Raw genomic sequence first — 453,484 nt, 5'->3', positions numbered from 1 at the left:
TGGTCACTTCATCAGACATTGAAAATCAAAAATTGTTTTTGATGCTTCAATCCTGCGAGTGCCCACACAGATTGCTTGATTCAATTTGTTAAAGAACGTTGCCTTGTCGGCGTCCAGCGCAGCGTGCCGTGCTGGTGAGGGCGCATTATAGGGAGAACGAAACCGCTGACAACCCTTTTTTGTGACCCGGCGAATCGTTCGCTCACAAAATCAGCAAAACGCAGATTGAATGAGTAAATAAATTGAACATTTCAAATGCCAATTTATAATCGACATCTTGAATGTCATGTCGGAGTCACTCCATGCACCAGATCCTGGACCGCGCCCGTGAAGAGAACATCCCCCCTCTGTGGCGACTCGGGTTTCGTCCCTTCTTTTTGTTTGGCGCCCTGTTCTCGGTGCTGGCCATGTTGCTGTGGTGGGGCCAGCTAAGCGGCCATTTCACCCTACCCGGTCTGAGTAACCCCATATGGTGGCATGCTCATGAGATGCTGTTTGGTTTTGGCAGCGCCATCGTGGCTGGTTTTTTACTGACGGCGGTGCAGAACTGGACGGGCTTTCCCGGAGTGCGTGGTCGTCCGCTGCAACTGATGGTGGGATTGTGGCTGTTGCCTCGCCTGCTGCTTCCCTGGTTCGGTGAGCAAATCTGGTGGCTAATGGCAGCCGATCTGATGTGGCTACCGGTGGTCGCCTGGTTTTTAGCGCGGCCCATCGTGCGGGTGCGTCAATGGCGCAACCTGTTCTTTGTGCCACTGCTGCTGGTGCTTACCGGGCTTAACGCCGCCAGCTGGCTGCTGGCCGATAACTGGGTTATCAGCGAAAAGCTGCTGATCGCCACCCTGCTGCTGTTTACCACCCTGATTGCGGTGATGGGCGGGCGGGTCATCCCCTTCTTTACTTCGCGCGCCACCCAAACCAGCAAACTTGCTGCCTGGCCCTGGCTGGAGCGCATTGCACTGGGTGGATTGTGGTTGGTGCTGGCCAGCTGGATCGTGCTGCCCACGGCGTTGTTGCAGCATCCGCTGTGGAGCCTGCTATATACCCTCACCGCGCTGGCTCATGGGCTGCGCCAATCACGCTGGCGTTGGCAGGCTACGGCATCTCATCCGCTGCTCTGGTCGCTGCATCTCTCTTACCTGTTTATTCCTCTGGGACTGCTGGCGCTGGCATTGTGGGCGTATGGCCTGCCGGTCACGCTCTCTGCCAGCAGCCATTTTCTCAGTGCCGGCGCCATGGGCGGCATGATCCTGGCCATGCTGGCACGGGTCTCACTGGGTCATACCGGCCGGATGCTCAAGGTCGGTAGACGGATCACCCTGGCCTTTGCGCTGGTACTGCTGGCTGGTGCGCTGCGCGCTGGCCTTCCTCTGCTAGCGCCGACCCTGCTGCCAGATGCGTGGACATTAGGTGCGCTCGGCTGGGCACTGGCCTATGGGCTGTTTGTCTGGAGCTATCTGCCCATCCTCACCCGGCCACGCGCCGATGGCCAGCCGGGTTAATCGGCCACCATCAGGGATAACGAATAAGGTTGTGAAAACGGGCCGGCTGCTCGCCAAGGTTGCGATAACCGTGCGGGCAGTCGGCCGCAAAACGCGCCGCCTCTCCAGAGCGCAGGCGCTGCCAGCTGCCATCTACCAACACCTCCATCTCCCCTTCAATTACCAGTACATGCTCGCTCACCCCTTCTTCATGGGGCTCTGACTCACGCTGATAGCCGGGCAGCAGCGTCAGCTCAAACAGCTCAAAACCGAGCGTTGGGTCAAAAGGAAACAGCGGTGCCACCAGCATGCCCGCCTCACCCGGTTGGGAGCGCAGCGCGGCGGCAGAGCGAAACAAGGTCGCCGTGCCTTCGCGCAGCGGCGCCTCGAGAAAGCTGGAGAACGATACCTTAAACCCCGTGGCAATCTTCCACAGGGTTGCCACCGTCGGGCTCGACTCCCCACGCTCAATCTGACCGAGCATCGCCTTACTCACTCCGGTCTCCTGAGCGGTTTTGTCCAGACTCCAGCCCAAGGTCTGGCGCAGTTCGCGCAGGCGCAGTGCCACCTGGGCGCCCACCGGATTGCCGGATTGTTGGTTCATACTCCACCCTCTATGACGTCTGCGGTGTCTTGTTACACGGCTCGCTTGTGCGCTATAGCGCACAGTGCTATGGTGTGACGATACTCACAATTGTACGTTATAGCGCACGGAGGCGACATGCGTTTTTCCCTCTCCCACTTAAGTGCCGGTTTTATGGCCGTGCTGGTTGGCTATACCAGCTCGGTGGTGATCATCTTCCAAGCTGCTGCCGCCGCAGGCGCCAATGCCGAGCAGACCGCCTCCTGGCTATGGGCACTCGGACTGGGGATGGGGATAACCTGTATCGGTCTCTCCCTCTATTACCGCATCCCGGTGCTCACTGCCTGGTCAACCCCCGGCGCGGCATTGATGGTGACCAGCTTGGCCGGTGTGGGCCTTAATGAGGCGATCGGCGCTTTTTTGTTTAGCTCGGCCCTGATGGTGCTGTTGGCGTTAAGCGGTGGCGTCGATAAATTGTTGCGCATTCTGCCCAAGCCGCTGGCGGCCGCCATGCTAGCCGGCGTCTTGCTGCGCTTTGGCATGAACCTGTTTACCCCGCTGCCGACGGCGCCTTGGCTGATCATCGGCATGCTGCTGCTGTTTTTACTGGCCAAGCGGCTGATCCCACGCCTGACCATGGTGGTGGTGCTCATTGGCGGCACCCTGCTGGCCTGGGTGCTGACCCCGTTTGATCTCTCGGGGGTAGCGTTTTCGCTGACCACACCGGTCTGGATCACCCCTGCTTTTTCCTGGCACAGCCTGATTGGCGTCGGTATTCCGCTGTTTGTGGTGACCATGGCCTCGCAGAACCTGCCGGGAATGGCGGTGCTGCATGCCCATGGTTATACCCCGAACGCCTCGCCACTGATTGGCTGGACCGGGCTCACCGGCCTGCTGCTGGCCCCCTTTGGTGGCTATGCCTATAACCTCGCGGCCATCACAGCCGCCATCTGTATGGGTAAAGAGGTGGACGAGGATCCGGCCAAACGCTGGCCAGCCGCCGTATGCGCCGGTGGGTTTTATCTATTGAGCGGCCTGTGCGCCGCCAGCGTGGTGAGCCTGTTCGCCGCACTGCCCGGCGCCTTGGTGGCGGCGATTGCCGGGTTGGCGCTGCTTGGCACCATCGGCAGCAGCCTGCATGCCGCACTCTCGGATGATGCCAGCCGCGACAGCGCCATCGTCACGTTTCTGGTCACCGCATCGGGCCTGAGCTGGCTTGGGATTGGCTCGGCATTTTGGGGCATTGTGATCGGATCTATCGTCTGGTGGGCCAGGGCGACGCCGAGGAAATAGTGCAAAGCGCACCATATATAGAGCGACGCTCAGCGCAAAACGCAAACCCTGCGTGCTGCCCCAAACATTCACCCCGCCAACTGGCGGGGTGAATGCGTTAACGGGGGGCTACCGGCGTCCAGTCATAGATGGGCCAATGGCGAGCGCTCGCCACCTCGCGCAGTGACGTCGAAGGATTGGTGGCGTGGGGATGGTCCACCCATTCGAGCATGGGAAGATCGTTCATCGAATCGCTGTAACCAAAGCTGCCGGCACTGGCCTCGCCAAAGATTTCACGAATGCGTGCGACCTTGCCTTCGCGAAACGTCAATGTGCCCACGGTATTGCCGGTCAGGGCGCCATCATGATGGCGCTCAAGCTGGATCGCCAGGCAGTGATCCATCCCCAGCATGCGCGCCATCGGTGCCACCAGATGCTCGCCGGTGGCCGAGATCAGCACCAGGGTATCGCCGCGCTGACGGTGCCACTCGATTTTGGCTAAACCCTCGGCATAAAGACGCGGCCGCAGCCAGCTTTCGCAATAGTGCTGGCACTGCTGCGCCAGCCACTCGGCCGAGTGCCCCAACAGCGGCGCCAACGTGCAGCGCATGTACTCCCGCATATCCAGATCGCCCCGATGATAGCGCTCCATCAGGCGCGCTTCGGTCTCTTGCAGCGCTGGCGTGGCAATACCGCACTCCACCAGAAAGGCAAGCCAGAGGCTGGCCGAATCACCATCAATCAGGGTTTCATCCAAATCAAACAACGCCAACGCCATCAGGCAACCTCACACAGTTCATCAAGAGGGATCATCAATTGCCGCTCGCTCCCCACCGGGTGCAGCTCGTGCACGCTGCGATTAAGCGCATCCACCAGCAGGGGCGTCTCGCCGCACCGTACCCGATAACGCACCACATTACCAAGCAACTGCGCCTCTTCGACCACCACCGGGATCACGCGCTGGGCGATACCGGCCTGCCCGCCTTCTTGCAGCTGCAGCGTTTCCGGGCGCAGCGCCAACGGCCGGGTGATCGGCATACCGAGCAGGCGCGCCGCCACGTCGGGCTCGAGCAGGTTGTAGCTGCCCATAAAGCCGGCCACAAAACGGGTGGCAGGACGGGTATAGATCTCCTCTGGCGTGCCCGACTGCACTATGCTCCCCTTCTCCATCAGGAACACCCGATCCGAGAGGGTCATCGCCTCTTCCTGATCGTGGGTAACAAACAGGGTAGTGAGCTCAAGGTGCTGCACAATGCGGCGAATTTCACTGCGCAGGGTGCGGCGGATCCGGGCATCAAGCGCCGAAAGCGGCTCATCGAGCAGCAAAATCCGTGGCCGCACGACCAAAGCCCGCGCCAGCGCCACCCGCTGCCGTTGCCCACCGGAGAGCGCCGCCGGATAACGATCGGCCAGATGCGAGAGCTCTACCAGTTCCAGTGCTTCCTGCACGCTTTTTTGCAGCTCGCGCCCGGGCTGAGGCTTCATACGCAGGCCAAACGCCACGTTGTCCCACACTGTCATGGTCGGAAACAGGGCGTAGCTCTGAAACACCATGCCGATGCCGCGCTTTTGTGGTGGCAGATCAGTGATATCGTCACCGGCGACGTTAATTCGGCCGGCATCGACCGTGGTCAAGCCGGCAATGGCGCGCAGTAAAGTTGATTTGCCGCAGCCCGAGGGGCCCAGCAGTGTGATGAGCTCTCCTTTGCGAATCCCGAACTCGATGCCGGAGAAAACCGGCGTCTCGCCAAACGCTTTACCCAGCTGGGTCACTTCAAGATGGAACATGATAAGTCACCGACTAAACCGGTTGGCCGCCCAGGTCAGTACCAGGGTCAGCAGGAAATAGCTCATCACCAGAGCACTGGTAAAGTGCCCCGAGGTGGTGCGCATGTTGTAGAGATAGACCTGCAGCGTCTCGTAGCGGGTGCCCACCAGAATGTTGGCAAACACGAACTCGCCAAGCAGAAACGAGAACGAGAGAAACAGCGCCGAGAGCAGCCCTTTGCGCAGGTTGGGCAGCACCACCTTGATAAAGGCCTGGGTGCTGGAGGCGCCGAGCAGGTGCGCGGCATCCATCAGATCGCGCAGGGGAATCGCCTGCAGGTTATTGGCCAGTGCCCGGTACATAAATGGCAACATGATGGTGAACCAGGTGCCAATCAGTATCCACGGCGTACCGATCAGGGTATCGGCGTAGATCTGTAGCAAGCCTACCGACGACACCACGGGCGGCACCGCAAACGGGATTAAGATCAGCAGGTTCATCCAAGGATCGAGGCGCGGCGCGTAATAGAAAATCACCAGCACCAGCGGCACCAATACCAGCGTCCCCAGCGCCAGCGTCCCAAAACAGATCAGCAGGCTGCGGCCGAAGGCGGCCAAAAAGCGCGGATCGCTCCAGAGCTTGAGATACCAGGCTAGGGTCAGATCATCGGGCAGCATGGTGGCGCCCCAGCGGGTGGCCAGCGAATAGAGCAAGGTCGCCAGCAAGGGGAGCAGCAAGATCAGCGTGAGCAGCACTAACGAAACGCGGGCCCAGCGCGGCGAATTAACCATGGGATGCCTCCTTGAACCGCTGGGCGCGGGCAATCAGCCACTGGTTAAGCGCGGTGATCAGCGCCAACCCCGCCATCAGCCACACCGCCAGCGCCGCAGCCAGATTGGGCTCGAGGAAGATATCCCCCGAAACCAGGCTCGCAATGCGGATGGTGACCAGGTTGAAGTTACCGGTCGTCAGTGCATAGGCCGAGGCGTAGGCCCCCACCGCATTGGCCAGCAGGATGATAAACGTGGCCAGCAGCGCAGGCGTCAGCACCGGTAGCGCCACATGCCACACATAGCGGGCGCGCGAGGCACCGAGCAACGCAGCGGCATCGCGCCAGTCATCTTGCAGGGCATCAAACGCCGGATAGAGCAGCAGCAGGGCCAGCGGGATCTGAAAGTAGGTGTAGATAATGATAAGACCGGCGCCGGAGTAGAGGTTAAAGCCCTCAATCACCCCCCACTGGCGCAGCAGCAAGGTCAGGGCCCCGTTGACACCGAGCACGATGATAAAGGCAAAAGCGAGCGGAACGCCGCTGAAATTACCGGTCATGGTGACAAACGCCAGCATGACGCGGCGCACCCGCTCCGAGCTGTAGCGAAGGGCGGCGGCGCCGAGCGTTGCTATCCCAAGCCCCATCAAGCTGGACCAGAGCCCAATGCGCAGGGAGTTGCCAAAAGCTTGCCGATAAAAGGGCGACTCCCAAATCTCGCGGTAATAATCAAAACCAATCCCGTCGGGGGTTTGCACGCTACCGACAATCACCCAGATAAGCGGCGCAATCTGAAACAGGAAGAACAACAGGGCAAAAGGCAGCAACCAGAGAAAGGGCAGGCAACGGCGCAGGCGGCCAAGCCAGCCTGAGCGCGCTAAGGCAGAGCGGTTCATGATGCCCTCCGTGGCGGGATATGATTCATGGATGACCGACATCGTCTCTCCTTGTTAACAGCCAGGGCAGCGCTGGTTTGTCGTGAACAAGACCCAGCAGATCGGCCAGCAAACCGCAGATAGCGGTCTGGGCAATGGGCTGCACCGCCGCTGACAGATTAAACGCCGAGCCCACCAGCCAAAGTGGCACCGAGCGCTCCTCGTCCAGCGTTCCGCCATGGCTGCCATCACTGTTCATGCCGTGATCGGCCGTTATCACCACCTGATAGCCCTCTGCCAGCCAGCCGGGCAGCAGGTTGGCCAGCAGCCCATCCATGCGCCGGGCCTGATTGCGATACTGGGGCGAATCGAGCCCGAAGCGATGCCCGGCATCATCGACACCCATCGGGTGGATCAGCAGAAAATCGGGATCATAAGTCAGTCGCAGCGACTCGCCATCAGCGAGCAGATGGCTGTCCGGATAGCTGTCATCCCAATAGAAGATCCCGTGCGAAATCGGCAAGGTGCTGTCGTGGGTATGCCGATGGGCAAGTTGCCAGGGCGAGCGGTTATACAACTCACTAAACCAGTGATAAGCCGCAGCCGCCGTACTGCGCCCCTGCGCTGTGGCAAGATGAAACAGGGATGTTTGATTGGAAAGGCGGCTGACGCCGTTGTGGACCACGCCACTTTGCACTGGCGCCACGCCTGTCAGCAGACATTCGTAGAGCGGACGGGAGAGCGAAGGCAGCGCGCACTGCACCACGTCATAGCGCGCCATCCCCGCCTCCACCAAGGCAGCAAGGTAGCCCATACCATGGGCTACCTTGGCCGACAGGCCGTCCACCAACACCAGGATGACCTTGTGTTTCACGTCAGACCCCTTATTGCATGTGGATCATGACGTTTTCTTGCCACAGACGCGGCAGCGCCTTGGAGCTCTTCTCCCACGCAGCCTGATCGGCGACCGGCTTGGCCTTGGCATACTGCGCAGGCGGCAGCAGCTTGGCCTTCACGTCATCAGGCAGTGCCACGTTGCTGCGAATGGGACGGGCATAACCACGCGCCAGGTTGATCTGACCGGCATCCGAGAAGATGTATTCACGGGCCAGCTTGGCGGCGTTCGGGTTTTTCGCCCACTTGTTGATGATGGTGGTGTAGCCGGCGATGACCGAGCCATCACTTGGGATCACCACGTCAAATTTCTTGGGGTCAATCTGGTCGCGGTAGTTCAGGGCATTAAAGTCCCACAGCACGCCCACTTCCACCTCGCCCTTTTCGATATTGGCGATGGTCGGATCGTTGAGCGACAGGCGGCCCTGCTCGGCCAGCTTGCCAAAGAAGGCCAGCGCCGGTTTTAGGTTCTTCTCGCTGCCGCCCATGGCATAAGCGGCCGCCAGCACGCCGTTATTGGCCTGCGACGCCACACCGACATCACCGACCGTGATCTTGTATTTACCACTGAGCAGCTCATGCCAGGAGGTGGGGTTTTTCTTGACCAGATCTTTGTTTATCAAAAACGAGATGGTGCCGGTATAGGCCAGCATCCAGTGACCATCCGCATCCTTGGCCCAGTTGGGAATATCAGACCAGGTGCTCGGTTTAAAGGGCTGCGTCACCCCTTGAGCCACGGCCACCGGGCCAAACGCGCCGCCCACATCACCGATGTCGGCAGTGGCATTCTCTTTCTCGGCGGCAAACTTGGCGATCTCCTGGGCCGAGCTCATGTCGGTATCCTGGTGCGCGATAGCGTATTTGCTGCTGATCTGCTGCCAAGTGTCTTTCCAGTTTGCCCAACTATCGGGCATACCGATACTGAACAGCTTGCCCTCGGCGCGGGCGGCTTTCTCGATGTCGGCCAGGTTATCAGCAGCAAACACCGGTTGCATGGCGGCCAGCAGGGCCACGGCAGTGACGAGCGGTTTGTTCATTATCCCATCCTCTGGACTAGCTCAGTTGAAGTACCTGACCGATGCTAGGGAGCAAAAATGACACCTTCGAGGATATTTGATGTCATTTTGGTGACAATATGGGCAGTTGACGCTGCTTTTATAATCTGAAATACCCTTGTCACGCTGACGTGCCACTCTTTATCTGGCCTAGTCCACAGAGCGAGTTCATTTTCATGCCGTTACCCAGCCTGACCCCGTCGAAAAGCGAACAGATTGCCCATACCCTGCGCCAGCTGATCCTGGGACAGAGCTTTGCCGTGGGCGAGCAACTACCCGGCGAACGCGTATTGGGCGAGCGGTTTGCCACCACCCGCATTACCGTGAAAGATGCGCTGCAACGCCTTGAAGCAGAAGGACTTATCTATAGCGCCGGACGACGTGGCTGGTTTGTGACGCCGCCGCGCCTGACCTACGATCCGGCGCGTCACCACCATTTTCATCACTGGATCAAAAGCGAGGCGCGCGAAGCAAGCACCACCTTGCTCGGCTGCGAGCAGCAACTGGCTGACGGTGACCTCTGCCACTGGATGTCGGTTGCCCCGCTGACGCCGCTGCTGGCCATTCGGCGCCTGCGCGCCATCGACGGTCGCGCCGTGCTGCATGTGACCCATCACCTGCTGGCCAGACGTTTTATCGGGATTGAGCAGGAAGATTTGACCAGCTCGCTCACCACCCTCTATGCCGAGCGCTTTGGCATTATTCAGGGGGCATCACGGCTGGAGATTGAAGCGACTGCGGCGCGCGGCGAAGTGGCGCGGTCTCTGATGCTGGCCGAAGGCAGCCAGGTGCTACGCATTCGAAGGCTGAATTTCGATGGGCAGGGGCAACTTATTGACAGTGACACCGAGCACTGGCGCCCCGATGCCATTCGCATTCAACTGAGCGTACCGGCGCCCTGCACGGCCCAGCCATAGCGTGGCACGAGCAAGCTCAGGATTGTTCGGGTGAGTAATACAGGGTTTTGCCGCACTGGGCGCAGAAGTGTTCGCGATGATAGGTGCGATTAAGCAGTGCCCGTACCTGGACCCGGTGATGGCCGCAGGCAAAACAGCTGACCCCTTGGTCCATGGCATGCTCCGGGTGAGTTTGCCGATACCAGTGGTAAGTCATCTTCTGAAAACGCGAGAGCTGTCTAAACCGCGTGACCATGATGAACAAGGGGATAAAAAAGAACATGCCGCCCCACACCAAGCCAAACAGATTGAATCCCGATCTCAACGTGCCGAAAAGTGCCACTGCACCGACAGCCATAAACAGTGAGCAGAACAGTACGATAAACATTTTTGAGAGGGTATATTTCACAATCGCATCGCCGCTAACCAAGCACCGGCATGAATGTACCGCCTCAAACAAAGCCCGGCTACCAAGCTCCACAGGAAAATATTAATCGCCGCACAAAGAGCAATAATCACCCTATTGTTGAGTGCTCACCAAATAATGAAGCTGACGTACCCGTTCGTGTCGTGGCCACCGATTAATCCCAGGTTTTATCCAGATCATCGGCATAGAGCAAAATCGCCCGTTGATATTGCTTGATGGCATCAAGATCGGTGGTCGATACCAGCATGGTCAACAACCGGGAGACCGCCTCTTTAGGCCGACCCACGTTGTACAGGCACATAGCATAAAAAGGGATCACCTCAGCGGCATCAGGATATTCAGTCATGGTCAGTTCAAACGTGGTCAGCGCCTCATCATAGCGACCCAATGAACGCTGGGTACTGGCCAAGCCAAAGAGCGCATCAAAGCGTTCACTCTTTGTCAGTGGGCAAGATAAGGCCGCTTGGTAATAACTCACCGCATCGCTCTCGCGCCCCTCATTATCATACGACCAAGCAATATGCAGTGCGGCCACACCACCGGTATAGTTATCGCCAAGTAGCGGGGTCAATAAGGCTCTGGATTGTGCAAATTCCCCCGTTTTCCTTAACGCTATGGCCTGCTTAATCACGGCATCCATTGATATTCCACCTTACTGTTTCCAAGCACCCATACTCTGCGCACGGCTAACATATCAAGAATGTACAGACTGCAGATAGTCATCGCACACATCCAGGGTATAAACAGTTCGCGATTGCACCAGACAATCGCGCATCTTCTGGCGAGCAGTTAAATAAACCGGGTCGGTCAATTGATGATCCCTTTCCCACTGCGCCCGATCCGGCCACTGCGCATAGCCCACGAATATCAGCGGATTCTCCGAGCAATGCAGCCGAGAGCCGTAACTACCACAAAACTGGTAGATAGCCTTGGTCACATCCAGCCATGCCGCACGAAACGCCGCTTCAGTGCCGGCTTTGATTTCAAATTCATAGACCGCAATAAACATTTTTGCTCCCTGCAAACGGCCAAGCTGTATTTATTATACTTACCTTATTCATAACATAACGCCGAGAGCATAACCTATTTAAATACACCTCTCTTTAATCAACAATAAATAATTTCGCCCCTACCGTGGTCGATGACCGGTGTGGCTCAGCATTGTCTGCAACCTGATAGCTCATACCCGGCGTTAATATAAATTCTCGCCCATCGTCCAACTCGGTACGAAGTTCTCCTTCCAAGCAAAACAACACATGTCCCTTTTTGCACCAATGATCGGCGACATAACCAGCCGAGTACTCGACCAAACGCACTCGAATGTCCCCAAAGCGTTGGGTATGCCACAAAGCAAAACCAGACTCACCTGGATGGGTAGTCGGTGGAATATCGGCCCAATGAGTGACACAGAACGGAATATTATGCATCTCCATATACAACAGCTCCTTATGGTTGAATTTTACCTATCGCAGATACCACTCGAAAAAGCAACAACCAGTGAAACATCAGACCACTTTCAGTAATGCGTTGAAGGCGCCGGAGGCTGGCTAAATCCCAGCATGACGGGATATCCAGCATAGATGGCGGCATGGGTAATGGTTATGTGGTGCTTCTCCTGACAGTGTTTCAGAAAAGGCGCTGTCATAATGCACCCGTTTTTAGTGGACACTTGCCTTTGACAGCAAGTTGAGCACCGCGACTCCACTAATGATAAGCCCGATACCAATAAATCCCCATGAGTCCAGCTTTTGGTCATGAATAACCCATGCAATCGCTGTGACTAATACAATACCGAGGCCAGACCAAACAGCATATGCAATTCCAACCGGAATAGACTTGAGTGTGAGCGACAGAAAGTAAAACGCAGACACATACCCTGCCACAATGAGTAATGACGGTGCTAATCTTGTAAAACCCTCACTAGATTTGAGTGCCGACGTTGCAATAACTTCAGAAATGATGGCAGTAGCTAAAAATAACCAATTTTTCATGTTTCCTCTCCTATCATTACGGTGAGGGAATTGTAATTTTTCGGCCTAAAAATAAACAGTCTTGTTTTAAAATAAAATATGTGTGCACGGATAAGCGCCCACCGACGAGAAACGGTTGGACGCCCACAATTTAAAACAAGCCCCTGAGCAATTGGGATGGCTTACTGGTTAGTCGCAAGAAATATGTATGGCCCGTCGTAATGGGCTGGAAACCTTGTATTTTGGCAAATCAACCGTTTTACCCACAGACAGGTTCGCCACCAACAATGGCGGTAGTGCTCGGATAACAATCAATAAAAACGAGTCAGTGCTTAGGATGACGACATCACTGCCGGCCGATTTGCAGTTATGCACGAGAAGCACAGCACGTAGTTTTCGGCCTAAATTGACTCGCGCCATCCTTGGCGCTCGCCCTGTGGGCAGCCTGCGGCAGTCCCAAACGGCAGTCCTGCCGTTTGGTCGAACAGGGTTCGAACCCAATCCGCCCATCACCGGATAAAACAAAAAGGCCCCGTCTTGAGACATGTGCTGCTCTAACCGGTCGGTTTGATTATTCCCGGTCGGGATTGACTCGCGCCATCCCTGACGCTCGCCCTTGCGGGCAGCTTGCAGCTGTCCCAAACGGCAATCCTGCCGTTTGGTCGAACAGGGTTCGAACCCAATCCGCCCATCACCGGATAAAACAAAAAGGCCCCGTCTTGCGACGGGGCCTTTTTGTTTTATTTGGCGGTGAGGGAGGGATTCGAACCCTCGATACGTTGCCGTATACACACTTTCCAGGCGTGCTCCTTCAGCCACTCGGACACCTCACCAAATTCTGATTCCTTGTTTAGGCGTGGAATCTCACCTTTTTCCAGTTCAGTGTTCTTGTGGCTGCGTCGCACGCTTTGCGTGCTCTCCTTTATCGCCAGCTTCGCTGGCTTGGGGCAGCAACTCGGACACCTCACCAAATTTTGTTAGTTCAGTATGGTGGCTGTGCGAAGTACGCTATGCGTGCTTTTATGTCGACGTTGTCGACGGGCAGCCACTCGGACACCTCACCAAATTTTTCATTCACTCACATTTAAGTGATGTCGAATGATTGTTCCACGCAGTAGCGCTGGAACGAGGCGTAATGTAGGCAATTGGCAGGGCATGGTCAATGCAAACTTGTGATTTGTGAATCGTTCGCTCAAAAACCACGCCAATTGCCTAAAAACCCTACATAACGCCAGATTCAAACCACTGGGTGATGCGCGTGAGGGTGTTGATGCACGCCCGCCAGCGCCTCTTCGACGGTGCCGAAAAAGGCGAACTGTCCGGCCACTGGATGCACCTTGGCACGCGCCAAGGTCTTAAGTGGTTGGAACTGCAATTCGGCCAGTCGCAGCTCAATACCATCGCGAGCCAGCTGTTTTTGGAACTGCAGCAGGGCCGACAGACCACCGGCATCGAGCACCGTCACCGATTCGAGTTGCAACACCAGGATGCGCTGCGATTGCACCATACCGAGTAACTCGCCAAACACCCGCTCGGCGGCGGCAAAGAACAGCGGACCGTTAATTTTATAGAGCAAGATGCCCTCTGGGATGGTGTGTGCATGGCGGCGATCGTCGGCCAGATTGTGCAGCCGGGTCATTCGCGCCACTTCGCGCATAAACAGGAGCGCCGCCAGGATCACCCCAAAGGTAATGGCGATCACCATGTCGAAAATCACGGTCAGCGACAGACAAACCAGCAACACCAGCACATCGGCCTTGGGGGCGCGGCGGATAAGATCAACGGTCTTATGCGCCTCACTCATGTTCCAGGCCACCAGCAACAGCAGTGCGGCCATGGCAGAGAGCGGCAGCCAGGAGAGCAAAGGGGCCAGCACCAAAATCGCGGCCAGCACCACCAGCGAATGGATGATGGCCGATACGGGCGAGCTGGCACCGGCGCGCACGTTGGCCGCCGAGCGGGCAATGGCTGCGGTCGCCGTGATCCCGCCAAAAAACGGGGCCAGCAAGTTACCAATCCCCTGCCCCACCAGCTCGGCATTGGAGCTGTGCTTGCGGCCGGTCATGCCATCGAGCACCACTGCGCACAACAGCGATTCAATCGCCCCCAGCATGGCCATGGAAAAGGCGGCGGGCAACAGACGCTCGAGAGCCGCCAGATCCCACACCACAGCTTGGCCATCGGGGCCGGGCAGCGCCCAGGGTAAAATCAGCTCAGGTGCAATCGGCGGGATGCCGCTGCCTTGCGTGCCATCGGCCAGAGTGAAGTGAAAGCGTGAACCGATGGTGGCCACATCCACCCCTGCCATATGCAGCGCAAGCCCAAGGCCTACCCCAACCAACACGGCCGGCAGATGACCGGGCACGGGCAATTTAAGGCGCGGCCAGAGCAGCAGCACCGCCAGCGTAGCCACCCCCACCAGCGTGTCTCCCCACTGCCAGCTTGGCAATGCGTGCGCCAGTGCCGCGACTTTACCCAGATAGGTTTCCGGCATCTCGGTCACAGTCAGGCCAAGAAAGTCCTTGATTTGTAAGGTGGCGATCACAATGGCAATACCACCGGTAAAGCCCAGCGTCACTGACGGTGGAATGTACTCAATCAGCCGGCCCAAACGGGCCATCCCCATGGCGACCAAAAACACGCCCGAGAGCAGGGTGGCCATCAGCAGGCCCGACAAGCCAAATTGTTGGGCTACCGGATAGAGGATGACCACAAACGCAGCGGTCGGCCCCGAGATAGAGAAGCGTGAGCCACCGGTGACAGCAATCACAATACCGGCGATCACTGCCGTATACAGCCCGTGTTGAGGCGGGACACCACTGGCAATCGCCAGTGCCATGGCCAGGGGAATGGCGATGATGCCGACCGTGATACCGGCGACCAGATCGCGACCCAGCCGGGTCAGGTTATAAGGTTCATGGAAACAGGCTTGGCGTAGGGCAATGCCCAGCCGGACGCTTTGTAGCTGTGATTGGTGTTGCATCGACATGAATAACCGCAAGGAGAACAACATGACCGGTCGAAACCGGAGCCCGACAGTCATCGGGGCGTCGGCAAGCAAGGAGGTCGGCGCGACGATGGAATCATATTAACCATACGCCGCCGGGGCTGCATTTGCGAGGATCCCGATCAAATTCTGCTATTTTTGTTCTTTTTTATTTCCGAGCGCCATTTTGCCTACATTATCGATGGCGATGCCATACTATACGCGGCTCGTGTGTGTGAACCGATACCACACTGTATACGCTATCCCCTGCGCCGGCCTTCGGCGGTGCCCAGATAGACGCTGCATATTCTTGCAAAAACGCCAAGGCAATCACCAAGTCTCTCTATCTATAAGTCAACAGCTTGATAGTGGACATCATCAAATCATAACAAATTGATTTTTAATGATTTTAATAAGTGACCGGCGATGAGGACTCATTTTGTTTCCGCCACTTAACGCTTGCTCATTGCTGACACTGTTCCCACTTGCAGAACATGAATCACAAGATACGTATTGCTGGCTTTTTATCCTGCCAAGATGCCGCCGCAACAGAAGGTTAACCAGATGATTGTATTAGGATTAATCAGTTGGCATCGGTTTTCCCATCGATCACACCAGCATGCTTGACAGCCACCGGCTCGGTCATTAACATTCGCCCCGTTCCAGCGTTAGCCGGAACGTCAATTCCCTCGTAGTTCAGTCGGTAGAACGGCGGACTGTTAATCCGTATGTCACAGGTTCAAGTCCTGTCGAGGGAGCCACATTCGAAAGCCCAGCCTTTGGTTGGGCTTTTTCGTATCCATCTCTCCATTGTTTCAACCTGAGCCAGCTACCCCACACCGCTTGCTCTGCCACATTCCCCCTCGCAGTGAATGCTCCACTCTCCCTGTTTTCTCTCAACTCAAATTAGACTAACGATTACTCCGGTCCCTATCCGGTCAGCTCCGTAGGTGAATGGGTCACGATCTAGCCCAAACCAGAAATCATCCCCTCCCCTGACGTAAATCCCCCCAGCCTCCCTCCGGTCACAGCTTCCGGTCTTTCTGCTGGGAGACCATGGGGATTCTCAGACCGGAACTTGTTGCACTGGCGTCGAGATAATGCAGATAGAAAGATGCAGAGCCGCACGAGTGGCAATGGAAGAGGAATGGTGCTTGGCGCAGATCGGAGCAAGTCTGGGGCATATCCGGTCTTTGGGACTGTGGCTGAGCTTGCTCGGAGTTGTGCAAAGTCGCGTCGTCGCCGACGAGGTGGCTGGTCCCCCTATAGAAAGCCTAACGGCGTTGTTGCCCAAATTAGTCAGAAGTCATGACTTCCCCTGCCCAGGTGACCGCTACACTCGGGGCTTTCTGACAGGTAGACCAAGGGTATTCAGTTTATTTATGGCGCTTACATACGCCATGACTTCTCCCACTTGGCCGTTGTAGTTACGCAGACTGATTTTCCCCGCCAGCAACTGCTTGAACCGATACATCGCTGTTTCCGCCAGCGAGCGACGTTGATACCTCGATATCTTCTTCCAGTGTGCCAGTCCTTCCTTGTGCATTACCTGCACAGCCTCATTTCTTGGATGTCCCTTTTCCCATATTCACCCCGAGCAAGGCCGCAGAAGCCGCCATGCTCACCGTAATGAAGAACATGCGCGCCGACAAGCTCAAGCAGCTGGAGGCCAAACGCGCAGCCTGATGAATGTGGCATGAGGTTTGGGGAGCATATGCTCCCCTTTTTTGCACCTGCATTGAAAAAAATACCCAACAAGCGTATATGATTTTTTCAATATTCCTCATTTTTGAAAAATAATGGCCTACAAACGTCCCCCGAATTTCAATCACCTCGAGTTTAGAAGCCAGATGGGTGAGTACCTTGCTGACCCGGCTGTTAGCTCTACTTACCTCGACTATCTGAGCTCTGCCGTAGATGGACAGGGGCGCTATCTCCCGTTTGATGATTTTCGGATGCGCGTCAGAAAGCCTGCCAACGAGAACGTAGCTTGGCTGTTCAAGAGGCTGGCCAGACACAACCAATCCTTCAAGGTTATGGAGATTGGTGATGACCGTGCGCCGGCCACATTGCACGTTACTGCCGATATGCAGCGGATTTGTTCATTAGTGGACAAGAACGCTACCGTGGCCGCTCTGACGGTGATGAAGCAGGAGTTTGGAGAGGAGAGATATGCCGACTACTTGCTTCAAGACCTCGTGGATGAGGAGTCGATAAGCAGCAGCCAGCTGGAGGGCGCAGCAACAACGACTATCGTGGCCAAGGAGATGTTGTCCGAAAAGCGGAAGCCAAGAACACCGGACGAGAGAATGGTGTTGGGTAATTGGCACATGATGAAGAAGGCGATGGAGTTGAGCGACAGACCTCTGTCAATCGAGCTGATCCTGGAGCTCCATTCGGCCGGTGTGCTGGGCATTGATGACGAGAAGTACACTCCTGGCGAGTTCAGAACCAAGGATGATGTGGTCGTTGAGGATAGCGAAGGTGGCGTAGTTCATACCCCTCCCCTAGCTGCAGGCATAAGAGACCGCTTAATGAGACTGTGCGAGTGGGCTAACACGCCCCATGATGGGCCAGACTCGCCTAACTATATTCACCCGCTGATCAAGGCCATGATTCTCCATTTCAACATAGGGTTCGAGCACCCATTCAGAGATGGGAATGGCCGAGTTGCCAGAGCGCTCTTCTACTGGTTCATGTTCAAACATGGCTACCGGACGTTCGAGTTTGTGTCGATCAGCGCTCTGTTGAAAAAGGCCGCCACGGCTTACGGTAAGTCATACGTTCACACGGAGCATGACGCTCTCGATTTGACCTACTTCGTGCATTACCAATGCGGAATTGTGGAAAGAGCTCTTGATGGGTTCTTGGATCGGTTTGGGGATGGCCTGCGGAAAATGCTGGCAACTGAGATGGCTGTGAGGTCTCAGATGAAGATAACGCCGAAAGATCTGGATGTTGCAATGGCTCTCGCTGCAAAAAGCGCCTCTGGTTCGGAATCAACGGTGTCTGCTCTGAGCAAGACCACTGGGGCGGCTTACAACACGGTGAGCGGCGCTATAAAGAAATTGGAGAAAGGCCAAATGGTTGTTGAGAGAGAGGGAAAGCGGTATTCAATCTCCCCATCACTAGCTGACGAGATATTGGACAAAGCCCTCTCAATCGTAACGGGGCCGTCTACTTCTGATATGGCTAAAATTTTGGGGTCTGAGTTTTCGAGAATGGATAGGCTGGCGAGGAAGAACGCATTGCTAAAAAAATGAGCGCCTTGGGCTGGCGCTCATATGGCGCCGGTCATTACTTCGTAAAGATGCCCCGCACTTTGGCTAAAGCCTGATCCGCGACCGTGGCCTGGGAGCACTCCAGTGAATCGCCCCCGCCTCACTGCTCCTCTCTCCGTTGCCCCATCTGTGTGCCCGCTTTGTGCGCAGGCGCTCCCTGTTTTGGTGTTGGTTTTATCAACTGCCAGCTCATGAGGCAGACTCACCCGCGCTGGGTCACCATAATGGTGCGCAGGACATTGCCGACTGGCGATATAAAACATAAGAAACTGAATTTAAAGACTTATTTAACTTTCCGACCGAGCATCCGACTCAATAGTAACTGGCACAACCTTTGCCACTGCTAAATAAGCAAATAACAAGGATGTTCGAGGAGAGGCCCATGCTTGCAATCCAGCCGCCCGCAGCGGGCAGTTATGACGAGATGCTTCACGCAACAGATGCCTACCGCGACCACTACCGCTCTTATTGGCAGTGGCTGCACCAAACCGATGAAAAGAGCATCGAGCAAAAACGTGAAGAGGCCAACCTGCTGTTTCGGCGGGTCGGCATTACTTTCAATGTCTACGGGCAGGAGGATGGCGCCGAGCGGTTGATCCCGTTTGACAGCATTCCGCGCATTATTCCGGCCCACGAGTGGAAACATCTGGACCGCGGCATTCGCCAGCGGGTCACGGCGCTGAACGCCTTCTTGCACGATATCTATCACGAGCAGCGCATTCTTAAAGCCGGCGTGATCCCGGCTGCCCAGATCCTCGCCAACAGCCAATACCAACCCTGTATGCAAGGGGTCACTCTGCATCGCCAGACCTATGTGCATATCACCGGCGTTGACATCATCCGTAACAACGATGGCGACTACTACGTGCTGGAGGACAACCTGCGCACTCCGTCCGGTGTTTCCTACATGCTGGAAAACCGCAAGATGATGATGCGCCTCTACCCCGAGCTGTTTCGCAACCAGCCGATTGCCCCGGTCGAGCGCTATCCGGCGCTGCTGTTACAAACCCTGCGTGAAAGCAGCCCGGTTGACAATCCGTGCGTGGTGGTAATGACGCCGGGCCGTTTTAACAGCGCCTATTTCGAACATAGCTTCCTCGCCCAGCAGATGGGGGTGGAGCTGGTGGAGAGCGCCGACCTGCTGGTCAAGGATGGCAAGGTATGGATGCGCACCACCACCGGATTGCAGCGGGTGGATGTGATTTATCGCCGTATTGACGATGCCTTTCTCGACCCGCTCGCGTTTAATCCCGATTCATTGATCGGCGTGCCGGGGTTGCTGTCGGTCTATCGCGCCGGTGGCGTGGTGCTGGCCAACGCTATCGGCACCGGGGTGGCCGATGACAAGTCGGTCTACCCCTATGTACCGGAGATGATCCGTTTTTATCTCGGCGAAGAGCCGATCTTAAACAACGTGCCCACCTGGCAGTGCCGCATCGGCAGCGATCTGAACTACGTACTCGATCACCTCGAAGAGTTGGTGGTTAAAGAGGTACACGGCGCCGGGGGTTACGGCATGCTGATTGGCCCCTGCGCCACCCGCGCCGAGATTGCCCATTTTCGTGAACTACTCAAAGCTAGGCCGGATAACTACATCGCCCAGCCAACCCTGTCACTTTCAACCTGTCCAACGTTTGTCGAGGCAGGCATTGCGCCGCGCCACATTGATCTGCGCCCCTTTGTGCTGACCGGGCAAGAGCAGCGACTGGTGCCAGGTGGCCTGACCCGGGTTGCTCTGACCGCCGGGTCGCTGGTAGTCAACTCGTCACAAGGTGGCGGCACCAAGGACACCTGGGTGATGGAGGAGAGCGCATGTTAAGCCGTACTGCCAGCGAACTTTACTGGATGTCCCGCTATCTGGAGCGGGCCGAGAACACGGCGCGGATGCTGGATGTGACTCAAACCATGTCGCTGATGCCCTCCATTGACGCCGACCACAGCGAACTGGTGGCACCGCTCACCATCACCGGCACCCACGAGCCGTTTTTGGAACGCTACCAGCAGGTCAGCATGGAGAATCTGCTGCGGTTTTTCTGCTTTGATGAGCAGAACGGTAGCAGCATCTTTAGCTGCATCCGGCTGGCCCGCGACAATGCCCACTCGGTGCGCGGCAAGATCCCGGCCGAGGTGTGGGAGTGCATCAACAGCGCCTGGATTGAGATCCGCCGCTGGCGTAAAGAGGGGCTCAAAAGCGGTCAGGCGCAAGATTTCTTCGACTGGATCAAGGAGCGCTCGCACCAGTTTCATGGCGCCACCAACGGCACCATCATGCGCGGTGACGTGCTCTGGTTTATGCGGCTCGGCACCTTTATCGAGCGGGCCGATAACACGGCGCGCATCCTCAACGTCAAATATCAGGTGATCCGCGAAGATGAGGACAGCGTACGCGAGTTCTATCGCTGGAACGCGCTGCTGCGCTCGGTCGGCGCCTATGAGGCGCACCAGACGCTCTATAAGACCCTGTCGCGCCACTCGATTGCCGAGCTGCTGATTTTGCGCAATGAAGTGCCGCGCTCTTTACGCGCCTGTCTCGATGAGATGCAAACCACCCTGGCCCGTATCGAGGGCAACACGGGGCTGGCTCCGCAGCGGCTGACCCGCATCCTCAACGCCAACCTGACTTACGGTACCGTGCACGAGATTGTCGAGCGCGGCATGCACAGTTATCTGACCGATTTTCTGAGCGATATCGGTGCCATCGGCCAGAGCATCCACAACGCCTATCTGGAGGTTTTATGAAACTCGTCATCGATCACCAGACCCACTACCGCTATGCCGATGTGGTGCGCCGCAGCACCCAATATCTACGCCTGACGCCGCAAAGCTCGCCGCGCCAGCAGATCCTCTCCTGGCAGCTAGATTTGCCGGGCGATGCCACCCAGACCACCGATGCCTATGGCAACGTGCTGCATGTGCTGAGCCTCGAGTCACCCCATGAAACCATCCTGATCCGCGCGCGGGGCGAAGTGGAGATCCGCGACGAGGCCGGTGATGAGCAGAGCTCGCTGATATCGCCACTGAGTTACCTGCGCTCTACCGCACTCACCGCCCCCAGTCCGGCGCTGCAAGCACTGGCTGACCAGCACCTCTCTGCCACGCCGACGTTCACTGAGCTGACCACCCTGATGGCGGATATTCTGGCGCAGATGCCCTATCAACCTGGCAGCACCGACGCCACCTTCACCGCCGACGAGGCGCTGCTTGCCGGCAGCGGGGTTTGCCAGGATCACAGCCATGTATTTTTAGCTTGCTGCCGGCTGGCCGGGATACCCGCTCGCTACGTCAGCGGTTATCTTTACACCAACGATAATCTGCATGTGGCGATGCACGCCTGGACCGAGGTGTGGCTCGATGAGCAGTGGCACACCTTTGATATCACCAACCAGACGCGCTCACCCAGTCAACATTTGAAGTTGGCAGTGGGCATGGATTATCTCGATGCCTGCCCGGTGCGCGGGGTGCGCTATGGCGGTGGCAGCGAGCAGATGCTGGCGCAAGCGTCAGTCACGCTGCTCGACGAGCAACAGCAACAGCAACAGCAACAGCAACAGCAACAGCAACAGCAATGATGATGGACAAACACGGTGAGGACCATGCTAGATTGCACCCTCACCAATAACGCAGGGAGAACGAGGTCATGACCTATTGCGTCGCCATGTGCCTAGCCGATGGCGTCGTGTTTGCATCTGACTCACGCACCAACGCAGGCGTGGATCACATCGCAACCTTCAAAAAACTGCACGTGTTTGCCCACGAAGATCGGGTGTTGGTGCTGCAAAGCGCCGGCAACCTGGCCACCACTCAAAGCGTGATCAGCCTGCTGGGCGAGCAGCAGCATCAGGATGGGCCAAGCCTTCGCACCGTCAACACCCTGTATGAAGCCGCGACGCTGGTCGGGCAGACCATTCGCAGCGTGATGGCCCGCGACGGCGGCCAGCAGCAGAGCAACGTTAACTTCGGCTGCAACATTCTGCTCGGTGGTCAGATCCAGGGTGAGGGTCACCGCTTATTCCATATCTACCCGGAGGGGAACTTCATCGAATCCTCGGTCGATACCCCCTACTTTCAGATTGGCGAGAGCAAGTACGGCAAGCCCATTATCGATCGCATCATCGACCACAACACAGCGCTGGAAACCGCCATGCAGTGCGCGTTGATCTCGATTGATTCGACCTTGCGCAGCAACCTCTCGGTGGGCCTGCCGCTCGATATCCTGATCTATGAAGGCGACAGCCTCTCGGCCGAGCGCCAATACCGCATCGGCGAACACCACCCCCATTTCCTGGCGCTGCGCAAAGCGTGGGGGGAAGGATTGCAGCAACTGTTTCGCGAGTTGCCCCCTTTCAATCCCTAAGCTTCCGACTTTCCTATTTTCCCTTATGCTTGAAGAGATTAGCCCTGCAATGGAGCCTACATGCGCCGCTTTAACCTGATGCTGACCGGCAGTCGCCTCATTATGTTCCCCTTTTATGTCTCCATGCTGCTGTGCGTACTGCTGCTGATGCTCAAATTCGTCGCCAAGCTCTATGAGCTTTGCAGCAACATCCTCGAGATGCCCTATCTGGATCTGTTGATCGGGGTGCTCACGCTGGTCGATTTTGTGCTGGTGGCACAGATGCTGATCCTGGTTGCCCTGTGCGGCTATGTGCAGTTCATCAAAACCCCGGAGCAGCGGGCAAGCCTTGGCGATAACTGGCTGTATCGAATTGACTTTGTCTCTCTCAAGCTGATTGTCATCAACTCGCTGGTGACCATCTCGGGGATTGAGGTGCTCAAGGCATTTCTCTCTGACGGCGTAACCAACGAAACCGACATGAAATGGTCAGTGATCGTGTTTTTGGCGTTCTCGACCGCCGCCCTGATTTACGCCATCACCGAGCGACTGGCCGATCACAAAGATCATACTGTCGGCAAACGGCAGTGACTCTCGGCTGCAGATCAAAGATGTATTGATAATACTTTTCATTGTAGTTACCCCCATGTACACTTCAGCCCACCCGCAGCCGCAGCGGGTGGGAGTTGATGGATGATTGCGCACCGCCTCACTGTATATCCCGGCACGATTCGACGTTTCTGGCATTGGCTCGCTTGGCACCATCAGGTTGCCGAGGTGCTGCTCTATCTGATGTTTTTCTCCGGATTGATGTTGTGGGAGCCATTGACCCCGCACTGGTCCGTCGCGCGCTGGAACCTGCTGCTGCACGTGCTGCTCTCCCTCTCCCTGTTTCCGCTTTGGTTTGGCGCCTTCTGGCTGTCGCACCGCCGCTTATTGCTGCACAGTCAAAAGTCCTTTTTGCGCAGCACCGGACGCATCATCGAGCTGTTGCTCTTACTGTGCGTCAGTAGCGGTCTGTTTTTGGTGTTGCACGGCACCCCTGGCGATCAGTTGGGCAAAACGGCCAGCTGGTTGCACTGGGCCAGCGCCCTTTCTCTTGCTCCGCTCGTCTTGCGCCACGCCTGGCGCTGGAGCGTATTACGCCTGCGCCGGTGATCATCATGCGTTTCGTTGCCCTGTTATTGACCTTGCTGACCCTCTCCCTGCATGCCCAGGAGATGAGCAGCGGCCTGATTATCGATAAAAGTGGCGAGTCTCTGGTCAGCGCCAACCTCTCGGCAGGCTCGGTGAGTCGGGTCAGCAAAGCCGATGGTAAACCGCTGGCCGAGGTGCAACTGGGCGGCGATCTGCGCCAGATTGCCCAAGGCAGTGACGGCAATTGGCTGGTCTCTGATTACAGCGGCGATCGCCTGCTGCTATTAGGTGCCGATCTCACCTTGAAACGCGCCATCCCGACTGGCCATCGCCCTTACGGTGTCTTGTTTGATCCACAGCATCGCTGGTATTGGGTCACCTTGTTTGAAGCGGGGCGACTGCAGGCTTATGACGAGTCGGGTGAAAGGGTGCTCGATGCCGCCACTGGCGAAACGCCGCGCGGCTTGGCCCTAACCGATGAGGGACGCCTGCTGGTCACCCACTCCATGACTGGCAAGCTCAGTATCTACGCGCTCGGCCACGGCGCCATCTCTGCGCTACCAGCGCCCACCGTGATCACGCTGGCAGAAACCCGCAGCGCCACGGCGACCGATTCACAGGGCTTGCCGCGCCTGCTCGATACCATCGCCCTCTCACCGGATGGTAGCGAAGCCTGGCTGCCTCATGTGCTGTGGAGTTTCAGCCACCCATTTCAGTTCCAAAGCACCGTCTTCCCGGCCATATCAGTCATCGACCTTGATACCAATCAAGAGCGGGTTGATGAGCGCAAGCAGCTGTTTTTACAGATCAATATCCCAAGCGTTGGCAACCGTAGCCAGATTGTCTCCAACCCCTATGCTGCCCGCTTTGCGGGCGATGGCAGTAAAGTCTTTGTGACCCTGGCCGGCTCAGAGGATTTACTGGTGTTTGATCTGTCGCGCAGCGGCAAACAGAACAGCAATCGCCACCGACGCAAGAAGTTTCAAGGCGGAGCCAAGGCGACCCAGTTGCTGCGCCACCTGCCCGGCCAAAACCCGCGCGATCTGCTGGTTGATGGCGACCATATCTATGTGCACAACGCCATGGGCCATGACCTGACCCGCCTATCGACCGGCGGCGCTGCCGCCTTTGCCCGCGTGACGGTCGATACGCCCCACTTTGCCACGCTCGTGACCCACGATCCGCGCCCCGCAGCGCTGGTGCGTGGTGAGCGGCTGTTCCATCTCGGTAACACCGCGGCCAATACGCGCTTTCCCATGGCTGGCGATAACTGGATGAGCTGCAGCTCGTGCCACCTCGACGGTTTTAACTTTACCAACCGCTATCTGATGGCCGCCCACCGCCAGAGCAAGGCCGATAACGCCATCAATGGCCACGTCAACATGATGAACATGGTGGCGGGAGATTTTATCGGTGAGTACCTGCGCATGAGCCAGCAGACCCAAGGCGGCATGGGCCACGATACCCGCGATGGCGCCGAGCCGGTGGACCCAAGCCATCCGCAGCCCGAGGTCAAGGCGATGATGGAAGATCTGCACAGCTTCGTGACCGCCGATGGCAACCTGCCCTATCTGGCCACCTGGCTGCGCCTCGATGCCCCGCGCAGCGATCCGGCCAAGGCGCCGGTCAGTCATCCCAAGGAGTGGCTCAACTCAGCCTCCTGCCAGAGCTGCCACGCCGAGGCCTTTGCTGACTGGAGCGATACCAATCACCGCCTGATGGGCAACTCCCACCCTTACTACAAGGTGGTCCAGGCGCTGGCACGCCAGACCGAGGGTGAAGAGTTTGGTCAATGGTGTCAGGGCTGCCATATGCCGCAGCAGATAATGACAGGTCAAAAGAGTCTGCCAGCAGGCAGTCACATGTTCGAGCAAGGTGGCGCCTCGCTGATTGCGGCCCAGCGCAAGGGCGAGAGCGTGGTCGAAGAGGGCACCGGTTGCTTCTTCTGTCACCGCATCACCCGTATTGAAGATGCCGGCGGTAACGCGGCGCTCACGGTTAATCTCAAGGATCGCGAGCGTTACGTCTTTGAAGATGCCCAAGGTGGCAGTGTCGCCCATTGGTTGGCCGAGCGGCAGATCAATGCCCGTCCGGCCGCTCACAAAACCTCTTATCAGCAGGATTTTTACCGCGATGCGGCACTGTGCAAAAGCTGCCACAACGAGTTTTCACCGGGCACTGGCGCCAATATCGTCAACACCTGGGAGGAGTGGGCCGGCTCGCCCTATGCCACCAGCGAGCGTGTGGACGAGCGGCGCACCTGTATTGATTGTCACATGAACCCCAACCCCGGTAACGGCGGCGCGGCGGTGCCGGGTCGCTCGACAGAAAATGGACCGCTCAAAGCGCGTCTTTATCGCCACAACTTCACCGGAGCCCAGCATCAGCTGGTGGGGCTGCGCAATCCCGAGCTTGAGGCCGAGAGCATTGCCCTGCTTAAATCCAGCGCCAGCCTCACTGCCCGTCTTGAAGACGGTCAACTGGTGGTGCGGGTGACCAACGTTGGCGCCGGCCATGCCTTGCCCACCGGGGTAGCGGATTTTCGTGAGCTCTGGCTTGAAATCAGTGTGAAAAATGGCGCGGGCGACACCGTGCTGCAAAGCGGCCAACCGGTTGATGGCGCGGTGCCCGCCGATGCCCATATGTTTCGCAAAGTCTTTGGCGATAGCGACGGCAAGCCGGTTGGGCTGCGTTTCTGGCGCTATGCCAAGCTGCTTGAGGATACCCGCATTCCAGCCAAGGGTTGGCGCGATGAGCGTTACCCCCTACCGAACGGGGTGAGCGGGCCGCTGGATGTAGAGATCAAGCTCAATTTTCGTACCTATCCGAAGTGGGTGAACGATGCGGTGCGCGCGGCCGAGCCGACGCTGCCCGAGCCCCCTATCCTGACCCTTAACCAACTGCACCTGACACTGGAGTCCTGATGTTTGCAAGTTTCCTCATCACGCTGCGCGAAGGGCTGGAGGCCTTTCTGCTGGTGGGCATCTGCCTCTCCTATCTCGGCAAACTGGGCGCCTCGCGCTACAACAAGTTCATCTATCTGGGCGTCGTGGTGGGCCTGCTCGCATCACTCGCCGTCGCCTTCCTGTTTCAGGTGGTGGTCAGCCAGTTTGAAAGCGAGCGCTACAATCACCTGCTGATGGCTGGCATCTTGCTGTTTGCCACGTTAGTGCTCACCTACATGGCGGTCTGGATGCAAAAGCAGGCCAAAAACCAGGTGGGCGCCATGACGGCACGCATTGATGAAGCAGTCGGCAGCGGCGATGTGTTTGGTCTGGCGTTTCTTGCGTTTCTCGCGGTGATGCGCGAAGGCTTTGAAACCGTCCTCTTCTTCTCCGCCCTGCTCTACTCCGGCCAAGGGGTGGATTTGAGCTCGGGTCTGGCCGGAGCACTCGGCGGTCTGCTGCTGGCTATCGTGCTGGTGTGGCTGCTGCTGCGCTCGACCCGCAAGGTGGCGCTCGCCCCCTTCTTCCGTTGGACCGGGCTGCTGATTATCGTCATTGCCGCCGGGCTGCTCTCGTCGGCAGTCAATATGCTGCAAGCTGCCGGTATCATCACGTTTGGTACCGAGACGGTGTTTAACATCAGCCACATTCTTGATGATCAGGGGGTATTTGGTACCTTCCTGCGCGCCCTGTTTGGCTACAATGCCTCACCGGCAGCCCTGCAACTGAGCGTCTGGGCCTGTTATCTTCTTATTTTCATCACCCTGTGGCATCGGGGTTATCGTGTGCGCCAGCCGCGCACCTGAGTATCGTTTCATGCAGCCACACGTAAATCCTCTGCGGGTCGCCGTCCTCGGCGGCGGCCCTGCCGGTCTGATGGCCGCCTGGCGTCTGCGTCAGGCAGGTCTCGATGTCACCCTGTTTGAGCAAGAGTCCGAGCTCGGCGGCATGTGCGCCACCCAGCGCTTTACAGGCCAGGATGGCAACTATCGCTTTGACTATGGTGGCCATCGCTTTATCACCAAAAATCCCGAGCTGCTCGCCTTTGTTGATGAGCTGATGGGCGATGATCTGCTGCACGCCGAGCGTAAAAGCGTCATTCGCTTTGGCGGTCGCACCTACGACTACCCGCTTAATCTTGGCAATCTGCTGCGCACCGCGCCGCTTGCCCTGATGGCGGGCGCTCTTAAAGATCTGGTGTTGCTGCCATTTGCCAAAAAACCGGCCGACTTTGCCAAGGCCAGTTTTGCGCAGTGGATTCAGGCGCACTTTGGCCGCACCCTCTATCGCCAGTTTTTTGAAGGCTACACCGGCAAGCTGTGGGGCATTGATCCCGCCCGACTTTCAGCCGACTGGGCCGGCCAACGTATCAGCCTTATCGACCTGAAAGATGTGGCGCGCCGGCTGCTGCCAACGCGCAAAGGTGCCCACTCGGTGCGTACCTATGCCCGCAAATACCGCTATCCGCGCTTGGGGTTTGGCCAAATTTATACCCGCCTTGGCGAGCGTCTGCTGGAAGAGGGGGTAACCATTCACACCCTCGCTCGCATCACCGGACTGTCTCAGGAAAATCAGCGCATCACGGGCGTGCAGTGGGAGCAGGAGGGCGAAAGCAAGTGCAGCCAATTTGACTGGGTGATCTCAACCCTGCCGCTGCCGCTTACCTGCCGCCATCTTGGTATTGCCTGTGAGCTTGAGTACCGCAGCCTGCGCTTTGTCAACATGCCGCTTTTGCAAGAGAACCTGTCGGATAACACCTGGCAATACCTCTCCGATCCGCACATTCTTGCCACCCGTTTGCAAGAGCCACGGCGGCGCAGCCCATTTATGGCGCCGCACGGCAAAAGCTCGGTGATGCTCGAGATCCCCTGCAATGCTGGCGATGAGACCTGGAGTGCGCCACTCTCAGCGCTTCGCAGCAAGGTCACCGCCGATCTGGCCAGCCTTGGTGTGGACACTGCGCGTTTGGGTCAGGAGACGTTTGAGGCGCGCAGCGAATATGCCTATCCACTGATGGATCTGGGCTATCAGGCGCGGCGCGATCGCGCCATTCAAGCCTTGATGCCGATTGGTAATCTCATCATGACCGGTCGCCAGGGCACGTTTCGCTACATCTTTACCGATACCGCCATGGAGATGGGACTGATGGCCGCCGACATGGTGATCGACGGGGTGGACAGACGCCACGCCATCTTCAATCATCGCAACGAAAATACGGTGATCGAAACCCAGAGTGTGGCCTGATGGCCCACAGGTGATCGCCACTCAAGGAGAGACGAGATGCATCTCATTGCGCGCATGACTATTGCTGCAACCCTGACCAGCCTGCTGCTCGCCGCCCCCGCCGCCCAGGCTTACTCCTATGCCGCCGCCGGCAAAGAGCCACTGATCGATGCGCGCGAGGTGCTGCTCAAAGGCGGCAGTGACGCCGCGCAAAGCTTAAGCGGTATCGACGAAGAGCTGGCCTATCTGGAGACCCATCACAAGGTCACCCTGCGCGAGCCGCTCAAAGCGGCCGTGACGGCCGGCAAAACCGATGAGGTGGCCAGCTTGCTAAATCGCGCCTACCGCGCCGAAATTGAGCGCCGGCTGGAAGGGGCCGAGCAGAATCTGGGGGATTACCAAAGCGCCAAGGTGTTGGTGGTTAAATCCAAGCGTTTCCTCGATCTGGTGCTGCCGGCCCTGCCCGAGAGCCATCGCAAGGCGGCCGAGCAAGAAATTGCCAATGTGCTCAAAGCCATCGGCAACCCCGGCGTGTTTGGTGTGGGCGCCGCCCCAGCCGATAGCGCCGCCTTTAAGCAGGCAGAAACGGCTTTGATGCAGGCTCTCGCGCCGCTGTGATATATCGCCGGGATCTGGCTCGCGGGTTGCAACTGAGTTGGCCAGAGGCCAACTGGTCCATCGCGCCGATGCTGGCGCTGCTGCAACTGGTCTGGATGGGGTGGTTGTTTGCCCACCCAATCTCACTTGACTCTGACGATGCCCTTAACTTTGCCCACGGCGTGGTGCGCTTTAGCGTGCTGGAGTTCTCCCCCCACTTTCCCGGCTACCCCGGATTTATTGCGCTGGCGCGTCTGGTTGCGCTGGTTGCGCCCTCCCCCGACGCCGCCGTGCAGTGGGCGGCGCTGCTGGGAAGCGCCGCCATACCGCCACTTGGGGCCTGGTTTGGGGTGCGACTTTGGCAGCAATCCCGACTGCTCGCGCCCCTGTGGCTGGCTCTGCTGGCCCTGCCGCTAACCCCGGCGCTGGCGTTATCCGGGCTCTCGGACGGACCGGCGCTGGCCGCCTGGCTCGGCGCCCTCATTGCGCTGTCTTACGGCCGCGCAGCGGGGAGCGGTCTGTGGCTGGCACTGATGCTGGCGCTACGTCCCTCTTATGCGCCGCTACTGGTGCTGCCGATGTGGCTATTGTGCCTGCCGCCCGCCCACTGGCACTTACCCAGACGGGCGTTATTACGGGCACTCTGGCCCATCGCGCTGGTGGGCGGAGTCTGTCTGGCATTTATCTGGCAGGCCGATGGCGCCGCCTACTTTAGCGAGGGCATGCGCTTTACCAGCGGCCATTTTACCCTGTGGGGCAATACCGCCTCGCACCACGCCAGTCGCCTGCTAAGCTGGCTGTCTCAAGCCAACAGCCAGTTTTCATGGCTCTGGCCGCTTTTGCTCTGGCCCCTGTGGCGCGCCGCTTGTGCACTGCCGCCGCCGCTTCGCCGCGCCCTGCTGGCCGGTTGGCTGGTGCTGCTTGGTTGGACACTATGGGGGCAAAATCCCGATAACGCCCGCCATCTGGCGCCGCTGGCACTGCTTTCGCTGATCCTTGCAGCCGGCGCGGTGCGCCCACTGCTGCTGGCTGCCGGTGCACTGGCCGGATTATTGACCACCTTGTCGTCGCCAGCGCCGAGCCCCACGGCTCAGGCGCTCACGCTGGCTGAGCAATACTGCCCGGCGCTGGTGACCAATTGGGGGGTGCGTCTGGCACGCGAAACCACCCGACTGCCGGTGACCGACGCCTGGTACACCGCTGATGCTGTCTTGGCGCAAGCGCACGGCGCCTGCCGTCTGACCCGGACCCGCCCGGTCGGGGCCGCCTGGAAAGTAAGCCGCCTGCATAGCGAGCCGGAGCTCTGGCTGCAATCGCCCCAGGCCACGGCGGCCTCTGTTACACTGCAATAGACGTTTCTTCAAACCAAGGACGCTTGATGTCAACGCCCCCCATCTCCCCACTGGTGCTCTATCTGCTGCTCGGCGCACTCGGCGGCCTGACTCCGCTTGCCATCGACATGTACCTGCCCGCCATTCCGGCGCTGGCCCGTGAGCTCGGCACCACCATCGACGGCGCCCAACTGACGGTGAGCGCCTTCTTGGCCGGCTTTGCGGTTGGACAACTGTTCTATGGCCCGATGGCGGACAGCTTTGGCCGCAAACCGGTGATCATCGCCGGGCTCATTATGTTTGCCCTTGCCTCGGTGGGCTGCGCCCTGGCAGAGACCCTGCCCCAACTGCTGCTGTTTCGGGTGCTGCAAGCGGCCGGTGGTGCGGCGGGCGCCGTGGTGGTCAATGCCCTGCTGCGCGATATGTTTGAAAAAGAGGCGTTCTCCCGGGCCATGTCATTCGTGATCCTGGTGATGACGCTGGCCCCGCTGGCGGCGCCCATCCTTGGCGGATACATCACAGCGCACGGCAGCTGGCAGGCGATCTTCTGGCTGCTGGTGGTCGTGAGCCTGGCCGTCGCCGTGCTGATGATGGTCTCCATTCCCGAAACCCTCTCGCCGGAACGACGCCAGCCGCTGCAGCTCGGGCGCGTGGTGGGCAACTACGGCCGGGTGCTGAAAAGCCGTCCGGCCATGGGCTATGTGCTGTGCGGCGCCTTTGCCAGCGCCGGCATGTTCTCGTTTCTAAGCGGCTCGCCCTATGTCTATATCGAGTATTTCGGTGTGCCAACCCAGCACTATGGCTGGCTGTTTGGCCTTAACGTGCTGCTGATGATGGTGGTGACCTTTGCCAACAGCAAGCTGGTGCGCGGCATTGGCTCTGAGCATATGCTGCGCCACGGGCTGATGATCCTGCCGGTCGCGGGTATTGTGCTGGTCGTGTGCAGCCTGACCGGTTTTGGCGGCCTGTGGGGCGTGGTGATACCTGTGATGTTCTACGTCGGCCATATCAGTTTGGTCGGTGCCAACGCCATGACCGGGCTCCTTAGCCACTTCTCTCAGGCAGCCGGAACGGCGGCAGCCCTGGCCGGAACCCTGCGCTTTGGGATTGGTGCGCTGGCAGGCGCGCTGGTCAATCTGGTGCCGCCCACCTCGCCGCTGCCGATGGCGCTCAATATCGCCGGTTGCGGCATTCTGGCCTCGGCCAGTTACTGGTTACTGACTGCGCGCAAATAGCACAAATAACATGGGGAGCCGCGGCTCCCCATGCTGATGATGCTTACTCTTTCTTGCCAAATCCTGATTGCTTTAAGGTGTGGCCGCTGCTGTTATGCCAGGCATCGAGGCCGCTGCGGTTATTGCCGGCCACCAGACTGGCCGCCAGACTCGGGCTGTTAAAGAGCTGGTCCTGGCTAAAGCGAAAGCCCTCCTGATGGGGCTCGAGCACCCCCTTGGCAAGCAGCTCTTCGCGCAGCTCAATCACCGCTTCACGCAGCGACGCCGCATCCTCACCATTGGTCGTTGAGCCGGCCAGCACCATAAAGCCCGGGCTATGACGCTTGCCCACCGGATACCCCTGCGCCTCGGCGCCCTTGACCGAGAAGTGATAGATCTCCCGCTCACCGGGGCGGCTTTCGGCCAGCGCCCGCTGCAGGGCCATCAACTCTTCATAGATGTCGATGGGTACCACGGCAGCCTGACGGTTACCCTTGCTGTCAACGATGAAGCTCACCTGTTTTTGTAACATCCCTGCACACCCCGTATCAGCCAATAGCGACTATTGTAACCAGTAGATTCCAGCGCGATCCAGCACCATGCTGTGACCGTTTTGCAAGCCAGCTCACTCCTTGGCATAGTGATAAGCTATTGACACAGCAGGATATGCACCATGATAAGCCTTGAGGGCGTCAGCAAGCACTTTTTGGCAGGAAACGCTCCGGTCACCCTGTTTGAGGAACTCTCCTTAACCCTTGCTCCCGGCACCTTGCATCTGCTGCTCGGTCAAAGCGGCTCGGGCAAGTCAACCTTGCTTAACCTCATCGCTGGATTGCTGCCGCCCGATAGCGGCGCCATTAGCCTTGAAGGGCGCCGCATCGACAACCTAACAGGCGAAGCGCGAGCACGCCTTCGCGCCGAGATCTTTGGCATCGTCTATCAGGAGTACAACCTGCTGCCAACCCTCAAGGTATGGGAGAACGTCGCCCTGCCCCTTGAGATCAATCGGCGATCAGTCGATCACGGTCGCATTGATGCGCTGCTCGAGCGCCTCGGGGTTGCGCCCCAGCGTAACCAGTTTCCTGACACCCTCTCGGGCGGACAGCGCCAGCGGGTCGCGCTGGCCCGCGCCCTTATCCACCAGCCGCGCTGGCTACTGGCCGACGAGCCGACCGGTAGCCTTGATGAGCATAATGCCGCCCAGGTAATGGCGCTGTTGGTCGAAGCGGTGCGCGAGCAAGGCTGTGGTTTGCTGCTGGTCAGCCACAACCCGGCTTATGGCGCGCTGGCAGATCGGGTGTTACACCTCGAGGGAGGTCAGCTGTATGAGTCTCTCCCTTAAATCCTTACTGCGCCTTTATCGAAGCCACCCCTGGCTGTTGATCATGAGTCTGTGTGGTCTGCTGCTGGGCTCTGCGCTGGTGGTCGCCATCGATTTGATTAACCACAGCGCCCGCACCAACTTTGTCAGTGCCCGCACTCAGGTCGAGGGGCAGGCCAACTGGCGATTGGCGCCGCCAGGTGGCATCAACGAGCGGCGTTATACCGAGCTGGTCACGACCGTGCCGCACCTTGACGCAGCGCCGCAAATCCATGCCTGGCTGCGCGATAATCAGCGCCGCCCTTGGCAACTGATCGGCATTGATCCGCTCGCAGGCGGCCCGCTCGATGCCCTTTTTTCTGGCAAAGCGCCCGAGCTTACCACCCAAAACGAGCACGCAGTCTGGCTCTCGCGCTCTGAGGCGAAGCGTCAGGACTGGCAGATTGGGCAAAGCCGCACCTTTTATCTGGGGGAGCGACCACTGACCCTGACCCTCGGCGGGGTCATTGATGAAGGGAGCATTGCGCTTGACCGCCTGCTGGTGACCGATATCGGTCTGGCGCAGCAGTGGCTGGGGCGCGAAGGCAGGCTCGATCGCCTCTATTTTCACTTGGACGATGCAAGCCGCGCACGCCTTGAAAAACATCTGCTGCCCGGTGAAGTGCTGGAGCGCACCGGCCCGGAGCTCGACGCCAGCCGCCTTGGTGATGCGCTGGCACTCAATCTCACCGCCCTGTCGCTGCTGGCGCTTGCCGTCGGATTGTTTCTGGCCTTTAACGCCCAGCGCTTTGTTCTATCACTGCGTCGCCCCCATCTGGCGCGTCTGATGATCATCGGTGTTAGCCCCCATCAGCTGCTCAAGCTGTTGGTGGTTGAACTGCTGCTGATCACCGGCGTGGGCACTGCGCTGGGTATGTTGCTTGGCGTGGGTCTTGCCGATCTGCTGATGGGGGGCGTGAGCCAGTCTCTGAGCGATCTCTACGGCCCCAACCCCATCGATCTGCTGCGCCTGACGCCGCTCACCTTTATCAAAAGCGCCCTGCTCTGTCTGGCCGGTACCCTGGCCGCCAACTTACCGGCCTGGCGCAGCCTGCTCTCAGAGCCGCCGCTACACCTGCTCACGCCGGCGGCGCTGCCGGTGCGACCGCGTCTTCGCCGCGGCACCGCGCTGCTGATGCTGCTGACCGGCACCCTGTGCTTGTGGCGTGAAGAGAGCGGGCTGGTCGGCGCCTTGCTGGTGTCGGCCTGCTGGCTACTGGCGATGGCGCTGCTGCTGCCCGATCTGCTCTCACCACTCTTGCAGGCACTGCGCAATCGGCGGCGACAGGGCGATGGCGCATGGCGCCTGCGCCTTGCCATGGCTGAGACGCACTTCCAGTTTGACCGCACGGCAGTGGCCGTGATGGCGCTGCAACTGGCGATTGCGGCGGCGATCGGCATCGGCGTGATGGTGGCAAGCTTTCGTACCAGCGTTGAGCAGTGGCTGCATCAGCGGCTGGCAGCCGATCTCTATGTCACGGCGCTGCGCGATCCACAAGGCGGCCACCCGGACCTGCCAGCCAACATCGTCAGCGCACTGGAAGGTCAATCGATCTCGCTATCACGCCGCCGCACCGACGAGGCGCTCTATCAGGGCAAGCCCATTGAGTTGGTGCAGATGGATCTGCTGCCGGCCCTGATGCGAGGCTATCCGCTGCTCGCCGGCAACTTGCCAAATGGCAGCGGTGAAGCACTGGCCAGCGAGCCACTGATGCGGCGCTATCATCTACGCCTGGGTGAGCGGCTGACCATTGCTGCGCCAGGAGGTGAGCAGCAACTTCGCATCAGCGGCGTCTATCGCGATTACGGCAGTGACAAGGGACAACTACTACAAGCCATGTCCCCCGCCGCGCCGCCCCAGTCGCTGGCGCTGTTTGGGCTGACCGATGAGCAGATTCAGAACGTCAGTGAGCGCTACGGCGAGCAGGCACGCCTGCTACCGGCGCGCGCCATCCTCACCCAGGCGCTGGCCATTTTCGATCAGACCTTTGTGGTAACCGAGCTGCTCAAGCTGCTGATTTTACTCATCGCCGTGGTCGGCATCACGGTCGCCTTCATGGTGCTGGGGCTGTCCCGTGCCCCCTGGCAGCGCAGCCTGCATGCTCTTGGCGTCACCCGGCGCGATACGCTGGTGCTGCAACTGTGGCAAGGGGCGATATTGGGAGTATTGACCGCAGTGCTCGCATTGCCGGTCGGCTATGGACTGGCCTGGGTCTTGATTGAGGTCGTCAATCCACGCGCCTTTGGTTGGACGCTCGCCTTCTCACCCGCTTGGTCACAGGCCATGCTGGCCCTGCTGCTGGCGCCGGTTTCGGCGATAGCGGCCTCGGCGCTCGCCTGGCGCCTGACTCAAGGAGCAAACCGATGATCTGCAGGCCTCACACTTATCTCGGTACTCTGACCACGCTCAGCGTGATGGCCACGCTCTGCGTGGTGGCGCTGCTGTGCGCCCCGGCCACGGCCGCAGAGCAGGATCTGGGCAGCGTATTAAGTGGCACGGCGGATGACTTTCGCAAAGCAGAGCGCAATGTGCCGATAAACTTGCCAAACGATCACGCCGCCCACCCGGATTATCGCTCCGAATGGTGGTATCTTACCGGTCAGGTTCGCGATCAGCAGGGCCGCGAATATGGTCTGCAGTGGACCTTGTTTCGCCAAGGCATCGAGCCCGGTGAGCGCGCCGCCAACCCTTGGCGCATTCCACAGTTTTGGCTGGCGCAGGTGGCCGTGACCGATTTGGCCACCGGCCGCCACCTAAGCGATGAGCGGCTCAGTCGACAAGGGCCAGGCCTCGCGGGCGCCAGCCATGGCCGCTATTGGCTGCGCGATTGGGCATTGGCCTCCAGCGGCGCAGAGTTGTTTCCGGCCCGGCTTACACTCGCTGCCAAGCCCTTTGATCTGGCGCTCTCCGTCACCAGCCACAAGCCGGTTATCTTGCAAGGTGATCGCGGTTTTAGCGAAAAGAGCGAAGGCAATGCCTCGTTCTATTACTCCTACACCCGACTTGGACTCAGCGGCACCTTGCTGCTTGATGGACAGATGCGCCAGGTCAGCGGCGAAGGCTGGTTTGATCACGAGTGGAGCAGCAGCGTGCTGGCCGACTGGCAAGAAGGGTGGGACTGGTTCTCGCTGCAACTCGATGACGGGCGCGAATTGATGTTGTTTCGCCTGCGCAGCAAAGCGGGCAGTCAGCAACGCGATCGCCGCTACGGCATAGTGATCGACAAAACCGGGGACTCACACTTGATTGCCCCCGACGCCATCACCCTCACCCCTGGCAAACGCTGGAAAAGCCCGGATGGACACCACTATCCGGTGCAGTGGCAGATCCATAGCGGCGAGCTTCAACTCACCGTAACCGCCCGGCAAAACGATCAAGCCATGCATGGCCGCTTTGCCTATTGGGAGGGCGCCGTGCTGGTCAGTGGCGATGCCACAGGCCGTGGTTATCTCGAGATGACGGGGTATTAAAGCAGGCATGCCTTCGCGCATGCTGCAATAGATGCTAACCCTCGCCTGCCTTGGTCAAAAACGCCAAGGATTGGCGGTTAAAATGCTCCGGCTGCTCCACATTGCAGACATGGCCGCAGCCATCGATCACCGCCAGATGGCTATGGGGATCGCGCTCGACCTGCTCGCGCACCGGGGCCAAAAACAGGTAATCCTCTTCGCCCATGATATAGAGAGTGGGAATGGCGACCGGTCGCTCACGAAAGTAGCGCATCAGCGGGTTCACATCGGTGGCAAGCCTGAACCAGCGTTTAAACTCCTGCTGGCAGAGTTTTCGGGCCTCGCGCACAAATAACAGCCGCGACTCTTCGTGGCGTTTGCGCGGCATCATGATGAAAGCGAACAGCCGGTAGAGCCACATATAGGGCAGGATATGCTGGCCAAGACGCCCCAGTTGCACCAACACCCGCGAGCGGATATCGAAGCGTAAAATCGCACCGCCCAGCACCATGCTGCGCACCCGCTCCGGGCAGAGCTCGGCCAGATGGCGGATCAGGATAGAGCCCAGAGACATGCCGACAAAATGGGCCTCGCGGATCTGCAGGTGATCAAGCAGCCGAACGATATCCTCGGTGACGGCGCGAAAACTGTAACGCCCCTTGACCACCTGCTGCAGAGTATGGGACTGGCCATGGCCGCGCAGATCGAGCAGCAGCACGTTGAAACGTTCACGAAAAGCCTTGAGCTGGCGAAACCAGATGGTCGAACTGCCACCAGCGCCGTGGACAAACACCACCCACTCCCGTTCCGGGCCGAGCTCATAGGTCTTGTGATACAGCATGCTTTTCCTTCTCGTCTTCCTTCCCCGCAGGGCTATACTGGGCGCCTATTCTAGCAAAAGAGGCGGCCGCAACCTTGATGACGCTCAGTGCCCTGCGAGAACACCTGCTTTCACTGCCCGGTGCGACCGAAGACACCCCGTTTGGCCCGGAATATCTGGTCTATCGCATCGCCGGCAAGATGTTCGCACTGGTGCGCTGGCAAACCGAGCCGATGCAGGTCAACCTCAAATGCAACCCGGATCTGGCCCTGCTGCTGCGTGAAATCCATCCCGAGGTCACCCCTGGCTGGCACATGAACAAGCAGCACTGGAACACGGTCACCTTAACGGCGAGCCTCGCCACTGATCTCTGGCAAGGCTGGATTAAGCACTCCTATGAGCAGGTGTGCGCCGGATTGCCCAAACGTCAGCGTCCAGATGCCCATGCTGAACATCGCTCCCTTAACCCCAGCTGACTATGGGGCGCTGGCCAGTTTGTTTGCGCAAACTGTGCGCCAAAGCACAGGGGATCACTACAGCGTTGCCCAGCGCGAGGCGTGGGCGCAGGGTGCGCTTGACCCGCGTTTTATCAACGCGCTGCGAGAAAGTCTGGGCTGGGTAGCCTGGTGGCAGTCACGGCGTATCGGCTTTGTCACCCTGGATACCAGCGCTCATGTGGGGCTGCTTTACGTGGATGCGGCGCATCAGCGCCAGGGGGTGGGCGGCAGTTTGCTCGATACGCTGATGGCGTTTGCCCGACTGCAGCGCCTGCCCCGGTTGGAAACCGAAGCCAGCCTGCTCAGCCTTGGACTATTTTTAAGCAGGGGATTTAACGTCTGCGCCGTGGAGCAGGTTGACCGAAAAGGGGTCATCTTTACACGACATCGACTGCAATGCCTGTTGTCAATGCCCTTATCATCACTACAATAAGCCAGTTTTTCAATTGGATAGGTGTAAGCATCATGGTGGTCGACAGCGAAGGGTATCAGGCGCTCATCGAATATCTGGTCGAGAGTCTGGCTCTGTTTGAGCAAAAGGGAGAAGAGAGTGGCGGCGAGACCATTGAAGATATGGTCAGCAATCAGGTCGCCGGTAATCTGATGGCGATCTGTGAACAAAATCCGCATATCGACGCCAAGATGCGTTTTGTCATCATGCAAGAGGCCGATGCCGTGGTGGCCGACTTGGAAGAGGTGCTCTCCGCCGTCTGGCAACGCACCCCCACCGTCCCCCAGCGCGAATTTCTGAGCGAATTTATCAACCTTATCAAGAATCTGTTCGACAGCACGCTGCGCTAACGCGCGCCAGAGCACTGCCCCCACCCCATCCGTGCAAATAAAGAAACGGGCCGTCCTGTCTCACAGGTACGGCCCGGCTTGCTGTCACTAAAAGGGGAAGAAGCGTCTGGTCTCAAGGTCCCCTCCCTGGGCACCTTACTATTGAGACAGAGGGCTGAAAAATAAGTTCCCACCATTTCAACTTTTTTACGCAATCCCCTGCAGCCCTTTACTTTTGCAGGTTCGGCGGCAGACACACCCCGATCCCACCCAGTCCACAGTACCCTTCCGGATTCTTGGCCAGGTATTGCTGGTGGTACTCTTCGGCGTAGTAGAACGGGGTCAGCGGCAGGATCTCGGTGGTGATGGCTCGCGCATCGCCACTCTCTTGCATCGCTTGCTGATACGCGACGAGGCTCGCTTCGGCAGCGGCTTTTTGCGCCTCATCGGCATAAAACAGCACGGAGCGGTATTGAGTGCCGATATCACCACCCTGACGCATGCCTTGCGCCGGATCATGATGCTCCCAGAACAGACGCAGCAGATCGGCGTAACTGATGACGGCAGGATCAAACACGATCTGAACGGTTTCAGCGTGGCCGGTCTGTCCAGTGCACACTTCCTGATAGGTCGGATTGGGCGTAAAGCCCCCTTGATAACCGGCAGCCGTGGACCATACCCCTTCCTGCTGCCAGAACAGACGCTCGACGCCCCAGAAACAGCCCATGCCGAGCCAGGCAACCGAGAGACCGGCTGGCCAAGGGGCGAGCATGCCGTTGCCGTTAACGAAATGCACGGGGTTGACCGGCAGCGGGGATGCACGACCCGGCAGCGCGTCAGCGGCCGTGATCATGTGGGTTTTCTCCATGACAGACTCCTGTAATTCCATGAGAGCCCGACAATAGAGGAGAAGCGCCAGCCAATCAACCCGAACCGACAGGGGTTATACGATCCAGAAACCTTCTACCTGGCCGCTGGGGCTCACTTGCAGATGGATGAGCCACTCATCTTCGCTGGCACAGAATAATCCTTTCCAGACCAGCAGTTGGTCATGTCCCCGTCGCAAAGAGGTGACAAACTCCAGTTTGCGGCACTGCCCAAACGCATCACGAAAGGCACTGGCGCCCTTGTCGAAGCGATCACCGGCATGCTTGGCAAACCATTCGGGGCTGACCAGTTGGGAGAAGGTCTCTTTATCGGCGCTGGCATAGGCCGCCAGCAGTTGCTGCAGCAAGGGAGCAAAGCGGGCGGTCAGCTCATCGGCGGCAAGGGGAGTGTCGCTAAAGTCATTCATGAGATCACCTTGAATGGCCACACATGGATGACCTGATACTAGCATGTTGAATTATCCTTGCGCCGCAGAATAAATACTCTTGATTTATGCATTGATTTTCATATATTGACGCTATTAATGACTATCTATCTTCTCGAAAGGATCCTGCAGTGCGTGAACGTGATCCGGCGCTGGTGAATGCGTTTCGGCAATCGACCCCTTATGTCAATTTTCACCGGGGCGGTACCTTTGTTCTGATGATCGGTGGCGAAGCCTTCGCCCACCCCAACTTCAATAACATCATCAATGATATTGCCCTGCTGCAGACGCTCGGTATCCGCCTGGTGCTGGTGTTTGGTGCCCGTCCACAAAATGACGAGGCGCTGGCGCGGGTGGGGATCGCCCCCAACTTTCACAAGCAGACCCGGGTCACCGACGAAGAGAGTCTGGCCATCATCAAGCAGGTGTGTGGTGGCATGCAGTTCGAGATCACCTCGCGTCTGTCGATGGGGTTGAGTAACACCCCGATGCAGGGCGCCCGCATTAGCGTGGTGAGTGGTAACTTCGTCACCGCCCAGCCGCTGGGTGTGGATGAAGGGGTCGACTACTGCCTGAGTGGCAAGGTGCGCCGGGTCGATGTGGAAGGGGTCCAGCGTCAGCTCGATCAAAACCATCTGGTGCTGGTCTCCCCCATCGGCTGCTCGGTCACGGGCGAGAGTTTTAACTTAAGCTCCGAAGAGGTGGCCCAGCGTATCGCCATCGACATTCACGCCGACAAGCTTATCTGTTTTGGCTCCCATCAAGGGGTACTGGATCGTAACGGTCAGGCCATCTCCGAATTGTTCCCGGAAGAGGCCGAGGAGCTGCTCTGCCTGATGCAGCGCGACGGGGATCATCTCTCCGGTACGGCTCGCTATCTGCGCGCGGCGATTGCCTCGTGCCGCGGTGGCGTCCCTCGCTCCCATCTGGTGAGCTACAAAGAAGATGGCGCCCTGCTGCAAGAGCTGTTTACCCGGGAAGGGGTGGGCACCCAGATCGTGCGCGAAAGCGCCGAGCGGGCGCGCTCTGCCACCATCGACGATATTGGCGGCATCCTTGAGCTGATCCGTCCGCTCGAAGAAGAGGGCATTCTGGTGCGTCGCTCTCGCGAGCAACTGGAGATGGAGATCGAACACTTCACTGTGATCGCCCGTGATGGCCTGATCATCGGCTGCGCCGCGCTCTATTGCTTTCACGAAGAGGCGATGGCCGAGATGGCTTGCGTGGCGATCCATCCGGATTATCGCAGCGGTAGTCGCGGCGACATGCTGATCGCCAAAGTCACCGAGCACGCCCGCAAACGCGGTATTGCGCGGCTGTTTGTACTGACCACCCGCTCGATCCACTGGTTCCAGGAGCGTGGTTTTACGCCGGTGTCGGTAGAAGATCTGCCGGTTGCCAAACAGCGCCTTTATAACTGGCAGCGCCGCTCGAAAATTTTGCTCAAAGAAATTTGAAGAAATAACCACATGTCAGAGTCAGTCGCCTTCCTTGCCGCCAAACAAGATTGGAGATTGACAAGGATCGCGATCACAGGTTATTTGTTTTTTTACTCCACCGCCCAAGGGTGGAGCCAGAAGAGGAGCGTTGCCCAGGCAGCCTGAACGAGGAGACCGGTCTCCAGCGATGTCAGGTCAGGGGGAGCAGCGCCGAGATGTGAGAGCGAGCCGGCAGCGCACTCCATCGGCTACGGGGGCTGAATCCCCCGGGCTGTCATCGGTGAAGGGAAATCCTTCTAGGTGGAGCGCTTCTGGCCGGGATAAATTGCTGTTCCTGCCATTTTTTCGCTTCCCCTGTCTGACGCCCGATGTTAACCGGCTTTTTATTGATAGACAGGAGTTTTCATGACCGCTCTCAACGTCGCCAAGTTTGGCGGCACCAGCGTGGCCGATGCCACCGCCATGGGCCTTAGCGCCGACGTCGTTGTTGCCAATCCGGATACCCGTCTGGTGGTGCTCAGTGCCAGTGCCGGCGTCACCAATCTGCTGGTGGCAATTGCCAACGGACAACTCGATGACGCGGCCCTGGCTGAACATCTTGGCAAGTTGCATCAGATCCAGCACAACATCCTGACAGCGCTGGGTAATCCGGCCGAGGTGGTGGCCATTATCAACAGTCAACTTGATGAAGTCGCCACGCTGGCCGCCCAGGCACGCCAACACAGCGACGCCGAGTTGGCCGATCGCCTGATTGCTTATGGCGAGATGATGTCAAGCCGCCTGTTTACCGAGCTGTTGAACCAGCGCGGCCACCGCGCCGTGTGGGCTGACGTGCGCACGTTATTGCGCACCGACAGCCGCTTTGGCAAAGCCAACGTGGATTTGGACACCACCCGCGCCCAATGCCAGCGTGAGATCGGCGGCCTGATGAACGATGCCATCGTGGTCACTCAAGGTTTTATCGGCGCTGACAGCGAAGGGCGCACCACCACCCTCGGACGCGGCGGCTCGGATTACAGTGCGGCCCTGCTCGGTGAAGCCTTGGACGTGGCCACCATCGAAATTTGGACCGATGTCCCCGGCATCTACACCATGGACCCGCGTCTGGTGTCCCGTGCCAAGCCGATCCCCGAAATCACCTTTGCCGAAGCGGCCGAAATGGCCACCTTCGGAGCCAAGGTACTGCACCCCTCAACGTTGCAACCGGCCGTGCGCCAGAACATTCCGGTGTTTGTCGGCTCGAGCCGCGATCCGGCAGCCGGTGGTACCTGGATCCGCGCCGAGACCAGCTCCAGCCCGCTGTTTCGTGCCGTGGCCCTGCGCCGCAATCAGGTGCTGCTGACCCTGCACAGCCCGAACATGGTGCACGCCTACGGCTTTTTGGCCGAAGTGTTTGGCATTCTGGCCCGCCACCGCATCTCGGTCGATCTCATCACCACCTCGGAAGTGAGCGTGGCGCTGACCCTCGATCATACCGGTAGCCAGACCAACGGCGATTCGCTACTCAGCGAGGCGGTACTGGCTGAGCTGGGTGCCCTGTGCAAGGTGAAAGTTGAAACGGGCCTGTCGCTGGTTGCCCTGATCGGTAACCGCATGAGCGAAGTCAACGGCGTAGGCGGCCAGGTGTTTGCGGCCATCGACAGCCACAATATCCGCATGATTTGCTACGGCGCCAGCACCCATAACCTCTGCTTCCTGGTTAACGAGGCTGAGGCAGTCAATATTGTCAACTGCCTGCACCACGGCCTGATTGGCTAAGCCTCTCTAGACCCAAAATGCACAAGGCCCGCAACTGCGGGCCTTGGTTTTTATGGCATTGCATCCCTACCCCAGTGTTAACAACCACTGGGCCAGCGCCAACATCAGTGGCAGAGTCAATACACTGAGCAGCGTCGAGAGGGTCAGTGTTTGCCCGATAAACTGGGTATCGCGCCCGGTCAGCTGGGCAAAAATCACCGTAATGCCGGCCACCGGACACGCCATCAACACCAGCGCGCACAGCAGCAGTTCGGCCTCAATACCCAGCCACCACATCACCAGCAGGCAGATCAGTGGAAATAGCAGGTTACGCAGCAACAGGCAGAGCCAGCCAGCCGGGGTGGAGAGAATGCCAGCAAAGCGGATGCGACTCATGGCGGCGCCAATGATCATCATCGACAACGCGGTGTTGAGATTGGCCACATAGTGCAGGCTCTGCTGCAGGGCGCCCGGCAGGTGCCAACCGGTTAAAAACATCGGCAACCCCACCACAGCGGCCAGGATATTGGGATTAGTCAGCGACTTTTTCAGGGCAGTGCGATCAAACTGACCGCTAAAGAGCATCAGCCCGTGGCTCCAGGCAAAAATGCCGTTGACGGTGATAAACACCGAGCCATAGAAAACGCCCGTGCTTCCCTGCAGCGCGCTGATAAGCGGTATGCCCATAAAGCCGCAGTTGGGGTACACACTGGCTGCGCGCATCTCGGCCAGACGACCGGTATGGCGCAAGGTGCGGCCATTGAGAAATAACCGGGCCAGCACGATACAGAGCAGATGCAGGCCGGCGGTGATGATAAACATCTCAAGGAAGTTATGCAGCCGCGCCTGGCTAAAGGGTGCCTGGAACGAATAGAGAATAAGGCAGGGCATTACGATGTAGCACAACAGCCAGGTGAGCTTTTGGCTGACGTGCTCGTCGAGCACGCGAAAACGGGCCAGTGCAAAACCGAGCCCCATCAATACGAACAGGATGATGACCTGATTGACCATGGTCAGAATGGGCATCCTCTCCTCCTTCAGAGAGGTGGCCAGCCACCGCCGGCCGTTACGTTACATCAAGGCGGTATCAACCGCCCGCTCAGCCACCCCAGAAGTGACGCCACAGATAGGAAAAGGGCAACACCAGTAGCAGGGCTGGCAGAAAATTGACCACGGCAAATTTCATGATCTGGGCAATCCGCAGCCCCACCGCCAGCATGATGATGCCGCCAACCGCACTGAAATCGGCATAGGCCACCGCATCCATATAGGGCATAACGACACTGGCTCCGGCAAACAACACCACCTGCACCAAAAATTGCACCAGCGCGATGGCAGCCACGCTCGGGCCCAGGCTAATGGCAAAAATGATGGCGGTGATAAAATCCATCATCGACTTCACCAGCAGCAATTGGTAGTCCCCATTGAGGCCTTCTGTCATGGCGCCGACCACACCGAGGCCGCTGGCCCCAAACAACACGATGATCGCGGTAAACTGACCGGCAAATTCATCCGAGGTCAGCCCGTGCGGCAGCGGTAGCCAGCGTTTGCAGCGCTGCTGCAGCGCCTTGGCGGCCCGACTGACGCCGTGCTCAAGATAACAAAATTCACCGATAGCCGTACCGAGGATCAGCGCCATCACCATCACCGGCAGAAAGTGCACTTTGACGATCATACTGATACCGATCGCCGCTGAGGCTAAGGCAAACGTTGCTGGCAGCCCTTTTTGCAAACGTTCGGGGATAAAACGGGCCAGGCGAGCGCCGGCCAAGCCGCCAAAGATAATGGCGCCGCTGTTGATTAGTGGACCTAACATGCTTTTCCCTCATGGCAATTGCTTGCCGTGACCTGTAACACGCAAGTCCAGACTGCCGGGAGGGCCAAACGGCCGATAAGATGAGATAAGGCAGAGCGGAGAGGCAGCCGCGAAGGGGTATGTAAACGCACACCCGGCTACCTGACTAGGCAAGCGAGAGCTAGCATATCACGTGGTTTCAGGTGCGACCAGAAGATGCGTGAGCGAGATCACATCAGTGATAGAGGGCTCAGACGGCGGTAGATAAAGAAAGGGAAGGCATTCGCCTTCCCCTGTTCATGACCCACTAAATCGGGCTTATCAGGCGCGATCGAGCAGGATGTTCAGCATGCGGCGCAGCGGCTCAGCCGCCCCCCACAGCAGTTGGTCACCCACGGTAAAAGCCGAGAGATATTCCGGGCCCATGTTGAGCTTGCGCAGACGACCCACCGGAACGCTCAGGGTACCGGTCACCGCAGCCGGGGTAAGTTCACGGGCGCTGATATCGCGCTCGTTCGGCACCACCTTGACCCAGTCGTTATGCGCCGCCAGCAGTGCTTCGATCTCGGCCAGTGGCAGATCCTTCTTGAGTTTGATGGTAAAGGCCTGGCTGTGGCAGCGCAAAGCGCCGATACGCACACACAGACCATCGACCGGCACCGGCGCCCCTTCAATACCGAGGATCTTGTTGGTCTCGGCCTGACCCTTCCACTCTTCACGGCTCTGGCCGTTGGGCAGGGCGGTGTCAATCCAGGGGATCAGGCTGCCGGCGAGCGGCACACCAAAGTTATCGACCGGAAGCGTGCCCGAACGGGTCTTCTCGGTGACCTTGCGCTCAATCTCGAGGATGGCTGACGCCGGGTCGGCCAACTCAACCGCCACTTCATCACGCAGCATCCCCATTTGGGTGATGAGCTCGCGCATATGACGGGCACCGCCGCCAGATGCGGCCTGGTAAGTGGCCACACTCACCCACTCCACCAGATCGGCCTTGAACAGACCGCCCAGAGCCAACAACATCAGACTGACGGTGCAGTTGCCGCCGACAAAGGTCTTGATGCCGTTGTCCAGGGCACGCTCAATCACATCGCCATTAACCGGATCGAGGATGATAACGGCATCTTTTTCCATGCGCAGGGCCGAGGCGGCATCAATCCAGTAACCTTGCCAACCGGTGGCCAACAGGCGCGGATAGACATCCTTGGTGTAATCGCCACCCTGGCAGGTGATGATGATCGCCTGACTGGCCAGAGCATCGATGTCATAGGCATCCTTAAGGGTGCCGGCATCCACACCGAAATTAGGCGCGGCTTCACCGGCCTGGGAGGTGGTGAAGAAGGTGGGCGCAATGCGGGCGAAATCTTTTTCTTCCTGCATCCGGCTCATCAACACCGAACCGACCATGCCGCGCCAACCGACCAAACCGACTTTTTTCATGATATCTCCTACCCTGGATAGCTGAGAAACGTGGAACTGCCCGCCGTCGGCTCCCCGACAACAGGACATTAACAACTGTATGCTGCGAAAGAGGCATCGTTCCACATTACGGATTGCGCGCCGCCGTGCAAGTCGAATTCTGCAATATTGTCCCGCGAACGCTGCAACACCCCACCAAATGGACACACTCTGGCCAGTTACCCTGACGACCTGATAATGACTTTTGTTTCCGCTCAGCCTGCCAAAAATGCAGCGGAGCCTGCTATTATCAGCGCCCGAACATGAGACTATCCCAATCAGGAATAATGTGATGACAGACCATACCTTTATCCCCGGCAAAGACGCCGCCCTGGAAGACTCCATCGAGCGCTTCCAGCACAAGCTCAAGGCGCTGGGATTCGATATCGAAGAGGCCTCTTGGCTCAACCCGGTTCCGAATGTCTGGTCGGTACACATCCGCGACAAGGAGTGCCCGCTGTGCTTTACCAACGGTAAGGGCGCCAGCAAAAAAGCCGCGCTGGCCTCGGCCCTCGGTGAATACTTCGAGCGCCTCTCCACCAACTACTTCTTCGCGGACTTTTATCTGGGCGAACAGGTAGCCAACGGCGATTTCGTTCACTACCCGAACGAAAAGTGGTTCCCCATTGAGGGCGACAAGCTGCCGGTCGGTCTGCTCGATGACTTCACCCGCAAGTTTTACAACCCGGAAGGGGAAGTGACCGCTGATATGCTGGTGGATCTACAGTCCAACAACGAAGAGCGTGGCATCGTAGCCCTGCCCTTCGAGCGTCAGTCGGATCATCAGACCGTCTACATTCCGATGAACATCATCGGTAACCTGTATGTTTCCAACGGCATGAGTGCCGGCAACACCCGCACCGAAGCCCGCACCCAGGGGCTGTCGGAAGTGTTCGAACGTCACGTCAAAAACAAGATCATTGCCGAGGCCATCAGCCTGCCACAGATCCCGGCCGAGGTGATTGCCCGCTATCCCGGCATCAAGGCCGCCATTGACGCACTGGAGGCCGAAGGCTTCCCCATCTACAGCTTCGATGCCTCGCTCGGTGGCCGCTATCCGGTCATCTGCGTGGTGCTGCTCAACCCGAGCAATGGCACCTGCTTTGCCTCTTTTGGCGCCCACCCCCGCTTTGAAGTGGCCTTCGAGCGGACCGTCACCGAGCTGCTGCAAGGCCGCAGCCTCAAGGATCTCGACGTGTTTGTTCCGCCCTCGTTTGACAACGAAGAGGTGGCCGATCACCACAACCTCGAGACCCACTTTATCGACTCGTCAGGTCTCATCAGCTGGGATCTGTTCAAGCGTGATGCCGATTTTGAGTTTGCCGACTGGAACTTTGCGGGCACGACTCAGGAAGAATTTGATCATCTGATCGGAATCTTCCACGACCTCGAGCAGCCGGTTTATATCGCTGACTACGAGCACCTCGGCGTATACGCCTGCCGTATTCTGGTGCCGGGCATGTCTGATATCTATCCGGCAGAAGACCTGTTGCTGGCCAACAACAACATGGGTGCCCACCTGCGTGAAGTGATCCTGGCGCTGCCGAGCCTAGAGTGGGATGGCGAGCAGTTGATGGCGCTTTATGATCAACTCGATGAAGAGGGTCATGACGAACGGACTCGGGTGCGCGAGCTGCTCGGTATCGCCGCAAGCAAAGGCACCGCCATGCACACGCTACGCATCGGTGAGCTCAAGGCCATGCTGGCGCTGGCCGCAGGCGAGCTGGAGACAGCACTTGAATGGATTGACTGGACCATGGAGTTCAATCAGTCGGTCTTTACCGCTGAGCGCGCCAACTACTACCGTGCTCTGAAGACCTCGGTCGAGCTGCTGCTCGATGATGCCCGTGACCCCGAGCAATACACCGCCATCTTCGCCCGTATGTATGGCCGTGATGCCTTTGAACATGCCTGGGCTAATGCAACGGGGCAGGCCCGCTTCCACGGTCTGGAGAGCGGCGATCTCTCCCTCGAGCACTACCCGCTGCATCAGAGCTTGCTGGCCGCCTACGAGAAATTGCAAAAAGCCAAGCGTCAGTTCAGCTGGCAGTAAACAACTCCCACATGGATCCAAAGGAGGCATTAGCCTCCTTTTTTTATCCGTTTTTTACACACAACGCATACCCACTCTCTACACTAGCGGAGAGTGTAAAAACCTGCTCACCTGTGGTGATTGTAACGGTCGAAACAACCCAACCTATTGATGTATATGGTAAAAAAGTTTCTTCCTGATCACCCTATTCTATCAACCCCTTACTAATCAGCGACTTATAACCGCAAGATGCATTGTTTCATTTGCAACTCAATGGACTTTTTGTATCCGTATGAATCTTGTTTTTGTAGTAAAATTACATTACCGTTTGGTGAAAGTTGATCGCGGTCAACTTTGAACCCCTCTCCCTTTGTTATTATTTCCACAGGCTAAAACATCAGGTGAAACAGAATTGAAAGCAGAATCTCCGTTTGACTGTCTGAAGCCCGAAGCTATCGCGGCCTTGGCCGAAGACATCACTTATGGCAAGGCAACCAAGCCTGCCTATAAAGCTTTTCCGCTGGCTATCACAGCCGGTGCCTTTATCGCTATTGCCTTTGTGTTCTTTATCACCGTGACCACCGGTTCGAGCGGCATGTCCTGGGGCATGAGCAAGCTGGTGGGCGGCCTCTGTTTCTCCCTCGGCCTCATCCTCTGTGTCCTGCTGGGCGGTGAACTGTTCACCTCCACCACCCTGACACTGGTTGCCAAGGCTGCTGGTCGCATTACCTGGGGCCAGATGCTGCGCAACTGGGGTGTGGTCTATTTCGGTAATCTGGTCGGCGGTCTGCTGATGGTCACGCTGGTCGTGCTCTCGGCGCAGTACACCGCAGACAACGGTCAGTGGGGTCTGAATGCGATGAACGTCGCCCAACACAAGCTGCATCACAGCTTTGTTGAAGCCGTCGCACTCGGTGCCCTGTGCAACCTGATGGTTTGCCTGGCCGTATGGATGGCGTTTGGTGCCCGTAGTGCCACCGACAAGGTGGTGGTCATGATGCTGCCGGTCGCCATGTTTGTTGCCTCCGGCTTCGAGCACAGCATCGCCAACATGTTCATGATTCCGGTAGGCATCGCCATTCACAGCATCGCTGGTCCGGAGTTTTGGCAAGCCATTGCTCAAGACCCGAGCAAGTTTGCTGATCTGACTGTTTCCAACTTTGTTATGAATAACCTGATCCCTGTCACCATTGGCAACATCATTGGCGGCGGCATCATGGTTGGTCTGACTTACTGGTTTATCTTCCGTCGCCATCATTAAGGATGTAGACGGACTCATCAATACCGTGTGAGGTAATGAAAAATGGCAGAACTTAACGAACAGTTCCAAAAAGCATGGGAAGGCTTCAAGGCCGGTGAATGGCAGACCTCTGTCAACACCCGTGACTTCATCCAGAAGAACTACACCCCGTATGAAGGTGACGAGTCCTTCTTGGCAGGTCCGACCGAAGCCACTTCCAAGCTGTGGGACAAGGTCATGGAAGGTATCAAGATCGAAAACCGCACTCACGCGCCGGTTGATTTCGATACTGACCTGCCCTCCACCATTACCGCACACGATGCCGGTTACATCGAGCAAAGCCTCGAGAAGATCGTTGGTCTGCAAACCGACAAGCCACTCAAGCGCGGCATCATCGCCAACGGCGGTATCAAGATGGTCAAAACTTCTTGCGAAGTGTATGGCCGTCAACTGGACCCGATGGTCGAGAAGATCTTCACCGAATACCGCAAGACCCACAACCAGGGCGTGTTTGATGTCTACACCAAGGACATCCTGAACTGCCGTAAGTCTGGTGTTATCACCGGTCTGCCGGATGCCTACGGCCGTGGCCGTATCATCGGTGACTACCGCCGCGTAGCGCTGTACGGTATCGACTTCCTGATGGCCGACAAGCTGGCCCAGTTCAAGTCCCTGCAAGCTGACCTGGAAAACGGCGTCAACCTGGAAGCCACCATCCGTCTGCGCGAAGAGATCTCCGAGCAGCATCGTGCCCTGGCTCAAATGAAGGTGATGGCTGCCAAATACGGTTGCGACATCTCCGTTCCGGCTGCCAACGCACGTGAAGCCGTTCAGTGGACCTACTTCGCCTACCTGGCTGCTGTTAAGTCCCAAAACGGTGCTGCCATGTCCTTCGGTCGTACCTCCAGCTTCCTGGACGTATACATCGAGCGTGACCTGCAGAAGGGTCTGATCACCGAGCAAGAAGCCCAAGAGCTGATGGACCACATGGTCATGAAGCTGCGTATGGTTCGCTTCCTGCGTACCCCGGAATACGATTCACTGTTCTCTGGCGACCCGATGTGGGCGACCGAAACCCTGGCCGGTATGGGCGTTGATGGCCGTACTCTGGTCACCAAGAACAGCTTCCGTATGCTGAACACCCTGTACACCATGGGCCCGTCGCCTGAGCCGAACCTGACCATCCTGTGGTCTGAAAAGCTGCCGACCGCGTTCAAGAAGTACTGCGCCAAGGTTTCCATCGAAACCTCCTCTGTTCAGTACGAAAACGACGACCTGATGCGTCCGGATTTCAACAACGACGACTACGCGATCGCTTGCTGCGTATCCCCGATGGTTGTTGGTAAGCAAATGCAGTTCTTTGGTGCTCGTGCCAACCTGGCCAAGACCATGCTGTATGCAATCAACGGTGGCGTCGACGAGAAGCTGAAGATCCAGGTTGGTCCGAAGACCACCCCGATCACTTCCGAATACCTGAACTACGACGAAGTGATGGATAAGCTGGACCACTTCATGGATTGGCTGGCCAAGCAGTATGTTGCTGCTCTGAACATCATCCACTACATGCACGACAAGTACAGCTACGAAGCGTCCCTGATGGCACTGCACGATCGTGACGTCTATCGCACCATGGCTTGCGGTATCGCCGGTCTGTCGGTTGCTGCTGACTCCCTGTCCGCCATCAAGTATGCCAAGGTTAAGCCGGTTCGTGATGAAGACGGTGTTTCCGTTGACTTCCAAATCGAAGGCGAATACCCGCAATTTGGTAACAACGACGAGCGCGTTGATACCATCGCCTGCGACCTGGTAGAGCGCTTCATGAAGAAGATTCAGAAGCTGAACACCTACCGTGGTGCTGTTCCGACCCAGTCCGTTCTGACCATCACCTCCAACGTGGTTTATGGTAAGAAGACCGGTAACACTCCGGATGGCCGTCGCGCTGGTGCTCCGTTTGGCCCGGGTGCCAACCCGATGCACGGTCGTGACCAGAAGGGTGCCGTTGCCTCTCTGACCTCCGTTGCCAAGCTGCCGTTCGCTTACGCGAAGGATGGTATCTCCTACACCTTCTCCATCGTGCCGAACGCACTGGGTAAGGATATGGATTCCCAGAAGGCTAACCTGGCCGGTCTGATGGATGGTTACTTCCACCACGAAGAGAACCTGGAAGGTGGTCAACACCTGAACGTCAACGTCATGAACCGCGAAATGCTGCTCGACGCGATGGAAAACCCGGAAAAGTATCCGCAGCTGACCATCCGCGTATCCGGTTATGCCGTTCGCTTCAACTCCTTGACCAAGGAGCAACAGCAGGACGTTATCACCCGTACCTTCACTGCTACCATGTAAGCAGCGATGGGGATGAGAAACCGGCGCCTGGTGCGCCGGTTTTTTTATCTGCAAATGCCAAGTTGAAAGCGCTGCGCCTAATAACATCGATTGTTAGCGTGGTTTGCTTTCCGATTAAACAAACACGCCACCGTCATGGGTGGCGTGTTTGTTTCGTCAGTGCAGACATCAACCGCGTGGCTCCTCATCATGACCACGCAACAAGCCAAGTAGCAAACTGCCGTCGCGCAGAGCCTTGTGCACCTGCACCGACGTTGGCTTGGTCGGATCTTCGTAAAAGCGGGTCGATTCTATCTGCAAGCGGTTGAGGTAATCACTCGGCAACTGACTGGCCAGCGACTGATGCAGCATGGGAAACAGCAAGCGATCCGCACGGGTCAGTTCACCGCCAAGTAGCAATTTGCCGGGATTAAGCAGGCAGATAAGGTTTGCCAGCACCCTGGCTAATCGCCCAGCCGCCTGTTGCAATAGTTGCACGCACAAGGGATTGCCCTCAAGCGCCAGCTCGCACAGCTCGCGAATGGTCAACTGTTCGGGAAGATCACTTTGTGGCATCCGGCTTTGCAGCTCGCGATATTGCGCTTCGAGCGCCTGATTGGTCACCAGTGTGCAAGCGCAGCCAAAACCGCCGCAGTAGCAGCGCTGACCGTAAGGCTCGAGTTGCAGATGGCTTAAATCGCCCAGCATGGCGCTCTCGCTTTCAATCAGCTGGCCGTTGACCACCATGCCCACACCGATATCGTTGTGGACAAAAACCAGCACCGCATCTGCGCAATCCTTGGCCGCCCCCCACTCGCGTTCAGCCTGGATCCAGGTTCTTACGTCACCACTGACCAGCACAGGCACCGCAAAGTGCTCTTCCAGCGTGGGGCCGAGTGGCCAGTTACGCAGATCGTAATAGGGGAAATGACGAACCATACCGCTGTGGCGCTCAACCTGACCGGGCAGACAGAGCGCGATACAGGCAAGGCGCACCCCTTTGCTTGGCAGAAAACGACGGATGGCAGTCACCAGACTGTCAAGCAACTGAAGACGCTCATCGGGGCTGAACTGATGACGGTGGCGAGCCAGTGACTGGCCGGAGAGATCAAACAGCGCCATGTCCACGTAGCCGCGGCCAAGACGCATGGAGAGAAACTGGTAACGGCGCTCGTTGATGCGAAGCAACGTCTGCCTGCGCCCACGACCTACGCTACTCTCACCACAAGGAACCACCAGCTCGTTATCGAGCAGCTCGCGGGTGATCTTGGTGATACTGGCAGGGGAGAGACCGGTTAGCCTCGACAGATCGGTGCGCGACAGCTCACGATGCTCTTCGAGACTGGCATACACCAACCCGTAATTAAGCTGCCGAATGAGATCTATGCTGCCTTTAACCAGCTCGTTCATGAATAATATGCTGAGGATTACCGGAGAATTTAAGCAATTGTCCCATATTTCGGGCCATTACCCAACTGGCAGCCGGTGCAAGTGCACCGACTGCCTGCGACATGTCAGTAACGGAACTGGGCGACCAGCGATTTAAGCATCTCGCCGCTGTGCGCCAGACTGCGGGTGGTATCGTTGGTTTCACGGGTAGCATCACTGAGTTCAACCACGATCTGCTGAATAGCCACCAGATTGCGGTTGATCTCCTCGGACACGGCGTTTTGCTCCTCAGCAGCAGTGGCAATCTGCAGGTTCATATCATTAATGGTCGCCACGGCGCTCACCATGGTATCGAGCGAGCTGGCAATGCGACCTGCCTCACTGACCGCCTCTTGGCTGCGAGCCTCACTGGCCCCCATCACATCCACCGCCTGACGCACCCCGCTTTGCAGGCGCTGCAGCATCTCGTTGATCTCTTTGGTGCTCTGCTGGGTGCGACCAGCCAGCGAGCGCACTTCATCGGCAACGACCGCAAAGCCACGACCTTGTTCACCAGCACGCGCCGCCTCAATGGCTGCGTTAAGCGCCAGCAGATTGGTCTGCTCGGCAATGCCGCGTATGACCTCAACCACAGATTCAATCTTGCCCGTTTCGTGAGCCAGTTGCTCGATAACACCGGACGCTGCATGCACTTCACTGACTAGGCGATTGATACTACCGATAGCAGTATCCACCACCGCGCGCGCCGCATCCGATTCACGAGCCGCCTCAGAGGTGGCGGCAGCAGCATTAGACGCACTGGAAGCGACTTCTTGTGCGGTTGAGCTCATTTCGGTCACCGCAGTGACGACCTGATCGGTTTCACGACTATGGCCCTGCATACGGGAATCAGAGTGCTGACTGAGATGACGTAGTCGCTCCACGGCGCCAAACAACTCACCGCTGGTCTGCCCGACTTGGGAAACTACGCTCTGGATCCGCTCGGCAAAGCGGTTGAATGATCGTGCCAGTTGGCCCACTTCATCATCACTGTCAATGCTCAGCCGGCGGGTCAGATCCCCCTCCCCGGCCGCAATGTTATCAAGAGCCGAGACAGCAACGGCCAATGGTCTGGCAACCCTGTTTCCGACCATCAAGGTAATCAACAGGGCAATGGCCATCACCACAAACGTCAGCATCAGGTTGCTCTTGATGGAACTCATCAAAGCCGCTTCACGGTGAGTACGCAAACTGGCCAATTCATTGTCGATATCATCGATATAAAAACCGGTACCCACGACCCACTGGTATTTATCCAGTACGACGTTGAGCGCCAATTTAGGCGCATCGGCTTTAATGGAGGGTTTGTTTGACCAGTAGTCGGCATAACCATCACCACTGCGCGCAGCGGCAATAATACTCTGCACAACAAACTTGCCATTGGGGTCTTTAACATCCCAGCGACTGGTGCCTTCCAGCTCGGGCCGGGTAGGCAGCAACTCAGTGTTACCCTTGAAGTCGTAGACAAAGTAGTAGCCATCTTTGCCATAACGCAAGTCACGCAGAATCGCCTTAACCTTGGCTCGCGCCTCGGGAGTATCCGGCTCATCATACGCTTTTTGGATCGCCGTTTTGGCCAACGTGATGTAACTCGTGAGCAGGTCCTTTCGCTCCTTAATCGCTATCTCACGATTACTTGATAACTCACGTTCCAGATCCTGCTTGGCCAACCAGAAATTACTGATGTTGATGGCCAGTGCCATCAGAATGACCGGGACTGCCCCCAGTAACAGAATCTTTTGCTTCAATGTCATACATTTGTCCCTACTTCGTTATTTTGTTTTCAGCCTGCCATGGCAACGACAGCCCGTTTCAAGCATAGACCGCCTGGAGTCCATGCGGCGGCTTGTTTACAATCCGCCCACTCGTTGTATATCGACCTCTGGTGGAAAAAATGAACACCCCAACCCGTTGTCCCTGCGGTTCAACCCAGTCCTATCAGCACTGTTGTGAACCACTGCACAGTGGCGTGCACAAAGCTGCTAGTCCCGACGTGCTGATGCGTTCACGCTATTGCGCCTTTGTCCTCGGACTGGGTGAGTATCTGTTTAATACCTGGCATCCGGCTTTTGTGGGTACGCTCACAGCGAATGAGCTCAGCAAGCAGGAGACAGAGTGGGACCATTTGGATATTCTTGGTTGTGGCGAGCACGGTGACCAAGGGTGGGTAGAGTTCAAAGCCTGGTATCGAGATAACAACCAGTTAGGCTGTTTGCATGAGCGTTCACGCTTTGTGCGCACAGATGCCGGTTGGCAATATACCGACGGCGACATCCTGCCGCCGGCTCCCAAATCAGGACGCAACACACCCTGCCCCTGTGGCAGTGGCAAAAAATTCAAGAAATGTTGCGGCTGACGTCAGGTTGTCGTGCCCTTATCGGTACACATCATGTTGAATCGGGATAACAGTTAAAGGTGTCTATTTGAGCATCTCTGCACAGGCGTCATGGGTTCATCATCGAGCCCCGGGTTCCCTCTCCCAAGAGCAACTGGTCCAAGGGTTAGGAGTGATGGATCACCTACTGCAAGGTGGGGAAGCCATGGTAGAAGTGACTACCCCCATCGGTCAGAGTCACGCTATCACCACCATGCTGATAGGAACTGATCGGCAAAATTACCTCTATTTTTCCATGCCGGATCTCTCGGCATACCATCGAAACCAGTTCTTTGTTGAGGGCTATCGCCTCTCCATCAATCTCATCTCCGAACGTGGTGACGGTGCAATGGTCCACTTTGACAGCAAGATTGAGCACATGGTGCTCAAGCCCTTGCAGATTTTCACGGTCAAACTACCCAACCAGATCCTGCTGCATCCGCTGCGCCACGAGACCCGTTATCCGGTCGATATCACGGCACAAATCATGGCCGCCAAACGCCAGCTGGACGTACAGGTGCGCGATCTCTCCATCAAGGGATGCAGTTTTTCCATCTTGCCGCTCGCGCCCCAGTTTGCCAGCAACCAGGCGGTGATGCTGCGTGTTGCCCACCCTTACCGTGCCCAGCACTTCCTGTTAAGCGGCCTTATCTGCAATCAGCGCAAGATGAGCGCCAACACCGTCTATGGGGTCAAATTTGATCGGGAGGGCTCACGTCACAGTTTAGAGCTGCTCAAGTGCCTTGAATTCAATGGCAGTTTGATGGTCTTCTCTCAGCCGCCCGCAACGAATTGATACCTCTGCGTTAACCACCTATACCCGACGGGAGCTCAACAAGAGCTCCCGTTTTTGTTTTCACCCTAGTGCGATCATCATCACATAACGTTCACTTTCATGTTCGTTAATGCTCGTTTGCGCTCGCAAATTTGGCCCATATCAAACATTCGCTCTCGAATCCGCGCCACACTAGCGCCAAACAAGAAGCAGTGAGATGAGCAATATGAAACGGATCAGCACACAGGTCGTCATTATTGGCGGAGGTGCCACCGGAGCCGGGATCATGCGTGACTGCGCCCTGCGTGGCATCGACTGTATCCTGCTCGAACGAGATGACATTGCCTCCGGCACCACCGGCCGCAACCATGGTTTGCTCCACTCCGGAGCGCGCTATGCCGTCACCGATCAAGAGTCGGCCCGCGAATGTATCCAGGAAAACCGCATCCTCAAGCGCATCGCCAGCCACTGTGTCGAGGATACCGGCGGTCTGTTCCTGACCCTGCCCGAGGATGATCTCGGCTTTCAGAAGACCTTTATGGAAGCCTGTACCCGTGCCGGCATCGAGACCCGTCAGCTCGACCCGCGCGAAGCGTTGCAGCTCGAGCCCAATGCCAACCCAGCCCTGATTGGCGCAGTTCATGTGCCGGATGGAACGGTCGATCCCTTCCGCTTGACCGCCGCGAACGTGCTCGACGCCAAAGAGCACGGCGCGCGCATTTTCACTCACAGCAAGGTACTGGGGCTGCTGCGTAATCAAGACCGCGTCTACGGTGTGAAGGTGGCCAATACCCGCACTGGCGAGCAGTTCGAAATTGAATCGGTGGAAGTGATCAACGCCGCCGGGATCTGGGGTCAGCAAATCTGCGAATACGCTGACCTGAGCATTCGCATGTTCCCGGCCAAGGGATCGCTGCTGATCATGGATTACCGCATCAACCAGCTGGTGCTGAACCGCGCCCGCAAGCCGGCTGATGCCGATATTCTGGTGCCCGGCGATACCATTGCCCTGATCGGGACCACGTCCAGCAAGGTGGATTATCACACCATCGATAAGCTGCAAGTCACCCCGGATGAGGTTGAAGTGCTGCTGCGCGAGGGCACCAAGCTCGCCCCCATTATGGCCAGAACCCGCCTGCTACGTGCCTATGCCGGGGTTCGCCCACTGGTATCGGTCGATGGCGATGAATCGGGCCGTAACATCAGCCGCGGCATTGTGCTGCTCGATCACAACGAGCGTGATGGCCTCAAAGGCTTTAACACCATCACAGGTGGCAAGCTGATGACCTACCGCCTGATGGCCGAATGGGCGACCGATCTGGTGGCCAAGAAGCTCGGCAACACCACGCCGTGCCGCACCGCAGAACTCCCCCTGCCCGGCTCGCGCGATCCGGAAAAGGTCTCGGCACCGGGTTTGTCGGCGCCAGCTGAGGGCTCAGCCCAATACCGCCACGGTGAGCGGGTCATCGCCTTTTTCCGTGACAATCCACGCTCCAACGCCCTGATCTGTGAATGCGAAATGGTCACGGCCGGCGAAATTGAATATGCCCTGCGTGAGCTGGACGTAGACAACCTTATCGATCTGCGTCGCCGCACCCGGGTCGGCATGGGACCTTGCCAGGGCGAATTGTGCGCTTATCGCGCAGCCGGACTGATGCACGAATACGGCAAGGCAACCGGACCACAGGCCTGCGGCATGTTGCGCCAGTTTATCGAGGAGCGCTTCAAGGGCACGCGTCCGGTGCTCTGGGGCGATGCCTTGCGCGAAGCCGAATTCACCTACTGGATTTACGAAGGTCTGTTCGGGCTCGGTCAGTGGACTGCCGACGAACCCGAGACTCAAGGAGCCCGTCATGAGATTTGACAGCATCATCATCGGTGGTGGCGTGGCCGGGCTGTGCGCCGGTCTGCGTCTGGCCGAAGCCGGCCGTAAAACCCTCATCATGGCCTCCGGCCAGAGCGCCCTGCATTTTTCCTCCGGCTCGGTGGACTTGCTTGGCGGCGAGGGCGACCCACGCGAAGCGCTGCAGGATTTTATCGACAGCCACCCGGATCACCCCTACGCCAAAGTAGGCCATGACAATGTGCTCAAGAGCCTGCTCGACTTGCAAACGCACTGCGCCGCGCAAGGGCTGACGCTGGTCAGCGGCGAGCGTAATCACCACCGCCTCACCCCAATTGGCACACTCAAGAGCACTTGGCTCTCGCCCGATACCTGCGCCGTGGTGGGTGACACTGCGCTTCCTGATACCCTGCTACTGGCGACGCTGGAAGGCTTTCGTGATTTTCATCCGGCGCTGGCTGCAGCCAATCTGGCGCGCCAGAGCGCGTTTCGCAGCTGCAAGATCCTGACCGGTGAGCTGCGCCTGCCACAGCTGGCGGCGTTTAGCCGCAATCCTCATGAATTTCGCTCAGCCGATATTGCCCGCCTGTGTGATCGCCACGATCTCATCAAGGAGCTGGCCAGCGAAATCTCGCGTCTTATTATCGACAGCGGCACGCCTTGCAGCCATGTCATTCTGCCAGCCTGCCTCACCCTCGGTCTGGTTGGCCCGCGTCTGGCCGAGCTGGAAAAGCGCACCGGCTGCACCATTCGTGAAGTGGCAACCATGCCACCTTCACTAATTGGTATGCGTCTGCAAGAGTCGCTCAAGCAGCGTTTTCTCGCTCTTGGTGGCACCTTCCTGACCAGCGAACGGGTGCAAGGCGCCCACTGTGAAGGGGACCGGGTGGTGGGGTTGTTTAGCCAAAACGGCGAAGACATCCTGTTTGAAGCGGACCACTTTGTGCTGGCCACCGGCAGCTTCTTTAGCCGCGGTCTGGAATCGCGCCTGCGCGGGATCCGCGAACCTATCTTCGGTGCCGATGTACTGAGCGATCCCGAGCGCGATGCCTGGGCGGGTCGCCGCCTGTTTGACCATCACCCCTTTATGGGATTTGGCGTCAAGACCGACGAGCAGCTGCGCGTGCTGCGTGGCGGGACGGCGTTTAGCAACCTTTACGCCGCGGGCAGCGTGCTGGCCCATTACGATCCGATTCGTGAAGGCTCCGGCTCAGGGGTGGCGGTTGCCACCGGCTGGCAAGCCGCCGGACATATATTGGGAGCGCTCTGATGCGCGTCGCTACCTTCGCCTTTGTTTCATCCCCTGGCCTTCATCCTTACAGGGAGGAGCACTGATATGTTGCTCGATCATGCCAACCAGACGTTTGACCAGTGCATCAAGTGCACGGTCTGTACTGCTTACTGCCCGGTCGCCAAGGCCAATCCGGCCTATCCCGGCCCCAAACAGGCCGGCCCTGACGGTGAGCGCCTGCGCATCAAGAGTCCCGACTTGTACGACGAGGCGCTCAAATATTGCACCAACTGCAAGCGCTGCGAAGTGGCCTGCCCCAGCGGCGTGCGCATCGGCGATATCATCGCCAAAGCCAAGCACACCTACGACGGCATCAAACCGGGCATCCGCGAGTTTGTACTCTCTCACACCGACTTGATGGGCAGTGTCTCGACCCTGGCGGCACCGATCGTCAACTTCACCACCGGCCTCAAGCCGATGAAAGTGGTGCTCGACAAGGCGCTGGGCGTCTCGTCTCATCGCGACTTGCCCAAGTATTCTCAAGGCACGTTCCGTGGCTGGTACAAAAAGCATAAACGCGAGCAAGAGCAATTTGCCCGCCAGGTTGCCTATTTCCACGGCTGCTACGTCAATTACAACCACCCTCAGCTTGGTAAAGAGCTGATCCAAGTGCTCAATGCCATGAACATCGGCGTGCAACTGTTAGAGCGCGAGAAGTGCTGTGGCGTGCCGCTGATTGCCAACGGATTTATGGACAAGGCACGCCAGCAGGCGGCATTCAACATTGCCCAGATGGAGAAGTGCTTGCTTGGCAACGAGATGCCACTTATCACCACCTCGTCCACCTGTGGCTTTACCCTGCGCGATGAGTACCCGCATCTTTTAGAGCAGGACAACCACAGAGTGCGCAGCCGCATTTCGCTTATCACTCGCTTTTTGTGGCAGGAGTTCAAAAACGGCAATCTGCCGGCCATGAAGCCGCTGGATCTGCACATTGCCTACCACACCCCCTGCCACTTGGAGAAGATGGGCGGCGTCATCTACACCCTGGAGCTGCTACGAGCCATTCCGGGCGTGCGTCTGACCGTACTCGACTCCCAGTGCTGCGGGATCGCCGGAACGTACGGCTTCAAATCGGAGAACTATGCCACCAGCCAGGCTATCGGTCAGAACGTGTTCGATCAGCTGCTACGGGTCAAACCGGATCTGGTCATTACCGACTGTGAAACCTGCAAGTGGCAGATTGAGATGAGTACGCCTTACCGCTGTGAACACCCTGTTCATCTGCTCTCCCAAGCGCTGGCCTGACTGGCAAAACGCAAAAGGGGACGCGCAATGCGTCCCCTTTGCTATGAAGGCGAGTCAGTTACAAACCGAGGATCTCTTTAACAAAAGGGATCGTCAGCTTGCGCTTGGCACGAAACGATGCGTTGTCGAGCTGATTGAGGGTCGAGAGCAAGGTGCGCATGTCACGCGACAGGCGGTTTAACAAAAAGCGGCCCACATCGATAGGGAGCTTGAAGCCACGCAGTTCGGCGCGCAGTTGCAGGGCGCTGAGTTTGCCCTCATCGTCGAGCTCATCAAGGTGGAAGTTCACCCCCCAATCGAGTCGCGAGGCCAGATCCGGCAACTGCAAGCCGAGTTTGCGCGGAGCACTGCTGCCCGTCACCACCAGAGATCCCGGTTGACCGCGTTCACGCCAGCGATTGTAGAAATCAAACAGCGAGCGTTCCCATTCGGCATTGCCGGCAATGGCTTCAAGATTATCAAGACAAACCAGCGGCAGGGCTTCCAAACCATCAAGCATGCCGGGGTCAAGGCGCTCGAATTGATCCAGTGGGAGATAGGCAGCAGCAGCATCGCGAGCATTCACCTCGGCGCACGTCGCATGCAACAGGTGAGAGCGGCCAGCCCCCTTGGGTCCCCAGAAATAGAGGAAGGGAGATCCCTGACCGATAGCCGCGTTTTTCAACGCGGTAATAAGGTGGGCATTGTGACCGGGGTAGAAACTGACGAAGGTTTCGTCATCCGGAAGTTGTACGGCAAGAGATAACTGGGCCGGCTGTTTCACTCTGCATGCTTGATCAATGAGATTTGCGCATCAGTGTAACATTCCCCGGCCCACGAGAGAACCGCCCGACTTAATTGCTCTGGCCGGCGACCCAGCGATAATGCAAACCGCCATCCTGAGCGCTCTCTTGCGTAAGCCTCGGCTCCAGCGCCAATCCTTTGGACAAAGCATCCGCGCCGCCATGCACATCGAGGGCAAAGGTTACCTTATCGCCATCGAGTTCGCTTAACGAGACGGAAGAGACGCTGGCAATCCCGCCAAGCAGGGTCTGTACGGCCGCGACATCGCCCATACTGCCAAGACCGGTGATACTGAGGCTCACCGCCTGCCGCTCGCCCGATACCTTGGCACCGTATTTTTGTACCAGCCAGTGCGAGAGCGTTGTCATCAGTTGCTCGCTCACCTCGCTCTGGCTGCCCGTCAGTGTGCCCTTGGTCAGCTCACCCGGATCGCCGCCCTGACTGCCGGCGCCATACAGGCTCCACTCCAGGGTCCAGGTTTCATCTTGCGCCGTCAGACGGCCAAGCAATACCATCTCGGCGCCATAACGGGCGCTGGCCGACATCACCGGAGCACTGAAACGGCCCAGCACGTCGGTCACACTCACGGCGCTGCTGTCATCCAGATCCATGATCGGCAGTGCCACCGGCAAGGCCAGTGTTTGCGCCTGGGCGCGCAGTAGCGGCGCCCAGCCATCAGCAGATTGATCGCTCACCATCCGCCGCTGACTGTCATCGATCACCAGCCACATGGCCAGTTGCGGCCTGGAAGCACCCAGCATCGGCACCTGGCTGCGGGTCAACAGATCATTGACCTTGGCCGGCTCGAACTCGGTGCGAATCATCTTTTTGCCATCCACGGTCTGATAGTCGTAACGACGTACCAGCTGGCTCACTGTGGTCATGGCCTGCAACACGGCTGGCTGGGCTATCACGGTTTTATCACCGGTCAGTTTCAGCAGCACTTGACCAAGTGCCTCGCCCTGCGCGGCGGACACGTCGCCGCTGGCCTGCGCCTGACCGACATAAAGATCGGTCACCTGCACGGCCAACGCGGGCAGGGAGAGAGAACACCAAAGCAGGACTGCAAGGATTTTATGCATGGAATTCAGACTCTTGAGTGAACAGTTACCAGTTATGGTAGCGGTAGGATGGCACTGGCAGCAAGCCGAACAGCCTGGCGCTTAAATAAACAAAGCCGGCCCATGGCCGGCTTTACCCAAAACTGACAGAGAGCGGGGCTTATTTGGTGCCGAAAATCTTGTCACCGGCATCACCGAGACCGGGAACGATGTAACCCTTCTCGTTCAGACCGTGGTCGATGGCAGCGCAGTAGAGTTCAACATCCGGATGGACGGCTTCCAGCGCCTTGATCCCTTCGGGAGCAGCCACCAGCACCAGTACCTTGATGGATTGGCAGCCCTTCTTCTTAAGCAGATCAATGGTGGCAATCATGGATCCACCGGTCGCCAGCATCGGATCGACAACCAGCGCCAGACGCTCGTCGATGTTGCTGACAATCTTTTCGAAATAGGGAACCGGTTTGAGGGTCTCTTCGTCGCGGTAGATACCGACAACGCTGACACGGGCGCTCGGCATGTGCTCGAGGACGCCATCCATCATGCCAAGGCCGGCACGCAGGATCGGGACGACGGTAACCTTCTTGCCTTTGATCTGATCCACTTCTACCGGGCCGTTCCAGCCGGTGATGGTCACCTTCTCGGTTTCGAAGTCGGACGTCGCTTCATAGGTCAGCAGGCTGCCCACTTCCTTGGCGAGTTCGCGAAAACGCTTGGTGCTGATATCCCCTTCACGCATCAAACCCAGCTTGTGTTTGACCAGGGGATGTTTGACTTCGACCACTTTCATTATTATCTCCTCGCACGGCCTCGGAAAAAAATCGCGGAATGATACCTCAAAAGGCACAGCTTGTAGAGCCCTTTTCCGCCCGCCAGCGCAAACGATTTCCTTTCTGCTTTTGGGCTCACACTGCTAGAATACGCCCCGAATTTTACCCTCCACTTCACCATCATGACGGGGAATACTCGTGACTGACAAAACCTCACTGAGCTACAAGGATGCAGGCGTTGACATCGATGCCGGCAACGCACTGGTTGAACGCATCAAGGGCGTTGCCAAACGCACGCGTCGTCCGGAAGTCCTGGGTGGTCTCGGCGGCTTTGGAGCCTTGTGTCAAATTCCGGCCGGTTACAAAGAGCCGGTGCTGGTGTCGGGTACCGACGGCGTGGGCACCAAACTGCGTCTCGCCATCGATCTGAAAAAGCACGATACCGTGGGCATCGATCTGGTGGCCATGTGCGTCAACGATCTGATTGTGCAAGGGGCCGAGCCGCTGTTCTTCCTCGACTACTACGCCACCGGCAAGCTGGATGTGGATACCGCTGCGGCCGTGGTGACCGGTATCGGTGCTGGCTGCGAGCAGTCCGGTTGCGCCCTGGTGGGTGGTGAAACGGCTGAAATGCCGGGCATGTACGAAGGGGATGATTACGACATTGCCGGTTTCTGCGTCGGTGTCGTGGAAAAGAGCGAGATCATCGACGGCAGCAAGGTCAAAGCGGGCGATGCCCTGATTGCGCTGGCCTCCAGTGGCCCGCACTCCAACGGCTTCTCGCTCATCCGTAAAATTCTGGAAGTCTCTGCCGCCGATGTGCAGCAAGCCATGGGGGATACCACCCTGGCCAACGCACTGCTCGAGCCAACCCGCATTTACGTCAAGCCGGTGCTCAAGCTGCTCAAGCAGTGCGAGATCCACGCCCTCTCCCACATCACCGGTGGTGGTTTCTGGGAAAACATTCCGCGCGTACTGCCGGCCAACACCCAAGCCGTGGTCGATGAGCAGAGCTGGCAGTGGCCGCCGGTGTTCAACTGGTTGCAACAGGCTGGCAATGTCACCCGTCATGAAATGTACCGCACCTTCAACTGTGGCGTTGGCATGATCATCGCCCTGCCAGCCAGCGAGCTCGACAAGGCGCTGGCTCTGCTTAAGGCGGAAGGTGAGCAAGCCTGGCACATCGGCCACATTGCTGATGCCGCCGATGGCGAGGAGCAGGTCGTTATCCAATGAAACGCATTGTGGTGCTGATCTCCGGCAACGGAAGCAATCTGCAAGCGATTCTGGATGCCTGCTCCACCGGGCGCATTGCCGGCAAGGTGGTGGCCGTGGTGAGCAACAAGGGTGAGGCGTATGGCCTCACCCGGGCACGCGAAGCCGGATGCGATACCGCCGTGCTCAGCGCAGGCGATTACCCGGACCGTGCAACCTATGACGCGGCGCTCGCCGAAACCGTCGCAGGCTTTGCGCCGGACCTTATTGTCATGGCCGGCTTTATGCGGATTCTGTCGCCCGAGTTTATCGCTCGCTTTCGTGGTCGCATGCTCAATATCCACCCCTCTCTGCTGCCCAAGTATCAAGGGCTGCACACTCATCGCCGTGCCATTGAAGCCGGTGAAGAGGAGCATGGCGCCAGTGTGCACTTCGTCACCGAAGAGCTCGATGGTGGCCCTGTGGTGCTGCAGGCGCGCGTTCCCATCTTTGCGGATGACCGCGAAGAGGAGGTCGCCGCCCGGGTGCAAGTGCAGGAGCACGCCATCTACCCGCTGGTGGTCAGCTGGTTCTGTATGGGCCGTCTGGTCATGATGGCGGACAAGGCGCTGATGGATGGCGAGCCGCTCGGCCCGTCCGGCTACGCCGACGAATAACGCAGCATCGTTACAGAGCTAAAAACCAAAGGGAGGCCATGGCCTCCCTTTGTTATGCTCAAACACCGCAAGGTGACGGCACCCCTTACTTCATCACGCCGCCTGCAATGCGCTCGCCAAGGCGAAACAGATTAAACTCACCCGGAACCATCGCCTGCCACTGTTCGTTGCCGGTGAGCGGCCGCGTGGCAATCAGCGTCACCACATCATCAGGGGTGGTTTCGCTCTGAAAATCGATGGTGACCTGTTCATCAAGCAGGCTCGCTTCGCCAAAGGGCGCACGGCGGGTCAACCAGTGCAGGTTGTTCGTGCAAAAGGTCATCACATACTCGCCGTCTGACAGCAGCATGTTAAAGACCCCCAGAGCGCGCAACTGCTGGCACAATCCGGCCAGATAGCGAAACATGGCCGGGAAGTTGGCCGGCTGGCGCTTGTATTTGCTCTCAAGCTCATTGAGCAGCCAGCAAAACGCATGCTCACTGTCCGTCTCCCCGACTGGGCGATGACGGCCGGTCGGCAGTGCCTTCCAGCCAGTCAACTGCCCGTTGTGGGCAAAGGTCCAGTAACGGCCCCAGAGCTCACGGGTGAAGGGGTGCGTGTTTTCCAGCGAGACATTGCCCCGGTTAGCCTGGCGAATATGACTCACCACAGCACAACTCTTGATGGGGTAGTTCTGCACCAGTTTGGCTATCTGGGACTCGGCGCTCGGCTGGGGATCCTTGAAGGTGCGAAACCCCTTCCCCTCGTAAAAGGTGATCCCCCAACCATCGCGATGCGGTCCGGTCTTGCCGCCACGCAACATCAACCCGGTAAAGCTGAAGCAGATGTCGGTCGGGACATTTGCACTCATGCCGAGCAGTTCACACATCACGCCCTCCTGCCTGATGGCACGGTTACTTCGCCATTTCCTTCTCAACCAGCTGGATCAGGATGTGGATCACCTTGATGTGCACTTCCTGAATGCGATCGGCATAACCAAAGTGCGGCACGCGGATCTCCACGTCAGCCAGACCGGCCATCTTGCCGCCATCCTTGCCAGTCAGGGCAATCACCTTCATGCCCTTGGCGCGAGCAGCCTCGATAGCCTTGACGATGTTGCCAGAGTTGCCGCTGGTCGAGATGCCAAGCAGCACGTCGCCACGACGCCCCACCGCTTCCACATAACGTGAGAAGACATAGTCGTAGCCAAAATCGTTGGAAACGCAGGAGAGGTGGCTCGGATCGGAAATGGCAATCCCGGCGTAGCCTGGACGGTTTTCCCGATAACGCCCGGTCAACTCCTCGGCAAAGTGCATGGCATCGCAATGGGAACCACCGTTACCGCAGGAGAGCACCTTGCCCTCTTGCTTGAAAGAATCGGCCAGCAACTTGGCAGCGGCTTCAATGTTTTGCAGGTTTTGTCCATCAGACAGGAATGTTTCCAGCACGCTGGCAGCTTCGGTCAATTCTGCACGGATCAGATCTTGGTACATGGTTGCTCTCTTTCGTGTTATCGCGGCAGGTCGCAAAGGTCATCCATTCTCTCACAAGCCTGCGGCGGCTTCACGCCCACGGATCGCGCATTGATAGCAAAAATTCGCATTTACGCCAGCCGAATGTAAACAACTTGATAACTTGCTACGTATCGTTTACAAAGAGCCATGATAAACAGGTCAGACCTCTGGATGAGTTAGCAAACCAGCCGGATCTGCCTGCCACCGGAACACAACGCAAGGAGCACACCATGACCACGACCCTCACCCTACTCGGGGTCCTGATCGTCATCGGGATAGTCGCCTATCACCGGCTGTCTCTGATGATGTCCACGCTGATCACCTTTGGTGCCATGATAGTTGCCGCCCTCTACGACCATCTTCCTTGGCCGCTGTGGCTGGTGTTTGCTGTCATCGCCCTTGCCGTCAATCTGACGGATTTTCGTCGCAACACCCTCTCGCGCCCCCTGTTTCGGCTCTACAAAGGGATCATGCCCGAGATGTCCCGCACCGAAAAAGAGGCCATCGAAGCCGGCACCACCTGGTGGGAAGCTGAACTGTTCGCCGGCAGCCCTGACTGGCAAAAGCTGCACAGCGTGCCGGTCAACACGTTAAGTGCAGAAGAGCAGGCGTTCCTCGACGGTCCGGTGGAAGTGGTGTGCCGCATGGTCAATGACTGGGAAGTGACCCATCAGCGCGCCGATCTCTCTCCCGAGGTGTGGCAGTACCTCAAGGAGAACAAGTTCTTCGCCATGATCATCAAGAAAAAGTACGGTGGTCTTGAGTTCTCCGCCTACGCCCAATCCTGCGTGCTGCAAAAACTGTGCGGCGCCAGCGCCGTGCTCGCCTCAACCGTCGGGGTGCCCAACTCCCTCGGCCCGGGTGAATTGCTGCAGCACTATGGCACTGACGAGCAAAAAGATTACTACCTGCCACGCTTGGCGCTGGGCAAAGAGATCCCCTGCTTTGCCCTGACCAGCCCGGAGGCAGGGTCGGATGCCGGATCGATCCCTGACACCGGCGTGGTGTGCAAAGGCGAATGGCAAGGCAAGGAAGTGCTGGGCATGCGCCTGACCTGGAATAAGCGCTACATCACCCTCGCCCCCATCGCCACCGTGCTTGGATTGGCATTCAAACTCAAAGACCCGGAGCATCTGCTGGGCGATGTGGAAGAGCTCGGTATCACCTGCGCCCTGATCCCGACCGACACCAAGGGGGTTGACATCGGCCGGCGCCACTTCCCGCTCAACGTGCCATTCCAAAATGGCCCAACCCGCGGCAAGGATGTGTTCGTTCCCATCGATTTTATTATTGGCGGCGCCACCATGGCCGGTCAGGGCTGGCGCATGCTGGTCGAGTGCCTCTCGGTCGGCCGTGGCATCACTCTGCCCTCCAACAGCACCGGTGGGGTCAAGATGCTGGCGCTGGCCGCTGGTGCCTACAGCCGGATCCGCCGTCAATTCAAGCTCCCCATCGGCAAGATGGAAGGAATTGAAGAGCCGCTCGCCCGCATCGGCGGTAACGCCTACATCATGGGGGCAGCCGCCAACCTGACCGTGGCCGGTATCGATCTGGGGCAAAAACCCTCGGTCATCTCGGCGATTGTCAAATACCACCTGACCGATCGTGGCCAGAAATGCATCATCGATGCGATGGATATTCACGGCGGTAAGGCCATCTGCATGGGGCCCAACAACTACCTTGCCCGCTCCTATCAGGGTGCGCCCATCGCCATCACAGTGGAAGGGGCCAACATTCTGACCCGTAGCATGATCATTTACGGTCAGGGGGCGATTCGCTGCCATCCGTTCGTACTCAAGGAGATGCTGGCCGCTGGCATGGCCGATAACGAGCAGGGGTTGCGGGAGTTTGATAACGCCATGTTCAGCCACGTCGGCTTTGCGATAAGCAACATGGTGCGCAGTCTGTGGATGGGGTTGACCGGTGCCAGACTGGTGGCCTCCCCGTTCAAGGATGAGACCCGTCGTTACTATCAGCAGATAACCCGCCTCTCGGCCACCCTCGCCTTCCTCTCGGACGTGGCGATGGGCACTCTGGGCGGCAGCCTCAAGCGTCGTGAGCGCGTCTCGGCGCGCCTTGGGGATGTATTGAGCCAGCTCTATCTGGCCAGCGCGGCGCTCAAGCGCTTTGCCGATGAGGGGCGTCAAAAATCCGATCTGCCGCTGCTGCACTGGGCACTGCAAGATGCACTCTACAAAGCGCAGTTGGCCATTGATGAGCTGCTGCGCAACTTCCCCAATCGCTGGATTGGACTGGCTCTGCGGGTGGTGGCCATGCCGCTGGGCAGAGATCTGCAAAAACCGGGCGACCGACTCGATCAACAAGTGGCGCGTCTGCTGCAGACGCCTTGCGAGGCCCGCAGCCGCCTGGCTCGCGGCCAATACCTGACCCGCGAAGAGGGCAACCCGTTTGGCCTGCTTGAGCAAGCGCTTGATGACGTTCTCGCCGCCGAGCCTCTGTTTGACAAAGTGTGCCAGGCACAAGGCAGCAAGCGTCCCTTTATGGCTCTCGACAAGGTGGCCGATGAGGGGCTGGCAGCCGGCATTCTGAGCGACGCGCAGGCTGACCTGCTGCGCCGCGCCGAGCAAGGGCGTCTTCGCACCATCAACGTGGATGATTTTGATCCCGCCGAGCTGGCGGCCGACAAGAGCCTTTGCCAACCGGCCAGTTTCCATCACGCAGCCTGATGCGACACTCGTGATTTTTGCGCCTCCCTTGCGGAGGCGTTTTTTTTTCATATTGGGTTCGAATTGACTCAATCAGGCTCAAGAGCAATATGAATCCGGTCGTAAAAGATATTTAAACCTTGGAGCCTTGTCGCATTTTCATTTTGCTACAGATTTCCTAATCTTGGTTAACACGCTATCGTGCTGTAAGACTCACCTCTGGATTGTGCTATGGATGATGAAATCCTGATCATTGATGACGAGAACGCTGCCTCCCCAGGCCCCAAAAAGCAATGGAAGGTGCTGGTTATCGATGATGATGTCGAGGTGCATAGAGTAACCCGCATGACCCTCTCCCAGTTCGAGTTCGATGGCAAGGGGCTGGATCTGCTGAGTGCCTACAGTGCCAAAGAGGCCAAGGCGATGCTGGCCCAGCACAGCGATGTGGCCTTGATGCTGCTGGATGTGGTGATGGAGAGTGACCATGCCGGCCTTGATGTAGTGCGCTACGTGCGTGAAGAGCTTGGCAACAGCATGGTGCGCATTGTGCTGCGTACCGGCCAACCTGGACAGGCGCCGGAAGACGATGTGGTCGCCAACTTTGATATCAACGACTACAAGGACAAAACCGAACTTACTTCCCAGAAATTGCGCACCTTACTGCGCGCCAGTTTGCGCTCTTATCGCGATATCCGCACGCTTGAGCGTAACCGCCGCGGCCTGCAAAAAGTGATTGAGGCGTCGCGCGGCATCTTTGAAAAACGCGCATTGCGCCAGTTTATCGACGGTGCCCGCGAGCAACTCACGGCACTGCTCAATCTGGAAGACTCCGCCCTCTACGATATCCGCCAGCACGCTTACGCGGTGCAAAGTGAAGAGTGCTTAAGCCCCTTCTCACCGACGCTGGTCGACACCGATGTCAAACATGCGCCGGCTATTGTGCAGCAGGCAATCGCGCAGCAATCCAACGTGTATGGCAAGGAAGAGCTGGTGCTGTTTTGCAAGAACAGTCGCTATCAGCTCCTGTTTCATATTGAAGGTGGCCAGCACCTGAGTGAGATGGATGCCAACCTGCTCAGCCTGTTTACCGAAAACATTGTGGTGGCGCTGGAGAATATCCGCCTCAACGAGGTCATAGCCGACAACCAGCGCGAGATCATCTACCGCATCGGCGAGCTGGTCGAAAGCCGCTCCAAAGAGTCCGGGCTGCATGTCAAACGGGTCGCTCTGTATACCGAGCTATTTTGCAAGCTGCTTGGCCTTGGCGATGAACGCACCGAGCTCATCAAGCGGGCATCCCCCCTGCACGATATCGGTAAGGTCGGCATCCCGGATGCCATTTTGCACAAACCCGGCAAGCTGACCGCAGAAGAGTGGACCGTGATGAAAACCCACGCCCGGCTTGGGCAGGATATGCTCTCGGGCAGTCAGCTGCAGCTGTTCCAGACCGGCGCCCTGATTGCCGGCAACCATCATGAGAAGTGGGATGGTTCTGGTTATCCAAACGGCTTGGCGGGTGATGCTATTCCACTTGAAGGGCGCATTGTGGCGCTGGCTGATGTGTTCGATGCCCTCGGTTCGGATCGTTGCTACAAACAGGCCTGGCCGCTCGATAAAGTGCTGGCACTGATTGAAGAGGAGCGTGGCCGCCATTTCGACCCGACACTGGTCGACCTCATGCTGGCCAATCTCGAACAGTTCCTGGCCATTCGTGATGCCTACCGTGATAACTACCAAGGTGGCCACTGAGCGTTATCTCTCTCTAACAGTAAGGGGGAGCCTCTGCTCTCCCCCTTACTGTTGGTGCCACTTAGCTACTGCTCGGGCTGGTTGAGATCAACCTCGCTGGCCGGAGCCTTAGCTGAGGCTTGCTCCTCCGCCGCCTGACGTGCTGCCAGTGCCTTTTTCAGCGCCTTGCGCTTTTGCATCAGGATAAAACCGACTGCAGCGAGCAACAGGAGCAGTACGCCGACACCGGCGGCAATCCATACCCACAGTGACGTTCCCTCCTCGTTGGCATGCTCGGTGGCCTCAGCCGCTGAAGCCGCTTGGCTCACTACCGGCTCGATCACCGGTTTTGGCGAGATGGAGAACTCCCGCTGTGGCAGTTGCAACTGCACTTCACGCCCACCCTTAGTGGTGGCGAGCAGGGTGGCTTGCACCTGATAGAGCCCGACCATCTCCGGCTTGGTCAGCGTCAATGAGAGGTTCTGCTCAGTGCCACTGCCATTGAACGGTGTTGCTACGCCGGACGGGTCCAGCACCTGACCGGTCACAGCCAGACTGCCAGGGTCGAGCTCTTCCCGGTCAACCAACAAAGAGAGCTTGGGCCCCTCTTTCTCGGTCGGCGGATTTAGCGAATATTGAAATGGCTGGGGATAGATGAAGATCTCCTGGCTGCGCGCACGAACAAACACCTCGTTGCCAGTCGAAATGATAGCGCGATACTTGCCGGGATCTGCCTCAAGCACCACCCGCGCCGTCAACACGCCATCGTGCGGCCGCTCATCAAGATCCTGGCCATTATCCAGATAGTGGCCAACTTGAATATCCTCCTGCTCCGCCCCTTCCGTGTGGGGCAGCGATTGCAGACGCAGGGTCATGCCCAGATCCGAGACATAGTCTTTGTCGGTGGCCTGAGCGCCATCAATGATCACCCGGCTGGTGACTTTAAGGATTTCGCTTTGGAACACCCGCATCGGCAGGGGATCATATTGCAGTTCAATATCTGACAGCAGCCGCACCCGGTTGTCCGGATCGATGTTGCCAATAGCCTGCCAAGGGCCCGGCATGGGGTCACGCACCGTAATCAGCTCGGCATCTTTGGTCTGTAACCAGCCCACGTCACCGGCTGGATGGCGATGACTATAGAGCTTGCTGCCATCGGGACGAACCAGAATAACCGGCCCGCCTCCTTCAATACGCTTGATAATGAAGGTGACTTCCTTCACGCCATGGTCGATGCGAAAGCGGTTGGCCAGCAAGGGAATGTCCGCCGCCCCCACTGGCTCTTCGGCTGCAGCCAGCCACGGAGTCATCAGCAGTGATAACAGCAAACAAGCTTGCTTTATTGACGCCACAGACAGCTTCCCCCTTTCTTTTGCACCAAATCCAGACGACTTTCATGCACGGCCAGCGTGGCATCATCGGCACGGATCACCTTCAGGCGCGGACGCTCAAGGCTCAACCGGCGGATCCCGGTATCTTGCGCACTGCTATTGGTATCGGCCGATTCACTCGCCAGATTAAGCTTGGTCTGGCCACCGGTCATCAGCAGGTAGACGTCGGCGAGGATCTCCGAGTCAAGCAACGCCCCGTGCAAGGTACGGTGGGAATTATCAATGCCATAGCGCTCGCACAATACGTCCAGGTTGTTGCGCTTGCCCGGGAATATTTCGCGGGCCATGGCTAGGGTATCGGTCACCGTGCAGATATCGGTGGTCTTGAGGCTCAGACCCAGCTTGCCAAACTCATAATCCATGAAGCCCACGTCAAAGGGGGCGTTGTGCGCCACCAGCTCGGCACCACGGATAAACTCGATAAACTCGTCGGCAATTTTGTCAAACGAAGGCTTATCACGCAAAAACTCATCGGTAATGCCGTGCACCTGAATGGCTTCCGGATCCACTTCCCGATCGGGCTTGATATAGACATGAAAGTGATTACCGGTCAGCTTGCGGTTGATGATCTCCACGCAGCCGATTTCAATGATGCGGTGGCCCAGATAGTGCGGGCCGCCGGACATGTTCATACCTGTGGTTTCGGTATCGAGGACGATTTGGCGATTGGCTTGGGGTGTGCTCATGCTGGGTTCTGTGTCAAACTTTGATTTTCTCCAAGTTTACCCTATTGCAGATGCTAAAACAGATTGATTTATATACGGATGGTTCTTGCCTGGGCAATCCGGGGCCGGGTGGCTACGGCGCCGTGCTGATTTATGGTGAGCACAAAAAAGAGCTGTCGGCCGGTTTTCGTCTGACCACCAACAACCGGATGGAGCTGATGGCGGCCATCATGGGGCTGCGGACGCTAAACGAGCCTTGCCAGGTGCGCCTGACCACTGACAGCCAGTATGTGCGCCAGGGTATCACCCAGTGGATCACCGGCTGGAAGCGCAAAGGGTGGCTGACGGCCAACCGCGAACCGGTCAAAAATGTGGATCTGTGGAAACAACTCGATGCCGAGGTATCTCGCCATCAGGTGGAGTGGCTGTGGGTCAAGGGGCACTCGGGTCATCCGGAAAACGAGCGTTGCGATGAGCTGGCCCGTGAGGCAGCCAGCGGTAAAGACCTACCCGAAGACAGCGGCTATCAGCCCTGACGATTAGCCGTGCGCGCCATGCCGGGAGTGATAAGCGGTGGTGCGACGCGCCAGGATTTACGTACCGGCTGCAGTGGAATACGGCGTTTGCGCGCCGCCAGCATATAGACCGACGAGAAACTGCGGCAATAGTCATGCCCCAGACTCTCACGCCACCAACCGGCCATGCTGTGAACGCCCTTGAGGGAGTAGCCAAAGCGCTCGTCAAACATCACCTCAAACCCGAGCAGCAGCAACCAGTCGATCACCCGGCCGGGTGTAAACATCCGCGCCGACCAAGGCAGCCGACGGCGAAACCAGGGTAACAGCTTACCCAGCCCCACCAGACTGAGCGGGTTGTAACCGGTGATGATGATCCAGCCATCGGCAGTCAACACTCGCTCGGCTTCACGCAGCGCCTGATGGGGATCTTTACAAAAATCGAGGGTATGGGCCAGCAGGCAGGCATCTACCGAGCCGCAGCGCACTGGCAACTCGGTCACCTCGGCCAGCATGGCCAGATCCCGCCCTGCCGGCGCCACTGACAACTGATGGCGAATGGTCGACGTTTGGCAAGAGAGCTCGGCACTGAGCGCACCAATTTTAAGCAGGTGATAGCCAAACAGGTGAGGACACCAAAGATCGAGGCGGGACTGAATTTCGGTCGCCATCCAGTCGCCCATCGGCAAGTCACACCAACTGGTTGGGCTCAGGATTTGTTGTTCACTGCGTGCCGCCTGCATAATAGGTCCGGTCAGAGGAAAGCCACTCCTTTATATAAGATAGGAAGCAAGATGAGAAGCGAACTCATGCCCCCCGTGATCACGATTCCAGCCTTTAATGACAACTATATCTGGTTGATTCGCCATGAAAATCATTGTCTGGTGGTTGACCCGGGCAGCGCCGAGCCGGTGCTGGAGCGGCTGGCTGCGCTCAATCTCACCCTCGATGCCATTTTGATCACCCACCACCATAAAGATCACACCGGTGGGGTTGCCGATCTGCTGGCGGCGTTTCCGTTGGCTCGTCTCTATCTACCGCAGCACGATGAACTGCCCGGCCTCACGGGTACCCGGGTCGAGCATGGTGATACCATTCGCTGGCACGGTCTCACCCTGACTGTCATTCATGTGCCGGGACACACTCGCGGTCATGTTGCCTACTACAGTGACGGCATGCTGTTTTGTGGCGACACCCTCTTTAGCGCCGGATGCGGGCGTCTGTTTGAAGGCACAGCCGAGCAGATGTACGACTCATTAGAGCGCCTGAAAAGTCTGCCGGATGAGACCCTGATTTACCCGGCCCATGAATACACGATGGCCAATCTGCGCTTTGCCCTGGCGGTGGAGCCGGAAAATCCCGCGATCACTGCCTATACCAGAGAGATCAGCAAGCGGCGCCAGCAGGGCGTTCCCAGCCTGCCTACCCGTCTGGAGCTGGAGAAACAGGTAAATGTGTTTCTGCGGTGCAACCACGACTCAGTAAAATTTTCTGCTGAAAAACACCAGTTATCTCAACTGGATACACCGCAAGATGTGTTCCGTGTACTACGGGCATGGAAGGATGTTTTTTAAGCAAACCTTGATCATCATGGCCTAGCCGCATACTATGGCCTCTGTTTACCCATTGGATGACCTGTGAGTGATGAAGGTTCGAACGGCCATATTGGCGGCGCTTTTCTTAAGTGGCTGCCAACACCTGAGCAATCAGGACGACCGGGCGCAGACGGCAATCGAGCCAGTAACGTCTCCCCAAGTCAACAAGAAAGCACACAAGCGTTACTCCCCCCGCTTCCTGCTCAATGATGAGCAACTGGAGACGGTTGAGGGGAGCGATGACCTGTGGGAGCGTATCGGTGCAGACATGCAACTGGACGTCTCCGACAATGATCGCATTACCCGACAGCGGGCATCGATCTTAAGTAACGATCAACATGTAGCGACCATTGCCAGTCGTGCTGAACCGTACCTTTATCTGATGGTGGAGGAGATTGAACGGCGCGGGCTGCCAATGGAGCTGGTTGCGATTCCCATGATCGAAAGTACCTTCGATCCCACGGCCCGCTCCCGCAGCAACGCCGTAGGGCTGTGGCAATTTGTGCCGCAGACCGGTCGCAACTTCGGATTAAGCCATGATCGCTGGTATGACGGACGCAAGGACGTGGTGGCCTCCACCTCGGCGGCGCTCGATTACCTCGAATATCTTAACCGTTTCTTCGACGGTGACTGGCTCAACACCATGGCCGCTTACAACGCCGGTGAAGGCCGCGTGCGTAACGCCATTGTGCGCAACCAGCGCCGTGGTCTGCCGACCGACTACTGGTCACTGGACCTGCCAAGAGAGACCGAGCAATACGTGCCCAAGGTGCTGGCGATGGCCAGCATACTGAGTAGCCCGTCCGAGTTTGGCGTCTCTCTGCCTTCGCTGGCTAACGAGCCCAAACTGCGTTCGGTGGATGTGGGCGGTCAGCTCGACATCAGCACGGCCGCTAATCTGGCTGGCATGCGAAGCAGTGAGCTCAAGGCACTTAATCCGGCGCTGGTGCGCGGTGTGACCTCTCCGCGTGGCCCACACCGTCTGTTAGTACCGGTTGAATATGCTGACGCCTTTGAACTGGCGCTGGCCGACCTGCCGAGCTCCGAGCGTCTTAAGAGCGGGCAATACCAAGTCGGTAAGGGTGACACCCTGTCGATTATTGCCAGCCGCCACGGTGTCAGTGTCGATGAGCTGAAGATGGCCAACAACCTCAACAGCCATGCTCTGCGCGCCGGCCAGACGCTGCGCATCCCGAGTGACGGAGTGACCAGCGGACAGACCTTTAGCAGTGAAAAGGTGGTGACCCGCAGTAGCAAGTCGGCAGCGCCGGCACGCTACACGGTGAAAAACGGCGATACCCTGTGGGATATCAGCCGCAAACAGGGCGTCTCCCATAAAGATTTGATGAAGTGGAACGGGCTCTCTGCCAGCGCCACCATCAAGCCGGGTACCAAGCTGGTTGTGAGCAAGAAGGCCGCCGCCAAGGCGAATTCGGTGAGCTATCAGGTGCGTCGCGGAGATTCCCTCTCCTCCATCGCTGCCCGCTTCCAGGTTGCCGTGGTGGATGTGCTGCGCTGGAACCAGCTTGACAAGCGTAACCACCTGCAGCCGGGCCAGAAGTTAACCCTGTTTGTCGGTGATAACGGCTAACCCATAGCCTAAAGCCCAATAAAAAACCCGCCGCTGGCGGGTTTTTTATTGGCTTGACATTACTTGCCCGGTGTCAGGCTCTGGGCCCGAAAGCGCGCCACTATCGGATTGTGGTCCGAAGCCGAGGTCACCGGTACCGACACCTCGACCAGATCGAGATCGCGGTAATAGAGGTGATCGAGCGGCAGGCCAAACGCCGTTCTGCGCTTATCGTCCGTGGCCACCGCCTCTTTGAGGTTAAGCTCGTCCACCAGTTGATTAACCCAGTGCTGGCGCTTTTCACTCCAGGTATTGAAATCACCCGCCAGGATCACCGGTCCCTGATGACGGTGCACCAGCATGGTCAGCTCGTTGAGCTGTTCGCGATAACCCGCCATCCCCAGCTCGAAGTTGACCGCATGCAGGTTAACCACCATGACGCCATCCGGATCGCCCTCCAACGGGTAGAGACTGACCAGACCGGATTTGGGGATCCGCAAGAAAGGCTCGGGTGAGCGCACCCCACAGACAAACGCCTGGGGCGTGGTCGAGGCGGTCATCACACCAAACGAGCTGCTACCCTGGGTGAACGCTTGCAGCTGCTGCCACTCATAGCCACCGGCTTTTAGCCAGGCGAGTAGCTCTGGAGAGGTGCGGGTCTCTTGCAGCAGCACCAGATCGCGGCCACCGGCAAACTGACCCAAGCCACTGAGCCAATCAGCGCGCTGACCCTTGTAGAGATTCCAGACCGTGATACCGAACTCGCGGGGCAAGGCGCGGTTGGCCAAAGCCACCAGCGGAGGCTTGCCACAATCGAGCGCCGGTACCACGCCATTGGCGGTGACGAAATAGCCCTGCTGTGGCACATCGAAACAGCCCACCAGCCCCAGAGCCAGCAGCGAGGTTCCGATAATCCGATAACTTTTTCTCATTGGCAAACAACCACCTGTGTTCTTAATGCCACCTGTTCACCCGCATGTTTGGCAAAAACGACTAGGCTCATAGCTCGTCATTTCCCCTGTCAGGCCGGAGTCTTCGAATGTCTGAACACTACCGCTACCGTATCAGCTTTTGCGATCGCTACGGGACCAGCAACCAGATAGAGATGAACCTGCCCTATCTGATTATGCGCGATACCCAGTGCGACCTCTGCCTGTTTGAACTCGATCGCTATGTCGGCTCGGAAGAGATGCTCGAGCACATGATACGGCAAATGCTGGGCGTTGATGAACAGATCTCCATCATCAGCGCCACGCCAATTTAAGCGTTTAATGCCGGCACCGGACGTGGCCGCCCATTATCATCAATCGCCACGTAGTTGAAGACCCCTTCGGTCACGCAGTAACGCTGGGCTTCATTTTCACGCAGTACCGGTTTGACCCACACTTCCAGCTTGATCTGCATGGAGCTGCGACCAATGCGCTGGCAACGGCCATAGCAGCAGACCACATCCCCAACCTTGATGGGATTGTGAAAGGTCATCCCCTCCACCGACACGGTGCAGATTCGCCCTTTGGCCAGCTCTTTGGCCAAAATGCCACCGCCGATGTCCATCTGCGACATGATCCAGCCACCAAAAATATCCCCATTGGCGTTGGTGTCGGCAGGCATGGCCAGGGTACGCAGAAGCAGCTCACCATCGGGCTGACGTGTTGTATCGATCATTATTGTTGTTACCGTCTCACTGAGATGAATCGCGGCATCATAGAGCCCGATCGCGCCCTTGGCAAACCTCATCCCTCTCGTGCTCAAGCCAAGCCATGGGATCGGGCCAGCGATAGATAAACCCGAGCTCGCGGCAGATACGCTCGCCGGTCAAGGGATGAAAGCTGCCCTGCGGCGGAATAAAACAAGGCGCATCCAGCCCCAGCATCTCTGAGGCGCGACGATAAAATTCGCCCCGGTGCGGATGGCCGGGGGCACTGAGCATATAAGCAGGAGCCAGCGTCGGGGCATCGAGCAGGAGCAAACAGGCCGCCACCACATCATCAAGATGCACCAGATTCACAGCGCTCAGCTCACCACTGGTCTGCTTGCCAGCCAGAAAGCGCCCGGGATGACGACCTGGGCCATAAAGGCCGGCGGGGCGCAGGACCGATACCGACGCAATACCGCTTTGCCAAACCATCTGCTCAGCAGCCAACAGCCGCTCGGCGCGCTCTCCGGTTGCCCGGGGCGTGTCGGCTTCCGATTGACCGGGAGCATAGACCGAGGTAGCACTGACCAGCAGCAGACGCCCCACACCATGGTGCTTTGCCTGATGCGCTATCTCGCGGATCGCCGCCAGATAATCCCCAGCCTTGCTCGGTGCAATCGCCACCACCAGAGACGAGCATCCGGTTAACGGCCAATCTTGTCCCTCGCCGGCCCGATAGCACTGCACCTGCCAGTGCGCCGCGCGCAGCTGGTTGCATTTGTCCTGCGTGGTACACGTCAACACCACGTGGTCGCCACGCGCCCGCAGCGCCTGTGCCAGCGGCAGCCCTAACCAGCCTGCACCTATGATGCCTACCTGCTGCATGGCTACGTCTCCGACAAAAAAAAACGACCATCTATGATGGCCGTTGAAAGTAACGAAGGAAATAGCTGGATGATCCAGATACTTCCCACAGCGGGAAAATCGGGAGCACGGGCTCCAAATTCTTAAGCGCTATCCTAGTGATCCTCAAGTTAAAAAGCTTTGAAGAGGATCACGTTTGAAAAGGATTTCTGAAAGCGATTTCAAGCGAGTGCGAGTAACGGGCTCCCATGGGAGCCCACGTTTATTCAGGAAACGGATTCACGAATCACGAGTTCAGGGGCAAATTTGCGTACCCACTGCTCACAGTCACGGCCATCGAGCAGCGCCAGCGCCAGCTCTGCCGCACGCTCGCCCATCTGCTCGATGGGGTAGCGCACCGTGGTCAGTTTCGGATAGGTGTAACGGGCATAGGGAATGTCATCAAATCCCACCACCGACACCTGCCCCGGGATCTGGATCCCGTGCTCCAGCAGGCAGGAAATCGCGCCCGCCACCATGGCATCATTAAACCCAAGCACAGCGGAGAAGGTCACGCCGCGCGCGAGCAGCTCGCCCATCGCCACATAACCGCCCTGCTCATCGGCATAGGCTCTGCCCACCAACGTCTCGTCATAAGTAATACCACCGCGTTCGAGCGCATCGCGGTAGCCCTGCATACGCTGGCGGCCATCAACGAAGGCGTCGTCGTCAGAGGTCACAAACGCAATGTTGCGGTGCCCCTTGTCGATCAACAACTGGCAGGCCGTGCTGCCACCGCCACGGTTATCAAACCAGACGCACTGGGACTCCAGCCCGGGGACCAGACGGTTGATAAAAATAATCGGTGTATCACCGCGCGCCAGCTCGATAAGCTCGGCATCCGGCAACGCCATGCTGTGCAGGATCAGGGCATCGCACTGGCGCTGAAGCAGCGCCTGAATAGCATGGCGCTCACGCGCCTCGGCGTGGTTGCCCGACATGACGATGGTGAACTTGTTGGCACGGTCGATGACTCGCTCCATCCCGCGCATCATCTGCGCGAAGAAGGGGCCGCCGCACAGATCACCCACCAGCACGCCGATGCAGTTGGAGCGTTTGCTGACCAGTGCCTGGGCGAAACTGTTGGGCCTGAAATTAAGCTCTTTCATGGCTGCCAGCACCGCCTCGCGTTTCTCCGGAGCCACCTGCGCGGTGTTATTGATCACGCGGGAAACCGTAGAAATGGAGACATTAGCCAGCCGGGAAACGTCTTTGATCGTTGCCACTCGCACATCCTTTTTGAGGGAGAGTTATTGTTTGCGGGCATTATAACCTTTATGACCGCAAGAAACTCGGCACGAGATCAGAGATAGCGCCGTCAAATGACACATTAACGACTTGAGATAGAAAGAAAAAGACCTACCCGGTGGGTAGGTCTGGCCGTTTAGTAGGCGCCGTGCAGTTCGTTGTTACTTAGCAGCCGCAGTGGCGAGCGCGCCGCCTTGTGCTGATAGATAAGACTGAACGAGAGGATGTTTTGCACATAATTGCGTGTCTCGCGATAGGGGATGCCCTCGATCCACACATCCGCCGGCTTGTTACCACTTTGTGCCCGCCAGCGCGCCACCCGGCCAGGGCCGGCATTGTAGGCCGCGGCGGCAAAGATCCGGTTACCACCGTAGTTGTTGAGCAACCCCTGCAGATAAGCACTGCCGAGACTCACATTCACATCCGGGTCGAACAGCTGATCCGGATCGCGATAGGGATAACCAATCTTGCCAGCGGTATGGCGGGCGGTGGCCGGCATCAGTTGCATCAAGCCACGGGCACCGGCCGGTGATTCGGCCAGCGGATACATGGCACTCTCCTGACGCGAAATGGCGTAGAGCAGGGTCATGTCCATGTTGCGCTGGTTGGCCACTCGCTGATAGGTGTTTTTAAGCGGCATCGGGAAGCGCAGATCCATGGCATCCCAAGCCTGCGCCACGATGGTCGATTGAATGGCCAGATCGTGCCAGCCCTGACGCTCGGCCAACATGCCGAACTGCAGCTTCTCCTGATCGCTACTGCGCGCCAGATTGTGCAGCCATTCGGCGCGCGCACCGGAAAGGTCGTGCATGGATTTGAGCTCTTTGACCCGGGCAAGGAAGGGCCATTGACGCACCGACGGCTCCCACGCCAGGGCATCACGGGGCGTGTTGTTCACCAGCCGATAGGGAATATTGGCGCGTTGCGCCGCCAGAAAGCCATAGTAACCGCGCTGCTTGGCGGTTTGACTGTAGAGCGCCTGGGCCTGCCCTTGCTGGCCGGCACTGGCCATGGCACGCGCCTGCCAATATTGCCAGCGATCGCTTTGCTGCAACGCACTGGGCATCATGGCAATCCAGCGCGCGACACCGCGCCAGTCAAGCTCCCACACAGCCATACGGGCGCGCAGCTCCAGCAGTTCATCATCCTTGATGCGGCTGACTGTGGTATCGAGCCAACTACGCTGATCCGGCAAACGGTCGAGTAACATACGCCGGGCTATCGCCCGCTCTACCGGCTGTAACATGGTGATCGTCAGCGCCAACCGATTTTTATAGGCAGGCAGGACATTCAACACCCGCAGTGCTTCATCGTTGGCATAGCGGGCCAACCCGAGCAGCAGCGTGTCACGTCCGCGCGCAGTATCTGGATAGCGGGTGCGATCCAGCACCATGGCTGGACGGGTGAAGGTGTCTTGCAGCAGCTTGCTGTCACTCTCGGCACCGAGCGCCGGCGCCAAATGACGAATCAGATCGCCATTGCCCTCGCTAAAGGCCAGTCCCATGCGCTGCCAGACTTTGGCCGTGGTGCGCAGGCCAGCCTGCTGCCACAGGGTAAACAATCCGTCGCAATCATCAGGGCGCGACTGGCCGCTCATCCACAGCGCTTCCGCCCCCTTGAGCGCCTCACTGCGCTGGCCGGTATAATAGCGGGCTTGATAGTGCAGGCAGCGCAGTGACGTGGATTCCGGCAACTGGGGATAGAGCTGCAAAAACGAGGTCCATTGGCCGCTTTGGGCTAGGTATTGCAGATAACTGCGCTCGAGGCGGTTCGCTTGCGGTGTATCAGCGTGATCGCGCAAAAAACGGGTCACTTCGGCAAAACTGGCCTGGCCGGGGCGAAAAGCCAGCCGGTAGTAATCAAGATAAGGCAGCAGGGGGTAGTTTTTCAGCTGCGTACGGATCTGATAAAAACGGGCCATGTCGTTGGCCCTGACCGCAGAGTGCGCTTCACGGTAGAGAGACTGCTGCAGGCTCTCGGCAGGCACCATAGGACTGAGCAGTGCCAGAATGATCGCAATGACCCTTTTCAACTCAAAACTCCAAGGGACGCCATCCGGGGCGTCCTGTTAACACGGGCATAGCGCCATTGTAGCCAAGCATCAGGCGCTGTTTGAATACTTTTACACTTGACGCATCGCCAAATGGGCGTCGCGATCGCCCGCCACGCCCACCCGGCGCACATAGCGGTAAAGATACTCGACCGGCAGTGGCTTGGAGGCGAGATAGCCCTGATAGAAACTGCAGCCCTGAGCCTGCAGAAACTCCAGTTGCTGGCGGGTCTCAACCCCTTCGGCGGTCACGTTAAAGCCCATGTGCTTGGCCATCGCCAGCACCGCCTCCACGATCGCCATGTTGTCGGCATCATGGGGAATGTCCTGGATAAACGAGCGATCAATCTTGAGCTCGTCCGCCGGCAAGCGCTTGAGGTAACTCAGTGAGGAGTAACCCGCGCCAAAGTCGTCGATAGCAAAGCTGATACCCAACTCTTTAAGCTCGCTCATTTTGTGCAAGGTATCTTCGGCGTGACCGAGCACCACCGACTCGGTGATCTCAAGATTCAGAGAGGTTGGGTCCATGCCGGTCATGGCCAGCACTTCATGTACCCTGTCGACAAAATCAGGGGCGTGGAACTGCTTGGCACTGACGTTGACCGACAACTGGGGAATATGGATGCCATCTTCTTCCCACGCCACATACTGGTGACAAGCCTCGAGCAGCACCCAGTTGCCGATATCGACAATCAGATCGGTCTCTTCGGCAATCGGTACAAACTCGCCGGGCGACACCATGCTGCGACCGGGCGGTTGCCAGCGCAACAGCGCCTCGACGCCGATGATCTCGCCCCCTTCCACCATGTGCTGCGGCTGGTAATAGAGCAGTAACTCGTTGTTATCGAGCGCGCCACGCAGCTCGTTATGCACCTGCAGACGACGGTCAGCCTGCTGCTGCATGGTGATATCGAAAAAGCGCAAGGTGCGCCGACCGGCCGACTTAGCCTGATACATGGCGGTATCGGCCTGCTTGAGCAGATCGTCAGCCCCTTGGTCACGACCAGGGAAGAGGGTGATGCCGACGCTGGCCCCGATGTGCAGGGATTGGCCAGCAAACGGGTAAGGGGCCGACAGCTCGGCAATCAGGCGCTCACCCACCAGATCGGCCTGCATCTCCGCCTGAGGCGGACTGGCCGAAAGGTGCGGCAGCAATAACACAAACTCGTCGCCACCGAGGCGAGCCAGAAAATCGCCTTGGCGAATCAAACGCTTGAGACGATCGGCCACTTGCCGAAGCAGCCAGTCACCGGTCGCATGACCGAGCGAATCATTGATGGTCTTGAAGTGATCGAGATCGATAAACAGCAGCGCGCCAATCACATCGTTCTTGCGCGCGAGCTCAAAGGCGCGTGGCAGACTCTCTTGCAGTTGGCGGCGATTAGGCAGACCGGTCAGCTCATCGTAATAAGCCAGATCCTGAATTTTGCGCTGCGCCGCCTTGCGCTCGGAAATATCTTCAAAACAGATAACAAAGTGGGAGATCTGACCGCGATCGTCATGAACCGGCGTGACGATTTCCCAGTGATTGGTCAGGCGGCCATCACTGCGCTCACGCTCGGTTTCACCTTGCCAGCGATTAAGGGCATCGAGCCGATAACCCAGCCCCCCTTTCCAGACGCCCTCACCCAGTGTCAGACCAAGCACAGTCCGGCTGTCATAACCGGTTATCTGGCAAAAAGCCTTGTTGACTCGCAAGATGCAGAAATGGGGATCGGTTATCACAATCCCTTCATGGGTTTCAAAGGCAACGGCAGAGAGGCGCAGCTGCGCTTCTACCTGCAAGCGCTCCAGCTCGGCGGCAACCCGACTCGAGAACAGTTGTAACACGCTCTCGATGTCGTCAGCTTGCTCCTGGCTATAACAGATCAGCGCCAGATGCCCGATGATCTCGCCCTGCCCGCTCAGTAGCGGCGTCGCGCAGTAAAGACGCGAGTCCGGCTTGGAAGGCTCCATGGGCAGACGAATGGCCGCGCCACGATAAACGCTCTCGCAGAAGGTGCCATCGAGCGGATATTCCCCATCGGGACGCTCGCCCGAGGCCACCACCAGCCGCACCTTGTCTTCACCATTACGTTCGCAAAGCCAGGCACCATCGACCGCAAACAGTGACACCAGTTGAGTGACCAGCGTTTCCAGAAATGAGAGCCCGGTCTGCGCCGACACCGCCTGGGAGAATTGCTCGACCAGACGGGATCGCCGTGACCACCTCTGCGCATCGCGTATGGCCTGCGATTGCGAGATCACCTTCCCCATCAGGGTGCAGGCACTGCCGAGCAGCGCCTGCTCTGCCACACCAAGCGGCGCATGCGATGCCGACCAGCCGCAAGTCACCAGCCCCAATAACTCATCATCAACCCGGATTGGCATCAGCAGTTGGCTGGCCCCTTCAACCAAAGGCGACAGCTCAAGGGCCAGAGGATGGCTGGCGCTCTCTTCAAGCACCACCGGACCGCTCAGAGAGAGCATGGTTTGCAGCGCAGGAAATTCAGCCAACGGATGTGCGATACCCTCTTTCACTTCCCGTGAATCATAAAGGCAGCGGAGATGTTCGCCATCGCACATCCACAGGGCGCTACAGCAACAGCCCAGCGCCTCTTTGAACCATTGGGAAAAGCGGGGATAAAAGTGCCTTACCCCCTCTTCGAGCGAGGACAAGCCACAGGAGAGATCCAGCAACGAGTGGTACTGCGTGGTCGACGCCATGACGGGCAGCGGCAGCGTGCCACTCAGGGTCAACTGCCCTAAGCATGCGCTGGGGGTATCGAGCGGCAACAACTTCATTTCGGCGTGTACGCCGGCGACGAGCTCCGGATGCCACACGAACGGCTCGCGGGCGACACGACATTGACTGGCGAGCGACGCCAACGCAGTCGAGGTTGGCAACAAGTTGGCCGACGCCAACTGCTCGGCAACCAGACTGGGTGACCAGCGGCACGCCCCGCTTCTGATATCAAAAAACCACATCAGTTGTGTGGTGTGCACACTCATCAACCACTCCGACCACTTAAACGACTACGTCGGCCGCATCATACCTGTTGTTGAGTCGCTCGGCATCAGCGAAACCCAAAAAACTGTTATGGAAATACGGGTGATACCAAGGGGGAAACGGCAGGAAACTGGCTGGATTCAGGTCGTCAAAATGCGCTGCCAAAGGGGGGACAGAAACGACTCAACTCCTGACATACTGCCCACCCCCGCCGCCAAGCTCAAGCTCTTTTTTAGCAATAAATTGATACGATCACATTTACTTGCCAGCCCCGAACGAAGTCGCTAATTTTGTGATAAAAGTCACAAATTCAACTTACCCAATCGGTAATCTGAATTTGAAGAGACCAGCAAGACGACCCTAAGGGGGGTTATATGAACGTAGAAATTACCAGCAAAATCATGGACATCACCCCGGCTATTCGCGAGCGCATTGAGTCCCGCTTTGACAAGCTCGAACGTCTTCAGGTGCCTCTTATCAAACCCCACGTCACCATTGGCAAGGAAGGTCAGACGTTTGTGGTAGATGCAACGATCTCGATTCCCAGCGGCACCCTGTTTGCACAGGCCAGCCATGAGGATCTTTATGCAGCGGTGACAGAGGTGGGCCAGAAACTGGAGCGCCAACTCAACCGTCATACGGATAAGCCGCAAGCCCACCGTTCGGTGCGCTCCGGCAAAGAGCAGTGCCGCACCGACCCGGTCGATGCGTAACCCTTCACTCATCACTCAGCAAAAAGGCGGGATTTCCCGCCTTTTTCGTCTCTGCCCGTTACAAGTGCCGCTCAAGCAGCCCAGTGTAAGCGGGGCTCGCTACCCTGATTAAGCTCGGTCAGCACACTTAACATCAGCTGCGGGTCAACGTGCTCGCTCTTTTGCTCGTCATTAATCCATTCACCGTTGGTCAGTCGCGCCCGGGCTCTGGCAGATAAGTTGAGATAAACATCAGGCTCGAGCAGTGGATTGACGCCTTTTAGCGGTGGTGGAGTGAGCTCCAGGGCAAGGCGAATATCACTCATACTCCCCCCTTCACACAGACAGGCATTGAGCCAACTGCTATCGGCAGGAGCATCCTGTTGCAGCACCGCGGGGGCGGGCAATTGGAAATGGACACGCCAATCAATCGCAGGTGCTTGGTCGGCAGGCTTGCCCGTAAACCAGGGCTGCGTCTCCACCCGCTCATCGAGCAGCGCCAGATAGAGCTGAAAGTCGGCGCGATCATTGTTTTGCACATCGTGATTGAGCCGCTGACCCAGCGCTGTTTCATCGACTAGCCGAACTGTCACTTTGCTCATGCCGTTTCCAAACTTGCCAAAAGGTCCCTCTTTAACGACCCATCATCTGGAAAGTTAAGGGAAAAAACCAAAAGGCTTCCCATGACAGAGCAAAGCGGCTACTATTTTTGCCTGCGGAGGGGTTCCCGAGCGGCCAAAGGGATCAGACTGTAAATCTGACGGCACTGCCTTCGAAGGTTCGAATCCTTCTCCCTCCACCATCTTGCACAAAGCCCGACCATTGGTCGGGCTTTGTTATTTCTGTGCGCTGCATTTATTGCACGCGATGCGGGTTAAAACTCGAAGCGATAGAAGAGATCGACCGCTTGTGCCAACCCGGTCATCGCCTGAAGATAGAGCTTGGGCATCAGCTCGTAGCGCAATTTAAACTCGGCAATCGGACTGAACACCCCGACGCCATATTGCAGCTGCAATCCCGGTAACAGATAGGCCGACAAGGTCACCTGGGTATCATCGCCACTGCCGGTCGTATCCAGACTGACATCACTGAGCCCCAGACTCTCGCCCACCGACGACACCACCCCGCCACCGAGGCCCACGGCGCCAGAGAGCAGCAACCCATTCATGCCAGAGTCTTCGCCATTGGTGCTCAACCCCTTGCCGCGCAGCAGATATGAGAGCCGCTCGGATTCTGACAAGGTCGGGTTCGAGTAGACCGTCAAGGTCGGCTTGCTGGCTGGTCCGGTGACCTTAACCCCCACAGTCACGTCATCTTCCACCGTGTCGGGATTGCGAATGGCATCAACGTTCAGATAGGGCTCATCGAGCGGGCCGGAGAAGCGGATCCGCCCCTGCTGAATAATGAGGTTCTGCCCATATGCACGAAAACGACCATCGCTGAGCATGATGTCACCGCGTGCGGCCAAGGGTGTGCCCTCATCTTGACTCAGGCGCACCTGACCGGCCAGATGGGTACGCAGACCCAGCGCATCGAGCTGCACGTCCGGTCCAATCGCTACCTGCACCCTGAGCCATAAAGGCAGCGGGGTTGCGGGCTTTGCGGGCGCCTGCGCATCTTGCACAATCACCACATCATCGGAGACAGTGACTGCACTCTCCGGCAGGTTCTTCACATTGATGCGCGCCCAAGGGATGGCAATACTGCCACTGATCCGGGTCTGCTCGCCAAGCGCAATAGTGAGATCCGGCGTTACCTTCACCCGTCCCATGCCGGGGTATTGCGCCTCGAGATCCTTGCCGCGCAGTGTCAGATTGCCCTGCACCGGTAGCGTGGCCCAATTCAGGCTGCCACCTAAAGTCAGCGGCCCCTTGCCGACCAACACCTTACCATCAATATCGGCCCGCTCACCGGCAATGGTCAGGCGGGTGTCGAGCCCGTTGAGTGTCAGCATGTCCGAGGTGGTCAACACCTTGCCATCACGCAGGCGAATGTCACCAAACAGCAGCGGCCGCTTGAGCGTGCCATCAAAGCGCGCCTGACCGGACAGGGAGCCTTTGAGCTCACGCACGTCCGGGATCAGCGCCGCAAAGGCATCGGGCTTGAGCGCATCAAGCGCAAGCTCCCCACCCAACGCACCACGTCCCATCGGATCGGCCACCTGCACGCGGGTATTGAGCTTACCCAGCGCGTTTGACTCGAACGCCAACGCGACACTGGCCTGCTTGGGATCAAGATCCAGCTCGAGCAGCAGCGTCTCATAGGCCGTGGTGATCTGATCGCTACGAAACGTGCCGGGCGTGGTGCGCACTCTGGCATGCAGCTCGGGCTTGGCCCCACGCCAACCGATTCGCCCATCGGCCGAGAGCACCGACTGCCAGACGAAACCTTCTGGCAACCAGGGGCGCAGGCGGGTCAGATTAAAGTGGGTCAGGGCAAACTCGGCCTCGCCCGCAGTCTTGGCAACCGTTCCCGGTTTGATGCACAGTGAGGCATCCTGCGAGTCCAGACACAGCCCGGAGTGACGGGCTTGCCAGCGGCGGGTATCCACATCGAGCGACCAGGGTGCATGCAGTGACCATTGGCGCAGCGGCGAGCGCACCACCCACTGCTCCAGTTGGCCCTGCCAGCGATCGCCACGGCTGTGACCGGTCAGGCGCAGGTCGGTTCCTATCGGGTTTCCGCGCACTGACAGCGTCAGGTTGTGCTGACTGAGAGTACCGGACAACTGCGCCGTTAAGCCTTTCAGGTTGACGCCATCCTGTTTTATCTCGGCCACGCGAGCACTCACCTCGCCGGCCGGATCCGGCCCCAACGTGACATCCCCCTTGACGGCCGCATCCAGCAGATCCAGCCCAGAGTAGTAGAGCCGGCTGGCCGTCAGATCAAGCTTCACAGCAGGTTTGTTGGCATTGCCACGCAGCGTCGCACTGCCGCTTAACGCCCCTTTCAAGCCCGGATAAATACCGGTGAGCTCAGGCGCCTGAACTGATGCATCAAGCTGCCAACGCTCGGGGGCCAGCGAGCCTTTCACCGCCAGACGATTGGCACCCGAGACCAGTGTCAACCCCGGTATCTGCCAACGTAAGGCATCGTTACCGGTGAGCTCGCCATCGAGCGTGAGTGGCCACTGATTTACCCGCCCCTCAATGCGGGTTTTGGGCAGCGCCAATTGCCAGTGCCCCTGCTCGTCGAGGGTAAAGCGGCTATCGACAACACCCGACAGCGCGCCTTTAATATTTTCATCAAACCAGGCGGGATTGAGGTTGGCAAACTCCCCTTGCCCTTGCCAGGAGATCCCTTTGTGCCAGCCAAGCGCCCCCTTGATCTTGATCTCACCATCAAGCGCCTTGAGCCCCAGCGTTAGAGCAGAAAACCGCGTTCGATCGCCCTTTGCCTTAACATCCAGAGTAAAGGGCGGCACATCACTGCCTTCCCCGGACGTTGCCAACGTAAGCTGATAGTTATCGAGTGAACCCTGGGCGCTCAGGCTACCTTTTTTCAGGTGATAACGGGTGAGATCCTCTTTACGCGCCGCCAGCGGCCAATCGAGAGCAGGCCAGTTGATGCTGGCAGCAAACGGTAAGCTTGGCTCGAGCGGCTGCAGCGACCCCTTGGCCGTGGCGCTGACCGCGCCCTTGCCTGCGAGCTCAAAGGCCAGCTTGGCCACGCTGCCATTGGCGTGAAGCGAGAGTTGCTCACCCGCCAGCCGACCATCGAGCAGCATTTTGCCTAATGTGCCATCAAGTCTGGCACTGAGGGGATAATCAGAGGAGAGGGTGATACGGCCCTTGAGCGTGGCATCAGCCAGTGGATGGTCAAGATGCAGGCGGTCAATCTGCACCAGATCGTCCACCATACTGCCGTCCAGTTCGAGCAGTGGCACCGGCTCATCGAGTGAGCTATCGCGATAATGCCCTTGCTCCAGACGCAGTGACTGCACCAGCACCGGAAATGGCAGATGCACCGCAGGCAGTGCTATCGGTTCATTATCCTCTTTATCAGAGGCAGATGGCGCGCCCGGCTGCTGCGACTGTTCACCAATTCGCAGATCCAGACCGCGCAGGAAGGGCTTCCTGACGGTCAAACCATGGCGGGTAAACTGGGCGCCGAGTTTGCCACTGGCCAGTGTCAGTGACACGTCAGGCACATGGACACTTAAACCATTGACGCTCAGCTGCTGCAATTCGATCCGTAGCGGTAGTGGGCGCCAGGCCTCTGCCGATGAGGTATCCGGCTCGGCTGGCGGGCTGGGTTCAACCGTGTCTGGCTGTGGTTCGCTGCCCTCATCAACCTGCACCTCGGCGCCATCGAGCGCCAGGTTTCGGATCCACAGCTCCCCCTTGAGTAGCCGACCCAGATCCCAATCCAGCTCGACTCTGCGCGCAGCAATGCGCACCCCATCACCCTGCCAAGAGAGATGCTCCAGCGTCCAGCCATAACCCAGTTGGCCGGCCACCAGCTCACCTTTAAGAGCAGGCAACTGTTTTTGCGCCTGCAGCCAGAGCCATTGATTACCGACATGGGTAAAGCCAAGCAGGCTGACGCCGATCAGCAGCAAAAAGCACAGACCGAGTAGCCAGAAGAGGATTTGCGCTAACCACTTCATAGATCAGGCCCCAAGGCAAAGTGCAACCGCCAGGGCTTGTCCGGCTCGGAGACCCCGACCGCCACATCGACGCGCACCATCCCCACCGGCGTCACCCAGCGCACGCCAAGACCCGTGCCGATTTTCCACGCCTCGGTATAGTCGTTGGTTGCCGTACCGCCATCCACGAACAAGGCACCCAGCCAGCGCTCGCTGAAGCGATAGTTATACTCGGCGCTCGCCGCCGTCACATAACGGGCGCCGAGCAACTCGCCATTGCTGTCGGTGGGCGAGATGCTTTCATAATCAAAGCCGCGCACGGTCTGATCACCGCCGGTGAAAAAGCGCAGCGACGAGGGCACCTTGGAGAAACTGTCGCCGATAATGGCGCCTTGCTCGGCGCGCAGCAAAAAGCGGTGATCATCGCCCAGGGTACGCAGCCACTTGGTTCGCCCCCAGGTGCGAATAAAGCTGATATCAGAGCCCCAGGAAGGGTCAGAAACTTCTACCAGCCACTGCTGGCGATCGCCCCAACTGGGCACGGGCCCACCGCGCATCCGTAGCCGCGACCAGGAGACTCCCGGCAGCAACAGCAGACTGTTGCCGCTCTCGCTGGCTTGCACATAATCTTCGTAGAGCACCCGAAAATAGAGATCCCTATCCCAGCCATTGCTCTTTTTCTTCCAGCGGTGCAAACCCACCGTAGTGAGATCAGACTGGGTATCGTTGAGATCTTCGTGCTTGAAGCCACTGAGCACCGAATAGTAATCCTCCAGCGGATTGCCCACCGGGATCTGGTAATCCAGGCTGACTTCTGCCTTAGGTTGAGAGACCTTGAACTCGGTCTTGAGCTTGTGGCCATAGCTGTTGACCCAGGGTTTTTCCCAACTGCCCGACACCCGCGGCCCTTCATCGGTGGAAAACCCGATACCGGCCTCCACCTCATGCTTGTCACGGGGCGTCAGGGTGACCCGCACCGGCACAATGCCATCCTTCGCCTCAGCCATCACCGGACGAATATCGGTTTCCCGAAACAGACTGGTTGCCGACACATTTTGCGACATCTCGGCCAGATCTGTGGCCAGATAAGGCTCACCGGTGTGAATGCGGATAAGTGGGCGGATAAGCTTGACGGCCTCGGGGCTCGCCTCATAGCGAATATCGCCGTAGTGATAACGACGCCCGGCATCAAACAGGATCAAAATGTCGGCAGCCTGCTGATCGGGGTAAACCTTCACCTCGCTTTTGCGCAGCCGCGCGTCGAAATAGCCGCGCGACAGGCCCAGACTACCGAGGCTGGATTTGATTGATTCATAGCGGCCGTGATGAAAGATCTCCCCCTCTTTTAGCGGGAGTTTGTCGAGCAACTGGCTGAAGGCCTCATCCTGCCCGGCATCACCGCGCAGCAGAATATCCACATGACGCACCCGAACCGGTTTGCCCGCGTTGATCTTGATGAGCATCTTCTCACGCACCTTGGGGTCACGCGTGAGGGTTATCTCGGGCTGGTAATAGCCCACCGCCTGCAAGCCACGGGTCACTGCCTCGCGGATCTTGTCGCGCACCGCCCTTAGCTGATGCGGCTGATAGGCCGGTAATCCATCCAGATAGGTCCGGACATTATCCAGCGGTTCACCTTTTAGTCCCTGCACCTCATAGGTCAGCTTGCCGGCCGCCTGCGCAGGCAATGCCAGCCAGAACATGCAAAAGAGTGTCCCCAACATTAGCCAGCAAGGTGCTGACATCACGCCTCTTCTCACCTGTTCACCCGTTTATTGTCGTTTTATCAGCCTTGTCGCGCACTGGCCTGACCGTCATTGCTAGCCATCCTATCACAGCCGCCCATTCTGGCAGACAGCATGGCGGGCAAATGGTTCCGCTTTGACCAACTTGGCGCACTGTTTGCCTGATTTTGTCGCAGGGTGCTCAAGAAACCATCGCGTTGCAAACTGCTACGAATAGCTCGGTTGCACCAATCGATTAATTCCGCTGAGAATCCGAACAGAAAAGTACGATACTCATCACAGATTTAACCTAGGAGACGTGACAATGACCCTGAGCGAGCGTACCGAGCGCATGGCCGATTTTGTGGCTGAACGCATCGAATTTCTGACTTTCCTGGCCTGCGTCTGTGCTCTGGTGGCACTGCTGACCGGCATGCCGGGGGAAAAGGCTCTGGCCTTTACCGCCATCAATCTGCCCTTTGGTCTGTTTCTGCTGGTCGGTCTTGGCTTCTCTACAACCCTCTCCTTTGCCTGGCGTCTGCCCGTGACCACCTTGCTGCTGGCGTTGCCGCCCATGGCTATCATGGATATGGGCGGTGCCTGGATGAACCCGATTGCAGTCTGGTGCGTTTACGGATTACTGGCCTTTGAAGTGATCTGGCAAGCCCGCCCCCGTGCCCGACTGACCACTCAATAAGCCAGCGCCGCAACAATCTCCTGACGTCTCCTTGCTTTTACGCTACTCTTGCGGCCCCGGGGCACCCCGCCCCTGCCATCAGGAGTGATTGATGAAAACCGCCTGCGCCCTGCACATTCTGGTCAAGACCGAACGTGAATGTCTGGCTCTGAAGGAAAAACTGGCCAAGGGTGCCGATTTTGGACAGCTGGCCAAGCGCCATTCCACCTGTCCATCCGGTAAACGGGGCGGCGATCTGGGCGAGTTTTCCCGCGGCGATATGGTCAAAGCCTTTGATGATGCCGTGTTTAAAGGCGAGTTACTGACTGTGCTGGGACCGGTGCGAACCAAATTCGGTTTTCACCTGATAAAAGTGCTCTACCGCCGCTAAGATTGCATTTTGCAATGACTTCCACTGTCTGACTGCATTGTGCAACAGCGCAAGCGATGCATGTCGCTCGCTTAACAGGTATCCTAAGGGTCTTCCAGACGAGACCCTGTGCATGTCAGACAATCTGTTTCTTCCGATCCTCTCCTTACTGTTGCTGATAAGTGGCCCCTTGCTCGGTCGCCTGCAGATCTGGCCCTGGACCACGGGCGTAGCCTGTAGCCTGCTCTCGTTGTTGCCAGCGTTCTGGTTGTTGCTGCGCCGTCCCTTACGCCGTCCCAAGCTCACACTGCTGGCGGCGCTGATCCCGGTCGTGGGATTTCTCTATCTGGCGGGCAAAGCCCTCTATCTGCCGATCGAAAACGACGTCAGTACCGACCCGCTCAATCCACCGGCCCTGACGTGGGCCCATAGCCTGCGCAGTGCTGATGATCTGGCGATCAACCCGGGGCAACTTGCCACCGAGCGCGTAATGCCCGGCCCGCTCAGCGTCTCGGCGCTACCCGAAGAGGTGGTGGGTCTTGCCGAAAAGCTGATGCAGGCCCACGGCTGGCAGACCATTCGCACCCCCACCGGCCTGCAGGCCGTGGCCACCAGCTTCTGGTTCGGGTTTCAGGATGACATCGCCCTGCGCGTACAGATGGGCGCCAAAGTGCGCGTGGACATGCGCTCGGCCTCGCGAAGCGGTCGCCACGACCTTGGTGTCAACCGAACGCGGGTTGAAAAATTTATGCAGGAGCTGGCCAGCGAACTGGAAAAACACCAGCCCAAAGCCGCTGCCCGCCTACCTTAAGGAGTGATCATGCGTATCACGCTCAAACCCGATAATCAGTATGCCTGGTTTATCCGCCCTTTTTTCTGGCTGCAACAACGTAACTACGGACAGGTGCTGATCCCCGGCAAATGCTGGGGACGCTCGCCGCGCCTGTTTGCTGCCGTCGCCACTTTATATGGCGTGATCAACCGCCGCCGCTCTCCCATCGACCCGGTGCTGCGTTCGCTGGTCACCGTGCGGGTATCGCAGCTTAACTGGTGCCGCTTTTGCGTCGACATCAACGCCATGACCCTGATAAAACGCGCCGGCTCCAGCGACAAGGTTGAAGCACTCAGCAATTGGCGCGACGCCCCCCTGTTTGATGAGCGTGAGCGAGCGGTGCTGGAGTACGCCGAAGCGATGACCGGGCTGGATGGGGTGAGCGATGAGCAGGCAGCGCGCCTGAAAACCTGGTTCGATGACGATGCCATGGTCGAGCTGACCGGGCTTATCGCCTTTCAAAACATGTCGGCCAAATTTAACGCAGCGTTGGACGTTCCGCCGCAGGGGTTCTGCCAGCTGCCGGTGCAGCCTACTCGCAAGGAGTAACCGTGAAGCGCATGGGTCTGTTGGTGCTGCTGATCACGCTCGCTGCGCTTTCACTGCTGTTGCCAGATTCCTGGCTCTCGCTGGGCGCCTTGCAGCAACATCACGCGCAGTGGCAAGCCTGGGTCGATGCCCATTTCATCACCGCCGCCGGGACGTTTTTTCTGCTCTATGTGGTCAGCACCGCACTCTCCCTGCCCTGGGCCTCTCTGTTAACGCTCGCGGGCGGCGCTCTGTTTGGCTGGCTCCCCGGCATCATCATGGTCTCGCTGGCCAGCACGCTGGGAGCCAGCTTGAGCTTTCTGGCGGCGCGTTATGTGCTGCGCGATTGGGTCAGCCGGCGCTTTGCCAAGGCCGTGACCCGCATCAATCAAGGCTTGGCCAGCGATGGGGTAGCCTATCTGCTGACCTTGCGTCTGGTGCCCCTGTTTCCCTTTTTCCTGGTTAACCTGCTGCTGGGGTTAACCCGCTTGCCACTGCTGACCTACGCCTGGGCCAGCTGGCTTGGCATGCTTCCCGCAACCTTTGTCTATGTGCTGGCCGGGCGCGAGCTGGGGCAGCTGACCAGCACCGGCGATATTCTCTCACCGGGCTTGCTGCTGGGGCTGTCTCTATTGGCGCTTCTCCCCTGGGCAGGCAAACTGATGGCACGCACACTGCGCCGCCCGCCACCTTCGCACCAGACACCCACAGCGCCTTCCGATAACAAGGAGTGAATCATGACCCTGCGCCATCACTTGGTTGGCCTTCTGGCCTTACTCTGCGCTCTGCCCGCACTGGCGGCGGATGACGCCTCGCCCACCTGGCAAAAAACGCTGCACAGCGCACGCGGCGAGCAGGTCTACCTGCACGCCTGGGGGGGCAGTGAGGAGGTGAACCGCTATCTTGCGTGGGCTGCGCAAACCATCAAGCAGCGCTATGACGTCACCTTGGTGCCGGTCAAAGTGGCCGATATTGCCCCGAGCGTAGCCGCGCTGCAGGCACAGAAAATCGTGGGTAAAAACAGCGGCGGCAGCATCGATCTGTTGTGGGTAAACGGCGCCAACTTCAAATCACTCAAAGAGCATCATCTGCTGGGCGCCCCTTTCACCGCAGAACTGCCCAACATGGCGCTGGTTGATAACACGCTGCCTCTGGATAAGGACTTCACGGTACCGGTCGACGGTCTGGAGGCCCCGTGGGGCATGGCGCAGTTTAACTTGATGGTCGACAAGGCGCGCGTTGCGGCGCTGCCCACCAGCGCAAGTGCTCTGCTGGCTTGGGCCAAGGCCCACCCAGGCCGCTTTACCTATCCCAAACCGCCGCAATTTCACGGCTCGAGCTTTCTAAAACAGATGCTGCTCGATCTTAGCAACGACACGGCGCCACTCTACCGACCGGCCGATGCGGCCACGTTCAAGCGCGTCAGTGCGCCGCTGTGGCACTGGCTCGATGCCCTGCATCCGGCGCTGTGGCGCTCAGGCAAGCTGTTCCCGACCGGCGCGGCCGAAACCCGCCAACTGCTCGATGATGGCGAGCTCGATATGGCAGTCAGTTTTAACCCGCAAGAAGCGGCCTATGCGGTAAAAAGCGGCGAGCTGCCGGCCACGGTCGAGGCGATGGTGATGCAAAAAGGGGCGCTGACCAATGCCCATTTTCTGGCGATCCCTTTTAACGCGACATCCCGCGCCGGGGCTCTGGTGGTGATCAACTTCCTGTTAAGCCCCGAGGCGCAGGCCCGTAAGGCGGATCCCGCTATGTGGGGCGATCCGAGCGTGCTCAAACCCGAATACTTGCCCAAAGGCACTCTGCCGGCGCTGCGCTTTACCGCCCGCGCCGAGCTCCATCCCAGCTGGCAGACCCTGCTCGAGCGCGAGTGGGCACGCCGCTACGGCCAGTAACATCCCGTGTCAGGCACGCCAGTGACCCACCTTGTCCGTCTGCTCACCCTGCTGGGGCTGGGCGGGCCACTGCTGCTTGGCCTTGGCGCACTGCTACTTGGCGCCCTGCCTGTTAGTGCACCACTCGTCTTTGGCAATGGCAGTTACCCTGACTGGCAGGCACTGCTGCTGGCACCGGGGCTCCTCCGCGCTGTGCTGCTGACCGGCTGGATAGCGCTGGCCTCTACGCTGCTTGGCTTTGCTCTGCTGTGTGCTCTGCTGGCCCATGGTTGGGGGTCGGCTGCATTAACTCGCCTAAGTGGCCGACTCTCACCACTGTTAGCCCTGCCGCATGTGGCGTTTGCCGTTGGGTTGGCGTTTATGCTGGCACCGTCGGGCTGGCTATTACGTCTGCCCGCGCAGTTATTTAACTGGTCGCAACCACCTGACTGGCAGACCCTGCGTGACCCGCTGGGATGCGGGCTGATTGTGGTGCTGCTGCTCAAAGAGCTACCATTTTTGCTGCTGATGGCGCTGGCCCGATTGCCCGAACAGGCTATCAACCGGCAACTGATGGTGGGACGTTCACTGGGCTTTGCGCCTGCCCAGATCTGGTGGCGTTTACTTATCCCATCGCTGTGGCCGGTTATGCGTCTGCCGCTCGCTGCGGTGGCGGCGTATGGCTGCGGCGTGGTCGACTTGCCATTGCTGCTGGGGCCTGACGCGCCGCCGGTGCTGGCTCAGCAGTTGTGGCTCTGGAGCCAAAGCGCCGATCTCACCCTCCACCCGCTGGCTCATCGCGGCGCCCTGCTGTTACTGGCACTGACGCTGCTGGTCCTTGGCATATTGCGCGCGCTGGAGTGGGGCTATTGCCACGCCATGAAGCGCTACTGGCTCGATGGAATACGCCGCACCGCCCGCCATTATGAGTGGCCCGCAGGGTTCACCCGGGCCATCACCTGCATCTATCTGCTGGTGCTGACCGCGCTGCTGCTCTGGTCGCTGGCTCGGCGCTGGCCTTTTCCGGCATTACTGCCACAAGGCGTCACGGCCCGGCTGTGGCAAGAGAGCCTAGCCAGCGTGTGGCCACTGCTTGCTCAGACATTGCTGCTGGCGGTGCTGAGCGCCACGCTGGCGCTTATCTGGGCGTTGCTAGAGCTCGAGTCCCGCCGCCCGATGGCGTTGTGGTTTATCTGTTTGCCGCTGCTGCTGCCTCAGGCGAGCCTGCTGCTTGGCATCGAGTTGGCGCTGGCGCGGCTTAATATCGAGCCCGGATTTAGCACTGTGCTGGCCGGCCATCTTCTGTGGGTCTTTCCCTATGTCTATCTTTGCCTGCACGGCCCATGGCAGGGTTTTGATCAGCGTTTGCTGATAGCGGCGCAAAGCCTGGGGGCCAGCCCTTGGCGCAGCGTAGTGCGGATTAAGTTGCCACTTCTGATCCGCCCACTGATGGCGGCCTTTGCGGTTGGCTTGGCGGTCAGTCTCGCCCAATATTTGCCAACGCTCTTGCTCGGGGGCGGCCGCATCATCACCCTGACCACTGAAGCGGTAGCGATTGGCAGTGGCCTGAATCGCCGCCTAGCCGGTCTCTATGGCTTGTTGCAGACCCTGATCCCCTTGCTTGGCTTTGCGCTGGCGCTCTGGTTGCCAGGCAGAGTGAATCCGTTGGAGCGCCGAACATGCTGACGCTGACTGCTTTTACGATTTATCGCCACCACACGCCGCTACTGCATCTGCCTACGTTGCAGGTCAGTGCTGGCGCGCCGCTCACCCTGATGGGGCCAAGCGGCTGCGGTAAAAGCTCGCTGCTTGCAGCCATTATCGGCTCGCTGCCGCGCCATGATACGCACACCTTGGCACCGGTCAGCTGGCAGGGTGCACTGCATCTTGATGGCGAGCCGTTTGATCAGCTGCCCATCGAGCGGCGCGGCATCGGTTTGCTGTTTCAAGACGACCTGTTGTTTGCGCACCTGACCGTCGCCGAAAACCTGCTGTTTGCCACGGCAGCGGGCAGAAAGGGCGAGCGCATGGAACGCGTCAGCGCAGCACTGGAGCAAGCTGGGCTATCGGCGCTGGCCACGCGCCTGCCGCACCAGATCTCCGGCGGTGAGCGCGCCCGCATCAGTGTGCTGCGCGCCCTGCTGGCCCGGCCACGGGCGTTACTGCTCGATGAGCCGTTTTCTAAACTCGACCAGCCGCTTCGCGCAGCCTTTCGCCGCTGGGTGTTCGCGCAAACGCAGCAGATCCCGGTGCTCATGGTCACCCATGATCCCAACGATGCGCCTGCTGACATCGTGCAGCTCACAGGATCTTGGGAGACGCCGCATGCTTGATAGCTACCTGCAACCCTTGACCTATCGCCCACTGGCGCGGGTCGCCGCCTTTCTCGGCCGGCGCGGCGTCAAGGCCAATACCGTGACTATCACCGGCTTTGCCATCGGCATGCTCGCCGTGCCGCTACTGGCCTGGCACTGCTATCAAGCGGCGCTGCTGGCCATTGCGCTCAATCGCCTCTGCGACGGGCTCGATGGTGCGCTGGCGCGCCAGCAGGGGCTGCGCGATAGTGGGGGATTTCTTGATATCACCCTCGATTTTATCTTCTACGCCAGCGTGGTTCTGGGCTTCGCCCTGGCCAGCCCGGCTGACAATGCGCTGGCGGCAGCAACGCTGCTCACCAGCTTTATGGGCACCGCCGCCAGTTTCTTGGCCTTTGCGGTGATGGCCGGCAAACGGGGCCTCACCCAGCAGCATCGCTATAAATCCCTCTATTATTTGGGCGGCCTGACCGAGGGCAGTGAAACCATGGCCCTGTTTATGCTCATGTGCCTGTGGCCCGAGTGGTTTGCGCTGCTCGCCTATGGCTTTGCCCTGCTCTGCCTGCTAACCACCATCAGTCGGGTTGTGAGCGGTTATCACACGCTGCGCTGCGCAGAAGACGCACCGAATTCAATCCACGATTAATCTGTGACTTGGCGCATGGTAATGTGCCTCGCTCGAGACTATTGTAATGCCTCCTCGGAGACAGGGCGGTCTGCAGGAGAGTGGACGCCTAATCTAAAAAAGTGATTTAAGCGATAGGAAATTGCCATTTTGTTCGATTGAGAAAACGGGCTATATTGGCAACCAGTTAAGCAGCAATGCTTGAACAGAGCAGAAATCAACGAAAGACATCGACCAAGGAGCCCTGAGCATGTCTACCTATATCAACACCGAAATCAAGCCGTTCAACGCTACCGCCTATCACAATGGCAAGTTCGTCCAGGTTTCCGACGCTGACCTGAAGGGCAAGTGGTCCGTCGTGTTCTTCTACCCGGCTGACTTCACCTTCGTCTGCCCGACCGAGCTGGGCGACCTGGCGGACAACTACGCCGAATTCCAGAAGCTGGGTGTGGAAATCTACTCTGTCTCCACCGACACCCACTTCACCCACAAGGCGTGGCACGACACTTCCGACACCATCAAAAAGATCCAGTATCCGATGATCGGTGACCCGACCGGCACCATCACCCGCAACTTCGGCGTGATGATCGAAGAAGCCGGTCTGGCTGACCGCGGTACCTTCGTGATTGACCCGCAAGGCGTTATCCAAATCGTTGAAATCAACGCCGGTGGTATCGGCCGTGACGCACTGGAACTGCTGCGCAAGGTCAAGGCTGCCCAATACGTTGCCTCCCACCCGGGTGAAGTTTGCCCGGCCAAGTGGAAGGAAGGCGAAGCCACTCTGGCGCCGTCCCTGGACCTGGTAGGCAAGATCTAAGCCTCCCTTGCATCCATCGTGACCGGCCCACTCATGGGCCGGTCCCGTTTCCGGCGCACTGAATCTTGATAAAGGAACTTTGAAGATGTTGGATACCAATCTCAAGCAACAGCTCAACACTTATCTGCAGTACATTGTCAATCCGATCGAGATCAGCGTGACCGGCAATGAAAGCGACAAATCCGCCGAACTGCTGGCGCTGGCCGAAGAGATCAGCGGCATGTCGCCCAAGATTACCCTGACCACCGGTCATGCTGCTCGCAAGCCTTCCATGAGCATCGCCCCGCAAGGGCAAGCTCCGCGTGTGCACTTTGCCGGCATCCCGATGGGACACGAATTTACCTCGCTGGTTCTGGCCTTGCTGCAAAGCGGCGGTCACCCCTCCAAGGCCGACCCGGCCGTGCTGGAGCAGATCAAAAATCTGAAGGGCGAGTTCCACTTCGAGACCTATATCTCGCTCTCCTGCCACAACTGCCCGGACGTGGTGCAGGCGCTGAACCTGATGGCGACCCTCAACCCGAACATCACTCACGTGATGATCGATGGTGCCCTGTTCCAGGACGAAGTGAACGAGCGCCAAATCATGGCTGTGCCGAATGTTTACCTGAACGGTCAACCGTTTAGCCACGGCCGCACCACCCTCGAAGAGATCCTGGCCAAGGTCGACAGCGGTGCCAGTGAGCGTAAAGCGGCGGAGCTGAGCGAGCGCGCACCCTATGATGTGCTGGTGGTCGGCGGTGGCCCTGCTGGCGCCTCGGCAGCGATTTATGCCGCACGTAAAGGCATTCGTACCGCCATTGTTGCCGAGCGTTTTGGTGGTCAGGTGATGGACACCATGGGGATTGAGAACTTTATCTCTGTGCCCTACACCGAAGGCCCCAAGCTGGCCGCCAGTCTCGAGCAACACGTCAAACAATACGGTGTCGATATCATCACCGAGCAACGGGTGGCGACGGTCACCAAGGGTGATTATGTGGAAGTGGCCCTCAACTCTGGCGCCACCCTCAAGAGCCGCTCGGTGATCCTGGCGACCGGTGCCCGCTGGCGCGATCTGAATGTGCCGGGTGAAGTGGAGTATCGCACCAAGGGTGTGGCCTACTGCCCGCACTGCGATGGCCCCTTCTTTAAGGGCAAGCGCGTCGCCGTGGTCGGCGGTGGTAACTCCGGGATTGAAGCCGCCATCGATCTGGCCGGCATTGTCGAGCACGTCACCGTGCTGGAGTTTGCCGATACTCTGCGCGCCGACGAAGTGCTGCAGAAGAAGGCCCGCTCGTTGCCAAACGTCGAGATCATTATGAGCGCCCGTACCACCGAAGTGCTGGGTGATGGCGCCAAGGTGACCGGATTGACCTACGAAGATCGCACGACCGGTGAGATCAAACAGGTCGAACTGGCCGGTATCTTCGTACAGATTGGTCTGGTGCCAAACACCGAGTTCCTCAAGGGCAGCGACATTACCCTGACCCGTTTTGGCGAGATCGAGATCGACACCAAGGGTGCCACCTCGCTGCCGGGTGTCTACGCTGCGGGTGACGCCACGACCGCACCGTTCAAGCAGATCATCATCTCGATGGGTGCCGGTGCCACCGCTGCGCTCGGTGCGTTTGACTACCTCATTCGCACCCCGGCACCGACCAGTGCCAAAGCAGAAACCGTCAGCGCCTAAACCGCCCTGCTGACTAAGAGCCGACCTTGATGGTCGGCTTTTTCATCTCTGAATATAAAAAAACCGGCCTCGAGAGGCCGGTGAAACAGTTCAGGCTTGTCAGGTGACAACGCAACCCTTGCGCTCCACGGTTCGCCATCCGTGACGAAACAGAGGATAGGTGCGTCATCACCTTATCAATTGTTTACTTAACTCACGCTTAATCAGCCAAGTTGATAGCCGAGCGCCTGGCGCAGATAGGCACCCGCCCCCAGCAGACCAGGCCCTTCGTGAGTGATCAAAAACACCGGGATCGATTCGAGATAAGCCTTGAAGCGCCCCTTGTCCTCAAACGCCACCCGAAAACCCGAGGAGAGGAAGAACTGCTGGAAGCGCGGCACGATGCCACCGGCAATATAGACGCCGCCGAAAGTCCCCATGTTCAGCGCCAGGTTACCGGCAAAACGGCCCATCAGAACGCAAAACAGGCTCAAGGTACGACGGCAATCGATGCAGCTGTCCGCCAGCGCACGTTCGGTGATGTCTTTTGGCGCCAGCGGCAGCGGTTCACGGCCATCGGCCTTGACCAGACCACGATAGAGATTGACCAGACCCGGGCCCGAGAGGAAGCGCTCGGCCGACACATGACCCAGCTCACCACGCATCACCTGCAGCACCGCGTCTTCTTCTTCGCTGTTGGCAGCAAAATCGACGTGTCCCCCTTCGCCCGGCAGGCTCAGCCACTGGCCATTGGCTGGCAGCAGATGCGCCACACCGAGTCCCGTACCGGCACCGTAGATGGCGATCGGTTTGCCAGGCTGCGCCGCTTCGCCGCCAATTTGAATGCGATCGGCCGCAGAGAGAACCGGAATGGCCATGGAGACGGCGGTAAAATCATTGATGACATGCAGCTGCTCCAGCCCCAGGTTCTGGCGCATCTCACTGATGGAAAACTCCCAGCTGTGATTGGTCATGGCGACCCAGTCACCCTGCACCGGGCACGCAATGGCAATACAGGCCTGGCTGACGGTGATGTCAAGCTCGGCCAGATAGTGGCGGATCACCGCTTCAAGGCTGGGGTGCTCGGCGCCGGCAAATGTCTTGGCATGGCTGATCTGGCCACTGGACAACTCGCACAAGGCCAGACGGGCGTTGGTTCCGCCCACATCGCCCACCAGGGCATGGGTTTGCAGCATGAACTTCTCCTTCGTTACTTCATGACATGTGGCGAGGTGGGCCCCGCCCTCTTTTGTTGCCCATTCTATCCTGTCGGAGCCAGACGTGGCGCGACATGGCGCACAAACGTGCATTCAGTCACGATGTCGTTAGTTTGCTACATTTGTAACTAAACTAAGCTTCAAAAAGGTCTTATTCATGAGTGAAAGAAAATTTTAGACATCTGTCATACTTTACAGACTCCCCATTAGGGCGCATAACTGCTTGTCAGCTATAGTCCAGAGACAACGGAAACATGTGAATATGCAACAAATCAGTGCAATGACACTGAAGCTAAATTACAAAAAACCTGGTGGTGATGATGAACACGTTAGAGAAAATTACCAAAAATTTGGAAAGTTTCAGTAAGTCAGAACGTAAGGTCGCGGAAGTTATCCTGGCCGCTCCGCAAACCGCCATTCACTCCAGCATTGCCGCCCTGGCCAAGATGGCCGATGTGAGCGAACCGACCGTCAACCGCTTCTGCCGCCGTCTCGATACCAAGGGCTTTCCTGACTTCAAACTGCACCTCGCCCAGAGCCTGGCCAACGGCACGCCTTATGTAAATCGCCATGTTGAAGCCGAAGATGGCCCGGATGCTTACACCTCCAAGATTTTTGAATCGACAATGGCCTGCCTCGATGCCGCCAAAAACAGCCTGGACACCGCCGCGATCAATCGCAGCGTCGATATCCTGACCCAGGCCAACAAAATCAGTTTCTTTGGTCTTGGTGCTTCCAGCGCCGTGGCCCACGATGCCCAGAACAAATTCTTCCGCTTCAACATCCCGGTGGTTTGCTTTGACGATATTGTCATGATGCGCATGAGCTGCATCAACAGCGCCCAAGGGGATGTGGTGGTGCTGATCTCTCACACCGGCCGCACCAAGGCGCTGGTCGAGATCGCGGCGCTGGCCCGCGAAAATGATGCCACTGTCATTGGCATGACCGCCAAAGACTCCCCGCTGGCCCGCGAATGCAATCTGGTACTCTCGATGGACGTACCGGAAGATACCGATGTCTACATGCCGATGGCATCGCGCATCGCCCAGCTGGCACTCATTGACGTGCTGGCCACCGGTTTTACCCTGCGCCGCGGCATGAAATTCAGGGAGAACCTAAAGAAAGTCAAAGAGGGACTGCGCGATTCACGCTTCGAAACCAGCCTCTCTTCATAACATCACCAGACAGGGGCCTTGGCCCCTGTCATCATTTTTGTGCGCTCCATCATGGTGTATGGTAGTGCCCCACAGGTCGCCACATGGCGGCAACGGATGCGCACAGTTTGTCATCGTAATGGAGTTTTCTCATGCCAAGACGTACTAAAATCGTGACCACCCTGGGTCCGGCCACCGATCGCGAGGGTATCCTCGAGGGGATCATTCAGGCCGGCGCCGACATGGTGCGGATGAACTTTTCCCACGGAACCGCCGAGGATCATATCGCGCGGGCCAACCGGGTTCGGGAAATCGCCGCCAAGCAGGGTCGCCACGTAGCCATTCTCGGTGATCTGCAAGGCCCCAAGATCCGTGTTTCTACCTTCAAGGACGGCAAGATTTATCTCGCCATCGGCGACAAATTCGTGCTCGATTCAGCGCTCGGCAAGGGTGAAGGCACCCAAGAGCAAGTCGGCATCGACTACAAAGAGCTGCCCCGTGACGTGGTGCAGGGCGACATCCTGCTGCTCGACGATGGCCGTGTGCAATTGCGCGTTGAGCGCGTCGAAGGCACCCGCATCTATACCGAAGTGACCGTGGCCGGTCCGCTGTCGAACAACAAGGGCATCAACAAGAAAGGTGGCGGTCTCTCCGCCCCGGCCCTGACCGACAAGGACAAGGAAGACATCAAGACGGCCGCCCGTATCGGCGTGGATTATCTGGCTGTCTCGTTCCCGCGCAGTGGCGACGATCTGCGTTATGCCCGTGAACTGGCCCGTGAAGCAGGCTGTGATGCCAAGATCGTGGCCAAGGTTGAGCGCGCCGAAACCGTCGCCACCGACGAAGCGATGGAAGACATCATTCTTGGCGCCGATGCCGTCATGGTGGCCCGGGGCGATCTCGGCGTCGAGATCGGCGATCCGGAGCTGGTCGGCGTACAAAAGAAGCTGATCCGTTTCTCCCGCCGTCTCAACCGCGTGGTGATCACCGCGACCCAGATGATGGAGTCGATGATCAACGCCCCGCTGCCGACCCGCGCCGAAGTGATGGACGTGGCCAACGCCGTGCTCGACGGCACCGATGCGGTGATGCTCTCTGCCGAGACTGCCGCCGGTAACTTCCCCATCGAGACCGTGATGGCCATGGCGGGCGTTTGCGTCGGCGCCGAAAAGCACCCGAGCATCAACGTCTCCAACCACCGCATGAACTACACCTTCACCTCGGTGGAAGAGACCATCGCCATGTCGACCATGTATGCCGCCAACCACCTGCAAGGGGTCAAGGCTATCGTGGCGCTGACCGAGTCAGGCACTACGCCGCTGTTGATGTCGCGCATCAGCTCCGGCCTGCCTATCTTCGCGCTCTCTCCCCATGCCCGGACTCTGGCCTGGACCAACCTCTATCGCGGCGTGACCCCGGTCGAGTTCCACGGTGACGAGACCAAGCCGGTTCATGAAGTGTGCCGCGCAGCGCTCGACGTGCTCAAGCTAAAGGGTCTGCTGCAAACTGGCGACATGATCCTGCTGACCCACGGTGACAAGATGGAAACCGTCGGCAGCACCAACACCTGCAAGGTGATGATGGTCGACTAAGCCGTCCTCATGAAAAAGAGCGCCACCCGGCGCTCTTTTTGTTTCTGCTGATGGGATTAACCCGTGCGGGTCATGCCGCGTCGTGCAGTCGCGGCGATGGATGGCTCACCCCTTCGAGCACACCCGGCTCGAAGTGATCCACCTGGATAGCCTCGTAACGCAGGGCATCGGCCTCCTTGAGGCGAGTGATCTCTTCCTGGTTCAGCACGCCTTTCTCCAGCGCTGCCACCAGCAGGTCGGCAAACGGCAGTTTGCGCGGCAGGCGCCCCTCTTTCTGCGCCTGCGCCAGCTTCTTCTCGTAAGGCTGCACGGCCACCATGGCCAGGAAGGCCCGCTCAATCAAACCGACTGGATCCTTGTCATCCTTGCCCACATAGCACAGGGCAGTCAGACGATCGCGCAGATCACCGGGCTTCATCATCGCCTCGCAAATGGCATGGCAGCGATGATCAGCCGGCATCTTGTAGCCGATACCAAACGGGAACACGACACGCTTGAGCAGCAGACCCACCACCTTGTTCGGGAAGTTCTGGAAGAAGCCTTCCAGTGCCTTGCCAATCAGATAGAGGTTACGCTCTACCGCGTATTGAACGAACGGCAGATCCGACACCATGCGGCCCTGATCTTCGTAGTGCTTGAGGGTGGCCGAGGCCAGATAGAGGTGGCTCAGCACATCGCCAAGGCGCGCCGAGATCATCTCTTTACGCTTGAGATCCCCGCCCAGCATCAGCATTGAAATGTCGGCGCACAAGGCCAGCGCCTTACTCATGCGGCTAAGCTGCTTGTAGTAGCGGGCGGTTTCACCAGCGACAGGCGCTGTGTTGAATTGCCCGAGCGTGACCCCTTGGAACAGGGCACCAAAGAAGTTGCCGGCACCGAAAGCCAGGTGCTTCATCAGCAGTGCGTCGAATTTCTCCAGTCCGCGCTCCACATCCGGATCAGCAGCCGCTTCCAGCTCATCAAACACGTAAGGATGGCAACGGGTAGCGCCCTGACCAAAGATCATCAGGTTACGAGTCAGGATGTTGGCCCCTTCTACGGTGATCGCCACCGGGATCCCCATGTAGGCATAACCGGTATAGTTCTTCGGCCCAAGCTGAATGGCGCGACCGGCATGAATATCCATGGAGTCGTCCATCACCTGACGCGCCATCTCGGTCATGTGGTACTTGGAGATAGCAGTGACAATCGCCGGAGCCTGACCCAAGTCCAGCGCCCCGGCCGTCATGCGGCGAGCGCCTTCCAGTTGATAAGTCAAACCGCCGATACGGGCCAGCGCTTCCTCAATACCCTCGAAGCGACCGATAGAGAGACCAAACTGCTTGCGCACATAGGCATAAGCACTGGTGGTGCGACTGGTCATGTGACCACACGCGGTGCCCAGTGCCGGCAGCGAGATGCCGCGACCAGCCGACAGGCACTCCACCAGCATGCGCCAGCCGCGACCAGCGTAAGTCGGGCCACCGATGATCCAGTCCAGCGGAATAAACACATCCTTACCAAAGGTCGGGCCGTTTAAAAACGCCAACCCCATCGGGAAGTGGCGATCGCCAACGCGCACACCGGGATGGCTGGTCGGGATCAGGGCGCAGGTGATGCCAAGCTCCTCTTTATCCCCCATCAGGTGCTCGGGGTCATAGAGCTTGAAGGCCAGACCGAGCACAGTGGCACGCGGCGCCAGTGTGATGTAGCGCTTGTTCCAGTTCAGGCGAATACCGACCACCTCTTTACCCAGGAACTCGCCCTTGCAGACAATCCCCTTATCCGGGATGGAGCCAGCATCGGAGCCGGCTTCCGGACCGGTCAGGGCAAAGCAGGGCACTTCTTTGCCGGATGCCAGCCCCGGCAGCCAGAAGTTTTTCTGATCTTCGGTGCCGTAGTGCATCAACAGCTCACCCGGGCCGAGCGAGTTAGGCACCATGACGGTGACGGCTACGCTCAGGCTCTTGGTGGCGATGCGGGTGACGATGGTGGAGTTGGCGATGGCCGAAAATTCGCGGCCGCCGTAACTCTTTGGAATAATCAGGGAGAAGAAGCCCTCCTTCTTCAGATAATCCCAGACCTCTTCGGGCTGCTCTTTGGTTTCATTAACGATTTTGAAATCGTCAATCATACCGAGCAACGTCTCGACCTGGTTATCGACAAACGCCTGCTCTTCAGCAGAGAGCTCGGCCTTGCCGTAGCCATGCAGTTTTTTCCAGTCGGGCTTGCCGCGAAACAACTCGCCATCCCACCAGACGGAGCCGGCTTCCATGGCCTCGCGCTCGGTGGCCGAGAGCGGTGGCAGTATTCGCTTGAACACGCCAAATACCGGGCGGGTCACGTATCTCTTGCGCAGGGACGGCAGGCCCACCACGGCGGCGAGCGCCAGGACCAGCAGGATTAGCAGTGTGGTCATTATGCAATTCCTTCTATTTCACAGTTCCATTGACATCTTGTAGTTATTGTCCGGCCAGCCGCAGCTGGGCCGGGGTTGCTGGCGCGCCGACACCGGACGCCAGGTAGGGGATAACGCTACGGATCAGCTCTTCCACATCGAGCTGTTGACCAAAATCGGCGCGGGCGATATCGCGCAGGGCATCGGCCGAGGCCATGGTGAACACAGCAGTGCCGAGGGTGAAGTGAAGACGCCAGAAGAGATCGACTGCCGAGAGTTCGGGATAGGCCTTGGAGATAGCCTTGGTGATGCGCCCCATCACGCCGCCATAGTGGGTGGTAATAAAACGGCGCAGGTGGCCCTGACTGTCCATGTAGCCACGGCCAAGCAGTTGCATAAACAGGGTCGGACCGTTGTAGCGCACTTCAGTTAACGACAAGAGCGGCTCGACAAAGGCATCAAACACCTCGATGAGCGTGAGATTGCTGCGAAGCAGCAGCGCCTGCAGCCGCTCATCAAGGCGCGGCATAAACAGCACCAGATAGCGATCCAGCACCGCCTGGATCAGCTCTTTTTTGGAGCCAAAATGGTAATTGACCGAGGCCAGATTGACCTCGGCTTCGCCCGTGATCAGGCGCAACGATGTATCGGAAAAACCACGCTCGGCAAAGAGCACTTCGGCGGCATCCAGAATGCGATTTTTGGTGTCGTTCTTGCTCACGGCCACGCCCTCTTAAACGAATGTTTAAAAAGTACGTTTCACCACCAACCATGTCAAGAAGATGTTAATGAGATTGCCGAAATGTTTTTTTTGAACTTTCCCAAATAGTCGCGGTCTATATCTATGCCACTGCAATTAAGCACTAGTCTTTGCCCAACTTCCCTGTGTTCGTTGGGCATTTTTTTATCCGAAATTTACCCTCAGTGGGTCGTCCCCGCCCCCAATTCACAGTCGTCCGTGACCGTCAGCGCGGTATGCAGCATGACCTTGAGCCCTTGCGTGACCGACTCAAGCGACATGCTGGGCACATTACCAAGACGCGCTGCCTGCTCTGGCAGATAGGGAATATGCAAAAAGCCGCCGCGCACCTCGCTGCCAGCCAGTCGGTGCAGCAGGCCATACATCACGTGGTTGCAGACAAAGGTGCCGGCTGTGTTCGACAGCGATGCCGGCAGCCCTGCTGCCTTGATATCACGCAGCATCGCCTTGACCGGCAGGGTGGCAAAGTAGGCAGCCGGTCCCCCGGCTACCACTGGCTTATCGATAGGCTGCGCCCCCCGGTTATCGGCAATGCGCGCGTCATCGACGTTAATTGCCACGCGCTCGAGGCTCAGATCAGTGCGCCCTCCCGCCTGTCCCACCGACAACACCAGGATAGGAGCATGGCGCTCGATCGCCTCGCCCAGCACTTCCAGCGCCTGCCCGAACACGCAGGGCAGCTGGCAGGTTTCAATACGCGCGCCGGCAATCTCCATTCCCTGTAAGGTATTAACCGCCTCCCAGGAGGGGTTAATGGACTCGCCGCCAAAGGGTTCAAATCCGGTCACCAGTACAGTACGCATGCTTCCTCCTAGCGGTACATCAGGAAATAGAGCAGCAGCACGTTAACGGCCAACAGCGGTATGGCAGTCGGGAGCTGCGCCTTAATCACGGCATTTTTGTCGGGCAACTCGAGCAGTGCCGCCGGCACGATGTTGAAGTTGGCCGCCATCGGCGTCATCAGGGTGCCGCAATAGCCGGAAAACATGCCGATCGCCGCCATTACAGCCGGATCGCCGCCATGCTGCACAATCAGGATGGGCACACCAATCCCGGCCGTCACAATCGGGAAGGCCGCAAAGGCGTTCCCCATCAGCATGGTCAGCAGCGCCATGCCGATGGCGTAGACGGCCACCGCCACAAAGCGGTGATCAACCGCCAAATAGTGCTCGGTCAGATAGGAAATGGCCTGACCAACACCGGCACTGGTAAACATCAAACCGAGGGTTGCCAGGATCTGCGGCAGGATAAACGCCCAGCCGATGGAGTCCATCAGGCGGCGCGCCTCCTGAATCGGTTGCAGCGGCTTTTCATGGGTCATCTTCACCGCCATGGCCAGCGCCAGCAGGCAACCGATGGTCATGGAAAAGAGTGTGATAAGCGGCCCGTGCTTACCACCGGCACCAAATACGCTGCTCTCCAGCGCCGGCAGATTGTTAAACAGCAGCACGCCACACATGGTCACGACCGGGATCAGTAGCGCCGGCACAAACAGACGGTTACCCAGACGGCGGGCACTGGCGCTGCGCTCTTCAGGGCTGCGCTGATGATAAGAGCCCAAGCGCACACCACCGCAGCCAGCCAGTAGCGCCATCAGCACCACCAGCACGCCCACCGCGATATTGACCGTGCGCTGGGCCGTGGCCACATCCTCCGGCGTGCTGGCGAGCAGATTAGCGCACCAGGGGCCGACTAAGAACACCGCGCCATAGAGCCCCCAAAACAGCGCCGTGGTGACCCGACGGGGATTGGCGCGATCACGCAGGGAGAAAAACGCCACGCACAGGAGCACGGCGCCGGCCAGAAAATAGAGATAGCTTTGCTGAAACATTATGCCTGCCCTCCTTTGCCAGCCATCTTGGCGGTCGCCTCGACCGGCTGGGGCACCACACCGAGTGAGCGATCCAGCAGATAAAGACGGGTGGCATGGATGATGAACGCGCAGATAGCCGTCGGGATCCCCCACAGGGCAATGTGCAGCGGCTCCACATGCAGGCCAGCCGACGATTGCAGGAAGTTCTGCATAAAGAGGATGGCGCCAAAAGCGACGAAAATATCCTCACCAAAAAAGAGGCCGACGTTATCGGTCGCTGCAGCCATCGCGCGCAACCGGTAGCGCAGCGGCTCGGAGAGCGCCCCAAGCTTGCTTTGCGCCGCCCCTTCAGCCATCGGCGCCAGCAGCGGACGCACCATCTGCGGGTGGCCCCCCAGGCTCGTGAGCCCAAGCGCCGCCGAAAGCTCGCGTACCAGCAGATAGACAATCAACAAACGGCCAGCCGTGGCGCTCTGGATATTGGCAATCCAGCCTTGCGCCCGCTCTTTGAGCCCGTGGCGCTCCAGCAGGCCGATGACCGCCAGCGGCAACAGCAGTACCAGTGGCAGGTTACGGGTCGCCAGAAACCCCTCCCCCAGCTTTTCCAAAATGGTGGCAAGCGACATGCTGGCCGCCAGACCGGTAACGATGCCGGCCACGGTGACGACCAGCACGGGGTTAAAACGCAATATGAAGCCTGCCACAATCACGGCAATGCCGAGCAGTGGCCAGAGATTAACTGCCTGTTCCATCAGAGTTCCTTCCTTGAATTAAAAAACCATCAGCGAAAACTGACCTCGATGCCCTCTTGGGCAAACCGGTCGCGTAGTGCCTGCGCATAGGCCAGCGCGTGAGGCCCATCGCCATGCAGGCAGAGGGTGTCTGCGCGCAGGGCCACCCACTCACCCGTGATGGCTTGCACCCGTTGGCGTAGCACCATCTCAAGCGATTGCGCCAGCGCCGCCTCGTCCGAATCGAGCAGGGCGCCGGGTTGGCTGCGCGGCACCAGCGAGCCATCGGCTTGATAACCGCGATCGGCAAACACCTCTTCGCGGGTAGCAAGTCCTGCGGCCTTGCCGGCGCGGATAAGTTCGCTGCCAGCCAGACCGACCAGAACCAGATTTGAGTCCTGCGCCCGCACGGCGTGGGCAATCGCCTCGGCCAGTGCCGGCTCGCGGGCAGCCTGGTTATAGAGCATGCCGTGGGGTTTGACGTGATGCAGCGCCCCGCCTTCGGCCTTGGCAATCGCCGCCAGGGCCCCCACCTGATAGAGGGTCTGCGCATAGACGGTATCAGCCGGCAGGTTCATGGCGCTGCGGCCAAAGTTCTCCCGATCCGGGAAGCTGGGGTGCGCACCGATGGCAACGCCATATTGCAGTGCCCAACGCACCGACTGGCGCATCGTGCTCGCGTCACCGGCGTGAAAACCGCAGGCGATATTGGCCGAGCTCACCAGTTGCAGCAGCGCCTCATCATGGGGGCTGCCTTCGCCCAGATCGGCGTTTAAATCAATCTTCATCGAGTCTCTCCGTGATGCGGGCGAAATAGCGCGCCTGCAAAGCGGCAGCGCGCAGCGCCTCATCCTGAGTGCAGGGAATAAAGTGGATGGTTTGACCGGGGCGCAGCTGCGCCAAATGGTCGAGATCGGCATCAATCACGCAGGCGATGCGCGGATAACCGCCGGTGGTCTGGGCATCGGCCAGCAGCACAATCGGCTGACCGGCTGGCGGCACCTGCACCACACCGGGCAGCAACCCGTGCGAGAGCATCTCGCGCGGCGCGCTCATGGCAAGCGGCGTGCTCCCCTGCAGGCGATATCCCATGCGGTTACTCTGCGGGGAGACCTGCCAAGAGTGTTGCCAGAAGTGGTGGCGGGAGTGCTCATCAAATTCGTCAAACTCAGGGCCCGGCAGCGCACGCACCCTATGATTAAATGGCAACGGACGCACACCGCGGATCCAGCGCGGCAGCCTCCCGGCCTCGCCAAAGGGCAGCACATCACCGCTTTGCAGCGCGCGCCCCGCGCCGCCGCCAAAACCGGCCTTGAGATCGGTGCTGCGCGAGCCAAGAATTGGCGCCGCTGCAATGCCGCCGCTCACCGCCAGATAACTGCGCATCCCGGTGGCAACGCTGCCCAGTTTCAACTGCTGGCCAGCTCGCACCGGGTAACACCAACCGACCGAGAGCGACTGCCCATCAAGGGTTGCGGTGGCATCAGCACCGGTGAGCGCCAGCCAACAAGGCGCCTCGAAGCGCGCCTGAAACTGGCCGAGCACGATCTCAAGGCCCGCCGCCGATGGGTCATTGCCAACCAGCAGGTTGGCTAGGCGCAGCGCAGCGCGATCCAGCGCGCCGCCAAGGCCAATCCCGAGCGCCCGATAACCGGGGCGACCAAGATCTTGCACCGAGGTCTGCATACCGCTACGAAGCACCGTCAGCATAGGCCCTCCGGTTGCGGCACAAAGCGCACCCGATCGCCCGGGCGCAGCAACGTGGGCCCCGAGCCTGTTGCCGTCTCTGCCGGATTAAACAACGGCAGCGGGGTGCGACCAATCAGTTGCCAACCGCCAGGGGACGCAAGAGGATAGATGCCGGTCTGACTGCCCCCAATTCCGACCGCCCCTGCCGGCACCGCTACCCGAGGTTCGGCGCGTCGCGGCGTGGTCAGCTCGGGCGGTAATCCCCCCATGTAAGGAAAGCCCGGCAGAAAACCGAGAAAATAGACCACGTAACTGGCGCCGCTATGGCGCGCCACCACTTCACGTTCCGTCAGGCCGGTATGGCGGGCTACGTCAGCCAGATCGGGACCGGCATCTCCCCCATAAATAACCGGGATAAGCACTTCACGAGCGGTATGCGCCAGGCTGTCAACCTGCTGCCAGGCGTGCTCCAGCGCCTTGATCCAGCGCAGAGGATCGCCACAGCCAGCGTGCAAAATCAGGGTAAGATTATTCATGCCGGGAACAACATCTTCGACCTCGGGGGTGTGCAGAAAACGCTCGGCCAGCGCCCAGATTTTCTGCTGCACCGGCAGGGTTGCCGGTGGGCTAACCTCCAGCACAACCGCCCTTTCCCCCAATAAATAACAGCGTACCTGCTGCAACGTCGACCTCCGCTATCCCGCAACATCAAGGCCCGTTATAGACACAGCTGAAACGAAAAATCAATTTATAACTGAATGGAAATTCAATTATTTCATCTGCTATTCACCGCGCGAGACAGCTTTTGGCATCAGCGTGGCCGCCCGGTCGGTGATTTGTTATCCTGTTTGTCTGCCCAGGAGGAGCCCGCATGAAGTATTCGGTCGACACTCATACGCACACCGTTGCCAGCACCCACGCCTACAGCACGATCCACGACTATCTTCCTGTCGCCAAAGCCAAGGGCATCGTGCTGTTTGCCACCACCGACCATGGCCCGGCGATGGCCGATGCCCCCCACTACTGGCACTTCGTCAATCTCAAAGTGCTACCCCGTATCGTGGATGGCGTGGGGATCCTGCGCGGCATCGAAGCCAACATCAAAAGCGAGGCGGGTGATATCGACTTTCTCGATAACCATCTGGGTGGGCTCGATCTGGTGTTAGCCGGTTTCCACGAGCCGGTCTTTCCGCCCAAAGACAAAGAGACCCATACCCGCGCCATGATCAATACCATCAAGAGCGGCCGTGTCGATATCATCAGCCATCCGGGCAACCCCGCCTTCCCCATCGATATCGAAGCCGTGGTGCGCGCCGCTGCCGAGCATCAAGTAGCGCTTGAGGTCAATAACTCCTCCTTTATGCACTCACGCAAAGGCAGCGAGTCAAACTGCCGCGCGATTGTCGAAGCGGCCCGCGATCTTGGCGCCTGGCTGGCGTTTGGCTCTGACTCTCATGTGGCTTTTAGCCTCGGGGATTTTGAACACTGCCACCGACTGGTCACAGAGGCCGGCTTCCCCGAAGAGCGCCTGCTGGCGCGCAGCCCCGATGCCCTGCTCAGCTTCCTCGAGCGACGCGGCCACCCGGTCATCGAAGAGTTCGCCGTTTTGCGCCACGGCGCTTGATACCAACACAACAGGCCGCCCAAAAAAACGCCAAAACCAATCCGGCGCAAGTTTTTTTCAACAAGCCGTTGACTGGAAATGGTTTTTTCCTATCATCTGAGGTCGAGCCGGTATAGCTCAGTTGGTAGAGCAGCGCATTCGTAATGCGAAGGTCGTAGGTTCGACTCCTATTACCGGCACCAGATAAGGCAAAGGGCCAGCATTGTAATGATGCTGACCCTTTGCGCTTTTATAGCTTTAGGTACCCACTCTGACCTGCTATAGCGTTGTATGAAGATTCACTCTGGCTGTTTAACAACATGCATATGAATGAAACGCCCATCACGGTGATGGGGTACAGGTTGTGATCATGCTGAAGTAGAATCTGAATGTTACTGGCCTATGCCTAAGCGAGCGTTATCTTATCTCTCAGGTTTGAGGTCATTGCTAGTTGGCCATCCACGGTCACCACTATTGCTTCCATTCCATCGATTTTATTCACCTCTGCTAAAATCCCTCTTGGATCTAACCCAAACAATTTTGTCGTGTATATATCCCCATCCAAGGAACTATCAGAAATAATAGTTAAGGATGCCACATTATTATCTACCGGATAGCCGGTACGACTATCAAAGATATGGTGGTATTGATTGCCATCATGCGCGAAGGTTCTTTCATAAATACCAGAGGTAACGATGGACTGATTTCTTATTTTTACCTTGGCAACACTGTGACCTCTTGGCAAAAAAGGATTCTGAATACCGACATCCCAATCTTGTTTCCCTTTTGGTGACTCACCATATACCAGCAAGTTACCACCAATATCAATCATAGCGGAAACAGGATGCTTTGACTTGAAAAAGGCCATTACCTTATCGCTAAAGTAGCCTTTAGCGATGGAGCCTAAGTCGATTTCCATTCCCTCTCTAGTAAAAAACACCGATTTAGCCTCATCATTTAATATGATATTATCGGGCTTTAACAATCTCAGAACTTGGTTAATTTCTTGCTGATAAGGCACTCTCGCCTCGGCAAAGCCGACTTTCCACAATTTGATTAAAGGACCGATAGCGATATTTATAAAAGCATTAGGCTCTAAACTGTGACTTCTTCCAATTCTTATTAATTCATATAGCTCATGTGCCACAACAACCGGTTGTTTAAACGCTGTTTTTTTCAAATCAGCCAACTGTGATAACTCACTATTCGCACTAAATACGTGCTCGTAATGCCTCAGTCGTTCACATGCCTCTGCCAGCCATATTTCTGCTTGGTCGCCTTTAAAATAGAGCCGAATCTTGGTACCCATGAGGCTTATCACTTGCGTGGTTTCGTTCATAGATGTTCCTATTCATGGCATGCGAATTTTTCTGTGTCTTTATAGCGTAAAAATGCATCAAGCAGACCTGCATCAATCTCTGATAGCTTCCTATTGCTGTTGTACGCGATAAAATAATCCAGGTTCAACTGGTCAGTCGGCAATTCATAAATGTTATACATTGATGGACACGGCACAATCGAAAGACTTTCAGGAACAAATGTAAGACCCACACCAGCCATGGCAACATTTTTAACAGTAGCTATTTCACTACTTTCCAAAATGATATCTGGCTTTATCTTATAAATACCCAGTAAGTTATCAACCTGCATTCTGATAGCAGAACCCTTTGCCGTCAGCACCAACTTCTGCTGCAATAACTTCTCTATTGGAATAGTTCCTGAAGAGATATAACCGACATCCGTTTGGTAATACTCACATGATTTTGGTATCACCGCATAGTATCGATGTTTACCCCAAGAAACAGCACAAAGCGTTGGTTCAATACTACTTGAATTCTGCCCAATCCAAAAATCCACCTCATTCTTTAATAGCCTTTTTTCATTCCTCTCTGGAATATCCTCCATCAGTTCTATTCGACATGTGGGATAGCGCATCATAAACTTTGGCATAAAAAGAGGAATCAGATAAGTGCCGATACTGGGTAAGATGCCAATTTTTACTGTCGTTTTTTCCATATCCGTAATAGACGAAATCTGCCGGCGCATATTAGAGTAAACCGTCTCGAGGGAAACGAGATAATCATAATAAACCTTGCCTGCTTCAGTGAGGCGATAGGGTAGTTCATTGCGATTTACAACCTGACAATTCAACTCATTTTCAATACGTTTAATAACCTGAGTTAAATATGGTTGAGATATATAAAGAGCGTCAGCAGCCCTGCTGTAGTTACTGAATCGCAACAATGCATCAATGTAATAGCGTATATTTTGGTGTTGCTGACCTGCCATTATCTAGCCCTTACCAATCGTTCGATTTACACATCATAACAAATCACTTATAACAATGAAATATTTACCTATTGGATAATTTTTTTATTCTATGCTACAACACCAAAAATTTCATTACAGCAATTATGGCATAGGAACTACTCAGTATGAACTACTTAGCAATAGTTGGTACCAACTCTCGTGTATCAACAAACCGCATGCTACTACAATTTATGAAGAGGCGCTTTGAGAAAAGTGCCAACATAGAGTTATTTGAAGTAATGGAACTTCCAGCTTTTTATGAGGCCAATGAACATCAGATTCCCGAGGAAGTTGCGACTCTTTCTGAAAAAATACGCCTAGCCGATGGTGTTATTATCGCGACACCAGAATATGATCATGCCATTCCTGCCGTTTTAAAAAGTGCACTGGAATGGATTAGCTATACTAGCCAGGCACTTATTGACAAGCCCGTTTTGATTGTCGGAGCGTCCCATGGGGCATTGGGGTCCTCACGCGCCCAAGCGCACCTTCGCCAAATTCTTGATTCTCCAGAATTGTCGGCTCGTTTGATGCCGGCTAGTGAATTTTTGCTCGGAAAATCACAAGCTGCATTCAACGCTGATGGCATTCTGGTCTACCAAGACAAGCTTGCTGAACTGGATGAAATTTTTAGAGAGTTCGTTCTTTTCACTGAGCTTATATGCAAACTTTTATTAGAAAAAACGACTATCAAAAGAAATAAAAAATACGTTTGGCAAACTCAGGAGGCATGAAGGTATGAAATTTACAGCGCTCGTCGGAACCACGTCGCCAAGCTCTTACAACCGGACACTGCTCCAGTTTATGCAAACGCATTTTAACGACAAAGCCAGCATTGAACTGCTAGAAATTGTTGGTATTCCGATGTTTAACCAAGACCTGCCCTCAAATCATCCGCTGCTATTGGCTATTCACAATAAAATAGTGGAAAGTGACGGTGTCATTATTGCGACACCAGAATACAATCATTCAATTCCATCTAGCTTAAAAAGCTTACTCGAATGGCTTAGTTACGAGCTTCACCCTTTCGATGGCAAGCCGGTAATGATCCTAGGCGCATCCATCGATGCTCAAGGCTCTTCTCGCGCGCAGTTACACCTACGCCAAATACTGGATGCGCCTGGCGTGAACGCAAACGTCATGCCCGGCTATGAATTCTTACTTGGTAATGCCCATAAGGCGTTTGACGAAAATGGTCGTTTAAGTAGTGAAGGTACAATCGACTTTTTGGAAAGATGCTTCTTGCGCTTCATGCGATTCGCCAAAATTTCGAATCAGTTAAATGAAGAAGAGGATTTTTCTTTCACTCCTGGCACCTATGAAGTTCATGCATTAGGTCATGGCGGTGCGCTACCGATGAAGGTCGCCTTTAGCGAGAAGAAAATTGAAAGCATCAATATTGATACCGCAGGCGAGACAGAAGGTCTGGCTGATGTCGTCTTTGTCCGGATCCCTGACAAAATCATAGAGGGTCAGACGCTGAATGTGGACGCCCTATCCGGCGCATCTGAAACAAGTCATGCGGTGCTTGATGGTGTTGCCAAAGCGGTGAAACTAGCCGGTGTCAACCCTGACATTTTAAGGCGACGCCCGAAACCAGCGAGTAGTTTGAATCACGGCGATGAAGAATATACCTGTGACGTGGTTGTGATTGGCGGCGGCGGGGCTGGCTTGAGTGCAGCGGCGACAGTGTTACAACAAGGCAAACGTGCCATTATATTAGAAAAATATCCGGCTGTTGGTGGTAATACCATCCGCACTGGTGGCCCGATCAATGCCGCAGACCCCGACTGGCAGAGAACTTTTCAAGAAAACCCGGGTGAAAGGCATACCATCGAAGCGCTATTGGGCACCCCTGAAAGTGAGATTCATCCTGAATACCTAGGCGATTTCAGAGCATTGAAAGACGAATTTTCATCGTACCAAGCTCTCTTTGGCCATAACAAAGGATACCTATTTGACTCTCCGTTACTTCACCGGATGCAAACCTATTTCGGTGGTAAACGCACAGACCTGCAGGGTAACAGTATCTACGGTCAATATGACTTGGTGAAGATCTTAACTGACCAAGCCCTAGAGAGCGTTAAATGGCTTGAGGAAATCGGTGTTGAATACGATAAATCTATCGTATTTGCTCCCGTCGGTGCGCTATGGCGGCGTGGCCATAAACCGGTAAAAAAATATGGCACTGCCTTCATCGTTGCTTTAAAAGAATATATCGAAAGGATGTCCGGCACCATTCTAACGGATAGCCCAGCCAAAGAGTTTCTGCTTGAAAATGGCGAAATCAAAGGTGTGGTTGCCACTGGTGTAAATGGACAGAAGATCACTGTTCGCGCGAAAGCCGTGGTTCTGGCCAGTGGTGGGTTTGGTGCCAACACCAAGATGCTAAAACAGTACAACACCTACTGGAACTACATTGCTGACGACATAAAGACAACCAACTCCTATGCGATGACCGGCGATGGTATTTTGCTTGGTCAATCAGTGGGTGCTGGCTTAACCGGTATGGGCTTTACACAAATGATGCCCGTCGCCGACCCGATTACAGGCGAACTGTTCAGTGGTCTGCAAGTACCGCCCGAGAACTTCGTGATGGTGAATAAACAGGGTAAGCGTTTCGTCAACGAATTCGCCGGCCGTGATGTATTGACAAAAGCAGCACTGGCTGAAGGTGGTCTCTTCTATCTGATTGCAGATGATGAGATCAAGAAAACTGCAGCGAACACGAGTCAGGAAAAAATTGATCGTCAAGTTGAAGCTGGGACCGTCTTCAGAGCCGACACGCTTGAAGAATTGGCAGTCAAAGTAGGGATAGCCCCAGATGTATTGGTGAATACCATTAGCCGATACAATAGTTATGTCGAGGCAGGTGAAGATCCTGAATTCCACAAGGACACGTTTAGCTTGAAGGTTGAAAAAGCACCTTTCTATGCAACGCCAAGGCAACCAGCAGTTCACCATACAATGGGGGGGTTGAAGATTGATACGTTCGCCAGAGTTCTGGATGAAAATAATCAGCCCATCAAGAATTTGTATGCGGCAGGTGAAGTTGCCGGAGGGATCCATGCCGGTAACCGCCTAGGTGGGAACGCGTTGGCTGATATCTTTACATTCGGTCGAATCGCAGGGAAAACTGCCGTAGAAGCTATCAGTTGATGCCCTAAAGCAAATGAGAAAGGTCGACCAATAGTCGGCCTTTCTTATTAGAGTCTTCACCATCCTCTCAACACAAACGGGGGACCTAGCATTTTAGACAAGGCCCAGTGCTATCGAGATAGCTTGTTGGTTACACCCGAGAAGTATGTATCACCAGCAGTGACAGGCAGGAAAAGCGCTGTTATCTGCAAATCAACTGTGTTACGCACAGCCGGGTCGGCTACCGTGTAATGACCCCGCAGCAGGCTGGTGCTGGTGTCATCACTCCCCTCTAACCGCTTCGCCACCTTGACGCGCACCGGATTAAGCTCGACGCAGACCATGTTCGCCAGCAATGCTAATTCAGTCAGTAGCGCCTGACTTTTGAAGCGATCTCCCTAGAAGGGTTCTCTCAAACAGGTGGGCGGCTCAGCATAATCTAGGTAAATGCTTAAAATGCATTAATAGTCATTTTTTTGACTAAAAATACCGAGCTATAGGTGACGTTACATAGAAATCATCAATATGCGTTATTTTAAAAAATGTGTTGCTTTTTATTTACCAACAACGTACTTTAGTCAAACATTCACATTATCCTGAATGTTCAGTAACAAGTAGCAGCCCTCCCCTGTGTTCACATCCTTGTGAATCCTCTTGAGTTTCTCCAACCTGTTATATCCATAGCTACACAATAGCTATCAATCTTTTTTAAGGTTTCTACATGTCCAAGACAACTGGCTCCGTCAAATGGTTCAACGCTGATAAAGGCTACGGCTTCATTACACCTGATCATGGTGGCAAAGATCTTTTTGTACACTTTAGTGCTATTCAGGGCGATGGTCATAAGAGTCTTTTCGATGGTCAGCGCGTCAGCTTCATCACTGAAAAGTCGCCAAGAGGCGAAAATGCAGTAAACGTAAGCGTTGTTGCCTAATAACGCTAGGGCAGGGAGTGATCTTTGCCCGAGAATATTCATAAAAAAAGGAAATCTATGCTATTTAATATCGACAGCGACTTATGCGTTTCAAAGCACACTGCCCCTAACAGTAATAAGTGGATATGCTATTCAGCCTGTTTAAGCACTGACAACAAGAAACGCACCACATGGAAAAACGTAACGGGTTTGCTGAGCACCGATGGTATGTATCGGTGGTTATTGGAAAACCACAGCGCTAACCATGCAGCAGAACATTTTTCTGACCTTTCTCTTCGTTCAGATCATTGATAAGTAAATATTAGTTAGATTTACATCACGATTAAACCATCCGCAGCTATGTCCCTCTGTTACTGCAACAAGAAGCGAGTCACACTCGTTATTAGGTTGTTCCATAGCAGCTATATATACTTTCCCAAAGTAACTACTGACCATACTTATTCATATTATCCGACGCTGACAACTGATTTGTCGTAATATACATAACCCAGTATGCAGCAACCCTTCCTATCAGCGTCCCGCCAAGAATGGATCATCTGAGTGAACGTATTGTTCTACCCAGTAGCGACACCTTACCTACTACCATCACGCTTAGCGGCGCTCCCCTCACGCAGCCGTTCGATAACCAGCGCCATGGCCGGTGGAAGCTGGCGACGGCTGGTGTAGTAGAGATGATAACCGGGAAATACTGGCCACCAGTTTTCCAGTACGGGGAGCAGTTGCCCACTGGCAACGTGGGGCTGAACCATGTCGAGTGGTAAAAATGCGAGCCCGGCACTATCGAGCGCGGCTTGCAACATCAGATAGCTGTTATTGAAAATGGTTTGCCCGTGCACTCGCACATTGATCTGCTGCTGAGCGTTTTCACACTCCCAAGCATATAAAGCGCCGTGGGTGGGCAGACGCAAATTGATACAGCTGTGCGCCGTCAAATCCTGCGGTGTTGTCGGCACATTTCGGCTTGCCAAATAAGCGGGTGAACCGACGATCGCCATACGAATATCCGGGGAGATGCGCACCGCGATCATATCTTTATCCACCCGATCGCCCAATCGCACGCCGGCATCAAAGCGCTGCGCCGCAATATCAATCAGACCGTAATCGACACTCAGCTCAACCTGGATATCGGGATATTCTGCCAAGAGGGGCTGTAATCTGGGCCAGAGCACGGTGGAGATGGCATGATCTTGCGCCGTGATACGCACGACTCCCGCCGGTTTATCACGCATGTCACTGAGTGCGCCCAGCTCTTGCTCGATTTCATCGAGCCGCGATGCCACCACATCCAGCAGGCGGGCACCCGCTTCGGTGGTGGACACACTGCGGGTTGTTCGCGCCAGCAAGCGCACGCCAAGTCGCGCCTCCAGCGCCTGCATACTATGACTTAAGGCCGAGCGCGATACGCCGAGCTGCGCTGCCGCCCGGGTAAAGCTGCGCTCGCGCGCCACCACCACAAATGCCTGCAGATCATTGAGATTCTCTTTCGCCATAGCGCCTTGCCTTGCTGTTTGCGGCGCCTAGTTTGCGGCCACATTGGTGAATTAATTGCACAAGAGCATGCGGATTTTTCTATCTACCGCACAATTTAGCCAACTTTTATAGTGTTGCCCATCACGAAGGAGCGCTACGCGCTTTCACTATGTCGCCTCACTGTCTGAGAGATTCGCTATGAATTACCGCTATCTGGGGCGCAGCGCCCTGCAAGTGTCCCCCCTGTGTCTTGGCGCCATGATGTTTGGTGGCGAAACCGATGTAGCCACCTCACAGCGCATCATCGCCAAAGCCGGCGAGCAGGGAATCAACTTTATCGATACCGCCGATGTCTACCATGCCGGACGTTCTGAAGAGATTGTCGGGCAAGCCATCGCCGCTGACCGTGATCGCTGGGTGGTCGCCACCAAGTTTGGTTTCCCGGCCTCCCCCAATGCTGGCCCGAACCAGCAAGGTGTCTCGCGCAAATGGATTTACCAGTCGGTTGAAGCCAGCCTCAAGCGCCTTGGGACGGACTATCTCGATCTGCTCTACTTCCACCGCGCCATCCCGGGATTACAACTGGAAGAGGGCGTTCGTGCGATAGGGGATCTGATCCGCCAGGGCAAGGTCCGTTACTTTGGCCTCTCTAACTTCCATGGCTGGCGCATTGCCGAGGTGGTGCGTCTGGCCGACCAACTGGGTATCGAGCGCCCGGTGGCCAGCGAGCCGCTTTATAACATCGTTGATCGCAGCGCCGAGCGGGAACAACTCCCGGCAGCCGGCCACTATGGTCTTGGCGTTGTGTCTTACAGCCCGCTGGCGCGCGGCGTGTTGTCGGGGAAATACGCGGTGGATACGCCGCCACCTGCAGACAGTCGCGTTGGACGAGGCGATCGACGCATCATGCAGACCGAGTGGCGCCCCGAATCCCTGCATATCGCCCGACAGATCGCCAACTATGCGGCAGAGCGCGGTACCACCTCGGTGGCGTTCGCTCTGGCCTGGGTGCTTAAAAACCGCTTGGTGAGTGCAACCATTGCCGGGCCGCGTACCGAGGCACACTGGGATAGCTACATGAATGCGCTCGCGCTGCAACTCACTGCCGAAGACGAGGCATTTATCAACTCGCTGGTCCCGCCCGGACACACCTCCACACCCGGTTACACCGATCCCGGTTATCCGGTGGAAGGCCGCGTGATCTGAGACATTCGCGGCGTGCCTGCCCGGCAGATGGCAGGCACGCCAGCCATTTATCATCTATCAGGAGCCAGCTTGATGACCCACCACAGTGAACAGCGCGACCTGCCTTTGATACAGCAAGCCATCATTCCGATTGCAGCCTTCGCCGCCGCCGGCGATCAGCGCAAACTGGCTCACGCCCTGGAGCAGGGGCTTGATGCCGGTATGAGTGTCAGTACGGCCAAAGAAGTGCTGGTGCAACTTTATGCCTATGCTGGATTTCCCCGCAGCATCAACGCATTGGCAACGCTGATGGCGCTTTTACCCAAGCGAGCAGAGCGTGGAATCCAAGACCTTGAGGGGCCAGCCCCCAGCCATCCGGCGCCGCTCGGGGATGATCTATTGGCGCGCGGCAGCGCCAACCAGACCAGGCTGGTCGGCCAGCCGGTCAGCGGCCCGCTGTTTGAATTTGCGCCCGCCATCGACACCTTTTTAAAGACCCACCTGTTTGGTGATATTTTCGAGCGTGACAACCTCGATTGGCAGAGCCGTGAAGTGGCGACGGTGGCGATGCTAAGCGCCATCGCCGGCGCCGAGTCGCAGCTGCGCTCACACCTGTTGATCAGCATCAATACCGGTCTGAATCACCAGCAGCTACAGCAACTGGTGCAGATATTGACCGAGCAGGTGGGCGGCGATACAGCGCTGCGAGCCCGCACTGTATTGGCAGGGCTTTAACACCGCCCTTGCCTTGCTGATAGCGCAAGGCTAGGTGATGCGCAGCGCCTCAACCAGCAGACGAAATGCCGGCGATGACTGGCGGCGACTTGGGTAATAGAGGTGATAACCGGGAAAGGTAGGGCTCCAGCTCTCAAGCACCGCAATCAACTGGCCACCGGCAAGGTATGGGGCAACTGCGTCGAGCGGCAGATAAGCCAATCCCGCGCCAGTGAGCGCAGCGCGCAAAATGGCCGAGCCAGTATTAAACACCCACTGGCCGGCCACATGGGCTTTAAGCCAACTGCCCTGCTGCACAAATTCCCAGCTCAGCAGGCTGTCATGGGTGGGCAGACGCAGGTTAATGCAATTTTGATTGGCCAGATCGCGCGGCGTCTGCGGGACCGGGTAACGAGCAAAATAGGCCGGCGCCCCCACCACGACCATCTTCAAGTCAGGGCTGATGCGCACCGCTATCATGTCCTTTTCCACCTGATCCCCAAGCCGGACACCGGCATCAAATTTTTGCGCCACGATATCGGTCAGACCGTAGTTAACATTGATTTCGATGCGCACATCCGGGTAGTCGATGGCCAGTTGCGAGAGTTTTGGCCAGAGAAACATATCGGCGGCATGCTCGGCGGTTGTGATGCGAATGGTGCCAGCCGGCTTGTCTTTCAGTTCGCTCAGCGCCGCAAGCTCATCATCTATCTCCTGAAAGTGCGGACCCAGAGTGGTAAGCAGTCGCTCACCGGCCTCAGTCACCGAGACGCTGCGGGTAGTGCGAGTGAGTAAGCGAATCCCAAGACGCTCTTCCAAGCCACGAATGGTGTGACTGAGTGCCGACTGGGAGAGCCCCATCTGAGCCGCCGCGCGGGTAAAACTCCCCTCTCTGGCCACGGTCAGAAAGGCGATCAGATCGTTGTAATTCTCGCGGGCCATTGATGAGCTCTCCTCATGATATGCATCATGATTATGCAAGTAATCCCGGGCAATACCAGCACCCAACAGCAACCCCATAGGCAAAAGGCATCGCGGTGATCGATGCCTTTTACCATTGCGGTCATAGGTGAGCAGTTAGCGCGCCGCGGCCAACGTCGGCTTGTTCTGCGTTGGCAGCAGATTGCACAGCAGCGTGACCAATGCGGCCAACAGCAGCGCCACCAAGCAGCCGGCAAACCCGGCCGAGAGCTGATGCGCCAGCAATACCTTGCCATCCAGTTGGCTTTGGTGCGCCGCAGCAAACACCACCACCATGATGCTAAGTCCCAAGGTGCCGCCCAGTTGATGCGCCATATTGACCAGCCCCGATGCTGCGCCAGCATCCCGCGCCTCAACCCCTGCCACGCCCGAGATGGTCAGCGGCCCCAATGCCGCACCATTGCCCAGTCCAAGCAGCAGCATGGGCCAGGCCAGACCCGAGAGATATTTAGCATCGGCGGTTAAGTGGCTGAGTAGGTACATCCCGATCGCCAGCAGCAACAGAGCCAGCAACAACACGCCGCTGTTACCCAGACGGCGCGTTAATCTCGGCACCATGATGGAGGAGAAAAAGGTGGGCACAGTGAACGGAATAAACCCGATCCCGGCCTGCACCGGCGTCATGCCCAGTACGTTTTGCATAAATTGGGTGGTAAAGAAAAAGAAGCTGACCATGGCGCCAAGAAACAGCATCCGGCCAAGGTACGCCCCCACCCGCTCGCGGCTATTAAACAGCCGAAGCGGCAGCAATGGCTGGGCGCTGCGCCGCTCGACCAGCACAAACAATACCAGCAGAGCCACACCGCTCGCCGCAGCAATCAGCGTCTGACTGTCCTGCCAGCCTGCGGTCGCGGCGTGCTCGATGCCATAGACCAGCGCCGCCGTGCCGACGGTCGAAAGCACCGCACCGGGCAGATCGAAGGCGCCGCGGTGGCGTTCACTCTCTACCAGCAGCGAACGCGAGGTCAGCAGCAGGGCGATACCAATCGGCACATTGATAAAAAATCCCACCCGCCAGGAGAGCCAGCCAGCAAAGAGCCCACCCAGCACCAGACCCAACGTCGCGCCAATCCCTGCCGTGGCTGCGTAATAGGCCAGCGCCCGGGTACGCTCATGTCCCTCTGAGAAATTGATGGAAAGCAGCGCCAGGGTGGATGGCGCCAAAATAGCGGCCCCGATGCCTTGCAAGGCGCGGGCAGCCAGCAACCACTGTGGGCTTTGGGCCGCGCCAATGAGCAGCGAGGCCAGCACAAACAACGCCAGCCCGAGCAGGTACATGCGTTTGCGTCCCAGCAGATCGCCCAATCGCGCCCCCAGCATCAGCAGCCCGCCAAAGCAGAGGGTGTAAATATTTTGCACCCAGGAGAGGCCGGTCACGCTAAAACCCAGCGATTGGCGGATCTCGGGCAAACCGGTAATCACGATGGAGGTATCGAGCAAGATGACCAGATAGCTGACCAATATCACGGTCAATACCCGCCACTGCTGGGCACTAAAGCCCGAACGGTTGAGTGCATTCATAAGGAGTTCCGATAAAAAGCGCCCGGACGATTCATGCCAAAGCGATAGAGGGACTTGCCACCGGCAAGCGTGATGGCGGTTACTTTATCGCCCAAATCGAGCGCTGATTAGCCGGCTCGGATTGATAGAACTTATGAGTGGGATTAATCAATTAAGAGGCATGATTGCTTATTGATAATAAATGGGGCGCGGCAGTCGGCCATTTACGCCCCACAGCAAGACCATCATCCCGCTGGGCTGAGGGCAATTTTGTTTGTATCAGATCCGGATGTATTACCGATTAATCATGGCTATACCTAATGGGAGATGTGACTACCCGATGGAGTGCCATGTTACAGGCCAATCGCACCCGGATCCCCGATCTGCTGGGCTATGATGCTCAGGCCAAACTCGTTGCCCTCGATCGCGCCTACGGCATAGTTGAATTCGATCTTGAAGGCACGATTGTGCTGGCTAACGAGCTCTTTTGCTCATTTGTCGGCTATAGCAAAGAGGCGTTGATCGGCGCACCGCACACTATGCTGCTAACGCCCGCCGATCGGGCACAGCACAATGGCTTCTGGCAGGAGGTGCTGGCCGGACGCCTCGAGTCTGGTGAGTTCAAGCGAATTGGCAAGGGCGGTAAAGAGGTGTGGATCCACGCCTCTTATACGCCAATCACCGATCCGCAAGGGAGGTTGCTCGGCGTGATCAAGCTGGCGCTGGACATCACCCAAAGCCGTAACGAGCAGGCCGCGCAGCAATCGCGTCTTAGCGCGCTCTATCGCTCCCAGGCGGTGATCGAATTCAGCCTTGATGGCACCGTGCTGGATGCCAACAGCAACTACTGCCAGCTGACCGGCTATGAACGCCATGAACTGATCGGCAAACCACACCGACTACTGTGCGAACCCTCTTTTGCTGACTCGCCACACTATCAGCAATTTTGGGAAACCTTGCGCCGCGGCGAGCTGGTCAGCGGCCGCTTTCGCCGGCTGGGTAAGCAAGGTCACCCATTCTGGATCCAGGCCTCCTACAACCCGGTGCTGGACGGCGATGGGGTGGTGCGCAAGGTGATCAAATACGCCTACGACATCACCCACAATGTCAAACTGGAGATCATCGCCAGCGATCAGCGCGCCATTCTCGATATTATGCTGACCGCACACCATAGCTTTCTGCTCGATCGGGATCTGGCCTGTGCCTGCGACAAAATATTTAACCCTCTGCTGAGGGTCACCGGCAGCGAATTCGGCTTTATCGGCATTGTTCATCAGGAAGAGGCGTGCCCGGTGCTGCATGTGCCAAGCATCACCAACCTCAGCTGGGACGAGCAAACCCGTCAATGGTACGAGTTGCAGCGGCAACGGGGCGGATTGGTTTTTCGCGATCTCGATAACCTGTTTGGCCATGTCATCACCCACAACACTCAGGTGTGTACCAACGAACCGACCCAACATGTTGCCAGTCGCGGCATGCCGACTGGCCACCCGCCGCTGACCTCGTTTCTCGGCATTCCAATCCGTTATCAGGATTCGGTGATCGGCATGATTGGGCTGGCCAACCGCCCCGGCGGATTTGATGATGAGCTGATCGCTCTGCTCACGCCGCTGGTGACCACGCTGGGTACGCTGATCCACGCCCGCACCCTAGAAGATGAGCGCAGCCTTATCGAAAACACCCTGCGCTTTAATGCCGAGCACGACTTTTTGACCGGATTACCCAATCGCAGCAGCTTTTTCGAACACGCCAATGTGCTGTTCAGCCATCTGGAAGACGAATCGTCAGATCTACCCACTAGCTCTCTGGCGCTGCTCGATATCGATCACTTTAAGCAGATTAACGATGAGTATGGCCATCTGGTCGGTGACCTGGTGCTCAAAGAGTTAGCCCACCTGCTACAAGGCCAGTTTCGCGATATCGACATCATCGCCCGCATTGGCGGTGAGGAGTTTATTGTGCTGCTCAAGGGTGCAACACGGGAGTTGGCGGTCAAGATCATGGATCGCTGTCGCGAGCAGGTAGCGCAGCACCGCTTCGAGCATGACGGGCAGGCGATCTGTTTTACCATCAGCGTGGGGGTAGCGGCGTTTTCCCGACAGTTCCACTCGATAGACGAGTGGATCCATGATGCCGATACCCGCCTCTACCGCTCAAAACACGCAGGACGCAACCGGGTGAGTTGACCCCGTCACGCCTTAGTAATCGATCCCTTTTTGCACCTTGATGCCGGCATCGAAGGCATGTTTGACGCTGTCGATATCGCTTACCGTGTCAGCGAGTTCGCGCAACTGGCGATGGCATTGACGGCCGGTGATGATGACGTGTTGATGTGCAGGTCTCCCCTGCAAAGCCGCCATAACCCGCTCCAGATCGAGATAGCGATAGGTGATCATGTAGGTGAGCTCATCGAGCATCACCAAATCGATGCTCTCGTCACGAAGCCAGCCTTCTACTTTCTCCCATAACGCTTCTGCAGCCGCCTTGTCGGCATCGAAATTCTGGGTATCCCAGGTAAACCCGGTGCCCATTAAAGCAAACAGCACGCCGCACTGCTCCAGCACCCGGCGCGCCCCGTCATCCCACTTGTCGCTTTTGACAAACTGGGCCACCACCGATTTCTGCTGATGGCCCACCGCCCGCAGCACGCAGCCAAAGCCAGCGGTCGATTTACCTTTACCGTTGCCGGTGATCACCAGCAGCAGGCCCCGCTCTTCGGTGGCTTGACGCACACGCTCGGCCACCGCTTCTTGGCGACGCTGCTGACGCGCCTGATGCCGTTCCTGATTTCTCATTGCCTCTGTTCCCCCGGGAAAATGTGGCACCAGTGTAACGTGATGGCGTCAACAAGGTGAATCGGTTGCCCATGTAAAAAACTGGCCACCCATCGGGATGGCCAGTGCTCACGAGGAAGAAAGAGCGAATTGTGATTACACCTTGCAGGCATTGCAGGGCAGATTTTTACCAATCAACATCTTGTAGCAGGCCGCGCCGAGGCAAGCGCCGATAATCGGTGCCACAATCGGCACGATAAAATAGGGAATATCGCGGGCTCCGGTCATGGCCACCGAGCCCCAACCGGCCAGGAAGGTAAACAGCTTGGGTCCAAAGTCACGGGCCGGATTCATGGCAAAGCCGGTCAGCGGGCCCGTGGCGGCACCAATCACGGCCACCAGCACACCGATGAGCAGCGGGGCCAGCGGGCCTCTGGGGACACCGTTGCCATCGTCAGTCAGCGCCATGATAAGGCACATTAATATCGAGGTAATAATCACCTCAACCAATGCAGCCTGCCAAACAGAAATATCCGCATTGGGGAAGGTGCTGAATATACTGGCCAGATAGAGACTTTCCGGCGACCCACGCACCATTTGGTGGGCCGTTTCATAAGTACCGAACAGATTGTAATAAATCACAAAGCATACCAGCGCACCGCCAAAGGCACCGGCCGTTTGCGAAATGATATAGGGTATGACTTTCTTGCCATCAAAGCAGGCAAATAACCACAGGGCAATAGTGACTGCCGGGTTGAGGTGTGCACCGGAAACGGCCGCAGTCAAATAGACTGCCAAGGCAATCCCCAGCCCCCACACAATACAGATTTCCCACAGGCCAAAGCTGGCGCCGGCTAATTTAACGGCGCACAGACAACTGGCACCGAAAAAGATAAACAAGCCGGTCCCCATGAACTCGGCAATACATTGTGATCGAAGTGATTGGTCCATTTTTGAGTCCTTTTCTATGGCAGTTCCCGAGAACACAGGCGCCGGCAGGCTTTGACTACACATGAACTGCGTGCCCTGTCGTCCCTTCAAAGCGTTGCAGGCACACTATATCGATGCGGCGATGAATTTTTTTGTCTAGCTGACATTCAGCAGAGGCAAAAAATCGCACTGTCATGCTAAAAATTAGCCATAAGACGACAGGCGCCGCTGTTTTCATTACCAGTAACAAGCGGTTAGATAAATTGCTGAAATACTACTTTCTTGCGCTGGCCAATTACCAATTGTGTTAATTACTTCGCATTTTCTGAAAAGTGGGGACGCAAACAGAAAACGTCAGCGGGGAGAGTCAACTAAAACGCGAGGACAAACTTCACGCAAATACCACATAAAAAAATCCCTGTCACTCTCTATTTTTAATTTTTGCGCACGCCCCCTGTCCTGAATTTGCTATCGCCGTTATCGCGCCCATCCCTAGGCAAATCCCGCTTTCGCTCATCTTCACGCCAATTTTTTCATACGCCATTCCCAATTATTCCCGGTGCAACTGCGCAGGACAGCCATTCTTTTGCAAATCGTCTTCGTATAGTCAGCCTGCCAATTTCTACAAGCTCTAGTCGAGGTTCACATGCAACAAGAAGCGTTAGGAATGGTGGAGACCCGCGGACTGACCGCCGCCATCGAAGCGGCCGACACCATGGTGAAATCCGCCAACGTGGTACTGGTCGGTTACGAAAAGATCGGCTCTGGTCTGGTCACCGTCATCGTTCGCGGTGATGTGGCTGCCGTCAAGGCTGCTGCTGATGCCGGCGCACAGGCCGCTGCCAATGTGGGTGAAGTGGTTGCGACCCATGTGATCCCGCGTCCACACACCGATGTCGAAAAAATTCTGCCAAAGGGACTTAACCAATGAGTAGCGACAACCTGGTCGAACACATCATGGCCCAGGTGATGGCGAAAGTGAGCGAAAAAACTGCGGCCGGATCCCCACAAGTTACTGCTTTGCAAGAGACAGCACGAGGCACAAACATGGCTGAGAAAACCTGCAGCGTCACCGAGTTCGTTGGTACTGCGATAGGCGACACCATTGGTCTGGTGATTGCTAACGTCGATCAACAGTTGCTTGACGCGATGAAACTGGAAAAACGCTATCGCTCCATCGGCATTCTCGGTGCTCGCACCGGGGCCGGCCCGCACATCATGGCCGCCGACGAAGCCGTCAAGGGTACCAACACGGAAGTGGTCTCCATCGAGCTGCCGCGTGACACCAAGGGTGGCGCCGGTCACGGCTCCCTCATCGTGTTTGGTGGTGAAGATGTCTCCGACGTCAAACGCGCCGTCGAAGTGGCGCTCAAAGAGCTGGATCGCACCTTTGGTGATGTCTACGCCAACGACGCCGGCCACATCGAGCTGCAATACACAGCGCGGGCCAGCTATGCCCTGGAAAAAGCCTTCGGCTCTCCGCTCGGCAAATCCTGCGGCGTCATCGTCGGCGCTCCCGCCTCCATCGGTGTGCTGATGGCCGATACCGCCGTCAAATCTGCCAACGTGGACGTGGTGGCCTACAGCAGCCCGGCTCACGGCACCAGCTTCAGTAACGAAGTCATTCTGATCATCTCTGGCGACTCGGGTGCAGTGCGTCAGGCCGTGATCAGTGCTCGCGAGATCGGCAAAACCCTGCTCGGCGCTCTGGGGGATGAACCGACCAACACCCGCCCCTCCTACATCTGAGCACGCATGTGAGGTTTTTCCATGAGATCGAAGAGATTTGAAGCGTTGGCAAAACGTCCGGTTAACCAGGACGGTTTTGTCAAAGAGTGGATCGAAGAAGGCTTCATTGCCATGGACAGCCCCAACGATCCGAAACCCTCCATCAAGATCGTCAATGGGGAAGTTGTCGAGCTCGACGGCAAGCCTAAGGCCCAGTTTGACCTGATTGACCACTTCATTGCCAACTACGGGATCAGCCTGGCGCGGGCCGAAGAGGTCATCGCCATGGACTCGAAAAAGCTGGCCAACATGCTGTGCGACCCCAACGTGTCGCGCAAGGAGATCATCCCGCTCACCACCGCCATGACCCCGGCCAAGATCGTCGAAGTCATGTCGCACATGAACGTGGTCGAGATGATGATGGCCATGCAGAAGATGCGTGCCCGCCGCACCCCGTCACAGCAAGCTCACGTCACCAACGTGCGTGATAACCCGGTGCAAATCGCTGCCGATGCGGCCGAAGGCGCCTTCCGCGGCTTTGACGAGCAAGAGACCACCGTCGCGGTGGCCCGTTATGCCCCGTTCAACGCCATGGCCCTGTTGGTTGGCTCGCAAGTCGGTCGTCCGGGCGTGCTGACCCAGTGCTCCCTGGAAGAGGCCACCGAGCTCAAACTCGGTATGCTCGGCCACACCTGCTACGCCGAAACCATCTCGGTATACGGCACCGAGCCGGTGTTCACCGACGGTGATGACACCCCCTGGTCGAAGGCATTTTTGGCCTCGTCCTACGCCTCGCGCGGCCTGAAGATGCGCTTTACCTCGGGCTCCGGCTCGGAAGTGCAGATGGGCTATGCCGAAGGCAAGTCGATGCTCTATCTGGAAGCACGCTGCATCTACATCACCAAGGCAGCCGGTGTGCAGGGTCTGCAAAACGGTTCGGTGAGCTGTATCGGTGTGCCCTCGGCCGTGCCGTCAGGCATTCGCGCCGTGCTGGCCGAAAACCTCATCTGCGCTTCGATTGACCTCGAATGCGCCTCGAGTAACGACCAGACCTTCACCCACTCCGACATGCGCCGTACCGCCCGCATGCTGATGCAGTTCCTGCCGGGTACCGACTTTATCTCCTCCGGTTACTCCGCCACCCCGAACTACGACAACATGTTCGCCGGCTCCAACGAGGATGCCGAAGACTTCGACGACTACAACGTCATCCAGCGTGACCTGAAAGTCGACGGTGGTCTGCGTCCGGTGCGTGAAGAGGATGTGGTCGCCGTGCGCAACAAGGCCGCGCGCGCCCTGCAAGCCGTGTTTGCCGGCATGGGTCTGCCCCCCATCACCGATGAGGAAGTCACCGCCGCAACTTACGCCCACGGCTCGAAAGATATGCCCGAGCGCAACATCGTCGAAGACCTGAAGGCAGCGCAAGAGATCATCGAGCACAACCGCAACGGTCTGGAAGTGGTCAAGGCACTGGCACAAGGCGGTTTTGCCGATGTAGCCCAGGACATGCTCAACATCCAGAAGGCCAAGATCTCCGGCGACTACCTGCATACCTCCGCCATCATCGTCGGCAACAACCAAGTGCTCTCTGCCGTCAATGATGTCAACGACTATGCCGGCCCGGGTACGGGTTATCGCCTGGAAGGTGAGCGCTGGGAAGAGATCAAGAACATCCCGAACGCGCTTGACCCTAACGAGTTGGGATAAGGAAGACGTGTCATGGTTGATATCAATGAAAAACTGTTGCGTCAGATCATCGAAGAAGTGCTGCAAGGCATGCAGGGACAGGACAAACCGGTCTCTTTCCATGCTGCGCCGGCCAGTGCGGCCACAGCCGATGGTTTTCTGACCGAGATGGGCGAAGCCCGTCCGGGCTCCAGCCGCGATGAAGTGGTGATCGCCGTCGGTCCGGCCTTCGGTCTCTCCCAGACGGCCAACATCGTCGGGGTGTCGCACAAGCAGATCTTGCGCGAAGTGATTGCCGGCATCGAAGAAGAGGGCCTTAAAGCTCGGGTCGTGCGCTGCTTCAAATCCTCCGACGTGGCCTTCGTGGCCGTGGAAGGGGACCGTCTGAGTGGCTCCGGCATTGCCATCGGCATCCAGTCCAAGGGCACCACGGTCATTCACCAGCGTGGTCTGCCGCCGCTCTCCAACCTTGAGCTGTTCCCGCAGGCACCGCTCATCACGCTGGAGACCTATCGCCAGATCGGCAAGAACGCCGCCAAGTACGCCAAGGGTGAGTCGCCGCAACCGGTGCCGACTCTGAACGACCAGATGGCTCGTCCGAAATACCAGGCCAAGTCTGCCGTGCTCCACATCAAGGAAACCAAGCATGTGGTCACCGGCAAACCTGCTCAGGAACTCAAGGTGGCGCTTTAACGGAAGGATATGACGATGAATGCAGAAGCCATTGAATCCATGGTCCGCGATGTACTGAGCAAGATGAACAGCTTGCAAGGTGCCTCCAGCGTGATCTCGGCGCCCTCTGCCAGTAAACAGGCAGCCACGGTGGCCGACTATCCGCTGGCCAACAAGCATCCGGACTGGGTCAAAACCGCAACCAACAAGACCCTCGACGACATCACGCTGGAGAGCGTACTGAGCGGCAAGATCACCGCCCAGGATATGCGGATCACGCCCGAGATCCTGCGTATCCAGGCTGACATTGCCCGCAGTGCCGGCCGGGATCGCCTGGCCATGAACTTCGAGCGTGCCGCCGAGCTAACTGCGGTGCCGGACGAACGGGTGCTCGAAATCTACAACGCCCTGCGCCCCTATCGTTCCTCGAAAGAGGAGCTGACAGCGATCGCTGACGAGCTGGAGCAGAAGTACCAGGCCAAGATCTGCGCCGCGTTTGTGCGCCAGGCGGCCGGACTCTACCAGACCCGTAAGAAACTCAAGGGTGATGACTGATAGCCGACGTCAGGTCAGCAGTTCACAACAAGGTGGGAGCAGGTGATGGAATACATTGTGGGTGTGGATATCGGAAACTCGTCAACCGAAGTGGCGCTCGGCGCCAGGGATGCACAGGGCAATTTTCGCTTTGTCGCCAGCGCGTTGACCGAGACCACCGGCATCAAGGGGACCAAGCGTAACCTGTTTGGCATCTACAAAGCCCTCAACCTGCTGGTCGATAAAGCCGGTATTGCCTTGACCGATCTGAGCATGATTCGGATCAACGAGGCAACGCCGGTAATTGGTGACGTGGCGATGGAGACCATCACCGAAACCATCATCACCGAGTCGACCATGATTGGCCACAACCCCAAGACCCCGGGTGGACTCGGGCTCGGGGTTGGCCTCACCATCACCTTCGACGAGCTGCTGACCCGCTCGCCCGGCGAGCCTTACATTGTGGTGGCACCGGCCACCCTCGATTTTGCCGACATTGCCGGCATGATCAACGCCGCCAGCAAGGCGGGATACCGCATCGAAGCGGCCATTTTACAGCGGGACGACGGGGTGCTAGTCAATAACCGGCTCGAGCGTCCCATTCCGATTGTCGATGAAGTGAGCTACATCGACCGCATTCCGATGGGCATGCCGGCCGCGGTGGAGGTCGCCTCCCCCGGTCAGGTCATCAGCCAGCTCTCCAACCCCTACGGCATCGCCACCGTGTTCAATTTAAGCGCCGAAGAGACCCGCAATATCGTGCCGGTCGCCCGCGCCCTGATTGGTACCCGCTCGGCCGTGGTGGTCAAAACCCCGCAAGGGGATGTCAAAGCCCGCACCATTCCGGCCGGGCACCTGATGCTGTTTGCCAACGGCCGCACCACCAGTGTCGATGTGGCCGACGGCAGCGAACGGATCATGCAAGCGGTGCGCAGCTGCCGCCAGCTCGATAACGTGACCGGCGAGTCCGGCAGCAACATAGGTGGCATGCTGGAGAACGTGCGCCAGACCATGGCCGAGCTGACCAACAAACCCGCCTCTGACATTTTTATCCAGGACCTGCTGGCCGTGGACACCTTCGTTCCGGTCAATGTGCAGGGCGGACTGGCTGGTGAGTTTTCCTTAGAGCAGGCGGTCGGCATCGCCTCCATGGTCAAATCCGATCACCTGCAGATGGCGCGCATCGCCGAAGAGATCCACCACACCCTGCACATTCAGGTGCAGATTGGCGGCGCCGAAGCAGAAGCGGCCATCCTCGGTGCCTTGACCACCCCCGGCACCAGCAAGCCGATGGCGATTCTGGATCTGGGGGCTGGCTCAACCGATGCCTCCATCATCAACACCCAGGGCGAGATTGTCGCCACTCACCTCGCCGGAGCCGGCGACATGGTGACCATGATCATCGCCTCCGAGCTCGGCCTTGACGATCGTTATCTGGCCGAAGACATCAAGAAGTATCCGCTTGCCAAGGTCGAGAGCCTGTTCCACCTGCGTCACGAAGACGGCACGGTGCAGTTCTTCGACACCCCGCTACCGCCGGCCGTGTTTGCCCGGGTGGTGGTGGTCAAGGAGGGGCACTTCATTCCGCTGCCCGGCGAATTGCTGCTTGAGAAGGTGCGCAATATCCGCCGCTCGGCCAAGGAGCGGGTGTTTGTCACCAACGCCCTGCGCGCCCTGCAGTCAGTGAGCCCCACGGGCAACATCCGCGACATTCCGTTCGTGGTGCTGGTCGGCGGCTCGGCGCTCGATTTCGAGGTGCCGCAACTGGTGACCGATGCCCTCTCCCATTACAACCTGGTGGCCGGTCGCGGCAACATCCGCGGCGTCGAAGGCCCGCGTAATGCGGTGGCCACCGGTCTCATCCTCTCCTACCTGCAGGAGCATCAGTCATGAGCAGCTACGAAGAGCGCCCGGTGATCCTGGTGCACCTGCTCGCCGGCTGCCCCGCCAGCCACTGGCAGGAGGTGCTCTATGGCATTGAGGAAGAGGGGATTCCCTATCTCACCGCCGAGCACAGCAGTGCCGGGCTGGAAGAAGCGGCCTATGAGGCCGCCCAGCTCTCGCCCCTGCTGGTCGGCATTGCCTGCCAGCGTGATGCGCTGGTGGTGCACTACAAGAACCTGCGACCGGAGAGCCCGCTTTATCGCTTCTCTGACTCGCATGCAGCGCCCGACGTATTGCGGGCACTGGGCAGCAACGCGGCCAGACTGGTCAAGGGACTGCCATTTAAACCCATGTAATTCAACGTGTTAACACAAACAGCTGGAGAGTTCGCAAATGAACAATGCATTGGGACTGGTTGAGACCAAAGGGCTGGTCGGCGCCATTGAGGCGGCAGATGCCATGGTCAAGTCCGCCAACGTGCAGTTGGTAGGCTACGAGAAGATTGGCTCCGGCCTTGTCACCGTGATGGTGCGGGGTGATGTGGGCGCCGTGAAAGCTGCCGTTGAGGCGGGCGCCGTGGCTGCCAAAGCCGTCGGTCAGGTGCAGTCTTGCCACGTGATCCCGCGTCCGCACAGCGACGTGGAGAACATCCTGCCGAAAAGCCTGTAATCGAGTGTCCGCCAGGAGGAGGTGCTGAACGTGAAACAGTCACTGGGATTAATCGAAGTTCGCGGCCTGGCTCTGGCCGTCGAGGTGGCCGATGCCATGGCCAAGTCAGCCGCAATCCGGCTGGCGGGCGTGGAGAAGACCAACGGCGGCGGCTGGATGACCATCAAGGTGGTCGGCGACGTGGCTGCCGTCAAATCGGCACTCTCTACTGGCGCCGCTCTGGCACAGGTTCATGACGGACTGGTTTCGCAGACCGTGCTGGCACGTGCCGATGAGCATGTGATGGCGATGACGGTCCCGGCCAGTACCGAGGCAACGGCCAAAGAGGCTGCGCCTGACGACGCACCGAGTGCCGAATTACACGCTATTGACGCAACCAGCACCGAGGTGAGCGACTCCGAACCGCTCTCCCCGGCGCTTGAATCTCCCGCGCCCACCTTCTTTGAGCTGGTGGTGACACCGGCCGTGGACGATGAGCCCGAGCCGCTCCCGACGCCGAACGTATCACTCGCCTGTGCGCCAGAGCGTGAGCCTGAGCAGATCAGCAGCTGGGAGCTGCAGCGCGACGCGCACGCTGATATCGCGCCGAGCGAGATGACGCAGAGTGTTGCCGAACAACCGGCCGAACTCGACGCCGAACCGACGTTGCAAGACGCAGCGCAGCCGGCAGTGATGGCGCCCGCCAAGGCCAGCTGCAATCTGTGCAACGACCCGCTCTGCCCCCGGCAGAAGGGAGAACCTCGTCGTAAGTGCCTTCACGCAAGAGGTTGAAGATCATGTTAGAGCTGGAGCAGGTCAAGCAGGCTGTCACCCACGTCCTTGCCGAGATGCGCCAACGGCCTGTGCCGTTTGGTATCTCGAACCGGCACGTGCATTTAAGCGAGAAGGACTATCGGGTCCTGTTTCCCAATCAGCCGTTGACCATGCAAAAACCCCTGCGCCAACCGGGCCAGTTTGCCAGTGAGCAAACCGTTACCCTGGTCGGCCCGAAGGGGATGATCAAAAAAGTGCGCATTCTTGGCCCCCTGCGTGGGGAGAGCCAGATCGAACTCTCGCGCACCGATGCCCGCACCTTGGGCATCAATGCGCCCCTGCGCCTGTCTGGCAAATTGACCGGCACGCCCGGCATCAAACTGATCAGCTCTTACGGCGAGCTGATGCTGGATCACGGCGTGATCGTGGCCCTGCGCCATGTGCACATGTCACCGCTTGATGCGCTGATCTACGGCGTCAAGCACGGGGATAGCGTACAGGTGGCGATCCACAGCCAGTCACGCAAAACCGTGTTTGACGATGTGGCCGTGCGGGTCTCGCCGGACATGGTGCTTGAGCTGCACCTGGACACCGACGAAGCCAATGCTGCCGGCGCCGATGATGCGGCCGCTTACGCCGTGCTGCAGGGAGCCTGATCATGCCAACCCTCGCCCCCAGCCAGATTGAGCAGATCGTCGAGCAGATTGTCACGCTGCTGCGCCAGCGCGAACGCTCGGTGCTGGCGGTGCGCCAGGATGATCTTGAACGCGGTCTAAACGCTGCCGTGTGGGTGCGCCACGCCCATCTGCATATTCAGCAGCCGACCGCCGCCTTTATGCAGCAGCTGGCCTGTGCCGACAGCGATTGGCGCGCCGTGCAAAGCGTGCACGAAGCCTGGTCGCTCGGGGTACAGGTGCACGTCAGCCTGCATCAACAACTGCTGCCGCAGCTGCAAGTCAAGGCGCTGTGCGCCCTGCCGCTGAGTCTGAGCGATCATCGCGGCACTGCGGTCATGCTGCAGGCCGGTCAACTGGTCGGGCGCAGTGAACTGGCCGGGCTACACGATGCCTGGTTACTCACCGCCCCGCACACTCTTCTGACCCCGCTGGCTCGCGATCTGCTGCGCCAGCATCACATCCACTGGATCCGGCAGGAGTCACCATCATGCAACTAGCCAAAGTGATCGGCTCGCTCGTTTCGACCCAGAAGTCCCCTTCCCTCATCGGCAAAAAACTGCTGCTGGTGCAGCTGGTCAATGCCGACGGCAAGCATCCCGATGAGGATCGCCTGCGCGAAGAGGTGGCGGTTGACTCGGTGGGCGCCGGCGAAGGGGAAACGGTGCTGATCTGCCGCGGCGCTTCGGCGCGCTGGGTGTTCGGTGAACCGAACGAGGCGATCGATCTGGCGGTGGTCGCCATCGTCGATACGGTCACCGTCAACAGCACCCTGGTTCAACCCTAGGAGCGGTCATGAGCATCTATACCAAAACCGGTGACAAGGGGAGCACGGCGCTGGTCGGCGGCAGCCGGGTCAGCAAGGCGGACCTGCGGGTCGATACCTATGGCACCGTGGACGAGCTCAATGCCGCCTTAAGTCTGGCCGAGCGGGCAACGCTCGGCGCCGATAACCGCGCCCTGCTCGAAGCCGTGCAATATCAGCTGTTTTATCTCGGTGCCGAGCTCGCTACCGATCCGGCCGCCGAGCTCAAGGGCCCGGCACCGCTTCGCATCGGCGGCGAGCATATCGCCGCACTTGAGCAGGCGGTCGATCGCTGCATGGCCAGCCTGCCACCGGTGCGCGGCTTTGTACTGCCCGGCCGCTCGGAAGCTGGCAGCCGCCTGCATCTGGCGCGCACCATCGCGCGCCGTGCCGAGCGGCGCATGGTCGAGCTGGCCACGCACACATCGCTGCGCCCGGCGCTGCTGCAATACCTTAACCGCCTCTCCGATTGCCTCTATGCCCTGGCTCGTCAGGAAGATCAGCTCGCCAGCACCGAGCAGGTTATCAGCGAGGTGATCCGCCGCTACCGCGCTGCGTTAGATGCCGAAACGCCGGCGCCGCAGACGCAGCACGCAGCGGCCACCCCCCATACGACCACGGCACACCCTGATCACAGCAATCCCGGCTTTGCCGTGCTGCACCAGCTGCTCAAGCAGGCCATCAAGGCGGCCAGCGAGCTGGGCGTACCGGTGGTGATTGCCGTGGTGGATCGTCACGGTCAGCCCATTCTCACCTATCGCATGCCCGATTCGCTGCTGGTGAGCCTGGATCTGGCCCCCAAGAAGGCCTATACCGCCGCCGCGCTCAAAACTGCCACCCATCTGCTGGGCAGTGCCATTCAACCGGGCGCGCCACTGTTTCAACTCGAAGCGAGCAGCGGCGGCAAGGTGGTCACCTTTGGCGGCGGCTATCCCCTCTACTGGAAGGGACGCCTGGCCGGAGGACTCGGAATTAGCGGCGGCACGGTCGAGCAGGACATGCAGATCGCCGAAGCTGCCATGCAAGGATTACAACTGGGGAACGCACAATGAACACCACCGAACTGGAAACTCTGATCCGATCCATTCTTACCGAGCAGTTGCAGTCACACGATGATCAGCCGGCGTTGGCCTGTGGGTGCACCAGCGATGGCGTGGCGCTGTTCGATACCGTGGATGCTGCCGTCAAGGCCGCCCATGCCGCCTTCAAGCGCTTTCAGGAAGCGCCGCTCAAAACCCGCTCTTCGATTGTGGCTGCCATTCGCGCCGGCCTGGCTGACTGCCTGCCGGAGCTCTCCGAAGCGGCGGCCCTTGAGACCGGCATGGGCAATGCGGCCGACAAGATCCTGAAAAACCGCGCCGCCCTTGAAAATACCCCAGGCATCGAAGATCTGGTCACCACCGCCCTGACCGGTGACGAAGGGATGGTACTGTTTGAATACTCCCCTTATGGCGTCATCGGCTCGGTAGCCCCCAGCACCAATCCGACCGAAACCATCATCAACAACAGCATCAGCATGCTGGCCGCTGGCAATGCCATCTACTTCAGCCCGCACCCGGGCGCCAAGCAGGTATCGCTCAACCTGATCGCCCGCATGGAGGCCATCGTCTTCAAGGCTTGCGGCATTCACAACCTGATTGTCACCGTGCGCGAACCCTCGTTTGAGGCCACCCAGCAGATGATGGCCCACCCCAACATCGCCCTGCTCGCCATCACCGGCGGCCCGGGCATCGTCAGCATGGCGCTGAAAAGCGGCAAAAAGACCATCGGTGCCGGGGCCGGTAACCCGCCCTGCCTGGTCGATGAGACCGCCGAAATCGTCAAGGCGGCGCGCGACATCATTGCCGGTGCATCGCTGGATTACAACCTGCCCTGCATCGCGGAAAAGAGCGTCATCGTGGTCGAGTGCGTGGCCGATCAACTGATCCAGCAGATGCGCGAATATGGCGCGCTGCAGATCACCGACCCGCAGCAGATGGCTGCCCTGCGCGAGGTGTGCATCCAAAAAGGTGCCGCCAACAAGCAACTGGTGGGCAAGAGTCCGGCGGTGATTTTGGAAGCTGCCGGCCTGCCGGTCCCGGCCAAGGTGCCCAAGCTCATCATCCTCGAAACAGCCGCCGACGATCCGCTGGTGGTCACCGAGCAGTTGATGCCGGTGTTGCCGATTGTGCGGGTCGATAACTTCGAGCAGGGCTTGGCGTTGGCGCTCAAGGTGGAAGATGGGCTGCATCACACCGCCATCATGCACTCGCAAAACGTGTCGCGCCTGAACAAGGCGGCGCACCTGATGCAGACCTCGATCTTCGTCAAAAACGGCCCCTCGTTCGCCGGGATCGGGGTCGGTGCCGAAGGCTTTACCACCTTCACCATCGCCACCCCGACCGGTGAGGGCACCACCTCGGCCAGAACCTTCGGGCGTCTGCGCCGCTGCGTGCTGACTAACGGTTTCTCCATCCGGTAAGGCCAGCGGGACACAAGCACATGAACAAGTTCTACGTCAGCACCAAGATCTACAGCGGTCCCAACAGCCTGGATGTACTCGGCCGTTTTCACGGCAAGCGGGTGTGGGTGGTGTGTGACAGCTTCATTGCCAAGAGCCCGGCCATCGGTCGCCTGACCCGCCAGCTGGAGCCGCACAATCTGGTGCAGATCTACAGCGACATCACCCCGGATCCGAGCATCGGTCTGGTGGTGAGCGGGATTGGTCAGTTTCTCGATTTCCGGCCCCAGCTGGTGATCGGCTTTGGCGGCGGCTCGGCCATCGATGCGGCCAAGGCGATTGTCTATTTTGCCCGCCAGCAGGGGCACGATATCGAGACCTGCATCGCCATCCCCACCACCAGCGGCACCGGCTCGGAGGTGACCAGCGCCACCGTCATCAGCGATCCGTCGCGCGGGATCAAATACCCGATTTTTGACGAGAGCATCTATCCGGACATGGCGATCCTCGACCCTTCGCTGGTGGTCACCGTGCCGCCAGCCATCACCGCCAATACCGGACTGGATGTGCTGACCCACGCACTGGAAGCGTATGTTTCGCGTTCGGCCGGCGATTTTACCGATGCGCTGGCCGAAAAGGCGGCCGATCTGGTGTTCCAGTATCTGCCCACCGCCTGCGTGAAAGGTGAATGCCTGCAGACCCGCGGCAAGATGCACAACGCCTCGGCCATGGCCGGCATGGCATTCAGTCAGGCCGGGCTGGGCCTGAACCACGCCATCGCCCACCAGCTCGGCGGCCAGTTTCACATTGCCCACGGGCTCGCCAACAGCCTGCTGCTGACCGGCGTGATTGCCCTCAATGCCGGCAAGGATGTGCGGGCCCTCAAGCGCTATACCCGGCTGGCCAAAAGCTGCCGACTCTGCCCGGATGCGGCCGATGATGCCACGGCGCTGGCCGCGCTCATCGCCCACATTCGTGCCTTGCAGCAACAGGTGGGCGTTGCCACCACCCTCTCGGCGCTCAACATCGGCGCCGAGCAGGTACGCAGCGCCCTGCCCGATATTGTGCGCGCCGCCCAGGCTGACAGCACCCTCAAGACCAACCCCTGCCCGGTCACGGACAGCGAGATTGCCCAACTGGTCGAGGCCATCCTATGAGCGAACTGCAACGCGCCATCGAGCAGCAAGTCAGCCAGGTGCTGGCTCACCATAGCGCCGAGCACATCGCCACCTGCGTGCGCGATGCCGGCATCGTCGGTGCTGGCGGCGCCGGCTTTCCCACCTATGTGAAGCTGCAAGCCAAGGCCGAGATCTATCTGGTCAATGCCGCCGAGTGCGAGCCGATGCTGAAAGTCGATCAGCAGTTGATGGCGCGCCAGGCGGCCGAGTTAGTGCGCGGTCTTCGCTATGGCATGGCCGCCACTGGTGCCCGCGAGGGGATTATTGCGCTCAAAGCCAAATATCAACCCGCCATCGCCGCGCTCACCCCCTTGATGGGCGGTTCGCTGCGCCTGCATATCTTGCCGGATGTTTATCCCGCCGGGGATGAAGTGATCACCATCTGGCAAGCCACCGGCCGCCGGGTACCCGCCGGGGCGCTGCCCATCAGCATCGGGGTGATGGTCAATAATGTGCAGACCTTGATCAACCTCGCGGCGGCGCTTGAGCAGAACCAACCGGTTACCCATCGCACCCTCACGGTCAATGGCGCCGTGCACCATCCGCTCACCGTCACGGTGCCGCTTGGCGTGTCGCTGCGCGACGTGCTGGCACTGGCCGGTGGCCCAACGATTCCCAATCCGGCTTTTATCAACGGCGGCCCCATGATGGGCAAGCTGGTGACCGATCTGGATGCGCCGGTGACCAAGACCACCGGCGGCTTGCTGGTGCTGCCTGCCGATCACCTCATTATCGAGCGCCGTCAACGCAGCGATCAGGTGATCTTCAACATGGCCCGCACCGTCTGCGAGCAGTGCGGTCTGTGCACCGATCTCTGTCCGCGTCACATCATCGGCCATGAGTTACCGCCGCACTTGCTGGTGCGCGCCGTCAACTACAACCAGGTGGGCGATCCCTCCGTGCTACTCTCGGCACTGACCTGCTCGGAGTGCAGCGTCTGCGAAAGCTACGCCTGCCCGGTCGATATCTCGCCGATGCGCATCAACCAGTATCTGAAAAAGCAGCTGCGTGCCCAGGGCGCCCGCTATCAGGGTGAACTGCGCCCGGCCGATCAGATGGCCGAATACCGGATGGTGCCGATCAAGCGACTGGTGAGCCGGTTGCAGCTCGAGCCTTTCTATCATGAAGCGCCATTGGAAAGCCCCGACTGGCAACCGGTTGAGGTGACCTTGCCGCTGCAACAGCACATCGGCGCGCCGGCTGAAGCGGTGGTCAGCGCAGGGGATGAAGTCACGCTCGGTCAGTGCATCGCCAAGCCCAAAGCCGACGCCCTTGGCGTTGCCATTCATGCCAGCCTGAGCGGACGGGTCACCCGGGTTGACCCCCACAGCATCACCATCAGCCGTGCTGGCACAGCGCATTAACCGCGAGCGCAGCAGGAGAAACAACCATCATGTATCACGCAATAGGAATGGTAGAGCTCAACAGTATTGCCAAGGGCATCGAGGTCACCGACGTGATGCTCAAAAGCGCCAACGTCACGCTACTCAGTGCCAAGACCCTCTGCCCCGGCAAGTACCTCATCATGGTGGGCGGCGATGTCACGGCGGTGCAGCAGTCGGTCAAAAGCGGCGAGCAACAGGCCGGTCATATGAAGGTCGATAGCATGGTGCTGCCCAATATTCACCCCTCCATTTTGCCTGCCATCAGCGGCGTCACTCCGGTGGATAAACGCCAATCCATCGGCGTGGTGGAGACCTTCAGCGTGGCGGCGTGCGTGGCCGCTGCTGATAGCGCGGTCAAAGCCGCCAACATCACGCTAGTGCGGATCCACATGGCCTTTGGCATTGGCGGCAAGTGCTATCTGGTGCTCAATGGCGATGTGTCCGATGCCAACACTGCCGTGCGCGCCGCCAGTCAGAGCGCGGGGGAAAAGGGGTTGCTGGTGCACGGCACCGTGATCCCCCGGCCCCATGAAGCCCTGTGGCAACAACTGCTGTAACCCAAGGAGAGCCCCATGCTGGAGACCACCAAAGAGCGCGTGATTCAGGAGTATGTGCCGGGCAAACAGATCACCCTGGCGCACCTGATTGCCAACCCCAACAAGGAGCTCTACAAAAAGCTCGGCCTCAATGAGGCGGCCAATGCCATCGGCATTCTCACCATCACCCCAAGTGAGGCGGCGATCATCGCCAGCGACATCACCACCAAGTCGGGCGCGGTCAGTATCGGTTTTATCGACCGCTTCACCGGCGCCGTGGTCATTACCGGCGACGTCTCGGCGGTGGAGTATGCCCTGCGTCAGGTGATCCATGTACTCGGTCATCAGATGAAATTCAGCGCCTGCGAGCTGACCCGGACCTGATGCCATGAAGCGACTGATGCTGATAGGCCAGAGCCAGTGTGGCAAAACCAGTTTGATGCAGTGCCTGCGCGGCGAGCCGCTTTCCTATCACAAGACCCAGGCGATCGATTATGCCGATCTGGCCATCGATACTCCCGGCGAATATCTGGAGAACCGCTGCCTGTATAGCGCGCTGATCACCACCTCCTACGACGCCGACGTGGTGGCCCTGGTGCAAAGCGCCGATCACCCGCAATCCTTCTTTGCCCCGCAATTTGCCTCGGTCTTCAACAAACCGGTGATCGGCATCATTACCAAGGCCGATCAGGGTCAGGATGCCGCCGCGCTGGAGGCCGCCCGTGACAAGTTGCAGCTCGCCGGTGCCCACACCCTGTTTGTCACCTCGGCCCTGACGCGAGAGGGCATTGCCCCCTTGCTCGATTATTTGAACTGACAGCTGACCACGCGGAGTATTCATGTCTTCACCTTCTTCATCCCTCGACAAGATCCTGGCCATCAATGCCGGCAGCTCATCGCTTAAATTTCAGCTCTTTGCCATGCCGCAAGAGCAGGTGATCACGCGCGGACTGATTGAGCGCATCGGCAAGCAAGACGCCATCTTCACCATGGAGGTGGCGGGCAAGAAGATAGCTCGCACCCACGCCGTTCTCACCCATCAGGAGGCGGTGGAGCAGCTGCTTGCGGGCTTACTGGATCATCACATCATCCATCGGCTCGATGAGATTGGCGGCGTCGGGCACCGGGTGGCCCACGGCGGCGAGGCGTTTCGTGACTCGGTAAGCATCGACCCGGCCGTGCTGGCCAAGATTGACGATCTCGGCCGGCTGGCCCCGTTGCACAATCCGGTCAATGCAGTCGGTATTCGCGCCTTTTTGCACGCACTGCCAAACGCCAAGGCGGTGGCGGTGTTTGATACCTCGTTTCACCAGAGCATGGCGCCGGAGCACTATCTCTATCCACTGCCCTATCGCTACTACAGCGAGCTTGGGGTGCGCCGCTACGGCTTTCATGGCACCAGCCACAAATACGTGGCGGCCATCTGCGCCGAGCAGATGGGCCAGCCTCTGGCATCGCTGCGACTGGTGAGTTGTCACCTGGGTAACGGCTCGAGCCTCTGCGCCATCGAGGGGGGCCGCTCGGTCAACACCTCGATGGGATTTACCCCGGAAGCCGGGGTGATGATGGGCACCCGCGCCGGTGATATCGATCCTTCGATTTTGCCCTTTGTCGCCGAGTGCGAGCAGTTACGTCCGGCCGATCTTAATCGCCTGCTCAACAACGAGTCGGGATTGCTCGGGATCTCCGGCGTCTCCAACGACTGCCGCGACGTGGAGAAAGCCGCCAGCGAGGGGAACCAGCGGGCGGCGCTCGCGCTGAAGATGTTTGCGGCACGCATCCGCGCCGTGATCGGCAGCTACATAGCCCAGCTCGGTGGTATTGATGCTCTTATTTTTACCGGCGGGATTGGGGAAAATTCTCGCAGCATGCGTGCGGCCATTTGCGAAAACTTGTCCTATTTGGGTATTTCGCTCGACCAATCGCGCAATAATGCCAACCAGACCTTTATTGAGCAGCCGTCGGCCAAGGTGCGGATCGCCGTGATCAACACCAACGAAGAGCTGATGATTGCCCGCGACGTGATGAGAGTATGACGATGACAGGCAAAGTATGGTTAGTCGGTGCCGGCCCGGGCGATCCCGGCCTTATCACCGTGAAAGGACTGCACTGTATCCGCAACGCCGACGTGCTGGTGTATGACCGTCTGGTGTGCCGTGAATTGCTGGCCGAAGTGCCGGCCGGATGCGAGCGCATCAATGTGGGCAAAACCCCCAACAACCACCCGATCCCGCAAGAGGAGATCAACCAGATCCTGGTGACTCACGCCCAGCGTGGCCGCAACGTGGTGCGCCTTAAAGGGGGTGACCCCTATGTCTTTGGCCGTGGCGGTGAAGAGGTCGAGACCCTGGCCCGCGCCGGCGTCGAGTTTGAGGTGATTCCGGGCATCAGCTCCTCCATCGGTGGGCTGGCCTATGCCGGGATCCCGGTGACTCACCGCGATCACGCCTCCTCGTTTCATGTGGTCACCGGCCACTTGCAACAAGGCAAAGAGCCGCAGGATTGGGAGCATTTGGCCCGCCTGCAGGGCACCTTGGTGATCCTGATGGGCATGAGCCAGCTTGAGCACATCTGCGGCGAGCTGATGCGCCATGGCCGGCGCAGCGACACCCCGGCGGCCGCCGTCATGTATGCCAGCCATCGGGTTCAGCGTATTGCTGCCGCCACCCTCGCCACCTTAGCTGACGAGGTCGAGCGTCAACAGATCAAGGCCCCGGCCCTGATCGTGATTGGCGAAGTGGTGCAGCTGCACACCTTGCTGCAGTTCGTGCCAACCGCCTTCACGCTCGATGAGATGGCGCCGGTTGTGACCGAACCGCTGGCTGCGCTAGCATAACGCCCTTTGTGGACACAGGCGGAGTGTGAGGATGGCAAGGGCAGCGCAACACGGTGGCAATGTATTGGAGATCGCCGAGCGCCATGGCTTGGATGCCAGCGAGATCATCGATTTTAGCGCCAACATCAATCCGCTCGGTATGCCCGACTCCCTGCGCCAGGCGATCGTGGATAACCTGGCACTGGCCGAGCGTTACCCCGATATCGAGTATCGCCATCTGCACCGCGCCATCGCCCGCCACACACAAACGCCGGTCGAGTGGTGCATGGCCGGAAACGGCGCCACCGAGCTGATTTTTTCTCTGGTGGCCAAGCTGGCGCCGCGCCGCGCCGTGCTGCCGGTGCCGGGCTTTGCCGAGTATCGCCGGGCGCTGGAGCGCATCGGTTGCGACATCATCGATGTGCAGCTCAATGAAGCCGATGATTTTCAGCCCACCGACGCCCTGCTCTCTGTGCTCGATGAGCAGATTGACTGCCTGTTTCTGTGCACGCCCAACAACCCGACCGGCCAGCAGCCCGATGCAGCCCTGCTCGGGCGCATTGTGCAGCACTGCCATGAGCGCGGTATTGCCCTGATTGTCGATGAGTCGTTTATCGATTTTATTGCCGGGGCAACAGGGTTGGTGGCCATGCTGGCCGATCATCCACGCCTCTATCTGCTGCGCTCGCTCACCAAGTTTTACGCCATCCCCGGGCTGCGTCTGGGCTATCTGCTAAGCGCTGACATCGCCACGCTCGATGCCATGCGTTGCGACCGCGAGCCCTGGACTATCAATGCGTTTGCGGCGCTCGCCGGCGAAGTGGTGATGGCTGATGACCCCTACCGGGTCGCCACTTATCAATGGTTGGCGCGCGAGCAGGCTTATCTGTTTGATGCCCTGTCGCGTCTGCCGGGCATCAAGGTGTGGCAGCCGGCCGCCAACTACCTTTTTTTACGCAGCTGCTCTGCGGCGCTGGAGCTGCAACAGGCGCTGCTTTGTCACAACGTGCTTATCCGCCACTGCGCCAACTATCCGGGGCTGGATCAGCACTACTACCGGGTGGCTATTCGCAGCCATGAGGAGAACCGCACGCTGGTCGCCGCCATGACGGCGGTGCTGGAAACGGCAGCCCTGTGGGAGCCCCGTCATGGCTGAGGCCTGCTGCCCGGCGTCCTGCGGTGAGCTCATTCAGGGCTGGGTGCGCGGCGGCGAGCATCTGGTCTCCTGCCCCATCGACTGGTTTAGCACGGTCGAGGTGCGAGAGGGTACGCCGCTTGAGCGCGAACGCCCACGGATGCGTGCCATGCTCGGTGCGGTGCTGCGCCACCTGCACTTACCCGCAGCACTTGGGGATGGACTGCGTATCGAGGTGGACTCCACCATCCCGGTTGGCAAGGGGATGGCCAGCAGCACGGCCGATATCGCCGCGACGGCGCAGGCCACCGCCCGGCATCTCGGCCATGAACTCTCGGAATCCGACCTGGCTGCCCTGTGCGTCGGGCTCGAGCCCACCGACAGCACCCTGTTTCGCGAGCTGACCCTGTTTGATCACAAAGCCGGTGCTGTGCTGGCGCGCCATGACTGGCTACCCGAGGTGGAGCTGCTGATTCTGGAAAGCCCGGAGCGACTGCTCACCAGCGACTATCACCGCCGGGATCGCCGCGCTCCGCTGCTCGAAGGCGCGCCACTGCTGGCCAGAGCCTGGCACCATATGGAGTTGGCCGCCCGGAACGCCGATGCCCGTGAGCTCGGCCAGGCCACCACATTAAGCGCCATCGCCAGCCAGAGGTTGCTGGTTAAACCGCTGTTTAGCGAACTGCTCGCGCTGGTTGAGCAGGAGGCGCTGCTTGGCCTCAATGTGGCGCACAGCGGCACCGTGGTTGGGCTGCTGCTTGATCCCGCTCGCCACGACCGTGAACGAATCGCGGCCCTGCTCTCACGTCCCCCGTTTTGCCAGCACTACCCGCGCCTGCACCGGGCGCGCATGGTGGCAGGGGGCGTGCGTTAAGCTCCCACGCTTTAGACGCCCACCAGCATCGACTCGATCTCGGCGCCCGGCATCATCTGCCGCAGTCCACTCATCAACTCTTCACCGGCCGCATGCAGTGCATCAAGTGGCATCTCGGGCAGGCTTTCGAGGATAAACCACATCTCTTTGGCGTGAGCATCGAGGCGGGTACGCACGCCCTGACGCCAGTTCCAGCGCCGGCAGGTCACCCCAAGGTCATCGCGCCAAACCACCTCACCGGCATCCGGATGTTCATGGGCTGGCGCCCCCTCTTTGATGGTATCAAACAGTTCGCTGCCATCGGCCAGCGTCAGGGTCGGCGTGCCCACATAGGCCGCAGCATTCTCCCCGCCAACCGCAATGGCATAGCGAATACTGACCGCGTTATAGAGATCGACCACCGGATCGATATTTGCCATGGTGCCGTCACGCAGCACCCGCTTTCTCAGTGCGTCGGCCGAGCAAGGCGTGCGCTGCGGCTTGGCACCAAAGCGGCGAAACACCTCGGCCCAGGCTTGCAGATGCGCCTCTGCCCAGGGGGCCGAGGTGGTGAAGGTTTGGCAGGCATGCGCCAGTGCGGCCGCGCCCACCTCGGGATGGATCATCTCAGCGCCGCGCACACTGATGCTGAGGGCCCGAAAACCGGGCGCCAGGTTAGCCAAACGGGGATCTATTGACGGTATGACAGGGAACATTGGAGAATCCTTTGGTGACCATTTTGTATCAAGATAACGACCAATGACCAAAAAAGTCAATATAATGACCGGCGCAGATGTCGACACCATCTCGCAGGCACTGGCAGGAAAAATCAAAAACTACCGTAAAATCAGCAAGCTCTCGCTCGATGAACTGTCGCGCCGCGCCGGCATCAGCAAGGGCATGCTGGTAGAGATCGAAAAAGGCAGTGCCAACCCCAGCATCGGCATTCTGTGCAAGCTCTCGGCCGCCCTCGGGCTGTCGGTCGCCGATCTGGTCAATGTCAGCAGTGAGCCGGCGGTTCATCTTATCGATGCCCCCGAGATCCCCACCCTGTGGCACGGCCCGCTTGGCGGCACCGCCCGTTTACTGGCCGGGACCACGGGGCCGGATATGATTGAGTTATGGCAGTGGGAGATGGCGCCGGGTGAGCGCTTTGACTCCGACGGGCATACGACAGGGACCGTCGAGCTGTTTCATGTCGAGCAGGGCATCCTGACCATCGGCATTGATGGTGAGCAGTGGCAGGTCAAGGCGGGACAATCTCTGGTGGCCAGAACCGATGTGCCGCACCATTACGCCAATAGCGCAGAGACGCCGCTGCGCTTTACCATGACGGTGGCTGAACTCACGGCGCGCTAAAACGGCGGTGGCGGCACTTGTCCTGCTCACCTCAGCCGTTACAATCGGCGTGGCCCTCATCCCATTGCAGCTCAGGAATCACTGATGTTTGATCTCGCCCACTATCGGCAATACCGCGCCTGGATCTTCGATCTCGACGGCACCCTCTCCAACACCCTGCAGGCCCATGATCTGGCCTGGCAGCACGCCCTCGATCACTTTGCCATTCCCTACACCGCCGAGCGGATGCAGCAACTCGGTGGGGTGCCGATCCCCGATACGGTCGAGATCCTGGCCCGCGAAGCGGGTATGACGGTGGATGTGAAGGCGGTGGTGACACGGCGCGATGCGCGCTTTTATCAGCTGCTGCCGAGTACCTTAAGCGCCACCCCGCTGGTCGCCGGTGTGGTCGAGCCCCATCTTGGCCAACGGCCGATGGCGGTCGGTACCGGCTGCTACACCGACATGGCGCGCCGCATTCTGGCCGGGCTGGGTCTGGATAGCGCGCTTGAGGTGGTGATCGGCGCCGATCAGGTGGCCAATCCCAAACCGGCGCCCGACACCTTCCTGCTGGCTGCCGAGCGGCTCGGGGTTGCCCCCGCCGACTGTCTGGTGTTTGAAGATGCCGACGCCGGACTCACCGCCGCCCGCGCCGCCGGCATGGCCAGTGTCGATGTGCGTACCCTGTGGGCGGTGGCGCGGCCGCTGCAATAACGTCTTCATCGATTTGCAAAGCGGCGTCGCTCTGCCCATCAAGCCGGTCGGGGCAGCTCCACATGGTTGTCAGCCATGCGGCCCATCCGCTGGACCATGGCGCAGGCGGCGTCGATAAACGGCATGGCCATGGCGGCGCCGCTCCCTTCCCCCAAGCGCAGTTCAAGGTGGATAAAGGGCTTAAGGTCAAGGTGCGCCAACGCCAGCTGCGAGCCCTTCTCGGCCGAGTGGTGAGAGGGCACCAGATAGTGCCAGGCGCCGGGTGCAATGCGACACGCCGCCAGGGCGCAGGCATAAGAGAGAAACCCGTCGAGCACCACCGGCACCCCTGCTGCCGCACCGCCCAAGATCACACCAGTCATGCCGACCAGATCAAACCCGCCCACCTTGGCCAGCACATCAATACCATCGCTGGCATCGGGACGATTGACCGCAATGGCGCTTCGCACCACCTCCACCTTGTGATGCAGGCGGTGACTCGGGAAGTTGGCGCCCAGGCCCACGGCCTGCTCGGGCGCGGCGCCAGTCATCACGCTGACCATGGCGGCCGCCGGGGTGGTGTTGCCAATGCCGAGCTCCCCGACACCGAGCACCCGCACGCCAGAGGCCACTTTGTCCATGGCAAACCGGGCGCTCGCCAGCAGCAGATGCTCGGCATCATGGCGGCTCATGGCGGCGCCTTTGGCAATATTGGCGCAGCCTCGGGCAAGCTTGAGACTCAGCATCCCGGGCAGCGGCTCGCTGTCGATACCGATATCGACAATCTGCACCTTGACGCCGCTGGCCGCAGCCAAGGCGCAGACGCCGGTCAGGCCGCGCGTCATGTTCAGTGCCTGGCTCGCCGTCACCTCACGCGGGGTGACCGCGATCCCCTCGTCAAAGACGCCATGATCGGCCGCCATGACGATGATCTCCTTGGCGCCGGGGTGAATATCGGGGGTGCGGTAGATCCCGGCCAGTTGCACAGCCAGCTCTTCAAGGCGCCCTAAGCTTCCCACCGGTTTGAACAGGCCATCGATATGATGGCGGGCCAACTGCATGGCCGGCTCGTCCAATGGCCGGATCAGGTGCACCAGATGCTCTAACGTCAGCATTGCGTTGTTCTCCCTTGCTACCAACTCGCAAAAGGGGCAGCGCACTGCCCCTGTATGAAATTCCGAGCCGGTACCGTCAACACGCAAGGCGCCACTGGCTCACCGTAAGGCGTTTTCAATCAGCACAACATCAGTAAAAACCACACTTCAAACAGCTCATTGCCGGCCCCCAGCGTGTCACCGGTCTGGCCACCGAGCCGTGACACCACAAAACGCCGATAGGCCAGCGCAAACAACGCGGTCAAAAGAAACGCCAGCGCGCCGCGACCACCGCCAAGCAGTGTGACCAGCAGCAGGCCGAGCAACAGGGTAAGTACACACTGACGGTCACTCACCTTGCCGATAAACACATTGCCGAGCCCCTGCTCGCGGGCATAGCGCTGATGGTGCATCAGCAGCACCATCAGCGCTCGCCCGGCAATCGGCGCCGCCACCAGCAGGGCCCATAGATGCGGCGTCTGCTCACTACTTAAATGGATCACCGCCAACAGGCGAAACAGCACGGCAAGCAGCAGCGCCAGCGCGCCGTTGGTGCCCAGCCGGCTGTCTTTCATGATCTCGAGCATCTGCTCGCGCTTTCGCGCCGAAAACAGGCCATCGCAGGTATCGGCCAGCCCGTCGAGGTGAAACGCGCCGGTGACCAGCGCCAGCGCCAGCAAATAGCAGGCGGCCGCCAGCCAGGGATCAAGCAGCCAGAGACCCAGAGCGTAAGCCGCCGCCCCCATCACGCCGACGGTGAGCCCCAGCAGCGGAAACCAGATCACCCCTTCGTGGGTGCGCGAAAAATCAAACGACGCCGTCCAGCGCGCCGGCACCGGGATGCGGGTCATAAACTGCAGAATGGCCAGATAGGCACGCATGACTACCCCTTGATCTTCATCTCGACACCCGAGATCACCAGCCACACCTCGCTCGAGGCGGCCGCCAGACGCTGATTGATGCGCCCGGCGATATCACGAAAGCGCCGTGCCAGCAGGTTATCCGGTACGATGCCAAACCCCACCTCGTTGGTGACCAGATAAAGCGGCGCCTTGCACTCACTGGCCGCCGCGATCAGGGCATCCACCTCCTGCCCGATATGCGCCTCAATGGCGGCAAAATCCATCTGCTCGGGCGGTGTGTCACCGGCATGGGCAAACATCAGGTTGGTGATAAGGGTCGTGATGCACTCGAGCATGATAGCGTCATGCTGCGGTCCGTCGCGGCGCACCACCTCACCGAGCCCGGCAAACCCTTCATGGGTTGACCAGTGCGCCGGACGACTGGCCCGGTGCAGGGCGATGCGCTCGGCCATCTCGGGATCGGTCACCACCGAGGTGGCGATATAGAGCACCCGCTCGCCGCAGCGGGCGGCCAACTGCTCGGCCAGACGGCTCTTGCCACTGCGGGCACCGCCGGTAATCAAGATCATGCATGCTCCTCACAAGGCTCGTGGCAAGCGGGCAGCTCGCAACGCTCGATAATGCGATAGATGGCCGTCATATCGAGATGCTGGCGCATGGCGGCGGCCAGCTGATCGAACTGCTCGTTCTTAAAGGCGTGATAATCAAACGGCTCGCCCTCGATGGGCGCCAACCCCTTGCGCTGGCGCAGGGTATTGAGCAGCACGCGGGTAAAGTGCGGCGCATCAAAAATGCCGTGGATGTAAGTGCCCGCTACCAACCCGTCCTGACTGATGGCGCCCTCCTCGATGGACACCTCGGCGCGGTTACGCCGTGACAACCGGGTAAAGGGGGTCACACCGGCCGCTCGCTCGGTCTCTCCCATGTGGATCTCGTAGCCTTCCACGGCCAGCCCAGAGCAGCCAGCCAGCAGGCAGTGCGCCTGTGACACCACGGTGGCGTGTACCTGGGTGGTCACCTTTTCACGGGCAAACACGGTCTCGCAATCGAGCAGGCACAAGCCGGGCATCTCGTCGATGCCGGACTCCACCCCATCAATCAGGCGACGCCCCAGCATCTGGAACCCGCCGCAGATGCCGATAACCGGCACGCCGTTGCCATGGGCGGCGATAATGGCCGCACTCAGGCCGCTCTGGTTGAGAAACGCCAGATCGCCCAAGGTGTTTTTGCTGCCAGGCAGGATCAGCAGATCCGGCGAGCCCAACTCGGCGGGCGAGTTCACATAGCGCAGCGTGACGTCGGGCTGGGCCGCCAGCGCATTGAAATCGGTGAAGTTGGAGATGTGCGGCACCCGCACCACCACCACGTCGAGGTCGCGCGTCTGCTGTTGGCGGTATTTGTGACTCCCCGGTTGCAGCACCACCCCATCCTCATCTTCGAGGGTCAAGGAGAGATAGGGCATCACCCCGATCACCGGCACCGCAGTGAGCGCCTCAATCTGACGAATGCCGGGCATCAGCAGCGCCACGTCACCGCGGAACTTGTTGATGATGACCCCCTTGATGCGAGCGCGCTCCGCCTCGGGTAGCAGCGCCAGGGTGCCATAAATCGAGGCAAACACGCCGCCGCGATCGATATCCGCCACCAGGATCACCGGCGCATCTATCAGCTCGGCCATCCCCATGTTGACGATGTCCCGATCGCGCAAGTTGATCTCGGCCGGGCTGCCCGCCCCTTCCAGCACGATCACATCCTGCTCGCGGGCCAGGGAGTGATACACCTCGTCGATGCGCGCCTGCAGACGCGGCTTGAACTCGTGGTAGGTGACTGCGTCCATGTCGCACAATACCTTGCCCATCACGATCACCTGGGACTTGCGATCCGAGGTGGGTTTGAGCAGCACCGGGTTCATCCGCACATCAGGGGCAATGCCGGCTGCCTCGGCCTGAAAAATCTGGGCGCGGCCCATCTCGTCACCGCTGGCGGTGATGCCGGAGTTAAGCGCCATGTTCTGCGCCTTAAACGGCGCCACCTTGTGGCCGTCCTGAGCCAAAATGCGGCACAGGCCCGCCACCAGTACACTCTTGCCGACGTCAGACGCCGTGCCTTGGATCATGACGCACAGGGTCATACCGCCTCCTTGTGTTGCTTGCCATGAGCGTGTCGGGCACTGTCAAAAAACGCCTGCTCGCTCTCGTAAAGGGGATATCCGAGCTCTTGATGCAGCCGCACCAGCCAGGGCTGTACCAAACCGGCCCGACTCAGCATGTCGGGCTGCAAGAACACCTCGCGCCGAGTTCCCTCAGCGAGCAAGTGCCCCTTGCTCAGGACATAGAGGTAGTCGCACACCTCGTAGATAAAATCGATGTCATGACTTGAGACCACCACCCGGCGGCCCGACTCACTGATGCGCCGGATCAGCGCCATCATCTGGCTGCGACCGGCCGGATCAAGCCCGGCTGTGGGCTCATCGAGCAGCAGCATGTCCGCTTCAAGCACCAGGGCGCCGGCGATGGCAACCCGCTTTTTCTGACCGTGGCTTAGGTACTGCACCGGCATCGCTTTCAGCGCAGTGCCATCGACCAGCGCCAGCGCCTGTTCAATGCGGCTGGCGATCACGGCCTCACTCATGCCGAGATTACGCAGGGCAAAGGCGATATCACTCTCGACGTCCGTGTAAAAAATCTGCTGATCCGGGTCCTGAAACACCATCGAGACCCGCTGGCGCAATGCACGCAGCTCTTTTTTGCCATAGCCAATCGGCCGGCCCTGCCAGCGCACCTCCCCCGACTGGGGTTTGAGGATGCCAAGCAGGGTCATAAACAGGGTGGATTTACCGCAGCCGTTGGCGCCGAGAATGGCGGTCACCTGACCACGGGAAAAGTCGAGATTGAGCCTGTGCAATACCGCGACATCGCGCTGATAACCGACCGAGAGATCGCTCGTCGAGAGGCTCATAGATGAAATTCTCCGGTAAACAGCTTCACATCCAAGGTGGTTTCCATCCGGGTGTGGCGCTCCATGACCCGCGCCAGCAGCATGCCCACCAGCATGGCCAGCGAGCGATAACTGTTACCAAGGCGGCCATAACCAAAGCGCAGGGTCTGCGCCTGATGAATCGCCATCGCCTCTTCAATCAGGATGAAAATAAAGCGGTAGGTCAGCATGATCTGCTCAAGCAGCAAGGTCGGAATGCGGCAGAACTTGAGCAGCACGATCAGCTGGTTAAACGGGGTGGTCAGTACAAACAGATAGGTGGCTGCCAGTGCAGCCAGACTGCGCCAGAGGGTATGCCAGGCGGTGTCGAGCCCAACTTGGTCGGGACCTAGCACCAGAGGCCCCAGCTGCAGTGCATGAGGCAGTGGCACGGCCGGTGACCACGCCACCGAAAAGACAATGCCAAGCAGCCCGAAGGCCAGAAAAAACAGCGGCACCAGCAGCCAGCGCAGATAGCGCAGCACAGTGACGTTTAGCAAATAACAGGTCAGCAGCACCATCCCCGCCAGCAACCCCATCTGAACCAGCGGCGGACAGCTGAAGGCCAGCACCATCAGCAGCACATAGAGCAGCGCCTTGCGGCGCGGCTCTACATGCAGCCAGCGGCTCTGATAGGCCAGCTTATCGATGATCAGCATCGCGCATCTGCTCTTTATCACGGGCACGCTTGCCGTGATAAAAACCGAAGATGTAGAAGATCACCGCCGTGCCCAGCGCCCCTTGCAGGGTAAACAGCAGGCTCTCGATTTCGCCGCTGGCCGGTTCAAACAGGGGCTGGAACCAGGGCTTGTAGTCCGGCGAGAGCTGGCCAATCGCCGCTTCGGCCTGACCATCCGAGCCACTGAAATCACCGCCGTGAGAGATAAAAAACGGCACGATACACAGGGCCACCACCAACAGAGACAAGATCAGGGTCTTTTTCATCTTAATGGGCTCCGGCTGGGATCAGGTGACGCTTGGTCAGCTGGTCATAGATAAGAACGGTCAACAACCCTTCGGCAATGGCGATCGGCACCTGGGTCAGGCAGAAGATCCCGAGGAATTTAAGCGACGCGCCAGCAATGCCGGTCTGCGGGTCGGGAAACGCCAGCCCCAACTGCAGCGAGGTCACCGCATAGGTAAACAGATCGGCGGCAAAGGCGCAGAGGAATACCGCCACATCGCGGCGCAGGTTCAGGCGATTGGCGGCAACCCAGATCAGATAACCAACCAGAGGGCCGAGCACCGCCATCGACATGCCGTTGGCCCCAAGCGTGGTCAAGCCACCGTGAGCCAGCAGCAGCGCCTGGAACAACAGGGCAATACCACCGAGCACCGAGACAATGCGAAACCCGAACAGGATGATGGCAAGCCCCACCCCGGTCGGGTGCGAGCAGCTGCCAGTTACCGACGGCATCTTGAGCGCCGAGAGCACGAAGATAAAGGCAGCGCACAGCGCCAACAGCACCTTCTGATGGCTGTCATCATGGACAATCTCGCCCAGCCGGCGCAGGCCGAGGATCAGAAACGGAATAAACAGCACCCACCAGGAGAGCGCCCAATAGGGCGGCAAAAAACCCTCCATGATGTGCATGGCCATGACTGGCGCCGGCAAGAGCGCCAAGGCGATGGCCCAGGGCAGCGCCCTGGCCAAAAGAGACAAACCTGAACCGTGTTTCATACAACCTCCCTGGACGTGACACTCGGCCACGCTTTGTTAACCACAATGGTGGAGAAATAGGGCAGTGCTACGTCGTCACCAATCTCGCCAAGTGAGCGGAAACACTGCTCGGTCGGTAATGAGGCTTCGGCCATCAGCAGGGCGTGGGGCAGCAGCTCCAGGCGCGCCAGTAAATCCCGCACCATGGCAAAGCGGCCATAGACTTTCATCAGCACGATGCAGCCGTGTTGGCGCAGCGCCTGTTCAAGCTCAGCCTCGGGCGCGGTGCAAGAGACCACCGCCATGCTCTGCTGCTCCATGGCAAGGGGAAACACCGCGCGCGCCGCTATGGCGGCAAACGAGGTGACACCGGGGATCACCACCATGGGCACCCGCCCCTGCAAGCGTTCGAGCAAAAAGACCCAGGTGCTAAAGAGCATGGCGTCGCCCAAGGTGACAAACCCGACCTGACGACCGGCCGCCACGTCGCTCGCCATCTCCTCGGCCACGCTGTCCCATACTTGCTCTTTTTCGTCACCATGGGTGCTCATCGGGAAGTGGCGCTCGCGCACCTCAACCTGCGGCCCCAGGTATTCACGCACGATGGAGAGCGCCAGACTGTCACCACCACGGCGACCGGCCGGGGCATACAACACATCCAGCGTGCCAAGCAGGCGGGCGGCACGCACCGTGATGAGATCGCTGCTGCCAGGGCCTGTGCCGATGGCGTAGAGTTTTCCCTGCATCAGGCCGCCTCCTCCTGCTGTTGCAACACTGCCTGCAGATGCTCGACAAACATCTGTTGCACCAAGGGATTTTCTCCCAGTCCCTGCAGCCAGGGCACCGCCGTGATCCCGGCATTGGCCAGCTGGGTCTTCCAGGAGTCCTCCTCTTCGGAGGCCATGTCGTTGATGGCGTGATCGCCCGCCACCAGCATCAGCGGCATCAGGTGCACCTTGCGCACACCATCGCGCTTGAGGCGCGCCACCACGGTGTCGATTTCGGGATAGCTCTCTACCGCCCCCACCAGCAGCGGCAGGTTGCGGGTCATCAGCATGTGATCAAGACAGGCGTAAGCGGCAAAGGCGTGATGGGTTGCGCCGTGGCCCATAAACACCACCCGCTCGTCGCTGGCCAATTGCGGCGCCTGCGCCTGCATGGCATCGATCAACTGCTCGAAATCGTCGTGACTACTGAGCAGCGGCAAGCCGATGCCGATTTTGAGAAAACGAGCGCGAAATGCATCGACCTGAGTGACAATCTTCTCGAACTCATCGCCATTGATCACATGCAGCGACTGGATCAGCACATCCTGATAGCCAGCTGCAGCCAGCTCGGCCAGCGCCTGCTGCGGGTTGCAGATATGCAGGCCATCGCGCTTGGCCAATTTGCGGATGATCATCTCGGAGGTGAAGGCGCGAAACAGGGTGCGATCAGGAAACGCTGCCGCCAGGCGCTGCTCGCAAGCGACGATATTCTTCTCGCAGGTATCCGGGTAGCTGGTACCAAAGCTGATAACCAACAGGGCTTTTTTCATTGTTCACTCCCTTCATGGCCAGCGGCCAGACAGGTTTTCAATGCATCCGGGGTAGAGATGATCTCTCCCCACCGTGAATCATGTTCGGTATGAGGGCGGCGAATGACGATGCAGGGGATGCCCAGCTCAAGGCAGGGACGCACCTTCTCCTGATATCCCCCTTCGGCGCCTGACTCCTTGGTAATGACCAGATCGCAGCGACAGGCGCGATAGAGTGCACGGTTGAGCTCCGCATCAAAGGGCCCCTTCATGGCGATGATCTGATCCACCCCAAAGCCGAGCGCCTCGCACTCGGCCAGCACTGTCGATGTCGGCAGCACCCGCGCCAGCAGCAACTTCTCAGGCAGGGCGTGCTGGTAACGGGCCAGATCCTTGCTGCCGGTGGTGAGTAGCACCCGCTCACCCAGGCTACGCGCCACCTCACAGGCCGCCGCGATGTCATCGACCACGGTGAGCAGCGGATGGACGATGCTCTCAATCTCGCTGGGGCGCTCAAAGCGCAGCAGGCGCAGATCAAGTGCCTGACAGGCGGCGCGAATATTGGCATGCAGCGCACTGGCATAGGGGTGAGCGGCATCAATCACCCACTTGACGCCGCGCGTGGCGAGCCAATCAATCATGGCTGGCTCATCGAGGCGGCCTACATGTACCGAACCGCCAATATCCCCCGCCAGCTCGCGTCCGGTGTCGGTGGCTACCGACACGCTGTAGTCGAGCTGCAGTTGGTCCAGCACCGCGCACAGGGCGCGGGCATCGCTGGTGCCACCAAACAGATGGATCGCCGCCACCGCGTTACTCCTCGCGTCCACAAGCCGACTCGTCATCACCGTGCGGCACGGCATAGCCACGCGGGGTGATCATCAAGCCATCTTGCACATAGGTGCTCTGGTTGCCGACGATCACCAGACTGGTCATGTCCACCGGCTCGAAATCAAACTCGGCGAAGCTGGAGATCCACTTTTCCTGCTTCTTGCGATTGGCCGACTTGACCACCCCGACCGGCGTGGTCGGTTTGAGGTAAGGGGCCATCAACTCAAAGGCGCGCGCCAGGTGATCGGCGCGGCCGCGGCTGCGCGGGTTGTAAAAACAGATGACAAAATCGGCCTGGGCCGCTGCCACAATCCGCTTTTCAATCAGCGGCCAGGGGGTGAGCAGATCGCTTAGGCTGATATGGCAAAAGTCGTGCATCAGCGGCGCACCGAGCAGGGCGGCGGCGGCAATGCTGGCGGTCATGCCGGGGATAAGGCGCACCTCCACATCGAGCTGCTGCTTGGTCACCAGCTCCAGCACCAGTCCGGCCATGCCGTAAATACCGGCGTCGCCACTACTGATCAGCGCCACCTTGCGGCCGGCTTGTGCCAGCTCGATGGCCGCCTGGCAGCGCTCAATTTCCTTGCACATGCCGGTCTTGATCACCTCTTTATCACCGGTTAATCCCTTCACCAGATGGGTGTAGGTTTTGTAACCGACGATCACCTCGGCCTCTTTCAGAGCGTCTAGGGCTTCCAGGGTCATGGTGGCTTCGCTGCCGGGGCCAATCCCGATCACATACAACATCAGTGGGCTACTCCCAAGGTAATGGTCACCCCCTGCTCGCGCAGGGTCTCTCCGACCAGGTGGCCATTGCTCATCAGCCAGGCGACCGGTTGCGATACCGCTCCCACCCCGATGGTCTGACGGACAAAGTCCGATTGAGGAAAACGGTGCTCGTGCTCGCGCAGTTCGCTCACCGCAAACAGGTTAAAAGGCACCCGGCAACAGGCCGACAGGTGCTGCAATCCGGGCTCATCGCCCTTGAGCTCGACGCTGCCGATGGCCTTGAGGGCCAAGGGGTCGAACTGGTACTTCTCCAGCTGCTGGGTCAGTAGCGACACCAGCAGCTGAAACGAGGTGGCGCGCCGACAGCCGATCCCGACCACCACCCGGCGTGGCACCAGCTTGTAGACCGGTAGCGGCAGCTCGGGCAAGGTGCCGCGCAAGGTCACGCAGACCAGCGCATCGAGATTGGCAGGCAGCTCGGCCAGCGACGCCACCGCAATAAAACCACGGGTATCGCACTGCTCGACCGGCCAGTGATCGCCGGGCTCGGGCAGCGAGCCGTGATCCCAGAACAATCCCACCCGGCCGTCGCTGACCAGCAGGTGGTTGACCTGTTTGACGCTATCGCGAAAGTCGTGCATGTCGGCATCAAGCTGCACCGCCAGAGTATCGAGGGCCGCCAGCTCGTTGACGTCGGTGGCGGTGGTGATCACCGGATCGGCCCCCAGCACCCCGGCCAGATAGCGGGTCAGGGCGTTGGCGCCCCCTACGTGCCCCGACAGCAGACTGATGACGTGGCGACCGCGCTCATCAATCACCACCACCGCAGGGTCGGTCAGCTTGTCTTTTAGCAGCGGCGCAATCACCCGCACCGTGAGACCGGTAGCCCCGATAACAATCAAGGCGGTGTGGGTGTGAAACGCCTGCGCCACCGTCTTGGCAAAGTTGCCGACAAAGGGCTCAAACCCCGCTTCGAGCAGCTTGTCGCTGCAGTAGCAGGTGAGCGGCAGATGTGCCTGCAACTGACGGGCGAGACGGATGCCCCCCGGCGTCAGGCAGAACACGGCAATCGACTCAGGCGTGACGATATTCATGGCTAAACCCTGCGTCATAGAGTTTCGAGTAGTGGTACTCATCGCCAAGGAAGGCGCCGACCAGGATCAGCGCGGTCTTGCGAATGCCCGCTTCACGCACCTGCACGGCGATATCGGCAAGGGTGCCCCGCAAGATCTGGCAATCCGGCCAGGTGGCCTTGTAGACCACGGCAATCGGCGTGTTGGCTGGATACCCGCCTTCGATAAGCTGCTCGGTCACCTCGCGGATCTCTTTGACCGAGAGGAAAATCGCCATCGAGGTCTGGTGCGCAGCAAAGGCGCGCAGTGATTCACGCTCGGGCACCGGCGTGCGCCCCGCGACCCGGGTGATCACCAGACTTTGCGACACCTCCGGCACCGTGTATTCGATACCAAGCTCGGAGGCTGCGCCTAAAAATGAGCTCACTCCCGGCACCGAGCGAAAACCGATGCCAAGCTTGGCCAGCTCTTCGCCCTGCTCGCGAATCGAGCCATAGAGCGACAGATCGCCAGTTTGCAGCCGCACCACCAGCTTGCCAGCGGCCACGCCGCTCGCCATCAAATCGATGATTTGGCCAAGGCTCAACTCGGCGCTGTCATGGCACGATGCCCCCGCCTTGCAGTAATCAAGCAGCGCCGGGTTTATCAGTGAGCCGGCATAGATCACTACGTCAGCCTGACCGAGCAGGCGGTGGCCCTTGAGGGTAATCAGCTCAGGGTCGCCGGGACCTGCGCCAACGAAATAGACCAGAGAGGGATCACAGTGAGCAGTCATCGACAACCTCCAAAGACCCTGCGGGGCACGCGGCAGCGCGCTGGCAGGCAATGACAAAAACGGGATTATTCGGTTTGAAATACTCGCCGGTGCCAAGCGCCGTGAGTTGGGAGATCTGCAGTTGGCTGCACTCGAGCGCCGTCACCTCACGGCGGCGCAGATGCTCAAGGGCCGACGAGAGATTGCCCAGCAAAATAAAACTCATCACCAGGCGGCCACCGGGCAGCAGGCGTTCCAGCGACCAGTCAATGAGTTCGCACAGATTGCCGCCACTGCCGCCGATGAAGATGGCATCAGCCTGCACATCCAGCTCGCACGGGGCATAGGCATCGATAATGGAGAGCTGATCGCGGCACCCCAGCCGCTCGGCATTCTCGGCAATCAGGGCCAGCGCCGCCGGGTTTTTCTCGATTGCAACCACCGAAAGTTGTGGGTGGCGCAGCGCCGCTTCGATAGCGACACTGCCGCTGCCAGCACCGATATCCACCATGCAGCGGGCGTTGCTAAGCTCGAGGCGATCCAGCACCACCAGCCGCACCTCTTGCTTGGTCATGGGCACGCGCTCGGCGCGCTGAAATTCACTGTCCTTCATCGAGGATCACCACTACGTTCATGGCATATTGCGGCGCCACATCGGCGGGACGCAGGCAATGGATGCGTTCATCGGGATAGGAGAGGTTCTCTCCTATATAAAGAGTGCGGCTGAGCCCGCGCGCTTGCAGGGCATCGGCAATCTGGCGCGGGCCGATCAGCTGATCGGTCACCATGGCCACCTTGGGCATGCTGAACAGAAAATCGAAATCGGGCTGTTTACCGTGGCTGCTGGTGACATAGAGATCGTTCATATCCAGCCCGATGCGCGAGAACAGGTACTGCACTGAGCTTATCCCCGGCACGATTTGCCAACTGGCGGGCGGCAAGCTCTCGGCAATGCGCTTGCCGATGCCAAAGAGCAGCGGATCGCCCGAGGCGAGCACCACCACTTTGTGCGAGCGCACCGCATCGAGCCAGGCGATCAAGGCGTCGAGATCGCTGCCAATCGGCCGCATCTGGGCGCGTACACCGGCGAACGCCGACAGGGCACGCGGCCAACCGGCCAGATAATCGGCATCATCAATCAGCGCTTTGGCCGCTGCGGTCAGGTATTGGCTATCGCCAGGGCCGATGCCCACCACGCTGATCATGCGAGCACCTCGGCAATGTCGGGCAGCGGCCGGCTCATGCCAAGCGGCTGATTATCAAGAGAGAACAGCACCACATCGCAGCCAAAGGGGGCGGGCGAATAGCGCAGCATCTCGCGCACCCGCGCCACGGCGCGCAGGGCTATCGCGTCATAGACGGCCTGATAACCGGCCGCCTCAACCAGCTCCATGGCCGCTTCCGTGGTCAGGCAGTGATAGACATCGCGCAGCAGTGAGTGGGGGGCGCCGAGCAAGGCCAGCTGGGTCACCAGGGTCTCCATGCGCGCATCGGCAATGTGGCTGTGGGTATGAAACACCCCGGCGGCCACCTTAATGAGCTTGCCCAAGTGACCGGCCAGCAGCACATGGCGAAATGCCAGTCGCTCGGCCTCTTGCAGCATGTAGCCAACGAAGTTGCTCATGGTGATGACCGGCGCGCTCACGCCCGAGAGATGGGCAGCGACAAAGCGCTCCCCATGATTGCCGGGCACCAGGATCACGCTGTCGTGCCCTTCGGCGCGGCACTGCTCCAGCTCGATAGCCAGCGAGCGCTTCCAGCTCTCCTCCGACATGGGGGTCACGATGCCGGTGGTGCCGATCACCGAGATGCCCCCTTCGATACCGAGCCGGCCATTGTAGGTGCGCTGCGCCCGCTCCACCCCTTCCGGCGCGAAGATCACCACATCGGCGCCGCGACCCGGGCCGAGTACCTCGCGCACGGCGGCCTCAATGGTCTGGCGCGGAGTGCGGTTGATGGCAGCCTCGCCAATCGGCAGGCCAATACCGGGGCGGGTCACCCGGCCAATCCCCTCCCCGCCATCGAGGGTAATCAGGTTGTCACTGCGCAAGATCACCCGGGCATAGATCAGCATGCCGTGGGTAGCGTCCACATCGTCACCGCCGTCTTTACGAATGGCGGCCGAGGCTTCATGACCGTGAATGAGTGGCTGCTCGACATTCAACTGCAACGTCACGCCAGAGGGGGTCACGATAGAGACCTGATGAATGATCTGCTGACGCAGCACCATCAAGGCCGCCACCTTGGCCGCCGCCGTGGCGCACGAGCCGGTGGTATAGCCCTTGCGATAGGCCTTGCCCTTGTGCCAGACCGTCTCGTCAATCAGACCGGTCGGCCCTTGCGGGGCGTGCAGCGGCTCGCTCATGACCGTGCCTGTGACAGGTGATAAAGGATGGCGTTAACGATCGCCGCCGCCACATTGCTGCCCCCTTTGCGCCCGAGAGCCGCAATATGAGGCAAGGGGCTCTCGGCGAGCGCCTGTTTCGATTCCGCCGCCCCGACAAACCCGACCGGCACGCCAATTACCGGGCAGATCAATGCGGGATCGTCATGGCAGATCTCCAGCAGCCGGAACAGGGCGGTCGGCGCATTGCCAAACACAAACAGCTTGGGGCCGGGCTGACTCATGGCCAGATCGACCGCCGCCATGGAGCGAGTGATCCCCTTGGCCCTGGCCACCTCGGCCACCTCGGAATGGGCCACGAAGCATTTCACCTCACAACCCCACTCGGCCAGACGGGTTTTGTTAATGCCAGAGAGCGCCATGGTAGTGTCGGTGTAGAGCGTGGCACCTGCGCGCAGGGATGCCTCAATGCACTCAAGCACATCGGGCGAGAAGGTCAGGATGTCGAGCCAGTCAAAATCAGCCGTGGTATGAATGGCGCGTTTGATGATCTTTTCATGCAACTCGCTGGCAAAACGGTAGTCAGGGCGCTCGGCACGCACAATGTCACCGATGATGACAAAGCTCTCCTGCTCAATTTGCTGCGGTTGGGTGATGTAATTCATAGGGCAAGCTCCTTGAGCACAAAGGCGGCCAGGGCAAACAGGAAGAAGGCCAGGGTGGATGAGAGGTACATCAGGCGAATGGTGGTGAGAATGTCGCCAGGCTCCAGCGCGCGGCGCTCTTCACCCAGCCAGGGCTTTTCGACCCGCTCGCCAAAATAGGTGCTGGGGCCACCGAGCCGCACCCCGAGCGCACCGGCGACGGTGGCTTCTGACCAGCCGCTGTTCGGACTCTTGTGCTGATAGCGATCGCGCCAGCCAAGTTGCAAGGCATCACGGCCGCGCAAACCGAGCAGCCGGGCCGCCAGCGAGAGCAGCAGCCAGCCCAGCCGGGCCGGGATCAGGTTGGCCAGATCGTCCATGCGCGCCGAGACGCAGCCGATGGCGCGGTATTTTTCGTTGCGATACCCCACCATGGAATCGAGGGTGTTGACCGCCTTGTAAGCCATGGCAAGTGGCGCGCCACCGATAAACAGCCAGAACAGCGGCGCAATCACGCCATCGACGGTGTTCTCGGCCACGGTTTCAACCACGGCGCGGCTGACCTGGGTACAATCCAGCGAGGCGGTATCGCGCCCGACGATATAAGAGAGCTCGCGGCGACTCTGTTCCAACGAGCCCGATTGCAGCGCCCGGTAAACCCCCATGGCGGCATCACGCAGGCAACGAGCCGCCAGAATGGTGTAGGTCAGCCAGACGGTGGCTGCGAGCCCAAGCCAGGGATGGATGGCGCCAAGCAGGGCAATGACGCCCCAGGTGACGATATAGGTGGTGCCCACCACGCCGAGCCAGAGCAGAGCGCCTGCGCCATACAGGGCGGTTTCGCTGTGGCAGTGCCGGCGTAGTAAGGCTTGCAAGCGGTTTATCAGATTGCCAATCCAGCGAATCGGGTGCGGCCAGTGCGGCGGATCGCCCAGCAGCAGGTCGAGCAGAAAACTGACGCCGTAGAGCAGGCTGGTCATCGGCTGCTCCTTGCCCGGTCAATCCAGTGTTTGAGCATCAAAGGCTGCTGCAAAAAGTGGACGTGCAGGTAACTCGCCAAGGTATTACCCCGCTGATAGCCCCCTTCCCAGCGCGACTGCACCACGCCATCACGCTCCTTTTGCATGGCAAACACACACTCATCACCGCCGGAAAAATCAGAGTAGTGAAATTCGTGCCCGCGCAGGGTGTCAGTGGCGGCGGCGAGCAGGGTGTCGGCCTTGGCGGTCGCCTCGCAATAGCCAAAGCGTTTGAGAGAGTGAGTCATGGTGCTCTCTCCTGCCAGCACGCCGACCATGGGCCAGCGGGCGCCGGCCGCATCGGTGAGCGCCTGCCCGAGGTACATCAAGCCGCCGCACTCGGCATAGATGGCCACGCCGCGCTGATGCGCCGCGTCAATGGCCGAGCGCATGGCGCTATTGGCACCCAGCTGCTCGCCGAAGAGTTCTGGGTAACCGCCGCCCAGATAGATCATCTGACAGTCAGGCAGCGCGCTATCGCGCAGCGGACTAAAGCGCACGATGCGCACACCGGCGTGCTGAAGCAGCTCCAGATTATCGGGGTAGTAAAAGTTGAAGGCTTCATCATCGGCCAGCGCCAGCGTGAGCCCTTCGCCATACCCGTGCAACTCGGCCGGATAGAGCGGCTGCGCAGCGCGCGTCGGCAGTTCTGAGAGCGCCAGCAGCGCATCGAGATCCAGATGTTGCTCCAGCGCATCGGCCAGCGCATTCCACTGGGCTTCCAGCGCCGGATCGCGCGCCTCTTTGGCCGTTACCAGCCCCAAATGGCGGGAGGGGAGCGACACCGAGCTCATCACCGGGACCCGGCCCAGCACCGGCACACCGGTGTAGCGCTCGATAGCTTGCTTGAGGAGTTGATAATGGCCATCGGAGTTGACCCGGTTGACGATAACGCCGGCGAGTCGCAATGCCGGGTCAAACTGACGAAAGCCGAGCACGGTGGCGGCGGCCGAGGTCGAGACCGCCTTGCCATCGACAATCAGGATCACCGGGCAATCGAGCGTGCGCGCCACACCGGCACTGCTGCAATCATGAGGGTCGAGACCGTAGCCATCAAACAGCCCCATCACCCCTTCAATCACCGACACGTCGCTGTGGGCCGCATGGTGATAAAACAGCGCCTTAAGGGTGGCCTCGGGCAGCATAAAGGCATCGAGATTACGCGATGCCACGCCGCTCACCTGCTGGTGCCAGCCGGTGTCGATATAGTCGGGTCCCACCTTGAACGGCTGCACACTCAGACCCCGGCGAGCCAGTGCCCGCAACAGCCCCAAGGTGATGGTGGTCTTGCCGCAACCACTGCTGGTTGCCCCGATCAGAAATCCTTTCATGCCCGCTATCACTCCTCTGCCAAAAAACAACAACCCGACTCTTGGGTCGGGTTGCGGGCTGTAACGAGCGGTAACTTGCAGCCTTATGCTGTAAGTCAGGCACGCAACCCGCTTCCCACCGAAGGAGTTGATGTCAGGCGAACAAGTCGGTCTTCTGGCTTAGCGTCACTCTTCCCTGTTCCTTCCCAAACCCGCAGGTTCAGTGGTGCATAACAGGGTCGTCGGCTTCACAGCAGCGGGGGCTGCGGAGGGTTCTCACCTCACTTCCCTGACGGCAGTGCCGTCACTTGTTCGTCGAATCGGTAACTGTTTATCTCATCATTAATCTATTGATCATCAGTGCTACAAAGTGCAGTCGCTATGGAGTCTACCGCTTAGTGGGGACTATACCTTCTCACAGATCAAAAAAATGGCTCAATCCGGCATAACCGGTAGAAAAAAATGGTGCCGGATAACAATTTATTGCGGTGGAATTTGAGGATGCCGCACCGTGATTGGGATAGAGGGGAATTAAGCGGCAGCGGTGATATTAATTTATTGTCATTGGCTCATTGTTTATTTTGCTAGCCGGGCCACAAATTAATGTGGCCCGGAACGATTCACGCCATGACCGATTCATTGACCAGCATGTCACGATACATCTGTGGGGTAATTTGATAGGTCTGGCGAAATACCTTGCAAAAATAGCTGGTCTGGGAGAACCCCAGATTCTTGGCGATACAGGCGATCGACCAGTCACTATTTTGTAACATCTGCTTGGCGTTGTGCATGCGCTGCTGGGTCACATAGGCATTAAAGCCGATCCCCAACTGCTTCTTGAACAACTTGCTGAAGTAATATGGACTCAAATAGACGTGCATGGCCACGTCTTCGAGGCGCAGCTTGTCGGAAAAATGGGTGTCGATGTAGCGCAGCGCCTTCTTGATCTTGGGATCATACACAGGCCCGGATTTGCTGCGTCCTACCTCAGGCAGTTCAGGTTCGTCTTCATTGATAACAATCAGGTTAACCTGACTCTTGATGCAATTATCGACAATCAGCTTGAGCAGATCGGCAGAGGCAGTAATTTTCGTATAATCGACGACGGGGATAGCCTCATACTCTTTTCTAAGTTCCTTATTTTTTTGCCATTTTTCATCCATCTGTGCAATCGGATTGGGCTGGGTGTCACTACGCAGCCGCACCTGGCCGCACAATACAAAGCCCACCAGGTGGCCAGAGATCACCAGCGGTATGGAGAAATCGGTCAGGCCGGCATGACAGCGATAGATACATGGACGATTCTCTTTCGAGGCCTCCAGCCCGCCACAGCGGTCACTCATGCGGCACCGGGCATAGAGCTCCGGATCTTCGCGCATCTTCTGGCAGAACTGGGTGAAATTGAAGCGGTCGGAGATCTCTTCACCATGAATATTGACCACAACAACAGCCAGATCAGTGGCTTGACTGAAACTTGCTGCAATTTTATTAACAAGATGTGAGTCAAATGTACTGGCGGATATCATGTTCAATCTCCTATCTTGTCAATTATCCTGCGCGCGCAGAACATCAACGCGTGATTAAACGTCCCTTTACGACATTCGCGATAACTCAAAATTTTTCTTATCTTGCCGGAATACATCTGGAGAAACAGTGAGGTCACAAGCAAATAGGGAAAAATATCTGACAAATATATACCGGATAGATTAAGTGATAATAAAGACATTATGAATTATCGACTTAACGAATGCTTAACCATCACCTGACCACTGTCCGGGGCTTACCAAAGGACGCTCATGAGTATCTGCCTGCCGCTCCTCTGACGCTACCCCAAGTTGCGTTACCCGACACTTCTTTACCTTTGCCAAACAGTTGTGTTGGCCATCACATCCCAGGCGTGTAAGCCCCTGCGCCTTGGTAAGTGAGAGTGCTACATTACGCCATCGCTATCGTGACCCAAGGATGCCCCATGGACTACCTGCCCCTGTTTAGTCATCTTGCCAACAAATCCGTGCTGCTGGTGGGCGGCGGTCAGGTGGCCGAGCGTAAAGCCCGTCTGCTGCTCGATGCCGGTGCTTGTGTCACCCTGGTCTCTCCCGCGCTCTGCCCCGAGCTGCAGCCACTGGCCGACAACCAGACTTTACGCTGGATAAAAGAGCCGTTTGCTCCCGGGCATATGGATGAGATGTGGCTGGTGATCGCCGCAACCAACCGGCGCGAAGTCAATCGGCAGGTCTTTGAAGTGGCCACCCGCCGCCGCCTGTTTTGTAACGTGGTCGACGACCCCGAGCTCTCGAGTTTTGTGATGCCCTCGATAGTGGATCGCTCCCCGCTGCTGGTTGCCATCTCCAGCGCCGGACAGGCACCGGTGCTGGCCCGCCTGCTACGTGAACAGCTAGAAGCCCTGCTGCCACATCATCTGGGCAAACTGGCCGAATTTGCCGGTCGCTGGCGTGAGCGGGTCAAAGCCCGTTTGCCGGCCAGCGCTCGGCGCGGCTTTTGGGAGCGGCTGCTCGGCGCCGATCGACTTGGTCAGGCACTGGCGCGTGGTGACGAAACCGCCGCTACACGCCTCGCCGAGCAGCTGCTGGATGAGCAAGCCACCGCTCGCCGTGGGGAGGTGGTGTTGGTTGGTGCCGGCCCTGGCGATCCGGGCCTGCTCACCTTGCACGCTCTGCGTCATCTGCAGCAAGCCGACGTGGTGATCTATGACCGGCTGGTCTCAAAGGAGGTGCTGGCGCTGGTGCGCCGTGACGCCCACCAGCTGTTTGTTGGCAAGGAGCGCAGCCATCACAGCGTGCCACAAGATGAGATCAACCAGCGGCTCGTTGAGGAGGCGCGCCAGGGCCACAAGGTGGTACGCCTTAAAGGCGGCGATCCGTTTATCTTCGGCCGTGGCGGTGAAGAGCTCGAAGCGCTGATAGGCAGTGGCATCGGTTTTCAGGTGATCCCCGGTATCACGGCGGCCAGCGGCTGCTCGGCCTATGCCGGTATTCCCCTGACCCACCGCGATCATGCCCAGAGCGTCCGCTTTGTCAGCATTCATGGTAAAGAGGGGGCCATCGAACTTAATTGGCATTCCCTGTGCGAGGCAAAACAGACGTTGGTGTTTTATATGGGGCTGTCGCTGTGCCCGCTGATCAGCGAGCAGCTGCAACACGCCGGTATGCCGGCCAGCATGCCGGTCGCGCTGATTGAACGGGGCACCACACCGGCGCAGCGGGTGATCAGTGGCACGCTGGCGCAGCTGCCCTCTTTGGCCGAGGGGGTGGCCAGTCCGGCGCTGATCATGGTGGGCTCGGTCGTGACCTTGGGCCAGAAGCTGGCCTGGTTTGGCCACTCATCGCCCCCAATTAACCCCGCGGCCGCATCCTGATTACGCGGCCAAGCAAAGGCATATTTTATAAAATCGGGCTCATGGTCGCTTGTTGTGACCTAGCCCGATAAAGATCCAAAAAGGCCCCAACGAAAAGAACAACACCGGCATTTGAGCGCGCCATGTCAAATGCTGCCGCAACAGTGGCTTTCCTGACACTTTGCTTTAAGATATTCCGGCCAAGGCTTAAAGACAAAAAACTCTTTAGTAACATATGCATGCAGAATGTCTATTCTATGCCTCGGACGATTGAGCCTGTTTGACCAAACCTGTCGAATCTCATTTTCAAAACAGGCGATGACCGCATAAGATGCTTTATATATGCACCTAATGCGCACAATAAATACATAATGATTAACCGGACTGCGGCACTCAACATGACCATACCTTTTCTGGATCTTTCGCGCCCCTGGCTACGATTGTGGTGTGCGTTTTTGTGCTTGATACTCCCGCTGATACTTGGGATTGGGCTGCTGCAAAAAGATTATGAAAAACAGCTGCAAGAGGCCTCTGCCCTGCAAGCGGCCCGAATATTGCGCCTGATGGAAGAGATGATTGAGCAGGCCGATACCACCAATCAAGGTGTCATCTCCCTGCTTGACCGCCCCTGTGCCACGGCCACCCTGGATTTGAGTAAAACCGCCGCCCTTGCCTCCTTTGTCCGCTCCATCAGTCTGGCCCATGACGGCACGTTTTATTGCTCTTCTATCTTCGGTGCTCGCGAGTGGGTCGATAACATCACCACCTTCGAGCAGGGCAAACTGGCCCTCGTCTCCGGCAATACGGTCAGCCCAGAACACCCCTTTCTCTCGGTCAGAAAAGTGGTGCACAGTGGCGAAATCGTGACCGTCATTGATAGCGATTATCTCACCTATCTGCTGACCTTCACCTCCAGCGCGGCAGTATCGTGGCTCCGAGTCGGTGACAACTGGCTGGACCGGGATGGTCGCTTTCATCATGGCTATGAGCTGCCCCTCTCCCCCTATCTTGGCATCGCCCGCTCGGCCGATTACCCCATCAGCGTCTATTCGCTCTACGCGCCGGCCCCGGGTCTCTGGCCGATCTGGCATAGCCAGCGCGCTGGCGTCATTGTGCTCATTACTTTCTCATTGCTGTTTTCGGCCATTATGTGGTGGCTGCTGGGGCGTCCTCGCTCTCCCATTGGCGAGCTGGCCCGTGCCATCCGCGCTCAGGAGTTTGTCCCCTTCCTGCAACCGCTGGTGGATGCCCGCACCCAGCAGGTGCGCGGCGCCGAAGTGTTGATGCGCTGGCGCCACCCCTCGGTCGGGATGATCAACCCGGATCTGTTTATTCCGCAGGCGGAAGCCAGCGGGCTCATCATGCCGATGACCGAGCAGCTGATGCAAAAAGTGGCCAGCGCCCTGAGCCAGCAGATAGAAGAGATTCCTGACGGATTTTATATCAGCTTCAACATCAGCTCGGCCTGCTGCAAAGACTTAACCCTGCTCAATGCCTGCCGCGAATTTCTGGCCCCCTTCCCTCCCGGCAAGATCCAGCTTTCGCTGGAGCTCACCGAGCGGGAAACCCTGACCAACGACATTCCAACGCTCTCCTTGTTTGAGCAACTCGATGCCCTTGGCGTCAAACTGGCCATCGATGATTTTGGTACTGGCCACTCGAGCCTGGTCTATCTGCAGCAGTTCCGGGTCGATACCCTCAAGATTGACCAGTCGTTCGTGCAACGCATCGGTACCGAGCACCTGTCGCGTCATATTGTTGATAACGTGATTGATCTGGGCGTCCGTCTCGGGATCCGGCTGATTGCCGAAGGGGTCGAAACCTCGCCGCAAGCCGCCTACCTGTGTGACAAGGGCGTGGACATGCTGCAGGGCTACCTGTTTGGTCGCCCTATTCCCATCGAGCAATTTATCCAGTCCATGCTAGCGCGCCCGGAGCAAGAAGCCTTGTTTGCGGTAGAGGCGTCCACCTGATGTGCAGCCCTTGCACTGCGCGGCCGAACCATCAATCATGGGCCGTTTCGATTCATAGCAAGGAGTCTGCATGACATCCTCAATCCTGCCAGTGCCACTGGACAAGGCCACCCGCCTGCTTAACCACGGACCGACCGTGCTGGTCTCTGCCCGTCATCAGGGCGTGGATAACGTGATGGCGGCCGCCTGGGCCTGCGCCCTCGATTTCACTCCGCCCAAAGTCACTGTGGTGCTCGACAAAAGCTGCAAAACCCGCGAACTCATTGAGCAGAGCGGCTATTTTGTGCTGCAACTGCCCACCGTGGCCCAGCGCGATCTCGCCTATGCCGTCGGAACACGCTCGCTGGCTGACGACCCCGACAAACTGGCTCATGCCGGTGTGACCCTGCTCACCGAGCCCGACCTCAGCTTGCCGCTGGTGGCAGGGTGCGCCGCCTGGCTCTGCTGCCGCTTGGTACCCGAGCCCCATAACCAGCAGCAGTACGATCTCTTTATCGGTGAGGTGGAATCTGCTTGGGCGGATGCGCGGGTGTTTCGTGATGGCCACTGGCACTTTGAAGAGGCTGACCCTGCCTGGCGCACAATACACCATGTAGCCGGTGGCCACTTCTATGCCATCGGTGAACCGGTCAACGTGGCGGGTGGCGACGACGAGTAAGCCGGTTTAATCCAGCGCTAACTGACACTCAACCAGACGTTCGTCCATGGCCCGGCGCAAGCTGTGGTGCTGGCGAAAGGTCTCTGACAGTGCCGGGCTCTTCTGACCCGGCACTTCTGCTTTGAGTGCCAGCACCACCGCATCGCTGTAATTCCCCAGCCCACGCCCGGCAGAAACCAGACAATCGGGATAGGGGTAGCTGACAAAGGCGCTCTTTAGCGCGTCGAGTTGCTCGACCAGCCAATAGTGGGGGGAGTCATCCCCCGGCAGAGCATGAATAAGCTCATCCCAACGCAGTAACAGGGCGCTCAGGCGGGTGTAGTGCTCGCGCTCATGGCTCATGGCTGGCAGCGACGACGGAGTGTCAAGATCCCAGGCGGGCAACTCAGCCTGCACCGGCTCTGGCCAGTGCAAGCGCACCACCGACGTGGCAAACAATCCCAGCAGCAACAGTACGATCGCAACACCCAGCCTCAGCATCCCTGATCCCTCACCCACAACCTGCGGGCGTCATCCTAGTGGGGAGAAACTGAACCGGATATGACCACTATCCCGCACACGATACGCCGCCATGGCTGACACCGCAGTGGCGCTCCCGATATTCACGCGGGGTACTGGCATACTCCTTCTTGAACACGGAATAGAAGTACTGCACCGAGGGGTAACCGCACGACAGCGAGATGTCATTGATGGAGAGTTCGCTGCCCACCAGCAGTTGCCGAGCCCGCTGCAGTTTCTCCTCATGGATGGCAGAGTGAATGGTTTGGCCGGTCTCCTCTTTAAAGCGCTTTTCGAGATTGGAGCGCGACACGCCGATGGCATCGAGCACCTGCTCAACCTTGATGCCACGCACGGCATGGTTGCGGATATAGTGCATCGCCTGGATCACCGACGGATCTTTGAGCGAGCGGTAATCGGTCGAGCGGCGCGCCACCACCTGAGCCGGGGGCACCCTGATGCGCTGCATGCTGGCCGGCGCATCGCCACGCAGCAGTTGATGCAGCAACTTGGCGGCCTGATACCCCATCTGCCGGGTGCCTTGCGCCACCGATGAGAGCGGCACCCGGGAGAGATAGCGGGTGAGCTCTTCGTTATCAATGCCTATTACGCACACCTTCTCCGGCACCGGAATATCCAGATGCTCGCACGCCTGCAGCAGGTGGCGGGCTCTGGCATCGGTCACGGCGACAATGCCGGTCTGCCCCGGCAGGGTTTGTAGCCAGTCGGCAAGCCGGTTCTGGGCGTATTGCCAGTTATCCGGGGTGGTCTCCATGCCGCGATAGACAATGCCCTGATACATCTCGCGGCTCATCAGCCGTAAAAAAGCCTGCTCACGCTCCCGTGCCCAGCGCTTGCCGGGGTGCTCGGGCACCCCGTAAAACGCAAAGCGGGTCAGCCCCCGCTCTTTGAGATGCAGCACGGCACTTTGCACCAGCTCATCGTTGTCGGTGGCGATGTAGTGCACCGGCGGATAGTCCGCCATGCGGTGATAGGAGCCCCCGACGCCCACGGTAGGAATGGTGAGCGAGCAAAGCTTCGCCTCAATCTCGGGATCATCAAAATCGGCGATCACCCCGTCACCTAACCAGGTAGCCAGCGTATCGGGGCGGGCGCGAAAATCCTCTTCGATAAAGATGTCCCAGTCACACTGGGACGCTTGCAAATACTCGCCTACCCCTTCCACGACCTGACGGTCATACACCTTGTTGGCATTAAACAGCAAAGTGATCCTGTAGCGTTTGGCAAACATCGCGTTGCGTGACCTCCGATGGGGTTCCGGGAGCTCTATCCAATAGCACATTCGCTGCCGGGAACGGCGCGGGTAACATGTCAAATGTGATCGCGCGCCAAGTCAGGGCCGGCTGCCATCGCCATCCGGGGGATGGCAGCCGGCGCCGGCATCAGGCACGGCGCTTGGTGGCGGCATCCATCCACACGGCCAGCAGCAAGATGGCGCCCTTGACGATGTACTGCCAGAAGGTGGGGACATCGAGCATGCTCATGCCATTATCGAGCGATGACATGATAAACGCGCCCATCACGGCGCCCGCGACCGAGCCCACGCCGCCGGCCAGACTGGTGCCGCCGATGACGCAGGCAGCGATGGCATCGAGCTCGGCTATGTTACCGGCCGACGGAGAGCCCGCCCCGAGCCGTGAGCTCAAAATCAGGCCGGCTATCGCCACCATCAGGCCATTGAGCGCAAACACCACCAGCTTGGTGCGCTCGACATTCACCCCGGAGAGACGCGCCGCATCGATGTTGCCACCGATGGCGTAGATGCGCCGGCCAAAGGCGGTGCGGGTGGCCATAAAGATCCCCGCCAGCATCAGGGCCACCAATATCAAGACCGGGGTCGGCACGCCGCGATAGTCGTTCAGCAGATAGATACTGCCCAGCACGATCAGTGCCGTGGCTCCGTGCCGGCCACTCTCGGCCGAGGCGGTCGCAACCGGCAACCCCAGCGCCTGGCGCTGGGTGCGCATCCGCCATTGCCACAGGATAAACAGCGCCAATCCGATGCTGCCGATGGTAAAACCGACGCCTCCCGGCAGGTAGCTCTGCCCGATTTGCGACATGGCGGGGGTGGTCGGCGCTACCGTGGTGCCGTTGGTGATACCGATAAGGATGCCGCGAAATGCCAGCATACCGGCCAGGGTGACGATAAAGGAGGGCACCTTGCGATCGGCCACCCACCAACCGTTCCAGGCACCCAGCAGCAGACCACACACCAGTGTCACCACTATGGTGAGCGGCAGCGGCCAGCCAAACCAGACATCCAGAATGGCCGCCATCCCGCCCAGCAGCCCCATCATGGAGCCCACCGAGAGATCGATCTCGGCCGAGATGATAACGAACACCATACCCACCGCCAGAATGCCGGTGATGGCAGTCTGGCGCAGCAGGTTGGAGATGTTGCGGGCACTGAGGTATGAGCCCTCGGTGGCAAAGGTGAAGAACAGCATGATGATGACGATGGCCGCCAGCATCACGAGCACTTGCAGGTTGATCTTTTTCAGGCTGGTGCGCGTCCCGGCAGCGCCGGCGCTATCAGCTGGCAAGGTTTTCAGCATGGTGTTCACTCCTTAATGCAGCTTCCATCACCTGCTCCTGAGTCAGGTTATGGTTGTCCAGACAGGCTTTGATGCGACCCTGATGCATCACCAGCACCCGATCGCTGATCCCCAGCACCTCGGGCAATTCGGAAGAGATCACGATGACCGCGATGCCCTGCTCCACCAGTTGATGGATGAGCTTGTAGATCTCGTGCTTGGCCCCCACGTCGATGCCACGGGTCGGCTCATCGAGGATCAGAATGCGTGGATTGAGCAGCAGGCATTTAGCCAAAATGGCTTTTTGCTGATTGCCGCCGCTTAAGCGACCGATGGCAAGTTCAGCCGAGGAGGTTTTGACCCGCAGTCGCTGCAGGGAGGTCTCAATAGCCGCTTGCTCCCGCGCCACGTCAAGCAGACTGGCCACGGTACTGTAATGGTCGAGCGCCGCCAGCGTGATGTTGGCCCCCACCCCCATGATGGGCACGATGCCATCTTTCTTGCGATCTTCCGGCACCATGGCAATCCCGAGATCCATCGCCTCGCGGCAGGTGGTGATGGTCACCGGCTTGCCGCCCAGCAGGATCTCCCCCTGCCAACGGCCCGGATACGCGCCGAACAGGCACTGCACCATGTCGGTTCGCCCCGAGCCCACCAGCCCGGCTACGCCGAGGATCTCCCCCTTGCGCAGCACGAAGTTGGCGTTATCCACCCGCTTGATATGACGGTTGACCGAATGCCAGGCGGTCAGATTGCGCACCTCGAGCAACACCTCGCCGCACTGATGCTGACTGATCGGGTAGAGCTCGCTGAGCTCCCGCCCGACCATCATGGCGATGATCTCCTCCTCCTTGAGGGTGTCAGCAGCGCGGGTACCGATATGTTTGCCATCGCGGATCACACAGATGGTGTCGGAGATGGCCTTCACTTCGTTGAGCTTGTGCGAGATGTAGATGCAGGCGATGCCGTGATTGCGCAGATCGCGCACAATATCGAGCAGAATGTCGGTCTCCCGCTCGGTCAGTGATGCGGTCGGCTCATCGAGGATCAGCAGGCGCACCTGTTTGTTGAGAGCCTTGGCAATCTCGACCAACTGCTGTTGACCCAGCCCCAACTCGCCCACCTTGGTGTGGGGATCGATATCAAGGCGTACCTGCTCTAGCATGGTACGGCAGCGCAAATACATCCGGTCATAATCGAGAATGCCGTAACGCCCCCATTCGGCGCCGAGAAAGAGATTCTCCAGCACGCTCATCTCTTTGACCAGCGCCAACTCTTGGTGAATAATCGCAATCCCGCGTGATTCGGTCTCTCTGATATTTTTGGCTTTTAACTCTTCGCCGGAAAAATAGATATTCCCGGAATAATCACCATGCGGATAAATACCACTCAGTACTTTCATCAGCGTGGATTTACCGGAGCCATTTTCACCGCACAAGGAAAGAACTTCCCCTGCTTCCACCTGCAGCGTCACATCATCCACAGCTTTGACGCTACCAAATTGCTTGGTAATATTTTTCATTTCCAACAGGTAGGGCATATTCCCTCCTTGCCTTAATGCCGTCACGTCAACAGTGTCAATGCGGGGCCGAAGCAATCGGCCCCGACCATGACATTATTGATAAACCTGCGCTTTGCTGTGGAAACCATCGGCAATCACAGTGCTGTCGATATTGGATTTATCTACGGCAATCGGGGTCAGCAAATAAGAGGGCACATCCTTGATACCATTATTGAGAGTGGCATTGGATTGCGGCGCCTTACCATCCCCCAAATCAACGGCAATCTGGGCAGCAGTATCAGCCAGCTTGGTGATCGGCTTATAGACCGTCATGGTCTGGGTGCCGGTCACAATCCGTTTAATACCGGCCAGATCTGCATCCTGCCCGGAAATGGCCACCTTGCCAGCCAGTCCTTGAGCTTCCAAGGCTTGTATTGCCCCCCCCGCAGTGGCGTCGTTGGAGGCCACCACGGCATCAATCTTGTTCTGGTTGGCGGTCAGGGCATTTTCCATGATCTTGAGGGCATTCTCGGCCAGCCAGGCATCCACCCACTGATCGCCCACCACCTTGACCTTGCCGGACTTGATCAGCGGCTCCAGCACATTCATCTGACCTTTTCGGAATAACTTGGCATTGTTATCTACCGGAGAGCCGCCCATCAGGAAGTAGTTTCCTTGCGGTACGTGCGACAGGATGCTCTTGGCCTGCATCTCGCCCACTTTTTCGTTGTCAAAGGAGATATAAAAATCGATATCGGCGTTGTTGATCATGCGGTCATAGGCCAGCACCTTGATCCCTTCGCGCTTGGCTTCGGCGATCACGTTGCTCAGCACCTGACCGTTGTAGGGGATGATAACCAGCACATCGACGCCCCGGTTGATCATATTCTCAATCTGGGACATCTGGGTCTCTTCGTTACCGTTGGCTGACTGAACAAATACCTTGGCCCCGAGCGATTCGGCTTTTTTCACAAAAATATCGCGGTCTTTTTGCCAGCGCTCCAGCCGCAAATCGTCGATGGCCATTCCGATTTTAACCTCTTTGGCCTGAACGCCCCCGGCCAACAGTGTCAACGCAGCCATTACAGTGACAGCCATAGTTTTCAATTTCATTGTAATTCTCCTCATGCATGATCGGCAGTGAATGTCGCCCCTTGGATAAAGACAATCTCCAGAACTGCAAGGACAGGGGGAATTGTTAGCGAGCTAGTCAAACAGCGGCAATTGCCGAATTTTCTGGTTCGATTACGTTTTTTGGTTTGTTTCCGGTTTTATGAGCCGGATCATGTTTCGTCATACCCACAAAGAAATATCAGGCAACGAAATTCGGATAACCCTGAATAAAATGGGTCAATAAATGCGAGGTAGCGCACAGTTGTTAATTATCTTAATCGCACTGAGAAATATCGTAGTTGAGGCCGTGGTTGCTCCACTTCCAAGATAAATCGTGCCACCGATGATTTATTCACGAAGGAGTCAACCATGCACACTTATTTCGACCAAGTGGACCGTATTCGTTATGAAGGGCCGCACAGCCGCAACCCGCTCGCCTTTCGCCATTACAATCCCGATGAGATAGTTCTGGGCAAGCGCATGGCCGACCACCTGCGCTTTGCCGTCTGCTACTGGCACAACTTCTGCTGGAACGGCTCCGACATGTTTGGTATCGGCTCGTTCGACCGCCCCTGGCAGCAACCGGGTGAAGCGTTGGCACAAGCCAAGCTCAAGGCCGATGTGGCGTTTGAGTTTTTCAGCAAGCTCAATGCCCCCTACTACTGCTTCCACGACGTGGACATGGCGCCGGAAGGTGCATCGGTACGTGAATACATCCACAACGTCGCGGCCATGACCGACGTGCTGGCCGCCAAGCAGGAGGCCACCGGCGTCAAACTGCTGTGGGGCACCGCCAACTGCTTCTCTCATCCACGTTATGGCGCAGGCGCCGCCACCAACCCCAATCCGGAAGTGTTCTCCTGGGCCGCCACCCAAGTCTTTCACGCCATGCAGGCCACCCAACGCCTCGGCGGCGAAAACTATGTGCTGTGGGGCGGCCGTGAGGGTTACGAAACCCTGCTCAATACCGACCTGCGCCAAGAGCGCGAACAGATCGGCCGCTTCATGCAGATGGTGGTTGAGCACAAGCACAAGATTGGCTTCCAGGGCACATTGCTGATCGAGCCCAAGCCGCAAGAGCCGACCAAGCACCAGTACGACTATGACGTGGCCACCGTCTATGGCTTCCTCAAGCAGTTTGGTCTGGAGAAAGAGATCAAGGTCAATATCGAAGCCAACCATGCCACCCTGGCCGGTCACACCTTCCATCATGAAGTAGCGACCGCCATTGCGCTCGGCATCTTCGGCTCGATTGATGCCAACCGTGGCGACCCGCAGCTGGGCTGGGATACCGACCAGTTCCCCAACAGCGTCGAAGAGAATGCGCTGGTGATGTACGAGATCATCAAGGCCGGCGGCTTTACCACCGGCGGGCTCAACTTCGACGCCAAGGTTCGTCGCCAAAGCACTGACAAATATGATCTGTTCCACGGTCATATCGGCGCCATGGACACCCTCGCCCTCTCCCTGAAAATCGCCGCCACCATGCTCGAAGGCGGGGATCTGGCCGAGCAGGTATCGCGCCGTTACTCGGGCTGGAGCGGTGAGCTCGGCCAGCAGATCCTTCAAGGCAAGCTCTCGCTGGAGGCAATCGCCCGCCACACCGAGCAGCACGCCCTGGCACCGCAGCATCAGAGCGGTCATCAGGAAGCGCTGGAAAATCTGGTCAGCCGCTACGTCCACGGCTAAGCACCACGCCCCCGGTTCTGCGCCGGGGGCACTCTTTTGACGAGGAACCGGTTATGTATCTGGGTATTGATTTGGGCACCTCGGGTGTCAAGGTCATCGTGATGGATGAAGCTGGCCAGGTGCTGGCCAGTGAAACCGCTCCGCTTGAGGTCTCACGGCCTCATCCGCTCTGGTCCGAGCAAGATCCAGCCCACTGGTGGCAGGCCACCGATCAAGCGGTGAAAGCACTAGGACACTCCGTCGCGCTCGATGGCGTGCGCGCCATTGGTTTAAGCGGCCAGATGCACGGCGCCACCTTGCTTGATGCAAAGGGCCAGGTGCTGCGTCCCGCCATGTTATGGAACGACGGGCGCTGCGCTGCCGAGTGTCATGAGCTGGAGCGGCGGGTTCCCACCTCACGCCAGATCACCGGCAACCTGATGATGCCGGGCTTTACCGCACCCAAATTACTGTGGGTGGCCCGTCATGAGCCGGCCCTGTTTGCCCGCATCGACAAGGTGCTGCTGCCCAAGGATTACCTGCGCTGGCGCATGAGCGGCACCTTTGCCAGCGATCTCTCTGATGCTGCCGGCACCCTTTGGCTCGATGTGGCCAAGCGGGACTGGAGTGATGCTCTGCTCGCCGCCACCGGGCTATCGCGCCGTCACATGCCGGCGCTGTTTGAAGGTAATGGGATCTGCGCTCACCTTAGCGTCGAGCTAGCGCGCGCCTGGGGTATGCAGCCAGTTCCGATCGTGGCAGGCGGTGGCGATAACGCGGCCGGCGCGGTGGGTGTTGGTTTGCACCGGGCCGGACAGGCGATGCTGTCGCTTGGGACGTCCGGGGTCTACTTTGCGGTAAGCGACGGGTTTCTCGCCCGCCCCGAGCAAGCGGTGCACAGTTTCTGTCATGCCCTGCCGGGTCGCTGGCATTTGATGTCGGTGATGCTCAGCGCCGCGTCGTGCCTCGATTGGGTGGCTCGCCTGACCGGACTGCCCAGCGTGGCGGCCATGCTCGACGAGGTGGCAAGCGAACAACCGGCATCCACCCCACTGTGGTTTCTGCCCTATCTGAGCGGTGAGCGCACCCCGCACAACAACCCGGAGGCGAAAGGCGCATTCTTCGGGTTGACCCATGAACATAAGCGCTGCGATCTCTGCCGCGCCGTGCTTGAAGGGGTTGGCTTTGCGCTGGCCGATGGCATGAGCGCGGTGCATGAGTGCGGCCTCAAACCCGAGCGGGTCACCCTGATTGGCGGCGGTGCACGCAGCGCCCTGTGGCGGCAGATGCTGGCCGATATCAGCGGCATGACGCTCGAATATCGCAGTGGCGCCGAAGTGGGACCGGCGCTTGGTGCTGCGCGTCTGGCACGGCTGGCCTGTCATCCGGGCGAAGAGATGGCGGCGCTGCTGCCTGCCCTTGCGCTGGAGCAAGTGCATACTCCCGATGCGGCGCGTCATGCCCACTACCGCGCGTTGCATGCGACGTTTCGTGAGCTCTACAGCCGCCTTGAGCCGCTCACCCACCTACCGCAGAGTTAACGGATCAGGGCGCCGCTAAAGGCACGCCCGGGCAGTGGCTCGGGCGTATCGAGACGTTGCAGCAGCTGCCTGACTGCGTGATGGGCCATCTCTTCGAGGGGGAGCAGAATGTAGGAGAGATCCATGACCCCATCGGAGAGGCGGTCCACCTCCTGAAAGCAGGTCACGTATTTTTGCTGGGAGAGGATAAAGTCTTTGCCAACGCCATAGCCCAGTTTCAGCACGCTCTGGGCGCCAATCATGGCGGCCGCCGGTGAGTGACAAAGCAGCGCCGAGATGCTGTTATCGGAACGCAGCGCCGCCTCCAGTCGCTGACGCTGGCCGGTGAGATCGGTATCGGCATAGATGATATGAGCTTTGCGCGCCGGAATGCCGCGCTCGCGGTAGGCTTCGAGATAACCGTTAGCCCGCTCGCCAAACACCGGATCGTGCAACTCGCCACCGAACAACACGGTGCTGACATGGCCCAAGTCGAGCAGGAAACGGGTCAGGGTCAGGCTGTCACTGTAGTGGTCACAGACGATGAGATCGCTCATCCCTAATCCACCCTGATTGGCCATCACCTGATAGGGCAGTTCGGCCGCACTCAGCACCGGCGTCAACCCACCATCGACCGAGCCCGCCGCCACCAGAATGATGCCTGCCACGTGCTGGGTCTTGAGCTCATTAACCGCCAGCGTCAAGGCATCCGCCGTTAACGCCCCAGTCTTGACCATGGCGATAAAGCCCTGCTTTTCCAGCTCGCGGATAAGGCACTTGAGGATCTTGATGGAGAAGTCACTTTCGAGCCGGTCAAACAGCAGACCGATGACATTGCTCTTCTGACTGCGCAGGTTGGCGGCCGACTGGTTATAGACATACCCCAGCTCGGCCATGGCCTGATGCACCCGGTCGGTCGTGGCCTGGGATATGTGTCCCTTTTTTCTGAGCACCAGCGAGACGGTCGATACCGACACCTCAGCTGCTTTGGCCACATCCACGATACTGACTTTTGCCACGACTCCATCCCGCTGCCGCTATTTCGCCGGCCACCTTAACAAAACACTCCCGAGCCCTCAACGCATGAGGGCTCGGGACGGGATCAGACCCGCAAGGAGTCCATCGCCTTGGCGATAAACTGTGCCCGTGCACCGAACACCAGTTGAATGCCCTGCTCGCCGACAAACACCACGCCACGGGCGCCGAGCGCACGCAGCCCTTCCTTGTCTACCTGGCTGCTCTGGGCCACTTCCAGGCGCAGACGGGTGATGCAGGCACCTACCTGGCTGATGTTATCGACACCGCCCAGCAAGGTCGCAATCTCGCTCGCCAGCTCGTCATCGGACTTGCCATCAATGGTGTTCATCACCGCCACCCGGCCGGGCGTCTTTACATCAAAGCGACGGATAACGTAGCGGAAGGTGAAGTAGTAGATAAAGGCCATCGGGATCCCGACCACGAAGGCCATCAGGAAGTTGGTGTTAAACCCGTTGAGGCCGGGCAGGATACCAAACGAGATGTAGTCAATCAGACCGGCCGAGAACGACTTGGCAATGTGGGCATGCACCAGATACATGCTCATGTAGGCCAGCCCCGCCATGATGGCGTTAAACACATAGAGAATGGGCGCGACGAAGATGAAGGTGAACTCCACCGGCTCGGTGATCCCGGTCAGAAAACAGGTGAGCGCGGCCGAGAACAAGATACCCGAGGCAATCTTGCGATTCTGGGTGTACGCCTCCTGATACATGGCAAGACAGGCGGCCGGCAGAGCAAACAGCATCAGCGGGAACTCGCCTTGCATGAACTTGCCGGCATTTTGGTAGGTATCGCTGCTAAAGCTGGTGACGCCATCTTCCAGCATCTTGAACCAGATAGTCTGATCGCCATGGATCACCTGACCGGCACTGGAGGTGTACTGGCCAAAGGTGTACCAGAAGGAGGGGTACCAGATGTGGTGCAGACCAAGGGGAATGAGCGCCCGCTCGGTCAGACCGAAGATAAAGGTCGACAGCGCCTGATTGTCCCCGTTGACGACTTGCGACAGCGCATCGATGCCCGATTGCACATAACCCCATACCCAGGGCAGCACCAAGCCAAGCAGGAACGAGAGAAACGCCGTGGCAATGGCCACAAAGCGCTTGCCGGAGAAAAAGCCGAGGAACTCGGGCAACTGCATGGTGTGAAAACGGTTATAACACCAGGCCGCCAGAATACCGGAGATCAAGCCACCAAAGACCCCCATCTGCAAAGTGGGAATGCCGATGACCATGGCAAAACGCCCACCCGATGCAGCCATCTCCGGCGTGATATTAAGCAGCGTGCTGATGGTGGTATTGATGATCAGCATCGACACCGTGGCCGACAGGGCAGCGATACCCGATTCAGCCGCCAGCCCCACCGCAGAGCCGATAGCAAACAGCAGCGGCAGGTTATCAAAGATGATGCCACCGGCACGCATCATCAGCGGCAAATCAAACTTGGAGCCAAATGCCAGTAACAAACCGGCCGCCGGCAACAGGGAGATGGGCAGCATCAGCGCACGCCCTATCATCGACAGTTTGGCCAACGCCATCCTGGCCTTGTTCAACATTTCCATACTTTCTCCTAATGCGCCATTGGCGCGTGCAACTGAGAGATTGGCCCAGGCTACAAGCCATTTTTTGTTTTAGTAGAACGTTATAGTAAAACGTTGCACTTCTTTTTTGATGCACACAATCTGACCAGATTTATTTTGTGACCCACATCACAAAACATGACCACTGCGGGTGCGATGACGCCCCCATGACAGAGGGGAAAAGGCTCATCCAGCACCAACACACCTCATACCAGCGCGTCACATATCGACTGCCTTACCCTTCCCTCTATTAACCATTTACGTAACAAAACGATTTCAATTGACTTATAAAAACAAACGATAATAATTCTCATCCCAACCAAAACAAAAAACGGACATCACACGCAAAATGAGATACTTATCAAAAGGTTATGCTGCCGCATTGGTGGCGTTGCTGGCGTTCTCTGGCAGTGCCTACGCCAAGATGGAAACCCTCAAGGATGTGCTGGGTCGCGAGGTCAAGGTCGATGTGCCGGCCAAGCGCGTGGTGCTGGCGTTTTACTTCGAAGATTACATGGCCATCGGTGGCGAGCAGGCCTTCGATAAGGTGGTCGGCATCTCCCGGGAAGCCTGGGAAGGGTGGCGTCCGGACAACTGGGCCCTGTTCACCCAACATCGCCCCTCACTCAAGCAGATTGCCGACGTGGGCGAAGTGGAAGTGCAGACCTTCTCGGTCGAAAAGGTGCTGGCGCTAAAACCGGATGTGGTGGTGCTGGCTGACTGGCAATACAAAGGGCTGGGACCGGATGTAGAGCGTCTGGAGAAGGCCGGTCTGCCAGTGGTGGTGGTCGACTACAACATGGAGCTGCCAGCCAATCATCATGCCAGTACCCTGCTGCTTGGCAAGATTGCCGGCCAGGAGCCGCGCGCCAAGCAGATCGCCGATGAGTATCAACATGCCATTGATGATGTGCAACAGCGCATCGCCAAGGCCAAGCAACCCAAGCCGCGCTTCTATGTGGAGTTTGGCAACAAGGGACCGGCCGAATACAGCTTTAGCTACGGCAAGGGCATGTGGGGCCCGCTCGGCGCACTGGCTGGCGGTGACAACATCGCCGCACCGTTTGTCGAGTGGTATGGCCCGATGAACCCGGAAAAGGTGCTGGCTGCCAAGCCGGAGGTTATCTTCCTCACCGGCACCGAGTCAGCCAAAAACCCGACTGCGATCCAGCTGGGTCAAGGGGTGAAGCCGGAAACAGCGCGCGAGCGCCTGCAAGGCTTTACCAAGCGCAGCGGCTGGGCCAATCTGCCAGCAGTGCAAAACCAGCGGGTCTACGGCATCTATCAGGGGGCTTCGCGCAGCGTGCTCGATTACACCATGGTGCAGTTTATGGCCAAGGCGCTCTATCCGGAGCAGTTTAAAGACATCGATCCGGTGGCCAATTACCTCGATTTCTACCATCGCTATCTGCCGGTCAAGGCAGAGGGTACTTTTGCCATCGGCCTGTAATCGACCAGAAAGGCGCTCCATGCGGAGCGCCTTTTCAGGATATAGAACATGAATCAACCCACTGCTGTTGAGCAGACGCTCTCCCGGCAGCGCCAACGGGAGCGGCGTCGTTGGCGTTTTCTGCTGTTGCTCGCCCTGATCCTCTGCATCACCCTGCTGCTGGATATCGCCACCGGCCCCTCATTGCTCGCCCTGCGCGATGTGGTCGATGCCCTGCTCTCACCGGCGCAAGCCGATCCCATGACCCGCACCATCGTCTATGACATGCGCTTGCCCATCGCCCTGATGGCACTGGTGGTCGGTGCCGCGCTGGGCCTTGGTGGCGTGCAGATGCAAACCTTGCTCGATAACCCGCTCGCCAGCCCTTATACCCTTGGACTCGCCGCCGCTGCAGGCCTTGGTGCTGCGCTCGCGCTGTATACTGGCGGACTCGGTCTGTCGCCACTGATTGCCATTCCGGTCGGCGCCTTTATCTTCTGCATGCTGGCGGCAAGCCTCTTGTTTGCGCTGGCCATGATGCGCCACGTCAGCAGCCAGACGCTCATTTTGGCCGGTATTGCCCTGCTGTTTTTGTTTCAATCCCTGCTCTCGCTGCTGCAGTTTCTCTCCTCGCCGGAGCTTAACCAGCAGATCTTGTTCTGGCTGTTTGGCAGCCTGATGCGCACCACCTGGGATGCCCTGCTGATCACCGCCGGCGTAACCCTGTTTTGTTACGTGCTTATCTATCGCGATGCCTGGAAGCTAACCTCGCTACGCTTAGGGGAGGCGCGCGCCAGAAGTCTGGGGGTGGATGTCGATCGGCTGCGCCTGAAAACCCTGGTGCTGGTGGCGCTGCTCACTGCCACCGCCATCAGCTTTGTCGGCATCATCGGCTTTGTCGGTCTGGTGGCGCCCCATATTGCCCGCATGCTGGTGGGCGAAGATCAACGCTTTTTGATCCCGCTCTCGGCCCTGTGCGGCGCCTGCATGCTGTCGGCGGCCTCCGTGCTCTCCAAAAGCATCGTGCCCGGCGCCCTGTTCCCCATCGGGATCGTGACGGCGCTCATTGGCGTGCCGTTTTTTATCTGGCTGATTTTGGGAAGGGGGCGCAAACGTGCTTGAGATATCCCATCTGGCGCTCTCCTTGGGCGAGCAAACCCTGCTGCGCGATTTGAGCGTGCAGCTGCATCCGGGGCAGGTTCACGTCATCATCGGACCGAACGGCACCGGCAAAACCTCGCTGCTGCGCGCCCTGTTTGGCGAGCTTAAACCGGCCGCTGGCGAGGTGCGTTTTCACGGCCAGTCAGCCCACGACATGCACCTGACCAAGTGGCGCCAGCTGTTTGGCTATATGCCGCAAAACATCCAGCTGGAGCTCGATTTGAGCGTCATCGAGGTGGTGGTGCTCGGGCGGCTCGACAGCCTCTCCATGCGACTGGCTGACGAGGACATCCTCGCTGCCGCCAAGGCGCTGGAGGCGCTGGGCATCAGTCATCTGGCTGATCGCCCGCTCTATTCTCTGAGCGGAGGTCAGCGGCAGATGGTGCTGTTTGCCCAGGTGCTGCTGCGCGATCCGCGCATCATGATGCTCGACGAGCCAGTCAGCGCCCTCGACCTGCATCACCAGATGCAGCTGATGGAACACCTCTGCCAGCAGACCCTCGCCCAGCAGTGGACCACGCTGGTGGTGCTGCACGATCTCAATTTGGCGGCCCAGTTTGCCGACCAGCTGATTGTGCTCTCTGGCGGCGAGCTACAGGCGTTTGGCCCCCCCGCAAAGGTGCTCGACGCCGATCTGATTGAGCGCCTCTATCACGTTCCGGTTCAGGTCCACCATGACCACGCCGGCATCCCGTTTCTCAGAACATTGCGAAAAGTGGAATTGTCATGACCCTTTTTATTACTCGCGTTTTTACCGCGCTGACCTTAGTCGTTTCGATTGGCAGCCACGCCACCGAGCACGTGGTACGCATGCTCAATCTCGATGGCGATCAGACCATGCTGTTCCAGCCGGCCTTTGTGAACGCCAAGGTCGGCGACACCGTGCGCTTTGAACCCACCCAAACTGGCCACTATGTCCGTGCGTTGGCTGTACCTGACAAGGCGACTGCGTGGCAAAGCGAGTTAGACAAGCCCTTTACCATCAAGCTCGAGCAGGAAGGGCTCTATTTTTACATGTGCCCGCCGCACCTGATGATGGGCATGGTCGGGCTGGTGCAGGTGGGCAACGCCGTCAATCTGGACGCGGTGCGCAAAAGCATGCAAAGCAGCAAGGGAAGGATGTATAGCAACAGCGCCCGCATCGATGCCCTGCTCGCTCAGGTCAAGTAAGCATGCAGCGATTTGCCTTCTGGCGTGACTGGCTCAGCATGAGCCCGGCGGCACGTCTTTTGATCATCAACGGTCTGGCCTTCAATATCGGCTTTTACATGATGATGCCCTTTTTGGCGCAGCATCTTGGATCAGGATTGGGACTGGCCGGTTGGGCCTGCGGCCTGGTGATGGGGATGCGGGTGTTCAGCCAGCAGGGGCTGTTTTTGCTCGGCGGCACCTTGGGCGATCGCATCGGCTATCATCCGGCGATTGTCTGGGGCTGTCTGGTGCGCTCGCTCGGTTTTGCCCTGCTCGGCTGGGCCGAGTCACTGCCCGTGTTGCTGCTGGCCGCGGCGCTGACCGGCTTTGCCGGCGCCCTGTTTACCCCGTGCGCTCAGGCGTATCTCGCCAGCGAATGCCACACGCCAACCCAGCGTCAACGCGCCTTTGCCCTGCACAATCTCGCCAGCGAAGCGGGCATGCTGCTCGGACCATTAGTCGGCATGCTGGTTACCAGCCAAAGCTATGTGCTGACCGGTCTGTTGGCCGCCAGTCTGTTTGCCCTGCTCGGGGTGCTGCAATATCGGGTGCTGCCCAAGCGGCCGGTGGCTGAGCGCGCGCCGCGTGGCGCCATCTTGCAGCAGTGGCGCGGCATTGTGCAGCATCGCCCCTTTATCACCTTTACCCTGCTGGCCGGCGCCTATCAGGTGCTGTTCCATCAGCTCTATCTGGCGCTGCCGGCCCATATCCAGAGCTTGCCGGATGCCAGCCAGCTGCTCGGTTATGTATTCACCCTCTCAGCGGTGATTGGCGTGCTGTTACAGCTCCCGGCAACCCGGTTGGTGGAGCGGCGCCTTGGCGTGCCACTGGCGATGGGGCTGGGGCTGGGGATGATGGGGCTGAGCTATCTGGCGCTGCCGCTGCTAGCCGCATGGCCGATGGCCGGTGTGCTGCTGCAGGTCAGCCTGTTATCGCTTGGCTCAATTCTCTGCTTTCCGCTGTTTGCGGCGCAGTTGCCGCGCTATGCCCCGAGTGAACAGCTCGGTAGCTACTACGGCTTTTACGCCAGCGCCGGTGGCTGCATGGCGCTAGTTGGTAATGTGCTGATCGGTGTGCTGCTGGGTGATGCCGGTAGTCGTCCCACCAGTCTCATCTGGCTGCTGCTGGCCCTGTGTGGCATGACAGCGGGATGGCTGCTCTATCGCCACTTGCGTGCAGCCTTGCAACCAGACCGGTGATATCAGGTGGCGACGGCCCAAGCCGTCGCCACCTTCTGACGCTATGCCCCCTATCCGGGGTAGCCCTGAGCCATCGCCCCGTCTAGACTCATGGCGTCCCCCTCTCAGGAGCAGCCATGTTAAGAACCATCGGGTTCACGGTGCTGTGCATACTCAGTCTCGTTTCCCCTGTCCAAGCCAAGACCTGGACCTTTGTCACCAAGCCTTTTCCACCCTTTAGCAGCGAAGCCGACGCCACTAAAACCGGACAACCCGGCCCTCATGCAGGCCCCTTTGCCCGCATTATTTTGCGTGTATGCAGCGAGCTGAAACAACCTTGCCGCATTCAGGTTTACCCCTGGCGCCGGGCCCTGCAACTGGCTGAAAAAGGGCAAGTGGAGGGGATCTTCAGCCTGGTGCCCTATGCCACTCGTGACCGGGACTTTTATCTGTGCCGCAATCTGGTTCGCACCAGCAACGGTCTGTATGTGCGCCGGGATCGCCGTTTTAGCTATCAGAGTTTTTCTGACTTGGCCGGCTATCAAATCGTGGCCTATAGCCCCTCGGCCACGGCTGAGCAGGTGCAACGCCTGCTGCCGCGGGCCAAAGGTGCCAAGCTGGTCACAGAGGCCGATAACCTGCGCATGCTACGCAAGTTATCCAGTGGTCGCTACGGCCGCCAGGCAGTGGTGGTCATCAATCGTGATGTGGCGGATTATCTGCTCAAGCATGAGCGCATCGACAATCTGGTAGAGGTAGGCACTCTTGGCGCCCTCGATTTCACCCTCGGCCTGTCACGCCACGCATTGAGCGCCAAAGAGGCACTATTGTTCGATCAAACCCTGCGCCGCCTCTACCAAAATGGCACCCTGCTGCCATTACTGCGCGATGCAGGTCTCCATCCGGCCCCATGAACACAATCTGAAGGCATCGTTCAGAACCCTACCCATTTTGTGATGTCCGCCACATTCTCAAGCGATTTCGCCGATGGTATGTGACGGACAGCACATTCCCTCACAAACTCTGCTTGTTTAGCTGATATATCAGATTTACCGTTCTGATATATCAGGTTGCGCAGTATGAAAACAGACGGGCCTGCTGTACCAACCTTGCCCACGGCCCAGGAGATTGAAGCAAAATGTCCTCTTTTATCACTCAGGATTTCCTGCTGGATACTCAGGTTGCTCGCCAGCTTTATCATGACGTAGCTGCCAATCTTCCGATCATCGACTACCACTCTCACCTGCAACAGGGCGAGATCGCCGCTCGCAAGACCTTCCGCAACCTCACTGAGCTGTGGCTCGGCGGTGACCACTACAAGTGGCGCCTGATGCGCAGCGCCGGCGTGACCGAAGATTTCATCACCGGTAACCAGAGTGATGAAGCCAAGTTCCGCGCCTTTTGCAAGGTATTGCCGCTGGCCGCCGGTAACCCCATCTATCACTGGAGCCACCTTGAACTGACCCGCCTGTTCGGCATCGATCTGCTGATCAACGAAAAGAACGCCGGTCACATCTGGGAAGAGGCCAACGCCCGTCTGGCCAAGATGGATACCTGGAGTTTCCTCGAACAATCCAACGTCGAGATTGCCTGCACCACGGATGATCCGGCCGACGATCTGCTGCAACACGACGAGATTGCAGCCTCGGCCCTCAAGACCCGGGTGCTGCCGGCTTATCGCCCGGACAAGGCAATGCGCATCAATGCCGAAGGGTTTATCGACTACCTGAGCCATCTGGGCAAGGTATCGGGCGTCGCCATCTCCTCGTTCGCCACCCTGATGGATGCGCTGGCCGAGCGCGTCGCCTTCTTCCACGCCCGTGGCGCTCGCATCTCTGACCACGCGGTCGATGTGGCGCTGCCGCGTGAACGTGCCACCCCGCAGCAGCTGGAAGCCCTGTTTGCCAAGCGCGTGCAAGGCGGAGTACTGAGCGAAGCCGAGCAGAGCGTGTACCTGCGCGGACTGCTGGAATCAATTGGCCGCGTCTATGCCAAGTTTAACTGGACCATGTGCCTGCACATCGGCGCCCAGCGCAACAACAACAGCCGCCAGATGAGCCGTCTGGGCGCCGACACCGGTTACGATTCTATCTCCGACATGAGCTGCAGCGCCGGTCTGGCTTCCCTGCTTGATGCGCTGGATCTCAGCGGTGAGCTGCCCAAGACCATGCTGTTCTGCCTCAATCCCGGCATGAACGAAGTGTTGTCGACCCTGATCGGCTGCTATCAGGACGGCAGTGTTGCCGGCAAGATTCAATACGGCCCGGCTTGGTGGTTCAACGATCACAAAGACGGCAACCTTGAGCAGCTGCAAACCCTGGGTAACCACGGTGTGCTCGGTACCTCGGTGGGCATGGTGACTGACTCGCGCAGTTTCGCCTCCTACCCGCGTCACGACTACTTCCGCCGACTGCTGTGCCGTCTGCTCGGTCGCTGGGTCGCCGATGGCGAGTACCCCCACGACATGGAAGCGCTCAGCCGTATCGTGCGTGGGGTCGCTTACGACAACGCCAAGAACTACTTCGGTCTGTAATACCTCTTGGGCCTCGCTAACGCGGGGTCCAAGGCGGCGCCGACGCAGCGCCACCTGATTTAACCCACAGGCGAGAATACTCCCTGTTAAGCAACACAACGGACAGAAACCATGCAACAGTTAACCCGTGAAGCGGCATTCGACCTGCCGATCAAGTTCCTGCAATTTGGCGAAGGCAACTTCCTGCGCGCCTTTGTTGACTGGCAGATTGACCTGCTCAACGAGCGTGCCGGTCTCAATGCCGGCGTGGTCATCGTTCGTCCGATTGCCCGTGCCGATATGCCGCTGCTCGACACCCAGGGCGGGGTCTATACCACCTTGATCCGCGGTCTTAACGAAGCCGGTGAAGCGGTCAAAGAGTATCGCAAGATCGCCTGCATCCAGCGTGAAGTGGACGTGACCTCCATGTATCAGGATTACCTGGCACTGGCCCACATCCCGACGTTACGCTACATCGTCTCCAACACCACCGAAGCCGGCATCGCCATCAACGATACCGATGCCTATGACGACGCCCCGGCGGCCACCTTCCCGGCCAAGCTGACCCGTCTGCTGCACGAGCGCTTCACCCACTTCCACGGCGCCGTGGACAAGGGGCTGGTATTGCTGCCGTGCGAGCTGCTCGATCACAACGGCGATCTGCTCAAGGCGGCGGTCAAGCACTTTGCCACCCGCTGGGAGCTGGGCGCTGAATTTGATAGCTGGCTCGATACCGCCTGCACTTTCTGCTCAACCCTGGTCGATCGCATCGTGACCGGGTATCCCCGTGACGAGATGGGCGAGATCGAAGCTGAAACCGGCTATCGCGACCACTTCCTGGTCACCGCCGAATACTTCTATCTGTTCGTGATTGAAGGTCCGAAGTGGCTGGCCGACGAGCTCAAGCTGGGCCAAGCCGGTCTCAATATTCAGTTAGTTGACGACATCACCCCCTACAAGCAGCGCAAAGTGGGCGTGCTCAACGGTGGCCACACCGCCATGGTGCCGGTGGCACTGCTGGCCGATCTGGAAACGGTCGGTGAATCGGTCGATGACGCTGACGTGGGGCAGTTCCTGCTTAGCGCACTGGATCAGGAGATCATTCCGGCCCTGCCGCTGCCGCGCGAAGAGCTCGACACCTTTGCCGCTGACGTGCTGCGCCGCTTCCGCAACCCCTATATCCGTCACCGTCTGGAGTCGATTGCCCTTAACAGCTGGAGCAAGTTTGCCGCGCGCGTCATGCCGCAACTGCAAACCTGCATCGCGCAGGGCCACACGCCAAGCCGCCTGATCCTGGCGCTGGCCGCCACCATGGTGCTCTATCGTGGCAAGGTGATCCGCCTGGCTGACGATGCGGCCAATCTGGAGTGGTTTGCCGCCGGCTGGCAGAAGGTGGATAGCGGTGAGTGGTCTCTGGCGACGCTGGCCCGTGAATGGTTGGCCTACCAACCGCTGTGGGGCTGCGATCTCAATGCCCTAAGCGGCCTGACCGATGGTCTGACCCAGGCGCTGACCGCCATCACTGAGCATGGTATGCGTCAGACCCTCAAGGCGATGGCCTGAGTTTGCTTGCTGCGGGACATAAAAATGGAGAGGAGAGGCCAATGGACCTCTCCCCCAATAAAGAATTAGCGAGGGAAGTTGCCACTTCACTCGCCAAATCGGGCGTCTGAATCAGGAGTTGGTCTTTCTTCGGCAAAAGGATAAGACTGGCTACTGCTCAGGACGATCTTAATAACTCAAAGCGTACTGAGAATATCTAAGGATATTACAATGATCAAGATCAAGGGAGTACGGTGGTACATGGTGGGCTTGCTCACACTTGGCCTCATCGTCAACTACTTGGCTCGTAACACGTTGTCGGTGGCTGCACCGACCATGATGCAAGAGCTCAACATCTCGACCGAGCAATACTCACACGTCGTGGTGGCCTGGCAGGTTTGCTACGCCATCATGCAACCCATCGCTGGTTTCATCATTGATACCATCGGCACCAAACTGGGCTTTACTATCTTCGCCCTGGCCTGGTCACTGGCCTGTGCGGCCGCGGCCTTTGCTACCAACTGGCAGAGCCTGGCGGTGTTTCGCGGTATCCTCGGTATCACCGAAGCGGCCGGTATCCCGGCTGGCGTGAAAGCGACCACCGAATGGTTCCCGGCCAAAGAGCGCTCTGTGGCTATCGGCTGGTTCAACATCGGCTCCTCGGTCGGTGCCCTGCTGGCGCCTCCGCTGGTGGTATGGGCCATCATGCACGGTGGCTGGCAAGCCGGTTTCACCATAGTGGGTGGTATCGGTGTAGTGTGGTGCCTGTTCTGGATGTTCCTCTACAAGCACCCACGTGACCAAAAGCTGCTCTCCAAAGAAGAGCATGAGTACATCGTCAAGGGTCAGGAAGCCCAGTTTGCCGACCCGAACGTCAAGAAGAAGCGCTGGACCGAGATCATCACCAGCCGCAACTTCTGGGCAATTGGTATCCCGCGCATCCTGTCCGAGCCGGCTTGGCAGACCTTTAACGCCTGGATCCCGCTCTACATGATGACTGAGCGTCACATGAACCTCAAAGAGATCGCCCTGTTTGCCTGGCTGCCGTTCCTGGCTGCTGACGTCGGTTGCGTACTCGGTGGTTATCTGAGCCCGCTGTTCCACAAGCACTTCAAGGTGTCGCTGTTCAACTCCCGTAAGATGGTGGTGGTGTTCGGTGCCCTGTTCATGGTTGGCCCGGCCTGTGTTGGCTTCGTTGAAAGCCCCTACACTGCCATTGCCCTGCTGTGTGTTGGTGGCTTTGCTCACCAGACCCTGTCCGGCGCACTCTACTCCGTCACCTCCGACGTGTTCGGCAAGGGCGAAGTGGCGACCGCAACCGGTATGGGCGGCATGATGGGTTATCTCGGTGCCGCAGCCTTTACCGCCGTGTTCGGTATCCTGGTGACCCAGATCGGTTACAGCCCGCTGTTCGTGGTGCTGGCAGTATTCGACCTGATTGCCGCTGTGGTGGTCTGCGTACTGGCCCGTCCCCATGTAGAAAACCAATCGGCCACGCTGCCGCGTGACCTGGCTCCGGCCCATAGCTAAGCCTGTAGCGCGCCGTCAGAACCCCTGACGGCGCGTTAAAACATGACGCAGCGCCACACTCTGAAGTCCGGTTGATTGGCGCATGGCCAGAGGGTTGAATAGAATGGTTGGCTCAGTTCTCACAACAAGGCGGCGATCGCGCCCAGCTCCTATGTCCGAACAACAGACCAACATGCAGGATTCCACCCTTCTTTGTGCCCAACCCGGCATGAGTGCCGCTCGGCGTGTCTATATCGAACTGCGCCAGCGCATCATCGATATGAAAATGTTGCCCGGCACCCGCATTGTCGAGCGTGACATTGCCGCCGAACACGGCACCAGTCGCACCCCGGTACACGAAGCCGTACTGCGTCTGGCCGAAGAGGGGCTGGTGGAAGTGGTACAGCGGGTCGGCACCTTTGTAGCCCGCATTCCGCTCAATGAACTTGAAGAGGCCATGCTGGCCAGAACCGCCTTAGAGCGCGCCGTGATTGAACGCGCCGTGGCACGCATTGACGATGAAGGGCTCAATCGTCTGCGCACCATCCTGAGCGAGCAGCACCACTGCGTGAGCGAAGGGGACATGCGCGGGTTTCACCAAACCGACGAAGCCTTTCATGAAACCTTGGCCGACATCGCCGGCGTCCCCGGCGTCTGGCGCATGATCCAGCAGGCCAAGACCCAGCTTGACCGCTACCGCCGTCTGACCCTGCCCATGCCGGGCCGGATGGATCTGGTGGTAGGCGAGCATGAAGCCATCGTGACGGCTCTGCAAACCGGCGACGCCGTGGCCGCCTTGCAAGCCATGCAAAACCATCTGGATGACGTGTTGCCGGTCGTTGAAAGCGCCCGCAGCCTGCGTCCGGACTATTTCGTCAACAACCGTGCTGAACGGGACACCCCGCCAGCCAACTGGTAACGCGCCCTGCACAGTGTCGTCTGACATGATGCGGGATGTGGCGTTTATCTGGAGTAGCCATGACAGCTCATGTCAAACGCGTCGTCGCCCTCGGCGAATGCATGATTGAACTGCGCGAAATTGCCCCGCGCACCCTGCACCAGTCGTTTGGTGGAGACACCCTCAATACCGCCGTCTATCTGAGCCGTCTGGCGGGCGCCCACTACCAGGTGGGTTATGCCACGGCCCTTGGCCAGAGCGATCACTACAGCCAACAGATGCAAGCTGAATGGGCCGCCGAGGGCATTGAGCTGGGCTGGATCTCTCATCTAAGTGATCGCGTACCGGGTCTGTATACCATTCAAGTTGATGAAAAGGGCGAGCGCAGCTTCGCCTACTGGCGCTCCCACAGCGCGGCCAAGGCCTATTTTGATGGGGCAGCCAGCCCGCTCGAGGCCAACCTTGATGACGTGGATGTGCTCTATTTAAGCGGCATCAGCCTCGCCATTTTACCCGACGCCGGTCGCGCCCGTTTGCTGGCCGCCATGAAGACCCTGCGTGAGCGCGGTGCCTGGGTGGTGTTTGACAACAACTACCGCCCACGCCTGTGGTCATCGCGGGAAGAGGCGTTAGCCTGCTACGACGCCTGCTATCAATTGGCTACGCACGCCCTGATCACCCTCGACGACGAGATGGCCGTGCGTGAGCAAGATGCCAAGGCCGCCCTGGCGAGCGTCTGCGCCCTGCCCTGCCCCGAAGTCATCATCAAGCGTGGCGCCGAGCCGTGCCTCATCCGCACCCAACAGGGCCAATCGATTGAAGTGGCCAGCACCCCGGTGCCCCGAGTGGTCGACACCACGGCCGCTGGAGATTCGTTTGGCGCAGGCTATCTGGCCGCCCGGCTACGCGGTCTGGATGAACAGGCATCGGCGCGCGCCGGTCATCTGATGGCCGGCACCGTGATCCAGCATCCTGGCGCCATCATTACCCCGCAGGCGATGCCGAGCCACAGCGCGCTGTTTGCCCCCACCAGCGCCCCGCTGTCTGTCTAATCAACGCTATTTAACAACATTTTGTTTAAGCACTGCTCGTTAAGGAACCGCTATGAAATGTGAAGACGTAATGCGCCTGGCGCCGGTGATTCCGGTGATCCGTATCGATCGACTGGAAGATGCCGTCCCGATGGCCCGCGCTCTGGTCGAAGGCGGACTCAAGGCACTCGAAATCACCCTGCGTACCCCGGTGGCACTGGATGCCATGGCGCTGATCGCCCGTGAAGTGCCGGATGCCGTGGTCGGTGCCGGTACGGTGCGCACCGCCGCGCAGCTGGATGCGGCGCAAAAAGCGGGCGCCCGCTTTGCCGTGAGCCCGGGCCTCACGCCTGAGCTGGCGCAAGCCGCTCGCGGCAGCAGCCTGCCGCTGCTGCCAGGCGTAGCCAGTGCATCGGAGATCATGCAGGCCACCGAATGGGGCTTTGATCGCCTCAAGCTGTTCCCGGCCATGGAGATTGGTGGCCCGGGTCTGGCCAAGGCCTTCAGCGGCCCGTTTGCCGACGTGAAGTTCTGCCCCACCGGCGGCATCAACGTCAGCAACGCCCTGCAATGGCTGGCCCTGCCGAACATCCTCTGTGTCGGTGGCTCCTGGATGCTGCCAGCCGACAAAGTGGCTGCCGGTGATTGGGATGGCGTACGCGCCCTGGCCCGCGAGGCGGCCAGCCTCAAGGCTTAAGCGCTATCTGGTGAAGACGAAAAAGCCGCGAACATTCGCGGCTTTTTTCATTCAAAGCAAGCACTTATTCCAGCACAAACACCGCATCCACGCTGTCGCTGATGGTTATGCCTTGCTGCTGATAGCTGGTGTCGGCACTCTCGGCAGCCGGCGGAGCCGCCATCGCCTTCAGGGAGCGGCTGTAAACCGGCGTGGGCGCATCAGTGCGATACTCAATCGAGTAAACCTTACCCAGCTTCACGCCAAAGCCCTGCGCCAGCAGTGCCGCCTTGTCACGGGCATCCGCTGCTGCGGCCAGACGCACTTTCTCCCGCACACTCTTGGCATCTTTAAGACCGTATTCCACCTGAGTTACCGACTCGAGGCCGGCCGCCAGGGCCGCATCCATCAGCGAGCTCAGCTTGTCGAGCTGGCCCAGCTTGATAGAGAGCTGGCGCTGGGCGCGATAGCCCAGCAGTTGCGGTTTTTTCTCCGGCGCATACTCATATTCTGGCGACACCACCAAATTCCCCGCCTCTACATCGCTGCGAGCAATACCGAGGGATTCCAGCTTGCCGAAAAATCCGGCCACCTTGGCATCCACCTGCTGCTTGGCTTTGAGGCCATCTTTTTGCAACTCGCTCACCGACACAGTCAGGGTCGCCATGTCAGGCTCTACTTTCTGCTCGGCCATGCCGCTGACAATGACGTGGGGTGCCTGAGGCACCTCGATGGCCAAAGTAGGGAGGGACACCGTGAGAAACATGAGAGGAAGCAGGGACTTGTGCATGACATTAACCTCGTGAAAGAAACCACAAGGATTATACCCTGAAACACCCTCTTTACACGTCGGGTACAATAGGCGGCAGGTCGAGTTGAATGGGCGCATGCTCCATGACCAGCAGATCGCTGAGCGCCAGCGTGCTCTGTCCTTGCCCGTCATGCCCCTCGTTTAATAGTCCAGCGCTCTCTTGCAGGCCGAACGATTCCCACGTCAGAACCTGTCCGGCGCCAGCGTGGGCAGTCTCAACCCGCGTCGGCGTCCAGTCGGGCAAGCCCTCATCCACCCCAAGTAAATCGTCCCACCCTTCGCTAGACAAGCTGGCCAGCTCCACTTCACTTTGGCCAAACTCGCTACCCAGCAACAGGGTGATGCCATGACTATCGACACCAGGGGTCGGGGTGAAGTGCACCGCACCGGAGGCAAAATCGACCTCCAGCACGCCGGCCACATCACCTTCGGGATTTTCAATCTCGAGTTGCGTCAACTGATGGCCGCCAAGCGCGGTGTGATAACCAAACTGACCATAGCAGTCGATTCGGTCATCACCGTCCCACGCATAGCGCACCCCATCAATATCAATCCAACCCAATGTGGTCATGGCCTTACCTGTTCGCCTCTCTACCCTGCCCGCACGAGGCAGGGTGATGTGTCATTAAGGATCAACTTTAAGATTGCCGAGCTCGAGCAGGCTGTTAACAATCTGCGCTGTCTCGAGCGTGCCGCCCTCTGTGAGATCCACACCACTTAGCACGATGCTCTGCGTGGTGGTCTGATTGTCGGAGGTCACCGTCATCGTGGTCTGATTGGCGGCGGAATCAAAACTAAAGGTTAGAAGTTTATCCAAACTGCCACCGGTTGACGAGCCGCTTACCAGATCACTGATATCGAGTATGTCGCCTCCCTGACCAACCGTGAAGTCGCTAACCACATCCTTGCCACCGCCATCACTGCTTTTCCAGACAAAGGTGTCACTGCCCTCGCCGCCCTTAAGCTGATCATCCCCGGCACCGCCTTGCAACGTGTCCGCGCCGGTGCCGCCCTTGAGGATGTCGTTACCTGCGCCACCTTGTAGCAGATCGTTGCCGCTTCCACCTTGGAGTTGATCATTGCCAGTACCGCCATAAAGCTCATCATTACCCGCACCACCGATCAGCACATCATCCCCATCCCCCCCGATAAGGATATCGTTACCGGCCCCGCCTTCCAGTCGGTCATTACCCGCCCCGCCATCGAGGTGATCATCGCCTGCCAAGCCTTGCAGCAGATCGTCACCCTCATGGCCAGTGAGCACATCATCGTGGGGGGTGCCGACCAAGGTCTCGCCTTGGGTAGACAGATTGGTACTGCTTTGGCTGGCACTGCCCTGACCGCCACCGATATCAATCGTCAATGTGGCATCATCACTGTCACCATCAGCCTGCACCAGTCGATAGGTAAAGACCTCTTGCTGGCCAACTGAGGTCAGATCTGTATTGGGCGTGTATTGATAGCTACCGTCTTCATCGACGATCAGTGTGCCGTAATTCCCGATAACCTGAGTACCGTCGGTCACCGTGGTGTAGTGACTGCCGGACCAGATCTGCAGGGTCGCCCCTTCGCTGCCCGGATCATCCACCGCCCCCCAGCTATCACTACTGTGAACATTCTGGTTGCCATCGGTGAGCACATTGCCACTGGCCGCCACGGTCTCGGTCACCAGCACCGTCGACATGGTGAGAAGCTGCAAGTTATCAATGCTGACACGGGCTGCAGCGAGATCGAAAGTGCGATCCGTCAGCGTAAACTGCACCCGGTAGCGGCCTGATGTCAGCAGCGCCGAGGTAATGGTGCCGTCCTGATTAACCTGGCCGCTTTGCACTGCCTGGGATTTACTGTCGAGGATTTCCCATTGCAGCGCACTTTTGGTATCCAACCAGCCGACATCAACATCAAAAGAGAGCTGGCCACTGCCACTCACCACAAACTCAGGAGTTAACAACTCTGTCTCCCCTGCAAACCAGCTATCGGTCATCACCAGTGCATGTTGGTGTTGCTCAACGTCCCCCTGCACGCCCCATTGATCCGCGGTCGGATGGCTATCGATAGAGACCACATTGCTATCCCACCACGACGTATCAAATTCCCAAGATCCTGCCGAGTGGGCGTGTTCAAAGTCGGCCAGCACGGTGGTATGGGTGATGGTCTGCTCAACCTGTCTGACCACAGCCACATCAGCATTGTCATAGGCGACAACGTCGCTCTGATCAGTGACCGTAATATGTAACGTGGCGCTTTTCTCATCGCCATCGCTGTCCGCTGCGGTATAGATCAACGCAATATCCAGCGGTGCGTTAATGTCTGTCCCATCGGTGGTAAAGGAGTAACTACCGGTATGACTGATGGTCAGCGTGCCCCCTTCAACAGCAATCTGATAAGAGGTATGGGTTGCATCAAAGGTATAGATCCGCTCGTTGTAGGTGACAGATACCAACGCCGGGTTAGCCCACCCATCCGCGCCGGCCTGGTCGTTGGTCAACACATTCCCCGATACCGTCGAGACCACGACCGTGTCTTTAAGAACAGGCTCAAGCTGCGACTCATTGACCACGGAAACCGCGCCAATGTCCTTACCCAATTGTCCATCCCAAGCGATCGGTTCGAGCTTACTCAATGTGGCATTGCTGCCGATGCCGACGGCATAAGAGAGGATGTCGTTCTGATTGAGAAACTGCTGCCAGGATTGCTGCTCGGTTGAGGAGATGCCGCCGCCCAGATTCGGCACACCATCAGAGAAGAAATAAGCGACGTTTTGCCCGCCGGTTAGCGCACCGCCCGTGGCAAATGCCTCTTCCGCCTTGGCCAGCGCCGCGTCGTAGTTGGTCTGATCGCTTGATTTGGTATCTTGGCCCAAGGTGCTGATATAGGTCAGCGCCTGAGCTACCGTCAGCCAGCCATTACCCAGCGCCGTCGCATCGTCAGTGGATGGATTACCATCGCCACTAAATTGCACCAGACGCACCCGGACATCCTGACTATTGTCCTGATATTCCTGAAGCAGGGTGGTCAGCGCCAAGCGAGTAGCGGACAGGCGGGTCATGCTCTGTCCGTTATAGCTGATGCGATCAAGCATGCTGCCTGAGACATCGACCATCAACAGCAGATTGACGCTACTCTTGTGCCCTTCTGAAACAATGGCTTGGTCAGCGTTCAGCGTCGGTTCTGCATCGGCAAACTGCACATTAGCGCCGAGATCCACCGACAGTGTGCTGGTTACTTCATCCCCGTCACTATCGGTAGCCGTCACCGTAGCCGTCAGCGTCACCAGTTCATCAGCCAATGTGGCCAGCTCGCCACTCTGATCGAGAGCCGCAGATTGGCTCAGCGTCACGTTGCCGGAGTCATCGACACTCAGGGTAAACACGATAGTGCCATGTTCAGTGGTACCAACCACCTCACCATCGACCAAGGTTAACCAGATGGTCTCGCCCTGACTGGTCAGGCCGCTATCGACCTTGTCACCACTGAGTGCCAACGCGTAGTGACTAATGACCGTCGAGCCTGCACCATCGGCGCCATAATCCACGCTCACGGCGGCCGCAAAGGCAGCGGCAAAACTGACGGAGGATGTCTGGGCAGAGCCGTCCGTGGTTTGCAACACCAATGCCGTGTCATCCACCTCGCTGGTACTCAGGCTCGGCCCTGCATCGGTAAAGCTGATCAAGGACCCCAGATCCAGCGTGATACTGCTACTACTCACATCACCATCACCGTCTGTGACGGTGGCGGTGGCGGTGAGCTCGACAAGAGACGTGGCTAACGATGCGACATCCTCACCGGCGTCATGATCGATAGCAGCGGATTGCGTCAATACCAGCTCACCACTGTCATCGATACTGATGGTAAAAACGGTGACGCCACTTAATGCAGTTGTCCCAATCACCACCCCATCCACCAGCGTCAGCACTATCGATTCACCACCGCTGGTCAGTCCGCTGTCGCTTGCCAGTAGCGTCAAACTGTACCCACTGACCACTAACGAGCCAGCACTGTCCGCGCCATAGTTGGCATTCACTGCCGCCACAAAGGCCGAGCTCACATTTACGCTATCTTGCGTACCGCCGCTTTGGGTTGCATTGCTGTCACTGGTTTGCAATGTCAGGTCCGTCGTCGACACCGCAGAGACCGTCAGAGAGGGGGTGTCATCGACAATAATGACCTGGGCCGCGCCAGCCAGGGTTAGTTCACTGCCGGATGCCGTGGTGGCCTCTAGCAGGCTGGCAAAGTTGAACACCAGTTGCGAGCTGCTACTGCCATGGTCAAGCGACGAGTAGAGGGTAAAGGTAAACGCGCCGCCAACCCCGAGCGTGATAGTAAAGACCACCTCATTATTGGCCGTGGCGGTCAATGTTTTGCCATCATCGCTAACACTGTAAGTCAGGGTGATGCCGTTAGACGTCAGGCTGGCCAATGCAGAGGTATCGTGCGAGAAAGTGAAGATGGCACTGCTAAGATCTTCGCCCACGATGAGGGCGCTGAGGTTCCCCTCGACAATCGTGGCATCGGCTGACTGCAAGGCCTGTTCATCGGCCGTGATGACCACCGGGCTACTGTCTTCTACAAAAATAGTCAGGGTGGCCGCTGTCGGGTCACCATCACCGTCGACCAGGGAGTAAGAGATGGATTCGGTAAAATCACCCTCTACCGAGGTCGCCGTCTGATAAGTCCAGTCACCAGTGGCAAAGTTAAATGTGAACGTGCCACCCTGCTGAGTCGAGATGGTAATTTCACTGCCCGAGTACGTTCCTCCGGCATAGGTAATGGCATCACTGCCATCCCAGGTGTAGGTCACCCCATCGACCGTGATGGAAACAATCTGGCCCAATCCATCAGCGCCAAACTCATCGTTAGCCAGCACATTGCCGGAGACGAGCGTGCCGGATACCAGACTGGTCAATGTTGGGATCAGCGCGGCGAAGTTCTCCACATACACCACGCTGGTGCTGCCATCTACGTCGATCTGCTGCAGATGCGTGGTATCGAGCTCGCTGCGCTTACCCACGGCGATCGTGGTGATATTGATGTCGCCATCACTGACAAACTCACTCCAGCTCTGGGCAATGCTGTCATCAAGAGCCTGACCGTTGCTACCAGTATCCAGATTGGCATTGCCGTCACTGACAAAAAAGACCTGATTATTCCACCCCTCCTCGGCGCTATACGTTGCCATCAGTGATTCAACAGCGTCGCTAAAACTGGTGTAACCACTTAACGGACGGTGGTCCTGTAGAGAGGTCAACAGTGTGGTCAGCTCGTCATAGCTGCTGACGGTGTAAGCTATCGCCGCGTCCGAGAAAATCACAATCTCAATACGCACTTCACCCGTGGTCGAGTTATAGAGCGCAGCAGCCGCCTGTTTGACGGCATAGAGCATGCCTTTCAATTCGCTGTTATTGATACTGCCACTAAAATCGAGCACGAAGGCGACATTGACATTCTGCCCCTCGGGCGAAACCACGGTGGCACTGTCATCACTGGCGACCGGTGTATCATCATCCACATTAATCGTGAGCGTGCCGGTGGCCGTGTCCCCGTCGCCATCGGTCACCACATAACCCAGATTCAGGGTGACGTTGTTCTCATCATCCCCCGTCTCGTGAGTTATCGCCGCCAGCTGGGTAATGGTATAAGCGCCCGTACTGCTATCCAGCGCCACCGTCATCACCAGCGTATCGCCCTGCCGTACCTCCAGCGTGCTGCCATCATCAGCTAGCGTGTAGGTGAATGTCCCGTCGCTGCCCGTCTGCCAGGCCACCGTACCGCCATCGGCACCGGTGCTAAAGTTAAGCGTGCCGCTTAGCGTGCTGGTTTCACTATCATCACCAACCCCGCCAGCATTGCCATTAGCCAGCGCATCGTCATCGAGCTGCACCACGTCATTGCTGCTGACGGAAGGGGTATCATCCAATACCGTGACATCGAGGCTGGCACTGGTGGTATCACCATCTTCATCCACCAACGTGACGACAAGACTCTCAAGCAGGCTGTCATCGGCGGTTGCTTGAACATGATCTTCGTTTTCCAGCAAGGTATAGCTGTAGGTCACGCTGCCGCTACCGGTTAGGGGATCGTAGGTCACGGCCGTCACTTGCAGGGTATTACCAAGGTCTGTGGTCAAGGTCACCGGCAGCGTCACGGCAACCCCATCAACAATCAGATCGACACCGGCAATGCTCAGCGTGGCGACCCCATCCTTGGCCGAAAACGTGAATGTGCCACTTTGGGTCAGGGATGCCTCATCCGGTGAAGAACCCGCCGGCAAGTTGGCCTCAGAGACCGTCAACTCACCACCGGCCACATCCAGGCCGCTTAAGACCACAGGATCATCGCCGGGGATAATGGTAATTTGCAGGGTGGAGGTCACCGTATCTTCACCATCGGTCACCAGATAGGTGACTACCGGCACAGCGCCGTCATAATCAGCAGCCGGCGTAAAGGTATAAGAGCCATCGGCATTGACCAGCAAGGTACCGATACCGGTGAGAACGGCACTCACCCCTGCGGGCACATTCAGATTTACGCCCCAGCTGTAGCTAACAATCGAGGCATCATCCGGCCCATCCGGATTGTCGGCGTTGGCGAGCAAATTACCGCTTACCTCACCATCTTCAACCACCGTCACCGCCTCATCGCCATCAGCCAATTGATTGATCAAAATAGCTTCACCGGCAGCACCGATAGTGGCGACAGGGGAGGCCTGATAGGTCGAGTCATATCCAGACTCGGCCAGCGTCGCATCACCAGTGCGATCCACGGTGACAAAGCCGGCATTACCGCTACCGCCCACGACACCACCACCGGCTGCACCGGCTGCAGGCGCTGCAAAGCCCTGGGTCGGGTCACGCCCCTCCAAGATGGCACGCGCAATGGCAGCAGCATCCTGACCTGCCAAAGCGGCCAACGCCTCCTCTGCCGGCGCATTATCTGCGCCCTCTTTGGGTAGCGGCGCTGGCGCCCGCTCGGTCTCAAGCCGCGCCGAATCATCCAGTGTGACCACGGTGCCGGGAGCAAGCAGATCGCCATCTTTGATCGGCGCCCCACGAACCTGGCCGTTCATGATCCACGCTTGGCCGTTGATATGATTGACCACCACAGCCTGCTCGAATATTTGAGTACGCACGATTGACTCTCCCCTGTCTGGCACACGGTTATGCCCTACCCTAGATCAGGGAGCTCCATGAGTACCCGCGCAAAAAAAAGGCTGGTCGATCAATCAATCGTTCGAAATAAGCGAAAGGTTTTTCACCCCCTTAAAAATCAATCAGATAAAAATAATACTCAAACAGTCTCTCTCACCATTTGGGGCTTGATGGCAACTTACAGGTATAAAAAAAGCGCCCGCAGGCGCTCTTTATAAAGAAACGATTATTCAATCGCGGTGGCGGGTCTGACAAAGCCCTGATAGCCGTCGATATGCAGTGCAGCCAATGCTGCGACCTGCGCTTCGTATTCAACCCGGGTGGCAATGGTCATCACTCCGGCATTGTGGGCGGTGCGGCACACTGCCGCCAGGAAGGAAGTATCGGTGTCCTCTTCCAGCACCTGACTGGTATAGCCGTGGTCAACCTTGACGTAAGCCGGCTGCAGCGTTTCAAGATAACCGAGCGACTGGAAGTGACGGCCATAGTGATCGACGCCCCAAGCAAAACCATTGTCACGGATCACCTTAATGATCTTGGTCACCTCATCACGGTGCTTCATGATCGCCACTTCCGGAATTTCAAAGAAGAGCCGCCCCCTGACGCTGGAGCCCGTTGGCAGAGAAGACTCAAGCCACTGCACAAACTCCGGCGCACAGAGACTGCCACTCATAATATTGATCGCCAGACTCAACTCGGGATTGGCATCCAGCAGAGTCATCGCTTTTTCAAGGATATGGCGGTCAAATTCGGCCCCCATCTTGAACTGTTCAATGGCCGGCATGAACTGACCGGCAAAATAGTCATGCCCCTGCTTGCTGATACTGGCAAACAGCTCGGCATGGATGACGCTACCATCAGCAAAACGGCACGCAGGTTGCGCTTTAAAGCGCAGCAAGTCACTGCGCAGCGCTTCCTGCACCAGATCGCGCCAGGCTAGTCGTCCCATTTGATGGCCACGCTCGTCGCCCTCCATGACCACTGCGCCGCGGCGTTCACTGCGAGCACGGGTCAGTGCATTGTCGGCCTTGGTCAACAGCCCGGAGAGATCTTCACTGTGCTCACGCATCACCACGCCAACCACCGACAGAGCCTGGCCATCATCAATCGGGTTGACCACCAAAGAGGCAATGCGCTCATTGATCTGCTCGGCCAGATCGCGCAGGCGATCCTTGTCATCGGTCGGATAGAGCACGGCGTATTCAGTCGCCGAAATACGGGCCAGCGCCGAATCCTCCTTCCCTTGCAGTAGGTCGCGCAAAACACCGGCTATCGACTTGACCATGTTGTCACGGGCAGCAAAGCCTTCATTGCGGTAGATATCTTCGAGCAGATCGACCGCCACCAGCAACACGCCGCCTTGACCACCTTCGGCAATCCAAGCATTCACCTGACCGACAAAGTAGGCGCGATTGCCAAGACCAGATACCGCGTCGCGATATACCCGCTCACGCAGGTGCTCTGCCTCTTGGGCCTGCTCTTTAAACTGCACAGCCAGTTTGCCGGACAGAGTATTGATCGCCTGCACCACCTGGCGCAGCTCAAAGGTGTTGGGTAGCGGAATGGAGTGATTGAAATGGTGCTGCTCAATCTCGACGGCCTGCTCGCAGATCTGCTGCAGCGGTAGCAGCAGGTAACGCAGTGCCCTCATCAGCAGCAGCACCGTGACCAAAAACGCCACCACAAACCAGGTGGCGAGCCGGCTCATGCCACTCCACAGTTCGAAATAAGCCTGGCCGGGGTGGCCAACAATACGCAGCTTACCCAGTTGCAACCAACCGGAGGTCAGCACCGTCTCATAGGCCACGTCAGGGAACAGTCCGAGATGGATAAACCAATCCGGTACCCCCTCGATTTGGCGGCTGTTCTCCTCAGAAATCACAGAGTTAGAGGCCAGTAATTCAAGCCGCACTTCACGGTAATAGCCGCCATCGAAGACCGCCTTGATCACCGACTCGGCCCCAACCTTGTCACCGGTTTCCAGATATGGCGTCAACGCCAAACCCAGCGATGTCGCGGTATTGGTGACCGTCGTCTGCTGCTGCTCGGCCAGATAGCTGCGGGTCGAGCTGAACTGGACCCAATAGGAAGCCACGAACAGCAGTCCGAACAGCAACACCATGGTGGCCAGAAGTTGTCGGTAAAGGGTCATAGATTACGCATCCACTCCATGAATCGTTTATTCGAGCTTGAGTTTTGCTTTGGCCAACCGGCCATCTGTCATGCGTTGGCGCAATTCATTCCAGAGGCTCAACCGGGAGGCATTTCCCGCCAGCTCCCCTTGCCCACGCGCTTTCATCAGCCAAAGGTGGCTACCGTTAAAACTGAAAATCGGCACCAGATCGCTACGCTGGGTTGCCGGCCTGATATCGGGGATCAGGTTATCTAAAATCAGCGGTACCGATGAGGGGGTTTCGTAGTAGGCCACCACCATGTGAAACTGGTTGTAGCGCAGCGCCTTGACGTACACCATCCTCATTTTTTCATCGGGGATACCCAGTTCCAGCAAGGTGAAATACTTGGCAATACTGAAATCTTCGCAATCCCCGCCAGCCACCCCGAGAAACTCAAGCGGCGTGGCCCAGTAATCGTTCTTGCGCCACAGTTTGCTGTCATCAATAAACTGCAGCTGATTGAAAAAATCGTTCGCCTTGTGCAGGCGCTCTTTCTCATCCCAATTGGCCTGTTTTCCCTCCAGCGCCAGCATGCGCCAGGCCGCCACCCGTTTGGCTGCGCGCGGCCCATAGGTCTGCTCGGCCCGGTTGACCATGCGCTGATCGTCAGCGCTAAGCTGACCGTCGGCCATGAGCCAGCACGACGCGACCACACAACTGGCCAGCAGCCCCAGGCGAATAAGTCGGGACAGGGAACCGGGAATGATCAGATGCTCCTTGGATGCTCAGTTCAAACAAGAGCAAGGGGCGACCTGCGCCCCCGCTCTGCATTTAGACTATTTGGCCGCCCACTCGGTCGGTTGCTTGAACTGCATTGCATCAAGCAGATTGCCGGTAGCGTTCATTACGCGATAATCCGCATACATGGCGTCATATTCGGCAGTAATGAAACTCTTGCGAGCCTCGAACAGTTCGTTTTCGGTGTTAAGCACGTCCAACAAGGTTCGTTGCCCCAGACCAAACTGCTTCTTGTAGGCCTGCACCGTCTCATAGCTCGCATCCACGTGCTGCTGGATATACTCTTTTTGCTTCTCCAGCGACTCGCGGGCGTTCCAGGCAAGGCGAGTCCCCTCTTCCACCTGACGGAAGGCATTCATATGAATGTCTTTAGCCTGGGAATACAGGGCTGAACTTGCCTGATTCTGCGCCATGTCGGCGCCACCCCGGAACAGGTTGTAACGCACCCGCACCATGGCCGTAAACGCCTGATCACCACCATTGAGACCGGCATTATCCTGATCCCAGGTTTTATCTACCTCAAGGCTAACCTTGGGATAGAAGTTGGCCTTGGAGCCTTCATACTGGTACTTGGCTGCCTCCACATCCTGCAGGGAAGAGAGCAGGGTGGGATGGTGCTCAAGTGCCACCTTGAGGGCACTATCCAGCGATCCCGGCAACTTGCTGGCATCTGGCGTCGGTTGCACCAGATCCTTGGGTTGCTCGTTCACGACTCGGATAAATTCGCTGGCCGCGTCCTGGTAGTTGTTATCAGCTGCCGCCATATTGGCATACGCCCGAGCCACCCGACCCTCGATCTGGGTCTGGTCTGCGGTCGAGCCCAAGCCGGACTGGGTACGCTTGGTGATATCGCCCTTGATCTGCTCGTGAATCTCCAAGTTGCGCTTCGAGAGCTCCAGGATCTCTTTTTGCCGCAACACGTTGATGTAGACCTCGGCGGTACGCAGCGCGGTATTCTCAGCCTCTGACACCATGGCCAGCCGCTGAGCATTGGCTTCTGCGTCAGTACGTGCCACGTTGTTACTGGTATCAAACCCGTCAAACAGCATCTGACGCAGACTGATGCCGGCTTCCTTCGGGTTCTGAGTCGGGTCAGCGTTGGTACCGCCGGCTCGCGTCGTACTGTTGTTCACATCGCTATAGCCCGCCCCTACGACCGCATCCACCGTCGGGTAGTATCCGGCCTTGGCACCATCATGCTGATGGAGTCGCGCTTGATACAGATCGAAGGCTTCCTTGATCTTCGGGTGGGTGGTCAGCGCTTGTGCCACCGCTTGATCCAGGGTTTGTGCCTGGGTCAGGCAAGGCAGCAGTAGAGCGCTCCCCACTACAACTGCAACCATTGTTTTTTTCATAGTCACTCCAGTCGTCATTGTACTTAGGTTGACTATCGTTCCCTCAGTGCCGATTGCTTGGCCCGCAAAATGGGTTTCAGCAGGTATTCAAGGACACTCTTTTTACCAGTGATGATATCAGCACTGGCCAACATACCGGGGATGATGGGAAGTGCGTGTTGCTCATCGCCCAAGTAACTTTTATCAGTCCGGATCCGCACCAGATAGAAGGTATTTTCCTTCTCGTCCTGAATGGAATCCGCACTGATCTGTTCCACTTTGCCTTTCAGACCACCATAGATGGTGAAATCATAGGCAGTAAATTTAACCACGGCGTCCAGCCCGGGTCTGATAAACGCGATATCTTTTGGAGAAATTTTGGTCTCAACCAGCAGGGTATCTTCCAGTGGCACGATCTCCATCATGTCCATACCGGGTTGCACCACGCCGCCAACCGTATTGACCTTGATGGCTTTGACCGTACCTTTGACCGGCGCCTGCACCGTGGTGCGATCCACCCGGTCACGCAGCCCCACCTGACCTTCTGACAGCTGGCTCAGCTTACCCTGCTGCTGGTTGAGCTCGGTCTGGGCATCGGCCCGGTATTTAAGTGCGGCATCGTTGCGCTTGAGAATCGCCTCGCGCAGCTCGGAGTTGGCTTTAGGCAACATCAAGCGGTTAGACTCCAGCTCCCCCTGCATCTCATTGACCTGCCGCTCAAGTTTGATGAGCTCGACCTGGGGCACAATCCCCTCTTTGGCTAGCGGGCGACTGATATTGAGCTCCTTGCTGGCCAGCTCGACACTGCGGCCGATGGTCTTGATCTTGGAGTTCACCTCGACAATCTGCTGCTCTTTTTGCTGGATCTGCTGACCCAGAATAAACAGCTGGTTGGCCAGATTGTTAAGTCGCTCGTTTTGTACTGAATGCTCGCGGGCCGCCTCATCAGGAAACACCTTCTCAAACCCGTCTGGAAACTCGATTTGCTGTGATTCCACCTTGACCTGATCGCGCCAAGGCACCCCATCTGCCACATTCACTTTGACACTGGCGATCTCGGCCTTAAGGCGCGCCACATCACCGCGAATCGTCACCACCTCTTGCTCGCGTTCACGAAAATCAGAACGAAAACGGGTGTCATCGATGCGCAGCAGCGGCTGCCCCTTTTCGACAACCTGCCCCTCTTTGACCATGACCTCTTTGACGATGCCCCCTTCCAGGTTCTGAATCACCTGCAGTTGCATCGAGGGAATCACCTTGCCCTGGCCCACAGTCACTTCATCGAGCTTGGCCCAGCCAGCCCACAGTAACGCCACCATGAAAAAGCCAAAGCTGCACCAGAGCAAAATACGGGCGCGCGTCGGGGTGGTGAGCAGCACCGCTGCGGCGCTGTCATCGACGTAGTCGAGATGCTCCGACGACGGCAATGTCTGATTGCGCTTATTCATGAGCCACCCCTCCAACCCGAACCTTACCCTCACGCAGCTGTTGCAGGACTTGCTCCTTGGGACCATCGGCCACGATCTGCCCCTGCTCCATCACAATAAGCCGCGTAGCCACATCCAGCATGGAGGTCTTGTGCGTGATCAGTACGAGCGTGGTCTCCGGCCCCAAGCGAGCAAGCTCATGCTTGATTTGCGACTCGGATCGGTTATCCATGTTCGACGTGGGCTCATCCATCACCAGGATGGGGGGATCATTGAGCAGGGAGCGCGCTAACACGATGGCTTGGCGCTGACCGCCGGAGAGCTGGCGGCCCCCCTCTCCGATCTGCTTGTCCAGACCGTTTGGGTCCTGGTTGGTAAAATTGGTGACCCCGGCCCGTTTGGCGGCGCGCAGCACCTGCGGATCATCCACCAGCGGGTTACCCAGCATGATGTTGTCACGCACCGAGCCAAAAAAGAGAGTGACATCTTGTGGCACACAACCAATATTGCGCCGAATCACCGAAGGCGGCAGTTGGTCAATCTCGTAACCATCAAGACGCACCGATCCGTCGGTCGGTCGATACAGCCCCATCAACAGTTTTTCCAGCGTGGTCTTACCGGCACCAATTCGCCCGATAATGGCCACTTTCTCGCCGGGGGCGATACGCAGATTAATATTGTGCAGCGTACTGGTTTCCATCCCGGGATACTTGAAGGAGACATTTTCAAACTCGATACGCCCTTCCAGCACAGGGTGGTGGATATATTGCTTACCCTCTTCCTGTTCGTCGGGCGATTGCATGATCTTCTCGAGAATGCCGAGCGCCGACTTGGCCTGGTTGTAGCGGGTCGACAGCACCGACAACTGCACCATGGGCGCAATAGCGCGGCTGGCCAGCATGACGGCGGCAATCATGCCCCCCATCGACACATTGCCTTCCGATATCTGATAAACCCCTACGATCACCAGCGCAACAGTCACCACCTGCTGGATATAGCTGGCCAGTGACGACATGGTGTTGGTGATACGGCGAGTCTGCACGCCCCAAGTGGATATGTGGGCCACCGCCTGCTCCCAGCGATACTGGAACAGACTCTCGGCACCGAAAATCTTGACGGTTTCGAGCCCGGCAATGCTCTCAATCAGGTTGGCATTCTTCTGGGAGGCAAGCCGCGATCCCTCTTCAATGCTGCGCTTGAGCGGCCCCTGAATATAGAAGCTGTAGGCCGCTAAAATGATCATCGCCACGATGGGCACCACCACCATCACACCGGCAAAGATCCAGATCACCAGCAAAAACAGCAGCGCAAACGGGAGATCGATCAGGGTCGAGACCGTGGCCGAGGTAAAAAACTCGCGGATAGATTCAAATTCCTGCAGATGCTTGGCAAACGCGCCGGTCGAGGCGGGTCTGGCCTCCATCCGCATCCCCATCACCTTGGCAAAAATCTTGGACGACAGCAGCATGTCGGACTTTTTACCGGCGATGTCGATGAAATAGCTGCGCAGCTGGCGCATTACAAAATCGAAGGTAAACACCAGCATGGCGCCCACAGCCAACACCCAGAGTGAGTCAAAGGCCAGATTGGGAACAATCTTGTCGTAGACATTCATGGTGAATAGCGGGCTGGCTACTGCAAACAGGTTGATAAGAATCGAGGCAATCAACACATCGCGATAGATGCCGCGTGATTCGAGCAGGGTGCTCCAAAACCAGTGACCGTGGCGGGTCTCCAGCACTTTGGGCGAGCGAGCATCGAAACGAAACTGCTTTTTGACAAAAAACAGCTGCCCGCTGTACTCATCTTCGACCTGGGCGCAGCTGACCAGCTGCTCGGCATCACCGGCCTGGGGAAACAGCACTTTGGCGTCACCCAGCTCCGGGCGCCACTCCAGCAAAATACAGGCGCCACCGTTTTTCATCAGCAACACACAGGGAAGCAACAACGAGGAGAGCTGTGCCAGAGGCTGCACCGCTTGACGAGCCGATAAGCCGGCGCGCTCGGCGGCGCGAGGAAACAGGGAAGGACTTAAACGGCCAGAAGGAAGCGGCAGTCCGGTGACCAGGGCATCACGGCTATTGGGGACACCGTAGAAACGGGTCAAAAAGACCAGCGCTTCCAGCAACTCGTCCAACTGCGCAGTTCCAGCTTGCATTATTTTTATCACCTGTAAAAAAACATTGCCGCCATTGCCGAGGCGGCCAGAGAGACCCAGTATGGACCACCCGTGATAATTGGTGCGGTTGAGTCCAAACCATCAGTCTATCAAAGCAGTCGATTGCTAACCATAACAGTGTGTTTTATAACAGAAAACACTATAACAGGACGCGCTTAATCACACCATCCGGTTTCATCGAATACGACGTTTCTTTACACTTTTGGCAAAACAGACCTACTCAGGCAACACAAACGGGTGTCCCAGCGCACTTCCCTGCGCGCCTTCCAGAGTCAATCCTTTGGCTATCGCCGTCATGGCACTCCAACGGTTTTCACACCATTCGGGGGCAAGCAAGGTTGGTTTTCGGGCTGACGCAGAGACCCGGTGATAGACCACTTCCGCTGGCGTGTGGCGAATCATGGCGACGGCAGCCTGCACATACTCTTCCTGAGAAATCACCTCCAGACGCCCAGCCTGCCAAGCTTTTCCGAGCGTACTGCCTGCCACCACATGCAGCGGATGCAACTTGATACCGGCCACCCCCACATCAACCACCTTATGCAAGGTATCGAGGCTATCCATCCCCTGCTCGCCGGGTAAACCGACAATCAGGTGGGCGCACACCTTGATGCCACGCACCTGAGCCCGCTTGACCGTTTCAACATACGCCGCAAAATCATGGCCACGGTTGATACGGCACAATGTCGCATCGTGGGCGCTTTGTAACCCCAGCTCCAACCAGATTTCATAACCTTGGGATTGATAGTGTGCGAGCAAATCAAGCACCGCATCCGGCACACAATCAGGGCGGGTGCCCACACACAGACCCGCCATGTCCGCCGAGGCCAACGCCTCTTCATACATGGCGCGTAGATACTCCACCTCGGCATAGGTGCTGGTGTAGGCCTGAAAATAGGCAAGGTAGCGGCGGGCGCGGGTCACTTCATCGCGGCGGGCAGCCAGTTGCTGGACAATCGATAGATGCTGCGCCTCTTCGTCGGCAAACGAGGCCACATTACAGAAGGTGCACCCTCCCCTGCCCAGGGTGCCGTCCCGGTTCGGGCAGGTAAAGGCACCGTGCAGGGTCAGCTTGTGGATCTTCTGGCCGTGCCGGCGCTTGAGATCCTGACCCAGGGTATTGACCAGTTGATGCAGCTCCATGATGCCTCCTCGACAATCGAGGGCGCATTCTAGCGACTGAGGCTGACCAAGCCCTGCGCTGGATCAAGGCTTGACGGGGTCAACTTTCCAATGCTTGCATGTTTAAAAAACAAAACAGCATAAACAGTCACATCGACATGTGAGACATTGGCTATCTGCCGATGGTGATATATACGATAACAAAGATTAACTCATTGTTTTTACTTAAAATAAAAAAGCATTCATGGTTTTATTTTTTGCAAGTCAAAACGCACAAAAATGTGATCTTCGCCAGTTCATTCCCCTAACCCTTCGTAATTTTACTACATGACACGGATTCCCTATGGTCTCCGTCAAATATGAAATAATTCAGATAAAAACACTAAAATGAGAAGGAGATTAGGTTTTACCTAAGATTTCTTCCTCAAAAAAGCGTTTAACATAGTGAATTGTTAGTTGTTTGTAACACGAAAAACAGTCGCTCGGGTCAATTGACCTTGCAGAGAATTACCTTTAGTTTGAAGGTCCGCCACTTCAGGCAGACGGAACCACAAGAGCCAGTCGCTGTTTATGCATTTCGCGACATAAGGCCGAGCAAGGGAGAAATGCAATGTCACTTTATGATCCAAAGCTGGAGAGGGATAACTGTGGCTTCGGCCTAATGGCCCACATGGAAGGGGAAGCCAGCCACAAGCTTGTTCGTCTCGCGATGTCGGCGTTGGCCCGCATGCAACACCGTGGAGGGATTTCCGCCGACGGCAAGACCGGCGACGGCTGCGGATTGCTGCTGCAAAAACCCGACAGTTTCTATCGTGCTATCGCCCAGGAGCAGGGTTGGCATCTGGGCCGCAAATATGCGGTCGGCATGCTGTTTTTAAACCCCGATCCGGTGCTGGCACAACAAACCCGCGACATTATAGAAGCTGAACTCGAGAAAGAGACCTTGAGCGTGGTCGGTTGGCGTAAAGTGCCGATCGATACCAACGTGCTGGGCCCCATCGCCAAAGCCTCCCTGCCGAGTATCGAGCAGGTGTTTGTCAATGCGCCTCCGGGCTGGGTGATGAAGGATCTCGAGCGCCGCCTCTATATCGTGCGCCGCCGCATCGAAAAGCGGGTGCAGGATGACTACTTCTATGTGGTCAGCCTCTCCAACCTGGTCACGGTCTACAAGGGCCTGTGCATGCCGGTGGACCTGCCTCGCTTCTATCTGGATTTGGCCGATATCCGTATGCAGTCGGCTATCTGCGTCTTCCACCAGCGTTTCTCAACCAACACCAGTCCGCGCTGGCCGCTGGCGCAGCCGTTCCGCTATCTGGCACACAACGGCGAGATCAACACCATCGCCGGTAACCGCCAGTGGGCCAAGGCCCGTGGCTACAAGTTTGCCACGCCGCTCATCCCGGATTTGCAGGATGCCGCCCCCTTCGTCAACACCACCGGCTCTGACTCTTCCAGCCTTGATAACATGCTGGATCTGTTCCTCGCTGGTGGTATGGACCTGTTCCGTGCCATGCGTCTGTTGATTCCGCCGGCATGGCAGAAGCACCCGAACATGGACGAAGATCTGCGTGCCTTCTACGACTTCAACTCCATGCACATGGAGCCGTGGGATGGTCCGGCCGGTATCGTCATGACCGACGGCCGTTTTGCCGCCTGCGCGCTCGACCGTAACGGTCTGCGTCCGGCCCGCTATGTGGTCACCAAAGACAAGTTCATCACGCTCGCCTCGGAAGTGGGCACCTGGGATTACACCCCGGACGAAGTGCTCGAGAAGGGTCGCGTTGGCCCGGGTGAGCTGTTTGTGGTCGATACCTACAACTGTAAGGTGTGGACCAGCTTCGAAATTGATGACGATCTGAAAAGCCGCCACCCCTACAAGGAGTGGATGGGCAAGCACTGCAAGCGTCTGGTGCCCTTCGAGCAGCTCGAAGATGAGCACCACACCGGTCAGCGCGAGTTTTCCGACGATCAGCTCAATACCTATCAAAAACTGTTCGGCTACTCCTATGAAGAGCTCGATCAGGTCATCCGGGTGCTGGGTGAAAATGGTCAGGAAGCGGTCGGCTCCATGGGGGATGATACCCCGATGGCGGTGCTCTCCGGCACCCAGCGCAACCTTTACGATTACTTCCGCCAGATGTTCGCGCAGGTCACCAACCCGCCTATCGATCCGCTGCGGGAAAACCACGTCATGTCGCTGGCTACCTGTATCGGTCGTGAGCAGAACGTCTTCAACGAGACCTTCGGCCACGCGCACCGGGTGCTGTTCCAATCGCCGGTGCTGCTCTATTCCGACTTCCACCAGTTGATGGCGCTCAATGACGACTACAACCGTCATCATGTGATCAGCCTGAACTATCGCCCCGAAGAGGGTCTGGAAGCGGCCATCGTCCGTATCTGCGAAGAGGCCAAAACGGCCGCCCAGGCCGGTACCGTGCTGGTGGTGCTGTCAGATCGTGATATCAGTGCCGACACCCTGCCGATCCCGGCCGCCATGGCGGTGGGCGCGGTGCAACGTACCCTGGTTGACAACAACCTGCGCTGCGACGCCAACATTCTGGTTGAAACCGCCAGCGCCCGCGACCCACACCACTTCGCCGTGCTGCTGGGCTTTGGTGCCACCGCGGTTTACCCCTACCTTGCTTACGAGACACTCGCCAAGCAGGTGCAAGATGGCGTGCTGAAGATGGACATGCGTCAAGCCATGCTCAACTTCCGTAACGGCATCAACAAGGGCCTCTACAAGGTGATGTCCAAGATGGGCATCAGCACTGTCGCCAGTTACCGCTGCTCCCAACTGTTTGAAGCCATTGGTCTGTCGCCGTCGGTGATTGATCTCTGCTTCCGCGGTGTATCGAGCCGCATTGCCGGCGCCGATTTTGGCGACATCCAGCAAGATCTGCACAACCTGTCGCGCCGCGCCTGGATTGCCCGCAAGACCCTCAATCAGGGCGGTCTGCTCAAGTTTGTCCACGGCGGCGAATACCACACCTACAACCCGGATGTGGTGCGTACCCTGCAAGCTGCGGTGCGCTCCGGCAACTATGCCGATTACAAGGAGTATGCCCGTCTGGTAAACGAGCGCCCGGTCGCCACACTGCGTGACCTGATGGTGCTCAAGGGGGGTCAAACGCCGCTGCCGCTCGATCAGGTTGAGCCAACCCAAGAGCTGTTCAAGCGCTTTGACTCTGCCGCCATGTCGATCGGTGCCCTCGGCCCGGAAGCACACGAGTCACTGGCAGTTGCCATGAACCGCCTCGGCGGTCAGAGCAACTCCGGCGAAGGTGGTGAAGATCCGCGCCGCTTCGGTACCGAGAAGAACTCGCGTATCAAGCAGGTGGCATCCGGCCGCTTTGGCGTCACCCCACACTACCTGATGAACGCCGACGTGGTGCAAATCAAGGTAGCGCAAGGGGCCAAGCCGGGTGAAGGCGGTCAGCTGCCGGGTGACAAGGTCACCGCCCAGATTGCCAAGCTGCGTTATTCGGTGCCGGGCGTGACACTGATCTCCCCGCCGCCGCACCACGATATCTACTCCATCGAGGATCTGGCTCAGCTCATCTTTGATATCAAGCAGGTCAATCCGAACTGCCTGGTGTCAGTCAAGCTGGTCTCCGAGCCTGGTGTCGGCACCATCGCCTGTGGCGTCGCCAAGGCTTATGCCGACCTGATTACCATCTCCGGTTACGACGGCGGCACCGGTGCCAGCCCGATCACCTCGGTGAAATATGCCGGCTCGCCGTGGGAGCTAGGCCTGGCAGAAACCCAGCAAGCGCTGGTGGCTAACGGTCTGCGCCATAAGGTGCGCCTGCAGGTGGACGGCGGTCTCAAGACCGGTCTGGACATCATCAAGGCAGCCATCCTCGGCGCCGAGAGCTTCGGTTTTGGTACCGGCCCCATGGTTGCGCTTGGTTGCAAATACCTGCGTATCTGCCACCTGAACAACTGCGCCACCGGCGTGGCCACTCAGGATGAGAAGCTGCGCCGCGAACACTTCATCGGTCTGCCCGAGATGGTGATGAACTACTTCAAGTTCATTGCTGAAGAGACTCGTGAACTGATGGCGCAACTTGGCATTGCCAAGCTGACCGACCTTATCGGTCGCACCGACCTGCTCGACGTACTGCCGGGCATCACCGCCCGTCAGGGCAAGCTGGATCTCTCCGGCATTCTGGCCAAGCCGGTTGCCGTGCCGGGCTCTGCCCTATTCTGCCAGCAGACCAACGATACCTTCGACAAGGGGCCGCTTAATCTGCAGATGGTGGCTGACCTGCTCGAGTCGGTTGAAAACAAGAGCGGCGGCGAATATCGCTACGACATTCGCAACACCGATCGCTCGGTGGGTGCCCGTCTCTCTGGCGAAATTGCCAAGCGTTACGGGAACCAGGGGATGGCGGCCGATCCGGTGCGCGTTCACTTCAACGGTACCGCCGGCCAGAGCTTCGGTGTCTGGAACGCTGGCGGCCTTGAGCTGATCCTGACCGGTGATGCCAACGACTATGTGGGCAAGGGGATGACCGGCGGCAAGCTGGTGGTCAAGCCGCACATCGGCGTGGCCTTCAAGTCGCACGAAGCGGCCATCATCGGCAACACCTGTCTCTATGGCGCAACCGGCGGCAAGCTCTACGCCGCCGGCACAGCCGGTGAGCGTTTCGCGGTCCGTAACTCCGGCGCGCTCGCTGTGGTCGAAGGGATCGGTGACAACGGTTGTGAATACATGACCGGTGGTATCGTCACCGTGCTCGGCCCGACCGGGGTCAACTTCGCAGCCGGTATGACCGGTGGCTTTGCCTACGTGCTCGACGAGGACGGCGGTTTTGCCAAGCGCACCAACCCCGAACTGGTCGAACTGCTGGAAGTGGCGGATCTCGCCATCCATCAGGAGCACCTGCGCGGCATTATCACGGCTCACCTGCACGAGACCAACAGTCCGCGTGCCGAAGAGATCCTGGCGCATTTCGACGCCTACGTGCCCAAGTTCCGTCTGGTCAAACCCAAGTCCAGCGACGTGAAGTCACTGCTTGGTCACACCAGCCGGTCGAGCGCAGAGCTCCGGGTTCAGGCGATGTAAGGAGACAGCGAGATGAGCCAGAACGTATTCCAATTTATTGATGTGCAGAGGGTTGACCCGCCCAAGAAGCCGCTCAAGATCCGTAAAATCGAATTTGTCGAGATCTATGAGTCGTTCAACCAGGCCCAGGTGCAGATGCAGGCAGATCGCTGCCTTGACTGCGGTAACCCCTACTGCGAGTGGAAGTGCCCGGTGCACAACTACATCCCCAACTGGCTGAAACTGGCCAACGAGGGGCGCATCCTGGAGGCGGTGGAGCTCTCCCACCAGACCAACAGCCTGCCGGAAGTGTGTGGTCGCGTCTGCCCGCAGGATCGCCTGTGTGAAGGCGCCTGTACCCTCAATGATCGCTTTGGTGCCGTCACCATCGGCAACATCGAAAAGTACATCACAGACAAGGCTCTGGAGATGGGCTGGAAGCCCGATCTCTCCAAGGTGGTCAAAAATGGCAAGCGCGTTGCGGTGATCGGTGCCGGCCCAGCCGGGCTGGCCTGTGCCGACGTGCTGGTGCGAAGTGGCGCCACACCCGTGGTGTTTGATCGCTATGAGGAGATCGGTGGCCTGCTCACCTTCGGTATCCCCTCCTTCAAGCTTGAAAAGAGCGTGATGAGCCGCCGCCGCGAGCTGTTTACCGAGATGGGCGTCGAGTTTCGCCTCGGCGTTGAAGTGGGCAAGGATGTGCAGTTTGCCGACCTGCTTGAAGAGTTCGATGCGGTGTTCCTCGGCGTCGGTACCTACAAGTACATGAAGGGCGGTTTTACCAACGAAACGGCCCCCGGTGTCTATGACGCCCTGCCCTACCTCATCTCCAGCGCCAACCGCTTGCTGGGCCTTGAGAAGAGCAAGAGCGATTACATCGATTTTGCCGGCAAGCAAGTCGTCGTGCTGGGCGGCGGCGACACCGCGATGGACTGCGTGCGCACGGCAGTGCGCCAAGGTGCGACCCGTGTCATCTGCGCCTACCGCCGTGACGAGGAGAACATGCCAGGCTCCAAACGCGAGGTGAAAAACGCCCGCGAGGAAGGAGCCGAGTTCATGTTCAATTTGCAACCTGTGGGTGTGGAGTTGGACGCTCACGGCCGCGCCTGTGGCATCAAGGTAGTCAGCACCGAGCTGGGTGAGCCGGATGCCAATGGCCGCCGCAGCCCGGTGGTGGTAGCAGGCTCCGAGCAAGTGCTGGCAGCTGATGCCGTGGTGATGGCGTTTGGCTTCCAGCCCAGCCCCTCCCCCTGGATGGAGCAGCACGGCATCGGTCTTGACAGCCGCGGCCGCATTGAGGCGCCGGAAAAGAGCGAGTTTGCCTTCCAGACCAGCAATCCCAAGGTGTTTGCCGGTGGCGATGCCGTGCGCGGCTCCGATCTGGTGGTCACCGCCATCTATGAAGGTCGCAAGGCCGCCGAAGGGATCCTCGATTACCTCGGTTGCTAATGGGTGACCTGTTCACGATGTCAAAGGGGAGCCGCTGCGGCTCCCCTTTTTATTGCTATGTGTCGGCTCAGTGCATGCCAAACAGTCCCGGCAGGAACAGGCTGAGTGACGGCACATAAGTAACCGCAAGCAGCGAAACCAGCAGTACCAGGAAGAACGGCAGCATGGGACGGATCAGCGACTGGATTTTTACCCCCGACACCGAGCAGCCGACAAACAGGGCACTGCCCACCGGCGGCGTGCACAGACCGATACAGAGGTTAAACACCATCATGATGCCAAAGTGCACCGGGTTCATCCCAAGGTCAGTGACAATCGGCAGGAAGATCGGTGTGAAGATCAGCACCGCCGGCGTCATGTCCATAAAGATACCGACCACCAGCAGGATCACGTTGATGATAAGCAAAATCACAATCGGGTTATCCGATACCGCCATCAAACCGTCGCTGATGGTGTAGGGAATATCGGCGTTGGTCATGGCCCACGACATGCCGACCGAGATACCGATCAGCAGCAGCACGATGGCGGTGGTGATCACCGAGTCAAGCAGGATGCGCGGCAGATCGGCAAGCTTCACCTGACGATAGACCAGCACCGAGAGGATAAAGGTGTAGACCACGGCGATGGCCGACGCTTCGGTCGCGGTAAACACCCCGCCAAGGATACCGCCCATCACCACCACCACCAGCATCAGGCTGGGCAGTGCATCCCAGAACGATGTGAGCACCACGCGCAAGGTCGGCCGCTCAGCCACCGGATAACCACGGCGCTTGGCGATAATACCGCCCACCACCATCACCGACAGCCCCATCAGGATGCCCGGCACGTAGCCGGCCATAAACAGGGTCGCCACCGAAATACCGCCCGCAGTAAGGGCATAAATGATCAGCACGTTAGAGGGTGGGATCAGCAGCCCCGAGATGCAGGAGGTGACATTGATGGCCGCCGAGTAAGCCGGATCGTAACCCGCCTTTTTCTGCATCGGCGCCATGGTGCCACCCACCGCGACCGCAGCCGCCACCGCCGAGCCGGAGATGGAGCCAAACATCATATTGGCCATCACGTTGACATGACCGAGCGATCCCGGCATCCGCCCGACCAGCACTTGGGAGAAGTTGATAAGCCGCTGGGCGATACCGCCCGAGTTCATCAAGGAGCCCGCCAAAAAGAAAAACGGAATGGCCAGCAGGGAGAAGCTATCGAGGCCAGTTGCCATCTTCTGGCCAATCACGGCGAGGATGGTTTCGAGCGGCAGCATCATAACACCGGCGGCCAGGGTGGCCAGTCCGATGGAGAACGAGATCGGCACGCCGGCAAACACCAGCACAAAAAACGAGCCGAACATCACCAGAGCAATAGTCCAATCCATATCAGCGACCCCCCTTGGCGATAACGGCCGCGCTGTGGCTGCGAGTGAGCAGCTGCTCACTGACGGTCTGCAGCACAAACAGAACGCTGTAGTAACAGATAATCAGGCCGCTGAGCGGCAACACCACATAGACATAGGCCATCGGCATCTGCATCGCCGGTGACAGCTGACCGGTCGAGTAGACCTTGGTCACCAGCGTCAGTCCGCCCCACACCATGGCGCTAGCCGAAAACAGCAGCACGCAGGCGTCAACGAACAACAGATTCATCACCCGCCGCGCCCCTTTGAGATTGGCGGTAAACAAATCGATAGAGAGATGGCGACGCTGGCCGACGGCATAGGCGGCGCCAAGCAGGCCGACCCAGATCATGCTGAAACGGGCAATCTCGTCGGTCATGGTACTGGGCTTTTGCAGTACGTAGCGGCTAAACACCTGCCACACCACGCACACCACCAGCAACGCCATGACAGTGATGGTAAAACCGGCCAGCAGGCGGTCGATGGGTCTCTTGAATGTCTCGATATTCATGATCTCTTCCTTGTACAACAAAGGGCGGCCTTGGCCGCCCTTCTCTGCTCATCCATTACAGGGTGATGTTGGCGCCCGCCTCCTCCACCTTGGTGATCCAGGGGCCCTTGACCGGATCTTGTTTGAACTCGTCATACAGCGGCTTGAGTGCCTGGCGGAACGGCTCCTTATCCACATTGATAAAGGTTGCGCCCTGCTGCTCGGCCTGCTTTCTGGTTTCGCTCACTAGGCTGTTCCACATGGTCTCTTGCTCCTGCTCGGAAGCCTTCACCACCTTGGTCAGCGCATCACGCTGCTCTTGGGAGAGCTTGTTCCAGGTCTTGTCGGAGATGACCAGATAATCGGGCACGGCAGTGTGCTGGTTTTCGGTGTAGTACTTGGTCACTTCCACATGACGGGTCTGCACGAAGGACGGCTCGTTGTTCTCGGCGCCATCAATCACCCCTTGTTGCAGGGCGGTGTAAACCTCACCAAACGGAATCGACACCGGCGAGGCACCGAGCAGCTCGATGAACTTGATGGTGGTCGGGGTGGTGATCACGCGAATCTTCATCCCTTTCATGTCAGCCGGCGAGGTGATGGCTTTCTTGGCGTAGAAGCTGCGGGTCCCGCCCACATAGGCACCAATCGGGAAGAAGCCCTTGGACTTGGTCTCTTCCATCATCTGCTTGCCAATCTCGCCGTGAATGACGGCCTTGAAGTGCTCATCGTTTTTGAACAGGTACGGCAGGCTGAAAATGGAGTAAGCCGGGGTAAAGGCTTCCAGCTCGTTAGCCATAGCCTTGGTCATGTCGAGGGCACCGTTTTGCAGCAGCTCCAGCGTCTCACGCGGGCCACCCATCTGGCCGCCCGGATAGATGCGGATCTTCATCTTGCCACCGGTGGCATCGCTCAGATCCTTGGCCATCTTGACCCAGGTCTGGTGCACAACGTGGCTGGTGTCCAGATTGTGGGCCAGCTTGAGCGTGACGCTCTCCATGGCCTGAGCGGCAAAACCGGTCAGGGTGAGCGGCAGGGCAAACAGAACGCCGGCGGCAATCTTCTTCATATTCATGGATGTTCCCTCAACATGTTTGATCGTTTGACTGCTCGACAAATCACTAATCATCGATTGATTGGCACTATATCGATCCTGATGAAGGCGAAAGGTGAAAAAAGTCACAAACGACAAATAGCTGGAAACGTTGTTTTAATTTTCTAGATCTGCATCACCAAATTAAATAACGATGGATTATTTAAATCAGGTGACCACAGCGAGAAATGTGATCCGGCGCATTCTGGCGGAAAAACTGTCGTTGAGAGGAGACTTAATAGCAGCACAAACACGCGCTGTGATTGCATCGAGTCAGACAAGTGGGAATAATTCTCACTCTTATAAAAACAGGGAGTTCAGAACTGATGTTGAGTGTGAAATTGTTGAGCAAAGTGGTGGCCGCGCTGTCGCTGATGCTGTTGGCCGGTCTGGCCCAGGCCAAGCCGACCGAGCTGGTGGATGTGACCGGCCGCAAGGTGACCGTTGATCTGCCGGCCAAGCGCATCGTGCTGGGCTTTTATATCGAAGACTATTTTGCCGTGGGCGGTGACGCCGCTTATGACCGTCTGGCCGGGATGTCGCGTGGCTGGTTTGTAAAATCCCGTCCAGCCACCTGGGATCTCTATGTGGCGAAAAAGCCGCAACTGGCCAAGGTGCCGGATCTGGGTAGTGTGCAGGATCAGAGCTTCTCTATCGAAAAGACCCTGGCGGTGCGCCCTGATGTGGTGATTCTGGCCGACTGGCAATACAAGGCGCTGGCGCCGGATCTGCCGCGTCTGGAGCAGGCCGGCATTCCCATTGTGGTGATTGACTACAACGCTCAAACCCTCGAGCGCCATCTGGCCAGCACCCGCTTACTGGGCGAGATCACCGGTCAACCGGCGCGGGCCCAGCAGATTGCCGATGATTATCAGCATGTGGTGGATACCATTCAAAGCCGCATCGCCAAGGCGGGCCAACCGAAACCGCGCGTCTATATCGAACTCGGTGACAAGGGCCCGGCTGAATACAGCTACACCTACGGGAAAGACATGTGGGGCGCCATGGCTGCGCTGGCCGGTGGCGATAATATTGCCGCCCCGTTTGTCGATCGCTGGGGCCCGATTCACCCGGAGCAGCTGCTGGCCAGCAAGCCGCAGGTCATTCTGATGGCAGGTTATGAGAGCGTCACCAGTGCGGTGGCCATGCAGGTCGGGCAAGATATTGATGCGGCCAACGTGCTCACTCGCCTCAAGGGATTTACCCAGCGCCCGGGCTGGAGCGATCTGCCGGCAGTGCATGATGGCCGTGTCTATGCCGTCTATCACGGTGCGACCCGCAGCATCATGGATGCCGCCCTGCTGCAATTTATGGCCAAGGCGCTCTACCCTGCCCTGTTCAAGGATCTCGACCCCAAAGCCACCTACCTTGGTTTCTACCAGCGCTATCTGCCGATCCGTCCGCACGGCACCTTTATGCTGGGCTTAAACGGCAGCGACCAGATTTAAGCGACCACCAAACATGAGGGGAGGCACTGGCCTCCCCTTTTTGCATGGGGAGAGGGCTCTGAGTTTGCCGCCGTTGTCTGCTATCATGGCCCCATATACCCCAAGCGATTGAAAACACGAGGTAGATGATGAAAGTTGGGATTATCGGCGCCATGGAGCAAGAGGTTGCCCTGCTGCGCAGCCAGATGCTGGATCTGCAGACCCTCAAGGCCGGTGGCTGCGAGTTTTACAGCGGCAAGCTGGCCGGTCGCGATGTGGTGCTGACTCGCTCTGGTATCGGCAAGGTGGCGGCCAGTGTTGCCACGACCTTGCTTATCGAGAAATTTGCCCCCGACTGCATTATCAACACCGGCTCGGCCGGCGGTTTTGCTCAAGACCTGCACATCGGTGATGTGGTGATCGCCAGCGAAATGCGCTTTCACGATGTGGACGTGACCGCATTTGGCTATGAAGTGGGCCAGATGGCGCAGCAACCGGCCGCCTTCCCGTGCGACCCGCGCCTTATCACCGTGGCCGGTGATGCCATCCGCGAGCAAGGTAAGCATCAAACAAAAGTGGGCCTTATCTGTACCGGTGATCAGTTCATGTGCCAGCCCGATGCCATCGCCAAAGCCCGCGCCGATTTCCCGCTGATGCTGGCGGTTGAAATGGAAGGCGCGGCCATCGGTCAGGTGTGCCATATGTTCCAGGTGCCTTATCTGGTCGTGCGCGCCATGTCGGATATCGCCGGTAAAGAGCAGGTGGAATCGTTCGACGCGTTTATCGAGGTCGCTGGCGCTCACTCGGCTGAGGTAATCCTCGCCATGCTGGCCAAGCTGTGACCCTTCCCCCGCTCGATACCCTGACCGCCGCCCCGGCGGTCATTATGCTGGCGGCTGTGTTACTCGAAGCATTGCTGCCTTGCCCGCCGCGGCTGCGCCCATCGGCGCTGGTGCCGCTTTTGCAGCGGCTCGGTCATAAGGTCTGTCGCCCGGATGGCGGACAGACCGAGCAGTGGCGCTCGGGGCTGCTGATCATGCCGGTGATGTGGCTGCCTTGCGCCGCCCTGCTCTGGTCGGTGCGTAACCTGGCACTGAGCGAACCACTGTTCGATGTTCTGGTGTTGCTGCTACTGATCGAATCGCGCCCACTGCGTGAACTCGCCAGTGCGATTCGCCATCTGCTGGGTAGTGGCACCTTGCCGGTCGCCCGCTTGCAAGCCGGCCCCTGGCTCAAGCGCGAATGCCAGAGCCTCTCCGCCCTGGGCCTTGCCAAGGCGGTCACCGAGAGCTGCACCCTGCGGCTGGTCGGCCAATGGGTTGGTCCCCTGTTTGGATTTGCCCTGGCCGGGGTGCAAGGCGCCCTGCTGTGGCGTCTGGCGCAGCTGCTCAATCAGGCATTCAGCCCCAAATCGGCAACCTTTGCCCATTTTGGCCGTCCGGCCAGCGCGCTCTATCAAGCCTTGATGACGATTCCGGCTCTGCTACTGCTGCTCCCCTTGCTACTGCGCCAAGGGGCGCGAGCGCTAGCGCGCCAAGGATTGCAGTGGCCCTGGCCACTCGGTGGTGCCCTGCTGGGCGCCATGGCGCACACCCTCTCGGTACGCCTCGGTGGACCACGCTTGTATGGCGGTGACAAGCAGCGCTGGGTGGTGCTTGATGGCGGTCATGAGCCCGATGGCCACACTCCGGCCCGCGCGCTGGCGCGACTGCAATTTATCACCTGGTGCTGGCTGGGCCTTGGTATCATCGCCACGCTGGCGGGGTGGGCTGGTGTTGTCTAAATACTGGCTGTGGCTTCTGCTGCTCGCCGCGCCGGTGTTAGCGACACCGCAGCGCCTTATCACGCTCACCCCTCACCTGACCGAGCTGGTTTACGCCATTGGCGCCGGAGATCGGTTAGTCGCGACCGACGATTGGTCCGATTACCCGCCCGAGGTCAAACGCCTGCCCAAGGTGGCCAATTTTCGCAGCATCAACAGCGAAGCACTGTTGGCCCAGCGGCCCGATCTGATCCTGGCCTGGCGCTCGGTGCAATCCTCCATGCTCTCTTCGGTGACAGTGCTCGGTGTGCCGGTCTTTTACTCCGACCCAACCCGGTTTGAGTCACTGGCCGATGAAATGCGGGCACTGGGTAAACAGCTTGATGTCGAAACCCAGGCTAACCAGGCTGCCGATGCGTTTTTGGCGCGCCTTGCCAGCTTGCGTCAGCGTTATGGCCACCACGCAGGCCCCAAGGTTCGGGTGTTTTATCAGCTCTGGTATCCCCCCCTGACCAGCGCCAGTGGCGTGGCCTGGGCTGCGCAAGCCATTGAGTTATGCGGCGGCGAGAACATCATGGCCAACTCGTCAGCCCCTTACCCCCAGGTGGGGATGGAGGAGGTGCTGGCCCGCAATCCCCAGCTGATCCTGGCCGGGACCCACCATTCTGAGGAGTTGGATCACTGGCGCAAGTGGCCTAACCTCGATGCAGTCAAACAGCACCATCTGGTGCTCATCAACCCTGATGAGCTGCATCGTTTCACCCCCAGGGCGCTCAATGCGGTAGAGGCGATCTGCAAGGCGATCGATGCGGTTCGACACCGCTGACAAGGAGTCGCCATGCGTCCTGCCTTGCTGTTTGCCCTGCTGACCGGCGGGTCGGCCTTGTCTCTGCCCGCACTGGCGGCCCTGCCCATCGACCGCGACACCCTGCAAGGCTGGCTGCAACGAGACACCTCGCCGCTGCTGCTTGATCTGCGCAGCCGCAGCGAATACGACAGTGGCCACCTGCCGGGCGCCCGCCCACTCAGCGGTCCACTGCCGGTCACTGACGCCCTCAAAGGCATGCAGCAGCGCCCTGTGGTGCTCTACCACAGCCGGGATCAGGCACTCGATGGCATGGAAGAGAGTCTGGAGCGAGCCGGATTCGAGAAGGTGTACCACCTGCACGGTGGCTGGCAATCCTGGCTGGCCGCCGATCTGCCTGTTGAACACTTTCGTTGATGTAACGAAGATTTGATTGAAATCATCAAAAAAGTGTTAAAGATCCCATTTCAAGTTGCAAATATTGGCAGCGGCCGTCGCCTCCCCTACAATCGCAGCCCCTTCGTTGTCTCTTGCAGGGTTTCGTGATGACAAACCTGGTTGATCAGTGGGTATATGTGTGTGACATGTTCGGAACCGCCGTGTTCGCCTTTTCTGGGGTGCTGGTAGCGGGCCGACTGCGTATGGACGGCTTTGGCGTTCTGGTGCTGGCCGCAGTGACCGCCATCGGCGGTGGCACCATTCGTGACATGATCCTCGGCGCAACCCCGGTGTTCTGGGTGCGCGATCCGCTCTATATCTGGAATATCCTTGCTACGGCCCTGTTTGGCATGTGGCTGGTGCGGCTGCCGCGCCGTCTGCCCTGGTATGTATTGCCGGTCGCTGACGCCTTTGGTCTGGCGCTGTTTACGGTGATCGGCGCCCAAAAGGCGCTGGCCTTTGGCACCTCGGGCCTGATTGCCGTGCTGATGGGCACCATGACCGGTGTGGCGGGAGGCATGATCCGCGACGTGCTGGCCCGTGAAGTGCCGATGGTGCTGCAAAAAGAGATCTATGCCACCGCCTGCATCCTCGGCGGCATTCTCTATACCCTGTCGCTCGAAGCCGGTCTGGATCGCATTACCGCCATGCTAATCTGCATGGTCAGCGTGTTCGGCCTGCGGGTCGCTGCCATCTATTGGCACCTCTCGCTGCCTACTTTTACCTTGGAAGGACGGCGCGCCCACTGATCCACTTGGGAACCAAACCGCAGGATGACTGTCTTAACCGATAGTTATCACAATCCTGCGGTTTCGATGCACAAGCTTCTTCTGTCACTTCTGCTGTTTGTTTCGCAAGTCACCCATGCGACTGACTCCCCTCTGATCGGCCGGTTGGCCTCTACTCCGGTTCAGCCCTTTAACCAGCAGATCCGCACTGCCCAGAGCCAGCCCTGGGTGATGGATTATCGCCAAGTGGCGCGCCGCTTTATCGGCCAGAGCATCCCCGATGCACAGATCCAAAGCCAGCCGCTTGGCAGCGATATGGTGCTGACCATTACGCTGGCCGGTACGCAGGGAGAGCGTCTTTACCTGCTCACCCTCTACCGGCAAAACCGGCTGTGGCTGCTGCGCCATGCCGAAACCGGCTGGCTCTGCCAGGATGAGCCGGCCTACCGACCCTTCCCCTGTCCACCAGCGCCTAGCGCCAGACGATAAAAAAACCGGCCATGGTGGCCGGTTTTTTAAGCAGAGCGTCGGTTACGGACGGTAGACCTTGACGTTGTCAAAGCCCTTCTCTTTGAGATAGAGCGCCTGCAGTTTGCTCATGACGCCACGGTCGCAATAGAGCAGGTAAGTCTTGTCACGGGGCAGATCGCCAAAGGCGGTGGCGAGCTTGAAGAACGGAATATGCAGCACCTCGCGTCCTTCTACCAGCAGCGGATTGTCATCGCGCTCATCGACCGAGCGGATATCAAGGATCACTTCGTTCTCGCTGGTCTCGGCGGTGGTCTCCACTTCCTGCACCTGCTCGGCGGTCTCTTCACCGATACGGCGGATATCGAGATAACGCGCTTCGTCCACCACCTTGTCGAGAATGGCGAAATCAAAGTTCTGCTCTTCGGCTTCGATGCGGGCCAGATCCGCCTTCACTGTGGGCTTCTTGGAAATCACACCGCAATACTCCGGCATGGTTTCAGCAAACTCCAGCGTGCCGATCTGGCGCGACAGGTTCATGATGTCCGGCTTATCCCAGGTGATCAGCGGGCGCAGGATCACCTTGTCGGTCACCCTGTCAATCACGTTGAGGTTGGTCAGGGTCTGGCTCGACACCTGACCGACACACTCACCGGTCACCAGTGCCGGGATCTGGAAGCGGTCGGCAATGTTGGCCGCAGCACGCATCATCATGCGCTTGAGCACCACGCCCATCTGACCGTTGTCGATCTTCTCCAGGATCTCGGCCACCACCGGCTCGAAATCGACCGCAGTAAAACGCACCCGGTGGGATGAGCCAAAGCGGCTCCACAGGTGATAGGCCACCTGCTTGACACCAATCTCATGGGCCGCGCCGCCGAGATTAAAGAAGCAGTAATGTACGCGGCAGCCGCGCTTGATGAACTGATAAGACGCAACGCCCGAGTCAAAGCCGCCGGAGAGCAGGCTCAGCACATCTTCCTGCGTGGCAATCGGCATCCCGCCCAGGCCGTGGTGAATGGCACTGACGATAAAGAGCTCTTCGCCGTCGATCTCGAGGTTAATCTGCACATCAGGGTTTTTCAGGCGCACGCCAGCACTGTCACAGTGTTGGTTCAGACCGCCGCCCACATAACGCTCAATCTCGAGCGAGGAGAACTCGTGCTTACCGTGGCGCTTGGCGCGAACGCAGAAGGTCTTGCCTGCCAGTTTGTCGCCCCACACGGCTTTGACCTGCTCGAAGATATCGTGCAGATCAGTAAATTTGCTGGCTTGCACCTCGAGAAACGCCTGAATACCGGGGATGCAGGCGAGCGCCTCGATGGTCTGCTCGAGGAACTGATCGTTGCGCGAACTCACCACCAGCTTGTCCCAATCCATGCGCACCCGGGCATCGTCGTCGAAACGGCGCAGCACATTGCGGATGTTGCCCTGCAGGATCTTGATAAAGCGCTGGCGTACCGACTTGCTTTTGATGGTGATTTCCGGGAACAGCTTGATGATGAACTTCATGGGTAAACTCGGGTGAGCTGAAACAAGGGCGCGGATTATAGCAAACCTGTTCCCGCTGACATAGTGACGGTGTGGATATTATCTCACCAGCGAGGGTTCATTCTGAGTGATGTTCGCTCACAATACCCCTGGAAGGACCCATCAGGGATGATCACATGCACAAATACGTTTGCCATCACGTCCTGGGTTGGGCGCGCGCCGGCAATTTGCGAGCCTGCCAGCGAGCCGCTATAGTGCGGGCCTCGCGCAGCAACCGATCACCGTCATGAAGACCTTTATCTACTATCCGGGCATGGAAGTTCGGGACGAGCTTTGGCTGAAATTTGCCCTGCTCTGGCTAGAGCAGCTCGCCTTTGTCTTCACTGTCAGTGAAAAAAGCGGGCTGCTTGGCGCCCTCGGTACCCTGGGCGAGCAGAGCGACCTGCTGGCGCCGCCCCCCAGTGCGCCGTTTTTTGGTAGCGTGACGCCTGGCGTATTGACCCAACTCTCCAGCCTGCTGGCCCCCGATTTCGTCCGCCATAAGGTCTATGGCAACCGCGAGCTTATCCATCGCTGGCGCGAGGGGCGCAACCATGACTGCTTTTGCCCCGAGCAGGCCGGTCTTGAGGCGTTGCACCGTTTTTGTATCGAGCACGGGTTTGCCACGCCCGTTCCGGGGGGCCTCTTGATGGCGCGCCGGCTGGCTAATCTGCTGTCAATGCGCCTGGCCCGCGACTGGGCACTGGCCAATGGCGGCGTGCTTATCACCGATCACGACTACCTCGACCGGCTGTTGCACCTGCTGGAATCACGCTATCACCATCGTGGTGGGCAGGACTGTTTTCTTGTCGAGATTGGCCTGCCGGTCCCGCGCGAGCTGGCGCAACTGCCGGTCGATGAACTGCTCAATCTTCGCCGCAGGCAGGGCTATCGCAGCGCACTCTCCCACTTTCACCAGACCCTCGAAGCGCTGCTTGATATGCTCGACTCGGGCTACCCGGACGTGGGATTGCTGGAGCACTTTCTGACCGCCCGCGCCACCTTGGCCGCCTTTATGGGACCGGACGCGGTGCAGATCCCCCTGTGCCTCTCGGCCAGCACACGGCTAGCGGCCATGCCGATGATCCATGCCCTGCGCGATTATCGCGGTCCCCATTGTGACGGGCTCACCACCTTGCAGTTTCAACCGGTGAAAAAGAGCCATTTTCTGCACCAGCGCAGCCGCCACGGTTTTACTCGCCTTGGTAATCTGCGCCAGCAGGGATAAGTGCCCGGCGTCTTCGCATCCGACATCCCGTTCACTGCCCCAAAAAAAAAAACGGGGCGGCCCATGTCGCCCCACTGCATTGTCTATACGCTTTGTTGCCCGATTGCCTTACTCGGCGGTGGCCATCTGCCAGGTTTTAAAGCCACCGGAGAGGTTTTTCGCCTTAAAGCCATGCTGCACCAGCATGCGGGTGGCCACATGACCCCGTAGCCCCACCTGACAACTGATGATGAGCTCTTTATCTTTGGGCAGCTCGCCAAGGCGGCCGCGCAGCTCATCGAGGGGAATATTTATGGCTCCGGGAATACGCCCCAGTTTTTCCAGCTCGCCGGGGTTGCGCACATCCAGCACCAGCTGATCGGGGCGCAGTGCTTGCACGTCGCTAACGTGACACACTGGGGAGTCCCCCTTCAGATGATTACTCGCCACAAAGCCGGCCATGTTGATGACGTCCTTGGCCGAGCCAAAGGGCGGCGCGTAGGTGAGCTCCAAATCCTGCAGCTGATAGACCGTCATGCCAGCGCGCTGGGCCACCGCCAAGACGTCGATCCGCTTGTCGATGCCATCTTTGCCCACCGCTTGAGCCCCCAGGATCCGGCCATCCGGAGCAAACAGCAGCTTGAGGCTGACCGGCTGCGCCCCAGGGTAGTAACCGGCGTGACTGCCCGGATGGACATAAACCTTTTCATAGGCCATACCGAGCTGACGCAGCCGCTTTTCGTTAAGTCCGGTGCAGGCTACCGCCAAGTCAAACACCTTGCAGATCGCCGTCCCCTGCGTCTTGTGATACTGCTCGCTGCGCCCCAGCATATTGTCAGCCGCGATCCGCCCCTGCCGGTTAGCCGGGCCAGCCAGCGGCACCAGAGCCGGCTCGCCGGTGACAAAATCGAGCTCTTCAATGGCATCACCCACCGCGAAAATATCCGGATCCGAGGTGCGCATGTCGGCATCGACCTTGATGCCACCGCGCGGTCCAAGTTCAAGCCCGGCCTTTGATGCAAGCAGGGTCTCGGGTTTCACACCAATGGCCAGGATGATCAGGCCCGTATCAAGGGTCGAGCCATCCCCCAGATGTAACCGCAGGCCAGCCGGTTCGATATGCTCAATGGCATTGAGACCGGTGCGAAGCCGCAGACTGACCCCGGCTTCGCGGATGCGGGCATGCAGCATGGCGGCCATCTCCCGATCCACTGGCGCCATCACCTGATCAGAAAGCTCCAGCAAGGTGACCGGCAAGCCGCGCTGATGCAGCGCCTCCATCATCTCGAGGCCGATAAAACCGCCGCCGACGACCGTGACATGCTCTGGCCGGTTGTGCGCCAGCGCGGCCAGAATGCGGTCCATGTCGGGAATATTGCGCAGCGTCAGCACCCCCGGTGCATCGATGCCCGGCAATGGCGGGCGAACTGGTGCTGCACCAGGGCTTAGCAGCAGCTTGTCGTAGTGCTCCTGATACTCTTCACCGCGCGCCAGATCGCGCACCCGAATCGTGCGGGCAGCCCGGTCAATGGCGACGACGTCACTGAACACCCGCACCTCGACGTTGAAACGGCGCTTGAAGCTCTGGGGGGTTTGCAACAGGAGGGCATCGCGCGACGGGATATCGCCGCCGATGTGATAAGGCAGGCCGCAGTTGGCAAAGCTGATAAATTCACCGCGTTCAAACACAATGATCTCGGCATGCTCGTCCATACGACGAGCCCGGGCCGCGGCCGAAGCACCGCCGGCCACACCACCGACAATCAGGATCCGCGTCATGATAAAGCCTCCGTTTCCATAGGGTTGCAATAAATTAGATCTTTCTAATTTACATTTCAACGAAATTTCGTTTCCACATCATTTGGAGTATTCTGACTCTCTGGAATGTCAACAGGATGTTATCTGGCCCATGTCCTCCACCGCCCTGAGTGTGCTCACACCCCTGCGCCCCATGCCACTGTTCTTTCGCCTGGATATGCGAAGCCAGCGACTGGTGGCACTGACCGATGTGATGCAGACGCCGCTCTACTGGCTCGATGAACCGCGCCAGCCTTGGCCGGCCCAGTTGCCGCAGGTGTTGCGTGAACCCATTGAAGCCCAGCTTTACAGTGGCAGTGGCGGTCAGCTACGCATCCAGGCCCTGGGCCGTGAATGGCTGGTGTCGCTCTCCCCCGAGCAGGGCAACTTTTGGCTGGTCTGCCTGCAGCAAAGCCGCCACCTCGAGCCGCCCGACCTCGCTCTGCTGCTACCCAAACTCGGCCAACTGGCCAGCCGTGGTCAGCAGGCCGCCATGTTGGCGGCCCTGCGTGATGGTGCAGAGGCCGACCGCTTGATCGTCTGGCATTTCGACGACGGCGACCTATTGACCCCTATCTATCAGCTGGGCGTCAAGGGTGCCCTGTTCCCATTCAAGGGGGATAGCCGCTACCTGCGCACCTTGCGCAGCCGCGGCTCGCTCAGTTTTTCCGAGTGCACGCACCAGCCAATGCTGGCGCAGCACACCTATCTTGCCGGGCACGGCGTTTGTTCGCGCCTTGATGCGGCCCTCAAAGAGGGCGAGCGCTTACTGGGCATGGTATCCCTCGAATACCTCACACCCATGCCGATAAGCGACGATTTGCTGCAGCTGGCACGTTACTGCGCTCAGCAGCTGGGACAATGGCAACCGGCCAGCGAGTCGCAGCCCAACCCGGTAGAAGAGCCGAGTGCAGATTGTCCACTGCTCTACAGCACCGGCATCGACTACTGCCGTAACCTGCTCGGTTGGTGTCAACGCCAGGCCAAGGTACAAAGCGGCTGGGTGGGTGAATACCAGGTGCGCCATGACACGCTCTGGATCATCCCGCGCTACATGGAGATGGATGGTGAGCCGCAACCGGCGCCACCGATGGCATTAGAGCCCGGCCCCTCTCAGGAGGTCCTTGATGCCGGCCAAGCCCTTTATATCGACAATATCGCCAGCCGCTATCCGCAGGCGCACAAATTGAACGCCACCGGGGCCGCCGCCTATTTGGGGGTGCCACTCAAAGCGCCCGATGGCCGGGTCATGGGGCAGATCACCCTGTTGCTGGCCGAGCCGCTCGACGAGCCGCTGCCGCTGATGGATCGCCTGATTGAGCTTGGCCCCCGCACCGCCATCGAAATTGAGCGACTGGCCAACGAAGATGCTCTGCGCCTGGCGGAGGTGGCCTTTGAAACCTATGAGGCACTGCTGGTCTGTGACATGCGCGGTGAAGTGCTCAAGGTCAACCGCGCCTTTACCCGTATCAGTGGCTTTACGCCGGGCGATGTGTTGTGGCAGCCGGTCAGACGGCTGCGCCCGAGCTACTACGGTGATGACCTGCCCAGCCGCATCGAAGGAGCGGTGCTAACCCAAGGCTACTGGCGCGGTGAAGAGCAGTGTCTTAACAAAGAGGGACGCCTGTTTCCGGTGCGACTGCAAGTCAGCGGCGTCTTCTCGCCACTGGGCAATCTCACCCACTATGTGTGCAGTTTCACCGACATCACCCAGGAGCGTGAAGCGCAGCAATATATCCAGCGTCTGGCTTACTTTGATGAGCTGACCGGGCTCAGTAACCGCAGCAGCATGCTGGCCAGTCTCAAGAGCGCCCTGCAAGGCCAAGATGGTCAGTGGGGGGCACTGCTGCATCTGGATCTCGACAACTTCAAGGCGATCAACGACTCTCTTGGCCACAAGGCGGGCGATGAACTGCTCAAGGCCGTGGTAGAGCGCCTGCACAGCCTGCCACAAGAAAATCTGGTGCTTGGCAGAAGCTCGGGGGACGAGTTCTTGCTGCTGTTTACCGCGCTGGGGAACGGGTTGGTCACGGCCAAGATTCTGGCCGAGCACTTTACCCGCGAGGTGATCGGACTGTTTCGTCAGCCTTTTACTATCGCCGAGAACAAACTGCACTGCTCGGCCAGCATTGGTGTGAGCCTGTTCAGTGCCGGCGAGCTCGACTATTTGACCGTCTTGCAGCAGGCCGACACGGCTTCACATATGGCCAAGCGAACCGGCCAGGGCCAGTTTGCTTTCTTCACGCCGCGCATGGCCGAGCAGGAAAAAAGCCGCCTTGCCATCAACAACCAGCTGCGCGATGCCCTGCGCCATGATGAGTTTTTGCTGCATTTTCAGCCTCAGTTCCGTGTCGATAGCGGGGCGCTGAGCGGGGTTGAAGCACTGCTACGCTGGCAGCGGCCCGATGGCAGTATGATTCCGCCCGGCGAATTTATTCCGGTGGCCGAAGAGAGCGGTCTTATCGAAGATTTGGGCTTTTGGGTGCTGAAAAGCGCCTGTGCCCAATTTGCCCACTGGCTCAGTCGCGGCATCGAGATCCCCCAGCTGTCGGTTAACGTCAGTGCCCGCCAGTTCCATAATCCCTCGTTCCTGACCCAGGTAGAGTACGTGCTGCGCGACACCGGACTGCCACCCTCGCGCCTGATGCTGGAAATCACCGAGTCGGTGATCCTTGAGCAGCGCGAAGAGGGGATTACCCGGATGAACCGACTCAAAGAGCTTGGTGTACTGCTCTCGATTGACGATTTTGGCACCGGCTACTCGTCGCTGGCTTATCTGCGCGATCTGCCCGCCGATGAGGTCAAGCTCGATCGCACTTTTATCCAGACACTGGCTCACAGCGTGCAAGACCGGGCACTGGTGCGCGCCATCGTCGAGCTCTCAAGGGTGTTCCACTTCACCGTGATTGCCGAAGGGGTGGAAGAAGAGGCCCAACTGCGGGTGCTCGGCGAAATCGGGTGCCAGCACTTTCAGGGGTTCTTGCGCTGTCGCCCGCTACCGGTTCGCGCCCTTGAGGAGTACCTCGGTATCGAGGCCACGGGTGATCGCAATCCGGTTTTGCCCTAAAATGGCAGGCAAAATGAATATCTGGAGCTCACTATGTCTGTGATTGGTCGGATCCACTCAGTGGAGACCTGCGGTACTGTCGACGGACCCGGGATCCGTTTCATCGTCTTTTTGCAGGGCTGCCTGATGCGCTGCAAGTATTGCCACAACCGCGACACCTGGGACACCGATGGTGGCCGCGAAGTGACCGTACCCGAGCTGATGAAAGACATCACCAGCTATCGCCACTTTATTAATGCCTCGGGCGGTGGGGTGACCGCCTCCGGGGGCGAGGCCATGCTGCAACAGGCCTTTGTCGCCGAGCTGTTTGCCGCCTGTAAGGCTGAAGGTATTCATACCTGCCTTGATACAAACGGCTTTGTGCGCAACTACGACGCGCAGCTCGACGCCGTGTTGGCCGTGACCGATCTGGTCCTGCTCGACATCAAGCAGATCAACGACGACAAGCATATTCCGCTGACCCACGTCAGTAATCGCTACACCCTCGAGTTCGCCCGTCATCTAGCCCGCCTTGGCAAGAAGATGTGGATTCGTTACGTGGTGGTGCCCACCTGGACCGACGATGACGAGAGCGCCGAAGGACTGGGCCGCTTTATCGCCGAGTTGGGCGATTGCGTCGAAAAAATTGAGTTGCTGCCCTACCATGAACTGGGCAAGCACAAGTGGGAAGTGCTGGGCGATACCTATGAACTCGGTGAAATCCATCCGCCTAAAAAAGATACCATGGAGCGGATCAAAGGGATCTTGAGTCAGTATCACCCCAACGTGAAATATTAAGTTGCGTGCGCCCAAGGGCGCACGTTTCGTTTCTAGCGAGGGAGACAGGCATGGATGCCAGCCACCGAGCCCCATTGACCAGCGACGTGCTCATCACTGATGGTGAGCTGGCGGCACTGCTGCTGGGCGCCCTGTTTATCCTGCTTAGCCAGCGGCGCAGTCAGTGGCAGCAACTGCTCACCACTGCCCTTTATCAGCGCCTGCTGCTGGGCTCTGCCCTTTGCTTGGTACCGCTGTGGCTGCTGCGCGCCGGGCTGCACGATGGGCTCACTGTCCACTTTCTTGGGATCACCCCCCTCACCCTGCTGCTGGGCTGGCGCCTGGCGCTGGTGGCCGCGACCTTGCCGCTGCTGATGCTGTGCGCGTTTGCCATCGACAACGGATCACTGCTCGGCAGCACGCTGCTCTTTACCATCCTGCTGCCCGTGCTGGTGAGTGAAGGCGTGCGCATGGCCAGCCGCCGCTGGCTCACCCGCCATCTGTTTGTCTATCTGTTTGTCGTGGCCTTTCTTGGCGGTGCGCTCACTATGGCGGTCCATGTGCTCACGACTGCGGGTTGGATGCTGTGGCAAGCGCACTACAGCTGGCAGATTGTCAGCGATCACTATCTGGCCATCCTGCCGCTGCTGCTGTTTCCCGAAGCCTTGCTCAGTGGCATGAGCACCACGCTGCTGGTGGTCTATCGCCCACACTGGGTAGCGACCTTCTATGATCGGGAATATCTGGGACCGTGATGGTTTATCCAGACTCATGGTTGTCTGCTGCCACACCATTGCCTATCGTATGCGCTTTTGTTGGCAGGATCAGGCGCCAGCGCAGCAGGTGTCTCCCACCCATTGCCGCGAACCTGATATGCTGCCCCGTCACCAACCTTGTGATCACGCGAAGAGATTCAGCATGAACATCATCAACACCGCCATTGCAGGCGTTTTTATCATCGAGCCGAAGGTCTTTGGCGACGAACGCGGCTTTTTCTTCGAGAGCTTTAACCAGCAGCGTTTTGAGGCCGCCGTCGGCGCACCGGTCAACTTTGTGCAGGACAACCACTCCAAGTCGGCCAAGGGGGTACTGCGCGGTCTGCACTATCAGCTGGCGCCCCACGCTCAGGGCAAGCTGGTGCGCTGCGTAGCTGGCGAGGTGTATGATGTGGCCGTGGATATTCGCAAAGACAGCCCCACCTTTGGCCAGTGGGTCGGCGTTCACTTAAGTGGCGACAACAAGCGCCAACTGTGGATCCCGGCCGGGCTCGCCCACGGTTTTGTGACCTTGAGCGAGCACGCCGAGTTTCTCTACAAAACCACCGATTACTATGCGCCGCAGAGCGAGCGCAGCATCGCCTGGAACGATCCGGCGATTGGCATTGAGTGGCCAGCCATGGATGCGCCGCTGCTGCTCTCGGAAAAGGATCGGCTGGCGGTGCGCCTGCAGGACGCCGAGCTGGTGTGACCCGCTGGGTTAAACGCCGATAAACCAAGGCCATCCCGAGGGATGGCCTTGTTGATTTTACGCAGCACTCACACGGTGCGCGGCTTGAGGTGGGCGTGCCAGCGTTTTTCGAGTTTGCGAAACAGCCAGACAATCACAAAGGTGATCAGCATGTAGAGCATGCCGGCGGTGAGGAATGCTTCAAACGGGCTGTAGTAGCGGGCATTAATAATGCGCGCCGCACCGGTCAAATCAACGATGGTGATAATGCCTGCCACCGCCGAGCCCTGCAGCATAAAGATCACCTCGTTGCTGTAGGCCGGCAGCGCACGGCGAAACGAGTTGGGCAGGATGATGCGAGTCAGGCATTGCCAGCGGCTCATACCAAACGCCAGCGCCGCCTCAATCTGCCCTTTGGGCATGTTGTGCACCGCGCCGCGCACAATCTCGGCGGTGTAGGCACCGGTATTTAACGTAAAGGCCAGTAGTGCGCAGAACCAGGCTTGGGAGAAGAGATCCCAGGCGATGCTTTGACGCAGCCAGGGCCACTGGGAAGCGCCGTAATAGATGATAAACAGCTGCACGAGCAGCGGCGTGCCGCGAAAGAAGTAGATATAGGCCCAGATCGGAAAGCGGATAAACCAGTTACGGCTGGTGCGCAGCACACCAAGGGGCACCGCCAGCAACAGGCCAAAGATGAGCGAGACCAGCACCAGCCAGACGGTGGTGTAAAACCCCTCCCAGTAGGTCGGCCACTCCTTGAGAATGATCGAAAAGTCCATGGGTTACCTCGCCTTGATGGAGTAGTGGCGCTCGGCCCACTTAAGCAGTGAGGTAGAGACCGCGGTAAAGACCAGGAAGATGAGTGCTACCGCCATATAGAAGGTAAATGGCAGTTGGGTCGAGCCGGCAGCAAGCGACGCCTTGCGCACCATGTCATCCAGACCGATGACCGACACCAAGGCTGTGGTTTTTAACAGCACCAGCCAGTTGTTGCCAAAGCCCGGCAGGGCATGGCGCATCATCTGCGGAAACAGAATGCGCACAAATACCTGAACCGGCCGCATGCCAAAAGCGCGAGCTGCTTCCAGCTCACCTTTGTCCACCGCCAAGATAGCGCCACGGAAGGTCTCGGCCATGTAGGCGCCGAAGATAAAACCGATGGTCGCCACACCGGCCGCAAAGGGGCTGATGTCGATGTAATCGGGAACCAGTGACACCCACTCTTGATCCGGATTGCTCTGGGTCAGCCAGGCGTTGTACGTCTCGTTAATCCAGCCAAGCGCGTTGTTGATGAGCAACTGGCCACCAAAGTAGAGCAGCATCATCAACACCAGATCGGGAATGCCACGAATAATGGTGGTGTAGAGATCCGCCAGCGAGCGGGCAACACGATAAGGGGAGAGCTTGGCCAGTGCACCCAGCATACCGAGCAACATCGCCAGCAGCAGCGAGAAGATCGCCACCTGCAGTGTGATGCCGGCCCCTTCGAGCAGTGAACCTTCGTAGCCTTTCAAATCGAACATGGGCAACTCCATTGAATTCGGGCCCAAAACGGGCCCGAATCGCATGCAGAGCAGAGCGGCTTAGTTGCCGTAGACATCAAACTTAAAATACTTGTCATTGATTTCTTTGTACTTGCCATTGGCACGCAAGGCCAGGATGGCCTTGTTGAACTGCTCTTTCAGATCCTTGTCGGCTTTGCGCACGGCAATACCGGCACCTTCACCAAACCACTTGGGATCGGAGAGCTTGGGACCGACGAAGGCATAAGCATCACCGCCCTCTTTCTGGAACAGGCCGCTTTCCAGCGCAGCAGAATCAGCCAGCACATAGTTCAGACGACCCGCCTTCAGATCGAGGTAGGCCTCGTCATAGGTGCCGTAGCGCTTGATGGTCGCGTTCGGGAAGTTGTCGGTGATGTAGGAATCCATTGAGGTGGCGCGTTGCACACCCACCACTTTGCCATTCATAAACTCTTTGTCGAGTTTCAGCTCAGTGCCCTTCTTGGCGGCAAAGCTGGCCGGAACGTGTTGATACTTCTGGCTGAAATCGACCTTTTGCTTACGCTCTTCGGTGATGTCCATGGTCGCGATGATGGCATCGAACTTACGCGACATCAGCGCCGGGATCATGCCGTCCCAATCTTGCTTGACCAGGGTGCACTTGGCTTTCATCTCGGCGCACAGGGCATTGGCCATATCGATATCAAAGCCCTTAACCTCGCCGCTTGGCTCGGTCCAGGAGAAGGGGGGATAGGCGCCTTCAACACCGATACGAATCTGCTTCCACTCCTTGGCCATGACGCTGGTGGAGCTCATCACGGCCAGCACTGCGGCAGCCAGAACCATTTTTTTCATCATTTTCTCTCCTTGATGCAACGCGATTCCATCAGTAGATGGAGGATATGAACTGCTTGAAGCGCTCGGACCTGGGATTGGCAAAGATCTCTTTCGGATCGCCTTCTTCTTCTACCTTGCCCTGATGCAGGAACATCACTTTGTTGGAAACGTCACGGGCAAACGCCATTTCGTGAGTCACGACCAGCATGGTGCGGCCCTCTTCGGCCAGCTCGCGCATGACACCCAGCACCTCACCCACCAGCTCGGGGTCAAGGGCCGAGGTCGGCTCATCAAACAGCATCACCTCTGGATCAACTGCCAGGGCGCGGGCAATGGCGGCACGCTGCTGCTGACCACCGGAGAGGTGGCCCGGATAGTAATCCCGGCGCTCCCACAGACCCACCCGGTTGAGCAGATGCTCTGCCTTGGCAATGGCTTCGGCACGGGGCACCTTGAGCACCTGAATGGGGACTTCGATGATGTTTTGCATGATGGTCATGTGCGACCAGAGATTGAAACTTTGAAACACCATGGCCAGCTTGCTGCGAATACGCTCAACCTGGCGCATCTCTTCGGGAACGCGCTCGCCGCTACGTCCCTGTTTCATGCGGATCAGTTCGCCATGCAGCGCCACGCTGCCGGAAGACGGAGTTTCAAGCAGATTGATGCAGCGCAGAAAGGTCGATTTACCCGAGCCGGAGGAGCCGACCAGAGAGATCACGTCCCCCTTGCGAGCGGTCAGGTTGATCCCCTTGAGCACCTCGTGGGAACCAAAATATTTGTGCAGATCACGGACTTCCAGTGCGGCGACTTCGCTCATCCATTACAACCTTGTGTTGTCTATCCCTGAGATGGCCATCCTGGCCGACACAACGCGCGCAAAAGTTAACATTTACGCAACGATGTGGCACCTTCTGCGAAAGTATCATCGGGATGCTGAAAATACAACATTTCCCGCCTCTCTCCAGGGTTTTTGCCCGGACCGGCAGGACATTTCCAGAATTAAAATCGAAAAACGTGCATAAAAACACTATTGCCCGAGCGGAGAAAGGCGCGGATCATCCTTGCAGAATGCCATATTTTTCAAGGAAGAAAAGCATCCAACAGGGAAAAACACTGCTTTTCATGAAAATTCACGCTGGTCCCGACCGGATATGACTCATCATGACACAAGGGCGGGGTCGAATGAATATTCAGAGCCCTCACCACGGGTCAATGACCAATTGGGTTGCCTCTGTGGCGCTGGCACGGCAGGATAGGCACACCTGTCACCACCGCACCCCATGCCCGCTTGCCATGCTGTTTGATGCCCTGTTGATCCTGTTTCCCCTGTTTCTCGGATACCTGATCCCTCTCTCCTCCCCCCCACTTTTGAAGCTGATCAACCAGTTGCTGGGCAAGTTGGTCTACCTGATCCTGGCCCTGATGGGGGTGGGACTGGCCAATGTAGAAGGGCTATTTGCGCAACTTGCCACGCTTGGGCGCATCAGTGGAACCTTGCTCGGCTGCATCAGTGTCGCCAACCTGCTCGCGCTATGGTGGCTCGATCAGCGCCGTCGTCATACCCACAGCGTCACGTCACTACCCGCCCCCAGCAAATGGCGAATGATGGCCGAATCGATGAAGCTCGCACTGGTGGTGATCGCCGGCTTTGCGCTTGGCAGCCAGTTTGCCGCCGTGCGGGCCTTGCCAGTTGACCGCTTCAGTGAATGGGCCTTGATGCTACTGCTGCTGCTTATAGGTATCCAAATGAGAAACTTCGGCATGAGCCTGCGCCAAATTCTGCTCAACCGCTGGGGCCTGCAGATTGCCCTGTGTGTGTTACTCAGCAGTTGGGCCGGCGCCCTGGTTGCCAGCCTGCTGCTACCGCTCTCGGCCACGCAAGCACTGGCACTGGCGTCGAGCTTTGGCTGGTATTCACTGTCGGGGATCCTGGTGGCCGATAAACTTGGCCCCTTGATGGGGTCGGCGGCGTTTCTCAACGACCTTGGACGGGAACTGCTGGCGATTTTGCTGATCCCGGTGCTGATGCGACGCCATCCGTCGTCAGCCATCGGCTACAGCGGAGCAACCGCGCTCGACTTTACCCTGCCGGTCATTCAACGCTCAGGCGGTGTCGACGTCGTTCCGATTGCAGTGGTCTCGGGTTTTGTCTTAAGCCTGCTCGGTCCCATCCTGGTCCTGGGTTTCCTGGCCTGGCCTAGCTGACAAAATGGTATATTTGCGCGATTCGATTAATTAATTGCCGGGGTGATTTCTGCCCCGCATTAACAAATCCGTACAGGATTGCAGCATCGATACGGTACGGCCTGCTCTGGGCTTTGATGGTATTTTCATCGACCGCCCCTTAACAGAACAAACTCGTTGCAAGTTGTGAACATCCCTGCATCACAACCTGTTCGCTTAAATTTTTCAGTGATTAGCGTCTGGATTTCACCACAAAGTTTGTGCATTCTGCTGCCTTCCGGCAAATTGATGTGCCGGATTTTCTACCGACAGAAGGCAACTAAAAAGACCTTCCGAGGCCTGCGGTAAACGGAGCACACACCACATGAAAATGAATAAACTGACGATCGCCATCATCGTCTCGATGCTATTGGGTATCGTCACCGGCCAGGGACTGCGCTGGGCATCCCCGGATCAAGCAGCCTCCTTCGCTGCCAATATTACGATTCTGACCGATATCTTCTTGCGCCTTATCAAGATGATCATCGCGCCGCTGGTTTTCACCACCCTCACCGTCGGTATCGCCAAAATGGGCGACACTCGCACCGTGGGCCGCGTCGGTATCAAGACCCTCGGCTGGTTTATGATGGCGTCCCTGCTGTCGCTGACCCTCGGCCTTATCATGGTGCACCTGCTGCAGCCGGGTATGGGCCTGCATCTGGAGCTGCCGCCTGAGCATGCCTCCAGTGGCATCAGTGCCGGAGCCATAACCCTCAAGGATTTCGTCACTCACGCCATTCCCAAGAGCGTGGTCGAGGCCATGGCCACCAACGAGATCCTGCAAATTGTGGTGTTCTCGCTGTTCTTCGGTATGGCAGCGGCAGCCATCGGTGAACACGCCAAGCCGGTCGTCACCCTGATGTCGAGCGCCGCTGACATCATGCTGAAAGTCACCGGTTATGTGATGAACTTCGCCCCCTTCGCCGTGTTCGCTGCCATCAGCGCCATGGTCGCCAAGGAAGGGCTCGGCATCCTCGCCACCTACGGCACCTTCATGGGCCAGTTCTATCTGTCACTCTCCATCCTGTGGGGCGTTCTGCTGCTGCTCGGTAGCCTGTTCCTCGGCCGCCGCGTGCTGCAACTGCTCGGCATGATCCGTGAACCGGTACTGCTGGCCTTCTCCACCGCCAGCTCGGAATCGGCCTATCCGAAGACCCTGCAGCGTCTGGAAGAGTTTGGCTGCTCCAAGCGTATCGCCAGCTTCGTGCTGCCGATGGGGTATTCGTTTAACCTGGACGGCTCGATGATGTACTGCACCTTCGCGGTTATCTTCATCGCCCAGTCCTACGGGATCGATCTCTCCATGGGCCAGCAGATCACCATGCTGCTGCTGCTGATGGTCACCTCCAAGGGGATGGCGGGTGTACCGCGCGCCTCGCTGGTAGTGATTGCCGCTACCCTCAACCAGTTCCATATCCCGGAAGCCGGTATCCTGCTGCTGCTCGGTATCGACCACTTCCTCGACATGGGTCGCTCGGCGACCAACGTACTCGGCAACGCCATCGCTGCCAGCGTGGTCTCCAAGACCGAAGGTGCACTGGAAGAGAGCGAAGCAGAGCCTATCAAGAACGCTGCCTGAGCCATTGCTCCATGAAAAAAGCCGCCTTCGGGCGGCTTTTTTGTTTGGTCGGCGTGTTAGTCGCGCGGGGCGAGAATCTCTTCGCTACGCACCTGCACCGGGGTGGTCTCATCTTCCCTCTGCAACAATACCAGCTGGTTCTGGCGATCAACCTCCAGTACCCAGGCCGCTCCCTCACGAGTCTGGCAATACATGCCAGGGCGGATATCGTGAATATCCATCTCCTTGCTCCTTGTCACTGCAGGCCGTCCTGGCCTGCCAAAAAGTATAGATAAAAAGAAGGGCCCCTTTCGGGAGCCCTCACTCACTTTACCATATGGGGGTTACTTTGCCTTGGCTGAACTCTCAACCCAGCGACCATCCTGATACCAGGCTGCCCAACCGGTTGCCTTACCGTTGACTTCGGTCATCACGTACTGCTCCTTGGTCTTGCGACTAAAGCGTACCACGGCCGGGTTACCATCGGCGTCATAGGCCGGCGCATCAGCAAGATAGAGATGCTTGGGCGAGATGCGGTCACGAAAGCGCTTGAGCTCTTCGACCAGCGGCGCACGGGTTTCGCGCGATTTAGGGAAACTGCTGGCCGCCAGGAACAGGCCAGCGGCGCCATCACGCAGGACGAAATAGGCATCGGACTGGGTGCACTTAAGCTCAGGCAACGGCACCGGATCTTCCTTCGGCGGTGCAATATCACCATTTTTGAGGATCTTGCGAGTGTTCTTGCAAGTTTCGTTGGTGCAACCCATGTACTTGCCGAAGCGGCCGTTTTTCAGCTGCATCTGCGCGCCGCAGCGGTCGCACTCGATGCTCGGACCTTCATAGCCCTTGAGCTTGAACTGGCCCTGCTCCACCTCGTAGCCTTCACAGTCCGGGTTATTACCGCAGACGTGCAGTTTGCGCTGATCATCGATGATGTAGGAGTCCATCGCGGTGCCACACAGCTTGCAGCGGTGCATCGCACGCAGGGCGTTGGTTTCGGCCTCGTCCTCTTCACCGGCCGAGACGAAATCGGCGGCATTGACCAGGTTGATGGTCTTCTTGCAACGCTCTTTGGGCGACAAGGCATAGCCGGAGCAGCCAAGGAACACGCCGGTGGTGGCGGTGCGAATACCCATGGGGCGAGCGCAATCGGGGCACTGGATGTCGGTCAGCACCATCTGGTTGGCACGCATGCCCCCCTCTTCGTTGGGCTGCTCGGCCTTCTTGAGCTCTTCGGTAAACTCGGCGTAGAAGGCATCAAGCACCTTCTTCCATTCGGTTTCGCCCTGGGCGATGTCATCGAGCTTGTCTTCCATGCGCGCAGTGAACTCGTAGTTCATCAGCTCGACAAAGTTTTCGACCAGACGGTCGGTGACAATCTCGCCCATCTTCTCGGCAAAGAAACGGCGATTTTCCACCCGCACATAACCACGCTCCTGAATGGTGGAGATGATGGAGGCATAGGTGGACGGGCGGCCGATTCCACGCTTTTCCAGCTCGCGCACCAGCGCAGCTTCGGTAAAGCGCGCAGGCGGCTTGGTGAAGTGTTGACGCGGGTCCAGCGCCACCAGCTCGAGGGTTTCCCCCTCTTCCACTGCCGGCAGCTGAACATCCTCGCCCTTGCGGCCCATCGGCGGCAGCGCCTTGGTCCAACCGGCAAAGCGCAGGATGCGACCACGGGCCTTGAGCTCATAATCGCCGGCACGCACCGTAAGGGTGGTGGCGTCGTACTGGGCCGGGGTCATCTGGCAGGCCACAAACTGGCGCCAGATCAGGTCATAGAGTTTGTGGGCGTCGGCTTCCATCCCTTCCAGATCGCTGGCACTGACATTGACGTCAGACGGACGAATGGCTTCGTGCGCCTCCTGAGCGCCGGCCTTGGCACCGTACACATTCGGCTCGGCCGGCAGGTAGGGTTTACCGTACTCGCTCACGATAAAGTCACGCACCGCGCTCACCGCCTCTTGGCTGAGGTTGGTAGAGTCGGTACGCATGTACGTGATGTAACCGGCCTCATAGAGGCGCTGGGCCAGCATCATGGTCTTCTTGACGCCAAAGCTTAAACGGGTCGAGGCAGCCTGCTGCAGGGTCGAGGTGATAAACGGCGCCGACGGCTTGGAGCCGGTAGGTTTATCTTCACGACTCTGCACCACATAGGGCACACCCTTGAGGGCCGCGACCGCAGCCTGAGTCTCGGCCTGGGTAACCGGCTTGAACTCCTTGCCGAGGTGGCTTTGCACCTCCATGCGCAGGGCAGTTTTGCTACCGGTCAGCAGGTCAGCGTGCAGATCCCAGAACTCGACCGGCACAAATGCTTTGATCTCGCGCTCCTTGTCCACAATCAGGCGCACTGCGACCGATTGCACCCGACCGGCAGAGAGACCACGCGCCAGCTTCTTCCACAGCAGCGGCGACACCATATAGCCCACCACCCGGTCGAGGAAACGACGAGCCTGCTGAGCATTCACCCGGTCGATGTTAAGGTTCGACGGCTGCGAGAACGCCTCTTTGATGGCACTCTGGGTGATTTCGTTAAACACCACCCGCTTGTAGCGACTGTCGTCACCCCCGATCACCTCGCGCAGGTGCCAGGCGATGGCTTCCCCTTCTCTATCCAAGTCGGTTGCCAGATAGATGGTGTCAGCCTTGGCCGCCAGCGACTGCAACTCGGAGACCACTTTCTCCTTGCCAGGCAGGATCTGGTAATGCGCCTCCCAACCGTGCTCCGGATTAATCCCCATGCGGTTGAACAGGGCGCGCCGCTCCTTGACGGCCTTCTCCTCCTCGCTCAGCTTGACGCCACGGACAGCCGGCTTCTTCGCCTCGCCCGTGGTCGCGCTGCCAGCGGTCGGCAGGTCGCGGATATGGCCCACGCTGGACTTGACCACATAGTCTTTGCCCAGATACTTGTTGATGGTCTTGGCTTTGGCCGGAGACTCCACGATGACCAGAGATTTGCCCATGCTGTAGCTCGTTTCCTCTTGGCCCCGGTATTGGGGCTGCAGTTTTGTGGGGCTGTATAAGAGATTTACCAGCAAAAAGCAAACCTTACGGGTCTGCTTGTGATGGATTGCTTATTTTTATTAATGCCCAATCGTTACCGGTTCAGGCAACCAATTTTTTTGACAGGGTCTCGATTACCCCTGCCGTGCACCCTGCTGACAAGCTGCCACAGCTGTGGTTACCATCTTGTTACAAGCCGCATGAAAACAGGATATGATGGCGATATGCCCTGATTTGGGCAGCAGCATACACTGCGCAATGACCATGCAGTTATAGGGAAATCACTCAAAAAGGATGGACTTCATGAAGCATGTCGAAGCCAATTTCGACGGTCTGGTGGGACCGACCCACAATTATGCCGGTTTATCGCTCGGAAACGTCGCCTCGCAACATAATGCCCACGCCACCTCCAATCCCCGCGAAGCAGCCCAGCAGGGGCTGGCCAAGATGGCTTCGCTACGCAATCTGGGGCTGGTACAAGGGGTACTGGCCCCGCAGGAGCGCCCTGATCTTGCCACCTTGCGCCGACTGGGGTTTACCGGCAGTGATGCCCGGGTGCTGAGTCAGGCAGCGGCGCAGGCACCGGCCGTGCTGGCCGCCTGCTATTCGGCATCGAGCATGTGGACGGCCAATGCCGCCACCGTCTCCCCCAGTGCCGACACCTTCGATGGCCGGGTCCACTTTACACCCGCCAACCTCACCAACAAATTTCACCGCTCCCTCGAGCCCGAAGTCACCGGCCGCATTCTGCGTGCCGTGTTCAGTGATGAACACCATTTTTGCCATCACCGCCATCTGCCCGAACACGACAGTTTTGGCGATGAGGGCGCCGCCAACCATACCCGTCTGTGCGCCGATTATGGGCAGGCCGGGGTCGAGCTGTTTGTCTATGGTCGCAGCGCCTTTGACCCAAGCCGCCCAGCCCCGAGCCGTTATCCGGCGCGCCAGACGCTGGAGGCCAGCCAAGCCATTGCGCGCCTGCATGGCCTGGATAGCGACAGCTGCGTCTTTATCCAGCAAAACCCGGCGGTGATCGACCAAGGGGTATTTCACAATGATGTGATTGCGGTGGGGAATGGCAACGTGCTGTTTTATCACCAGCAGGCCTTCCTCGACACCCAAACGGCACGCCATGAAATCCGCGAAAAATTCGGGGACGGCGAGCTGCATTTTATTGAGGTGCCCACTGCCGAGGTGTCACTGCAGGATGCGGTGCAGACCTACCTGTTCAATACCCAGCTGGTCAGCTTGCCAAGCGGCCAGATGGCGCTGATTGCCCCGACCGAGTGCCGTGATAACCCGGCGGTGGCGGCCTACCTTGCACGCTTGACCGGCCTTGAGACGCCCATTCGCCACGTGTATTTTATGGATGTGAAGCAGAGTATGCGCAACGGCGGCGGCCCGGCTTGCCTGCGCCTTCGGGTGGCGTTAAGCGACACGGAACTCGCTGCCGTCAATCCGGCCTGCCTGCTCGATGAGGCACTGCAACTGCGTCTTGGCCAGTGGATTGACAAGCACTATCGCGATCGCCTGAGCATCGATGATCTGCGCGATCCGGCGCTCATCACTGAATCGCGGGCGGCGCTCGACGAGCTGACCCAGATCCTCAAGCTCGGCACCATCTACCCCTTCCAGCGCTAACCATGTCACTAAAACACGAGACCCGCCGATGGCGGGTCTCTTTTGGTATGGCGACGTAAACGCCGGTGTCTTACTGCCAGGGAGAATGACGTCCCAGCAGTTGCCCTGCCCCTTCCAGCACCCCTTCGGCGCCCTGCTTGCCAAGGCGGGCCAGCAGCCCCTTGCGGGTACGATAGTGCAGCGCCAGCACGCGGCGGGTTTTCGCCTGCGCCAGCAGATAGTCATCGCTGGTTTTAAGCTCATCAACCAGCCCCAGCTCCAGCGCCTGGCTCGCCAGCCAGTGCTCGCCAGTGGTCACCTTGTCGATATCCAGCTGCGGGCGATGGGTACCAACAAACTGCTTGAAGCGCTCATGGATCTCGGCCAGCTCTTCGCGAAACTTGGCCCGCCCTTCGTCATCGTTCTCACCAAACACGGTCAGGGTGCGTTTGTATTGGCCGGCGGTGTGCATCTCAAACTCGATATCGTGCTTTTTCAGCAGCTTATGGAAGTTAGGTAACTGGGCCACCACACCGATTGAGCCGACAATAGCAAACGGCGCCGCCAAAATGCGATCCGCCACGCAGGCCATCATGTAACCGCCACTCGCGGCCACCTTGTCTACCGCAACGGTGAGCGGAATTTCGTGCTCACGCAGACGCTGCAGCTGGGAGGCACACAGACCGTAACCGTGGACCACGCCGCCGCCGGACTCGAGACGCACCAACACCTCGTCCTGCGGTGTCGCAACAGCCAGAATGGCGCTCACCTCTTCACGCAGGCCCGCCACTTCGCGCGCCTCCATACCGCCCTTGAAGTCGATAACAAACAGGCGCGAGCGATGATCGCCCCCCTTGCGGGCCTTCACCTCTTGCTTGTGCTGCTTCTCGAGCGCCTTGCGCTCATCCTTACTGGCCAGCATGGCCTGCAGGCGTACACGCGTCTCGTCCAGCTCATCGCCCAGATCGGTGACCTCCAGCTGCCCCTTGCCCCCTTTCCCGGCGCCGCGTCCGGCAACGGTGACCAACACCACAGCGGCAACCAGTGCCAACAGCAAGGTCAGGGTTTTGGCCACAAACAGCCCGTATTCACTCAGAAACTCCACACACTCCTCCACGGCGGTCACCGCCTGCTTCGATGTCACCGGTTTATGATGACACAACTCCTCAATTTGATTCACATTTTTACGCGGGGGACTGGTCAAGCGCCGGATCGTCTGCGTACACTTGCCGACTGCACCCGTCACCATAAGGAAGCGCATCATGCTGGATTATCAGGCCCATCAAACACTGCTGGCAGGCAAGGTGATACTGGTAACCGGCGCTGGCGACGGGATTGGCCGTGAAGCGGCCATCACCTATGCCGCCCATGGCGCAACCCTGATCCTGGTCGGCAGAACCCAGTCCAAGCTCGAAGCCACCTCCGCCGCGATTGAGGCGCTCGGAGCGCCACTGCCGGCAATCGTGACGCTCGATCTGCACAGCGCCAGTGCCGCCGACTATCAAGGCATTGCCGCTGCGCTAGAGCGCCAGTTTGGCCGCCTTGACGGGGTGCTGTTTAACGCCGGACTGCTTGGTACCCTCTGCCCGTTCGAGCAGATCCGCGAGCGCGAATGGGATGAGCTGATGCAGGTCAACGTCAAGTCTGAGTTCCTGATGACCCAGGCACTATTGCCGCTGGTACGGCTGACGGCGCGCCAGCACGGCGATGCGTCAATTATCTACACTTCGTCCAGTGTGGGACGCAAGGGCCGCGCCTATTGGGGCACTTACGCCATCTCCAAGTTCGCTATCGAAGGCATGATGGAAGTGCTGGCTGATGAGCTGGAAAATACCGGAGTGCGCGTCAATACCATCAACCCGGGCGGCACCCGCACCAAGATGCGCGCCAGCGCCTTCCCAGCCGAAGATCCCATGAACCTGAAGACCCCGGCCGACCTGATGCCGCTCTATCTCTACCTGATGGGCAGTGACAGCCGCGGCCAAACCGGCAAGACCTTTGTGGCGCAGCCCAAATAATGCTGCCCGCAGCAACGCCCGGAGCGTTTTGATATGCTTGACACAGGGACTCTAGCGGGCAACGGCATGTTTCGACCGAAAAGTACCATTGAGCAGTGGCGCATCTTTCAGGCCGTGGTCGAGTATGGCGGCTACGCCCAGGCGGCCGAGGCACTCAACAAGAGCCAATCGTCACTCAATCATGCGGTGGCCAAGCTGCAGCAATCACTCGGCGTGGCGCTGCTTGAGGTGCGCGGTCGCAAGGCGGTGCTGACTCCGGCCGGGACCCTGTTTTTAAACCGCTCACGCCAACTGCTGATGCAGATGGAAGAGCTCGAGCAGTTGGCTGGCAATCTTGAGCGGCAGTGGGAAACCCAGATCACCCTCTATATTTCGGTGCTCTATCCGCGTGAGCGGCTGCAACGGGCGCTGGCGCGCTTTCAACCCCGCTCGCGGGGGTGCCGCATCAATCTGCATGAGCGCATCCACTGCCACTTCAATGCGCTACAGCCGGGCGATCTGATGATCACCGAGCATCTGCCGGCCGAGCGCAGCGGCCTGCCGCTCGATGAGGTCAAGCTGTTACCGGTTTGCCGCCACGATCATCCGCTGGCACGCCGCGACGAGGCCCTCACCCAGGAGCAACTGCTCGAGCACACCCAGATTACCCTGCACCCGCCCATTCACCGTTCGTTTGACTGGAGTCATCGCAGCGATCTGAGCTGGGCGGTGACCCATCTGCACGAAGCGCGTCAACTTATCCTGCAGGGGATCGGTTATGGGTGGCTGCCCGAACATCTGGTGGTCGATGATCTCAGCCGTGGCGAGCTGGTAGTGCTCAAGCTGGTCAGCGGCAGCGAGCGGCGTCTTTACACCTACCTGCTGACCCAGGACCCCGGCCAGCTGGGCCCGGCTACCGAGCTGCTCTTGCGGTTATTGCGCGATGAATACCTGCCGCCCGAGGCGGCAGAGTAACTCAGACATTGCGCACTCGCGTGCAACCCAGCAGCGAAAGCAGTGCCAATCCCAGCGCCACCATAAAGACGGCGTGATAGTTCCAAAGCTCAGCCACCACCCCAGCAATGCCGCCCGCCACAATGGAGCCGGTGCGGATGCTGTTGGTAAAAAGCGTGGTCGCCACCCCGGCGCGCCCCGGCATCAAATCCTGAAAGTAAGACATACCGATCCCGGCCACAATCCCGATAAAGATGGCGTTAAACAGCTGCAGCATCAGCAATCCCTGCTCGCTGTGCAGCGTGACCAGCCCGGCGTAAAACAGCACACCGGCCAGCACCGCCACCAGCATCATGGGGCGCTTGCCAAAACGCGCCGTGTAGTGACCGGCCAGCAGCATAAACGGGATCTCCAGCGCCGCCGCCGTGCCCATCAGCATACCGGCCAGTTTTTCGTCCATGCCCAGCTCACGGGTGATGTAGAGCGGCATGTTGATGAGATACATGCTATTGCAGGTCCACATCAGGGTGCTGGCCAGAAACAAAATGCGCACATCCGGATCACGCCAGCTGCTCACCTTCTCATCGCCCACCGGCACCGGTGGCAGCGGCAGCGACGGCAACCAGCGCCAGGCAATGGCGCAGCAGACCAGAAACGCCAGGGTTGAGGCCAGATACATAAAGGTAAAGCCGTAACCGATCGCAATGGCAAAGGCGAGCGGTGGGCCAATGACCCAGGCCAGCGAAAACTGCGCCCGCATTACCGAGCTGAACATATCGGCGCGCCGACCCTCCCGGTCCGAATGCTCACGCGCCAAGGCAAACAGTTGCGGGCTGGAGGTCCCGGCAATGCTGCCAAGCACCACGCCAAGGCTGGCCAGCATCCAGTAGTTGCGATTAAACGCAAACAGCAGCGATACCATCACCCCACACAAACAACAGAGCAGGATCAACTGCTTGCGATCCCCTTTGCGATCCGAGCGGTGACCGAGCCACTGGCTGATCAGGATCCCGACCACGGCGTTGATGGTGTAGAACATCCCCACCAGAAACGGCCTGACCTGCACCTCTTGCGACAGAAACAGCGACAAGGTGGGCACCTGCAGCGCCACGGCCATGCCGGTGGTAAAGGTTACCCCGAGGAAGGAGAGGGAGACGGGATCACTGCGTTCACGCAGCGCTGACAACATATTCATAAAACTGAATCCGGACTGAATGGAGGGATATGCGCAAAGACTCCCCTATATGCGGTGATTGCGGCGTCCTGTCAATGCAGTTGTGCGGCTTGCGCTGCCTCGGCCATCCCCGTACAGTGACCGATGACTGACTGAACATGGATAAAAAATATGTTTGATTTTGATAAGGAAATTGACCGCAGCAACACCATGAGCCTGAAGTGGGACAAATACAAAGGCCAGGATGTGTTGCCGATGTGGGTCGCCGATACCGACTTTCGCTCCCCTGAGTGTGTGATCGAGGCGCTGGGCAAGCGCGTCGAGCACGGCATTTTTGGCTACTCCCGTCCCTCCCCGCGTCTTATCGAGCTGATTGTCAATCGTCTGGCCGAGCGTTATGGCTGGCAAATTGATCCGAGCTGGCTGGTGTTTCTGCCAGGCGTCGTGCCGGGTTTGAACCTGGCGTGCCGTGCCTGGACCGCGCCCGGTCGCGGCGTGATCACGCCAAAACCTGTCTATTATCCCTTCCTGCTGGCCCCCGGCATCAATGATCGCCCCTTGCTGAACGTCCCGATGGTCGAGCAAGATGGCCGCTGGGTGCTGGATCTCGAAGAGCTTGAGCTGCAAGCGGCCGGTGCCGATCTGCTGCTCCTTTGCCATCCGCACAATCCGGGTGGCACCGCCTTTACCCGAGACGAATTGCTCGCCATTCAGGCGATTGCCGAGCGCCACGATCTTGTGGTCTGCTCCGATGAAATTCACTGCGATCTCATCCTCGACAAAAACGTCCGCCACCTGCCCTATGGCGCCATCAGCCCGGAAGCGGCCGATCGCTGTGCCGTGATGATGGCACCGAGCAAGACCTTCAACATCGCAGGTCTTTGCTGCTCGTTTGCGGTGATCCCCAACGAACGGCTGCGTTTTCGTCTGCAGCAGGCGATGCGCGGTATCTGCGCCGACGTCAACCTGCTCGGGTTTGTGGCAGCTGAAGCCGCCTATGAGGGTGGCGATAGCTGGCTCGAGGCGCAGCTGGACTACCTGCGTGGCAACCTGGCCCTGATTGAAGAGGCGGTCGCCCGCTGGCCGGGAGTCAATCTGGCGCGCCATCAGGCGACCTATCTGGCCTGGATTGATGTGGCCGCTCTGGGGCTGGACAATCCTATCGCCTTCTTCGAGCAAGCCGGCGTAGGACTCTCGCCGGGAGCCCAGTTTGGCAATGGTCAGTTTGTCCGTCTTAACTTTGGTTGCACCCGCGCCACCTTGCGTGAGGCACTGGACCGGATGGAGCGCGCCATTCTGGCCCATCAGGGCTAAGGTCAAACCAGGGGCAAATGAGCCCAAAACAGCGGGAAATGCCCGACTTCAGCAAGGCCGGATTGCCGAGTCAACCGGCCTTGATTACAGTGTGCATCACCCTCTGTCTGCGAGAGCCCGCCGTGAAGCCCGTTTGTATCCTCCCTGCTCTGTTGCTCACCGTTTCGGCCCTGCCTGCCCAGGCTGCCGAGTTTATCTCTATCGCTACCGGCGCCGTCACGGGGGTTTACTATCCGGCGGGAGGTGCCATCTGCCGCCTGCTCAATCAGCGCAGCGATGCGCCGCGCTGCGCGGTAGAAAGCTCGGCTGGCTCACGCGACAATCTGAAACTGCTGGAAGATGGCAAGGTGGACTTGGCCATCGTGCAGTCCGATATGCTGTGGGAAGCCATCAAGGGCCAGGGAGAATATGCGGGCAGACCGCTGACCAACCTCGCCACTTTGTTCACCCTCTATCAAGAGCCGCTCACCCTGGTAGCCGGCAGTGACAGTGGCATCAGCGATCTGGGCGATCTGGAAGGTAAGCGCGTCGATATTGGCAGCACCGGCTCAGGGGATCACACCACCAGCGAAGCGCTACTGAGCGCCATCGGCTGGGATAGCAGCCATTTTGCCGAGCTTGGCGAGCGCTCGGTCAGCGAGCGGGTCAGCGCCCTGTGCAGCGGCAAGATTGATGCGTTTTTCATGGTTACCGCCCACCCAAACCAGAACATTGCCGACGTGGTGGAGCGCTGCGGCGCTACCCTGGTGCCTTTGGAAGGTGATGCCGTCGATACCCTGCTGGCCAACGTGCCCTATTACAGTGCCCAGACTGTGCCGGCCAACCTCTATCAGAGCGATGAGCCGGCACTGCCGAGCTTTGGATCCACGGCCGTGGTGGTGACTCGCGCCTCGCTCCCGGCGGATCTGGCCTACCAGCTCGATCAGGTGATTTTCACTCATCTCGAGCAGTTCAAACGGCTGCATCCGGCGTTTACTCATCTGACCCGCCGCCAGATGCTCACCTCCCCCATCCTGCCGCTGCACGCGGGCTCGCAAGCCTTTGCCGATGGCAAGAAACCGCAAAGGCCAGCGGTAACGATCACTCCCGGCGATGAGACGCCGCCGGCCAGCAACGCCAGTGCCGCCGTGCAACCCGACGCTTAAGGCGTATCGGCCATCTCCTCCCCCACCCAGCCGAGCAGCGCCTTGATGGCACGCGACAGGATTTGGTTCTGCCGCACGATATAGCCAAGGCTGGTGGGGGAAAAATCACGCAGACGCATCATCGGCACACCCGTCTCGCGGGTTTTGAGCAGTGCAAAGTCAGGCACGATAGCCACGCCAAAACCGGCGCGCGCCCAATCAAGCTGCGCATCGACACTGCCCACCTCCATAATCCGATAACCCGGTAACTGCAGGCTCGGCAGGCAGGGATCGATCAGGGCGCGGGTACGGGTATCGTGCCCCAGCAGAATCAGGGTCGGCATCTCTGCATCCAGCCCTTCGCCCAGCGCGCACCAGTGCACTTTTTTCAGCTCGGTAAAATGCAGCGTGTCACTGGGGCGCTGCGCCATCACCAGTCCCAAGTCAGCGCGCCCGCTGCGCACCAGCTCCGCCGCCCGATCCGAGGTGGTGTTGAACAAGGTGAGATCGATACCGGGATAGGCCTGTTTAAAGCGCTGGAACGGGTGGATCAGCAGCAGCCGCGAGATGATGTCACTGGCCGCAATCGAGATAGTGCCCTGACTCAGTTCATTCAGGGCATTGAGATCGGATTGGCACAACTGCAGCTCCTGCAACGTGCGCTGGGCGCTGACCAGCAGCCGCTCACCGGCCTGGGTCAAACGAAACGGCGTGCGCTCGACCAGCTTGGTGCGGGTTGCCTCTTCCAGCCGCTTCAGATGCAGGCTGACGTTGGGCTGGGTCATGTGCAATTCGGCAGCGGTTTGGCCAAAATGCTGCAGCCGGGCCAGGGTCACAAAGGTGTTGAGCCAGTGAAGATCGAGCATGTTCGCCTCCTGCTAGCGATGGCCGAAATTATATGCCGTTCTTATCAGTACTATAAAGATAATTAATTTTTCTAATTTCGGCTGCGCTCCTAGGATGGAGTCTTCGTGTTTAAAGACTTCCGTTTGAGGAGAAATCAGCATGTCGTCTATCGTCGTGGTAGGGGCCAACTGGGGTGATGAAGGCAAGGGCCGCATCGTCGATTATCTGGCCGGTGACGCCGCCGCCAGCATTCGCTTCCAGGGCGGCAATAATGCCGGCCACACCGTGGTCAACGACCTGGGTACCTTCAAGCTGCACCAGATCCCGAGCGGGGTCTTCAACCCGAACTGTCTGGTCGTGCTCGGCCCGGGCATGGTGATCAGCCCCGAGAAGCTCTCTGTCGAGCTGGCCGAAGTCAAGGCTGCCGGTGTCGATCCCAAGCTCGCCATCTCTGATCGCGCCACCCTCTGCCTGCCGCTGCATGCCATCGAGGATACCCTCGAAGAGCAGCGCCTTGGCGCCGGTGCCTATGGCTCCACCCGTCAGGGCATCGCCCCGGCCTATGGCGATCGCGTCATGAAAAAAGCGATCCTGGTCGGCTGGCTGAAGCAGCCGGACGTGCTGGTTGAGCGCATCCAGTTCATGCTGGACTGGAAGCTGCCGCAGATGAAGGCACTCTACCCCGAATTTACCTTCGAGCAGACCGCCCAACAGATGGCTGACTGGCTGCTGGAAGTGTCCGCCCCCTGGATTGATGCCGTATGCAACGTCAGCACCCCGCTCAAGGCGCTGCAAGCCAAGGGTGACACCCTGCTGTTTGAAGCCCAGCTCGGTGCCGGCCGCGATCTGATCTATGGCGAATATCCCTGGGTCACCTCCTCCCACGTATCTGGCGCTTACGCCGGTATCGGTGGCGGCCTGCCGGCCCTGCGTCCGGAGCGCGTTATCGCCGTGGCCAAGGCGTTCAGTACCTCGGTCGGTACCGGTACGCTGCTGACCGCCATGGAGAATCAGGACGAGTTTCGCAAGATCGCCAACGAGTTCGGTGCCACCACCGGTCGTCCGCGCGATGTCGGCTACTTTGATGCCGTCGCGACCAAAAACGGTGTCGAGCTGCAAGCGGCCAACGAAGTGGCCCTGACCAAGCTGGACTGCCTGACCGGTCTGCCGGATCTGAAGATCTGTGTCGCCTACGAAGGTGCCCACACCGAAAACCCGATTTGGCCGCAAACCGCCGGTCTCAAGCCCGTCTATGAAGAGATGGAGAGCTGGAGCGAAGACATCACTGCCTGCCGCACCTGGGAAAGCCTGCCCAAGGCCGCCCAAAATTACGTGCTGCGCATCGAAGCGCTGCTCGGCGTGCCGGTCAGCATGGTCTCCGTCGGCCCGGGCCGCGAAGAGATGATCCTGCGTTAATATCCGGTTCGCCGCTTGCGGCATGGATATCCACAGCGAAACGCCAGTCATGCGACTGGCGTTTTTTATTGTGAGTCCAGCGCCACGTCACATAGCCCGTCACCTCGCATTGACTTGGCTTGAGTACCGTCAGTGAGCCAAGTATGTTAGTCCCCTGTCTGCTATCGGGAAGCGTTTTATGATTGCCGTTGCGCTTATTGATGATCATCTGGTAGTACGCTCCGGATTTGCCCAACTGCTGGGGCTTGAGCCGGATCTGCGTATCGTCGGCCAGTTTTCTTCGGGGCAGGAGGCCTTGCAAGGACTGCCGGGCAGTGGTGCTCAGGTTTGCATCTGCGATATCTCCATGCCCGATATCTCCGGGCTGGATCTGCTGGCACAACTGCCCCGCGGATTGGCGGTTATCATGCTGTCGGTTCACGACAGCCCGTCGCTGATTGAGATGGCTCTAAAAGCCGGTGCCAAGGGGTTTCTTTCCAAACGCTGCAGTCCCGATGAACTGGTCGCCGCCATTCGCACCGCGGCATCGGGTGGCTGTTATCTCACCCCCGAGATTGCCCGCAAACTGGCCTTTGCTCGTCAGGATCCCCTCACCGCGCGCGAGCGGCAAGTCGCCGAAAAGCTGGCGCAAGGCTGGGAGGTCAAGGCCATTGCCAATGAGCTTGGCCTCTCGCCCAAAACGATTCATGTGCACCGCGCCAACCTGATGGAAAAACTTGGCGTCAGTAACAATGTGGAGCTGGCGCACCGCCTGTTTGATCAGTGGCAATAGCGCGTTACCTGCGGTGCTTGCCACTGGGATTTGCCACTTTCTTTATTTTCTCCACCAGCTGGTTTTGCCTCTGGAGTATCGGCCTGCATCTGGTGCAAAAACCCGATATGGCGGCGCTGCTGTTCACCTTTGGACTGCGCTGCGGCTTGATGTTGCAATCTCCCCAGCGCTACTGGCCGCTGCTACTTTGCAGTGAATGGCTGTTACTGGCCGGCTTGCATGCTGAGGTGGGATTGCCGGGTTGGCCACGGCTGGTAGCCGGCAGCCTACTGACCGTGTATCCACTGCTCTGGCTACGCCAACGCCCTCAACGTAACGATGTCCACACCCTGTTATGGCAAGGTGCCGCGCTGGTGCTCTGCGCCCTCTTGCAAGCCATGCTCTGGCTGGATCTCCCCGCTCAGTCCATGACAGTGCTGCTGCTGACGTTAAGCGGTGGGCTCACCGTCGCGCCGGCCTGTTTACTGTTCTGGCACTACCTTAGCCGTGCCACCTGGGTGCCCCTCGGACCGGCACTGGTCGAACAACCGGTGAGCTGGCGTGCGCGTCATCTGCTCTGGTATCTGCTGCTGTTTACCCTGAGCTTGGGGTTGCAACTGGGCTTACCCGGCGAGCTTGCGCGTTTCACTCCGTTTTGTCTGGCCCTGCCCATTATGGCACTGGCCTGGCGCTATGGCTGGCAAGGTGCGCTGATGGCCACCCTGATGAATGCCATTGCGCTGATTGCCGGGCAAACCCTGCATGACCATGCCGTGGACTTGCTGCTCTCCTTGTTGGCCCAGAGTCTGACCGGGTTGCTGCTGGGCGCCGGGATCCAGCGCTTGCGCGATCTCAACGCCGAACTGTCACAGCAACTGACCCGCAACCGGCAACTGACCGAACGACTGGTCGAGACCGAGGAGCAGGTGCGCCGCGAGGTCGCGCGTGAGCTGCACGATGACATCGGCCAGACCATCACCGCCATCCGCACTCAGGCCACTATCTTGCCGCGCCTGTTGCCAGGCCAGGAACGGGTAGCCGCCAGTAGCCGCCAGATTGAGCAACTCTCTTTGGATGTCTATGACGCAGTACGCCGGCTGCTCGGGCGCCTGCGGCCGAGACAACTCGACGATCTGAGCCTGTCAGCAGCCGTTCGCAGCCTGCTGCGAGAGCTCGAGCTGGACGCCCAGGGCATCGTCAGCCATCTGGATTGGCAGATTGTCGATAGTGAACTCAGTGATAGCCAGGGGGTGACGCTGTTTCGCATCTGTCAGGAGGCGCTAAACAACATCATCAAGCATGCCGGTGCCAGCGCGGTCACCCTGCATGCCTGGCGTGAGGACAACCGCTTTCACCTGGTTATTGAAGATGATGGCTGTGGTTTGCCGCTTGATGCGACCCGGCAAGGTTATGGGCTGCGTGGTCTTAATGAGCGAGTGCAAGCCATGGGTGGCAAACTGCAACTCACCTGTACCCACGGCGTCAGATTGGCGGTGACGCTGCCCGTTCGTCTCGATCAGGAGTCGTTATGATCCGATTTTTACGCAGCCCCACCCCGCTCCCCGAGCTCACCGGGCAGCAAGAGATCGACCACAGCTATCGCTACTGGCGCCGCCATATCCTGCTCACACTCTATCTGGGCTATGCACTCTTCTATGTCACCCGCAAAAGTTTCAACGCTGCCGTGCCGGACATGTTGGCCAGTGGCGTGCTGGAGCGTACCGATATCGGCCTGCTCGCCACCTTGTTCTATGTGACCTACGGCCTGTCGAAATTTATCTCTGGCATCGTCAGCGATGATTCCAATCCCCGTTACTTTATGGGCATTGGCCTGATAGCCACTGGCGTGGTCAACCTGCTGTTCGGGCTCTCTTCATCGCTCTGGCTGTTTGCCAGCCTGTGGGTGGTCAATGCGTTTTTCCAAGGGTGGGGCTGGCCCCCCTGCTCCAAACTGCTCACCACCTGGTATTCACGCAGTGAACGTGGCAGTTGGTGGGCGCTATGGAACACCGCTCATAATGTCGGTGGTGCCCTGACCCCCATGCTAGTGGCAGCCATCACACTGCACTACGGCTGGCGACTTGGCATGATGCTGCCCGGTGTCCTGGCTATTATTGGCGGTCTATTTTTGTGTTGGCGCTTGCGTGACAAGCCGCAGACCATGGGATTGCCGAGCGTTGGCCAGTGGCGTCAGGATGCCCTTGAAATCGAGCAGCAACAGGTGGGGGAAGGGCTGAACCGACGCCAAATCCTGCGCCGCTATGTGCTGACCAACCCCTATTTGTGGTTACTTGGCTGCAGCTACGTAATGGTCTATGTGGTACGCGCCGCCATCAATGACTGGGGCAACCTCTATATGACTGAACGCTTGGGCTCCGATCTGGTGACAGCCAACTCGGTGGTCACCCTGTTTGAGGTTGGCGGATTTATCGGCGCGCTGGTAGCAGGTTGGGGCTCGGATCAACTCTTCAACGGCAACCGTGGACCGATGAATCTGATCTTTGCCGCTGGCACGTTGCTGGCGGTTGGCGCACTGTGGCTGATGCCGTTTGTCAGCTATTTGATGCAAGGCGCCTGCTTTTTTACCATCGGGTTCTTTGTATTTGGTCCACAGATGCTGATAGGCATGGCCGCCGCCGAGTGTTCCCACAAAGAGTCCGCCGGTGCAGCCACCGGCTTTGTCGGACTGTTTGCTTACATGGGCGCCGCCATCTCGGGCTACCCGCTGGCGCGTATTCTCGAGCAGTGGCAGTGGGATGGTTTCTTTGTAGCCATCTCGCTGGCCGCGGGTATCTCTGGCCTGCTGTTACTGCCGTTTCTAAAAGCACAGACGCCGCGAAACCGCGGCGTCTGAAAGGTCCCGCCACAAGACGGTGTAAATGTGATTAGGCTGCGCTTGGTGCCACCTGCAGTTTGAGCTTCTTCTCGCGGCGAATTTTGCGCTCTTCCATCACGGCGACCATCGCCATCAGGAAAATACAGCCGATGGCGGCGGTATCGAGCGCAGCAAAGGTACCGGCCCAACCGGTCAGACCAAACACCGGAGTACCGTCGGCAATCATCCCTAGGCCCAGTTTGGCAAAGCTGTCACCAATCAGATAAGCAAAGGTCCCCTTAATGCCGTCGGCGGCCCCGATGGCCTTCTTGGGCACGAAGCCCACCGCAGCAACCCCGATCAGCAGTTGGGGCCCAAACACCAGAAAACCGAGTGCAAACAGGGAGGCCAGATAGACATACTGGTTAGCGGCATGTTGATACACACCCAGGGTGGCGATGATCAACGCCAGCGCGACACACGCCACCAGACCACGACGGCCATTGGCCAGATCCGACAGATACCCCCACATCAGGGTGCCAACCAGCGCACCGATTTCAAACAGGGTAAACCCTTGAATCGCAACTTCTTTAGGTAGATTCAATACTTGGTGAGCATACACGGTGGACCATTGGTCAATACCGATACGCACCACATAGAGGAAGATGTTGGCAAAGCAGAGCAGCCAGATCACCTTGTTCTTCAGAACGTATTCGACAAAGATCTGCCATTTGGTCATCTCGTCGCCATCAGCCTGCTGATCTTCTTCGCTGACCGGCTCGTCAAACAACTCTTCAGCGGCACCCAGGCCGTACGATTCGGGTGAGTCACTGCCATAGCGCAGACCAATAAAGCCGACAATCAGGGCAATGATGGAGGGGAAGATAAACATCCCGATGACATGACCATCAAACAGGTAGTTGGCGCCAAAGAGCGCAACACCTGCAGCCCCTGCCCCACCCACGTTGTGAGACATATTCCACAACCCCAGATAGGTGCCGCGCTTGCGCTTGGGCGTCCACTTGGTGATGGTGGAGTAGCTACAGGATCCGCCCGTACTTTGGAAAAATCCGCTCAGGGCATAGAAGGCAATCATCATAAACAGGCTGACGGAGCCGGCGCCCATGCTGGCACTAAAACCCAGCATACAGATTGCCGAGAGGATCAGCATAAAGGGCAGAAATTGTTTGGTGTTCTTGCCATCGGCGTAGTACGACACCAAGGTCTTGCCGACGCCATAAGTAATCGAGAAGCCCAAACCAATCATCCCGAGTTGGGTCATGGTGAGGTCGTAGGTCGCGATCATGTCATTCTGCGCAATGTTAAAGTTCTTGCGGATCAGATACATGGTCAGGTAGCCGATAAAGACGACCAGATAGGACTGAATGAAGGGTCTAAACCACATCTTGCGCCGTACTTCGACCGGCAAATCCAGGGTCGGTTGGCGTACCTGGTTAAGAAAGGCCAGCATGGAGTGCTCCTTGGCAATGGTGAAAGTGAACCAGGGGGTGTCTGGTTATCGCTTCGCATTGTAAGAAGCCAGGGATTGGCACCCGTCAGCACACCGCCTAAGAGAACTAGGAATTTTTCCTAGTTCTGCTGGCGCTGGGTGATTTTATTGAGGGCTATCACACTCTGTGTGAATGAGGCATCCGGCGGACGATGAGACTACAACCTAATCCGCTCGCGGCCGGTGTAGATTTCGGCGCGGCCGGGGCGGCAAAAACCCACCAGCGTCATGCCCACCGATTCGGCGCACTGCACGGCCAGTTCGGTTGCTGCCGAGATAGCCAGCAGGATCTCGATGCCTGTACTGGCGCACTTTTGCACCATTTCGAAACTGGCGCGGCTGGTGACCAGAATGGCGCCATCACGCCGGCCACTGCGCAGCAGATGGCCAACCAGCTTATCCAGTGCGATATGACGACCGATATCTTCGCGAATGGCGGTGATATTTCCCGCACCATCGAGATGAACGGCGGCATGAGTGGCGCCGGTGGCCTGCCCGAGCAGTTGCAAGGGTCGCAGTTGCTCCAGCGCCTGTTCAATCAATTCAATCGAGAGCGTCTGACTGTTGGCGACGGCAGGCAAAGGGCGGATCACCTGCTCAAGGCGCTCGCTACCGCAGATGCCGCAGCCGGTGCGCCCGGCCATGCTGCGCTTTCGTTCATTGAGGCGCGCCACGCAGCGATTAGCCAGCGTCACCTGCACTTCCAGGCCATTGCAACCCGGCACCACCTCCAGATCATGGATATCGGAGAGCTTGTCGATGATCCCCTCACTTAAGGAGAACCCCACCGCAAAGTCATCGAGATCGGCGGCCGAACACATCATCACGCTATGGCTGATGCCGTTATAGACCAGCGCCACCGGTGTCTCGGCCGGCAGCTGCATCTGACTGTCTACCGTCACGCCATCGCTTTGATAGTGCACCACTTCACGCGGCACACAGAGGGCCGCAAACGGCTGGTTATCCAGAGCCATAACGCCTCCTTACTGCAACGTGTCGTAATGGCGGGTCGAGATGCCAAGGCGCTTCATGCGCGAGAGCAAGGTGGTGCGCTTCATACCAAGGCGGGCCGCGGCGCCACGCTCACCAGCCACGATGCCGTTGCACTGGCGCAGCGCCTGCAAGATAAGCTCCCGCTCATCGGAGCTTGGCGCCGTGGCGGGCATACTCGGGATCACCTGACTGACCACCGGATCGACATAGTAGCTCGGCGTTTCATACACCGGCTCCATGCGCAGTGGCAGCAGCTCTTCGGGAGAGAGGTTGAGCACCTGGCCCCGGGTCATCACCACCGCCCGCTCGATGATGTTCTCGAGCTCGCGAATGTTGCCGTACCAGGGCAGCGACACCAGGATCTTCATGGCATCGGCCGGGATTGAGGTGATCGAGCGTTGCATCCGGCCGGCAATCTTGCGGATAAAGTGATTGACCAAAAGCGGGATATCTTCGCGCCGCTCACGCAGGGGCGGCAGGTTGATGGGAAAGACATTGAGGCGATAATAGAGGTCGCTGCGAAAGCGCTTCTCGCCGACCATAGCCAGCAGATCGCAGTTGGTGGCGGCCACCAGTCGCACATCCACCGAGATGGCCTCGGTGCTGCCGACCCGCTCCAGCTCGCGCTCTTGCAATACCCGCAGCAGCTTGGGCTGCAGGTCTAGGGGCATGTCGCCCACTTCATCGAGAAACAGCGTGCCTTTGTCGGCCCGCTCAAAGCGGCCGATACGCCGGCTCAGGGCACCGGTAAAGGCCCCTTTCTCATGGCCAAACAGGTCACTTTCAATCAGGCCGGTCGGGATGGCGGCGCAGTTCACCTTGATCATCTCGTGGCCACGGCGCGGGCTCAACGCATGAATGGCGCGGGCAATCAGCTCCTTGCCGGTGCCGGTTTCGCCCAAAATAAGCACCGAGCAGTCGCTCTCGGCCACCATCCGCACCTTATCCATCACCTCTTGCATCGCCTGGCTTTGGAACACGATCTCCCCATCCATGCTGGCCTCGGCTACCCGGATGGTCTTCTCGCGCGCGCCGTTGGTGTTGCGGATCTCCTGCTGGGCCTGCACGTTGTTCATGGCGATCGCGGTGCGCGCCGCCACCTGCTCAAGCAGCGACAAATCGAGGGTATTGAAGAAATCGGCCTGTGGGTGCGAGAGGATCAGCACACCAAGCAACTGGTCGCGATAGCGCAGCGGCAGTACGCACGAGGCGCTGGCATCGCTTGGCAACATGTGGGAGTTAAAGCGGCAGCGCTGCTCGCAGCCACACTCCTGGTCCCGATAGAGGAAAAACGGCTGATGGCGGCTTTGGGCATCACTGAGACAGCGTTTTTCAAAACAGGTGTGCTCGGCCACCCCTTGCGCTTCACCACGGGTGGCGCTGACAAAATAGCTGCGAAAGCAATCGGAGGTGGTGTTGTATTCAGCCAGGCACAGACTGCTGATGGCAAAGTGGTGCTGCAAGATGGCAAACAGGGTGCGCGGCAACTCCTCAATGCGCACCTGCTTGATGACCGCGTTGGTCACGTCCACCAGAATGCGGCAGCTGTCGCGCTCAAGGCGCAGGGTATTAGCCTGCTCAAGCGCCCGCTCTTTGTCGAGTACGTTTTCAAGGGCAATGGCCACGATGGCGGCCAGCTGGGTAAGCCGCGCCACGGTCTGCATGTCAAACCGCTCGCGCCCGGTATGGATAAATTCCAGGCCGCCCAGGTGGCTGCGCGCCGTGGTGACCGGCAACTGGCAAAACGCGGTCAGACCGTCGTAAACCCCAAACTCGGCCAGCGCCCGGCTGCGGTTTTCAAAGCGATCGGCGCCCAGCACGATGGCCTGCTCACGGGAGAAATTGAGCTCACGCTTGCTGCAGGTGAGATGGCGCGGCCCCTGCTCGCTCATGAAATAGAACAGCGCCTCATCGTCACTGCCGGTATTGAGTACCAGATTGACCCGGGTCACACCGGCAAAGGCATCGTCAATCCGGTTGAGCTTGCGCACGAAATCGCCCAGCGTCACCGCCGAGAGCAGGCTCTTGGAGAGAGTCAGAAATTTATCGTCCCAAACGGGCGAGATGTCATCCAGGGGGATGGCAGTCAGATTCAGCATGAAGGCTCCGCACGAAACTGTTTCGGAAGGATCTGAGTTCCATCTTTTTGAGGCTTTTGATTGACCACTCAATGAAGCGGGCCAATAAGAAGATCAAAAAGAGACGCAAACAGCTGCGGTCATGATACGGTCGTCATCGATCACAAAATTGCTTTACATCAAACTAACACGCACTATCCGACAGGAACTGCGCACCTGGGGGGAAAGCCGGCAGGGTTCAGGATTTTTGCACCAGCATGGCGCTGTTATGCCATTTCAGCCCGCTGAAAATAAAGCTGGCACTGAGCAATTGCACCGCCACCAGCAGCCAGGGCAGGTTGTCGACCACCATGGGCGGAATACGGATACCCCACTGCCAGATCACCAGCGCCGCCAGTGATACCAATACCAGATTGATGACGGTGGTTTCCACAAAAGCCAGCAGCCAGGCCAGGGTAATCGAAAGAGATGAAAGCACGGCACGCATGGCGGCACGCGCAGCCATAAAGCAGCCGAAGAAGCAAAAGCCTATCAGAAAGATGAGATCGTGCTTGAAGGCAAAACAGGCCACACCCAGCAACATGCTGGCCAGATAAAAACCCATGTAAAAACGGGAAAAGGAGCGGGACTGCGGATCGCTCATCAGATTATCTCCAACCGAATTCTAAACGGGCTCTCCGTGAAGAGAGCCCGTGTTGTCATCAGCCGCGTGCGGCGCTGCGCAGTTTGGCCTTGAGTGCGCTGTACTCGATCTGGACGTAGCTTTCGGCTTCGGCCTGATCCTCGATGCGGTCAATCCGCACCGCACAGTACTTGTACTCGGGGGTGTGCGATACCGGGTCAACGTGCTCGATGGTCAGCTCGTTACAGGCACCGATCCACCACTGGTAGGTCATGTAGACCGCACCGGCGTTGATCCGCTCGTTGTAGTTGGCACGGGTAATCACCTTGCCACGACGAGAGGAGACCCACACCAGAGCCTGGTCACGAATACCCAGCGCTTTGGCATCGGTCGGGTGGATCTGCACATAACCCGGCTCATCGGCCAGCGTTTGCAGTGCCGAGCAGTTACCGGTCATCGAACGGCAGGAGTAGTGACCCACTTCACGCACGGTCGAGAGCACCAGCGGATACTGTTCATCCGTCTGTTCGAGCGGCGGACGCCATTCGGCGGCCAGCAGACGCCCCTTGCCACTTGGGGTGGTAAAGACGTTGCCTTCGAACAGGGTCGGCGTACCGGGGTGATCTTCGGTCGGGCAGGGCCACTGCACGCTCTTCAGATCGGCCATCTTCTCGTAAGTGACACCGGCATACAGGGGGCAGAGGGCACGCATCTCATCCCAGATCTCCTGGGTGTTGTTGTACTGCATCTCGTAACCCATGGCGCGAGCCATCAACGAGAAGATCTCCCAGTCCGGCTTGACGTTTTCCGGCGGGGTAACCGCCTTGTAGAAACGCTGGAAGCCGCGGTCAGCCGAGCTGTAAACCCCTTCGTGTTCACCCCAGCTGGTGGCCGGCAGGATCACATCCGCCATCTCGGCGGTTTGGGTCATGAAGATATCCTGCACGATGACCAGATCCATCGCCTGGAGAGTACGGCGGAAAGCAGAGAGATCCGCTTCGGTCTGAGCCGGGTCTTCACCGAAGATGTACATCGCTTTACAGATGCCCTCTTCGACCTTGTGACCAACCTGAGTCAACTTGTAACCCGGTTTCATCGGCAGCGACGGCACGCCCCACGCCTTGGCAAACTTGGCGCTGATCTCCGGATCAGTCACCGACTGATAGCCGGGGAGCTGATGCGGCAGCATGCCCATGTCGCAGGTGCCCTGCACGTTGTTTTGACCACGTACCGGACCGCAACCGGTCCCGACACGGCCGAAGTTACCGGTCAGCAGTGCCAGACCTGCCAGTCCCTTGACCACATCAACGGCCTGGCCGTATTGGGTCACACCCATGCCCCACAGGATCATGGAGTTGGGCGCTTCGGCATAGGTGCGGATCGCCGCACGGATGTCCGCAGCCTTAAGACCGGTGATCGACTCCACGTACTCGGGGGTGTACTTGTCGACGATAGCCTTGAACTCGTCGAACCCCTCGGTGAAGTTGGCGACATACTCCTTGTTGTACAGCCCTTCGTTGATCAGCACGTTAGCAAACGCGTTGACCAGCGCCATGTTGGAGCCGTTCTTCAGGGGCAGCCACTGATCCGCCACCCGGGCCGTTTCAATCATCCGCGGATCGCAGACGATGATCTTGGCGCCGTTGGCTTTGGCTTTGAGAATGTGACGGGCCACGATGGGGTGGGAATCCGCCGCGTTATAACCAAACACCAGCAGGCACTTGGCATCTTGAATTTGTGGAATGGCGTTACTCATGGCGCCGTTCCCTACGCTTGTCTCCAGACCGGAGACTGATGGGGCGTGACACACCCTCGCGCAGTGGTCTACGTTGTTGGTGCCTAGCACCGCTCGCGCAAACTTCTGCATCACGTAGTTGGCTTCATTCCCCGGCCCCCGGGCAGAGCCGGTGGTCATGATGGCATCGGGACCGTATTGGTCCTTGATGGCCGCCAGACGGCTGCTGGCGAACTCGATCGCCTCTTCCCAGGAGACCGATTCCAGTTTGCCGCCGCGGACGCGACGGATCATCGGGCTCTTGAGACGAGGTGTCAGCAAGTTGGTGTCGTTGAGGAAATCCCAGCCGTAGTACCCCTTGAGGCAAAGTTGCCCTTCGTTGGTACGGCCGTGGGCACCCTCAGCCCCCACCACCTTGTTGTTCTCTACCAGCAGGTTGATCTTGCAGCCGGTCCCGCAATAGGGACAGACGGTGATCACCTTTTTCATTAAAAGTTCCACTCACATTGATTCATGGGATGGATATCGGATGGCATCCACAATCAGACCGGCTGCAGCGCAAGTGCGCTGGCCAGTTGCTTGCGGCGTCGCTCCTGTTCCAGATCATCCGGCGTCACCAGCCGCAGGGCCTGGGTCGGACAGACACTGACACAAGCCGGGCCATCGGCACGATGTCCGCACAGGTCACACTTGAGGGCATGCGCCTTCTTGTGCGCCTTGGCAAACAACGAATCGGACTCGGGGGCCGTCTCGGTGACGACCACGTTCATGGCGCCATAAGGGCAGGCCACCACGCACGACTTGCAGCCGATGCAACGCTCCTGACGCACGGTCACACACCCGTTTTCCGTAACAATCGCCTGATTCGGGCAGGCCATGGCACACGGTTTGTCCTCACACTGGCGGCAGAGGATCGGCGTAGTAATCCGCTCCGTGACCACCAGTTTGAGACGGGGGTGAAAAGGCGCATTTGCCTGAACAGTGCCCTGGGCATCACTCGCCTGATGCGAAACGGCGCAGGCCACCTCGCAGGTACGGCACCCAATGCAGCGTTCCGGATCGGCAATCACAAACCTGTTCATAACTTGATCCTGATTGTTCTAGTTAGCGAACCGCTTGCAGAAAGCGGCAAGGCGGGACCAGTACAGCATGGAGTGTGCCAACTTTTATTTCATTGATTTGAAAGGGGTTTTCATCAGTGTCGAGGTGACGACAGTCAGATGTCGACAAAAGTGACGACGCCTGTCGAGGGGACTTATTCGATGTGACGAGGCTCACAAGATGTGGCCCTGCCTGACGCCAGCCCTTGCCAGATAAGGGTTACGGCCAGATGACATCCGCCAGAGTGATGCCCTGACGAGGGGGCCGACAGCCGGTGACACCCTCGACACTTGTGACGCCAGTCACAATTAATCTAGCGACCAACACCATGCAACCTTAATTAAATTCAATAAAATCAATAAATTAAAAAGTTTTTTGGCGATGGCACCATTTTTGTATAAGGAGGGGCACTCACAGCACATGACAAGGTAAGCTAATGAACCGCTTCGTGATTGCTGACCCCCGCCTGTGTATCGGCTGTGGCACCTGTATGGCAGCCTGCAGCCAGGTACACAAGGCCGAGGGGTTACAGCAAACTCCCAGACTGACCGTGGAACGCCACGGCGCCGCAACCATGCCAATCCAGTGCCGGCACTGCGATGACGCCCCCTGTCTCAAGGTGTGCCCGGTCGAGGCCATCACCCAGACCGGTGACAGTGTCCAGCTCAACGAGAGCCTGTGCATCGGTTGCAACCTGTGCGCCGTAGCCTGTCCGTTCGGTGCCATCCAGTCTGGCGGCAGCCGCCCGATCGCCGTGGCCACCAGCTACGACACCTATATCCCCAACTCGATTCGATCGAGCAACCCCTCCACCGCCTCCGGTCTGCCCTGCTTTGGCAAAGACCTGCTGCGCTGGGAGCCGGGTGTGCGCAATATCGCAGTCAAATGCGACCTGTGCGAGTTCCGTGCCGAAGGACCGGCCTGCGTGAGTGCCTGCCCCTCCCAGGCGCTGATGCTGGTTGATCCGGCCAGCACCGAGCGTGCCCGCACCGCCCGCCGCCAACGTGCCGCCGTCGATCACCCGGCGGTGACCATTGCATCGCCCGAGGGAGACGCCTGATGAGCCTGCTATCCGGAGCCCTGCTCCTTTATGTCGTCGCGACCCTGATTGCCTTGCTCGGACGTGGCAGCGAGTCCCTCGCTTGTCGTCTGGCCAGCCTGGTCTCGGCCGCCGGCGCCCTGCTCGGCCTGCTGTGCGCCGTGCATACCCTGGCCAGCGGAGACATTCTGACCGGTCAACTGTGGCTGCTGGGCAGCGTGCGCTGTGACGGCCTCTCGGCCGTGCTGCTGCTGGCCATCTCGCTGGTTGGCGTCGCCGCCAGCCTCTACGCCACCAGCTACCTGCACGAGTACGAAGGCAAGGGCGCGGCCACCATCGCCACCCACAGCGGCCTGTTCCTGCTTGCCATGACGCTGCTGGTGGTGGTCGACTCGGCCATCCCCTTCCTGCTGACCTACGAGATCATCACGCTGGTAACCTGGGCGGTGCTGCGCACCAACCCGGACGCCACCCGTCAGGCGCGCCTCTATCTGCTGCTAAGCCACGTCGGTATGGTGCTGGTGCTGGCCGCCTTCTGGCTGCTGTCCAGTGAAGCTGGCAGCTTCTCGTTTAGCGTGCTGCGTGAACACCACCCGGTCGGCGCCGTCGCCAACCACATCTTCCTGCTCGGCCTGCTTGGGTTTGGCCTGCGTGCCGGCTTCATGCCGCTGCACGGCTGGCTGCCCGATGCCGAGCCGATGGCCCCCTCCCATGTGTCAGCCCTGATGTCCGGCGTGATGGTCAAACTCGGCCTGTTCGGCATTCTGCGTCTGGCGGTAGACCTGCTCGGCGTACCGAGCCTGTGGTGGGGCTATGTGGTGCTGTTCCTCGGCTGCGCCTCGGCCGTGCTGGGAGTGCTGTACGCCTTGGCCGAGCACGATCTCAAACGCCTGCTGGCTTACCACACAGTGGAAAACATCGGCATCATCCTGATGGGGATGGGGATCGGTATGATCGGTATCGCCAGCGGTCAGCCGATGCTGACCCTGCTCGGCCTGCTCGGCGCCCTCTATCACCTGCTCAACCACGCCGTGTTCAAGAGCCTGCTGTTTATGGGCACCGGCTCGGTGATGTTCCGCCTGCACACCCGTGACATGGACAAGATGGGGGGCCTGGCCCGCCGCATGCCGTGGACCGCGCTGGCGTTTCTCATCGGCGCCATGAGTATCTCGGCCCTGCCACCGCTCAACGGCTTTGTCAGCGAATGGTTTATCTACCAATCCCTGCTTGGCATGAGCCGTCTGGGCAGCCCCGCCAGTGCCGCCATCGGCGTGGTGATGCTGGCGGTGACCGGTGCCATGGCCGTGATGTGCTTTGTGAAGGTGTACGGGGTTTGCTTTGGTGGTGAGGCGCGCAGCGCCAAGGCCGCAGAAGCGGTCGAAGTGCCGCTGCTGATGCGTGCCGGCACCCTGCTGCTGGCAGCCAGCTGTCTGGTGCTGGGTCTGGGCTCGCCCTGGATTGCCGGCGCGCTGGCTCACTACGCTCAGAGCCTGCTGCCCACTGCCATGCCGGTGAGCCAGGGTAGCGCCCTGATCCCGACCGACGCCAGCCAGGCCATTTTGTCGACCCCGGTGATTGCCATCACCCTGCTCGGTCTGCTGGTGCTGCCCTGGTTGCTGCTGGCAGTGCTGCGCAGCGAACGTCTGCCGCGCCGTCAAAGCGGCACGCCGTGGGCCTGCGGTTATGCCTATGACGGTCGTATGAGCCTTAATGCCGGCGCCGTGACCCACACCCTGCGGACCCTGTGCGCCCCCCTCTACCGTCTGCGCCCCAGCCTGGATCTGGCCACTGTGCTCAAGCTGTTCCCGGCCAGCGCAACCCGCGTGGTGGATGCCCTGGTGGTGGTGCTGTTCGTCCTGATGCTGGTAGGAGTGTAAGTGATGCCAATTCTCGAAATGCCGAGCTGGGGCATGCTGACCCTGGCGCTGTTCCAAGCGGTGGCCATGCTGGCGCTGGCACCGCTGGCGACCGGGTTTAACCGGGTGATCCGCGCCAAGATGCACTCGCGTCAAGGCCCGGGGCTGTTGCAGGATTATCGCGATATCGCCAAGCTGCTGCGCCGCCAGGCCGTGATGCCGCAAAGCGTCACGCTGGTGTCGCTGGCCATGCCGTGGGTGCTGCTGGTGACCTTGCTGTTGATTGCGATGGCCCTGCCGACCCTGACCCAGCAATCGCCCTTCCCGATCGCCGGCGATCTTATCACCGACATCTACCTGTTTGCGGTGTTCCGCTTCTTCTTCTCGCTGGCGGGTCTGGATAACGGCAGCCTGTTTGCCGGTGTCGGTGCCAGCCGCGAGCTGACCCTGGGCATCCTGGTCGAGCCGATCCTGGTGTTGTCGTGCTTTGTGATGGCGATGATGGCCGGCAGCTTTGACCTTGGCAACATCAGCACCTACATGGCCGAGCACACTCTGACTGCGCCGCTGGCAGCGCTGCTGGCGGCACTGGCCTGCGCCTTTGCGGTGTTTGTCGAAATGGGCAAACTGCCGTTTGACTGCGCCGAAGCCGAGCAAGAGCTGCAAGAAGGCCCGCTCACCGAGTACTCGGGTTCGAGCCTCGCACTCATCAAGCTCTCCCTCGGTCTCAAGCAACTGGTGGTGGTGCAGCTGTTCTTTGCCCTGTTCCTGCCCTTTGGCCGCGCCGTGCAGTGGCACGTTGGCAGCCTGATCGGCGCCGCCGCCGTGCTGCTGCTCAAACTGGTGGTGGCCTTCCTGCTCGCCGGCCTGATTGAGAACGCCATGGCGCGTACCCGTTTTGTCAAAACTCACCTGCTGACCCGTTACGGCCTCGGCATTGCCGTGCTGGCCCTTGTCGCCTACCTGGCCCGGATCTGACCATGAACCAGATGAATCAACACACTGCCCACGACCAGCATATCGGCGCTGACACCATCGCCGAGCTGAGACGTCACCACCCGCATGCCATTGTCGAAGAGACCTGGCAAACCGCCGATCAGGCGACCCTGACCGTCAAGCCGACCGCACTGGTCGAGGTGGCCGGTCGCCTGTTCCACCAGCTCGATGGCTGGCTGTCGGTGTCGTTTGCCAACGACGAGCGGACCCTCAACGGCCACTTCGCCGTCTATCACGTCTTCTCGGTTGAGGGCTCCACCAAGAGCTGGATCACCCTGCGCGTGCTGGTTGATGCCAACGAGCAGGAGTACCCCTCGCTGACGCCGACCATCCCTGCCGCCGTGTGGGGCGAGCGCGAGATCCGCGACATGTATGGCCTGACCGCCGTCGGTCTGCCCGACCAGCGTCGTCTGGTCCTGCCCGATGACTGGCCGCAAGACTTGCATCCGCTGCGTAAAGACGCCATGGACTACCGCCAGCGTCCGATGCCGACCACTGACACCGAAACCTACCCCTTCATCAACGAGCTGGGGGATGACGGTAATCGCATCGTGCCGGTCGGCCCCTTGCACATCACCTCGGACGAGCCGGGTCACTTTCGCCTATTTGTCGATGGTGAAGACATCGTCGATGCGGACTACCGCCTGTTCTATGTCCACCGCGGCATGGAGAAGCTGGCTGAAACCCGCATGGGTTACAACGAAGTGGCGTTTCTGACTGACCGGGTGTGCGGCATCTGCGGCTTTACCCACAGCGTCGCCTACTCCACCTCGGTAGAGAACGCCCTCGGCATTGCAGTGCCGGCACGCGCCAAGATGATTCGCGCCGTGCTGCTCGAGGTCGAGCGCCTGCACAGCCACATGCTCAACGTCGGTCTGGCCAGCCACTTCACCGGTTTTGATACCGGCTTCATGCAGTTCTTCCGGGTGCGTGAAAAGTCGATGGCGCTGGCCGAGCTGCTGACCGGTGCCCGTAAAACCTACGGCCTTAACCTCATCGGTGGCGTGCGCCGCGACATCATGAAGGAAGACCGGATCAAGGGTGCCCAGCTGGTGCGCGAACTGCGCGACGAGCTCAAGCCGTTGGTCGCCATGCTGCTTGAGACCGCCAATATCTCCTCGCGGATGGTCGGCATCGGCCGTCTCGATCCCAAGGTGGCGCGCGATTTCAGCTGCGTCGGCCCCATGGTGCGCGCCAGCGGTCACGCTCGTGACGTGCGCCGGGTGCACGACTTTGCCGGCTACCGCGAGCTGCCGATGGAGATCCGCTCTCTGACCGGCGGTGACGTCGAGTCCCGCGTGCTGGTGCGTATCCACGAGCTGTACGACTCCCTCGATATGATCGAATACGGCCTCAAGCACCTGCCGGCCGGTCCGCTGCTCACCGAAGGCTTTACCTACCAACCGGGCAAGTTTGCACTGGGCTTTACCGAAGCGCCCCGTGGCGAGAACGTGCACTGGAGCATGACCGGTGACAATCAGAAGTTGTTCCGCTGGCGCTGCCGTGCGGCCACCTATGCCAACTGGCCGGCCCTGCGCTACATGCTGCGTGGTAACACCATTGCCGACGCACCGCTCATCATTGGCAGCCTGGATCCCTGCTACTCCTGTACCGACCGGGTCACCCTGGTTGATGCCAAGAAGGGCAAGTCCACCGTGGTCTCCTACAAGGAGATCGAGCGTTACGGTCAGGAGCGTACCGGCTCCCCGCTGAAATAAGAGGCGATCATGCTCAAGCTGTTCAAGACCATTCTCAAAGCCGGCACTCCGGTCGCCAAATATCCGTTCGCCCCGTATGAGGTGAACCACGATTTTCGCGGCAAGCCGGAATACAACGCCGATCAGTGCATCGCCTGCGCCGCCTGCACCAAGGCCTGCCCGGCCAATGCCCTGATCATGGAAACCGATCTCGCCAGCGGCACCCGCCGCTGGGAGATATCGATGGCGCGCTGCATCTTCTGCGGCCGCTGCGAAGAGGTCTGCCCGACCCGAGCCATCACCCTCTCTCCCACCTTCGAGCTGGCGGTGACCAACAAGGCCGACCTGTACGAAGAGGCGAGCTTCCCGCTCGCCGCCTGTGGCGAGTGCGGCGACTATTTCGCCCCCGAGCGTCTGGTGTCGCTGGTGCAAGACACCCTCAAGCAGTCGGCCACGCCGCTGCCCGAGCACGACCGCCTGCAACTGTGCCCGGCCTGCAAGCGCCGCCGCAGCATGCTGGCCCAGGAAAATCTGTTTATCAGCCGCGACCTGCAACCGGCTGACCAAGGGGAGAATGCGTGATGAGTGCCATCAAGGGGATCCAGCCACTGGTGGGCGATGCCCACACCCGTGCGGTGCCGATTGCCGAGCACCCGGACGCCGCCCGCCTCAAGCACACCCTGCTTAAAGAGATCCGCCGCTCGGCCTATGTCTACCGGGTGGACTGCGGTGGCTGCAACGCCTGCGAAATCGAGATCTTTGCCGCCATCACCCCGCTGTTTGATGCCGAGCGTTTCGGCATCAAGGTGGTGGCCTCGCCGCGCCACGCCGACATCCTGCTGTTTACCGGTGCGGTAACCCGCGCCATGCGCATGCCAGCTCTGCGCGCCTATGAAGCGGCGCCTGATCCCAAGATCTGCATCGCTTACGGCGCTTGTGGCTGCGACGGCGGCATCTTCCACGACCTCTACTGCGTCTGGGGCGGCACCGACAAAATCGTGCCGGTCGATGTCTATATTCCGGGCTGTCCGCCGACGCCGGCCGCAACCCTTTATGGCTTTGCCGTGGCACTCGGCCTGCTTGATCAAAAACTCAAGGCCAAGCACACCGACGTGGCTGCCGGCAGCCGGGTTGAACTGCGCCACACCGGTATTCCTCAGGAGATCCGGGTGATGGTCGAGCGCGAAGCACGCCGTCTGGCCGGTTATCGCCAAGGGCGCATCATCAGCGATGAGTTCCTTGAGGTGCTGGAGAAGGCCACTCCCGACACGGTCGATGGCGATCTGCGCCGTTATCTGGAGCGCCGCGACGATCCGCGTCTGTCCGAGATTGTGGCCAACCTCGCCAACCTCTGCCTGAACCGTTCCGGGAGCGCGGCATGAGTGAGCAAGTGCTGTTTTATCGCCTGAGCCGCAAGTTCGTCGACGAGAAATTCGACGTACCGGAAGAGGCCAAATCGGTGATGTACTACAGCCTCGCCATCGGCCACCATCTGGGGATTGTCGACTGCCTCAAGGCCGACATTGTCTGCCCGCGCGATGCCTATCGCGAGTGGGTGGCCAAGCTGCCGGCCGGCAGCGAAGCGCGGCGCAAGATGGAAGGGTTTCTGACCTTCGGGGAAGTGACCATCTATCGCGAGCACTGCCATATGCTGGCGTGTGCCTTCGATCGCCTGCGTGCGGCCGATCTGACCGACGAGGAGCGCGGTTGGACCGAGGCCTTTATGGATCAGCTCGCCGCGCTGCACCGTGATCCACACATGTACCTGATGCTGAGGAGCCGCTGATGAGCAACCTCATCCTGACCGTCGGAAACAGCATGATGGGCGACGATGGCGCCGGTCCGCTGCTGGCCGAGCGATTGGCCGCCGCGCCGCTGCCCGGCTGGCAGGTGATCGACGGGGGCTCAGCCCCCGAGATGCAGATGCACGCGATCCGCACCCTGGCTCCGTCGCGGGTGGTGCTGGTTGACGCCGCCGAGATGGGCGAGCCGGCCGGACTGGTGCGCGAGATAGACAGCGAGACCATCGCCGACATGTTTATCTTCTCGACCCACAATATGCCGCTTAACTTTCTCATCGATGAGCTGAAAACCTTCGTGCCCGAGGTGGTGTTTATCGGCATTCAACCGGCTATCGTGGCGTTCTCGTTCCCGCTCACCGAGATGGTATCGAGCGCGGTGGATCGCCTTTATGCGCGGTTGGCCGGCTGGCAGGAAGGCTCGCCACTGGCGCTTGCTGACAGCGACTGACGCACGCGAAACCGCCCCCGTTTGGGGGCGATTTTTTGGTGCATCTAGCGTAACAATGGCACGGCAAGGCCTGCAGGGCAGATCGAAACTGACCTGAATCAAAAGAACGTTACAACAGAAAACATAAACGTTGAGTCCCTTTGTTGATTTCCAGACAATGGGCGCCATGCGGAAGTTGATGGGGTCTGGTGGCCTCCCCGGTCTACAAAACCGGTGGGACCCGAGAAGGGTTCGGCGAGTTCGATTCTAGCCTCTTCCGCCAACTCTCTTGCTTCCCCCTTCCCGAAGAATAACCGCGCGACTGCGCACCATGAACCCCGTTTCTATTGTCAGGCCATGTGCCTTTCAATATTCCATCACTGTGTTTGGCGACGTGAATATGGCGATGTCAGAACCCACTCGAATTGATTACCAGCTTCCCCAGGTTGAGCAACTGCTGCAGCGGGAGTTTCTACAACCCTTTATCGCGGCCTTGAGCCGGCCACTGGTCACCGAGCTGGTGCGTGAAGAGCTGGCGGCAATTCGCCAGTTGCCGGCATTTCGCGAGCTCGGCGTGGCGGCCATCCCCCTTGATGAGCGCTTGAGCGCCCGCTGCCAGCACCACCTGCGCCAGCGGCAGACCCGCGTTATCAACGCCACCGGCACCGTGATCCACACCAACCTTGGTCGCTCGCCGCTGCATCCGGCCCTGTGGGACGAGGTGCGCGAGCTCAACACCAGCTACAACAATCTGGAGCTGAGTTTGAACCAGGGCAAACGCGGTGAGCGCAAGGGGTTAATTGCCCGCCTGCTCGGCTGCCTGACCGGCGCCGAAGAGTCGCTGGTGGTCAACAACAATGCTGCCGCCGTGCTGCTGATGCTGCAAACTCTGGCGGCCGGGCGCGAGGTGATCGTCTCGCGCGGCGAGCAGATCCAGATTGGCGGCGGCTTTCGCATTCCCGATATTCTGGCGCTCTCTGGCGCCAAGCTGGTGGAGGTGGGCACCACCAACATCACCACCGCCGAGGACTACCTCAACGCCATCACCGAGCAGACCGCGCTGGTCTTGATGGTGCACCGCTCCAACTTCGCCATTCGCGGCTTTACCGAATCGCCGGATATTCACGAACTGGCCCGCGCCCTGCCACCCCATGTGCTGCTGGCGGTGGATCAGGGCTCGGGACTCACCACCGAGACCTTCACCGACGAAGAGCCATCGGTGCGCCACTACCTCAAGGCGGGGGCTCATCTGGTCTGCTACTCCGGTGACAAGCTGCTGGGCGGCCCACAGGCTGGCATGGTGAGTGGGCGCGCCGATCTGATTGCCCGTCTGGAAAAACACCCCATGATGCGGGCGTTTCGCCCCAGCCGCATCGTCTACTCCCTGCTTGAGCGGATGCTGATCCACAAACTTAACCGCGACCCACGCGGTGAAGGGATTGCCCAGCGCACTGTCTGCAACGCCGAAGCGATGCAAGAGCACGCCAGCGCCCTGCTGCGCGCCCTGCCGGGACGACTGCGCCAGGTTCCGGCCCAGCTGGTGGTCGGTGGTGGCACCCTGCCTGATCAGTTCTATCCGGCGCTGGCTCTTGAAATCATTGACCCGCGCCCGGCGCAGCAACTGCACGATGCCCTGCGCGCCCTGCCGGTGCCGGTGATTGCCACCGTGCGCCAGCAGTCGGTGCTGCTCAATATGGCCACCTTGCTGCCGGGTGATCTGCCGCTGCTCACCAGCCAGCTCACCCGCCTGCTGGCCGGCACCACGGCCGAGGTGCAACCATGAGTGCGCAGCACTATCGCGGTGTGATTGGTGTCGCCGGCCACGTTGACCACGGCAAAACCACGCTTATCAAGGCGCTGACCGGTATCACCACGGCTCGGGCCCACGAGCAGGCTATCGGCATGACCCAGGATCTCGGTTTTGCCCACTTCGCCGACGCGGCGGGCAATCCGGTCGGGGTGATCGACGTACCGGGCCATGAGCGCTATATCCGCAACATGGTCGCCGGCATGTGGAGTCTGGATCTGGTGCTGCTGGTGGTGGCGGCCGACGAGGGCTGGATGCCGATGACCCGCGATCACCTGCAGGTGATCCGCGCCATGGGCATCGAGCGGCTGGTGGTCGCCATCAACAAGTGCGATCTGGTCTGCGCCGATGAGCTCAAAAAACGTGAAGAGCAGATCCAGGAGCAGGTGTTTGAACTGGTCGGTCTGCTGCCCGAGGTGGTGAGCGTAAGCGCACTGACCGGGCTGAATATCGATGCCCTGCGTGAGTTGCTGCTCACCAGCCTGCCCAAGCAAGCGGCAGATCAAGAGCAAGGCGCACGACTCTACATCGACCGGGTGTTCAGTGCCCACGGCACCGGCACCGTGGTGACCGGCACACTGCGCGGTGGCACCCTGCGAGTGGGTGACAAGCTGACCCTCTACCCCTCCGGGCGCAGCGTACAGATCCGCTCGCTGCAGGCCTATCACCAGCCACACGACGAAGTGAGTGCCTCCTCACGGGTGGCGGTGGGATTAAAAAAGGTGCCCCATCAGGAGGTATCGCGCGGTGACTGTCTGGCCAGTGATGAGGCGCACTGCCTGGCTGCCAGCCAGCTGGTGGTGCGCCTTGAGGGTCCGTCGCCAACGCGCCAGCAGCAGGTTGAAGTGGCCGTAGGCACCTGGCAGGGCCGCGCCACCCTGGTGCCGCTGGCTGCGCCAGGCTTGGCCCGCTTGTTACCAGAGCGCCCCCTGCCGTGCTTTTTTGCCCAGCCGCTGGCCATCATCCGCCACGGCAGCAGCGAGTTGCTGCACGCCGGGCGCGTTGCCTGGAGCGGCGAAGTGCCCACTCACCAACGCCGCGCCCTCTATAGCCTGCTCTCCTCCTTGCCCGCCGATCTCAGCGGCTGCCATCCGGCGCGCTTGCAACTCGCCCTGCAAGGTTATGTGGAAAGCAGCGCGCTACCTGCCATCCCGGTTGGCATGGTGCAAGGCGGCCGTTGGTTGATTGAGCCCGACTGGCTGGCTCATCAGCAGCAAGCGGTCTTGACCCTGCTGGCCGAGCCCGGCAGTGCGTTCAGTCAACGTGAGCTCTCCTGGCGGCTGCACGTAGAGAGCGATGTGATGGGCGTGCTGCTCAAGGGGCTCAAAGAGGCGCAGAAAATCCGCCTTAACTATGAGAAGTGGCAGCTTGGCGACGGAGAGTCGGAAGACGATCTGCCCGCCCCTGCCCAAGCGGTATTGGCACTGGTTCGCAGTCAGAATAAAGCGGGTTATGAGCCGGGCAAAACCGGTCCCGGCGGAGTCAGTGAAGATGCCGGCGAGCAGATGGGATTGTCCTTGCCCGAGCGGCAAAAGCAGCTGCGTAACCTCGCCCGTCTCAAGTACGTGGTGCTGCTCGAGGGCGGCATCTACCTTGATGCCGGACTCTATCGCGAGATGGTGTGCGCCGTTCTCGCCGATCAGCAGGTCGGCGCGCTGATCAACATGGCCCACGTTAAAGACCAGGCCGGCTTGTCGCGCAAATACGCCATCCCCTTTTGCCTGCGCATGGAGATGGACGGCTGGGTACGCCGCCAGGACAACGACCGCATCGTGCTCAAACTCCCCGCCTGATCCCGCAGCCTGCTCGCCGGACGGATCTTATCGGCCGGCGAGCGCCGCTAAATGTCGGGCCGAATTACCGGATGGTCAGGCCCACAACATTGCGCGTTGATATCCACACCTGTATTAACCGGATTAATTTCGGCCGCATTACCTGTTGATTCAGACAACAATATCCATCCACCTTCAATATCTGTCACTTACCTCGTATTTATTACTTCTGGACTCGTTAGATAATGTTTGCCTCACCACAAATATTCATCAAGATCAATTAATCATCTTGTTGTTATTAAAGTGATATATCAGTGATGCGTAAATAGGTAAATGCTTAAAACTTGATTTCATTTTGCTGATGCAGCTCTCAGTTTTGGTCAGGAAATGTCGCTTGGGTTCAACTATATTGCTTGAACAACTATGACTACGATTGCGTCGCACAATCCCTTATCGGGCTGATGACGACACTCTGCTTGCTGCACACGGAAGGTCCACCACTATGAAATTGTCCCGGCAACTGGCCATTATTGTTTCGATAGCCATCCTGGGGCTGGTACTGCTCAGTACTTATGCCCTCACTACCCTGCACGCCACCATGGTCGAGAACCGCAAACACGAGTTGCAGCATGTGCTGTCACTGGCGGTGCAAAGCGCCGCCCCGTTTGTCGAGATGGAGCAACAGGGCAAGCTGACCCATGAAGAGGCCAAGGCGCGCGCCATCGAGGCACTCTCCCGCTTCCGCGGTGGCGACAACTACCTGTGGGTGCGTGACGATCAGGGTGTGTTGCTGGTGCACGTGCGTGCCAACGACATCGGCAAGAAAGATGAAGGGCGCCGTCCGGATGGCACCTCCAACTGGGATGCCTTCCAGGCGCTGGTGCGCACGGACAAATACGCCTTTATCGAACAACTATCCAAACGCCCGGGCGGCACAGTGGATGTCCCCAAAATCAACGGACTGACCAAGCTGCCGGGCTGGAACTGGCTGTTTGGCTATGGCGTCTATATCGATGATGTGGAGTCTGCCTTCTGGAGCTTTGCCACCAAGGTGATTGCGGTGAGCGTGCTGACCCTGCTGATTGTGGCGGGTTCGGCCGTGATGCTGGCTCGCAGCATCTATCACAAGCTCGGCGGCGAGCCTGAATATGCAGCGCGCGTCTCCCAAGAGATTGCCAGTGGCGTGCTGAGCGTCAGGCCACAGGGCAAGATCCCGCCTGACAGTCTGCTTGGCTCGATTTTCCGCATGCAGGGTGCTCTGCGCACCATGATCGAGGAGATCCAGCAAAGCGCCGGTCGTCTGACCCAGGCCTCGCACAATCTCAATGCCCAGATGAGCCATATCAACAACGCCTCGCAGCACTCATCGGTGGCCACCACCTCGTCGGCGGCAGCCATTCAAGAGCTCTCGACCTGTATCGCCAATATCTCCCACAGTGCTCGCAGCACCGAAGATAACGCCGCGCAAGCCAAGGATCTGGCCGTCAGCGGTGCCGCGCTGGTCAGCCAGGCATCACAGCGTATTACCGATGTCTCGACCCAGGTCAGCCGCTCGACCGATGCCATCCTCGAGCTACAAAAGAACTCGGTGCAGATCGGCAATATTGTCGATGTGATTCGCGCCATCGCCGAGCAGACCAACCTGCTGGCACTGAACGCCGCCATTGAAGCCGCCCGCGCGGGTGAGCAAGGCCGCGGCTTTGCTGTGGTGGCGGATGAGGTGCGCACGCTGGCCTCACGCACGGCCAAGGCGACTGCCGAGATCACCACCATGATTGACGCGGTGCAAAACGAAACGGGGGCCGTGGTCAAGGTGATGAACGACGTACTGCCGATGGTCGAGAGCAGCGTGGAATATTCCGAGCAAGCGGCGAGCTCGATTGCGCAGCTCAACCAAGGTGCGAGCGAGGCACTCGAGATGATCCGCGAAGTCTCCCACGCTGCCCGTGAGCAAAATCAGGCGACCGAGAACGTGGCCGAGAACTTTGAAACCATCGCTGCTGCTATTCGTGACACGGCCAGCACGGTGGAAGAGGTCAAGGTCAACGTCGATACGCTGGCGCAATTGGCGGTCGATCTGAACCAGAGCGTGCGCTTCTTCAAGCTCTAAGCCTCCCCGGATAAAGTAAGACCCCGCCAACCGGCGGGGTCTTACTTTTAGCTCATCACGCAGCACTAACGAAAATCCGGCCCCATCAGATCGATGGCGTCGCTACAGATGCTGTTTACCCCCCAACCAAGCAACTGACGCGCCCGCTCCGGCTGATTGACCGTGTAAACCAGCAGGCAGAGTCCAGCACCTCGGATACTCTCGGTGCGGGCCTGATCGAGCAGTTCGTGATTAAGATGCAAGGCGCGGCAACCCAGATCTCTTGCCAGCATCAGCGCATCATCACGCCACGCATGCAGCAGCAAACCGCGCGGCAGATCCGGGGCCACGTCACGCGCCGCCTCCAGCGCCTCAACCGAGAATGAGGAGAGCAGCGGAGTGTCCATCCCTTCCCACCATCGCAGTGCGGCACGCGCCACGGCGGCGCCAGTCTCAAGCTCGCAGCCGGGCGTGGGTTTGATCTCGATGTTGATCTGCAAATTGAGCTCGCGGCAAAGCGCCGCCACATCACGCAGCCGCGGCAACGGCTCGCCGGCAAAATCAGCCGAGAACCAGCGGCCGGCATCAAGCAGCGCCAGGGCAGACCAGGACTGCTCGCCTGCCATACCCCACCCATCGCTGGTTCGCTCCAGCGTATCGTCATGCAGTAAAAAGATTTCGCCGTCGGCCGAGAGCTTGGCGTCGCACTCGAACATGCGATAGCCCTGCGCTGCGCCGACCTTGATGGCTGCCAGTGTATTTTCCGGCGCCAGATAGCCACCGCCACGGTGCGCCACCATGGCCGGATAGTGCCAATGACTCATAGCCTTCTCCCGCTTGCTCCATCAAACCGGTGCAGATGCTCACTCGTCCAGCCCAACCACAAGGTTGTGCCGGGCGCCGGACGATCATGGTGCGGCAAACGCACCACCAGGTTTTGCGCGCCCCAGCGGCCATGCGCCAGGTTATCGGCACCGAGCAGCTCTAGGGTATCGACCATCAGCGGCACCCCTTGCCCGGCGGGAACGCTCAGCAGATGCTCGGGGCGAATACCGAGAGTCATGGCACTACCAGCCAAACCGTTGCCGGCATCACCGATGGGCAGGCTCATCCCCCCTTGCAGCTCAAACTGGCGGCCATCCTGACTCACGATGCCATCGAGCAGATTCATGGCTGGAGAGCCGATAAAGCTGGCAACAAAGCGGCTGGCTGGCTTTTCGTACACCTCGACCGGCGTGCCAATTTGCTCGGCCACGCCCTTGTTCATCACCATCACCCGCTGCGCCAACGTCATGGCTTCGACCTGATCGTGAGTGACGTAAAGGCTGGTGGTGCCAAGGCGCTTGTGCAGTTGTTTAAGTTCAAGGCGCATCTGCACCCTGAGCTTGGCATCGAGGTTAGAAAGTGGCTCATCAAACAGAAATACCGCCGGGTCACGCACGATGGCACGCCCCATCGCCACCCGCTGGCGCTGCCCGCCCGACAGCTCGCGTGGACGGCGCTCAAGCAGCGCGTCGAGTTCAAGAATTCTTGCAGCCTCTTGCACCCGGTTCTGCACCTCGCTTTTCTCCATGCCACGAATTTTCAGCCCCCACGCCATGTTTTGCGCCACCGTCATGTGCGGATAGAGGGCGTAGTTCTGAAACACCATGGCGATACCGCGCTCTTTGGGCTCCAGCTCGGTGACATTGCGCCCGTCGATGTGGATAAGGCCGCCGCTGACGCGCTCAAGCCCTGCCACCATCCGCAGCAAGGTGGACTTGCCACAGCCCGAGGGCCCCACCATCACGATAAATTCGCCATCAGCCACATCCAGGGTGAGCGGGCGGATCACCTGGGTTTTGCTATCCCAGCTCTTGGTCACTGCTTCCAGTTTCAAACCAGCCATCGGTTACTTCTCGCTATCAACAAGGCCACGCACAAACGCGCGTTGCAACATCAGAACAATCGCTACCGGTGGCAGCAGGGTTAGCAGCATGGCGGTCATCACCAAATGCCATTCGGTGGTGCCATCACCACTGGTAATCATGCTGCGAATGGCCGCCACCGCCGTGCCAAGATGTGGCTCGGAGACGATCAGCAACGGCCACAGATATTGGTTCCAGGCATAGATAAAGGTGATGACAAACAGGGCCGCCAGATTGGTTCGCGACAGAGGCAACACGATGTCGCAAAAAAAGCGCATGGGTGAGGCACCATCAATGCGCGCCGCCTCCATCAGCTCATCGGGCAGCGTCATAAAAAACTGCCGAAACAGGAAAGTCGCCGTGGCCGAGGCCATCAGTGGCAGGGTCAAACCGGTGTAGCTGTCCATCATGTCGAGCGTGGCAATCACCTCCACGGTAGGGAAAATCCGCACCTCCACCGGCAGCATCAGGGTGATGAAGATGAGCCAGAAGCAGAGATTACGCAGCGGAAAGCGAAACCAGACGATGGCAAACGCCGACAGAATCGACACCGAGATCTTGCCCACCGTGATGGTGAGCGCCATCAGCAGACTGTTGCCGAGCAGCAAACCAAACGGGGTTTGGCTTGGGCCCACTCCCTGGCGCCACAAGGTGGTGATGTTCTCCCACAGGTGCGAGCCCGGGATCAGGGTCATGGGAATTTCAAAGACCGCTTTTTCATCCAGTGTGGCGGCCACAAACGCCACATACAGCGGAAACAAAATAACGGCGATCGCCAGCCAGATCAGTAGATGACAGGTGCGATCAAGCCAGGGGTGATGTTCAATCATTGATAACTTACCTTGCGTTCAACGTAGCGGAACTGAACGATGGTCAACCCCACCACCAGCACCATCAGCACCACCGACTGTGCGGCGGAAGCCGCCAGATCCAGCCCGGCAAACCCTTCGCGGTAGATCTTGTAAATCAGCGTGGTGGTGGCCTGCACTGGCCCACCGGCAGTAGCGGCATCGATCACCGGGAAGGTGTCAAAGAAGGCATACACCACGTTGACCACCAGCAAGAAAAAGCTCACCGGCGCGATCAGCGGTAACGAGATGGCCACAAAGCGGCGTATCGGCCCGGCCCCTTCGATGGCGGCGGCCTCAACCAGCGAGCATGGAATGGACTGCAGTGCGGCGAAGAAAAACAGGAAGTTGTAACTAAGCTGCTTCCATACCGAGGCGACCACTACCAACAGCATGGCCTGGCCACTGTGCTGGGCGTGATTCCACTCATAACCCATCAGATCAAGCGCGTGCGTGAGCAAGCCTCGCCCCGGACTAAACAAGAACATCCAGAGCACCGCCGCCACGGCCGGCGCGACCGCATAGGGCAACAGCAGCAAGGTTTGATAGATGCGGCGAGCGCGCAGCACATGGTCCACCAGTGCTGCCAGCAACAGGGATATCAGCAGACCACTGCCGGCCACCATGCCACTAAATTGCAAGGTAACGCCAAAGGTGGCGAGATAGGACTCATCGCGCAGCAAATCGCGAAAATTGGCCAGACCGACAAACTCGCTCGATAACCCAAACGGGTCGATATGCAAAAGCGAATACCAGAGCGCCTGACCGGCAGGCCAGAGAAAAAAGACGATGGTGATCGCCAGTTGCGGCAGCAGCAACAGATAAGGCAGCAGACGCGCGCGAAACACCGGGCGGGAACTGGACATGGGATCTCTCGTGACATGCCCCTAATTAAAGGAGCGACCGGCCCCGCAAGCGGGGCCGGATAAACCAAAGATAAAACAGAGGTTATGAGCGAACCGACTGCTCGAAGCGGCGCAGTTGTTCATCACCACGGCGCACTGCCGAATCGAGAGCCTCTTGCGGGGTCTTCTTACCAGTCCAGACCGCTTCGAGCTCTTCATCCACTATGGTGCGGATTTGCGGCATGTTGCCAAGGCGCAAACCCTTGGTGAAGCTAAGCGGCGGCTTGTTAAGCATCTGGCGGGTGGCGATGTCAGAGCCCGGATTCTTCTCGTAGAACCCTTCGCTGCGGGTCAGCTCGTAAGCGGCCTTGGTGATCGGCAGGTAGCCGGTCTTTTGGTGCCACTCGGCGGCCTGCTCCGGCTTGGCGAGAAAATCGAGGAACTGGGCAACGCCGCGATAGGTCTCACTATCCTTACCCTGCAACACCCACAAACTGGCGCCACCGATGATGGCGTTTTGCGGTGCCTGCACCGCGCTGCTGTCGTAAGGCATCATGGCCACGCCGTAATCGAACTTGGCATAGCGGCGAATGTTGGCCAGCGAGCCGCTCGATGCGGTGGTCATGGCGCAATCGCCGTTATAGAACTTCTCGGTCGACTCGTCTTTACGCCCGAAGTAACTGAAATCGCCCTTCTTGTTCATGGCTTCGAGCAGCTCGATATGCTTTACCTGCTCCGGGCCATTGAAAGTGAGCTTGGCATCGGCGCCATCAAAGCCGTTGTTCTCGGTAGCAAACGGCTTGGCGTGCCAGGCGCTGAAGTTTTCCAGCTGGATCCAGCCCTGCCAGCCGCTGGCATAACCACACTTCATGCCAGAGGCGCGCAGCTTGGCGGTGTACTGCGCCATCTGCTGCCAAGTCTTGGGCGGCTGCTCCGGATCGAGACCGGCCTTTTTGAAGGCGCTCTTGTTGTAATAGAGCACCGGCGTGGAGCTGTTAAACGGCTGGGACAGCAGGTGGCCACTCTTGGCGTCGGTGTAATAACCGGCCACGGTCGGCACAAACTGACTTTCGTCAAACGGGATACCGGCTTCGGAGAACACCTGATAGACCGGCTTGATCGCCTTGGAGGCCATCATGGTCGCGGTGCCGACTTCATACACCTGCAAAATAGCCGGCGCCTTGCCAGAGCGAAACGCCGCAATGCCCGCAGCCATGCTCTCGTCGTACTTGCCCTTGTAGACCGGCACGATCTGGTATTGCGGATGGCTCTGGTTGAAGCGCTGCGCCAGCGAATCAACCTCTTTACCCAGCTCCCCGTCCATGGAGTGCCAGAAAGGGATCTGGGTGGCAGCCATTGCCTGACCGGCCAGCCCCAAAGTCACACACAGTACCGAGCTACGAAGCATAAAAGTCATAATTCCTGTCCCAATGGGTGTGGTTCGTCCATAAAAATGCGCGAACGCGCACTGTTATCTTCGCAAACCACTATCGTCAGCCTGTATGACCGAGATGTTTCAGGAAGTTGAACTTTTATTGGCAGCGCTTACGCTATGTCTCTGATGAGGCGCAGAATAGGTGACAGGCTCACGCCGCTTTCCATCACCCAAACACCGTGATATCTGGAGCCAACATGCCCCTGCCCCTCCCTCCCCTGCTGTTTTTCTGTGCGGCTAGCCTGGTATGGTTGTTACCGGGGCGAGCGGCTCTGTCGCTCTATGACGATGGTTGGGGATGGTTAGCCACAGGGTTGGCGTTTGGCGCGGCTCTGTTTGCCCTGCTCCCGGTAGTGGCACTGCGCCGCGCTCGCACCACGATTACGCCGCACCATCCCGAGCAGGCCCGGGTATTGGTGCAGAGCGGCATTTATCGCATCAGCCGCAATCCCATGTACCTGTCGCTGCTGCTCGCCTTGCTGGCACTGTGCGCCTGGCGTGTCAGCCTGCCCGGGCTGCTGCCAGCCTTCGGGTTTATGTATCTGGTCGAGCGACTGCAAATCCGCCGTGAAGAGGCCGCACTGGCCGCCCGTTTTGGCCGTGATTATCAGGCCTATTGCCACACGACGCGCCGCTGGCTGTAGATGGCCTGCCGGAGCTGGCACAGCACCATGCGGGGAATCAATTTAAATATGCTTACATTTCATATAGATAAGTGAATACACCACAAAAGTGACCAGATAGTGACTGCAGATTGCTTGACATAAAACATTGCATGCAATTTAATTGCAAACAACAAACATCAAGACCCATCCCCATCAGGAGCAAATATCATGTCTATCGACAAAGTTCTCTATCGTGCACAAGCAAGCGTCACTGGCGGCCGTGAAGGTCATGCCACTTCCGATGACAAGAAGCTGGATCTGACATTGAGCACCCCGCGTGAGCTGGGCGGCGCCGGCGGTGAAGGCAGCAACCCCGAGCAGCTGTTTGCCGCTGGTTACGCCGCCTGCTTTACAGGTGCCCTCAAGCTGGTTGCTTCCCGTGAAAAGATTGCCGTGCCGGCCGCGACCGTGATTGAAGGGCTGGTTGGCATCGGCCCGGTAGGTCAAGCCTTCGGTATCGAAGTTGAGCTGCGTGTCTCCCTGCCGGGGATGGAGCGCTCGGTGGCCGAGGCGCTGGTCGCCAAGGCGCACGAAGTCTGCCCCTACTCCAACGCCACCCGTGGCAATATCGATGTCACGCTGACCGTGCTGTAAGCACTAAGCTGACACCCCTGACAGTTTGCTGTCAGTCCAGTAGAAACAGTTCAGGAGGCCAAGGCCTCCTGAATGTTTTTCCGGGTGAGAGCGCGTTAGGCGGCCTCTTTACTCAGCCCATCCATCACCTGCTTGTGAAACTCGCCGTTGAGCTTGTAGTAGCGGCGATAGATAAGAAAGCTCAGGCACACCAGCACCAGCGGAATGCCGATCATCAGCATGCGCATGGCAAAGATGGTGGATTCGCTTTGCACGGCATTGGGCACATAACCGGCAATCGTCAAGCCAATACCAATCAGGAAACCGGCGATGGCAGAGGCGCCTTTCACCAGCATGGTCTGCACCGAGAAGATAACGCTCTCGGTACGCACCCCGTTTTTATACTCACCGTAATCGACCACGTCAGCCAGCATCACAGTAGAGAGTGCCAGCGCAAAACCTGAACCCAGTTTCAGCGCCGCACCCGATGCCCCCACCAGAATATGGTTTTCCGGCATCACCAGACCTGAGAAGAGCAGCAAGGCGCAGCTCAATACCGGGAAGGCGCACGCCATCTTCCACACCGTCGGGCGCGAGAAGGTTTGCACTACCTTGGGAAACAGCACCAGACCGGCGATTTCGGCGGCGCCCGAGAGCATCATAAAGACCGGGAAGAGATCCTTGTTACCCACCGCGTAGGTGAAGTAATAGATGGCAAACCCGCCGGCCAGCTGCATCGCCATGTTAAACGCCAGCACGATACCAATCAGGGCCACCAGCTGATCGTTTTTGAAGATGATGCCCATCACGTCCCGTGGCTTGATCTTCTCGGCCTGCTTTTCCACCTTCACGGTGTCACGCACGTTAAGCACGGTCACGATGGCGCTCACGATAAAGAAGACGGCAATCACCATCGACACACGCTGAAAGCCCAGCGCGTTGTCGCCGTTGCCCAACCATTCAATCGCCTTGAGACCAAACGAGCCCATCAGGAACCAGGCCAGACTGGCGAACAGACGCGGGATCACCACGATGCTCTCGCGCTCATTCTTGTCACTGGAGAGCGACGGGATCATCGACCAATAAGGAATGTCCATGATGGTGTAAGTCATGCCCCACAGAATGTAGGAGACCGCTGCGTAGACATAGAGCCAAGTGCCTTCGAAGGCATGGGTCATGAACAGCGACACCATCACCACCGAGTTAATCACGGTGCCGATCAGGATCCAGGGGCGGAACTTGCCCCAGCGCGAACGGGTGTTATCGACGATCATCCCCATCATGGGGTCATTGATGGCATCCCAGATCCGGGCCACCAGAAACAGAGAGCCGACAAAGGCGGCCGACAGTCCCACCACGTCGGTGTAGTAGAACATCAGGTAGATATACACCACCGAGCAGGCGAGATCCTTGCCCAGTGCGCCTATGCCGTAAGAGAGCTTACTTGTATTGGAGAGGCTCATGACCATGTCCTTTTGTGTGTGATTGCTTCGAATTATTCGGTTAAACCGCCGTCAGCTCGATCAGGATGGCGGTGGAAGGGTCGAGGATCGGCATGGTGATGCCCGCTTGCGCCAGCCACTCGCCACTCAACTCCACCGGGGTATCGATCCAGGCCGGCTGGCGGTTGACGATGCCGCTACGCAGGTTGCTGGCACAGGCAATCAGCGACACCTTGTAACGGGTCTCGCTCTGCAAGCCGGGGATACGCAGCACGCCGCTAAAGGAGTAAGTGGGCATCCCCATCTGGGCGACCATCACCAGCGCTTGGCGCCCGTCCGCGCCCACCACGCCATGAATCACCTGCTGCTCGCTGTCATCGCTGTCGATGCGCAGGGTTTGCCCACTGTGCAGCAGCGGTCGATAGCGTTTGTGCAGGGCGATGTAGTGGCTAAATCCGGCCTTCTCCTGCTTACTTTCGCGCACCGGGTCGAGCTCAATGCCCATATGGCCAAACAGCGCTGTGATGCCGCGAAAATGAATGTCGGAGACGCGCCGGGTGGCGTGGCAGTGAGTGGCACCGATGTGGGAGCCCATCACTTCGGGCGGGAAGAAGTAGCTAAAGCCACGCTGAATAATCTGACGCTCCAGCGCATCGTTGTTATCGGACGGCCAGAAGCGGTGCACCCGTTTGAGCACCTCATAGTCGATGCGGCCACCGCCGGCGGCGCAGGCTTCGATTTCAACCTGTGGATAGTGCTCACGTACCCAGTCCATCAGGCGATAGACCGCCTCGACCTGGGCCTGTTGGCTGGCCCGTCCGGCATGGCCGGGCTGCACCACTTCGCGGTTCATGTCCCATTTGAGATAGCTGATGGCGTAACGCCCGAGCAGCGCATCGAGCCGCTCACAGAGATAGGCAAAGGCGGCGGGGTTTTGCAGATCCAGCACATATTGATTGCGGCCGGTCGGCGGGGAGTAACCCTCCAGCGCCAGCAGCCAGTCGGGGTGCTGGCGATAGAGATCTGAATCCAGGCTGATCATCTCGGGCTCGACCCACAGGCCAAACTCCATCCCGAGCCCGCGCACATGCGCGATCACCGGCTCGAGACCCTCGGGGTATTTCTGCGAGTCCAGATACCAGTCACCGAGGGCTGCCTTGTCGTTGTTGCGCCGACGAAACCAGCCATCATCGATGATAAAACGCTCCACGCCCATCCGCGCCGCTTCGGTCGCCATCGCCATGATGTAGGCGGGATCGTGGTCAAAATAGATCCCCTCCCAGGTGTTGAGATGCACCGGCCGCGCCTTGGGCTCGGGGAAGCGCACAATGTGTTCACGCACAAAGCCGTGAAAATGCTGGCTCATGACATTGAGGCCCACCGGGCTATAGCTGGCATAGAGCCAGGGCGTCGCGAGACTTTCCCCTTGAGCCAAGCTCATCTCGCCGGGCAGATAGAGCGCTTCAGCCTGCATAAAACGGCGGCCGTCCGCTTTGACGTCCACCCGCAGCCGGTGGTTACCGCTCCAGGCCAGATGCATGCCCCACACCTCACCGTGCTGCTCGCCAAAACCCTGATTGCCAACCACCAGGGCCGGGAAGTGCTCGTGCGAGGTGCGACCACGGCGGTTCTCCTGCTGATAGCCACCGTGGCGCAGCGAATGGCGATGCTGCTGGAATTCATGCACCCAGCGGCCATAGAAAGAGAGACACTCGGTGGCCCGCTCTGGCAGCGGCAGCGTGCTGGCCAGGCGGTTGACCTGATAGGGGGTGGCGCCTAAGTTGGTGAGGGTATGGCGCAGGCTCAGCACATCGTGCTGCGGATCGAGCGTGATCTCACTGACCAGCTGCAAGCCAGCCACCGCATCGCGACTGACCAGCGTTAAGCTCTGCCCCTCCTGCTTGATCTCTCTGAGCACAAACACGGCAGACCAGTCACGCCCTTCCCGATGCCCCTCCAGCGCCGGACTGCTAAACAGGCCGCGTCCAGATTCAGGAAACAGCGAGAGCGGCACATCCACATCCAGCCGGCCATAAGGCACGGCACGCGCCAGTGCCACATGGGCATCACGATCGCAGGAGGTGGTCAACGCCTTGCCCCAGTAGAGGATGTCAGCCTGATCGCCGACAGAGATAAGCAGCGCGCTGTGGCGCCCACGCAGAGTAACGATGTCGTTCATGATGTCTGAGCCCGGTGTTGCAGAGTCGAATGGTGCGACCGCACCATTGGCAGGCATCATAAAAGCTTACGACTCGCGTTTTTGTGATCCTGGCTACACCAGTGGAAACGTTTACAATTGGGAGCTATTCTTAACGCCGTTTAGTGATCATGATCACGATAAAACCGGCGTTTATGCGCGTCAGCGCACACCTGTTACCGGTTTCAATTCAGGGTGACAGCATAACCACACAACCAATGAGTGAAACCACCAACTGTAATCGTTTACAGTTGTAAGCCGAGCGCATCAAAATCAGACCTGACCCACTGCCCGCCTGCCCCGGTCGCCATATTGACAAACCACACGGCACCAATGTGCCTTCGATCACGGGCTTAACAATTTCCCGGGCTGCCGCAGTATAAAGTCGGATTTTTAGGTCGATATAAGGTTAGAAATACCAAATCCCTAAAGGTTAGAAGGATTTACCGGATGAACTTATCGATTAAGAACAAGCTGGTGATCGCGATCAGTACCCTCATCATCGTCATCACTGCGCTGCAGGTCTGGTACAACACCCGTCAACTGGGCGCCGAAACGCGCCGACTGGTCGGCGATACGATTAGTGTCAGCTCCAATGCCAGCGTGCAAGGGATCACCCACTGGCTGCAGGCACGGGTGGCCATGGTGCAGGCAGCCAAAGAGGCCTATGCCCTGCAAGACGAACCGGTCACCTATCTGGCACAGGCTGAGAAATCCGGTCACTTCGAGCTGGTCTACTCGGGGGCCGAAGATGGCAAATACATTGAGGGGCATTTTTCCAATGTGCCGGCAGGCTATGATCCGCGCAAACGTCCCTGGTATCAGAGCGCCATGAGCGCCGGCCATCTCATCATCACCCCGCCCTACATGGGGGCCTCGCAAGGCAGTCTGGTCATCACCATCGCCGAGCCCTTTTTGCGCGGTAACACCCGTGGCGTGATCGCCGGTGACATCTCCATCGATGCGCTGGTGCAGAGCATTTTGTCGATGAAGATGGAGGGTGCCTACGCCATGTTGGTAGACAGCCACGGCACCATTATCGCCCACCCGGATCAGAGCCTCGCCATGAAGCAGAGCAGCGAGATCTTCCCGGAGCTCACCCCGGTGCGTATTCAGGAGATTGCCCACGACGGCGCCATCTCCGAGTATGAGATAGGCGGCAAACCGAGCCTGTTTGAGCTAACCCAAGTGCCCGATACCGACTGGTATTACGGCATCGTCATCGACAAAGAGGTCGCTTATCAGGCGGTCAGCCGAATGATCACCTCTGCTATCTGGCAGGGTCTGCTCACTATCCTGATCGTGGCCGGTATCTCCTATCTGGCGATCCGTGGCTCGCTGGCGCCGCTCTCGACCTTGGGCGAGGCGATTGCTGCCCTGTCGCGCGGTAACGGCGATCTGACCCGCCGCATCCAGATTGAGCGGCACGACGAGGTGGGCGCCGTCGCCAAGCACGTCAACACCTTTATTGACCGCATTCACGCCATGGTACGCGACATCTCAAGCTCGGCCGGGCAACTGAACCAACAGGCGATCCGCTCGCACCAGATGGCCGGTGAGACCACGCAAGGGTTGTCACGTCAGCAAAACGAGATCTCCCTCATCGCCACCGCCGTGCACGAGATGTCGGCCACCGCCGTCGAGGTGGCCAGCAACGCCGAGCAGACCGCCGATGCCGCCCGCGCCTCGGCCAGCAACTGCGAGCAGGGCAAACAGGTGATTGCCCGTAACCAGCGCTCTATCACCGATCTCGCCTCCCAGGTGGAGCACGCCTCCGGCACCATTCGTGAGCTCGAGAAAAACACCCAGGAGATCAACACCATCCTCTCCACCATTCAAGGCATCGCCGAGCAGACCAACCTGCTGGCGCTCAACGCCGCCATCGAAGCCGCCCGCGCCGGTGAGCAGGGGCGAGGTTTTGCCGTGGTGGCCGACGAAGTGCGGGTGCTCTCCCAGCGCACCCACAGCTCCACGGTCGAAATTCGCACCATGATCGAGACCTTGCAGCGCAACACCCAAAGCGCCGTCGGCACCATGCAAGAGAGCCAGTTGCTGGCACAAAACAGCGTGGGGGATGCCGGTGAAGCGACCCAGGCCCTCGAGCAGATTGTCGAATCGATTGACCGTATCTCACAGATGGCAACCCAGATCTCTAGCGCCGCCGAAGAGCAGCGCTCGGTCACCGACGAGGTAAGCCGCAATATTCAGGCGGTCAAGGATGTCTCGGACGAGCTGGCCGGTCAGGCGCAAAACTCCAATCAGCTGGCGAGTGAACTCGAGAGCATCTCGGGCGAGCTAAACGGTCAGATTGGGATGTTCCGCATCTAAATCGCTTAAAAACAGAAAACCCGGGCTGGCCCGGGTTTTCTTATCTTCACAACGATAAGGCTTACACCACGCGGGCGCGCTCAAGCATGGCATGGAGCAGCACGTTGGTGCCGGCGGTGACCTGCTCGGGTTGGGTGTCCTCGATTTCGTTGTGGCTGATGCCATCTTTGCAGGGGATGAAGATCATGCCCGCTGGCGCCAGCATCGACATATAGACCGCATCGTGTCCCGCCCCAGAGACGATATCCATGTGCGAGTAGCCAAGGCGCTGGGCGGCGCGGCGCACCGCATCCTTGCAATCGGGGTGAAACGGCGCTGCCGGATAGTGCGACACCTGGGTAATCGCCACCCCAAGCCCGGTCTCTTGCTCGACAGTGCCGACATAGGCGCGCAGGGCGGCGTCCATCTCATCCACCAGCGCATCGGTCATGTTGCGAAAATCGATGGAGAAGGTGACCTGCCCCGGGATCACGTTTCGGCTGTTGGGGAACACCTGCACCATGCCGACGGTGCCGCGCCCATGCGGGCCGAAGCGATGGGCGATCGCCACCACCTCTTGCATGATGCGCGCCGCCACTTGCATGGCATCTTTACGCAGCTCCATCGGGGTCGGGCCGGCGTGCGCCTCCATCCCGGTCACCACGCAGTCATACCAGCGAATACCGAGCACCCCTTGCACCACTCCGATGGTGATCTCTTTGTCTTCCAGAATCGGCCCCTGCTCGATGTGCGCCTCGAAGTAGGCGCCGATGGGGTGATCGCCCGGCTCTTCATCACCGATATAGCCGATGCGCGCCAGCTCCTCCCCCACCGTCTTGCCGTCGATATCCTTGGCGGCATAGGCATGCTCGAGGGTAAAGATATGGGCAAACACCCCTGAGCCCATCATCACCGGCACAAAGCGCGATCCCTCCTCGTTGGTCCAGAAAGCCAGCTCCACCGGGGCTTCAGTCTCGATATCGTAATCATTGAGAGTCCGGATCACCTCAAGGCCAGCCAGCACCCCGAAGTTGCCGTCAAACTTGCCACCAGTCGGCTGGGTATCGATATGGCTGCCGGTCATGATCGGCGGCAGCATGTTGTTGCGCCCGGCACGGCGCATAAAGACGTTGCCAATCTTGTCGATGGTGACCGACAGGCCCGCCTCGCGCGCCCAGCTGATCACCAGATCGCGCCCTTGACGATCCAGATCGGTCAGGGTCAGCCGGCACACCCCGCCCTTGGGGGTCGCACCGATTTTGGCCAGATCCATCAGCGACTGCCACAGCCGCTCACCATTGACACGAAGATCCGTTACCACGCTGGCATCACAGGTTTTGGTATCCATGCTGATTCTCTCCTTGAATCGGTTAACGCTCGACCGCGGTCGGGGCTTCGACCTGAGCACGCAGCGCATTGGCCGTAAATTGCGGGCCGAATGCCGGGCGTTTGAGATAGCGACCCGCGCCCGGTACGGTGCGCAGATCCCCGTCAACCCACACCAGCTTGCCTTGGCTTAAGGTATGGGTCGGGATGCCCTGCACGGTGCGCCCCTCGAAGATGTTGAAGTCGTTTTTCGAGTGATGAGTCTTGGCCGACAGGGTCTTGTGACCAGACGGATCCCACACCACCAGATCGGCGTCGGCCCCCGGCGCAACCAACCCCTTTTGCGGATAGAGGTTAAACAGCTTGGCGGTGTTGGCCGAGGTGATGGCGACAAACTCGCTCGGGGTCAGTCGGCCGCTGTTCACGCCTGCATCCCAAATCACCGCCATGCGCTCTTCCACCCCGCCGCAACCGTTGGGGATCTTGGCAAAATTGCCCTGACCCGCGGCTTTCTGGGCGGCGCAGAAGGTGCAGTGATCGGTGGCCGTCGTATGCAGCTGACCCGATTGCAGGCCCCGCCACAGCGCCTCCTGATGTGGTTTGGAGCGAAACGGCGGGCTCATCACATGGGCGGCGGCGCGGGTGAAATCAGGGTCACGATAGACGCTGTCATCGATAACCAGGTGTCCGGCCAGCACCTCGCCATAAACCCGCTGTCCACGCGCCCGGGCCCGGGCGATAGCATCGGCCGACTCCTGACAAGAGACGTGCACAACATAGATGGGCACGCCCAGCACCTCAGCGATGGCGATGGCTCGGTTGGCCGCTTCACCTTCCACCATGGGCGGGCGCGACAGCGGATGCCCTTCCGGACCGGTGATGCCCATGCGGGCCACTTCTTGTTGCAGCAGGAACACCAGCTCGCCGTTTTCAGCGTGCACGGTCGGCATGGCGCCCAGCTCTAGCGAGCGGCGAAAGCTGTTCACCAGCGTCTCGTCGTCACACATGATGGCGTTCTTGTAAGCCATAAAGTGCTTGAAGCTGTTGACCCCCTCTTCGCGCACCAGCGTGCCCATGTCGCGGTGCACGCTCTCGTCCCACCAGGTGATCGCCACATGGAAACCGTAATCCGACGCCGCATGCTCGGCCCAGCTCCGCCAGATACGATAGGCCTCCATCAGGGGCTGCTTGGGATTGGGAATCACAAAATCGATGATCGAGGTGGTGCCCCCGGCCAGCGCGGCCGAGGTGCCGCTGTAAAAGTCATCCACCGTGGTGGTGCCCATAAACGGGAAATTCATGTGAGTATGCGGATCGATGCCGCCCGGCAGCACATATTGACCGCCAGCATCCACCACGGAGCACCCGGCTGGCGCCTGAGCCGTCAGACTCTCGCCCACCGCCGCAATCACCCCATCAACGCACAATACATCGGCACGAAACTCACGGTCGGCGTTAACGACCGTGCCCCCCCGAATCAATACACTCTTGTTCATCCCGGATCCCTCTGTTGATTAACAAGTGCTACTCCAGCCACGCAGCGAACGTGCCAGTGCAGCGAGATGTGCCCCCTGCCCCACCATCCGGGGGCAGGATTAGCGGCCGGACTTGACCGGCCGCGTCGTTACGCCACTTCACTGGCCGGTGTGGCCATCGGATTGTTGGGGTGAGTGGTCCAGTTGGCATAATCACCGCTGACCACCCGGCCGGTACGCAGGTCCACTTCACCCGGCGCCAGTGCGCGCATGGTGATGCAGTTCTCGACCGGGCAGATGGAGGCGCACAGATTGCAGCCGACGCACTCCTCTTCTTTCACCTCGTAATGGCGCTCACCGTTTTTGATGCTGGTGATGGCCTGGTGCGAGGTGTCCTCGCAGGCGATGTGGCACTTGCCGCACTTGATGCAGCTCTCTTGGTCGATCACCGCCTTTTCCACATGGTTGAGGTTGAGGTAACGCCAGTCGGTCACGGTGGGCACCGCCTTACCCCGGAAATCGTCGATGGTGCGATAGCCTCGCTCATCCATGAAGTTCTCCAGGCCGCTGATCATGTCCTGCACAATCGAGAAACCGTGCACCATGGCGGCGGTGCAGACCTGCACCGTGCCGCAGCCCAGCGCGATAAACTCGGCAGCGTCGCGCCAGGTAGACACGCCGCCGATGCCGGAGATGGGCATCCCACGCGTCTCACCGTCACGGGCGATCTCGGCCACCATGTTCAGGGCAATCGGCTTGACGGCCGTACCGCAATAACCGCCGTGCGACCCCATGCCGCCGGTGTTGGGGCTCATCGCCATGGCATCGAGATCGACACCGATGATCGAGTTGATGGTGTTGATCAGTGACACCGCATCGGCGCCGCCGCGATGGGCAGCCCGCGCCGGGTAACGGATGTCAGTGATGTTGGGGGTGAGCTTGACGATAACCGGCAGCGAGCAGTACTGCTTACACCAGCGGGTCACCATCTCGATGTACTCGGGCACCTGCCCCACCGCAGCCCCCATGCCGCGCTCGCTCATGCCGTGCGGGCAGCCGAAGTTGAGCTCGATGCCATCGGCACCGGTCTGCTCGACCAGCGGCAGGATGAACTTCCACGACGCTTCATCGCACGGCACCATGATCGACACCACGACGGCGCGATCGGGCCAGTTACGCTTGACCCGGGCGATCTCCTCAAGGTTGATGGCAAGGGTGCGATCGGTGATGAGCTCGATGTTGTTAAGACCAATCACCCGCCGATCCGGCCCGCGCAGGGTGCCGTAACGGGGGCCGCTGACATTGACCACGTGGGGATCGATCCCGAGGGTCTTCCACACCACGCCACCCCACCCGGCCTCGAAGGCGCGCACCACGTTGTACTCCTTGTCGGTGGGCGGCGCCGAGGCCAACCAGAACGGGTTCGGGCTCTTGATGCCCAGAAAATTGCTGCTGATATCAGCCATGACAGGACTCCTCGACCAGTGCATCGGACGCTGCGCCATCGGCGGCGCGCAAGGTGGCATCGATAGAAAACGCGGCAAGCTTGCCAAGCCGGACCGCATCGACGGTGAGATCCAGCCCACCCGCGACACAGTCACCGCCGGCCCAGACGCCGGGCAGCGAGGTGCGCCCCTGCTCGTCCACCGCAATGCGGCCATCTTGCAGCATCAATCCAGCGCCCGCCGGCTCGCTGACATAGGTCTGGCCGATGGCCTTGAGGATCATGTCGGCCGGCAGGGTGAAGGTCTCACCGCTTTCGACCAAGCGACCGCCCTGCTCGCAGGTGACGGCCAGCGTGATGCCGGTGACCTTACCCTCTGCGCTGTGCACCGCTTTTGGCGCCGCCCAATGGCGGATGGTGACGCCGTTGCTGCGCGCCCAATCAATCTCCACGGCCGAGGCTTTCATGGCACTTTCGCCGCGGCGATAGACCATGGTGACTTCGCGGGCGCCCAGCTTTTTGGCCTGCACCGCGGCATCGACCGCCGTCATTCCACCGCCGATGACCACGACCTGACGGCCGACCGGGAAGCTGGCCAGATCGTCGCACTGGCGCAATCTGGCGATAAAATCGACCGCCTCCTCCAGCCCGCTGGCGGCAGGCTCGGGGATCCCCAGCGCATTGACGCCAGCGAGCCCCATTCCCAGAAACACGGCATCAAACTCGGCGCGCAGTGCATCAAGGTGGATGTCGCGCCCAAGCATTTGATGGGTGCGCACCGAAATACCGCCAATTGACAGCAGCCAGCGAATCTCGTGCTGGGCAAAATCGCCGGTGGTCTTGTAGCTGGCCAGACCATATTCATTAAGGCCGCCCAACTTAGGCTTGGCTTCAAAAAGCACCACGTTATGACCGAGACGCGCCAGACGGTGCGCCACGGTGAGTCCGGCCGGACCGGCACCGACCACGGCGACCCGCTTACCACTCAGGGCGGCGCGATGAAACAGCGGCTTGCCCGGATCGACAAAATAGGTGTCAGTGGCATAGCGCTGCAGCAGGCCGATTTCGACCGGTTTGCCTTCTTGGGTATTGCGCACACACACCTGCTCGCACAGGGCTTCGGTCGGACAAACCCGGGCGCAGATCCCGCCCAACTCGTTGGCATCGAGAATGGCGTAGGCGGCACCCCGGATATTTTTCTGGGCGATGCGCTGGATAAAGCGCGGCACATCGATCCCGGCCGGGCAGGCACTGGTGCAGGGGGCGTCGTAGCAGCCGTAGCAGCGCTCGGCTTCTACCAGCGCTTGGCTGGACGTCAGTGGCGGATGGCTGTCGCTAAACTGGGCGACATAAACCGGATCCGGCAAGCGTCCCGCCACAATGCCGGGCGTATCAACCCCGACAGGCGTTCTGTTATTCATTGCTCGCTCCTTCCTTGAGACATGGCTTCCAGCAATCCTGACCAACTGGTTAGGATTACAAGAGAGGAGAAAGCGACGATCGTGCCAAGTTGACCGAATGGTCAGAAACGTTCAAAAAAAAGGCAAAACAGCCCGTATCACCACGCTGACGCAGGTTACAGACTGTTCGTTTTGGTGAGAAATGCACCAGTTGCGAGCAGATTTTGCTGCAAAAGTGCTCAACGCGTGGGCGACTGACTCAGGTGTGCACTACTCAAGCCCGCAGGCCCGAAATACCACGCTGAGCACATGGCGGGTGGCGCGCTCCTGCTCATCGGCCAAATTGACCGGATCGCCGGTCACGGCGCGGATCTGGATATCAAAATCGGCGTAGGTCTGGGTCATCGACCAGATGGAGAAAAACAGATGTGTGCTGTCGATGGGGCGGATTTTCTCCGCCTGGATCCAGCTATCAATCACGGCGGATTTACTGACCACCAGATCGCGCAATTCGCCACCAAGCAGACCGTGGATCACCTTGGCCCCTTGCAGCAATTCGTTGGCAAACAGCCGTGAAGCATCCGGACGGGCAAACGAGAGGGCCATCTTCTGGCGCACGTAAGACTCTAGCGCGACCTTGGGATCGGCATCGGCTTTGATGGAATCCATCGGTGCCAGCCAGTCGTGCAGCACCGTATCGAGCACATGCAGATAGAGGGTCTGCTTGTTGCCAAAGTAGTAGTGCAAGTTGGCCTTGGGCAACCCCGCCTCGTCGGCAATCTGCGCCATGGTGGTGCTCTTGAAGCCGCTTTGGGCAAAGGTGCGCTCGGCCGCAGCCAGGATCAGCGCCTCGTTATTGCGTCGAATCCGCCCTTTGGCCTCTTCATCGGTGAGGTTGCTCTCATCGAGCAGGGTAAAAGAGGGGGTCTCGGCACTGATCGGTTGTTGTGAACTCATGGTCGCCATCGATACCTGCATGCGTTTGCGCCCTCTGATGATAAAAGAAGGGCGCCCCGATACCAAGGCGCCCTGTCCATCACTGCGTCACATCCGATCAGAGCTTGGCCGCTGCGTCCCACACCACATGGGACATGGCTGCATCACCCGGATCTTTCTTGATAACCGGTGAGCTGCCGCCACTGAGCAGCACCTGGACGGTGCGATGATAAGCGGCCGGATCAAGATACCCCTCCTTGTCGCTCGCGGTAATCAGCTTGGCCACGTTCTCCATCTGCCGCTCCTGCACCTCGACGGTGCTGGCCCCTGACGGATCTTGCGCGACCACGATTTCGGCAGCCTCTTTCGGATGCTTCACCGCATAGTTCCAGCCGGCCATGGTCGCCTTGACGAACTTGGCCATCTTGCTCACAAACGCCTTGTCTTTAAGCTCCGGCCCGAGCACATAGAGACCATCTTCCAGAGTCGAGGCGCCCTGATCTTCATAGGCGAAGGTGATCAGCTCTTCAGGCTTCATGCCGGCATCGATCAGCTGCCAGTATTCGTTGTAATTCATGGTCGAGATGCAGTCGGCCTGCCCTTGCAGCAAGGGGTCGACGTTAAAGCCCTGCTTGAGCACCTTGATGTCCACATCCGGCTTGTAGCCAAGCTTGGCCATCCAGTTAAAGAAGGGGTATTCGTTACCCCCAAACCAGACCCCCAGCGTCTTGCCCTTGAGATCCTTGGGCGTGCTGATACCGCTCGATTTTTTACAGGTCAGCATCATGCCGGAGCGATTGAAGATCTGGCTGATATTGACCAGCGGCACCCCGGCCTCGCGGGCCGCCAGCGCATCGGGCATCCAGTTGACGATGACATCGGCTGACTTGCCAGCAATCACCTGTACCGGCGAAATATCGGTGCCGCCCGGCTTGATGGTCACATCCAGCCCGGCATCCTTATAAAAGCCCTTCTCCTGGGCCACGTAATAGCCGGCGAACTGCGCCTGCGGCACCCATTTAAGCTGCAGGGTCACGCTCTCGGCGGCCACTGCGGCGGTGCTGCCAAGGGCCAGCAAGGCAGTCGCCAGCAGGCTGTGACGAAACGTGGTGTGTCTGGTCATTGCTCTATCCTCCATGGTGAACATCAAGTCCGTTTGTAAGCAGATGTCATTAGTGGGCACTGCGGATCGCCGGGTGCCAGAAGGTCACCCGTCGCTCCAACCGTACCAGCACGGCGTAGCAGCCCGAGCCAATCAGCGAGGCCACCACAATGGCTGCCCAGACGATCGGCATGTGCATGCGCGCCGCCTCGGCAGAAATCCGAAATCCGAGCCCCGCGGTCGGCGAGCCGAAATACTCGGCCACGATGGCGCTGATCAGCGCCAGCGCCGAGTTAACCTTGAGCGCGTTGAAGATAAACGGCATTGCCGCAGGCAAGCGCAGCGCCAAGAGGGTCATGCGCGGTGTGGCCGCGTAGGAGTGCATCAATTCACGCTCCAGCTTGCCGGTCGCCTGCAAACCCGCCAGCGTGCTGACCAGCGCCGGAAAAAAGGTCACCAGCACAATCACCGCCGCCTTCGATGGCCAGTCAAAGCCAAACCACATCACCGCAATCGGTGCCACGCCGACCAGCGGAATGGTGCTAGTGAGGTTGGCCAGCGGCAGCAGACCACGCTGGGCAAACGGAAAGCGTTCGATCAGGATGCCGCAGGCAATGCCGGCGCCGCAGCCCAGCAGATAGCCGACCAACACTGACTTGATGACGGTCTGCACCACGTCGCCTGCGAGCAATCCAAGATTGCCAAGCAGCGCCTCAAGGATGGCCAGAGGGGTGGGCAGCAGCACCTGCGGCACGCCAAAGCGAGTCACCAGCAGTTGCCAGAAAAAGAGCAGCCACAGGCCAAATAAACCGGCGACCGCCCCTTGCGGCGCAAGGGCATGCTCAAGGTGCGCCAGCCGATGCACACTGTGATGGGCAAGCAGCGCCAGCCCCGACACCTGCAGCCAGTAACCACTCGCAGGCAGGGGTAAGCTATCACCCACCAGTAAGCGCCAAGCCACCAACAGGCACACCACCAGCACACCGGCAAGTCCGGCCAGCGAGTCCGCGCTGCAAAGCGCCCACACACAGCCCAGCAGCAACAGGGCAGTGACACTGAGCGCAGCCGCGCTGATGCCTTGGGTTAACGCCAGCAGCGCCAGCGTCAGGGCCAGCAGCGGCGCAAGGTAAACCGGTTTGCTCATCGGGCGCTCCTTGTCTTCATGACCATGCGTTCAATCAGGCTGACCAGCGCGGTCAGACCCACCCCGAGCAGCGACGCCATCACCAGCGCCGACCAAATCTGCACCGTGTTGCCGTAGTAAGAGCCGGTCAGCAGTCGCGAGCCAAGACCGGCCTGGGCGCCAGTGGGCAACTCGGCCACCATGGTGCCAACCAACCCGCTGGCAATCGCCACCCGAAAGGCGGGAAACAGGAATGGCAGCGACGAGGGCAACCGCAAGACAAAGAAGGTGTCGAGCTGGCCGGTGCCATAGGTATGCAGCAACTCCATCTCCAGCTTTTGTGGCGCGCGCAGCCCCTGCACCATGGCCACCGTCACCGGGAAGAAACACAGATACATGGCGATCACCGCCTTGGGCAGCATACCGGTGATGCCGAGGCTGCCGAGGATCACCAGCACGATGGGCGCAATCGCCAGCACCGGTACCGTCTGCGAGGCCACAATCCAGGGCAGCAGGGCCCTGTCGAGGGTGCGCGAATGGACGATCAGCACCGCCAGCAACAAGCCCAACACGACCCCCATGGCAAACCCGGTCAGTGCCGCACTGGCGGTCACCCAGGTGTGAAGCAGCAGGTTACGCGGTGAGGTGATGGGCCAGTGCGTCAGGCTGACCCAGATATCGGCCACGATCTGGTGGGGCGCCGGCAGCACCGGCCGTGACATAGACAGGGTTGATTCGACCAGAGCCTGCCAACCCCAACTGCCATCTTTGGGCAACACCCGGGCAATGGTGCCCGGCGCATTGAGGCCGATAGTCAGCAGATACCAACAGAGCAATCCAATCAGCACCACCACCGACACCGGCAGCAGGTGCTGGCGCAGGGTGTGGCTACTCATGATGCCCCTCCGCCAATGCTTCGCGCACCTCGTGGGCGAGCTGCATGAATTCGGGGCTATCGCGCAGCGCCAGGGTGCGCTCGGTGGGCAGGGTCGATTCAATCACCCGCACGATGCGCCCCGGACGCGGCGACATCACCACGATGCGGGTAGACAAATAGACCGCTTCGGCAATCGAATGGGTCACAAACACCACGGTGCGCTGCTCGGCGCGCCACAACTCCTGCAACTGCTGGTTGAGGTGATCGCGGGTGATCTCGTCGAGTGCACCGAACGGTTCATCCATCATCAGGATCTTTGGCTTAAAGCCCAGCGCGCGGGCAATCGAGACCCGCTGCTGCATGCCTCCCGACAGCTGCCACGGATATTTGCCTTCAAACCCCGAGAGTCCAACCCGCGCCAGTTGCTCACGGGCGGTCTCCTCGGCCTCGGCCGGCAAACGCCCCTGGATCTGCAGCGGTAACATCACATTGGCCAATACGGTGCGCCACGGAAACAAGGCAGGCGCCTGAAACACATAGCCATAAGCGCCCGCTTGGCGCGCTTCGCTCGGGGTGACGTCATTGACCAGCACCTGACCCGAGGTGATGGGCTCCAAGTCTGCAATGACCCGCAGCAAGGTGGTCTTGCCACACCCCGATGGGCCGATCAGGGAGACAAACTCCCCCTGACGAATGGTGAGATCGATGTCGTGCAGGGCGTGTACCGGCTTGTCGGCTGCCGGATAGATGACATTGGCCTGACGGGCGATGATAGTCGGCCGTGCCGCCAGCGCGGTGACCTCAGCTGACGGGGTTGAAACGGGAGCCTCTGGCGTGCTGAACAACTGTAGGGAATGCGACATGGCCATCCTTGCCTCTGCATTTTCTGACTAATTGGTTAAGTTTTGCTTTGCAGAGCCCATGCCAACTCATAACACATTGTTTATACTCTATTTTTAATAAATTAGCGCGCCAACTGCCCTGCCCTATGAATGGTCATTAAACAATCATGGTGCATAAATTTCGTGCAGCTGAGCCAAAATGGCGCAATCAACGTCCTGTTCCTGTCACCCACCCATCACGGCGTGACACCACATAAACGATGGCATTTTCTTGCTCTATATTTGGTAAAAAATGGCCATTGCGCAGCAGACCAGCACAATGAATCGATGATTATCAACAAGAAGAAAGATATATCTAAAAGACCCCATCTGATTGCGCCGAAAATGGGATCCCCCGCAAAGTTTGTGCACTCGGTCACTGTCATAACAGGTCTGACGCGTGACCAGAGGGATGTGTCAGCTCCCCACATTCGCTGTGCCCGGTAGCAAAGGATTGCTCTTTGGGCAGGCCGATGCTGCGGGCGACAAACGGTCACTCCCATTCCATGCCCGGCAACGCCTTGCGGCAAGCGGTGAGTATCCTGCCGACCAGACGGTGCCTCGGCCAAACACCGTTCGACAGGAGAGATCATATGCAACAAGTCATTCAATCCCCGAGCAAATATATACAGGGAGCCGGCGCCGTCGATAGCCTCGCCAGCTATGTCAAACTGCTCGGTCAACACTGCTTTATCATCGGCGACAAGTTTGTGCTGGGTCTGGTGGAAGAGCGACTGCGCACTGGCTTTGCCCGTGAAGGAGTCGAACTCGATATTGCCCCGTTTGGGGGCGAGTGCTGCCAAAGCGAGATTAATCGGCTGCAGGACAAGGTCCGTGCGGCGCACGGCTCGGTGATCCTCGGCATCGGCGGCGGCAAGACCCTCGATACTGCCAAGGCGGTCGCTCACTTTATGAAACTGCCGGTAGTGATTGCCCCGACCATCGCCTCCACCGACGCCCCTTGCAGCGCGCTGTCGGTTATCTATACCGACAGCGGCGAGTTCGAACGCTATCTGCTGCTGCCGGCCAACCCCAACATGGTGGTGGTCGATACCACCATCGTCGCGGGGGCTCCGGCCCGGCTGCTGGCCGCCGGGATAGGCGATGCCCTCTCCACCTGGTTTGAGGCCCGTGCCTGCTCGCGCAGTCACGCCACCACTATGGCCGGTGGACGCAGCACTCAATCAGCCTTGGCACTGGCCGAGCTCTGCTACAACACCCTGCTGGCCGAGGGGGAAAAAGCCATGCTGGCCGCCGCAGCCCATGTGGTCACCCCGGCTTTGGAGAAGGTGGTGGAAGCCAACACCTACCTAAGTGGCGTTGGCTTTGAAAGCGGTGGGCTGGCTGCCGCCCACGCCGTGCACAATGGCCTGACCGCCATTGCCGATACCCACCACTACTATCACGGAGAAAAAGTGGCGTTCGGTACCCTGACCCAGCTGGTGCTGGAAGATGCGCCGAGTGACGAGATAGAAAAGGTTGCGCGTCTATGTTGCGCCGTGGGTCTTCCCATCACCCTCGAGCAGCTGGGTATTACCCAAGGCATCCCCGAGAAGATGAAGACCGTTGCCAAGGCAGCCTGCGCCGAAGGAGAAACCATCCACAATATGCCGGGCGGTGTCACCGCCGATGCGGTCTATGCCGCCTTGCTGGTTGCCGACGCGTTGGGTCGCCAATTCCGGCAGCAGTTTGCCCGGTGATGGGCGAGCGCCAGCATTAAGGAAATAAAAAATCCGGGCCGATGTGATATCAGCCCGGCTTGTCTCACCGCAACATTTAAATGCGGCCGTTCATTTACCAGGTGTAGTGAATCGCCGCATTGAACGTACGGCCCGGGTTGTAGTAATTGGCTGTGCCAGAGCCGACGACATACTGCTTATCGGTCAGGTTATCCACATTGACGGTCAGATTAGTGGACTTGTTCATCCGATATTTAAACGCAGCATCAAGCAAAGTGGCCGCTTCGCTTTTCGCGGTATTATTCAGGTCAAAGTAATAGCTACCAATGTAGCGAGCCCCGAGCCCCACATCCATTGTTTCAATCGGCAGAGTATAATAGCCCCACAGAGATGCGGAATGATTTGGGGTGCTAGCAAACTCATTTCCTTCTTGTGAAGTACCGGAGCTGGTTGTACCGCGAACGACTTCAGAGTGCATATAGGAGTAACCGCCGGTAAGGTTGAAATTATCAGCAACCTCCATTTTCATCTCCAGATCAAGACCTCTGACCCGGGTTTCTCCTACGGTCTGCCGTTCTATAACACCACTTGGTTGAACAACAGCAATGGTGACATCTTTTTTGTTCAGATCATAAATGGCGGCAGAGAACAGTGCATCGATAGACTCGGGGGCATACTTCACACCGAGCTCAACTTGCTCGCCACGTTCCGGTTTTACGCCAATCGAAGGTGGTGCAACAGACTCAACGTGGCTGACATAGGTGGACCATTCATGAGTCACTTTGTAGGTCAACGCTGCACGAAGTGATGTCTCCGAAAAATCACCACTGGTTTTAACGCCATTGATATCACGATTATCCAAGTCCAGATAATCATGACGAGCGCCCAGCGTCAGAATATAACGATCATCCAATGAGAGGTTTTGCTGTATAAAAGCTGATTTATTTTTGTAGTCCTGATCATTTTTACTATAAGGAGAACCAATAGTAGGCACACCACTATAAACAGGGTTGTCAATATTGATGCTACTGGCTGAACCGTAGACTGACTTGGTGTGGTTTGATGTATCACTATATTCCAGTCCAATCAAAGAACTGCTGTCGATACGATCAAAACTCGCATCATACTGCAACACAGTATTACCAATCAGTTCATGTGATGACGAATCGGTACCAAAGTAATAGCGAGATATATCACTACCGGTGCGACCTGTGTAATCATACAGATAAACATACCCGAAGTTATCTGTCAAATCGCTATAACGCAGATTAGAACTCAACTTCAGGTCACTGGTAATATAATGGGAGATTTGCGCGGTAATATTGGTTCGTGACACATCATGTTTGTTGTAATCAGGCTCGCCATAGAAATTACTGCGATCGTACTCTTTATCCAGCGGATAACCGCCACTATTTGGTGTGGAGTCGCGACCAAGATAATCCACCAGCAGACTGGCTGTCGTGTCCGACGAAGGTTGCCAGGTCACTCCGCCCATCACCAACTGGGAGTCATCCTTGGAGTGATCATATTCCAACGCGCCTTGCTTGAGTTTGGTGGTAAAACGAACCGCCACTGTCTTGTCGGCATTGACCGTATCACCCACATCTACCCCGACCTCTTTACTGTCAAACGAACCATAAGAGACATAGGTGTCGCCAAAGCGTTCGAATTTGGGCCGCTTGCTGACAAAGTTGACCGAGCCGCCCGGATCTGCCGGGCCAAACAGCGTCGAGTTAGCCCCGCGAATCACTTCAACCCGTTCATAGGCATAGGGATCTTCACGCACACTGCGCATCGAGCCAAGCGTCAAACCATCACGATAAGTCGTGGCATCAAAACCACGGATGCTGAAGTAATCGTTGCGATCATCCGAGCCGTAATAGTCGGTGACCAGCCCCGGCGAATATTGCAACACCTCTTCGGTGGTGCTCGCTCCGCGCTGATTGATCTCTTTTTCAGTAATAACCGAGACCATTGCCGGCGTATCGAGCACACTGGTCGCAACTTTGCCACCCACCCACAGCTCTTTGGCGACGGTGGTTTCGCTATCATCGGCTTCGGGCTGACCGTACACTGTGATGGGATTGATGCGATAGGCATCGGCCTGCTGGTCGTCACTTTCATCTTGTGCAAAGGCGACCCCGGAGCAAGCTAGCACAGAGGCGCAGCATACCCACAGATATTTGAATTTATAAGGTATTTTTGGCAAAGACTTGCAACTACCACTCGTCATATTCATGGTTTTTCAGTTCCGTTTGAATTCTTTATTTTTGATACTGCAAATGATAATACTTGTCATTTGCAGTGATGAATATTAATATCTAGACATCGATCGATGCCGATAGGGAAAGAAGTCGAGTGGAATTACGGCAACTGAAGTATTTCTTGGCTGTAGCTGAAACCCAAAATATCCGCTCTGCAGCCCAACGCGTGCATGTCACACAACCGGCCATTTCAAGAAAAATAAAAGAACTGGAATCTGAACTCGGCGTAGAGCTGTTTGATCGCCTGCCAAGAGGGTTGCGTTTGAATAGGGCCGGCAAGGTCTATCAGAAGGAGTTGGGAGCTATCTTACGTCAAATCGACGATGCGAATGAGAGAATTCGTCAGTTGATGCACACGGAATATGGCTCGCTCGCGCTAGGGGCACCCGATTTCGTCTTATGGGAAGGTGAAATTACTCAGTGCGTGAACCAGTTTAATCAGACCAATCTCGAAGTCGATCTGGAGGTTTACTCCGATACACCGATGGTATTGCTAAAGCGCCTGGAGCTGGATCAAATCGACGGCACTTTTTTGTATCACTTCCCGGTACTCCCCTCTGAATATATAGTGCAACCCGTCACTGACGATAAACTGGTTCTCGCCTACCCCGCCAGTTGGGATATCCAGATCCCTTGCTCCATCACGGTCGAAGAGCTAAACCAGTTTTCCGCCATTCGCCTGCCCAGAAGCACCGATCCCAGTTACTACGATTGGCAAGAGGCGCTGTTTCAAGAGATGCAATGGAAACCAGTCATCACTCAGTGGGCACACGGTGAGAGCACCATGCTGGGGTTGGTCGCGTCGGGGAATGGTGTGGCGATTGTCAATGAGCGCCACTTCAGTCGTCAATCCAAGATGATTCGCTATACCGCACTGGATATTTTGCCGCAGACGACGATGCTGCACTTTATTTATAAACGCAGCTACGATAACCCCGCCCTCAGCGAATTTATTAAACTCCTCCCCAATTTTTAATTGACAACCCACCCACGATATCATCATGGGTGGGGTTAGCTATGATTCAGAACGTCTGATTCAGCTTGTGTCGCCCAATAGGGATCATCATGGGAATATGCGAAACCGGATCTTGAATCAACTGACTGTGTAACCCAAATACCGCAAAAATCATCTCTTGGGTTAGCACAGCACGAGGTTGGCCATGGGCATATACTTGGCCATTTTTCATCGCTAACAGGTAGTCGGCGTAACGCGCAGCAAGATTAAGATCATGCAGAACCATCACGATGGTAATGCCCCGCTTAATGTTGAGATCAACCAATAAATCCAGCACCTCAATTTGATGCGTGACATCAAGAAAGGTGGTGGGCTCATCGAGCAGTAAAATATTGGTTTCCTGCGCCAATGCCATTGCAATCCAGACGCGCTGCCGCTGACCTCCGGAAAGCTGATCCACGTCTTTGTCGATAAGTGAGTCTGTTTTGGTCATCGCCAGGGCATTAGCCACAGCCGCATCATCCTGGCTACTCCAACGCGACATAAAGGTGTGATGGGGATGTCGCCCCCGCCCCACCAAATCGCCAACCGTGATCCCCTCCGGTGCGATGGGCGATTGCGGCAATAATCCTAACGTTCGCGCCAGCAGACGAGTGGGAAGATGATGGACCGATTTTCCATCTAATAATACTTGCCCCTGCGTTGGCGCCAATAAGCGGGACAAGGTTCGCAGCAGGGTCGATTTTCCGCAGGCATTAGCCCCAACAATTGCCGTGATACTGCCGGGCATGATGTTGACATTCACATCCTGCAAGATGGCCTGTTCCCCATAGCCAGCAGATAACTGCTCAACTACCATGCGGTGAGCGATGGTCACAGGGTACCCCCTTTATTATTCACACGAATGATGAGGTAGATTAAATACGGAGCACCGAGCGCGCCGGTCACCACGCCCACGGGATAACGACTGGGCAATAAAAACTGGCCGATATAATCACCGAATAACACCAAGCTCGCCCCGACCAATGCCGATGGAATAAACAGTGACCCGCTTGATCTGACCAACCTTGCGGCAATCGGGCCGGATAAAAACGCAACAAAGGCAATCGGCCCCGTCACCGCTGTAGCAACAGCAATCAACCCGACCGCGCACACCATCACCACCAGCCGAGTCAGACCAACATTAACCCCCAAGGCCGCAGCAGTCGAATCACCCAATCGCAAGGCATCGATATCCTTGCTGCGCTGTAGTAACAGACCGCCAAAAACGAGAAGAGAAACCAGCACAGGCAGCGCCTGATACAGTTGCACCGAGTTAACGCTGCCCGCCAGCCAGCGCATTGCCTCTTGCAAATCCCATGAGCTCGCCTGAGACAAGAGATAGGAAATGGCGCTTTCAATCATCGCGGACACGCCGATCCCAATTAGGATAAGCCGAGTTCCAGCCACACCATTGCGATAGGAAAGCCCATAAACTGAGATCGCGACCACTAATCCGGCTGCAATGGAAAAGAGCGCAATGGATGCACCGTCCATGTTCAATACCACGATGGCAAACACCGCCGCGGCGCTCGCACCAGAGGAGACACCGACCACATCCGGGCTGGCTAATGGATTGCGCAACATGGTTTGAAAAGCCACCCCGGCCATACCAAAACTCATCCCCACCAGCAGCGATACCAGTGCGCGCGGCAAGCGCAAATATTCCACCGTAAAGCCGGCGCCAGGAACCTGATCGCCACTGAGCACCTGCCACACGACCGAGGGTGGAATATAAGATTGCCCCAGCAATAGTGTCATCCACCAACCTGCGCCCGAGATAACCAGCAGCGCGATAATCATCCGCTGCCAACGGCGTGTGCGTTGCAAGCGTACCGCTTTTACCCTATTGCTAAGGCTAACTTGCGTATCGCTCATAATTCCCTGACCCGTTGACGACGAACGACCCAAATAAAGAAGGGGGCACCAATAAACGCCGTCACTACCCCGACCGCCAATTCGCTCGGCCGGGAAATCAGACGCCCGATAATATCGGAAAGCAGCAGCAAACTGGCCCCACCGAGTGCAGAGAAAGGCAACAACCAACGGTGATCGACGCCCACCAGCAATCGGCAAAAATGCGGAACCACTAATCCGACAAAACCGATCGGCCCGCAAATGGCCGTGGCGGCGCCGCACAATAAGATGGCACCGAGTCCGGCGCTCCCTCTGGCCCAGGCCACACGCTCACCGAGCCCCGCGGCCAGTTCATCGCCCAGGGCCAAACTATTGAGTTTTCTTGCGGTCGTGATGGTGATGAGCCATCCCGCCAACATAAACGGCAGCACAGAGTACATCGCCTCAAAGGTCGCGCCACCGACCCCGCCAATTTGCCAAGAGCGCACACCGCCAGCAATGTCATTGCGCGGCAGCACAACCGCCAGGGTAAAACATGACAAGGCGGCAGAGGTGGCCGCACCTGCCAAAGCCAGCTTCAAAGGTGTCGCTCCGCCACGCCCCATAGCGCCGATGGTATAGACAAAGGCTGCCGTCACGGCCGCGCCCAAAATCGCCAGCCACACATAGCTTTGCAGCTGCTCGATGCCAAACCAGGCCAGCCCAATAACGACAAAAAATGCAGCGCCAATGTTCACACCGAGAATGCCGGGGTCAGCCAAAGGATTACGGGTCACCCCTTGCATGACGGCACCGGCAACACCGAGTGATGCACCGACCACCATCGCCAACACTGTGCGAGGAATACGCATGGTCACGGCGGCTTCCCCCAGTGTATTAACCTCACCATGCAAGGCTCGGGTTATTTCGACCCACGACACATCTCGGGTGCCAAATGTCACGGAGAGCAGGCTGAGCATGACCAGCAGCATGATCATCGCAATCAGGCTCACTGAGCGATGCCAGTGAGGCGCGTTTGATAAGATGCGACGTTTCAATGGCATGCCGCTCATTTCACCTTACGAGCAGCCACCGCTAACGCCTCCAGATAATTATCCAGAACCCAGGGAATGGATAAGGGTGTGGGCGTTGCGGCAGTAGCCAACGCGCCACTGCCTAGCATGACGATGGAGCCCTGCTTGACGGCACGCATCCTGGCCATCAAGGGATTTGCAGAGAGCGGCCTTAACAACGCATCACCGCCATAAGTGACAAACAAGTCCACATCATCGAAGGCATCGACTTGTTCAATGCTGGTCTCGCCCGAAAATTGCCCAGAGCGGCTTAGCTGTTTGATACTGTTTGGGGAAGACAGTCCCAAATCAGCAAAGAATTTGACGCGCGTATCGTTCGCCGTATAAAACCGCAGCACACTTAAATCGGTAGGATCGAGGTGCGTAATAAACATCGCTGTTTTATGGTGTAGCTCGGGATATTTTGTAAGGCGCTGGGCAATATCCTGCTCAATATTCTTAATTAACGCCTCCCCCTCTTGCGCCATGCCTAATCCCAAACTGTTAATACGAATCATGCTGCGCCAATCGGTTGCCCATGGTGCAGCAGGATAGGCCACCACAGGGGCAATCATGCTCAGGGTTTCATAATCCGAGCGACTTAATCCCGAATAGGCGGCGAGAATTACATCGGGTTTAGTGGCCGCAACCGCTTCAAAATCGATACCATCCCCTTCATCAAATAAGGCGGGCACAGGGGCATGCAATGCATCCAATCGAGCCTTTACCCAAGGTAAAACGCCATCTCCGTCGTCATCACCAAATGTTGCAGCGGCAAAGCCCACCGGAACAATGCCCAGTGCCAGCGGCACTTCATGATTAGCCCATGCCACCGTGGCAACACGCACCGGTTTTTTCTTAATCACTGTGGTGCCAAAAGCATGGGTAATTTTGATTGGATAAGGGGTGTTATTTTCTGCCCAACTGAGTGAACTGGCCAGGGATAATACAAGGGTGAGAACAATCGCTTTAACAATAGACATCAACTTGGTCTCTACTCAAACGAATCACTATTTTTGTCGGCGTGACGTGAGGCTCGATATCATGAGTTGGCTATGATAATAGAAACTATTAGTATTTATACGAAATTATCAATTACAAATAGTTCATAACCGATAACCAAAGAGAATGAGTGTGATGAGTCAGATAACAACACTGGAACAACTCCGGGAGTTTTACAGCATGCCGGCCCCGTTGGCCGTTGCAAAAGATCTCCACCATATCGATAAGCATACCCAGACATTTATCGAACACAGCACCCTGTTTTTTCTCGCCTCACAAACCAAAGATGGTTTTGTGGATGTATCGCCGCGCGGCGGCGAGGCCGGATTTGTCAAAGTATTCGATGACTAGACTCTTGGCTTTCCTGACAGTCCGGGTAACAACCGGCTGGATACACTGACCAACCTGCTCGAGAACCCCAAGATCGGCATGTTGTTTGCCGTTCCCGGGATTGAAAAGGTGGTTCGGATAAGGGGCACTGCATCCATTCATGTGGATGACGCCAGCCGGTCAGAGTGCCTTGATGGAAGCGCTGTGCCCAAGCTGGTTATCAAGGTGGCCATCGACACGCTGCTGTTTCACTGTCCCAAGGCCCTGATGAAAGCCGGACTATGGAACCAAGACGCTTACCAAGCCCGTGAATTTCTCCCATCGCTGCTTAACATCATTAAAGATCAACAGGTTGAAAAGCATTCGCGCTAACCGTTAGGTAAGCACACGCTCGGCCGGCTTGGTGTTCTTGATCTGGGTATCGGTCAGAGGGCGAGAGATCCGAGGCATGATGCTAACTCCATTTTTTGGTACACGTCTTTTTTGGTACATCAGAGTATGTACCATCCCGTGTACCAAAAAACTGTGGCTTCCCTAGGATCTTGGCGGATTTAATCGGACAACAAAAAACCCGCAAAGCCTTGAGCCATGCGGGTTTCTGGATTTTCTCGGACATTGCCGGATGTATGAATGGCGGAGGAGGTGGGATTTGAACCCACGGATGGTCGCCCATCGACGGTTTTCAAGACCGTTGCATTAAGCCGCTCTGCCACCCCTCCGCAGCAGTGGCGTGAATACTAACGTTGCCGGCTGGCCTTGTAAATCCCCCCTCAGACTGTTTGCCGATAAAATCAACAGGTTGTGACAAGAGCCGGCGGTTATAGGGTTTTTGCCGACCTTCCCTTGATTGGCAAGGTGCTCCCCCACTATAGTGGCCATTCCATCAGCAGTGACCTACATCATGAAGATCAAATCCGCCCTGTTAGGTGCCCTGGCTGGCGCCGCCCTGTTTGGCATGCCGCTGCAGGCTGCCGAGATGACCAAATCCGATGTCGAGCAAATTGTGCGCGACTACCTGCTCAACCATCCGGAAATTCTGGTTGAGATGTCCAACAACCTGCGTGCCAAGCAAGAGAGCATGCAGGCGCAAAACGACAAGAGCCTGGTGCAGGCTCACGCTAAAGCGCTGTTTGCCAGCAAGGCAGATCCACAAACCGGCAATCCCGATGGCAGCCTGACCATTGTCGAATTCTTCGATTACAACTGCGGCTACTGCAAGCGGGCGCACCCTCTGGTGGCTGAGCTGTTGAAAAAAGACAAGGACATTCGCTACATCTATAAGCAGTTCCCGATCCTGACCGAAACCTCCTACTACGCGGCTCGCGTCGCGCTGGCGGTGCAGCTGAGCGACCCGAGCCGCTACATGGCGCTGCACGAGAAGCTGATTGGCTTTAACGGCCCACTCAACGATGAAGCCCAGGTGCAAAAACTGGCCAAGGAGGCTGGAGTGAACTGGGACAAGGTTAAGGCGACGCTCAGCGATCCGCGCATCGATCAGAGCATCAGCCAGAACCGCGCCCTGGCAGAAGCACTGGGCGTGAGCGGTACGCCAGCCTTTATCGTGGGCGATCAGATCCTGCGCGGTGCACCGCGTGATCTGGCCAGCCTCGAAGAGGTGGTCAAGGAAGCACGCAACGACGGCTAAGCGCCGCTATTGTTGTTTCCCGAGACCAGTACGACACCGCCAACAAGTTGATTGGCGGTGTTTTTTTGCACATAACGGTGATCAATACAGCAATTTGCCATATTGGTGTCGTAACCAGCGCGAGCAAAGGCACGTTTTGCGCTGATCCACGCTGGCATGAGTCAGAACAAACAGTTAGTCTAGCGGCGTAACTGCAATCCCCGTGAGGTACCGATGAAAACCATGATGCGTTTCAGCCTGCTGGGCGCCCTGTTGGTGGCGGGCTCCGCCCTGGCAGACGAGCCGGGCAAGTTTGACATCAGCATGTACCCGGCCGCCGAGCCCACCCAGGAGCGTGTGGTAGTCCGTCTGCCGGAAGTGGAAAACGAAACCGACATGATGGTCGAAATCCAGATTGGCAAAATGATGATGGTCGATTGCAATGTGCCCCGTTTCTCCGGCAACCTTGAACAGCACAGCGTCAAGGGTTGGGGCTACAACTACCTGCAACTGGGCCAGGTCTCCGACCCCATCGCCACCATGATGGCTTGCCCGGATCCGCAAAAGAAAGAGAGCTTTGTGCAAGTGTTTGGCCAGGGCTTCTTTATGAACTACACCTCCAAGCTGCCGTTTGTTATCTACGTGCCGCAGGAGTATGAAGTTCGCTACCGCCTGTGGCGGGCCGACAAGCTGGCGCAACCGGCGCTGGTCGAATAACCCACCCATTCAAACGACAAGGCCAGACATCCGTCTGGCCTTGTCGTTTTCTACTAGACAAAAAGAAGGCCAGGCAATGCCTGGCCTTTTATAGGCTATCCACTCACCCTGCTCGGCAGGGCTTGAACAGATCCATACCCGGCTCATAGACCGAGGTCTGCACATCCATCACCCCGAGCAGGGAGTGGAACAGGTTATCTTGCGAGAAGCTGCCACTTTGCGCCTCGCTGGCAAGGCACTTCTGATCCAGTCCCTTGCTCTTGGCAAACTCAGGGGAGAACCACATCATCATCGGCACATGGGTCTGCTCCTGCGGTGCCAGCGCATAGGGGGTGCCGTGCAGATAGAGCCCCTTCTCACCGAGCGACTCACCGTGATCGGACAGATAGACCAGACCGACCCGATATTGCGCCGAAAGCCCTTTAAGGTGAGTGATCAGCTCGGAGAGCATCCAGTCGGTGTAGCGGATGGTGTTGTCATAAGTGTTCACCAACTCTTCACCGGAGCAGTTCTGAATGTCACTGCGCGGGCAATCCGGCGTGAAGGCACGCTGCTCGGCCGGATAACGACGGAAATAGGTCGGCCCGTGACTGCCCATCAGGTGCAGCGCTACCAGACGGTTGCCCTTCATTCCAGCAATCTGGCTGTCGAGCCCATCGAGCAAGGTGGCATCAAGACAGGCTTCACCCTGGCACAGTCCCGGATACTTGGCCGGATCAATCACGATAGTCGGCACGCGATTGCACACCCCTTTACAGCCGCCATCGTTCTCTTTCCACAGCACCGACACGCCAGCGCGTTGCAAAATATCGAGTGCGCCGTCCTGATTGGCAGCCTTGTCGGCATCAAAGTGGGAACGGGTCATGTTAGAGAACATGCAGGGCACCGAGATAGCGGTCGCGGTGCCGCACGATTGCACCTTGGCAAACGAGATCACTCCGGGCTCTTTGCTGGTAAACGGGTTGGTATCGCGACCATAACCGTTTAAGGCATAGTTCTGGGCACGGGCAGTTTCGCCCACCACCAACACCAGCAGAGTCGGCTTGTCATTGCTGGTAGTAGCAACCTGCTGGGCATCGGTGCCAAGCTGGCGGTACGGCTCGCGCGTCACCAGATAGCGGTTACGAAACAGCTTCCAGCCGGCGTGCACATAGCTCGACGGGATGATTTGGTGTTGCAGCACCTTGTTGTTGCGACCGACCGAGGCGTAATCCTGGTAATAGAGCGACGCAATGGCCGCCACCACTACCACCGAGCAGACCAGCGCGCCTATGCGCTGAGCGCTGCTACGCCACCAGCCTTGCGGATATTGGATACGGGTCAGCGCCAGCAATGCCGCCGGCAGCAGGCCGGTGAACACGAACCAGATCACGCTCGAGGCATTGAGATAAGAGCCCGCTTCACCGGGATTGGTCTCAACCACGTTACGCAACATGCTGCTGTCAAACACCACGCCATATTTGAGCATGGCAAAGCTTGCCAGCGAGCCGGTCAGCAGCAGGAAGATAAAGAAGGGCTTTTGGATAAATCGCAGCGAGAAGGGCAAGAACACCAGATTGACTGCGGCAATCAGCAGCAGCGGAATCGAGACCACAAAGCCGGCCTTGACGTGTTCCAGGGCGCTTAGGATATCGGCCATGTGCAAGAAGAGCGGCCAGTTGAGCACCAGAGCGAAATAGAGCACCAGCAAGAGGTGCAGACGAAACATGGGTAAACGAAACAACATGGATGGGCGTCCTGTCAGCCAAAACAATGGCGACATGGTCAGCCCCTTATCTTAAGAGAGTCTTAAGACACGGTAATGAATGGGTAAAAACGAGCGGGGCCTCACACTGGAGGCCCCGCCGGGATGCACAACAATGACTCAGACGCCGGCCTTGGCCAGGGCTGCCGAGACGATCTCCTGCGCTTCTTTCTGGATAAGATCAAGGTGCTGCTCGCCCTTGAAGCTCTCCATGTAGATCTTGTAGATAGACTCGGTACCGGAAGGGCGGGCGGCAAACCAGCCGTTTTCGGTCACTACCTTAAGACCACCAATGGCGGCGCCGTTACCGGGGGCGGCCGTCAGCTTGGCCAGGATCGGCTCGCCAGCCAACATCGAGGCCTCTACCAGGCTCGGATCGAGCTTGGAGAGCACGTTCTTCTGGGCCGTGTTGGCCGGCGCATCGATACGGCGATAGGTGGAGCGACCAAAGCGCGCTTCCAGAGCATCGTAGTGCTGCTGCGGATCCTTACCGGTTACAGCCAGGATTTCGGCCGCCAGCAGCGCCAAAATGAAACCATCTTTATCGGTAGTCCAAACAGAGCCATCCAGACGCAGGAACGACGCGCCAGCACTCTCTTCACCGCCGAAACCAAAGTCGCCGCTAAACAGACCGTCGACAAACCACTTAAAGCCAACCGGCACCTCTTTGAGGGTGCGGCCGATATCACCGGCCACGCGGTCGATCATCGAGGAAGAGACCAGTGTCTTGCCCACAGCAGCCTCTTTGGGCCAGCCACTGCGGTGAGTGAACAGGTATTGAATCGCCACCGCCAGATAGTGGTTCGGGTTCATCAGACCGGTCTTGGTGACGATACCGTGGCGGTCATAATCCGGGTCATTACCCACTGCGATATCGAACTTGTCTTTCAGGGCAATCAGGCTGGCCATGGCGAACGGGCTGGAGCAGTCCATCCGGATCTTGCCATCCTTGTCGAGGGTCATGAAGGAGAAGGTCGGATCGACCTTGTAGTTCACCACCTCGATATCGAGATCGTAGGTCTTGGCAATGACGTCCCAGTAAGCAACACCGGAGCCGCCGAGCGGGTCAACCCCGATCTTGATGCCGGCTTTCTTGATGGCGGCCATATCGACCACCTTATCCAGATCGTTCACATACGGGGTGACATAGTCGTGCTCAACCACGTTAGGCAGTTGCATCGCCTCGGCGAACGGCACACGCTTCACATCCTTCAGACCGGCTTCGAGAATTGCATTGGCACGATCTTCCACCCACTTGGTGATCTCGCCTTCGGCCGGGCCACCGTGCGGGGGATTGTATTTGAAGCCACCGTCACGAGGCGGATTGTGCGACGGAGTGATCACCACGCCGTCCGCCTTGTCAGCGGGCTTGCTGGCGTTGTAGTTCAAAATAGCGTGGGAGATAACCGGAGTCGGGGTATAGCCGAGGCCAGCCTGAATGCGCACCTGCACGCCGTTGGCGGCCAGCACTTCCACGGCACTGGCCAGTGCGGCTTCAGACAGCGCGTGGGTGTCCATGCCGACAAACAGCGGACCTCGGATACCGGCGGCCTGACGGTACTCCACCAGAGCCTGGGTCACCGCCAGAATATGAGATTCGGTAAACGCGTTATCGAGCGAGCTGCCGCGGTGACCGGAAGTACCAAACGCCACACGCTGCTCCGGACGGCTCATATCCGGCTTGTTGAGATAATAGGCACTGACCAGACGGGGAATATTGGTCAAATCTTCGAGGCGCGCCGGCTTGCCGGCATGGGAATGCTGAGCCATGGTTCTCTTTCCTTAGCAAACAGTTGTCAGATTGCGGCGCACACCTGGGCCATCAACGCATCATCGTATCCCATGCTGGTCATCAGTTGGGCAATGATGTTCTGCTTACGGCTGGTATTGGTGTTGGTGATCACCCAAAAGGGGGTGCCCGGAACCGGCTTGGGCTTGGTTGTACTGCCACTGGCACGCAGCGCATCGGGATCGCGCGAGAAATACATACGCTTGCGGCCCTTGATCTCGGTGGCCTGGGTAAAGGCCTCCGGGTTGTCCTGATAGAGGGTCCCCAGAACCAGCATGAAGCGCTGAATCGAACGCTCTTCCTGCACCAGTTCGCCGCTGTCGAGTAACGCCGGCAGACCACTATTGGCGGGACGTTCGGTCGCCACGTTGGGCAGGCTTGGGGTCGCCACGTTGGGCAGGCTTGGGGTCGCCACCACCGGCTCGGCAGCCACCACAGCCAGGTCAGTTTGCGGCTGACTTAACAGGCGGCGCAGGATATCGGAAGCGCTCTCCCCGATATGGCGGGTCTGGCTGGCGATAAAAAGGTAGAGATCGTCATCAAGCTCGATGGTTTTCATAGGGTCGGCACTGGTTGTATCGGACACGGATGCGGCGATTATACATAGGCAGCCCCGGCAGCCCAAGCGAGGGCACCAGATGTGCATCTGGTCTGGCAGGATAAGGCATAATGGGTGGGGGGACTGTGATCCTCCGCACTGAATCCCAATGCGTGATGAAATATTACGACAATTATGATGGGCGCTATTGCCACAACGCCTGACAATACAGTGAACAGCCCCCTTACTTCTGCGTGAAACGGACATTGAATGTTGCAACTTAACTACAAAAAACAAGGCCACGGTGAGCCTGTCATCCTGATCCACGGCCTGTTTGGCAATCTGGACAATCTGGGCCTGCTGGCCCGCCCCTTGAGCGAGCAGTTCGAGGTGATCAGTATCGACGTGCGCAACCACGGACTTTCACCGCGTGCGCCCGCCATGGATTATCCGGCCATGGCCGGCGATGTGCTGGCTCTGCTCGATACGCTGGGCTTAGATAACGTGATGCTGGTCGGTCACTCCATGGGGGGCAAGATCGCCATGCAGCTGGCAAAAATGGCGCCAGCGCGGGTACGCCGTCTGGTGGTGCTCGACATGGCACCGGTAGCCTATCCGCCGCTGCGCCATCACGATGTGTTTGCCGGTCTTCAGGCCGTTGAAGCCGCCCGCTGCCAAGGACGTGGAGCAGCAGATCGGGTCATGGCCGAGTCTGTCAGCGATCCATCGGTTCGACAATTTCTGCTCAAATCCTATGTCAGCGTCGATGAGCAGTGGCAGTTTCGCTTTGCCGTGGCCACACTCATCGCCAACTATGACGCCATCATGGGCTGGCCCGATCCTAAGACAGTTTACAGCGGCCCGACCCTGTTTCTTAAAGGCTCGGAATCGGACTATATCCGCGCCGACGATCAGGCCCGCATTATTGCCCAATTTCCTGCCGCCCGCGCCAAGGTGGTGGCACCGACGGGTCACTGGCTGCACGCCGAAAAGCCGGCCCTGGTGGCCAGACTGGTTGTGGATTTCCTGTCGACAAGCGGTTAACAGCGCGAAAGCCTTTATGCTATAGTGCGCCGGATATTAGGAGTGTGCGCATCCCATGCTGAGTGAACACATTGATTTGATTGAGAGTCTCGGCCTCAAACTGTTTTTTGTCGCCGTTTTTCTGCTCATCGGTCTCGCCATTCAGGATGTTCTCAAACGTGGCAACGTCCCCCGCTTCGGCCGTTTTATCGTCTGGCTGGTGCTGTTTCTGGGGTGCGCAGGTTTTGTCGCCAAGGGGCTGATCGAACTGAGCTGGGAAGGCGCAGGGATCGGCTAAAAATGAAGTTGTATGGCCAAGCAGCAAGCTGATCGAACAACACTGGATCTGTTCGCCAACGACAAGCGCCCCGGCCGGCCAAAAACCAATCCACTCCCCCGTGAGACCCAGCTCAAGATCAACAAGCGCAATCAGCTAAAGCGCGATCGGGAAAAGGGGCTCATGCGGGTTGAGTTAAAGGTCGAAGCCGAGCTGCTGGAGCGTTTGAACGATGTCGCGGCGCGCTTGAATGTCAGCCGCGCAGAACTGATCCAGTCAATCCTGAAACAACAGATGGATACCCTGTCCGAGTAGACAGGTTGATCCCTCTGAGTGTCAAGAATCAACACCACAAACGGGTAACGAAACACCATGGCAAGTGTAGGTCTGTTTTTTGGCAGCGATACCGGCAACACCGAAGCTGTCGCCAAGATGATCCAGAAAGAGCTGGGCAAAAACCTGATTGAAGTGCACGACATCGCCAAGAGCAGTAAGGCCGATATCGAGAACTTCGATCTGCTGATGTTCGGGATCCCGACCTGGTATTACGGTGAGTCGCAGGCCGACTGGGATGACTTCTTCCCCGAGCTCGAAGAGATCGATTTCAACAACAAGCTGGTTGCCATTTTCGGCTGCGGCGATCAGGAAGATTACGCAGAGTACTTCCTCGACGCCATGGGCACCCTGCGTGACATCGTTGAAGCACGCGGCGCGGTGATCATCGGCAACTGGCCGACCGAAGGCTACGAGTTTGAAGCCTCCAAGGCGCTGGTCGATGACAAGCACTTTGTCGGTCTGGGCATCGATGAAGATCGTCAGCCCGAGCTAACCTCCCAGCGTATCTCGGCCTGGTGCAAACAGCTGCACGAAGAGATGTGCCTCTCCGAGCTGGAGTAAACACTCCCGCGTTTAACAGGCCTCGCTGATGCGGGGCCTGTCTGTTTTTGCGTCCAGTTCCGGTTCAGCCACGGCGGTTATGCTCTGATTGACCCCCTTCTCTTACTCACGCAAGATGGCAGGCAAGCCCTGGTTGGAGATAACGATGAAAATCCTGCTGGTCGAAGACGACAAGCTGCTCAACCACCATCTGACCACCCTGCTCGGGGAGGCTGGCAATCAGGTTTACAGTGCTCATGAGGGCAAGCTCGCCCTGCACTACGCCAGTGACTATCCCATCGATGTGGCCATCATCGATCTCGGCCTGCCCGACATGGACGGACTGACCCTGATAGCCAAATTACGCGATCGACAAATCCCCTTCCCCATCCTGATTTTGACTGCCCGTGGCAACTGGCAGGAGAAGGTAGAAGGCCTTGAAGCCGGCGCCGATGACTATCTGGTCAAACCGTTTCAAAAAGACGAATTGCTGGCCCGCCTCAATGCGCTGGTACGGCGCAGCGCCGGGTTTATCTCACCCAAGGTTCGCGCCGGTGACTACGAGCTCGATCTGTCACGCAAAGAGCTCAAAGTAGACGGCCGCGTGGTGGTGCTCACCAGCTTTGAGTACCTGATCCTCGAATATCTGATGCGCAATGCTCGTCAGGTGGTGTCCAAACAGCAGTTACTCGATCAGCTTTATGGCGACGGCGAAGGAGACCCCAATACCATCGAGGTGATGATGAGCCGACTGCGTAAAAAGCTCGATCCGGATTCAGAGCGCCAGCCGATTTCAACCATCCGCCGCCAAGGCTACATCTTCAATCTCGCATGCAGCTGATCCGTCGCTCCCTGCACACCAAGCTGCTGCTGAGCTCCATGGTGGTGATAGCATTGGTGACCGCAGTGGCGGTCTATGCGCTCTATCGCTCCTACTGTGAGCAGCTGACTCAGGAGTACAGCTCGCGGATGAACAGCAACCTGTCGCACCTGCTCTCGGCCAGCAGCGAGATAGCCCGCAATCATCCCCCTTCCGAAGAGGTGGTGCTTAACCGCTCCGCCATCGATCCCTCCCTTGATACCCTGATCTGCCGCGCCGACGGGGAATTGAGCTGGTCCAGCCTGCACATGCCCGAGGTGATCGCCCATCAGAACGAAGTGTGTCCCAAGTTAGTACGTTATCTGGGCAAGCAGAACGCGAACTACTTCTTCTCTTACGAATCACTGCCCGAAGGAAACTATTTCGTTTACAGCATCCGCTTTGTGCGCGCCGAGGAGAAAGGGCCGGTTACCTATTACGTGCTGATGGTCGATTCGGCCAAAGAGTACCAACAAGCCACCCACGATTATCTGTTGATGCGGATCCGCCAGGCGCTGGCCGGCTATCTGTTGCTGTTCGGCGTGTTGCTGTTGACGCCGCGCTGGCTGCTCGGCTCGCTCTATCGTCTGCGCAGTGAGATCGATCAGATCCGCGCCGGTGAACGCGAATCCCTCTCCAGCGGCTATGAGTGCGAATTGACGCCGCTCACCGAATCACTCAACCAGTTGCTGGAAAACGAGCGCCAACAAACCTTGCGCTATCAGCATGCCCTCAACGATCTGGCCCACAGCCTGAAAACCCGGCTGGCCCTGATCCAGATTGCCGGACAGGACGCGGGCCTTAGCCGCGAAACCGGAGACAGCATCAACGAGCAGATCCTCACCATGGATCAGATTATCCAGTATCAACTGCGCCGCGCCGTCACAGGGCGGCAGGGGCTGGCCAGTCGTGGCACCGAGCCGGTACCGCTGATTGAGAAGCTGCTGGCTAGTCTGAGCAAGGTCTATCGCCACAAGAAGCTGCAGACCCGTTTCGTGTTCGATGACGATGTGCTGTTTGCCGGCGAACAGGGCGATTTGATGGAGCTGATGGGCAACCTGCTCGACAATGCCTGTAAGTTTGCCATCTCTCAGGTGCAGGTCTCACTGCGTCGGCAGGGAGATCGTCTCGAAATTCGTATCGACGATGACGGTCCCGGCATTGAGCCGCACAAGCGCGAGCAAATTTTCCTGCGCGGAGTGCGCGCCGACAGCTCGGGCGGTCAGGGAATTGGGCTCGCCGTGGCGGCAGAGATAGTGGATTCCTATGGTGGAACCCTGACCGTGTTGGATTCGACGCTGGGTGGCGCCTGTTTTGTACTGGTTCTGCCCTGACCAACACACTTTTCAGCACACTCTGCTGTTACCCTGACAGGATAAATTAATCAAGGAGGCGTTTATGCGCAGCCAAGCAATGATTCACTATGTGGCAGCGCTGCCCTGTCTGCTGATGGCCAGTTCATTGATGGCCGCTCCAGCACTGGAGTGGAGCCGCGATGTCCACTTCAAGGCGCAGCACGATCCCAATCTGATTGAGCTCAAAGAGGGAGAGATCCTGCGGGTTCGCTATGACGACACCAGCTGGCAGCGCGTCAGCGTGTGGGCGGCCGGCCAGAAGCTCAAGCTGGGGTGGCACACCAAACTGGGCGCCGTGTTGCAAGATCCGGCGGGAGGAAACCCGCTGCCCATCGCCATGTTAGTGCAGGGTGATCACCCTATCACCCAAGCACTGCAAGCCTGCGAGCAGAAAAACGACGCCACCCTCGCCATGCAGGCATGCCTGAGCGACGCCAAGTCCCGCTGGGATCGCCAGCTCAATATCAATTACCAAGCCTTGCTGGGGATGCTCTCCCCCGAGCAGCAGCGCACCGTCAAGGCGGCACAACGCTCCTGGCTTATCTGGCGTGATGCCCAGTTCTCAGCCATCGCAGCGGCCTATTCCCAAGAGGGAACCCTGTGGGGACTGGTTGCCGGGGAACAGCAGGTGACACTGGTTCGCGAGCAAGCCGATCGCCTCGGTCAGCAACTTGCCGACCGCTAGTTTCAGCTAGGCGCAAAAAGCACAACGCCCGCCAAGGCGGGCGCTGCTAACGCAATCGGCTCAGGAGTAACGTCGCCGCAATAACCGCACCCCGATCGCCACCATGGCAGCGATAAACAGGGTCAACGAGCAGATGAGCAACCCCTTGGTCAGCATATGCTGGTGCGCAGCCACGGCTGGAATGGTCATCACAGCGCGGCCAAACAGCGCCAGCATCATCGACCAAAGGAAAGCACTGGCAAAGCTCGAGAGCATCACGCCACCCAGGCGCAAACGGGAGATCCCCATCAGCATGGGGGTCAATACCCGCACGAAGGGGATAAAGCGCGATGAGAACATCGCAAGAAAACCGTAACGATTGAGCAGACGCGAGGCTCGAGGCAAACTCTCATCAGGAATAGCCCGCTCAATAAATGCCATAAACGAGGTGCCGTGCAGGGCTCTCCCCTGCCAATAAGCAATCACACTGCCAAGCCCGGCTGCAACCGGCAGATAGAGCAGAGCCACTTCCGGGCCCATCACCCCAAGACCGGTCATGCCGCCAGCCAGCAACACCAGGCTATCGCCCGGTAGTGGCAGGAACACGAAACTCGACTCGAGAAACAGGATAACCATCAGGCACACCACCAGCGGCCCAATTGCCTGCATATGGATCAGGTGGTCATAGTTTTGTTGCCAAATGGCCATCAACATGTCGTGCATAATGCCGTCACGCTCCTTGGAACCTTGATTACATCGAAACTACTGCTGTACGTTCTTGGCCAGCGTGTGCATCACCCGACTGACCGCCGAGCGCCAAGAGTCCAGAAGAGCGGGTGATAGCCCAGCAAGCCTACCTCTCCGGGGCGCAGATGAACAGCCCCAAACAAAACCCAAGAGCATACTCTGCCGTGACCCGCTTCCTGTTTTCGCCATTTGCAGGGTCAGGATTCCCGGTCTCGCACCAGAGCACGCTCCTGACGACGACGCAGCAGACGCAGCACAATGGCGGCGATGGCGATCAGAAACAGGACGAAAGACGTCAAAAGCAGACACTTGGTGAGCACATGGTGATACTCAGCCAACAGCGGCACCTGCATCATCGCCTTACTGATAAGGCTAAGCGCCAGAGTCCAGAGAAAGGCACTGGCAAAGCTGACCAGCGCCACACGCGGCAAATGTAGGCGTGAGATCCCCATCAGCATGGGGGTGAGAACTCGCACGAAGGGGATAAAGCGCGAGGCAAACATGGCAAGAAAACCGTAACGGCGTAGTAGCGCCCCGGCGCGCGACAGCGTGCCATCGGGGATCATCCGCTCGATATGGTGCATAAAGCGGGTGCCTGCCAGTGCATGGCCCTGCCAGTACGCCATCAGTGAGCCAAGCCCGGCAGCCAAAGGAAGATAGAGCAAGGTCACTTCCGGCCCGAGCACGCCAAGGCCGACCAACCCACCCGAAAGCAGCACCAGGCTGTCTCCCGGCAGTGGCAAAAACACAAAACTCGATTCGAGAAACAGGATGGTAACCAGTGCACATACCAGCAATCCGACTGCGCCCAAATGGCTGAGTTGTTCATAATCCTGCTGCCAAATGGCCGCCAAGATCTCCTGCATTGTGCTTTACTCCATCCCGCATTCACCTCATGCAACCCTCTTCTTATACCTCTTAGTCAATGAATGAATAATTAATGACGCCTTTCATAACAAAAGAGCGGGGCCGCATGCGGCCCCGTCGTATCGGGAGTATCAGTGGTGCGTCGCACCGCCATGACCAAGACGGAAACTGGCCACCCGTGATGCCAGTTCACGCGCCAGTGTGTCAAGCTCAAGGCTGCTTTGCTGCAAGGTCGCGGCGTGCTGCATATGCTCGGTGTAAACCTCACGGATCGTCATTACATTCTCTTGGATATCGTCCGTGACGTGCCGCTGCTGCTCGGTGGCGGTGGCGACCTGGCCGGTCATGTCATTGACCAGACTGACCTGACCCACAATATCACCAATCTCACTACCGGCACTGCGCGCCTCTTCCACACTGCGCCCTGCCTGTTCACTACCCAGCGCCATCGCAGAGACCGCCTGATCGGCCCCTTCCCGCAGCCGCATCAGCATTGCTTCGATATCATCGGCAGCCTGCTGAGTCCGGGCTGCCAGTGAACGCACCTCGTCCGCCACCACCGCAAACCCGCGCCCCGACTCACCAGCACGCGCAGCCTCAATGGCAGCATTCAGTGCCAGCAGGTTGGTACGCCCCGAGATCTGCTTGATAAGAGTGAGCGCATCACCCACCTGCGTGGTGCTTTGATGCAGGGTGTTGATCACATCGCGGGTGCTGTCGAGGGTGTCAGCCAACTGCTGTATGGTTTCGACTGTTCGTTCAACCTCACGATCGCCAAGGCGGGCCCGCTCGATGGCCTGATGGGTGGCTTCAGAGGTGTGGGTCGCATTGCGGGCAATTTCGGCAACGGTCGAAGCCATCTCGGTGGTGGCGGTGGCCACCAGATCCACCCGCTCGACCCCCTTGACCACCCCGGCATTGACCTCGGCAATCACAGCGCCCGAGTGGGCGGCACTTTGAGTGAGCACATCGCAGGAGCGACGCACCTCCAGCAACAGACTCTCAAGGTGCTGCAAAAAGTGGTTCAGATCGCGAGCCAAGGTTCCCAACTCATCACTCGATTGCCATTTGACCCGTACGGTCAAGTCGTTGTCCTGCACCAACTTACGAAAAGTGTGGTGCAGGTGGCCAAATCCCAGATGCAGGTCGCGCACCACCTTCCAGCTGACCAGTGTGGTCACGAACAGACAGAGCAGCATTCCGGCCAGCGCCCACCAGAACGCCTGTTGGCTCGCCTGGCGCTTGGCTTCGATGTGCTCTGCCAACTGGGTAAAAAGCTTCTCTTCCCCCTGACGCAGCAGGTTGATCTTATCGGTGATCAGGGCAAACCACTGCTCGGCATCGACCCCAAAGCCACCCGTTTGGGCCCGTGCCAGTGCCAGTTGCTCCAGCTCACCCACCTTGAGCATCACCGGCTGGCGGTCCAACTCGGCAAGCAGCGCCTTCTGTGATTCGGTCGCAATGGCCGAGAAGCGCTCCAGATAAACCTTCTGGGCCGACAACAGGGCAATAAATTGCTGCAGCAGGGCCGGAGTAAAGGCATCACGAGCAAACACGTTGCTCAAGGTGGCCCGTTCCAGTCCGACTCGCTCCTTGCTCTGCAGATACGCGGCAAACGCACCGGTCTGCATAGCCAGCGTGGCATCCTGATTGCCCACACTCACGGCATCCACTACCGACAACAAATGTCCAATGGTGCCGCTGTAAAAGGCGACCACATCCCCCACCTTGGCCGAGAGTGAGGTGACGTTGCTGCGCATCGTGCCCAACTGCGCCAAATCCTGTTGTACCTGCGCGAGCCCTGTCAGGGCTGCGCTACCCACCAGCTTGTCCACCACGGCGCGTTGGGCCGGCAAGGCCTCGGCAAATTTCTTGCCGGACGAGCCAATAAAACCCGCCGACATGCCTCGCTCTTTTTGCAGTTCATGGGCCAGAGTTGATGCTTGCTGTACCACAGACAAACGCAACTGCGCCGCGCTCATTGACTGTTCGGTCTGGTAACGGTCGTAGACATAGCGCATGGAGAAAAACAGCAGAGCCAGTAACGGAAGGCAGACAACCAGCAACATTTTGCTGGCCAGTCCCAGTTTCACCATGGCATACCTCGCTGAACTGAGTGGCAAATGGAGATGTACACACAGAAGTGTAAGCCCTGACTGAGGCTTCTGCTGCTCAAGCAACAAAATGGAGATCTCAGACGCATTTTTGACAATTAGGCCCGTTTTTCTCTCGCCAGAATGCCAAAAAACAACATGCCAGCCTGTTGGCTGGCATGTTGGACTGCGTGATATCAGGCTGTGGTATCAATCACATAGCCAGGTTCGGATCTACCGCTCGGCACCTTGCTGGCAAATGCGCTGACAAACTGATCCAGCGTCACCCCAGAGTCACTGGCACCGAAACTGTCGAGCAGTGACGAGAACTGGCTTTGCAGCGACGATACGCCACTGTCGCTGCTCTCATCGCTGCTATTGTCACTGCTGCCAGTGAGTTTGCTGATAAGGCTTTGCAAGTCGAGCTGCATCGGGTTGCTCTGCTGATCGCCTGATTTGATGGCCTCATCACCTGCCCCCTGAGAATGGAGAGTCTCCATCAGGGTTTGCATAAACGAAGAGAGCGCAGTGGACTGCTCGTCACTCATCTCGTCGGTATTGATTCCAAGGCCCGACAGCACCGACTCCATGTCCTCCTGCATCTTACCGTCATCCTTGGGCGGCTTGGGCGGTGGAGGCATCTGGGCTTGCGAAGTCTGTCCCGTGCTGCTGGTCTGCCACAGTTGCGCCAGAGAGCTGGTAGCACTGGCGGAGCTAATCGTTGTCATGGTGGTCTCCTGAACGTAAGCCGATTTCTGTGTTATTAGTGGGAGTCTCTATGGACTCCCCCTGATAGAGGCAAATTGATTGCCAGCAAACGAAACCTTTACACTCAGTTTTTAACACCAAAAAACATTAACAAACCAAACGATAAAACTGCAAACACACTCTAATTAGTGTGATTAGCTGACACAGCCGCTTTGACTGTTAACACAGGCAAGGCAGCGGCAAACCCAGGTGGCAAGATTTGCCTGTTGCCACAGGCAAGGCGGCAGTTGCCACCAACCCAGTCTGTCAGAGATACATGCCACCGGACGCTTCGATACGTTGGCCGGTTATCCAGTGATTGCCTTCGGCCAGCAAGCTGGCAACCACGGCGCCGATATCATCAGGCAAGCCGGCACGCCCCAGCGCTGTATTGCTCGCCACAAAGGCATTCATGGCCGCATCATCACGCACCCGGCCGCCGCCAAAATCCGTTTCGATGGCACCCGGCGCCAATACATTGACCGAGATATTTCGCCCACCCAACTCTTTGGCCTGATAGCGCGTCAGCACTTCTACCGCCCCCTTCATGGCGGCATAAGCCGATGCCCCCGGTACGCTAAAGCGCGCCAGACCGGATGAGATATTGAGAATGCGCCCACCGTCGGCCAGTAAGGGCAGCAACATCTGACTCAGCAGGTAAGGCGCCTTGAGATGAATTCGGTAAAGCTGATCCAGCTGATCTTCCTGGGTTGAGGCAAACGGGGCATGCAGACCGGTACCCGCGTTGTTGACCAGTGCATAGAGTGAGCTGCACTGCCAACCAGCCAGCACCTGTGCCACTGCGTCGGCAAAACCGGCAAACTGAGCGCTGTTTGCTACATCCAGTGGCAACGCCGCAGCCCGGGCGCCCAGTGCTTCGATAGCCTCAACCACCTTCGCTGCCTCATCGCTGCGCTCACGATAGGTCAGGATCACATCCCTACCGGCGCGAGCCAGATGCAGCGCCATGTTTTTCCCCAAACCGCGACTACCGCCGGTAATCAATACAATCTTGTTCATATCCGCTCCTCGTTACAGGCACCCTGCGTGCCGTGAGAAGCACTTTATTGATATGACGCGACGCGATAAATCCATCTAGAATTACTATATTGTTCATGAATTTTTTACAATGGAGTCAGGGATGGATCAGGTAAGTGCCATGCGTATCTTTGCCAAGGTGGCTGAGCTTGGCAGTTTCACTGCCGCCGCCGAACATCTGGGCATGCTCAAGGCGACCGCATCACTCGCGGTGCGCGAGCTGGAAGAGCGCCTCGGCACTCGGCTGCTACATCGCACCACACGCAAAGTGCAGCTGACTCAAGATGGCCAGCTATTTTTGGAGCGCAGCCACGACCTGCTGGCCGACATGGATGAGCTGACCGCCCTGTTCAGTCAACGTGATCCGGCCAACCTCACTGGAAAACTGCGGGTCGATATGCCGCAAGCTTTAGCCCGGGACCTGGTGATCCCACACCTCCCGGCATTTTTAGCGCGCCACCCGGCGCTGGAGTTGGAACTTAGCAGCACCGACCGGCGGGTTGATGTGGTGCGCGAAGGGTTTGACTGCGTGATCCGGGTCGGGGCGGTGGGTGAGCAAGGGCTGGTTGCGATCCCGCTTGGTCAGCTTGAGCAGATCAACTGCGCCAGTGCCGACTATTTGACCCGTCATGGTATTCCCCATCAGGTGAGTGAGCTCGAACGCCACCACCTCATCCACTACGCCCAGACGCTGGGGCAGCGCGCAGAGGGTTTTTGCTGGCTGGATGCGGAAGGAACACTGCAGCGCCAGCGCATGAAAGGTGCTTTGACCGTCAATAATTCCGAGGCTTATCAGCGCGCCTGCCTGGCCGGCCTTGGCATTATCCAGGCGCCCAAGCGCGGCGTGGCACACCATCTGGCTAGTGGAACACTGGTAGAATTACTGCCCCAATATTCGCCGCCGCCGTTGCCGGTCACATTGCTCTATGCCCACCGTCGTCATCAGCCACTGCGGGTTCGGGTCATGATGGAGTGGCTTAAAACACTGCTCATAGGTACTGAGCAGCTTGTCAGCCCTTGATCCCCTTCACTGTTCTCAATCCACGATTGAACTAATATGCCACAGTGTCTCATCTGCAGCCGTTTGGCAGCGATGGACCATGACCCGGCCCCTGAACAATCGCATGGAACCCAAGGATGGATTTGTTAACTCCGCTGACCCTGATGATGACTGTGCTGGCGCTTGTGTTGCTGCTTCTGATCAGCCGTAACGGCTGGCTGAGGGGGCGACTCGATGAGTGGTGGCTGGATCTCGGATTACGCCGCTTACTGGACGCTCGCCACTACTTTCTCTTCAGTCATGTCACCCTGCCCGGCGGCCAAGGCAGTACCCAGATCGACTATCTGGTGGTCTCCCCGTTTGGTCTGTTTGTGGTGGATGTGCGCAACCTGCACGGCTGGATTTTTGGCGGCGCCGACAAAAAGCTGTGGACCTTGCAGCACGGAAGAGAAAAGCAGCGTTTTCAAAACCCCGTTGAGCAGCATCAGCTGCAACTCGCCACCTTGCAGTCACTGCTGGGACTACAGGAAGATCAGATACATCTGGCAGTGGTGTTTGTCGGGCGCTGCAGCTTCAAATCGGACGTGCCAGATAACATCATCAAGGGAGGAGTCACCGCCTATATCAAACGTTATCAGCAAGAGTGCCTGAGCCAGGCGCAGATGACCCGGGTGATTAACGCTATTGAGCAGCACCGGCTAGAGTCAACGCCTCAGCAAGAGCAGCTGCAACTGGCGCGTCTCGAGCACTGGCGCCAACAGGTCGATGTGACACCGGCTCCCATGCCGGCCGCAGCCGTGTTGGCTAGCGTGCCACCCCACGAAAGTGAAGCGACGGTGGGTATCACGCCGGTCTGCCCTCAGTGCGGCAGTCCGATGATTCTGCGAGTCAGCCAAAATGGCACTAACCGTGGCAATCGCTTCTGGCGCTGCAGCGCCTATCCCCAATGCCGCAGCGTAATTTCCAACATCAGCTGACTCTCAAAATAGAAATGGCGCACACTGGCGCCATTTCTATTTACTGTCCACTTACTGACTGAACTGAGCCATATTATCCCGCGTGATGAGCTGGAACGGAATCCAGTAGTGACTCTCGGTAGCATTGCCAGCGAGCATCATCAGGGCCACATCCACGGCTTTACGCGCCTGGCCACGAGCATCTTGCAGCACGCTGACTTTAATCTTGTCCTGCCCCATCATCTGCAATGCCTCGCGGGTACCGTCAATGCCACCGACCAGGAAATCCCCCAGCGGCTTGCCGGATTTCTCCAGCCCGAGCACGGCGCCGATGGCCATCGAGTCATTGTTAGCCGCCACCACCTTGAACGGGGACTCTTTGAGCCACTGTGCCACCAGCGTCGCCGCCTCACTGCTCTGCCAGTTGGCCGTGGCTTTCTTGACTACCTTCATGTCAGGATATTTGGCCACCACAGCCTCGACCGCTTTGGTTCTGCCAATCGCGCCGCTGTGGCCAGGCTCCCCTTCGAGGATCACCACATCTCCCTTGTAACCGGCCAGCTTGGCCAGCTCCTCCATCTGCATGGTACCGGCATCCGTCTCTTTGGAGCCGACATAAGCGCTGCCTGCTGGCCAACTGCTGGGCTCCGGATCACTGTTGGCAAACACCACCGGGATCTTGGCAGCACTGGCCAGTGACAGCGCTTCGCGACCGGTGGCCGCATCGACCGGCAGAATCACGATGGCGTCGACCTTGCTTTGGATATAGTTGCGCACTTGGCGCAACTGCAGCTTTGGATCACTACTGGCATTTTCCACTACCAAATCCACATCCAGCTCTTTGCCGTACTGCTCGATGTGCTGGCGGATCAGGTTGCGAAAGTTGTCATCAAACTCGGAGATGGTGACACCGAGCAGCAGCGTGGCTGACGCCATCTGCCCCCACAACAGCAGAGTCAGCAAGGCAACGATGCGCACCAGAGGTTGTAGCAAACGATTCATGAAGCGGTTCTCCTTGCCTGCTCAAACGGTAAAGCGACGCAGCACCTGCAGCTGCGAGGCGGCCATGGATGACAGAGCCTTACTGTTGCTGGCCGTCTGCTCGGCCCCCTGCGCCGACTGATCAACCCCATCACTGATGTAGGTCATCATCTTGCTGGTCTCTTGCACGGTGAGGCTTTGCTCTTCGGTCGCGGTCGCAATCTGGATGTTCATGTCGCGGATCGCCTCCACTGACTGGCCCATGGTTCCGAGCAGCTCGTCGGCCCGCGAGGCCAGCTCAACGCAGCGCTCGGAGCGGCTTTGGCTCTCGCCCATCACCTGCACCACAGAGTGGATCTTGCGCTGCATCTGCTCGATCATCTGCTGGATTTCACTGGTTGAGCTCTGGGTGCGGCTAGCCAGCAGACGCACCTCGTCGGCGACCACCGCAAATCCGCGCCCCTGCTCACCAGCACGGGCAGCCTCGATGGCGGCATTGAGCGCCAGCAAGTTGGTCTGCTCGGCGATGGTGCGAATAGCATCGACAATCCCGTCAATGCTGTTGCCAAAGCCCTGTAACTCATCGGTCTCACGCGAAGCGTTGACAATGTGATCGGCCTGCTCGCGAATGCCATCTATGGTGTCGGCCACGCTCTTTTGAACCAGATGAGCCTGCTTGCGCGTCTCCTCGGCATAATCCCGGGTTTCGTTGGCGCGCCGGGCAATCTCGTGCACGGTGGACTCCATCTCGTGCATTGAAGATGCCGCAGAGTGCAACTGCTCCTTTTGCTCGGCCACGGCACGCGTGGTGGTGTCGCTGATGCGCTCGTTATCGCGCGAGGTGCCCGCCAGCCGTTCAGCCGCTTCAAGCTGCTCACGCACGGTCGATTGTAAGGTCGCCGTCAGTTCGTTGAGATAACCGCCCAGCTCACCAAATTCATCCTGCTGACCGCGGGCAAAACGCGCCCGCAGATCGCCGCGGGTGACCTTGATCAGCACCTCGCGAAATTGGCTTAGTGGAACCCGCAAGGTATGGGCCACCCAGGCCGCCACCAGCAAGGTCAGCACAATGGCGATGGCACCGGTGAAAAGTGAAATCCAGTATCCCTGTTGCAGAGCAGCATCGGTATCCCCCTTGGCTTGCTTGGCAACCGCCAGCGCCTGCCCGGAAAAATCGTTGATGCTGCCCAGCACCGCTTGCAAGCTGGCATCGGTACTTTGCTGCTGTGCCTTAAGCTGATTGGATAGTGCGAAACTCTGACGAAAAGCCGCCAGCAAACCATCAGGGGCCGACAGGTCGTTGAGAAGATGCTGCACCATCACCGCCGCAATCCGGCCACCGCGCGGATCGCTTTGCGATAACGCGGCCAGCCGCTCACCGATCACCGAGTCTTGCGACGCCAGACTCTTTTCCAGTTGCGTGATGTCATGGTCACTGTCAAAACGGGTCAGCGCCTTATAAGCGTTGCCGGTTTCCCGCAGTAACCCCTCGACAATGGTGCCCGTCGGCAGCCCGGCATGCTCAGCCTGATAGGCTTGCAGATGGTTGGAAAGCGAGAGTTCCTGAGAGCGGCTGTAGTGCTGCAAACGCTCGGCGCGCACCTCGGCATCCAGCAGCTGTTCGTGCAGTGCAATGAGCTTTTTTGCTTGCTCGGTGTAATCAGAGACCAGCCCCTGCGTGGATTGGATATTATCAAGCAGCCCCTGACGGCCGTTGACGTAGCGCGGTATGTCGCTAAGCAGCGCAGAGAACTTGCCAATGTTCTCGGCAAATTTTGGCTCACGCGCCTTCACGCCATCACTTTGCTTGCTGGCTAATGCCGAGAGCAGCACTTCGTTGGCCCGCAGCAGGTGCACATAGAGATCGCTGGCAGCCTGACTGAGCGGCGCCGACTCCTCGGTAATAGTAAAGAGTCGATCGGTCACAATACGGGTGTTATTGAAGTTAACCGCCACAATGGCGAGCAAAAGCAGGAGCAAGAGGGCAAATCCAGCGATGATCTTGTGCAGGATCTTCATGTCGTAATCCCTGACAGGTGTGCGGGTCTGATGACCACTGACCGGTACCACCCCCTCCGGTCAAGCAGCCCGTTTTCGTTCAAACAGGGCTAAGTGTAGTCAAGCTCCAGCACCACTGCTTGATTGCTCCGGCGTGATTCGCCTTGTCAAACAGCCAGTTGGCAATGTGGCCTCACATAACTGCAATCGTCTATCTAAACCGCAATCTCTCCTAAATCCTCCGGTTTTAACAAATCGCGGGGAAATAATCAGACAAATCAGCACACGTAAAAGGCGGAGTGTTAACAACTCAGCTACTTTTCATCAGGTAACCACCTCCCCTGTTAGTCAGCCTGCAGGATGTGTCGCTATGAGCATTAGAGCAAAACTACTGAGCACCTTTCTGGTTACCACACTGTTACCGGTCCTGATTGTCGCCGCATTTACCATCCACAGCGCCACCAAACAGGCGCGTGAAGATTTTATCGAAACCAGCACCCTGGATGCGGCGCTGGTTGATAACACCTTCACTACCTTCTTCGACTCGGTCGGTCATCTGGTGTCAGCCATGGCTGACTATCCAGCGGTCAGGGACAGCGCAGGGAGCGAGATATCAACCTACTTCAAAGAGGCGCACAAACCCTCTGCCGTTGCCATGGCCAAGGGCGGTCGGGAGAAGCAAATTTTTGAACTCTTCTCCAGTATCGGTAACAGCAACCCTGCACTCGGTTATGTCTATCTCGGTGACACTAAAGGGGGGTATATCGAGTGGCCCGGCACCGGTGATTATGGTGAGTGGGATCCGCGCAAACGCGCCTGGTTTACCATCGCCAAAGACGCCAACTATCAGTTGGCAAAGCGTGATGGCTACTACTGGGAGCCCGACGATGCGGTTTATGTATCAGTCGTGAAGGGTGTCAAAGGTAGCAACGGCGAATTTGCCGGCGTGGTGGCTATCGATGTTTCACTCAAATCACTCACCGAAATGACCCGCAAGATCCATTTTGGCGAGACCGGTTTTTACATGCTGGTCGAAGGAAACGGCACCCTGCTGGTTGACAGTCACGACTCCGCCAACAACTTCAAAAAAATTGCCGATCTTAAAGCTCCCTACTTTGCCACCTTGGCCAACACCCATCAGGGCGTGGTGGAACTTGATATCGATGGGGTTGGCTATTTTGCCAATGTGTACACCTCGCCAGCCTTGGGCTGGAAGCTGATTGGGTTCAAGCAGAAGTCAGAAATCTATGCCAGCACCTGGTCGCTGACCTGGATGATTTTGAGCGTCAGCGTGGTATTGGTGATCATCTTTATCATTATCGGTGGCGTGATCGCCAAACGGATCAGCACCCCGATCAATCTGGTCAAAGATGGACTGAAAACCATCGCGCAGGGCGAAGGAGATCTCACCCACCGCCTCAAGATCATTAGCCAGGACGAAACTGGCGAACTGGCCAAATGGTTTAACCAGTTTATCGACTCCACCCAGTCGATGATCCGGGTCATCAAGGATAACGCCGTCACCATTCACGATGTATCGGACGAAACCGGGAAGCGTATCGCAACCATGACGGACGCAATCACGCACCAAATCAGTGCTATGGACTTGATTGTCACAGCCGTAACCGAGATGTCTTCTGCTGCCAACGAGGTGGCCAAAAACTGTGTGCACACCGCCGAGGTTTCGGAGCAGGGACTGGAGGCAACTCACAGCGGTAAAACCGTGATCAGCCGCAGCGCCGCCAGCGTCAACAAGCTCGGCCATAGCATGCAGGAGTCGAGCAATATCATTCAGGATCTGGAGAAAGAGACGGTCAATATCAACAGCATCCTATCGACTATTCAGCAGATTGCCGAGCAGACCAACCTGCTGGCGCTTAACGCCGCGATTGAAGCGGCGCGTGCCGGTGAGCAGGGCCGTGGCTTTGCCGTCGTGGCCGATGAAGTCCGAACCTTGGCGCGGCGAACTCAAGACTCGACCGAGCAAATTGGCAAGATTTTGAACTCGCTGGTGAATCGCATCCAACAAGTGACAGTCACAATGGGCAACAGTTTGAGTGAATCTGGCGAGGCTATGCGGTTGTCACAAGAAGCGCTCGGCGCGTTTGAAAATATCGAGTCGGCAGTGCAAACCATCCGGGACATGACCACCCAAATTGCCAGCGCCACCGAAGAGCAACATCTGGTGACCGAAGACATCAATCAGAACATCGTCTCCATCAATGATGCGGTCAATCAGGTCTCGGCCCAGGCCAAAGAGGTAAAGCACTACTCCCAGGAGCAGAGTCAGATGAGCAGCAGCTTGCGCGAGCTGGTATCGCGCTTTAGAACCTGACCCGTGTCGGTCACACTGCACCTCATACAAACGTGATGTGAAAAACAGATGCTCCTGACCACCTTGATGACTGCGGCAGCGCTCAATGCTGCCGCCCCGACCGGCATTCAGTTCCAGCACAAGGACTGGGAGATAGTCTGTGATAACACGCGCACCTGCCCCGCTGCGGGTTACAGCGGTGAAAGCGGCGGCATTTCGGTGCTGATCACTCGCGAAGGGGGGGCGAGCGGGCAGATAAGCGGCGAGCTCATTATTGGTGACGCCGACGTGCCCGAGTTTCAAGAGCGCCCGCTAACGGAACCATTAACCCTCACCCTTGATGGCTCATCACTTGGCACGCTCAGCTACGACACGGCTCTTTCACACTACCGTATTCCACAAACACTGCTCGCACCGCTTATCAAGGCCATCAAGGGCAGCGGCGCGGTTGCGTTTTCTGCAGCCCCCGATTATCACTGGCCGCTGTCAGGCGCCGGCGCTTATGCGGTATTGCTCAAGATGGATGAGTTTCAAGGCAGAATCGGCACTGCCACTGCACTCACCAAAACCGGCAATGGGGCAATCGATCAGATCCCGCCTGCTGTGCCGGCCCCCATCATCCATGCAGCCCCGACGCTGAGCACTGAGGGAAAAGATCTCACCGCAACCGAGATCAAGGCGGTTTATCAGCGACTAGAAACAGAAGAGTGTGAGACTGTCGACGAAGAGAGTCGCAGCGGGCGGTTGTATCCGCTCGATAACGGCCACCAGCTGGTTGAGGCCCTGTGCTGGCGAGCAGCGTATAACGAGGGTTACGCCTATCTGGTCATGCCAACAGGACAGCCGGTGGAGCAAGGCCAGCTGGTCACCCATGATGGCAGTGCTTACGCCCACGGTGAGATAAGCGCCAGCCAGCGCGGCCGGGGCATTGCCGATTGCATGCGCAGCGATAGCTGGGTGTGGGATGGCAGCCGCTTCATGCACAGTGAATCCATGACCAGCGGCGATTGCCGCAACCTTGTCATCGGTGGCACCTGGCAACTGCCCACCCTGACCAGCACTGTGATAAAAGCGCACTGAGCCGCAATCACGCAGTGCCCCCATACAATCAGGGCGACCCATGGTCGCCCTCACTGTTTACAGAATCGTCGCCATGCGCTGCACGCAGCGCTGCTCCCGCTCATCGACCCGCTTGGCAAACCACGCTGTGGTCAGGTTACGGGTAATCTTGGGGCTTTTGAGCTCAATGCCGGGCAACATAGCGCGCGGTAGACGCGAGCCCGTTTGCCGGTCAGCCAGCGCAAACACCTTGGCATAAAGCGCACTTTTGGCAAACTCGGCGCGGTCACTGGTCTTGAGCACCCGATGGATGTCGCTTTGACTCATGCCAAGTTTACCGGCGATGGTGTAGATCGCCATCTCGGTCTGCCCTGGCTCGTCACTGTCATAACGGATCAGATCCCCATCCAGCGCCAGCTTTTTACCACTGACCCGGCTCACCGCCGCTTGGAACGCCGCGTTACGGCTGGCATACCAACCGGCGTTAAAGTCAGCGAAGCGGTAGAGGGTATCGGGATAATCGACCTCATAGCCAAAGATGTGCTTGGTCCCAAACCAGATACCGCCACGGCGGCTAAACACTTCGTGACGAAGTGACTCTTTGATTGAGTAGGGATAACCGTGGGCATTTTGCTCGGCAAATTCGATGCTCACCTGCATCGGGCCACCGGTGTGCACCGGGTTCATGTTGCCAAACAGGGTTTTGCCCATCGGCAACTCGCCAATCATGTCCTCGAAAATCAGACTCATCTCGCGCTCGGTACGCAGCCGGTCGATCCGCTCGGCATAGCTCTTGCCGTTCGGGGAGTCGATGCTAAGGGCGGTGCGCACTACAAATTCCGGGATCATCAACTTGCCAGCCCGCCGGTTGATCTCCTTCCAGGCAATGGCGCCGAGGTTAGGAACCACCGGATCGGCCTGATAGGTGGCCTCCTGCTCGGCTACCGCCAGCACCGAGCAGACGTTGTGATCATTGACGGTGAGCCCCTGGGTGGTGAGCGCCGTCACCACATCATTGGCCCATCCTGCCCGATCAGAGACATTGCGCGGTAAAAACGCCACGATGCGGCTTTTCATATCCGAAGGTGGCCTTGGCTGCAGAGCTTTGGGTACAGGGCGTGAGCCGGTCGCCTGGCGCACCGGCGCAGTGCCCGGAGGCTCGCTGGCACAACCGGCCAGCAACAGGGAAGCAAAAAGGGCAAGCAGGGAGAAACGGCGCGAAAAAGACATGGAGGACAACCCCGGCGATAACAAGATGCGCAAGTGAGAATGGCCACCATTGTAGTGGAGGAGCAAGCGCGGGGGAACGGCCCACACTGGCGCCTCCGTCGTCCTCTGACCGGCTGACGAGCACCGTGCTCGCCAGCCAATCGATGAGAACAAGTCAGAGCGTTACAGGATAAAGGTCATCACCTCCTGTTTAAGCTGCTCGGCCCGCTGCTTAAGTCGCTTGGCCTGCTCCAGCTCGCGGCTGGCCACCAAGGTGATCTCGTCACTGACATCCTTGATGGCCGTGGTGTTTTGGGTAATTTCGGCCGTCACCTGGGTCTGTTCTTCGGCGGCGGTCGCAATCTGACCAGCCATATCGGCAATCAGCGACACTGCCTGCGTGATCTCCTCCAATGCGCCGGCGGCCGCACTGGCATCCTGCACGCTATGGCTGGCCAATCCCTGGCTGGTCTGCATCAGGGTCACGGCCCGCTCGGTGGTTTTTTGCAGCGTTTCGATAGTGGACTGGATCTCACCGGTCGAATCCTGGGTTCGCTTGGAGAGCACGCGCACCTCATCGGCGACCACGGCAAACCCGCGTCCCTGCTCACCAGCCCGGGCGGCCTCAATCGCGGCGTTAAGGGCCAGCAGATTGGTCTGCTCGGCGATGCCCTGAATGGTGGAGAGCACCCCTGAGATGGCCTGTGCGTGACGGCTCAACTCACCAATCACCAGGGTGGCCTGCTCAACTTCAGTGGCAAGGTGAGTAATCGATGTCTGGGTCTTGTTGACCAGCCCTTTACCTTGTTGGCTGCTTACCGACGACTGCTGCGCTGCGGCGGCGGTATGCTCGGCATTACCGGCAATCTCCTGAGTGGCGCTGGCCATCTCGGTCACTGCGGTGGCCACCATGGTCACCTCTTGTTGTTGGCGATTGAGCTCGGCAACGATGGCATGGTTGTTATTAAGTCCCTGCTCGGCATCAAGGTGCAGCTCATGGGCCAGCTGGCGGATGTTGCCTATCAGACGGTGCTGACTACCAACAAAACGGTTAAAGCTCTCGGCCAGTTGCCCCACCTCGTCGTTTGCCTCCAATGTGATGCGCTGGGTCAGATCGCCACTGCCATCAGCAATGCGCGCCAATGCGCGGCTCACCTTACCAAGCGGCCCCAGCAACATGCTGACCAGCCAAGCAATGGCGGCAAGGCTGAGCAACAGGATCACCAATGCCATCCCCAACTGCTGCAGCAGCATGGTCATCAGCGGTGCCTGCAAGGTCTCTTTATCGAGCACCATCACCAGCTGCCAGTCGGTGCCGGGGATGTTGTCAGCCCACAGCAGCTTGTCACGCCCCTGGCTGTCAAAATAGATCTCGGCAAACTGGCGCGAGCCCGCCATGCCATCAGCCAGTTGAGTGATCAGCGCCGGAGTCAGGGCATTGTCGAGCTGGCTCACCTCCACCATCTGATCGGTTTTGCCCGGCGTGGCAATCAGGGTACCGTCCTTGTGCATCAAGATGGCAAAGCCATCCCCCGGCAACACCATCTTGTTGATGTCATCCACCAGCGAACGAATCGAGATGGCGCCCCCTACCACGCCGCCCGTGGTCGGTTGGGCCAGCGTGACCACCAACTCGTGATAAGCCTGATCCATATAGGGTTTGGTCAGAAACGGACCGCCATTGGTTTTGGCCCCCTGAAACCAGGGGCGCACCCGCGGATCAAATCCGGTGCGATTGACCTTGGGATCAGAGTCGTGCATCAGGCCATTATCTTCACCAAAGAAGGTAAGCTGGAAATGGCCCGACGCCTGACCTTGCTGCAAGACATCGAGAAAGTTGGCCGGCAGTTTGGCCGCCATGGCACCGACCATCTGCTGGCGAATACCCAGCCAGTCGCTGATGGCCTGAGCACGCAGCAGGCTGATTTGCCGTATCTGCTCCTGGCTGCCATTAAGCTGCATAGTGCGCTGGTTGGCATAACCAAACCAGGAGAGCGACAAAATAACCAACGTCAGGGCGAGAGCCACCGACAGCAATATTTTCTGTTTCAGTGTGAGATGTTTCATAAGCGTGACTATCAATTGGGAAGAAGGGACGGATAATCCGGTTTGCTGGCATCCGCGCTTCTTTTTAGCGACCGTAACCCACTGTTGTTAATCACTTATTGCGCCAAAATGGTGAGATTCTCATTCCCACACAGAAAAGATGCCTTGATTTTGTATCATTGAACAAAAAAAGATCGGGTCAAGGTTCGGGCCTCGAGCTGGTTGCTCATCAGGTCGTAAAATAAAAAACCCCCGCAGTGCGGGGGTAAACGAGTCCTCACGATCGACGAAAATCCGTCGATAGGAGTTAGCGGCTGATCTTGCGATGCAGCTCCTGAACCGAGTTGACCTGCGCCGTGGCATCCACGGTGATGGCCATGCAGGCGGCGAAGGCGGCGTTGAGCGTGGTGGTGTAAGCCACCTTGTGCTGCAAGGCGCCACGACGCAGTTGCTTGGAATCGGCAATCGCCTGACGACCTTCGGCCGTGTTGACGATATAGGTGTATTCGCCGTTCTTGATCCGGTCGAGAATGTGCGGACGGCCTTCGTGCACCTTGTTAACCAGACGCGGGTTGATGCTCGCCTCCCCTAAGGTCACGGCGGTGCCGTGAGTGGCATCGAGGTCATAGCCGAGCTCAAGCAGCTTGGCCGCGAGATTGACCACCCGCTCCTTGTCGCCATGGCGCACCGAGAGCAGAGCGCGACCTTCGCGCGGCACCTGGTGACCGGCACCGAGCTGCGCCTTGGCATAGGCCTCGGCAAAGGTACTGCCCACGCCCATCACCTCACCGGTAGAACGCATTTCCGGGCCAAGCAGCGGGTCAACCCCCGGGAACTTGGCAAACGGCAGCACCACTTCCTTGACCGAGTAGTAAGGCGGAATCACCTCGGCGGTGAAGCCTTGATCCTTGAGGCTTTGACCGGCCATGACGCGAGCTGCAATCTTGGCAAGCGGCACCCCGGTGGCCTTGGAGACAAACGGCACGGTACGGGCAGCGCGCGGGTTCACCTCGATGAGGTATACATCGCCCTCTTTCACCGCGAACTGCACGTTCATCAGACCCACGACACCAAGCTCGAGCGCCAGACGACGCACCTGATCGCGCATCTCGTCCTGAATCGACTTGGACAGGGTGTAGGGCGGCAGGGAGCAGGCCGAGTCACCGGAGTGGATACCGGCTTGCTCGATGTGCTCCATGATGCCACCGATGACCACGGTCTCGCCGTCGCAGATGGCGTCCACGTCCACTTCGATGGCGTCATCAAGGAAGCGATCGAGCAGCACCGGCGATTCGTTAGAGACGCTGACCGCCTCGGTGAAGTAACGGCGCAAATCCTGCTCGTCATAGACGATTTCCATGGCGCGGCCACCGAGCACGTAAGAGGGGCGCACCACCAGCGGGTAGGTGATCCTTGCTGCTTCCAGCACGGCTTGCTCCAGCGTGGTCACGGTGCCGTTTTCCGGCTGCTTGAGGCCAAGGCGTTCAACCGCAGACTGGAAGCGCTCACGGTCTTCGGCGCGGTCAATGGCATCCGGACTGGTGCCGATCACCGGCACACCGTTGGCTTCAAGGGCACGCGCCAGCTTGAGCGGGGTCTGACCGCCGTATTGCACAATCACGCCCTTGGGCTGCTCGACGCGCACAATCTCCAGCACGTCCTCCAGCGTAATCGGCTCGAAATAGAGTCGATCGGAGGTGTCGTAATCGGTCGATACCGTTTCCGGGTTGCAGTTGACCATGATGGTCTCGTAACCATCTTCGCGCAGGGCGAGTGCCGCGTGCACGCAGCAGTAGTCAAACTCGATACCTTGACCGATCCGGTTCGGACCACCGCCAATGACCATGATCTTGTCGCGAGTGCTCGGCGCCGCTTCACACTCCTCGTCATAGCTCGAGTACATGTAGGCGGTGTTGGTGGCGAACTCGGCCGCGCAGGTATCGACCCGCTTGTAGACCGGGAAGATATTGTGGCGAACGCGCAGCTTGCGCACTTCGGCTTCGGCTACGCCGAGCACTTTAGCCAGACGCGCATCGGCAAAGCCCTTGCGCTTGAGGGCGCGCAGGAAGTCGGCATCCAGGCCGGCCATACCGCGCTCTTTGACGGTATCTTCGAGTTTGACCAGATCTTCAATCTGCACCAAGAACCAGGGGTCAATCTTGGTCAGCTTGAAGATTCCGTCGATGGAGAGACCGGCGCGGAAAGCATCGGCGATGTAGAAAATCCGCTCGGCTCCGGCATCTTGCAGTTCGTAGCGGATGCGGGTTAACGAGTCAGCCGCATTGAGATCCACCATGGGGTCGAAACCGGTCTTGCCGATTTCCAGACCGCGCAGGGCCTTGTGCAGGGACTCCTGGAAGTTACGGCCAATCGCCATCACCTCACCCACCGACTTCATCTGGGTGGTCAGACGGTCATTGGCACCGGCAAATTTTTCGAAGTTAAAGCGCGGCACCTTGGTGACCACGTAGTCGATCGCCGGCTCGAACGAGGCCGGGGTCTTGCCGCCAGTGATGTCGTTCATCAGCTCGTCGAGGGTATAACCGATGGCCAGCTTGGCCGCGACCTTGGCAATCGGGAAACCGGTCGCCTTGGAGGCCAACGCCGAGGAGCGCGATACCCGCGGGTTCATCTCGATGATGACCATGCGGCCATCTTTCGGGTTGATACCAAACTGAACGTTGGAGCCACCGGTTTCCACGCCGATTTCACGCAGTACCGCCATGGAGGCGTTACGCATGATCTGGTACTCCTTGTCGGTCAGCGTTTGAGCTGGCGCGACGGTGATGGAGTCACCGGTGTGGATTCCCATGGGGTCAAAGTTTTCAATGGCGCAGACGATGATGCAGTTATCGTTGCGATCGCGCACCACTTCCATCTCGTACTCTTTCCAGCCGATGAGGGATTCGTCGATCAGCAGCTCTTTGGTCGGCGACAGGTCCAGACCACGCTCGCAGATTTCAACGAACTCTTCGGTGTTGTAGGCGATGCCGCCGCCCGAGCCACCCATGGTAAAGGAGGGACGGATGATGCAGGGGAAACCGACCATCTGCTGCACCTTCCACGCCTCTTCCATGTTGTGGGCGATGCCGGCGCGCGGGCATTCGAGGCCAATCTTGCGCATGGCCTGGTCAAAGCGGTGACGGTCTTCAGCCTTGTCGATGGCATCGGCGGTGGCGCCGATCATCTCGACACCAAACTCCTTGAGCACGCCATGGCGTTCCAGATCGAGCGCGCAGTTCAGGGCAGTCTGACCACCCATGGTGGGCAGCACGGCATCCGGACGCTCTTTCTTGATGATCTCGCGCACCACTTCCCAAGTGATGGGCTCGATGTAGGTGGCGTCGGCCATCTCCGGGTCGGTCATGATGGTGGCCGGGTTGGAGTTGACCAGAATGACGCGGTAGCCCTCTTCTTTGAGTGCCTTGCAGGCCTGAGCGCCTGAGTAGTCAAATTCGCAGGCTTGGCCGATGACGATGGGGCCAGCGCCGAGGATCAGGATGCTCTGAAGGTCGTTACGTTTTGGCATGGAACTCTTTCCTCTTCCTTAGGCGCGATACTGCTTAATCAGGTCGATAAAGTGGTCAAACAGACCGGCACAATCGTGCGGGCCGGGGCTCGCCTCCGGGTGACCCTGGAAGCTGAAGGCCGGCTTGTCGGTGCGATGGATACCCTGCAAGGAGCCATCGAACAGCGACACATGGGTCGGCCGCAAGGTGGCCGGCAGCGTGGCTTCGTCGACCGCAAAGCCGTGGTTCTGCGAGGTGATCATCACGGTGTTGTCATCGAGGCTCTTGACCGGATGGTTGGCGCCGTGGTGGCCAAACTTCATCTTGATGGTCTTGGCGCCCGAGGCCAGACCCAGCAGCTGGTGGCCAAGGCAGATGCCGAACACCGGAATATCGGTATTGAGGAACGCCTCGATCGCCTCGATGGCGTAATCGCACGGCGCCGGATCGCCAGGGCCGTTGGAGAGGAAGATGCCATCGGGTTTGAGTGCCAGCACCTCGGCAGCCGGGGTCTTGGCCGGCACCACCGTCAGGCGGCAACCACGGTCAACCAGCATGCGCAGGATGTTACGCTTGACGCCAAAGTCGTAGGCCACCACGTGATATTTGAACTGCCCTTCACTCGGCGTGACATGGCCCTTACCCAGTTGCCAGCTCCCTTCATTCCAGGAGTAGGCTTCGCTGACGGTCACTTCCTTGGCCAGATCCATCCCCTTGAGCCCCGGGAAGGCACGCGCCTGCTTGAGCGCCTCGGCTTCATCGAGCTGCTTGCCGGCCAGGATGCAACCGTTCTGGGCGCCTTTTTCGCGCAGGATGCGGGTCAGCTTGCGGGTGTCGATGTCGCTGATGCCGACAATGCCCTGGGATTTCAGGTAATCGGAGAGAGATTGCTGATTGCGGAAGTTGGAGGCAAGGATCGGAAGGTCGCGGATGATAAGGCCCTGAGCGTGAATCTTGGGGGACTCTTCATCTTCTGGGTTGGTGCCGGTATTGCCGATATGGGGATAAGTGAGGGTAACGATCTGACGGGAATAGGAGGGGTCGGTGAGGATTTCCTGATAGCCCGTCATCGACGTATTGAAAACCACTTCACCAACGGAACATCCTTCAGCGCCTATCGATACGCCCTTGAAGACAGTTCCATCTTCCAGCACTAACAAGGCAGTGTGACTCAAGACAACCTCCAGTTTTTTAGCTTGATATTCAGCAATTTACCTGGGTGTTGCGGACCTCTGGCCGGGGCTTTAGGACCCAGCTGGGCCGGCAGATTTCGGGCAAATTGCGCGCATTCTACTGAAAACTTGTGGCATTTCAACCAGCAAAAGCTCAGCGAATGCATTAAAATTCTATAAAAAAGCAATTCCAGTCATTATCTATGCAATAGCGCGCCGCGCAACCCCCTGCGCGAAACTTTTTTGCGCCACACAGGGTCAGCAGCGGCATAAGGCGTCAATTTATGGTGAATGTGATTTTTTATCCTTATTTTTCATTTAGATAAAAACAACAACTCAATACAGACAAAGCCATCAGAAGCCCATCCACTGTCATTAAAATTTTCAAAAGGCAGGAAAACGTTTTACTTATTATGCATTTTTAATCTTTTTTGGCAGAGACTGTCGCAACCGCCAGCTTGTCCATCAAAAAATGGCAGTTATCAGCTTGCAGAGAACAAGCCCCTGAAAATGAGTGGTTTTACTCACATTTATTAACCTGCAGGTACAAAAAAGGCGGCCTGCGCCGCCCTTCCTGCGTGGAGTCTTACACCAGCCCCAACACGTCCTGCATGTTATAGAGCCCGGCTGGCTGGCTCTTGAGCCAACGCCCGGCACGCACGGCGCCGTTAGCAAAGGTCAGACGGCTCGACGCCTTGTGGGTAATCTCGACCCGCTCACCGATGTCGGCAAACATCACGGTGTGTTCGCCCACCAAATCACCGGCGCGGATGGTGGCAAAACCGATGGTGCCGCGATCGCGCTCACCGGTGATCCCCTCACGGCCATAGACGGCGCACTCTTTAAGATCGCGCCCCAAGGTCTTGGCAACCACTTCCCCCATGGAGAGCGCAGTACCGGACGGCGCATCAACCTTGTGACGGTGGTGTCCTTCGATAATTTCGATGTCGGTGTAATCGCCCATCACCTTGGCGGCTTGCTCTAGCAGCTTGAATACCAGATTGACGCCCACCGAATAGTTGGACGCAAAAACGATACCGATCTGACGCGCGGCATCACTGATGGCCTGTTTGCCGGCATCATCAAAACCGGTGGTGCCGATCACCATCATCTTGTGGTGGGCAACCGCGATGTTGAGGTTCTGCAGCGTCACTTCCGGGCGGGTAAAGTCGATGATCAAATCCACCGCATCGATGGCGGCCGCCAGACTGTCACCAATGGTGACGCCCAGTTTGCCCAGACCGGCCAATTCACCGGCATCCAGACCAATCACGGCCGAACCCGGACGCTCAAGCGCCGCGCCCAGCACGACCCCTTCTTGTGCCTGGATAGCTTCCAGCAGCACCTTGCCCATACGTCCCTGGCAGCCCATCACGGCCACGCGGATCGGAGTCTCCATCACCATCCTCTTTCTTTGTTGTGCAGTGCAAAGTTCCCTGTTTTACCAGTCAGGGCGCGCTTTGCAAAGCCTGTCGTGTCGCAGCGTCCGCATCATCATGTCGGCTTACTAAGAGCACGGCCTCGCTCAGGAGGCTGACTGACAGCCAGCAGGATTAATAACCCGTGTTACCGAAGCAGGATATTTCCCCAGTTTCTCAAGCGGTCGTCTTGGGCGTGTGACCAGCTCACCACCGCAGTTGGGGCAGTGGCCGTGGAGCGTATGCTCGGCGCACTCACGACAGAATGTGCATTCAAAGGAGCAGATCAACGCATCGGTGGCGTCAGCGGGAAGATCTTTGTTACAGCACTCGCAATTGGGTCTGAGCTCAAGCATGGGTGGGGTCCTGGTTGCTGAAGATGAGTCGGCCGGTTCCTTCTGGCCGAAAACCTGTTTTACCGTGATTGGCGCCGGGCCGCCAGCCATCGATTTGGCACATCGGAAAAGCACAGATCAATAAATGCGCGTTATCCTTCCCGCAAAGCGGTGATCACCTGCCCGGCAGGTTGTGCCAAGGTGCACCGACCAGTGGTATGCTCTGGCAGCAAGAAGGAGGCCCCATGTCAGAACGCCATACCCTGCGCCAGCAGATCCGAACCCGTCGCAAGGCGCTGAGCCATGACCAGCAGCAACAAGCGGCGCAGGCTCTGCTTGAGCGCATCAAGGCCCACCCGGACGTCAAACACGCCCGACGTATTGGCTTTTATCTTGCCAATGATGGCGAGATCAATCCGCTGCCGACCATTCATTGGCTATGGACCCAAAATAAGGACATCTATCTGCCGGTGGTGCATCCCTTTACAGCTGGCCACCTGCTGTTTTTGCACTACACCCCCACCTCCCCCATGGTGCGCAACAAATTCAATATCGAAGAGCCCGAACTCGATATGGATCGGGTGCTGCCGCACAGTGGCCTCGATCTGATGTTCACTCCCATGGTGGCTTTCGACCAGCTCGGCAATCGGTTGGGCATGGGCGGCGGCTATTACGATCGCACCTTGCAGGGGTGGCATGCGCATAAACTTGGCCCAAAGCCAATTGGGGTGGCCCATGACTGCCAGCAGGTCGAGCAGATCCCGTGCGAAGAGTGGGATGTGCCGCTGCCGGAGATCCTGACCCCGTCACGCCACTGGCGTTTTTAAGGCGAAACGTTTATTTGCCGTCGCAGGCAGGCCGTGGCTTGGCTATAATGCGCCCGCTTTTATTCTGAGGAGCAGACATGACGCAAGACGAGATGAAGAAGGCCGCCGGCTGGGCAGCCCTCGAGTACGTGATCCCCGGCACCATCGTCGGGGTGGGCACCGGCTCTACGGTCAACCACTTTATCGACGCACTGGGCACCATCAAGGATCAGCTCAAGGGTGCCGTGTCGAGCTCCATCGCCTCGACCGAACGCCTCAAGGCACTCGGCATCCAGGTATTTGATCTCAACGAGGTGGAGAGCTTCTCTGTCTATGTGGACGGTGCTGACGAGATCAACCCGAGCCGCGACATGATCAAAGGCGGCGGTGCTGCCCTGACCCGGGAAAAAATTGTGGCCGCCGTTGCCGACAAGTTTGTCTGCATCATCGATAACACCAAAACCGTCGACGTGCTCGGTGCCTTCCCGCTGCCAGTCGAAGTGATCCCCATGTCCCGTGAGTATGTGGCGCGTGAAATCCGCAAACTCGGTGGTAACCCGGTATGGCGTGAAAATGTCATCACCGATAACGGTAACCAAATCCTCGATGTGCATGGTCTTGCCATCACCGAGCCCAAGGTGCTGGAAGCCAAGCTCAACAGCATTGCTGGTGTGGTCACCAATGGTCTGTTTGCCGCCCGCGGCGCTGACGTAGTGATCATTGGCACCCCTGACGGGGCCGAGATCCGTTAACTCCTTGCTCGAACTTCATACTGACAAAGGCGCCTCATGGCGCCTTTTGTTTTGCTGATTTGACCTCTTTCCGCACACACCCCGGATTATCTAATTAGTTGAAAAGTTCAAAAAATTTGACTTTCGTCACACTTATTCCCTGAACCAAACGTTTTTGTTACTTTACGAGTTCTTCTCGCACCATAACAAAGCAAAGGGATCGTCATGACAGTCAAGTTTTCGTTGGACAAGGACAAAATCAAGGTGCTGCTGCTTGAGGGGGTTCATCCCAATACGGTGGAAACCTTCCGGGCTGCCGGGTACACCAGCGTGGAGTACCTCAAGGGCTCTCTCTCTGAAGAGGAGCTGATTGAGCGTATCAGCGACGTGCATTTTGTCGGAATCCGCTCCCGCACCCAGCTGACCGAGCGTGTGCTTGACGCAGCGAACAAGCTGGTCGCCATCGGTTGCTTCTGCATCGGCACCAACCAGGTGAACCTCAAGGCCGCTGAAGCGCGCGGGATTCCAGTCTTTAACGCCCCCTTCTCCAATACCCGCTCGGTGGCCGAACTGGTGCTGGGCGAAATCCTGCTGCTGATGCGTGGTGTCCCCGAGAAGAACGCCAAGTGCCATCGCGGCGTCTGGGAAAAACTGGCGAACCGTAGCGTGGAAGCCCGTGGCAAGAAGCTCGGTATCATCGGCTACGGCCACATCGGTACCCAGCTTGGCATCATTGCCGAGAGCATTGGCATGAAGGTTTACTACTACGACATCGAGAACAAGCTGTCGCTGGGTAACGCCATCCAGGTGCCGACCATGGCCGAGCTGCTCAATATGTCCGATGTGATCAGCCTGCACGTGCCCGAAACCGCCTCGACCAAGGACATGATTGGTGCCGAGCAGCTGCGCATGATGAAACCGGGCGCCATCTTCATCAACGCCGCCCGTGGCACCGTGGTGGATATTGATGCGTTGGTCGATGTGCTCAAAAGTGGCCACCTCTCCGGCGCCGCCATCGACGTCTTCCCGGTAGAGCCCAAGTCTAACGACGAAGAGTTCCTGACTCCGCTGCGTGAATTTGACAACGTCATCCTGACCCCGCACATCGGTGGCTCCACCCAGGAAGCGCAGGAGAACATTGGTCTGGAAGTGGCCAACAAGCTCATCAAGTACTCCGACAATGGCTCGACCCTGTCGGCGGTTAACTTCCCCGAGGTCTCCTTGCCGGGACATCGTGGTGCCAGCCGTCTGCTGCACATCCACCGCAACCAACCGGGTGTGATGAACAAGATCAACCAGGCGTTTGCCGAAGAGGGCATCAACATCGCCGGCCAATACCTGCAAACCAGCGCCGATATCGGTTACGTGGTGATCGACATCGACAGCGAATACAGCGAAGTGGCCTTAAGCAAGCTCAAGTCCATCGACGGCACTATCCGCGCCCGTATTCTGCACTGATTCCGGTTGTGATAAAGAAACGGCCCCGCATGCGGGGCCGTTTCTTTTGGAAACCATCAATCATCAAGTGGCGTGAAGCGTGCCACCAGCTTGCCCTCATGCTTAACCCATTCGAGAAACATGCGGCGTGGTCTGGCATAGCAGCAACCATCGTCAAGACTGCGATAGATCACCAACTCTTCATCGCGCTCGGTGTGCTTAGCTTCGGTGAGGACCTCGTACAGGCCTCCCTTAAAATGGCGCCAGCGCCCTGGCCGGATCGGTTTGTCTGCCATCGTCATACTCCTTGGCGGTCACTCTCAAGCCCCGCGAACCGGGGTCCACTTTGCCACCCGGCGCCGGCGGAAACCACTTTTTTTTGTGAGCATATCCTGCCAGTGAAGCCGGCCTATTCTGGTATTCATCGCTTAAGGGGTCGCAAGGCACCATAAGATTGTTCCGAAGGTCATTTTCGGCACAAACGATCATGCTAGAAAAAGGAATCCGGAAGCTCTGTTTGCATGGTCAAAACCAGCCATTTCATCTGAAATAATGATTGTTATGGCATGCAATACTGTGAACAATAAGGACAGACAGATTTGATTCTAAATTGCCCATTTGTCACACATGCCCTAGCGGCAAGGATTCATCCTGACCATGTTTACCATCGACAAGTCGCACAAGCTCGACGATGTCTGTTATGACATCCGCGGCCCGGTGCATAAGGAAGCCCGTCGCCTTGAGGACGAGGGTCATCGCATTCTCAAGCTCAACATCGGCAACCCGGCGCCATTCGGATTTGACGCCCCGGAAGAGATCATCAAGGACGTCATCCTCAATATTCCCCAGAGCCAAGGCTACTGCGATTCCAAGGGGCTGTTTTCCGCGCGCAAGGCGGTGATGCAGTACTACCAACAGAAAGGAATGCGACTGGTCGATATCGACGATATCTACATCGGCAACGGCGCCAGCGAGTTGATCGTGATGGCGATGCAGGCGCTGCTCAACAACGGCGACGAGATGCTGGTGCCCTCACCGGACTATCCGCTCTGGACAGCTGCCGTGACCCTCTCCGGCGGTCATGCGGTGCACTATCGCTGCGACGAAGGGGCCGATTGGTATCCGGATCTTGACGATATTCGCGCCCGAATCACGCCACGCACTCGCGGTATTGTACTGATCAACCCCAATAACCCGACCGGCGCAGTCTACGGCAGCGAATTCCTGCTCGAGGTCATTGAGATTGCCCGCCAGCACAACCTGATGATTTTCGCCGACGAGATCTACGACAAGATCCTCTACGACGATATCGCTCACACCAGCATCTGCACCCTGTGCGATGACGTGATTGTGGTGACCTTCAACGGTCTCTCCAAAGCCTATCGCGCCTGTGGTTTCCGCCAAGGCTGGATGGTGGTGACCGGCCCTAAGGGCCGTGCCCGCGGTTATATCGAAGGGCTCGAAATGCTCGCCTCGATGCGACTGTGTGCCAACGTCCCGATGCAGCACGCCATCCAGACGGCGCTGGGTGGCTATCAGAGTATCAATGAGCTGATCCTGCCGGGCGGCCGCCTGCGTCGCCAACGTGACAAGGCGTGGGAGTTGCTCAACCAGATCCCTGGCGTCTCCTGCGTCAAGCCTAAAGGGGCGCTCTACATGTTCCCGCGCCTTGATCCCAAGGTGTATGACATCAAGGACGACCAGAAGATGGTGTTCGACCTGCTGCAGCAGGAGCGACTGCTGCTGGTGCAGGGGACCGGCTTTAACTGGCCGGCACCGGATCACTTCCGCCTGGTGTTTCTGCCCCGTGAAGAGGAGCTCGAAGATGCCATCGGGCGCCTGGCCCGCTTCCTAAAGGGCTACCACCAGTAAGCGATTTGGGGCCACCTTCGGGTGGCCCTACTGTTTTCTAAAGCGCTTTCCTTACTCGCCACTTTCCATTGATTACAGATAAAAAAACCGGCCGCACTGCGACCGGTTTTGTGTATTGCTGTCTGGCTATCAGCCCAGACGCACGCGAGCGTTGCGGAACATCCGCATCCAGGCGCCATCCTCGCCCCAGTTATCCGGGTGCCAGGAGTTGGCGACAGTACGGAACACCCGCTCCGGGTGCGGCATCATAATGGTGGCACGGCCATCGGTGGTGGTGACGGCGGTGATACCAAGCGGCGAGCCGTTCGGGTTGGCCGGATAACGCTCGGTGGCGCCACCACGGTTGTCCACAAAGCGCAGACCGACCAGACCGGAGGCATCCAGCGCCGCCAAGTGAGCGGCATCGCGCACTTCCACACGACCTTCGCCGTGGGAGACCGCAATCGGCATCACCGAGCCCGCCATACCGGCAAAGAAGGCCGACGGCGAGTGCTGCACTTCCACCAGGCTGAAACGCGCTTCAAACCGCTCGGAGCGGTTGCGGACAAACCGCGGCCACAGGTCGGCACCCGGGATGAGATCGCGCAGGTTGGACATCATCTGGCAGCCATTGCACACGCCCAGCGACAGGGTGTCACCGCGCTCGAAGAAGCGCTGGAACTGCTCGCGGGCCGCTGCGTTGAACAGGATGGACTTGGCCCAGCCTTCACCGGCGCCAAGCACATCACCGTAGGAGAAGCCGCCACAGGCCACCAGCGCCTGGAAGCCATCGAGGGTAATACGGCCGGAGAGGATGTCGCTCATGTGCACGTCAATGGCGGTAAAACCGGCACGGTCGAACGCGGCAGCCATCTCGACGTGGGAGTTCACCCCCTGCTCACGCAGCACTGCCAGACGCGGCGACACGCCCTTGGCGATGTAAGGCGCCGCTACATCATCAGACGGGTTGTAGACCAGACGTGCTTGCAGACCCGGATCGGCGGCATCCTGACGCGCTTCGTGCTCTTGATCGGCGCAGGCCGGGTTGTCACGCATGCGCTGCATCTGCCAGCTGGTTTCACCCCACAGGGTGCGCAGACGGGTGCGGCTTTCACGCCAAAGCTCGCTACCGGCGCGGCGCAGCACGATGTCATCGCCCTCGGTCACGCTACCAATCACATGTGCGCAGGCAGCCAGCCCATGACCGGCCAGCAGGGTCATCACGGCCTCCTTGTCTTCACGGCGAACCTGGATAACCGCGCCCAGCTCTTCGTTGAACAGAGCCGGCAGCACATCGCCACCAACACGGTCGAGTTCGATGTTCAGGCCGCAATGACCGGCAAATGCCATCTCCAGCAGGGTAACCAGCAAACCACCGTCGGAGCGGTCGTGGTAAGCAAGCAGACGGCCATCGGAGACCAGCGCCTGAATGGCATTGAAGAAGCCGCGCAGCAGCACCGGGTTATCAAGATCCGGCGCCTGCTCACCCAGCTGGCGATAGACCTGTGCCAGTGCCGAGCCGCCAAGGCGCTGCTTGCCCAGACCCAGATCGATGAAGATGAGATCGCTGTGGCCCAGATCGCAACGCAGCTGCGGCGTCACGGTCTTGCGCACGTCTTCGACGCGGGCAAAGGCAGTGATAATCAGCGACAGCGGCGCAGTATTGCTGCGCTCTTGACCATCTTGCTGCCAGCGGGTCTTCATGGACATGGAGTCCTTGCCGACCGGAATGGTCAGACCCAGTGCCGGGCAGAGCTCTTCACCCACGGCCTTGACCGCTTCGTAGAGACCCGCATCTTCACCCGGGTGACCGGCTGCGGCCATCCAGTTAGCGGAGAGCTTGACGCGCTTGAGGTTGCCGATATTGGCCGCCGCGATGTTGGTCAGCGACTCGGCCACCGCCATCCGGGCAGAGGCGGCATGGGAGAGCAGCGCCAGCGGGGTGCGCTCACCCATCGACATGGCTTCACCGTGGTAGCTGTCATAGGTAGCAGCAGTCACGGCGCAGTCAGCGACCGGGATCTGCCACGGGCCGACCATCTGGTCGCGGTTGACCAGACCGGTCACGCTGCGATCACCGATGGTAATCAGGAAGCTCTTCTCGGCCACGGTCGGCAGGCGCAGAACCCGCTCGGCCGCATCGGTCAGTGTGATGCCATCGAGATTAAGGACGCTGCCGTCAGCCTGCAGGCTCTTGACGTCACGCTGCATCTTGGGCGGCTTGCCGAGCAAGACATCCAGCGGCAAGTCAATCGGCTGGTTGGCAAAATGCTCGTCATCAAGGCGCAGATGCTGCTCGTCGGTCGCGGTACCAATCACGGCAAACGGTGCGCGCTCACGCTCACACATCGCCTTGAACAGCGGCAGCTTGTCTTGCGCCACGGCCAGCACGTAACGCTCCTGGGATTCGTTACACCAGATCTCCAGTGGGCTCATGCCCGGCTCGTCATTGGGGATGGCACGCAGGGAGAAGTGACCACCGCGGCCGCCGTCGCTTACCAGCTCCGGCATGGCGTTGGAAAGGCCACCCGCGCCGACGTCGTGGATAAACAGGATCGGGTTCTCGTCACCACGTTGCCAGCAGCGGTCGATCACTTCCTGGCAGCGCCGCTCCATCTCCGGGTTATCACGTTGCACCGAAGCAAAATCGAGATCTTCTGCCGACTGGCCGGAGGTCATGCTCGATGCAGCGCCACCGCCCAAGCCGATGTTCATGGCCGGACCCCCCAGTACGATCAGGGCTGAGCCAGCCGGGAACTCGCCCTTTTGTACGTGGTCGGTGCGGATGTTGCCAATGCCGCCAGCTAGCATGATGGGCTTGTGATAACCGCGCACTTCGCGGCCATTGTGGCTCTCGACCTCTTCTTCAAAGGTACGGAAGTAACCAAGAATGGCGGGACGACCAAACTCGTTGTTAAACGCAGCGCCGCCAAGCGGGCCGTCTTGCATGATGTCAAACGCGCTAACGATGCGGCCGGGCTTGCCAAAATCCTGCTCCCACGGCTGTTCAAAGCCCGGAATACGCAGGTTGGAAACGCTAAAGCCCACCAGGCCCGCTTTGGGCTTGGCGCCACGGCCGGTTGCCCCTTCGTCGCGAATTTCACCGCCCGAGCCAGTGGCTGCGCCCGGGAACGGGGAGATGGCGGTCGGGTGGTTGTGGGTTTCGACCTTCATCAGGATATCAACCTGCTCCTGATGGTACTCATATTCACCGCTTTGCGGATTGGGGAAGAAGCGGCCCCCCTGGCTGCCCTCCATGACCGCCGCGTTATCCTTATAAGCAGAGAGGACGTAATCCGGGGTCTGCTCGAAGGTGTTCTTGATCATCTTGAACAGCGACTTGGGCTGCTGCTCACCGTCGATGATCCAGTCGGCGTTGAAAATCTTGTGACGGCAGTGCTCGGAGTTTGCTTGGGCAAACATATAGAGCTCGATGTCGTTGGGGTTGCGACCCAACCGGGTGAAGCTCGCCACCAGGTAATCAATCTCATCATCAGCCAGTGCCAGACCGAGCGCCACGTTGGCCTTTGCCAGCGCCTCACGACCGCCGGCCAGCACATCAACCTGAGTAAAGGCGCGTGGCTCGTGATGCACAAACAGAGCGGCTGCGGCCTCAGGCGACGCGAACACCGACTCCATCATGCGATCGTGCAACGCCGCCGCAACCAGCGCCCGGGCGTTCGCATCCAACTCACCTTCCAGGTAATAGGCAATACCGCGCTCAAGCCGCGCTACTTTGGCAAGGCCGCAGTTGTGCGCGATGTCGGTGGCCTTGGATGACCAGGGGGAGATGGTGCCGGGGCGGGGTGTAACGAGGAAGAGGTGACCTTGGGGAGCATGTTCAGGGATGGTGGGACCGTAGCGCAGCAGCTGGTCCAAGGTCGCTCGCTCATCCGGTGAAAGAGGCTCGTTGAGCTCGGCAAAGTGCATGAATTCGGCATAGATGCTCGTTATCTGTACACCACGTTCCGTCAGGCTCTGCCGCAGCTTTTGAACACGAAATTCAGACAGAGCGGGAGCACCGCGCAAGATTTCCATAGGGCCTTTCTCACCTTGTATCAACAGTGGGGGGATTGAAGACGCGCGTATTATAGGGAGGGGGCGAACGTCGGACAAACGTTTTTCAATCTCCCGTCAATGTGACAGGGTGCACACTCTCTGGTATAAAGGTGCTTCTTTTTTGACTAGCGACGATTTTTTAGACAATAGAGAGGTCTGATTGAGACGACTAGCCAATTGGTTCACCCTGTCGGTATCCCTGCTTCTGGCAGGCTGCAATATGAGTCAGCCAACCAGTCAGTTAGAGCAGATCCGCGCCCGGGGAGAGTTGAGGGTGGGGACCATGTATGGCCCTACCTCCTACTACCAGCGCGATGACAGTAATCTGGGGTATGACTACGAGCTGGCGAAAGAGTACGCCGACTGGCTCGGGGTCAAGCTGGTGATGCTACCCCAAGCATCCCTCCAGGCACTTGAGCAAGGAGTGGAGAGCGGCAAACTCGATCTGGCAGCAGGTGCTATTGCCATCACCCCCGAGCGGCGCAAGCGGATGCGCTTTGGTCCCGGCTATTACCAGGTATCACCGAAACTGGTCTATCGCCAGGGGACACCAAAACCCAAGGATTTCGGCGATCTCAAGGGGAGTCTGGTGATTGCAGCCGGCTCTGCCAGTGAAGAGGCGCTGCGTGCGCTCAAAGAGCAGTATACCGACCTGAACTGGACCATCAGCAAAGAGGCTGATAACGAGGAGCTGCTGCGGCAGGTGGCGGAAGGCAAGGTGGATTACACCATTGTCCACGACACCATCCTGGCCCGTAGTCAGCGTTACTACCCTGAACTGGCCGAAGCGTTAACCCTAGAAAACCATTACCAGATAGGTTGGGCCATGGCCAAGCTGCCGGATGACAGCTTGTATGCCAGTGTCATCGACTTTTTTGGTCAGCGCTTTTTGGATGGATCCATCGCCCAGCTCGACGAGAAGTACTTCGGCCACGTGCAGAACTTCGACTTTGTCGATACCCGTACCTTTATGCAACGGGCCAAGACACTGCTGCCGCGCTACCAGCGCCTGTTCCAGCACCACTCCGGCAAGCTGGACTGGCGCCTGCTCGCCGCGCTCAGCTATCAGGAGTCGCACTGGGATCCGGGTGCCAAGTCCTATACCGGTGTTCGTGGCATGATGATGCTGACCGAAAACACGGCCAAGGCGATGGGCGTGCGGGATCGAACCCACCCTGAGGAGAGCATCGAGGGCGGTGCCCGCTATCTGCTGCAACTGCTTGAGCAGGTGCCAGATTCGGTCCCGCAGGATGAGAAGTTCTGGTTCGCCCTGACCGCCTACAACATCGGTTATGGCCACATGATGGACGCGCGTAGGCTGGCCAAACTGCAAGGCAAGAATCCGGACAGCTGGAGCGATGTCAAAGAGGTGTTGCCCCTGTTGCAGGAGTCACGCTGGCACAGTAAGGTTCGCTACGGCTATGCCCGGGGCAGTGAGGCGCGCAACTATGTGAACAACGTGCGCCAGTACTATCAAAGCCTGGTCTGGCTCGATAACGAGCAACAAAAGGCCCGTCAGCGCGAAAATCAACTGGATCAACCGGATGATATCGCAGTGGATACCACGGCGGATCCGGTGACCAATGCCGTGGTGGCTGCCGTTTCTGGCTAAGCCGTCACTGTTATCAATTGCGGTCATTTGTTAAGATGGGATTACAGTGCTGGCGTTCATGAACATCATGGTGTGTTGTGATCGCCAGCCTGCCAGTTCGCACAGGAGGTAAGATGCAACGACGCAAAAGACCCAGCCTGGCGGGCAGAAGCAAAATCAGTTGGAGCCAGCGCCGCCGGGTGAAGCTCGGTGAACGCAAACGCAAACATCATCGCCGCCAACGTTCCGACTTTTTGCAGCCATCCCGTCAGGAAGCTGCCTGATCCGGCAGCACCTAGAGACAGGTCATCGTGAGGTGTCAAACACCTCTCCCCCATCCGGGCCCGTTATGGGCCCTTTCTATTTATAAGGCCCCAAAAACAACTATCCCGCCACGAGGCGGGATAGTCAGTAAACGGGAGCAGTACTTTTAGTAGAACAGGCGTTCGGCGCGCTCGCTCTGGGTAAGCCAGACCGGCTTGCTGCTGGTTTTGCACCAGACTCGGTGCAGATAGCTGTAAAAACGGGCCCGGTCCTCACGCATCAGCATCACAGGAAAGGCCACGATACCCAGCGCCAGCACACCGGTACGCCGCAATACGATTTGAGTCAGAGAATAGGAATGGTACATGATTCAACGCCTCACTGGTAAGACCACTGAACAAATAGTACTCCATGATTTGTAGTTTTACTACACCAAAATGAGGGTGAGATCACGAAAACCCCGGAGTTGCCAGTTTGTTATGAAAGTTTTAATCAACATTTACTAAGCACACCAAGAAACTTGCTCTGCAAGACCCGAGTGATACTCTTAAAGCAGGTCCCACATGGAAGGAGTGGATCATGCAACTGACCAACATGGCGTTGATCGCGGTCAGCACTCTGTTGCTCTGGTCTGAGGCACAAGACTGGAGGCTCAATAATGACGATGCGGTGCAACTCGAAGATCATCTGACCCAACATGCCAGCGCCTGGCAATGCGGTGTATTGCGCAATCGAATGGCATTTATGGAAGAGCGATTGGGAGCCTCTCCCCTGCTGCAGGAGCGGCAAACCATTGATGAGATGAACCACCATCTGCAGGGGCAATGGCGGCGCAAAGGGTGCGACCAAACATTAGAATCGCTGGAATAGCAAAAAGCCCGCTCATTTGAGCGGGCTTTTTAGAAGGTGGAGGCGCGTTCCGGAGTCGAACCGGACTAAACGGATTTGCAATCCGCTACATAACCGCTTTGTTAACGCGCCAAATCTCGAAAGAGATTGGAGCGGGAAACGAGACTCGAACTCGCGACCCCGACCTTGGCAAGGTCGTGCTCTACCAACTGAGCTATTCCCGCAGTGTCACACCAGTCTGGCTGACAACGAGGCGAATTATACGGAGCCACCGCATCGAGACAAGCTTTTTTTAGCAGGGAAATGGTGCTTTTGGTGTGTTTGCTTAATGTTCAGTCAGAAAGGGGCAGAAGTGGCTATCTTCTGAACTTTTTAGGTTGGTTTGATCCGTTAATCCAGCATGGCGTGACCCCTACTCGCCGTCTACTCCTCCCCGACGAGCAAGTTTGTTTTTATCCCTGGTCGTTTTTTAGTCTATCAATTAAAGGCTGTCTTTTTGGTTATACCGATAAAACGTCAGCCAGAATGAGAATCTAGCGCTACCATTTGAGTCATAACTGTAATTGCCAAGCAGTGACGGATCGCTTCAGGGAGAGACGCAAATATGAGCAAGCAGCAGGCGCCGGCCGGCAGGGAAGTCGAATTTGGTAGTGACGAGCAACTCGTCTCAACAACCGACTTACGGGGTGTTATTACCTATGCCAATGACCATTTCTGTCGTGTTGCCGGCTACACTCGCGAAGAGTTGATTGGCAAACCACACAATATGGTTCGCCATGCTGACATGCCCAAGGCCGCGTTCGGCGACTTGTGGAACCATCTCAAAGCAGGGCAGGCATGGCGGGGATTGGTTAAAAATCGTTGCAAGGATGGCAGTTATTATTGGGTCGATGCCTATGTCACCCCCTTATACGAAAACGGCAAAATCTCGGGCTATCAGTCGGTGCGTTGCCGCCCTCAGCCAGAGCATAAGGCCATTGCCATTGAGCTCTATGCCAAACTGCGTCAGCAGGAGAATTCCGGCAAAAAAATGAGTTTCTCATGGGGTCAGATGCGCCAGGGCTTGGCCATCGTTTCACTACTCTTGTGCGTCTTTGCTATGTTCTGGCAAATGGGTCTGGAGAAGGTGTGGTGGGGCCTTATTCCCCTGCTGCTGGGGTTGTTCCTGATGTACCGTGAGTGGATGACGACCCCCAACTATCTGCGTCAGCTGCAAATTGAATATGACAGTGTCAGCCGTCTGGTCTTCTCCGGTGAGGGGCAGCACAGCATTGCCGACTTTCATATGAAGCTATGGCAAGCCCGCATTCGGACGGTGTTGGGACGAGTCGATGACGCGACACTCTCTCTTAAAACTCTGGCCGATGGTCTGAGCCATTCGGCGACGGCGACCAGCAAAGACATCCGCGAGCAGGATATGCAGATGCAGCAGGTGGCCACAGCCGTCACCCAGATGGCATCAGCGGCTAACGAGATCACCCGCAACATTGAAGAGACCGGCCATCAAATCGAAGAGGCCAGACATCACTGCCTGCAGACCGATCAGCAGTTGATGGAGGCCGGGCGTGAAATGGAAGGATTAGCCACTCAAGCACAGAGTGCGTTTGACTCTGCCGTCGAGTTGGCCAACGAGTCGGATCGCATCGGCACCATCATGAGTGAGATTCAAGGCATTGCCGATCAGACCAACCTGCTTGCCTTGAACGCCGCCATTGAAGCCGCCCGTGCGGGTGAACAGGGGCGCGGCTTTGCCGTGGTCGCCGATGAGGTTCGCCTGCTTTCAACTCGAACCCACAAAGCCACTGAGCAGATCCAAGGCAGCATCAACCATATCCAACAAACGCTGGGGCAGTGGAAAGAGATGATGCATCGCAATCTGGGGCAAACGCAGACTTGTTTGGATACCACTCGTGCCGGCTCCGGCAACCTTCACCTGGTTTTGGAAGAGATCGACAAGATTAACGACTTCTCAAGCCAGATTTCGACAGCTGCCGCCCAGCAGCAGGCTGTGATTGAGGAGATCAGCCGCAACGTCAACCAGGTTTCGTCACTCTCCCACGATAACAGCCTCAAAATCGAGAAGGTCAGCGCCAGCAGTGAAGAACTGCTCAAGCGCGCCGATCAGCTCAAATCACTCAGCCGCACTTTTGGTTAACACCGGGGAGCTTGCTCCCCTTGTTCCGGCATGCCCCGTTGGTCACAATGGGGCATGAATACCACCCTCTGCGCCTTTGAGCGAATTGAACATCTGGTCTCGCTGATCCCGTCTGCTCGCGTTGCCACTTATGGGCAGATAGCTGATTTGGCGGGTCTGCCGGGTCGTGCACGTCTGGTTGGTCGAGTACTGAAAACGACTGAGCGACCATTGCCTTGGCACCGGGTACTGGGCGCCAGTGGTCGCATTTCATTGCCGCAAGGTTCCGACGGCCATATGCGGCAGGTAGGTCTGCTGCAAGAAGAGGGCGTCGTGGTGCTCGCGGGCAAGGTAAAACTCAAAGAGTGGCAGTGGCATCCCGATCTGGCTGAGTTACTGTTTTTACTCCCCTATTGAATGCAAAAAGGGTGGCTCACGCCACCCTCAGATTGCCATTACACAGCCTTACGTATTGCTCGATGCCTTTACCCGTCCGGCTCGGGTGACCCAAAGACTCAGCCCCATAGAGACCAGCAGGATCACAGCAACCACGCCCAGCGCCAGCATGGTCGGGATCTTAAAGATGTCGATGAGCAACATCTTGATACCGATAAACACCAGGATCAGTGCCAGACCGTATTTGAGCAGCACAAAGCGTTCGGCGACACCCGCCAGCAGGAAATACATGGCGCGCAGTCCCATGATGGCGAAGATATTGGATGTGAGCACAATGAAGGGATCGGTGGTCACGGCAAAAATCGCCGGAATGCTGTCGACGGCAAAGATAAGATCGCTCACCTCGACCAGCACCAGGATCAGCAGCAGCGGAGTGGCATAACGCAGCCCGTCACGCATCACGAAGAAACGCTCACCTTCCAGTTGCTCGGTGACACGAAAACGGCGGCGCATCCAGCCCAGCAGCGGGTTGTTGGCCAGATCAGGCTCCTTGTCCGCAGCCCACAGCATCTTGATACCGGTCAGCAGCAGGAAGGCACCGAACAGATAGAGGATCCAGTGGAACTGGCTGATGAGCCAGCTACCCGCGAAGACCATACCGGCACGCATAACGATAGCGCCCAGCACGCCGTACAGCAGCACACGGCGCTGCAACTCCGCCGGAATAGCGAAATAACCAAACAGCATCAGCCAAACGAAGACATTATCGACGGCCAGCGCCTTCTCAATCAGATAGCCGGTGAAAAACTCCACCGCTTTCTGCTCGCCCACATCGGCGCCAAACTGGGCGCCATACCACCACCAGATGGCAACGTTAAACAGCATGGCCACCGCCAGCCAGATCAGCGACCAGATACCGGCCTCTTTGAGCGACACCTTGTGCGCTTTGCCGCCGCCAACGAAGCGGATATCAACCCACAGCAGCACCAGCACGATAGCCAGGAAACCGCCCCACAACCAGCCTTGTTCCATTTTTAACTCCCCAGAAAAACAAAAACCCACAACCGAAAGGCGTGGGTTTGATGCATCTGGAGCAGACAGACCTCGCCTTTCGGCAAGGTCTCACTTACAGGCTGTCACCTGCCCGGCTACCGGATGCATAGCATCGAACTGACGATAGGCCGGCGAGAAGTTACTCCCCTTGTGACGCGCACAATAACAGTCTATTCACACCCTGCCAAGAAAAACATAGCAGGGGTGCCAGTGAAATGATGGGGCACCAGGCCCCATCGGATATTAAAGCGGATCGACTTTCAAACAAGAGAACGCGTGTCGGAAGTTACCTTCCAAAATCGGCCGGGTCTTGGCGCATTCCGGACCAGCTTGCGGACAGCGAGTACGGAAGACACAACCCGAGGGCGGATTCATCGGTGAAGGCAGGTCCCCTTCCAGAATCTGAATGGTCTTGTTGCGCTCAGCATCCGGGTCCGGGATCGGCACCGCAGACATCAGCGCCTTGGTATAGGGGTGCAAAGGATTGACGAACAACTCGTTGCCCTCCCCCAACTCGACCGCGTTACCCAGATACATCACCAACACGCGATCGGAGATGTGTTTCACCACCGACAAGTCGTGGGCGATGAAAATCAGCGACAGCCCCATCTCCTTTTGCAAGGACTTGAGCAGGTTGACAACCTGAGCCTGGATAGACACGTCGAGTGCCGACACCGGCTCATCGCAGATGATCATCTTGGGCTCGAGGATCAACGCCCGGGCAATCCCGATACGCTGGCACTGGCCACCAGAGAACTCATGGGGATAACGGTTGACCAGGTTAGGCAGCAGACCCACCTTGCTCATCATGGCCCGCACCCGGCTTTTCACCTCCTCTTTGGGAAGCTCCGGATAGAAGGTGACCAAGGGCTCGGCGATAATATCGCCGATAGTCATCCGTGGGTTAAGAGACGCCAGCGGGTCTTGGAAGATCATCTGGATCTCCTTGCGCTTCTCGCGCAGGGATTTCTGATCCAGCTTGGTCAGATCGTTGCCCAGCCACACCACATTACCAGAAGTGGCCGGTACCAAGCCGATAATGGCGCGGGCAAAGGTGGACTTACCGCAGCCAGACTCACCGACCACGCCCAAGGTTTCCCCTTCATACAAGCGCAGGGTCACGCCATCCACCGCTTTGAGCGAAGTGGGTTTTGCCCAGGGCCATGCCCGGTCACTCTTGATGCTGAAGTGCACCTTTAGATCGGACACTTCCAGCAGCAGCTTTTTCTCGACAGTCATACCGCCTCCTTGCCCATCACATCAGAAACCCAGTGGCATGCTCGCTGGCGGCCATCGCCAAACGGCGTCAATACCGGCGAGTCACTGCGGCAGTGATCGGCAACCCGGTGGCAGCGCTCCTGGAACGGGCAACCCTGGGGCAGACGCAGCAGGTTGGGCGGATTACCCGGGATGGTGGGCAACTCTTCCCCTTCGGAGTCAAGGCGCGGAATCGCGCGCAGCAGCCCCTCGGTGTAGGGGTGGCTGGGGCGATAGAAGATATCGTTGACCTTGCCGTACTCCATGGTCCGACCGGCGTACATCACCAGCACCTTGTCACAGATACCGGCCACCACGCCAAGATCGTGGGTGATCATAATGATGGAGGTATTGAACTCACGCTTGAGCTCACCCATCAGCTCCATGATCTGCGCCTGTACGGTCACATCAAGGGCGGTAGTCGGCTCATCGGCAATCAGCAGCTGCGGGCGGCACAAGAGAGCCATAGCGATCATCACGCGCTGACGCATACCACCAGAGAACTCGTGCGGATACATGCCGATACGCTTGCGCGCTTCCGGGATCTTGACCGCGTCGAGCATACGCACCGACTCTTCGAAGGCGGCTGAGCGGCTCATTCCCTTGTGCAGCATCAGCACTTCCATCAGCTGATCCTTGACCTTCATATAGGGATTGAGCGAGGTCATCGGGTCTTGGAAGATCATGGCGATCTTCTCGGCACGGATTTTGTTGAGCTTACGCTCGGGCAGATTCAGGATCTCGTCGCCCTGGAATTTGGCCGACCCGGTGATAACACCGTTTTTGGCCAGCAGCCCCATGATGGCAAACGCGGTTTGTGACTTGCCAGAGCCCGACTCACCGACAATACCTAAGGTTTCGCCAGCGTCGAGAGAAAAGTTGAGGTCGTTGACCGCGACCACATTACCGTCCGGGGTTTTGAACTCAACCCGCAGATCTTTTACATCAAGCAGCTTCATGAGCTCTCCTTAACGATCTTTGGGGTCGAGGGCGTCACGCAGACCATCCCCGAGGAAGTTGAAGCAGAACAGGGTCACCACCATGAAACAGGCGGGGAACAGCAGCTGCCACAATGCCACTTCCATCGACTTGGAACCTTCATCCAGCAGGGCACCCCAGCTGGTCATCGGCTCCTGAACACCCAAACCAAGGAAACTCAGGAAGGATTCGAACATGATCATGCCGGGCACCAGCAAGGTGGCATACACCACCACGATACCCAATACGTTCGGCACGATATGACGGGTAATGATCTTCCACTTCGACACGCCGCAGACGTGCGCCGCTTCGATAAACTCCTTGCTCTTGAGGCTTAAAGTCTGGCCGCGCACGATACGCGCCATGTCGAGCCAGCTCACCGCACCGATAGCGATAAAGATAAGCGCAAGGTTACGACCGAAGAAGGTCACCAGCATGATCACGAAGAACATGAAGGGGAAGGCGTTAAGGATTTCAAGCACGCGCATCATCAGGCTATCAAGACGCCCACCGATAAAACCGGAAGTCGCGCCGTAAAGGGTGCCGATGATGACCGCGACAAATGCCCCCATGATCCCCACCATCAAGGAGATCCGGCCGCCAAGCAGGGTGCGGACAAACAGGTCGCGCCCCAGACTGTCGGTACCAAACCAATGCCCTGTTTCCATGTCAGGAGCGGTCTGCATGGCATTCCAGTCCGGATCATCGAAGGTGTATTGGGACAGATGCGGACCCACAATGACCGCAGCCGAGATAATCAGCAAAATGATCAGGCTGGTCAATGCAGCCTTGTTACGCAGGAAACGGCGACGCGCATCCTGCCACAGGGAACGCCCTTCGACTTCCACCTGCTGCGCGAAGTTTTCTACCGCCTCGCGCTTCTGAGAACTAACTACCATGAATCACTCCCCTCAGTAGCGGATTTTCGGATCGATAAAGGCATACAGAATATCGACCACAGCGTTGAAGGCGATGGTGAGCGCGCCAACCAGAATGGTCAGCCCCAGCACCATGGAGTAGTCACGGTTCAAAGCCCCGTTGACGAACAGTTGCCCGATCCCGGGCAGACCAAAGATGGTCTCAATCACCACCGAGCCGGTAATGATCCCGACAAACGCCGGCCCCAGATAGGAGACCACCGGCAGCATGGCCGGACGCAGCGCGTGTCTTAAGATGATGTGACGCAGCGGCAAGCCCTTGGCACGGGCAGTGCGGATAAAGTTAGAGTTCATGGTCTCAATCATGCTGCCGCGCATGATCCGCGAGATGGCCGAGATGTAGTACATCATCATGCCAAACACCGGCAGCACCATAAACTTGGCCCCGCCGTCCTGCCAACCGCCGGCCGGCAACCAACCAAGATGGATACTGAACAGCAATACCAGCAGTGGCGCCAGCACAAAGCCCGGGATCACCACCCCGGCCATCGCCGTCGACATCAGCAGGTAGTCAATAATCGTGTTCTGTTTTAATGCGGCTATGGTGCCAAAGGTCACCCCCAGCAACACGGCAAACAAGAACGCAAAAGAGCCAATTTTGGCAGAGACCGGCAACGCCTGGCTCACCAGATCGTTCACGGTAAAGTCCTTGTATTTGAACGAAGGACCCAAATCTCCCTGTACCAGGTTACCCAGGTAGGTGAGGTATTGCATGCCAACCGGCTTGTCGAAACCGTACTTGGATTCGATGTTGGCCATCACCTCGGGGGGGAGGCTGCGCTCGCTACTAAAGGGGTTACCCGGAGCATAACGCATCATAAAGAAGGAGACCGTAATGAGGACCAACAGGGTTGGGATGGCCTCCAGCAGGCGCCTGAATATAAATTTCAACATAGACAATGACCCTTGTCTTTAACTGCTTCCAACAGGTGCTTTAGAGTAATGAAGGGCCCACCATGTCTGGTGGGCCCTTGTTTTCTTATATAGCAGACCCAGTCACATCAATGGGCAATGATGTACATGTCTTTGGTATAGAGGTTATCCAGCGGGTTTTCCGGATAGCCGCCCAGATAGGGCTTAACCAGACGGGCAGTCACGTACTGATAGATCGGGGCAATCGGCAAATCCTTGTCGAGGATAGCTTCTGCCTGGGCGTAAATCTTGTTGCGCTCGACCGAATCGGTCTTGCTGCGAGAATCCGCCATCAGCTTGTCAAACTCCGGATTGGAGTACTTACCGTCGTTGTTACCGTGAGTGGTTTGCTTCAGATCGAGCATGGAAGAGGCTTCGTTGTAGTCGGCAATCCAGCCGGCACGAGCAACGTCAAAGTTGCCGGACGACTTGGTTTGCAGATAGGTCTTCCACTCCTGGTTAACCAGGCTCACTTCTACACCCAGCTTCTTCCACATGGAGGCGACAGCAACGGCCACCTTCTTGTGGTTTTCGCTAGTGTTGTAGAGCAGTTCGAACTTAAGCGGGTGACCAGGACCGTAACCGGCAGCAGCCAGCTCTTCCTTGGCCTTGGCATCACGCTGAGCCTGGGTCAGCTTGGCCCACTCAGGAACAGCCGGCTTGAAGCCATCCATAAAATCCGGAACCAAGGTGTAGCCCGGAGTTTGACCCTGGCCCATCACCTTGTCTGCAATCACGTTACGGTCGATGGCGTAGGAGAGTGCAGTACGCACACGCACATCATCAAACGGCTTCTTCTTGGTGTTAAATTCGTAGTAATAGGTGCCCACGTAACCGGTCACACGCACTTCGTTCGGGCGCTCTTTCTTCAGGCGCTTGAAGTGCTCGATCGGGGTTTCATAGGTCATGTCCACTTCACCGGCCAGATAGCGGTTCATGTCCGCGTTCTGGGATTGGATCGGCAGATAGGTCACCTTGTTGATGACAGTCTTGCCGTCATCCCAGTATTGCTTGTTGCGCTCGAGAACGATCTTCTCGTTCACGACCCACTCCTTCAGAGTGTAAGCACCGTTGGAGACCATGTTACCCGGCTGGGTCCACTTGTCGCCAAACTTCTCGATAACCTTCTGCGGCTCCGGATACACGGTGGTGTGAGCCATCATGCTAACGAAGTAGGAGAGCGGTTTTTCCAGGGTGACTTCAAAGGTGTAATCATCAACGGCTTTGACGCCCAGATCTTCAGGCTTGGCTTTACCATTGATGATTTCATGCGCATTCACAACACCCGGGGTTTCCAGGTACCAGGAGTACGGAGAGCCAGTTTTCGGATCGACAACGCGACGGAAGGCGAAAACGAAATCATGTGCGGTGACCGGGTCACCGTTAGACCACTTGGCATCTTTGCGCAGGTGGAAGGTAAAGACTTTACTGTCTTTGGTGTCCCAGCTTTCAGCAACAGCGGGACGGATCTCGCCCTTCGGACCGGTAGTGACCAGACCTTCGAACAGATCGCGTTGAACGTTGGATTCGACGGTTCCCTCGGTTTTTGCCGGGTCCAGAGTTGCCGGTTCAGAGCCGTTGCCCTTCACCAATTCTTGTACCGCGGCCAGCTTGGTACCGGCCGGCACTTCTGCCGCCTGTACTGCGCCACCGAAAAGAGCTGCTACCAACAGGGTATTTATAATGGTTTTTTTATGAGTCATTTCCATACTCCAACAAGAACAGTCCATGCTGACATCCATCCGCGAGTCAAAACTCGCCCCCGCATCATTCACTGCACTATTGAGGTTTGCAATAGTCTTCAGTGCATTTTAATGGTCAAAACTGGATGTAAATTATCCATCGGCCAATAGCGGGGTGTTTTTCAACCGAACGGAGTTCTTTTTTTAAACAACCGCGGCCGATTCTAGGCGATAGCGTGAAGCAAGAAAACAAAAAACCGGCCAAACAGCCGGTTTATGACGCAAAGAGGCAACAATGAAATGGTGATGCTACATCAAGGCAGGGAACATCGCCTTGATACCGGCGACCATGATCTCAATACCCAGCGCCATCATGATAAGACCCATGATACGGGTAACCACGTTGATGCCGGTGTTGCCCATCAGACGAAACAGTAAAGGCGCAGCCCGGAAAATCAGCCAGGAGCAGAACGAGAAGATCACCACCACCACCGACATGCCAAGCAGTTGTTGCCAATGGCTCTGACTGGCATAGACGATGACCGAAGAGATCGCCCCCGGGCCGGCCATCAACGGCAGTGCCAACGGCACCACAGCAATCGATTCACGCGCTGCCAGTTCACCTTTCTCTTGTTTGTTATGACGCACTTCACCGAGCTTGCCTTGCAGCATGGACCAGGCAATCAGGGTGATCAGAGAGCCGCCGGCGATGCGAAATGAGGCCAGCGAGATGCCAAACGCATCCAGGATCCACTGCCCCAGAAACATGGATACCAGCAGGATAACCATCACCGCCAGATTAGCCGTGGTATTGGTCTTCATCCGTTCCACCGGCGACTGCTGACTGGTCAGGCTGACAAAGACTGGCAGCAGCCCGAGCGGGTTGATAATGGCGATCAAACCGATGAAAAATTTGAGGTAAAGGGAAAAATCAAATTCAGCCATGATGTTATTGTCACTGTGAGTCAACAAGGTCCGTATTACGGTGCGTAAATTTACATCAGAGCATCTCATCAGACCAATTAGTTAATCTTGGTCATACCCCCACCCTACGCAATAACCCAGCTAATGTTACGCAAAAAAGCAACACTACCGTTACATTCTGCGCAGTGCAAACCCAACCAGAGACCAACAAAAAGGTGCGTCAGGTAACGGTTTACCCGTTTTATCACTGCCAACTGAGTGCATCTTGAGCGCTCGAGACAGAAAGCGCCGAAGCAAGCCACCGCGTCAAAAATCGTCCCAGCGGAGCGTGACTCACATCACGCCAAAGTGGTGTTTTTTTCAGGGTTAACACTACAATTTCGAGCAAAAACAACTCTGTCAGGGAATGGTTAAGAACACACGCTAACACTATGTTTTTAAAACCCGGTTTTGTTTTTATCAACACGGAACAATCAGTTACATGTGTGACATTGATCACCAAACAAGTATGAAACAAAATTTCTTTTGTTCTTTTGTTACATTTGATGCGGATCAAGTTTTTCTGTCACACTCGCACCCTATAATCGACGGCGAAAGGTGTTCAATAAGGCATGCAATACCCCGAGTGGGGAATCTTGCGAAGATGAGTGGGGCTATAATCGTCACGCCTGTCGTTTTCCAGCAACGTCTTATTAAACATTTTTCAAAATCATCAGGAGATGACATCTATGGCAGTAACCAACCTGGCAGAACTGGATGCTCTGGTCGCCCGTGTGAAGGCAGCTCAACGCGAGTTCGCTACCTTCTCTCAGGAACAAGTCGACAAGATCTTCCGCGCCGCCGCTCTGGCCGCCAACAACGCCCGTATCCCGCTGGCTCAAATGGCTGTTGAAGAGTCTGGTATGGGTATCGTCGAAGACAAGGTTATCAAAAACCACTTCGCGTCCGAGTACATCTACAACAAGTACAAAGATGAGAAAACCTGCGGCATCCTGAGCGAAGACGACGAGTTCGGTACCGTCACCATCGCCGAGCCGGTCGGTATCATCTGTGGTATCGTTCCGACCACCAACCCAACCTCCACCGCAATCTTCAAGTCTCTGATTGCGCTGAAGACCCGTAACGCCATCATCTTCTCCCCGCACCCCCGCGCCAAGAACTCCACCAACGCCGCTGCCAAGCTGGTGCTGGATGCTGCGATTGCCGCCGGTGCCCCGGCTGACATCATCGGCTGGATTGACCAACCCTCTGTTGAGCTCTCCAACGCACTGATGAAGCACGGCGACATCAACCTGATCCTGGCCACCGGTGGCCCGGGCATGGTGAAGGCTGCTTACTCCTCCGGTAAGCCGGCCATCGGTGTAGGCGCCGGTAACGTGCCGGTGGTTATCGACGAAACCGCTGACGTGAAGCGTGCTGTAGCTTCCGTGCTGATGTCCAAGACCTTCGACAACGGTGTGGTCTGTGCGTCCGAGCAAGCGGTTATCGTGGTTGACGCCGTTTACGACCAGGTCAAAGAGCGTTTCGCCTCCCACAAGGGTTATGTCCTCTCCAAGGACGAAGCCGACAAGGTGCGCAAGGTTATCCTGATCAATGGCGCCCTCAACGCCAACATCGTCGGTCAGCCGGCGGTGAAGATCGCTGAAATGGCCGGTGTCACCGTGCCTGCCGATACCAAGATCCTGATCGGCGAAGGCGTGAAGATCTGTGAAGAGGAAGAGTTTGCTCACGAAAAACTCTCCCCGCTGCTCGGTATGTTCCGTGCCAAGTCCTTCGAAGAAGCCGTTGAAATGGCCTGCGCCATGGTTGACCTCGGCGGTATCGGCCACACTTCCGGCCTCTACACCGACCAGGACCAGAACGCTGATCGCGTGAAGTACTTCGGCGACAAGATGAAGACTGCACGTATCCTGATCAACACCCCGACCACTCACGGTGGTATCGGTGACCTGTACAACTTCGCGATGGCCCCGTCCCTGACGCTGGGTTGCGGCTCCTGGGGTGGTAACTCCATCTCCGAAAACGTGGGTCCCAAGCACCTGATCAACAAGAAGACTGTCGCTAAACGGGCTGAAAACATGCTGTGGCACAAACTTCCGAAATCTGTTTACTTCCGTCGTGGCTCCCTGCCGATCGCCCTGGGCGACCTGGAAGGCAAGAAGCGCGCTATGGTCGTGACTGACCGCTTCCTGTTCAACAACGGCTACGCCGACGAAGTGGTTCGTCTGCTCAAGGGCCTGAAGATGGAAGTGGAAGTGTTCTACGAAGTAGAAGCTGACCCGACCCTGACCATCGTTCGCAAGGGCGCTGAAGTGGCCAACTCCTTCAAGCCGGATGTGATTGTGGCGCTGGGTGGTGGTTCGCCGATGGACGCTGCCAAGATCATGTGGGTGATGTACGAGCATCCGGAGACCTCCTTCGAAGAGCTGGCCATGCGCTTCATGGATATCCGCAAGCGTATCTACAAGTTCCCGAAGATGGGCGTGAAGGCCGAACTGGTCTGCATCACCACCACCTCCGGTACCGGCTCTGAAGTGACCCCGTTCGCCGTTGTGACCGACGATGCCACTGGCGTGAAGTACCCGCTGGCTGACTACGAGCTGACCCCGAACATGGCCATCGTGGACGCCAACCTGGTTGCCAACATGCCGAAGTCCCTGTGTGCCTTCGGTGGTGTTGACGCCGTGACTCACGCCATGGAAGCCTATGTTTCCGTCCTGGCTAACGAGTACTCCGACGGTCAAGCCCTGCAAGCACTGAAGCTGCTCAAGGACTTCCTGCCGGCCAGCTACAAGAACGGCAAGAACGACATGATTGCCCGCGAGAAGGTACACAACGCAGCGACCATCGCCGGTATCGCGTTTGCCAACGCCTTCCTGGGTGTGTGCCACTCCATGGCTCACAAGCTGGGTGCCGAGTTCCACATCCCGCACGGCCTGGCTAACGCCCTGCTGATCAGCAACGTCATTCGCTACAACGCGAACGACAACCCGACCAAGCAGACTGCGTTCTCCCAGTACGACCGTCCGCAAGCTCGTCGTCGTTACGCCGAGGTGGCTGACCACCTGGGTCTGACTGCAGCCGGTGACCGCACTGCAGCCAAGATCGAGAAGCTGCTGACCTGGCTGGACGGCCTGAAGAAGGAGCTGGACATCCCGGCCTCCATCCGTGAAGCCGGTGTGCCGGAAGAGAAGTTCCTGGCTGCTGTCGACCATCTGGCCGTAGAAGCGTTCGATGACCAGTGCACTGGCGCCAACCCGCGCTACCCGCTGATCACCGAGCTCAAGCAAATCCTGCTCGACTCCTACTACGGTCGTGCCTACGTGGAAGGCGCTGCTGCCGAAGCCCCGAAGGCTGCCGACAAGGCTGAAAGCAAGAAGAAGGCCAAGGCCTAATCCTCCTTGCTTGCAAGATCAAAGCCCGCGCACAGCGCGGGCTTTTCTTTTGTGCTATCCCATTAACCTTGCTAGGTTTTATCTATCTGGCTAATGGGGATCAATATGGCACTCATTCAGGCATCCATCGAACAGCTCAAGGTGGGCCACTTTGTGCATCTACCTGGTGGTTGGCATAACCATCCGTTTATGTTCAATGCGTTCAAAATCAAGGATGACGATCAGCTCAACATTATTCGCCATCTTGATACCGCCATGTTGGTGATGGTCGACACCGATAAAAGTGATTTTCCGGTAGAGCCACTGATCAAGGGTGACATTGTCCCTCCCCCCCCAGTTGCCATGACGCCATTTGAGAGCCTAGCGCCCAGCTTCGACGAGAAAGCCTTCCGCCGCTCGGTACGCGCGGCTGAAAAACAGTTCAGCGAGTCGGTGGTGGAGCTGCGTGATGCGCTCGGTTCACTCAACCTCAAACCCGATGAAGGGCTCGCCAACACGGCCCAGATTGTGCGTAACGCTGCTGCCCAATTGGCGCTGCACGAAGGACCGTTGGGGCTGCATCTTATTCGCACGCCTCACAACGATACCCTGCTGCAGCACAGCCTGAATGTGGCTTATCTGTCGATGTTGATGGCCCGCGAAATGGGGATGAATCCGGTCGAGATTGAAGAGGTCGGGCTCGCCGGTCTGCTACATGATATCGGCGAGATAAAGGTTCCGACCCAGATCACCCAAAAACGCAGCGAGCTGAGCAAAGCTGAAACCAACTTCCTGCGCATGCACCCCCAATATGGGTTCGACATGCTTAACCAGCTCAATGCCTTTGAGCCAAAAATCCGCCAAGTGGCATTGCAGCATCATGAGCGCCTCGATGGTAGTGGTTATCCTAAAGCCCTCAAGGGCAAAGAGATCTCACCGCTGGCCCAGCTGATTGGACTGACTGACTACTACGATGAGTTACTGCACCCACGGCAAAGTGGCTTTCCCGCCCCGCCCAATCAGGTAGTCGGGCAGCTCTACAAACAATCAAAGGGCAAATTTTCGCCAGAGCAGGTGGGATTACTGATCAAGCTGCTAGGCATCTTCCCTCCGGGTTGCCTGGTACAACTTTCTGATGACAGCATGGCGCTGGTGCTTTCAACCGAGCCTACCGACACCATGAAGCCCAAGGTCCTCCCTTATGTCAAAGGGCAGCGACCTGAAGCCGTCGCCATGGTCGACTTGAAAGAAGATGGCCGCTCTATTCTCAAGGCGTTTCCCATGGAGGAGTTGGATGATGCCCAGCAGCAATTTTTCAGTCTGACCCGGCGCTTCTGTTATTACTTCGCCTTCTGAGTTATCCCCAGAAACTGGGGATAACTCACTGAACAACCCTGAATAATCCCTGACGATACAGCTTGAGCCAGGCTAATTGGGCGTCATCTGCCCAGTAATCAGCCTCTTACGCAGCTATCTGGTATGAAACCAGTTCCAAGCGTTACCCGAGCAGCGCCATTCCCCTCGCCCTTTCCTATTGACGATAAATTGTTCATCACGCCACCACGCGGCTTGAGCTGTCATCAGAATGCCACGAGATGCGGGCATCATGGGCATACGCCACGCATGGATGCAGGAGGAGAGGTGGAGTCGGAACTGGAATGCATATTGGGCAAGCGGCAGTTACAGATCCTGCTACAACCGATTGTGGATTGTCAGCAGCACGTCCCGCTTGGCTATGAAGCACTGGCTCGTGGGCCTGACCAGAGTCCGTTACACCTTCCCTCTTCGCTCTTTGCACTTGCCAAAGAACAAGGCCGACAACATGAGCTGGAGCTACTTTGTCTCGATCTCGCCATGCAGCACTTTTGCTCGCAGCATCTCCCAGGCCGGTTGTTTGCCAACCTCTCGCCCAGCGTGTTGCTGGCTGTCGGTCACCAACCCCTGCTGGCCCTGTGTCGCCAACATGGCTTGGCGCCCGCAAGCCTGGTGCTGGAGCTAACCGAATATGAGCGCATTGATGCGCTGCCTGCGCTGCTTATCGAGCTGGCGGCGCTCAAGCAAGCTGGCGTTGCCATTGCCATCGACGATCTGGGCAGTGGTCACTCCGGACTGCTGCTGTGGTCTGCACTCAGACCTGAGTTCATCAAACTCGATATCCATTTCACCAGCGGACTGGATCAGGACTTAACCAAGCGCCAGTTTGTCACCACCCTGCACGATCTCGCCTGCCAGCTCGGCTGCACCTTGATAAGTGAAGGTGTCGAACGCGAGGCTGAGCTCAAAGCCCTGCGCCAAATTGGTGTGCGCTACTGCCAGGGATATTTACTGGGCCGACCGAGCAAGCGCCCAACCATCTTGTTCGATACCCGCCGCGATCCTGCCTTCAGCCCGCAACTTTCCGGAAATCGGGTCGGTAAATTGGCTCAGTCAGTGCCAACGCTGACACCGGAGATGCGCGCTGAAGAGATCCTGGCACTGTTCAAACAATCACCGCAGTTTGGCTGTTTTCCGGTGCTCGATAGCCAGCAGCGTCCTCTGGGTATCGTGCGGCGTCAATCCTTGCTGGCCCGCCTTGCCGATCGCTTCGGGTATTCGCTCTATGCCAAAGCACCGGCCAACAAGTTGATGGACACGCCGATTTTGGTCGAAGCCAATCAGAGTCTCATTGAGGTCAGCCAACACTTGGTCGACAGTAACAGCGACGAGATGGAGGCCTGGTTTGTGATCTGCCAACAAGGCACGTATGTGGGCATGGGTCGGGTGCGGGAATTGATGCGCCGCCTCACCCACTACAAGTTGCAGGTTGCTCGCCACGCCAATCCGCTCACCCTGCTGCCGGGCAACGTTCCGATCCAGCAGGCGATGACTCGCGCCATGCAGCGTGCCAGACCGTTTTGGCTCGCCTATTGCGACCTCAACCACTTCAAGCCCTTTAACGATGTATGTGGCTATGACCGAGGCGATCAGATGATCAAACTGGTGGCCCGTTTGCTACGAAAAGTATTTGAGGCCCAGGGCGCTTTTATCGGCCATCTGGGGGGCGATGATTTTATTCTGATTGGCGAGAGCCCGCAGTGGGAGAGCTTGCTCTGTGAGGTGCAGCAGGCATTTCGCAGCCTGCGCACCGAGTGCTATCGCCAACAGGATATCGAGCGCGGCCACATTGTGGCCCTGGATCGGGATGGCCAGGAGCGTACGTTTGATTTGGTGGATCTGGCCATCGGCGCCATCAGCTGGCATCCCGAATGTGGCATGACTCAAAGCCAGCTCAGTGAGCAGCTGACCCAGGCCAAGAAACAGGCCAAGGCCGCCGAGGGGCATCTCTGGTATGAGACTCTGCGTCCCTCTTGCATCTGCGCCTAAGGTAAAACGGACAAAAAACAAAAGGCAGCCGCTTGGCTGCCTTTTGCCTTCCTTTTGCATGAGTGCTCTTAGAGCGTCGCAGCAACTTCGTCCGAGATGGAGCCGTTGTGGTACACCTCTTGAACGTCGTCCAGATCTTCGAGCATGTCGACCAGACGCATCAGCTTGGGTGCGCTCTCGGCGTCGAGCTCGGCCTCGGTCGAGGGGATCATGGTGACTTCAGCGTTCTCTGCCTTGAAACCAGCGGCTTCCAGAGCGTCAAGCACGATACCGAAATCGTTCGGGGTGGTGTACACCTCGATGGTGTCATCGCCTTCGCTCAACACGTCTTCGGCACCGGCTTCGAGAGCGGCATCCATCAGGGCATCTTCGTCAGCACCGACGTAGGTCAGCACACCTTTCTTGCTGAACAGGTAGGAGACCGAGCCGTCAGTACCCAGGTTACCACCGCTCTTGCTGAAGGCATGGCGCACTTCAGCCACGGTACGGTTACGGTTGTCGGTCAGGCACTCCACCATCACGGCAGTACCGGCCGGGCCGTAGCCTTCATAAATGATGGTTTCGAGTTGCTCACCATCACCACCGCCGGCGCCACGGGCAATGGCGCGGTTGACGGTGTCGCGGGTCATGTTATTGGACAGAGCGGCTGCCACCGCGGCACGCAGGCGCGGGTTGTTGGCAGGGTCGGCATCACCAATGCGAGCCGACGTGGTGATTTCACGGATCAGCTTGGTGAAAATCTTGCCGCGCTTGGCGTCCTGAGCCGCCTTACGGTGTTTGATGTTGGCCCATTTACTGTGACCTGCCATAAAAACTCTCCGTTATACTCTTTGAATTTCAATAAGTTAACCGTTCAGTATCACTGAACGGGCCGCGCAATGCGCGGCCTCATGCCTTACTCGTCGGCAGCAACGGTGCTGGCAATCGCCAGTTCACTCATTTGCGCCGGGTTGGCAAAACTCGGGGCATCGGTCATCAGACAGGCAGCCGCCGTGGTTTTCGGGAAAGCAATCACGTCGCGAATGTTCTCGGTGCCGGTCAGCAGCATGCTGAGGCGGTCAAGACCAAACGCCAGACCGGCGTGCGGCGGAGTGCCGTACTTCAGGGCGTCAAGCAGGAAGCCGAACTTCTGACGCTGTTCATCCGGGGTGATACCCAGGATGTCAAACACGGTGGATTGCATCTCGCTGTTGTGAATACGTACCGAGCCACCGCCGACTTCGTAGCCGTTGATCACCATATCGTAAGCGTTGGCGTAAGCACCCAGCGGGTTGGCTTTCAGCTCGCTCGGGCTCATATCACGCGCCGAGGTGAAGGGGTGGTGCATGGCAGCCAGACCGCCTTCACCATCTTCTTCAAACATCGGGAAGTCGATGACCCACAGCGGCTTCCAGCTCTGCTCGAGCAGACCCAGATCGCGGCCCACCTTCAGACGCAGGGCACCCAGTGCATCACAAACCACCTTCTTGCTATCAGCGCCAAAGAAGATGATGTCGCCATCGGTGGCACCGGTACGGGCCAGAATTTCACGCACGATCGCATCGGTCAGGAACTTGGCCACCGGCGATTGTACGCCTTCGATACCGTTGGCGGCGCTGTTGACCTTCATCCAGGCCAGCCCCTTGGCGCCATAGATACCGACAAACTTGGTGTATTCGTCGATTTGCTTGCGAGAAAGCTCGCTGCCGCCCGGCACCTTCAGCGCAGCAACGCGACCCTTCGGATCGTTGGCCGGGCCGGAGAATACGGCGAACTCAACCGCAGTGAGCAGATCTGCCACATCGACTAGCTCCATCGGCAGACGCAGGTCCGGCTTGTCGGAGCCGTAGCGACGCATCGCTTCATCGAAGGTCATGATCGGGAAATCGCCAAGATCGACGTTCAGGATGTGCAGCCAGAGCTTGCGAATCATCTCTTCCATCACCTCACGCACTTGCGGCGCGGTCATGAAGGAGGTCTCCACGTCGATCTGGGTGAACTCCGGCTGACGGTCGGCACGCAGGTCTTCGTCGCGGAAGCACTTGACGATCTGATAGTAGCGATCAAAGCCGGACATCATCAGCAGCTGCTTGAACAGTTGCGGTGACTGCGGCAGCGCATAGAACTTGCCCTTGTGCACACGGCTCGGCACCAGATAGTCACGGGCACCTTCCGGTGTGGCCTTGGTCAGCATCGGGGTTTCGATATCAAGGAAACCGTGCTCGTCCATAAAGCGGCGCACAAAGGCACTGGCCTTGGCGCGCGTTTTGAGGAAACGGGCCATCTCGGGGCGACGCAGATCCAGATAGCGATATTTGAGGCTGATCTCTTCGCTGTTGACCTGGTTAAAGTCCAGCGGCAGCGGCTCGGCGCGGTTGATAATGGTCAGCTCGTGGCCAAACACTTCAATGGCACCGGTCGCCATGTCGGCGTTGCGCTGGGACTCCGGACGCAGACGGACCATCCCCTTGACCTGGATGCAGAATTCGCCACGCAGCTCAGAAGCCAGTGTGAACGCTTCCGGCTTGTCCGGGTCGAAGAATACCTGCACGAGCCCTTCACGGTCGCGCATGTCGATAAAGATCAAACCACCCAGATCACGGCGGCGATGTACCCAGCCACAAAGAGTAACGGTCTGCCCTTCATGGGCCTCATTGACCTGTCCGCAGTAGTGTGTGCGCATGGACTTCTTCCTTCGAATAATGAAAGACGGTTAACCTTGAGCCGCCGGGCACGACTGGCAAGCACCGTCTGATTCACAGCTGGCCAGATTCTTTTTCTTGCCCGGTTTGAAATCGGTCTCGTACCACCCCGATCCCTTGAGCCGGAAGCCGGCGGCGGAGATCAGCTTGACCAGTGCTGATTGTTGACAAGATGGGCTGTCGGTCAGGGGGGTATCGGATAGCTTTTGCAATTTAGCCAATTCATGGCCGCAGTTATCGCAACGATATTCGTAGATAGGCATGGGTCACAAGAATTTGGTTAACAAAGGCGGAGTATTATAGAGGAAAAGCGCAGGCTGGGTAAAATGGCCCGATGCATTCACTGGCGCGTTATTGTCACTATGCCTATCTATCTCGGTCTTCCCCAATGGAGTCACCCCGCCTGGCCCGGCACATTGCTGGGTGTAGGTAGCAAACCGGCCGAGCATTTGGCCGATTATGCCAAGGTGTTCAACGCCATTGAGGGCAACACCACCTTCTACGCCAGCCCAACGCCCGACACCGTGCTGCGCTGGCGCGATGCCACCAGTGATGGGTTTCGCTTTACGTTCAAGTTTCCCCAGACCATCAGCCACCAGAGTGATCTGCTAGGGGTTGATAGTGCCGTTTCGGCCTTTATCAACCTGCTGGCGCCGCTGCACGACCGGCTCGGGCTGCTTAAACTGCAGTTGCCCACACGCTTTGGCCCGGCGGGTTTACCAAGGCTCGAAGCCTTCTTGTCACGCCTGCCGAGCGGGTTTTCCTATGCGCTGGAGGTGCGCCATGCCGAGTTTTTTGCCAAGGGAGATGCCGAGCGCGCCTTGAACCGGTTGCTGATAGAGCGGGCCGTTAATCGCATCATGCTCGACAGTCGGCCACTGTTCTCGGTAGCCGCCACCACTCGGGCTCTGATGGATGCGCAGGGGAAAAAACCACAACTGCCCGTGCATGTGCTGGCTACGGCCCAGGCGCCAGTAGTGCGCTTTATCGGCCTGCCGGTGGTGAGTGACAATCTGCCGTTTCTGCAAAGCTGGCTGCCCCGCTGGCAGCAGTGGCTTGGCGAGGGCAAAGATCTCTATCTGTTCATCCACACCGCTGACAACGCCCAGGCACCGGAGCTGGCCCGCCAGATTGCATTGGCGCTCGGTCACCCTCTACCTGCCTTTATCGGAGAAAACGATTGCGCAAGGCAGGGCCAGCTCGACTTGGGAGCGGGTGCCACGGTGGGCCACTTTTTTTAATGTGAGCGGGGTCACCTCTCAAGACAAACGCACACCAATCCTCTACACTAGCGCCTCGTTAACCCATTCTGAACCTGGCTTGAACCCAAGTCAGGTCGATTAGCGCACCATAACAGGTTTTGGGTTGCCATTCTGGCCAGCATCTAGGCTGTTAGGGTGACAATCAGGTTGCACGACATGCATTCCAAAGATCAGATATTTGCCGCTCCAATCGCCCAGCTGGGTGACTTCTGCTTTGACGAACAGGTCGCCGAAGTCTTTCCCGACATGATTGAGCGTTCCATTCCCGGCTACAGCAACATCGTCGCTGCCATCGGTATGATGGCGGCGCGTTATGCCAAGCCGCATACCCGCCTGTTTGATCTCGGCTGCTCGATAGGCGCTGCGACGCAGTCGATGCGTCGTCATGTGTCGGCCGAGGGGTGCACCATCACCGCCGTGGATCTCTCTGCTGCGATGATCAAGCGTGCCCGCCAGCATCTGGCTGCCTATAAAGGGCTGCCGGTCGAGCTGGTGGAAGGGGATATCTGCGATACCCCGATCGAGAACGCCTCGGTCGTGGTGCTCAACTTTACCCTGCAGTTTGTCGATCCCGAGCGCCGTCTGGCACTGCTCAAGCGCATCCATGATGGCCTGCAGCCCGGCGGGTTGCTGGTGCTGAGCGAAAAATTCCGCTTTGAAGATGGCAACATCAATGAGCTACTCATCGACCTGCATCTCGACTTCAAGCGGGCCAATGGCTACAGCGAGCTTGAGATCAGCCAAAAGCGCACCGCCCTTGAAAACGTGATGCGTACCGATTCGATAGCGATTCATAAAGCACGACTGGCAGAAGCCGGTTTTGCCCATGTGGATCTCTGGTTCCAGTGTTTCAACTTCGGCTCTTTGGTAGCCATCAAGCAGCCATGATCGACTTTGCCAACTTTTACCAGCTGATTGCCAAAAACCGGCTCAGCCACTGGCTACACACCCTGCCGGCGCAGCTGCACACCTGGCGCCATGACAACCAGCACGGCGACCTGCCGCGCTGGGAACGCGTGCTGACCAAATTGCCTTATTCGGCACATGGCACCATCGATCTCCACCATGGCGTGATAATCGGTGATGCGCAGAGCCTCGGCGAATCAGAGCGCAAGAAATGCGAAAGCCTGCTGCGCCAGCTGATGCCGTGGCGTAAGGGCCCGTTTCATCTGCACGGCATTCATATCGATACCGAGTGGCGATCCGATTGGAAGTGGGATCGGGTGCACCCCCACATCAGCCCACTGGAAGGACGCTATGTGCTGGATGTAGGCTGCGGCAGCGGCTATCACCTCTGGCGCATGGTCGGAGCTGGCGCCAAGCTGGCGGTCGGCATCGATCCGAGCCCGCTGTTTCTCTGCCAATTCGAGGCCATCCGCCATTTTCTCGGTGGCAGTCAACGTGCTCATCTACTACCACTCGGGATTCAAGAGCTGCCAGCGCTACGCGCCTTTGATACCGTCTTCTCCATGGGGGTGCTCTATCACCGCAAATCCCCCATCGAGCATATTGAACAGCTGCGCGATCAGCTGCGTGATGACGGTGAGCTGGTGCTCGAGACGCTGGTGATCGATGGCGGCGAGAATGATGTGCTGATGCCGGCCGATCGCTACGGCAAGATGCGCAATGTATGGTTTATTCCCTCCAGCGTTGCCCTTAAACGCTGGGTGGAGCGATGCGGCTTTACTGATGTCCGCATTGTTGATGAAAATATGACCAGCACCGACGAGCAGCGTCGTACCGACTGGATGATCAATGAGTCCTTGAGTGACTACCTCGATCCGGTCAACCCGCAGCTCACGGTGGAAGGATATCCGGCACCCAAGCGGGCAGTTCTGCTTGCCCGCAAGGCCAGAGACTAGCCGTTGCCTGTATTGAAAGATACACTGACCCCATTCCAGGAAGCCCATTCAAATGAAGCACATGAACAGCACACTTAAAGGAATGACCCTGCTTTCGATGTTCACCCTGGGCGGGTGTGTTGCCCCCAACCACAAGGTGGAGACAGCACCGGCAGCCTCGTTGGCTGACATCAAGAATGAATTGTCGCTGAGCGAACAGCGCGTGCAGTCCGGCCTGTCGCTGCAACAAAAACAGCTTATCCAGCAACAATCTGATTTGATTGTAAAATTGACTAATGACCTCAAGCAGATGAAAGAGACCGTCAACAAGATGGACGACAAGCTTGAAACCCTGCCCAAAGAGCCGCCCAAGCCGCAGGTGATTCCGCCGCAAAAATGCCCTGTCCCGCAGCAAGGCCATGCGATGGATGGCAAGTTGATGGTGGGTGAAGCCGAGTGGATCTGGGTGGATGCCGCTAACGATGCATTCCAGGCGCGGGTAGATACCGGTGCCACCACCTCCTCCATCAGTGCCCAGGACATCACCATTTTCGAGCGTAATGGCAAGAACTGGGTGCGTTTCTTCCTGAGCCACCAGAACAGCGAAGATCGTATCCAGATCGAAGCGCCGCTGGTGCGTCATGTGCGGGTTCGTCAGGCCTCGGCCGATGAGCTGGACCGCCGTCCGGTGGTGCGCCTGACCGTGCGTCTGGGTGACATGACCGAGAAGTCCGAATTTACTCTGAAAGACCGTAGCGACATGGCCTTCCCCGTGCTGCTGGGCCGCGAATTCCTTAAAGACATCGCCGTGGTCGACGTGGCCCGCGAATATATCCAACCCAAACCGCAGCTCAAGGATGTAAAGTAATCCATGGTTTCGCGCAAGCCGTTCTATCTGCTGGTGGCCCTGCTCTATCTGGTAGGCCTTGGTACCACCATTTATCATCACTTTGCCCTTGATGTGCCGTTCACACCGGGTGAAAAACGCCAGATCTGGTCTATCGAGTCCAAGCTGGAGTTTGATGCGACCGGCGAACCGGTGATCGCTTCACTGGCGATTCCCGGTACCCAGCAGGGTTTCACCCTGATGAACGAGAACGCCGCGAGCCCGGGTTACGGCCTCTCTTTTGTGGAAAAGAATGGTGATGCCCGCGCCGAGTGGTCGATCCGCTCTGCCACCGGCCGCCAGGAGCTCTACTATCGCGCTGACATGATGGCCGACGCCTATGCCAAGCCCTCATCGCAACCGACGCCACCGGCCATCGAAAAAGAGATCGAGAGTGAGCCCTATGCCACTGCCATGGCCCAGATCCTGGACCGTGCCAAGGAGCGCTCCGCCGATGCCTTCACCCTCACCCGTGAAATCATCAAGGAGATGGACAACCAGAACCAGAATGCCGAGCTGCTGAAAAACCACAAGCGCCGCGCCAATCTGATTGCCCAGCTGCTCAATAATGCCGATGTACCTGCCCGTGTGGTGCATGCCCTCAAGCTTGAGGATGGTCGCCGTCGTCAGGAGTTGGTGGATTACCTGCAAGTCTTCAATGGCAAGGACGTGCAACTGTTTGACCCCAAGACCGGTCAACAGGGCCAACCGTCCAACCTGCTTTTGTGGGAGTACAATTCCGGCTCGCTGATCGACGTCACCGGCGGCCACAACTCCCGTGTTACCTTCTCGATGATCGAGCAAGAGCAGCCGGTGAGCGTGGCGCTGGCCAAGAAGTATGACAAGTCTGACTGGCTCAACTTCTCCATCCACAGCCTGCCGCTCGAAGAGCAAACCCTGTTCAAGGGTCTGCTGCTGATCCCGATCGGCGTGCTGATGGTGGTGTTCTTGCGCGTGCTGGTCGGTATCAAGACCTCCGGTACCTTTATGCCGGTGCTGATTGCGCTGGCCTTTATCCAGACCCAGCTGATTACCGGTCTGGTCGGCTTCCTGCTGATTGTCGGCACCGGTCTGATTATTCGCTCTTACCTGTCACGACTTAACTTGCTACTGGTGGCACGGATATCGGCAGTCATCATCATGGTTATCTCGATGATCGGGATCTTCTCGGCGCTGGCGTTCAAGCTGGGGCTGACCGACGGTATGAAGATCACCTTCTTCCCGATGATCATCCTCTCGTGGACCATCGAGCGGATGTCAATTCTGTGGGAAGAAGAGGGTCCGAAGGAAGTGGTCAAGCAAGGCGGCGGCTCGCTGCTGGTTGCGTCACTCGCTTACCTCGCCATGGATAACGAACTGATTCGCCACCTGACCTTCAACTTCCTGGGTCTGCAACTGGCGCTGATGGCGACCGTATTGCTGATGGGTAACTACACCGGCTATAAGCTCAGCGAGCTCAAGCGCTTCAAACCGCTGGTCGATGAGATGAATGCCTCCCGCCACGGCGACAAGGACAAGCACTAAGATGTGGTTCTGGGAAAAGTACACCTGGCCCTGGAAGCTCGGCGAAGCGGGCATCCTGGGCATGAACAAGCGGAACCACTCCTATATCAGCCGCTACAATCCGCGCAGCAACTACCCGCTGGTGGATGACAAGCTCAAGACCAAGCGCATCGCACTGGATGCCGGCGTGACGGTGCCGAAACTGATCGGCACCATCCGCGAGCAGCACGAAGTGAACAAGATTGCCGAGATGGTCAAAGAGTGGCCGGGCTTTTGTATCAAACCGGCACGCGGCTCGGGTGGCAAGGGGATCCTGGTGATTCTGCGCCACGCCGACGGGCTCTACTACAAGCCCAATGGCAACGCTGAAACGGTGCAGGATCTCGAGCGCCACGTCTCCAACATCCTGGCCGGTCTTTACTCCCTCGGGGGCAAGCCGGACAAGGTGTTGGTGGAAGATCTCATCAACTTCGACGACGTGTTCGACGGTTACTCGTTTGAAGGGGTGCCTGACTCGCGGGTTATTATCTTCAAGGGTTTCCCGGTGATGGCCATGATGCGTCTGTCCACCTCGGCCTCGGACGGCAAGGCCAACTTGCACCAAGGCGCCGTGGGGGTAGGTTTGTGCCTGCGCACCGGCCGCGCTCTGCGCGCCGTGCAGTTTGGTCAGCCCATCCGCTACCATCCTGATACCGGCCTCGATCTCTATGAGCTCAAGGTGCCTCACTGGGACACCATGCTGGCGCTGGCTTCCTCCTGCTACGAGATGTCGGGGCTGGGCTATATCGGTACCGACATGGTGCTCGACAAGTATCGCGGCCCCATGCTGCTGGAGCTAAACGCCCGTCCGGGTTTGGCGATTCAGATTGCCAACGGCCGCGGTTTGCTACCCAACCTCAAGGCGGTGGAAAAACTGGGCAACTCCAAGATGACCCCGCCCCAGCGGGTAGCCTACGCCAAGGAGCACTTTGGCGTGTTCGATGTCGAGTAATAATATGTTGCGACAAAAAGGAGACCAAATGGTCTCCTTTTTACTTTTATTCCTCTGCGGCCCGAGTAAGTAAAACCCAATTATCCTTTCTGATACCTTTCATTATAGGCCTCTCATCACTTTCCCTCTTCGGGATCTATTGATGCTATTCACACCATAAATTCAGCTGTAATGGCAGCAAAAGAGCCTCGTTTTTGCCATAAAAATGGCTGAAATTACTGCTTCATCAGCATTTCACTTGATTCAACATGCAAAACCATCGACAGTGACCCGAGAAACTTCACTCTGCAAGGGTTGTGCTACCATCGATTAACAATCCGTCATCTCTGTGATGATGTGTTCATCTGGCCCAGCACACGATGTCTGTATTGTGAATGATCTTTCGGAGCGTCCCGTCATGTTCAGTCTCGACATCAAGACCGTGTTCGTCATGGTCATCATGATCAGCTTTTCCCTTGCGCTGGCCATCGGCTGGATAGCCAAGGACGATCGCGACGGTTTGCGCTCGTTTGCCCTGGCCCTGTGTGCCCATGGTGTTGGCTATATGCTGTTGGCGATGCGAGGTGCCATTGCCGACTGGATCTCCATCATCGTTGCCAACACCATTATTGGCCTGTCGCACTCCCTGTTTCTGCTTGCAGTGAGTCGTTTTCGCGAGATGCGCTGCCCAGCCTCATGGCTGCTTGCCCCACCGGTGCTGGTTGCCATCGGCTTTGCCTTTTCGATGGATAACATTCAGCACCGCATCGTGATCGCCAACGGCATTTTTGCCGCACAAAACCTTTTGATTAACTACCGCCTGCTCGCTGCACGCTTTGACTCGCCCATTCGGGGACGCAACCTGATGGCATGCGGCATCAGCGTGATTATCCTCATGCTAATCACCCGCTGTTATGCGGCAATCGTTCATCCGGATTCACTCAATGGGGCATTTCAGTCCTCCACTGTGCAGCGAGTCACCTACCTGCTGGTTTTCGTCGTGATCGTGTTGGTCACGATCGGATTTTTGATGATGACCAAAGAGCGCTCCGATGCCCGCTTGCTCAATACGGCCCTGCGCGATCACCTTACCGGCTGCTGGAACCGCATTTACCTTGAAGAGGTGGTGGCCAGGGAGATAGCCCAGTTACAACGTAATGGACACCCTGCCACGGTGATCCTGTTTGATCTGGACCATTTTAAGAAGATCAACGATCACTACGGTCATGATGGCGGAGATCGGGTGCTGCGTGAATTTATCCGTGTGTTGGCACCGCAACTACGCGATACCGATATCCTGGGCCGCTGGGGCGGTGAAGAGTTTCTGGCCATTTTGCCCATGACCGGATTGACTGAGGCGTTGGCGATAGCCGAGCGATTGCGCCAGCACGTCGCCGCCCATCCATTTGCTATCGGACGCACGGTCACGGTGAGTGTGGGTGTCGCGGCGTGTCTCTCTACCGACAGTTGGGCCGAGTGGTTTCAACGTGCCGATACCGCGCTCTATCACGCGAAGGAGAGTGGTCGTAATCAGGTTTGCGCCGATGGGATCGCCTTCACTCAGAGGCCAGGGGCGATGGAAAAAAGCTGGGTCTACCAGCTGGTCTGGCGCGATGCCTATCTGTGTGGCGACGCGCAGATTGATGAACAGCACCGCAACTTGTTTGTGAGTGCCAACCGGTTACTGGCCTTGGATAATCAGCAACATGCCGGCGTCATTGCTGCCATGTTGGAGTTCATTGACATGGTCCGCCATCACTTCACCGATGAAGAGGCATTGCTGAAACAACTCGACCTCGAGATGGCGCAGCTGCATGGAAACATTCATCGCAATTTACTCGAGCGGGCCGATCATCTGCTCAGTCAATACCGCAGCAGTCATATTGATGTCGCGGCCATCTTCCATTTTGTTATCCATGAACTGTTTACTCAGCACATCTTGCTCGACGATCACAAGTTCACAGAAAACCTGCAGCGCCATCTGGTTAACGCATCCAGCCCCACCGTGATGTCATCAGCTCAGAATTAAACATCGAGCGCGCCGATTGAGCGAAACGTGCGCCAGGGCAAGTTGTTTTGCAGGACAGCGCCATTTGATTGATGTTAGCTTAGGTATTATTGAACCATCCCTGCTCACCCAATCGGTTTTTCCTATGCAACGTTGGCCCAGTCTCAAGCAGCTGCACTATCTGGTGGCGCTCGACGAACACAAGAATTTCAATCGCGCAGCCAAGGCGTGCCATGTCAGCCAGTCCACCTTAAGCACCGGGATTCAGAATCTCGAAGAGATGATGAACCTGCAGCTGGTCGAGCGTGACCACAAGAGCTTTATCATGACGCCTATTGGGCTCGAGATTGTGGAGCGGGCCCGTCACCTGCTCTCCGATGCCCGCGACATGATGGAGCTTGGGCAGAATCAGGGCGGCGTGATGCAAGGCTCTATCCGCCTTGGCTGCATTCCCACCATTGCCCCCTTCCTGCTAAGCCGACTGGTCAAATCCTGCAGTCACACCTATCCCGAGCTTGAGCTGCTGCTACGCGAAGACACCACCGCTAATTTGCTCAAACTGCTCGAGCACGGTGAGCTGGATCTGTTGATCCTGGCGCTACCCATTGATGTGGGCGGTTTTCACTGCAAGTCGGTGGGAGAAGATCCGTTCAAGATGGTGATGCGCCGCGAGCTGGCGGCCACCCTGCACACCCCGTTTGATTACCGTGAGTTACCCAATCAGAGCATATTCCTGCTCGAACGTGAGCACTGCCTGACCGAGCACGCCCTAAGCGCCTGTCAACTGCGCGACAAAGACAAGATCAACCCGTTTGCCGCTACCAGCCTGCATACGCTGGTCGAGATGGTCGGTGCCGGACTGGGTACCACCTTTTTGCCACAGATGGCCATTGATGCCGGCATCCTCAACAACACCGACCTGATTGCCCTCCCCCCACCCGGTGAACAGGCGTCACGGGAGATTGGTCTGGTGTGGAGACCGAGTACCACCCGGGTCCAGACCTTCTACAAAATTGCCGAGCTGCTGCGCACTCTGGTTTGCCCCAAAGCCGCAGACGCACAATAAGAAGAGGCCACCCGAAGGTGGCCTCAACATTGATACAGTCTAACGATTCACTTAATCACGGGCAGAGGCCATCTCCCCCTCTGCCGAGCGCTGCGGCAGCACCAGGTTGAGCAGGATGGCAGCAATTGAGGCCAGACCGACACCGGCCAGGGCAAAGTCACCGATCTTCATCTCCAGCGAACCGATACCGACTGTCAGGGTAATGGCCACGATGGCGATGTTGCGTGACAGGCCCAGATCGACCTTGGCTTCAATCAGGGTCTTAAGACCGATGGCCGCGATCGATCCGAACAGCAACAGCATGATACCGCCCATCACCGGCATCGGTATGGAGGTAAGCAGGGCGTTAAACTTGCCAAAGAAGGCCAGGATGATGGCGAACACCGCCGCCCAGGTCATGGTGACCGGGTTGAAGTTGCGAGTGATCATCACAGCGCCAGTCACTTCGGCATAGGTGGTCACAGGAGGGCCACCAATCAGGCCGGCAAAGCAGACGCCGAGGCCGTCACCGGCCAGAGTGCGGTGCAGGCCCGGATTCTTGGTGTAATCCTGACCGGTCACACCACCGATGGCCAGCACACCGCCGATGTGTTCAATACACGGCGCAATCGCCACCGGCAGCATAAAGAGCGCGGCGGCCCAGTTCACCTCGGGCGTCACAAAGTGGGGCATCGCCAGCCAGGCGGCATTCACCAGCCCATCAAAATTGACCTGTCCCATCAGTACGGCGCTGACATAGCCGGCAATTACACCACACAGGATCGGAATCAGTTTGACCCAGCCACGGCAGAACACGGCAGCAATCAGGGTCACCGCCAGCGAGATACCGGCCAAGGAGAGGGAGGTGGAGAGCGGGATCACCTGCTGGCCACCGGCACGGCCCATGGCCATATTACAAGCCACCTGAGCGACCGACAGACCGATGACCATGATGACAGGACCAATCACCACCGGCGGCAACAGGCGGTTTACCAGCCCCATGCCACGCACCCGGATAGTCGCCGACAGGATGAAATACATAAAACCTGCGGCAAACAGGCCAAACATGGTGGAGGGCAATCCCCAGGTCTGGGTGGCGTAAATGATAGGGGCGATAAAAGCGAAGCTGGAGCCCAGAAAGATGGGCACTTGGCGGCGAGTGCAGAGCTGGAACAGCAGGGTGCCAACACCGGCACCAAGTAACGCCATCGAGGGGTTGAGCCCGGTCAGGAGCGGTACCAGCACCATGGCGCCAAAGGCTACAAACAGGATCTGCAGGCCCGCGATGCTTTGCTTGATTGAGGAAAACATGGTTATCCTTAGGATTTTTGTCGCTAGTGGCTAAAACTGGCACTTTTATGGCGACTCAGGAACTTCCATTGACAACAAAGCGCGCTAGCTTGGCTACTTCGTTATCAGATCCTGCTTGTGGGGGGCATTAAACCGAAAATTAGAGGGGGTTCGTTGCTTCAAGCATCGAGAACGCGATTTTACGCACATATGTTAAGGCTGGCAATCGCTTTTCATCGCCGCTTTTTTGCAAGGAAGTCTAAACGGGAGTGTAATGACCACAAAAAGGCATCACTTGAGGCTATTTATAACTCACTTTGGAAGAGCATGCCGACTCACTGTTAACCCTAAGTGGATAACGATATATAGACCCCAGACGATGATACGTATCATTTATCAATGATGCGTCCATAAGGTTATGAAATATTTAAAATTTAGCTGAATTATCCCGCTAGTCAGGCGATTCGGGCCGGTTAGAATGCATCTATTTTTAAGCAATCTCATAGGGATATCTGATGCAGGCATGGTTAGCGCACTTTTCTCTACGCCGTTTCACCGCTTCGGCGCTCATTTTCATCATTTCAACTCTTATTATCTCCAACCTGATACAAGATGAAATGGTGTCTAATATCAAAGACATAAATAAAAACACCGAATCAATAAACCAAAAATATGAGCAACTTCAGGAACTTCGTTATCATACCACGCAGATCCAGCAGTTTTTAACTGACGCATCACTCACTGGGGACAGTGATGCCATCAATGAAGCCAATGCCCATGTTGCGGCGGCCAATTCATTACTACCCACCTTGTCAGACCTGGCGCCCATACTGACTCCCTTACTGAACCAGCAAAGCCAAACTGGTCAACAGATGGTTGCCGCCTACCAGCACGAAGGGAAGAGTGCCGGGGATGCGGTGATGAAACGAAGCGGTGATGGCTTTGATGATCTTTCTGCCAGGATTGCCGAGCAGGTCGCAGGCGCCCTCACGGCGCAACAACAGCTGCGCAGCCGTAACCTTGCCCAAGCCGATGAATTGCAAAAGCAGCTGCAAACCCGCACCGTCCTGCTGGCAGTGGCAACCGGAGCGCTGATCCTGCTCATTTTGCTGGCACTGGTCAGTAAAGTGATGACACCATTGACTCGCCTGTCAGCCAATCTCGACAACCTCAACCGCGGCAACAAGGATCTGGCGTTTCGCCTGCCAGTTGTGGGCCATGACGAGTTCAGCCATGTGGCGCGCAGCTTTAACACCTTCATCGATCAGATTGATCACCTGATAGCTACGGTGCAAAGCGTTTCTGGGCACAATATACGTCACGTCATGACTCTGCAGCAGCAGATGACCCAGACCCGCCACGGCATGACCGAGGTGCAAACCAACGCCGATGCGCTAGCCACCGCCATGACCGAGATGGCCAGCACAGTGCAGGAGATTGCCCGTAATACCGGCGAAGCTCGCAATGATACCGGCCGCGCTCAGCACGAGGCCGAAGCAGGTCAGGCGCGCGTCGCCGAAACCGTCACCTTGATTCATGAGGTGGCCAAAGAGATTGGCGAAGCGGCCGAGACCATCAACCGTCTGGAGCAGGAGAGTGGCCAGATCGGCGATATCCTCAGCGTCATCCGCACTATCTCTGATCAAACCAATCTGCTGGCGTTAAACGCCGCCATTGAGGCAGCCCGTGCCGGTGAGGCTGGCCGTGGTTTTGCCGTGGTTGCCGACGAAGTGCGCCAGCTCGCCACACGGACCCAAAGTGCCACGGTTGAAATTCAGCAAAAGATTGAGCAGTTGCAGTCACGCACCCATCAAGCGGTGAGCACCATGCACGAGACTAATCGCTTGAGTGAACAGGCGGTTGAACAAGCAACCGTGGCCGGGGCCACGCTACAGGCCATTGTCAGCATGGTGGATCACCTGACCTCGCTCAATACCCAGATTGCCACCGCCGCCGAGCAGCAATTTTTGGTCGCCGAAGAGACCAGCCGTCACGTCACTCAAGTGGCCGATATTGCCCACCACACGTTGTCGCTGGCCGAGCACAGTATTCGCCAGATCAGCGATGTCGAGCAGGAGAGTCAGAAGATTCAAACCCTGGCTGCCGAGTTTCGGGTATCACGCTGATAGTGAAAAGGCTGCCCGCAGGCAGCCTTGCTTCTTTATAAGAGTTGCCGTCACACCTTGCGATAAGGTAGGTAGACCGGCTCCCACATGTGGCTGTGAATATGCTGTTCCAGATCCTGACCAATCAGGGGATGGGTCGGTTGCCGGCGCACAATGTCCTTGAGCACAGCCGTCGCCACCTGGACCGAGATGGAGCGCAGGTCGCGGATCGGTGGATAGACAGTCCCTAGCGCCAGATCCTCATCCTGCACACACTCAGCGAGCGCAAAGGCAGCGGTCGTGAACATGTCCGGCGTGATCTCGCTAACCTGACTGACAATCGATGCCAATCCCACACCCGGGAAGATAAACACGTTATTGCCCTGGCCAATGCGTACCGAGCGACCATTATGCTCCACCGGAGCAAACGGACTGCCGGTTGCAACAATGGCCTTACCGTCACTCCAGCGGTAGATATCCTCGGGCAGCGCCTCGCAATTGGCGGTCGGGTTGGAGAGCGGGAACACCATGGGCCGTTCGCTGTGCGAAAGCATCAGGCGGATATGCTCCTCTTTAAAAGCGCCCCCCGAGCCACTGGTACCCAGCAGCACAGTGATAGGAACCTTACGCAGCACGTCGGTCAGGCTGGCCTTACCCGGCTCTTCGGTCTGCCAGTCATTGAGCATGGTGCCCGGTTTGGCATAACGGCGCTTGTACTCATCGAGTGACTCGCGATTGTCAAACACCAACCCCTGGGTATCGAGGATATAAATTCGATCGCGCGCCGCTTGCGGATCGAGCCCTTCACGGATCATGCCGGCACAGATCTGGTCGGCGACGCCAACCCCGCCAGCGCCAGCCCCGTAGACCAGATAACGCTGCTCGGACAGGGTTTCCCCCTTGGCCTTGACCGCGCCGATGATACCGGCCAACACCACGGCGCCGGTGCCCTGAATATCATCGTTAAACGAGGGCAGCGACTTTTGGTAATGCTCCAGGTTGTTGAACGCATTGGACTTACTGAAATCTTCCCACTGCAGCACGGCATTGGGGAAATGGCGCTTCACCCCTTGTACGAACTTGTCGATGAACTCCTCATACTCCTTGCCACGCATCCGCTTGTGCGGCTGACCGAGGTACATGGGATCATCGAGCAGTTTCTGGTTATCGGTGCCCACATCGAGCGCAATCGGCAGGCAGCAAGCGGGGTGAATACCGGCCGCCAGGGTATAGAGCGCCAGTTTACCGATGGGGATCCCCATCCCGCCCACCCCCTGATCGCCAATACCCAGAATCCCCTGGCTGTCGGTGACCACGATGATGCGAATGGATTTGGCGTCGAAGTGACGGGCCTGGCTGGCCATGTCATCGACGTTTTGCGGCGTAATATAGAGTCCGCGCGGTTTTTGGAAGCGGTGGCTGAACTCCTGGCACGCCTTGCCCACGGTCGGGGTGTAGATATAAGGCGTCATCTCTTCGACGTGACGCGACAGCAGGGCATAGAAGAGGGTTTCATTTCTGTCCTGCAGCGCGCGCAGGTTCTGGTATTTCTCGATATCACTGCCGGCACTCTTGAAGCCTTCATAAACCCGCTCTAACTGGGCTTCAAACGTTTGTACTTGGGGCGGCAGCAACCCCTCCAGATCGAAATCGGCGCGTTCCTGCTCGGTAAAGGCGGTACCTTTGTTCAGAAAACGGTTGTTGAGAAGATCCGTCCCCGTCAGGGAAACCGGGCGAAACGCACTCCCTTCTGCATCTTTCCAGAGCAGATATTGTCCAGTTGCCATAGTCATTCTCTTGTTGCGGTGAAACAGGGGCAATCATGCCCGAAGAGCAAGAGTGATAATGAAATCAACTATATGACGTTTACTATCCGCATTTTGTGAGCCGCCACATAAACTGCCGTGCAAGTCCAGCTATCGGCGCCAGCTATCCCAGTGCCGTGTCTGGTCAGATTTTTAAAGCATCGATCACCATCCGCAGCGCCGGTGAAACATTGCGGTGAGGGTAGTACAGATGCTGCCCATCCAGACGATGGCTAAAACTCTGCAAGACCGGGATGAGGGCGCCATGTTCGATATCGGCAGCGACCATATCCTTGGGCACATAGGCCAATCCGAGCCCCATTCTGGCCGCGGCGGCCTCCATATAGCTATCTGAGAAAACCCACTGCCCCTGCGGCCGGTGCTTGATAAGTTTGCCCTCCTGCCACAGCTCCCACTGATAGAGGCTGCCATCGGCAAACTGGTAGGCGATACACGGATGCCCTGCCAGATCAGCCGGCGTCTGCACAAAACCGTACTGCAGAAAATGATCCGGTGTTGCCACCATCACCATCTCCAGATCAGGTGAAATGCGCACGGCGACCATGCCCTCATCCACTTCATCGCCCGGCCGCACGCCGGCATCAAAGCGCTCATCGATGATGTTTACAAAACGGTTTTCGCTGATGAGCTCCAGCCGGATGTCCGGATAACGCTGTCTGAAGATGGCCAGCTTGGGCAGCAATACCGTATCGATAGCGTGCTGACTGGCGTTGATGCGCACCGTTCCCGACGGGGTATCGCGATAGTGAGCAAGGGTGGCAAGCCCCGCATCGAGGGATTGAAAGCTGCTCTGCACCGTGCGGTATAGCTGCTCACCGGCCTGAGTCAGACAGAGGCTGCGGGTCGTGCGCATCAGCAATTGCACCCCGAGCCGGGCTTCCAGCTCGCGCACAGTGCGACTAACCCCGGACTGGGCCAGCCCCAATCTGGCTGCAGCTTTGGTAAAGCTTCCCTCTCGCGCCACCAGCATAAACACGTGGAGATCGTTGTAGTTCTCGCGGCCCGTCATCGTGTCACCTCATGGTTTTTCCTGCCCAGCTCAGTCGGTACAGAGAGGGTCATTCATAACAAATACGCATGAATTTTAGCAAAAAACCGCCTCTAATCATCAACCATAGTTCTAACTAAAATGCGCTTCGTGGGTCACAAAACCAGCAACCCCACCATCAGGACTACGCATCAAACATCCGATTTCAAGGAGCTTTGCCATGAATGTTCTACCCAAGAAGCTGACAGCTATCGCGTCTGCCCTGCTGCTGGGCGCAGCATTAACCGGAGTCTCCACAATGAGCCATGCACAACCTTCCGATCCCACCGCACCGATCTCCATGGTGACCCAATGGGATAAGACCTTTGCCCAGAGCAACAAGGTTGATCATCGTAAAGTCAGCTTCAAGAACCGCTACGGCATCACGCTGGTCGCTGATCTCTATCTGCCGAAAAACCGGGGAGACGCCAAACTGGCAGCCATTGCGCTAGGCGGTCCGTTTGGCGCGGTGAAAGAGCAGTCGAGTGGCCTTTACGCCCAGACCCTGGCCGAACGCGGCTTTGCCACGCTGGCCTTTGACCCCTCCTACACCGGTGAGAGTGGCGGCCAACCGCGCAATGTAGCCTCGCCTGATATCAATACCGAAGATTTCAGCGCTGCGGTTGATTTCCTCGGTCTGCAAAAAGAAGTTGATCGCAATCGCATCGGCATCATCGGCATCTGTGGCTGGGGCGGAATGGCCCTCAATGCCACCGCCGTGGATAAGCGGGTGAAAGCCGTGGTCGCCAGCACCATGTATGACATATCACGGGTATCCGCTAAGGGGTACTTCGATAAGATGACCGCAGCGGAGCGCAATCAGCGCCTTGAGCAATTGAGCCAGCAGCGTTGGCAGGATGCCGAACACGGCACCCCGGCCTACCAACCGCCCTACAACACGCTCAAGGGGGGTGAGGCGCAGTTTCTGGTGGACTACCACGACTACTACATGACCAAGCGCGGCTACCACGCTCGGGCGGTCAATTCCGGCAACTCGTGGACCCAGACCACCCCACTCTCGTTTATGAACATGCCGCTCTTGAGTTATATCAAGGAGATCTCGCCGCGTCCGCTGCTGCTGGTGCACGGTGAAAAGGCTCACTCACGTTACTTTAGCGAAACGGCCTACGCGGCAGCCAACGAGCCCAAGGAGCTGGTTATCGTCAAGGGAGCCAATCACGTCGATCTCTACGACCAGATGGACAAGATCCCGTTTGACAAGATTGAGCAGTTCTTCAAGACCAACCTGAAGTAACGGCCAGCAACGCGGCGATCTGTTCGCCGCGTTGTTCTAAGCGGTGGCGCCGGCGCGTCCCGACTGACAAGAAACGGATAGGGAGAAAGGTGATGACCAATCCTGTACTCGCCGCTGCGACCGCCCTGCTTCTGATGATTAGTGCAGCCACCACCGCCAGTCAGCACCAAGGAGAAACCATGAACATCAAGATGACGGTAGCCGGCCAGATCATCACGGCCGCGCTGGAAGAGAGCCAAAGCGCCCGGGACTTTTTTGCCATGCTCCCCCTGACGCTACCGCTTGAGGACTACGCCGGAACCGAGAAGATTGCCTATCTGCCGCAGCGATTAACCACTCAGGGCGCCCCCAAGGGCATGGATCCGCAGGTAGGCGATATCACCTATTACGCCCCATGGGGCAATCTGGCGATCTTCTACCGGGACTTTGGCTATTCAGCCGGGCTTATCAAATTAGGACGCATTGAATCGGGTCTTGCCCACCTCACGGCCGTCCCGGCGACCAGCATCACTATCGAAGCGCTCGAATAACTGCCTCACGATACCTTCAGGTCACGTTATGAATACCACTCATTTTTCCTCTGCGCCGGCGCCAATCCGCGAACGCTGGTCTGCGGTTGTCGCCATGCCCCTGTGCGTGGCTCTGCTGATTGCCGCCGAATTTATGCCTGTCAGCCTGCTGACACCGATCGCCACAGACCTTGGGGCCAGCAACGGCATGGCCGGTCTTGCCATCTCGATTTCAGGTCTGTTTGCCGTGCCGACCAGCTTGCTGATCGCCACCCTGTGCCACCGACTGGATCGCCGCCATGTGCTGATGGGGCTGGCAACGGTGATGCTGGCTTCACTGATCGTGATTGCAGTCAGTCCCAACTTTGCCGTGCTGATGGTGGCGCGCGCCCTGCTTGGAATCGTCGTTGGCGGGTTCTGGGCACTGGCAACGGCCACCATCATGCGGCTGGTATCCAGCCACCGTGTCCCCAAGGCCCTTGGCATCATGTATACCGGCAATGCCGTGGCCACCGCCTTTGCGGCCCCGCTTGGAAGCTACCTGGGTGGCGTGATCGGCTGGCGGGGGGTGTTCTGGTTATTGGTGCCGCTGGTGATCGTCAACCTGCTGTGGATGGCGCTCACTCTGCCTTCGATGCGCTCGCAAGCGCGACCACCCAGTGCGTTTCGCCTGCTGCGGCGCCCCAATGTGGCCTTTGCCATCATGGGAGTGATGCTGACCTTTGCCGGTGCCTTCAGTGCGTTTACCTATTTTCGCCCCTTTCTCGAGACGCGCACCCAGGTCAACCTGCCGCAACTCTCGGCACTGCTGCTGGCACTCGGACTGGCCGGTTTTGCCGGCACCACGGCCGTGAGCATGCTGCTGCGCCACCATCTTTACCGGATGCTGCGCGGGTTGCCGCTGGTGCTTGGCATCATCACGCTGGCCCTGTTGGCGGTGGAACATCACGTCTGGAGTGTGGCCCTGATGCTGATCCTCTGGGGCACACTGAACTCGGCCATCCCGGTGGCCTGGTCGGCCTGGATAACCCAAGGCATCGCCGATTCGCCGGAAAGCGGCGGCGGCTTGATGGTAGCGGCGATTCAGCTAGCCATCACGCTCGGGGCTGCCGTAGGAGGATGGCTGCTGGATTCTCTCTCGATCAGTGCCACCTTTATAGGCAGTGCCCTGTTACTGGCCGCCGCCTCTCTGGTGGTCGGCAATGGCAACCGGCTCAGACCCGCCGTGTTGAGCCAATAGGCCAGAGCGCATTCGAACTCATTAGTCATCACACACAGTGCAACCGGACCTGCACCCAGCGCCCCGTTAGAGGGCGGCAGACCACCTCAGAACAACAACCGGCTTTCAATGCCGATTTACAGGAGACAGTCATGATTAAGTCCGTCAAAGCCTATGCGGCGACTTCGGCCACTGCACCGCTGGCGCTACATCCCATCACACGCCGACCACTGCGCCCCGACGATGTGGAGATCGACATCCTCTATTGCGGCGTCTGTCACTCCGACCTGCACACCGCCCGTAATGACTGGGGCTGGACCAGCTATCCCATCGTACCGGGCCATGAAATCATCGGCCGGGTGATGGCCGTCGGCAGTCAGGTCAGCAAATTCAAGGTAGGCGACCGGGTCGGTGTGGGTTGCATGGTGGACTCCTGCGGCCATTGTGATGCCTGCAGCGAAGGCCATGAGCAGCACTGCGGCGGCGGCGCGACATACACCTATGGCGCGCCCGATCGCATCGACGGCACTCTGACTCAGGGCGGTTACTCCGAGAAGGTGGTGGTCAAAGAGTCGTTTGTCGTGCGTATCCCCGACAACCTCGCGTTGCAAGCGGCTGCGCCACTGCTGTGCGCCGGCATCACCACCTGGTCGCCGCTAAAAAATGCCGAGATCGGTCCCGGCAGCCGTGTCGCCGTGGTGGGGCTCGGTGGTCTGGGGCACATGGCTATCAAGCTGGCCAAGGCGCTGGGGGCGGAGGTCACCCTGTTTACCCGATCTCCCGGCAAGGAGGAGGATGCCTATCGTCTCGGCGCCGACCGGGTGGTGATCTCCACCAATGCAGCGCAGATGGCTCAGGTGGCCGGTCATTTTCACCTGATTGTCGACACCGTACCCTACGTGCACGATATCAACGCCTATATCCCGACCCTGCGTTTCAAGGGATCGCTGGTGCTGGTGGGCTATCTTGGCCCGCTTGAGCCGGCACTCAACACCATGCCGATGGTCATTGGTGGCAAGGCGGTGGCGGCATCCATGATCGGTGGCATCGCGGCCACCCAGGAGATGCTCGATTTTTGCGGTCAGCACAACATCGTGTCGGATGTCGAAGTTATCGCCATGCAGGATATCAACGACGCCTATGAGCGCATGCTCAAAAGCGATGTGAAGTACCGCTTTGTCATCGACATGGCCACCCTCAAGGCGCAAGCCTGACCCAGCTGGCCGGCCCACCGTGGCTGTGGCCGGCCTCTTTCCCCGTTAAGTCCATGAACAGCAAGACACTTATGGGCGACAGGCGTACTCCTCCAGTGCATGCAGCGGCACGTGCAGCGCCGCATCGCTTGCAAAGGCATCCAGCAGATGATCGATGGTGGCACGCACGCGCGGCGCAATCAGAGCACGGTGCGGGTATTGCAGCACCATCTCGTAGTTGCCCGGATAGTGGATACCAGGTAACAGCGCCTGAAGCCGCCCATCACGCAGGTAGGGCCAGGCGGTATGCAGTCCCACCTGAGCAACCCCCATGCCGAGCACTGCGGCTTGCACCAATGCCTCGGGCGCCGACAGGGTCAGCACAGCGCCGTCCAGCTCCAGTGCTATCTGATTGCCCTGCCCATCGCGAAACTGCCAGGGCGAGGCCTTTCCCCCCAGAAAACGGCGCACAATCAGACGGTGTGAGCGCAGCGCCTCGGGCGTGGTCGGCACGCCGGCGCGAGCCAGATAAGCGGGAGAGGCCACCAGCGCCATCGGCAGGCGACAGATGGGGCGCGACACCAGGGCCGAATCGACGATCTGGCCACCCCTGAGGGCCAGATCATAGCCATCGCGCACCAGATCGATCACCCGGTCGTCAAAATCGACCTCGACCGTCAGCGCCGGATAACGTTGTTGAAGTGCAGGCAACACCGGCAGCAGATGCTCGCGCCCGAATCCGGCGCTGCAAGAGATACGCACGTGGCCGCCGATCTCGACCCGCTGCTCGGCCAGCACATCGACGGCCGCATCGAGCGCCTCCAGCGCGATCCGGGCCTGACGTAAAAACACCGCCCCCTCATCGGTCAGGCTCAGGGTGCGGGTGGTACGGTTCATCAGGCGCACGCCCAGCGCCTGCTCAAGGCTGGCCACGTTCTTGCTCACTGCCGCCGAACTGATGCCAAGCGCACGGCCCGCCGCCGCAAAACTGCCGACGTCCACCGCCTGTACAAACGACAAAATGGCGCGAACCCGTTGTGATATCTCCATCTCCCGCTCCCTTGATGATCAACAACCTTAGGTTACCAATCCATCAACCATAAGGCACCTTATGGTTATTAATGTGGTGGGCAATAATACAGCAACACAAACCCGCCCATCTATTTATCAACAGGTGTTATCAGATGAATAAATTGTCACAGAAGATTGATCTAGTCACTGGAGGCGGCACAGGTATCGGCCGCGCCATAGCTCTTGAATTGGCAAAAAATGGTGCCGAGGTGGTAATTGTTGGACGCAGTGAAAAAACATTACAAGAGAGTGCATCAAGACATTCAAGTATTCACTATATCATCGCAGACATAATGAAGTCCGAAGATATTGCATCCACACTGAGCGAAATAAATCAACGCTTTGGCCAGCTAGATATTTTGGTAAATAATGCCGGCATTGCACCATTGACGCCTATTGAGCATGTCAACCTTGTCGATTATGACAATACTTTTAATTTAAATGTCAGAGCACTCATTGATATTAGCGCTCAATCCATCCCTTTTTTACGCGAATCAAAAGGTAATATTGTCAATATCACCAGTGGTCTGGTCAACAATCCGATGCCAATGAACTCCATCTACACGGCCAGCAAGGCAGCCGTGTTGAGCCTGACCCGCACATGGGCAAAGGAGCTAGCCTCGCACCGTATTCGTGTCAACAGTGTCGCTTCCGGTGCAGTGAAAACACCATTATATGACAAGTTGGGTTTAAGCGCAGAAGATGCAACCAATTATGAACATGCAGTCACCCAAGTTGTTCCACTTGGACGATTTGGTGAAGCCGAAGAAATCGCTGCGGTTGTCGCATTTATTGCATCAAACGATGCCAGTTATGTCACCGGGGCCCATTACGCTGTAGATGGCGGTTTCGGAATTTAATTTAAGCCAGTAGCAGTACCAACATTCAATATTCATTCTGACAGAGATACATAAATGAACACATTTTCACCCATCGCACTGGGCACTTGGTCTTGGGGAGCCGGCTTTGCCGGTGGCGATCAGGTTTTTGGCAATCACCTTACCGACGATCAGATGCAGGCCGTATTTGAGGCTGCTTTGCAGGCAGGTCTGACCCTGTGGGACACCGCCGCCGTCTATGGGATGGGCACCTCTGAAACCGCCCTCGGCAAGCTGGTCAAACAGCACGCCCGTAATGAGCTCGTGTTATCCACCAAATTTACGCCGCAAATCGCTGACGAGCGCGCTGACGCGCCCGTGGCGGCCATGCTCGAGAGCAGCCTGCAGCGCCTTAGCGGTGATTACATCGATCTCTACTGGATTCACAATCCGCACGATGTGGAGAAGTGGACTCCGGGCCTGATCCCTTTGCTTAAGAGCGGGAAAATTAAGCGGGTCGGCGTCTCCAATCACAATCTGGCGCAAATCAAACGCGCCAACGAGATTCTGGGCACGGCAGGCTTTGCCATCAGTGCCGTGCAAAACCACTACAGCCTGCTGTATCGCTCTTCGGAAGAGGCCGGCATTCTCGACTATTGCAAACAAAACGACATCACCTTCTTTGCCTATATGGTGCTTGAGCAAGGGGCATTGACTGGCCGTTACAACAGCCAAAATCCGCTACCGGAAGGCAGTGGCCGCGCCGCCAGTTACAACAAGGTGCTGGCGCAACTCGACACCCTGACCACTGCCATGACCGAGATAGGCAGCCGTTATCACGCCACTGCCGCGCACATTGCCATCGCCTGGGCGATTGCCAAAGGCACCCTGCCGATTATTGGCGCCACCAAGGTGCACCATGTCACCGATGCGGCGCAGGCTGCCTCCATCCGGCTGACCGATGCCGAGATGGCGCAACTGGAAACGCTGGCTCGCGCAACCGGGGTTGATACCCGCGGCGCCTGGGAACAACCCATGGCCTGATTGGCCAGACCCGAACTTTACTGAACGCAGGAGTACCAACCATGGCCAACGCCTATTTCATCGTCGATGTCGTGATTCACAACCCTGAAGGGATGAAGCCTTATCAGGAGAAAGTGGCCCAAACCTATCCCCCCTATGGCGGCAAGCTGCTGGTGCTGGGCGGCAAGAGTGAGGTGCTGGAGGGAACCGGACCGCGCGGCCTGACCGTGATTCTGGAGTTCCCCAGCGCCGAGCAGGCTCACGCCTGGCATGACAGTGCCGAGTATCAGGCCATTATCGGCTACCGCCATGCAGCAGCCGAAAGCCACGCCTATCTGGTCGAAGGCATCGCACCGGGCGCACACGCTTAACCCAACACGCTTCTACATTGACCTCATTTGAAGGACCCGTTATGAAAACCCTGGTGATCGTCTCTCACCCCTACCCCGAACAATCCACCGCCATCATGGCCTTGCAACAGGCCGCAAAGCAGCAAGGCAGTGTGACGGTGCGCAACCTCGAGCAGCTCTACGGTAGCGATCTCTCCCGCTTTGACGTTGCAGCCGAGCAGCAGGCCGCCGAGCAGGCCGATCGCATCGTGTTTCTGTTCCCGATCCACTGGTTCAACCTCACTCCCATGCTCAAGGCCTACCTCAATGCCGTGTGGGCTTACGGCTGGGCATTTGGCAGCGGCTTCGCGCTCAAGGGTAAAGAGATGCAGGTCGTGGTCACCGCCGGCGCCAGCGAATTTACCTACTCAAACGCCGGGCTCATCAAGAGCAGCATGGATGAGGTGCTGACCCCGATGAAAGCCAGCGCCTACTATGTCGGCATGAGCTACAACCAACCACTGGCCTTCTATGAGGCGATGGGGCGCAGTGAATCTGACCTTGGGCACTTTCAGGCTGCGTTTACTGAGCGCCTAAACGCGCCGCTTGGTAGCGTATTGCTGCCGTAAGTTGCGCTAGCACAACCCTTTTTCCTCTTTTGATTTTCCCGGGCAGCGCTGTCCGGGTTCTTTTTATGATGCAGCAGGATAAGACCACCTTTACCCATCCATCATCTCGCGTTCGCCCGACACTAAGCCGCTGGCAGATAGTGCTGTTTGCACTGGCGGCCGGCATGGCAGTTGGTAACCTCTATTGGGCCCAGCCTCTGCTCGCAAAGATATCGACTGCAATGGCTATCTCCCCGGCCCGCGCAGGCGCGCTGGTCACAGCGACTCAGTGCGGTTATGCCTTGGGTATCTTGCTGCTGGTTCCCTTGGGTGACAGCCTGCCTCGCCAGCGATTGATCCCGGCCATCTTGCTCTGTTCGGCGCTTTGCCTGCTCGCCTGCGCCCTCGCACCCGATATCATCACCCTGACACTGGCGATGGGGGCACTCGGTCTTAGCACCGTGGCGGGTCAACTGCTCACTCCGCTGGCGGGTGAACTCGCCGCCCCCGAGCAGCGCGGCCGGGTGATCGGCACCCTAGTTTCCGGCATGCTTTCGGGGATCTTGCTGTCACGAGCGGTGAGTGGCCTGCTGGCGGATATCCTCGGCTGGCACGCTATCTATTTTGTCGCGGCCGCGCTCACCGCCCTGCTTGCCATACTGCAGGCACAGAGGCTGCCACCTGACGCACCGCGACCGGCGCTGCCTTACGGCGCACTGCTCTACTCGGTGTGGCAGGTGGTGCGGGATCATCGCGCGGCCCAGATCACCCTGATCCTCGGTGCCCTGTCGTTTGGAGTCTTTTCCCTGTTTTGGACCGGATTGACGTTCCTGCTCAGTGCGCCGCCCTACGGGCTCGCCACTGGGCAGATTGGACTGGTTGGCCTGATTGGGCTGGCAGGGGCCCTGATGGCAAGGCGGGCAGGACGGCTGCATGATAGCGGCCACTCGGTGCCTGCCACAGGTGCCGGCCTGCTGCTCAGTGCCGTGGCGCTACTATTGATAACGCAAACTCACCCGCCGCTCTGGGCATTGCTGCTGGCCGTATTGTTGCTCGATATCGGCATCCAGACCCTAAACGTACTGAACCAGACCCGCTTACTGACCCTTGATGCCGCACGACGTAATCGGCTCAATACCGCCTTTGTCACCTGCAATTTTCTAGGGGGAGCGGCTGGCTCGCTGCTGGCAGGCACTCTCTGGCACCTCGGCGGTTGGCACAGCCTGATGCTGGCCGGTTTGCTCATGCTTGCTCTTGCACTGCTGGTGTGGACACTGACTCGCCGTCACCTGGCGTTGATCCCGGGCACCGAGTCACCTTCTTAACTGAGCTGACAGCCGCACGGCGGCTGTCTTTCATCTGTTCAGGCTCTTACCCACCCCGCCCTGATGCGCCTCCGGCAAGGCGCCACAGCAACGTCTGTCTGGCGTGGGCGATTCGCGGCTGGCGCAATTTGCTGGGCAGCCAGATAAGGTAGTAGTGGATCTCGGTGTTACCGACCGGCGCGTCTATCACTGCCAGCTCGCCGCTGGCGATCGCGCTGTCGCACAGATAAGCCGGCAATACCGACCAGCCAAACCCCTGGCAGAGCAAGGTGCGCTGGGCACGCAAATCCTGGCCGACCGACGCCGGGATAAGTCCGGTCACCGGAATGCGGTTTTTCGCCAGCCACTGATCAATTAAGGAGAGCTGGACGTTGTAGGCCAACAGCGGCTCGGCCAGCAGTGCAGCAGACAGCTCGCCAGCCTCACGAATCCGCTTGGCCACCGCCGGCGAGGCCACCGCCAGCACCTGATCGCTAAACACCTTCTCGCTTTTCAACCGACTGTCGGTGACCGGATGGGCGGAGAAACCGAGATCGCAATGCTCTTCGAGCAACATCTGGGTCACCATGGGGCCGTCCCCGGTGTGCATCCGCACCCGCACTCCCTCCTGCAGCAAGGGCAGCAGCAAGGCCGCCAGCTTTTCCGCCATAAAATCGGAGTGACCAATCAAGTGCAGTGCACCGGCCATGTCGAGCGAGCGCGAGCGCGCCGAAGCCAGCGCCATTTCGGCGGCATCGAGTTTGTCCCCCAGATCGGCGGCCAGCTCATCAGCCGCCACCGTGGGCTGCACCCCGTTGCTCTGACGCTCAAACAGCGGCCTGCCGATGGCGACCTCAAGCCCAGCGATATGCTGGGAGACCGCCGGCTGGGTCAGGTTGAGCACCCGCGCCGCGCCAGAGATGGAGCGCTGGCGGTAAACCTCGACAAAAGTGCGCAGACGCAGCAGTGACATATCGCCTCATAAATTAATTTATACCCCTGCCAAAATACCCTTGTTGGCGCCACACCGCGAGCCTCTTTTATGATGCCCCCCATCGACAAGGCGGCCAGTAAGGGCCGCAACCGGTCCACCCCATCACTACGGAGCCAACATCATGCAGGCATCAACGAACCACGAGCTGTTGACCATTCTCAATGCCATGAAGCGCGCCCATCTGGCCGCCGGCCCGGCCAGTGCCGAGCTGCGCCGTGATCGCCTGGCTCGCAGCATTGCGCTGATCCGCGACAACCATCAGGCCCTGAGTGCCGCCATGCAGGCCGATTTTGGCCATCGCAGCCACTATCAGGCGCTGGTGGCTGACATCGCTACCTCTATCAAGATGCTGCAAGATGCCTCTGACCACCTGATGAGCTGGATGCAACCCGAGCCGGTCGCCCAACCGGCGCCCGGTATGCAGGCCTGGATTGAGCAACAGCCGATTGGCGTGGTGGGCGTGATCAGCCCCTGGAACTTCCCGATTAATCTGGCGTTTGGCCCGCTGGCAGGGGTGTTTGCCGCCGGCAACACCGCGATGCTCAAGCCTTCCGAGCTGACACCACGCACGTCAGCCCTGCTGGCCGAGCTGGTCGGTCGCTACTTTGCTCCCGACGAGTTGATGGTAGTGCTGGGTGATGCCGACGTCGGCCAAGCCTTTAGCGCCCTGCCCTTTGATCATCTGGTCTTTACCGGCAGCACCACGGTCGGTCGCCATGTGATGCGCGCCGCCGCCGAAAACCTGGTACCGGTGACGCTAGAGCTGGGTGGCAAGTCACCGGTGATGGTGGACCAGGATGCCGACATAACGGTGGTGGCCGAACGTACCCTGACCATCAAAACCTTCAATGCCGGCCAGATCTGTCTCTCCCCGGATTACATGCTGCTGCCCGAAGAGAAGGTAGAGGCGTTGGTACAAGCCGCTCACACCTTTATGCAGCGCAGTTTTGCCACGATTCAGGACAACCCGGATTACACCGCCATTATCAGCGACCGCCACTTCGCCCGTCTGGTGGGATTGCTGGACGATGCCCGTGCCAAGGGTGCCCGTATCATCAGCCTAGCCCCGCAGCATGAGCCGGATTTTGATGCCCACAGCCGCAAAATGGCCCCGCATCTGGTGCTCGGCGTGACCGACGAGATGGCCATCATGCAAGAGGAGATCTTCGGACCTCTGCTGCCGATCAAGACCTATCAGGAGCCGGCGCAGGCCGTGGCTTACATTAATGCCCATCCGCGCCCGCTGGCCGCCTACTATTTTGGCAACGACCTCGATCGCCAGCACGCCTTTATGCGTAGCACCACCTCGGGCGCGCTGGTCATTAACGACGTGATGAGCCACGCCTCGATTGACTCACTCCCCTTTGGCGGGATTGGCGCTTCGGGCATCGGGGCCTATCACGGAGTACACGGTTTTCGCCGCTTTACCCACGCCAAACCGGTGGTGGTGCAAAGCGCTGATGGCGCCTCGGGCCTGCGTCTGCGTGCCCCCTATCAGGACAAGCTGGCGGCCATTGAAGCCTTTTTGAACGCATAACATCACCTATAACTGACTGCGCCGCCACAGACGGCCCAAGGAGTGCAACATGAGAGTATTAATGGTTCTGACTTCCCACAGCGATCTTGGTAACACGGGCCTTAAAACCGGCTTCTGGCTCGAAGAGTTTGCCGCCCCTTACTATGTATTCAAGGATGCTGGCGCCGAGATCGTGCTGGCCTCACCGGCCGGCGGTCAGCCGCCGCTCGACCCCAAAAGTGATCTGCCGGAGTTTCAGACCGAGCTGACCCATCGCTTCAAGGCTGACAGTGCCGCCCAGCATGAGCTCGCCAACACCGTCACCCTGGCCAGCATCAACCCGGACGACTTTGACACCGTCTTCTACCCGGGTGGTCACGGCCCGCTGTGGGATCTCGCCGAGTCGGCTGACTCCATCGCGCTGATTGAACACTTTGATCGCAGCGGCAAGCCGCTTGGACTGGTCTGCCATGCACCGGGCGTGCTGCGCCATGTCAAAAACACCGCTGGCGAGCCGATCGTCAAGGGGCGTCAGGTGACCGGTTTTACCAATGGCGAAGAGGCCGCCGTGGCACTCACTGACGTGGTCCCCTTCCTCATCGAAGATACCTTTATCGCCCAGGGTGGGCACTATCAGAAGGGTCCGGATTGGGCACCGTTTGTGGTCGAAGATGGCATGCTGATCACCGGCCAAAACCCGGCCAGCTCCGAAGGTGTGGCCAAGGCCCTGCTGGCCAAGCTGGCCTGATAAACGGGTTCTAAACGCCCCTGACAGCGGACCTTCGGGTCCGCTGTGTGTATTTGAGGGTTATCCCTGCAGCACTCTTGCCACCCGGTGTGGCACGCTTGCTGCCGATACGGGGGCGAGCCGTTTACGATGAATCAGATCAGGGTGCAAGCGGTGGGATAATCGATGATCAACACATCGAGATAGCCGCCGGCCAGCGCGCCACGAATGGCGTTACTCTTATCAAGCCCTCCGGCTAACCCAATCACGTGCTCGCAGGCGCGCACCTGCTGCAGCTCCATGCCAATCACCGGATCATCCTCCCGGCTCAGCACCGGCTCGCCGGCCGCGTTGTAGTAGTGCAGGCAGATATCCCCCACGGCGCCATTGGCCGCCAGCACCTGCAGCATCGACTCGTCATAGTAGTTGCCTGAGTTTTTCAGCAGCTGCGAGGGCTCAAGTTGGCCGACACCGACAATCGCCACATTCACCTCGGCAAATTTCCCAACCACTTCAGCGACTTCTGGACTATTGACCAGCCGCGAGCGCTCCTCGACCGAACGCTCAATGCTCTGCGAGGGGAGTAGCCAGGCGCGGCAATCGAGCAGGGCGGCAAGGTTCTGGGTCAACAGGGTTGCCTGCACATTACCATTCGGGCCGACACCACCGAGCAGCTGGATCACGCCACTGGCCTTGATGCTATGAGGATGCATGGCATCGACCATGCAGCGGATGGTGGTACTCCAGGAGGAGATACCCACCAGATCGCTGGCCCGGATCCGGGTCTCGAGATAATGGGCAGCCGCGCTGCCGATGGCCTGTTTGATTTGGGCCGGGCTGTCCTCTTCCCCCACATCGACCACGATGGCCTGACGCAGGCCATATTTTTGCTCCAGCGTCTGCTCGAGCGAGAGAAAGATATTGGGCGGCTGCACCACGGTGATCTTCACCAGCCCCTCTTTCTGGCAGCGGGTGATGGAGCGAGAGACGAACGACTGGGAAATCTGCAGCAAGGTGGCAATCTCTGACTGTTTTTTCCCTTCGATGTAATAGAGTGTGGCAATCTTGACCAACAGCCTCAGCTCATCCTGTTTAGACATCCCATCCCCCGACCAGATTGATGCCCTGTATTTTTATTCCAGCTTGAATTTTTAACAAGGCACTTATCATTTAACTCCGTTTAAGTTGATCTGGCTCGCTATCTTCCATTTATTAACTAAACCTCGGCGAGCGCCTGCATCACCTTGGCAGAGCCCCTGCGAGCGCCTCGCAGCCAATCATTGATACGCCGCTTTAACTTTCCGCTCGCTACCCCAGACTGGGAGACTCGGCGCAAGCAAGACGAGCCAAACACTCTTAAAAAAAATAAAATACAATATATTACAGCAACTTAAATAGTATTCCCTTGCCTACCCCCCACTTCAGTACACCTTATCTCCGGCTTAAAAACGCGCAGATTGTGATCACTTTCTCCTTTTTACAATTTCTTCATATCTGGTCATAGACAGCACAAAAACACAGGCATATCGTTGCTTACGAATAACAAGTCACCATTGAATATATATTCAAGACGGAGAGCAAGATGAAAAAGACCCTACTGAAAACCGCTCTGGTGGCCTCGTTGATTGCTGTATCGAGCCCAATGTACGCCGCCGATAATGGCCTGATCGCCATCATCACTCCCTCCCACGACAACCCCTTCTTCAAGGCTGAAGCTGACGGCGCCGCCGCCAAAGCCAAGGAGTTGGGCTACACCACGTTGGTGGCCTCTCACGACGATGACGTGAACAAGCAAAACCAGCTGATAGAGACCGCCATCGCCCGTAAAGCCAAGGCCATCATCCTCGACAACGCCGGTGCCGATGCCACGGTCGGTCCGCTCGAGAAGGCCAAAGCCGCCGGCGTGCCCTCCTTCCTGATTGATCGCGAGATCAACAAGAGCGGCATTGCAGTGGCCCAAATTGTCTCCAACAACTATCAAGGCGCCCAGCTTGGCGCCGAGAAGTTTGTCAAGCTGCTCGGCGGTAAGGGCAAGTATGTGGAGCTGCTTGGTCGTCAGTCCGACACCAATGCCCATGTGCGCTCTCAGGGTTATCACGATGTCATCAATGATTATCCCGACATGAAGATGGTGGCCCAGCAGACCGCCAACTGGAGCCAGACCGAAGCCTTTACCCGCATGGAATCCATGCTGCAGAGCAACCCCGACATCGTCGGCGTGATCTCCGGCAACGACACCATGGCACTCGGCGCTGAGGCCGCCCTCAAGGCAGCCGGCAAACACAACATCATCGTGGTCGGCTTTGACGGCAGCGACTATGTGCGCGACTCAATCCTGAAGAAGAGCAACATCAAGGCCACCGTGCTGCAACCGGGTTGGGAACAAGCCCAGATGGCCGTGGTGCAGGCTGATCACTTCCTGAAAACGGGCAAGCCCATGACGCAGGAGAAGCAGCTGATGGATTGCGTGCTGATCGATGAGACCAACGCGCCCAAGCTCAACACCTTCAAGCTCGGCAAATAAGCGGAGGCACTTATGCGGTTAACACAATGGGGTGCGGCGCTGCTGTGCAGCACCCTGTTGCTGACGGCCTGCACTGTGGTCGAACTGGACGCCGACGGCAAACCGATCATCCCTGCGGATCCGGCAGCCAAGGCCAGTTTCGATAACCTGACACCGGAGCAGATAGCGCAGCAAACCTGGGATATCAAGGTGGTGCAGCGTGCCCGCGATACTGAACTCGATGAGGCGGCGCTGGCTAAGGCGCAGGCCAGCCATGGCAGCAGCAGTCAGAACCTGTTTGTCCGCATCAAGAGCAAGGTCGAGCAGATTGACGCGAGTAACGAACGCGAGCGCAAGTTGGTCGTGACCGTTAACGGTGCGCCACTGGCGGTGCATATCGGCCCGGTGATCCGCAGCAACACACTGCGTGATGCCGCCGGTTTCACCTTCCAGGATTTCACCAACCAGGTGCAGTTTGCCCAGCTCGCCCGGGCTTATAACCGGGAAGCGGTCAAGCATCTGCCCACGGTCGATGAGAGCTGGATTGGCCAGCCGGTCACCATCGAGATGGCCGTCACGCTCAACGGCGCCACCATCGACAACGCCACGGCAATCGCCCTGACACGGGAGGCACAATAATGACGGCAGCCATTTCCAATGACATCGTCATGTGCACCCGTGGCATCTCGATGCTGTTTCCGGGCACCGTGGCGCTCGACAACGTGGATTACAACGTCTGGCGCGGCAAGGTCAATGTCATCATCGGCGAGAACGGGGCCGGCAAATCGACCCTGATGAAGATCCTCGCCGGTGTGCAGCAACCGAGCCTTGGCCAGATGTTTCTTGGCAACCAGCCGGTCAGTTTTGCCAACACCCGCGAGGCGCTGGCACACGGTATCGGCATGGTGCACCAGGAGCTCAACCTGTTTGAAAACCTGAACGTGGCCGAGAACATCTTCCTTGGCCGCGAGCTGCAACGCGGGGTCACTCCCATCAATAAGGGCGAGCAGGAGCGGCGCGCCGCCGAGCTGCTGGCCCGGCTCGATCAACCCATCTCGCCGCGCGAGCTGGTGGCCAACCTCAAGGTCGGTCAGCAGCAGCTGGTCGAGATTGCCAAGGCGCTGGCTGATAATGCCGACATCCTGATCCTCGATGAACCCACCTCGGCGCTCAGCAAAACCGAGGTAGAGATCCTGTTTCGGGTGATCCGTGAGCTGACCCGCCAGGGCGTCTCCATCATCTATATCTCGCACCGCCTCGAAGAGCTGATGGCCATTGGCGATGTGATTACCATCCTGCGGGACGGCCGCTTTCAAGCCGAAGCGCAAGTCAGCGACATCGACGTGCCCTGGATTGTGCGCCAGATGCTGGGCAGCGACCCGGTCAGCACCTTTTTGCCCCCCGAGCGCCAGTTTGGCGGCGTGATGCTCGAGGCTGAGCACATCAGCTGCGTCAACAGCGCCGGCAGCAAGGTAGTGGACGATGTGAGCTTTCAGCTCAGGGTCGGTGAAATAGTCGGCATCTATGGCCTGATGGGCGCCGGGCGCACCGAGCTGTTTGAGTGCCTGCTTGGCACCGAGCAGAACTATCTGGGCAAGTTGTGGCTCGACAGCAAACCGGTGCCGCAGCGCCTGAGCACTGCCGAGCGCATCCGCATGGGCATGAGCCTGGTGCCGGAAGATCGCAAGCGCGCCGGTATCTTTCCCATCTCTTCGGTGGCCAGCAATCTCACCATCGCCAGCTTGTGGCGCCGTCTGCAGCGGGGAGTCTCCATCTCGAAACCGGACGAGCAGCAGGTGGTGCACGAGACCATCGGTAATCTCTCCATCAAGGTCTCCTCCCCCGATGTAGAGATCCAGGCCTTAAGCGGCGGCAACCAGCAAAAGGTGGTGATTGGGCGCTCATTGCTCACCAGCCCCAAGGTGCTGCTGCTCGATGAGCCGACCCGCGGCATCGACGTCGGCGCCAAGGCCGACGTGTTTCGCATGATGGTGCAGCTCTCCGAGCAGGGGATCGCCGTGCTGTTCTCCACCTCGGATCTCAAGGAGATCATGGCGGTGTCGGATCGCATTCTGGTGATGTCCGGTGGCAAACTCACCGCCGACATACCACGGGCAGACGCAAACGAACCGGCGCTGGTGACAGCCAGTGCCCAGGGGTTCTGACATGAGTATTCACGAGACTATGACCATGACCACGCGACCGGTACCTGCCGTCAGTTCACGCGAGCAGCTGGTGTTGCTGCTGCTCAAACTGCGCACCTTTATCGCCCTGTTTCTGATCGTCGGTTTCTTTACCGCCATGGTGCCTGACTTTCTGGCCCCCGGCAGTCTGGTGATCATGATAAAACACATCGCCATCAACGCCTTTCTGGCGCTTGGCATCACCTTTGTCATCATCACTGCCGGTATCGATCTGTCGATCGGCGCCACCCTCGGTCTGTGCGGCATGATTGCCGGCTGGCTCATCACCAAGGGGATCGTGCTGCCGATGTTTGGCATCGCCATCTTCCCGAGTGTCTGGGTCATTGTGCCGCTGGTGCTGGTGATCGGCGCGCTGATCGGCGCCATCAACGGCTGGATCATCACCCGCTATAACGTGGCCCCCTTCATCTGCACCCTTGGCACCATGTATGTGCTGCGCGGCGCCGCCATGCTCACCTCGGGCGGGGAGACCTTCCCCGGTCTGGCCGGTAATCCGCAACTGGGTAACACCGGCTTTGATGAAATTGGAGCCGGCACCCTGCTCGGCATCCCGTGGGCCATCTGGATCATGGTGCTGCTCGCCATCGCCATTGTCTATGTCGCCCGCAATCTGCCGTTTGGCCGCCATGTTTACGCCATCGGTGATAATGAGCGCGCCGCCGAGCTCTCCGGCGTCAAGGTCAAGCAGGTCAAAATCTGGGTCTATACCCTCTCGGGTCTGTGCGCCGCCATCGCCGGTATCGTGGTCTCGGCTCAGCTGCTGGCCAGCCACCCGGCCAACGGGACCGCTTTTGAAATGAACGCCATCGCTGCCGTGGTGCTGGGCGGCACCTCGCTCGCCGGCGGTCGTGGCACCATCCTCGGCACCCTGATCGGCGCCTTTGTCATCGGCTTTCTGGCCGACGGACTGGTGATGATGGGGGTGAGCGAGTTCTGGCAAATGGTCATCAAGGGGGTGGTCATCATCATCGCCGTCATCATCGACCAGATGCAGAACCGCATGCAGCAGAAGGTTGCCGTGGTGGCCCAGAAGGTCGCCATGGAGGGAGGCAAGCAGGGGTAGCGTGTTGTCGCCCCTTTTTTTAACCAGCGGGAATAAATATTCGTTATCGATTTTAAATTCAAAACTCAGAGGTAAGGTTATGAACCCGTTCTCTCTCTCGGTCGATGAGTTGGTACGCAAGGCCCGCGCCGTGCGCCGCCGCATCGTCCTGCTCAATGCCAATAGCCCGGCAGGCGGCCACACCGGCGCCGATCTCTCCCAGGTCGAGCTGCTGACGGCGCTCTATTTTCGCGTACTGAACTGCGCACCGGACCGCCTCAATGACGAGCAGCGCGACATCTACATCCAGTCTAAAGGGCACGCAGTGGGCAGTTACTACTGCGTACTGGCCGAAGCTGGCTACATTCCCGAAGCCTGGCTGGCCACTTACCAGCATGCCGACTCGCACCTACCGGGCCATCCGGTTCGCCACAAGACGCCAGGCATCGAGCTCAATACCGGGGCGCTCGGCCACGGTCTGCCGGTCGCCGTGGGGCTGGCCCTGGCGGCCAAACGCAGCGGCAGTGCGCGCCGGGTGTTTGTCATCACCGGTGATGGGGAGCTTGCCGAAGGCAGCAACTGGGAAGCGGCGCTAGTGGCTGCTCACTATGGGCTGGATAACCTCATCATCATCAACGACCAGAACGGTCTGCAACTGGCGGGGCCGACCCGCGAGATCATGAATACCGACCCGCTCGATGCCAAATGGCGTGCGTTCGGCATGGCGGTGTGCGACTGCAACGGCAACGACATGGCCGACGTGGTGCGCACCCTTGAGCAGTTAACGCCGCAAGGCAAACCCCAGGTAGTGATTGCTCACACTACCAAGGGCGCAGGGATCTCCTTTATTGCCGGCAAGGCCGAGTGGCACCACCGGGTGCCCAAGGGAGAAGAGGTAACACTGGCTCTGGAGGAACTTAGCGATGAGTAACAGCGAACATCTGGCCACCGTGATGGTCAACGCCTTTATCGATGCCGTCGAACGTGGCGTTGATCTGGTGCCGGTGGTGGCCGACTCCACCTCGACCGCCAAGATCTCCCCCTTCGTCAAAGCCTTCCCGGGGCGACTGGTCAATGTCGGGATCGCCGAGCAGGCTCTGGTCGGCACGGCCGCCGGGCTGGCGCTTGGCGGCAAGGTGGCGGCCACCTGTAACGCAGCGCCGTTTCTTATCTCGCGCGCCAACGAGCAGATCAAAATTGACGTCTGCTACAACAACACCAACGTCAAGCTGTTTGGTCTCAACTCGGGTGCCAGCTACGGCCCGCTCGCCAGCACCCACCACAGCATCGATGACATCTCGGTCTTGCGCGGCTTTGGCAACATCGAGATCTATGCCCCCTCCTGCCCGGTCGAGTGCCGCCAGATCATCGATTACGCCCTCGCGCACGTCGGCCCGGTCTATATCCGTCTCGATGGCAAGGCGCTGCCGGTGCTGCACGACGAGCACTACCACTTTGAACCCGGCCAGATTGATGTGCTGCGCCAGGGCCACGACGTGGCACTGGTGGCCATGGGCTCGACCGTCCATGAAATTGTCGAGGCTGCCACAGTTTTGGCGAGCCGGGGTTTGGCGGCTGCGGTGATCAGCGTACCGTCGATCCGTCCTTGCAATCGGGCGCAGTTGCTCAGTGCCCTGCAACATTGCAAGGGAGTGATCACGGTCGAAGAACACAACATCAATGGCGGGCTCGGCTCTCTGGTGGCCGAGGTGCTGGCGGAAGCTGGCGCGGCCATGCCCTTGCGTCGTCTGGGGATCGCCGATGGCGGTTATGCCCTGGCAGCCGATCGCAGCGCCTTGCGGGCCTACCACGGCATCGATGCCGCCGGCGTGGTACGCACTGCCCAAGCGCTCTGCCAGCCACAGTAAAGGACACGGCGCGCAGCACGGCTGTGCGCCCTCATATCGACCGGCTGCCCCGAGGCAGCGGCATTTTCTGGAAATTGATGGAGCAAGCTATGTCCCGTATCCCGCAACAGCTCACCATGGCCGTGATCATTGGCAACCGCGGCTTTTTCCCAAGTTATCTGGTCGGCGAAGCCCGCAAAGAGGCGGCTGCCCTGTTTGAACGTCTTGGTATTCGCAGCGTGATGCTCAGCGAACAGCAAACCCCGCTGGGCGGCGTGGAAACCCGTCAGGATGCCAAGGTGTGCGCCGACCTGCTGCGTCAGCACCGCGACGAGATCCACGGCATCGTGGTTCTGCTGCCCAACTTTGGCGATGAAAAAGCGGTGGCCGAAGCCATTCGTCTCTCTGGCCTCAAGGTGCCGGTCCTGATCCAGGCCGAAGAGGACAACCTCGACAAGATGGGGCTGGCCACACGCCGTGACAGCTTCTGCGGCAAGATCTCCCTTTGCAACAACCTGCGCCAGTACGGCATCCCCTTCACCCTCACCCGCCAGCATGTGTGCGCCCTGACCGGCGACGCATTTTGCAGTGACCTGCGCCGCTTCGAGCAGGTGTGTCGGGTTGTCACCGCCATGCGTGGCGTGCGCATTGGTGCCATCGGTGCCCGTCCGGCCAGCTTTAACACGGTGCGCTACAGCGAAAAACTGCTCGAGCAGATGGGGGTCACCGTCGAAACCCTGGATCTGTCCGAAGTGTTCAGCCGCATCCAGCGACTGGAAGATGGTGATCTGCGGGTCGATGAAAAGCGAGCCCTGCTAATGCGCAACGCCGACACCGCGGGCATTCCGGCTGACAAGCTGACCGCCATGGCCAAGCTGTTCGTGGTGCTGAGCGAATGGATCGTCGCCAACGACATCGACACCACCGCCATCCAGTGCTGGACCTCGCTGCAGGAGAACCTTGGCATCAACGTCTGCTCCATCATGAGCGTGCTCTCCGGCCAGTTGATGCCGAGCGCCTGTGAAGTGGACGTGATGGGTGCCCTCTCCATGTATGCGCTGGCCAGCGCCACCTTGAGCCCCGCGTCGATTGCCGACTGGAACAACAACTTCGGTGATGAGCGCGACAAGTGCGTCCTGTTCCACTGCGGCAACTTTGCCAGCGCCAGTCTCGAGAGCCCGACCATGAGCACCGCCGATATCATCGGCACCACGGTTGGCAAAGAGAACACCTGCGGCGCAGTGCATGGCCGCTTCAAGGCCGGTCCGCTCACCTATTTTCGCCTCACCACCGACGACATCAGCGGCAGCATCAAGGCCTATGTGGGCCAAGGCGCATCGGTCGATGATCCGCTCGACACCGTGGGCTGCCGCGCCGTGGTACAGGTTCCGCATCTCGAAGGATTGCTGGCCTGGATCTGCCGTAACGGCTTTGAGCACCATGTGGCGATGAACCACTCGGCGAGCGCAGATGTGCTCAATGAAGCGTTCACCCGCTACCTTGGCATCGACACCTACCTGCACGGGTAATCCCGGCACGGCGCCGCTGCGGCGGCGTCGCCCCTTGCCCCATGACGACGCAGGAGATTCCATGACTCAAGAGATCATCATTGCGCTCGATGAAGGCACCACCAACGCCAAAGCAGTGGCGGTGCAGCAAGACGGTCGGGTGCTGGCCAAAGCCTCACGGCCACTGACCATCCAGACTCCGCAGCAGGGCTGGGTCGAGCAATCTGGCGAGCAGTTATTGAGCGCTTCCCTGAGCGTGCTGGCCGAGGTGTTTGCGGCCGTTGACCCCGGCAAGGTGGCCGGGATTGCCATCAGCAACCAGCGCGAAACCACCATCGGCTGGTATCGCGCCAGCGGCAAACCGATCCACGCCGCCATCACCTGGCAGTGCTCGCGCAGTGCCCCCCTTTGCCATCAATTACACCGGGACCACTGTGACGAGCCGATCCGCGCCAGCACCGGACTGCCGATTGCGCCGCTGTTTTCCGCCAGCAAGATGCGCTGGCTGCTCGATAACCTGCCCCATGGTCAGCAGCTCGCCGAGCAGGGAGAGATTTGCCTTGGCACTATCGATAGCTGGCTGCTGTGGCACTTAAGCGGTGGCAGCCAATTTGCCACCGATCCCTCCAATGCCTCGCGCACCCAGTTGTTTAATATCCATCGCGGTGAATGGGACCCGGACATGCTGGCCATGTTCCATATTCCCCGCGCAGCATTGGCACAGGTGCAACCCACCAGCAGCCGCTTTGCGCTGACCCGTGGCGTACCCGGCATTCCCGACGGGGTGCCGATCCTCGCCATGGCCGGCGACTCGCATGCCGCGCTGTTTGGTCATGCCCAGGGCCGCGCCGGTTGCGTCAAGGCCACCTACGGCACCGGCTCGTCAATCATGGCGCCGGTCGCGGCAACCGGTGAGCAGCTGCCAACGCTGGCCACCACCGTTGCCTGGCACGATGGCAAGACGCTGACCCATGCGCTGGAGGGCAATATTCCGCATACCGGTGATGCGGTGGCCTGGATGGATGAATGCACGGGGCTCTCCGAGCTGCCCCCCGACGAGCTGGCCCGCGAGCTGGCCCGTCTGCCAGCCAGTGTCGATTCCACACTGGGGGTCTATTTTGTGCCGGCCCTGACTGGACTTGGCGCCCCCTGGTGGAATGATCAGGCGCGCGGGGTGATCTGCGGTCTGAGCCGGGGCGTCACCCGCGCCCATCTGGTGCGTGCGGCGCTTGAGGCCATCACCTACCAGATTGCCGACGTGCTGGCTGCAATGGCCAAGCACCCGGATTTTCAACTGGAAGCCCTGATGGTGGACGGCGGCCCGACCAGCAACGACTGGCTGATGCAGTATCAAGCCGACCTGCTCGGTTGCCCGGTGATGCGCAGCGACGTGGCCGAACTCTCGGCCCTTGGCGTCGCCATGCTGGCCCAGCGCACCTTACTGGGCGACGGCCCCCTGCCAATGGCACATGGGGTACATCACGATACCTTCACCCCTGCGCCGCCCCGCCATATCGCCCTGCAAACCTGCTGGCGCGAATGGCAAGCCGCCGTGCAAAAGAGCCTGCCGGCAAGCGCAGCGTAACGATGTAAACAACAAGGCCGGACAGCGTACGCTGACCGGCCTTGTTGTTACCTGTGACGTATCAGGCCAACGACTCGCCGGCTCTGGCGAAATAGCGTCTGGCATTGTGGTAGCAGATGTCCTGTACCATGGCGCCAAGGCGCGGCAGATCGTCCGGCACCTCCCCGGCTTCTACCCAGCGGCCCATCATGGCGCACAGGATGCGGCGGAAATATTCGTGGCGGGTGTAGGAGAGAAAGCTGCGTGAGTCGGTCAGCATGCCGACAAACTGGCTCAGCAATCCCAACTGGGAGAGCTGCTCGAGCTGGCGCTGCATCCCATCTTTTTGATCGTTGAACCACCAGCCGGAGCCAAACTGGATCTTGCCAGCCACGCCGCCCCCCTGAAAGTTGCCGATCATGGTAGCAATCATCTCGTTGTCACGGGGATTAAGGCAATAGAGGATGGTCTTTGGCAACTCGTCGCTCTGCTCCATCGCATCGAGTAACTGGGACAGCTCACGGGCATAGGGGCGATCGCCAATGGAGTCAAACCCGGCATCAGGACCCAGTGCACTAAACTGCCGACTGTTGTTATTGCGCTGGGCGCCCATATGCAGCTGCATCACCCAGCCGAGCCGGGCATATTGACGACCAAGCCACACCTGCAGTGCCGTAGTAAAGGCAGCCACCTCGTCCTCACCAAGATGCTCACCGGCCAAGCGGCGGGCAAGGATTCGATCCAGCTGCGTCTCACCGGGATAATCGGCATAGCGCACCACTTCAATCCCATGGTCGGCGGCGCGGCAACCGTGTTTGGCAAAGTGATCAAGGCGGGCCAGCAGCGCTTCTTGCAAGCTGGCAAAGCTATCGATCTCCACCCTGGCTGCTGCGCCAAGTGCCAGCAGGTAATCGGCAAATCCCGGCAGCTCAATTTTGAAGGCGCGATCCGGCCGCCAGGTCGGCGCCACCTCAATCTCCATCTCGGGGTCACGTGCAATGCGGGCGTGATGCTCAAGGGAATCAATAGGATCGTCGGTGGTGCCCACCAACTTCACCTGCATCTGGCGCATCAAGCCACGGGCCGAAAAAGCAGGGCCAGCCAGCAGGGCATTGCAGTGCTGCCACACCTCGCGCGCAGTGTCCGGCCCAAACACCACCCCTTCCAGCCCAAAGGGACGGCGCAGCTCAAGGTGGGTCCAGTGAAACAGCGGGTTGCCAAGCGTGCGCGGTACTGTGTTGGCCCACGCCAGATAGCGCTCGTAATCATCCACGCCCTTGCCGGTGATCAGCGCCTCGGGCACACCGGCAGCCCGCATGGCGCGCCACTTGTAGTGATCGCCCTCCAGCCAGATCTGGCCGAGGTTGTCGAAACGGCGATCGTCGGCAATCTCTTTGGGCGAGAGGTGACAGTGGTAGTCATAGATGGGCATGGCGGCGGCATACTCATGATAGAGCTGGCGCGCCGGGCTGCTCCCCAATAGAAAATCGGCACTCATAAAGCGGGACATGGCCAACCCTCCTATAACGTCGCGACGCAGTGACGGGCACCCTGTTTGAGCAGTGCGTCGTAAGCCTCGGTGACGCTGTGGACAAACCCCTCATGGGCCGATAACTCGCGGCCAAAGATGGCGTCAATGGCCAGCAACGCCGGCACGACTGCCACCGAGAGACCATGTTCGGCATAAATTGCCTTGAATTGGTCAACCAGTGGATCGCGCACATCAATGATCTGACCCGATTCGTCGACCCCGCTCACATAGCGCATCCAGCCCGCGATGCCGAGCGCAAGATAGCGATAGTCACTGCCACGGCGCAGGTGAAACAGCACCGATTCAATCATCCGCTGCGGTAGTTTCTGGCTACCATCCATGGCGATCTGCCAAGTCTGGTGCTTGAGCGCCGGATTGCTAAAGCGCTCGACCAGCAGCTTGGCATACGCCGCCAAATCGGTACCAACCGGCATGTGCAGCGTTGGTGCCTGTTCATTGAGCATCAGATGAAATGCCGCCTTGCGGTAATCCGGATTGGTCATGGTCTCGAAGATGTGGGCATAGCCACCGAGGTAGCCGAGGTAAGCAAGAAACGAGTGACTGCCGTTGAGCATGCGCAGTTTCATCTCCTCGAATGGCTCTACATCTTCAACAAACTCGGCACCGGCCAGATCCCACGCAGGACGACCAGCGACAAAGTGATCCTCAATCACCCACTGCCGAAACGGCTCGCAGGCAATACCGCACGGATCGGCGTGACCGACATGCCCCTCAATCTCGGCCAGTGTCTCGGCGGTCGCGGCCGGCACGATGCGATCGACCATGGTGCAGGGGAAGGTCACCTGAGCGCGGATCCACTCGGCCAACTCAGGCTCTTGCAACGCCGCCAACCCGAGCACGGCGCGGCGCGCTACCTTGCCGTTAGCCTGCACATTGTCACAAGAGAGGATGGTAAAGGGAGGCAATCCCCGCTCCCGACGCAGCCGCAGGGCCGCCACCAGATAGCCGATGGCCGAGCTGGGCTCGGCAGGGTGCATCAGGTCGTGGGCAATCAGGGGATTGTTCACATCGAGCTCGCCACTGGCCGGTGCGGCGCAGTAACCCTTCTCGGTAATGGTGAGCGAAACGATGGCCACCTGCGGCTCGGCTAACTTTTCCAGCACGGCATGGATACCGTCGAGTGCCGGATGCAGCGACTCGGTCACTGAGCAGATCTGTTTGGCAATGGCGCCATCGGCCCCTTTCTCCAGCACGGTGTAACGGTGCTGTTGCTGGCGCAGCGCCTCAATCAAGGCCTCGCCCCCCACCAGATTGACTTCACAGATGCCCCAATCGCCGCCGCCTTTGGCCTGAGCCTCGTGGGTGATCAGCGCCTGATGGGCCCGGTGAAAGGCGCCAAAGCCCAGATGCACTATCCGGCTAACCAATTGATTTTTTGCATAATTATCTTTGCGCGGACTCTCAGTCTTTGTCGTCACGTTTTTCATCCCTCATCTTACGTGTCATGTTGAACGACATGGGAATTCTGGTTAACCAAATGCCTACATGTACCACATCATTCACTTCATCACCGTAATCCTACGCCACACTGAGTGATAAACAACAGAAATAACATTTTTGGTTGACCAATTTTACTTTTTAATGTGATTTAGGTCACCCAAATAAATATGTTTTGTTGACCACCAATTAACCTTCTCACCATCATGTCTCTGCTTGAGCGAACTGACACCCGTCTGCCGAATGGCCATCCGGCAGATCCCTCATTCCATTAATTGTGGAGAAACGCGATGAGCCAAATGGCCGAACGAACTGTTCCGACGGTGAGTAAAAAAGGAATTATCAAGAATTTGCGTTGGTGGATGCTTGTCTTGTTTTTGATCGGCGTCACGGTTAACTACATTACTCGTAACGCATTAGGTATCCTGGCTCCCGAGCTGAAAACCAGTCTGGGTATCAGCACACAGGAATATTCCTGGATAGTCGGGGCCTTCCAGCTTGCCTATACCTTTTTCCAACCCTTGTGTGGCTGGTTTATCGATGTAGTCGGGCTCAAGATGGGCTTTATGATCTGTGCCATCATCTGGGCGGTTGTCAGTATGCTACATGCCGGAGCTGGTAGCTGGATGCACTTGGCAATCCTTCGTTTCTTTATGGGAGGCGCCGAAGCCGCTGCCACCCCTGCGAACGCCAAAACACTCGGTGAGTGGTTCCCAAAATCAGAACGTCCGATTGCAGCTGGTTGGGCCGGGGTTGGCTTTTCAATTGGAGCTATGCTGGCACCACCGATCATTGTGATGGCTCATGCCTCATTTGGCTGGCATGGTGCATTCCTGCTTTCGGGTGTATTGGCACTGATATGGGTGGCGCTCTGGTTTGCTTTCTATCACAACCCGGAACAACACCCGAATTTGGGCAGTGAAGAATTGGCCCATATCCGCCAAGACAATGAAGCTGCACCAGTAAAGCAACCCTTCTTTCAAGCGTTAAAAACGGTCGCCAAAAACAAGCGCTTTTATGGTATTGCGATCCCTGCCTTTATGGCAGAACCAGCTTGGGCAGTACTCAGTTTTTGGGTTCCGCTCTATCTTGCCAACGAACGCGGCATGGATCTCAAGCAAATCGCCATGTTTGCCTGGCTGCCTTTTCTCGCAGCGGATCTTGGCAGCATCGCCAGCGGATATCTGACTAAAATCTATGCTCGTCTATTTGGCTTAACTCGTGTCAACTCGGTGGTTGCCAGCTCCGTCACGGGGGCCTTCCTGATGCTATCACTGGCATTGGTCGCGACTACACAGAATCCCTACCTGACTATTCTGCTGATTTCGATTGGCGGATTTGGCCACCAAGTGATCTCCTGCATGCTTAGCGCTGTGGTCGTTGAACGTTTTGATAAAGGCCAGATGGCGACAGTCAACGGTATGCGCGGCTCTTGCGCCTGGATTGCGAGCTTTCTGTTTTCCCTGATCATCGGTGTCACTGCCGATACCATTGGCTATAACCCACTCTTTATTGCCATGGGGTTCTTTGATCTGTTTGGTGCCATTTTCCTCATCTCCCTTATTGCTGAGCGAAAAGCAAAGTCCCAGCAGATCTGATGTATCGTCCCTATATCCGTACGAGTAGATTATGAAAACACTGAAAAAATGGGTTCTTAACCAACACACTGATGAGTTTGTTGAACTCAAGATCGAAGAACGCTATTTGATGCGTATCTATGTGCTGGAAGAGACCCTATGCAGAGTCATGATTCAGCGCCCAGAAGGTTTGACCCTGAATAGAACCTGGAGTATTGCGCCAGAGCGTGATACCCCATGGACAGGTCGATTCAGAAATAGCTGCGAAGGGTTTAGCCTGCCAGGTTATCGTTTAGAAACCCTTGAAGAAGGGGTGCGGATCACTACCACATCTCTGCGAATAACCATCCATCAGCCGCTCTGGTTGGAGTGGGAGTACCTGAGTGAAGGTCAGTGGCTAACCTTGGCCACTGACAGACATACAGGCGCTTACCAGCTCAACCCGCATGGCGATGGTATCGCACACTTCCAACGTCGCCATCCTTCTGATCGCTATTATGGCTTGGGCGAAAAAAGTGGTGATCTGGAGCGTTCCGGCCGCCGTTTCGAAATGCGTAATCTCGATGCGATGGGTTACAACGCGGCCAGCACAGACCCGCTATACAAACATATTCCCTTTACCATCACCCGCAATGAAGGTGTCAGTTTCGGGCTTTTCTATGACAACTTGAGCACCTGCCAGATCGATCTTGGTAACGAGCTGGATAATTATCACCTGCCCTATCGCCGCTATCAGGCGGAAGCTGGTGATTTGGATTATTACCTGATGCTGGGTCCAACGGTGTTAGAGGTGACCCAGCGCTTTGTCAGGTTAACCGGAAAAACTATCTTTCCTCCACGCTGGAGTTTGGGTTATAGCGGCTCAACCATGCATTACACAGATGCACCCGATGCCCAACAACAGTTGATGAATTTCATCCGGCTGTGCCATAAACATGCCATTCCTTGTGACTCATTCCAACTCTCTTCGGGTTACACCTCGATTGGCAACAAACGTTATGTCTTTAATTGGAATCGAGACAAAGTGCCAGACCCTGAAGGGATGAGTGCCGCATTCCATCAAGCTGGTTTCAAACTGGCGGCCAACATTAAACCCTGTTTGCTACAAGACCATCCACGCTATGAAGAAGTCGCCGAACTAGGGCTGTTTATACGTGATTCTGAGTCAGATCAGCCTGAACGTTCTGTTTTCTGGGATGACGAGGGTTCACACCTAGACTTTACCAATCCGGCTACTATCCAGTGGTGGCAGGATAATGTGACCGAACAACTGCTAAAAAAAGGCATTGATTCAACCTGGAACGACAACAACGAATATGAAATTTGGGATGCTGAGGCCAGTTGCAATGGTTTTGGTCAACCTATCCCGATCAAATTAATCCGCCCTGTCATGCCATTGCTGATGATGAGAGCGTCTCTTGAAGCACAACAGCAATTTGCACCGACTCTTCGTCCGTATCTGATTTCACGTTCCGGTTGTGCAGGCATGCAGCGCTATGTCCAAACCTGGAGTGGGGATAATCGCACCAACTGGCAAACACTTCGTTATAACATCCGAATGGGTCTCGGCATGAGCCTTTCCGGGCTGTATAACGTCGGCCATGATGTCGGCGGTTTTTCAGGCGAAAAACCCGATCCGGAATTGTTTGTACGTTGGGTTCAAAATGGGGTAATGCATCCTCGTTTCACTATTCACTCCTGGAACGATGATCATACGGTCAACGAACCCTGGATGTACCCATCAGTGACACCGATTATCCGTTCAGCCATCGCGCTGCGATATCGGTTGCTGCCCTACCTCTATACGCTGTTGTGGCTCGCCAGTAGTCGCGATGAACCCATACTGCGCCCCACCTTCCTGGATCACGAGCAGGATCCCAACACCTTTATTGAGGGTGATGACTTTTTACTCGGTCGCGATCTGTTGGTTGCCAGTGTGGTTGAACCTGGTCAACGTCAACGCCCTGTCTATCTGCCAGATAATCAGAGCGGCTGGTATGACTTTTATACAGGTCAGTGGTATTGCGGCGGCCAGCACATCGTTCTGGATGCACCACTGGAGCGCATTCCACTGCTGGTGCGCGCCGGGGCCATGCTCCCCCTCTCATCGCGCGTCGCCTATAGCGATATGCAAGCTGATGATCAGCGAACCTTGCTTTTGTTCCCGCACCTTGGCGAAGGAAATGACGGCGGAATGCTGTTTGAAGATGACGGCGAGAGTTACGGCTATCAGCGCAACAACGCATTCTGGCTGTACTGGCAGATAAGCTCTGACGCCACACGTATCGATGTGAACTTCACCTGTGAAGGTAACTTTGAGCCAGCCTGGCACCACCTCAATATCACGCTACCGGAATCAGAACAGAGAACGCTCTATATCAACGGTAAGCAGCAATCCCACTGGCAACGTGAGTAACCACATGCTGAGTTGAATGTAAAAAGGTGACAGACATCAACCAACGCTTTGCTTTGGTTGACCAATTTGGCACAATTCCCTACCATTCGTAATTATCAAATCACTCAGGAGTGTGACGTCATGAACACTGAGGTCAAACGTCAGTATCGGGAGGTAGGGGAGTTCCTCAAGCAGGAGCTGGCATCCGGACACTATTCGATCGGAACTCGCCTCCCACCAGAGCGTGATATCGCAGAACAATTGGGAGTGGGGCGCTCGGTAGTCCGTGAGGCCCTAATCATGCTGGAAATTGAAGGTTTTGTGGAGGTTCGCAAAGGGTCAGGTATCTACGTTATCGCCATTCCTGATGCGGATAACACGACGTCACGCAGCCGCATGATGGGACCTTTTGAGTTACTGCAAGCCCGCCAACTGCTCGAGAGCAACATTGCCGAATTTGCTGCCCTTCAGGTCACTCCGAGTGACATCCAGAAGATGCGGGCGGCGCTCGAGGCCGAGCGTCGCGACCTTGAAAGTGGTGAAGGAGAAGATGGCGACAGGGACTTTCACCAGGCGATTGCCGAGGCGACCCACAACAATCTGCTGGTCGACTTGTGGCAACACTCCTGGGAGAGCCGTGACAACAACCCTATGTGGCAACACTTGCACGAACGCATTGCCAGCTATGAATACCGTCAGGAGTGGCTCAAAGACCACCAGGCAATTCTGGCTGCAATGCAAAAGAAGGATCCCGCGGCCGCCAAACTGGCTATGTGGACCCACCTGGAAAATGTGAAGCAGCGACTGATGGAACTTTCCGATGTCGATGCCCCCGAATTTGACGGTTATCTGTTTGCTTCCTATCCCGTCAGATTCGCCAGTTAACCTCTCAAGAGACGAAACGAGGCAGTAATGGAACAGACTTGGCGCTGGTACGGGCCGAATGACCCGGTCACCCTCAATGATATTCGACAAGCCGGAGCCACCGGCATCGTCACCGCCCTGCACCATATTCCCAACGGGCAGATCTGGAGTGTCGAGGAGATCCTTGCACGCAAAGCGCTCATCGAAGAGAAGGGAATGACCTGGTCGGTGGTGGAGAGCGTGCCTGTGCACGAAGAGATCAAGACCCACACCGGCCAGTACCAACTCTGGATCGATAACTACAAGCAGAGCATCCGCAATCTGGCGGCCTGCGGCATCGATACCGTCTGCTACAACTTTATGCCGGTGCTGGACTGGACCCGGACCGATCTGGCTTATGAGCTGCCTGATGGTTCGCGCGCCCTGCGCTTTGATCACATCGCCTTTGCCGCTTTTGAGCTGTGCATTCTCAAGCGTCCGGGAGCCTTTGACGAATATAGCGAGCGCGAACAGCAGCAGGCCCGTGACTATTACGCCGCGATGACGCCGGAGCAGGTAGAGACTCTGACCCGCAACATCATCGCCGGTCTGCCCGGCGCAGAAGAGGGCTATACCCTGGCGCAATTCCAAGCCCAGCTCGACAAATACCGCCATATCGACAAAGCCACGTTGCGTGAACACATGGCTGATTTTCTGTGCCAGATCGTCCCGGTCTGTGAAGAGGTGGGGGTTCGTCTGGCGGTGCATCCCGATGACCCGCCCCGCCCCATTCTCGGCCTGCCGCGCATCGTATCCACCATCGACGATATCGCCTGGTTAGTTGAGCGGGTGCCAAGCCCGATGAACGGTTTGACCATGTGCACCGGCTCTTACGGGGTGCGCAGTGACAACGATCTGGTGGCAATGATCAAAGCCTATGGCGATCGCATCTACTTCACCCATCTGCGCTCGACCAAGCGTGAAGAGGACCCCATGACCTTCCACGAGGCCGCCCACCTCAACGGAGATGTGGACATGTATAACGTGGTGCTGGAGATCGTTCGCGAGGAGCAACGCCGACTGGCCGCCGGGGATCAGCGCGCCATTCCGATGCGCCCCGACCACGGCCATCAGATGATCGATGACCTCAACAAGAAAACCAACCCGGGTTACTCTTGCATCGGCCGCCTTAAGGGGCTGGCCGAGGTGCGTGGCCTTGAGCTGGGGATCCGGCGCGCCTTCTTCAGCGAACGCTAACCATAAAATACCGGGCGTCCGGCGTCCCGTTGGTTTTAAGCTGACTGGCTGATATTTGCCGATAAAAAAGCCGACATCCTATCCGGAATGTCGGCTTTTTACGTTATCAGGAACACTAGATTGCTCCTGACAATATACCCATTAACGGGCCGCGTTGAGCGGAATTTCAGGATCCGGCTCGTGAGTGATGCGGTTACGCAGGTCACGACGGATAATTTCAATCGACCAGAACCAAATCAGGTGACCGACGATTTCGGAAACGTGCTCATACCACGGCAGCGCAGCCAGCGGCGGAGTCAGACCCATCAGCGGGAAAGAGATCATGTGCACGAACAGTTGTGCCAGCGCACCGGCCAACAGACCTTGCCACAATTTAATCTTGGGGAAGACTTCGGCAACGATGCAATAACCTACGGCGAACACAATGGAGAAGGTAATATGTGTTACACCCACCCAGTTAAATACGTGGCCGGCAAAGGTATATACCGCAGCATTCGGATCAGCAACACCCAACCAGTCGCGCAGGAATACATAGGGCGGGTTCAGGAAGTTACGCGAGCAGTCAATCTGATCGGCTGCACGGATCAGCGATTCCGGAGAGCAGGCAGCACTGAAGATATCCGTCGGGCTACGCGGAGGCAGCGGATGCTCCGCCCCCCATTTTACAAATGCAGAGACAATACCAGCGATCAAACCGATAAATGCGGCCAACCCGTAGCGTCTGCGCGCTACCGGAGTTTGTTCAAAAATACTCATTTTTCTCTCCTATTAAACCCTTTTATCAAAAGGGCATGCAGAATAGTATCACATGAATATATACAGTGTATTCAGATAATCTGATTCTTATTCATACAGTGTTTCATTATTTCAGGATAAAGCGACGCCTCGCTTCTCTTTTATCGACTTATTATTTTACCAAGCAATCAATAGCGGTCTAAAAATCAGACCAGACAAACTCTTTATTAAGTGTTTCTTAACGAAATGTGGACATCCTGTATTTCACCACGTCATATTGAGTGATTTATCCAATATAATATCCACCTCCACTGTGTTATTTAATGGTCAACGACTGGTACCACACTGTTTACCCTCCTGTTTTCCGAAGCGATAAATCATGTTGCACAACCTGTCGTTGACCATGGATTGAGACCCGATAACAGGTAAACAGCGTGTTATCAGGCCTGATAATGACGTTGCAATAGAGTCCGCGCCTTGTCCAGTACCTGTTCATGGCTAAAGCCGAACAGCTCGAACAGTTCACCGGCCGGGGCCGACTCGCCAAAGCCGGTCATGCCGACCACATCCCCATCCAGACCGGTGTAGCGCTGCCAGAAACCGGCGATCCCGGCCTCAATGGCAAGGCGTGCCCGCACACTGGAGGGCAACACCTGCTCGCGGTAGGCTGCCGGCTGGCGATCAAAGCGCTCGGTGCACGGCATAGACACCACCCGCACCTTCACCCCTTGGGCACCAAGCGTCGTTGCCACGCTCATGGCCAGCCCCACTTCCGACCCCGTCGCAATCAGGATCAGAGCCGGAATGCCCACGCAGTCGCGCAGCACATAGCCACCACGGGCAATCGCCGCCAACTGATTCCCATCACGGGAGTGCTGAGCCAACGCCTGGCGCGAGAAGATCAGCGCACTCGGGCCGTCACGACGCTCAATGGCAGCCTGCCAACTGGCGGCGGTCTCCACTTGATCGCAAGGGCGCCAGGTTTCCATGTTGGGTGTCAGGCGCAGCGAGGCCAACTGCTCGACCGGTTGGTGGGTCGGGCCATCTTCACCCAGTCCGATGGAGTCATGGGTGTAGACAAAAATGGCGCGCTGTTTCATCAGGGCCGCCATGCGCACCGCATTGCGGGCATACTCCATAAATATCAGGAAGGTGCCGCCGTAGGGAATAAACCCGCCGTGCAGGGCCACCCCGTTCATGATGGCGGACATGCCAAACTCGCGAACGCCGTAGTGCAGGTAGTTGCCATCCGGCTGCTCGGCGCTGACACTCACCGCCAGTTTGTGGCGAGTGAGGTTAGAGGGCGCCAGATCGGCCGATCCCCCCAGTAACTCAGGCAGCATGGGTGCCAGCTGATTGAGGGTATTCAGGCTCGCCTGACGGCTGGCCACGGCAGCCGGATTAGCCTGCAACCCGGCCAGATAATCGGCCATGGTGCTCTGCCAGTGGCTCGGCAGTTCACCGCGGCAGCGGCGATCCAGCTCGCCGGCAAGCTCGGGCTCGGCCGCAGCAAAGGCACGCCACTGATGCTGCCAGCTCGACTGGGCTATCGCTCCGGCCGAGCGGGCATCCCAGGCGGCGTAGATCTCATCGGGGATCACAAAGGCTGGCCAGGGCCAACCCAGCGCGTCGCGCACCTTGGCCACTTCACTCTCACCCAGTGGTGCGCCGTGACAATCATGGCTCCCCGACTTATTCGGCGAGCCAAAACCGATCACCGTCTTGCAGCAGATTAAGGTTGGCCGGGCACTATCCCCCTTGGCCGCCACAATGGCGGCGTCAATGGCGGCAGGATCGTGCCCGTCCACCGCCTCGATCACCTGCCAGCCATAGGCCCGAAACCGCTCGGGGGTGTTGTCGGTAAACCAGCCCTCAACGTGACCGTCGATGGAGATGCCGTTGTCATCCCAAAACGCGATCAGCTTGCCAAGCCCCAGAGTGGCGGCCAGCGAGCAGACTTCGTGGGAGATCCCCTCCATGAGGCAACCATCACCGAGAAAGGCCCAGGTGTAGTGATCGATCACCTGATGCGCGCCGCGATTAAACTGGGCCCCCAGCACTTTTTCAGCCAGCGCCATGCCCACGGCATTGGCAATGCCCTGCCCCAGCGGGCCGGTAGTGGTTTCCACGCCAGGGGTATAGCCATACTCCGGGTGGCCCGGAGTGCGGCTATGCAGTTGGCGAAAACGGCGCAACTCTTCGATAGGCAGATCGTAACCGGTCAGGTGCAGCAGCGAGTAAAGCAGCATGGAGCCGTGGCCGTTGGAGAGCACAAAGCGGTCGCGGTTGATCCACTGCGGGTCGGCAGGGTTGTGGCGCAGATGACGGCGCCACAGCACTTCGGCGATATCAGCCATCCCCATCGGTGCCCCCGGGTGGCCGGAGTTAGCCGCCTGCACCGCATCCACGCTGAGCATGCGCACTGCATTGGCCAGGGTTCTTGCATCAAGTTTCATGGTGTCACTCCCTAGCCCAAGCGGCTTGCCAGCAGCTGTTCGAGTTTTTCCTGATCCGCCGCAAACAGCCGGATCCCCTCGGCCAGCTTCTCGGTCGCCATCGCGTCCTGATTGTGCTGCCAGCGAAACTCATTTTCACTCATGCGGGCCGGACGCTCGTCTCGCACCCCGTCATCCACCAGCTTGGCCTCCAATTCTCCACTCTCTTCGGCCAGCGCTTTGAGCAGCAGCGGGCTGATAGTCAACCGATCACACCCGGCCAGCGCCAGCACTTCACCGTCGCTGCGAAAGCTCGCCCCCATCACCACGGTCGGGTAATCGTGACGCTTGTAGTAGCGGTAAATGGCGCGCACCGACAGCACACCCGGATCTTGCTCGGGGGCATACTCTTCGCCGGTTTTGGCCTTGTACCAATCGAGGATGCGCCCCACGAACGGAGAGATGAGGGTGACGCCAGCTTCGGCGCAGGCGCGCGCCTGGGCAAAGCTAAACAACAGCGTCAGGTTGCAGGCGATCCCTTCGCGCTCTAACTGTTCGGCGGCGCGAATCCCCTCCCAGGTGGACGCGATTTTGATCAGCACCCGCGAAGCCGGGATACCCTGCTCGGCATAGAGTTTGATAAGGCGGCGCGCCTTGGCCACCGTGGCCTCGGTGTCAAACGAGAGACGGGCATCGACCTCGGTCGAGATGCGGCCGGGAATGTGTTTGAGCACCTCACAGCCGATGGCCACAATCAGCCTATCGGCGGCGCAGGCAATCTGCTGGCTGCACTCGCTGTGGGCGGCGCGGGCCTCCCCCATCACCCGCTCCAGCAGCGGCGCATAGTCGGGGTGGCCGACGGCTTTTAAGATCAGCGACGGGTTGGTGGTGGCGTCATCGGGCTGATAGGTCAGGATGGCGGGCAGTTCGCCGGTGTCGGCGACGACGGTGGTCAACCGCCGCAATTGATCGAGAAGCGTGGTCACGTATCACTCCTTGAATGAGGTTAAACAGCACAAACAAAAACGGCGGCCCGAAGGCCGCCTGATGAGACGTTACCAATACTTGGCGATTTCACTGCGCAGCGCTTCGGCCGTGGCTTGGCCACTTTCAGAGGCCAGCGCGCGACCGGCAATAAAGGTCTTGGCGCGAATACCTTCAAACAGGTGGATATCTTCCGGCACGATGCCGCCAGTGATGGAGAGCTCCAGCCCCAACTCGGAGAGGGTGCGCATACGCGACAGGTCATCCTGGGTCCAGCTCACGCCGGCAAGCTCGGCATCACGGGAGCGGTGATAGATGGCTTGGGTAATCCCCATATCTACCCACTGCTGGGCATCCTGCAACGTCCAGTTGCCGTAGAGCTCAATCTGGATTTCACCACCAAACTCGTCCGCCACTTTCTTGCAGGCGGCGATGGTGGCGACGTGGGCGGCCGCCGAGACGGTGATCCAGTCCGCACCCGCCGAGAACGCCATGCGCGCCAAAATGGCGCCGCCGTCGGTGGTCTTCATGTCGCAGACGATGATGTGGTCCGGGTGACGTTCGCGCAGGGTTTTAACCGCGCTCATCCCTTCAGCAAACGCCAAAATGGTGCCTACTTCAATCACTTCGACAAAGCTGTGGACCCGGTCGGCAATACCGATGGCGGTGGCAAGATCGGTGGAATCAAGGGCAATCTGGAGCATGGGTTTGGTCATGATAGGTATCCTTTTTCATAGCTAAAACAGTGAGATGACCCGATTTTTGGATGCACGAAGCCCGTGGCAGTTGCCACCCGACAATCGGGGTATCCGTTTAATTCAACGATTAGGCGTCGCTACGCTGGCCGTAGTAAGCGTTGGCGCCGTGTTTTCTGAAGTAGTGCTTGTCCGACAGTGACTGGTCGATATGAATGGCCGGGTTGAGCAGACGGGTCGAGAGCGCCATGGCGGCGACCTCTTCGAGAACCAGTGCGTTGTGGACCGCATCGACGGCACTCTTGCCCCAGCAGAAGGGAGCGTGTCCGGTGATCACCACGCCGGGCACGGCGGCCGGATCGAGATCGCGCTGTCCGAACTCCTCGACAATCACCTCACCGGTGTGCAGCTCGTAATCCTCGCGGATCTCCTGCTCGCTCAGCGGCCGGGTGCAGGGAATGTCGCCGTAAAAATAGTCCGCATGGGTGGTGCCGAGCGCGGGAATGTCCATCCCGGCCTGAGCCCAGATGGTGCCGTGGCGCGAGTGGGTGTGAACAATGCCGCCGATGGCGCTAAAAGCACGATAGAGCACCAGATGCGTGGCGGTATCGCTGGAAGGATTAAGGCGCCCTTCCACCACCTGGCCGTTCAAATCAACCACCACAATATCGTCGACCGTCATCTGCTCGTAAGAGACCCCCGATGGCTTGATGGCCATCACGCCACGCGCGCGATCGATCTGGGAAACATTGCCCCACGTGAGCGTTACCAGACCGTGGCGCGGCAACAGCAGGTTGGCTTCCAGCACGGTCTCTTTCAATTGCTTGTACATCTTCGCTCTCCTGCGCCCCTTGCGGGGCGCCTTGTCACGACTCAGGCCGGCTGTGCCAGGGCCTCGTCAATCACCTGGAATACCGCTTCGCGGCTCTGGCACACCCGCAACTTGTCGAGGTTGATCCCGGTTTCGCTCTGCTCATCTTCCAGCACCTGAGTGACCTCCATCAGCCCCTCCATGTGCTCATCCGAGGTGCTGCCTGCCAACGTGATCAGCACATCGACCGGCTCATCTTCGCCTTCAAAGTGGACCGGCGTACTCAGGGTCACCAGGGAAAATGCGGTGCGATTCACACCGTTTTCCGGGCGGGCATGCGGCATGGCGAACTGCGGCGCAATCACGATATAGGGCCCCATCTTCTCGATGCTGCTGATGATGGCCTCGTGATAACGGGGCTCGACCGCGCCGGAGGCGATCAGCATGTCGGTACCGAGCTTGATGGCCTCGCGCCAGTTTGCCGCCTTGGCGTTGAGCAGTACCGAGTCGTTATCGATCAAAGATTGCTTGAATTTCATACCTTTCTCCTTGCCCGCCACCATAGCGTGGCGGGACTACAACGGGGTTAACGGGTGAAGTTCTGGTTGATAAGGCCGAGCAGTTCATCACCGAACGATTGCGGGTTGAGCATGTTCTGAACCCCCAGCACAAACTTGCCATCGCCCGGGTGCATTTCACCGGCCAGGTGCTTGGAAGAGACGATGATGTCAGTGGTCGCCAGCTTGGACTTGTAATCTGCCACAGCGCAGGAATCCATGATGTGCGGCACACCCCGTTGCTCAAGGAACTTGCCTATCTTCATTTTCATCATCATGGACGAGCCCTGACCGTTGCCGCACACCGCGAGAATACGCACGGCGTGGCCGCTGCCCATGGCAACCGGCGCACCATCATCGTCGGCACCAGCGTTGGCAACCGGCAGGTCAGCTGCAGCGTCTTCTTCTGCACGCAGGGTCCGGGAGGCGAAGTACATGTAGACCCCGGCACCGGCCAGCAGCACCACGAAGAAGAACGAGGAGAAGGAGAGACCTTGCAACACCACCGGGAACACCAGCGCCCAGTCCGCCATCCCCATCCAGCCGTTGAAGGCGGTGCCATGCTGGGCAAACAGGTGAATGGCCCAGGCCGACCCCAGCACTTCGATGATGCCCATGACAAAGCAGATCTTCATCACCGCTCTCCAGCCACCAAAGTGGTTGGCGAACACGCCGATGGTGGCGTTGGAGAAGAACATCGGGATAAAGCCCGGGATGATCATGATGGGGGACTGGAACACCAGCAGGCCAATGACCGCCAGGAACTGGCCCAAGGTACCCCAGATGAAACCGAACACCATGGCGTTAGGCGAGTAGGCATAGATGGCGGCGCAGTCGATGGCCAGTACGGCGTTCGGAATCACTCGCTCGGAGATCCCCTTAAACGCTTCCGAGAGCTCGGCCACGAACATCCGCACCCCGGCGACGATCACCTGAATGGCCACGGCAAACTTGAGGCCGGTTTCAAGGATATAGATGGTCCAGTGGGTGGGACCGGCCATCTTCTGCAGGTTATCCAGACCAAACGAGAGCAGGATGATGCCAAAGAACACGGTCATCACGATGGCGGTCGCGGTGATGCTGTCGTGGAAGATGTGCAGCCATTTGGGCAGCTTGAGCTGATCCACGCTGTCTTCACGATCGCCAAGACGCGGCGCCAGTTTGGTGGCAATCCAGGAGGCAACCTGTTGTTGGTGACCGATAGAGAAACCGGCACCACCGGTGACCGCCTGGGTCGGCTTGAACATGATGTTGGAGGAGATCCCCCAATAGAGCGCCATGATCACGGCCGAATAGATGATGGTTTCCCACATGGAAGCACCCATCACCAGATAGAAGACCGCCACCAGCCCGACTTGCTGGAACATGATGTGGCCGGTGAGCATGATGGTGCGAATCCCGGTAAAGCGGCGCAGCACCACCAGCAGGATGTTAAACCCCAGCGCCAACAGCACCGCATAGCCGACCCAGGAGTAGTTATCCTTCATGGTCTCCATGGTGGCCATCATGGTGGTGTAGGGGTCGATGACCGAACCGGTCAGATGATGATACTCCGAGATTTTTTCAATCACCGGTTTAAAGCCGGCCACCAGGGTGGTCGAACCGACCTGCACCAGCATAAAGCCGACGATGGTCTTGATCGTGCCCTTGATAACGGTGGTGCCATCGCGCCGCAGCAGCAGGTAGCCGATGCAGGTCACCAGCCCCAGTAGCAGCGGTGCCTTGGTCATCACCTGACTGTAGAAAATGTAAAAAACGTTGTAGAGGGTTTCCATATCGTTGCTCCGTCCAAAATGAGGACAACTCATTGCTATTGGATTAGAGGGCTGATGTCACCGTATATCCGGGCATCCCCTTCTTTACTCTCACCAGGGCGGCATGACTGTTACCACCCTCATAAAACTCACAACGAATCATATAGAATCATTTTATGATTTTTTGTGATGAAGATCTTGCCTAGAAAAACTCCTATCCTGCTCATTTTTTCTAAACAGAATCATCACTTGCAAATAATTCTTCCTGCCATCGGCACCCAAGGCCCCCTCACCACCACCAATGAATTCAATGCACTCAAAATAAAAACACAGTAAAATCAATAAAATAACCCTAAACCCCCGATGACACTCTCTGGGATTATGCAGCGACAATCACAAAACAATCATGGTAATCATTGATAATCAAAAAACGCATTGATATAGTCACCGCAAGTCAAAAGTAATCATGAGTGCGCAACAACGCGCACCATGCGGTCGTCAAGACCCACTGCCGACACCCGGCGGCGGGCCATAGCATCCAAACCAGAAGGTATGTCCAATGAGCAAGATTGATGAAATCACCCGTGAATCATGGATCCTCAGCACCTTCCCTGAGTGGGGAACCTGGCTGAATGAAGAGATCGAGCAAGAAGAGGTTAAGCCGAATACCTTCGCCATGTGGTGGCTCGGCTGTACCGGGATTTGGTTGAAGTCAGCCGGCAATACCAACATCTCCATCGACTTCTGGTGCGGTACTGGCAAGAAAACCCACGGCAATCCCTATATGAACAAGCAGCACCAGATGATGCGCATGGGCGGAGTCCGTAAGCTGCAACCTAACCTGAGAACCTCGCCGTTTGTGCTCGATCCGTTCGGGATCAAGCAGATTGATGCGGTACTGGCCACTCATGATCACGCAGATCACATTGATGTAAACGTTGCCGCCGCCGTGCTGCAAAACTGTGGTTCCCACGTCAAGTTCATTGGTCCGCAAGCCTGCGTCAACCTATGGAAGAAGTGGGGTGTCCCGGCCGAGCGCTGCATTGTGGCCAAGGTGGGTGACAATATTGAGGTCGGTGATATCACCATCCAGGTACTCGATGCGTTCGACCGCACCGCCCTGGTCACCCTGCCGGCCGGCGTCTCCTCCTATGACAAGGAGATCCTCGATGGTATGGATCAGCGCGCCGTCAACTATCTGGTGAAAACCAGCGGCGGCAACCTCTACCACTCCGGTGACTCCCACTACTCCAACTACTACGCCAAACACGGTAACGACAACCAGATCGACGTGGCGCTGCTCTCTTACGGTGAAAACCCGCGCGGTGTCACCGACAAGATGACCGCCTCCGATATCCTGCGCGCCGGCGAGTCGCTCAATGCCAAGGTGGTGATCCCGTTCCACCACGATATTTGGGCTAACTTCCAAAGCGATCCCCGTGAAATTGAAGTGCTGTGGAACATGAAAAAAGAGCGTCTCGGCTACGGTTTTAGCCCCTTCTTCTGGCAAGTGGGCGGCAAGTACACCTTCCCGACCGATCAGAGCCGGATGCACTACCAGCACCCGCGCGGCTTTGACGACATCTTCGTCGACGAGCCGGAACTGCCCTACAAGTCCTTCCTGTAAGACCCGTGCGCCACGGCCATTGCCGTGGCGCCGCTTTGCTGCCCACGCGAGAGGCTCACCATGCACTATCAAGCCCTGGCCCTGGATCTCGATGGCACCACCCTCACCAGCGACCATACCATCCAGCCAGCTATCAGCGAGGCGATTCGCCGCATCAGCCAGCAGGCTACCGTGCTGCTGGTCACCGGCCGTCACCACACCGCCGCCCACCCCTTTCACCATCAGCTCGGTCTCGATACGCCAGTCATCAGCTGCAACGGGACCTATGTCTATGACTATGCCCGCCGACAAATCCTGGCCTGTGACGCGGTGCCCCGTGAAGAGGCCACCCGCTTTATCGAGCTGGCCCGTGCGCACCACCTCAACATCGTGATGTATCTGAACGATTGCATGGTCTATCCGGCCGGGACCCCGGTGCGCTACATGGAGGCGATGGGGCGCTGGGCCAGCCAGTTTCCCGACGCGATTCGCCCGCAGGTAAAACCGGTGGCATCGCTTGAGCAAGCGCTCGCTCGCAGCAGCCATGTGTGGAAGTTCGTGGTGGAAGGGGAGATGGCAGAGGTGAGCGAATTGGCCAGCCACCCCTGGATAAAACAACACTTTTGCGCCGAGCAGTCGTGGCGCAATCGCATGGATTTTGCCCGCGCAGGCAACAGCAAGGGAGCTCGCCTGGCCGAGCTGCTGACCCAGCTGGATATCTCACCTGAGCGCGTGGTCGCCATCGGTGATAACCACAACGACATCTCGATGCTGACCCTGGCCGGTCTGGGTGTGGCCATGGCCAACTCGGACGAGCCGGTGCGCCGCGCCGCCCAGCACATTACCGCCGAAGACCACAACGGTCGCGGCATTCTCGACACCTTGACCCGTTGCTTTGCCATCTGATCCCGGAGCCACTATGCACAACTTTGACAAGCCCTTCCGCCTTGGGCTCTACGAAAAGGCGCTGCCGGTCAACCTCGACTGGGAAGAGAAGATCCTCTCGGCCAAGGAGCTTGGATTTGATTTTATCGAGATGTCGGTTGACGAAACCGATGAGAAACTGGCACGGCTTTCGTGGAGTGACGTGGAGATCTACCGGCTGCGCCACCTGTGCGAAAAACACAACTTTCCGCTGCAATCTATGTGCTTGAGCGCCCATCGCCGCTTCCCGTTTGGCTCAAGCGATCCGGCCATCCGCCAACAAGCCCACACCATCATGGAGCAGGCGATCAACCTAGCTTACAAGCTCGGCATCCGCTGTATTCAGTTGGCCGGTTACGATGTCTATTACGAGCCGCAAAGTGCGCAAACCCACCAGCATTTTATTGAAGGGATGAAGGCCGCCACCCGCATGGCCGAGCGCGCTGGTGTGATGCTCGGGGTCGAGATTATGGATACCCCCTATCTCAACTCCCTGAGCAAATTTGAGGTGCTGAAAAAAGCGATCCCCTCCCCCTACTTCATGGCCTATCCGGACGTGGGCAATATCACAGGTTGGAACTACGACACCTGCACCGAGCTGCGCTTAAGCTGCGAGCACATCGTACAGATCCACCTGAAAGATACCCGCAAGGTGAGCGGCGACTATCAGGGGCAGTTTCGCGACCTGGTGATCGGTGAAGGGGAAGTGGACTTTGCCGCCATCTTCCAGACGCTGGTCGATATCGGCTACAACGGGCCACTGGTGCTGGAGATGTGGGCCAAGGATGAGCAGTGGGCGCGCAACCTGCAACAGGCCAGAGCGCGGCTGCTTGAGACCGGTCTGCGTGCCGGTTTGGCACTGGCGTAACCATCATGTCTTCAAAAGCATCCCGACAACAGCTGTCATTCATGCCGGTGCGCGATATAATCACGCCAAAATCAGATGCAATCATCAGGCACGTCATGACTGAAGCCCAGCGCCACAGCGCCATTCTGGATCTGCTCAACCAACAGCGCCATCTCTCGGTAAGCAGCATAATGCAAGCCTTTGATATCTCACCGGCTACCGCCCGCCGTGACATCAATAAGCTGCATGACACCGGCCGGCTGCGCAAGGTGCGCAACGGCGCCGAAGCGCTGGAGCAGGCCAAAACCCACTGGTCGCCCCTAAGCAGCCATGAGAGTCTCAATCACAGCGAGAAGATGCGTATCGCCCAAGCGGCGGCGAACCTGATCCAACCGGGCGAAAGTGCCGTCATCAACTGTGGCTCGACCGCCTTTGTACTCGGCCAACAGCTTTGCGGGCAGGATATTCAGGTCATCACCAACTACTTTCCGCTCGCCAACTACCTGATTGAGCACGACCATGACGGCGTGGTGATCATCGGCGGCCAGTACAATAAATCCCAGTCCATCACTCTGGCGCCGCAAGACGAGATCTCCTCGCTCTATGCCGGCCACTGGATGTTTACCAGCGGCAAGGGGATTACCGCCGACGGGCTTTACAAGATGGACATGCTGACCGCCATGGCCGAGCAGAAGATGCTCAACCATATCGGCCGCTTGGTGGTGCTGGCCGACAGCAGCAAGCTGGGACAACGGGCAGGCATGCTGTTCTGCCCCGCCGAGCGCATCGATATCCTGATCACCGGTCACGATGCCGATCCTCAGGTGCTCGATCAGCTGCGCGCCAAGGGCGTCGAGATCATGCTGGTGTAACCCTGACTGCTCAAACAGCAGGGCCGACGTGTGATACGTCGGCCCTTTTTTCATCTGCACGGTGCCATCAGAGCGTCAGTAGTTGAAACGAGGTGCGTTGATGATAGGCGCGCTGTGGCGAGTAGAGACAGTCGCCCTTCAAAAGCGGCATGTTGACCTGATCCGGATAACACTGGGTCTCAAGACAGATGCCGCTGTGCTTGCCATAACGCCGCTCTTCGTGACCCACCTCGCCGCTCAAGGCATTACCGGTATAGACCTGAATACCCGGTTGATCGGTCTGAACCATCAGCGCCAAGCCACTGTGCGGGCAGACCAGCCGCGCAGCCGGCTCGCTGCTCTGGTCCAGACACCAGCAGTGATCAAATCCGCCCACCAGTGCAACCTGCGCCTCATCGCTGTCAATTCGCTCACCCAAGCGCACCGGCAGGCGCAGATCCATCGCACTGCCCGCTACCGGTAACCGGGCCGTCGGCAGCAATCCGGCGTCGATGGCAAGATAGTGGTGCGCCGCCACGCTTAAGAGATGCTCGGCAATGCCCACCTCGCCGCCACTTAAATTGAAGTAGCTGTGCTGGGTCAGGTTGATGGGCGCCAGTCGATCCACCGAAGCCTGATACTCAAGCAGCAGACGATTTTCATCATCGAATGTCATGGTGAGGGTCACCTGCAGGTTGGCCGGATAACCGGCTTCGCCTGCAGCCACCTCGCAGACCAGTGTCAGCGTGTGCCGGTCATGGCCGAGCACCCGCCAGCGGCGCAGATGCAGGCCGCCACTGGCACCGTGCAGATGGTTGCCGTTTTCATTGACCGCCAGTTGAACCGTGCGGCCATCAAGCTCAAAGCGCCCGGCGCGGATGCGGTTGGCCCACGGGCCGACCACGGCCCCCATATACGTGCGGGTGGCAAAGTAGTGCTCGGGACTTGCAAACCCCATCACCACGTTGACCGGTTTTTCATTGCCGCCACGCACCCAGAAATTGACGATGGTGGCGCCAAGGTCAGACACATCGACCCGACTGCCCTGTGCATTGTGCAGGCTGTAGAGTTGATACTCCCCCCACGCCTGATGCAGTGCCTGCGTTGCCATGATGCCTCCCTAGCCCAAGCGGCTTGCCAGCAACTGTTCGAGTTTTTCCTGATCCGCTGCAAACAGCCGGATCCCCTCGGCCAGCTTTTCGGTCGCCATCGCGTCCTGATTGTGCTGCCAGCGAAACTCATTTTCACTCATGCGGGCCGGACGCTCGTCGCGCACCCCGTCATCCACCAACTTGGCCTCCAGCACCCCGCTCTCTTCGGCCAGCGCTTTGAGCAGCGGCGGACTGATGGTCAGCCGATCACACCCGGCCAGCGCCAGCACTTCACCGGCGCTGCGAAAGCTCGCCCCCATCACCACGGTCGGGTAGTCGTGACGCTTGTAGTAGCGGTAAATGGCGCGCACCGACAGCACACCCGGATCTTGCTCGGGGGCATACTCTTCGCCGGTTTTGGCCTTGTACCAATCGAGGATGCGACCCACGAACGGAGAGATGAGGGTGACGCTAGCTTCGGCGCAGGCGCGCGCCTGGGCAAAGCTAAACAACAGCGTCAGGTTGCAGGCGATCCCTTCGCGCTCTAACTGTTCGGCGGCGCGAATCCCCTCCCAGGTGGACGCGATTTTGATCAGCACCCGCGAAGCCGGAATGCCCTGCTCGGCATAGAGCCTGATAAGGCGGCGCGCCTTGGCCACCGTAGCCTCGGTATCAAACGAGAGGCGGGCATCGACCTCAGTCGAGATGCGGCCGGGAATGTGTTTGAGCACCTCGCAGCCGATGGCCACAATCAGCCTATCCGCAGCGCAGGCAATCTGCTTGTTGTGCTCGCTGTGGGCGGCACGGGCCTCCTCCATCACCCGCTCCAGCAGCGGCGCATAGTCGGGGTGGCTGACGGCTTTTAAGATCAGCGACGGGTTGGTGGTGGCGTCATCGGGCTGGTAGGTCAGGATGGCGGGCAGTTCGCCGGTGTCGGCGACAACGGTGGTCAACCGCCGTAATTGGTCGAGAAGCGTAGGCATGAATCACTCCTTGATGTCAGTAAAATCCGAAAAAGGAAACGGCGGCACAAAGACCGCCGTTGGCAAACTGGCCGCAGGTTCAGCGCCTTAGCGGCAAAGCTTGTAGTAGACCTCGTTCCACTGCAGCGCCTGCTTAAGAGCCGGGATGGTGGTTTGTTCATCAATCAGCACAAACTCGATACCGAGGAAGTCAGCGAAGATACGCAGATACTCTTCATCGAGCGCCTGGGTAAAGACCGAGTGGTGCGCCGCGCCAGCCAGGATCCAGGCTTCGGCCCCCACTTCCAGATTCGGTTTCGGATCCCACAGGGCGCAGGCCACCGGCAGTTTGGGCAGTTTTTGCGGCAGTTCGACCACGTCGAGCTTGTTGACCACCAGACGGAAGCGGTTGCCCATGTCGATCAGGCTGGCGTTGTAGCCAGTACCGGCCGGCGCGGCGAACAGCAAGCGGGCGGGCGGCGCCTTCTTGCCAATGCCCAGATGCTGCACATCCAGCACCGGCTTGGCGGCGGCAATCGACGGACACACTTCCAGCATGTGGGCGCCGAGCACCAGATTGCGTCCCTCTTCCAGGTGATAGGTGTAATCCTCCATAAAGGAGGTGCCGCCCGGCAGACCTTGCCCCATCACCTTGAGGGTGCGCAGCAGGGCAGCGGTTTTCCAGTCCCCTTCGGCGCCAAAGCCGAAACCCGCCGCCATCAGGCGCTGCGAGGCCAGACCCGGCAACTGATGCATGCCGTGCAGGTCTTCAAAGGTGGTGGTGAAGGCGCCAAAGCCGCCCTTGGTCAGGAAGTTGCGCATCCCGAGCTCTTGGCGCGCCGCTTCATAGAGCGATTCACGATGGGCGCCGCCAACCCTGACTGCGTCAGTCAGGGTGTAGCTGGCTTCATACTCGTCGAGCAGGGCATCGATATCCCCCACGCTCACGGCGCTGATTTCGCGCACCAGATCGCCCACCGGGTGGTAGTTAACCTGATAACCAAAGCGGATCTGGGCTTCTACCTTGTCCCCTTCGGTGACGGCCACGTGGCGCATGTTGTCGCCAAAGCGGGCAATCTTGAGCGAGCGACTCTCGTCAATGGCGCTGGCCACCCGCATCCAGCGGGCAATCTTGGCGTGCACGCCCTTGTCTTCCCAATAGCCGACCACCACGGTACGTGGCAGGCGCAGACGGGCCCCCATGAAACCGAACTCGCGGCCACCGTGGGCGGTCTGGTTCAGGTTCATAAAGTCCATATCGATGTCGTTCCACGGCAGATCACGGTTGAACTGGGTGTGGAACTGCAGCAGCGGTTTGTCGAGTTGGCTTAAGGCCGGGATCCACATCTTGGCCGGCGAGAAGGTGTGCATCCACACCATCACCCCGACACAGGCATTGTTGTGGTTGGCATCGCGGGCAATCGCGGTGATCTCGTCAATGGTGGTGCCGGTGGGCTTGAGCACAATGTTAAGTGGCAAACCGGCAGTGCGATTGAGGGTATCGGTCACGGTCTGGGCGTGATCAGCCACCTGACGCAAGGTTTCGGCGCCATACAGATTCTGGCTGCCAATCACAAACCACACTTCACGCTGTTTCAAAACATCCATCTTGATTTTCCTCGAAAGTCACTGGCCGCGAGTCTGGCCGTAATAGGCATGCTTGCCATGCTTGCGCTGGTAATGTTTCTCCAGCATGTAATCGGGCAGGCGGGCGGCCTGCGGGTTAATCTGCAACGTCATCCAGGCCATGCGGGCGATCTCTTCGAGCACCACGGCGTTATGGACTGCCTGATGCGGATCCTTACCCCAACTGAACGGACCGTGGTTGGCAATCAGAATGCCGGGCACGGTGAGCGGCGCGGTATCGCACAGGGTCTCGACAATCAGATGGCCGGTCAGCCCTTCGTAGTCCTCGGCCACCTCACCCGGTGTGAGCAACCGTGAGCAAGGCACATCGCCGTGGAAATAATCAGCCTGAGTCGTGCCAAAGATCGGCACCGGACGCTGGGCCTGAGCCCACGCGGTGGCATGGCTGGAGTGGGTGTGCACCACCCCACCGATGTCGGGATAGCGGCGATAGAGCACCAGATGGGTGGGGGTGTCGGAGGAGGGGCGCAGCTGCCCCTCAATCCGGTTGCCATCAAGATCGAGCACCACCATGTCGTCGATCCCCATGTGGTCATACTCCACGCCGCTCGGTTTGATCACCACCAGGCCCCGCTCGCGGTCAATACCGCTCACATTGCCCCAGGTGAAGGTCACCAGCCGGTGGCGCGGCAGGTCGAGGTTTGCCTCAAGCACCTGCTGCTTGAGTTGGGCCAGGCTCATACGTGCAGCTCCTCGGCGTTATAGAGCGGCTCGCACGCGGCAACCCAGGCAAGATAGCGCTGGTAGATGGCCTCGTAAGCCGGCACCCGCTCGGGGTTGGGCAGATAGGTCTGCTCGACCTTGCTGGCCATCTGCGCCTGCGCCGTGCCCATATCAGGAATGACGCCGGCCGCGACGGCAGCAAACACCGCAGCGCCCAGTGCGCAGCACTGGTCAGAGGCCACCACCTGGATCGGCCGGTTCATCACATCGGCGCACACCTGCATCACCACCGCTGACTTACGGGCAATGCCACCTAAGGCAATCACCTGCTCAACCGGCACCTGCTGCGTGGTCATGCACTCCATGATGGCGCGTGCGCCGCAAGCGGTGGCCACAATCAGGGCGCCAAACAGATCGGGCGCGCTGGTGCCAAGGTTCAGCCCGCTCACCACGCCCTTGAGGCGCTGGTTGGCATACGGGGTACGGCGGCCGTTAAACCAGTCGAGCACCAGCGGCAAACTGGAGAGATCGGCATGGCGATCCCACGCCTGACTAAGCTGCGGCAGCAGTTTTTGCCGGTATTGATCAAGGGCGGTGCGCAGCTCCGGATATTGGGTGGCGAGCTGCTCCAGCGGCCAGGCCAACAGGCGCTGATACCAGGCATAGATATCGCCAAAGGCGGATTGACCGGCCTCAAGACCAATCATGCCGGGCAGCACGCTGCCATCGACCTGACCACAGATACCGGCAATCGCCCGGCCACCGATGGTCTGCGCGTCAGCCATCAGGATGTCGCAGGTTGAGGTCCCAATCACCTTGACCAGCGCATGGCGTCCGGCGCCAGCACCGACGGCGCCCATGTGACAGTCAAACGCGCCACCGGCCACCACCACATTGGCTGGCAGGTGCAACCGCTCGGCCCACTCAGGGGTGAGCGATCCCACCGGAAGGTCGGCGGTCCAGGTATCGGTAAAGAGCGGATAGTCCAGATCGCGGGTCAGCAGCGGATCGAGCGCATTGAGAAAATCGGCAGGCGGCAGGCCACCCCACTCAGGGTGCCAAAGCGACTTATGACCGGCCGAGCAGCGACCACGGCGAATGTTGGCCGGGGCTTCGGTACCGGTCAGGAGCGCCGGCACCCAGTCACACAGCTCAATCCAGTTGCAGGCAGCGTCACGCACCGCAGTATCGGCCCGCGAAACGTGCAGGATCTTGGCCCAGAACCACTCCGAGGAGTAGATACCGCCGATATAACGGCTGTAGTCGGCAAACTGACCACTGTGGCACAGAGCGGTGATCGCCTCGGCCTCGGCAATCGAGGTGTGATCTTTCCACAGCACAAACATGGCGTTGGGGTTGTCAGCAAACTCGGGGCGCAGTGCCAGAACCCGACCCTGCTCGTCGATGGGCGCCGGCGTGGAGCCTGTGGTATCGACCCCGATCCCGCGCACACCGGCACGCTGCGCCGGTGTCAGTTGTCCCACGACAGCCACCACCGCCTGCTCCATCGATTCGATGTAGTCGAGGGGGTGATGGCGGAAACGGTTGTGCACCGGATCGCTGTAACGGCCTTCGCTCCAGCGCGGGTAATTGACAACATGAGTCGCCAGTTCGGCACCATCCCGGCAGCGCACTGCCAGGGCACGCACTGAATCAGTGCCAAAATCCAAACCGATGACAATTTGCTCTGGCATGGTGTTCTCCTGATTTTAGTAAATAGTGGGAACGTCGCTGCCAGACACAATAGGAGATGGCTAATTGGCCGGTTAGTAATAGTTAGCTACAAATATGGACGAATATGCTTTAGTCCCTATTTGTGATCAAACTAGCAATTTCCTATATATGACGTTTCTGCTGAACATATAGATAAATCCGCTGTTATTACCGAGCGTGATCCTGATCGCTATTCTCCTCGAACTTTATGGCTAAAAATAACACCGCTGCAAACACCAAGAGTGCAAGTTGTTGTTTTTTATGAAACTGATAAAAAACCCCTTGGTTGCAACCATGTAGAGCATCAAATGGACACTACCGAAAGACAATAAATCTTGGAGGCCTTTCCATGAATAAACTGGTTAAAAGCTTACTGGCTGCAGGTCTAATGCTGGGTATGGCGAATTCTGCTCTTGCGGCTGAGGCATTAAAGCTCGGCTATTTAGTAAAACAACCGGAAGAACCCTGGTTCCAGACCGAATGGGCATTTGCCGATAAAGCCGGTAAGGATCTCGGCTTTGATGTCATTAAAATTGCTGTCCCCGATGGTGAAAAAACCCTGAATGCTATCGACAGCCTGGCGGCTAATGGCGCCAAGGGCTTTGTTATCTGCACCCCGGACCCGAAACTCGGCCCGGCCATCATGGCCCGTGCCAAGAGCCTCGATATGAAGGTGATCACGGTCGATGACCAGTTCGTCAACGCCAAGGGTCAGCCCATGACCAATGTGCCGCTGGTGATGATGGCCGCCACCAAGATCGGTGAGCGTCAGGGTCAAGAGCTCTACAAGGAGATGACCAACCGCAAGTGGGACCCGAAGGTCTCTGGCGTGCTGGCCATTACCGCCAACGAGCTCGATACCGCTCGTCGCCGTGTTGAAGGCTCGCTGAGTGCCCTCAAGGCAGCAGGCTTCCCGGCCGGCCAAATCTACAGTGTTCCGACCAAGTCCAACGACATTCCGGGCGCACTGGATGCCGCCAACTCCATGCTGGTTCAGCATCCTGAAGTGAAAAACTGGCTGGTGGTCGGTATGAACGACAACACCGTGCTCGGCGGTATTCGCGCCACCGAAGGTCAGGGCTTCAAGGCCGACAACGTGATCGGTATCGGCATCAACGGCGTCGATGCGGTCAACGAGCTCTCCAAGTCCAAACCGACCGGCTTCTTCGGCTCCCTGCTGCCGAGCCCGGACGTACATGGCTACAAGAGCATCCAGATGCTGCATGACTGGGTTGCCAAGGGCGCAGAGCCGGCCAAGTTCACCGAAGTGACCGACGTGGTGCTGATCACCCGCGAAAACTTCAAAGAAGAGCTCAAGAAGAAAGGTCTGTAATCATCAGCACCGGCATGGGGGCGACCCCATGCCGGGTGGAGTGTCACTATGAACCAGTCTGTACCCTATCTGCAGTTTTGTGACATCAGCAAGGAGTTCCCCGGAGTGAAAGCCTTGCAGAATGTCTCCTTCTCCTGCCAGGAAGGAACGGTGCACGCGCTCATGGGTGAAAATGGCGCCGGCAAATCCACACTGCTGAAGATTCTCAGCGGTTTCCAAAAA

General features: G+C 58.3%; 393 protein-coding genes, 8 tRNA genes, 2 pseudogenes and 2 riboswitches (1 of these 405 running past the window's edge). Of the genes and pseudogenes, 214 read left to right on the top strand and 189 right to left on the bottom strand.

Translation table 11 applies throughout. The annotated features are described in order from the left end of the window. Nucleotides 1-302: 302 nt before the first annotated feature. Entirely contained in the window at nt 303-1,499 is a 1,197-nt protein-coding gene (locus BW958_RS02770) for an NnrS family protein (protein ID WP_076574033.1), read from the top strand. 10 nt (nt 1,500-1,509) lie between these two features. On the opposite strand, the gene BW958_RS02765 is transcribed toward BW958_RS02770, so the two are convergent. Further along, nucleotides 1,510-2,082: a helix-turn-helix domain-containing protein gene (locus tag BW958_RS02765; protein ID WP_076574031.1), complete on the bottom strand. Its 573-nt coding sequence runs from the start codon at nt 2,080-2,082 to the stop codon at nt 1,510-1,512. A 117-nt stretch (nt 2,083-2,199) separates the two neighbouring features. Here BW958_RS02765 and BW958_RS02760 point away from each other — a divergent pair, with 117 nt between their 5' ends. Then, the gene (locus BW958_RS02760; protein WP_076574029.1) at nt 2,200-3,354 is read left to right on the top strand and encodes a benzoate/H(+) symporter BenE family transporter; all 1,155 of its coding nucleotides are present in this window, start codon (nt 2,200-2,202) and stop codon (nt 3,352-3,354) included. Between the two features lie 97 nt (nt 3,355-3,451). Here the strand turns inward: BW958_RS02760 and BW958_RS02755 are convergent, their stop codons facing one another. Genes BW958_RS02755 through BW958_RS02730 form a run of 6 tightly spaced genes read right to left on the bottom strand, consistent with a single transcriptional unit; the run spans nt 3,452 to nt 8,676 of the window. Continuing rightward, on the bottom strand, nt 3,452-4,111 hold the full coding sequence (locus BW958_RS02755; RefSeq protein ID WP_076574027.1) for an HAD family hydrolase: 660 nt from the start codon (nt 4,109-4,111) through the stop codon (nt 3,452-3,454). Next, complete coding sequence (locus BW958_RS02750) at nt 4,111-5,121, bottom strand: ABC transporter ATP-binding protein (protein WP_076574025.1); 1,011 nt, start codon at nt 5,119-5,121, stop codon at nt 4,111-4,113. Before BW958_RS02750 ends, BW958_RS02755 begins: the two co-directional genes overlap by 1 nt. A gap of 6 nt (nt 5,122-5,127) precedes the next feature. Next, a complete protein-coding gene (locus BW958_RS02745) occupies nt 5,128-5,892 on the bottom strand; it encodes an ABC transporter permease (protein WP_076574023.1) in 765 nt (254 codons plus the stop codon). Beyond that, the gene (locus BW958_RS02740; RefSeq protein ID WP_076574133.1) at nt 5,885-6,766 is read right to left on the bottom strand and encodes an ABC transporter permease; all 882 of its coding nucleotides are present in this window, start codon (nt 6,764-6,766) and stop codon (nt 5,885-5,887) included. Before BW958_RS02740 ends, BW958_RS02745 begins: the two co-directional genes overlap by 8 nt. Nucleotides 6,767-6,791: 25 nt before the next feature. After that, the gene (locus tag BW958_RS02735; RefSeq protein ID WP_076574021.1) at nt 6,792-7,619 is read right to left on the bottom strand and encodes an alkaline phosphatase family protein; all 828 of its coding nucleotides are present in this window, start codon (nt 7,617-7,619) and stop codon (nt 6,792-6,794) included. 10 nt (nt 7,620-7,629) lie between these two features. Next, nucleotides 7,630-8,676 carry an ABC transporter substrate-binding protein gene (locus tag BW958_RS02730; protein WP_076574019.1) on the bottom strand — a complete coding sequence of 349 codons (1,047 nt, stop codon included), beginning with the start codon at nt 8,674-8,676 and terminating at the stop codon, nt 7,630-7,632. A gap of 194 nt (nt 8,677-8,870) precedes the next feature. Between BW958_RS02730 and BW958_RS02725 the strand changes: the two genes are divergently transcribed. After that, the gene (locus tag BW958_RS02725; protein WP_076574017.1) at nt 8,871-9,611 is read left to right on the top strand and encodes a UTRA domain-containing protein; all 741 of its coding nucleotides are present in this window, start codon (nt 8,871-8,873) and stop codon (nt 9,609-9,611) included. 16 nt (nt 9,612-9,627) lie between these two features. Here the strand turns inward: BW958_RS02725 and BW958_RS20480 are convergent, their stop codons facing one another. The 8 genes from BW958_RS20480 to dauA all read right to left on the bottom strand — a co-directional run bounded on the left by BW958_RS20480 (nt 9,628) and on the right by dauA (nt 14,970). Beyond that, complete coding sequence (locus tag BW958_RS20480; protein WP_179078805.1) at nt 9,628-9,765, bottom strand: hypothetical protein; 138 nt, start codon at nt 9,763-9,765, stop codon at nt 9,628-9,630. A gap of 406 nt (nt 9,766-10,171) precedes the next feature. Beyond that, entirely contained in the window at nt 10,172-10,657 is a 486-nt protein-coding gene (locus tag BW958_RS02715; protein ID WP_076574014.1) for a tetratricopeptide repeat protein, read from the bottom strand. 54 nt (nt 10,658-10,711) lie between these two features. Continuing rightward, the gene (locus tag BW958_RS02710; RefSeq protein WP_076574012.1) at nt 10,712-11,026 is read right to left on the bottom strand and encodes a putative quinol monooxygenase; all 315 of its coding nucleotides are present in this window, start codon (nt 11,024-11,026) and stop codon (nt 10,712-10,714) included. 94 nt (nt 11,027-11,120) lie between these two features. Then, nucleotides 11,121-11,450, bottom strand: coding sequence for a DHCW motif cupin fold protein (locus BW958_RS02705; protein ID WP_076574010.1), 330 nt, complete (start codon nt 11,448-11,450; stop codon nt 11,121-11,123). Between the two features lie 225 nt (nt 11,451-11,675). After that, nucleotides 11,676-12,008 (bottom strand): Qac family quaternary ammonium compound efflux SMR transporter, encoded by a 333-nt coding sequence (locus BW958_RS02700; protein ID WP_076574008.1) that lies wholly within the window; start codon nt 12,006-12,008, stop codon nt 11,676-11,678. A 168-nt stretch (nt 12,009-12,176) separates the two neighbouring features. Then, a complete protein-coding gene (locus BW958_RS20240; protein WP_143232987.1) occupies nt 12,177-12,629 on the bottom strand; it encodes a hypothetical protein in 453 nt (150 codons plus the stop codon). 103 nt (nt 12,630-12,732) lie between these two features. After that, nucleotides 12,733-12,820 (bottom strand) — tRNA-Ser (locus tag BW958_RS02695). A 404-nt stretch (nt 12,821-13,224) separates the two neighbouring features. Beyond that, complete coding sequence (gene dauA / locus BW958_RS02690; RefSeq protein ID WP_076574131.1) at nt 13,225-14,970, bottom strand: C4-dicarboxylic acid transporter DauA; 1,746 nt, start codon at nt 14,968-14,970, stop codon at nt 13,225-13,227. Between the two features lie 688 nt (nt 14,971-15,658). Here dauA and BW958_RS02685 point away from each other — a divergent pair. Then, nucleotides 15,659-15,734, top strand: a tRNA-Asn gene (locus tag BW958_RS02685). Nucleotides 15,735-16,306: 572 nt separating this feature from the next. Here BW958_RS02685 and BW958_RS02680 read toward each other — a convergent pair. Further along, nucleotides 16,307-16,561 (bottom strand): annotated as a pseudogene (locus BW958_RS02680) (IS5/IS1182 family transposase); the annotation flags it as partial. A gap of 211 nt (nt 16,562-16,772) precedes the next feature. On the opposite strand from BW958_RS02680, the gene BW958_RS02675 reads away from it, so the two are divergent. From BW958_RS02675 to BW958_RS02615, 13 genes are all read left to right on the top strand, one after another. Next, a complete protein-coding gene (locus tag BW958_RS02675) occupies nt 16,773-18,236 on the top strand; it encodes a Fic family protein (protein ID WP_076574006.1) in 1,464 nt (487 codons plus the stop codon). A gap of 400 nt (nt 18,237-18,636) precedes the next feature. Continuing rightward, a complete protein-coding gene (locus BW958_RS02670; RefSeq protein WP_076574005.1) occupies nt 18,637-20,073 on the top strand; it encodes a circularly permuted type 2 ATP-grasp protein in 1,437 nt (478 codons plus the stop codon). Beyond that, nucleotides 20,067-20,993: an alpha-E domain-containing protein gene (locus tag BW958_RS02665; RefSeq protein WP_076574004.1), complete on the top strand. Its 927-nt coding sequence runs from the start codon at nt 20,067-20,069 to the stop codon at nt 20,991-20,993. Before BW958_RS02670 ends, BW958_RS02665 begins: the two co-directional genes overlap by 7 nt. Continuing rightward, a complete protein-coding gene (locus tag BW958_RS02660; RefSeq protein ID WP_076574002.1) occupies nt 20,990-21,823 on the top strand; it encodes a transglutaminase family protein in 834 nt (277 codons plus the stop codon). Before BW958_RS02665 ends, BW958_RS02660 begins: the two co-directional genes overlap by 4 nt. A 68-nt stretch (nt 21,824-21,891) precedes the next feature. Further along, on the top strand, nt 21,892-22,608 hold the full coding sequence (locus tag BW958_RS02655; protein ID WP_076574000.1) for a proteasome-type protease: 717 nt from the start codon (nt 21,892-21,894) through the stop codon (nt 22,606-22,608). Nucleotides 22,609-22,668: 60 nt separating this feature from the next. Further along, nucleotides 22,669-23,178, top strand: coding sequence for a YqhA family protein (locus BW958_RS02650; protein WP_076573998.1), 510 nt, complete (start codon nt 22,669-22,671; stop codon nt 23,176-23,178). 102 nt (nt 23,179-23,280) lie between these two features. Then, nucleotides 23,281-23,745 (top strand): hypothetical protein, encoded by a 465-nt coding sequence (locus tag BW958_RS02645; RefSeq protein WP_076573996.1) that lies wholly within the window; start codon nt 23,281-23,283, stop codon nt 23,743-23,745. Nucleotides 23,746-23,750: 5 nt separating this feature from the next. Further along, nucleotides 23,751-26,648, top strand: coding sequence for a YncE family protein (locus BW958_RS02640; protein WP_076574129.1), 2,898 nt, complete (start codon nt 23,751-23,753; stop codon nt 26,646-26,648). Beyond that, complete coding sequence (locus BW958_RS02635) at nt 26,648-27,475, top strand: FTR1 family iron permease (protein ID WP_076573994.1); 828 nt, start codon at nt 26,648-26,650, stop codon at nt 27,473-27,475. The genes BW958_RS02640 and BW958_RS02635 overlap by 1 nt, the downstream gene beginning before the upstream one ends. Nucleotides 27,476-27,485: 10 nt before the next feature. After that, nucleotides 27,486-28,913, top strand: a complete 1,428-nt coding sequence (locus tag BW958_RS02630) for an FAD-dependent oxidoreductase (RefSeq protein WP_076573992.1) — start codon at nt 27,486-27,488, stop codon at nt 28,911-28,913. Nucleotides 28,914-28,949: 36 nt separating this feature from the next. Beyond that, nucleotides 28,950-29,510: a hypothetical protein gene (locus BW958_RS02625; protein ID WP_256701787.1), complete on the top strand. Its 561-nt coding sequence runs from the start codon at nt 28,950-28,952 to the stop codon at nt 29,508-29,510. Between the two features lie 68 nt (nt 29,511-29,578). Next, nucleotides 29,579-30,841 (top strand): hypothetical protein, encoded by a 1,263-nt coding sequence (locus tag BW958_RS02620; RefSeq protein WP_076574126.1) that lies wholly within the window; start codon nt 29,579-29,581, stop codon nt 30,839-30,841. Between the two features lie 26 nt (nt 30,842-30,867). Continuing rightward, complete coding sequence (locus tag BW958_RS02615) at nt 30,868-32,055, top strand: Bcr/CflA family multidrug efflux MFS transporter (RefSeq protein ID WP_076573990.1); 1,188 nt, start codon at nt 30,868-30,870, stop codon at nt 32,053-32,055. Nucleotides 32,056-32,098: 43 nt separating this feature from the next. Here BW958_RS02615 and BW958_RS02610 read toward each other — a convergent pair whose 3' ends face one another. Continuing rightward, nucleotides 32,099-32,566: a DUF4357 domain-containing protein gene (locus tag BW958_RS02610; protein WP_076573987.1), complete on the bottom strand. Its 468-nt coding sequence runs from the start codon at nt 32,564-32,566 to the stop codon at nt 32,099-32,101. Nucleotides 32,567-32,707: 141 nt separating this feature from the next. Between BW958_RS02610 and BW958_RS02605 the strand changes: the two genes are divergently transcribed. From BW958_RS02605 to BW958_RS02595, 3 genes are read left to right on the top strand one after another with little or no spacing between them, the layout of a single operon-like run. Beyond that, nucleotides 32,708-33,376 carry an ABC transporter ATP-binding protein gene (locus BW958_RS02605; protein ID WP_076573985.1) on the top strand — a complete coding sequence of 223 codons (669 nt, stop codon included), beginning with the start codon at nt 32,708-32,710 and terminating at the stop codon, nt 33,374-33,376. Then, nucleotides 33,360-35,762 carry an FtsX-like permease family protein gene (locus BW958_RS02600; protein WP_076573983.1) on the top strand — a complete coding sequence of 801 codons (2,403 nt, stop codon included), beginning with the start codon at nt 33,360-33,362 and terminating at the stop codon, nt 35,760-35,762. The genes BW958_RS02605 and BW958_RS02600 overlap by 17 nt, the downstream gene beginning before the upstream one ends. Beyond that, nucleotides 35,759-36,865 (top strand): lipocalin-like domain-containing protein, encoded by a 1,107-nt coding sequence (locus BW958_RS02595; RefSeq protein ID WP_372628802.1) that lies wholly within the window; start codon nt 35,759-35,761, stop codon nt 36,863-36,865. The genes BW958_RS02600 and BW958_RS02595 overlap by 4 nt, the downstream gene beginning before the upstream one ends. Before the next feature lie 34 nt (nt 36,866-36,899). Here the strand turns inward: BW958_RS02595 and BW958_RS02590 are convergent, their stop codons facing one another. After that, complete coding sequence (locus BW958_RS02590; protein WP_076573981.1) at nt 36,900-37,685, bottom strand: alpha/beta fold hydrolase; 786 nt, start codon at nt 37,683-37,685, stop codon at nt 36,900-36,902. A gap of 77 nt (nt 37,686-37,762) precedes the next feature. Here BW958_RS02590 and BW958_RS02585 point away from each other — a divergent pair, with 77 nt between their 5' ends. Genes BW958_RS02585 through BW958_RS02575 form a run of 3 tightly spaced genes read left to right on the top strand, consistent with a single transcriptional unit; the run spans nt 37,763 to nt 38,962 of the window. Further along, a complete protein-coding gene (locus tag BW958_RS02585; protein WP_076573979.1) occupies nt 37,763-38,140 on the top strand; it encodes an MmcQ/YjbR family DNA-binding protein in 378 nt (125 codons plus the stop codon). Further along, a complete protein-coding gene (locus BW958_RS02580) occupies nt 38,109-38,594 on the top strand; it encodes a GNAT family N-acetyltransferase (protein WP_256701786.1) in 486 nt (161 codons plus the stop codon). The genes BW958_RS02585 and BW958_RS02580 overlap by 32 nt, the downstream gene beginning before the upstream one ends. A 32-nt stretch (nt 38,595-38,626) precedes the next feature. Then, nucleotides 38,627-38,962 (top strand): DUF3802 family protein, encoded by a 336-nt coding sequence (locus BW958_RS02575; protein ID WP_076573975.1) that lies wholly within the window; start codon nt 38,627-38,629, stop codon nt 38,960-38,962. Nucleotides 38,963-39,170: 208 nt separating this feature from the next. Here BW958_RS02575 and msrA read toward each other — a convergent pair whose 3' ends face one another. After that, nucleotides 39,171-39,809, bottom strand: coding sequence for a peptide-methionine (S)-S-oxide reductase MsrA (msrA, locus tag BW958_RS02570; RefSeq protein WP_083687217.1), 639 nt, complete (start codon nt 39,807-39,809; stop codon nt 39,171-39,173). Between the two features lie 75 nt (nt 39,810-39,884). Further along, nucleotides 39,885-40,235, bottom strand: a complete 351-nt coding sequence (locus BW958_RS02565) for a hypothetical protein (RefSeq protein ID WP_076573973.1) — start codon at nt 40,233-40,235, stop codon at nt 39,885-39,887. Nucleotides 40,236-40,384: 149 nt separating this feature from the next. On the opposite strand from BW958_RS02565, the gene argA reads away from it, so the two are divergent. After that, nucleotides 40,385-41,710, top strand: a complete 1,326-nt coding sequence (argA, locus tag BW958_RS02560; protein WP_076573972.1) for an amino-acid N-acetyltransferase — start codon at nt 40,385-40,387, stop codon at nt 41,708-41,710. Between the two features lie 112 nt (nt 41,711-41,822). Then, a riboswitch (Lysine riboswitch) is annotated at nt 41,823-42,011 on the top strand. Nucleotides 42,012-42,097: 86 nt separating this feature from the next. After that, nucleotides 42,098-43,450, top strand: a complete 1,353-nt coding sequence (gene lysC / locus BW958_RS02555; protein WP_076573970.1) for a lysine-sensitive aspartokinase 3 — start codon at nt 42,098-42,100, stop codon at nt 43,448-43,450. A 66-nt stretch (nt 43,451-43,516) separates the two neighbouring features. Here lysC and BW958_RS02550 read toward each other — a convergent pair whose 3' ends face one another. The 3 genes from BW958_RS02550 to asd all read right to left on the bottom strand — a co-directional run bounded on the left by BW958_RS02550 (nt 43,517) and on the right by asd (nt 46,661). After that, on the bottom strand, nt 43,517-44,455 hold the full coding sequence (locus BW958_RS02550) for an AEC family transporter (RefSeq protein ID WP_076573968.1): 939 nt from the start codon (nt 44,453-44,455) through the stop codon (nt 43,517-43,519). Nucleotides 44,456-44,528: 73 nt separating this feature from the next. Next, nucleotides 44,529-45,245, bottom strand: coding sequence for a DUF554 domain-containing protein (locus BW958_RS02545; RefSeq protein WP_076573966.1), 717 nt, complete (start codon nt 45,243-45,245; stop codon nt 44,529-44,531). 300 nt (nt 45,246-45,545) lie between these two features. Then, on the bottom strand, nt 45,546-46,661 hold the full coding sequence (asd, locus tag BW958_RS02540; RefSeq protein ID WP_076573964.1) for an aspartate-semialdehyde dehydrogenase: 1,116 nt from the start codon (nt 46,659-46,661) through the stop codon (nt 45,546-45,548). Between the two features lie 310 nt (nt 46,662-46,971). Between asd and ycaO the strand changes: the two genes are divergently transcribed. From ycaO to pflB, 3 genes are all read left to right on the top strand, one after another. Continuing rightward, the gene (gene ycaO, locus BW958_RS02535) at nt 46,972-48,732 is read left to right on the top strand and encodes a 30S ribosomal protein S12 methylthiotransferase accessory factor YcaO (RefSeq protein ID WP_076573962.1); all 1,761 of its coding nucleotides are present in this window, start codon (nt 46,972-46,974) and stop codon (nt 48,730-48,732) included. A 391-nt stretch (nt 48,733-49,123) separates the two neighbouring features. Next, nucleotides 49,124-49,972, top strand: coding sequence for a formate transporter FocA (gene focA / locus BW958_RS02530; RefSeq protein ID WP_076573960.1), 849 nt, complete (start codon nt 49,124-49,126; stop codon nt 49,970-49,972). A gap of 42 nt (nt 49,973-50,014) precedes the next feature. Then, nucleotides 50,015-52,297, top strand: coding sequence for a formate C-acetyltransferase (gene pflB / locus BW958_RS02525; RefSeq protein WP_076573958.1), 2,283 nt, complete (start codon nt 50,015-50,017; stop codon nt 52,295-52,297). Nucleotides 52,298-52,465: 168 nt separating this feature from the next. On the opposite strand, the gene BW958_RS02520 is transcribed toward pflB, so the two are convergent. Together BW958_RS02520 and BW958_RS02515 are read right to left on the bottom strand one after the other, a co-directional pair. Beyond that, nucleotides 52,466-53,686, bottom strand: coding sequence for an ROK family protein (locus BW958_RS02520; RefSeq protein ID WP_076573956.1), 1,221 nt, complete (start codon nt 53,684-53,686; stop codon nt 52,466-52,468). A 104-nt stretch (nt 53,687-53,790) separates the two neighbouring features. Beyond that, a complete protein-coding gene (locus tag BW958_RS02515; protein ID WP_076573954.1) occupies nt 53,791-55,458 on the bottom strand; it encodes a methyl-accepting chemotaxis protein in 1,668 nt (555 codons plus the stop codon). 140 nt (nt 55,459-55,598) lie between these two features. Between BW958_RS02515 and BW958_RS02510 the strand changes: the two genes are divergently transcribed. The 5 genes from BW958_RS02510 to glpC all read left to right on the top strand — a co-directional run bounded on the left by BW958_RS02510 (nt 55,599) and on the right by glpC (nt 61,235). Next, nucleotides 55,599-56,060: a YchJ family protein gene (locus BW958_RS02510; protein WP_076573952.1), complete on the top strand. Its 462-nt coding sequence runs from the start codon at nt 55,599-55,601 to the stop codon at nt 56,058-56,060. A 154-nt stretch (nt 56,061-56,214) separates the two neighbouring features. Beyond that, on the top strand, nt 56,215-56,874 hold the full coding sequence (locus BW958_RS02505; protein WP_076573950.1) for a PilZ domain-containing protein: 660 nt from the start codon (nt 56,215-56,217) through the stop codon (nt 56,872-56,874). A gap of 205 nt (nt 56,875-57,079) precedes the next feature. Then, nucleotides 57,080-58,717 carry an anaerobic glycerol-3-phosphate dehydrogenase subunit A gene (gene glpA / locus BW958_RS02500; protein ID WP_076574123.1) on the top strand — a complete coding sequence of 546 codons (1,638 nt, stop codon included), beginning with the start codon at nt 57,080-57,082 and terminating at the stop codon, nt 58,715-58,717. Then, nucleotides 58,707-59,966, top strand: a complete 1,260-nt coding sequence (glpB, locus tag BW958_RS02495) for a glycerol-3-phosphate dehydrogenase subunit GlpB (RefSeq protein WP_076573948.1) — start codon at nt 58,707-58,709, stop codon at nt 59,964-59,966. The genes glpA and glpB overlap by 11 nt, the downstream gene beginning before the upstream one ends. Before the next feature lie 66 nt (nt 59,967-60,032). Then, entirely contained in the window at nt 60,033-61,235 is a 1,203-nt protein-coding gene (glpC, locus tag BW958_RS02490) for an anaerobic glycerol-3-phosphate dehydrogenase subunit GlpC (protein ID WP_076573946.1), read from the top strand. Nucleotides 61,236-61,293: 58 nt separating this feature from the next. Here the strand turns inward: glpC and hda are convergent, their stop codons facing one another. The 3 genes from hda to upp all read right to left on the bottom strand — a co-directional run bounded on the left by hda (nt 61,294) and on the right by upp (nt 63,866). Further along, nucleotides 61,294-61,998 (bottom strand): DnaA inactivator Hda, encoded by a 705-nt coding sequence (hda, locus tag BW958_RS02485; protein WP_076573944.1) that lies wholly within the window; start codon nt 61,996-61,998, stop codon nt 61,294-61,296. A gap of 70 nt (nt 61,999-62,068) precedes the next feature. Beyond that, nucleotides 62,069-63,100, bottom strand: a complete 1,032-nt coding sequence (locus tag BW958_RS02480) for a DUF2066 domain-containing protein (RefSeq protein ID WP_076573942.1) — start codon at nt 63,098-63,100, stop codon at nt 62,069-62,071. A gap of 139 nt (nt 63,101-63,239) precedes the next feature. Then, entirely contained in the window at nt 63,240-63,866 is a 627-nt protein-coding gene (gene upp / locus BW958_RS02475) for a uracil phosphoribosyltransferase (RefSeq protein WP_076573940.1), read from the bottom strand. Between the two features lie 178 nt (nt 63,867-64,044). Here upp and purM point away from each other — a divergent pair, with 178 nt between their 5' ends. After that, nucleotides 64,045-65,082, top strand: a complete 1,038-nt coding sequence (gene purM / locus BW958_RS02470) for a phosphoribosylformylglycinamidine cyclo-ligase (protein WP_076573938.1) — start codon at nt 64,045-64,047, stop codon at nt 65,080-65,082. Next, nucleotides 65,079-65,717, top strand: coding sequence for a phosphoribosylglycinamide formyltransferase (purN, locus tag BW958_RS02465; RefSeq protein WP_076573937.1), 639 nt, complete (start codon nt 65,079-65,081; stop codon nt 65,715-65,717). Before purM ends, purN begins: the two co-directional genes overlap by 4 nt. 85 nt (nt 65,718-65,802) lie before the next feature. Here the strand turns inward: purN and BW958_RS02460 are convergent, their stop codons facing one another. Together BW958_RS02460 and lpcA are read right to left on the bottom strand one after the other, a co-directional pair. Beyond that, a complete protein-coding gene (locus BW958_RS02460; protein WP_076573936.1) occupies nt 65,803-66,585 on the bottom strand; it encodes a class II glutamine amidotransferase in 783 nt (260 codons plus the stop codon). 25 nt (nt 66,586-66,610) lie between these two features. Further along, nucleotides 66,611-67,189, bottom strand: a complete 579-nt coding sequence (gene lpcA / locus BW958_RS02455) for a D-sedoheptulose 7-phosphate isomerase (protein WP_076573934.1) — start codon at nt 67,187-67,189, stop codon at nt 66,611-66,613. A gap of 251 nt (nt 67,190-67,440) precedes the next feature. Between lpcA and fadE the strand changes: the two genes are divergently transcribed. Together fadE and BW958_RS02445 are read left to right on the top strand one after the other, a co-directional pair. Further along, nucleotides 67,441-69,897, top strand: coding sequence for an acyl-CoA dehydrogenase FadE (gene fadE, locus BW958_RS02450; RefSeq protein WP_076573932.1), 2,457 nt, complete (start codon nt 67,441-67,443; stop codon nt 69,895-69,897). A gap of 210 nt (nt 69,898-70,107) precedes the next feature. Beyond that, entirely contained in the window at nt 70,108-71,625 is a 1,518-nt protein-coding gene (locus BW958_RS02445; RefSeq protein WP_076573930.1) for an HD domain-containing phosphohydrolase, read from the top strand. Between the two features lie 65 nt (nt 71,626-71,690). Here the strand turns inward: BW958_RS02445 and BW958_RS02440 are convergent, their stop codons facing one another. Both BW958_RS02440 and dnaQ read right to left on the bottom strand, forming a co-directional pair. After that, nucleotides 71,691-72,914: a TIGR03503 family protein gene (locus BW958_RS02440; RefSeq protein ID WP_076574122.1), complete on the bottom strand. Its 1,224-nt coding sequence runs from the start codon at nt 72,912-72,914 to the stop codon at nt 71,691-71,693. 29 nt (nt 72,915-72,943) lie between these two features. Further along, nucleotides 72,944-73,681, bottom strand: a complete 738-nt coding sequence (dnaQ, locus tag BW958_RS02435) for a DNA polymerase III subunit epsilon (protein WP_076573928.1) — start codon at nt 73,679-73,681, stop codon at nt 72,944-72,946. 50 nt (nt 73,682-73,731) lie between these two features. Here dnaQ and rnhA point away from each other — a divergent pair, with 50 nt between their 5' ends. Next, entirely contained in the window at nt 73,732-74,196 is a 465-nt protein-coding gene (gene rnhA / locus BW958_RS02430) for a ribonuclease HI (RefSeq protein WP_076574121.1), read from the top strand. On the opposite strand, the gene BW958_RS02425 is transcribed toward rnhA, so the two are convergent. Then, nucleotides 74,187-74,918 carry a methyltransferase domain-containing protein gene (locus BW958_RS02425; protein WP_076573926.1) on the bottom strand — a complete coding sequence of 244 codons (732 nt, stop codon included), beginning with the start codon at nt 74,916-74,918 and terminating at the stop codon, nt 74,187-74,189. The genes rnhA and BW958_RS02425 overlap by 10 nt on opposite strands. 66 nt (nt 74,919-74,984) lie before the next feature. Between BW958_RS02425 and gloB the strand changes: the two genes are divergently transcribed. Beyond that, entirely contained in the window at nt 74,985-75,749 is a 765-nt protein-coding gene (gene gloB, locus BW958_RS02420) for a hydroxyacylglutathione hydrolase (RefSeq protein ID WP_076574119.1), read from the top strand. Between the two features lie 70 nt (nt 75,750-75,819). Beyond that, a complete protein-coding gene (locus BW958_RS02415; protein ID WP_076573924.1) occupies nt 75,820-77,361 on the top strand; it encodes a LysM peptidoglycan-binding domain-containing protein in 1,542 nt (513 codons plus the stop codon). 59 nt (nt 77,362-77,420) lie between these two features. Here BW958_RS02415 and BW958_RS02410 read toward each other — a convergent pair whose 3' ends face one another. Continuing rightward, on the bottom strand, nt 77,421-78,272 hold the full coding sequence (locus BW958_RS02410) for an endonuclease/exonuclease/phosphatase family protein (protein WP_076573922.1): 852 nt from the start codon (nt 78,270-78,272) through the stop codon (nt 77,421-77,423). 107 nt (nt 78,273-78,379) lie between these two features. Here BW958_RS02410 and BW958_RS02405 point away from each other — a divergent pair, with 107 nt between their 5' ends. Beyond that, entirely contained in the window at nt 78,380-78,604 is a 225-nt protein-coding gene (locus tag BW958_RS02405; RefSeq protein WP_076573920.1) for a hypothetical protein, read from the top strand. Here BW958_RS02405 and yciA read toward each other — a convergent pair. From yciA to BW958_RS02380, 5 genes are all read right to left on the bottom strand, one after another. After that, a complete protein-coding gene (gene yciA / locus BW958_RS02400) occupies nt 78,601-79,005 on the bottom strand; it encodes an acyl-CoA thioester hydrolase YciA (protein WP_076573918.1) in 405 nt (134 codons plus the stop codon). The two genes, BW958_RS02405 and yciA, sit on opposite strands and share 4 nt — an antisense overlap. Before the next feature lie 37 nt (nt 79,006-79,042). Further along, nucleotides 79,043-79,861 (bottom strand): NAD(P)H-binding protein, encoded by an 819-nt coding sequence (locus tag BW958_RS02395; protein ID WP_076573916.1) that lies wholly within the window; start codon nt 79,859-79,861, stop codon nt 79,043-79,045. Nucleotides 79,862-80,106: 245 nt separating this feature from the next. Beyond that, nucleotides 80,107-81,105: a LacI family DNA-binding transcriptional regulator gene (locus BW958_RS02390; RefSeq protein ID WP_076573914.1), complete on the bottom strand. Its 999-nt coding sequence runs from the start codon at nt 81,103-81,105 to the stop codon at nt 80,107-80,109. Nucleotides 81,106-81,263: 158 nt separating this feature from the next. After that, entirely contained in the window at nt 81,264-83,159 is a 1,896-nt protein-coding gene (locus BW958_RS02385; protein ID WP_076573912.1) for a transglycosylase SLT domain-containing protein, read from the bottom strand. Nucleotides 83,160-83,249: 90 nt separating this feature from the next. Then, nucleotides 83,250-86,168 carry a bifunctional diguanylate cyclase/phosphodiesterase gene (locus BW958_RS02380; RefSeq protein ID WP_256701780.1) on the bottom strand — a complete coding sequence of 973 codons (2,919 nt, stop codon included), beginning with the start codon at nt 86,166-86,168 and terminating at the stop codon, nt 83,250-83,252. Nucleotides 86,169-86,540: 372 nt separating this feature from the next. On the opposite strand from BW958_RS02380, the gene hpf reads away from it, so the two are divergent. Next, nucleotides 86,541-86,879: a ribosome hibernation-promoting factor, HPF/YfiA family gene (hpf, locus tag BW958_RS02375; RefSeq protein WP_076573910.1), complete on the top strand. Its 339-nt coding sequence runs from the start codon at nt 86,541-86,543 to the stop codon at nt 86,877-86,879. A gap of 71 nt (nt 86,880-86,950) precedes the next feature. Here the strand turns inward: hpf and BW958_RS02370 are convergent, their stop codons facing one another. Beyond that, nucleotides 86,951-87,460: a VC2046/SO_2500 family protein gene (locus BW958_RS02370; RefSeq protein ID WP_076573908.1), complete on the bottom strand. Its 510-nt coding sequence runs from the start codon at nt 87,458-87,460 to the stop codon at nt 86,951-86,953. 115 nt (nt 87,461-87,575) lie between these two features. On the opposite strand from BW958_RS02370, the gene BW958_RS02365 reads away from it, so the two are divergent. Then, nucleotides 87,576-87,660 (top strand) — tRNA-Tyr (locus tag BW958_RS02365). A gap of 72 nt (nt 87,661-87,732) precedes the next feature. On the opposite strand, the gene BW958_RS02360 is transcribed toward BW958_RS02365, so the two are convergent. Then, nucleotides 87,733-91,467, bottom strand: coding sequence for an autotransporter assembly complex protein TamB (locus BW958_RS02360; RefSeq protein WP_076573906.1), 3,735 nt, complete (start codon nt 91,465-91,467; stop codon nt 87,733-87,735). After that, a complete protein-coding gene (locus BW958_RS02355; protein ID WP_372628787.1) occupies nt 91,464-93,191 on the bottom strand; it encodes an autotransporter assembly complex protein TamA in 1,728 nt (575 codons plus the stop codon). Before BW958_RS02355 ends, BW958_RS02360 begins: the two co-directional genes overlap by 4 nt. A 310-nt stretch (nt 93,192-93,501) precedes the next feature. Here BW958_RS02355 and BW958_RS02350 point away from each other — a divergent pair, with 310 nt between their 5' ends. The 11 genes from BW958_RS02350 to ahpF all read left to right on the top strand — a co-directional run bounded on the left by BW958_RS02350 (nt 93,502) and on the right by ahpF (nt 102,876). Further along, nucleotides 93,502-93,867: a hypothetical protein gene (locus BW958_RS02350; protein ID WP_143232996.1), complete on the top strand. Its 366-nt coding sequence runs from the start codon at nt 93,502-93,504 to the stop codon at nt 93,865-93,867. A gap of 91 nt (nt 93,868-93,958) precedes the next feature. Then, the gene (locus tag BW958_RS02345) at nt 93,959-94,237 is read left to right on the top strand and encodes a peptidylprolyl isomerase (protein ID WP_076573900.1); all 279 of its coding nucleotides are present in this window, start codon (nt 93,959-93,961) and stop codon (nt 94,235-94,237) included. Nucleotides 94,238-94,349: 112 nt separating this feature from the next. After that, on the top strand, nt 94,350-95,027 hold the full coding sequence (locus BW958_RS02340; protein WP_076573898.1) for a DUF1499 domain-containing protein: 678 nt from the start codon (nt 94,350-94,352) through the stop codon (nt 95,025-95,027). 9 nt (nt 95,028-95,036) lie between these two features. Further along, nucleotides 95,037-95,597 carry a carboxymuconolactone decarboxylase family protein gene (locus tag BW958_RS02335; protein WP_076573896.1) on the top strand — a complete coding sequence of 187 codons (561 nt, stop codon included), beginning with the start codon at nt 95,037-95,039 and terminating at the stop codon, nt 95,595-95,597. Nucleotides 95,598-95,608: 11 nt separating this feature from the next. Beyond that, nucleotides 95,609-96,310 carry a TVP38/TMEM64 family protein gene (locus BW958_RS02330; protein ID WP_076574115.1) on the top strand — a complete coding sequence of 234 codons (702 nt, stop codon included), beginning with the start codon at nt 95,609-95,611 and terminating at the stop codon, nt 96,308-96,310. A gap of 3 nt (nt 96,311-96,313) precedes the next feature. Further along, nucleotides 96,314-97,474: an ABC transporter substrate-binding protein gene (locus tag BW958_RS02325; RefSeq protein ID WP_076573894.1), complete on the top strand. Its 1,161-nt coding sequence runs from the start codon at nt 96,314-96,316 to the stop codon at nt 97,472-97,474. Nucleotides 97,475-97,495: 21 nt separating this feature from the next. Next, nucleotides 97,496-99,139 (top strand): ABC transporter permease, encoded by a 1,644-nt coding sequence (locus tag BW958_RS02320; RefSeq protein WP_256701777.1) that lies wholly within the window; start codon nt 97,496-97,498, stop codon nt 99,137-99,139. Beyond that, entirely contained in the window at nt 99,133-99,786 is a 654-nt protein-coding gene (locus tag BW958_RS02315) for an ATP-binding cassette domain-containing protein (RefSeq protein WP_076573893.1), read from the top strand. The genes BW958_RS02320 and BW958_RS02315 overlap by 7 nt, the downstream gene beginning before the upstream one ends. Then, the gene (locus BW958_RS02310) at nt 99,779-100,414 is read left to right on the top strand and encodes a CDP-alcohol phosphatidyltransferase family protein (protein ID WP_076573892.1); all 636 of its coding nucleotides are present in this window, start codon (nt 99,779-99,781) and stop codon (nt 100,412-100,414) included. The genes BW958_RS02315 and BW958_RS02310 overlap by 8 nt, the downstream gene beginning before the upstream one ends. Before the next feature lie 229 nt (nt 100,415-100,643). After that, the gene (gene ahpC, locus BW958_RS02305) at nt 100,644-101,210 is read left to right on the top strand and encodes an alkyl hydroperoxide reductase subunit C (protein WP_076573890.1); all 567 of its coding nucleotides are present in this window, start codon (nt 100,644-100,646) and stop codon (nt 101,208-101,210) included. A gap of 85 nt (nt 101,211-101,295) precedes the next feature. Beyond that, complete coding sequence (ahpF, locus tag BW958_RS02300) at nt 101,296-102,876, top strand: alkyl hydroperoxide reductase subunit F (protein WP_076573888.1); 1,581 nt, start codon at nt 101,296-101,298, stop codon at nt 102,874-102,876. A 203-nt stretch (nt 102,877-103,079) separates the two neighbouring features. Here the strand turns inward: ahpF and glk are convergent, their stop codons facing one another. Next, a complete protein-coding gene (gene glk / locus BW958_RS02295) occupies nt 103,080-104,120 on the bottom strand; it encodes a glucokinase (RefSeq protein ID WP_256701794.1) in 1,041 nt (346 codons plus the stop codon). Between the two features lie 269 nt (nt 104,121-104,389). On the opposite strand from glk, the gene BW958_RS02290 reads away from it, so the two are divergent. Continuing rightward, on the top strand, nt 104,390-105,247 hold the full coding sequence (locus BW958_RS02290; RefSeq protein WP_076573884.1) for a MurR/RpiR family transcriptional regulator: 858 nt from the start codon (nt 104,390-104,392) through the stop codon (nt 105,245-105,247). Between the two features lie 131 nt (nt 105,248-105,378). Next, nucleotides 105,379-106,818, top strand: coding sequence for a pyruvate kinase (pyk, locus tag BW958_RS02285; RefSeq protein ID WP_076573882.1), 1,440 nt, complete (start codon nt 105,379-105,381; stop codon nt 106,816-106,818). 70 nt (nt 106,819-106,888) lie between these two features. Here the strand turns inward: pyk and BW958_RS02280 are convergent, their stop codons facing one another. The 8 genes from BW958_RS02280 to pxpB all read right to left on the bottom strand — a co-directional run bounded on the left by BW958_RS02280 (nt 106,889) and on the right by pxpB (nt 114,847). Continuing rightward, nucleotides 106,889-109,216 carry an acyl-CoA dehydrogenase gene (locus tag BW958_RS02280; protein WP_076573880.1) on the bottom strand — a complete coding sequence of 776 codons (2,328 nt, stop codon included), beginning with the start codon at nt 109,214-109,216 and terminating at the stop codon, nt 106,889-106,891. A 43-nt stretch (nt 109,217-109,259) separates the two neighbouring features. After that, a complete protein-coding gene (locus BW958_RS02275; protein ID WP_076573878.1) occupies nt 109,260-109,916 on the bottom strand; it encodes a TetR family transcriptional repressor PsrA in 657 nt (218 codons plus the stop codon). 200 nt (nt 109,917-110,116) lie between these two features. Then, nucleotides 110,117-110,758 carry a pyroglutamyl-peptidase I gene (gene pcp / locus BW958_RS02270; RefSeq protein WP_076573876.1) on the bottom strand — a complete coding sequence of 214 codons (642 nt, stop codon included), beginning with the start codon at nt 110,756-110,758 and terminating at the stop codon, nt 110,117-110,119. An 8-nt stretch (nt 110,759-110,766) separates the two neighbouring features. Further along, on the bottom strand, nt 110,767-111,786 hold the full coding sequence (locus tag BW958_RS02265) for a DUF979 domain-containing protein (protein ID WP_218641725.1): 1,020 nt from the start codon (nt 111,784-111,786) through the stop codon (nt 110,767-110,769). Next, a complete protein-coding gene (locus tag BW958_RS02260) occupies nt 111,786-112,520 on the bottom strand; it encodes a DUF969 domain-containing protein (protein WP_076573875.1) in 735 nt (244 codons plus the stop codon). Before BW958_RS02260 ends, BW958_RS02265 begins: the two co-directional genes overlap by 1 nt. A 29-nt stretch (nt 112,521-112,549) precedes the next feature. Next, nucleotides 112,550-113,287, bottom strand: a complete 738-nt coding sequence (gene pxpA, locus BW958_RS02255) for a 5-oxoprolinase subunit PxpA (RefSeq protein WP_076573873.1) — start codon at nt 113,285-113,287, stop codon at nt 112,550-112,552. Next, entirely contained in the window at nt 113,277-114,209 is a 933-nt protein-coding gene (locus tag BW958_RS02250) for a 5-oxoprolinase subunit C family protein (RefSeq protein WP_076573871.1), read from the bottom strand. The genes pxpA and BW958_RS02250 overlap by 11 nt, the downstream gene beginning before the upstream one ends. Continuing rightward, a complete protein-coding gene (gene pxpB / locus BW958_RS02245) occupies nt 114,203-114,847 on the bottom strand; it encodes a 5-oxoprolinase subunit PxpB (protein WP_076574109.1) in 645 nt (214 codons plus the stop codon). The genes BW958_RS02250 and pxpB overlap by 7 nt, the downstream gene beginning before the upstream one ends. Nucleotides 114,848-115,059: 212 nt before the next feature. Here pxpB and BW958_RS02240 point away from each other — a divergent pair, with 212 nt between their 5' ends. Together BW958_RS02240 and BW958_RS02235 are read left to right on the top strand one after the other, a co-directional pair. After that, nucleotides 115,060-115,812: a phosphatase gene (locus BW958_RS02240; protein ID WP_076573869.1), complete on the top strand. Its 753-nt coding sequence runs from the start codon at nt 115,060-115,062 to the stop codon at nt 115,810-115,812. 106 nt (nt 115,813-115,918) lie between these two features. Further along, nucleotides 115,919-115,994, top strand: a tRNA-Thr gene (locus tag BW958_RS02235). A 203-nt stretch (nt 115,995-116,197) separates the two neighbouring features. On the opposite strand, the gene BW958_RS02230 is transcribed toward BW958_RS02235, so the two are convergent. Then, nucleotides 116,198-117,130, bottom strand: coding sequence for an FAD:protein FMN transferase (locus BW958_RS02230; protein WP_076573867.1), 933 nt, complete (start codon nt 117,128-117,130; stop codon nt 116,198-116,200). Between the two features lie 8 nt (nt 117,131-117,138). After that, nucleotides 117,139-118,080 (bottom strand): LysR family transcriptional regulator, encoded by a 942-nt coding sequence (locus tag BW958_RS02225; RefSeq protein WP_076573866.1) that lies wholly within the window; start codon nt 118,078-118,080, stop codon nt 117,139-117,141. 146 nt (nt 118,081-118,226) lie between these two features. On the opposite strand from BW958_RS02225, the gene BW958_RS02220 reads away from it, so the two are divergent. The 3 genes from BW958_RS02220 to BW958_RS02205 all read left to right on the top strand — a co-directional run bounded on the left by BW958_RS02220 (nt 118,227) and on the right by BW958_RS02205 (nt 122,173). Then, nucleotides 118,227-118,835 carry an NADPH-dependent FMN reductase gene (locus BW958_RS02220; protein ID WP_076573864.1) on the top strand — a complete coding sequence of 203 codons (609 nt, stop codon included), beginning with the start codon at nt 118,227-118,229 and terminating at the stop codon, nt 118,833-118,835. 4 nt (nt 118,836-118,839) lie between these two features. Continuing rightward, nucleotides 118,840-121,260 carry a flavocytochrome c gene (locus tag BW958_RS02215; protein ID WP_076573862.1) on the top strand — a complete coding sequence of 807 codons (2,421 nt, stop codon included), beginning with the start codon at nt 118,840-118,842 and terminating at the stop codon, nt 121,258-121,260. A 700-nt stretch (nt 121,261-121,960) separates the two neighbouring features. Next, nucleotides 121,961-122,173 carry a cold-shock protein gene (locus BW958_RS02205; protein WP_076573858.1) on the top strand — a complete coding sequence of 71 codons (213 nt, stop codon included), beginning with the start codon at nt 121,961-121,963 and terminating at the stop codon, nt 122,171-122,173. A 572-nt stretch (nt 122,174-122,745) separates the two neighbouring features. Here the strand turns inward: BW958_RS02205 and BW958_RS02200 are convergent. Further along, nucleotides 122,746-123,663, bottom strand: coding sequence for a LysR family transcriptional regulator (locus tag BW958_RS02200; protein ID WP_076573856.1), 918 nt, complete (start codon nt 123,661-123,663; stop codon nt 122,746-122,748). Between the two features lie 178 nt (nt 123,664-123,841). Between BW958_RS02200 and BW958_RS02195 the strand changes: the two genes are divergently transcribed. After that, nucleotides 123,842-124,849 (top strand): aldo/keto reductase, encoded by a 1,008-nt coding sequence (locus BW958_RS02195; RefSeq protein WP_076573854.1) that lies wholly within the window; start codon nt 123,842-123,844, stop codon nt 124,847-124,849. A gap of 72 nt (nt 124,850-124,921) precedes the next feature. Beyond that, nucleotides 124,922-125,563 (top strand): carboxymuconolactone decarboxylase family protein, encoded by a 642-nt coding sequence (locus BW958_RS02190; RefSeq protein WP_076573852.1) that lies wholly within the window; start codon nt 124,922-124,924, stop codon nt 125,561-125,563. A 30-nt stretch (nt 125,564-125,593) separates the two neighbouring features. On the opposite strand, the gene BW958_RS02185 is transcribed toward BW958_RS02190, so the two are convergent. Then, entirely contained in the window at nt 125,594-126,484 is an 891-nt protein-coding gene (locus BW958_RS02185; protein ID WP_076573850.1) for a LysR family transcriptional regulator, read from the bottom strand. Between the two features lie 135 nt (nt 126,485-126,619). After that, on the bottom strand, nt 126,620-128,044 hold the full coding sequence (locus BW958_RS02180; RefSeq protein WP_076573848.1) for an MFS transporter: 1,425 nt from the start codon (nt 128,042-128,044) through the stop codon (nt 126,620-126,622). Between the two features lie 329 nt (nt 128,045-128,373). Between BW958_RS02180 and BW958_RS02175 the strand changes: the two genes are divergently transcribed. Further along, nucleotides 128,374-130,209 carry a sensor domain-containing diguanylate cyclase gene (locus BW958_RS02175; protein WP_076573846.1) on the top strand — a complete coding sequence of 612 codons (1,836 nt, stop codon included), beginning with the start codon at nt 128,374-128,376 and terminating at the stop codon, nt 130,207-130,209. A 12-nt stretch (nt 130,210-130,221) separates the two neighbouring features. On the opposite strand, the gene cobO is transcribed toward BW958_RS02175, so the two are convergent. Both cobO and BW958_RS02165 read right to left on the bottom strand, forming a co-directional pair. After that, a complete protein-coding gene (cobO, locus tag BW958_RS02170; RefSeq protein WP_076573844.1) occupies nt 130,222-130,818 on the bottom strand; it encodes a cob(I)yrinic acid a,c-diamide adenosyltransferase in 597 nt (198 codons plus the stop codon). A 135-nt stretch (nt 130,819-130,953) separates the two neighbouring features. Next, the gene (locus tag BW958_RS02165) at nt 130,954-131,748 is read right to left on the bottom strand and encodes an MIP/aquaporin family protein (RefSeq protein ID WP_076573842.1); all 795 of its coding nucleotides are present in this window, start codon (nt 131,746-131,748) and stop codon (nt 130,954-130,956) included. Nucleotides 131,749-132,373: 625 nt separating this feature from the next. On the opposite strand from BW958_RS02165, the gene pduA reads away from it, so the two are divergent. Genes pduA through BW958_RS02045 form a run of 23 tightly spaced genes read left to right on the top strand, consistent with a single transcriptional unit; the run spans nt 132,374 to nt 151,495 of the window. Further along, nucleotides 132,374-132,658 (top strand): propanediol utilization microcompartment protein PduA, encoded by a 285-nt coding sequence (gene pduA / locus BW958_RS02160; protein WP_076573841.1) that lies wholly within the window; start codon nt 132,374-132,376, stop codon nt 132,656-132,658. Continuing rightward, complete coding sequence (gene pduB, locus BW958_RS02155) at nt 132,655-133,476, top strand: propanediol utilization microcompartment protein PduB (protein WP_076573840.1); 822 nt, start codon at nt 132,655-132,657, stop codon at nt 133,474-133,476. The genes pduA and pduB overlap by 4 nt, the downstream gene beginning before the upstream one ends. 21 nt (nt 133,477-133,497) lie before the next feature. Further along, the gene (pduC, locus tag BW958_RS02150; RefSeq protein WP_076573839.1) at nt 133,498-135,162 is read left to right on the top strand and encodes a propanediol dehydratase large subunit PduC; all 1,665 of its coding nucleotides are present in this window, start codon (nt 133,498-133,500) and stop codon (nt 135,160-135,162) included. Nucleotides 135,163-135,174: 12 nt separating this feature from the next. Then, nucleotides 135,175-135,834: a propanediol/glycerol family dehydratase medium subunit gene (locus tag BW958_RS02145; RefSeq protein WP_076573838.1), complete on the top strand. Its 660-nt coding sequence runs from the start codon at nt 135,175-135,177 to the stop codon at nt 135,832-135,834. A 15-nt stretch (nt 135,835-135,849) separates the two neighbouring features. Beyond that, nucleotides 135,850-136,368 (top strand): propanediol dehydratase small subunit PduE, encoded by a 519-nt coding sequence (pduE, locus tag BW958_RS02140; RefSeq protein ID WP_076573836.1) that lies wholly within the window; start codon nt 135,850-135,852, stop codon nt 136,366-136,368. Between the two features lie 45 nt (nt 136,369-136,413). Continuing rightward, nucleotides 136,414-138,240 carry a diol dehydratase reactivase subunit alpha gene (locus BW958_RS02135; protein ID WP_076573834.1) on the top strand — a complete coding sequence of 609 codons (1,827 nt, stop codon included), beginning with the start codon at nt 136,414-136,416 and terminating at the stop codon, nt 138,238-138,240. Continuing rightward, entirely contained in the window at nt 138,237-138,587 is a 351-nt protein-coding gene (locus tag BW958_RS02130) for a glycerol dehydratase reactivase beta/small subunit family protein (RefSeq protein WP_076573832.1), read from the top strand. Before BW958_RS02135 ends, BW958_RS02130 begins: the two co-directional genes overlap by 4 nt. A 37-nt stretch (nt 138,588-138,624) precedes the next feature. Continuing rightward, nucleotides 138,625-138,900: a propanediol utilization microcompartment protein PduJ gene (gene pduJ, locus BW958_RS02125; protein WP_076573830.1), complete on the top strand. Its 276-nt coding sequence runs from the start codon at nt 138,625-138,627 to the stop codon at nt 138,898-138,900. Between the two features lie 30 nt (nt 138,901-138,930). After that, nucleotides 138,931-139,671 (top strand): BMC domain-containing protein, encoded by a 741-nt coding sequence (locus BW958_RS20610; RefSeq protein ID WP_083687220.1) that lies wholly within the window; start codon nt 138,931-138,933, stop codon nt 139,669-139,671. Between the two features lie 5 nt (nt 139,672-139,676). Then, entirely contained in the window at nt 139,677-140,309 is a 633-nt protein-coding gene (locus BW958_RS02110) for a phosphate propanoyltransferase (RefSeq protein WP_076574107.1), read from the top strand. Nucleotides 140,310-140,311: 2 nt separating this feature from the next. Further along, the gene (pduM, locus tag BW958_RS02105) at nt 140,312-140,827 is read left to right on the top strand and encodes a PduM family microcompartment protein (protein ID WP_076573827.1); all 516 of its coding nucleotides are present in this window, start codon (nt 140,312-140,314) and stop codon (nt 140,825-140,827) included. Continuing rightward, nucleotides 140,818-141,114, top strand: a complete 297-nt coding sequence (locus tag BW958_RS02100) for a EutN/CcmL family microcompartment protein (protein WP_076573825.1) — start codon at nt 140,818-140,820, stop codon at nt 141,112-141,114. The genes pduM and BW958_RS02100 overlap by 10 nt, the downstream gene beginning before the upstream one ends. Before the next feature lie 8 nt (nt 141,115-141,122). Next, nucleotides 141,123-142,184, top strand: coding sequence for a cob(I)yrinic acid a,c-diamide adenosyltransferase (locus tag BW958_RS02095; RefSeq protein WP_076573823.1), 1,062 nt, complete (start codon nt 141,123-141,125; stop codon nt 142,182-142,184). Further along, on the top strand, nt 142,181-143,593 hold the full coding sequence (locus BW958_RS02090) for an aldehyde dehydrogenase family protein (protein ID WP_076573821.1): 1,413 nt from the start codon (nt 142,181-142,183) through the stop codon (nt 143,591-143,593). Before BW958_RS02095 ends, BW958_RS02090 begins: the two co-directional genes overlap by 4 nt. A gap of 20 nt (nt 143,594-143,613) precedes the next feature. After that, on the top strand, nt 143,614-144,729 hold the full coding sequence (locus BW958_RS02085; protein WP_076573819.1) for a 1-propanol dehydrogenase PduQ: 1,116 nt from the start codon (nt 143,614-143,616) through the stop codon (nt 144,727-144,729). Beyond that, entirely contained in the window at nt 144,726-146,114 is a 1,389-nt protein-coding gene (locus tag BW958_RS02080) for a 4Fe-4S dicluster domain-containing protein (protein WP_083687216.1), read from the top strand. Before BW958_RS02085 ends, BW958_RS02080 begins: the two co-directional genes overlap by 4 nt. Nucleotides 146,115-146,143: 29 nt before the next feature. Further along, nucleotides 146,144-146,692 (top strand): BMC domain-containing protein, encoded by a 549-nt coding sequence (locus BW958_RS02075; protein ID WP_076573817.1) that lies wholly within the window; start codon nt 146,144-146,146, stop codon nt 146,690-146,692. 15 nt (nt 146,693-146,707) lie between these two features. Beyond that, nucleotides 146,708-147,055, top strand: a complete 348-nt coding sequence (gene eutS / locus BW958_RS02070; RefSeq protein ID WP_076573815.1) for an ethanolamine utilization microcompartment protein EutS — start codon at nt 146,708-146,710, stop codon at nt 147,053-147,055. Nucleotides 147,056-147,059: 4 nt separating this feature from the next. Next, entirely contained in the window at nt 147,060-147,488 is a 429-nt protein-coding gene (locus tag BW958_RS02065; RefSeq protein WP_076573812.1) for a EutP/PduV family microcompartment system protein, read from the top strand. Between the two features lie 22 nt (nt 147,489-147,510). After that, nucleotides 147,511-148,707: an acetate/propionate family kinase gene (locus tag BW958_RS02060; protein ID WP_076573810.1), complete on the top strand. Its 1,197-nt coding sequence runs from the start codon at nt 147,511-147,513 to the stop codon at nt 148,705-148,707. Between the two features lie 2 nt (nt 148,708-148,709). Next, nucleotides 148,710-149,507, top strand: a complete 798-nt coding sequence (gene cobA, locus BW958_RS02055) for a uroporphyrinogen-III C-methyltransferase (RefSeq protein WP_076573808.1) — start codon at nt 148,710-148,712, stop codon at nt 149,505-149,507. 31 nt (nt 149,508-149,538) lie between these two features. Further along, complete coding sequence (gene cobD, locus BW958_RS02050; RefSeq protein ID WP_076573806.1) at nt 149,539-150,642, top strand: threonine-phosphate decarboxylase CobD; 1,104 nt, start codon at nt 149,539-149,541, stop codon at nt 150,640-150,642. Continuing rightward, on the top strand, nt 150,635-151,495 hold the full coding sequence (locus tag BW958_RS02045; RefSeq protein WP_076573805.1) for a GHMP family kinase ATP-binding protein: 861 nt from the start codon (nt 150,635-150,637) through the stop codon (nt 151,493-151,495). The genes cobD and BW958_RS02045 overlap by 8 nt, the downstream gene beginning before the upstream one ends. A gap of 11 nt (nt 151,496-151,506) precedes the next feature. Here the strand turns inward: BW958_RS02045 and BW958_RS02040 are convergent, their stop codons facing one another. Then, nucleotides 151,507-152,190, bottom strand: coding sequence for a B3/B4 domain-containing protein (locus BW958_RS02040; protein WP_076573803.1), 684 nt, complete (start codon nt 152,188-152,190; stop codon nt 151,507-151,509). Nucleotides 152,191-152,254: 64 nt separating this feature from the next. Here BW958_RS02040 and BW958_RS02035 point away from each other — a divergent pair, with 64 nt between their 5' ends. Both BW958_RS02035 and BW958_RS02030 read left to right on the top strand, forming a co-directional pair. Beyond that, the gene (locus BW958_RS02035) at nt 152,255-152,833 is read left to right on the top strand and encodes a helix-turn-helix domain-containing protein (protein ID WP_256701772.1); all 579 of its coding nucleotides are present in this window, start codon (nt 152,255-152,257) and stop codon (nt 152,831-152,833) included. Between the two features lie 84 nt (nt 152,834-152,917). Then, nucleotides 152,918-153,526 carry an HAD family hydrolase gene (locus BW958_RS02030; protein WP_076573799.1) on the top strand — a complete coding sequence of 203 codons (609 nt, stop codon included), beginning with the start codon at nt 152,918-152,920 and terminating at the stop codon, nt 153,524-153,526. A gap of 38 nt (nt 153,527-153,564) precedes the next feature. On the opposite strand, the gene cobT is transcribed toward BW958_RS02030, so the two are convergent. The 21 genes from cobT to BW958_RS01925 form a co-directional block, all read right to left on the bottom strand. Then, entirely contained in the window at nt 153,565-154,620 is a 1,056-nt protein-coding gene (cobT, locus tag BW958_RS02025) for a nicotinate-nucleotide--dimethylbenzimidazole phosphoribosyltransferase (RefSeq protein WP_076573797.1), read from the bottom strand. A 119-nt stretch (nt 154,621-154,739) separates the two neighbouring features. Next, on the bottom strand, nt 154,740-155,480 hold the full coding sequence (gene cobS, locus BW958_RS02020) for an adenosylcobinamide-GDP ribazoletransferase (protein ID WP_076573795.1): 741 nt from the start codon (nt 155,478-155,480) through the stop codon (nt 154,740-154,742). Nucleotides 155,481-155,482: 2 nt separating this feature from the next. Next, nucleotides 155,483-156,031: a bifunctional adenosylcobinamide kinase/adenosylcobinamide-phosphate guanylyltransferase gene (gene cobU / locus BW958_RS02015; protein ID WP_076573794.1), complete on the bottom strand. Its 549-nt coding sequence runs from the start codon at nt 156,029-156,031 to the stop codon at nt 155,483-155,485. Beyond that, entirely contained in the window at nt 156,028-157,593 is a 1,566-nt protein-coding gene (locus BW958_RS02010; protein WP_076573793.1) for a cobyric acid synthase, read from the bottom strand. Before BW958_RS02010 ends, cobU begins: the two co-directional genes overlap by 4 nt. Beyond that, nucleotides 157,590-158,420: an ATP-binding cassette domain-containing protein gene (locus tag BW958_RS02005; RefSeq protein WP_076573792.1), complete on the bottom strand. Its 831-nt coding sequence runs from the start codon at nt 158,418-158,420 to the stop codon at nt 157,590-157,592. The genes BW958_RS02010 and BW958_RS02005 overlap by 4 nt, the downstream gene beginning before the upstream one ends. Beyond that, nucleotides 158,417-159,097 (bottom strand): energy-coupling factor ABC transporter transmembrane protein, encoded by a 681-nt coding sequence (locus BW958_RS02000; protein WP_076573791.1) that lies wholly within the window; start codon nt 159,095-159,097, stop codon nt 158,417-158,419. The genes BW958_RS02005 and BW958_RS02000 overlap by 4 nt, the downstream gene beginning before the upstream one ends. After that, a complete protein-coding gene (locus BW958_RS01995) occupies nt 159,081-159,383 on the bottom strand; it encodes an energy-coupling factor ABC transporter substrate-binding protein (protein WP_076573789.1) in 303 nt (100 codons plus the stop codon). Before BW958_RS01995 ends, BW958_RS02000 begins: the two co-directional genes overlap by 17 nt. Nucleotide 159,384: 1 nt before the next feature. Next, nucleotides 159,385-160,119 (bottom strand): energy-coupling factor ABC transporter permease, encoded by a 735-nt coding sequence (locus tag BW958_RS01990; protein ID WP_076573787.1) that lies wholly within the window; start codon nt 160,117-160,119, stop codon nt 159,385-159,387. Continuing rightward, nucleotides 160,116-160,844 carry a cobalt-factor II C(20)-methyltransferase gene (locus BW958_RS01985; protein ID WP_076573785.1) on the bottom strand — a complete coding sequence of 243 codons (729 nt, stop codon included), beginning with the start codon at nt 160,842-160,844 and terminating at the stop codon, nt 160,116-160,118. Before BW958_RS01985 ends, BW958_RS01990 begins: the two co-directional genes overlap by 4 nt. After that, entirely contained in the window at nt 160,844-161,635 is a 792-nt protein-coding gene (locus BW958_RS01980; RefSeq protein WP_076573783.1) for a sirohydrochlorin cobaltochelatase, read from the bottom strand. Before BW958_RS01980 ends, BW958_RS01985 begins: the two co-directional genes overlap by 1 nt. Beyond that, nucleotides 161,632-162,423: a cobalt-precorrin-6A reductase gene (locus BW958_RS01975; RefSeq protein ID WP_218641724.1), complete on the bottom strand. Its 792-nt coding sequence runs from the start codon at nt 162,421-162,423 to the stop codon at nt 161,632-161,634. Before BW958_RS01975 ends, BW958_RS01980 begins: the two co-directional genes overlap by 4 nt. Nucleotides 162,424-162,427: 4 nt before the next feature. Then, a complete protein-coding gene (locus BW958_RS01970) occupies nt 162,428-163,192 on the bottom strand; it encodes a precorrin-3B C(17)-methyltransferase (protein WP_076573779.1) in 765 nt (254 codons plus the stop codon). Then, complete coding sequence (gene cbiG / locus BW958_RS01965) at nt 163,192-164,268, bottom strand: cobalt-precorrin 5A hydrolase (RefSeq protein WP_076573777.1); 1,077 nt, start codon at nt 164,266-164,268, stop codon at nt 163,192-163,194. The genes BW958_RS01970 and cbiG overlap by 1 nt, the downstream gene beginning before the upstream one ends. Continuing rightward, a complete protein-coding gene (locus BW958_RS01960; protein ID WP_076573775.1) occupies nt 164,249-165,022 on the bottom strand; it encodes a cobalt-precorrin-4 methyltransferase in 774 nt (257 codons plus the stop codon). Before BW958_RS01960 ends, cbiG begins: the two co-directional genes overlap by 20 nt. Continuing rightward, a complete protein-coding gene (locus BW958_RS01955) occupies nt 165,006-165,614 on the bottom strand; it encodes a decarboxylating cobalt-precorrin-6B (C(15))-methyltransferase (RefSeq protein WP_076573773.1) in 609 nt (202 codons plus the stop codon). The genes BW958_RS01960 and BW958_RS01955 overlap by 17 nt, the downstream gene beginning before the upstream one ends. After that, complete coding sequence (locus BW958_RS01950; RefSeq protein ID WP_076573771.1) at nt 165,601-166,206, bottom strand: cobalt-precorrin-7 (C(5))-methyltransferase; 606 nt, start codon at nt 166,204-166,206, stop codon at nt 165,601-165,603. Before BW958_RS01950 ends, BW958_RS01955 begins: the two co-directional genes overlap by 14 nt. Beyond that, entirely contained in the window at nt 166,203-167,366 is a 1,164-nt protein-coding gene (gene cbiD, locus BW958_RS01945; protein WP_076573769.1) for a cobalt-precorrin-5B (C(1))-methyltransferase CbiD, read from the bottom strand. The genes BW958_RS01950 and cbiD overlap by 4 nt, the downstream gene beginning before the upstream one ends. Beyond that, a complete protein-coding gene (locus BW958_RS01940) occupies nt 167,363-168,010 on the bottom strand; it encodes a cobalt-precorrin-8 methylmutase (RefSeq protein ID WP_076573767.1) in 648 nt (215 codons plus the stop codon). Before BW958_RS01940 ends, cbiD begins: the two co-directional genes overlap by 4 nt. Continuing rightward, complete coding sequence (cbiB, locus tag BW958_RS01935) at nt 168,007-168,969, bottom strand: adenosylcobinamide-phosphate synthase CbiB (protein WP_076573765.1); 963 nt, start codon at nt 168,967-168,969, stop codon at nt 168,007-168,009. Before cbiB ends, BW958_RS01940 begins: the two co-directional genes overlap by 4 nt. Beyond that, the gene (locus tag BW958_RS01930; protein ID WP_076573763.1) at nt 168,966-170,339 is read right to left on the bottom strand and encodes a cobyrinic acid a,c-diamide synthase CobB; all 1,374 of its coding nucleotides are present in this window, start codon (nt 170,337-170,339) and stop codon (nt 168,966-168,968) included. The genes cbiB and BW958_RS01930 overlap by 4 nt, the downstream gene beginning before the upstream one ends. A 126-nt stretch (nt 170,340-170,465) precedes the next feature. After that, nucleotides 170,466-170,645, bottom strand: a riboswitch (cobalamin riboswitch). A 293-nt stretch (nt 170,646-170,938) separates the two neighbouring features. Further along, entirely contained in the window at nt 170,939-171,844 is a 906-nt protein-coding gene (locus BW958_RS01925; protein ID WP_076573761.1) for a transcriptional regulator PocR, read from the bottom strand. A gap of 443 nt (nt 171,845-172,287) precedes the next feature. Between BW958_RS01925 and cysG the strand changes: the two genes are divergently transcribed. The 3 genes from cysG (at nt 172,288) to BW958_RS01910 (ending at nt 176,304) form a co-directional block, all read left to right on the top strand. After that, a complete protein-coding gene (gene cysG, locus BW958_RS01920) occupies nt 172,288-173,694 on the top strand; it encodes a siroheme synthase CysG (protein WP_076573759.1) in 1,407 nt (468 codons plus the stop codon). Nucleotides 173,695-174,071: 377 nt separating this feature from the next. Then, on the top strand, nt 174,072-175,646 hold the full coding sequence (locus BW958_RS01915; RefSeq protein WP_076573757.1) for an EAL domain-containing protein: 1,575 nt from the start codon (nt 174,072-174,074) through the stop codon (nt 175,644-175,646). A gap of 70 nt (nt 175,647-175,716) precedes the next feature. Further along, nucleotides 175,717-176,304 carry a flavin reductase family protein gene (locus BW958_RS01910; protein ID WP_076573755.1) on the top strand — a complete coding sequence of 196 codons (588 nt, stop codon included), beginning with the start codon at nt 175,717-175,719 and terminating at the stop codon, nt 176,302-176,304. A 6-nt stretch (nt 176,305-176,310) separates the two neighbouring features. Here BW958_RS01910 and BW958_RS01905 read toward each other — a convergent pair whose 3' ends face one another. From BW958_RS01905 to xylF, 5 genes are all read right to left on the bottom strand, one after another. After that, nucleotides 176,311-176,784 (bottom strand): hypothetical protein, encoded by a 474-nt coding sequence (locus tag BW958_RS01905; RefSeq protein WP_076573753.1) that lies wholly within the window; start codon nt 176,782-176,784, stop codon nt 176,311-176,313. A 67-nt stretch (nt 176,785-176,851) separates the two neighbouring features. After that, entirely contained in the window at nt 176,852-178,054 is a 1,203-nt protein-coding gene (gene xylR / locus BW958_RS01900; protein WP_076573751.1) for a D-xylose utilization transcriptional activator XylR, read from the bottom strand. 151 nt (nt 178,055-178,205) lie between these two features. Then, nucleotides 178,206-179,378: a sugar ABC transporter permease gene (locus BW958_RS01895; RefSeq protein ID WP_076573750.1), complete on the bottom strand. Its 1,173-nt coding sequence runs from the start codon at nt 179,376-179,378 to the stop codon at nt 178,206-178,208. Further along, nucleotides 179,356-180,897 (bottom strand): xylose ABC transporter ATP-binding protein, encoded by a 1,542-nt coding sequence (locus BW958_RS01890; protein WP_076573748.1) that lies wholly within the window; start codon nt 180,895-180,897, stop codon nt 179,356-179,358. The genes BW958_RS01895 and BW958_RS01890 overlap by 23 nt, the downstream gene beginning before the upstream one ends. A gap of 75 nt (nt 180,898-180,972) precedes the next feature. After that, nucleotides 180,973-181,971, bottom strand: coding sequence for a D-xylose ABC transporter substrate-binding protein (gene xylF, locus BW958_RS01885; RefSeq protein ID WP_076573746.1), 999 nt, complete (start codon nt 181,969-181,971; stop codon nt 180,973-180,975). 369 nt (nt 181,972-182,340) lie between these two features. Here xylF and xylA point away from each other — a divergent pair, with 369 nt between their 5' ends. Next, nucleotides 182,341-183,660 carry a xylose isomerase gene (gene xylA / locus BW958_RS01880; RefSeq protein WP_076573744.1) on the top strand — a complete coding sequence of 440 codons (1,320 nt, stop codon included), beginning with the start codon at nt 182,341-182,343 and terminating at the stop codon, nt 183,658-183,660. 53 nt (nt 183,661-183,713) lie between these two features. Beyond that, nucleotides 183,714-185,180: a xylulokinase gene (xylB, locus tag BW958_RS01875; protein ID WP_076573742.1), complete on the top strand. Its 1,467-nt coding sequence runs from the start codon at nt 183,714-183,716 to the stop codon at nt 185,178-185,180. On the opposite strand, the gene BW958_RS01870 is transcribed toward xylB, so the two are convergent. Next, entirely contained in the window at nt 185,177-186,178 is a 1,002-nt protein-coding gene (locus tag BW958_RS01870) for a LacI family DNA-binding transcriptional regulator (protein ID WP_076573741.1), read from the bottom strand. The two genes, xylB and BW958_RS01870, sit on opposite strands and share 4 nt — an antisense overlap. 83 nt (nt 186,179-186,261) lie before the next feature. Then, on the bottom strand, nt 186,262-187,758 hold the full coding sequence (locus tag BW958_RS01865; protein WP_076573739.1) for a PTS transporter subunit EIIC: 1,497 nt from the start codon (nt 187,756-187,758) through the stop codon (nt 186,262-186,264). A 367-nt stretch (nt 187,759-188,125) separates the two neighbouring features. On the opposite strand from BW958_RS01865, the gene BW958_RS01860 reads away from it, so the two are divergent. The 12 genes from BW958_RS01860 (at nt 188,126) to BW958_RS01805 (ending at nt 200,924) form a co-directional block, all read left to right on the top strand. Continuing rightward, nucleotides 188,126-189,226, top strand: a complete 1,101-nt coding sequence (locus BW958_RS01860; protein WP_076573737.1) for an ABC transporter substrate-binding protein — start codon at nt 188,126-188,128, stop codon at nt 189,224-189,226. Nucleotides 189,227-189,274: 48 nt separating this feature from the next. Next, nucleotides 189,275-190,327 (top strand): FecCD family ABC transporter permease, encoded by a 1,053-nt coding sequence (locus BW958_RS01855; RefSeq protein WP_076573736.1) that lies wholly within the window; start codon nt 189,275-189,277, stop codon nt 190,325-190,327. Further along, entirely contained in the window at nt 190,320-191,096 is a 777-nt protein-coding gene (locus tag BW958_RS01850; protein WP_076573734.1) for an ABC transporter ATP-binding protein, read from the top strand. The genes BW958_RS01855 and BW958_RS01850 overlap by 8 nt, the downstream gene beginning before the upstream one ends. After that, on the top strand, nt 191,093-191,536 hold the full coding sequence (locus BW958_RS01845; protein WP_076573732.1) for a plastocyanin/azurin family copper-binding protein: 444 nt from the start codon (nt 191,093-191,095) through the stop codon (nt 191,534-191,536). Before BW958_RS01850 ends, BW958_RS01845 begins: the two co-directional genes overlap by 4 nt. A 2-nt stretch (nt 191,537-191,538) precedes the next feature. Then, nucleotides 191,539-192,756 (top strand): MFS transporter, encoded by a 1,218-nt coding sequence (locus BW958_RS01840; RefSeq protein ID WP_076573730.1) that lies wholly within the window; start codon nt 191,539-191,541, stop codon nt 192,754-192,756. A gap of 116 nt (nt 192,757-192,872) precedes the next feature. Beyond that, nucleotides 192,873-193,649, top strand: coding sequence for a substrate-binding periplasmic protein (locus tag BW958_RS01835; protein WP_076573728.1), 777 nt, complete (start codon nt 192,873-192,875; stop codon nt 193,647-193,649). A 224-nt stretch (nt 193,650-193,873) separates the two neighbouring features. Continuing rightward, nucleotides 193,874-195,268 carry a glucuronate isomerase gene (gene uxaC / locus BW958_RS01830; protein ID WP_076573726.1) on the top strand — a complete coding sequence of 465 codons (1,395 nt, stop codon included), beginning with the start codon at nt 193,874-193,876 and terminating at the stop codon, nt 195,266-195,268. A 111-nt stretch (nt 195,269-195,379) separates the two neighbouring features. Then, nucleotides 195,380-196,810 (top strand): tagaturonate reductase, encoded by a 1,431-nt coding sequence (locus BW958_RS01825; RefSeq protein ID WP_076573724.1) that lies wholly within the window; start codon nt 195,380-195,382, stop codon nt 196,808-196,810. Between the two features lie 210 nt (nt 196,811-197,020). Continuing rightward, nucleotides 197,021-198,319, top strand: coding sequence for an MFS transporter (locus tag BW958_RS01820; protein ID WP_256701764.1), 1,299 nt, complete (start codon nt 197,021-197,023; stop codon nt 198,317-198,319). Nucleotides 198,320-198,470: 151 nt separating this feature from the next. Continuing rightward, nucleotides 198,471-199,217, top strand: a complete 747-nt coding sequence (locus tag BW958_RS01815) for a GntR family transcriptional regulator (protein WP_076573722.1) — start codon at nt 198,471-198,473, stop codon at nt 199,215-199,217. 59 nt (nt 199,218-199,276) lie between these two features. Then, nucleotides 199,277-200,248 carry a sugar kinase gene (locus BW958_RS01810; RefSeq protein WP_076573720.1) on the top strand — a complete coding sequence of 324 codons (972 nt, stop codon included), beginning with the start codon at nt 199,277-199,279 and terminating at the stop codon, nt 200,246-200,248. A gap of 52 nt (nt 200,249-200,300) precedes the next feature. Continuing rightward, a complete protein-coding gene (locus tag BW958_RS01805) occupies nt 200,301-200,924 on the top strand; it encodes a bifunctional 4-hydroxy-2-oxoglutarate aldolase/2-dehydro-3-deoxy-phosphogluconate aldolase (RefSeq protein ID WP_076573718.1) in 624 nt (207 codons plus the stop codon). A gap of 64 nt (nt 200,925-200,988) precedes the next feature. Here the strand turns inward: BW958_RS01805 and BW958_RS01800 are convergent, their stop codons facing one another. The 9 genes from BW958_RS01800 to BW958_RS01760 form a co-directional block, all read right to left on the bottom strand. Further along, entirely contained in the window at nt 200,989-201,693 is a 705-nt protein-coding gene (locus BW958_RS01800) for an SIMPL domain-containing protein (RefSeq protein ID WP_076573716.1), read from the bottom strand. A 52-nt stretch (nt 201,694-201,745) separates the two neighbouring features. Continuing rightward, nucleotides 201,746-202,285, bottom strand: a complete 540-nt coding sequence (locus tag BW958_RS01795; RefSeq protein WP_076573714.1) for a hypothetical protein — start codon at nt 202,283-202,285, stop codon at nt 201,746-201,748. Between the two features lie 54 nt (nt 202,286-202,339). After that, nucleotides 202,340-208,843 carry a retention module-containing protein gene (locus BW958_RS01790; protein WP_076573712.1) on the bottom strand — a complete coding sequence of 2,168 codons (6,504 nt, stop codon included), beginning with the start codon at nt 208,841-208,843 and terminating at the stop codon, nt 202,340-202,342. Nucleotides 208,844-209,088: 245 nt separating this feature from the next. Next, nucleotides 209,089-211,014 carry an EAL domain-containing protein gene (locus tag BW958_RS01785; RefSeq protein WP_076573710.1) on the bottom strand — a complete coding sequence of 642 codons (1,926 nt, stop codon included), beginning with the start codon at nt 211,012-211,014 and terminating at the stop codon, nt 209,089-209,091. A 27-nt stretch (nt 211,015-211,041) separates the two neighbouring features. Next, nucleotides 211,042-211,668, bottom strand: coding sequence for a transglutaminase-like cysteine peptidase (locus BW958_RS01780; RefSeq protein WP_083687213.1), 627 nt, complete (start codon nt 211,666-211,668; stop codon nt 211,042-211,044). Between the two features lie 144 nt (nt 211,669-211,812). Next, nucleotides 211,813-213,129 carry a TolC family outer membrane protein gene (locus BW958_RS01775; protein ID WP_076573706.1) on the bottom strand — a complete coding sequence of 439 codons (1,317 nt, stop codon included), beginning with the start codon at nt 213,127-213,129 and terminating at the stop codon, nt 211,813-211,815. A gap of 32 nt (nt 213,130-213,161) precedes the next feature. Further along, nucleotides 213,162-214,556: an HlyD family type I secretion periplasmic adaptor subunit gene (locus tag BW958_RS01770; RefSeq protein WP_076573704.1), complete on the bottom strand. Its 1,395-nt coding sequence runs from the start codon at nt 214,554-214,556 to the stop codon at nt 213,162-213,164. Further along, entirely contained in the window at nt 214,549-216,693 is a 2,145-nt protein-coding gene (locus BW958_RS01765) for a type I secretion system permease/ATPase (RefSeq protein ID WP_076573702.1), read from the bottom strand. Before BW958_RS01765 ends, BW958_RS01770 begins: the two co-directional genes overlap by 8 nt. 237 nt (nt 216,694-216,930) lie before the next feature. Next, complete coding sequence (locus BW958_RS01760) at nt 216,931-217,857, bottom strand: tRNA modification radical SAM protein MnmL/YtqA (RefSeq protein ID WP_076573700.1); 927 nt, start codon at nt 217,855-217,857, stop codon at nt 216,931-216,933. A gap of 589 nt (nt 217,858-218,446) precedes the next feature. Here BW958_RS01760 and gltB point away from each other — a divergent pair. Both gltB and BW958_RS01750 read left to right on the top strand, forming a co-directional pair. After that, nucleotides 218,447-222,907 (top strand): glutamate synthase large subunit, encoded by a 4,461-nt coding sequence (gltB, locus tag BW958_RS01755; RefSeq protein WP_076573698.1) that lies wholly within the window; start codon nt 218,447-218,449, stop codon nt 222,905-222,907. 12 nt (nt 222,908-222,919) lie between these two features. Continuing rightward, complete coding sequence (locus BW958_RS01750) at nt 222,920-224,335, top strand: FAD-dependent oxidoreductase (RefSeq protein WP_076573696.1); 1,416 nt, start codon at nt 222,920-222,922, stop codon at nt 224,333-224,335. A gap of 67 nt (nt 224,336-224,402) precedes the next feature. Here the strand turns inward: BW958_RS01750 and BW958_RS01745 are convergent, their stop codons facing one another. From BW958_RS01745 to BW958_RS01735, 3 genes are read right to left on the bottom strand one after another with little or no spacing between them, the layout of a single operon-like run. Beyond that, nucleotides 224,403-225,704: a TRAP transporter large permease gene (locus tag BW958_RS01745; RefSeq protein WP_076573694.1), complete on the bottom strand. Its 1,302-nt coding sequence runs from the start codon at nt 225,702-225,704 to the stop codon at nt 224,403-224,405. 1 nt (nt 225,705) lies between these two features. Beyond that, a complete protein-coding gene (locus BW958_RS01740) occupies nt 225,706-226,233 on the bottom strand; it encodes a TRAP transporter small permease (protein WP_076573692.1) in 528 nt (175 codons plus the stop codon). Between the two features lie 55 nt (nt 226,234-226,288). After that, nucleotides 226,289-227,287 (bottom strand): TRAP transporter substrate-binding protein, encoded by a 999-nt coding sequence (locus BW958_RS01735; RefSeq protein ID WP_076573691.1) that lies wholly within the window; start codon nt 227,285-227,287, stop codon nt 226,289-226,291. Nucleotides 227,288-227,631: 344 nt separating this feature from the next. Between BW958_RS01735 and BW958_RS01730 the strand changes: the two genes are divergently transcribed. The 7 genes from BW958_RS01730 to BW958_RS01700 all read left to right on the top strand — a co-directional run bounded on the left by BW958_RS01730 (nt 227,632) and on the right by BW958_RS01700 (nt 232,954). Then, on the top strand, nt 227,632-228,753 hold the full coding sequence (locus tag BW958_RS01730; protein WP_076573690.1) for an ABC transporter substrate-binding protein: 1,122 nt from the start codon (nt 227,632-227,634) through the stop codon (nt 228,751-228,753). Between the two features lie 128 nt (nt 228,754-228,881). Further along, a complete protein-coding gene (gene mtnN, locus BW958_RS01725) occupies nt 228,882-229,574 on the top strand; it encodes a 5'-methylthioadenosine/S-adenosylhomocysteine nucleosidase (RefSeq protein WP_076573689.1) in 693 nt (230 codons plus the stop codon). Nucleotides 229,575-229,618: 44 nt separating this feature from the next. Then, nucleotides 229,619-230,515 (top strand): cobalamin biosynthesis protein CobD/CbiB, encoded by an 897-nt coding sequence (locus tag BW958_RS01720; RefSeq protein WP_076574102.1) that lies wholly within the window; start codon nt 229,619-229,621, stop codon nt 230,513-230,515. Next, nucleotides 230,508-231,320, top strand: coding sequence for a cobalamin-binding protein (locus BW958_RS01715; protein ID WP_076574100.1), 813 nt, complete (start codon nt 230,508-230,510; stop codon nt 231,318-231,320). The genes BW958_RS01720 and BW958_RS01715 overlap by 8 nt, the downstream gene beginning before the upstream one ends. Nucleotides 231,321-231,332: 12 nt before the next feature. Continuing rightward, nucleotides 231,333-231,716, top strand: coding sequence for a rhodanese-like domain-containing protein (locus BW958_RS01710; protein ID WP_076573688.1), 384 nt, complete (start codon nt 231,333-231,335; stop codon nt 231,714-231,716). A gap of 128 nt (nt 231,717-231,844) precedes the next feature. Continuing rightward, nucleotides 231,845-232,486, top strand: coding sequence for a trimeric intracellular cation channel family protein (locus tag BW958_RS01705; protein ID WP_076573687.1), 642 nt, complete (start codon nt 231,845-231,847; stop codon nt 232,484-232,486). 66 nt (nt 232,487-232,552) lie between these two features. After that, complete coding sequence (locus tag BW958_RS01700) at nt 232,553-232,954, top strand: hypothetical protein (protein ID WP_076574098.1); 402 nt, start codon at nt 232,553-232,555, stop codon at nt 232,952-232,954. A gap of 42 nt (nt 232,955-232,996) precedes the next feature. Here the strand turns inward: BW958_RS01700 and thiI are convergent, their stop codons facing one another. Next, nucleotides 232,997-234,445, bottom strand: a complete 1,449-nt coding sequence (gene thiI / locus BW958_RS01695; RefSeq protein WP_076573686.1) for a tRNA uracil 4-sulfurtransferase ThiI — start codon at nt 234,443-234,445, stop codon at nt 232,997-232,999. A gap of 265 nt (nt 234,446-234,710) precedes the next feature. Here thiI and BW958_RS01690 point away from each other — a divergent pair, with 265 nt between their 5' ends. Further along, complete coding sequence (locus BW958_RS01690) at nt 234,711-235,691, top strand: hypothetical protein (protein WP_076573685.1); 981 nt, start codon at nt 234,711-234,713, stop codon at nt 235,689-235,691. A 108-nt stretch (nt 235,692-235,799) separates the two neighbouring features. Here the strand turns inward: BW958_RS01690 and BW958_RS01685 are convergent, their stop codons facing one another. After that, nucleotides 235,800-237,449 carry an FAD-dependent oxidoreductase gene (locus BW958_RS01685; protein ID WP_076573683.1) on the bottom strand — a complete coding sequence of 550 codons (1,650 nt, stop codon included), beginning with the start codon at nt 237,447-237,449 and terminating at the stop codon, nt 235,800-235,802. Nucleotides 237,450-237,579: 130 nt separating this feature from the next. Here BW958_RS01685 and BW958_RS01680 point away from each other — a divergent pair, with 130 nt between their 5' ends. The 4 genes from BW958_RS01680 (at nt 237,580) to rfbC (ending at nt 242,757) form a co-directional block, all read left to right on the top strand. Further along, nucleotides 237,580-240,534 carry a sensor domain-containing phosphodiesterase gene (locus BW958_RS01680; RefSeq protein WP_076573681.1) on the top strand — a complete coding sequence of 985 codons (2,955 nt, stop codon included), beginning with the start codon at nt 237,580-237,582 and terminating at the stop codon, nt 240,532-240,534. Nucleotides 240,535-240,567: 33 nt separating this feature from the next. After that, a complete protein-coding gene (gene pflA / locus BW958_RS01675; protein ID WP_076573679.1) occupies nt 240,568-241,311 on the top strand; it encodes a pyruvate formate lyase 1-activating protein in 744 nt (247 codons plus the stop codon). A gap of 92 nt (nt 241,312-241,403) precedes the next feature. After that, nucleotides 241,404-242,045 carry an energy-coupling factor ABC transporter permease gene (locus BW958_RS01670; protein ID WP_076574096.1) on the top strand — a complete coding sequence of 214 codons (642 nt, stop codon included), beginning with the start codon at nt 241,404-241,406 and terminating at the stop codon, nt 242,043-242,045. Nucleotides 242,046-242,208: 163 nt separating this feature from the next. After that, nucleotides 242,209-242,757 (top strand): dTDP-4-dehydrorhamnose 3,5-epimerase, encoded by a 549-nt coding sequence (gene rfbC, locus BW958_RS01665; RefSeq protein WP_076573677.1) that lies wholly within the window; start codon nt 242,209-242,211, stop codon nt 242,755-242,757. A gap of 68 nt (nt 242,758-242,825) precedes the next feature. On the opposite strand, the gene BW958_RS01660 is transcribed toward rfbC, so the two are convergent. The 4 genes from BW958_RS01660 to BW958_RS01645 are packed head-to-tail and all read right to left on the bottom strand — an operon-like array spanning nt 242,826 to nt 245,898. Continuing rightward, nucleotides 242,826-243,518 carry an ABC transporter permease gene (locus BW958_RS01660; protein WP_076573675.1) on the bottom strand — a complete coding sequence of 231 codons (693 nt, stop codon included), beginning with the start codon at nt 243,516-243,518 and terminating at the stop codon, nt 242,826-242,828. 3 nt (nt 243,519-243,521) lie between these two features. Further along, entirely contained in the window at nt 243,522-244,262 is a 741-nt protein-coding gene (locus tag BW958_RS01655) for an ABC transporter permease (protein WP_076573673.1), read from the bottom strand. Between the two features lie 60 nt (nt 244,263-244,322). Further along, entirely contained in the window at nt 244,323-245,096 is a 774-nt protein-coding gene (locus tag BW958_RS01650; protein ID WP_076574094.1) for an ABC transporter substrate-binding protein, read from the bottom strand. A 31-nt stretch (nt 245,097-245,127) separates the two neighbouring features. Next, nucleotides 245,128-245,898, bottom strand: coding sequence for an ABC transporter ATP-binding protein (locus BW958_RS01645; protein WP_076573671.1), 771 nt, complete (start codon nt 245,896-245,898; stop codon nt 245,128-245,130). 476 nt (nt 245,899-246,374) lie between these two features. Here BW958_RS01645 and BW958_RS01640 point away from each other — a divergent pair, with 476 nt between their 5' ends. Together BW958_RS01640 and BW958_RS01635 are read left to right on the top strand one after the other, a co-directional pair. Further along, on the top strand, nt 246,375-247,286 hold the full coding sequence (locus tag BW958_RS01640; protein ID WP_076574092.1) for a LysO family transporter: 912 nt from the start codon (nt 246,375-246,377) through the stop codon (nt 247,284-247,286). Nucleotides 247,287-247,629: 343 nt separating this feature from the next. Beyond that, on the top strand, nt 247,630-248,883 hold the full coding sequence (locus BW958_RS01635; protein WP_076573669.1) for a dicarboxylate/amino acid:cation symporter: 1,254 nt from the start codon (nt 247,630-247,632) through the stop codon (nt 248,881-248,883). Nucleotides 248,884-248,939: 56 nt separating this feature from the next. Here the strand turns inward: BW958_RS01635 and BW958_RS20470 are convergent, their stop codons facing one another. Continuing rightward, entirely contained in the window at nt 248,940-249,104 is a 165-nt protein-coding gene (locus BW958_RS20470) for a hypothetical protein (RefSeq protein WP_179078803.1), read from the bottom strand. 102 nt (nt 249,105-249,206) lie between these two features. After that, the gene (gene topA / locus BW958_RS01630; RefSeq protein ID WP_076573667.1) at nt 249,207-251,825 is read right to left on the bottom strand and encodes a type I DNA topoisomerase; all 2,619 of its coding nucleotides are present in this window, start codon (nt 251,823-251,825) and stop codon (nt 249,207-249,209) included. A 343-nt stretch (nt 251,826-252,168) separates the two neighbouring features. Here topA and astB point away from each other — a divergent pair, with 343 nt between their 5' ends. After that, entirely contained in the window at nt 252,169-253,506 is a 1,338-nt protein-coding gene (astB, locus tag BW958_RS01625; protein ID WP_076573665.1) for an N-succinylarginine dihydrolase, read from the top strand. A 70-nt stretch (nt 253,507-253,576) separates the two neighbouring features. On the opposite strand, the gene sohB is transcribed toward astB, so the two are convergent. Continuing rightward, on the bottom strand, nt 253,577-254,590 hold the full coding sequence (gene sohB / locus BW958_RS01620; protein ID WP_076574090.1) for a protease SohB: 1,014 nt from the start codon (nt 254,588-254,590) through the stop codon (nt 253,577-253,579). Between the two features lie 157 nt (nt 254,591-254,747). On the opposite strand from sohB, the gene BW958_RS01615 reads away from it, so the two are divergent. Together BW958_RS01615 and BW958_RS01610 are read left to right on the top strand one after the other, a co-directional pair. Beyond that, nucleotides 254,748-255,503: a YciK family oxidoreductase gene (locus BW958_RS01615; RefSeq protein WP_076573663.1), complete on the top strand. Its 756-nt coding sequence runs from the start codon at nt 254,748-254,750 to the stop codon at nt 255,501-255,503. Between the two features lie 66 nt (nt 255,504-255,569). Continuing rightward, on the top strand, nt 255,570-256,457 hold the full coding sequence (locus tag BW958_RS01610) for a LysR family transcriptional regulator (protein WP_076574088.1): 888 nt from the start codon (nt 255,570-255,572) through the stop codon (nt 256,455-256,457). 1 nt (nt 256,458) lies between these two features. On the opposite strand, the gene BW958_RS01605 is transcribed toward BW958_RS01610, so the two are convergent. Then, on the bottom strand, nt 256,459-257,631 hold the full coding sequence (locus tag BW958_RS01605) for an MFS transporter (protein ID WP_076573661.1): 1,173 nt from the start codon (nt 257,629-257,631) through the stop codon (nt 256,459-256,461). Nucleotides 257,632-257,781: 150 nt separating this feature from the next. On the opposite strand from BW958_RS01605, the gene BW958_RS01600 reads away from it, so the two are divergent. Beyond that, nucleotides 257,782-258,924 (top strand): MalY/PatB family protein, encoded by a 1,143-nt coding sequence (locus BW958_RS01600; RefSeq protein WP_076573659.1) that lies wholly within the window; start codon nt 257,782-257,784, stop codon nt 258,922-258,924. 17 nt (nt 258,925-258,941) lie between these two features. Then, a complete protein-coding gene (locus BW958_RS01595; protein ID WP_083687211.1) occupies nt 258,942-260,069 on the top strand; it encodes a TAXI family TRAP transporter solute-binding subunit in 1,128 nt (375 codons plus the stop codon). Here the strand turns inward: BW958_RS01595 and BW958_RS01590 are convergent. Beyond that, nucleotides 260,066-260,914: a LysR family transcriptional regulator gene (locus BW958_RS01590; protein WP_076573655.1), complete on the bottom strand. Its 849-nt coding sequence runs from the start codon at nt 260,912-260,914 to the stop codon at nt 260,066-260,068. The two genes, BW958_RS01595 and BW958_RS01590, sit on opposite strands and share 4 nt — an antisense overlap. A gap of 139 nt (nt 260,915-261,053) precedes the next feature. Here BW958_RS01590 and BW958_RS01585 point away from each other — a divergent pair, with 139 nt between their 5' ends. The 4 genes from BW958_RS01585 (at nt 261,054) to uhpC (ending at nt 265,915) form a co-directional block, all read left to right on the top strand. Next, nucleotides 261,054-262,310, top strand: a complete 1,257-nt coding sequence (locus BW958_RS01585; protein ID WP_076573653.1) for an adenylosuccinate synthetase — start codon at nt 261,054-261,056, stop codon at nt 262,308-262,310. 178 nt (nt 262,311-262,488) lie between these two features. Further along, on the top strand, nt 262,489-263,082 hold the full coding sequence (gene uhpA / locus BW958_RS01580; protein WP_076573652.1) for a response regulator transcription factor UhpA: 594 nt from the start codon (nt 262,489-262,491) through the stop codon (nt 263,080-263,082). Further along, nucleotides 263,073-264,593 (top strand): signal transduction histidine-protein kinase/phosphatase UhpB, encoded by a 1,521-nt coding sequence (gene uhpB, locus BW958_RS01575; protein WP_372628746.1) that lies wholly within the window; start codon nt 263,073-263,075, stop codon nt 264,591-264,593. The genes uhpA and uhpB overlap by 10 nt, the downstream gene beginning before the upstream one ends. Then, nucleotides 264,590-265,915 carry an MFS transporter family glucose-6-phosphate receptor UhpC gene (gene uhpC, locus BW958_RS01570; RefSeq protein WP_076573650.1) on the top strand — a complete coding sequence of 442 codons (1,326 nt, stop codon included), beginning with the start codon at nt 264,590-264,592 and terminating at the stop codon, nt 265,913-265,915. Before uhpB ends, uhpC begins: the two co-directional genes overlap by 4 nt. A gap of 31 nt (nt 265,916-265,946) precedes the next feature. Here the strand turns inward: uhpC and uhpT are convergent, their stop codons facing one another. The 6 genes from uhpT to BW958_RS01540 all read right to left on the bottom strand — a co-directional run bounded on the left by uhpT (nt 265,947) and on the right by BW958_RS01540 (nt 273,896). Further along, nucleotides 265,947-267,347 (bottom strand): hexose-6-phosphate:phosphate antiporter, encoded by a 1,401-nt coding sequence (uhpT, locus tag BW958_RS01565; protein ID WP_076573648.1) that lies wholly within the window; start codon nt 267,345-267,347, stop codon nt 265,947-265,949. Nucleotides 267,348-267,544: 197 nt separating this feature from the next. Beyond that, nucleotides 267,545-268,360, bottom strand: a complete 816-nt coding sequence (gene fdhD / locus BW958_RS01560; RefSeq protein WP_076573646.1) for a formate dehydrogenase accessory sulfurtransferase FdhD — start codon at nt 268,358-268,360, stop codon at nt 267,545-267,547. Between the two features lie 9 nt (nt 268,361-268,369). Beyond that, nucleotides 268,370-270,478: a sigma 54-interacting transcriptional regulator gene (locus BW958_RS01555; protein WP_076573644.1), complete on the bottom strand. Its 2,109-nt coding sequence runs from the start codon at nt 270,476-270,478 to the stop codon at nt 268,370-268,372. Nucleotides 270,479-270,695: 217 nt separating this feature from the next. Continuing rightward, the gene (locus BW958_RS01550; protein ID WP_076573642.1) at nt 270,696-271,100 is read right to left on the bottom strand and encodes a hypothetical protein; all 405 of its coding nucleotides are present in this window, start codon (nt 271,098-271,100) and stop codon (nt 270,696-270,698) included. A gap of 58 nt (nt 271,101-271,158) precedes the next feature. Then, the gene (gene fdhF, locus BW958_RS01545) at nt 271,159-273,303 is read right to left on the bottom strand and encodes a formate dehydrogenase subunit alpha (RefSeq protein ID WP_076573640.1); all 2,145 of its coding nucleotides are present in this window, start codon (nt 273,301-273,303) and stop codon (nt 271,159-271,161) included. A 53-nt stretch (nt 273,304-273,356) separates the two neighbouring features. Beyond that, nucleotides 273,357-273,896 carry a 4Fe-4S dicluster domain-containing protein gene (locus tag BW958_RS01540; protein ID WP_076573638.1) on the bottom strand — a complete coding sequence of 180 codons (540 nt, stop codon included), beginning with the start codon at nt 273,894-273,896 and terminating at the stop codon, nt 273,357-273,359. Between the two features lie 455 nt (nt 273,897-274,351). Here BW958_RS01540 and BW958_RS01535 point away from each other — a divergent pair, with 455 nt between their 5' ends. The 12 genes from BW958_RS01535 (at nt 274,352) to BW958_RS01485 (ending at nt 287,421) form a co-directional block, all read left to right on the top strand. Then, entirely contained in the window at nt 274,352-274,975 is a 624-nt protein-coding gene (locus BW958_RS01535) for a 4Fe-4S dicluster domain-containing protein (protein ID WP_076573636.1), read from the top strand. After that, a complete protein-coding gene (gene hyfB / locus BW958_RS01530; protein ID WP_076573634.1) occupies nt 274,975-276,831 on the top strand; it encodes a hydrogenase 4 subunit B in 1,857 nt (618 codons plus the stop codon). The genes BW958_RS01535 and hyfB overlap by 1 nt, the downstream gene beginning before the upstream one ends. 3 nt (nt 276,832-276,834) lie before the next feature. Continuing rightward, on the top strand, nt 276,835-277,788 hold the full coding sequence (locus BW958_RS01525) for a respiratory chain complex I subunit 1 family protein (protein WP_076573632.1): 954 nt from the start codon (nt 276,835-276,837) through the stop codon (nt 277,786-277,788). 11 nt (nt 277,789-277,799) lie between these two features. Then, nucleotides 277,800-279,524 carry a hydrogenase large subunit gene (locus BW958_RS01520; RefSeq protein ID WP_076574084.1) on the top strand — a complete coding sequence of 575 codons (1,725 nt, stop codon included), beginning with the start codon at nt 277,800-277,802 and terminating at the stop codon, nt 279,522-279,524. A gap of 9 nt (nt 279,525-279,533) precedes the next feature. Then, on the top strand, nt 279,534-280,085 hold the full coding sequence (locus BW958_RS01515; protein ID WP_076573630.1) for a formate hydrogenlyase complex iron-sulfur subunit: 552 nt from the start codon (nt 279,534-279,536) through the stop codon (nt 280,083-280,085). Continuing rightward, nucleotides 280,085-280,885 carry an NADH-quinone oxidoreductase subunit B family protein gene (locus tag BW958_RS01510; protein ID WP_076573628.1) on the top strand — a complete coding sequence of 267 codons (801 nt, stop codon included), beginning with the start codon at nt 280,085-280,087 and terminating at the stop codon, nt 280,883-280,885. The genes BW958_RS01515 and BW958_RS01510 overlap by 1 nt, the downstream gene beginning before the upstream one ends. Further along, nucleotides 280,882-281,289: a formate hydrogenlyase maturation HycH family protein gene (locus tag BW958_RS01505; RefSeq protein WP_076573626.1), complete on the top strand. Its 408-nt coding sequence runs from the start codon at nt 280,882-280,884 to the stop codon at nt 281,287-281,289. The genes BW958_RS01510 and BW958_RS01505 overlap by 4 nt, the downstream gene beginning before the upstream one ends. Next, a complete protein-coding gene (gene hycI / locus BW958_RS01500) occupies nt 281,286-281,753 on the top strand; it encodes a hydrogenase maturation peptidase HycI (protein ID WP_143232982.1) in 468 nt (155 codons plus the stop codon). Before BW958_RS01505 ends, hycI begins: the two co-directional genes overlap by 4 nt. A 170-nt stretch (nt 281,754-281,923) precedes the next feature. Next, nucleotides 281,924-282,015: transfer RNA gene (locus BW958_RS20465), tRNA-OTHER, on the top strand. 123 nt (nt 282,016-282,138) lie between these two features. Beyond that, nucleotides 282,139-283,515: an L-seryl-tRNA(Sec) selenium transferase gene (gene selA, locus BW958_RS01495; RefSeq protein ID WP_256701759.1), complete on the top strand. Its 1,377-nt coding sequence runs from the start codon at nt 282,139-282,141 to the stop codon at nt 283,513-283,515. Further along, nucleotides 283,512-285,332 carry a selenocysteine-specific translation elongation factor gene (selB, locus tag BW958_RS01490; protein ID WP_076573623.1) on the top strand — a complete coding sequence of 607 codons (1,821 nt, stop codon included), beginning with the start codon at nt 283,512-283,514 and terminating at the stop codon, nt 285,330-285,332. The genes selA and selB overlap by 4 nt, the downstream gene beginning before the upstream one ends. Nucleotides 285,333-285,813: 481 nt before the next feature. Further along, nucleotides 285,814-287,421 (top strand): methyl-accepting chemotaxis protein, encoded by a 1,608-nt coding sequence (locus tag BW958_RS01485; protein WP_076573621.1) that lies wholly within the window; start codon nt 285,814-285,816, stop codon nt 287,419-287,421. A gap of 65 nt (nt 287,422-287,486) precedes the next feature. Here BW958_RS01485 and ugpQ read toward each other — a convergent pair whose 3' ends face one another. From ugpQ to ugpB, 5 genes are all read right to left on the bottom strand, one after another. After that, nucleotides 287,487-288,224, bottom strand: a complete 738-nt coding sequence (gene ugpQ / locus BW958_RS01480; protein WP_076573620.1) for a glycerophosphodiester phosphodiesterase — start codon at nt 288,222-288,224, stop codon at nt 287,487-287,489. Further along, complete coding sequence (locus tag BW958_RS01475; RefSeq protein ID WP_076573618.1) at nt 288,221-289,288, bottom strand: sn-glycerol-3-phosphate import ATP-binding protein UgpC; 1,068 nt, start codon at nt 289,286-289,288, stop codon at nt 288,221-288,223. The genes ugpQ and BW958_RS01475 overlap by 4 nt, the downstream gene beginning before the upstream one ends. A gap of 3 nt (nt 289,289-289,291) precedes the next feature. Beyond that, nucleotides 289,292-290,137: a sn-glycerol-3-phosphate ABC transporter permease UgpE gene (gene ugpE, locus BW958_RS01470; protein ID WP_076573616.1), complete on the bottom strand. Its 846-nt coding sequence runs from the start codon at nt 290,135-290,137 to the stop codon at nt 289,292-289,294. After that, nucleotides 290,134-291,021, bottom strand: a complete 888-nt coding sequence (gene ugpA / locus BW958_RS01465) for a sn-glycerol-3-phosphate ABC transporter permease UgpA (RefSeq protein WP_076573614.1) — start codon at nt 291,019-291,021, stop codon at nt 290,134-290,136. Before ugpA ends, ugpE begins: the two co-directional genes overlap by 4 nt. Before the next feature lie 82 nt (nt 291,022-291,103). Then, nucleotides 291,104-292,417, bottom strand: coding sequence for a sn-glycerol-3-phosphate ABC transporter substrate-binding protein UgpB (ugpB, locus tag BW958_RS01460; protein WP_076573612.1), 1,314 nt, complete (start codon nt 292,415-292,417; stop codon nt 291,104-291,106). A gap of 215 nt (nt 292,418-292,632) precedes the next feature. Here ugpB and BW958_RS01455 point away from each other — a divergent pair, with 215 nt between their 5' ends. Together BW958_RS01455 and BW958_RS01450 are read left to right on the top strand one after the other, a co-directional pair. Then, entirely contained in the window at nt 292,633-293,079 is a 447-nt protein-coding gene (locus BW958_RS01455; protein ID WP_076573611.1) for a methyltransferase family protein, read from the top strand. A 189-nt stretch (nt 293,080-293,268) separates the two neighbouring features. After that, nucleotides 293,269-293,694, top strand: coding sequence for an organic hydroperoxide resistance protein (locus tag BW958_RS01450; RefSeq protein WP_076573609.1), 426 nt, complete (start codon nt 293,269-293,271; stop codon nt 293,692-293,694). Between the two features lie 95 nt (nt 293,695-293,789). Here the strand turns inward: BW958_RS01450 and melB are convergent, their stop codons facing one another. Further along, on the bottom strand, nt 293,790-295,136 hold the full coding sequence (gene melB / locus BW958_RS01445) for a melibiose:sodium transporter MelB (RefSeq protein WP_218641723.1): 1,347 nt from the start codon (nt 295,134-295,136) through the stop codon (nt 293,790-293,792). A gap of 40 nt (nt 295,137-295,176) precedes the next feature. Next, nucleotides 295,177-297,294, bottom strand: a complete 2,118-nt coding sequence (locus BW958_RS01440; RefSeq protein WP_179078802.1) for an alpha-galactosidase — start codon at nt 297,292-297,294, stop codon at nt 295,177-295,179. Here BW958_RS01440 and BW958_RS20460 point away from each other — a divergent pair. Both BW958_RS20460 and BW958_RS01435 read left to right on the top strand, forming a co-directional pair. Beyond that, nucleotides 297,293-297,511 carry a hypothetical protein gene (locus BW958_RS20460; RefSeq protein WP_179078801.1) on the top strand — a complete coding sequence of 73 codons (219 nt, stop codon included), beginning with the start codon at nt 297,293-297,295 and terminating at the stop codon, nt 297,509-297,511. The two genes, BW958_RS01440 and BW958_RS20460, sit on opposite strands and share 2 nt — an antisense overlap. Before the next feature lie 251 nt (nt 297,512-297,762). Then, nucleotides 297,763-299,640 carry a methyl-accepting chemotaxis protein gene (locus BW958_RS01435; RefSeq protein WP_076573605.1) on the top strand — a complete coding sequence of 626 codons (1,878 nt, stop codon included), beginning with the start codon at nt 297,763-297,765 and terminating at the stop codon, nt 299,638-299,640. 61 nt (nt 299,641-299,701) lie between these two features. Here BW958_RS01435 and BW958_RS01430 read toward each other — a convergent pair whose 3' ends face one another. The 9 genes from BW958_RS01430 to BW958_RS01390 all read right to left on the bottom strand — a co-directional run bounded on the left by BW958_RS01430 (nt 299,702) and on the right by BW958_RS01390 (nt 310,165). Then, nucleotides 299,702-300,967 (bottom strand): Zn-dependent hydrolase, encoded by a 1,266-nt coding sequence (locus BW958_RS01430; RefSeq protein ID WP_076573603.1) that lies wholly within the window; start codon nt 300,965-300,967, stop codon nt 299,702-299,704. A 22-nt stretch (nt 300,968-300,989) separates the two neighbouring features. Then, on the bottom strand, nt 300,990-302,441 hold the full coding sequence (gene hydA / locus BW958_RS01425) for a dihydropyrimidinase (RefSeq protein ID WP_076573601.1): 1,452 nt from the start codon (nt 302,439-302,441) through the stop codon (nt 300,990-300,992). Between the two features lie 128 nt (nt 302,442-302,569). Continuing rightward, nucleotides 302,570-303,886 (bottom strand): NAD-dependent dihydropyrimidine dehydrogenase subunit PreA, encoded by a 1,317-nt coding sequence (preA, locus tag BW958_RS01420; protein WP_076573600.1) that lies wholly within the window; start codon nt 303,884-303,886, stop codon nt 302,570-302,572. Next, on the bottom strand, nt 303,879-305,285 hold the full coding sequence (locus BW958_RS01415; RefSeq protein ID WP_076573598.1) for an NAD(P)-dependent oxidoreductase: 1,407 nt from the start codon (nt 305,283-305,285) through the stop codon (nt 303,879-303,881). The genes preA and BW958_RS01415 overlap by 8 nt, the downstream gene beginning before the upstream one ends. 249 nt (nt 305,286-305,534) lie before the next feature. Continuing rightward, nucleotides 305,535-306,221 carry a TetR family transcriptional regulator C-terminal domain-containing protein gene (locus BW958_RS01410; protein WP_143232981.1) on the bottom strand — a complete coding sequence of 229 codons (687 nt, stop codon included), beginning with the start codon at nt 306,219-306,221 and terminating at the stop codon, nt 305,535-305,537. A gap of 97 nt (nt 306,222-306,318) precedes the next feature. Then, nucleotides 306,319-307,323, bottom strand: coding sequence for an ABC transporter substrate-binding protein (locus tag BW958_RS01405; RefSeq protein ID WP_076573596.1), 1,005 nt, complete (start codon nt 307,321-307,323; stop codon nt 306,319-306,321). Nucleotides 307,324-307,372: 49 nt separating this feature from the next. Then, nucleotides 307,373-308,446: an ABC transporter permease gene (locus BW958_RS01400; RefSeq protein ID WP_076573594.1), complete on the bottom strand. Its 1,074-nt coding sequence runs from the start codon at nt 308,444-308,446 to the stop codon at nt 307,373-307,375. Beyond that, the gene (locus BW958_RS01395; RefSeq protein ID WP_076573592.1) at nt 308,443-309,321 is read right to left on the bottom strand and encodes an ABC transporter permease; all 879 of its coding nucleotides are present in this window, start codon (nt 309,319-309,321) and stop codon (nt 308,443-308,445) included. Before BW958_RS01395 ends, BW958_RS01400 begins: the two co-directional genes overlap by 4 nt. Beyond that, a complete protein-coding gene (locus tag BW958_RS01390; protein WP_083687208.1) occupies nt 309,314-310,165 on the bottom strand; it encodes an ABC transporter ATP-binding protein in 852 nt (283 codons plus the stop codon). Before BW958_RS01390 ends, BW958_RS01395 begins: the two co-directional genes overlap by 8 nt. Before the next feature lie 611 nt (nt 310,166-310,776). Between BW958_RS01390 and BW958_RS01385 the strand changes: the two genes are divergently transcribed. Further along, nucleotides 310,777-311,883 (top strand): glycerol dehydrogenase, encoded by a 1,107-nt coding sequence (locus tag BW958_RS01385; protein ID WP_076573591.1) that lies wholly within the window; start codon nt 310,777-310,779, stop codon nt 311,881-311,883. A gap of 94 nt (nt 311,884-311,977) precedes the next feature. On the opposite strand, the gene BW958_RS01380 is transcribed toward BW958_RS01385, so the two are convergent. Then, on the bottom strand, nt 311,978-314,101 hold the full coding sequence (locus tag BW958_RS01380) for a TonB-dependent siderophore receptor (protein ID WP_076573589.1): 2,124 nt from the start codon (nt 314,099-314,101) through the stop codon (nt 311,978-311,980). A gap of 119 nt (nt 314,102-314,220) precedes the next feature. Between BW958_RS01380 and BW958_RS01375 the strand changes: the two genes are divergently transcribed. Then, nucleotides 314,221-315,102 carry a LysR family transcriptional regulator gene (locus BW958_RS01375; RefSeq protein WP_076573588.1) on the top strand — a complete coding sequence of 294 codons (882 nt, stop codon included), beginning with the start codon at nt 314,221-314,223 and terminating at the stop codon, nt 315,100-315,102. A gap of 46 nt (nt 315,103-315,148) precedes the next feature. Here the strand turns inward: BW958_RS01375 and BW958_RS01370 are convergent, their stop codons facing one another. The 4 genes from BW958_RS01370 to BW958_RS01355 are packed head-to-tail and all read right to left on the bottom strand — an operon-like array spanning nt 315,149 to nt 319,012. Continuing rightward, nucleotides 315,149-315,958: an ABC transporter ATP-binding protein gene (locus BW958_RS01370; RefSeq protein WP_076573586.1), complete on the bottom strand. Its 810-nt coding sequence runs from the start codon at nt 315,956-315,958 to the stop codon at nt 315,149-315,151. Further along, nucleotides 315,955-316,998 (bottom strand): FecCD family ABC transporter permease, encoded by a 1,044-nt coding sequence (locus BW958_RS01365; protein WP_076573585.1) that lies wholly within the window; start codon nt 316,996-316,998, stop codon nt 315,955-315,957. Before BW958_RS01365 ends, BW958_RS01370 begins: the two co-directional genes overlap by 4 nt. Further along, complete coding sequence (locus BW958_RS01360) at nt 316,995-318,020, bottom strand: FecCD family ABC transporter permease (protein WP_076574074.1); 1,026 nt, start codon at nt 318,018-318,020, stop codon at nt 316,995-316,997. The genes BW958_RS01365 and BW958_RS01360 overlap by 4 nt, the downstream gene beginning before the upstream one ends. A gap of 5 nt (nt 318,021-318,025) precedes the next feature. Next, nucleotides 318,026-319,012, bottom strand: coding sequence for an iron-siderophore ABC transporter substrate-binding protein (locus BW958_RS01355; RefSeq protein ID WP_083687207.1), 987 nt, complete (start codon nt 319,010-319,012; stop codon nt 318,026-318,028). Between the two features lie 145 nt (nt 319,013-319,157). Between BW958_RS01355 and BW958_RS20625 the strand changes: the two are divergent. Both BW958_RS20625 and BW958_RS20620 read left to right on the top strand, forming a co-directional pair. Continuing rightward, nucleotides 319,158-319,520, top strand: a pseudogene (locus tag BW958_RS20625) (pyridoxamine 5'-phosphate oxidase family protein); the annotation flags it as partial. Between the two features lie 45 nt (nt 319,521-319,565). Beyond that, a complete protein-coding gene (locus BW958_RS20620; protein WP_256701795.1) occupies nt 319,566-319,733 on the top strand; it encodes a PNPOx family protein in 168 nt (55 codons plus the stop codon). A 259-nt stretch (nt 319,734-319,992) separates the two neighbouring features. On the opposite strand, the gene BW958_RS01345 is transcribed toward BW958_RS20620, so the two are convergent. After that, nucleotides 319,993-320,080: transfer RNA gene (locus tag BW958_RS01345), tRNA-Ser, on the bottom strand. Between the two features lie 182 nt (nt 320,081-320,262). Here BW958_RS01345 and BW958_RS01340 point away from each other — a divergent pair. Both BW958_RS01340 and eco read left to right on the top strand, forming a co-directional pair. Beyond that, nucleotides 320,263-321,006 carry a DsbA family protein gene (locus BW958_RS01340; RefSeq protein WP_076573581.1) on the top strand — a complete coding sequence of 248 codons (744 nt, stop codon included), beginning with the start codon at nt 320,263-320,265 and terminating at the stop codon, nt 321,004-321,006. Between the two features lie 213 nt (nt 321,007-321,219). Next, entirely contained in the window at nt 321,220-321,702 is a 483-nt protein-coding gene (gene eco / locus BW958_RS01335; RefSeq protein WP_076573579.1) for a serine protease inhibitor ecotin, read from the top strand. A 103-nt stretch (nt 321,703-321,805) separates the two neighbouring features. Here the strand turns inward: eco and BW958_RS01330 are convergent, their stop codons facing one another. From BW958_RS01330 to seqA, 3 genes are all read right to left on the bottom strand, one after another. Continuing rightward, nucleotides 321,806-323,428: a phosphoethanolamine transferase gene (locus BW958_RS01330; RefSeq protein ID WP_076573577.1), complete on the bottom strand. Its 1,623-nt coding sequence runs from the start codon at nt 323,426-323,428 to the stop codon at nt 321,806-321,808. Between the two features lie 138 nt (nt 323,429-323,566). Continuing rightward, nucleotides 323,567-325,216 carry a phosphoglucomutase (alpha-D-glucose-1,6-bisphosphate-dependent) gene (gene pgm, locus BW958_RS01325; RefSeq protein ID WP_076573576.1) on the bottom strand — a complete coding sequence of 550 codons (1,650 nt, stop codon included), beginning with the start codon at nt 325,214-325,216 and terminating at the stop codon, nt 323,567-323,569. 26 nt (nt 325,217-325,242) lie between these two features. Next, nucleotides 325,243-325,794, bottom strand: coding sequence for a replication initiation negative regulator SeqA (seqA, locus tag BW958_RS01320; RefSeq protein WP_076573574.1), 552 nt, complete (start codon nt 325,792-325,794; stop codon nt 325,243-325,245). A gap of 249 nt (nt 325,795-326,043) precedes the next feature. Here seqA and BW958_RS01315 point away from each other — a divergent pair, with 249 nt between their 5' ends. From BW958_RS01315 to BW958_RS01285, 7 genes are all read left to right on the top strand, one after another. Beyond that, a complete protein-coding gene (locus tag BW958_RS01315; protein WP_076573572.1) occupies nt 326,044-326,817 on the top strand; it encodes an alpha/beta fold hydrolase in 774 nt (257 codons plus the stop codon). Nucleotides 326,818-326,872: 55 nt separating this feature from the next. Further along, nucleotides 326,873-327,094 (top strand): DUF2788 domain-containing protein, encoded by a 222-nt coding sequence (locus BW958_RS01310; RefSeq protein ID WP_076573570.1) that lies wholly within the window; start codon nt 326,873-326,875, stop codon nt 327,092-327,094. A gap of 12 nt (nt 327,095-327,106) precedes the next feature. Continuing rightward, entirely contained in the window at nt 327,107-327,388 is a 282-nt protein-coding gene (gene ybfE / locus BW958_RS01305; protein WP_076573568.1) for a LexA regulated protein, read from the top strand. 57 nt (nt 327,389-327,445) lie between these two features. After that, nucleotides 327,446-327,970 (top strand): flavodoxin FldA, encoded by a 525-nt coding sequence (gene fldA / locus BW958_RS01300; RefSeq protein ID WP_076573566.1) that lies wholly within the window; start codon nt 327,446-327,448, stop codon nt 327,968-327,970. Nucleotides 327,971-328,115: 145 nt separating this feature from the next. Further along, on the top strand, nt 328,116-328,790 hold the full coding sequence (locus tag BW958_RS01295; RefSeq protein WP_076573564.1) for a response regulator: 675 nt from the start codon (nt 328,116-328,118) through the stop codon (nt 328,788-328,790). Further along, nucleotides 328,781-330,142, top strand: coding sequence for an ATP-binding protein (locus BW958_RS01290; RefSeq protein ID WP_076573563.1), 1,362 nt, complete (start codon nt 328,781-328,783; stop codon nt 330,140-330,142). Before BW958_RS01295 ends, BW958_RS01290 begins: the two co-directional genes overlap by 10 nt. Nucleotides 330,143-330,206: 64 nt before the next feature. Beyond that, complete coding sequence (locus tag BW958_RS01285; protein ID WP_076573562.1) at nt 330,207-330,848, top strand: lysozyme inhibitor LprI family protein; 642 nt, start codon at nt 330,207-330,209, stop codon at nt 330,846-330,848. A 60-nt stretch (nt 330,849-330,908) separates the two neighbouring features. Here the strand turns inward: BW958_RS01285 and BW958_RS01280 are convergent, their stop codons facing one another. The 5 genes from BW958_RS01280 to BW958_RS01260 form a co-directional block, all read right to left on the bottom strand. Continuing rightward, the gene (locus BW958_RS01280) at nt 330,909-331,550 is read right to left on the bottom strand and encodes a DedA family protein (RefSeq protein ID WP_076573561.1); all 642 of its coding nucleotides are present in this window, start codon (nt 331,548-331,550) and stop codon (nt 330,909-330,911) included. Between the two features lie 221 nt (nt 331,551-331,771). Continuing rightward, nucleotides 331,772-332,440: a DedA family protein gene (locus BW958_RS01275; RefSeq protein WP_076573560.1), complete on the bottom strand. Its 669-nt coding sequence runs from the start codon at nt 332,438-332,440 to the stop codon at nt 331,772-331,774. Between the two features lie 132 nt (nt 332,441-332,572). Continuing rightward, complete coding sequence (locus tag BW958_RS01270; protein WP_076573559.1) at nt 332,573-334,537, bottom strand: methyl-accepting chemotaxis protein; 1,965 nt, start codon at nt 334,535-334,537, stop codon at nt 332,573-332,575. 194 nt (nt 334,538-334,731) lie between these two features. Next, on the bottom strand, nt 334,732-335,262 hold the full coding sequence (locus tag BW958_RS01265) for a hypothetical protein (protein ID WP_256701756.1): 531 nt from the start codon (nt 335,260-335,262) through the stop codon (nt 334,732-334,734). A gap of 286 nt (nt 335,263-335,548) precedes the next feature. After that, nucleotides 335,549-336,301, bottom strand: coding sequence for an SDR family NAD(P)-dependent oxidoreductase (locus BW958_RS01260; RefSeq protein WP_076573558.1), 753 nt, complete (start codon nt 336,299-336,301; stop codon nt 335,549-335,551). 121 nt (nt 336,302-336,422) lie between these two features. Here BW958_RS01260 and BW958_RS01255 point away from each other — a divergent pair, with 121 nt between their 5' ends. Together BW958_RS01255 and BW958_RS01250 are read left to right on the top strand one after the other, a co-directional pair. After that, nucleotides 336,423-337,340: a LysR family transcriptional regulator gene (locus BW958_RS01255; protein ID WP_076573556.1), complete on the top strand. Its 918-nt coding sequence runs from the start codon at nt 336,423-336,425 to the stop codon at nt 337,338-337,340. A 116-nt stretch (nt 337,341-337,456) separates the two neighbouring features. Beyond that, entirely contained in the window at nt 337,457-338,296 is an 840-nt protein-coding gene (locus tag BW958_RS01250) for a nuclease-related domain-containing protein (protein WP_076573554.1), read from the top strand. A 51-nt stretch (nt 338,297-338,347) separates the two neighbouring features. Here BW958_RS01250 and BW958_RS01245 read toward each other — a convergent pair whose 3' ends face one another. Together BW958_RS01245 and BW958_RS01240 are read right to left on the bottom strand one after the other, a co-directional pair. After that, on the bottom strand, nt 338,348-339,277 hold the full coding sequence (locus tag BW958_RS01245) for a substrate-binding domain-containing protein (RefSeq protein WP_076573552.1): 930 nt from the start codon (nt 339,275-339,277) through the stop codon (nt 338,348-338,350). 21 nt (nt 339,278-339,298) lie between these two features. After that, nucleotides 339,299-341,275 (bottom strand): methyl-accepting chemotaxis protein, encoded by a 1,977-nt coding sequence (locus tag BW958_RS01240; protein WP_076573551.1) that lies wholly within the window; start codon nt 341,273-341,275, stop codon nt 339,299-339,301. Between the two features lie 349 nt (nt 341,276-341,624). Here BW958_RS01240 and BW958_RS01235 point away from each other — a divergent pair, with 349 nt between their 5' ends. Beyond that, complete coding sequence (locus BW958_RS01235) at nt 341,625-343,589, top strand: methyl-accepting chemotaxis protein (protein ID WP_076573549.1); 1,965 nt, start codon at nt 341,625-341,627, stop codon at nt 343,587-343,589. Nucleotides 343,590-343,637: 48 nt separating this feature from the next. Continuing rightward, the gene (locus BW958_RS01230) at nt 343,638-344,648 is read left to right on the top strand and encodes a DUF1176 domain-containing protein (RefSeq protein WP_076573547.1); all 1,011 of its coding nucleotides are present in this window, start codon (nt 343,638-343,640) and stop codon (nt 344,646-344,648) included. A gap of 57 nt (nt 344,649-344,705) precedes the next feature. On the opposite strand, the gene BW958_RS01225 is transcribed toward BW958_RS01230, so the two are convergent. From BW958_RS01225 to BW958_RS01200, 6 genes are all read right to left on the bottom strand, one after another. Next, a complete protein-coding gene (locus BW958_RS01225) occupies nt 344,706-345,857 on the bottom strand; it encodes a DUF1615 domain-containing protein (protein ID WP_076573545.1) in 1,152 nt (383 codons plus the stop codon). Nucleotides 345,858-346,019: 162 nt separating this feature from the next. Continuing rightward, complete coding sequence (locus BW958_RS01220; protein ID WP_076573543.1) at nt 346,020-347,903, bottom strand: methyl-accepting chemotaxis protein; 1,884 nt, start codon at nt 347,901-347,903, stop codon at nt 346,020-346,022. A gap of 286 nt (nt 347,904-348,189) precedes the next feature. Then, the gene (carB, locus tag BW958_RS01215) at nt 348,190-351,411 is read right to left on the bottom strand and encodes a carbamoyl-phosphate synthase large subunit (RefSeq protein ID WP_076573541.1); all 3,222 of its coding nucleotides are present in this window, start codon (nt 351,409-351,411) and stop codon (nt 348,190-348,192) included. An 18-nt stretch (nt 351,412-351,429) separates the two neighbouring features. Beyond that, nucleotides 351,430-352,566 (bottom strand): glutamine-hydrolyzing carbamoyl-phosphate synthase small subunit, encoded by a 1,137-nt coding sequence (gene carA, locus BW958_RS01210; RefSeq protein WP_076573539.1) that lies wholly within the window; start codon nt 352,564-352,566, stop codon nt 351,430-351,432. A gap of 583 nt (nt 352,567-353,149) precedes the next feature. After that, entirely contained in the window at nt 353,150-353,962 is an 813-nt protein-coding gene (gene dapB / locus BW958_RS01205; protein ID WP_076573537.1) for a 4-hydroxy-tetrahydrodipicolinate reductase, read from the bottom strand. Between the two features lie 126 nt (nt 353,963-354,088). Then, nucleotides 354,089-354,337, bottom strand: a complete 249-nt coding sequence (locus BW958_RS01200) for a DUF1272 domain-containing protein (protein WP_076573535.1) — start codon at nt 354,335-354,337, stop codon at nt 354,089-354,091. A 224-nt stretch (nt 354,338-354,561) separates the two neighbouring features. Here BW958_RS01200 and BW958_RS01195 point away from each other — a divergent pair, with 224 nt between their 5' ends. From BW958_RS01195 to serA, 3 genes are all read left to right on the top strand, one after another. Beyond that, nucleotides 354,562-355,143 carry a 5-formyltetrahydrofolate cyclo-ligase gene (locus BW958_RS01195; protein WP_076573533.1) on the top strand — a complete coding sequence of 194 codons (582 nt, stop codon included), beginning with the start codon at nt 354,562-354,564 and terminating at the stop codon, nt 355,141-355,143. 77 nt (nt 355,144-355,220) lie between these two features. After that, nucleotides 355,221-355,874: a ribose-5-phosphate isomerase RpiA gene (gene rpiA / locus BW958_RS01190; RefSeq protein WP_076573532.1), complete on the top strand. Its 654-nt coding sequence runs from the start codon at nt 355,221-355,223 to the stop codon at nt 355,872-355,874. Between the two features lie 204 nt (nt 355,875-356,078). Then, nucleotides 356,079-357,311, top strand: coding sequence for a phosphoglycerate dehydrogenase (gene serA, locus BW958_RS01185; protein WP_076573530.1), 1,233 nt, complete (start codon nt 356,079-356,081; stop codon nt 357,309-357,311). Between the two features lie 56 nt (nt 357,312-357,367). Here the strand turns inward: serA and BW958_RS01180 are convergent, their stop codons facing one another. Then, nucleotides 357,368-357,586 carry a DUF1653 domain-containing protein gene (locus BW958_RS01180; RefSeq protein ID WP_076573528.1) on the bottom strand — a complete coding sequence of 73 codons (219 nt, stop codon included), beginning with the start codon at nt 357,584-357,586 and terminating at the stop codon, nt 357,368-357,370. A 361-nt stretch (nt 357,587-357,947) separates the two neighbouring features. Here BW958_RS01180 and BW958_RS01175 point away from each other — a divergent pair, with 361 nt between their 5' ends. Then, on the top strand, nt 357,948-359,162 hold the full coding sequence (locus tag BW958_RS01175) for a pyridoxal phosphate-dependent aminotransferase (RefSeq protein ID WP_076573526.1): 1,215 nt from the start codon (nt 357,948-357,950) through the stop codon (nt 359,160-359,162). A 129-nt stretch (nt 359,163-359,291) separates the two neighbouring features. Here the strand turns inward: BW958_RS01175 and purL are convergent, their stop codons facing one another. Beyond that, a complete protein-coding gene (gene purL, locus BW958_RS01170; protein ID WP_076573524.1) occupies nt 359,292-363,179 on the bottom strand; it encodes a phosphoribosylformylglycinamidine synthase in 3,888 nt (1,295 codons plus the stop codon). A gap of 241 nt (nt 363,180-363,420) precedes the next feature. Here purL and mltF point away from each other — a divergent pair, with 241 nt between their 5' ends. Both mltF and BW958_RS20455 read left to right on the top strand, forming a co-directional pair. After that, a complete protein-coding gene (gene mltF / locus BW958_RS01165) occupies nt 363,421-364,812 on the top strand; it encodes a membrane-bound lytic murein transglycosylase MltF (protein ID WP_372628722.1) in 1,392 nt (463 codons plus the stop codon). A 113-nt stretch (nt 364,813-364,925) separates the two neighbouring features. Next, the gene (locus tag BW958_RS20455) at nt 364,926-365,075 is read left to right on the top strand and encodes a hypothetical protein (protein ID WP_179078800.1); all 150 of its coding nucleotides are present in this window, start codon (nt 364,926-364,928) and stop codon (nt 365,073-365,075) included. Nucleotides 365,076-365,221: 146 nt separating this feature from the next. Here the strand turns inward: BW958_RS20455 and BW958_RS01160 are convergent, their stop codons facing one another. Continuing rightward, entirely contained in the window at nt 365,222-365,422 is a 201-nt protein-coding gene (locus tag BW958_RS01160) for a YbfA family protein (protein WP_076573520.1), read from the bottom strand. A gap of 212 nt (nt 365,423-365,634) precedes the next feature. Between BW958_RS01160 and BW958_RS01155 the strand changes: the two genes are divergently transcribed. Further along, entirely contained in the window at nt 365,635-365,925 is a 291-nt protein-coding gene (locus BW958_RS01155; protein ID WP_076573518.1) for a hypothetical protein, read from the top strand. Nucleotides 365,926-365,962: 37 nt separating this feature from the next. Here the strand turns inward: BW958_RS01155 and BW958_RS01150 are convergent. Further along, nucleotides 365,963-366,036: transfer RNA gene (locus BW958_RS01150), tRNA-Cys, on the bottom strand. 16 nt (nt 366,037-366,052) lie between these two features. Continuing rightward, nucleotides 366,053-366,128 (bottom strand) — tRNA-Gly (locus BW958_RS01145). 380 nt (nt 366,129-366,508) lie between these two features. Between BW958_RS01145 and BW958_RS01140 the strand changes: the two genes are divergently transcribed. Both BW958_RS01140 and BW958_RS01135 read left to right on the top strand, forming a co-directional pair. Beyond that, nucleotides 366,509-368,059 (top strand): methyl-accepting chemotaxis protein, encoded by a 1,551-nt coding sequence (locus BW958_RS01140; protein ID WP_076573516.1) that lies wholly within the window; start codon nt 366,509-366,511, stop codon nt 368,057-368,059. A gap of 54 nt (nt 368,060-368,113) precedes the next feature. Further along, nucleotides 368,114-368,455 (top strand): MGMT family protein, encoded by a 342-nt coding sequence (locus tag BW958_RS01135; protein ID WP_076573514.1) that lies wholly within the window; start codon nt 368,114-368,116, stop codon nt 368,453-368,455. Nucleotides 368,456-368,503: 48 nt separating this feature from the next. Here the strand turns inward: BW958_RS01135 and BW958_RS01130 are convergent, their stop codons facing one another. The 7 genes from BW958_RS01130 to BW958_RS01100 all read right to left on the bottom strand — a co-directional run bounded on the left by BW958_RS01130 (nt 368,504) and on the right by BW958_RS01100 (nt 376,199). After that, nucleotides 368,504-369,466, bottom strand: coding sequence for a TerC family protein (locus BW958_RS01130; protein ID WP_076573512.1), 963 nt, complete (start codon nt 369,464-369,466; stop codon nt 368,504-368,506). 264 nt (nt 369,467-369,730) lie between these two features. Further along, nucleotides 369,731-370,726 carry a murein tripeptide/oligopeptide ABC transporter ATP binding protein OppF gene (gene oppF / locus BW958_RS01125; protein ID WP_076573510.1) on the bottom strand — a complete coding sequence of 332 codons (996 nt, stop codon included), beginning with the start codon at nt 370,724-370,726 and terminating at the stop codon, nt 369,731-369,733. Next, nucleotides 370,723-371,703 (bottom strand): ABC transporter ATP-binding protein, encoded by a 981-nt coding sequence (locus BW958_RS01120; RefSeq protein WP_076573509.1) that lies wholly within the window; start codon nt 371,701-371,703, stop codon nt 370,723-370,725. The genes oppF and BW958_RS01120 overlap by 4 nt, the downstream gene beginning before the upstream one ends. A 9-nt stretch (nt 371,704-371,712) precedes the next feature. Next, nucleotides 371,713-372,621: an oligopeptide ABC transporter permease OppC gene (oppC, locus tag BW958_RS01115; RefSeq protein WP_076573507.1), complete on the bottom strand. Its 909-nt coding sequence runs from the start codon at nt 372,619-372,621 to the stop codon at nt 371,713-371,715. A gap of 12 nt (nt 372,622-372,633) precedes the next feature. Continuing rightward, the gene (gene oppB, locus BW958_RS01110; RefSeq protein ID WP_076573505.1) at nt 372,634-373,554 is read right to left on the bottom strand and encodes an oligopeptide ABC transporter permease OppB; all 921 of its coding nucleotides are present in this window, start codon (nt 373,552-373,554) and stop codon (nt 372,634-372,636) included. Between the two features lie 107 nt (nt 373,555-373,661). Beyond that, nucleotides 373,662-375,275 (bottom strand): ABC transporter substrate-binding protein, encoded by a 1,614-nt coding sequence (locus BW958_RS01105; RefSeq protein WP_076573504.1) that lies wholly within the window; start codon nt 375,273-375,275, stop codon nt 373,662-373,664. Nucleotides 375,276-375,563: 288 nt separating this feature from the next. After that, a complete protein-coding gene (locus tag BW958_RS01100; protein WP_076573502.1) occupies nt 375,564-376,199 on the bottom strand; it encodes a YchE family NAAT transporter in 636 nt (211 codons plus the stop codon). 698 nt (nt 376,200-376,897) lie between these two features. Between BW958_RS01100 and adhE the strand changes: the two genes are divergently transcribed. The 3 genes from adhE to BW958_RS01085 all read left to right on the top strand — a co-directional run bounded on the left by adhE (nt 376,898) and on the right by BW958_RS01085 (nt 382,915). Then, nucleotides 376,898-379,573: a bifunctional acetaldehyde-CoA/alcohol dehydrogenase gene (adhE, locus tag BW958_RS01095; RefSeq protein ID WP_076573500.1), complete on the top strand. Its 2,676-nt coding sequence runs from the start codon at nt 376,898-376,900 to the stop codon at nt 379,571-379,573. A 105-nt stretch (nt 379,574-379,678) separates the two neighbouring features. After that, nucleotides 379,679-380,908 carry an HD-GYP domain-containing protein gene (locus BW958_RS01090; protein WP_076573498.1) on the top strand — a complete coding sequence of 410 codons (1,230 nt, stop codon included), beginning with the start codon at nt 379,679-379,681 and terminating at the stop codon, nt 380,906-380,908. A gap of 285 nt (nt 380,909-381,193) precedes the next feature. After that, nucleotides 381,194-382,915, top strand: a complete 1,722-nt coding sequence (locus tag BW958_RS01085; RefSeq protein WP_179078799.1) for a bifunctional diguanylate cyclase/phosphodiesterase — start codon at nt 381,194-381,196, stop codon at nt 382,913-382,915. A gap of 68 nt (nt 382,916-382,983) precedes the next feature. Here the strand turns inward: BW958_RS01085 and BW958_RS01080 are convergent, their stop codons facing one another. From BW958_RS01080 to BW958_RS01070, 3 genes are all read right to left on the bottom strand, one after another. Beyond that, nucleotides 382,984-383,724 carry a YebC/PmpR family DNA-binding transcriptional regulator gene (locus BW958_RS01080; protein ID WP_076573494.1) on the bottom strand — a complete coding sequence of 247 codons (741 nt, stop codon included), beginning with the start codon at nt 383,722-383,724 and terminating at the stop codon, nt 382,984-382,986. 86 nt (nt 383,725-383,810) lie between these two features. Next, the gene (aspS, locus tag BW958_RS01075; RefSeq protein ID WP_076573492.1) at nt 383,811-385,577 is read right to left on the bottom strand and encodes an aspartate--tRNA ligase; all 1,767 of its coding nucleotides are present in this window, start codon (nt 385,575-385,577) and stop codon (nt 383,811-383,813) included. Nucleotides 385,578-385,607: 30 nt separating this feature from the next. Beyond that, nucleotides 385,608-385,859 carry an FmdB family zinc ribbon protein gene (locus BW958_RS01070; protein ID WP_076573490.1) on the bottom strand — a complete coding sequence of 84 codons (252 nt, stop codon included), beginning with the start codon at nt 385,857-385,859 and terminating at the stop codon, nt 385,608-385,610. A 99-nt stretch (nt 385,860-385,958) separates the two neighbouring features. Here BW958_RS01070 and BW958_RS01065 point away from each other — a divergent pair, with 99 nt between their 5' ends. The 8 genes from BW958_RS01065 (at nt 385,959) to BW958_RS01030 (ending at nt 395,132) form a co-directional block, all read left to right on the top strand. Further along, a complete protein-coding gene (locus BW958_RS01065) occupies nt 385,959-386,837 on the top strand; it encodes a DUF72 domain-containing protein (protein WP_076574070.1) in 879 nt (292 codons plus the stop codon). A 177-nt stretch (nt 386,838-387,014) separates the two neighbouring features. Continuing rightward, nucleotides 387,015-387,746 carry a carboxy-S-adenosyl-L-methionine synthase CmoA gene (cmoA, locus tag BW958_RS01060; protein WP_076573488.1) on the top strand — a complete coding sequence of 244 codons (732 nt, stop codon included), beginning with the start codon at nt 387,015-387,017 and terminating at the stop codon, nt 387,744-387,746. Then, the gene (cmoB, locus tag BW958_RS01055; RefSeq protein WP_076573486.1) at nt 387,743-388,720 is read left to right on the top strand and encodes a tRNA 5-methoxyuridine(34)/uridine 5-oxyacetic acid(34) synthase CmoB; all 978 of its coding nucleotides are present in this window, start codon (nt 387,743-387,745) and stop codon (nt 388,718-388,720) included. The genes cmoA and cmoB overlap by 4 nt, the downstream gene beginning before the upstream one ends. A gap of 52 nt (nt 388,721-388,772) precedes the next feature. After that, nucleotides 388,773-389,567, top strand: a complete 795-nt coding sequence (locus tag BW958_RS01050) for an ATP-dependent zinc protease family protein (RefSeq protein ID WP_076573484.1) — start codon at nt 388,773-388,775, stop codon at nt 389,565-389,567. Between the two features lie 3 nt (nt 389,568-389,570). Next, a complete protein-coding gene (locus BW958_RS01045) occupies nt 389,571-391,109 on the top strand; it encodes an inactive transglutaminase family protein (protein WP_076573482.1) in 1,539 nt (512 codons plus the stop codon). Nucleotide 391,110: 1 nt separating this feature from the next. Continuing rightward, a complete protein-coding gene (locus BW958_RS01040; protein WP_076573480.1) occupies nt 391,111-392,079 on the top strand; it encodes an alpha-L-glutamate ligase-like protein in 969 nt (322 codons plus the stop codon). Between the two features lie 397 nt (nt 392,080-392,476). Continuing rightward, complete coding sequence (locus BW958_RS01035; protein WP_076573478.1) at nt 392,477-394,087, top strand: diguanylate cyclase; 1,611 nt, start codon at nt 392,477-392,479, stop codon at nt 394,085-394,087. A gap of 124 nt (nt 394,088-394,211) precedes the next feature. Then, on the top strand, nt 394,212-395,132 hold the full coding sequence (locus tag BW958_RS01030) for a hydrogen peroxide-inducible genes activator (RefSeq protein WP_076573476.1): 921 nt from the start codon (nt 394,212-394,214) through the stop codon (nt 395,130-395,132). Nucleotides 395,133-395,183: 51 nt separating this feature from the next. Here BW958_RS01030 and BW958_RS01025 read toward each other — a convergent pair whose 3' ends face one another. Then, nucleotides 395,184-396,422, bottom strand: coding sequence for a uracil-xanthine permease family protein (locus BW958_RS01025; RefSeq protein ID WP_076573474.1), 1,239 nt, complete (start codon nt 396,420-396,422; stop codon nt 395,184-395,186). A gap of 899 nt (nt 396,423-397,321) precedes the next feature. On the opposite strand from BW958_RS01025, the gene BW958_RS01020 reads away from it, so the two are divergent. Continuing rightward, the gene (locus BW958_RS01020; protein ID WP_179078798.1) at nt 397,322-398,527 is read left to right on the top strand and encodes a methyl-accepting chemotaxis protein; all 1,206 of its coding nucleotides are present in this window, start codon (nt 397,322-397,324) and stop codon (nt 398,525-398,527) included. Nucleotides 398,528-398,577: 50 nt separating this feature from the next. Here BW958_RS01020 and BW958_RS01015 read toward each other — a convergent pair whose 3' ends face one another. Next, nucleotides 398,578-400,293, bottom strand: a complete 1,716-nt coding sequence (locus BW958_RS01015; protein WP_076573470.1) for an NAD-dependent malic enzyme — start codon at nt 400,291-400,293, stop codon at nt 398,578-398,580. Between the two features lie 163 nt (nt 400,294-400,456). Beyond that, the gene (locus BW958_RS01010; protein WP_076573468.1) at nt 400,457-401,341 is read right to left on the bottom strand and encodes a LysR family transcriptional regulator; all 885 of its coding nucleotides are present in this window, start codon (nt 401,339-401,341) and stop codon (nt 400,457-400,459) included. A 199-nt stretch (nt 401,342-401,540) separates the two neighbouring features. Here BW958_RS01010 and BW958_RS01005 point away from each other — a divergent pair, with 199 nt between their 5' ends. The 4 genes from BW958_RS01005 to BW958_RS00990 all read left to right on the top strand — a co-directional run bounded on the left by BW958_RS01005 (nt 401,541) and on the right by BW958_RS00990 (nt 405,556). Further along, nucleotides 401,541-402,614 carry an alpha/beta hydrolase gene (locus BW958_RS01005; RefSeq protein WP_083687204.1) on the top strand — a complete coding sequence of 358 codons (1,074 nt, stop codon included), beginning with the start codon at nt 401,541-401,543 and terminating at the stop codon, nt 402,612-402,614. Between the two features lie 92 nt (nt 402,615-402,706). Further along, nucleotides 402,707-403,144, top strand: coding sequence for a cyclophilin-like fold protein (locus BW958_RS01000; protein WP_256701748.1), 438 nt, complete (start codon nt 402,707-402,709; stop codon nt 403,142-403,144). Between the two features lie 28 nt (nt 403,145-403,172). Beyond that, the gene (locus BW958_RS00995; RefSeq protein WP_076573466.1) at nt 403,173-404,363 is read left to right on the top strand and encodes an MFS transporter; all 1,191 of its coding nucleotides are present in this window, start codon (nt 403,173-403,175) and stop codon (nt 404,361-404,363) included. A 131-nt stretch (nt 404,364-404,494) separates the two neighbouring features. After that, a complete protein-coding gene (locus BW958_RS00990; protein ID WP_076573464.1) occupies nt 404,495-405,556 on the top strand; it encodes an NAD(P)-dependent alcohol dehydrogenase in 1,062 nt (353 codons plus the stop codon). Between the two features lie 69 nt (nt 405,557-405,625). Here the strand turns inward: BW958_RS00990 and BW958_RS00985 are convergent, their stop codons facing one another. Further along, the gene (locus BW958_RS00985) at nt 405,626-406,585 is read right to left on the bottom strand and encodes a LysR family transcriptional regulator (RefSeq protein ID WP_076573462.1); all 960 of its coding nucleotides are present in this window, start codon (nt 406,583-406,585) and stop codon (nt 405,626-405,628) included. 134 nt (nt 406,586-406,719) lie between these two features. Here BW958_RS00985 and BW958_RS00980 point away from each other — a divergent pair, with 134 nt between their 5' ends. The 5 genes from BW958_RS00980 (at nt 406,720) to BW958_RS00960 (ending at nt 410,709) form a co-directional block, all read left to right on the top strand. Next, entirely contained in the window at nt 406,720-407,466 is a 747-nt protein-coding gene (locus BW958_RS00980; RefSeq protein ID WP_076573460.1) for an SDR family NAD(P)-dependent oxidoreductase, read from the top strand. A 54-nt stretch (nt 407,467-407,520) separates the two neighbouring features. Then, the gene (locus BW958_RS00975; protein WP_076573458.1) at nt 407,521-408,468 is read left to right on the top strand and encodes an aldo/keto reductase; all 948 of its coding nucleotides are present in this window, start codon (nt 407,521-407,523) and stop codon (nt 408,466-408,468) included. Between the two features lie 41 nt (nt 408,469-408,509). Continuing rightward, complete coding sequence (locus tag BW958_RS00970) at nt 408,510-408,818, top strand: DUF1330 domain-containing protein (protein WP_076573456.1); 309 nt, start codon at nt 408,510-408,512, stop codon at nt 408,816-408,818. Nucleotides 408,819-408,859: 41 nt separating this feature from the next. Next, the gene (locus BW958_RS00965; protein WP_076573454.1) at nt 408,860-409,405 is read left to right on the top strand and encodes an NAD(P)H-dependent oxidoreductase; all 546 of its coding nucleotides are present in this window, start codon (nt 408,860-408,862) and stop codon (nt 409,403-409,405) included. A gap of 65 nt (nt 409,406-409,470) precedes the next feature. After that, nucleotides 409,471-410,709 (top strand): MFS transporter, encoded by a 1,239-nt coding sequence (locus tag BW958_RS00960; protein ID WP_218641721.1) that lies wholly within the window; start codon nt 409,471-409,473, stop codon nt 410,707-410,709. 46 nt (nt 410,710-410,755) lie between these two features. On the opposite strand, the gene BW958_RS00955 is transcribed toward BW958_RS00960, so the two are convergent. Further along, the gene (locus BW958_RS00955) at nt 410,756-411,661 is read right to left on the bottom strand and encodes a LysR family transcriptional regulator (RefSeq protein ID WP_076573452.1); all 906 of its coding nucleotides are present in this window, start codon (nt 411,659-411,661) and stop codon (nt 410,756-410,758) included. A 142-nt stretch (nt 411,662-411,803) separates the two neighbouring features. Here BW958_RS00955 and BW958_RS00950 point away from each other — a divergent pair, with 142 nt between their 5' ends. Further along, the gene (locus tag BW958_RS00950; protein ID WP_076573450.1) at nt 411,804-413,219 is read left to right on the top strand and encodes a coniferyl aldehyde dehydrogenase; all 1,416 of its coding nucleotides are present in this window, start codon (nt 411,804-411,806) and stop codon (nt 413,217-413,219) included. 49 nt (nt 413,220-413,268) lie between these two features. Beyond that, nucleotides 413,269-413,946, top strand: coding sequence for a type 1 glutamine amidotransferase domain-containing protein (locus tag BW958_RS00945; protein ID WP_076573448.1), 678 nt, complete (start codon nt 413,269-413,271; stop codon nt 413,944-413,946). 134 nt (nt 413,947-414,080) lie between these two features. Here the strand turns inward: BW958_RS00945 and BW958_RS00940 are convergent, their stop codons facing one another. Further along, nucleotides 414,081-415,025: a sugar-binding transcriptional regulator gene (locus BW958_RS00940; protein WP_076573446.1), complete on the bottom strand. Its 945-nt coding sequence runs from the start codon at nt 415,023-415,025 to the stop codon at nt 414,081-414,083. A 482-nt stretch (nt 415,026-415,507) separates the two neighbouring features. On the opposite strand from BW958_RS00940, the gene BW958_RS00935 reads away from it, so the two are divergent. The 8 genes from BW958_RS00935 to BW958_RS00900 all read left to right on the top strand — a co-directional run bounded on the left by BW958_RS00935 (nt 415,508) and on the right by BW958_RS00900 (nt 424,614). Then, a complete protein-coding gene (locus tag BW958_RS00935; protein ID WP_076573444.1) occupies nt 415,508-416,449 on the top strand; it encodes a D-ribose ABC transporter substrate-binding protein in 942 nt (313 codons plus the stop codon). 12 nt (nt 416,450-416,461) lie between these two features. Then, a complete protein-coding gene (locus tag BW958_RS00930; protein ID WP_076573442.1) occupies nt 416,462-417,067 on the top strand; it encodes a DUF2291 family protein in 606 nt (201 codons plus the stop codon). After that, the gene (locus BW958_RS00925) at nt 417,067-418,593 is read left to right on the top strand and encodes a sugar ABC transporter ATP-binding protein (protein WP_083687203.1); all 1,527 of its coding nucleotides are present in this window, start codon (nt 417,067-417,069) and stop codon (nt 418,591-418,593) included. Before BW958_RS00930 ends, BW958_RS00925 begins: the two co-directional genes overlap by 1 nt. Before the next feature lies 1 nt (nt 418,594). Then, entirely contained in the window at nt 418,595-419,695 is a 1,101-nt protein-coding gene (locus tag BW958_RS00920; protein ID WP_076573440.1) for an ABC transporter permease, read from the top strand. A 79-nt stretch (nt 419,696-419,774) separates the two neighbouring features. After that, nucleotides 419,775-420,605, top strand: a complete 831-nt coding sequence (locus BW958_RS00915) for a transketolase (protein WP_076573438.1) — start codon at nt 419,775-419,777, stop codon at nt 420,603-420,605. Continuing rightward, the gene (locus BW958_RS00910; RefSeq protein ID WP_076573436.1) at nt 420,598-421,542 is read left to right on the top strand and encodes a transketolase family protein; all 945 of its coding nucleotides are present in this window, start codon (nt 420,598-420,600) and stop codon (nt 421,540-421,542) included. The genes BW958_RS00915 and BW958_RS00910 overlap by 8 nt, the downstream gene beginning before the upstream one ends. Before the next feature lie 89 nt (nt 421,543-421,631). Next, complete coding sequence (locus BW958_RS00905; protein WP_076573434.1) at nt 421,632-423,050, top strand: L-fucose/L-arabinose isomerase family protein; 1,419 nt, start codon at nt 421,632-421,634, stop codon at nt 423,048-423,050. Nucleotides 423,051-423,111: 61 nt separating this feature from the next. Further along, nucleotides 423,112-424,614, top strand: a complete 1,503-nt coding sequence (locus tag BW958_RS00900) for an FGGY family carbohydrate kinase (RefSeq protein WP_076573432.1) — start codon at nt 423,112-423,114, stop codon at nt 424,612-424,614. A gap of 61 nt (nt 424,615-424,675) precedes the next feature. Here BW958_RS00900 and uxaC (BW958_RS00895) read toward each other — a convergent pair whose 3' ends face one another. Together uxaC (BW958_RS00895) and BW958_RS00890 are read right to left on the bottom strand one after the other, a co-directional pair. Then, nucleotides 424,676-426,103, bottom strand: a complete 1,428-nt coding sequence (gene uxaC, locus BW958_RS00895; protein WP_076573430.1) for a glucuronate isomerase — start codon at nt 426,101-426,103, stop codon at nt 424,676-424,678. A gap of 11 nt (nt 426,104-426,114) precedes the next feature. Continuing rightward, nucleotides 426,115-427,563, bottom strand: a complete 1,449-nt coding sequence (locus BW958_RS00890; RefSeq protein WP_256701747.1) for a mannitol dehydrogenase family protein — start codon at nt 427,561-427,563, stop codon at nt 426,115-426,117. 309 nt (nt 427,564-427,872) lie between these two features. On the opposite strand from BW958_RS00890, the gene BW958_RS00885 reads away from it, so the two are divergent. The 4 genes from BW958_RS00885 to uxuA all read left to right on the top strand — a co-directional run bounded on the left by BW958_RS00885 (nt 427,873) and on the right by uxuA (nt 433,654). Then, nucleotides 427,873-429,180, top strand: coding sequence for an MFS transporter (locus BW958_RS00885; protein ID WP_076573426.1), 1,308 nt, complete (start codon nt 427,873-427,875; stop codon nt 429,178-429,180). Nucleotides 429,181-429,211: 31 nt separating this feature from the next. Continuing rightward, nucleotides 429,212-431,575, top strand: coding sequence for a glycoside hydrolase family 31 protein (locus BW958_RS00880; protein WP_076573424.1), 2,364 nt, complete (start codon nt 429,212-429,214; stop codon nt 431,573-431,575). Nucleotides 431,576-431,695: 120 nt separating this feature from the next. Further along, nucleotides 431,696-432,439, top strand: a complete 744-nt coding sequence (locus tag BW958_RS00875; protein ID WP_076573423.1) for an FCD domain-containing protein — start codon at nt 431,696-431,698, stop codon at nt 432,437-432,439. Nucleotides 432,440-432,466: 27 nt separating this feature from the next. After that, entirely contained in the window at nt 432,467-433,654 is a 1,188-nt protein-coding gene (gene uxuA, locus BW958_RS00870) for a mannonate dehydratase (protein WP_076573422.1), read from the top strand. A gap of 141 nt (nt 433,655-433,795) precedes the next feature. Here uxuA and BW958_RS00865 read toward each other — a convergent pair whose 3' ends face one another. From BW958_RS00865 to BW958_RS00835, 7 genes are all read right to left on the bottom strand, one after another. Further along, a complete protein-coding gene (locus BW958_RS00865) occupies nt 433,796-434,410 on the bottom strand; it encodes a YagU family protein (protein ID WP_076573420.1) in 615 nt (204 codons plus the stop codon). A 419-nt stretch (nt 434,411-434,829) separates the two neighbouring features. Beyond that, nucleotides 434,830-436,845 (bottom strand): transketolase, encoded by a 2,016-nt coding sequence (tkt, locus tag BW958_RS00860; RefSeq protein WP_076573418.1) that lies wholly within the window; start codon nt 436,843-436,845, stop codon nt 434,830-434,832. An 11-nt stretch (nt 436,846-436,856) separates the two neighbouring features. After that, nucleotides 436,857-437,810: a transaldolase gene (tal, locus tag BW958_RS00855; protein WP_076573416.1), complete on the bottom strand. Its 954-nt coding sequence runs from the start codon at nt 437,808-437,810 to the stop codon at nt 436,857-436,859. A 69-nt stretch (nt 437,811-437,879) separates the two neighbouring features. Next, nucleotides 437,880-438,524: a 3-keto-L-gulonate-6-phosphate decarboxylase UlaD gene (locus BW958_RS00850; protein WP_076573414.1), complete on the bottom strand. Its 645-nt coding sequence runs from the start codon at nt 438,522-438,524 to the stop codon at nt 437,880-437,882. Nucleotides 438,525-438,633: 109 nt separating this feature from the next. Next, nucleotides 438,634-439,335, bottom strand: a complete 702-nt coding sequence (locus BW958_RS00845) for an L-ribulose-5-phosphate 4-epimerase (RefSeq protein ID WP_076573412.1) — start codon at nt 439,333-439,335, stop codon at nt 438,634-438,636. A 41-nt stretch (nt 439,336-439,376) separates the two neighbouring features. Beyond that, on the bottom strand, nt 439,377-439,853 hold the full coding sequence (locus tag BW958_RS00840) for a PTS sugar transporter subunit IIA (protein WP_076573410.1): 477 nt from the start codon (nt 439,851-439,853) through the stop codon (nt 439,377-439,379). Nucleotides 439,854-439,900: 47 nt separating this feature from the next. Beyond that, nucleotides 439,901-441,646, bottom strand: coding sequence for a PTS ascorbate-specific subunit IIBC (locus BW958_RS00835; protein WP_076573409.1), 1,746 nt, complete (start codon nt 441,644-441,646; stop codon nt 439,901-439,903). A gap of 538 nt (nt 441,647-442,184) precedes the next feature. Here BW958_RS00835 and ulaG point away from each other — a divergent pair. From ulaG to ulaR, 4 genes are all read left to right on the top strand, one after another. Next, nucleotides 442,185-443,252 carry an L-ascorbate 6-phosphate lactonase gene (ulaG, locus tag BW958_RS00830; protein ID WP_076573408.1) on the top strand — a complete coding sequence of 356 codons (1,068 nt, stop codon included), beginning with the start codon at nt 442,185-442,187 and terminating at the stop codon, nt 443,250-443,252. 60 nt (nt 443,253-443,312) lie between these two features. Next, nucleotides 443,313-444,137, top strand: a complete 825-nt coding sequence (locus BW958_RS00825) for a Cof-type HAD-IIB family hydrolase (RefSeq protein ID WP_076573407.1) — start codon at nt 443,313-443,315, stop codon at nt 444,135-444,137. A 13-nt stretch (nt 444,138-444,150) separates the two neighbouring features. After that, complete coding sequence (locus BW958_RS00820; protein WP_076573406.1) at nt 444,151-445,023, top strand: L-ribulose-5-phosphate 3-epimerase; 873 nt, start codon at nt 444,151-444,153, stop codon at nt 445,021-445,023. A gap of 95 nt (nt 445,024-445,118) precedes the next feature. Then, nucleotides 445,119-445,874: an HTH-type transcriptional regulator UlaR gene (ulaR, locus tag BW958_RS00815; RefSeq protein WP_076573405.1), complete on the top strand. Its 756-nt coding sequence runs from the start codon at nt 445,119-445,121 to the stop codon at nt 445,872-445,874. A 67-nt stretch (nt 445,875-445,941) separates the two neighbouring features. On the opposite strand, the gene BW958_RS00810 is transcribed toward ulaR, so the two are convergent. From BW958_RS00810 to BW958_RS00790, 5 genes are all read right to left on the bottom strand, one after another. Further along, complete coding sequence (locus tag BW958_RS00810) at nt 445,942-446,964, bottom strand: aldose epimerase family protein (RefSeq protein WP_076573404.1); 1,023 nt, start codon at nt 446,962-446,964, stop codon at nt 445,942-445,944. A 9-nt stretch (nt 446,965-446,973) separates the two neighbouring features. Continuing rightward, complete coding sequence (tal, locus tag BW958_RS00805; RefSeq protein WP_076573403.1) at nt 446,974-447,927, bottom strand: transaldolase; 954 nt, start codon at nt 447,925-447,927, stop codon at nt 446,974-446,976. Between the two features lie 87 nt (nt 447,928-448,014). Next, a complete protein-coding gene (gene araA / locus BW958_RS00800) occupies nt 448,015-449,514 on the bottom strand; it encodes an L-arabinose isomerase (protein ID WP_076573402.1) in 1,500 nt (499 codons plus the stop codon). A gap of 18 nt (nt 449,515-449,532) precedes the next feature. Further along, on the bottom strand, nt 449,533-450,234 hold the full coding sequence (locus tag BW958_RS00795) for an L-ribulose-5-phosphate 4-epimerase (protein ID WP_076573401.1): 702 nt from the start codon (nt 450,232-450,234) through the stop codon (nt 449,533-449,535). Beyond that, nucleotides 450,231-451,910 (bottom strand): ribulokinase, encoded by a 1,680-nt coding sequence (locus tag BW958_RS00790; protein ID WP_076573400.1) that lies wholly within the window; start codon nt 451,908-451,910, stop codon nt 450,231-450,233. Before BW958_RS00790 ends, BW958_RS00795 begins: the two co-directional genes overlap by 4 nt. Nucleotides 451,911-452,278: 368 nt before the next feature. Here BW958_RS00790 and BW958_RS00785 point away from each other — a divergent pair, with 368 nt between their 5' ends. Together BW958_RS00785 and araG are read left to right on the top strand one after the other, a co-directional pair. Further along, entirely contained in the window at nt 452,279-453,262 is a 984-nt protein-coding gene (locus tag BW958_RS00785; RefSeq protein WP_076573399.1) for an arabinose ABC transporter substrate-binding protein, read from the top strand. Between the two features lie 48 nt (nt 453,263-453,310). After that, nucleotides 453,311-453,484, top strand: the 5' portion of a protein-coding gene (gene araG, locus BW958_RS00780; protein WP_076573398.1) for an L-arabinose ABC transporter ATP-binding protein AraG. The gene runs 1,329 nt beyond the window's last position; 174 of the gene's 1,503 nt are visible here — the first part of the coding sequence; the start codon lies at nt 453,311-453,313; the stop codon falls past the right edge of the window.

Source organism: Aeromonas sp. RU39B, from assembly GCF_900156095.1.
In the GTDB taxonomy this organism is placed as follows: Bacteria; Pseudomonadota; Gammaproteobacteria; order Enterobacterales; family Aeromonadaceae; genus Aeromonas.
The sequence above is the reverse complement of the archived record's forward strand: the minus strand, read 5'-3'. Positions and strand labels throughout refer to the sequence as shown.

Bases quoted from the DNA above. Each gene is read 5' to 3' on its own strand.
- BW958_RS00945 (WP_076573448.1), top strand. From the start codon at position 413,269: ATGAGAGTATTAATGGTTCTGACTTCCCACAGCGATCTTGGTAACACG.
- BW958_RS02075 (WP_076573817.1), top strand. From the start codon at position 146,144: ATGTATCACGCAATAGGAATGGTAGAGCTCAACAGTATTGCCAAGGGC.
- BW958_RS01280 (WP_076573561.1), bottom strand. From the start codon at position 331,550: ATGCACGACATGTTGATGGCCATTTGGCAACAAAACTATGACCACCTG.
- BW958_RS01635 (WP_076573669.1), top strand. From the start codon at position 247,630: ATGAAAATGAATAAACTGACGATCGCCATCATCGTCTCGATGCTATTG.
- BW958_RS00935 (WP_076573444.1), top strand. From the start codon at position 415,508: ATGAAAAAGACCCTACTGAAAACCGCTCTGGTGGCCTCGTTGATTGCT.
- uxaC (WP_076573430.1), bottom strand. From the start codon at position 426,103: ATGTCCCGCTTTATGAGTGCCGATTTTCTATTGGGGAGCAGCCCGGCG.
- BW958_RS01235 (WP_076573549.1), top strand. From the start codon at position 341,625: ATGAGCATTAGAGCAAAACTACTGAGCACCTTTCTGGTTACCACACTG.
- dnaQ (WP_076573928.1), bottom strand. From the start codon at position 73,681: ATGAGCACACCCCAAGCCAATCGCCAAATCGTCCTCGATACCGAAACC.
- BW958_RS01035 (WP_076573478.1), top strand. From the start codon at position 392,477: ATGTTCAGTCTCGACATCAAGACCGTGTTCGTCATGGTCATCATGATC.
- BW958_RS02200 (WP_076573856.1), bottom strand. From the start codon at position 123,663: ATGGCGAAAGAGAATCTCAATGATCTGCAGGCATTTGTGGTGGTGGCG.
- BW958_RS01405 (WP_076573596.1), bottom strand. From the start codon at position 307,323: ATGACCAGACACACCACGTTTCGTCACAGCCTGCTGGCGACTGCCTTG.
- xylF (WP_076573746.1), bottom strand. From the start codon at position 181,971: ATGAAATTGAAAACTATGGCTGTCACTGTAATGGCTGCGTTGACACTG.
- BW958_RS01135 (WP_076573514.1), top strand. From the start codon at position 368,114: ATGAATACCACCCTCTGCGCCTTTGAGCGAATTGAACATCTGGTCTCG.
- gltB (WP_076573698.1), top strand. From the start codon at position 218,447: ATGTCACTTTATGATCCAAAGCTGGAGAGGGATAACTGTGGCTTCGGC.
- BW958_RS02080 (WP_083687216.1), top strand. From the start codon at position 144,726: ATGAGCGAACTGCAACGCGCCATCGAGCAGCAAGTCAGCCAGGTGCTG.
- BW958_RS20470 (WP_179078803.1), bottom strand. From the start codon at position 249,104: ATGGATATTCACGATATCCGCCCTGGCATGTATTGCCAGACTCGTGAG.
- BW958_RS02310 (WP_076573892.1), top strand. From the start codon at position 99,779: ATGCTTGATAGCTACCTGCAACCCTTGACCTATCGCCCACTGGCGCGG.
- BW958_RS01605 (WP_076573661.1), bottom strand. From the start codon at position 257,631: ATGAATATGTTGTCAGCGCTGCGTGAACGCAGTGATCCCGTCTCCCTC.
- BW958_RS01310 (WP_076573570.1), top strand. From the start codon at position 326,873: ATGCTGAGTGAACACATTGATTTGATTGAGAGTCTCGGCCTCAAACTG.
- BW958_RS01955 (WP_076573773.1), bottom strand. From the start codon at position 165,614: ATGAAGGACAGTGAATTTCAGCGCGCCGAGCGCGTGCCCATGACCAAG.
- BW958_RS01225 (WP_076573545.1), bottom strand. From the start codon at position 345,857: ATGTCTTTTTCGCGCCGTTTCTCCCTGCTTGCCCTTTTTGCTTCCCTG.
- BW958_RS00875 (WP_076573423.1), top strand. From the start codon at position 431,696: ATGAACACTGAGGTCAAACGTCAGTATCGGGAGGTAGGGGAGTTCCTC.
- lpcA (WP_076573934.1), bottom strand. From the start codon at position 67,189: ATGTACCAAGATCTGATCCGTGCAGAATTGACCGAAGCTGCCAGCGTG.
- cobU (WP_076573794.1), bottom strand. From the start codon at position 156,031: ATGATCTTGATTACCGGCGGTGCCCGCAGTGGCAAGAGCCGTCTGGCC.
- asd (WP_076573964.1), bottom strand. From the start codon at position 46,661: ATGAAAAAAGTCGGTTTGGTCGGTTGGCGCGGCATGGTCGGTTCGGTG.
- BW958_RS01740 (WP_076573692.1), bottom strand. From the start codon at position 226,233: ATGAATATCGAGACATTCAAGAGACCCATCGACCGCCTGCTGGCCGGT.
- BW958_RS01385 (WP_076573591.1), top strand. From the start codon at position 310,777: ATGCAACAAGTCATTCAATCCCCGAGCAAATATATACAGGGAGCCGGC.
- BW958_RS01175 (WP_076573526.1), top strand. From the start codon at position 357,948: ATGTTTACCATCGACAAGTCGCACAAGCTCGACGATGTCTGTTATGAC.
- pxpA (WP_076573873.1), bottom strand. From the start codon at position 113,287: ATGAAGATTGATTTAAACGCCGATCTGGGCGAAGGCAGCCCCCATGAT.
- xylB (WP_076573742.1), top strand. From the start codon at position 183,714: ATGTATCTGGGTATTGATTTGGGCACCTCGGGTGTCAAGGTCATCGTG.
- BW958_RS02110 (WP_076574107.1), top strand. From the start codon at position 139,677: ATGTTAGAGCTGGAGCAGGTCAAGCAGGCTGTCACCCACGTCCTTGCC.
- BW958_RS02130 (WP_076573832.1), top strand. From the start codon at position 138,237: ATGAGCAGCTACGAAGAGCGCCCGGTGATCCTGGTGCACCTGCTCGCC.
- BW958_RS02290 (WP_076573884.1), top strand. From the start codon at position 104,390: ATGATGAACACGTTAGAGAAAATTACCAAAAATTTGGAAAGTTTCAGT.
- BW958_RS02505 (WP_076573950.1), top strand. From the start codon at position 56,215: ATGGATCACCTACTGCAAGGTGGGGAAGCCATGGTAGAAGTGACTACC.
- BW958_RS01010 (WP_076573468.1), bottom strand. From the start codon at position 401,341: ATGACGGGCCGCGAGAACTACAACGATCTCCACGTGTTTATGCTGGTG.
- BW958_RS02415 (WP_076573924.1), top strand. From the start codon at position 75,820: ATGAAGGTTCGAACGGCCATATTGGCGGCGCTTTTCTTAAGTGGCTGC.
- BW958_RS02185 (WP_076573850.1), bottom strand. From the start codon at position 126,484: ATGGCCCGCGAGAATTACAACGATCTGATCGCCTTTCTGACCGTGGCC.
- BW958_RS02630 (WP_076573992.1), top strand. From the start codon at position 27,486: ATGCAGCCACACGTAAATCCTCTGCGGGTCGCCGTCCTCGGCGGCGGC.
- uhpT (WP_076573648.1), bottom strand. From the start codon at position 267,347: ATGCTGGCCTTTCTTAACCAGGTACGCCAACCGACCCTGGATTTGCCG.
- BW958_RS00990 (WP_076573464.1), top strand. From the start codon at position 404,495: ATGATTAAGTCCGTCAAAGCCTATGCGGCGACTTCGGCCACTGCACCG.
- BW958_RS00840 (WP_076573410.1), bottom strand. From the start codon at position 439,853: ATGAAATTCAAGCAATCTTTGATCGATAACGACTCGGTACTGCTCAAC.
- oppF (WP_076573510.1), bottom strand. From the start codon at position 370,726: ATGACTGTCGAGAAAAAGCTGCTGCTGGAAGTGTCCGATCTAAAGGTG.
- BW958_RS02380 (WP_256701780.1), bottom strand. From the start codon at position 86,168: ATGAGTGTGCACACCACACAACTGATGTGGTTTTTTGATATCAGAAGC.
- BW958_RS01270 (WP_076573559.1), bottom strand. From the start codon at position 334,537: ATGGTGAAACTGGGACTGGCCAGCAAAATGTTGCTGGTTGTCTGCCTT.
- BW958_RS02315 (WP_076573893.1), top strand. From the start codon at position 99,133: ATGCTGACGCTGACTGCTTTTACGATTTATCGCCACCACACGCCGCTA.
- BW958_RS02330 (WP_076574115.1), top strand. From the start codon at position 95,609: ATGGGTCTGTTGGTGCTGCTGATCACGCTCGCTGCGCTTTCACTGCTG.
- BW958_RS02085 (WP_076573819.1), top strand. From the start codon at position 143,614: ATGAACAAGTTCTACGTCAGCACCAAGATCTACAGCGGTCCCAACAGC.
- yciA (WP_076573918.1), bottom strand. From the start codon at position 79,005: ATGATCGATACAACACGTCAGCCCGATGGTGAGCTGCTTCTGCGTACC.
- BW958_RS01275 (WP_076573560.1), bottom strand. From the start codon at position 332,440: ATGCAGGAGATCTTGGCGGCCATTTGGCAGCAGGATTATGAACAACTC.
- BW958_RS02425 (WP_076573926.1), bottom strand. From the start codon at position 74,918: ATGCAGGCGGCACGCAGTGAACAACAAATCCTGAGCCCAACCAGTTGG.
- seqA (WP_076573574.1), bottom strand. From the start codon at position 325,794: ATGAAAACCATCGAGCTTGATGACGATCTCTACCTTTTTATCGCCAGC.
- BW958_RS20460 (WP_179078801.1), top strand. From the start codon at position 297,293: ATGATGTCTGAGCCCGGTGTTGCAGAGTCGAATGGTGCGACCGCACCA.
- BW958_RS02215 (WP_076573862.1), top strand. From the start codon at position 118,840: ATGAAATTTACAGCGCTCGTCGGAACCACGTCGCCAAGCTCTTACAAC.
- BW958_RS01360 (WP_076574074.1), bottom strand. From the start codon at position 318,020: ATGCCATTGAAACGTCGCATCTTATCAAACGCGCCTCACTGGCATCGC.
- BW958_RS02240 (WP_076573869.1), top strand. From the start codon at position 115,060: ATGAAGTATTCGGTCGACACTCATACGCACACCGTTGCCAGCACCCAC.
- fdhF (WP_076573640.1), bottom strand. From the start codon at position 273,303: ATGAAAAAGGTGATCACCGTCTGTCCCTATTGCGGGACCGGCTGCAAG.
- BW958_RS20480 (WP_179078805.1), bottom strand. From the start codon at position 9,765: ATGGACCAAGGGGTCAGCTGTTTTGCCTGCGGCCATCACCGGGTCCAG.
- BW958_RS02670 (WP_076574005.1), top strand. From the start codon at position 18,637: ATGCTTGCAATCCAGCCGCCCGCAGCGGGCAGTTATGACGAGATGCTT.
- ugpA (WP_076573614.1), bottom strand. From the start codon at position 291,021: ATGTCCAGTTCCCGCCCGGTGTTTCGCGCGCGTCTGCTGCCTTATCTG.
- BW958_RS00905 (WP_076573434.1), top strand. From the start codon at position 421,632: ATGTCCCGTATCCCGCAACAGCTCACCATGGCCGTGATCATTGGCAAC.
- BW958_RS00820 (WP_076573406.1), top strand. From the start codon at position 444,151: ATGCACAACTTTGACAAGCCCTTCCGCCTTGGGCTCTACGAAAAGGCG.
- rfbC (WP_076573677.1), top strand. From the start codon at position 242,209: ATGAACATCATCAACACCGCCATTGCAGGCGTTTTTATCATCGAGCCG.
- ulaG (WP_076573408.1), top strand. From the start codon at position 442,185: ATGAGCAAGATTGATGAAATCACCCGTGAATCATGGATCCTCAGCACC.
- BW958_RS02190 (WP_076573852.1), top strand. From the start codon at position 124,922: ATGACCCACCACAGTGAACAGCGCGACCTGCCTTTGATACAGCAAGCC.
- BW958_RS00795 (WP_076573401.1), bottom strand. From the start codon at position 450,234: ATGAGCCTGGCCCAACTCAAGCAGCAGGTGCTTGAGGCAAACCTCGAC.
- BW958_RS01155 (WP_076573518.1), top strand. From the start codon at position 365,635: ATGCAACTGACCAACATGGCGTTGATCGCGGTCAGCACTCTGTTGCTC.
- BW958_RS01540 (WP_076573638.1), bottom strand. From the start codon at position 273,896: ATGAACAGGTTTGTGATTGCCGATCCGGAACGCTGCATTGGGTGCCGT.
- thiI (WP_076573686.1), bottom strand. From the start codon at position 234,445: ATGAAGTTCATCATCAAGCTGTTCCCGGAAATCACCATCAAAAGCAAG.
- BW958_RS02705 (WP_076574010.1), bottom strand. From the start codon at position 11,450: ATGGAGATGCATAATATTCCGTTCTGTGTCACTCATTGGGCCGATATT.
- BW958_RS02565 (WP_076573973.1), bottom strand. From the start codon at position 40,235: ATGAATGACTTTAGCGACACTCCCCTTGCCGCCGATGAGCTGACCGCC.
- tal (WP_076573403.1), bottom strand. From the start codon at position 447,927: ATGCCTACGCTTCTCGACCAATTACGGCGGTTGACCACCGTTGTCGCC.
- BW958_RS01390 (WP_083687208.1), bottom strand. From the start codon at position 310,165: ATGTCGCATTCCCTACAGTTGTTCAGCACGCCAGAGGCTCCCGTTTCA.
- BW958_RS01590 (WP_076573655.1), bottom strand. From the start codon at position 260,914: ATGCTCGATCTTCACTGGCTCAACACCTTTGTGACCCTGGCCCGGCTG.
- BW958_RS02760 (WP_076574029.1), top strand. From the start codon at position 2,200: ATGCGTTTTTCCCTCTCCCACTTAAGTGCCGGTTTTATGGCCGTGCTG.
- BW958_RS01255 (WP_076573556.1), top strand. From the start codon at position 336,423: ATGGATCAGGTAAGTGCCATGCGTATCTTTGCCAAGGTGGCTGAGCTT.
- BW958_RS01815 (WP_076573722.1), top strand. From the start codon at position 198,471: ATGTCCGAACAACAGACCAACATGCAGGATTCCACCCTTCTTTGTGCC.
- BW958_RS02340 (WP_076573898.1), top strand. From the start codon at position 94,350: ATGTCAGACAATCTGTTTCTTCCGATCCTCTCCTTACTGTTGCTGATA.
- BW958_RS01615 (WP_076573663.1), top strand. From the start codon at position 254,748: ATGCTGGATTATCAGGCCCATCAAACACTGCTGGCAGGCAAGGTGATA.
- BW958_RS02635 (WP_076573994.1), top strand. From the start codon at position 26,648: ATGTTTGCAAGTTTCCTCATCACGCTGCGCGAAGGGCTGGAGGCCTTT.
- BW958_RS01970 (WP_076573779.1), bottom strand. From the start codon at position 163,192: ATGTTGTATGTGATCGGGATTGGCCCCGGCAGCGAAGCCACCATGACC.
- BW958_RS02220 (WP_076573864.1), top strand. From the start codon at position 118,227: ATGAACTACTTAGCAATAGTTGGTACCAACTCTCGTGTATCAACAAAC.
- BW958_RS01915 (WP_076573757.1), top strand. From the start codon at position 174,072: ATGACCATACCTTTTCTGGATCTTTCGCGCCCCTGGCTACGATTGTGG.
- BW958_RS01690 (WP_076573685.1), top strand. From the start codon at position 234,711: ATGAAGACCTTTATCTACTATCCGGGCATGGAAGTTCGGGACGAGCTT.
- BW958_RS01680 (WP_076573681.1), top strand. From the start codon at position 237,580: ATGTCCTCCACCGCCCTGAGTGTGCTCACACCCCTGCGCCCCATGCCA.
- BW958_RS02325 (WP_076573894.1), top strand. From the start codon at position 96,314: ATGACCCTGCGCCATCACTTGGTTGGCCTTCTGGCCTTACTCTGCGCT.
- BW958_RS02225 (WP_076573866.1), bottom strand. From the start codon at position 118,080: ATGGCAGGTCAGCAACACCAAAATATACGCTATTACATTGATGCATTG.
- BW958_RS02595 (WP_372628802.1), top strand. From the start codon at position 35,759: ATGATCTGCAGGCCTCACACTTATCTCGGTACTCTGACCACGCTCAGC.
- aspS (WP_076573492.1), bottom strand. From the start codon at position 385,577: ATGCGCACACACTACTGCGGACAGGTCAATGAGGCCCATGAAGGGCAG.
- melB (WP_218641723.1), bottom strand. From the start codon at position 295,136: ATGAGCCTCTCCAATACAAGTAAGCTCTCTTACGGCATAGGCGCACTG.
- BW958_RS00910 (WP_076573436.1), top strand. From the start codon at position 420,598: ATGAGTAACAGCGAACATCTGGCCACCGTGATGGTCAACGCCTTTATC.
- BW958_RS01415 (WP_076573598.1), bottom strand. From the start codon at position 305,285: ATGAATAACAGAACGCCTGTCGGGGTTGATACGCCCGGCATTGTGGCG.
- BW958_RS02520 (WP_076573956.1), bottom strand. From the start codon at position 53,686: ATGAACGAGCTGGTTAAAGGCAGCATAGATCTCATTCGGCAGCTTAAT.
- BW958_RS01455 (WP_076573611.1), top strand. From the start codon at position 292,633: ATGCCCCTGCCCCTCCCTCCCCTGCTGTTTTTCTGTGCGGCTAGCCTG.
- BW958_RS00965 (WP_076573454.1), top strand. From the start codon at position 408,860: ATGAAAACCCTGGTGATCGTCTCTCACCCCTACCCCGAACAATCCACC.
- tkt (WP_076573418.1), bottom strand. From the start codon at position 436,845: ATGAAACTTGATGCAAGAACCCTGGCCAATGCAGTGCGCATGCTCAGC.
- serA (WP_076573530.1), top strand. From the start codon at position 356,079: ATGACAGTCAAGTTTTCGTTGGACAAGGACAAAATCAAGGTGCTGCTG.
- eutS (WP_076573815.1), top strand. From the start codon at position 146,708: ATGCTGGAGACCACCAAAGAGCGCGTGATTCAGGAGTATGTGCCGGGC.
- cobT (WP_076573797.1), bottom strand. From the start codon at position 154,620: ATGCTGACGTTAGAGCATCTGGTGCACCTGATCCGGCCATTGGACGAG.
- BW958_RS01645 (WP_076573671.1), bottom strand. From the start codon at position 245,898: ATGAGCGAAGTCGCCGCACTGGAAGTCCGTGATCTGCACAAATATTTT.
- BW958_RS02000 (WP_076573791.1), bottom strand. From the start codon at position 159,097: ATGCTGATCATCGATAAGCTGGCCTATCAGAGCCGCTGGCTGCATGTA.
- BW958_RS01245 (WP_076573552.1), bottom strand. From the start codon at position 339,277: ATGAATCGTTTGCTACAACCTCTGGTGCGCATCGTTGCCTTGCTGACT.
- BW958_RS02645 (WP_076573996.1), top strand. From the start codon at position 23,281: ATGATTGCGCACCGCCTCACTGTATATCCCGGCACGATTCGACGTTTC.
- BW958_RS02675 (WP_076574006.1), top strand. From the start codon at position 16,773: ATGGCCTACAAACGTCCCCCGAATTTCAATCACCTCGAGTTTAGAAGC.
- BW958_RS02480 (WP_076573942.1), bottom strand. From the start codon at position 63,100: ATGCATAAAATCCTTGCAGTCCTGCTTTGGTGTTCTCTCTCCCTGCCC.
- ugpB (WP_076573612.1), bottom strand. From the start codon at position 292,417: ATGACTTTTATGCTTCGTAGCTCGGTACTGTGTGTGACTTTGGGGCTG.
- BW958_RS01685 (WP_076573683.1), bottom strand. From the start codon at position 237,449: ATGACGCGGATCCTGATTGTCGGTGGTGTGGCCGGCGGTGCTTCGGCC.
- BW958_RS01550 (WP_076573642.1), bottom strand. From the start codon at position 271,100: ATGAGCGATCCGCAGTCCCGCTCCTTTTCCCGTTTTTACATGGGTTTT.
- BW958_RS01745 (WP_076573694.1), bottom strand. From the start codon at position 225,704: ATGGATTGGACTATTGCTCTGGTGATGTTCGGCTCGTTTTTTGTGCTG.
- BW958_RS01120 (WP_076573509.1), bottom strand. From the start codon at position 371,703: ATGAAGCTGCTTGATGTAAAAGATCTGCGGGTTGAGTTCAAAACCCCG.
- pgm (WP_076573576.1), bottom strand. From the start codon at position 325,216: ATGGCTCAGCATTCCCATGCCGGCAAGCCGGCGCGCCTCGAAGATTTG.
- BW958_RS01905 (WP_076573753.1), bottom strand. From the start codon at position 176,784: ATGCTGAGGCTGGGTGTTGCGATCGTACTGTTGCTGCTGGGATTGTTT.
- cbiB (WP_076573765.1), bottom strand. From the start codon at position 168,969: ATGACCAGCCTGCTCTACGGCGTCAGTTTTCTGCTCGACCTGCTGCTG.
- adhE (WP_076573500.1), top strand. From the start codon at position 376,898: ATGACATCTATGGCAGTAACCAACCTGGCAGAACTGGATGCTCTGGTC.
- BW958_RS02060 (WP_076573810.1), top strand. From the start codon at position 147,511: ATGTCTTCACCTTCTTCATCCCTCGACAAGATCCTGGCCATCAATGCC.
- BW958_RS01780 (WP_083687213.1), bottom strand. From the start codon at position 211,668: ATGGCCGACGGTCAGCTTAGCGCTGACGATCAGCGCATGGTCAACCGG.
- BW958_RS02345 (WP_076573900.1), top strand. From the start codon at position 93,959: ATGAAAACCGCCTGCGCCCTGCACATTCTGGTCAAGACCGAACGTGAA.
- ahpC (WP_076573890.1), top strand. From the start codon at position 100,644: ATGTCTACCTATATCAACACCGAAATCAAGCCGTTCAACGCTACCGCC.
- BW958_RS01555 (WP_076573644.1), bottom strand. From the start codon at position 270,478: ATGCTGAATCTGACTGCCATCCCCCTGGATGACATCTCGCCCGTTTGG.
- rpiA (WP_076573532.1), top strand. From the start codon at position 355,221: ATGACGCAAGACGAGATGAAGAAGGCCGCCGGCTGGGCAGCCCTCGAG.
- BW958_RS01585 (WP_076573653.1), top strand. From the start codon at position 261,054: ATGTCGTCTATCGTCGTGGTAGGGGCCAACTGGGGTGATGAAGGCAAG.
- BW958_RS02770 (WP_076574033.1), top strand. From the start codon at position 303: ATGCACCAGATCCTGGACCGCGCCCGTGAAGAGAACATCCCCCCTCTG.
- BW958_RS01805 (WP_076573718.1), top strand. From the start codon at position 200,301: ATGAAATGTGAAGACGTAATGCGCCTGGCGCCGGTGATTCCGGTGATC.
- ulaR (WP_076573405.1), top strand. From the start codon at position 445,119: ATGACTGAAGCCCAGCGCCACAGCGCCATTCTGGATCTGCTCAACCAA.
- ycaO (WP_076573962.1), top strand. From the start codon at position 46,972: ATGACAGACCATACCTTTATCCCCGGCAAAGACGCCGCCCTGGAAGAC.
- BW958_RS01040 (WP_076573480.1), top strand. From the start codon at position 391,111: ATGTGGTTCTGGGAAAAGTACACCTGGCCCTGGAAGCTCGGCGAAGCG.
- carB (WP_076573541.1), bottom strand. From the start codon at position 351,411: ATGCCAAAACGTAACGACCTTCAGAGCATCCTGATCCTCGGCGCTGGC.
- BW958_RS01735 (WP_076573691.1), bottom strand. From the start codon at position 227,287: ATGAATATGAAGAAGATTGCCGCCGGCGTTCTGTTTGCCCTGCCGCTC.
- dapB (WP_076573537.1), bottom strand. From the start codon at position 353,962: ATGGAGACTCCGATCCGCGTGGCCGTGATGGGCTGCCAGGGACGTATG.
- BW958_RS01795 (WP_076573714.1), bottom strand. From the start codon at position 202,285: ATGACCACATTGGGTTGGATTGATATTGATGGGGTGCGCTATGCGTGG.
- uhpA (WP_076573652.1), top strand. From the start codon at position 262,489: ATGATTGCCGTTGCGCTTATTGATGATCATCTGGTAGTACGCTCCGGA.
- pduE (WP_076573836.1), top strand. From the start codon at position 135,850: ATGAATGCAGAAGCCATTGAATCCATGGTCCGCGATGTACTGAGCAAG.
- BW958_RS00835 (WP_076573409.1), bottom strand. From the start codon at position 441,646: ATGGAAACCCTCTACAACGTTTTTTACATTTTCTACAGTCAGGTGATG.
- BW958_RS01750 (WP_076573696.1), top strand. From the start codon at position 222,920: ATGAGCCAGAACGTATTCCAATTTATTGATGTGCAGAGGGTTGACCCG.
- BW958_RS02640 (WP_076574129.1), top strand. From the start codon at position 23,751: ATGCGTTTCGTTGCCCTGTTATTGACCTTGCTGACCCTCTCCCTGCAT.
- BW958_RS02590 (WP_076573981.1), bottom strand. From the start codon at position 37,685: ATGCTGTATCACAAGACCTATGAGCTCGGCCCGGAACGGGAGTGGGTG.
- mltF (WP_372628722.1), top strand. From the start codon at position 363,421: ATGAGTCAGCCAACCAGTCAGTTAGAGCAGATCCGCGCCCGGGGAGAG.
- eco (WP_076573579.1), top strand. From the start codon at position 321,220: ATGAAAACCATGATGCGTTTCAGCCTGCTGGGCGCCCTGTTGGTGGCG.
- fdhD (WP_076573646.1), bottom strand. From the start codon at position 268,360: ATGGCTCTGGATAACCAGCCGTTTGCGGCCCTCTGTGTGCCGCGTGAA.
- BW958_RS01960 (WP_076573775.1), bottom strand. From the start codon at position 165,022: ATGACTGCTCACTGTGATCCCTCTCTGGTCTATTTCGTTGGCGCAGGT.
- BW958_RS02410 (WP_076573922.1), bottom strand. From the start codon at position 78,272: ATGAGAAAAAGTTATCGGATTATCGGAACCTCGCTGCTGGCTCTGGGG.
- pyk (WP_076573882.1), top strand. From the start codon at position 105,379: ATGCCAAGACGTACTAAAATCGTGACCACCCTGGGTCCGGCCACCGAT.
- hyfB (WP_076573634.1), top strand. From the start codon at position 274,975: ATGAGCCTGCTATCCGGAGCCCTGCTCCTTTATGTCGTCGCGACCCTG.
- uhpC (WP_076573650.1), top strand. From the start codon at position 264,590: ATGATCCGATTTTTACGCAGCCCCACCCCGCTCCCCGAGCTCACCGGG.
- BW958_RS01250 (WP_076573554.1), top strand. From the start codon at position 337,457: ATGGATTTGTTAACTCCGCTGACCCTGATGATGACTGTGCTGGCGCTT.
- BW958_RS02175 (WP_076573846.1), top strand. From the start codon at position 128,374: ATGTTACAGGCCAATCGCACCCGGATCCCCGATCTGCTGGGCTATGAT.
- BW958_RS02335 (WP_076573896.1), top strand. From the start codon at position 95,037: ATGCGTATCACGCTCAAACCCGATAATCAGTATGCCTGGTTTATCCGC.
- BW958_RS00825 (WP_076573407.1), top strand. From the start codon at position 443,313: ATGCACTATCAAGCCCTGGCCCTGGATCTCGATGGCACCACCCTCACC.
- BW958_RS00980 (WP_076573460.1), top strand. From the start codon at position 406,720: ATGAATAAATTGTCACAGAAGATTGATCTAGTCACTGGAGGCGGCACA.
- BW958_RS01180 (WP_076573528.1), bottom strand. From the start codon at position 357,586: ATGGCAGACAAACCGATCCGGCCAGGGCGCTGGCGCCATTTTAAGGGA.
- BW958_RS02195 (WP_076573854.1), top strand. From the start codon at position 123,842: ATGAATTACCGCTATCTGGGGCGCAGCGCCCTGCAAGTGTCCCCCCTG.
- BW958_RS01240 (WP_076573551.1), bottom strand. From the start codon at position 341,275: ATGAAGATCCTGCACAAGATCATCGCTGGATTTGCCCTCTTGCTCCTG.
- BW958_RS02045 (WP_076573805.1), top strand. From the start codon at position 150,635: ATGGCTGAGGCCTGCTGCCCGGCGTCCTGCGGTGAGCTCATTCAGGGC.
- BW958_RS01525 (WP_076573632.1), top strand. From the start codon at position 276,835: ATGCCAATTCTCGAAATGCCGAGCTGGGGCATGCTGACCCTGGCGCTG.
- BW958_RS02135 (WP_076573834.1), top strand. From the start codon at position 136,414: ATGGAATACATTGTGGGTGTGGATATCGGAAACTCGTCAACCGAAGTG.
- BW958_RS01485 (WP_076573621.1), top strand. From the start codon at position 285,814: ATGAAATTGTCCCGGCAACTGGCCATTATTGTTTCGATAGCCATCCTG.
- msrA (WP_083687217.1), bottom strand. From the start codon at position 39,809: ATGGAGAAAACCCACATGATCACGGCCGCTGACGCGCTGCCGGGTCGT.
- xylR (WP_076573751.1), bottom strand. From the start codon at position 178,054: ATGTTTGCCAAACGCTACAGGATCACTTTGCTGTTTAATGCCAACAAG.
- BW958_RS00850 (WP_076573414.1), bottom strand. From the start codon at position 438,524: ATGACCAAACCCATGCTCCAGATTGCCCTTGATTCCACCGATCTTGCC.
- BW958_RS01430 (WP_076573603.1), bottom strand. From the start codon at position 300,967: ATGGATACCAAAACCTGTGATGCCAGCGTGGTAACGGATCTTCGTGTC.
- BW958_RS01290 (WP_076573563.1), top strand. From the start codon at position 328,781: ATGCAGCTGATCCGTCGCTCCCTGCACACCAAGCTGCTGCTGAGCTCC.
- BW958_RS02755 (WP_076574027.1), bottom strand. From the start codon at position 4,111: ATGGCGTTGGCGTTGTTTGATTTGGATGAAACCCTGATTGATGGTGAT.
- upp (WP_076573940.1), bottom strand. From the start codon at position 63,866: ATGAAAGTGGTCGAAGTCAAACATCCCCTGGTCAAACACAAGCTGGGT.
- BW958_RS00960 (WP_218641721.1), top strand. From the start codon at position 409,471: ATGATGCAGCAGGATAAGACCACCTTTACCCATCCATCATCTCGCGTT.
- BW958_RS02650 (WP_076573998.1), top strand. From the start codon at position 22,669: ATGCGCCGCTTTAACCTGATGCTGACCGGCAGTCGCCTCATTATGTTC.
- BW958_RS20455 (WP_179078800.1), top strand. From the start codon at position 364,926: ATGCAACGACGCAAAAGACCCAGCCTGGCGGGCAGAAGCAAAATCAGT.
- BW958_RS02655 (WP_076574000.1), top strand. From the start codon at position 21,892: ATGACCTATTGCGTCGCCATGTGCCTAGCCGATGGCGTCGTGTTTGCA.
- BW958_RS01925 (WP_076573761.1), bottom strand. From the start codon at position 171,844: ATGATATCCGCCAGTACATTTGACTCACATCTTGTTAATAAAATTGCA.
- BW958_RS02515 (WP_076573954.1), bottom strand. From the start codon at position 55,458: ATGACATTGAAGCAAAAGATTCTGTTACTGGGGGCAGTCCCGGTCATT.
- BW958_RS01510 (WP_076573628.1), top strand. From the start codon at position 280,085: ATGAGTGCCATCAAGGGGATCCAGCCACTGGTGGGCGATGCCCACACC.
- BW958_RS01130 (WP_076573512.1), bottom strand. From the start codon at position 369,466: ATGGAACAAGGCTGGTTGTGGGGCGGTTTCCTGGCTATCGTGCTGGTG.
- BW958_RS02730 (WP_076574019.1), bottom strand. From the start codon at position 8,676: ATGAACAAACCGCTCGTCACTGCCGTGGCCCTGCTGGCCGCCATGCAA.
- BW958_RS01910 (WP_076573755.1), top strand. From the start codon at position 175,717: ATGACATCCTCAATCCTGCCAGTGCCACTGGACAAGGCCACCCGCCTG.
- BW958_RS02405 (WP_076573920.1), top strand. From the start codon at position 78,380: ATGTCTGAACACTACCGCTACCGTATCAGCTTTTGCGATCGCTACGGG.
- BW958_RS02575 (WP_076573975.1), top strand. From the start codon at position 38,627: ATGGTGGTCGACAGCGAAGGGTATCAGGCGCTCATCGAATATCTGGTC.
- fadE (WP_076573932.1), top strand. From the start codon at position 67,441: ATGACCACGACCCTCACCCTACTCGGGGTCCTGATCGTCATCGGGATA.
- BW958_RS01030 (WP_076573476.1), top strand. From the start codon at position 394,212: ATGCAACGTTGGCCCAGTCTCAAGCAGCTGCACTATCTGGTGGCGCTC.
- BW958_RS02700 (WP_076574008.1), bottom strand. From the start codon at position 12,008: ATGAAAAATTGGTTATTTTTAGCTACTGCCATCATTTCTGAAGTTATT.
- fldA (WP_076573566.1), top strand. From the start codon at position 327,446: ATGGCAAGTGTAGGTCTGTTTTTTGGCAGCGATACCGGCAACACCGAA.
- BW958_RS01700 (WP_076574098.1), top strand. From the start codon at position 232,553: ATGCACAAGCTTCTTCTGTCACTTCTGCTGTTTGTTTCGCAAGTCACC.
- BW958_RS02360 (WP_076573906.1), bottom strand. From the start codon at position 91,467: ATGAAGTGGTTAGCGCAAATCCTCTTCTGGCTACTCGGTCTGTGCTTT.
- BW958_RS01930 (WP_076573763.1), bottom strand. From the start codon at position 170,339: ATGAAAGGATTTCTGATCGGGGCAACCAGCAGTGGTTGCGGCAAGACC.
- BW958_RS01600 (WP_076573659.1), top strand. From the start codon at position 257,782: ATGTTTGATTTTGATAAGGAAATTGACCGCAGCAACACCATGAGCCTG.
- BW958_RS02550 (WP_076573968.1), bottom strand. From the start codon at position 44,455: ATGCCCATTCTGACCATGGTCAATCAGGTCATCATCCTGTTCGTATTG.
- BW958_RS01020 (WP_179078798.1), top strand. From the start codon at position 397,322: ATGAAACGAAGCGGTGATGGCTTTGATGATCTTTCTGCCAGGATTGCC.
- pduA (WP_076573841.1), top strand. From the start codon at position 132,374: ATGCAACAAGAAGCGTTAGGAATGGTGGAGACCCGCGGACTGACCGCC.
- astB (WP_076573665.1), top strand. From the start codon at position 252,169: ATGAAGCATGTCGAAGCCAATTTCGACGGTCTGGTGGGACCGACCCAC.
- BW958_RS01340 (WP_076573581.1), top strand. From the start codon at position 320,263: ATGAAGATCAAATCCGCCCTGTTAGGTGCCCTGGCTGGCGCCGCCCTG.
- BW958_RS01200 (WP_076573535.1), bottom strand. From the start codon at position 354,337: ATGCTTGAGCTCAGACCCAATTGCGAGTGCTGTAACAAAGATCTTCCC.
- BW958_RS02250 (WP_076573871.1), bottom strand. From the start codon at position 114,209: ATGCTGACGGTGCTTCGTAGCGGTATGCAGACCTCGGTGCAAGATCTT.
- BW958_RS01160 (WP_076573520.1), bottom strand. From the start codon at position 365,422: ATGTACCATTCCTATTCTCTGACTCAAATCGTATTGCGGCGTACCGGT.
- BW958_RS01860 (WP_076573737.1), top strand. From the start codon at position 188,126: ATGAGATACTTATCAAAAGGTTATGCTGCCGCATTGGTGGCGTTGCTG.
- BW958_RS02750 (WP_076574025.1), bottom strand. From the start codon at position 5,121: ATGTTCCATCTTGAAGTGACCCAGCTGGGTAAAGCGTTTGGCGAGACG.
- BW958_RS00865 (WP_076573420.1), bottom strand. From the start codon at position 434,410: ATGAGTATTTTTGAACAAACTCCGGTAGCGCGCAGACGCTACGGGTTG.
- BW958_RS01070 (WP_076573490.1), bottom strand. From the start codon at position 385,859: ATGCCTATCTACGAATATCGTTGCGATAACTGCGGCCATGAATTGGCT.
- BW958_RS01990 (WP_076573787.1), bottom strand. From the start codon at position 160,119: ATGAAACACGGTTCAGGTTTGTCTCTTTTGGCCAGGGCGCTGCCCTGG.
- BW958_RS01535 (WP_076573636.1), top strand. From the start codon at position 274,352: ATGAACCGCTTCGTGATTGCTGACCCCCGCCTGTGTATCGGCTGTGGC.
- rnhA (WP_076574121.1), top strand. From the start codon at position 73,732: ATGCTAAAACAGATTGATTTATATACGGATGGTTCTTGCCTGGGCAAT.
- BW958_RS02165 (WP_076573842.1), bottom strand. From the start codon at position 131,748: ATGGACCAATCACTTCGATCACAATGTATTGCCGAGTTCATGGGGACC.
- BW958_RS02740 (WP_076574133.1), bottom strand. From the start codon at position 6,766: ATGAACCGCTCTGCCTTAGCGCGCTCAGGCTGGCTTGGCCGCCTGCGC.
- cobA (WP_076573808.1), top strand. From the start codon at position 148,710: ATGACAGGCAAAGTATGGTTAGTCGGTGCCGGCCCGGGCGATCCCGGC.
- ybfE (WP_076573568.1), top strand. From the start codon at position 327,107: ATGGCCAAGCAGCAAGCTGATCGAACAACACTGGATCTGTTCGCCAAC.
- BW958_RS02005 (WP_076573792.1), bottom strand. From the start codon at position 158,420: ATGAGCCTCTCGACGAGCGATCTCTCGGTCGGTTATCAGCGCGATGTC.
- BW958_RS00985 (WP_076573462.1), bottom strand. From the start codon at position 406,585: ATGGAGATATCACAACGGGTTCGCGCCATTTTGTCGTTTGTACAGGCG.
- BW958_RS02545 (WP_076573966.1), bottom strand. From the start codon at position 45,245: ATGTTAGGTCCACTAATCAACAGCGGCGCCATTATCTTTGGCGGCTTG.
- glpC (WP_076573946.1), top strand. From the start codon at position 60,033: ATGTTGCTCGATCATGCCAACCAGACGTTTGACCAGTGCATCAAGTGC.
- BW958_RS01045 (WP_076573482.1), top strand. From the start codon at position 389,571: ATGGTTTCGCGCAAGCCGTTCTATCTGCTGGTGGCCCTGCTCTATCTG.
- glpB (WP_076573948.1), top strand. From the start codon at position 58,707: ATGAGATTTGACAGCATCATCATCGGTGGTGGCGTGGCCGGGCTGTGC.
- xylA (WP_076573744.1), top strand. From the start codon at position 182,341: ATGCACACTTATTTCGACCAAGTGGACCGTATTCGTTATGAAGGGCCG.
- BW958_RS02265 (WP_218641725.1), bottom strand. From the start codon at position 111,786: ATGTTTCAGCAAAGCTATCTCTATTTTCTGGCCGGCGCCGTGCTCCTG.
- cobD (WP_076573806.1), top strand. From the start codon at position 149,539: ATGGCAAGGGCAGCGCAACACGGTGGCAATGTATTGGAGATCGCCGAG.
- BW958_RS01765 (WP_076573702.1), bottom strand. From the start codon at position 216,693: ATGCAAGCTGGAACTGCGCAGTTGGACGAGTTGCTGGAAGCGCTGGTC.
- BW958_RS00810 (WP_076573404.1), bottom strand. From the start codon at position 446,964: ATGGCAACGCAGGCACTGCATCAGGCGTGGGGGGAGTATCAACTCTAC.
- purN (WP_076573937.1), top strand. From the start codon at position 65,079: ATGAAACGCATTGTGGTGCTGATCTCCGGCAACGGAAGCAATCTGCAA.
- BW958_RS01140 (WP_076573516.1), top strand. From the start codon at position 366,509: ATGAGCAAGCAGCAGGCGCCGGCCGGCAGGGAAGTCGAATTTGGTAGT.
- BW958_RS02395 (WP_076573916.1), bottom strand. From the start codon at position 79,861: ATGCAGCAGGTAGGCATCATAGGTGCAGGCTGGTTAGGGCTGCCGCTG.
- BW958_RS02035 (WP_256701772.1), top strand. From the start codon at position 152,255: ATGACCGGCGCAGATGTCGACACCATCTCGCAGGCACTGGCAGGAAAA.
- BW958_RS02010 (WP_076573793.1), bottom strand. From the start codon at position 157,593: ATGACCCTGTGCGTCATGATCCAAGGCACGGCGTCTGACGTCGGCAAG.
- BW958_RS01770 (WP_076573704.1), bottom strand. From the start codon at position 214,556: ATGAATAAGCGCAATCAGACATTGCCGTCGTCGGAGCATCTCGACTAC.
- BW958_RS01640 (WP_076574092.1), top strand. From the start codon at position 246,375: ATGCTGTTTGATGCCCTGTTGATCCTGTTTCCCCTGTTTCTCGGATAC.
- mtnN (WP_076573689.1), top strand. From the start codon at position 228,882: ATGAAAGTTGGGATTATCGGCGCCATGGAGCAAGAGGTTGCCCTGCTG.
- BW958_RS01950 (WP_076573771.1), bottom strand. From the start codon at position 166,206: ATGATCAGCGTGGTGGGCATCGGCCCTGGCGATAGCCAATACCTGACC.
- BW958_RS02665 (WP_076574004.1), top strand. From the start codon at position 20,067: ATGTTAAGCCGTACTGCCAGCGAACTTTACTGGATGTCCCGCTATCTG.
- BW958_RS01065 (WP_076574070.1), top strand. From the start codon at position 385,959: ATGCCTATCTATCTCGGTCTTCCCCAATGGAGTCACCCCGCCTGGCCC.
- BW958_RS00915 (WP_076573438.1), top strand. From the start codon at position 419,775: ATGAACCCGTTCTCTCTCTCGGTCGATGAGTTGGTACGCAAGGCCCGC.
- uxaC (WP_076573726.1), top strand. From the start codon at position 193,874: ATGTCCTCTTTTATCACTCAGGATTTCCTGCTGGATACTCAGGTTGCT.
- pduJ (WP_076573830.1), top strand. From the start codon at position 138,625: ATGAACAATGCATTGGGACTGGTTGAGACCAAAGGGCTGGTCGGCGCC.
- BW958_RS01100 (WP_076573502.1), bottom strand. From the start codon at position 376,199: ATGGCTGAATTTGATTTTTCCCTTTACCTCAAATTTTTCATCGGTTTG.
- BW958_RS02510 (WP_076573952.1), top strand. From the start codon at position 55,599: ATGAACACCCCAACCCGTTGTCCCTGCGGTTCAACCCAGTCCTATCAG.
- BW958_RS02040 (WP_076573803.1), bottom strand. From the start codon at position 152,190: ATGTTCCCTGTCATACCGTCAATAGATCCCCGTTTGGCTAACCTGGCG.
- selB (WP_076573623.1), top strand. From the start codon at position 283,512: ATGAGTGCGCAGCACTATCGCGGTGTGATTGGTGTCGCCGGCCACGTT.
- BW958_RS01355 (WP_083687207.1), bottom strand. From the start codon at position 319,012: ATGTCTATTGTTAAAGCGATTGTTCTCACCCTTGTATTATCCCTGGCC.
- BW958_RS00925 (WP_083687203.1), top strand. From the start codon at position 417,067: ATGACGGCAGCCATTTCCAATGACATCGTCATGTGCACCCGTGGCATC.
- cysG (WP_076573759.1), top strand. From the start codon at position 172,288: ATGGACTACCTGCCCCTGTTTAGTCATCTTGCCAACAAATCCGTGCTG.
- cbiD (WP_076573769.1), bottom strand. From the start codon at position 167,366: ATGAGCGAGCCGCTGCACGCCCCGCAAGGGCCGACCGGTCTGATTGAC.
- BW958_RS02145 (WP_076573838.1), top strand. From the start codon at position 135,175: ATGGTTGATATCAATGAAAAACTGTTGCGTCAGATCATCGAAGAAGTG.
- cobO (WP_076573844.1), bottom strand. From the start codon at position 130,818: ATGAGAAATCAGGAACGGCATCAGGCGCGTCAGCAGCGTCGCCAAGAA.
- oppC (WP_076573507.1), bottom strand. From the start codon at position 372,621: ATGGTAGTTAGTTCTCAGAAGCGCGAGGCGGTAGAAAACTTCGCGCAG.
- BW958_RS02605 (WP_076573985.1), top strand. From the start codon at position 32,708: ATGATAAGCCTTGAGGGCGTCAGCAAGCACTTTTTGGCAGGAAACGCT.
- purL (WP_076573524.1), bottom strand. From the start codon at position 363,179: ATGGAAATCTTGCGCGGTGCTCCCGCTCTGTCTGAATTTCGTGTTCAA.
- BW958_RS02260 (WP_076573875.1), bottom strand. From the start codon at position 112,520: ATGGAACAGGCAGTTAATCTCTGGCCACTGCTCGGCATTGCCGTGATT.
- BW958_RS01995 (WP_076573789.1), bottom strand. From the start codon at position 159,383: ATGAAAAAGACCCTGATCTTGTCTCTGTTGGTGGTGGCCCTGTGTATC.
- BW958_RS01265 (WP_256701756.1), bottom strand. From the start codon at position 335,262: ATGACAACGATTAGCTCCGCCAGTGCTACCAGCTCTCTGGCGCAACTG.
- BW958_RS01775 (WP_076573706.1), bottom strand. From the start codon at position 213,129: ATGAAAAAAACAATGGTTGCAGTTGTAGTGGGGAGCGCTCTACTGCTG.
- BW958_RS01720 (WP_076574102.1), top strand. From the start codon at position 229,619: ATGCTGGCGGCTGTGTTACTCGAAGCATTGCTGCCTTGCCCGCCGCGG.
- BW958_RS02715 (WP_076574014.1), bottom strand. From the start codon at position 10,657: ATGGATGCCGTGATTAAGCAGGCCATAGCGTTAAGGAAAACGGGGGAA.
- araA (WP_076573402.1), bottom strand. From the start codon at position 449,514: ATGGATGTTTTGAAACAGCGTGAAGTGTGGTTTGTGATTGGCAGCCAG.
- BW958_RS01000 (WP_256701748.1), top strand. From the start codon at position 402,707: ATGACCAATCCTGTACTCGCCGCTGCGACCGCCCTGCTTCTGATGATT.
- BW958_RS02445 (WP_076573930.1), top strand. From the start codon at position 70,108: ATGGATGATGAAATCCTGATCATTGATGACGAGAACGCTGCCTCCCCA.
- pcp (WP_076573876.1), bottom strand. From the start codon at position 110,758: ATGCGTACTGTACTGGTGACCGGATTTGAACCCTTTGGCGGCGAGTCC.
- BW958_RS02065 (WP_076573812.1), top strand. From the start codon at position 147,060: ATGAAGCGACTGATGCTGATAGGCCAGAGCCAGTGTGGCAAAACCAGT.
- BW958_RS00955 (WP_076573452.1), bottom strand. From the start codon at position 411,661: ATGTCACTGCTGCGTCTGCGCACTTTTGTCGAGGTTTACCGCCAGCGC.
- BW958_RS00940 (WP_076573446.1), bottom strand. From the start codon at position 415,025: ATGTCTAAACAGGATGAGCTGAGGCTGTTGGTCAAGATTGCCACACTC.
- BW958_RS01710 (WP_076573688.1), top strand. From the start codon at position 231,333: ATGCGTCCTGCCTTGCTGTTTGCCCTGCTGACCGGCGGGTCGGCCTTG.
- BW958_RS01895 (WP_076573750.1), bottom strand. From the start codon at position 179,378: ATGCTGAAAACCTTGCCAGCTGATAGCGCCGGCGCTGCCGGGACGCGC.
- BW958_RS01050 (WP_076573484.1), top strand. From the start codon at position 388,773: ATGAAGCACATGAACAGCACACTTAAAGGAATGACCCTGCTTTCGATG.
- BW958_RS01440 (WP_179078802.1), bottom strand. From the start codon at position 297,294: ATGAACGACATCGTTACTCTGCGTGGGCGCCACAGCGCGCTGCTTATC.
- BW958_RS01985 (WP_076573785.1), bottom strand. From the start codon at position 160,844: ATGCAGGGAAAACTCTACGCCATCGGCACAGGCCCTGGCAGCAGCGAT.
- cobS (WP_076573795.1), bottom strand. From the start codon at position 155,480: ATGCGTGCCTATCTGGCCATTCTGCAGTTTATGACCCGCATCCCGGTG.
- BW958_RS00785 (WP_076573399.1), top strand. From the start codon at position 452,279: ATGAATAAACTGGTTAAAAGCTTACTGGCTGCAGGTCTAATGCTGGGT.
- pflA (WP_076573679.1), top strand. From the start codon at position 240,568: ATGTCTGTGATTGGTCGGATCCACTCAGTGGAGACCTGCGGTACTGTC.
- BW958_RS02280 (WP_076573880.1), bottom strand. From the start codon at position 109,216: ATGACCACACTGCTAATCCTGCTGGTCCTGGCGCTCGCCGCCGTGGTG.
- BW958_RS02030 (WP_076573799.1), top strand. From the start codon at position 152,918: ATGTTTGATCTCGCCCACTATCGGCAATACCGCGCCTGGATCTTCGAT.
- topA (WP_076573667.1), bottom strand. From the start codon at position 251,825: ATGGGCAAATCTCTGGTCATCGTGGAGTCTCCGGCCAAAGCCAAGACC.
- BW958_RS00970 (WP_076573456.1), top strand. From the start codon at position 408,510: ATGGCCAACGCCTATTTCATCGTCGATGTCGTGATTCACAACCCTGAA.
- BW958_RS01855 (WP_076573736.1), top strand. From the start codon at position 189,275: ATGAATCAACCCACTGCTGTTGAGCAGACGCTCTCCCGGCAGCGCCAA.
- BW958_RS01230 (WP_076573547.1), top strand. From the start codon at position 343,638: ATGCTCCTGACCACCTTGATGACTGCGGCAGCGCTCAATGCTGCCGCC.
- BW958_RS01015 (WP_076573470.1), bottom strand. From the start codon at position 400,293: ATGGCAACTGGACAATATCTGCTCTGGAAAGATGCAGAAGGGAGTGCG.
- pduC (WP_076573839.1), top strand. From the start codon at position 133,498: ATGAGATCGAAGAGATTTGAAGCGTTGGCAAAACGTCCGGTTAACCAG.
- BW958_RS02440 (WP_076574122.1), bottom strand. From the start codon at position 72,914: ATGACTCCGTGGCTGGCTGCAGCCGAAGAGCCAGTGGGGGCGGCGGAC.
- hpf (WP_076573910.1), top strand. From the start codon at position 86,541: ATGAACGTAGAAATTACCAGCAAAATCATGGACATCACCCCGGCTATT.
- BW958_RS01865 (WP_076573739.1), bottom strand. From the start codon at position 187,758: ATGGAAATGTTGAACAAGGCCAGGATGGCGTTGGCCAAACTGTCGATG.
- BW958_RS01475 (WP_076573618.1), bottom strand. From the start codon at position 289,288: ATGGCTGGTTTGAAACTGGAAGCAGTGACCAAGAGCTGGGATAGCAAA.
- BW958_RS01410 (WP_143232981.1), bottom strand. From the start codon at position 306,221: ATGAGTTCACAACAACCGATCAGTGCCGAGACCCCCTCTTTTACCCTG.
- BW958_RS00790 (WP_076573400.1), bottom strand. From the start codon at position 451,910: ATGCCAGAGCAAATTGTCATCGGTTTGGATTTTGGCACTGATTCAGTG.
- BW958_RS01845 (WP_076573732.1), top strand. From the start codon at position 191,093: ATGACCCTTTTTATTACTCGCGTTTTTACCGCGCTGACCTTAGTCGTT.
- BW958_RS02095 (WP_076573823.1), top strand. From the start codon at position 141,123: ATGAGCATCTATACCAAAACCGGTGACAAGGGGAGCACGGCGCTGGTC.
- BW958_RS02580 (WP_256701786.1), top strand. From the start codon at position 38,109: ATGCTGAACATCGCTCCCTTAACCCCAGCTGACTATGGGGCGCTGGCC.
- BW958_RS01760 (WP_076573700.1), bottom strand. From the start codon at position 217,857: ATGGAGCTGCATCAACTGGTCAATACCCTGGGTCAGGATCTCAAGCGC.
- oppB (WP_076573505.1), bottom strand. From the start codon at position 373,554: ATGTTGAAATTTATATTCAGGCGCCTGCTGGAGGCCATCCCAACCCTG.
- BW958_RS00995 (WP_076573466.1), top strand. From the start codon at position 403,173: ATGAATACCACTCATTTTTCCTCTGCGCCGGCGCCAATCCGCGAACGC.
- BW958_RS01450 (WP_076573609.1), top strand. From the start codon at position 293,269: ATGTCTATCGACAAAGTTCTCTATCGTGCACAAGCAAGCGTCACTGGC.
- BW958_RS00885 (WP_076573426.1), top strand. From the start codon at position 427,873: ATGAGCCAAATGGCCGAACGAACTGTTCCGACGGTGAGTAAAAAAGGA.
- BW958_RS01315 (WP_076573572.1), top strand. From the start codon at position 326,044: ATGTTGCAACTTAACTACAAAAAACAAGGCCACGGTGAGCCTGTCATC.
- BW958_RS02205 (WP_076573858.1), top strand. From the start codon at position 121,961: ATGTCCAAGACAACTGGCTCCGTCAAATGGTTCAACGCTGATAAAGGC.
- BW958_RS01285 (WP_076573562.1), top strand. From the start codon at position 330,207: ATGCGCAGCCAAGCAATGATTCACTATGTGGCAGCGCTGCCCTGTCTG.
- BW958_RS02710 (WP_076574012.1), bottom strand. From the start codon at position 11,026: ATGTTTATTGCGGTCTATGAATTTGAAATCAAAGCCGGCACTGAAGCG.
- BW958_RS01080 (WP_076573494.1), bottom strand. From the start codon at position 383,724: ATGGCAGGTCACAGTAAATGGGCCAACATCAAACACCGTAAGGCGGCT.
- BW958_RS01705 (WP_076573687.1), top strand. From the start codon at position 231,845: ATGACAAACCTGGTTGATCAGTGGGTATATGTGTGTGACATGTTCGGA.
- BW958_RS01835 (WP_076573728.1), top strand. From the start codon at position 192,873: ATGTTAAGAACCATCGGGTTCACGGTGCTGTGCATACTCAGTCTCGTT.
- ugpE (WP_076573616.1), bottom strand. From the start codon at position 290,137: ATGATTGAACATCACCCCTGGCTTGATCGCACCTGTCATCTACTGATC.
- BW958_RS00930 (WP_076573442.1), top strand. From the start codon at position 416,462: ATGCGGTTAACACAATGGGGTGCGGCGCTGCTGTGCAGCACCCTGTTG.
- BW958_RS01195 (WP_076573533.1), top strand. From the start codon at position 354,562: ATGTCAGAACGCCATACCCTGCGCCAGCAGATCCGAACCCGTCGCAAG.
- BW958_RS00900 (WP_076573432.1), top strand. From the start codon at position 423,112: ATGACTCAAGAGATCATCATTGCGCTCGATGAAGGCACCACCAACGCC.
- BW958_RS01005 (WP_083687204.1), top strand. From the start codon at position 401,541: ATGAATGTTCTACCCAAGAAGCTGACAGCTATCGCGTCTGCCCTGCTG.
- BW958_RS01395 (WP_076573592.1), bottom strand. From the start codon at position 309,321: ATGAGTAGCCACACCCTGCGCCAGCACCTGCTGCCGGTGTCGGTGGTG.
- BW958_RS01435 (WP_076573605.1), top strand. From the start codon at position 297,763: ATGAACTTATCGATTAAGAACAAGCTGGTGATCGCGATCAGTACCCTC.
- dauA (WP_076574131.1), bottom strand. From the start codon at position 14,970: ATGCAACACCAATCACAGCTACAAAGCGTCCGGCTGGGCATTGCCCTA.
- BW958_RS01505 (WP_076573626.1), top strand. From the start codon at position 280,882: ATGAGTGAGCAAGTGCTGTTTTATCGCCTGAGCCGCAAGTTCGTCGAC.
- cbiG (WP_076573777.1), bottom strand. From the start codon at position 164,268: ATGAATATCGTCACGCCTGAGTCGATTGCCGTGTTCTGCCTGACGCCG.
- BW958_RS01380 (WP_076573589.1), bottom strand. From the start codon at position 314,101: ATGAATATGACGAGTGGTAGTTGCAAGTCTTTGCCAAAAATACCTTAT.
- BW958_RS01980 (WP_076573783.1), bottom strand. From the start codon at position 161,635: ATGAAAAAAGCCCTGTTGGTTATCAGCTTTGGTACCAGCTACCCGGAT.
- hydA (WP_076573601.1), bottom strand. From the start codon at position 302,441: ATGAACAAGAGTGTATTGATTCGGGGGGGCACGGTCGTTAACGCCGAC.
- BW958_RS00880 (WP_076573424.1), top strand. From the start codon at position 429,212: ATGAAAACACTGAAAAAATGGGTTCTTAACCAACACACTGATGAGTTT.
- BW958_RS01595 (WP_083687211.1), top strand. From the start codon at position 258,942: ATGAGCCCAAAACAGCGGGAAATGCCCGACTTCAGCAAGGCCGGATTG.
- ugpQ (WP_076573620.1), bottom strand. From the start codon at position 288,224: ATGAGTCATTGGCACTATCCGGCCATGGTGGCGCACCGTGGCGGTGGC.
- BW958_RS01650 (WP_076574094.1), bottom strand. From the start codon at position 245,096: ATGAAAAAAATGGTTCTGGCTGCCGCAGTGCTGGCCGTGATGAGCTCC.
- BW958_RS01655 (WP_076573673.1), bottom strand. From the start codon at position 244,262: ATGTTCGATTTGAAAGGCTACGAAGGTTCACTGCTCGAAGGGGCCGGC.
- lysC (WP_076573970.1), top strand. From the start codon at position 42,098: ATGACCGCTCTCAACGTCGCCAAGTTTGGCGGCACCAGCGTGGCCGAT.
- BW958_RS02620 (WP_076574126.1), top strand. From the start codon at position 29,579: ATGCTGGCGCTGCTGCAACTGGTCTGGATGGGGTGGTTGTTTGCCCAC.
- BW958_RS01515 (WP_076573630.1), top strand. From the start codon at position 279,534: ATGCTCAAGCTGTTCAAGACCATTCTCAAAGCCGGCACTCCGGTCGCC.
- pflB (WP_076573958.1), top strand. From the start codon at position 50,015: ATGGCAGAACTTAACGAACAGTTCCAAAAAGCATGGGAAGGCTTCAAG.
- BW958_RS01890 (WP_076573748.1), bottom strand. From the start codon at position 180,897: ATGCCCTACCTGTTGGAAATGAAAAATATTACCAAGCAATTTGGTAGC.
- BW958_RS00950 (WP_076573450.1), top strand. From the start codon at position 411,804: ATGCAGGCATCAACGAACCACGAGCTGTTGACCATTCTCAATGCCATG.
- BW958_RS02745 (WP_076574023.1), bottom strand. From the start codon at position 5,892: ATGGTTAATTCGCCGCGCTGGGCCCGCGTTTCGTTAGTGCTGCTCACG.
- preA (WP_076573600.1), bottom strand. From the start codon at position 303,886: ATGGCTGATATCAGCAGCAATTTTCTGGGCATCAAGAGCCCGAACCCG.
- cmoB (WP_076573486.1), top strand. From the start codon at position 387,743: ATGATCGACTTTGCCAACTTTTACCAGCTGATTGCCAAAAACCGGCTC.
- selA (WP_256701759.1), top strand. From the start codon at position 282,139: ATGTCAGAACCCACTCGAATTGATTACCAGCTTCCCCAGGTTGAGCAA.
- pduB (WP_076573840.1), top strand. From the start codon at position 132,655: ATGAGTAGCGACAACCTGGTCGAACACATCATGGCCCAGGTGATGGCG.
- BW958_RS01940 (WP_076573767.1), bottom strand. From the start codon at position 168,010: ATGAATTACATCACCCAACCGCAGCAAATTGAGCAGGAGAGCTTTGTC.
- BW958_RS01295 (WP_076573564.1), top strand. From the start codon at position 328,116: ATGAAAATCCTGCTGGTCGAAGACGACAAGCTGCTCAACCACCATCTG.
- BW958_RS00920 (WP_076573440.1), top strand. From the start codon at position 418,595: ATGAGTATTCACGAGACTATGACCATGACCACGCGACCGGTACCTGCC.
- BW958_RS01820 (WP_256701764.1), top strand. From the start codon at position 197,021: ATGATCAAGATCAAGGGAGTACGGTGGTACATGGTGGGCTTGCTCACA.
- BW958_RS02615 (WP_076573990.1), top strand. From the start codon at position 30,868: ATGTCAACGCCCCCCATCTCCCCACTGGTGCTCTATCTGCTGCTCGGC.
- BW958_RS02370 (WP_076573908.1), bottom strand. From the start codon at position 87,460: ATGAGCAAAGTGACAGTTCGGCTAGTCGATGAAACAGCGCTGGGTCAG.
- BW958_RS01105 (WP_076573504.1), bottom strand. From the start codon at position 375,275: ATGACTCATAAAAAAACCATTATAAATACCCTGTTGGTAGCAGCTCTT.
- BW958_RS01610 (WP_076574088.1), top strand. From the start codon at position 255,570: ATGTTTCGACCGAAAAGTACCATTGAGCAGTGGCGCATCTTTCAGGCC.
- BW958_RS01090 (WP_076573498.1), top strand. From the start codon at position 379,679: ATGGCACTCATTCAGGCATCCATCGAACAGCTCAAGGTGGGCCACTTT.
- BW958_RS02180 (WP_076573848.1), bottom strand. From the start codon at position 128,044: ATGAATGCACTCAACCGTTCGGGCTTTAGTGCCCAGCAGTGGCGGGTA.
- BW958_RS01260 (WP_076573558.1), bottom strand. From the start codon at position 336,301: ATGAACAAGATTGTATTGATTACCGGCGGTAGTCGCGGTTTGGGGAAA.
- BW958_RS00845 (WP_076573412.1), bottom strand. From the start codon at position 439,335: ATGTACAAGCAATTGAAAGAGACCGTGCTGGAAGCCAACCTGCTGTTG.
- uxuA (WP_076573422.1), top strand. From the start codon at position 432,467: ATGGAACAGACTTGGCGCTGGTACGGGCCGAATGACCCGGTCACCCTC.
- BW958_RS00975 (WP_076573458.1), top strand. From the start codon at position 407,521: ATGAACACATTTTCACCCATCGCACTGGGCACTTGGTCTTGGGGAGCC.
- BW958_RS01730 (WP_076573690.1), top strand. From the start codon at position 227,632: ATGTTGAGTGTGAAATTGTTGAGCAAAGTGGTGGCCGCGCTGTCGCTG.
- BW958_RS01365 (WP_076573585.1), bottom strand. From the start codon at position 316,998: ATGAGCGATACGCAAGTTAGCCTTAGCAATAGGGTAAAAGCGGTACGC.
- BW958_RS02460 (WP_076573936.1), bottom strand. From the start codon at position 66,585: ATGTGTGAACTGCTCGGCATGAGTGCAAATGTCCCGACCGACATCTGC.
- BW958_RS01400 (WP_076573594.1), bottom strand. From the start codon at position 308,446: ATGAGCAAACCGGTTTACCTTGCGCCGCTGCTGGCCCTGACGCTGGCG.
- BW958_RS02660 (WP_076574002.1), top strand. From the start codon at position 20,990: ATGAAACTCGTCATCGATCACCAGACCCACTACCGCTATGCCGATGTG.
- BW958_RS02100 (WP_076573825.1), top strand. From the start codon at position 140,818: ATGCAACTAGCCAAAGTGATCGGCTCGCTCGTTTCGACCCAGAAGTCC.
- BW958_RS02230 (WP_076573867.1), bottom strand. From the start codon at position 117,130: ATGAACGAAACCACGCAAGTGATAAGCCTCATGGGTACCAAGATTCGG.
- BW958_RS02725 (WP_076574017.1), top strand. From the start codon at position 8,871: ATGCCGTTACCCAGCCTGACCCCGTCGAAAAGCGAACAGATTGCCCAT.
- BW958_RS01660 (WP_076573675.1), bottom strand. From the start codon at position 243,518: ATGGACTTTTCGATCATTCTCAAGGAGTGGCCGACCTACTGGGAGGGG.
- BW958_RS01220 (WP_076573543.1), bottom strand. From the start codon at position 347,903: ATGAAACATCTCACACTGAAACAGAAAATATTGCTGTCGGTGGCTCTC.
- gloB (WP_076574119.1), top strand. From the start codon at position 74,985: ATGCCCCCCGTGATCACGATTCCAGCCTTTAATGACAACTATATCTGG.
- BW958_RS02355 (WP_372628787.1), bottom strand. From the start codon at position 93,191: ATGTCAGCACCTTGCTGGCTAATGTTGGGGACACTCTTTTGCATGTTC.
- BW958_RS02765 (WP_076574031.1), bottom strand. From the start codon at position 2,082: ATGAACCAACAATCCGGCAATCCGGTGGGCGCCCAGGTGGCACTGCGC.
- BW958_RS01800 (WP_076573716.1), bottom strand. From the start codon at position 201,693: ATGCACAAGTCCCTGCTTCCTCTCATGTTTCTCACGGTGTCCCTCCCT.
- cmoA (WP_076573488.1), top strand. From the start codon at position 387,015: ATGCATTCCAAAGATCAGATATTTGCCGCTCCAATCGCCCAGCTGGGT.
- BW958_RS02625 (WP_256701787.1), top strand. From the start codon at position 28,950: ATGCATCTCATTGCGCGCATGACTATTGCTGCAACCCTGACCAGCCTG.
- BW958_RS01330 (WP_076573577.1), bottom strand. From the start codon at position 323,428: ATGTTGTTTCGTTTACCCATGTTTCGTCTGCACCTCTTGCTGGTGCTC.
- ahpF (WP_076573888.1), top strand. From the start codon at position 101,296: ATGTTGGATACCAATCTCAAGCAACAGCTCAACACTTATCTGCAGTAC.
- BW958_RS01810 (WP_076573720.1), top strand. From the start codon at position 199,277: ATGACAGCTCATGTCAAACGCGTCGTCGCCCTCGGCGAATGCATGATT.
- BW958_RS01825 (WP_076573724.1), top strand. From the start codon at position 195,380: ATGCAACAGTTAACCCGTGAAGCGGCATTCGACCTGCCGATCAAGTTC.
- BW958_RS02610 (WP_076573987.1), bottom strand. From the start codon at position 32,566: ATGTTACAAAAACAGGTGAGCTTCATCGTTGACAGCAAGGGTAACCGT.
- glpA (WP_076574123.1), top strand. From the start codon at position 57,080: ATGAAACGGATCAGCACACAGGTCGTCATTATTGGCGGAGGTGCCACC.
- BW958_RS01520 (WP_076574084.1), top strand. From the start codon at position 277,800: ATGAATCAACACACTGCCCACGACCAGCATATCGGCGCTGACACCATC.
- BW958_RS02600 (WP_076573983.1), top strand. From the start codon at position 33,360: ATGAGTCTCTCCCTTAAATCCTTACTGCGCCTTTATCGAAGCCACCCC.
- BW958_RS02090 (WP_076573821.1), top strand. From the start codon at position 142,181: ATGAACACCACCGAACTGGAAACTCTGATCCGATCCATTCTTACCGAG.
- BW958_RS01840 (WP_076573730.1), top strand. From the start codon at position 191,539: ATGCAGCGATTTGCCTTCTGGCGTGACTGGCTCAGCATGAGCCCGGCG.
- pduM (WP_076573827.1), top strand. From the start codon at position 140,312: ATGCCAACCCTCGCCCCCAGCCAGATTGAGCAGATCGTCGAGCAGATT.
- BW958_RS01025 (WP_076573474.1), bottom strand. From the start codon at position 396,422: ATGTTTTCCTCAATCAAGCAAAGCATCGCGGGCCTGCAGATCCTGTTT.
- BW958_RS02585 (WP_076573979.1), top strand. From the start codon at position 37,763: ATGACGCTCAGTGCCCTGCGAGAACACCTGCTTTCACTGCCCGGTGCG.
- BW958_RS01785 (WP_076573710.1), bottom strand. From the start codon at position 211,014: ATGACCCTTTACCGACAACTTCTGGCCACCATGGTGTTGCTGTTCGGA.